This window comes from Megasphaera stantonii (assembly GCF_003367905.1).
Classification (GTDB): domain Bacteria; phylum Bacillota; class Negativicutes; order Veillonellales; family Megasphaeraceae; genus Megasphaera; species Megasphaera stantonii.
Window position 1 is genome coordinate 1,610,068 of sequence record NZ_CP029462.1, and the last position, 461,373, is coordinate 2,071,440.

Sequence of the window (461,373 nt, forward strand, 5' to 3'; positions counted from 1 at the left end):
ATGTCGCTGTCGTCGAAATCAAAGCCATACGTTTCCTTTACCTGCCGGAAGTAGTCGCCCAGGCGGTCTTCGTCGAGGGGCTTGACGGCGATGCCGACGGGCTTTAAGGACGAGCCGATGGCTTTCAGGCCGCAGTATAAGCCGACGTACGTGCCAAGGGTCGTCACGGGGACGTAGACCGTCGCTCCCTGCAGGTACTGTTCCTGAGCCTGCTTGTCCAGCTCGGCGGCGCAGTCGTAATAGCCCAGCATGCCCGTCGCGTCGCTGCCGCCCATAGGGATGAAGTACAGACGGTGGCCCTGGGCGATTTCCTGTTCCATGACGGCCCTTGCCGTTTCTTCCAGCTGGACCGCTTCAGGGCGGCCGTCGTCCTTCTTGATGACGGTGCGGGCGCCGAATAGGCTGCTGAGGAGCAGGTTGCCGCTCAGTTCGCCGTCGTAATTACCGACGGAAATGACGATGCTGCGCAGGCCGTATTTGGCTGCCGCAGCCGCCGTGAGACGGCAGTGGTCGGAGCGGATGTCGCCGACGGTGACGACGGTGTCGGACTGGGAATTGACGGCATCGAACAGCAGGTATTCCAATTTACGCAGCATGCCGCCGCCTCCGCCGAAGGGCGTCACATCGTCGCGCTTTATGTAGAGTTCCCGGAAGAGCTCCTGAGACAAGCCCGAAAGGTACTGCAGCGGCGTCGGGTGCTCGTCCAGAAGGGTCAGTTTCGGTCGTAATGTGTTCATAATCAGGCCTCCTTTTATCTTCTATGCTTAATAGTATCATAGATAAAATGGGGAGAAAAGAGGAAACCACGGGCCCCGTCTGCGGAATATGCGGCGGGGCCCGTGGTTGGAGAAGCGATATGAGTCGCGGCGGCTGGCGTCATTTAAGCGGGCGCTGCCGCCGGCGGTCGGTTATAAGCCGGGCAGTACGACTACCATGAGGTGCGAAATGATGTAGTAGGAAATGGCCCCCATGATGGCCGTGCAGGGAATGGTCATGACCCAGGCCGTGACCATCTGACGGGCTACGTTCCAGTGGACGGCTTTGGCCCGCTGGGCCGCGCCGACGCCCATGATGGAGCCGGAGACGACGTGCGTCGTCGAGACGGGCAGGTGGAGCATCGTCGCCGAGAAGATGACGACGGCCGAGTTCAAGTCGGCTGCAAAGCCGTGGATGGGGTGCATCTTGAAGATCTTGCCGCCGACGGTGCGGATGATTTTCCAGCCGCCGACGCTGGTGCCGAGAGCCATGGCCAGGGCGCAGAGGAACTTGACCATCGTCGGGACTTCCAGCGTGTCGATGACGCCGCCCGACAAGAGGGCCAGGGTGATGATGCCCATGGACTTCTGGGCGTCGTTGGAACCGTGGGAGAAGGCCATGAGGGCCGCTGAGACGACCTGCAGCCTGTTGGCCGTCATGTTGATCTTAGCCGGCTTGAAGTTGCGGCAGACGACGAACAGGATGTTCATGATGATATAGCCGACGACGATGGCCGTTACGGGCGACAGGATGAGGGACAGGAAAATCTTGATGATGCCCCAGTCGTTGAGGGCCGCCGTGCCGACGGAAAAGGCGACGGCGCCGATCATGCCGCCGATGAGGGCGTGGGACGAGCTGGAGGGCATGCCGAACCACCAGGTCAGCAGGTTCCAGACGATAGCGCCGACGAGGCCGGCGACGATGACCAGCTCGTTGATCATGGCCGGCGACGTGACGATGTCGCCGCCGATGGTCTTGGCGACGCCCGTAGAAATCATAGCGCCGACGAAGTTTAAGAAGGCCGACCCCATGATGGCGATGCCCGGCCGGATGGCCCGCGTCGAGACACAGGTGGCGATGGCGTTGGCCGTATCGTGGAAGCCGTTGATAAAGTCGAAGGCCAGGGCCAGGACGACGACCAGGATAATTAACGGGGTATCAAGCATACTTCATCGTCACCTCTTTTATGATATTGCCGAGCTCTTCCACTTCGTCCGACGTGTCTTCCAGCGTGCCCAGCACGTCTTTCCAGCGGATGATGTCGAGCAGGTCCATTTCGCCGTTGAAGATGCGGGAAATTTCGCGGCGGTAAATGTTGTCGACTTCCGTTTCGATTTTGCTCAGGCGGTTGGCCCGTTCCATGAGCTCCGCTTCGTTTTTGTCGATGTTTTTCAGGAGCGAGAAAATGTCTTTCAGCTCTTTTCCCATGAGCTCCAGCTGGTCGACGATGTCGACGGCGGCCGGCGTCATCGTTTCGATATGGTACAGGCTGATGCGCATGAGCGAGCCGTGGAGCAGATCGATGCAGTCTTCGAGCTGGCATGTGAGCTTGTAAAAGTCTTCGCGGTCGATGGGCGTAATAAATACGCGGCATAACTTCATGATGACGTCTTCGTTGATTTTATCCGACGTGTGCTCCAGCTGGGCGATATCCTTCATGTACATGGAAATATTGGCCGTGTTGGTCATGACGTCCTTGGCGATGAGGGTGCCGCGGTGGAAGTTTTCGGCGTTTTCAACCAAATAATCAAAAAACTCTTCATGCTTGTTGCTGATACTGAACATCTATGTGACTCCTCCTAAGTAATGATTGGTTCCAGTATATAATATATCGTTTGTCATTATGTAAAAGAAATGTAAAGAATTTGTAAAATTATTGGGGAAAATGGGAAAAAATCGGGACGATAAACGTTTTTTTTACCCTTGTATATGCTATAATCTATACATACGAGTGAAGCAAATTTTACATACGCATGCCTGAAGGAGGATATGTTTTATGGTAAACACACGCAAGGTGGTCATCGTCGGAGCCGGCCACGTAGGCTCTCACGTCGCATTGGCCCTGATTCAGTCCGGCGAAGCCGACGACATCGTCTTGATTGATATTTTGAAGGAAAAGGCCCAGGGACAGGCGATGGACCTGGACGACGGCGTCAGCGGCGCCTTGTGCGGCAACGATGCCCAGATCCGCGCCGGCGGCTATGAAGAACTCAATGACGCCGACATCCTGGTCATGGCCTTTGGCCGCAGCCGCAAGCCCGGCGAAACGCGCCTCGACATGTTCGACGATTCGATCCGCATGGCTCAGGAAGTCATTTCCCATCTGAAGCAGGTAGACTTCAAGGGCATCATGCTCAGCATATCCAACCCTGCCGACATCATCTGCGAATACATCCGCCGTCAAATGGGCTGGGAACGCAATCGCTGCTTCTGCACCGGCACGAGCCTCGAAACGTATCGCCTGCTTCGCGTCCTGTCCCATCGGACGGGATACGCCCGCCGCTCCATTCAGGGCATGTGCATGGGCGAACACGGCAACTCCAGCTTCATCGTCTGGTCCCAGGTCTATGTCGGCGGCAAGCCCTTCGCGGCCTTCATGGCGGAAAAGCCGGAGCTGGCGGCGCTCAGCCTGGACGACTTGCAGACGGAAGTCAAGCGGGCCGGCGACATTGAAATCGACGGCAAGGGCTGCACTGAATTCGGCATCGCCAACGCGGCGTGCATGATCATTTCGGCTATTTTCCATGACCAGAAGCTCGTATGGCCCTGCTCGACGGCCTTGTTCGGCGAATACGGCGAAGAAAACGTAGCGGCCGGCGTGCCCTGCGTCATCGGCAAGGACGGCATGGAAGGCGTCGTCGAAGTCGCCCTGACGGAAGAGGAACAGAAGAAGTTCCACGATTCGTGCGATATTCTCCGCAGCTTCCTGGACCGGGCCGAAGGATTATAATTTTTATGCGTTATGGCAGGCTGTGACGAAGGCTTTCGCCGCAGTCTGCTTTTGTATTTAACTACTGTGTTGAGGTGAAAAGAAGACATGAATTTCTTATTGACCAGACAGGCGTCTCATCCTGTAGACCGGATGCTGCCGATGCCGAAATTGTTTGCCTATGGGCTGCAGCATGTCCTGGCCATGTATTCCGGAGCCGTCGCCGTGCCGATCATCGTGGCCCAGGCCCTGCATCTGACGCCGGAGCAGCTCATTCATTTGATTAACGCCGACTTGTTTACCTGCGGCATCGCGACGATTCTCCAGACCGTCGGCTTTTGGAAGGTCGGCTCCCGCATCCCCATGATACAAGGCGTCACCTTCGCGTCGGTCACGCCGATGATCATGATCGGGCAGGAGCACGGTATAACGGCCATATACGGGGCGATTATCGCCGCCGGGTTGTTTACTTTCCTCATCGCGCCCTATTTCAGCCGCCTGATCAAGCTGTTTCCGCCCGTCGTCACGGGTACGATTATCATGATGATTGGGATTACCCTCCTGCCCGTGGCCGTGCGCTGGGTCGGCGGCGGCAACCCGTCTTCGCCTGACTTTGCCAGCCCTATGAACCTGTTTCTGGCGGCCTTTACCCTGGCTATCGTCGTGGCCATTTACCGCTGCGGCAAGGGCTTTGTCAGCAACGTATCTGTCCTCATCGGGCTCATCTGCGGCACCATCTTGTCCATGATATTAGGCGTGGCTAACTTTGACGAAGTCGGGCGGGCCGATTGGATCGGCATCATCACGCCCTTTTCCTTTGGCCTTCCGACCTTTAACGTCGGCTCGATCATTTCCATGATCATCGTCATGCTCGTCGTCATGGTAGAAACGACGGGCGACTGCATCGCTATCGGCGAAATCGTCAAGCGCCCCGTCGGCAGAGGCCGGCTGGCCCGCTGTCTCCGCGCCGACGGCTTGTCGACGCTGATCGGCGGCATCTTCAACAGCTTCCCCTATACGGCCTTCGCCCAGAACGTCGGCCTCATCGCCGTCACGCGCGTCAAGAGCCGCTTCGTCGTCGCCGCTTCGGGCGTCATCCTCATCCTGCTGGGGCTGTTCCCGAAAATGGCTGCCGTCGTAGCCTGCATTCCCAACGCCGTTCTCGGCGGCGCAGGCATCGCCATGTTCGGCATGGTCATTGCCAGCGGCGTCCGGGCGTTGGCGAAAGTCAAATTTGACGGAAACTATAACCTCATGCTCGTCGCCGTCAGCATCGGCATGAGCATGATTCCCCTGACGGTTCCGAATTTCTTCCAGCATTTCCCCGATGTCGTGAAGGTTATCTGCCAGAGCGGCATCACCTTGGGCAGCCTGACAGCCGTCGTGCTGAACATCTTGTTCAACGGGTTTAAGCCGGAAGAAGATAAGACCCAGGCTGACCAGGCATAATATCGTAGTATTTGCAGAGGGAGCGTACATGAAGAGACATTTACTGACCCTGGCCTGTACATGGGCCGCAGCAGCCGGAATTGCCTTGGCTGCAGAACCGCCTGCGCCGGTCCTGTCGGTGCAGGCAGCGCAGATTCAGACGGCAGAGGACGAGAGCCGCCGGTCTGACGCGGACAGTGCGCCGCCTCGCAGCCGCGCGGAAGCGGGTGAGCCTGCTTCTGCCGATACATCTGCGCCTGCCCGTTCTTCCAAAGACAAAAAGCAGGATCGCAACGCCGGAACGAAAACCGGCGAAGACCGAAAAGACCAGGCCGGACAAGCGGCTCCGGCTCCGGTAGTGACGGTACAATCGAAAATGCCGCCGGATGTAACGGTAGAAATAAAAAAGGCCCCCGCGGAAACGACGCCGAAGCCCCGGAAACAGACGGAGCAAGGCCGAAAAATCGGCATCAACGCAGCCAGCCGTATGCTCATTTTGTATGAAAACGGCAAAAAAGTCCGCATGTATCACGTAGGCGTCGGCACGCCGTCTACGCCGACGCCGCCCGGCTTTTACAGCGTGCAGACGAAGGAAGTCGACCCGACGTGGATCGACCCCAGCGATACGACCGTACAGATTCCGGCGGGCCCCGAAAATCCCCTGGGCTATCGCTGGATCGGCTTTCACGGTACCTACGGCATTCATGGGACCAATAATCCTTCCTCCGTCGGCTATTACGTGTCCAACGGCTGCGTCCGCATGCATGAGAAAGACGTGGAAGAGCTGTATCCTCTCGTATCTATCGGCACGCCGGTCATGGTCTATTACGACCGCATCGTCATCGACAGCGCGGCGGATCATACCGTATCGTACTACATCTATCCCGACGGCTACGGCTGGCAGCCGCTGACCGTTCAGGACGTGCGGCGGGCCTTAGCCGGCTACGGCGTGGAAAACTTTGTGACGGCCGAATCCATCGCCGCCAAAATCGCCGCGTCAGACGGGCAGCCGACGTATATTGCCAAAGCGTACGACCTGTATGTAAACCGGAAGAAGCTGCCCCTGCGGGCCCTGAAAGCTCACGGCATCACCTATCTTCCGGCTGTCGCCGTCGCCACGGTGCTGCGCCTGGATCTGCACTGGGACAACAGCCGCCGGCTGCTGACCAGCCCCTACGGCTCGGCTCCGGGCGTCGTGAGAAATAACGTCGTATACGTAAATGCCGCCTTTGCCGACAGGCTGTTTCATTTGTCCGGCACGCTGACGGGGGACTTGATTTACAACATGCAGTCCCAAGCGCCGCCTGCGCCTAAGGCGGCTGTAAGCGTGACCATATCGCCGACGGACGGCCCGTCGCTGAAGACGACGTGATAAAAAACGGCTCCGCTGTAGGGAGAATCGCCTGTATTTAAGGCGATTTCCTACGGCGGGCCGTTTTCTTTTGTTTCTATGGAGCGGTCTCGTGTTGACAAATAGAATATAGTGATTTATAATTGACATATGTCAAAAATAAAACGTCGCACAGGCTGGCATCAGCCGGTCATAGAAAGGGATGGACAAGTATGAAAATTGCAGTTACATATGAACAGGGCCAGATTTTCCAGCATTTCGGCCACACGGAACAATTTAAGATTTACGAAGTAGAAGACGGCGCAGTCGTCAGTGCAGAAGTCGTCGACACGATGGGCAGCGGCCACGGCGCGCTGGCTGGATTTTTGCAGGCTCAGGGCGTCAATACGCTGATCTGCGGCGGCATCGGCGGCGGCGCGCAAATGGCCCTGGCCCAGGCCGGCATCGCCTTGTACGGCGGCGTGCAGGGGTCGGCAGACGAAGCCGTAGCAGCCCTGCTGGCAGGAACGCTTTCCTTTAATCCCGACGTGCACTGCGACCATCATGACCATGCACACGGCCACGGCGATCATGCCTGCGGCGAACACGGCTGTGGCCATCACCACTAATCACAAAGCAAGACCATATACGACAGCGAAAGAAGGGTTGAAGATGAAAGAAATTACGGCATTTTATTTAAACGGCTGCCCCTACTGCCGCAACGCGAAGGCGGCGCTGGCAGAATTAGTCAGTGAAAATCCGGCCTACGGCGAGGTGCCCGTCCATTGGTATGAAGAATCGGAATCTCCCGACGTCGTCCAGGGACACTCCTACTATTACGTGCCGTCCATGTTCATCGGCACAGAAAAGCTCTATGAAGCCCAGCCGGGGCAGTCTTATGATGAAATTAAGAGCCATGTGAAGGCAGCCCTCGACGCTGCTATGGCTTAGGTCACTATACCTGCTGATTTTTCCCACAGAAATCGGCAGGTATTTTTTGCGTACAGGGAAGCGGCGCGCTCCGGCGACAGGCCGGCATCAGACTGATTGAGGGAACCACAGGCCAGAGCCGGAAAATTCTTCAGTTCCTGGATTTTGACAACATAGAGGGGTATATCATGCGATAAAAGTGAACTAAAAAAGTATTGATTTGATATGTAAAGTGTGCTATACTAAAGATACTCAATGGATAATGATTATTTTTTAGATACATGAGGAGGGAGTCATATGCGAATTGGAGAAGGCACCATTACGGAAATCCTCGACGGCGGCCTGGCGAAAGTCCGCGTCAACCGCGATCATTTATACGTTGCCTGCAGCGCCTGCTTTGGCGCCGAGCACGTCTACGTGACGGCGAGAAACAGCCTCGGCGCTCAGGAAGGGCAGGACGTGCGGTATGAAGTGCAGGACGAGCACCTTATCATGGGGGCTTTTATCTGCTTTATCGTCCCCTTGTTCCTGGTTATACTAGGCGGCATCGGCGGTTACTCCTTCGGCGCGACGGTTTTGTCGGCCTTGATCGGCGCGGCAGCCGGATTGATAGTCAGCGCCGTATTGGTCAAGCTGTACGATTCGTCCCTGGGAAAGAAAATTGATACGAAGGCTACGATTACGGAGATCATCGAAACAGAAGACGACGAGTCGTAAATGCAAAAGGCTGGCCCGAAGACACAGGAGTTCTTCGGGCCAGCCTTTTGTATTGTAGAGAGGTGATTATTTGTTTAATACGCCTTCGAGGTATGTGGCCGTATCGGTCAAGCTGTCCGATACGTAGCTTTCGATATCGCCCTTGTCGCAGTGCATGGCGAATTCCGGGTCGATAGGCAGCTTAGCCGTATGGGGGATTTCGTATTTGGCCGCCGATTCTTCTACATGGCTCGGGCCGTAGATTTCATGACGGGAATGACAGTCGGGACATTCGAAATAGCTCATGTTTTCGATGAGGCCGAGGACGGGGATATGCATGATTTCCGACATCTTCAGGGCCTTTTCGACGATCATGGAGACGAGCTCCTGCGGCGACGTGACGATGAGGATGCCGTCGACCGGCAGGGACTGGAATACCGTCAGGGGGACGTCGCCCGTTCCCGGCGGCATGTCGACGAACATGTAGTCGATATCGCCCCAGACGACGTCGGTCCAGAACTGTTTTACGGCGCCGGAAATGACCGGTCCGCGCCATACGACGGGAGCCGTCGTGTCTTCCAGGAGTACGTTCATGGACATGACTTTAATGCCCGATTTTGTTTCTACAGGGAAAATGCCGTTGGCGTCGCCTGTAGCCCGTTCTGTCAGGCCGAAGGCCTTCGGGATGGACGGGCCGGTGATGTCGGCGTCGAGGATTGCCGTCTTAAAGCCGCGGCGCTGCATTTGTACGGCCATGAGGGACGTGACGAGGGATTTACCTACGCCGCCTTTGCCGCTGACGACGGCGATGACGTGCTTTACGTGCGTTCCTTCATGGGGCTGAGCCTGGAGGCTCTGCGGCTGCGTGCGGCTGGAGCATTCGCTGCTGCAGCTGGAGCAGTCGTGATTGCAATTTTCACTCATTACTATCATTCTCCTTTTTGGGGTTACATTTTCCGGCCTGACAGCGCGTATGGCGGCAGGAGCCGGCATGTTCACAGAGTTGTATGTGGCCGCCTTCGATGAGAAGGCGCTTTCCATGGACGAGAGCGTCGGCAAGCTTTCGGCGGGCGCCGTCGTAAATCCCCGTGACGGTCGTGCGGGACACGTCCATCTGGGCGGCGCACTGCTCCTGCGTCAGCCCGAGCAAATCGATCAGGCGGATGACTTCGTATTCATCAATGCGCATGATGATGACCTCTGCGTCGGCTGCGCAGCCGGACGGGGCGAACTCGCCGGCTTTAGGCAGAGAACAGACGCGGCGGCACCGCGGCGGTCTCGGCATGGAATTACCTCCCTTTTCAGTGATTCAGTATTATTATAAAAGTATAGATGACATATGTCAACAATGCCTCAGGCCTTATTTCCATAGGTTTCTTCATACCGCTTGCGCTTGCGGACAAAGGTCGACGGCGTGATGCCCAGGGCCTTGGCGGCGGCGCGGACGTTGCCTTCCTGTTCGTAGGCCATCGTCAGGTAATGGTATTCCAGCTTTTCCAGCGTTTCGTTTAAGTCGGAAGGGAGTTCGTCCGGTACTTCGGCGGCCGTCTCCGGCGCGGCTTCTTCGGCTGCCTGTTCGGCTGGGACGACAGGGTTCGTCGGCCGGAGCAGGTGGAGGTCTTCCGGCTTGATTTCGTCGCCGGAGCTGATGATGACGGCCCGTTCGACGATGTTTTTCAGCTCGCGGATATTGCCGGGCCAGGGGTATTCGTTCAGGAGCTGAATGGAAATGTTGGAAAACCTCTTTTTAAAATTGTATTTTTGATTGAGCTTGCCCAAAAACGACAGGGCCAGGGGGGTAATATCCTTTTTGCGGAACCGCAGGGGCGGGATGGAAATGGGAAAGACTGTGAGGCGATAGTATAAATCCTCGCGGAATTGGTCGTTCTTCACCATGTCTTCCAAATTGCGGTTCGTCGCCGCGATGATGCGCACGTCGATTTTTATCGGCTTGGTGCCGCCGACGCGCATGATTTCCTGCTCCTGAAGGGCTCGCAGCAGCTTGACCTGCATGTCTTTCGGCAGCTCGCCGATTTCGTCGAGAAAGAGGGTTCCCTTGTCGGCTAATTCGAACAGGCCGATTTTTCCGCCCCGGCTGGCTCCGGTAAAGGCGCCGCTTTCGTAGCCGAAGAGCTCGCTTTCGATGAGGCTGGGCGGGATGGCCCCGCAGTTTACCTGGATGAAGCTGTTTTTGGCCCGGCTGCTGTGCTGGTAGATATAGCGGGCCATGACTTCCTTGCCGACGCCTGTTTCGCCGAACAAGATGACCGTCGTGTCCATGGGGGCGACGCGGTTGGCCAATACCATGGCTGCCAGGGCCGTTTCATCGCGGACGATGAGCTCCCGCTCCGTAAGGGGCGTCTGAATGTGTTCCAGCTCGAGGCGAAGGCGCTCGATGGCGTCGGTCTTTTCCTGTATCGATTCCTTGAGGTTGTATATTTCCGTCAGGTCGCGGACGTTGGTGACGATCATGATGAGTTCGCCGTTTTTGTCGAAAATAGGCGAGCTGGTGACCAGGGCTTCCTTCCCCGATTTGAACCGCTGCTGCAAGGTGACGGGCCGCTTCGTGCGGGACACGATGAGAGAGCCCGACTCGGAGATGAGCTTCTGCTGCACCAAATCGGCCATATTCTTTCCTAAGATTTCGTCTTTTGTCAGGCCGGTAATTTCTTCGTACGAATGGTTGATGCGCAGGACGTTGCAGTTTTTATCGGTAATGAAAATACCGTCGAAGGAGTATTCGATAATCGCGTTCAGGTGTTCTGCCGCTTCGGCGACAGTGGAAAAAATTTCTTTCGTTCCCATAGGACTCCTCTCTTCCAGCATGCTGTTTAGTGTAGGGCGGTCATGGCTGGATCTTTCGCGCGTAAGAATTGGGGATATGAAGCAGGCTGCGGTATTTTTGAACAACTCGCCGGGAAATTGCTGTATGGAATTGCGCCGACAGCATTTCTACCAGCTGGGCGTCGCTGTACGGGCGTTCCTTATCTTCTTCGCGGATCAGCTGGCAAAGGGCTTTCTTGACGGCGTCTTTGGAAAGGGACTGGCCGTCTTTCCGCAGGGGGCATTGGAATAAGGCCTTGAAGGGAAGGGTCCGGTACGGCGTCTGCACGTATTTGTCCTTGATGGCACGGCTGATCGTCGATATATGGAGTCCCGTTTTCTCCGCCATGTCCTTGAGCGTCATAGGCCGCAGGGCATGGTGAGTCTCCAGGTATTCGCGCTGCCATTCCCAAATCGCGCCGGTCAGCGCGGCGAGGGTCTGGCGCCGGCGTTCTATATTGTGGAGCAGCAGGGAGCAGCGGGCGTGCTTCTGCTGGAAATAGGTTTTGATATCCGGGTCGTCGGCCTGATGCATCATGGCGATATAGTAATCGCTCATGGAATAGGAGGCGAACCACGTGTCGTTCAGGATAATTTCATATTCCCCTTCGGTTGGCCGGATGACGACGTCGGGAACGACGTAGGCGTCTGCACTGTCAAAGAGGCCCTTCAGCGGGGCCGGGTCGAGGGCGCGGATGCGCCGGATAGTCGGCAGGACCTGCTGTTTCGGAAGGCCCAGGGCCCGGCAGACGGCGGCGATATGGTTTTTCCCGATATCTTCTAAGAACGAGTCGACGAGGGTTTCCGCTAAGGGCGTCAGCTCACCCTTTCGCCGCAGCTGCAATTTCAGGCACTCCTGCAGCGACGATGCGCCGATTCCCGGCGGATGCAGGCCCTGCAGGATGGCGACGGCCTGGGAAAACAGTCCGTCCGGTAGGGGAAAGCGCGATACATCTTGTTCCGTCACCGTCAAATAGCCTTGGTCGTCGACGCACTGGGCCAGATAATTCAGCAGAGCCCACTGGGGCTTGGTAAACTGGCTAGGATTGAGCTGCTCTATGAGGAAATTTTTGATCCTGTCCTTGTCCGGCGCGGCGACGAACTGGAGAAATTCTGCTGCGCCGCCGCGGGACGACGACGGATGGTAATCGAGAAAGGGATTTTCTTCCGACTCCTTCTGCAGCAGGCTGCGCAGGTCTTCCGAGGACATGGACAGGATTTGCAGCGATTGGATCTGCATAGCCGACAGCTTTTGAATTTGTTCTTGCGTAAGGGTCATACGTGCGTCCATTGGCATATCCTCAGTCCTTTAGGCCGGGCAAGTCCGTATACTGCGTCTTGCCCGACGAGTTTTTGGGAATCGCGGCGACAGAGCGGATGGTAAAGCAGCTGGGATGAAGGCCCGCCTTGGCGACGAGGAAATCCTCCAAGTCGGAGCAGTCCGTTTCCGGAGCCGTCGTAAAGACGAGCAGGTCGTCGTCGCCGCCTGTGCAGGCGAAATCCCTGTCGGCGAAGGCGTTTTTGAACAGCTGCTCGACTTCGTCCATGTTGACCCGCTTGCCCATGATTTTGACAAACCGTTTTTTGCGGCCGGAAATATAGTAGAAGCCGTCTTCGTCGCAGTAGGCCAAGTCGCCCGTAAGCAGGCGGCCGTGCCGTTCGTCTCCTAATTGGAGGTCGTCGGCGCCATGGGCGTAGCCCAGGGATACGTTGGGGCCGTCGTAGCACAGCTCGCCGATTGCGTTGGGTTCGGTCAGCTCGGCGTGGTCGTCGTCCAAGATGCGGAAGGAGCCGCCGGGGATGGCGACGCCGATGCTGCCGATCTTGCGGAGGCAGTCTGCCGGCGGCAGGTAGGACATGCGGGCCGTCGCCTCGGTCTGGCCGTACATGACGACGAAGCGCTTTCCCGTGCCGGCAGCGTATTGGCCGAATTCCTTCTGTAATTTTTTCGACAATTTTCCGCCGGCCTGAATCATCAGCGTCAAGTCGGGAAGCTCCATTTTGGTGAATTTCAGACGGCGCAGGCATTCGTACGTAAAGGGAACGCCGGCGATGGACGTCACTCTTTTTTCCTTGCAGAACTGCCAAAAGGCCGCGTCGAAAACCGTCGCCGTCGTCAGGCATTCTGCCGCGCCGCAGAGGACGTGGCTGTTGATGACGGACAGCCCAAAGGTATAGTGCATGGGCAGGCTCGATACGGGCCTGTCGGCGGCGGTTAGTTCCAGATACTGGGCGATAGAGGCGGCGTTGGATTGGATGTTGTCGTAGCTCAGGCGGACGAGCTTCGGGCTTCCCGTACTGCCTGACGTCGTCAGCAGCAGGCCCAGGTCTTCGTATAAGGCCGGCGACGTATTATTATGGCGGTATACGTCGTAGTCATACAGCGAATAGAGGGGATTGCCGCCTTCTGTTCCGCAGGGGCAAAAGATGAATTCCGGGCGGTACGCGGCCAGGAGTCCCTGCTTCAGCTCGTCGTCCATGGCTTCGTCTATGAGCAGGGGAACGACGCGGCGTTGCAGGCAGCACAAGTAAGACAAGGCCGAACCGATGGTATTGCGGCATACGATGGCCGCCAGGGACCGGGACGGCATGATGCCTCCCAGCTCGTCGGCGTGGGCATACCAGGTTTCATATGTCGCCGCCTGTCCGCAATCGTCTTCAAAGAGCGTATGCGCCTTGAAGTTGGGATGTTTGTCAAAGAAATACATAGGAAAGCCTCCTCACTCTATGACGCGGGACAGGGCTTCGAGCATGTTGTACCCGTCCCACAGGACGCTCATATCCAAGGCCTGGCCGACCGGTACGATGCGGTCGACGCCCATGGCGCCGGCTTCGACGAGGGCCTGTTTCAGCACTGCCGGATCGATGCCCAGGGTGGAGACGGTCTGGACCTTCTTGACGGCAAAGGGCAGGACTTCGTCGAGGGTTCGGATTGGGAATTGGAAGAACTGGCCGAAGGAGCCTGATAAGGCCGTAATGTCCGGCGGCAGGGACGACAGGGTGTATACGTACAGTCTGTTGGTCCGGAAGGCCGCCGACTGGAGGTGCGGCTGGGTCATGGCGAATTCCCAGGCGTCGGTGTATTTGCCGCTGGTCTTGATGGGCTGCAGGTCATAGGCTTTAGCTTCGGCAGCGACGGCGTCCCACCAGCGCCGCTGCGCCGCTTCAAAGGCCGAGCCCCTTTCGTCGAGCCAGAAGACGAAGCGCGGGCTGGAGCAGGCGTTCTGGTCGGCTTCGTACGTGTCGTTGTAGAAGCGGTGCGCCCAGGCGCGCAGCTCGTCGTCCGAACCGTTCTGAATACTGGAGCAGTCGAAGACGGCGAAGGAATATCTGTCGGCGAAGACCAATTCTACGCCTTGCGGCGGCAGGGGAAAGGTCCGTATTTCAGCGATAGACTTGTCGCCGCCCCAGACGATGCGGCCGTCGCACTGCTGAGAAAAACGGCTTGTCAGCTCGTCGTCGCGGCCGTAGGTGACGATGGCGTTCTGCCTGCGCAAGGCGGCGAATTTGTCGTCCTGCCAAATCTTGTGAATTACATCGCATATAGGGGCGACAGCCGGAGCCAGGCGCGGTGAGACGCGGACGATGTTGCCGTTTCCAGCCAGCAGGGAAATGCACAGGCTGTAGGCGAAGATGGTCGGCATGTTTGCCGGCGCGATGTGAAAGATGAGGCCCCGTCCAAGGCGGGCTTCCTGCTGGGAAAGATGCGGGCTCAGCTGCTTAAGGTGATTGGGCCGCAGCCAGAAGCCAAGAGTACTCCAGGCGGGTTCGGTCCGGGCTATGGGATGATGACGCAGCTCGTGCGACAGTACGGCAAGAAAATCCAGTACGACAGGGGCGAAGGGCTTCATCGGGAATGGTTTTTCCGGTATAGAGCCGGCTAAAAGCGTGTATTGATTATTCATGAGTATCGCTGCACCCCCTGATTTCAGCCTGCGGAATGCGGCCGTCAATGCGGAAATACTTTCCCTTGCGGCCGCAGGGACAATCGTCAACGCCTAAGATGGCCCCCATGTCCTCCGTCAAAAGCGAATGGCCGGGATAAGAGACGGCCATAGGAGAAAGAACCTGAAGGATTCCTGATTTTCCTATGGGACAGGGAGAGAAATCCTCCGGGTCTCTGACGATGACGTCGGAAAAAATGCTGGCGTGGAGGTGGCCGGCTTCGCATTCCATGTATACGCAGCCCGTCTGCTCGGCCATGCCGTAGTAGTTATGGACACGGGAAATGCGGAACTGGTCGTACAGCCGCCGCTTATAAGCCTCGGCCGACACGGCCTGGGCTTCCATTTTTTTCCAGCCGCCGCCGTGGATGACGACGGCATTGGAAAAGTCGAAGGAAAGGCCTGCCTCGGCAATGGCCTGGCACAAATATTTCCAAATCATGAAGGTAAAGCCGAAAATGAGGACCGGCCCCGTGCGGGAGGCGAAGGCCTGCAAGGCTTCTTTATTTAAGGTCAAGTCGTCCATCAAGGCGTAATACTTTTTCTTAGCGAAAATAGAAAAGCCTAGGATAGCGGCTCCGCGGGCGTTGAACGCCGCCCGGTCAGTAAAGACGGACGGCGAATCGACGATGAGCATGGGCACGCGGCCTGCGCCGAGAAAATCCTTGACGATGGCGTATAAGGTGAGCTGCTGGTTTTGCGCCGTCGCCGCGTCCAGGACGATGCGGGAGCGAGCCTGGCCCGTCGTTCCCGACGACGTGATGATCTTGAAGATTTCTTCGTCAGGAATGCTCTGCAGTTTTAAGTATTTGAATAAGCGGATTGGCACCATGGGAATCTGCTCCAGCGCCGAAAACTGACTGCCGTACCCGAATACGTCGAGGGCTTGGCCGTAGGGCCGGCAATGACGGCGATGATTCTCTGTCAGCTCTTGAAAATAGGGCAGATACTGCTTTTCTTTTTCTTCCTGCGTCCAGGCGTAGGGCGCGTACGACAGCCATTGGCTATAGTCCATACTGTTTCTTCACCTCCTGGGTGAGCATGAAAGGAAGACCGTGGCCGGGATAGGTCCAAATGGGGGTCGGCAGGGAACGCAGTACGTCTTTGCCGACGGTCTGGTAGGCCTCGTCGTCGCCGCCGGGCAGGCGCGTAATGACTTCTTCGCCGGGAATGAAGTAATCGCCGGAAAACAAGAGAGCGTCGTCGGCGACGATGCAGATGCTGCCCGGCGTATGGCCTGGAGCGGCAATGCAGCGGAAGGAGTGTCCCTTCCAGACGAAATCGTAGACTGGGGCGTCGAAGACGATATCCGCTGCCTGACAGGTAAATTTCGGATACGAGACGTGCAGCTTGCCGCCGCTTTTAAAATACAGATACGATTCCATGATGCGCGTCATGTTCATCTTCGTATTTTGGATGCCGTCGCTGCATTTTTTGCTGGCGACGACGGAGAGGGTCCAGCGGCTGCGCAGGTCGTTGAGACCGGCTATGTGGTCGCAGTGCTCGTGAGTGAGCAAAACGTATTCCGGGACGATATGGTGTTCCGCTGCATACGTGTTGATTAGGTCGGCATTGTTCGGGTCTATGAGCAACGCGCTGCTGCCGGACGTGAAGATATAGCAGTTGCTTTCCGTCAATGGATCGACCAGGCATGCCGGCTCAGGGAGTTTAAATGTCGACTCCATATTTGCGGAGGATGTCCATGCCTTTTTCATAAGAGCTGAAAGCCAATACGTCCGGCGTATCAATGGAAATGTCGAAGGTATCTTCCATGTCTTCCATGAGCGTCATGTGGCCCATGGAGTCCCATAATTTGATGGAACGGTATTTTAAACCGGGGAGCTGGTCTTTCGTCAATTTGAAGTTGGTCATGAAGAGTTTGTCGTATTTTTCTAAGTTTGTCATAGTATCACCTTTTCTGTCGTTAGTTAAAGAGTACAGGAAAACAATGCCTCCGGCAGCAGATAGCAGTACATGCCTTCGGCGAGAATGGTTCCGTTTTGATTCGTACAGACGCCGCGCAATGTCGCTGCGTAGCCGCGGTCGTGCGGCCCTATTTCCAGCACTGCTGCCGTCGACGTCACGGTGTCGCCGACGTACGCCGGCTTTGGAAAGCGTGCGCTGCGTTCCATGAGGATGGCGCCGTCGCCGGGAAGCTGCGTTTCCATGAGGGCTGACAGCAGGCTTTCGACGAGCGAAGGCGGGACGACGGGCCGTTTAAATCCGCATTGGGCGGCAAAGGCCGCGTCGGCGTGGAGCTTACCGTAATTTCCCGTAAGGGCGGCAAAGCCTTGTATATCGGCTTCGGTTATCGTCTTTTGCGCCGACGCCGTATGACCGGCGCAAAGGTGTTTTTTCTCCGGCCGTTGGTCGTCGGACTCTGCTTTCAGCGCCGCCGCCAGCTGGGTAAACTGGGCCGGCGTGCAGAGCTGCTCGAAGCGTTTGGCCGCCAGTCCCTCCGGCGACGCGCAGGCCGTCATGCAGCCGCAGACGAGGAGGCAGATATCGCAGATGGCCGTATCTACCTGGTAGGTAAATTCATGCTGGGGAAATTGTTTCTTCAGCTTTTCCACTTCTTTGGTGCGGTCGTACCGGCTGTTGCAGCCGCCGCAGTATTTTATCCCTATCTTCATGGGGAACTCCTACAAGTGCCCGTTCTGTAAGATGGCCTTGGCCTGGGCGATTAATTCGTCGCTGACGCCGCTGACTAAGATGACGTCTTCGATTTCAGGGATGTGTTCTTTGACCGTTGCAGAGATTAGCTCTTCTGTTGTTAATTGGGCAGAGGGGCAGCCGCTGCATTTTCCCGTCAGGCGGATGCGAAGTACCTTGTCGGTATAATCGACGACGACGACGTTTCCTTGATGTGAAGCCAACGACGGGCGGACGTAGGTGTCCAATACGCCTTCGATTTCGGCGCGAGTAGCTGTAGACATGGGGGTCACTCCTTTTCCTTAACTATTATATGGTAATATATAAGCAATAACTATGCCAAATGCTGTGGGGGAAGCTCTCTGCCGGCCTGCGCGCAGGATTATCCCAGCTGAAAATGGCAAAAAATCCAAGTGAAAATGAAAAATACAAGGCGGTGAAGCGGCGTGATGCACCGTTTTTTGTCAAACTGCCGGCAATTTCTCCTGTCGCATCTCCTGTTTTGAAACAAAATTGGTTTTGATATCTATTATTGTGCCAAAAATGACGTATTCAGAACTATTGAACCATTATTGAAACAACAACGCGATTTCTCTTGTTGCAATTTTAGCACAAAAGACAATATTTGCCTATGGTAAGAACCAAAAATGAAGCAAAAAGAGGCATGAAGATTTTTATTTTTCCCCACAATCATGGATTCATTTCCTGTTTGCAGAAAAAATTTTCTGAATTTCAGCCTAATCGCATCAACTTGGCACGATTGTTGCTAATTATATAAGCAAGACACTGCAATGAAACGAGACCTTTGTGTGTCCGTGCAGTCTTTACTATCTCCCTATGTATTTTCCCGGAAAGGATGATTTATTTATGACGTTAATGACTGGCGAACAGTATATTGAAAGCATGAGAAAACTGAATTTGCAGGTATACATGTTTGGCAAAAAAGTAGAATGTCCTGTAGACGACCCGATTCTCCGTCCGTCTCTGAATTCTGTCCGCATGACTTATGACTTGGCTCAGATGCCGGAATACCAGGATTTGATGACCGTTATGTCTCCGTATACAGGCGAACGGGTAAACCGCTTTACGCACATTCATCAGAGCACGACTGACTTGATGAACAAAGTAAAAATGCAGCGTCTCCTCGGCCAGAAAACGGCTTCCTGCTTCCAGCGCTGCGTAGGCATGGACGCTTTCAACGCCGTATTCTCCACGACGTATGATATCGACCAGAAATACGGCACTCACTATCATGACAACTTCATGACCTTCATGAAACGGGTGCAGACGCAGGACCTTACAGTTGACGGCGCCATGACCGACCCGAAGGGCGACCGCGGCTTGGCTCCCCACGCACAGGAAGATCCCGATTTGTACCTCCACGTCGTAGAACGCCGCCCCGACGGCGTCGTCGTCCGCGGCGCAAAAGCTCATCAGACGGGCTTCATCAACTCTCATGAAGTTATCGTCATGCCGACGATTGCTATGGGCGAAGACGACAAGGACTACGCTATTTCCTTCTCCTGCCCGACCGACGCCGAAGGCATTTTCATGATCGTCGGCCGTCAGTCCTGCGATACACGTAAGCTCGAAGGCGCCGAAATGGATACGGGCAACCCCGAATTCGGCGGCACGGAAGCTCTCGTTATCTTCGACAACGTATTCATTCCGAACGAAAACATCTACCTCAACGGCGAATATGAATTTGCCGGCGTTCTCGTCGAACGCTTCGCCGGTTACCACCGTCAGTCTTACGGCGGCTGCAAGGTCGGCGTAGGCGACGTCCTCATCGGCGCCGCGGCGTTAGCTGCCGATTACAACGGCTGCCCGAAGGCATCTCATATCAAAGATAAGCTTATCGAAATGCAGCACCTCAACGAAACGTTGTATGCCTGCGGCATCGCCTGCTCCGCATTGGGCACGAAGACCGCTTCGGGCAACTACCTCATCGATCTCCTGCTGGCAAACGTCTGCAAACAGAACGTCACCCGTTTCCCCTATGAAATCGTCCGCCTTGCCGAAGATATTGCCGGCGGCCTCATGGTAACGGCTCCGTCCGAAAAAGACCTGCGCGATCCGAAGATCGGGCCGTACGTTGAAAAATATCTCCGCGGCGTAAGCTCCGTATCGACGGAAAACCGCTTGAAAGTACTGCGCCTCATCGAAAACCTCAGCCTTGGCACGGCAGCTGTCGGCTACCGTACAGAATCCATGCACGGTGCAGGCTCGCCGCAGGCACAGCGCATTATGATTTCCCGTCAGGGCAACTTGCGCATGAAGAAACAGCTGGCTAAAGCTATTGCGCATATTGAAGACTAATTTTGGTATCACTGCTTATGAATGATGTATAAAGCATATCTGCCTTGAGGCCTGACTCCTTTCCTCAGGCGATATGCAGTTGCAAGGCAAGATCTCCCTGCAGGCGGCGTGCGCCGGCACGTTTACCTGACAGGGAGATTTTGCATTATAAGATCATGGGTAATGAGAAAGGTGGATTATCATGGCAATTGGATTGAAAGCTCCTGGATACTACATCCAGGGCGAAGGCGAATTGGATAAGTTAGGCAAGTATGTAAAAAAATTAGGGACGACGTTTTTGGTGTTGCTGTCTCCCAACAATAAGAAGCGCATTGGCGACCGCATTGCGGCCTCACTGGAAAGCGCCGATAAAAAGGTCGTATTCAGTGAATTCGGCGGCAAGTGCACCAAGCAGGCCATTGAAGATGCGATGACGGTAGCCAAAGACAACGGCTGCGACGTCATTGTCGGCGTCGGCGGCGGCACAGCTCTCGATACGTCGAAGGCCGTCGCTACGAATTTAGGCGGATTGCCGTCTGTCATTATTCCGACGATTGCGTCTAACGACGCGCCATGCAGCAGCGTAGCTGTCATTTATAACGATGAAGGCGTGGTCATCAAGGCCCTCATGATGCACCGCAACCCCGACGTCGTCCTCGTCGATACGGGAATCATTGCCCAGGCTCCGAAGCATTACCTCGTTTCCGGCATGGGCGACGCCTTGTCGACGTATTTTGAAGCCCGTGCCTGCTACCGCAGCGGCGCAAAGACCATGTCCCGCGGCAAGTGCTCTATGACGGCGATGGCTTTGTCCGAATTGTGCTATAAGACGCTCCTCAAGGATTCTCTGAAAGCCTTGGAAGCTGTAGAACAGCACGTCGTCACGCCGGAACTGGAAGCCGTCGTCGAAGCCTGCGTATATTTGAGCGGCGTCGGTTTTGAAGACGGCGGCCTGGCTGCGGCGCATGCCGTCAACGACGGATTTGCCTATGTGCCTCAGGCGCACGGCATGTCTCACGGCGAAAAGGTAGCCTTCGGTTTGTTGGTACAGCTGCAGCTGGAACAGGCTCCGCAGAAAGAATGGGATACGGTTCTGCAGTATATCAAGTCCGTTGGCTTGCCGTCGTGCTTAGCCGATATGGGCATTACGGACGTAAAAGAAGAAGAACTTCGCCAGGTTGCCGCCGCAGCGACAGTTCCGACGCAGTTTACGAAAAACGTCCGCGCCGATATTACGGCTGACGAAGTGTACGCTGCCATTATGGCAGCCGACGCGGCTGGCCGCGCCTAAGGTTATGGTTGCTCGAATACCGGCAGCTGATAACCCCGTAATATAATGAAAAAGATGTCGCTTGAAGAAAGATCGGTTTCTTCGGCGACATCTTTTTTATGGGTTGTTTAGGCTATGTTTAAGATGAAGGCTCTTGAAAGGGACTGGCTGTATGACTGATGAATCCTCCATGCGAAATTTGCAAGGAAGTCCTAAGGCAAAGGTTTCTTGCGTATGATATACTAAGAGCGTTGCTTACCCAAACCGCAACGGGGAGGGGGTGGCAGATACAATGCAGGAGTTTGTTTCATTCATTCTTTCTATTATGGCAAGTGTAGTAGCGAATTACATTTGCAGATGGCTGAATAGAAAGATGTGAGCAACCAGCCTTGCCGAAGCGCCGGTATAAATAGCGTTAGAACCCCCTCATAGTGGCCGCTGTGAGGGGGTTCGTCCGGTGCATCTACAATGCTCCTTGTTTCATTCATTCTTCATGGTTAGTATATCATATCCTGAAGAATTTACAAGGTGAAAATCGCTTTAAAGGATATCAATTTGGCACATTTTCATGGCCTCCAAGGCCCGCGCGTGGCTTTCCGGCGTGACGCCGGCGCAGCATGAAGCGTCGACGCAGATTTCTTTTTCCGGATAGAAGGCTTTCAGCAGCATGGCGTTGGAAATGACGCAGATATCCGTACATACGCCCATGAGGACGATGCGGTCGTATTCCGCCGTTTCAGCAATCAAATCGGTGCTGCCGAAGGTAGGCTTTTCCAAGATAGTGGCAAATAAGGTATACGGCAGGAGCTGACGGCATATATTCCAGCCCTTTGTATCCTTGATACAGTGCGGGACCGGAAGTTTCTGCCCTTCCTGCGTGTCTAAGTAATTTTCTCCGTGCGTATCCTGCGTGAAGATCAAGTCGGTGCTGACGGACGTGTCCTTTTTGCTGGCGACGATTTTAGCTTCGATGCGCGGTACGACGGCCTGGGCTTCCTTGGTCCCCAGGGCGCCGTCGATGAAGTCGTTCTGCATGTCGATGATGACGTAAGCCTGATTCATACAGTATCCCTTCTTCCTTAATGCTGCTGCTTGAGTTCGCGGACATAGGCCGGCACGTCATGGCAGACCATGAGCCCTGACATGAGGGCGACGCCGGCAACGGGCGTAGTGCCGAGCTCTTTGACCGTTTGAAGATTGATGCCCCCTAAGGCGTAGACGGGAATCGACACGGCGTCGCAGATGGCCTGGACGGTCTGCGTGCCGATTGGCGGCATCGTTTTTTTGCAGTCTGTCGGAAATACGTGGCTGGCCATGATGTACGTTGCGCCCAGCTTTTCGGCGCGCGCTGCTTCCTCCGGCGTATGGACGGAAACGCCCAGGGTCGTCATATAATAGAGAAGGGACGAATGGGTTTCCAAATACTCCAGCGAACACTGGAAACGGGGAACGTGCAGGCGGATGGCCGCTTTGCCGAAGTGGTGGAGAATGCACGTCTTGTCGTGCATGTTGCACAGGCGCAGCGCTTTTTTTGCGTATTCGACGTATTCATCTTCTGACAGCGTTTTTTCGCGAAGAACAATGGTATCGACGTCGGACGCGGCGATTTGTTCAAGCTGGTCCCAATAATTCGTCGTGGCAAGTTCGCGATTTGTTATTGCAACTACTTTTAACACAATAATATCACCCGATCGTTGTATAGTATAATGACATAAAATTATAATGTATATATACTATTACTATATATTAATCTCATAGCTCCGTCAATGTTTATACGGTAGGAATATAGGTCATTCTAAAAATAAATGATGTAAGGGCATACACTGTATAAATTTTTACAAAAATAAGTATTTTCTGGAGATTTATCTAACAAAATAAATGCCGCGAAGATATAGAAATAATGATAAATAATCATAGCAAAGACAGCAGGGGGAGATAACAAAAACAGCTTGGCAGTGGATTAGTCTGCAAGCTGTTTTTGCCGTTTCTATAGTTAGGTTATAAAAAGGAGATAGCTTATACATAGATGTAGTCGCTGGTCACAGGCTGCAGGCCCATGTGCTTGATGGCGGCGTACATTTCGTCGAAAGAGCGGCTGTCGGTGATTTCAAACTGTTCGTCGCCCATTTCGGAGCCGTCGTCTTCCAAGTGGCCGCCGATGCCGACGCAGACGCTGGCCGATACCTTCGTAGCGGCGATTTTCATGATGGCGTTGCGGTACCGGGCGCTTTCTCGGCTCGATACGACGATGCCCGCATAGGGGAGAAACAGGCGGTAGGCGCAGATGATCTGCGTGAGCTTCCGTTCGTCTACGTCTTTCGGATTGATTTTATCGTTGTTGATAATCGGGCACAGCCGCGGACAGGACAAGGAAATTTCAGCGTGAGGATATTTGCGCTGCATGAGGTAGGCGTGCATGCCCGTGGCGACGGCGTCTTTCTGATAGTCGTCGAGGCCGAGAAGGGCAGCGAAGCCGACGCCGCGCATGCCGCCTAAAATTGCCCGTTCCTGAGAATAGAAGCGGTACGGGAAGATGCGCTTATTTCCAGCCAGGTGCAGCGTTTCGTATTTCGTCGAGTTGTACGTTTCCTGGAATACCGTAACGTAGTCGGCGCCGCATTCGTGGAGGTATTTGTAATCGTCGGAGTTGACCGGGTAGATTTCCATGCCGATGACCCGGAAATACTGGCGGGCGATCTTGACGGCGTTTCCGATGTACTGAATGTCCGACATCTTCGGGCTTTCGCCGGTCAGCATGAGGACTTCTTCGATGCCGGCGTTGGCGATGTTCTGGCATTCGCGGTGGAGCTCTTCGTCGTTCAGGCGGGCCCGCTTGATTTTATTGTGGGAGTTGAAGCCGCAGTAGATGCAGTAGTTGTCGCAGTAGTTGGCAAAATAAATCGGCGTGAGGATGGAAATGTTGGAACCGAAATGGCGGCGCGTCACGATGTGGGCCTTCTGGGCCATTTGTTCCAAATACGGAGCGGCGGCCGTCGACAAGAGGGCCATGAAGTCCCGCGGTTCCAGGTGCTGCTTATTCAGGGCCCGTTCGACGTCTTGGGACGTATAGTCTTCGTCATGGAAGGCGTCGTGGTATTTCGTCACTTCGTCGAGCATGTTCGAATCAAGGACTTCCATGCCCGGAAGATAGGTCATGTGGTCAATGCGTTGTTCTGTCATCGTCGTACCTCCTTAGTCGCCCAAGAATCCTGTCAGCGGGTCTGACGCCGATGCCGTTTCGCTGACGCGGCCGATGCCGGCCAGATAGGCCTGACGGCCTGCTTCAATCGCCTTGCGGAAGGCGCTGGCCATGAGGGGCAGGTCTCCTGCCGTCGCCAGGCCCGTGTTGGCCATGATAGCGGCGGCGCCCATTTCCATGGCTTCGCAGGCCTGGGACGGGCGGCCGATGCCGGCGTCTACGATGATGGGCAAGTCGATTTCGTCGATGAGGATTTGGATGAAATCCTTCGTGGACAGGCCCTTGTTGGAGCCGATCGGCGACGCTAAGGGCATGACGGCGGCTGCGCCGGCCGATACGAGGTCGCGGGCCGTGTACAGGTCGGGGTACATGTAGGGCAATACGACGAAGCCTTCCTTGGCCAGGATTTCCGTCGCCTTTACCGTTTCGACATTGTCGGGAAGCAAGTATTTAGAATCGCGCATGATTTCGATTTTGATAAAGTCGCCGCAGCCGATTTCGCGGGACAGACGGGCGATGCGGACGGCTTCGTCGGCGTTGCGGGCGCCCGACGTGTTGGGAAGAAGGGTTACGCCCTTGGGAATGAAGTCGAGGATATTATCTTTCTGCCCGGCTTCGACGCGGCGCAGGGCCATCGTGACGATCTGCGCGCCGGCCTGTTCGACGGCAGCCTGAATCAGGTTGACGGAATACTTGCCCGAACCGAGAATGAAGCGGGATGTAAATTCATGACCGCCGAGAATCAACGTGTCTTTTTGTTCCATGAGAAACAACTCCTTTGTATTTGCTGCTGTATGAGATAATGGTACTTCTGTGCGGGGAATGCCTATCAGCCTCCTCCGACGAACTGGACGATTTCCATCGTGTCGCCGTCGCATAAGGTGACGGTGCGATAGGTTCCGCGCTTTACGATAGCGCCGTTCAGCTCGACGGCGATGCGTTCCGGCCGCAGCTCTTCCTGGTCCAAATAGGCCTGCAAATTCATGCCCGCAGCCTGGACTTCTTTTCCATTAATTCGTACCATCGGCGTTCTCCTTTCATAAAAAATAAGCCGCACGAAGAGAATTACACCCGCGGTGGTGTACCCCTTCGTGCGGCTTTGTCAGTCACACTCTACATATTATTATAGCGAATAGATGCTTCTTGTCAAGATATTCGTGAATTTTAGTACATATGACAGCGCAAACTAATTGTGGGAAAATTTATTATATAAGAGTAAATGACGTATAATGTAACGGCAATACCCGTACCGGCATATGGCTGCATGGCGTTTATAACGCAACGATAGCAGCCATATCAACTAGTTAAAGGAACTATTGAAAATGTCCTTTCAAAAAATACCTACAACTACTTTACACTATTAGCCGAGAGAGTTCTGCTTGACATGTCTGAAAACTGTATTATAATACAATTATTGGTCTTTTTTTATTGGCGTTTTTGTGCATACAGACCTTGAAACCATCTCGATTTTTGAAGAAATCGAGATAAATTTATTTATAAAATTGCAAAATCAACGGCTGGAGTTTGATCCATGCCATACAAAACGGAGGGATTTTAAGATGAAATTCGGACTGTTAAAGGATATCAAAACCGGCGAATACCGCACCATTGTTACACCTGCGGAAGTCGACGCCATTGTGGGCGACGGCCACGAGGTCTACGTCCAGCGCGGCGCCGGTATCGGCGCGGGCTTTTCGGACGAGCAGTATGAGAAAGAGGGCGCTAAACTGGTGGACACCATGGAGGAAATCTATGGGACATGTGACTTTGTTACCAAGGTCAAGGAACTGGAGCCCTGTGAGTTTCCCCTGCTGCGGGAGAATCAGATCATCCTGACCTGCATTCATCCTGCCGCTCATCCCCAAGAGGTGCAGGCTCTTCTGGACAGCAAGTGCATCTCTTTCAGCGCTGAGGACAGCCATCGGTATGGCTCCCCTAACTGTGAGGCAGCTGGCAAAATGGGGGCCTTGATGGGTCTTGATTCCCTGTTGTCTATCCACGGGGGCAAGGGAAAATTTGTCAATGGCCTGGGCGGCGCGCCTGGCGTCAAAGCTCTGGTACTGGGCGGCGGTACCGTGGGCCGGGCTTGTGTATCTGTCCTCCACGCCTTGGGGGCCTGGGTGACCGTGATGGACATAAATATCGGCACTTTGCGGGATATTTCCCAGCAGTTCAACGAGGAAATCAATACCCAGATTTCCAACCGGTACAACCTGAAAAAGCTTCTGCCGGAAATCGACGTAGTATATAACTGCGTGCGCTGGCCCAAGAACGCCACGGAGTACATGATCGACCGGGAAATGGTCCGCTCCATGGAGAAGGGCTCCGTCATCGTAGATATCAGCAACGACGTAGGCGCTATTGAGACGTTCCACGAAACCACTCACGACGATCCCCGCTATATCGAGGAGGGCGTGGTTCACTATTGCGTCAGCAACATCCCCGGCGCCATTGCCCAGTCGACCTCCATCGCCTATGCTGCCTCAGTGCTTCCCCACTTCCGTTCCATTTTGAACAACGGGGTAGCAGAGGCCTGCGCCCGGGACGGATTCCTTCGGCGCAGCTTGACTACCTATCAGGGATACCTCACCCATGAGGAAACCAGCGCTATCCAAAACCGGCCCTGGGTTCGCCCTGAAGATATTCTGGGGATAGCGGATCGGGAACTGGATCCCGCTCCCCGCACTACGAATACCCGTTCGGAAAACTTCATTCAGCTCTAAGCATACTCGCAGCCCTCTGTGTGGAGAGCTTGGCGAGTTTGGGAAAGTCCTGCTGAGGAGAACCACCCCGGCGGGACTTTCCCTTTATTTTATTTCATGGGAGGAATTTTATGAGCGTCAACGACTTTTTACTGGACTTTGCCTTTGCCTCGCTGTTTATTGTGATTGGACAGTTAATCCGGGCCAAGGTGCCTCTGGTTCAGAAATTTTTTGTGCCGGCCAGCATGATTGCCGGTTTTATCGCTTTGGTCCTGGGGAATCAGGGGTTGAACGTGCTGCCCTTCTCCAACTCCATTGGCAGTTATCCCGGCGTGCTGATCATCCTGATTTTTGCGGCCGTGGGCATGGGGGGCTTCTCCTTCTCCAAGACCAAATTTAAGTCCGAGGTGGAGCGGGTTGGCTCCTATTTCTCCTACAAAGTGCTGGCTCAGGCCATCCAGTTCGCCTTTGCGCCTTTGTTTGGGGTGCTGGTGATTTCCGAGTTGTTCCCGGAGATCAACTACGGCTTTGGATTTCTGCTGGCTTCCGGATTCTCCGGCGGCCACGGCACCGCCGCTGCAGTGGGATCTGCCATGGCGGAGCTGGGCTTTACTGACGCCACCGACATTGGGATGACCTGCGCCACGGTGGGCATCCTGTCCGGCATCTTCGGAGGGCTGTTCTTTATCAAGATCGGAACCAAGCGAGGCTGGACCAAGTATATTGAGAGCTTCCAGTACATCTCCGGAGACTTGAAGACCGGCCTGATCAAGGATGAGAAGAATCGGGGCTCTATGGGTAAGGAGACCGTCGCCTCCGTAGTGCTGGATCCCCTGGCCTGGCATTTGGCCCTGCTTTTGATAGCTTCCGGCGCGGGCTTCTTGGCCAACGGGTGGATCAAGGACGCTATAGGATTGGACCTGCCCAGCTATCTGCTGGCCTTCCTCATTGGCATGGCTATGTTCCTGTGTTTCCAAAAAACTGGAGTAGGGCATTATATGGACAATACGGTCATCAGCCGCATCTCCGGCACAGCCACGGACTATCTGGTGTTTTTCGGTATCGCCTCTATTAAGATCTCCGTTATTGTAGAGTACGCTATACCGCTGCTGTTGCTGCTGCTGTTCGGCATGGTGCTGGTAGTGCTCACGCTGATGTACTTTGGCGCTGCCATGAATAAAGGCAGCTGGTTTGAGCGCTCCCTCTTTGTGTGGGGCTATTCCACTGGTGTGTTTGCCATCGGCTTTATCCTGCTGCGCATCGTGGACCCGGAAAACAAGTCCAAGACCCTAAACGATACTGCCTTGGCCGGGCCGCTGACCACTCCCTTTGAAATGTTTGCCTGGTCCATGGCCCCCAGTATGCTTCTCTGCGGCCAGCACTGGCAGTTTATTATCCTCTATATTGTGATCTTTGCGGCTTGTATCCTTCTCAACCGCGTCTTTAAGTGGTGGTGGCTCAAGATGCCTCTGAACCGCCCTGCGGAGCAAGAGTTCTGATAATATGAACCGGATTTTCATCAAAAAAGAGGTTTGCCCGTGCAGTAATGAATGAACTGCGTTAATGCGCTATTCCTGTTAAATCCCGCGCAGCAGCGTATGCATTGTATTTAAAATCAATATAAATCGCAGCAACATGAGGGCTGCCGCACGTTAACAGTGCGGCAGCCCTATTAATATTTTAATTCTGATATGAAAGTAATGCATCGACAGCAGCTTGTATTTGACAGGATCCAATGTAAAGATATGTAGGTTGCAAATTCTCCCAGTCACATGCAGCGCTTTGATATGACTGCGCCATATCCGGATAAACCGAATGATGAAGTTATCATCTAGGTGCAATGCTTACAAGAAAAAATGACACAACGGTTTTTGGTATACTAGCGGTTACCAAACAACTTGTATATCGGAGGAACCCTGTGTGCTGCTATCCTCATCTTGTACTATATGAACGGGAAAAGATACTCTTTTTTCGGGCAAAATCCTATTCTAGGGCTCAAATTGCTGCCAAACTTGGCCGGCCTCCTTCGCCCATTACTCCGGAAATTACGCAGAAATACGGTACAGGGCATGTAACTGCTGGTAACCGCTCTACGCGCCGCCGTATCTCCTGCAGGCCGTAGAAGCGGTTAGAAGATACAGCATGATACGAGGCCGTAAAGGCTTTCCTTCTTCCCCCAGTATGGGTTTCCGACAGAAATTGCTGGCTGTTTGCGCTTGGAATATCGCAATCCTAATGTATCAGATTATGTACGCCGGGGCAGCAATGAAAATACAAAGAAATGCTGCAGGAGTACTTCCCGAAAGGGATGGACATCACACCTGTTTCAGAAACCTAATACTATATCTATAAATTTATCATAAGGTACATTCCAGGTACATTTTGCATACAAAAAAACGGGTTTCCAATTTCGGGAACCCGCATGTTTTCTGGAGCCACTAATAGGATTCGAACCTACGACCCTCTCATTCTGAATTAATTATTCATATATAGAAATAAATATTCCGCGATTCAATCTACGAGGAACTACATATACACATACACACGTGTATGTGTATACAAATAAAATGGCTTAATTAAGCCATTTTATTTGTTAAATATAGTACTTGTAAAAATAAAGACAAGGTCGTGGTAATAAAAAGCCATTTTGGTTTTATATACAAAAATCTATTGACGAGCGAGTAAAACGAGTGTATAATTATAATTAACCAGATAGGCACCTAACGGGTTCGTTTGCTTTTCCCTAAACCGAGAAGGGCCGGCGGAGAATCACCGGTACCGCTCAGTAAAAGCCTGGCAAAAAATAAGTCCAGCAGCTCGCCAAATTTGCCGGCTTGTCTGTGTACGCCCTGCTGGTGGATCTCGAGAAACTCACAATCGATGTACGCCGGTGAGTTGCAATATGTATTGTTCATCTTTATTTGCACTCATATTGAAATCACAATCTGTACAAAAATAATGAAGCCTGATAAAAATAAGTTCAGCAGGAGTATCTCCTGAAATCTATGAAAAATGGTGCCAAAATAAAAATGGGGCAAGCTTTCGGGCTTGCTCTCTTTTATTTTATGGCTGAGGAGATGATTCAATGATTTATATTACCGGTGACATTCACGCCAATCCGAAAAGATTGGGGATGAATGCATTGGCTCAGCGCGGGATTCATATGAATCCGGAGGATTATATCATCATTTGCGGTGATTTCGGAATCCCCTGGGTCGGTGAATCGGATGAAACAGATCATAAGTGGCTGGAATGGCTGGCCCAGCTGTCGTATACGGTCCTGTTCGTTGATGGGAACCATGAAAACTTTGACCAGCTCTGCCGCTATCCGGTGAAAAATTGGTCCGGCGGCCGGGTCCATGAACTTCGGCCCAATCTCTACCATTTGCTGCGCGGCGAAGTCTTTACCATCGAAGGCCAGACCTTTTTCACCTTCGGCGGCGCCAAGTCGACAGACAAGGCCCTCCGCTGGCCTAGCGTCTCCTGGTGGCCCCAGGAAGAGGCATCGGCAGACAACTTCGACAAGGCCGCCAAGAACCTGACGGCCCATGATTTCACCGTCGATTACGTCATCACTCATACGGCGCCGGCCCGCTTTGTCGACCAGGTGCCCAATATGAGCCAATGGATTGAAGGCTGCAAGACGTCCCAGCTCCTGAGCGGCCTGGAAGAACTGATGACCTATAAGAAATGGTACTTCGGCCATTTCCATGTCGATTACATCAGGGACGACTCCGTGGCCGCATGGATATATCAGGACATCGTGCCAATTGAGAAAAAGTGATTTCGCCACAATATAATTTACGAATCATGACTTGTCGTCTGTGCGGCAAGTCATTTTTTATTGTCAAAAGAGTCCTAACGAAGAAAAAAAGCCTTAACTTCTGGGGTTGCTTTTGGCGCAAGAGCGTAACATGGGGCCAGGACTCCGGCAAGGGTAAAGTGTACAGCGCGCTGCCCTTGCCTGCGTCCCAGCCCCATGTTTTCGGTTGCGCGTAAAAGCAAGAACCAAATGGTTCTGGAAAAGATTTCACCCAAAGGAGCGGATGACTATGAAGACCAATGAACATGCCCAGTATACTCACCTGACTGTGGAATTAGTCCCTACGGCAGAAGACGCCGCCATGTTGCAGAAAACATGGGATGCTCATAAAAGAGCTTGCAACAGATTTTCACAAAAATTTTACAACGAATCGCTAAAAGGAAAGAATAAATACAAAACCTGGAAAACAGCATATGCTTCAGCTTCTTGGCTAGCCAAAGGAAAAAAAGGAGGGCTCCATGCGGTCTATGGTCATAGTATTGTCGATATCATAAAGAAAGCCTATAAACGTAACGAACAAAAAGGAAAATTGGAGCTGATTTTGTTTGGGGACTACGGCGAAAAGAATACCAAAAGTTCCGCAATTCATTTCTGCTGGGAATCTGCTTTTCAAGTCGACTTTACAACGAAGAAATGTCGGCTGGACCTGGCAGATGGCCGCCGAACTATAGCTTTTTCGATTCCCTCAAAACTGCCTGAACCACCCACGTCTTGGAAAATCATCAGGGCTTATTTGAAGCTTGTCTACGGGTCCTGGTACTTGACTTTGACATTCCCCAATCCAACAGCTGAAATGAAAGCCGAACAGGATACTAACGTCGTCGGCGTCGACCGCGGAGAACTCAATATTGCCACGACTTTCTCGCCGGCTAAAGGAGCTCACTCGTATAAATCAATAGATTACCCTCGCCCTTGTAAAGGCAGTACAAACGACAATTACCACAAGAGTCTTTTTGCGAGAGATGTCCATGTCGCCAGTGAAGTCGTAGAGAATGAACCTCCCTATACGATATTCATCTTGGAAGATTTGTACTTCGAAAAGCCGATAGAAGGCTGGTCCTATCGTCATTTTGAAGATGTGTTGATTTACCTCGCAGCCCTGCGGCATCAAGGCGTTTTCTACTGTGCCCCATACAATACCAGCATAACCTGCCCCGTATGCGGTCATGTAGAAAAAGCTAACCGTTTGCATGATGAAAATCGCTTCATCTGCCAGAACTGCGGCTACGGAGCTGATGAAATCGTCGATGATGACGAAAATGCGGCCCGGAATATTTACAACCGAGGGAAAGAAGCACTCGAAAAGGAATTGAGTAACAAAGTAGGAGCGTGAAAGAAATGACAAAGAACACAATAGTGGATTGTACCAATGAAAGCAGAATCATCAAAGATAATCAATTGCTTCAGCTCGTGCAGAAACATCAACACTGTTGTCGCTGGACCTATGGAAAACCGGTTGCCGTTTTCCAATCCGATGGCTATCCTTGTGTACGATACGAAAACGGTGACTGGTGGCACTACGACTTGGATTCCGGGACGTGGTGGTAAAGCTGGCAAAAAGGCATGTTGTCTTTTGAGATAAGAGACAACATGCCTTTCTATTTGGCGATTTAAGGCCGAGTTATTTTCCTCTTCATATGATTTGTCATGTGGAAAATGAAAGTCCCTTAAAATGGCAATATCCGCAGATTTTCGCACTTATTCTACACCCAGTGCCTTGAATACAGCGTCTTCCGGGCTGTTATAGAACAGGAGCTGGAAACTGCCTATGAGTTCTGGTGGTACTGTGCCCAGGTCAGCGGCGGAGGTGATGGGAAGTAGGATTTTTTTGGCGCCTGAGTCGAGGCATACTTGCAGGGTATTGGCGAGTTCATCGACTTTCATCAAGGTGCCGCTGATGGTGATTTCGCCGAGGGCGACGAGGGAACTTTGAACGGGTTTGTTCAGGGCGATAGAACAGATAGCGATGAGTGTCGGTAGGGCCAGGTGATGGGTCATGCCGATGCCCTGTAGGTCCTGGTAGTTGATGATGTAGTCTTTGGCGGTCGTCGAGATGGTGCCGCTGATACGCCTGCCATTGGCTTTTAGGTAGTTATAGGCAGTATTGACGGCTTCTTTGCATTCTCTGTCGCTGCCGATGCCGGTGCGTTCAAATTTCCCGCTGCCCGGCAGCATCTGGCTTTCCAAGCGGAATACGCCAATCATGTTGTTTTTCCCATGGGAAACGGTATAGACCTGCCCGGGATTACAGAGGCCTTCAGGAATGAGTTTGCCGCCGCCTTGTTCCGGCACGGAGACATAGTGTTCTTCAAAGGTTTCGTTGTCGATGTAGGAAAAATTCACGTCGTAGAATTCCATGCCGCCTAGCTTTTTGAGCTGTTCTTTGACGCGGCGGCGCATCTCCAGCGCCATTTGCAATACTTCTTCTACTTCGTCTTTGCTAAAACGGCCATCAGGGTACAGCAACTTGATGTATCCGCCGACCATCTTGCGGACCGCAATAGTATCGCGCTGGTTCAGATTTTTCCCCAGCCGGAAATAGGCATCCAGGGCGTCACCATACTGCTCTTTTCGCAGTTCCCGCATGAATCCAGCCAGATAATCAGAAATGAATCCGTAATCGTCGGTGAAATGTTCAGGCCGGAATTTAGGGATTTCCCAACCGGGGTTGTAGCCATGGATACGGTCGAGGAAAGCCGTGTCCATTCCCATTTCTGGCGGGAACGGGTCGAACAGACTCGACGTTTTCAGCAGGACATCGACAGACTGGTTGATATTGCCGACAAAGACCATCGATGCCGAAGCCGCTTTTTCTTCCTTGCCCCGGGCAAAGGATCCCGATGCCATATAGTCTTTCATGATCTGGATACCATCCTTGTCCTTGAATTTGATGCCGGCTACTTCATCAAAGGCAACACAGTCCCACAGGCCGACCAGTCCAATCTGATGGCTGGCCATGTTGTAAAAGAGGTTGGCTACCGTCGTCTGGCCGCCAGAAACGAGGATACTGTTCGGTGAAATTTCCTTGTATATATGTGATTTCCCTGTACTGCGCGGTCCCAGCTCACAGAGATTGAAATTATTTTCCACAAGCGGAATCATACGTGTAAGGAGCAGCCACTTTTCACGATATGACAGAGAGTCCGGCTCCATACCGGTCGAGCGCAGCATGACATCCATCCATTCTTCTTTAGTAAAAGCCTGACGGCCGCGCTTTAATTCATCCATGTCAACATGGGGCATCTGGATGGGCGTCAGATTGCGGATACTAATAGGATAGATGTTCTTCTGTCTCCGGTTATTTGACTGAGGGCTGTTTTCATTGGGCAGAATGATATCCAGGTTCTCCGTTCCTTCTGCGTCATAATTCAGCTGTACGATGCACCATATACCGCCGCACAAAAGGCGGTCGTATTTTTCCGGGTATTCATCAGCAATGGGGATTCCGGTCAGGCCCAGATTGGAAAATGAGGCTTCATAATAATCCTGCTTGATATTCAAGCTGACCGTAATCATATCGATGACGGTGTGGCTGCCGTGCTGACGTAGGACCGAGAGTACTTTCTGCGCTTCATCGGGACGCACAAAATTGGCAGATAAAATCTTTTTTACGTTTTCCACTCCCGCTTTGACGATTTCTTCATCGTCAGAGCTGCAATACTGACCTAATAGAAATTCCAAGACGTACACAGGGACATTGGCCCCTTCTTTGATTTTCTTCGTCAAATCCTTGCGGACGATTTTTCCTGGGAAATGAGTCTTCAATTTCTGGCGGATTTCTTCCCGGTTGGTGGTTCCACCTGCTGTCTCCATATCAATCCTTCCTCTCTGTGTTCATCACAAATCAAAGCCGAAGTCCCCTGCAAAGGGAAGATCCATGATGAACGGATGGCGGAATACGACTATGCCTGTTTCCACATTTTTGATGACCAGGAAATATGACTGGTTAATATCATAGTCCTGATTTTTGAACGTAAAACGGAGCCGGAATGTCCGCTTTGCCGGGTCTTCTTCCCGGCTATCGGCTACATAGGTGATTTCATTAGAAATAGGCTGGCCTTCAGCATCCATAAAGCCTATTAAATACGTGGCTTCCTTGACAGCATCTCCGATAGGTTCCGACTGGATAAAATCTAATGTCGTAATGAGGTTCGTAATCTTACTGATGGTGTTAATGAAACGGACTTGTACCGTCCGCATATCAGCCTTGCCCCGTTCCATATGGACCTCAATGACCGGGACCAGCATTTCCTGCGGCGAAGAACCACCGTGTACATAATTCTGACCGCCGCTGCCCCGCGTTTTGAAGACGCTTGTCCCAATGGGGAAAGAAACCATGCGGCTGTCCTCGTTCCCCAGCAGATAGCCGAGATTCAGGTTCTGTACACCATCTTCTTGAATTCCTTCCTGCGAGATGATGTAACGCCGTTTCACAATATCATGATGATGAACGTTGCCGATTTTATCCGATTCCTGCACCTTATTGCGCTTATAAATGAACCCATGGTCTGCCGTCACGATGAAATGATGTGTATTAGCCCCGTTATGGACTTTCTCGATGAAATCCAGGATTTCTTTCACGGCTTCTTCACAGGCCTGGAACACTTCATCCTCGGCATGTTCGCCGCGGACATCTATCTGGTCATGATATACGTAAATGACTTGCTGGCCCGTGAAAATATCCCGCATATCCCGTGTTTTCATGTGTTTCAGATCATCAAAGGATACACAGCGGGCCAGCGGCTGCCGGGCCTGTAATGCTTTTTCCCGGCTCTGGATGTCGATACAGTATGCCCCGTCGACGAGTTCTTTCCCTTCCGGGGACAATTCCAGCTTCTGATGGGGCAGGAGAGCCGACATGCCTAGCCGTGTATATGATGGTAAGGTGCTGAGCATAGCCTCAATTTTCACTTCGCTGCGGGGATTATCGGCCAGGCGGTCAAAGAGTTCCCGCCCTGTCTCATAACGCATCGCATCGGAAATAATGACTACGACCCGGTCTTTGCTGTTAGCTACATAATGGTCATAGAAATCACGTTGCAGGGGAATCACCGACAAAACCTTATCTTCCATGATTCCCGCATTCCATTCCGGCAATAATTTGCCCAAGTATTCATTAGTGTATATATTTTCAATCAATATACGCAACGGTTCATAGGCACTGGCATCAGCAAGTTTATCTAAGTGATAATAAAAATGGCGATAATCTGTATCAATCTGGTACAAATGATTTTTATAGTCTTTGATAATATTCTGGAAACCATCAGGATATGACTGTCTTGTCAACATTTCCAATCTGATGGCACAGATAAACATGTCATATATATGTTCCCGCTGTTGGCCGAAATGTGTCTTTTTGCGAAATTCGCAGAGTGCCGGAATACGATAATCACCCAAATGCGCATCCACGTCTTCAGCTTCCAGCCGACCGGCGATCCACTGGATCAGCAGCGTATCGACATCAGCAAAGCAGCCGCAGGCAATTAAGCTTTCCAGAGGGTACGTTTTCAGTGAATCTGCGACATGGAGCTGTTGGCTGGCAAAGAGCGATAACCTATCAAAAACAGCCTGATAAACGACGCTGTTCATCATGCTGTCCAGGAAAGCAATGGCATTGCCGGTCTTGCGCATTTTGAAAGGTTCCCAACTATTGGGTACGGTTTCCATGATTTCATGAGCGGCACAGGTCACAAACAGAGCCAGTACCAGCTTGGCTATGCTCGGATTTTCCCAGGCCAGGCCAAAATGGCGGGCGCACAAATCCCAAAAAGAATCCATCAAATCATACCGGGCTAATTCGTTAAAAATTCGATGGTTTTCCTGGCTTTCTTCATCAAGGACGATGCGCAGTGCTTCTTCGAGTGAACACGTCCGGGCGCCTGCCAGGGCACATATCATACCCAGGCGAATCGTCGTTCCATCGTACTGGCTGATACCTAGATCATAAAACTTCTTCGTCCGCTCCTTGTTGGCAAAAAAGCGAATATGCGCCTCCAGGACCGGCTTCCATTCTTCACCGATGCCGAGGTCGACAGCGAGCAAAGAAGCCCGGTCTGCGTAAAATCGCCGCGAATAAAGCAGGATATCTTCCAAATGATTCTCATGGACGTCGGGCTTGGAGAATGGGGCATAAATAAGGTAATTCGTGGTTCGGTCTTCGCGTTCGAGGAAGAGTTTGGTAGCAAACTGATTATCCGGCATAAGATGCAGGATTTTTGCATTATCCAGTTGCAATGAATCTACATCTTCGGCAAATTCAGCCCGATCATCATACCAAAAGACCAGTTTCCGGTTTTCGTCTCCACTTGTACGAAACTCTTCATTAAGTCTGTCTTCTATTTGCTTGAGATTTAATTCTGCCATAATTCCCTCGTTCCTCAAAAGATAATTAAAAGATAATCAAAAGATAGTGCCATGCTTTTAAGCCGCTTGGTTATCAGCTTTTTTCGCAGTTTCTTGCGTATAATTTTCGAATTTCGAAAGATATTCAAAAGATAATCAAAAGATAGCCAATACCTTTTGAACCGCTTAGTTATCCGCTTTTTTTGCGTTCTCTCGCGTATAATTTTCGAACTTCGAAAGATAATCAAAAGATAGCGCTATTGTTCATGGGGCCATTCCGTGAGGTATTCGTGCCAGAGGGAGTCTTTGGACATGATGGCTTTGGAGTCGGCTAATACTTCGTAGAATTGGCCGTCCCGGCCGGTCTGGGCTTTGCGGTAGTTGATTTTCACGCCATCGTCCAGGTCGAGGTGAATCTGGTCCAGGGCCAGGTGGCCCAGCTTGGCATCGTAGTCCTGACATTCCTTGATCTGTTTTTTCATCTTCTCCAGCCGCTTTTCCGCTACCGATACTTCATGGGCCGAATGGCTGTGATCGATAACATCCTGCATGCGGTTGACTTCATTGCTGTAAATCCGTTCCATGCGGTGGAGATAATCGGCACGAACGCGCCCTATGGTGTTTTCATCGTAGCGATGGAGATAGACGAGAGCTTTAAAGCCATTTTCTTTACCACTGTCAAAGAGCCAGTAAATCGGCCGTTTCTGATAGGTCTTGCAGTGATCCTTATAGAAATTCTTGAGGAAATAGTTGCGGAGCTTTTCTCTGGAAGTGGTGCCCCTGGTCCCCAGAGCATCGGTGAGAAATGCCAAGTTGGCTTCAAAGTTTTCCCGGCCAAAGGCCTTTTTCAGCCAGGCGCAGATGAAGGACGACAGGTCGTCGTCAAAATACTCTTCGTCGGTAATGGGCACGATGTTGTCGTTGTCAGGAATAAAGGTCTGGTATTTACCGGCATCCCATTCACCGCCAGCATAGGCCAGACCCGGCGTGTCCAGAGAATAGCGGCCGAAGAGACAGCCTACGGCATAGGACAAGAGGGACTTCATGACGTCTTCCTTCGTCAGGACATACGGGCTCACTTTACTTTTAGTTTTCCCTTTTTCATCTGTTTCCTTTTTATACATACTTTGCGGAATGTCTTTCTTAGAATCAAAGATTCGATGAACCGTAATATCATAATCAGCAACTTCTGGGTTCAATTCACTCTGTAGACCATAGATGTCGATGAAAATGCGGTTCAGTTCTTCTTCGTTGTCTTGGAGAATGTCGAAACGGTCCTCGCAAATGGCCTTGAACTGTTCATACCGTTCGGCCAGCGTCGGCTGTTTTGCTGTAATCAAGCCGGCCATATCCAAAGCAGATGGAGCCAATAGCGGATGAGTCTGGAAATCCCATGACGTTTCAAAGGAATCCCAATCTGTTTGAGATATCTCTATATTTTGTTGAACTAAATTAGTAGTCTTTGTAGACTCAAAATTATATTTAAGTATAGGAATTTTAGGAATCTGTCCTGTGCTATAATGCAACCCTTGGCAAATTAAATTAGCAAATATCTGAAAAACCTTAGAATTCATATAGCCCAAGAAATACCATAACTGATTATTCGGAAAATACATTGGTCCAGCATCAGCATAAATATATCCACTACTAACATACCTCGCACTGAAAAGATTAGTTGATACATCACTCCAAGTTATGCCTTCATGAAAATATGTATCAGTATTTTTAACTACGAATTCTGGCGACTTTAGATAAGGATATTTTGACATTACAGTTTTTTTAATTTCAGCTCCATCATTTTGGTAGTTGACAATATATTCTTTATTAGGATACCAACGTTTAAAACTCCCTCCTTTAATATATGGATACCACTTTACATATTTATCAAACGTGTATTGACAAGATGTTCTAGAAAAACCTATATTATCAAATACAACTTCACTCCAAAAACGTAAAAATCTATTATTATCTGATGTACCTAATCCTTGGCGTGCTGTACCAAATGAAGATAAAAAAAATCCATTATTCAATATCTTTAATTGTTGATTGCTAAGCCAATAAGCTATGATAGTGCCAGGAATTTTGACAAAGCGTTTCATTTTAGCAATATAGCAATTATTTCTAGAAAGGAACATTTTTGCTTTGCTATTCTCGCTCTTACCCTCAATAAGCTGACAATAAGTTCCCTCATAATCTACAATATTTCCATTGAAAAGAATAAAACTGGTAGTCTGTACAACTTCCCCACCGATTTCATCAAAAGCACGTGGCCCTAAATGGGCCATATTGACAATGGTCTTCTGTAGCACTTTTTCCCGCAGCTTTTCATAGCTGGAAAGGAACATCCAGGCGTGCTGGGTAATCATGGCCTGATAACCATTTGGCTTAATCATAGCCCCACATTGTTCAATGAAGACGGCAAAGAGGTCGCTCTTGCTATCAGGATAATTATCCTTGACATACTTCGACAACTTAGCATCCATACCGCCACTGCCCATATAGGGGGGATTGGTCACGACGACATCATATTTTCTGGATAACAGCTTGGCCTGACTGATGAGTTTGGGCATTTTGTCAGCCATTTCATCAGCCCAGGCGGCAAAGAGGATGTTTTCCGAACCCTTCTGCCGGATTTCTTCCAGATAGTCCTGGAGATTATCATAATCTGTCGGTTCTACCTTGAGGATGGAGCCATATTCTTTGGCATCATGGAATAGGTCAATCAATTCATCAGCCTGTGCGATATAAGTTTGGTCTAGTGTCAATTGGCCAAAATCACTGCCGGAAAAAGCTTTCCACGTAGATAAGCCATTGCTTTCTTCGATGGCATAGACATGGGGCTGGATGCCCCGGCTCAGGAAACGTCGGTCATACTGGCGGGCTTTCATCATGACGGCAAAATAAGCCAGCTGGGCAGCCCGTTCATCAATATCGAGGCCATAAAGATTATGTTCGACAATACTGATAGCGGCATCACGGTCACGATAGCCCCGGCTCCGATAGATTTGCATGAGCACATCAAACATATAGACCAGGATATGGCCACTGCCACAGCAAGGATCGAGGCAGGTCAGGTCTTCCGGATTGAGCTTACTGTGTTCGGCATATATTTGATTCAGCTGTTCCTGGACGGATTCTTCTTGTTCGGCTTCGTCAAGATAATATTTCCATTTCCCTTTGAGAACTTCATCGGGATGGCCTTCTATCCACAACCGTCCCAGGGAATTTTCTACCATGTAGCGGACGATCCAGTCCGGCGTAAACAGCTGGGTAGCAGCCGGGATATCTTCTTTCTTTATTTTTTCACTGCTCTTACGGGCAAAGACTTTGTCCTTCGGTTCTGTATTGTAATACTGATAGAGCCAGCCGATAATCTGCACCTGGTCCCGGAAATCGTCTTCGGGGATATCATGGACGAGATGCAAGACGACGCCGTCCCGGTCAGAAATGGAGAGGGTAAGCAGAAGTTCCGTATAGTCGGCGATTTTTTCAAATAACATAGGCAAGGGTTCATTTAGGGCATTACATTCCTTGAGAAACAGCATACGGAACAGGTCGTCAGTCTGATTATTCATTTTCCAATCTACGATTTGCCGTGATTCATCTTCACTAAACGTCAAGTCCGAATCGAACGGCGACGTTACCAGATCCGGTTCGATTTTTTCCGGGATCTTCGAAGACAAGACACGGGCAGACAAGTAGTTATTGACTTCCATGAACCGGATGGCAATGAGACGATTGAACCAGGTATAGGCAGTTTCTTCCATGATATGAGAAAAAGCTTCCGGATAGGTACTTTCTTTCGCTTTTTCCTGAATGACGGCCACGAGATTTTTCCGCTGAGTGATAGCATCCCCAGTAATCGCTGAAGGTTCTTTTAAGCCGATATCGAAGAATTGGGCATCCTTCGTCGACTGAGGCAACGGGGCCTGTATCCCTTTATCGGTGATGCCCAGGAGCCGTGCTCTATATATGCTGTCGGCAATAAGTTTGTTTCTCGCCCAGATGGCAAATTTTTTTATGGCCGTTTTATCCATGATATCTCTGTCCTTCCTGATTAAAATTCAACGTTAACGATAGTGTCTTTATCCAGTTCGCTCAGCAATTTCTTCCGCAAGGCTTCGACATAGGCATCGACATCCTGGGGCGATTCCAGACGCCACGAAGCCGTCCCGGTCATGGCTTTGATGGTCACGTTCTTTGTCTTTCTGATAAGCGGCGTAACTTTAGGTGTGTTTTCTTTCGTTCCGGACTGACCCGGAGCATTCTTTCTGTCCCTTTCGGCCTGTTCCTGTACCAGTTTATTATCCTTTTCGGTCATTTCATCAAGCAGGCGGATTTTCAATGCATCGGCCTGGTAAGCAAAGCTGCGCAATGTCGATACGTTATTGCACCGTTCCACTCTTCGCAGCAGATCATCGAACTGGTAGGTATAGGAATCTTTCTTTTCTTCCTGATAGGATTTTTCCCGCAGTACATCCATGACGCGTTGACGAGAACTATAGATAGAATCGCGGACTGGTTTTTCCTGTTCATCCAAGACCGCACTATAAAGCGTCCCAAATGTATTCAGCAGTTCCGGCAGACGGGGAATATCCTGATACGGTTCTTTTTTGTATAGAATCTGCTTGATTTCTTTTACCGTGTCTTCCAATTCACGGTTGACGATATAGTTTTTGCTGTCATCATAAATCTTCATCGAGTTCAGGGCGTTATCGAAAATCTGCTTTTGTTCACCCTGGAAAAATCCCTGGATCGGTTCATAATCTTCGGCAAAATCGAGCAAATCGTCTTTTGCATCAACGATTCCTTTATAAAATTCTTTCGTAGACCGTGTTGCCAGGATGTCCTGCAATAGCTGGATTCCCTGTCTGATTACGTCTTTTCCCGGATAGGCATCATTATTTTCATAATATACCTGTACTTTTTCTAATTGGGACAGCAATTTCTGGAATCCATTGCGGGTATGCTGCATCAGTTCGTCTTCATCGTCTGTTGCCGGAGTGATTTGCAGCAGTGCCCGCATGATGTCTTTACACGTATTTTTATCCTTGCTGGAGATGCGAATTTTCTGTTCCATCATCAATTTTTCTACGAATTGTTTTTTCGTGATATAGCTGATGATTTCATCTTTCGTTTTATTCATCAGGCTGACCGGAGCCCCATTGACAGTAAAAGCAATATCCCCCTGACGGAACAGCTGGGCTACGAGGTATTCTACATCGTCTTCGACAAATCCATAAGGAGCTTTCATGAAACGGTCTTTGACAGATTTGAGGGAGGTTTTCAGGTGCGCCTGAGAATTCATCTGGATATAGGCCCGTACGTCATCCAGAGCCAGTTGGTTGGCCTGGCGCGTCTGTCCTAGATTGAGCGCAGTCTGTCCGTTTTGGTCAAACAATTTGCGTATGCTGCTTTCATCAAAAGGTGTATCAATGTAATATAATTTATTGTATACTTTATCGACAAGGTGATGCAATGCGTCCTGAATGCGGACATTGACATCTTTGGCCTTGATATCCGCTGGGCTACCGTTAATGTAGATGGTGGCGTTCTTCAGATTTTCCATCAGGAATAAGCGGGCATTGTCATAGCGTTCCCGCATTTCCAGCCGTTTTCCTTCCTTGATGCTTTCGTACTGCACCATCGAGGCCGTCGTATTGCGACGCAGGAATTTTTCGATTTTCAAGTACGTCTGGATTTCATCCATAAAGGCCCGGTCATTGGGCAGGGCTATCAGGACATCTGGCTGTGCGATAGATAAAGAAGCCAGCATAGCGTCATCGGTAATGTCCGAAGCCGGCGTCAGGATATGGATACCGATATCGTTGCCTTTTGTTACTTTATAGGGGTATTCATCGACGGTCTGATTGAAGCTGAATGTATAGCGTCCGTTAAATTTAGGATAACGGTATTTTTTGTCCGTGAAGATATCCTCAAAGACCATTTCCGAGATTTTGTGGATGACATTGGCATTGTCGACATCTTCGCTTTCGATTTCCCGGTTAATTTCCTGTTCTTCGTTGGTCAAGAATACATAGGATTCACCATTTTTCTGTACCAACATCTGGCGGATCAGGACTTTCAGAGCCTCTTCGACGTTTCCCTTCAGGGTAATCCGGTCTTCCTCAAGATTATCCATCATGAGGGTCGTAATATTGTCGATATTCGGCGTCATATCCTGTACGTATTTGATGAGGAACAGTGTTTTCAGTACGTTAATGGCAAAGACATCGCCGGTCTTGTGATCCGGGTTGATATAGTCATTTTCGTAAGCTTTAATGATGACGCTGCGATGGCTGTGGTCAAGGAAATTTTCCATCGGCGTGTAGAAGGCATAGAAAGGGATAATCGTGCCCTGCTGTTCATGCATATAGGCTACCGCCGATTCTTTGAACATGGCCAGCATGGAACGTTCCCCTTCGGACAGATGCTTGCCGGAAGCGCCGTGGGTGCGGATGGCGGTCAGGACGGAACCGAGCAGATTGAACTGATACGGGATGAACGGATAAACAGCGGCAAAATCGTCTTTTTCTGTGTACAATTTGCGTTCTACCGAGTCGGTGAATACAATCTTGTTCTTGATGGTCGTTTCTTCCTGGCCGTACAGGAGACGCAATGTCTGGGCGGCAGTATCATTTTTTTCGAGGATACGTTTTTTGATGACCGCATCGACATTAGCGGAAGACAGGGACAGGCGGGTATCAAAGCGGCCCTGGATTTTGGAGAGATCATTGCCTTTGACTTTGACAATAGAATCGATGTCCTGCTGGGAAGTGACGATGACCCAGACTTTGCCATTGCAGGCGCTGCCCAGATCTTCGGTCACGGTCTGCAAGTTGAGCATGAGATTGCGGTCGTCACCGATATACTGGCCGACTTCATCGACGAGGAACACGACATGATGGTTATGGCCTTTTTCGTCGATATACTTTTTGACGCGGCCGGCAAATTCTTCGATGGAGATGCGATAGGGCTGGATGGCTTTCTCACACCAGTTCCGTGCCGATTCTTCCGACATGACCCCCATATCAACCAGGACATCGACAATATCGTCCTGAACGAAGTCGAATTCATGTCGCGCATCTTCCCACGCTTCGCCACTGGCAGCGGCAAATTTCTGTTTGAATTCGTCGTAGCGGCCTTTTTCCGTCAGATTGCGTTCCAAGTCGGCTACATAGGGAATCGTGCCACAGAATCCCTGCATTTCGTTGAAGACTTTGAGGAATACATTGACGATGGCGTCCTTGTCCTTTTTACCATTGGAGTCGCTCTTGGAGTCGATATTAAAGAGGACGACATCTGTCGGCGTTTCGGCGGCCAGTTTCATATCGGCCAGCACCATCGGATCTTCGATTTTATGATCATCGATAAAGTAGTCAATGGCTCTTTTACCACCGACTTTGGTATTATCCAGCAGATAAGAAAAGATTTTTAACAGGTGCGATTTACCACTGCCAAAGAAGCCGGAAATCCAGACGCCCATCTTCGGCGTCGTCCCGTTGATTCCTTTCTTGTAGGCAGCAAAAAAATCGGCAAAGTGTTTTTGCAGTTCCTTCGTCACGACGTATTCTTCCAGCTCCTGCCGGATATTTTCATTTTCAATGTCGCCGACCTTGATGACACCTTGCAGGTCACGGTCGATGGGTTTGGCAAACATATCTTTAATTTCCATGATTCATCCCTCTTTAGCGGGCTATGCGGAATGCCCGGTAATAGCTATCTTCCACAAATTCATTAAAAACCACCAGCTCTTGTTCCGTATAGGTTCCCGGATAAAACAGGATGACCGGCGTGGCGGCAAATTTTTGCGGCAAATTGTAAAGCACTTTATTGAACACTTCCGGCGCTTCCAAAATAGGGTAGCATTTGCCAATTCCCGTAATCAGGACAACGGCGTTTTCCGGCGTATGTTCTTCCATATAGTGGACCAGGTAGTTATCTTTGTCGGTAATCCGCAGCATCCGCTGTATAGCCGTTACGACACGCTGGATACCGCCTCGGCTTTCCAACTTCTTGGTCTTTTCAATAAAGCCTTTTTCCGTCAATCGGTCGATGATGATATCGTATAAATCATATATAATTAATTCGTAATCATCAAAACCTTTGCGATTATGTTTCTTCAGCCATTCAATATGACTGCGGACTTCCAGTTCTTGTTCCGGCGGATAGTCGAATACCCAGTAGTTGACCTCATTGGCTTTGCCGGTAGACTGTCGGAAGGAAGGCACCTTGATTTTTTCGTCCATCTCGGCAAACCGTTCGGAAAGGCTGCGGCGATTTTTATAATATTCACGCGATACTGTCTGTGCTGCCATGCTGATCAAACTCCCGTCAATGCTTTGATAATCGGTTCCAGGTGCTGCTGGACCAGCCAAGTTTCAAAAGCCGGATCCAGGATGGGTTTGAATAATTTCCGCGTCTTCTGGCCCCGGTCAGAAAGGCCAGCTCCCAAAATATAGCTTTTATAGGTTCGCCCCAGGCGTTGCAACGTCTGATCCGTCCAGGTTGCGGCTTTGCTGTCCTGTAGCTGTTTGTCGCGGAAAAAGATACGTATATCCTTATCACTCAGCTCATTGGTCCCAATAAGAATTTTTTCTTTGAATACTTCATACATAAAATCAAAAAAGAGGCTTTCATGCATCATGATAGCCGTCAGGTTGATCAATTTCTGTGTTGCTAGATCCGACTGCTGGAATAACGGATAAATACTGGCATCCAGTTCCTGAATCCGTGCTGTCACTGTCTGATATATCATCGTGGCCCGGGCCGGCGTTGAAGCATTAAAAACATTCTGTTCAAGACAAGCCGTCTTGATTTCATCCAAACTCAGCCCCTTAGAAATCATAGCGATTTCTTTACGGAACTCAGGAAACCAGAAAGCAAATTTAACAGCCCCGGCACTATACGGTTTACGATTCATGACTTCACCTCTATATCTCTGGTATATGACCGATTGGGAAAATTCATACTAAAATAAGTATAGCATGAATGATATGTCGCTACAATTAAGGTATATAAAGCTATATTTTCAATCCATACCTGTCCAATACACGGTTAAGCGTAGGACGGCTGATGCCAAGTTCCTTGGCCATTTTTACTTTGGTGATCTTGCGGACCTTGTAATCATCAAACAGCTTGCGGAGCTTATCTTCATCGATTTTTAAAGGGGGCTTCCCTTTGTATTTACCGGCCTTCTTTGCAATGGCAATGCCTTCCGCCTGCCGTTTCCGGATGGTGAGGCGTTCTTGTTCGGCCATCGCCGACAGCACTTCAATCAGGATATTGTTTACCACATCGATGACCCACTCCTGATTTTGCGGAACGTTAATATTGGTTGTCGGCAAGTCCAGGATACGGACCCGGATATGATGCTCCTTGTAATAGCGTAATTCCTCCTTAATCGCCTCTTTATTGCGTCCTAACCGGTCCAATGACATAACTACCAGTGTGTCACCGGGGCGGAGCATATGCGTCTTCATAGCCTGATATTCAGGCCGGTCCATGTTCTTACCTGACTGCTGTTCCGTGATGATGTCATGGTCGTTGGCACCATCTTTTTTGAATGCCTCTATTTGCCGTGCAAGGTTCTGCGACTTGGAAGATACCCTTGCATAATAGTATGTCCTTTTATCCATGATTTTACTCCATTTAGTAAAAATGAAATACGATAATTTAATTTACATATTGTAAATATATATTTGATTCTAATTTTACTATAATGAGAGCTGTTTTACAATGAAATGAATGTAAAATTAAGGTACACTCTAAGTTTCCTTTTGTTGATAACATATCAAGATTCAATTGACTAAGAAATCATTTTTTTAGTCTGACTTATTCTTTTTTTCTGCTTCTTGTGGGATAATTAAAGTAAAAGATGTACTGACGGCCGGGGAGATATTAACAACGTGTGATGACACTATGAAGAAATCAATGCGATGCGAAGATAAATTCGAAAATAACAATGAGTTAATTCCGCCCGGCTGGGAGTACGAAAAAAGCGTCCGGGATTACAACTCAGATATTTTGAGCCATGAACAACAAGGGATACAACGAGGAATGAAGACGTTGGGAAGGTTGATTCAACTACTGCTCAAAGAGAATAGGAAAGATGACATTGAGCAGGTGGTAAAAGACGAGGAATATCGAGATGCACTGTTAAAAACGTATCATCTGCTGTAAATCATACGATCCTGATTAATGGAATAACGATAGTTTCGCTGTATTACCTATTTCCCCATAAGCATCTTTCTTGTAGCTGTATAATGGCAGATGATTGATTAGCAGGCGATAACGTTTGCAAGCGGGAATATAGCCGTTGGTAGCAGATTTTTGTACTGGCTGTTACAAAAAACTGCATATTCAGCAACCAGTTTACTTCATCTCCATATTTGATTTATTCGAGATATAGCAAGGTATAAAAATGCATATCAATGCATAAAACTGATAAATAAGCCCCCCATAAAAAGCCCCCATAAATATAAAGAAGCGGTTCCTGGATTCCCAGAAACCGCTTTAAATTTGGAGCCACTAATAGGATTCGAACCTACGACCCTCTCATTACGAATGAGATGCTCTGCCAGCTGAGCTATAGTGGCGAGTACTCTGTTATTATATGCGGAGATGGATGTTTTGTCAATACTTTTTGGAGAAATAATTTAAATTTTTGTGAAGGGCTGTCGGCGCGTGTGGCAAGAGGGCAAAAAAAAGAAATGGCCGAAACCATTTCTTCTTCTGATGGAGTTATTCTTTTGGGTAGACGGCAAAGACCCGCGCTGGGAAGCCGACGCCGTTTTTTACCTTGGGGAAGGTGACGAAGATGACGGCTCCTGTCGGCGGAAGGGCGTCGAGGTTGGTCATGAGTTCGACTTGCAGCCGATCCGTTTCTAAGATATAGACTTCGCCGGCAAAGTTGACATTGGCTCCGGGGGCGTCTGTGTCGGCTGTTTCGTGTCCGATCGCGCCGATGCGGCGTTCTTCGACGAGCCAATGCAGCGCGTCCAGCTTCCAGCCGGGATAATGGGGCTGGTTGTTTTCATCGTAATTGTTCATGTCTGCCCGCTTGGACCAGTCGGACCGGAAGGCGACAAAGGCGCCTTCAGGAATGGGGCCGTGCTCCTGTTCCCATTCCTGAAGGTCGGCAATGGTCAGTTCGTAGTCGGCATTTGCCGCGCAGGCTGCCGATTTATCGACGACGACGAGGGGATATACCATTTCCTTCAGCGTCATTTGGTCCAGCGTGCGCGCTCCTTGGACGAAGTGACCCGGGGCGTCGACGTGGGTGCCGAATTGGCCGGCAGGAATGACGTATTTGTCGGAGTGGAAAATGCAGTCAGGACTAAAATCGTAAATGACTTCGGTGGTTAAATCGCCGAAGCCGTACCAATGGGGCGTCGCAGGACTTAGTTCATGCGTTAAATCTACCCAGCAATAAGCCGGAGATTTTAATTCGTTGACAAATTCCCATAATTTCATCATATGAAGCCCTCCCTTCGCAATAGGCGATGTGCTGCGTTTCAGTATATATACAGGATTCTATGCAGATGAAAGGATTCCTTCTGATAAACGAGAAATTTATATGAATTGACGAGATAAATGCAACGTGTGAAAAGCATAAGCATAGTTATTCGAAAATAATAAAAGGACGCCGAGTGTCTTGCGCAATGGGTTCGAATTTTATATTATAAGAATTAAAGATACCAACGCTGATATCAGCGCAGCATCGGGGAGGGATTAGAGATGAAAAATCGATTTTTAGACAAATTCTGCAGCGGTGAGCCTTCTGTCGGGACGTTTTTTGAAATGGGCGGGCCGGCTGTCGGGGAAATGATCGCCTTGACGGATTTGGATTATTTTGTGATTGACGGCGAGCACGGGCCCTATGACGTGCTTCAGGCTGCCGATATCATCCGGGCGGCCGAAGGCGCCGGCACGGCGGCTCCCTTTGTGCGGGTGAAAGACAGCCAGCGCAATTCCATTCTGCGCATGCTCGACGTCGGCGCGAAGGGCTTGATTATCCCGCAGGTGCAGAGCGTCGACGAGGTGCGGCGCATCGTCGAATACGGAAAATATTATCCCGTCGGCAGCCGGGGATTCGCGCCGACGCGCAATTCGCTGTACGGCTGCTCGGACGACGCAAAAGGGAGCGTGCAGGAGTATTTCGACCGATGCAATGCGTCGCAGCTGCTGATTCCGCAGTGCGAGACGATGGGCTGCTTGGCGGCTATTGAAGAGATTGCTGCCGTAGACGGCGTCGACGGGATCTTTGTCGGGCCCTATGATTTGTCCGTCGCCATGGGCGCGCCGGCGCAGTTTGACCGGCCGGAATTTGCCGCCGCCTTGACGCGGGTGCTGGAAGCGGTACAGCGTGCCGGTAAGTTCTGCATTATCTACGCCGATACGGAAGACGCGGCGGTGAAACGTTTTTCCGAGGGATTTGACAGCGTGGCCTTGTCCATGGACTGCATCTTGTACCAGCGGGCAATCAACGGGGCCGTCGCCGCGATCAAAGGGGCCTTATAGCGGTTGCCTTGCAGTGCGCCTCCTGATATAATAGAAATGGTTTTACGCAGGTTACGAACCGATGAAGGATAACGACTGCGGCATGGATGTCATGCCCTTCGTTATCCTTTTTTAGTATGGGAGGGAGATACGAATGAAAAAAGAGATTCGCCGCTATGCATGGAAGGATGGAAAAACGCTGACGATAGGGGAAAAGACGCTGATTATGGGCATACTGAACTATACGCCCGACTCGTTTTCCGACGGCGGCAAATGGAATCGCATAGACGATGCCCTGCGTCATATGGAGGAGATGGTCGCCGACGGGGCGGACATCATTGATATCGGCGCAGAATCTACACGCCCGGGCCATCAGGCGATTACGGCGGAGGAGGAAATCGAGCGGCTTCGCGGCATCTTGCCGAAGCTGGCCGCCGCTTGCCCCGTGCCTATTTCCGTCGATACGTACAAAGCGGAAACGGCGGCCTATGCCGTGGACATGGGCGCCCATATCATCAACGATATCTGGGGGCTCCAGTATGAGGCAGAGCCGGGACAGATGGCAGCCGTCGCTGCGGCAAAGGACGTGCCGGTCGTGGCGATGCACAATCAAAACGGCACGGAGTATACAGATATAATCGGCGATATGAAGGCCTTTTTTGCCTGTACGGCCGAGCTGGCCGCCGAAGCGGGACTTGCGCAGAGCAAGCTCATCTTCGACCCGGGCATCGGCTTTGGCAAGACCTTTGCCCAAAACATATACGTCATGAAGCATTTGCGCGAACTGACGGCCCTGCCGTATCCGATGCTCCTCGGCACCAGCCGCAAGCGGTTCATCGGCGAAGTCCTCGACTTGCCGGCAGAAGAGCGGATGGAAGGGACGGGCGCGGCCTGCGTCGTCGGCGTGTTGGCGGGCTGCGCGATCATGCGGGTCCACGACGTCAAGCCGATTGCCCGCATGTGCCGCATGGCCGACGCGCTGTGCGAAGATGACTCGAGGTAATCTGACCGCAGGGTATAGGTATGCGGAAATTTTTCTGAATTCATGCAAAATACGGGGCTGGTTATGGATATATATGGTACAATAAGAGTGTACAACGCGGATTTGCATGAACGAGGAGGAATACCGTATGAGTCGTGAAGTGACCGATTGGATGAATATAGCCCAGTGCTTTTATTGGAGCAACGAGCGGCTGCTGCAGTTTTCCCAGCAGTTTTCCGCTGAAATAGAGCGCGTCCTGGCTGGACAGCCTTCATCGCTTCAAGCTGTTAAGTCGTATTTGGCCCTGCCGACGGGCAGGGAGCAGGGGACCTACCTGGCCCTCGACTTCGGCGGCACAAATGTGCGCGTTTCTCGGATTCGCCTGCTGGGGCACCATTGCTTTATCGTGGAGAAAAAGGTTTCCCGCCCGCTGAAAAAGGACGGCGAATACAACTATATGACGGCTCAGACGACAGCGGACGAATTGTTCGATTTCATTGCCGATCTTGTCGGCGAAGCAGCCGGCGGCAATAAGCCCTTCTATTTAGGTCATACCTTTTCCTTCGGCGTGGCGCAGCACGACGTCGGCGACGCCCGGTTTTTGCAGTGGTCGAAGGAAATTACCGTCGCCGGAGCCGAAGGCCGCATGGTCAACGACATGCTTCGCCAGGCCTTGGTGCGAAAGGGCCTGGACGACATCATTCCCGTAGCGCTGCTCAACGATACGACGGCCTTGCTGCTGGCGGCGGGATATCAGCACGGCCAGTCCCAGGTCGGCATCATCTGCGGGACGGGGTTTAATATGTGCTATTACGAGCCGCGCTGGGATATGATCGTGAGCCTGGAAGCCGGCGGATACGACGGCATGGCCCGGACGAACTGGGATATTGCCGTAGACGAAGCGTCGCAGCAGCCGGGATACCATCAGCTGGAAAAGATGGTCAGCGGCGCCTATCTGAGCGAAATATACCGCCGCGTCGCCATGGAGTATTTGGAGGCCGAATCCATGCCGCCCTTTACGACGGAGGCGATGAATCATATCGTGGCGAACGACAGCCTGGCCGAAGGGCGGCTGCTCATGGGGCGCGTGTGGAAGCGGATCGTCGCCCTGCAGGACGTCAAGCCCCTGCGCAGCATCGGTGCGGCGGTCTTCGTGCGTTCGGCCCAGCTGACAGGGGCGTCCTGCTTCGGCGTGCTCCGCCATTTGTATCCCGACGGCGCGATTCCCGCCCAGACCATCGCCGTAGAAGGCAGCGTCCTAGAGCATGTGCGGGGCAGCTTATTCATGCTGGAAGACGCCCTGCACATCTGCCAGGCCGGCTTTGCCCGAGGGAAAAAGATCGAGGCGTCGCCCGTTTTGGTTAAGGACGGTCCTTCTGTCGGTGCGGCCATCGCCGCGGCTATGGCTGCCCATCATTAGCCGGGCAGGCCGGCTTCCGGCCTAAATCGCGGAGCATTTCCATATCGGCAGACTGGTCGTTTCCCTTCGTCGTCAAGTAGCCGCCGATCATGAGGCCGTTGAGTCCCCCTGTCAGGGCGAAGGGCTGGAGGGAGCGCAGGTTTACTTCCCTGCCGCCGGCAGTGCGGATCAGGGCCTGCGGCAGGATGAAGCGGAATACGGCGAAGGCCCGCAGTATTTCAAGGGGCGGAAGCTGCGGCGCATGGGCCAGCGGCGTTCCCTGAATGGGCGTGAGGATGTTCAGGGGAATGGAGCGGATGCCGAGCCGTTTCAGCGTAAAGGCCACTTCTACGCGCTGCCGCGGCGATTCGCCCAATCCCAATATGCCGCCGGAGCAGACGGAGACCCCTGCGTCCTGGACGGCGCGGATCAGGCGGATTTTGTCGTCTATCCCATGGGTCGAACAAATATGAGAAAAATATGACGGAGCCGTTTCGATATTGGCGTGGTAATGAGATACGCCGGCGCGTTTGAGCTCTCTGGCCTGGGAGGCCGTAATCAGGCCGAGGGAACAGCAGGCCTGCAGCCCTGCGTCCCGGATAGAGGAAATCGCGCGCAGGATTTCGGCGAATTCGGCTCCTTCCCGGACGGAGCGCCCGCTGGTCACGATGGAAAAGCGGGACGCTCCCTTTTCTTTGGCCTTTTTGGCGGCGTCCAGTATCGCGGCCTTGTCCAGCAGCGGATAGGACTGGATATTCGTTTGGTAATGAGACGATTGGGCGCAAAACCGGCAGTCTTCGGGACAGCTGCCGGAACGGCTGTTAAGGATGGCGCAGCAGCTTACGGCGTCGCCGCAGAAATGCTGGCGGATCTTGTCGGCCAGGGCCAGCAGCAGGGGCGTGTCGGTGTCGGGCAAGGTGATGAGCCGTTCTCCTTCTTCCGGCGTAATTTCCCCTCCGGACAATACCTTTTCAGCGTATGAGCAAAGCTCGGCAATTTTCATGATGAACCTCCTTGAACGTTTTTTGTAAGTATACTAAACTGCCGGCAATAAATCAACCGTTATGGATAATTCAAAGGTTAACAATAAGAGGGATACATACTTTTTGTCGCTGTAAACTTGTACAGATATTTTGTTTGTCAGCTCTTTTCACTAGGCCAGTTTTTCGCTACAATATAACTAATCATGACAAATCATAGTTAGGTGCATCGTATGCTGCAAATCGACAGAACTCTTAAAATACCATATTATGTACAAATCTATAGATATTACCGCCGCGAGGTGGAAGCACAGCGCATGATTGCCGGCATGAAGCTGCCCTCTGTCCGCGAGCTGGCCCAGACGGTGAACGTCAGCAAGATGACCGTGGAAAAGGCCTATTATCAGCTGGCGAGCGAAGGATATATTTTGCGCAGGAATAAGGCGCGGTATGAAGTGGCCTTCGTCGGCCAATGCCGGGAAGCCGCCGGAGGGCCGGGCGATGAAGCGGCGCCGGCCGCGTCGCGCCGTTCCTACTTATATGACTTCGGAAGCGGCGACATGGATATGGAGCGCTTTCCCCTGGAAATTTGGCGAAAATATATGAATAAGGTACTGTCGGAGCCGGCATACCTGACGGCCTGCAATGACGAGCAGGGAGTGCCGGATCTGCGGGATGCCCTGAGCCGCTACGTCTATGAGACGCGCGGCGTCTATGCGCCGCCGGAGCGCATTGTCGTAGGAGCTGGCACGGCGGCCCTGCTGGGCGTGCTGACGTCGCTGCTGCGGGAGGCGCACTCCGATATTGCCGTAGAAAATCCCGGCTTCCGCCTGGGACGGGAGCTGTTCCGCAACATGGGATACGGTATTGTTCCCGTAGCGATACGGCAGGGGATTCTCGACATGGATGCCTTGGAACGCAGCGGGGCGTCGCTGGTGTACGTCAGCCCGTCGCACCAATTTCCTACGGGGACGGTCATGCCCATCGGCATGCGCCGGCAGCTGCTCCGCTGGGCCGAGGAGCGCGAAGGCGTCATCATTGAGGACGACTATGACAGCGAGCTCCGCTATTACGGCCGCCCCATTCCGGCCTTGCAGGGGCTGGATACGTCGGGCCGGGTCATTTACATGGGAGCCTTATCCAAGGTGCTTCCTTTTTTTGTCCGCCTGAGTTATATGGTGCTGCCGCCGAAGCTGATGGAGCTGTACAATGAGAGGCGGAGTCTGTTCCGGCAGGGAGCCTCCGTACCGGAGCAGTGCGTGCTGGCCGCGTATATCCAAAGCGGCGAGCTGGCCCGGCAGGTGCGCCGCCTGCGCAAGGATTACCAGGAGAAAGGCGCGCTCATGGAGCGCCTATTGCTGGAGGCCTTCGGGAAGGATATTTCCGTGAGCCGCGTCGTGTCCGGCGTGTATTGCCACATCGCCCTGCAGAGCCCCTATGACGAAAGCGAGCTGCGCCGCCGGGCAGAAGAGCGGGGATGCCGCGTGCTGGCGATGCAGTCTTTTTACGAGCGGCCGGAGCAGGCGGACACGAAGGAATTTCTCTTGTCGTTTTCAAAGATACCCAGTCAGGACCTGAAACAGGCCGTTGCGGCCCTGCATCGGGCCTGGACGGAAAAGGAAGGATAGCGTCATGGCAAAAAGTTTACGATTTATTCATTGCGGCGATTTACATTTGGGCAGTCCCTTTCACGACGTCGCCGCTGTCGGCAGCCGGTGGGAGCGCATCGTAGGCAAAGCGCCGATGCGGGCGTTTCAGAAAATCGTGCAGCTGGCCATTGATAAAAAAGCGCACGCCGTGCTGATCAGCGGCGACGTATATACGAGCGCGACGCACAATTTGACGGCCCAGCTGGACTACGTGCGGCTGCTGCACAAGCTGGCGCAGAACAATATACAGGTCTTCGCCGTCTTGGGCAATCACGATCCCCTGGAGGCCTGGAAGGCCCGGATTCCCTTTCCGCCGAACGTGCACATTTTCAGCGCCGAGAAAATAGAGCGCATGCCCTTGGTCGTCGACGGCGAGGAAGTGGCGGCCGTGTACGGCCAGAGCTACGCCAAGGCGGAACAGCGGGACAATCTGGCCTGGAACTTTGCCCGTGAATCTGGGGACCGCTACGCCATCGGCCTGCTCCATACGCAGATCGGCGGGCCGTCTCCCTATGCGCCGTGCTCTTTGACGGATTTGAAAGAGAGCGGCATGGACTATTGGGCCTTGGGCCATGTCCACGCCCATCAGATATTGAGCGAAAAGCCCTATATCGTGTACGCTGGAAGCCCGCAGGGCTTAGACTGCACGGAGACCGGCGCCCACGGCTGTTATTACGTAGAGGTCGGCCCCTACGGGACGACGAAGGTCGAGTTTTTAGATACGAGCATCGTCCGCTGGGAAAGCACGGACATCAGCATCGAGTCGATTGAGTCGGTATCGGGCCTGCGCGAGGCCGTGCGGTTCGCCAAGGAAAAAATCCGCCGCGACATCGGCAAGCCGACGTTCCTGACAGTCAACTTCACTGGCGCCGGCAGCATGTACCAGGTCATCAACAATCCCGAAGCGACGCAGTACTGGATCGACAGCTGGCGCGAAGAGGAGCAGGGGAAATACGCCTTCGTCATGGTGGAACGGCTGCGCAATATGGCCCGGCCGAAGATCAACCTGACAGAACGGAGCAAGCTGCCCGATACGGTAGGCGATTATTTGAATGTTGCCGACAAGCTGGCCGCCCTGCCGCCGGAAGAGATGGTCCAGGCCCTGCGGGAGATCCTGCGGGAACGGCCCGAATTCGACCGCCTCGGGGCGTACGGCAAGGCGATTTCTGACGACAGGCTGCTGGAAGCCTTTGAAAAAGCCAAATGGCTGGGAATGCAGAAATTGCTGGAAGATGGAAGAGGATAGGACTTATGAAGATTATACAGATGAATTTAGACGATTTCGGCATTTACCATAATGTCGAATGGAACCCACCGGAAACGGGGCTCATCGTCATGCACGGCCATAACGAAAGCGGCAAGACGACGCTGATGAAATACGTGCGCTCCATGTTTTTCGGCTACCTGCGCGGCGATTGGAAGGGCTTTTTCGGCCATATGGATATTCGCCGCGACGACGGGCGCGAATACCGCATCTATCGGAAGGAAAAAGAATCGTATATGACGGACGGCCAGCTGACGCTACACGACGAGCCGGCCGACTTGTGGTGGCACGGCCTGGACCGGCAGACCTACGATAAAATTTTCGCCATGGGCCTGGAAGATTTGCAGGGCTTTAAGATCTTGTCCAACGAAACGGTGCGCAGCCAGTTTTTCAGCGTCGAAGGCGGCGTGCGCATGGGCGCGACGCGGCGGGACATCATCCGCCAGATGGGCGATCTCCTCGTCGCTTCGCCTCAGGGGAAGAAGCCGATCAATGTCCTGCTGGCGGAGCAGCGCGAATTTGACAACCGCATCCGGGCTCTGTCCTACGACGAAGACGAGTTCGCCCAGCTTCAGGGAAAGGAGCAGGCGACCCACGAGACGGAAAACCGCATACGGCTGAGCATCGAAGAAACGAAGCAGCAAATCGAGCGCATCTCCATGCCTATCGCTGCCTGGGACGTATACAAGCGGGGACAGGACGCGCTCAAGCGCATGCAGGATCTGGCCGACGTCTCCCAGTTTCCGGCCGACGGCGCGCAGAAATGGACGGAGCTGGAAACGAAGATTGGGGAAATCGACGAGCAGATTCGCAAGCTGGAAGCCCTGTCGGCTAAAGGGCCGGCCTTCCGCGAGGAATGGAACATCTGGCTGCTGTGCGGCCCTCACCTCGACGACCTGTATCTGCACGTCGGCGAGTGGAAGCAGGGACTGGAAGAAGTCGCCGCCCATGCCGATATGGAAATAGACTGGCAGTTTGAGCAAAATCAGTGCGCAGAATCGCTGAAGCAATGGACTGGCGATACGATTCCCTCTTCCGTCGATTGGACCGGCGGACAGGCTGCGGCGGCCGGACTGGCCCGCTGCGAGCAGGAGCTGGAAAAATGGCAGGCCGCCAAGCCGAAGAACGTCGCCGCAGACAAGCCGGAGGAACCTGCCGAAGGGGAGCCGTCCAAGGAGGAATGGCAGGCTGTAGGCAAGGCCGTTTCTTCCATTCAGGAATGCCTGATGGAGCGGAAGAAGCTGCGCGAACAGCTGCAGTGGCTGAAATCGGACGGAAGCGGCGTATCTCACGGGCCGGCCGTACTGGCGGCCCTGTGCTTGGCTGCTGCGGCCGGCCTGGCGGTGATGGTCTTCGTATACGGCATGGACCAGTTGTTCGGCTACGGCGCCGGCCTTTTCCTGGCCCTGGCCGTCGCGGCCTTTGCCAAGCAAAAATCGCTGGCCGGCAGGGGCCCCCGGCGGATCGAGGAATTGGAAAAGAGCCTGGCCGCCGTGCAGGAGCGGATGGAAGCCCTGGCGGCGGAGGCCAACGCGGGCCTGGCGGCGAGCGACGACGACGATGTCTGGTCGCGTAAGCTCGATGAAATCAGGATGCAGTACATGGACTGGAAGACCCAGGAGTCGAAGACAGTTTGGGAAAAAGAACAGAAGGTCATGTACGACGCTATTTATGACGAGTGGAATAAAAAGGGCGCTGCCTGGCAGGGCAAGCTCGAAGCCAGCCGGAAGGCCTGGGAATCGTGGCGCAGCGGCAGCGGATTTGCTTCTCTGGAAGTCGGCCAGCTGGCCCAGGCTAAGGAAGTCTGGGACAAGTGGCACGCCGCCGTGTCGGCCTCCGAAAGCTGGCGTGTCCGCAAGGAAGACCTCTTGCGGCGCATGGGCCAGTGGCGCGACAGCGCAGAACAGCTGTTTCGGGAATTAGGCGTCGCCGGCGAAGGCACGCCGGAACAGACTGAGGCCGTATATAAGCAGTGGCAGACGATCCGCGTGCAGGCCGAAGTCGCCCGCGAACAGGACAAGCAGCAGCAGGAGCGGCAGGCCCAAATCGTCCAGCTGCAGAAGGACAAGGAAATCCGGCAAAACCAGCAGCAGGACTTATTGGCCCTGACCGGCGCCCAGACGACGGGGGAATTCCGCAGCAAGGTCCTGAAATTCCGCCAGTTCCAGCAGTATAAGGAAGTATACGAGCAGTCCGAAGCCCATATCCGGCTCATCGCCAAGACGCCGAAGCAGCTGGCAGAGCTGCGGCACGAGCTGAAAGTCCATACGCTGAAAAACTGGACGGACGAACGGGCATATTACGAAAAGAAAATCGCCGACGCGGAAAAGAAATTAGCCGAAGTCGCCGAAAAACGGGGCAGCATCATAGAACGGCTCAGCCAGATGGCCAGAAGCGACGCCTACGGCCAACTTCTGCAGGAAAAACAAAACCGCAAGGCCGAGCTGGACGGCAAGGTGAACGAGTGGCTGACTTATCTCTTCGCCCAGTATATGCTCGGCGAGGCCCAGTCGTATTACGAACGGGTGCGCCAACCCTTAGTTATCCGCCAGGCCGGAGATTACCTCCACCTCATGACCCAGGGCCGCTACACCCTCCAGGCCAGCTTTGACGGCCGCCAGCTCTACGCCGTCGACGGCACGCAGCGGCGTATCCCGGAAAAGCAATGGAGCAGCGGCCTGGGCGACCAGATTTATCTGGCCATACGCATCAGCCTGGCCATGGCCTTTTCCAAGCAAATCGAGGCGATGCCTCTGATTTTGGACGACATCCTCGTCCGCTTCGACGAACAGCGGCAGAAGGAAGCCATTCACTTCCTGGCCGACTTAGGCAAGAAAGAACAGATTTTCTTATTTACCTGTTCCCAGACGACGAGAAATCTCGCCGGCGAGGTACAGAAGGAATTAGCCGGAGAAACCGATACGATTCATTTATTTGAAATCGAACAGGGAACGATTCGGCAAAGCGTATAACCCGCGAGATTGGAAAGGCAGGTGCAGAAGCTATGACAGCTGCTCGGCCGGTGCTGCCGCCGGCTATGATGCTGGCGGCGATGGACGCCGTAAGCGACGGCATCGTTATCGTAGACAAGGATTCCCGTATTATTTACATAAACGACGCGTATACGCGCATCCTGCGGGTAGAGCGGCAAAAGGTGCTGCACAAGCAGATCAGCGTCATCGAGCCGGGCGCCGTCATCCTGGACGCCTTGCGCGACAAGCAGCCCCGCTCGCGTCTTCCCGTAGAAGTCAAAACGAGGGGCAAGCAAATTCTGGTTAATATTACGCCGATTTTTGACGGCGGCGAAGTCATCGGGGCCGTGTCGGTCTTTGAAGACATTACGGAGCTGTCCCTCAGCCATCAGGAGCTGGAACGGGCTCAGCGGCTGAGCCGGTCGATCTTCAAGGCCGCTGCTGACGGCTGCCATACGCTGCCGCCGGAATTTGCCCATATCGTCGGGGACAGCGCCAAGTTCCTGCGCTGCCTGCGGCTGGCGGAGCTCGTGGCGCCGACCGACGCGACTGTCCTGGTAGAAGGGGAAAGCGGCGCAGGCAAGGAAGTCGTCGTTGACGGGATTCTGCGCCTCAGCGGCAAGCGGCGGCGTCCCTTCGTCAACATAAACTGCTCGGCCATTCCGGAAAGCCTCATGGAAAGCGAGCTCTTCGGTTATACGGCCGGCTCGTTTACCGGCGCGGCCAAGGGCGGCAAGGCCGGGAAGTTTGAGCTGGCCGACGGCGGCACCATCTTCCTTGATGAAATCGGCGAAATGCCGCTGTTCATGCAGGCCAAATTGCTGCGGGCCCTGCAGTCGGGGGAAATACAGAAAATCGGCTCCGACACGATGCAGAAGGTCGACGTCCGGGTGATTGCGGCGACGAACCGCAACCTGAAGCAGATGGTGCGGGATGGGAAGTTCCGGGAAGACTTGTACTTCCGCCTCAATACCTTTACGATCGTCATTCCGCCTCTGCGGGAGCGGGGCGAAGACGTACTGCTCCTGGCAGAGCATTTCCTGGGAAAATTTTCCAAGAAGTATGGAAAAACAGGCCGCCTTTCGTCGGCGGTGCAGCGGTTTTTCCTGTCCTATGCCTGGCCGGGAAACGTGCGGCAGCTCGAAAGCTGCATGGAGTACGCCGTCATCGTATGCGGCGACGGCGAAATCCGGATGGAGCACCTGCCGGAAGAGCTGCAGGGCCTTTCGGATAATGGGGAAAGAACGGATGCGGCAGAAGCTTCCGCCGCAGGCGCGCCTCACGGCTTAAAGGCCGATATACAAGCTATGGAGCGGGACTACATCCTCCGCGTGCTGAAGGAGACCGGCGGCAACAAGACCAAGGCTATGGAAGTCCTGGGAATCAGCCGCCGCACCTTTTACAAGAAATGGAAGCTCTACGGACTAGATAAAGAACCGTCTATAAAGTAAACACTATATACATGGTAAACACGGAAAATCCTCCCAAGTATACAGTTTATACTCGTATCGCGGGAGGATTTTTTGTGTAGAAATAAAATGCCACTCTTATAAAGTGGCGATCAGGCCGGAGTATATGCGAAAAGTGGAGAACCCTTGTAACGTTGCATAGCGAATATAGTACATATTGGCATATAAATTTCATATACATAGGCGAAGCTATTATTGGATAGCATTACGTCGCGACAATACATGTAGTTTAAGACAGAAAGAAGGTACATCTATGAAGACAATACGCATCGGCGGCGGCCAGGGCTTTTGGGGAGACCTGATTGACGCGCCGATTATCATGGCGAAGGAAGACAACGTAGATTATATTTGCTGCGATTATCTGGCGGAATTGACCCTGTCCATCATGCGGCGGCAGCAGGAAAAACGGCCCGAAGCCGGCTACGCCCGCGATTTCATCACGTCGCTGAAGGGCATGCTGCCCTACCTGGCAGAAAAGAAGACGAAGGTTATTACCAACGCCGGCGGCATGAACGTAAAGGCCTGCGTGGAAAAGGTAAAGGAAGTCGTCAAAGCCGGCGGCTACAACCTGAAGGTCGGTTACGTCCTCGGCGACGACGTGCGGGAAAAGATTCCCCAGCTTCGCGAGCAGGGCGTCCAGATGCAGCACATGGATACGGGCGAAGATATCGACGGCATCCTGCCGAAGATGGTCAACGCCAACGTCTATTACGGCGTAGAGCCTATCGTCAAATGCCTGGAAGACGGCGCGGACATCATCATCCTGGGCCGCTCGACCGATACGGCTATGTTTGAAGCGCCCCTCCTGTACGAATTCGGCTGGAAGCTCGACGACTGGGACGCCAAGGCCACGGGCATTCTGGCCGGCCACCTCTGCGAATGCGGCGCCCAGGCTACAGGCGGAAACTACGACTACGACTGGGAACACGTCCCACGTCCGGAGCTTTTAGGCTATCCCATCGTCGAAGTCAGCGAAAAGGGCAGCCTCGTTCTGACGAAGACGAAGAACACCGGCGGCCTTGTAACGGTCCAGTCCGTCAAGGAACAGCTCATGTACGAAATCCACGACCCGTCGCAATACATTACGCCCGACGTCGTCGCCGATTTCAGCAAGATTACGCTGGAAGAAATCGAACGGGACCACGTCGCCGTCCGCGGCGTAACGGGCAAGCCTGCTCCCGACACTTTGAAGCTCTGCGTCGGATACCTCGAAGGCTACCGCAATATTGCCTACCTGCCCTACAGCTGGCCGAGAGCGCTGGATAAAGCCAAGATGGCCGCTAATATTCTGGACAAGCGCATGGCCATGAAGGGACTGAAAGCCATCCGCACCCATATCAGCTATTTAGGCGTCAACGCCCTCCACGGCCCGCTGGCTCCGGAGCTCGACGCCGATTTGAACGAAGTCGTCCTCCGCTACGCCATCATGACGGAAACGAAGGAAGAAGGCCTGAAACTGACGCCGGAAGTCGCCGCCGTCAGCAACCTGAACGGCCCGGCCCAAGGCTGCTTCTTCGGCGGCCGTACCCGTCCCAGCGAAGTATTCGCCCTGTGGCCGACGCTCATTCCCAGAGACGCCATTACGATGGAAACGCACGTAGAGGAGGTTTAACGTCATGAAAGTTCAGTTGAAAGATATAGCTCACGGCCGCTGCGGCGATAAGAGCGATACGTCCAATATCTGTATTTACGCCCGCAAGCCTCAGTATTATAAGGCCATGGAACGGCAGCTGACGGCGGAAGCCGTGCGCCGCCACTTTGAAGGACTCGTCTTCGGCGACGTCGTACGCTACGACTTGCCCCAGCTGGACGGCTTCAACTTCGTCATGCACCATGCCTTGGACGGCGGCGCGACGCGCTCCCTGCGCCTCGACACGCTGGGCAAATGCATGGAAGCGGCGCTGCTGCGCATGTACATTGAAGTCGACGACGAATAAACAGGAGGTGTCCACTATGGCAAAACCGTTGGAAGGAATTCGCGTATTGGATTTGACCCGTGTACTTTCCGGACCGTACTGCACGATGCTGTTAGCCGATATGGGTGCAGAAGTTATCAAAATAGAAACGCCGGAACATGGCGACGACAGCCGCGCCTATCCTCCGTTTGATAAAAACATAAGCGCCTATTACGCGAACCTCAATCGCAATAAGAAAAGCGTTGCACTGAACTTGCGCGATGAAAAGGCGAAGGATGTACTGCGGGAACTGATTAAAAAGTCCGATGTATTCGTAGAAAATTTTAAACCCGGCACGATTGCCAAAATGGGTTTTTCATACGAAGAAGTTAAGAAGATGAATCCTAATATCGTCTTCGCTTCTATTTCCGGATTTGGACAGACCGGCCCCTATCGCCTGCTGCCGGGGTACGACATCATTGCCCAGGCTATGAGCGGCATGATGAGCGTTACCGGCTGGCCCGATTCGCCGCCGACGCGTACGGGTACGGCGATTGGCGACGTGTTGGGCGGATTAAATTGCTGCATTGGCATTTTGGCAGCTTTGCAGGGCCGCAACAGCCAAGGTCACGGCGAATATGTCGACGTTGGCTTGGTAGACTGCTCTGTAAGCGCGATGGAAACCATTACGGAAATTTACATGGTAGAAGGACGAATCCCGCAGCGTTCCGGGAACCGTTATGAATTTATTTATCCTTACGATTCCTTTGAAGGCTCTGACAAATGGGTCGTCATCGGCGTAGGAAACGATGCGATTTGGGAACGGTTCTGCAAAGCGACGGGCCATGAGGACTGGCTGGCAGACCCTCGGTTTGCCCTCAATAAAGACAGAGCCAATCAAAAAGACCTTCTTCACAATATGGTGACGAGCTGGACAAAACAGCATACGGCAAAGGAAATTATTGAACTTCTGCGGGCTCACAGCATTCCCTGCGCTCCTATTCACGACGTTTCGGATGTCGTTGCAGACGAACATATTGCCAAGGCGCGCAAGATGATTTGCGAAATAGAACATCCTATTGAAGGTACGATGAAAGTAACGGGCAATCCTATCAAAATGACGGAAGCCGACGAGTACAGTTACGCAAAAGCGCCTACCTTGGGCCGGGACACGCAGTCCGTTTTGCGCGACGTATTGAATATGAAAGAAGATGACATTGCCTATTTTGTCAAATAATCATACGTACTTTCCGTAAGAAAGGAGAGCTATTATGCTGGCTATTGTTGGTTTTGCGACGATCCTGGTGCTGCTGGCCGCCATTATGGCGAAAAAGCTGTCTACTATGTCGGCATTAATCGCGATTCCCATTATTGCCTGCCTGGCTATCGGCGAGGGCGGTTCCTTGAGCAAGTATATGCTGGACGGGATTAAAATCGTAGCTCCTACAGGCGCGATGTTCATATTTGCCGTATTGTTCTTTACAATCATGGGCGACGCCGGAGTTTTTGAACGAATTGTCAATAAAATCATGAGCATCGTAGGCACGGACCCGGTAAAAATTTGTGTCGGCACCTTTGTTATCACGCTGTTAGTCCATTTGGACGGCTCCGGCGCGGCGACGTTTTTAATTGTCATTCCGGCTATTCTGCCTGTTTTTGAAAAACTCCAGATGGATAAACGGGTGCTGGCGACGATTGTAGCTCTAGGAGCAGGGACTATGAACATTGTTCCTTGGGGCGGGCCTACGCTTCGCGCGGCTGCGTCGTTGGAAATGCCTGTGACGGAGTTGTTTTCCCCCATGGTAATTCCTATAGCAGCCGGCATGGCGGCTGGCGCGGCTATTGCGGTCATGTTTGGAGTAAAAGAACGGAGGCGGCTGGGAGCTTCGCTGCAGCATTTGGATCTCAGCGTGAGCCAGGTGTCGGAAGAAGAGCTGGCCCTGCGGCGGCCTAAGTGCTTCTGGTTTAACATTGCGCTGATCATCGTGACGGTAGTAACTCTGGTGAAAGGAACGCTGCCTCCGGTAGGATGCTTCATGATCGCGCTAGTCGTCGCTTTGATTGTCAATTATCCCAATCTGCAGCTGCAGAGCAAGCTCATTGACATGCATGCAAAATCGGCCCTTATGATGGCAAGCGTCTTATTTGCCGCCGGTATTTTCACCGGCATCATGAAGGGCACGGGTATGCTTCACGCGATGGCCGAAGGGCTGGCGGCGATTCTGCCGCCGTCCTTGGCAGCGCATTTCGCCGTCGTCATAGGCGTTATTTCGATGCCGGCAAGCCTGCTGTTCGACCCGGACAGCTTTTACTTCGCCGTCTTGCCCGTATTAGCTACAGCTGCCGAAACGGTCGGGTTATCCGGCGTAGATTTAGGCCGAGCCGCTATTTGCGGACAAATGACGCTGGGCTTTCCCTTGTCGCCGCTGACGCCGGCAACCTTCTTGCTCATCGGCCTGACAGGTATTGATTTGGGAGATCACCAAAAGCATACCTTTATTTGGGCCTGGCTGGTATCCTTAATTATCTTGTTTGTATCCATTCTCACTGGTGTTATTCCTTTGTGATTGGAACAATATGACTACCTTGTTTTCCGGTATACACGCGACTTAGCCGTTTCCTGTATTGGCCGGAAAACAAGGTAGTTTTTTTCTTGCTAAATTTGACAGACCCGCCTTCTTATGGTATGATAAACAAAGTTAGGCGACATGAGGCCTAGCTTTTTTAAGTTGCAGTAAAATTTTCTTGACTTAGCCTGACAGGTGTGGTATCTTATAAAGGCAGTCTTGCGCAGGCACTGGGTTTGCGCGTAGTATCAGACTATTTTTAAGAGAGGTGTAAGGGAATGCGTACAGCGATTACATTGGCATGCACAGAATGCAAACAGCGTAACTACCGGACAAACAAAAACAAGAAAAACAATCCGGACCGTTTGGAATTGAAAAAATATTGCCCGTTCTGCAAAAAACAAACCGTACATAAAGAAACGAAATAATTTTGATGGAATAAGATGTGCTTAATCTTATTTGGGTGTGAGAGGTTATATGGCACTTTCAAAAAAAGCAGCACAAAAGAATAAGAAGAATCCGGGCAAGTCATTTTTTCAAGGCGTTAAGGTGGAACTGAAAAAGGTCATCTGGCCGACGAGAAGAGAGCTGATAAACTACACGGTCATGGTCATCGTCGCGACGATCGTCGTCATGGCGATTATCGGCGTGGCCGACGGCGTTTTTGGTCAGTTGTTTAATTTGCTTCGAGCCGTTGTCGGATAGGGAGGCCTGCGCTTAAATGGAATCTGAAAAAAAATGGTATGTCATCCATACGTATTCCGGTTATGAAAATAAAGTAATGGCTACGTTGGAACGGAAAGTTAAATCCATGGGATTGGAAAATGTCATTAACCGCATCCTCGTCCCGATGGAGGAAGAAATCGACGTCGGCAAAGACGGGAAAAAGCGCGCCGTGAAACGCAAGGTTTTCCCCGGCTATGTCCTCGTCGAAATGGAAGTCAACGACCGTTCCTGGTATGTCGTCCGCAACACCCCGGGCGTAACGGGGTTTGTAGGCTCGGCGACGAAGCCTATTCCCTTGGAACCGGAGGAAGTTAAGAGTATTCTGAAATCGCAGAATCTTGACACGGAACCGAAACCGCATATTTCCGTTGAAGTAGGCGAACAGGTCCGCATCACATCCGGTCCTTTTGAAAACTTCATTGCGACCATTACGGAAATCAATGAAGAAAAAGGAACCCTCAAAGGCCTTATCGATATGTTTGGCCGGGAAACTCCAGTAGAAGTCGACTATTCTCAAATTGAGAAAAGTCTGGAATAAATACTTCTAAAATGCGGCGAAAGCCGCGAGTGGGAGAATCATTAGGATTCGCGTACCACATCTTGTAATGTGAGGAGGTGTAAATCACCATGGCAAAAAAAGTAGCAAGAATGGTAAAACTTCAGTGTGAAGCTGGCAAGGCAACTCCGGCGCCTCCGATTGGTCCTGCATTAGGCCAGGCTGGCGTTAACATCATGGCCTTCGTAAAGGAATTCAACGAACGTACGGCGAAACAGGCTGGTTACATTATTCCTGTTGAAATCACTGTATACGAAGACAGATCCTTTACCTTCATTACAAAGACACCGCCCGCTGCCGTATTGTTGAAAAAAGCAGCTGGCCTTGACAAAGCTTCGGGCGAACCGAACAAGAAAAAGGTTGCAAAACTGAGCCGCGACAAAGTCCGCGAAATTGCAACGACGAAGATGCCTGACCTCAACGCCAACGACGTAGAACAGGCTATGAAAATGATTGAAGGCACTGCCCGCAGCATGGGTATTGAAATCGTAGACTAATTTCCGATTTCCCTGCCCGTGGAAGGGGCCTAGGCCCCGCTAAACCACTAAGGAGGAAAAGACATGGCAAAAGTAGGCAAGAAATATGCTGAAGCCGCTAAAATGTACGATAAATACAAATTGTACGAACCGGCTGAAGCCATCGACATCTTGAAAAAGATGGATACGGCTAAATTTGACGAAACTGTCGAATTGGCTGTAAACTTAAACGTAGATCCGAAATATGCCGACCAGCAGGTTCGCGGCGCTTTGGTTCTGCCTCATGGCATTGGCAAAACGAAGACTGTTCTCGTATTTGCTCAAGGCGATAAAGAAAAAGAAGCTCAGGAAGCCGGCGCTGATTTTGTAGGCGCAGACGACCTGATTGAAAAAATCAAAGGCGGCTGGCTCGATTTCGATGTAGCTATTGCTACGCCGAACATGATGGGCAAAGTTGGCCGTTTGGGTAAAATCCTCGGGCCGAAAGGCTTAATGCCGAACCCGAAAGTCGGTACGGTTACGATGGACGTTGCAAAAGCTGTTTCCGAAAGCAAAGCTGGTAAGGTTGAATATCGTACGGATAAGGCCGGCAATATTCATTCCCCTATCGGTAAAAAGTCTTTCGACGCTAATAAATTGATCGAAAACCTTACGACTCTCGTCGACACGCTTGTCAAAGTAAAACCGTCGGGTGCCAAAGGCCAGTACATCAAAACGATCACTGTCAGCTCCACGATGGGCCCTGGTATCCATATCAACCCGTTCAGCGTAAAAGGCATTGTAAAAGCTGACGAACAATAATAATATCACTCTTAGCTGTAGACTGAAGGTATGTATAATGGACGCAAGTCCGCCATCTGAGGCTAAAACTAGTAGATTATTGAGTACTACTGATAACGACTAGTTCGGCCTCATGGAAATGAGGCCGTTTTTATTGCTAAGACGATATAAATCCAAATCAAGGAGGTGTATCGAAGGAATGTCTATGTATGCAAAGCATCAGGTTTCTCCTGCTAAAGCCGCTGTCGTTGAAGAAATGAAGGAAAAACTGCAGGCAGCTCAGGGTGTTGTATTCGTTGGATTTACGGGTTTGACCGTAGCCGACGTTACGAAGCTCCGCCGCAAATTCCGCGAAGGCAATGTTGAATACAAGGTTATCAAAAACACCTTGACTCGCATCGCCGCCAGCGAAATCGGTTTCGAAGGGGTATCTGAATTCCTCGAAGGCCCGACAGCTATCGCCTATTCCACGGAAGACGCCGTAGCTCCGGCTAAGATTTTAAAAGAATTCATCAAAGAAACGAAAACAGAAGCTCTGACGGTCAAAGTCGGTATTGCCGATGGTCAGATCATCGATGCAGCAGCCGTCGACGCATTGGCAAACCTGCCGAGCCGCGACGAACTTATCGCGAAGGTTGTCGGCAGCATGCAGGCTCCTATTTCCGGTCTTGTCAACGTACTTCAGGGCAATATCCGCAATATGGTTTATGTGCTTGACGCAGTACGTGCTAAGAAAGCAGAACAAGAAACTGCTTAATCTAAATTACAACTTTTAATTAAAAAAATCGATACTATGGAGGTATTTTAAAATGACTAAAGAAGAAATCATGCAAGCCATTGAAAACATGACTGTTTTGGAACTTTCCGAACTCGTAAAAGAAATGGAAGAAAAATTCGGCGTATCCGCTGCTGCTCCCGTAGCTGTTGCTGCTGCTCCGGCTGCTGGCGCTGCTGCTGCTGAAGAAAAATCCGAATTCGACGTTATCCTCGCTTCCGCTGGCGACAAGAAGATCAACGTAATCAAAGTTGTCCGCGAAGTAACGGGCCTCGGCTTGAAAGAAGCTAAAGCTCTCGTTGACGGTGCTCCGAGCCCTGTTAAAGAAGGCCTCTCCAAAGCTGACGCTGACGCTCTCAAAGCTAAATTGGAAGAAGCAGGCGCTACTGTTGAATTGAAATAATTTCAGAAGAAATTATACGCTCCCAAGACCCGCTGATGTTGGGTTTTGGGAGTTTTTCTATGCCTCTGTTTCGTAAGGGCCTAACCATAGGGAGGAGGAACGGATATTGAATTCATTGATTAGTCCTGAAAATACGTGGATGCTGCTGGCGGTGATGTGCGCGTCCGTCGCTGCGTCGATTTATTTGGAACAGACCTATGCCTGGGCTTCGAAGGTGTCGGGAGCCGTCATCGCCCTGATTCTCGCCCTGGTGCTGGTCAACGTCGGCGTCCTGCCTACGCACGCGCCCTTGTTTGACGACATCGTCTGGGGATACGCCGTGCCGATGGCCATTCCCTTGCTGCTGCTCCAGGCCAACATGACGAAGATCTGGCGGGAAACGGGGCGGATGCTCTTCGTGTTTCTCATCGGCTCGGCAGGGACGATCTGCGGAGCCCTGCTGGGGACGGCGATTTTCGGCTCCATGATAGACGGGCTGCCCAAGGTGGCGGCCATGATGACCGGCTCGTATATCGGCGGCGGTGTCAACTTCGTGGCCCTGGCCGACGCCTTCAAGACCGACGGCACGTTGGTGTCCTCGACGATCGTAGCGGATAATCTCACCATGGCCGTTTACTTCCTCGTCCTGCTGGGATGCGTAAGCAACGCCTTTTTCCGCCGCTATTTTACCCATCCCCATATCGACGCCGTAGAGCAAAGCGGGCAGGCCGATGAAGGCAAGACGCTGGCCGCCGCCTATTGGAGCCGCAAGGACATTTCCCTGCGGGACATCGCCGTAAACGTCATGTATGCAGCCGTCGTCGTGACCTTATCCAAGTGGGTCGGCTCGTCCCTGTCCGCCCTCATCCCTGCGGACAACTGGCTTCTCCACATGGCGAATACCTTTTTCGGCAGCGAATACGTGTGGATTACCTTTATTTCCATGATCGTCGCCACTTTCTTCGACAAAAAAGTGGCCTCCATCAGCGGCGCCCAGGAAATCGGCACCTATTTCATCTACCTCTTTTTCTTTGTCATCGGCGTGCCGGCGTCCATATCGGAAATCCTGAGAAACGCGCCGCTGCTCTTTGCCTTCTGCTTCCTCATGGTCGTCGTCAACATGCTGTTTTGCTTTGTCGGCGGCAAGCTGTTCCGCTTCAATCTGGAAGACATCGTCCTGGCGTCCAACGCCAATATTGGCGGCCCGACGACGGCTGCCGGCATGGCTATTTCCCAGGGATGGACGAAGCTCGTCGGCCCGTCCATGCTGGTCGGCACCTTCGGCTACGTTATCGGAACCTATTTAGGTATTATCGTCGGCAGCATATTAGGCGCGTAATCAAATAAATGATACATGTGTATATGACAAACCCGCCGCCTTTCTAGGGCCGGCGGGTTTTGTCGTACTGCGTTGCTGCGCAGGAGCTGCAAGATATAGAAAACTTGTATGCTGGGAAATACGGGGCAGGCATTAGACAAGGCGGCGGCCAGACGTATAATAAACGTATACCGATGCAGGAAGGTGAGAACATGGAATATGTATTGTTAAACAACGGCGTGTCTATGCCTGTGCTGGGCTTCGGCACCTTTCAGATTCCCAATGGAGCCCCTTGCCGTGAGGCCGTCGCGGCGGCTCTTGCCGCAGGGTACCGGCATATCGACACGGCCAGCTCGTATCAAAATGAAGAAGCCGTCGGCCAGGCAATTCGCCAGTCCGGCGTCGCCCGCAGCGAATTGTTTATCACGTCGAAGGCCTACATTCACGAAATGGGCTATGACAAGACGAAGGCAGCCTTTGACCGCCAGCTCCGCCTGCTGGGGCTGGACTACCTCGACTTGTACCTCGTGCACATGCCCTTTGGCGATTATTACGGCTCGTGGCGGGCTATGGAAGAGTTGTATAAGGAAGGGAAGATTCGGGCGATCGGCGTGAGCAATTTCAGCAGCAGCCGGCTGATGGATTTGTGCTATAACGCCGACATCGCGCCGGCTGTCAACCAGATTGAACGGCATCCCTTCTATCAGCGGGCAGAGGAATTAGCTGTCATGGAAGAATTGAACGTGCAGGCCGAAGCCTGGGCTCCCTTCGCCGAAGGAATGAACGGCATGTTCACCCAGCCCGTATTGCAGGAGATTGCCGCGGCTCACGGAAAGAGCGTCGCCCAGGTCATTCTGCGATGGGAAATCCAGAGTGGGTTGCCGTGCATCGCTAAATCAGTCCGGCCCGAACGGATTCGGGAAAACTTCGCCATCTGGGATTTCGAGCTGACTGCGGATGAAATGAAGGGCATTGCCGCCCTTGATTTAGGTCATCCGCAGATGCTCGATACGGAGCGGCCCAGTGAAGTAAAACGGGTCTACGATTTCCTGAATAACCCCGTCGTCACCTCGCTTCATGAATAACGGCACACGTAGTATGAAAAAGAACAGCGCCTTCCCTTGGGAGAGCGCTGTTTTTTGAAGACGCGTATTCAATTTATTCGGAATAGAAAAAGCCGCAGGATGCAGCCTGTGGCTTTTTCGCTGTGCTTATGAATTTGTGATTTCATCCTTTTGCCAACGCTTAGTATAACGGCCCCTTCGGCGCTCGTCAATAGACGACGGAGCTATCCGGCGCGGGGCCGGAGAAGTAATGTAGTAAGAACGTGCGGAATTGTTCTTGCTGCGGCGACGGCTGCCATAAGGCTTTATACGACAGCCATATGCCGCGGCGGCATGTCGGCGTTCTGCTAGGAAGGCGCGTAATGCTTTGGCTCAGGGATTCGGAGCCGAAGGCGGGGACAAAGGCGACGCCGAGATCCGCGCTGACCAGGTTGGCGATGACTTCGAGACTGTTGATTTCAAACGCGACTGTCGGGATGAAGCCGGCATCGCGGCAGAAGGCCAGAGATGTTTCATAGAGGCCGCATTCGCTGGTCAGCGTAATAAACGGCTCGTCCTTTACCTCGGCCAAGTCGACGAAGGGGCGGCGGGCTAAGGGATGACGAGGCGATACGGCGAGAAAAATATCTTCGTCGGTCAGCTTAACGCTGTATATTTGGGCATGGCGCAAGGGTTGAAAGGATAGGCAGAAATCTATCCGGCCGCCCAACAGCTGCTCTTCCATTTCTCTAGGTTCGATGATTTGGCGTATACAGAATTGCCCCTGCCTATGCCGCGCCGCGTACGTCGTCAGCGCTTGAGGCAGGAGACGGGACGAAGCGGCGCCGATGCGGAGACGCTCGGCTTTTTGCGCGGCGTAGGCTTGAAATTCCTTTGTTCCCGATTCTAATTCAGCAAACATGCGGTTTACGTAAGATAAAAACAAGAGTCCGCCGTCGTTTAGCCGCAGCCGTTTGCCTTGTCTGTCGAAAAGGGGATAGCCGAGCTCCGTTTCCAGACGTTTTAATATTTTGCTGAGAGACGGCTGAGAGACGGCTGCGATACGTGGAGCACGTCGGCGGCCTGCGTCAGGCTTTCTAAGCGGGCAATGGTTTGGAAATAGGATAAATGCAGTAGTTCCATAGGTTCTCCTTATGCTTTTACAGACATATTATATAAGGATTTATGTATTTTAAATTATATATTTTCTATTCTATAATACCATATGTCTTTGGATACTGACGAGAGGAGAACGTGTCATGGATAGGGATCGGATTTTTACGAAGGACTTTATCGTCAATTTTTTTATCAATTTTAATGTATACATGGTCTTTTTCTTGTTTACTATTATCGTAGTGGAATATGCGATGACCTTTTTGCAGGCGACGGCCAGTCAGGCCGGGTTAGCCGCCGGTATTTTTGTATTCTCCGGCTTTGCCGGGTGCATCGCCGCAGGACGGTGTGCCGTATGGCTGGGTTTGAAACCCTTGCTGTATATAGGAGGTCTTATCTTTTTTGCGGCTTCGGCAATGTATGTCGTCATCTCTTCTGTGACGGCGTTGTATGGTGTTCGTATCCTGCAGGGCTTTGGGTTCGGCGTGGTGTCTACTGCTACGGGCACCTTGGTGGCTGCTTTGACGCCGGTGTCGCGCCGCGGAGAAGGTATTGGGTACTACACGCTGAGCGTTATTTTAGCAACGGCGGCAGGGCCCTTTTTGGGTATGTGGTTTCAGCGATACGGCTTGTATACGGCCGACATGCTTTTGTGCATGGCTCTGTGCGGCATAAACATAGGGCTTGCCGTTCTTCTTCGGACTCCCATGCTGCCGTCTTATGAACCGGCGAAGAATAAAGGCTCTTTTTGGCGGAAATATGTCGAGCCGGCTGCCGTGCCAATCGGCGTGCTAGGCCTTATCATCGGCATGTCCTATTCCGGGCTGGTAAGCTTTTTGACCTCCTTCGTAAAAGAGGCGCGTTTGACCGAGGCCGGCGCATAGTATTTTTTCGTATACGCCGTCTGTATTTTTTTATCCCGTCCGTTTATGGGACGCCTTCTCGACAATCGCGGGGAAAATTATGTGATGTATCCGCTTCTCCTGTCCTTTGCTGCCGGCATGGCCCTTTTGAGTCAGGCGGAAAGCGCTCTCGTTTTATTGCTTTCCGCCGCCTTCGTTGGCCTGGGATATGGTTCGTTTATGCCGACGGCGCAGGCGATTGCCGTCAAAGTCGCCGCGCCCTCCCGTATCGGCGTCGCGACGGCTACGTTTATGTCCTTATTTGATATCGGCATGGGCGTCGGTTCCTATGTGTTGGGGGCGGCCATACCGTATACTGGGTATGCCGGATTGTATAAGATGACAGCCATCGTTATTCTGTTCTGCATTGTCTTGTATTATGCCGTTCATGGGAAAAGAGCGGCTGTATAGAGAAATGTCTATTTTTAAGTGTATAGGGGATTAGAAAGTATTTACGAAAGAATGACGAGGGATATATTTTAATTTGCAACGAAATTGTAAAGAAACTGTGACACAAAATGGATTGAATCGAGGCTATTTTGTGATACAATTAAGACAAGAAATTGAAGTACGAAGAAGGGATATTCGATATGCGCATTTGGAAACGGTCTATTATCGTAGCTGCTATTGTCGGCGCGTTGTGCGCTCCGACCTTTGCAATGGCTTCTCAGGCAAATTCCTTTGGCGATATGAGCTTTACAGGCGCGCAGTTGACGGAGTTCAAGGCTCGTCCTCATCATCCGGGGCCTCCGCCGCCGCCGAAAAAGAAACCGAAACCGCCTAAAAAAGTTAAGAAGCCAAAACCGAAACCGCATAAGCCCGGCCGGCCTATGCCGCCTCCGCCCCCGCCGCGTCATCATCGCTAAGGGGATGCATGAGGTACATGCTGAAAACGACAGGAATTTCGCAGAGAGCTTTCTGTCGTTTTTGGCATACGCTGCGTTATGAAATATTTTTGAAAGGAGAGGTGCGTCATGTCGAAACGAATGGCCGCATATCTTGCCGCCGCAGCCTGCGTCGCCGTCTTGTGGAGCGCGCCGGCTCTTTTGGCCCAAGCTGCCGGACAAGATAATGCGGCGAGAAAGGGCAGCGCCTATATGACGGTACTGCGGGCGAGACAGCTTCCCCCGCCGCCTGCGCCTCCGGCAGCTCCGCCTATTCCTGCGCCGCGGCCTATTCGGCCTATACCGCCGCCGATGCCGCCTCCGCCAGCGCTTCATCCGGGACGGCCTCCCCAGCCGCCGCCCCCTCCGGTTTCACCGCCGCCTGCGCCGCGGCCGGACAGCCCCCAGCCGGCACCTAAGCCGCCGTCTCTGAGTCCGCGGCATCCCATTCCGCCGCCGCAGCCGCCGGAAATTCCAAAACCGAGGCCCATTCGCCCCATCCCGCCGCCCATGCCGCCTCCTCCGCCGCGGCGATAATAGGGGGAGGGAGTATAGCTATATTTTTGCCAAAACCTCTCATTGTTAACTAATAGGTTGCGATGAGAGGTTTTTTGTCGTTCCGACTGCAGATTGCCCGTTTTTACTAAGGGTGAAAAATATGCGATAAATTCATAAAAATACATTGACAAATAGGAATACGCAGGATATCATCAAGTATTTCCGTTCGTTCCTACAGAAACAACGAAACCGGGTGCGTTGGGTTATCATGGATATGTCTAACCTGTTCCGGAAAGTTGTACAGGCGGTCTTTCCCAATGCTGTCATCATATGCGACCGGTTTCATATCGTCCGAATGGTGCTGTAGGCCATGGAACGGGTACGTAAGCGGATCCAGAAATCATTTCCCAAGAAAAACCGTTATTTTAAGCGGAATAAGCGGATTCTGCGGAAAGCCGGCCATACGCTGACGCCGGACGAACTGGTGTGCCTTGAGGAAATCCTGTCGCATTCGGAGGATTTACGGAAAGCGTACGCTCTCAAAGAAGCCTTTTACAAGGTACTGGATATGAAGCGAACTCCGTATGCAGAACCAGTGCTGCAGGACTGGCTGGAATTAGTCCGGTCTGCTGACCTGGAAGAATTTCAATCGCTGCAAAAATCGTTTACAGACTGGTTTGAGAAGATTGTAAATGCCCTGAAATACCCATGGTCCAATGGGTATACAGAAGGGTGCAACAATAATAAAACGAACCAGCTTGGGGATTCGAAGCTATAGTCGGTTTAAAAAACGAATTTGATATATAGCCTAATTAACAAGCGGGAATGAGACGCAAAACATTGTAACAAGAGCAGATACCTCAACATTTGACAAAGAACCAAAAATAAGCTAACAAATTTGCTGAAATCGTTTGCTGATTTCGTGTATTTGTTAGCTTATTTGAATGAGTGTGAAGAAATTTGCAATATGTCAGCTCATCGGATGATGGGACATGTAATGCGACAAGGCAGCGCGGTTGGTAATGCCCAGCTTTTTGTATATTTGGCTCAGCGTTTTCTTTACGGTCACTTCGGCGATGTTTAATTGACCGGCGATGGCCTTGTTGGTCAGGCCGGTAGCGACCATGGCGGCGACTTCTTGTTCCCTCTTGGATAAGGGCAGGGACGGCTTCGCGAGAGCCGTGCGCAGCGCCGCCAACGGCTCGGCTAGGGAAAGGCCCTGCACCTGTTCGATAAAGGGCGCTGCCGCCGCGTCGGAGCGGAGCTGTTCCATCGCCTGCGGCAGGTATTCGGCGTGTTCGGCGAAGGGCATGACGAGATGGTCGGGCTGGGCCAGCGCGACGGCCTGTTTTAATGCCGTTGCTGCTCCGTCTATGTTGCCGGCGTGCTCGTAGACGCAGGCGAGAAGAATCGATTCGTAAATCGCCGGCAATATGTACTGCGAGGCCATAGCCGTTTTATAATGTTCCGTCGCCTGCAGCAGGAGCTGAGGAAATTCTCCGCGGCTCAGCAGGACCTTATCCTGTATGACGGCGGCTATCGGCGCGATGGGATAATAACAGCCATTTACGTCTATCGGGGGGGGGGTGAGGTGTATAAGGGCACAGAAGCCGACGAACTGTTCAGCATCGACTGGAGGAAGGCTTCGCACAGGTGCTTTACAGCCGTGCCGCATTGCGGGTAGACCTGGAGCTTCAGCGAGTGCAGACGCTGTATTTCTTTCTGCAGCCCTGCGGCGTCGCCGCGGCAAAGGGCTAGGCGGGCTAAATAAAAATGGGCCGTTTGCAGGTGGGAAATGCATTTCGGCACGATAGAATTGGCATGAACGTATTTTGCCAGCGTTTGTTCCGCTTCGTCGAGACGTCCCGTCAGGTATTCGTATTCGCCGCGGATAAAATCGGTCTGGACCGGAAAGGCGTCGGCGTGTATCAGCCGTATATAAGAAGCGGTAAATTGCCGCAGCCCTTCCGCCGTTTGTTCCAGTTGCCCCGGCAGGGAATGATAGAGGGACAATGGCGACGGCGAGCCGAAGGTCCATGGCAGGATGAGGTCGTGCGGCGACGGGAGAAGCTCCCGGGCGCGCTGGACGTGCTTCGTCATAGCGGAAAGATCCGGGTACGAGCAGAAACCTTTCATCACCTCGGCATAGGCCGCGTAGTACAGGCGCTGGGCGGCGTCGGCGAATTCCGTCTCGACGCAGTCCGCCAGAACGGAAAGATATTTGACAGCGAGGAGCCGCTTGCCGCAGCGGAAGGCGTATAAGACGCAGTAAAAGCAGCCTTCCAGATGAGCGGCCCGCTCTGCGGCGGAAGCATGCTGCAGCGTATCGGCGGCGACGTCATGGGGGAAGCCGTATAAGCTTTCCCGGCCGCCTTGCTCGATCGCCGTCAGGACCGTGTCGTAGTCGCCAGCGCGGCGGGCCAGGACGATGGCCTGTTTATAGTCGCCTTCCTGCAGGTACCAGTGCGCCGCCCGGAGCTGCTGCGCCTGCTGCCAGCGGCGGCTTTTCCGTGAAAAGACATAGTGCAGATACGAGGCCAGCAGGGGATGGAAGGAATAGGTCCCGTCATGGTAATCGAAATATAAGAAGGGATTTCGTTCCACCTCGGCGTCGAGAAGATCCTTGGCGCGGGGCGAATCCATCACATAGGACGCCAGCTCTCCCGTAAAGGATGGAAAGAGGGACAGGGCCAGAAAGAGATTTTTTCCCGCTGCGTCGAGATTAGCAAAGGCATTTCGTTTTATGTAGCTGTACAGCTGGTACTTGTCCTGCGTCGTCAGGACGTTTTCTCCATCGGCTTCGGCGCGCTGCTGGAAGTTGTGCATACCGTACTCGGCGGCGAACAGCTCCTGATCGTTCAGACGGTTATACGCAATGGAATTATTCAGATAGATGATTTCCCAACCGTCATTACGCTGTGTTTTTTGAAAAATAAAGACGCAGCGCTGGTATTCGTGGATAAACATGTTGCAGGACGGGTCCGTCGTGATGTCGGAGCAAATCTGGCAGAGCCACGTCGTATCGCTCAGCGGGCGGACGGTGTACTCCTCGTTGCTGATGCGGCAGGGGACGCGCTGGCTGTGGCCGCGGCGGAGGGCCTCCGTGACGGCTTCATAGCCTGTGAGCTGCATATGCTTTCCCGCGCCGGCCCAGATGACGTCGTCCGATAAATGAGAAAAGAGCGGCGTCAAGTCCAGTTCTTCAAAATACGCCGTCATAATTCGTTTGCTTAGCTGCAATATAAGCGCTTCTTCCGTCATCATGCAAGCACCCCCTTCATAGGCAGATAGATAGATTCATGGAAACACCCCGAAACACATGGGAAAAACTGCAAGTAATTACATTATAATACGGAATAAGGTCCTGGAAAATATACTTTTGGTTAATTGTAAAATGAATTTGAACAGGTAATCAAAAAAACAAAAATCCATAGTGAAGCTTCATGTTAAAATGGTTTTGCGAGAAATCATCAACAAAGGAGCAATCACTATGGATCACATCCATTCTAACACAATTGAGGACGTACGTACACCCGGCCGCCATCTTTCTTTGGAGGAACGTGGCATGATTCAGGCCCTGCATCGCCAGGGGCTTTCCCTTCGCAACATCGCTGCTGCAGTAGGATGTGCTCATACGACTGTTTTCTATGAACTTCGGCGTGGAACGCCGGATCGGAAAAGCAAGCACGGTCGTGCCCCTCAGTATATGGCAAAGCGCGGTCAGAAGGCTTATGCAGAGAATCGCAAGAACTCCAGGAAGCCTTGTAAAATCGATCATGACGACTGCGAGCTGTTTATCCAATGGATGGTGGAACGAGTCCGCCAGGAACGCTGGTCACTGGATGCCTGCGTTGGCTATGCTAGGCGAAATAAGCTATTTACTCCGGAACAGATTCCCTGTACCAAGACGCTCTACAACATGCTTTGGGCTAACAAACTTCCACTGTCACTCTTCGAGGTACCGCAGGTCTTGAAGCACAAACGCCGCCGCAAATGGGTGCGTAAGAACAAACGTATGAAGGGTCGCTCCATTGAGGAACGTCCTGCCGTCGTCGATGATGGTACCGAGATGGGCCACTGGGAAGTGGATACGGTCGTTGGTCGGCGCGCAGGTCGTGAAGCAGTAGTCTTCACCGCTGTTGAAAAGGTTACGCGCAACTACATCGCTATCCGAATTCCTGGACGTACCTGCGCCGGCGTTGAAGCTGCTCTTGCACAGTTGCAGGAGCGATATGGCGCAGAGTACTTCAGCCAGATCTTTAAGACGATGACGGCCGATAACGGTCCAGAGTTTGAGAACTTATCGCAGTTCGAGAGCCTCGGTACTAAGATATACTTTACACATCCGTACAGCTCATGGGAGCGGGCTCAGAACGAACGCCACAATGGCCTGCTGAGGGATTTCATCCCAAAGGGCATGTCCATGGAGCGGTTCTCTGATGAGGATATCCTGAACATGGCAGATACGCTGAACCAGCGCCCACGGCGTGTTTTGGGCTACCATACGCCGTCAGAGCTATTTGATGCATTCCTCGATGAAGTTTATGCTAGTGAGTGTGTTTCCTGATTATGGTTGTTCAAATTCAACTTGCAATTTACCAAAATATACTTTTCACAATTTTATAAATATTTAATGAGCTTTGTGCGAAAAGAGAGAAAGAAATTCGCCGGAGCTCGTTTTTTATTAAAGTATATACTTTTGTATAATATATTTACCTTAGTACCTTCCTTTATAATATAAGTTGAAAAAGTATATGACTGCACGAACTGCGGAGCAGTTGGCAAAAAGTTTTGTATGACGCATAAAAAGTTATTATAAAGAATAAAAATACGATAAAAAGACCATAGAAACAGGAGGGTTACATGACGATGAAAGTCTGGACTAAATATATATCAGTTATCATTGCCTCCAGCGTGCTCCTTGGGGGTCACGCATGGGCTGCCGAATTGCCGCCGGCAAGCGTGTTGGGCGGGATGAACGATTCGGGCGTACAGCTGAGCCGCACGCGCCAATACCTGGAATGGCAGCGGACGATGCAGCGCATTTCCGAAGGCCGCGAAGCGAGCCAGGTAGAGGACCAACGGGAGACGACGCCGGAAGACACGTCGAAAGCCGTTCGCTTTCAGCTGAACGACATTATCGTCGACGAATCGGCCGTGCTGAGCGGCGAGGAAATACAGGCCGTGACAGCGCCCTATATCGGCAAGGAAGTCTCCATACAGGACTTATATACTATCGTAGAACAGATCAACGAACTGTACAGCGAAAAAGGCTACATGACCTGCCGGGCCTACTTAGCCCCGCAGACCATTAAGGGCGGCGTCGTCCATATCAGCGTCGTCGAAGGCAAGACCGGCGCCGTAACGGTACAGGGAAACAACTCGACGAGGGAAGATTACATTCGAAACCGCGTCGCTATTGAAGAAGGAAAGATAACTAATATTTCCGACGTCAATAAGGATCTCCTGCGGTTCAACGCGACGAACGACGCCCAGCTGCGCATCGCCATGAAAGCTGGCGAGACCTACGGCACGACGGACTACGTCATTACGGCCTACGAGCCGCAGCAGCAGGTCTTCGGCCTCTTTTCCGACAACGCCGGCAGCGAGACGAGCGGCCTGTACCGCGGCGGCATGTTATGGCAGGATCGGAGCCTGACGGGAGTCCGCGATTCCCTCATGATGACCTCGGTCTTTTCCGAAGGTACGAAATCCTTCGGCCTGTCCTACTCCCTTCCCATCAACCGCAATGGGACGAAGCTGGGCCTCAACTACAGCACCAACAGCGTCCACATTACGGACGGGCCTCTGGAAGACCTGGATGTCAAGGGCCATTCCTATGCCTACGGCATTTCCCTGACCCAGCCCATTCTAACGACGGAAACGGTGAAATCCGAAATGGGACTGGAATACGGCTACCAAAACTCGAAAACCGACTTCATGGGCATGCACTGGATCGACGACACCGTCAAGGGCTGGTCCCTGTTCTTCGACCAGATCGACTACGGCCGGACGACGATTTTCTATCAGAAGCACGCCTACCGCGTCGGTGATTACGACGACATCGCCGGCAACACGCAGCATTTCGGCAAATATTACTTCAATACCTTATATCAAAAGGCCTTTCCGTCGGGACAGATGATTACGGCCCGTCTGGACGGGCAGCTCAGCAGCACCCAATACCTGCCGTCGGCTGAGCAATTCTACATCGGCGGCATGTACAGCGTCCGCGGCTATACGGAAAGCCTGCTCGGCGGCGACAGCGGCGTCATGGGAAGCGTGGAATACACCGTTCCCCTCACGTCGTCCAAGAAGACCAACGCCTACATCTTCCTCGACGGAGGCCGCGTCTGGGGCGAAAGCGCCTACGACGATACGCTCCTCGTCGGCACGGGCTTCGGAATCAAGACGGCTATCGGCGACCACATGTCGGTCAACGTCGGCATGGGTTTCCCCCTCATCCGCACGATCAACGATGAGGAACAAAGCCGGGCCCGCGTCCACTTTTCCTTCAACAGTCAATTCTAACGCATTCATTTGAGGAGGTAGTGCGATGAGATACATACGACAATTTACGCGCAAGCAAGAGCGTAACCAGACGAAAACCTTAGAACAGCAAAAACACGACCTCGACTTGGCAAGAAAAGTCCTGACGGCCGTCACGGCCTTCAGCTTTATCGGTAATCCCTTTGCAGCCATGGCGGCGTCGACCGTTACTCGTGTAGATGGAACGAAAGTAGATTTTCAAAATAACGTAGGTAATATCTATGCTGAAAAAATTGTAAATAATAATACGGCGGTAAACCGATTCCAGGACTTCAAAATTGACGCCGGCGATATTGCCAATATGTATTTTAAAACAGATGCAAATAGCAAGGACTTGGCTAATAACTTAGTCAACTTTGTCAATACTCGCATCGATGTACACGGTACGCTCAATGCCATCAAAGAAAATAAAATCGGTGGGAATTTATTTTTCCTAAGTCCGGAAGGCATGGCCGTGGGAAAATCCGGTGTTATCAACGTCGGTTCGTTATATGTTATGACACCTGCGAACGTATCTTTAGATGAAGCTGCGTATACATATCATGGCTTATCTGATTTAATTGAAAACGATACAGAAGATGCGCTCAATCGCATGATGACCCTTAATATTCCTGTGAATTCCAGCGGCACAATCAGCGTATTAGGGAAAATTAATTCTGTCGGCGACGTTAAAATGGCAGCGGCTAAAATTGCTGTCGGAAAGAACGTCAGCGGAAAAGATTGGGCTGATGGGACTAAAAATGGAGAAATTGTAAAGGGTGCTGTAATCCGTACAGGCAATGGGACGGAATTTAATTTTTCTGATCTTGTAAATATCAAAGACGTTACTAGCGGCAAGGTGGTTGTCGACGCCGGATTGGGAAATACGTTGGCGGCGATAGAAAGCGGCAACGGAGATATTGTACTGTCTGCTAAGGCGGAAGACAAAAATACGGACTATTCAGATTTTAAAGAATTAGGAAAAAAACTTTTGAATATCACCGTTGATTTGCCTGATTTGCCGAAGACTATCGAGGCGTCTGTTGAAAATTACGGTACTATTACTGCTAAAGGCGACGCTGTTTTGAAAGCGGAAGCTACGAACGGCAACAAAGATTGGGCTGAAGAAACGTTAGATCAAAATACGCCTAACGGCGTAAATAATCCCGACTATGTGCCTGTGCCGGCGGCAGACGCAGATAATTATGTTCAAGTTATCGCAAACGTAAACGTACAGGGAGATGTTACGGCCGGCGGCGATGTAGAACTTGTTGCCGATGCTGATAATACGTATGTAGATAACGGCACCGCTCTTACCGATAAGGTAGGGAAGATTCTAGGGACAGCTATTACGCCGATGGCTGCTAATGTCATGATTTTAAGCAATAAAGCGCAAATTACCGTTGGTAAGGATGCCGATGTTACGGCAGGGGGGACGGTTGACGTTCATGCCAACGCAGTCCTCGACGGCACGGCCGGTGCTGCGGCTAATGGTCGTAAATTGATTAAATTAACTCCTGGTGCTATTCCTTCGGCAGCCGTCGGCTATGCAAACGCCGAAAACAGTGCGACCGTGAATATTGAAGGAACGCTTACCGCTAAGGGAGAAAATGTAAAAGATAAGACAGATACAGTAACGAATCCGGCAGTCAATATATCGGCTTATGCTGAAGAGAATTTGAGCAATTCAGCTACGCTGAATCTGAAATCTGGACTTGCAGGTGCAGAGACGTCTGCTTTAGCTGCAGCTGTTGCTGTAAGCGACAGCGCGAATACGGCTGAAGTTACGATTGATGGTGTAATACAAGCGGATAATGGCGATGTTGCTGTCAAAGCTGATACGAACACCTTGCTGACGGCGAATGCGGCGACGAAATCTCCTGATGATACGATCGGATCTACGGCAGTCAATGTCATGACTCACAAAGGCCAGGCTAATATTGTTATCAATGGGGATATTACGGCGCAGAACGTAGATATTGACGCGACGAATTACGTTGATGAAAATACGATAACGGCTAATAATTCCCTGGGAATGGGGAAACTCATGGCAGAGGCCATGAACGCTGCAAATGTTGGAAAAATTACAGATGCCCTCAAACAGAATCGATTAGTACAAAGCATAATAAATAAAGATGGGACGGCTACAGCAGATAAACCTGGTCTTTTCAAGCAGCTCAGTGAAAAATTGGCCGTTGGAGCAGCTATTGTCGTTGCCGATGAAACCAATTCTGCTAACGTTACGTTTGGAAAAACAGCCGATGTTACAGCGACGTCAGGAAACGTCCGAGCTGATGCCGACGTGAATATATATGATTCTCATATATACGCTTCCGGCACGGCTAATTCATACAAAAAGAGCGAAAGTGGTTCGACCGATACGGTAACTGTCGGTGCCGGCGTTGTCTATGCTGGTATGAATAATACAGCTTCTGTCGTCTTTGAAGACGGCTTGGATGCAAATGCCGATGAAAGCCATGCAAGTATAACTGCTGCTAAAGATATCAATATTACGAGTGGAACAACTATAGAGTACAATCGGCCGGAACGGATTAAACGTGAAATCGATAGAAGTATAGAAAATCTAAAATATGCAGTAGAAGCAATCGAAAATTTGCCAGAATATGAAGAAGAAAAATATAAAGATGTTATTGACGGACTGAAAAATTTGCAAGATAAATTAACGAAGTATGCCAAGACGTACAGCACGGATTTCATGGATGCTGTCAATAATCCTGACGCTATTACGGCAGAAGGAACGGCAAACCGGATTTTTGATGCTGCTGCCGGTGCAGTTGGCATTTATAACGACGTCATGGATTTACAGCAAAATGTTAATAATATGTTGGACGTTACCAGCCCCTTTGGCGCTGTCGTAAGCAACGCTCTCGGCGTCGTAACCAATGCTGTGGCCTTCACCGATCCAAACAACTATGCCAATGTTGCGGCATCTTCCTCGGCTAAAGGTGGTCAGGATAGTACTAAGCTATCTGTTGCCGGTTCTGTGACCGTGACTGATTTTAATAATACCAGCTCTGTCGACGTAGGTAAGTTTACGGAACTAAACGCCGGAAAAGATCTGGATTTAAAATCTGTCAATGCCGTTGAGGACGTTACGATTACCGGAAAGACCAAGTTCTGGAAAAACGATGCCGATGCGAAAGGCGGCGTCGGTATCGGTGCCAGCGTCAATTATCAGAATTTTGACACCTATTCTACAGTTTCTGTCGACGAAGGCGCGAGTTTTACGGCCGGCGACATCAGCATTGGCAGCGAAAGCGATATATTCCACGTCGGCGCGATGCTGGGAGCAGGGAAGAGCGACGGCAGCGCTATTAACGGCATGGTAACGATAACGGACAGCGACAGCTATAATAATGTCATCGTAGATTCCGACGCTATATTGCAGGCTGTAAAAGATGCTGATGCTCAGACGAATGGCGCTATCGATATTTGGGCTAATAACAACACTAACGTCAATAATGCTATCCTCAGCATATCTGCCAGCGGGGCCAACGTCGGCGCCGGCATAGGTGTGGCTCTCAATAATATCGATGTGCAGAACAGCGCCCAGGTCATTGACAATGACGGTACTGACGATGAGGACGACGATCTGGAAGGAAAGATCTCTGCCTCGGCATTGAGCGTAAACGCTGAAACGACAGGTCTTATTAACACTATCAGCATAGCCGGCGGTATGACGAGCAGCGGAGAAGACGAAAGCGGAGAAGAGGGATTTTTCGATAAAATCAAGGCTCCTTTTGATAAAGTCAACGAGACGAAAGACAATGTGCTGGAAGGAGTTAGCAATATTTCTAATAAGTTGCAGAGCGTACTTCAGACGATGGATTTAAATGCTTCGGCGGGAAGCGCAACGGCTGGCGACGAAGAAGCCGGAGTGCCTGGGTTCAGCTTTGCCGGCGCGGGAAGCGTGTCTCTTAATTTAGTAAATGACACGACGAAAGCCGTCGTCGACGGCGCGAATATTCAGCTCGAAAACGACGGGAAACTGCAAGTCGGCGCGAGAGATTCAGCTTTTACCGGCGCGTGGAGCGGCGCGGCCGGCCTTTCGTTCCGCAAAGGACAAAGCGGGGGATCGGGCGGCAATACGAGCGTTGCCGTTTCCGGAGCTGTCGGCGTCAATGATATTGACAACGAAATCACGGCTCTCGTTAAAAACAGCTCGATCACCGGCGCGAAAGACATCGATGTAACGGCCGTCAGCGGCGGTACGACCGTTGCGGCAGGCATTGGCGCGACGCTGACCAGCGATTCGACGGGCGGCAAAAATTACAGCGGCGGCGCGTCTGTTTCGGTGAACTTGATTGATAAAAATGTCAACGCCAATATGGACGACGTAACCTTAACGGGCGTCGTCGAAGGTGAAGACGACGCTCAGAAAGCTGTTACGGATATCGACGTGGCGGCGTATGAAAGTGATGTACAGGTTACGGGCGGCGTCAGGGCCGATATTGCCACTGGCGGCGGCAGTCTTGTCGGCGGCGGCGTGACCGTAGCTGACATTCATAACAATATCAATGCAGGTATTACCGGCGGTTCCTATACCGGTGTAAACGATGCAACCGTAAAAGGCATGTTGGCGACGACGCAGGTAACAGCGGCTGTTTCGGCCGGCGTGGCGACTGGCGGCAGCGGTACCAATAACGCTTTCAGCGGCGCAGCCGTTTATAATGGGCTCAGTAACGATATACATGCGTCCATTGACGGAGCGAATATTGTTGCTGAAGGAACGGTGGCTGTTGCGGCTAAGGACACGGAAGCTAGTTCAGACGAAGCAAAGCCGTATCAGGCGTTGCTTGGCGATTACAACGAGCACAATCAATTTGCTGCGGACCGGGGCATTGATACAGCGGGGACTAGTTTTTATAATGGCTTGGACACGGCTGACGCAGATGTTGATTACGACGGAAATGCAGGCAGCACAATCGTCGGTGCGGCAGTTGTTGCGACCGGCAGCAATGGAAATGCTGCTGGTGCGGCTATCAATATTGCCGATATTGACAATGACTTTACTGCCTCGGTCAATAACGCCTCCGTTACGGCCGACGATGTACTGGCTGAAGCCGATGCCGATACGCTTCTCGTCGGAGCGGCTGGCGGCGTGGCTGCCGGAACAAAAACCTTCGGCGGCATGGGCAGCGTAACGTGGCAGGATATCGACAACGATGTGACGGCGCAGTTCGTAAATTCGCAGATTACGACCAATACGGTTACGGCCAAAGCAGATAACAACACGCAGGCTATTAATGTCGCTGGCTCTGTATCCGTAGGCAAATCGGCAGCTGTGGGCGCGACGTTGGCCTATAATGCCTTGGACAATACAATCGGCGCATACATGAAAGGCAACTCCATAACCGCCTTGGGGGACGATGTAGACGTTGTCGTCGACGCAGATAATACCGGCAAGGTATACGGTATCGGCGCCGGCGTTTCCGCTTCCACTAAAGCTGCGATTAACGGCAGCGTAGCTGTAAACCGCGGCGGCAGCAATACAGAAGCTGTTATTGATAAGCGCGATGAAAAGGAATCGTATATTGAAGATGCAGGTACGGTAAAGGTGACTGCCGATGATGATACATACCGTCTGGCCGTCGTTGGTTCTGTTTCGGCCAGCGGGAAAGCGGCTGTCGGCGGCGGTGTCGCCTATAACGACGTCGGTGGTTCGTCAGCAGGCAGCGAAAGCAGCGGGCAAAATACGTTTGCGGCTATCAGAAATACGGATATTACGACGGCGGACAATAGTGAACAAGCAATTACTGTTGAAGCCAATGATAAGGCGCGGTTGTACACTATTTCTGTCGGCGTAGCTGCGGCAGGTACGGCGGCAGTACAAGGCTCTGCGGCAACGGCATTGATTAATAAGAATGTATCGGCCGCCTTTGAAAACAGCAGCGTCGATAAAGACGGCGGCACGACGGCTGATGTAACCGTTGAAGCGCAAAATGCCAGCGAAATAACGACATCTGCCGATGCCGTTTCCGTTGGGGGACGCGCAGGCGTCGGCGCCGGCGTTGCTGTAAACCGCATTGTACAGCAGACGAATGCAGCCGTAAACGGCAGCCAGATGAACGTGAAAGATCTCATGGTTCATGCTAACGGTACGCCGCGGATTGAAAACGTCGGCGTGGGCGTTGCAGCGGCAGGACAAGGTGCCGGCGTTGCCGGTTCCGTATCGGTCAACATGATCGACAACGACGTGACAGCCCATATCGGCAGCGGTGCGAATATCGCTGCCGACGGCAGCGTAGGCGTGGTCGCAACGAGCGACGAGCAAATCAGCAATTACAGCGGGATGCTTGCCGCTGCTGGCCAGGGAGCCGGCGTTGGGATTTCTGTCAGCGTCAATCAAATTCAAGGCGAAACCAGCGCGACTGTCGGCGATGAAGGCACGAATACGACTGTTTCTGCCAAAGGCAACGGCGACGGCTTGACGACACATACAGATATTTCCGAAGAGGATATCAATAATACCTTGATCAGCAGCGACACTGTCGATATGAATACGACGATTGGCAGACAGGATGAAACGCGCAAGGGATTTATTGTCGACGCTTCTTCGACTCGCGATATGAAATCGTTCTTGATTAACATCGGAGCTTCCGTTCAGGGCGCCGGCGTAGCGCCTACGGTCAACGTCAATATGATAGACGGCGCTACGACTGCCGGTATTTCCCATACGTCCGTGAATAAGGGCGTATCGGCCGGCGATGTATTCGTCAATGCCGGCGATTATACGAATATGTCCGGCTTTGTCGGAAGCGGCGGTGGTGCCGGCATGGGTGCTGGCGTGGGCCTCGGCAGCGATACCAATACAGTAAGCCGTGACGTCGAGGCTGTCGTGGATGGCAGCGATGTCAATGCCAAGGACTTTGAAATCGACGCGGAGTCGATGCAGGGCGTATCGTCCTTTACCGTAGGTGCTGGCGTAGCCGGTATTGGTGGCGGCGTAGCCGGCGTCGTGACAGTAACCGACCTTGCCAATACAACGAAGGCAGCGTTGTTTAATAGTAACGTAACGGCAAATACTGTCGACGTAACGGCTGATCATAAAGGCATCGTAAATGCTGGTAATGTCGGTGTTGGTGCAGCTGGTATTGGCGCAGGCGTAGGATTGTCGGTTGGTGTGCTGAAAGATAATTCGGAAACATATGCTCTGGTAAGCAATGATAGTACAGAAGAAAAGTCTATTGTGGCAGCCGGCGATGTTTCCATATCCGCGCAGAATACGATAACTGTGAAGCCTTCTATCTCAGCAACAGGAGCAGGCGTGGCGGGCGTAGCGGGAGCGACCTCTATCAATAATCTTAACAGTAAAGTTGTTACTGATCTTGCCAATGCAAATATTATATCGAAGAGTGGAAGTATTCACGGAACTGCTAATAATACCTTTAACATTGAAGCGTATATGGGCAGCCAAGCTGGCGGCGCCGTCGGTGTCGGTGCGGGCGTAACGGTCAACACGATTGACAGTACCGTGCAAATGAACGTTTCTGACAGCGAGTTGCAAGCGGCTCAAAATGTGGCATTGACTGCCGACGAAACTCGCAATATCCAGCAGACGGCTACGAATGTGGCTGCTGGCGGCGCAGCGATCGGAGCAAATATCGCCATTACGACAGTTGGGAAGAAAATTACTGATTCTGACGTACTGGCAGAGATTGATAGAGCTAACAACGCATTAGTAAACGAAGACACACAGGAAAACAATGCATCTGCCTTATTAAATGGCGCCGGCGACGCATTGAAAACTGCCGGTATTGAAGAAAGCAGCGTAACTCCGTCTATCGGCGCAGAATACGGCGGCGGCAAAAATTCTCAGATTACTGTCAATATTTCGAACAGCAATGTGACAGGTAGCGCGATTAAGGCTGAAGCAGCGGAACATGACGTCATTGGCATGACGCTGGGAAGCGGTTCGGCCGGCGGCGTAGCCATTAATGCCGGCGTTGGCATTCTTGATGTAAACCGTAATGTGGGAGTCCATATTACCGGCGGCCGTATGACGGCAAATGCGATTGACGTCAATACGAATATTACCGGCGAGGCAAACCTTGAAGTATATCAGGGCAGCGCCGGCGTAGTGAGCGGTAATGCCGCTGTCGGACAAGTCAGCACTAGCGGCAGCAGTACGATATCTATTGATAATGCGCGTTTTACGAGCAATGTAATGAACGTGCTGGCTGCCGACCATGGCGTAACCAACGTCAACGTACTCGGCGTTACTGTCGGAGCTGTTTCCGTCGGGGCCATTGTTGCTGGAGCTGAAAATACGGGCAATACGGAAGTAAAAATGCAAAATAGCAAGATAGAAGATAAAGACGGCGGCAACAACGGTACCGTTTCAATCAAGACGGACAAAGCCAATACGGTGACGGCTCATGCCATGGGCGGCGCCGGCGGTGCTTTAGCGGCTCAGGGCGTCGTGGCGACGGCCAGCGACGAAGGAGAGAGCCGCATTACCTTGCAGGCAGGAAACGCCTTAGCTGCGAAGGAAATCGCTATCGCCGCCAAGGCCAGCCCGGCTGTCAAAGCCGTAGCGGACAGCGCGGCCGTCAGTGTGTTTGGCACGGCTGGCGGAGCCGGTGCGGAGGCGACAGCTAACGGTACTGTTTCCGTAACTGTGGCTGACGGCAACGAACTGAACGCCGATACCGTAGATATTTCTGCCGACGCGGCGACGCAAGACGGAAAGAATACGGCTGAAGCGGCCGTCGTCGGCGCCAGCGGCAGCGGGTATTATACCCTTGCCGAAAACTTGGCAAAGGCCGACGTAGCCATGAATGTTACCGTAGATGTCGGCGATGTCGCCTACAAGACGGAGACGACGAAAACCCTCATCGGTTATAAAGACGTCGAGGATAGCACGACTGGCGAACGCACAGAAGTATATGCAGAAGATACGAAAGGCGTGACGAACCTCACACTCAGCAGCAACAACGCCGCCAAGGCGTCGGCCGATGCGAAGGGCATTACCATTGGCGGCATCTTCTCCAGCGGAAACAATCAGGCTTTGACCTCGAATACATCGCAGACGAAGGTCAGCCTCAGAAGCGGCAGTGAAAATACGCGGCTCGGCAGCCTGACCGTAACAGCGGCAGGTGCCGGAGACAACACGGCGAAGGCCGACGGTAGCGGCGGTGGCTTCATAAGCGGTGATTTGGCGGCTTACGTCAAAAATGAAATGAACGCGACGACGCAGGCCGACATCAGCGGTATGCTGGAAGTCGAAGGCGACGTGCGCATCGAAGCCCTGCAAAGCGACACGGCTAACATCAACGCCGACGCCCTGAAGGCGACTGTCGTCGGGGCCAGCGCGACGAAGGCTGAAAACTCGATTACGGGCACGACGGGCGTTTCTATCAGCGGCGCTGCGATTACCGGCGGCGGAGATATGGATGTCAATGCGGCCAATACGGTGACCTTTGGCGATAAGGAAAACTATGCTGTCGAAGGCAGCGGCTACGGCGGCGTCAACGTACAAGGTGCGGAATTTGACAATACTATCGATAAGAAGGCAAATATTGCCATTGCCAATAGCACTATCACGACGGACGGCGCTCAGAATTATGAAGCGAAGACGACGGGCAATTTGAACATAGGCGGATATATCAAGGCTGCCGGCTTAGGCGCATTTACCTGGGTAGACGTCGATAATACCGTTACGTCTACCGATAGGGTGTCTGTCGATGAAAACAGCTCGCTGAAGACGAAAAAGGCCGGCAAAGATATCGTATTGGCCGCTGTAGACAACGTGGACATGGCTGTCATCGGCGTTGCCGATACGCAGGGCGGCGCCGTTGGCGGAGCAAGCTCCGATGTGACGAGTACCTTGAACCGGAACAACAGCATTGCTGTCGACGGCACGCTGTACAGCATGAACGATGTCAATCTCTACGCCGGCAAGGATAAAGACGGCAGCGAAGGCAAGCTGGATCTGGAAGCCGATTCGGAATCGTACAATAAGACGGCCCTGGCCGTATCGAATCCCAAACTAAACGATGCGGTGAACCAGAATAACACCGTTACCATCGGTTCTGGCAGCGAAGTCAGCAGCGTCCGCAACATCAATCTGTATGCTGATGCTGGCAAGGAAACGATTCGCGACAGCAGCGTCTTGTACACCTGGTATTGGAGCGATAAAGACGAAAACTACACCAGTTCGACAGTCGGCCACGAAGAACCGAACAATAAGCACAGCAATAATTTTGTACAAGCCGACGGGACGCTCACGGCAGGCGTACAGAACAAGCAGTATATCACCATTGGCGGAACCTATGACCCCGAAACGGGAACGACGGACGCTTCGCAGCTTATCTTCTTCGATGACCAAGTCAAAGATGCGGTAAATGCTTATGAAAATGGGCAGGAGGCCGTAGGAAAGGACGACCTCATCATTAATGCTTCAGACGGCGTGGATAAGGATGGTATCGGCACGGGGACTATGGACTACGGCACGACACTGTTCGAGCGTTACAATGAGCTGGGCGAATTGATGCAGGCCTATGCGGAAGACCCAAGCTCGACTGCTTATTTGGGCTATAAAGCCGAGCGAGACCGCATAATGAGTCAGATGGAGTCGATGGGCCTGATCGAAGAGATTAAAGTTCTCGATAATGAAGGCAAGCCAACGGGAGAAACGTATAAGGCTCCTGTCGAAGGCGCTACCATCGACTATATCGAGCTGTCCGACATCGTAGCCAGCGGCGGCAATATCAACATCCAGAGCGATAACCTCAGCGGCGAAGGCTCCCTTACGGCGAAAGGCGCGCCGGAAGTCGTCGTCAATAACAACACGAACCTCTACCTGAAAGTGAATGACATTACGATTGGTGAAGCTGGCGGTGAAATCCATTACAACAATACGTCCCTCACCGGCGACGCGGCGAAAGACAATGCAACTATCAAAGGGCTCAACAAAGATGGGATGTCGGCAAACTTTGCCGTCATTTCCCCGGACGCCGCAGCGGAAACGGGCGGTCGCATCGTCATCAACGGCAATTATGGCGGTACTGCTGTGTATGCGAATGTGACGATTGACGGCCAGACCCAAACGATCCAGACGACGCCGCGGGCCGACATCGAGATCAATGGTCTCGTCGACGGCGGCGACGGTATAGTAGAAATCAGCAGCGCCGCGAACAATATCGTCATCCAAGGGGACAGCGCCTCTGACAGCGCCGGTGTGAAAGGCAAGACCGTCAAGCTGAGCGCCAGCAAAGGTTCGGTCAGCCAGGGCTTCCAGGAAGGCATCGTGAGCATCGGCGGCGACGTACAGGATCAATATGCTTCACAATATGACGAAGGTAAGAACCATTTCGACACTGAATACGGATTCCAACATGATACGGTCCATGACGAATGGAGCAAGAACGAAGAGGTAAAATCTGATGGCAACCGGATCGCCGGGGAAAATATTTACATCAGCGCTGCCGATATCAATATCAATGGCGAAATTCAGAGTGGATATGAAAAATACGTCGTTGAAATTAAGGATACGAATGAAGTACAAAATAAAATAAATGACCTCCGGCAGAACTGGCTGGATAGCGGCAGCGGCGTTTTGTCTGATGCTGAAATCATGACGGGAGATACGTACCGCATCGTTACGGGCGAAGATGTACGCGGTGAAGACGGCGTATATTACCGTACCTTAGACGTATATTATAATCCTTATACGGGACAGCTCGTCGTGCCTGACGTGGACGCCCACGGCGGCCAGGTCTACCTTACAGGCCGCATCAGCAGTACTGGCAGCGGCAGTATCAAGGTGCTGGACGGCGCGTATGATATTAACGTCCACAACGATACGACGACGGATCTCCAGTTGGGCAAGCTGGTCAGCAACGACGTATCCGGCCTCATCAGCATTACGGATACGGCGAAAAATACGCTGACAGAATTTACTCGCGGCCAGACTATCGTCAAAGATTTGACGAAACTTGAAGATGGCGATTATGTAACCCTAGATACTATTAAAGGCGGCTCAAACGTATATAAGCCTCAGGAGGGCCTCCGTTACAACTGGACTACAGGGCAAGAAGTTACGACAAAGGAAGAATATAGCAATACCATTAAAGCCGGCTTGTGGGGCGCTGTAGAAACTATGGATAAAACGCAGTTGGATGACTTCGAGGAAAGCCATAAGCCGTCGACTCCGGCGAAAGAAACGGAAAAAGACAAGCCTAACGGCGAATACATTGGCAGTATCAGTACGAGCAAGGACGGCATCGACAACGACGACAACTTTATCGTCATTTATGATAATACGAAACTCAACGAAGACCGCGTTGGTCCCGGCGAGCCGGAACGGTGGAGCACAGGGTTCCTCGGCTGGTTTAAGTGGGAAAAGTATACTTGGACAAAAGTTACAGGTACATCGCAGCAGTACGTCGCCAGCGTCAAAGCCGATAAGCCCATCGAAATCGGCTTTTTCGGCAACGCCGACGGCAACAGTAACATCAACATTAATGCGGCAGGCAACATCAACCTGACTAATACGATCGGCTCGGCCAGCAGCGGAACCGGTTCTGTCATTGACATCGCCAGCACAGGCGGCGCCATCAATCAAAAAGGCGGCTCCCTTGTCGGCGATAACATTAACTTGCAAGCGGCAGCGGGTATCAACGATGTAAATATCACTTCTATGGGCGATACAGTTCAGCTCAATGCCGTCAACAGTGGCAGCGGCGACGTAACCATCGATGTTAGCGCTGCCTACGGTACGAAGGGCAACGTCGTCATCAATCAGTTGTTTGCCGGTTCGGCCGATGCGCAGAAAGGCAACGTATCGTTGACAGCTGCTGGAAATATTACTCAAAGTGGTACGGGTGTCAGCGTCAGCGGTAACCGCATCGACCTGACGAGCGAAAACGGTGCCATCGGCACAGATGAACAGGCTATCGTAGTAAACGGCGGGCAGAGTATTGTCGACGGCACGGATTCGCTGTCGGCCAGCGTCAACGCCCAGGCCAAAGACGACATTAACTTGACGCAGGCCCAAGGCGACATGCGTATTGGCCGCGTTTATTCGGACAATGGCGACGTAACCATCACGGTGACAAATGGCAGTCTCATCGACGCCCTGCCTGACGGCGAGACCATCGACCATGGCAGTACAGACGCGCTTATCCAGAAGTGGAAAGACCTGGGCCTCATCGATGGCGACGGTAAATACACGGAAAGCCAAGAACAAGATGTAGCTGAGTATGAAGCGGCTGTGAGAAACGAATTCGAACAGTACGAGATGTTGAAAGGCTATTACGAAGATGGAGAACAGCACAGCAACGATACCGGATATGCGGCTTATGAAAAGCTGGCGGAAACGTATGGCGGCTATGAAAGTGCCGACGCTTATCTGGCTGGAGATGCGGCGCGAACGCACATAGGTGAACTCCGGAAAGAAGGAGCCGGCTGGTCTGAAGATCAGCTCTTGTATGCGATTTCCGATGCGGTCATCAACCAGGAAAGCGGTGCGACGGATACTATTGTCAAAGATCCGAACCTCAAAGGGCATAACATCACGCTGAATGTAAATAAAGACGTTGGCCGCAACAGCGATGAAACGACGAAAATTCAATTGGCCGGCCTTGGCTCCCGCGTTGAAGATCTCAAGCAGTTGGCCAACGCCAATGCAGGAAGCGTAACGTGGAACGAAGCAGAGGGCGTCGCTATCATCAACGAAAAGACACCTCTCGGCGTCCAGCTGACTGGCACTGGCGGCAGCTTGAACGTCCAGGCCGGCGGCAATGTTTATTTGGCGGGCCGGACTGAAGGCGACGGCGAAGTGACCAATGTCCTGAACGTCGACTCGATCAAAGGCGGAAATATCCGCCTGCAAGGGAAGGACGGCATTTACAACGTCCATGCCGACTTAAACGAAGCAGCCATTACGGGCAATAACCTGCTCATGCAGGGCGGCGACGGCAGCATCGGCACGGCTGATAAGGCCATGACGATCGACGTATCCGGGCCGGTACAGATGACGGCTGGCGACAATATTTACGTAAACCAAGTCGGCGACGACGCCTTGCAGATTTACTCCATGGGCGCAGGACAGGACATCGTGTTGGCGGCCAAGACGGATATCGTGAGCGCCAATACGCCTGTTTCGTCTGACGAAGAAGACGACGAAGACGGCGGCACGGTCCTGGCTTCCGGGTATATTCGCAGCGATGGCGGGTCCATTTCCCTTACGGCTGGCGGCGCCATCGGCACGGAAGGCCAAGGCCTACGCATTTTGGACAACGGCGCCGTAGTCAATGCCGCCGCCCAAGGTGACATCTATGTGGCCGGCGTCAGCGGAACTGGTTCTACAGGAACCTTGGCTATTGGCAAGATCAACTCGGCAGGCGGCGACGCGTCGATTACGGCTGAAACGGACATTGCCTTTGCCGCCGACAGCCTTGTCTCGGTCCAGAATGGAACGGGTACGTTGACCTTGACGGCTGAACAGGGCAGCGTAACGCAGGGCAAAGGCGAAGAAGACAGCGGCATCTATGCCGGTACGGTCGACGTTTCCAGCAAGGGCAGCCAGCTGTTGGAAAATGCGCAGAACACGGTTACGAATTTCGTCGTCCGCGGCTTGGAAGAAGACAACAGCCTGACGGGCAATGTCCATCTGGTGAGCGGCGCTGAAACCGTACATATCAATTTCTCGGCTGATGAGGAAAAGGGTCTTACGGTCAACGACGGCAGTATTACCGTTCATCATAACGGCAGTGCCGACGGCGAACTCAGAGTGACCGGATCGGCGACAACGAAGAATGCTAGTAGTGACGATTCAATCAAAACGGACATCGTCATGAGCAGTCTTGGGAGTTTGACTAGCGATGGAGCGCTGGACAGCGCCGGAAATGTGTGTATGGATGCGGCCGGTAATATCACGCAGAAAAACAGCGTCACTGCCGTTGGAGAAGCGATGTTTACGAGTGATGCGGGAAGCATTTCTTTGACTGGAACAACGACGGCCGGCCGCGTAGAAGCGACGACGGAAAGCGAAGCCGACGAAGGAACGATTACGTTCAGCGGTGACGTGACGGCTAACACCGGCGACATCACCGTTGATTCAAACGGCGGGGCCATTACGATCGGCAGCAGCGCTGTCTCGGAAAAATCATATATTGACTTGTCGAGCGAAACCGGTGCGATTACCGTGACGGGCAGCGCAAAGGCTGGCGGTGATGTGACGGCGGAAACAAAGGATGGCTCGATTACCTTCGGCCAGGAAAGCACCAAGACTGGAAGCGTGACGTCGGCGACGGGCAACGTCACGGCCAAGACGGACAGCGGCAATATTTCGGTCTACGGTACCGCCGACGCTGATAAAGACATTCTTTTCGAAAGCAGCGTAAGCGGAACTATCCGTGTCGACGGCACGTCGACGGCAGGCCAGCACTTTACGGCAGAAACGGGAAGCGGCGATATCGCTCTTAACGGCAGCGTCAAGGCGATGGACGGCGACGTCACGGCGACCAGCAAAAAAGGTTCCATTTCGACGTCGGAGGATGTCTTTGCCGGTCAGAATGTAACGGTCGAAACCGTCAGTGGGCTGATTGACCTTGGCGGTAAGGTAACGGCCAAGGCCGGCGCAATCACGGCGACGACGACGGGAAATACCAGCGGAACCAGCGGTTCGATTACTCTCAAAGGAGATGCCGACGCAGCCCAGACGATTACCCTGAGCAGCGACGGCGGTGCGATTACCGTGACAGGCAGTGCAAAGGCTGACGGTGATGTGACGGCGGAAACAAAGGATGGCTCGATTACTTTCGGCCAGGAAGGATCGGCGGACAGCAGCGTGACGTCGGAATCTGGCGAGGTGAAGGCGACGACAGGACGCGGCGACATTACGATCTACGGCACGTCGACTGCCGGAACTGATTTTACGGCTAAGACCGATGCCGGAGACATTACGCTAGACGGAAACATTACTGCTCAAACGGGCATGGTCATGGCTCAGGCCTTTTCCGGTAGCATTTCTGCCGGCGGGACGATTACATCCGCATCAAATACGGAATTGACGGCGACAGGCGTTGCGACTGACGATTCGGGCAACATTACTGTCAACGGCGAAATTGCTTCCGGCAAAGAAGTACATGCTTCAGCGACAAACGGCAGCATTCGTTTTGAAGGCACAACGACGGCCAGCGCCGGCGACGTGACGGCAACCGTTTCTGGCGACGGTGATATCACGTTTAATGGCGCCGTAACGGCTGTATCGGAAGGCGACGCAGGAGGCAACATTGCGGCGACTGTTTCCGGCACAGGCAATATTACGACGGACCGCGATGCCGTATTCAAGGCGGACAAGGATATTCAATTTACGACGAATGCCGGAAGTATTACGACCAATAGCGAAGTGGACGCCGGAGGAAACCTTGCCTTTACGGTGGAAACCAAAGGCGATATGATCGTTCGCGATGACCTGACGGCAGGGCAAAACATTGATTTAAACGTAAATTCCGGCAATATCCTCTTTGAAGGCACGCAGGGCGGCGTTCGTGAAGATATTTATGTAACGTCGGATCAGGGCGACGTGACCGTTTCCATCAACGAAAGCGGCAGCGGCGATATTAAAGACACGAACGGCGAAGGCGAAACGGGAGACCGGGCGCATCTTAAAGCGGGGGAAGGCAATGTAACCGTTAAACACGACGGCATAGGCGACGTCGACTTGTATGAAGTCTATGCTAAGCAAGACGCGGGTATTTCCGTAGCTGACGGCAATCTTCACCTCGTCGACGTCAGCGGCAACCTCGTAGCTATTTTCGTGAAGTCCGAAGGCAAGGAAATGGATGTGGAAAACATCGAAGCGGCCCAGCAGATTGCTATTTCCGGCTCCAACATGGATCTGGACAGCATCAAGCAGCGTGAAGACGGCGACGGCTTCCTGGTCATTACGCCGGAAGGCACGGCGGACGACCAGCCGATTGACAACCTCGTGATCGGCGACATCCTGACCAACGGCGGCGTGCGTTTCGACCATCTGTGGCTGAATACCGGCAATATCCACGTCAGTGAGGGAGCGCTGCATCTGGACAAGGTTTACGTACAGGATAAGGCCACCTTCAGCACCGACGACATGACGACGAACGTCTTCGGCTCGGCTCCGGTCTACGATGACAGCGTATCGAGCTCGTACTGGGTCAACACGAGCATCAACAGCCCGAAGGACGACCTCGCGGCGTGGAACAGCGACGAGCTGAACGACAAGTGGATGCATATCTTCTTCTCGCCGGAAGGAACCGTCCAGATCAGCAACGGCAACCTGCTCCATCTGGCTGACCACAATTACGCATACAATCAGCGGTACAGCCAGGTCGACTGGATGAACATATTTACTGACAAAGATTTTTATAACTTCTACGACCGGTACTATGCGCCTGAATTGTCGTACCACGAACGGTACGGCCTGACGAGCGGCAGCGGTCACAGCGTAGAAAACGCTGAAGAAGACGAGGTCATCGTCGAATAAGGAAAGGCAGTTTGTATGAACTACATGGCAGCAGGGGCCCTGCATGATAGGGCTCCCAGCTGCTGTAAGAGAAAGGATGGGATTCCCATGAACAAAAAAGCAGAATTATTTCAAGACTATTTAAAAGAAAAACAAATCGCGGCCTTTACGGTCGACGAAATCCAAGACGATGCGCTGAACACCGTCGTCTTCCGCTCCCACATCGACGTCGGCGGCAACCAGCTTCCGACGCTGGTCATTCTGGACAGCAGCATTTACTGCATGATCCGCCTTCTCGTCGCGCCGAAAGCCCTGCGCGATGACAACAAGGAAGCCGTGCTGGAGCTCATGAACGGCTACAATAAGAAGTACAAGTCCTTTAAATACTACGCCGACGACGAAGGCAACCTCGTCATGGACACGTGCGTATTGTTCAAGGACGGAGAAGCCGACGGAGACATGATTTACACCATGTTCAACGTCATCATCAACCACTTGAACGAATCATACAAAGACACGATGAAGGCCATTTGGCAGTAAAAGCGAATGGTGCAGTGCATAAAAAACGGGCCTGCTTCGCGCAATCGCGCGGGCAAGCCCGTTTTGCTGTTATGATTTTAAGCAACTAGCCTGGCGTGGCGTTGGCCGTAAACAACGCAAGAGCCCCTTCAAGAGTGCAGTCTTGAAGGGGCTCGTTGTGTTTTGCATACTTTTCAGTCTACACGCTGAGTATACCAAGTTTTCGGCAGATAGTCAATGCTGAAATTTCTCCTTATTATGCTATGTGTAATCTATTTTTTATAGTTTTTGTAATACCTTTGGGATGTTACAGGATCACTTACATAATATTTCTCTATCGGGATTTACTTCCAGAGGATTTTATTCTCACTTAGACAGAGGATTTGCATGAGAGAGGTTATGTTTTCGATGCAATAAGTGAAATATAGCTAGATTCAATTTGCATAAGATGAACGTTTTACTTGAATCTGTCTTGCGAAAGCCTTCGATTTAAGGTATAATATAAATACCAAATGGTCATGATACAATGTACACTTAAATCTAATGTGCAACAATATTTAAGGATGAGAAAATCAATTCTTTTAACATGACGGAATAAGGGAACGGATTCAAGGATTTTTATGGATTCCCCAATAAATGAGGAGTTTACACCATGGATAATTGGATAGATGCCGCTCGGCTTACGGTTATCGTAGGGCACTTTGGCAGCGGCAAAACGGAATTTGCCGTAAATATGGCAATGGCCTTGGCTGATAAGGGGTATCCCTTTGCCTTGGCTGATTTAGATGTCGTAGACCCGTATTTTCGCTCGCGCGAATGCCGGGATATGATAGAAGAACGAGGCGGCCGGCTGATTGCCAGCTCGCAGATGCATGTAGATGCTGACTTGCCGTCTATGCCGCCCGATGTATTTGCCTTGTTTGATAATCCTGAGTTATATGGGATTTTAGATATTGGCGGCGACCCGTCGGGAGCCAGAGTGCTGGCCCGCTATCGTCATGATCTTCAGCGATGCGGAGCCCGCGTGCTGTGCGTCGTCAATGCCAATCGGCCCTTATCGGATACGGCAGAAAAAGCCGAACGATATGTACGGGCCATTGAACAGTCGTCAGGAATGAGAATCGACGGCTTGGTCAATAATACGCACTGCTGCCAGCTGACAGATGTTGAAGACGTCGTTGCCGGCGCGAAGATGGCCCAGGAAGTATCGGTATTAACCGGAATCCCCGTAGTCTGCCACGCTGTCCCCCTACATTTGGCAGATCGGGTTTCGGATTTAGTATATCCTGTATTCCCTATGCAGTTGTACATGAAGAAACCTTGGGAATGACACCCGCAAAGAAAGGAGACGTAACACCTATGGCAATGCATTTGACTTTCAGAAAAGAGCGTTGTAAAGGATGCGGTTTGTGCATCACCGTATGTCCCAAACAGATTCTGGCCTTAGAAGACGGCACGAATATTAAGGGCTACCGGCCGGCACACTGCACGGATGAATCGCTCTGCATCGGCTGCGCAAGCTGCGCAAGAATTTGCCCGGATTCGATCATTACTATTGAAAAGGACTAACAAAGAGGAGTGTGAACTGTTCCATGAAAAGAGAAATTTGGAAGGGCAGTGAAGCTATAGCTGAAGCCGCAATTCGTGCAGGCTGTCGCGGTTTCTTCGGATATCCCATTACCCCGCAGAATGAAATCCCTGAATATATGTCGCTGAGAATGCCTCAGGTAGGCGGCGTGTTCGTACAGGCTGAATCGGAAGTAGCAGCTATCAACATGGTATACGGCGCGGCCGGCTCCGGCGTTCGCGCTATGACGTCCTCGTCGTCTCCGGGCGTCAGCCTGAAACAGGAAGGCATCAGCTACGCCGCAGGCGCACAGCTGCCGGCGGTTATCGTCAACGTCATGCGCGGCGGCCCGGGCCTCGGCTCCATCCAGCCGTCCCAGGCAGACTATTTCCAGGCAACCCGCGGCGGCGGCAACGGCGACTATCGTACGCCGGTCCTGGCTCCGGCCAACCTGCAGGAAGCCGTTGACCTCGTACAGGAAGCCTTCGATATTGCCGATCAGTACCGCACGCCTGTCGTCGTCCTGGCAGACGGCCTTATCGGCCAGATGATGGAACCGATCGTATGGAAAGAACACAAACAGCGTCCCCTGCCGCCGAAGGACTGGGCTTCGAGCGGACGCGGCGACCGTGACCACAACAACTTCATCAACTCCCTGCTCATCGACGCCCCGTCGTGCGAAAAGCACAACGAAGAGCTGCTGAAGATTTACGCAGAAATCGAAAAGAACGAAGTACGCTGGGAAGAAATCATGCTGGAAGACGCAGAGCTGGTCTTCACGGCCTATGGCACGCCGGCCCGTATTGCCATTACCGTTGCGGAAAACCTGCGTAAGAAAGGCATCAAAGCCGGCGTATTCCGCCCGATTACGCTGTGGCCGTTCCCGTATGCCCGCCTGAGAGAAATTGCAGAACAGGCATCGGTTAAGGTATTCCTGGACGTAGAAATGAGCGCCGGCCAGATGGTCGAAGACGTCAAGCTTGCCGTCGGCGACCGGAAACCGATCGATTTCTATGGCCGGTTGGGCGGCATGATCCCGACCGTTTCGGAAATCGAAGCCAAGGCAGAAGCAGTCATGGGGGAGGTAAAATAATATGAAGACTATATATGCAAAGTCCAAAGGCTTGCAGGATACCGAATTACATTACTGCCCCGGCTGCAGCCACGGTATCGTGCATAAATTAATTGCGGAAACGCTGGAAGAAATGGATGCGATCAAGACGGCTATTGGCGTATGCCCCGTAGGCTGCTCCGTATTCGCCGGCAACTACTTTGCCTGCGATATGCTGGAAGCCGCTCACGGCCGTGCGCCTGCCGTAGCGACGGGCGTAAAACGCACCCATCCGAACGTCCCCGTCTTCACCTATCAGGGCGACGGCGACCTGGCATCCATCGGCGCGGCAGAAATCGTACACGCTGCCATGCGCGGTGAAAAATTCACGACGATCTTCATCAACAACGCAATCTACGGCATGACGGGCGGCCAGATGGCGCCGACGACCCTGATTGGCCAGCGCGCTACGACGGCTCCCTTGGGCCGTACGGTAGAACAGGCGGGCAAACCGATGCGCGTGGCAGAAATGCTGTCGACGTTGGACGGCCTCGTCTATGCAGAACGCGTCTGCGTTGTCGATATTCCACACTTGATGAAAGCGAAAAAGGCGATCAAGAAAGCCTTTGAACGTCAGATGAACGGCGACGGATTTACCTTTATCGAAGTATTAGCCGCCTGCCCGACGAACTGGGGTATGGATATTCATGAAGCAAACAAGTGGCTCATGGAAAATATGGCTACGTACTATCCTCTTGGCGTAATTAAAGATGCGGAGGTGCAATAATATGAAACACGAAGTCATACTCTCCGGTTTTGGCGGCCAGGGCGTCATGTCTATCGGTAAAAACCTTGTAGAAGCAGGGGTAGAAGAAGATCTGCAGGTTTCATGGGTGCCCTCGTACGGCCCGGAAATGCGCGGCGGCACGGCGAACTGTACGGTTATTTTGAGCGATGAACGCATTGGTTCCCCGCTGGTAGAATATCCGTCGGAAGTCGTGGTCATGAACCGCGCGGCATTGGCGAAATTCGGCCCGCATGTACAAAAAGGCGGCATTATGTTCATCAACAGCAGCATTGTGCCGGACAAGGTAGACCGTGACGACGTCAAGGTATACTATGTACCGTGCGATGACATTGCCCGCGAACTGGGCAATCCCAAGGTCAGCAACATGGTTATGCTCGGCGCATACGTAGCGGCTACGAAGGTGCTGAAAGTAGAAACCATCGAAAACATGATTCATGAAATGTTCACGGGCAAGAAAGCCAAACTCGTTCCGCTGAACATGGAAGCCTTGAAACGCGGCATCGCCTGCGTAGAAGGATAAAGGACGCTCGATTATAATTACATAGCGGAAAACCTTTTTGCGGGTTTCTAATAACAGGAAAATCCCGGTACTGTTTGCATAGCAGCACCGGGATTTTCTTTTTTCTGATTAATGAGAGATATACCTGTTGAGAAGTTTGATTGTCGGTTTGATCTTTATCATCGGCATCACTATTATTGAAAGGATTTGTCGATACGGTTACGGCCATCAGCCAGTTTGATCCTATTTGGGAATGAAAAAACAGGGCAGCGGCTGTGCGTCGCTGTCCTGTTTTGCTGCGGGATGTTATTCTTTGATTGGCCGCGCCTGCGATTGGGCGATGGCTGCGATTTCTTCAGCCGGAATGCCTGTAATTTGGGAAATGGTTTCATAAGGAAAGCCTTTTTGGAGCATGGACAGGACGATGCGATGCCGCTCTTGTTCCTGGCCTTCTTTTCGTCCTTCTTCCAAGCCTTCTTCGCGGCCCTTTTCGATGTTGTACATCATGGAAATGTAGTCGCGCCGCGCTTTTTCTTGAATTTCGTATTTACGGCGCAGCTTTTCATCCTGAGTAAAATGCATTTCGCAGTTCATCGCTTCTTTGATGGCCGGTTCACTCATGGCTAACACCTCCCGTTGTTCGTCGCTGCATTGATGAGAAAAGTAAGCGATCCATTGTTCAGACTTGCGCAATTTTCGAATGTCTCCGATGCGTATTTTTTCCAGCTCGATAAAATGCATTTCCAAATCGCCGATGAGGATGTCGTGGGTTTCATCGTTGCGTACGTGGTAGGAGTGATGACACGTCGTATACTGCTCAAAGGCGTTGAAGTCCATCAAGTTGATGGAAATGGCCGGCATCAGGCTGCGGTAGGGCGCGCCTTTATGAAGTGCGCCGCTGTACATTCTTGCCCAGTAGTATAAGGAACGGCGGGCCATATCGGGGTCTTTGCAGACCTGCACTTCGATATTGACCTGAGAGCCGTCGTTCATTCGGGCCCGTATGTCGAGGACAGACACCTTGCCGGCTTCGGTGATGGGCGTCATTTCTTTATCCAGAAACTCTAAATCGGTAAACAGGTCGTTTCCCGTTCGGTTTAAGATGCCGTTGATAAAGCTCAGGGTCAGCGATTTTTTCTTCTCATCGCCGAGGAGATATTTGAAAAATACGTCGTTGAGTCTGTTGAGTTCTCGCGTCATGGGAACCTCCTTAAACATATTGTATCACGGTTTTTTTATTCCATATAGAGGCGCGGCCTTTCTCATATAGCATAAAAATCTATAGGCGGACCGGTAAAAAAAAGCCCCGCGGTGTCCTGGCGGGGCAGGATATTTCGCGGGGCTAGGAAAGCCGAAGGGAGTGCTTACGGTCGCGTATCAAAACCAAACGGCTTTGTCTAAGGCTTTGACCTGGCCGGTCGTCACGGTATGGACTTCGGGAATGGCGTCCATGTCGGTGAAGATGCACAGGCAGGCGTCAGACGGGGCGTTCTGCTTGATGAATTCGTCGTCGAATTCCATGAGCTTGTCGCCTTGCTTGACTTCCTGACCGTCTTCCACGAAGACCGTAAAGCCCTGGCCGTTTAATTTGACCGTATCGATGCCGATGTGGAGAAGGTATTCGACTCCGTCGGCTGTGGTCATGCCGATGGCGTGCTTCGTGTCGAAGACAAAGGTGACTTCGCCGTCGGCCGGAGCATAGACCGTGTTTTCCGTCGGATAGACGAAGAATCCGTCGCCGGTCATCTTGCCGGCAAAGGCTTCGTCGGGAGCGTCGGTAATGGGATGCAGCTCTCCCGTAAAGGGCGAGTTGAAGTACGTTTTTTCAGCCGGATTTTCTGGATTTGCCGGAGCGGCTTCGGGAGCTTCCTCCGTGGCGGTTATTGTCTGTGGTTCCGGCGCCTGCATAGGCGCTTCTTCTTCCGCCTCGACGTCCGGCGCCGTTTCGAGATATGTTTCCAGATTGGCTTTGATGACGGCGACCTGCGGGCCGTATACGACCTGTACGCCCGTCCCCTTTTTGATGACGCCGACGGCTCCTGTCGCTTTCAGGAGGGCGTCGTTGACGAGGGACGAATCGGCGACGGAGCAGCGGAGCCGCGTAGCGCAGCAGTCTACGGCGGTGATATTTTTCTTGCTGCCCAGGGCGCGGGCGATGGTCTGGCTCAGGGCGTCGACGACGGGAGCTCCGTCGGAGTCGCCGCCTTTAGCCGCCGCTTTGCGGGCATTGACGTCGGCCTTGGTGAACAGCTTCGTTTCCGTGTCGTCGTCTTCGCGGCCCGGCGTCTTAAAGTCGAATTTCTTGATGAGGAAGGTGAAGATGAAATAGTACAGGAAGAAATAGACGACGCCTACGGGGATGATGTACATCCAGTTCGTCTTATCCTCGCCCTGGAGAATACCGAAGATAAACAGGTCGAGGAGGCCGCCGGAGAAGGTCAGGCCTACGGCGATATTCAGCATGTGGGCGATCATGTAGGCTGCGCCGGCCAGGATGACCTGCACGTAAAACAGCAGGGGTGCAACGAAGAGGAAGGAAAATTCAATAGGTTCCGTAATCCCCGTGAGCATAGATGTCAGGGCTGCTGACAGCAGGAGGCCGCCGGCTACCTTTTTCTTTTCCGGCTTTGCCGTGCGGTACATCGCCAGGGCCGCGCCGGGAAGGCCGAAGATCATGAATATGAATTCGCCGGAGAAATACCGCGTCGCGTCGGCGCTGAAATGGGTGACATTCGGCGACGCCAGCTGGGCGAAGAAGATATTCTGGCCGCCCTGGACGAGGTTGCCGTCAATCATCATAGAACCGCCGACGCCGGTTTGCCAGAAGGGCAGATAGAAGACGTGGTGCAGGCCGAAGGGAATGAGGGCCCGCTTGATGATGCCGAAAATCAGGGTGCCGATATAGCCCGTGCCGGTGACGAGGCCGCCGAGGGCGAAGATGCCGTTTTGTACGACAGGCCATACGAAGCACATGGCGATGCCGACGAACATGTAGACGACGGTGGAAACAATCGGGATGAAGCGGGAGCCGCCGAAGAAGGACAAGGCGTTGGGCAGGACGATTTTATGATAGCGGTTGTGGAGCCAGGCGACGCCCAGGCCGACGATGATGCCGCCGAATACGCCTTCCTGCAGGGACAAGATGCCGCAGACATCGGCAATCGTACCTTCGAGAACACCGTCGGCAATAGAGCCGTCCGGCAGGATTTGTCCCGACAATTTCAATACGGCGTTCGTAGAGGCGTGCATGACAAAGAAGGAAATCATAGCCGCTAAGGCTGCGACTTCCTTTTCTTGCTTCGCCATGCCGATGGCGACGCCGACGGCAAAGATGATCGGCAGGTTGCCGAAGATGACGTTGCCGGCGCTGCTCATGACGGTGAGCAGCGAGTGCAGGAGCGTGCCGTCGCCGAGGGCGCCTTCCAGGCCGTAGGTCTGAATGGTCGTTGCGTTCGTGAAGGACGCGCCGATGCCGAGGAGCAGACCGGCAATAGGCAGGATGGCGACCGGCAGCATGAAGCTTCGGCCGATGGCCTGCAGCACGCTGAAAACTTGGTCTTTCATACGGATTCCTCCTTGGAATAGGGATATAAAAAATGACAGAAATATCTACGCGGCCGTGTGGCTGCGAGGATGACAATATCGTGTTTATTGTATCATATTCCATGAAACCTTTTCTATATGCTGAAGATATTTCGGCACGAGAAAACAGCAGCGACTCTGCGGGAATCGCTGCTGTTTTCTTTTTATATGTTAGAGAGGTATGAATGAACTTGAAAAGAGATGGTTATGCCTGCGCGGCGGCCTGGCCCAGCGCGGCGCATTCTTCGGCGTTGTCCGGCGTTTCATTGACGATGGCCGTGCCGATGACGACAGCGCCGGCGTCTTCCGTGCGCTGTTTCCAGACATCCATCCATTCGCCCGTGCCCCAACCGTACGAACCGAAGAGACCGACCTTTTTGCCGCTTAATTTAGGAAGCAGCTCTGCGAAGAATGGTTCAACGATCGTTTCTTCCAATTCTTCTGCGCCCATAGCGGGGCAGCCCAGCAAAATAACGTCCTTCGATGCAACAGCATCTACACTTGTATCTTCGAAACGAACCGATTCTACATCGGCGCCGGCAGCTTTGACGGCTGCTTCGATTTCCTGCGCCATGGCTTCCGTATTGCCAGTGCCGCTCCAATATACGATTTCTACCATTATAAATTCCTCCTTATGCTACGATGAGTGATTCTAACGTTGTCCCAACGGCAAATCTGTTTATGTAGTCTTCCCGGCAGCAGCTGAACATTCGGAATATGCGGGACGCTTCGTCGGCGTCGCCGTAGACCTTCCAGTCGCCGCAGATTTTGGCGTGGTTCCCCTTGTGGGTAATGAAGCCGCATACATCTTCTAAGGGATATCCGAGAAAAATCCCGGACTCATGGGGAAAACAGCCGCCTTCGCGGAACCGGTCGGCCAGGTGGTCCAGCATGTGCTCCAGGACATCGCCGGCGGCATAGCCGTACTGCGTTAAAAAGGCCATGACGGCCTGATCCTGTATGTAGGACGCGACCATTGCCGGTCTGTATACATATAACAGGGTGCGTTTGGGACAGGCGTACAATATGCGGAAGTGAAGACCTTTTTGGTTATACATATGATTGTATTTATCAATTAACTTTTCATAATCTGTTCGAGATTCCAAGCGGGGGAGGCAGAGAAGCGAGCCCATCTTTAATCCCGCTAAGGTAGGAGAACAGTGATTGACTAATATAGCATCGATATTCATGCACATCCTCCGTTTCGTCATTTGATGACTATATCATACCAATAATGAAAGTAAATGTCAATATATAAATGATATATTTTTTCAATATTAAACAAGAGAAGGATGGCTGATAGCTATCTGTGCCGCGAGAGTATATAATAAAGTAAAGCGCAGTATCTGTGCTGGAAGGAGGAATTTGCATGACACAGGAAACGACCGCCGTCGACACAAGCTGGTGCTTTGGCTGCGGAAAAGAGAATCCCATCGGGTTAAAATTAGATATGAAAGAAATAGACGGCGTGTGGACGGCCTACTTTACGCCGAAGAAAGAGCACGAAAGCTACGGCGACCGCATGCACGGCGGGCTGACGAGCACCCTGCTGGACGAGGTCATGGGAGACTGCGTATTCCGCAAGGCCGGCAGGCCTGCCTATACGGCAAAGCTGGAAATCCGCTTCCGCAGCGCCGTACGCATCGGCGAAACGGTCAAGGTAGAGGGATGGATTACGTCGCGCCGGGGCCGGCTGGTCACGGCGGAAGGGCGTGTCGTCCATGAAGACGGCTCTGTCGCCGCCGAAAGCTCGGCGAAGATGATGCTGGCGAAATAATCGCGGCAGAAAGGAGTCGCCTATGCCTGTCAATTCTTTTGAAACCTATCCCATGTCCTGGAAGCCGGCATGGAGTAAGGAACGGCCCCTGTACCAGTCGCTGGCGCGGCGTTTGGAAGAGGACATCCGTTCCGGCGCGCTGCTGCCGGGGACGAAGCTGCCGCCGCAGCGGGAGCTGGCCGACTTTTTGGACATCAACGTCAGCACCGTATCGCAGGCCTTCCGCATCTGCTCGGATAAAGGCCTGCTGACCAGTGTGACCGGCAGCGGAACCTTTGTGGCCTACGATGCCATGACGAATTTGTCCCTTGCCCCCGACAGGACGGAACCCTTGATCGAGCTGGCCTCGATGATGCCGGAGACGATTGCCGTCGACGGCGTCGTCGCGTCGCTGCAATCCATGCTGGCGGAAGAAAAGGCGCCTTCATTCTTTCAATACAGCTGCGGCAGCGCGGCGTGGCGCAGGATGGCCGCCTTGGACTTGCTGCGTCGCGCCGGTGCGGTGGGAGACGAAGGGACTGTCGCGGCAGCGAACGGCGGGCAAAACGCCATTGTCGCTTCCCTTCTAGCCCTGTGCCGTCCCGGCGACCGGCTGGGCGTAGACCCTCTCGTATATTCCGGCCTCAAACAGGCCGCCAGGCTGTTGGGCGTGCGGCTGGTTCCCGTCGCGCAGGAACAGGGCGAAATGAGCACCGACGGCATTCGCTATGCCGTGCAGAATCACCAGATCAAGGGGTTGTACGTCGTGCCGGATTTTCAAAATCCGACGGCTCACGTCATGAGCGAACAAGGCCGCCGCACGATAGCCCAGATTGCCGAAGACGAAGGGCTGTTTATCATCGAAGATGGCGTAGCCCGGCTCATGGCCGCCGATCCGCTGCCGACGATTCAGTCCTTGGCTCCGGAGAGAACCTTTTTTATCCTCAGCCTGTCGAAGGTGCTGCTGCCGACGCTGCGCATGGCCTATATCCTCTGCCCTCCGGCCTATGCCGGTACGCTGCAGGACATCGTGCAGAGCCTGCACCTATCGCAGTCGGAACTGCTGGCAGAGCTGACGGCCCGCCTTCTCGTGTCCGGCGCAGCGGAGGCGCTGATTGCAGCCCGTCGTGAAGGGGCTGCCCGAAGGAACGCCATTGCCGAGGAAATCCTACAGGGATATACGCTCTTAGGCAGTTCCGAATGCCTGAGCCGCTGGCTGGTCCTGCCGGAAGGACTGACGGGGACGCAGGCGGAAGCCGAGGCGAGACGGCGGGGCGTAGCCGTATATGGCGACGCCCACTTTGCCGTCGGTCCTGCAAGTCGGCAGCACGGCCTGCGCCTGGCTGTGACTGCTCCGGCTGACGACGACGAACTGGCCGAGGGGCTGAGGCGGCTGAAATCCATATTGGACGATTGGCACCCGTAATTGTATGCCATACAATTTTCTCATTGTATGGAAAATCCTCCTATGCTATGATGAAGCTGTAAAGATAGTACAATCGATGCAAAGGAGGGCTATATGATGAAATGCTATGTTGTCGACGCCTTTACAAAAGAGATGTTTAAAGGAAATCCGGCGGCAGTCTGCGTCCTCGATTCGTGGATATCGGACGAACTCATGCAGCGCATCGCCATGGAGAACAACCTGTCCGAAACGGCCTTTACGGTCAAGGAAGGTGACGCCTACCGCCTGCGTTGGTTTACGCCGGGCGGTGAAATTGATTTGTGCGGCCATGCCACACTGGCGACGGCCTACGTGCTGGCCCATTTCGTAGCGCCGGAAGAACAGGTATTCCGCTTTCAGACGATGAGCGGCGAATTGGTCGTCTCACGGGACGGCGAACGGCTGTCTATGGACTTTCCGGCTTATGAGATAAAGGAAATCCCCGTGACGGACGCCATGACGGCGGTCATCGGCGCGCGGCCTGTGGCGGCGTATATGGGACGGGACTTGGTCTGCATCCTGCCGGCAGAAGACGACGTGCGGCAGGCGAAGCCCGATATGGAAGCGATGAAATCCTTAGACGGCCTGCTGCTGCACATTACGGCCCAAGGGACAGACTACGACTGTGTGAGCCGCAGCTTCGCGCCGAAGCTCAACGTCGCTGAAGACCCGGTCTGCGGCTCCGGCCACTGCCACATCGTGCCTATCTGGGCCAAGGCGCTGGGAAAAGATCACATCAAGGCCTATCAGGCGTCGAAACGAGGCGGCGAGCTGTACTGCAAACTCGACGGCAGCCGCGTGACCTTGGCGGGATACGCCTGCCTGTATTCCATCGCGGAGCTTCATGTAGGAATTTAGGTATGCAGCGAATTCATATGAGACAGAAAAGGACATACCGGCGAATCCAGGAACTATGCGGCTTCGCCGGTATGCTGCATGTCAGCGGCATTGTAAAAATCCCCGTTCTATGGGGTGCGTAGGTTGCTATTTGCGGACGTTTGTGTTATCCTAAAGCCATAAAGTACTGTATCATAAATACTTTATCAATTTTCTTGAAAGGGTGGATACATATGAAACGTACGGAACTACGAAAGAAAGTGTTGTACGCGCTGGCTGTAGCGAGCGTAGCTACATTTGTTCACGGGGGGGGGGTGCCGACATACGCAGCAACGCTTAACGGACATGAAATAGCGGATGGCGTCGTAGAAGATCAAGACGTATTTGACGCTGGCAGCGGAAAGTTTGTTATTGGGCAGGGAAATGTCAATATTCAAACCGATGCTAATGTAAACACTATTATAAAGGATTATCAAGATAACATTGATAAGAATATGAGTCAGTTAGATGCTATTCGGGATGCAATAGCACCTAACAAAAACACTGGAAATACTCCGCTAGTTGGCGTTGTTGGCGGTGAAGGCCAGTTAGATGCTGGCTTGATACAAGTTGCAGGTTTGGCTAGCATAGGACTTCAAGGGTCAAATCCCTCACTTTCAACTATGTTAGAAAAAGTATTAGAAGTTAATACTGTTGAACAAGGAGCAACAGATGTCAATAAAACGGGAGATATTCATGTTACGGTAGGAGATGCAGATGGAAGTTCACCGGTTATTATTGGCGCAGTCGGAGGAGATTTATCTGTAGATACTGCTATGACAGGCACGTTTACAGTAACCGAGAAAGAACCGTTACATCTTAATCGTACAGGTGATATAAATATTGGAATAAATAATGGCAATGTACTTGGTGGTGTTGGTGCAAGTGCGGCCATTTCTGTTGGAAATATGACTATTGATGGTAAAGTGAACGTTTTAGAAATGGATATGGATGTTCATGAAACCTTAAATGGTAATTTAACAACTATTCTTGACGGCAATGTAACAACAACAGTTTCCAATAAAGCTAACCTTGGCGCATTTGCCAATGGCGGAGGTGCAGCGGCTATTGGCGGGACGGCGACCAGCACGGTTACGGGCGATACTACGCTGAACCTTAACGGCGGCGAAAATGTCATGAAAGGCGGCATTAACGGACTGAATGTCGGCGTAGCCGGAGGCGGTGCGGCAGTGAGCACCATCGGAGGTACCGCTGAAAGTGTCGTTGAAGGTTCTTCGACTGTCAATGTAAATGACGGGTTAGTTATCGGAATGGCTGGCGGCGGCGTGGCTGCGGCTGTAGATGCGACAGGCGCAGTAGAAGCTATTAAAGGCGGACAGATTGGCAATAATGGGGGTTCTTCTGATATAGATATCAGCGGATTTACAGTGACTGTAAATAATGCTATCGAAGGTGGCACCGCAACGGCAACGACTGGCCATACGAATATTCATTTGACGGGCAATACGACGGCTCTCGGTGTTATTGGCGGTGGCGTAGCCGTAACTTCACATACGTATACAGTACGATCTGCTGAGGAACAGAAGGATCCTGTGCCGGACGGATATGATGTAAACGATGCTTATGGCAGCAGTAAGGCGACAGCTAATACGGGCAAAGTGACTATCGTCGTAAACCTTGACAGTCAAGACCCGGATACCGTCGCGGCGAATATCGGCGGGGCATTGAGCAGTGTCATTGATGCAGTGAAAGATGGCAATTTAGATAATATCAACGCCGACGGCGTTGTAGGACAAGGCGCGGCAGTTGGCGTATTTGGCGGCGGTGTAGCCTTTGGTCACGGCAGCTATCGTTCGTATATCGGCAGTGAAGATGCAGGGGCATACTCTATTGCAAACAATAAAGATGGCGCTGATATTTACTTGCTGAAAGGATATGCGGCCGGCGTATTCGGAGGCGGTGCAGCCGGGACGCTCAACAATGCTAAAGCAGAAACGAATACTGGCGTTGTTAATACGTATGTTGGCGAAGATATGAAAGCTGTAGGTATCTTCGGCGGCGGTTTTGCCTTGAGTATGGAAGGAGAAACTTCGAATATTGATACGAACGGCACGGAAGGAACATTAGCAAGCAGCAACGTAGAGCAGAACAATATCGTAGTAGACGGCGATGTCGACGGCATTTATGGCGGTGGCATGGCTATTGGCAATTCCAATCTGGGCCGCGGCGAAAATGTATCCGATGCGGCAACCCACGTTGGCACGACCAATATTACCGTGAATAAAGGAACTGTTGATAGGCTGCAGCTCATCAGCATTATGCAGGCCAGCAAAAACGATAATACCGACGGTGCTCCATGGTGGAATCATTTGGGCATGAACGCCAGCATGGCTATGGCTGACTTGAAGGGTATTACCGATGAAACGTCTATTGCCGCCGGCGGTATGGGTATGGGCATGACCGGCTCTGATACGGTTGACGTAGCGAATGTGACGATTAACGGCGGTACTATTACGAAAGATATTTTAGGGGGCGGGATTGCTGTCGACAACATGCGGGACGGTAGCGGCGCTCATGTCGGTACTAGCACAATTACCTTAAATGGCGGTACTGTTGGAGGCAGCGTATATGCCGGCGGTGCTATTAACGGCACGACTCCGTCAGCAGTGGATACGTCAGCCAAGTGGGGCGAACATGGTGTTGAAGGCCACAAAGGGTATAATACAGATGCTACTTCGTCTACTGTAGGTGAAGCAACAGTCGTATTAAACGGCACGGCTGTAACCGGCGAAATTTCTGGTCAAGGGTATGAAATGACTACGAAGTATAATCCTGCTGATGATAATGACTTTAATCCGTTTGATAATAATAAAGAAAATCCACAGTATGAAGCTACATATGAAAAGAGCGCTTATAATAGCGTTACAAACAGTACGCTTGTACTCGCTGGCGACAATACGCTTTCAGCACTAGATAACACGGATAAGAAATATACGAGCGACAGTAAAATCCATGATTTCGACAACATCAACGTTGAAGCAAACAGCGTGACAAAGCTGGACAGCAAGCTGAATGCTGATCAAACGGCGCTCATTGACGGCGGTAAAGTAACCGTTGCCGACTCGGCTATTTTGGATGTCAGCGAATTACAGGTTTCAGACGGTACGTATAACGTAGTGCAGAATTACGAAAACGGCAGTACCTTCTGGACGAATGAAGATTTGCAGTACGACCGTTTTACGAATTATGCTGAAACTGTATTTGGCGACGCGACATACGGCGTGAAATTCAGCGAACTGACTGATGAAAACAAGGATGCCGCTGCTAATGAATTGGCTGATTTCCTCGATGCCGGAGCGATTAAACCGCTTATCGACCAAGGCTATGCTGTCGGCTGGGATAATGTCAACGCCGGCGCATATGAATATTTCCATGACTGGAACGATAACGCGCCTGCTATGAACGCCGCCTTCGGCCGCGGCATGATGCTCGGCGAAGACAGTGCCGTGATGGGCAATACGGTTTCCGTCGCCCGCGACGTAGCCGACGAAGTGGCGCAGCACTTGTCCTTTACGGAAGATTTCGTCCAAGACCACGACTCCATCTATGGCGACGACAATATTTGGGCCAAATACATTCACAACAAGTTTGAAACAGACGGCATGAGCAGCAGCTTCGGCGATATTACGGCTGACAACGATTACAACGGCGTCATCGTCGGCTACGATTTCAACCAGAGCGGCAAGCTCCAGAGCGGCGTAGCCATCCACTACGGCCATGGCGACGGCACGGGCAGCTTCTCGCGCAATGATTACGACGCTTGGGGCGTTTCTCTGTATGGCGCGCTGAAAGATGAAGAAGCGGGCACGAACCTCATGGCTGACATCGGCTACACCAAGACGAGCAACGATATTACGGGTACGTTGAATGGCAAAGACCTGATGGCCGACCGGGATCTGACGGCCTGGACCATCGGCGTCCGCGGCGAAAAGGAATTCGTCTCCGGCAGAAATCAGATCGTACCGTACGTCGGACTCCGCTACATGAACGTCGACCCGTCGTCGTACACGTCGTATTACAACGGCAAGAAGGCCTTTGAATACGACGCCGACAAGCAGGATATTTGGATGGTTCCGCTGGGCGTCAGCTTCCGCAACGAAACGAAGACCGGCAGCGGCTGGCGCATCACGCCGAAGCTGGACGTAGCCTATATCTGGGCCTTCGGCGATACGGATAATGAAGTGGACGTCAACATGGCCGGCGCATCGGCTCCGCTGTACTACACGGTTATGGACGACGGCAGCTGGCTGGCATCTCTGGGTGTTGATGCGTCCCACGGCGCATGGACCTTTGGCGCAGGCTACGCATATCAGAAGGGCGACGACACGAAGAACAACAAATGGTATGTCAACGCCGGCTTTGCCTTCTAATTTCATCTCTTTGCATTACGAAACAGCGTCTTTTTCGGAAGACGCTGTTTTTATATTGTGTATGTGTTTTTAGTATGCTATGATGAAGACAGTGCATATGATGGAGCGAAATAGGAAATGTCAGAAGGAATAGACATGGATAGAACGGATATGATGCACGTCATGTATGATAAGAAGGGGCCGGCCGTCGCCAAGCGCTTTGCCGCCCGGGGCTTTGAGGCCGTGTATTGCCCGACGAAGGAAGCGGCCCTGCAGACGGCCTTGTCCTATATTCCGGCGGATCACGTCGTGTCGTGGGGCGGCTCGGCGTCCATCGACGATATCGGACTGCGGCCCTACGTGCTGGAGCATTACGCCGTCATCGACAGGGATAGGGCCAAGACGCCGGAAGAACGGGTGGAACTCATGCGCCGGGCCTTGCTGTGCGACACCTTCCTCATGGGGACGAATGCCGCCGTAGAGGACGGCCAGCTCATCAACATCGACGGCAACGGCAACCGCGTCGCCGCCTTATCCTACGGGCCGAAGCAGGTCCTTGTCATCGTCGGCATGAACAAGGTCTGTCCCACTGTCGAGTCGGCCATGGCCAGAGCCCGCTCGACGGCGGCGCCGATCAACATCAACCGCTTTGCCGGCTCGGACACGCCGTGCTATAAGACGGGCATGTGCGCTCACTGCGCGACGACGAACAGCGTCTGCGCCCAGCTGCTGCGCACGCGGGTCTGCCGCCCTGCCGGCCGCATCAAGGTCATCCTGGTCGGTGAAAACTTAGGGTATTAATCGTAATAGGAGGTTTGCATTATGGAACTGAAATTATTTGACAACTGGAAGGATATGCCGACGATTCATCTGGATCTCATGGACCGCAAGATCTTTACGGGCAAGAACGTCATGCTCGTGCGCAACGAAGTGCATCCGAAGATGACCATGCCGGCTCACAGCCATCCACACGAACAGCTGCTGTACGTAGAGTCGGGAGCCTGCGACGTCATTACGGACGGCCAGGTACAGCATCTGGAAGCCGGCGGCGTAGCCTGGTTTCCGTCCAATGCGGAACACAGCGTCGTCAATACGGAAGATGTACCCCTCGTCGTTTTCGATATTTTCACGCCGATCCGCGAAGATTTCCTGAAATAAGAAACGCATATAAAAAAGACGGTACTGCCGGAAATCGCAGTACCGTCTTTGCGTTTGTCATACGATAATCAGTTTTGTTCCGTCGCCAGGGCCTGCTTTAACGCTTTGGCGAACTGGTCGGGACAGGACGTGGGCTTGCCGCCGCACTGGATGCCTTCGAGGCGCTGGATGACCTCGGCCGCGTCCATGCCTTCGACGAGACGGCTGATGCCCTGCAAATTGCCGGGACAGCCGCCGATGAAGCGGACGTGTTTGACGACGCCGCCGTCCAGATCAAAAAAGATTTGCTGGGAGCATACTCCCGCAGGGGTGTAGCTGCACATGATCGGAGCCTCCTTATTTCTTCACTAACGCCAGGATGCTTTCCTTGGGGTGGACGCCGACGAGGCGGCCGACTTCCGCGCCGTCCTTAAAGGCGACGAGGGTCGGGATGAGCTCGATTTGAAACTGCGAGGCCAGTTCCCGCTGTTCGTCTACGTTTACCTTGCCGACCTTGATTTGGGGCTGTTCTTCGGCGATTTCATCGACGACGGGCGAAAGCATTTGGCACGGCCCGCACCAGGCGGCCCAGAAATCGACGAGGACGACGCCCTGGGCTGCGAGGATTTCCTGCTGAAAATTCGCTGCTGTAATCGTAGTAACTGCCATATATATCACTCCTTGGGATAGATTTTTCAAAGACAACTATAGTATACCAAAAAAGGATGGATTTGACAAATATATATCTGTTCAGGCCGGTAAAAGTAAGATATAATAAGAGCAGTTACACTTGATATTCAGATAAGGAGATACGTATGAGAACTGGAACGGGAGTTGTCGACACCGTATTTGACAACGGCATGGTCAAGCTGCGGACGAACCGCAACAATTTGTATACGCCGTGCAGCGGCATGATTTGCAAAAACAACGCACTGATCGATGCGAAGAACCCTGTCGGAGCGATCAAAGGGCAGTATGTACGATTTAATATTCCCGACGGGAAGATGGGCGTCGGCGGAGCCATGTGCTTCGGCATGCCCCTCCTGATGGTCCTCATCTGGGGCGCTTTCGGCTACGTAAACGGTGAAGCCTTCGGCTGGGCTAAGGAGCTGTCGGCTTTTGCCGGCATGATTTTCGGCGGCATCGTCGGCGCCGTGCTGCTCAAGCGCTACGAGAAAAAGGTCCGTGAAGCCAACACGATGGCAGAAATTACGGAAATCATCGTAGAGCAGACCATTGAAATGGACGATTGGCCGGGAAAATCACAGCAAAATAATTCATAATAGGACTGCCAGGCGTGGGACCGGCATTCGGAGGGCCGGTTCATGGCTTGCGGCTGAAACCGCAGCTTGTGGATGCTTTCTTGTATATTACGAGGAGCATCCATTTTGCATTTCCTGGCTGCATCGGGCAAAGGCTGCTCTCGTGATCCATACGGGCGTGACCGTGCCTTTGTAGAAGGGGACGGGCTCTCCTGCGACGGTTCCGCCCATTTTGCCGACGATGGCGACGGTCGTGTCGCGGGCTTCCATAAAAATGGAATCGATTCCTTGGGCGAAGAGTTCTGCAAAGGTAAAGGCTGCCAGCTTCGTGCCGATGTGCCGGCCCCGCAGGGCCTTCGTCACGATGAACCGGCCCCAATGGAGCTGACCGCCTTCATGCCAGGCGGCAGCCGTGCCGACGATGACGCCGTCCAGCTCGGCGACCCAGCACTGGGGCTCCATGGCTAGAAAGGCTTCAACGGCGTCCCGGGGGATAAGCTGCTCGCCGTGAAAGACGGCGGTCTGCAGGGCCATGACGGCTTCCATATCCTCGGTCCGGGCTTTTCTGTATCGTAATGATTCCATCAGTATCCTCCTGTTCTATACGTGAAGGCCGGCCTGGTAGGCTGCTTCCATGACCGGCAGGGTGCGGACGGCTCCGGCTTCCATGACGTTGGACGCGTACAGGCGGCCTTTGATTTCATACTGCTCGAAGTGCTCGACAAATCCGTCCAGGTCGCCGAGGGAGCGGGCGATGATGTCTTCGCCTAAGCCGGCGGAGACGATGTAGTATACTTCCTTGCGGCCGAGGTGCTGCCAAATGGGATAGGTACGGTCGATACAGGCCTTCATCTGGGCGCTGACGCCGTAAAAATAGACGGGTGTCGCCAGTACGACGACGTCAGCCTGCTGGAAGGCGCAGAGGATATTTTCCATGTCGTCCTTCTGGATGCAGGCTCCGCCGTTGCGCATACAGACGTCGCAGGCCCGGCAGAAGCCGATGCGTTTTTCCGCCAGGGGGATAAAGCGTACGCTGTGGCCCGCCTCTTCGGCTCCTTGCTGAAATTGGCGGCACAAGAGGTTCGTGTTTCCGTTTTTTCTGGGGCTGCCCGATAGGATTACGATGTGTTTCATTAGCTGTCATCTCCTTAACGCGTAGTTTCCTTTTACTATTTCATTATACTATATTATTTCCTGCAGCGTATAAGCGTATAACTAAAAACGGCATAGCCGCGAGGGGCTATGCCGTGGTGGCTCGATGTCCGTTTCTCTTAGAATGCCGGGAGAATCGTGCCTTGGAAGTGTTCGTTAATGAATTTTTTAATCGGTTCGGATTGGTAGATGGCCAGGACTTTTTTATACGTTTCGTTGTTGGCTTCATCTTCGCGGACGACCATGACGTTAGCGTACGGCGAATCCTTGTCTTCTACGAGGAGGGAATCCTTCTGCGGGTTTAAGCCGGCCGGGATGGCGTAGTTCGTGTTGACGCAGGCCAGGTCCGTGTCGTCAAGGGAACGGGGAATCTGAGCGGCGTCGAGCTCGATGAATTCGAGGTGCTTCGGATTGTTTACGATATCCGGTACGGAGGCGTCGACGGAGGTTCCGTTTTTCAGGGTGATGAGGCCGACTTGCTGCAGGAGCAGGAGGGCGCGGCCGCCGTTGGTCGGGTCGTTCGGAATGGTAACCTTAGCGCCGTCGGCGACTTCGCTGATGTTTTTATATTTGTGGGAATATACGGCCATGGGCAGGATAATGGTCTTGCCGATGGAGGTCAGCTTCATGCCCTGGTTTTTGACGACGTTGTCGAGGTAGGGCTGATGCTGCATGGAGTTCATGTCCAAATCGCCTTCGGCCAAGGCTTTGTTGGGCTGTACGAAATCGTTGAATTCGACGACCTTGATGGTCAGGCCTTGTTTTTCTGCTTCTTTGGCTACTTGTTCCATGACTTCCGCATGGGGGCCGGCCGTTACGCCGATGGCGATTTCCTTTTTGTCGGCCGAGCCGCTGTCGGAGCTGCCGCAGCCGGCGGCGAATACGCAGGTCGCGGCGATGAGGGCCGCTGCAAGAAGTTTTTTGATAGAAGAGTTCATGAGTTGTTCATCCTTTCTGATACTGAATCAATCACATGGCAAGAGGCAGGACGGCCTGCCATAGGATGGGCCGGCGACGATACGGGTAAAAAGAAAAGCCGTCGACAGATGACGGCTTTGATTACGTATGTGTTCATCTGTCGGATGTATCCGCTGGACTTGGCACCTATCCCATTTGGGGGTTGCCGCAGCGTCATAGGGCCATTCCCTCGGCTGCTCTTGATGAAATCAATATATGATTGTTGATAAAAATCATACCATCTCTCGCACCGAATGTCAATATTTTGGCGGCAGAATTTTTCCGACGACAAAAGACGGAGGCAGGATTCCTGCCTCCGCTTTCGGATGTGTGATGGTGTCTCGTTATATATGGTGGTTTAGTAGTTATCGTTTTTCAGTTCAAAAAACGCTTGCGGATGCGCGCAGACCGGGCATACTTCCGGAGCTTCTTCGCCTTCGACGATAAATCCGCAGTTGCGGCATACCCATGTTTTCGTCGCCGGTTTCTTGAAGACCGTGCCGTTTTCGATGTTGGCCAGGAGGGCCAGGTAGCGTTCTTCGTGGTGTTTTTCGATTTCCGCTACTTTTTCAAACAAGTAGGCGATGTGTTCGAAGCCTTCTTCTCTGGCTTCTTTGGCGAAGGTCGGGTACATTTCCGTCCATTCGTAGTGTTCGCCGGCAGCGGCGTCTTTCAAGGCGTCGATGTCGTTCGGCATGCCGTCGTTGAGCAGTTTGAACCAGATTTTAGCGTGTTCTTTTTCGTTGTTGGCCGTTTCTTCAAAGAAGGCCTTGATCTGTTCGTAGCCGGCTTTTTTCGCTACGCTTGCGTAATAGGTGTATTTATTTCTTGCCTGGGATTCGCCGGCAAATGCTGCCATTAAGTTTTTTTCAGTTTTGCTTCCCTTTAATTCCATATCGATACCTCCATGATTTCATACGTAAACTCGCAGCCTATGCTGCCTCTTGTCAGGTCTCGTTCCTGACCTCTGAGTACATTATACTCTATTTGCAAAATAAAATCAATGGATAATAATTATTTTTTAATAAAATATGGAAAAATTATTCTTTCACTGTGTCCGACTCAGATCGCCGCGGTTCTTTGGCATCGGCAGTGCGTTTCGATTCCGTGTCCTTGCTGCTTTCGCGGGATACGGAACGCTTCGGCTCGGAAACAGCCTGTTCGGCATCTTCGGCCTTAGAGGAAAGCCTGCTTTCGGCTTCCTTTTTTATGGCGTCGATGTCGGCGTGGGACGAGGAGAACGTTTCGAGGGTGTCGTTCAGCGTGTCGGACAAGGTGCTCTGCGTATCCTTTGCCGTGTCGCTCAGGTCGCCGTACTTTTCCTTGAGATGGGCTTCCAGCTCGCTGGCCGGGCCGGGATACATCGTTTTCAGCCGTTCGAAGAGCTCGGCCTTCGAGGCGTTTCCCCGCTTGACCGCTTCTTCGAAGGCCTTGTATTCCTGATAATAGGCAAGCCAGCGCTGGAGGCGGGCGTAGTCGTTGCTCAGGAACGACTGGACGCTGAGAAAGGAAAAGACCAGCGTCAGGACGAGGCATATGACGACTTTTCCCATTATCCGTCCCTCCTTTGCGGGTTTCTGGCATTGCGGGCCGTGCGGTGGCAGGCCTGGCTGGCGTACGACGCAGTCAGGGCCGCGAACAGCAGGGCCAGGACGGCGAAGGCCATCGTCGAGACGGACAGCGTCGGCAGGGGCAGCAAATCCGAGAAGATATACGGCGGCAGGCTGTATACGGCGATGGAGGCGAGGAGCGCCAGGGCGAAAGCGAAGAATAGTATGGTGCTGACGATATTGAACAAGGCCCCGAATATGTCTAAAAAGGGGCTGGCAATGGCCTTTGCCGCCTGGGGGATGGCTGCCTTGTCATTCCACTGCAGCTCGTCTTCACCGGCTGTCCGTTTTGTAGGACCTTTCGCCTTAGGACGCTGGGGCTGCTCGGCGTAGGCATCGTAGTTTCGGGGCGGCTCGGGCTGCGGCATGGGATAGTAGGCTTCCCTGATTTTGGGGCGGCGGCGATGGGCCGGGTCTTTTTCCCAATCGTAGAATTGGGACGGCTTGGCAGGGGCAGCCTCGGGCGCTTCCTGTGCCGGCGCGTCGGCGGAGCCGGTCATGCTGAGATTGTCTTCCGGCACGATGGGCTTGCCGATATAGTAGCGGTATATGTTTTTAGGATGGCCCAGCTTGGCGCATACTTCTTCTTCCGTCAGGCCCTTTTTCGCGCCCAGGCGGAACTGTTCTTCGCAGTCTTCCAAGATCCCTTTCAAATCGGTCTTGTCGCTGCGGCGGAAGTAATACTTCAAGAGGTCCATGAATTCCGTCTTTCTCATGGTTCTTTACCTTTCCGTGCGGCGCTGCTTCAGGGCCGCTTCGTACTGCTGGTGGTATTTGGCGCCGTACTGCCAGGCGGCGATGGAAATGGCCATGACGGCGATGATGATGACGAAGCGCAGGGGCGTCGGCAAGTGGGATAAGAAGGAAATGGCCGCCAACGGCTCGGCTTCCAGGGCGATACAGACGGCGACCCAGATCAGCAGGGCCAGGGTCATGAGCGTGCAGACGCCGCCGAGGGTATAGAGAAGCAAATACGTATAGCGCAGTTTTTGTAAGTTCGGTGTCAAGTCGGTGCCTCCTTGCAGGAAATAAAAAAAGATAGGGGCCGATGGGCCGGCTATTATCCAATATACTACCACAGGGAGGGAGAAAAGGGAATAGAAGGGCTGCCGGGCCTCTTTTTCTCTATCCTTTTCGGGCATTACCCTATATACTATATATACTATCGTTTTTTATCAGAAAAGGAGAATGTATATGGCAAATTTTATTCGGTATCATATCGGTGACATCGTACAGATGAAAAAGCCCCATCCCTGCGGCTCAAACGAATGGGAGGTCATGCGTATCGGCGTCGATTTCGTCATCCGCTGCTGCGGCTGCGGCCATCGGGTCATGATTCCCCGGCCGAAGTTTGAAAAGGCCGTGAAGAAAATTTTAAAACAAGCCGAAGAAGACGTGTAAAAAAAGTAAAATTTTTAAGAAAAGGTATTTTTATTTCGCCTCCAGTGTGTTACAATTTATGTCAGCCATTACTTTATCGATTTACCTTGATAAAGTAATAAAGCAAAATAGACAGACGTAAAAGGAGGTCATGCGATGAAACCGAATACGCTTGATGGGGTGAAAATGCTTCATCATGACGAAATGCGCAATTATGACCGAATTCAGGGAAAGATTATTTCCGTAATCATGAACCACGGCTGCAAGATCGTCGAGACGCCGAGCTTTGAAGATTACGACGTATATCAGCATTTTTTTCCGCACCTGCGCCGGCAGATGGTAAAGACCGTCGATACGGACGGACGGGTCCTCGTCCTGCGTCCCGACGTGACGCTGCCCCTCGTAGAGTCGGCGGCCCGGGAGTTTCCCCGGCCGAACCAGCTGCTGAAGTTCGGTTACGTGAGCACCGTCTTTCGGGAATATTTCGGCCGCAGCACCTACGGCAAGGATTTCCTGCAGGGCGGCATTGAAATCCTCGGCGATCCGAGCCCCGAGTGCGACGGCGAGGTCATCGTCATGGCCGCGGAAATCCTCAAGGCCGTCGGCGTCGAAAACATCCGCATCGACATCGGCACCGCAGCGTATACGCAGGCCTTGTTCGACGCCCTGCCCTTGCAGGAAGCGGAGAAGGACCGGCTGCGGGCCTATCTGGCCGACCGCAATCTCGTCGCCCTGCGCCGCTATCTGAGCGGCTTGTCCCTGCCGGGAAACGCCCGCTGCGCCCTGGAAGCGCTGCCGGTCCTGTTCGGACCGTACGCCCAGACCCTGGGCAAGGCGAAGGACTATTGCCTGAACAGCGGCATGCTCAACGCCCTGGCGCGGCTGGAAAAAATCTACGATTATATTTTATACGCCGGCTTTGCCGACAAGGTGCAGCTCGACTTCGGCTTTGCCAGCCGGCTGGGCTATTATACGGACATGGTGTTCAAGGTATATGTCGACGGCGCGCTGTACGACGTCATCGACGGCGGCCGCTACGATACGCTGTCGGCCCAGTTCGGCATCGACCGGCCGGCCTGCGGCTTCGGCATGAACATCAACTTATTGTACGAATTCATGAACGACGCCGGCCTGCTGGCCCAGGCGGAGCCGTCGTTCCAGCTGGCCGTTTCCTATGCGGCGTCAGATCAGGTCATGGTCCGCGATTTGATGCGCTGGCGCAGCCAGGGGTTCCGCGTGGCGGCCTACCCCGAGTCGTCCTTTATCGACAGCCGCGATTACAGCATCCACGCCGTATACCGCGGCGGCTCGTATTACAAGGACGGCCGGGCCGTGACGGCGGCAGATCTGGAAGAAGCGATGAGGGGGCTTTAAGATGGCGATTCACATTGCCCTAGCTAAGGGGCGCATACACAAAGCGGTTATGGCCTATTTGCAGGAAAGCGGCTATGCCTTTCCGACCTATACCGCCGACAGCCGCAAGCTGATTTTTGAAGACAGTACGGGAACGCTCAAGGTGACCCTCGTCAAATCGCCGGACGTAGCCGTCTACGTCGAACGGGGAGCGGCTGACGTGGGCATCGTCGGCGAAGACGTCCTGCTGGAAGAAGCGCCGGGAGCCGGCGTGTACGAAATCTTCGATTTGGGCATCGGCCGCTGCCGCATGGCCGTCGCGGCCATTGCCGGCAAGCCCGTGGATATGACGAAGCGCATTACCGTCGGCACGAAGTATCCCCGCATCGCCCGCCGCCATTTCGAGCAGAATCACCGCAGTGTCGATATTATCAAGCTGAACGGGTCCGTCGAGCTGGCGCCTATCGTGGGGCTGGCCGACGTCATCGTCGATATCGTCGAGACGGGAAATACGCTGAAAGCCAACGGCCTGGAGGTCGTCGAGTATTTCATGGATTTCAGCGCCCGCATGATCTGCAATCCCGTGTCGTTTAAGATGAAATACGAAGACATACGGCGTCTCGTCGACGTCGTCAAAGAGAAGGATTTGGAAGCATAAGCGAGGGGGCATGGACAGTGGAATGGATAGAAGTTCCTGAAGAAGGGCTGACGCTGCGGCAGGTCCGGGCGATTACGGCGCGGAACCAGTCGGAAAGCGAGGCCATTCGCCAGAGAGTAGAACATATTTTGCAGGCTGTGCAGGAACGGGGCGACGAAGCCCTGAAGGAATTTACGGCCATATTTGACGGGCCCTTTCTCGATTCGTTTCTCGTAACGGAAGAAGAAATCGACGCGGCCGTCGCGGCTGTTGGATCCGACTTCATGGCTGTGTTGGAAGAGGCGGCGGCCAATATCCGGACGTATCACGAACGGCAGGTCGAGACGACGTGGATGGATACGTTCCGCCCCGGCGTGCGCTTAGGGGCGAAGTTTACGCCGATACAGCGCGTCGGCGTGTACGTTCCCGGCGGCACGGCGGCCTATCCGTCGACGGTGCTCATGGATATCATCCCGGCTCACGTCGCCGGCGTGCCGTCTATTGCCGTCTTTACGCCGCCCAAGAAGGACGGCTCCGTCAATCCCTATATTTTGGCGGCGGCCCGCGTCGCCGGCGCGACGGAAATCTACAAAGCCGGCGGAGCCCAGGGCGTTGCCGCGGCAGCCTTTGGCACCGAATCCATCCCGCCGGTCTTTAAAATCGTCGGGCCGGGCAACGCCTACGTAGCCATGGCCAAGCGCCTCGTCTTCGGTACCGTCGGCATCGACATGATCGCCGGGCCGAGCGAGGTCGGCGTGCTGGCCGACGATACGGCTAATCCCGTCTGGGTGGCGGCGGACCTGCTGGCCCAGGCAGAACACGACGCGCGGGCGGCGGTTTTCCTCGTCACGCCGAGCCGAGCCTTGGCGGAAAAAGTAGAAGCAGAGGTCCGTCGGCAGCTCGACGAATTGCCGCGGCGGGATATTGCCGCGCCGTCGGTAGAACAGTACGGAAAGATTTTTGTGACGAAGGATATGAACCAGGCCGTCGAGGTCATGAACCTCATTGCGCCGGAGCATTTGGAGCTGGATACGGCCGACGCCGAAGCTCTGGCCGGAGATATCGTCAATGCCGGCGCGATTTTCATCGGCCCTTATACGCCGGAGCCCATCGGCGACTACTTCGCCGGGCCGAACCATACCTTGCCGACGATGGGGACGGCGGCCTTTTCGTCGCCTTTGGGCGTGTACGATTTCGTCAAGCGCAGCAGCCTGCTGCAGTACGATAAGGAAGCCTTTGAAGCCGTTGCGGAAAAGGTCATGGCCTTTGCCAATGTCGAAGGCCTGCAGGCCCACGGGCTGGCTGTGAAGAGGAGGATGGACCATGAATAAAGAATGGCTGCGCCGGACCATACGCTCCTTTGAGCCCTACGTCGTTCCGGAAATCAAGGAGCACACGGTCATCAACGCCAACGAAAGCCCTTATAATATATTTGATTTTCCCGAAGTGAAGGCGGAATTTTTGGCCCGCCTGAGCGAAACGCCGTCGTATCACTATCCCGATCCCTTTGCCGAGGAGCTGCGGGCGGCCTTGGCCGAGTACGTAGCGTGCCGGCCTGAGGAAGTACTCGTCGGCTGCGGCGGCGATGAAATCATCAGTATCATTGCCAATACCTTTTTAAACGAAGGAGATACGGTTCTCGTCCACGGGCCGACCTTCGACATATACGGCATCGACGCTCAAATTGTCGGGGCTAAGGTCGTAGAGATTCCCGACTTGCCGGGCTTTACGCGCGACAGGAAGTCCTTTTTGCAGGCTGTACGGGAATTGAAGCCGAAGCTGACGGTACTCTGTAATCCGAACAATCCGACAGGCGAGCTCCTGCCCCTGTCGTTCTTGGAAGAGGTCTTGCAGGCCTCGCCGAATCCTGTCGTCGTCGACGAAGCGTATATCGAATTTGCCGGCAGCGACAGCATCATTACCAAGCTGGCCGATTACGACAACCTCATCGTCATCCGCACCTTGTCCAAGGCCTTTGGGTTGGCCGGTGTCCGCGTCGGCTACGCCGTGGCGCAGAAGGATGTCATCGACGCCTTGTCGCTGGTCAAGCTGGTCTACAATGTAGGTAATTTAGCGCAGATTGCGGCGCTGGCGGCCATGAAATACCGCGATGTGATATTGGCCCATAACATCCCGCCGACCATTGCCGCCCGCGAGTATCTGGCGGCGGAGCTGAAGCAGATAGACGGCGTCACCGTATACGACAGCGTGACCAACTTCGTCCTCATCCGGGTGCCCGACGGGCCGGCCGTCGTCAATGCCTTGAAGAAGGCCGACATCTGCGTCCGCTTTTACAAGGCCGCGGCCCTGCAGAACTGCCTGCGCATTACCGTTACGACGAGGGACGTCGTACAAAGAGTTGTCGAAGTGATTCGAAAGGAGGTCGGCCATGCGTAGCGCCCAGATAGAACGGGAAACGGCGGAAACGCAGATTGCCCTTTCTCTCAATATAGACGGTACGGGAACCTTTGCCGGCACGACGGGCATCGGCTTTCTCGACCATATGATGAATTTGCTGGCCTGCCACGGCGGCATGGATATTACCCTCCACGTCCACGGCGATTTGGATGTAGACACCCATCACACCGTGGAGGATCTGGCTATCGTATTGGGCGGCGCGCTGGCTCAGGCCTTGGGCGACAAAAAGGGCATCCGCCGCTACGGCATGTTTTACTGCCCCATGGACGAAGCCCTGACCCGCGTCGTCGTCGACCTGAGCGGACGGCCCTATCTGGTATACGACGTGAAGCTGAATGTCGAGCGCATCGGCGCCTTCGAGACGGAAATGCTGAAGGAATTTCTCTACGCCTTATCCGTCCACGGCCGCATGAACCTGCACGTGACGAATCTCTACGGCGAAAACGCCCACCACATCGTCGAATCGGTTTTCAAGGCCCTCGGCCACGCCCTGCGCGAAGCCGTGTCGCTCAGCGGCGACGAGTCGGCCGTCTTGTCTACGAAGGGGGTGCTGTAGCGTGAAGGTAGCTGTTATTGATTACGAAGTTGGCAATTTGGCCAACGTGTACAACGCCTGGAAGCGCCTGGGCGTGGCCGTCGACATTACCCGCGACCCGGTGGTCATCCGGCAGGCCGATTTCATCGAGCTGCCCGGCGTCGGGGCCATTCGCGACGCCATGGCGAACCTGAAGAAATTCGAGCTCATTCCCGTACTGGAAGAACAGGTCCGGGCGGGCAAGTTTTTCATGGGCGTATGCCTGGGCATGCAGGCGTTGTTTGAAAAGGATTACGAAGGCGGCGAATACGACTGCCTCGGCTTTCTGCCCGGCGACATCGTGCCATTCCGCACGGCGCTGAAGGTGCCGCATATGGGCTGGAACGAGCTGGAATTCCGCGGCAGCCACTGGCTGCAGAAGGGGCTTCCGGCCCATCCCTACGTGTATTTTGTCCATTCCTATCATAAGTCGCCTGCCGATTCGCCTGACGTCATCGCTACGGCCGATTACGGACAGGCCGTGCCGGCTATCTGCGGCAGGGACAACGTCCTGGGATTTCAGTTCCATCCCGAAAAGAGCGGCCCCGTAGGGGCGCGGCTCCTGCAGAATGTCATTGCGTACGTACAAGAGAAAGGATGAGACTATGATCGTATTTCCGGCGATAGATATACAAGGCGGCAAGGTCGTCCGCCTGCGCCAGGGCGTGAAGGAAGACAGCACGACTTACTTTGACGACCCCGTAAAGACGGCCGTCAAGTGGCGCGATGAAGGGGCTATGTTCCTGCATGTCGTCGATTTGGACGGCGCTTTTTCCGGCAATCGCCGCAATGCCGACGTCATTGGCCGCATCTGCGACACAGTCGACATTCCCGTCCAGGTAGGCGGCGGCATCCGCAGCGAAGAAGCGATTGCAACGTATTTGGAAGAAGGGGTCAACCGGGTCATCATCGGCTCCAAGGCCGTAGAAGACGCCGCCTTTATTACGGACATGGCCAAGAAATACGGCTCGGCCCTGGCTGTTTCCATCGACGCCAAGGGCGACATGGTGGCGACGCGGGGCTGGGTAGACGGCAGCGATAAGGAAGTCCTGCCCTTTGCCCATTTTCTCTTGTCCATCGGCGTCAACACCATCGTGTATACCGACATCAGCCGCGACGGCATGCTGACGGGGCCGAACATGGAAATGCTGTCCCTGTTGCAGCAGCTGCCCTTCATCCGCCTCATCGCCTCAGGCGGCGTGAGCGGCATCGACGATTTGAAGCAGCTCCAGGCCATGAAGGTCTACGGGGCTATTACGGGGAAGGCCTTGTACGAGGGGAAAGTTACAATGGCTCAAATCCGGGCGTTAGGGGGAATGTAGGATGCTGGCCAAACGAATCGTACCGTGCCTGGACGTGCGCGACGGCCGCGTCGTCAAGGGCAAGCAGTTTAAAAATATACGCGACGTAGACGACCCGGTGAAATTAGGGAAATTTTACTCGGAGCAAGGGGCCGATGAGCTCGTTTTCTACGATATTACGGCGACCCATGAAAAGCGGAATATCTTCATCGACGTCGTCCGGGCCGTAGCTGAAGCTATCGACATTCCCTTTACGATCGGCGGCGGCATCGCCAGTATCGACGATTTCCATCAGGTACTGCGGGCCGGGGCCGACAAGGTGTCGGTCAATTCGGCGGCAGTGATGCGGCCCGACCTCATCCGCGAGGCGGCGCTGCGCTTCGGCAGCCAGTGCGTCGTCTTGTCCATCGACGCCAAGCGCGACGGCCGCGGCGGCTGGCAGGTCTACGTCGAAGGCGGCCGGAAAAATACGGGCATCGATGCCATTGCCTGGGCAAAGCAGGGCGTGGCCCTCGGAGCCGGGGAAATCTGCATGAATTCCATGGATGCCGACGGCGAAAAAGCCGGCTTTGATTTAGAGCTGAACCGCCGTCTGGCGACGGAGCTGCCCGTGCCGATTATCGCGTCGGGCGGAGCCGGCACGATGGAAGATTTCAAGCGCGTCTTCGACGTCGGCGTCGACGCGGCCCTGGCGGCGTCGGTCTTTCATTTCGGGCAGATTCCGATTCCCGAGCTGAAGAAATACCTGAGCGAAGAGGGCGTCGCCATGAGAGGGGTAGAATAGTGGATACAGTACAACTGACAGATATACAATTTGACAGCCGCGGCCTCGTGCCGGCCGTCGTGCAGGAAGGGCGGAGCGGCAAGGTCCTCATGGTAGCCTATATGAACGCCGAGTCGCTGCAGAAGACCGTTGAAAGCGGCGAAACGTGGTTTTACAGCCGCAGCCGGCAGGAGCTGTGGCATAAGGGCGAAACGTCGGGCCATTTCCAGAAGGTACGGGATATCTTTGTCGACTGCGACGCCGACACGCTTCTGGTCGTCGTAGACCAGATCGGCGCGGCCTGCCATACGGGCAGCAAGTCGTGCTTCTTCCGCCGCCTCGACGGCTGGGACGGGACGTATGCGGGCAGCCTGTCTATGCTGTCCGATTTGCGCGACGAAATTGAAGAAAAGAAGATTCATCCGACGGAAAAATCGTATACGGCCTATTTGCTCCAGACCGGCATGGATAAGATCTGCAAGAAAATCGGCGAAGAATCGGCGGAGGTCATCATTGCCGCCAAAAACGCCGACGCCGGCGACGGCGCCGACCTGCGCCTGGAAGTATGCAAGGAATCGGCCGATTTGCTCTATCACCTATCTGTATTGTGGGAAGCGGCCGGCGTCAGCGTCAACGACGTCATGGCCGTATTGGAAGAACGGTCCCACGTCAAGGGAAATAAGAAAACGGTCGGGCATTTAGATAAGACCTTTTAAGGAGTCATCATGAAAACTGTTATTTTTGACGTAGACGGCGTGCTTCTCAGCGAAAAACGCTATTTCGACGTGTCGGCCCTGACGGTATGGGAATGGTACTACAGCCCGTCGTTTATGAATCTGGGCCATGAAACGGTCAGGGCGGAGCTGACAGACGAAGAAATCGACGCCCTGCGAGCCCGCTTTTGGCTCGACGACGCCATCCTGATCTGGCTCAAGAAACACGGCGTCAACAGCAACTGGGACATGACCCACGCCCATATTGTGGCGACGTTGTGGATGCTGCTGGAGCAATACAAGGCCGACGGACATTCGCTGGACGATATTGTCATAGAATCGATGGCCGACGTCTGCGCCCTGGGCCGGCGGCTGCAAGGGTACGCCGTTCCCGACGCCGCAGCGGTCATGGAGCGCCTTGCCGGAGCCGTGCCGGACGATGCCGGCAAGGATGACGTGTTCGCGTATTTGACGAAAGCCATCGAAGCCTCCTTGGGGATTGCCGCGCCATGGTCGGCTCTCGATTCCCCCTTATGGCAGCGGCACTTTGAAGCCTTTCAGGAATGGTATTTCGGCGACGAATTGTATGAACAGACCTACGGCAAAACGCCCTATGCGCCAGGGAAGGAGGGATTTCTGCGCCGTGAAGTCCCCTTGGGAACGGCCGAGGGCATACGGCGTATGTTTCAGGAGCTGAAGCGGCGCGGCTATGCCCTGGCCATTGCTACAGGCCGGTCGTACATGGAAATGGCCGTGCCCTTTGCGGCCTATCATTGGGATGAAGAATTTGATCCCCGTCACGTGGCGACCTATACGGACGTAGAGGAAGCGTCGAAGATGCTGGGCCTGTCCCTTGACAAGCCGAATCCCTTCGCCTATTATGCCGGGGCCTTCGGTACCTATCCTGAGCGGTATGCCGAGTATGTCAGCCGCCCTGATGAGTTCAAGGACGGCGAGTACTACATCGTCGGTGATTCCATGGCTGACATCTGGTGCGCCAAGGCCATGGGAGCCGTCATGATCGGAACGCTTACGGGACTGGACGGCCCGGCGGCGCGGGGTATGTTCGAAGCGGAGCAGGCCGACTACATCGTCGATTCTGTAGAAGATATATTGGATATATTGAAATAATGCGAAAGCTGCCGTAGGAAGAACGATTTTCTTCGTACGGCAGCTTTTTATAGTATGTAGTGCATTCATTTGACGGCGGCAGTGCCGGCAGTCCCTATCCCTTTCGGAAAGATAGTAAAATAGGGCTGCGCGTCCTGCGCAGCCCTGCCTGCTGAGAGAGAGAAAATATATAAAGGAATGTGGTATCGGAATTATTGACGAGCCGCTTTGACGGAAGCGATGAACTTTTTAGCCGCTTCGGTGATTTCAGCCGGCGTTTTTCCGCCGCCTGTCAGTGCTCCGCCTGCGCCGACAGCTACGCAGCCGGCTTTGATCCATTCGCCGGCGTTTTCGGCGTTGACGCCGCCTGTCGGCATGAGAGGAGCCTGAGGAATGGGGCCGTGGATGGCTTTGATGGCTTTCATGCCCAAAATTTCGCCCGGGAAGATCTTGATGACGTCGGCACCGGCTTCAAGAGCTGCGATGACGCCGTTGAGGGTCGTCGTGCCGGGCATGACGGCGATGCGGTAGCGGTTGCACAGCTTGACCGTTTCCAAATCGAAGGCCGGCGAAACGATGAACTGCGCGCCGTTTAAGATGGCGATGCGGGCCGTGACGGCGTCGAGGACGGTGCCGGCGCCGATGACGACGTCGGGGTTATCGGCATATTTCTTGGACAACGCGGCGATGACTTCATGAGCCTGAGGCGTCGTGAAGGCCAATTCGATAATCGTGACGCCGCCGGCGATGCAAGCGTCGGACATAGCCATGGCTTCTTCCGCGTCTTTGCCGCGAATGACGGCGCAGACGCCGACTTCCTGAATTTTCTTTACTACGTCGATCTTATCCATCATGTGAGTTCCTCCTATACATTCTGCTTGATCTTTTCAATCATGTCTGCGTATTCTTCGTCGGTCAGGAAGACGCGCTGCGGGTTCATCTCGAAGGTCGTGTTCCATTCGAACTGGTCCTTGTACTTCGGCACGAGGTGGACGTGCAGGTGACAGCCCGTGTCGGCGTAGGAGCCGTAGTTGACCTTGTCAGGATGAAAGGCCGCGTGAATGGCCTTGGCGGCGCGGGCTACGTCGTCATAAAAGGCATGGCGTTCTTCGGCGCTCATGTCGGTCATTTCGCTGATGTGGTCCTTATAGGCGACGATGCAGCGGCCGGGATGGCTCTGTTCCTTGAATAAGATGAGCATGCTGACGGACAAGTCGCAGATGTAGATGCCGAACTTCGCCAGCGGCTCGCCTTTTACGCAATATCCGCAGTGGGTGTTGATCATAACCAATCTCCTCCTATGGATACAAAGAATACGGGAAGGCCGGCGAATGCGGCGTCGGCCCTTCCTGTATAAACTTGTATACTAGTATTATATCAGATAGTTCCCAATAATTTCAATCTATTTTCCAAGATTATTCGATGGTGCCGTGTTCCCATTTGCCGTTGTTCAGGTCTTCGGCAATCTGTTTGAATTTGTCGTCTGTTAAACCGTAGAAGAAGTACAGGATGATGGCGGCAATGCCGAGGGCGACGCCGGGGTACAAGGTCATGGCGGCCTTGATGCCCGTCAGGGTCATTTCGCTCTGTACGGCGTTGGCTACATAGCCCGTGAGGACCAGGATGCCCGAGCTTACGATAGCGGCGATGGCCTGGGCGATTTTGCGGGAGAAGTTGAAGGCCGCGTAGGTAATGCCTTCTTTACGGATGCCGTTGTGCCATTCGCTGTAGTCGATGACGTCGGAGACGAAGGCCCACGTAATGCCGTTCGGAATCGCCAGGGCGACATAGCCGATAGTGACGAGGATGATGAAGGAATAGAGGTTCGTCGGGATGACGAAGTTCAGAATGTCTGCCGCGCAGCCGATGAGCAGGCCGCCGATGGCTGTCTTTTTCTTGCCGAACATCTTTACCAGCTTCGGAATGAGCAGGATGCCGATGACCGAGCAGCCCATCATGATGCCGTTGACGACAGGCTGCAGGCCCATGTGGCCCAGGTTATACTGGCAGAAGAAGATCATCATCTGGTTGTTCGTATTCATGGCGGAAATCGTGAATAAGGTCATCAAGATAATGCACAATAACGGCTTGTTGGTAAATACGATTTTGATGTAGTCCGAGAATTTCGCTTTCTGTTCCTTCGCCGTATTTCTCTTGACGGGAACGTGTTCGTGGCAGTTGAAATAGCAGATGGCAAAGCCGAGGACGCCGACGGCGGCCATGACGATGGAAGCCATGAAGAAGCCGTGGTGGGGCTGGTCAAACAGCAGTACGATGGGCACGAAGGCGATGCCCGTAATGAGCTGAGCCCCGATGGAGCCGGCCTGACGGGTTGTAGCCATCTGACTTCGTTCTTCGACATCGCGGGTCATGACGCTGGCCAGAGACGCGTAGGGGATATTCGTAAAGGAATAGACCAGGCCCCAGGCCATGTAAGCGCCGTAGGCGAAGAGGATTTTGCCGGCCGTGGAAATTTCCGGCATCGTAAAGGTAATAACTGTAAGAATGGCAAGAATAATACTGGAAATCATCATGACCGGGCGGAATTTGCCGCGGGGGCCGATGTTTTTACGGCTGTCGATAGCCGAACCGGCGATGGGGTCCATGAAGGCGTCGAAAATCTTCGTGAAGGCGAAGATCCCGGCTACGGCGCCGGCAGGGATTGTGCAGACGTCAATCCAGTATTTTGTTAAATAGGCCTGGCCCAAGTCGAACATGAAGCCGTTCCCAAAGTCGCCGAAGCCGTAACAGATTTTTTCGCGCCACGACAGTTTGACGTGGCCCGTTTTGGCGGCGTCCGTTCCGACGGCCGCCGTTGCTTGTTCGCTCATAATAGTTCCTCCTTATAAGGTAACGCCGTTCTTAAAGATAGCCAATTCGTGCTTGTCCAGTTTTTCCGACTTGGCGTGGATCTTGCCTGAGGCGACGTCGAGGATGTACTGGAAAAAACGGTCTGCTATACTATCCTTTGCTTCGCCTTCTACTATCGTTCCGGCGTTGAAGTCTATCCAATTTGTTTTAAATCCGGCCAATTTGCTGTTGCTGGAAATCTTAATGGTCGGTACGGGGCAGGCGAAGGGCGTGCCCCGGCCTGTCGTGAACAGGACCATGTGGGCTCCCGCCGCAGCAAGGGCGTTGGACGCGACTAAGTCGTTGCCCGGAGCCTGCAGAAGGTTGAGGCCTTTTTTGACGGCCCGGTCGCCGTACAGGAGGACGTCCTCTATGAGGGCTCGTCCTCCCTTCTGTACGCAGCCCAGGGATTTGTCTTCCAGCGTTGTAATGCCGCCGGCTTTATTGCCCGGCGAAGGATTTTCATTTACCTTTTCGCCGTAGCTCATAAAGTATTCTTTGAAATCGTTGATCAAGGAGACGGTCTTATCGAATACTTCTTCGTCGCGGGCCCGGTTCATGAGCAGCGTTTCAGCGCCGAACATTTCCGGTACTTCCGTCAAAATCGACGTGCCGCCGGCGGCGACGAGGCGGTTGGAAATCTCTCCGACCAGGGGATTGGCCGTAATGCCGGAAAATCCGTCGGAGCCGCCGCATTTCAGGCCGATAGTCAGGAGCGACGCGTCGCAGGGCTGGCGATAAAACTGGTCGGCGTAGGCGCACAGCTCTTTTACGATAGCCGTTCCGGTAGCGATTTCGTCTTCTACGTCTTGGCAGACGAGGAATTTAACCCGCTGGGGATCGTACTGGCCGATGACCTCTTTCATGAGGTCGACCTGGTTGTTCTCGCAGCCCAGGCTCAGGACGAGGACCGCGCCGGCGTTGGGGTTGTGGACGAGGCCGCTCAGCAGCTTCTGCGTGTGGAGCTGGTCGTCGCCGAGCTGGGAGCAGCCGTGGGGATGGCTGTAGGCGTAAATGCCGTCGATGCGTTCCGTTTTAAATGGCTGGGACGCCTCTTCGATGGCCCGGGCGATGCCGTTGACGCAGCCTACTGTCGGGATAATCCACACTTCGTTGCGGATGCCTGCCGTGCCGTCAGGACGCTTGTAGCCGAGAAATTCGTAGGTCTTGTCCGTCGTCAGTTCCCGGCGGTCGGCTTTTTCCGGCTCGTAGGTGTAATGGAGCAGGTCGCCGAGCTTGCTCTGTACGTTGTGCGTGTGAACCCAGGCCCCGGCGGGAATGTCTTCCTTGGCCGTGCCGATGGGAAAGCCGTATTTGACGACGTCCTGCCCCTTGGCGATGGGGACGACGGCGAGTTTATGGCCTGCCGGAATATCGTCCAAGACGGTCAAGGTCGTATTCCCGACCGTAACGGTTTCGCCTTTAGAGACGGGGGTTACGGCGACGGCTACGTTGTCTTTTTCGTGTATCTTAAATACTGCCATAGTCTGTCTCCTCATGCGTCCCGGCCCAGCTCTTCGATGTGGGCTTTTACGCCGACTTCAGCCATGCGGTCGATGTGGGCCGTCACGGCGTCGGCAAATCCGGCGATAGCCGTCAGATCTTCGCCCCAGAAATCGCTGCGGCTCATGACGGCCCGTACGTATTCGGCTGTCGCCTTGGCGGCGTTTTCCTTGATGAAGGCTAGCTTTTCGGCGTCGTCGTGGATTTCATAGGTGTTGCCGGCGGCGCGGGCGCCGATGAGGCAGCCGTCGCCTTCTTCTGTCGAGCGGTAGAAGGCCAGCAGGGCCGCTAAGGAATAGGTCAGCCATTTCGGCAGCTTGCCCGTGGCGGCGACGCTGTCCTTGAAGGTCGGCAGGATGCGGCCCTTCCATTTGGAAATGGAGTTGAGGGAAATAGCTAGCAGGGCGTGGTTGACGAAGGGGTTTTCAAAACGTTCGTATACGGCCTTGGCGAAGGCTTCCGCCTTTTCCCGCGGCAAGTCGACAGTCGGCACGATTTCCCCGAACACCGTCTGGTCCAGAGAGCGGCGGACGACGGGGTCGGCCATGCACTGGCCGACGTAATCGAGGCCCGACAGGTAGGCGCCGAGGACCATAGACGTATGAGCGCCGTTCAGGATGCGGACCTTCTGTTCTTTAAAGGCTTGGATATTATCGGTAAATTCGACGTGGAATTTGTCGGAGCCGATGGTAAATTTGTCAGCTAAGGACGGGTCGCCGATGACCCAGAGGGAGAACGGCTCGGCCTGGTCGAGGAGGGCGTCTTCGTAGCCCAGCTCTTCCTGAATGGCGTCGATATTGCCGGCCGGATAACCTGCGACGATGCGGTCGACGAGAGTGTCGACGAAGCGGCAGGCCGAAGCGAGCCAGGCGGTAAAGGCGTCGTCTAAGTTCCACAGGGCGGCGTATTGGAGGACGCAGCTTTTGAGGAGCTGGCCGTTGTCGTCGTTTAATTCTGTCGGCACCATGACCAGGCCCTTCTGTATGTCGCCTTGATAATAGGTATACCGTTCGTAGAGGAACTTCGTCAGCTTGGCCGGGAAGGTCGACGGCGGGCAGTCGGAGAACTGGTCGGCTTCGTTGTATGCGATGCCGGCGTCGGTCGTATTGGAAATGACGAATTCCAGGGCGTCTTCATGAGCCAGGGCCATGAAGGCGTCGTATTCGTCGCGGGCGCTGATGACCGAATCGATAGAGGTTATGACGCGGTTTTCCTTATATACCTGGCCGTCCTGCTGGCCGCGCAGGCAGACGGTGTAGATGTTGTTCTGCTTGGCAAAGCGGTCCGTCTTGCCCGAGCGGGGCAGGATGACGGCGATGTTGCCGTTAAAGTTGTTTTCTTCGTTGGCGATGTCGACGGCGTAGTCGGCAAAGGCCCGGAGGAACACGCCTTCGCCGAACTGCAGTATCTTGATCGGGCGGGACGGGCGCGTATAGAGTTCGCTTACATTTTTCATAGGTCTGTCCTTCTCCTGTGCTGAAATTTACATCTTAAAGCCGAAGTAGGCCGCTACGTTGTTGTAGCAAATATCTTCGACGAGCTGGCGGAGAGCGTCTTCGTCGTTAGGATATTCGCCGTTTTCTACGAGATTGCCGATCCAGTTGCAGAGGATGCGGCGATAGTATTCGTGGCGGGCGTAGGACAGGAAGGAACGGGAGTCGGTCAGCATGCCGAGGATGTTGCCGAAGACGGACAGGTTGGCGATGCTGGTCATCTGGTCGATCATGCCCTGTTTCGTATCGTTGAACCACCAGGCTGCGCCCTGCTGGATCTTGCCGCGGGCTTCCGGTCCCTGGAAGCAGCCGATAATCGTGCCGATCATGGCGTTGTCCGACGGCGTGCCCGAGTAGAGGATCGTTTTCGGCAGGATGCCCAGTTCATGCAGATGGTCGAGGAAGGCTGCCAGGCCCTTGCCGCAGTTGCCGGCGGCGATGCTGTCGAAGCCCGTGTCGGGGCCGAGCTTTTTGTACATTTCCGTGTTCAGGTCGCGGAGCGTCGCGAAGTGGAGCTGCATAACCCAGCCGCGTTTGTAGTATTCGCCGGCTAAATAGGTGAGGACAGCCGTTTTGTAGGCTTCCGTTTCTTCAACTGTTACGGCTTCGCCGCTGAATGCCTTGGTCATGATGGCATCGACTTCGTCTTCGCTGGCCGGGCGGCAAAATACGTATTCGATGGCGTGGTCCGTAGCGCGGCAGCCCATGTCTTCGAAGAAGGCGATGCGCTTGTCCATGGCCGTGCGGATGTCGGCGAAGGTCTTGATTTCCACGCCGGCAGCTTCGCCGAGGCGGGCCATGTATTCGGCGTAGCCGGCCTTATCGATGTTCAGCAGCTTGTCGGGGCGCATAGCCGGATATACCTTGGCGCTGCAGGTCTGCTCTTCTTTCAGCTTCTGATGCCATTTCAAATCGTCGGCCGGGTCGTCGGTCGTGCAGATGACCTTGACGTTGGACTGTTTGATGAGGCCCTGGACGCCCATGTCGGCGTCTTTCAGCTTAGCGTTGCACTTTTTGAAGACTTCTTCGGCGTTCTTTTCATTGAGCGGTTCGGTAATGCCGAAGTAGCGCTGCAGCTCTAAATGGCTCCAATGATAGAGGGGATTGCCAATAGCTCTTGGAAGCGCTTTCGCGTATTCGACGAATTTTTCCAAATCCGTCGATTCCTTGCCGGTAATCTTTTCTTCCGGCGTGCCGTTGGAGCGGATGAGACGCCATTTATAATGGTCGCCGCCGAGCCATACCTCCGTAATGCTGTTAAAATGGCGGTCTTCTGCGATTTCCTGAGGGGAAATGTGGCAGTGGTAATCGATGATCGGCATCGTTTCAGCGTAGTTGTGGAACAGGCGGCGAGCCGTTTCCGTTTCTAATAAAAAGTCTTTGTCCATGAATTGTTTCATAATGTAATGCGTCTCCTTTCATGTTTTCGACGGTATCTCTGCTAACTTTACTGTAAGCACTTACATTTGTTACTGTAAATGTACTACGGAAGAACATGGTTGTCAACGCAATATGCCGCAATTGTATAGGAATAGAAAAAATAAGGCGTTTTCATGCGTTTATCTCATTAAAAATTATGTGAAAAAACTATCAAAGTGTTGGAAAATAGATTCCTCTTCGCTATATATCTTGGAAAAACAGGGGATTTTTTCTCTGGACAGCGTAAAAAATAACTTTTGTATAAAGCGCTTACAATGAATAAGCTATCCCATTGCCATTTTTATGCTATAATATGGTAAAGCGCCGCGGCAGAGGCTGCGGCGGCGAGATTTTACGAGCAATACAAGAGGAATGATACGTTCATGAATATAACGATTTACGATATTGCCCAGAAATGCGGCGTGTCTATCGCGACGGTATCGCGAGTGCTCAACGGCAGCAGCCGCGTCAGCGAAAAGACCCGTGCCCGCATTCTGGAAGTCATGAAGGACATGGGGTACAAGCCCAATCCCTTTGCCCGCGGCTTGGGCCTTGATTCCATGAAAATCGTCGGCGTAATTTGTACAGATGTAGCCGATATTTTTTATGCCCGCGCCGTGTCGCTGCTGGAAGAGGGCCTGCGCCGCCACAACCTGGACGTCATGCTGTCCAATACGGGCGAGGACCGGGGCCGCAACAGCAAGTACATCACGGATATGACGGCCAAGCACGTCGACGCCATCATCACGATCGGCACGCCCTTTTCGTCGGAAAAGGATATACGGCAGCTGCAGCAGGTCGCGGAATCTGTCCCGGTCATTACGATCAACTGCGACTATCATCTGCCGAACATGTACAGCGTCGTCTGCAATGAAAAGGAAGGCATGCGCAAGCTCGTCCATTGGCTGGCGGAAAAGGGATGCCGCAAGCCGGCGTATTTATACGATTTCCTGACCTACAGCGGCCGCCATAAGCTCGACGGATTTTATCAGGGCTGCCGGGAATTGAAACTGGACGTGTCGGACGAGCGGATCTGCCAGATCGAGCGGACCCTCGAGGCGGCGGAAGCCAGCGTCGACCGCCTCGTCGCATCGCAGTGCGAATTCGACGCCATTCTGACGTCGGAAGACGTGCTGGCCGTCGGCGCCCAGCGGGCTATGCTGCGCAGCGGCATGAACGTGCCCGTCGTCGGCTGGAACAATTCGATTCTGGCCCAGTGCGCTACGCCGACCTTGTCGAGCGTAGACAATAAGCTGGCCAGTCTCTGCGCCGCCGCCGTCAATTTGGTAATTACCTTGACAGAAAACGGCGGAGACGCCGTGCCGGTGCGGACGGAATTCAGCGCCGATCTGGTAGAACGAGAAAGCTTCCGCCTGTAAGGGATAGGGGCGGAGAAACGAGGACAGGATATATGAAAATTCAGGATATACGCGTCGGGAAGGTGAGTATTCCCTTAAAGACGCCCTTTAAAACGGCCCTGCGGCGCGTCGATACGGCAGAGGATTTGATCGTGCAGGTGCGGGCTGACGATGGTTCCGTCGGCTACGGCAATGCGCCGGCGACGGTCGTCATTACCGGCGACAGCCACGAGTCCGTCGCGGCGGCGATCCTTCATACGATCGGGCCGAAGCTCGTCGGCCGGGATATCGACGACAGGGAAGAGATATTGCAGGCTATCCAGTCGGCTATGGTCCACAATACGTCGGCTAAGGCCGCCCTGGACATGGCCGTCCACGACTTGTTCGGCCAGCGGTACGGCATGCCGCTGCACCGCTTTTTCGGCGGGGCGAGATGCCGCGTCGTATCGGATTTGACAGTCAGCGTCAACGAGCCCGCCGTGATGGCCGCCGACGCGCGCCGTGCCGTCGCCGCCGGGTATCGCCATATCAAGGTCAAAGTCGGCCTCGACGGAGCCGAAGATTTCCGGCGCGTCCAAGCTGTGCGGCAGGCTGTCGGGCCGGATATTTCCATCCGCCTCGACGCCAATCAGGGCTGGAAGCCGAAGGAAGCCGTGCGGCTCATCCGCCGTATGGAGGATGCGGGACTGGACATCGAATTGGTCGAGCAGCCCGTGGCGGCCTGGGATTTCGAAGGGCTGAAGCAGGTGACGGATCATGTCGATACGGATGTCATGGCCGACGAGAGCGCTTTCAGCCTCCGCGACGTCTTCCGCCTGTTGTCCATGCGGGCCTGCGACCTCATCAACGTCAAGCTCATGAAGGCCGGCGGCCTGGGCCCGGCGGCAAAGATAGCGGCCCTGGCCGAAAGCGCCGGCGTCGGCTGCATGATGGGCTGCATGCTTGAGAGCAAGGTCGGCATTACGGCGGCGGCAGCCTTGTCGGCCGGCCGGACCGTATTCGTCAAAAACGACCTGGACGCTGCCGATTTGATGGCCAGCGACCCCGTAGAAGGCGGCATATCCTATGAGGCGAATGAGCTCGTCCTGCCGGAACGGCCGGGCCTGGGCATTACAGGCGTCAAAGGGTGGAAAGAACTGTAATTTCAGTTGACACTGCCTTTTGCCATATCCTATAATAATACGAGTATTACAGGCTGATTTCGCGTGGAATCAGCCTCTTTATATACGCAGATAAAGGAGGAACTCATGCGTTTACGGAGAAAACCGTGGATTGACGAGGCCATTTTGGATTACGCTTCGTTCGTCCACTTGGAACATTGTGAAGAACATAAAGGAAAATGGCGGGAGCTGTTCGAAGATCCGGACAAGCCCCTGTGGGTAGAGCTCGGCACGGGCAAGGGGAATTTCATTTCCCAAATGGCCCAGCTCCATCCGGAAGCAAATTTCATCGGCATTGAAATCCAGGTCGGCGTCCTGTATTACGCCGGCAAGAAATGCGCCGCCGCCGAGGTGAACAACGTCCACCTGCTGCGGTTCGACGTGGCCCGTTTGGAAGAAATCTTCGCGCCCGGCGAGGTATCCCGCTTTTTTATCAATTTCTGCGACCCCTGGCCGAAGAAGCGCCACGCCAAGCGCCGCCTGACGTACCGCGATTTTCTCGACCGCTACGCCCGTCTGCTGGCGGAGGGCGGCCGCATCGATTTTAAATCTGACAACGCGGGCTTGTTCGACTTTACGCTGGAAGAATTTAAGGAACGGCAGTGGCAGCTGTCGGAAGTGACGTACGACCTTCATCACAGCGATATCGTCAACGAAGCGATGACCGAATACGAAGCAAAATTCAGCGCGAAAGGACAGCCTATTTTTCATTGCGCGGCTATGCCGCCGGCCGGAGGAATAGGTCATGACGAAGGAAACTAAAGAACTGCGGCGGACCTACTGGGCCCTGCTGACGGCCTTTGCCCTGCTGGTCGCTATGGGCATGGCCAACGTATTCAGCGCGACCTTCGTGTCCGACGGCGTTCACGGCCGGTTTTTCAATCACCTGATGCGCCAGGCCATTTTTTTCGCCGTCGGGCTGGGGCCGGCGCTTTTCCTGTATAAAAAAGATTACCGCATATGGCGGAACTATACGAAGTGGATTATCATCGGAGCCGTCGTCCTCCTGCTGATCGTCTTTCCCATCGGCATCGTCGTCAACGGCGCGCGCCGCTGGATCGGCGTCGCCGGATTTACCTTTCAGCCGTCGGAGGTGGCGAAGCTGGCCGGTATTTTGTATGCGGCGTCCCATCTGGCCGACTTCTTGGAAAAGCGCAGGCCTATTGAATTTTTATACCGCCTGTCTCATGCTAAAGACGTCGTATTCTGGCGGCGGCTGCGGTTTGTGCCCCATATCGCCCTATGGGGGCCGCTGCTCATGTTCCTATTGGTCATGGAACAGCCCGACGCCGGCACGGCCTTTGTCATCCTGGCGATTCCGGCGGTCATGGTCTTTGCCGGCGGCGCGCGCCTGTCCCATATCAAGTGGCACTGCGCCGTACTGGGCGGCGGCGCGCTGCTGTACCTGTTGTCGGCGCCGTACCGCATGAACCGCATCATCGCCTGGCTCGACCCTTGGGAATATGAAAAGACTCTGGGCTACCAGACGGTGCAGAGCCTCATCGCCATTGGCTCCGGCGGCATCCTGGGACAAGGCATCGGCGACGGCGTCAGCAAATTCAGCTATCTGCCCGAAGCCCATACGGACTTTGCCTTTGCCATACTGGCCCAGGAATGGGGTCTGCGCGGGTCTATTTTTATCCTGCTCCTGTTCTGTACGGTCGTCTACTTCGGGGCCATGACGGCCTGGAACTGCCGGGATAAATTCGGCATGTTTACGGCCTTGGGCATTACGCTGTATTTCGGCGGCCAGGGCTTTATCAACATCGGCATGGTCTGCGGCGTCCTGCCCGTCGTCGGCGTGCCCCTGCCCTTTATCAGCTACGGCGGCACGTCCCTGGTAGTCAACATGGCGGCGGCGGCCCTGCTGCTCAACATTTGCCGGCAAAATTACAAACAGGCCATGGAGCGGGCCGCGGCGGAACCGCAGCCTGTTCTGCGGTCCATGAAGGAAGAAACGCGCAGCCGCTTTCCCCTGCGCTGATTGCATTAGGAGGAATATATGGAACAACGAAGGATTATTCACGTAGAGGAACGGCTGCCCCTGCTGCCGACGATTCCTCTTAGCTTGCAGCATTTGTTTGCCATGTTCGGCTCGACGGTGCTCGTGCCGTTCCTGCTGCACGTAGATCCGGCGACGGCCCTGTTTATGAACGGCATCGGCACGCTCATTTACCTGACCATCTGCAAATGGCGGCTGCCGGCGTACCTAGGCTCGAGCTTTGCCTTTATCTCGCCAGTCTTGGCCGTCTGCGCCGTGCCGGGCATGTCCTACGGCGACGCCCAAGGGGGCTTCATCGTCTTTGGCCTGTCCTTTATCGTCATTGCGGCTCTCGTCGACAAAATCGGCACGAAGTGGATCGACGTCCTCTTCCCGCCGGCGGCGATGGGCTCTATCGTAGCCATCATCGGCCTGGAGCTGGCGCCCCTGGCTATGACCATGTCGGGCTATATAGGCGAAGCCCAGGGCATGTCCAACGAAACGGCTATGATTATCTCGACCTTTACGCTTATCGTTACGATTCTCACCAGCGTACTGGGCCGCGGATTTTTAGGCATCATTCCCATCCTGGTCGGCGTCGTCGCCGGCTATATCCTGTCGTATTTCATGGGCGTCGTCGACTTGAGCCACGTACAGGAAACACCGTGGTTTGCCTTCCCGACGTTTTACAAGCCGGAGTTTAACCTCAGCGCTATCATGATGATTATGCCGGCCCTGTTCGTCGTACTGGCCGAGCACCTGGGACACCTCTTCGTGACCAGCGACATCGTCAGCCGCGACCTCATCAAAGACCCGGGCCTGCACCGCTCCCTCTTTGCCGACGGCGTGTCCAACGTCCTGTCGGGCCTTCTCGGCTCGACGCCGAATACGACGTACGGCGAAAACATGGGCGTCATGGCCATTACAGGCGTATACAGCACCTGGGTTATCGGCGGTGCCGCCGTCTTCGCCATCATCTTTTCCTTTATCGGCAAGATAGCCGCCCTCATCCACGCCATTCCGACGCCGGTCATGGGCGGCGTGTGCATTCTCCTGTTCGGCTTCATTGCCGCGTCGGGCCTGCGCATGCTCGTCGAAAAGAAGGTCGACTACACCCGGTCAAAGAACCTCATCCTCACGGCTGTGACGATGATTTCCGGCCTCAGCGGCGCGACCATCGTCTTCGGCCCCGTCCAGCTCAAGGGCATGGGCCTCGCGACAGTCGTCGCCATGATACTGAGCCTCGTCTTCCTGCTCTTTGAACGGCTCCATTGGGCCAATAAAAATTAAAAAAATATGCAAAGGACCTGCTGCATGGGCGGCAGGTCTTTTATTATGGAAGACGGCGGGCTGCGGCCGCACGATATAGGACTGTTGAGATAAGGGAAACGTTAAAGAACATGACAAAATGATTTCTTTCTGACGATACGCAAGGGACTCGAAAGAGTCCTCTTTTTTCGTCTTCTATACAATGGGGAGGAAGGTGTGAAAAACGGGCTTGATAAATCGCGGCGGTCATAGTATTATCGGATTACGAAAATGATTCCTAATCCACTGTGCAATCGCAAAGGAGGGAGCGCTATGTTGCTTGCCGATGTATTATATAAAAAGGATTTAACCCGCGACGATTTAATTTACCTGCTCAGCCTGACCGACGCTGACGAGATGCAGGCCTTGTACGACCGGGCCTATGAGGTCAAGGCGGCCAACGTTGGCCGCGTCGTCTATTATCGCGGCCTCATTGAATTTTCCAACCGCTGCATCAAGAACTGTCTGTACTGCGGCATCCGGCGGGACAACGACGAGGTGGAGCGATTTGACACCGACCGGGACGATATCCTGGCGATGGCGAAATGGGCTTATGACAACCAGTACGGTTCTTTGACGCTTCAGTCGGGCGAACGGCAGGATGAGGCGTTCATCGATTACATCGAAGGGCTGGTGCGGGACATCAAAGCCTTGAGCCACGGCGAGCTGGGCATTACCCTCTGCGTTGGCGAGCAGGACGAGGCGGCCTACCGCCGCTGGTTTGAAGCCGGCGCGCACCGCTACCTGCTGCGCATCGAGACGAGCAATCCCGCATTATACGCCAAGCTTCATCCGCAGGACGGCCACCATCAATGGCAGGTTCGTAAGAACTGCCTCGACGTGCTGCGGGCCATTGGCTATCAGGTCGGCACCGGCGACATGAGCGGCCTGCCCGGCCAGACTATAGAAGATTTGGCCGACGACATATTGTTTTACCGCGACATGGATATCGACATGATCGGCATGGGGCCTTACGTCGTCCATCACAATACGCCTCTTGGCAAGGCCGTCGTAGCCCAGGGGCTTGATTCGGCCGAGGGGAAACGTCGCCGTCTTGAACTGGGCCTCAAGATGATCGCCGTGACGCGCCTGTTTTTGCCGGACGTCAACATCGCTTCGACGACGGCCCTGCAGGCCCTGCATCCCATGGGCCGCGAGCTGGGCCTTAAGGCCGGGGCCAACGTCCTCATGCCCATCGTGACGGTGCCGAAGTTCCGCTCTCAGTATTTGCTGTACGACAACAAGCCCTGCGTCGAAGACACGCCGGGCCAATGCAAGAACTGCCTGGCCGCCCGCGTCGCGTCGGTCGGCGATACCGTAGGGCTCGGCCAGTGGGGCGATTCGCCGCACTTTTTTCATAAGCAAAAGACGTAGGCATGCTAATTTCGCATACAGTTGCCAAAGCGCCTTTTCGTAGGTCATAATAGAAGTATAGCTTACGATGAAAGGCGGGATTTCTATGCAGTTGACAGAAGAGCAGCGAGATATACAGAGGATGGTGCGCAACTATGCGCAGGAAAAGATCGCGCCCTTGGCGAAGGAAATCGACGAGACGGGGCGGTTCCCGGCCGAGGCGATTCAGGGATTGGCCGACATGGGCATTATGGGGCTGAACATTCCCGAAGAATACGGCGGAGCCGGCATGGATGAAATCTGCAAGGTCGTCGCTATTGAAGAAGTGGCGAAATGCTGCGCCAGTACGGCGGAGATCTTGGCCGTTCACCTGCTGGTCAACGATATCATCGTCAAGCGCGGCACGGAAGAACAGAAGCGGGAGTTCTTGCCGGCTGCGGCCGAAGGGTGTTTGGGAGCCTTTGCCCTAACCGAAGCCGGAGCCGGTACAGATGCCGGCGGGCTGACGACTAAGGCAGTCTATGCAGACGGACACTATGTATTAAACGGCACGAAGTGCTTTATCAGCAATATGGGGCCTCATGAAGGGCATCACGTCGTAGTCATCGCCGTGACGGACAAGGAAAAGGGGACTCGCGGCGGCATGACGGCCTTTTTGATGAAGCGGGACACGTCGGGATTTTCATTGGGCAAGACGGAAGATAAGATGGGGATCCGCGGTGCCGCTGTGTCGGAGCTGATTTTTACGGACTGCGCTGTGCCGGAATCGTGCGTGCTGGGTCGTGTCGGCGACGGATTTAAGGTCGCTATGAGCGGCCTCGACGGCGGGCGCATCGGCATTGCTGCTCAATCCCTGGGCGTGGCCGAAGCGGCCATGGCCGGCGCTGTTAAATACGCAAAGGAACGGGTTCAATTCGGCAAGCCCATTGCGGCCAAGCAGGGCCTGCAGTGGTATCTGGCCGACATGGCGACGCGTCTGGAAGCGGCTCGTCTCCTCGTATACAACGCCGCGTCGGAACGGATGGCCGGCGGCGATATCAGCCAAGCGGCGGCGATGGCGAAATATTATGCCTCTGAAGCAGCCTGCTACATCTGCGATTTGTCCTTGCAGATACACGGCGGCTACGGCTACATGAAGGATTACGACATCGAACGCTTGTACCGCGACGCCCGCATCCTGCGCATTTACGAGGGGACGAGCGAAGTGCAGAAAATGGTCATTGCCAGACACGTGCTGCAGTAAGGCGCGAATTTGATACTATATACCCTCTTTGCTGGATGTCACGGCAAAGAGGGTATTTTGTCATGCCGGAATGACAAAATAGCCGCCTTCGGTGAAAGAGAAGGCGGCCTTTGTGGATTGAACGCAAGTATACCTTGCCAACGGGCTGGCAGTCATAGTATTATCAAACTAATTCCATTTCGGGAACATATAGCATAGATATGTATATACAAGGGGGATTCAGATGAACAGAGCAGATGCGGCAGAACAAATCGTCGCCGATTTAAGAGAACTGGCGGCGCTTACGTCAGACGAAGGCGGTGCCCAACGCCTGTCGTGGACGCCGGTGTGGCAGCAGGCGACGGAATGGTTTCGCCGCCATATGGAAGCGGCCGGAGCCGAAGTGTCAATGGATGCCGTCGGCAATATATGGGCGAAGTTTGCCGGTGAAAGTGAAGCGTCCGTCGTCGTAGGGAGCCATATTGACTCCGTACCGGACGGCGGCTGGCTGGACGGGGCCCTGGGTGTAGCGGCCGGCATGGGCTACGGCGCGTATTGCCTAGATGGAAAGAAGCCGAAGAAGACTTTGTATGTCGTCGGCTGGGTCGATGAGGAAGGTATGGCCTTCGGCAAGAGCTGCTTTGGGTCTGCCGTCGCCAGCGGTTCTATGACGGCCCAGTCGGCGGCGTCTCTGACAACGAAAGACGGGGAATCCTTCGCCGACGTGCTGCGAACGTGCGGATTGGACGGCGAGCGGATAGACGAGGCGAGGGCGGCCTTTGCAGCGCGGCAGGTCCAGGCCTATTTGGAACTGCACATCGAACAGGCGCCGCTGCTGGCGCAGAACAAGACGAGCGCTGCTTGCGTGTACGGCGTGTGCGGCTGCCACCGCGAGTACATTACGTTTACGGGACAGCAGAGCCATTGCGGTTCGCCTGTAGCGTTGCGGCGCGACGCCTTTTTAGCGGCTGCCGAAGCAACCGTTGATTTTAATAAAATAGCGTTGAAATACGGCGCGTACTGCACAGTCGGGCAAGTAGACGTCGCCCCCAATGTCGTGACCATTTCTCCCGGCCGCTGCCGCATTTCCTTGGATATCCGCTGCATCGACAAAGAAACGTTCCAGACGATGATAGACGAAGCCCGCGCCGCCTATGAAGGGCGGGCCAGGGAACACGGCGTAGCTGCAGCGCATGACGTCCTTTGGCACAAGGAGCCCGTATTGTTTGACGAAACGCTGAAAGAGCTGTGCCGTCGTGCCGTCCAGGAGGAAACGGGAAGGGACGCCGTCATGTATTCCGCTCCGCTCCACGACGCCGTAGAAATGGTCAAGGCCGCGCCGTCCATCATGATGTTCGTCATGTCGGACCCGGGTATTTCCCACTGCAAGGAAGAAGACACGCCGGAACCGGCTTTAAAAGAAGGCATCCGGGCCTTCCTGCGGCTCATCGAAGCCGTATTGGGAAGGTGAAATTTTCTTGACGGAAATTATAGATGTTTGCTATAATAATTCCGTTATGGAAAGGTGTCCGAGTGGTTTAAGGAGCTAGTCTTGAAAACTAGTGATGCGGCAACGCACCGTGGGTTCGAATCCCACCCTTTCCGCCAAGCAAACAACAGGGCTCGCCGGTTTTCGGCGGGCCCTGTTAGTTTACTAGTTTGAGCTGTTTTTTGGACAAGGGGTTTAAAAAAGGGGTTTATTTCATGAAAGACAGGCGCAGGAAGGCGTATTGGCAGCTTCCCTATGGCATAAAATCTGTCTGTGAGCGATTTCGTCCTGTCATAGCTGCGCCGTATGCGTCATCCTTGTGATACATTGAGCAGGGCGAAGGCGGACCAAATGGCCGTGATGATGATGTACAGGATAATCTGCGTTTTCGTGTAGTTGCGGCGCTGGCGATACAAGAGATACAAGCCGAGGGGCCAGCAGATGATGAGGGCAGCCCACAACATCCATTTTTTGTCATACCATTTCGTTTCCATACGTATATCCTCCTAATTTTTTGTTTTATAGGCAATAAAGCCGGCTTTGCGCAGTCCGAGGCTGCGTGTTTCGTCTGGAAGAAGGGCTCAGCGCGGCCGGCGGGAATCTATTTTGCCCGGAGAGTTTAGGTACAGCATAGAATACTTTTTTATCGCTGTCAATAACGGGGCGCGCTTATTCGTGCTCTTGAAAGCAGCGGCGGCGAGGCTGCGGCAACGCTGGCAGAGGGGCGCAAAGCGTTGAATTTTCGGCAGGGAATTGACAGTTTTTTTTCGTAAAAATATAATAGGAATGGAATAGCTGGAAAGCTGCAGGCGGCGTGTCTGCGGCGAAACATATATCGTATGGAGAGAAGTAAGGAGGTTCGTTATGTCGAGATTCCATGAGGAAGAAATTACCTGTCCCCAGTGCGGCAAAACCAGCCGGTTTAAGGTATGGGACAGCGTGAATACACAGACCGATGAAGAAATGAAGGACGCGGTGCGGTCGCTGGAAGCATTTACCATGCATTGTCCGCACTGCGGATACGAGCACGTCGTCAGCTATAATTTCTTGTATCATGATATGGATGGAGCTGTTATGATCTATCATGCTGCCGACGAAACGGGAGAGGAAACGGCGCGTCAGGCTTTTAAGCAAGCTATGGCGGTACTGCACGACGCGGCGCATTACGTCTGCCGCATCGTCCATTCCTTCGACGAAATGCTGGAAAAGCTCCGCATCGCTGACGCCGGTCTGGACGACCGCATTATCGCGTTGCTGAAGCTGCTGGCTGAACGGCAGGTGGAAGCCCAGTATCCCGAGTTTCATACGACGGGCTGTTATTTTATCCGGGACGAAGAGGGCAAGTTTATTATCCACCTCATTGACGATGGCACGAACGAAGCGCTGAACGTCGATTACGAAGCCAGCTTCGCTGAATTGTACGAAACGCTGCGGAACGAATTCAGCAAGGAATTGGAAGAACAGGCGAAGGACGTGCCGGTCATCGATAAGGACTGGGCCATTGCGTTTTTAGATACCGTTATGAAATAAACCGCTGTGAAGGGCAGCGGACATATCAAAGCTCGCGGGGCCATGCTTCCGCGGGCTTTTGCTGTAGCTGCAGGCAGGGCACGCAGGCTGCCCCGGGGGGAAGAGAAATGAGGGGGAATGGCCCTATTTACTTGCGAAGTGGCAAATATGTGTTATATAATTAAGGATATATGTAGGTTTTTAATTAGATGATTGTTTTTACCAAAGAAAAGGGGCTGTGATATGTATCACATAAGTGTTTTGACGGGACGTCAGGACGAAGATGATTTTGGAGAGCGGTTGCGGGATATTGCCCGCGTCGAATACTGCCCGGAAGCCGACGAAGACGTCATGGCTGACCGGCTGGAAGACGCCGACGTGATTATCTGCAAATCGGAACGGATTTCCGGCTCGCTTTTGGACCGGCTCGACGACTTGAAGCTCATCGTCATTTTATCGACGCGGTATGACAACGTCGATTTGGATGGGGCTGCCCGCAACGGCGTTCTCGTCGTCAATAACATGTCGTACTGCGTCGACGATATTGCCGACCATACGTGCGCTATGATATTGGCGCTGATTCGGCAGCTGCCGGAATACTTGACGGACATCAACGTCAACAGCCGCTGGGAATACGGCTCCGTGGCCTGGCCTATCCACCGCGTGAGCAGCAACCTCATCGGCCTCGTCGGCTTCGGCCATATCGGACGGGCCGTCGCGTCGCGCATGCAGGCCTTCGGCTGCAGCATTCAGGCGTACGACCCGTTTGTCAGTGAAGACATCATGAACGCGCATCATGTCCGTCCTGTCGATATGGACCAGCTGCTGGAGACGAGCGACGTCGTATCGCTCCATATGCCGCTGAATGAAACGACGCGGTATATTTTCCAGGATGAACAGTTCGAGCAGATGAAGCAGGGCGCTATGTTCGTCAACTGCTGCCGCGGCGGCCTGGCCGACGAAGCGGCGCTGTACCATGCCGTCGACGACGGGCATATCCGCAGCGCGGCGCTGGACGTCTTGTCTATGGAGCATCCCAGTCCGATGCTGCTTAAAATGATCGCCCGGCCGGAATTCCTGCTGACGCCTAACGTCAGCTTCCATTCGGTCGAAGCCGATAAGCAGGTCCGCGACGACGCCGAGACATATATCCGCCGGTTCTTCGAAGGGCGGCGGGACGAACTGCCGATCGTCGTAAAAGATACATATTAACATCGTGCATACAAGCGGCGTATCGGCGCAAGGGCGCCGGCGCGCCGCAGGATAAACCGACATACGAAGGGGGCTTTATGTCTTGCGCATTTGGAAATTCGCCGCAATGGCATGTCTTTGCTGCGCCCTGTTAGGGGGCTGCGGCCCGTCTTCCGACACGAAGACGGCAGCCGAGTCCGCCGCGCCGGCAGCGCAGCAGGAACAAGTGGAAATGGCCGTTCCCGAAAAAGGGATTCCGGTCCTCATGTATCATATGATAGGCGACGTGCCTGATAACGACGCCGTCCTGCTGGAATCGCACTTCCGCGAGCAGATGCAGTTTTTAAAGGACAACGGGTTCCATCCCATTACGCTGCAGCAGCTCCATGAATACATGACGGAAGGGAAGGCCGTCCCTGTAAAACCTGTCGTGCTGACCTTTGACGACGGGTATCCCGACACGTATTCCATCGTCATGCCCATCATGAAGGAATTCGGATTTCCCTGCACCGTATTCATCCCGACGTATGACGCCGACCAGGGTACGCGCCTGACATGGCAGCAGATCCAGGAAATGAAAGACGCAGGCATTACTATCGCTTCGCACAGCTACCGTCATGAACGCCTGACCGAGCTTTCGGCGGCAGCCGTCGAAGAAGACGTGCAAAAGAGCCAGGCAGAGCTGAAGCAGCGCCTGGGTATCGACAACGAATTTTTCTGCTATCCCTATGGCCGGGTCAACGAGGCCGTCGAAGACGTCATGAAAAAGCACGGCATCAAGCTGGCCGTCACCATGAATCCGGGATGGGCGAAGCGCGGCGACAATCCCTATGCCGTCAACCGCATCTGGATTGGCAACGCCGTCGATATAGGAAACTTTGAGCAGCGCGTTACGACAGAGCAGTACGAAGAACGATAACGCCGGGTCTATCTTTACATTTCTGAGGTAACTATGAAGAAACATTTCAAAGATATTTGCAAATTTTTAATAGTATTGCTGGTCTTTTTCGGCGTGACGTCGCCTGTCGTCGTACTGTTCGGCCCCTTTGACAACATCAAGCGGACCGTCGTCGGCGCGATTTTAAAGAGCCGCCATCCCCAGTACATTACGTGGCTTTTTTCTCAGGAAGAAATCGATAAAATACTGGGCGGCATCAGCACGGCGCCGAAGCAGGAGCTGTTTACGTTTACGGCCCGTACCGACTCCACCTTGAATTTGAAGCAGATCGAATCGAGCCGCTTCAAGGGCTTTTTGCTGGAAATCCCCGACCCGAAGCGCATCGAAGTGGCGACGGCGGAAAACATGGATGAGAAAGGCGACACGACGAGCGGCATCGCCAAGCGGCACGACGCCGTGGCGGCTATCAATGCCGGCGGTTTCTATGATGCCAACGGCACCGGCACGGGCCGCAGCCCGTACGGCTTTATCATCCATGACGGGCGATTCCTCCTGGGGCAGAATTCCCTCGACGTAGAAGTAAACGAGTTCGTCGGCTTCAATGAAGATGGAAACCTCATCGCCGGCACGTACAGCAAGGGCGAAATCATCGAAATGGGCGCGAAAGAAGGCATCTCCTTCGGCCCGGCCCTCATCGTCAACGGCGAAAAGATGATTACTGACGGCGACGGCGGCTGGGGCGTCGGCCCCCGTACGGCTATCGGCCAGCGCAAAGACGGCACGGTGCTGTTCCTGGTCATCGACGGCCGTCAGCCCGGCTATTCTGTCGGCGCGACGCTTCGGGACCTGCAGAATATCCTTTATGAAGAAGGCGCGGTCATCGCGGCTAATTTGGACGGAGGCTCCAGCTCGACGCTGTACCTCAACGGCAATGTAGTGAACAAACCGGCGGACTTGCTGGGCGAACGCATGATTCCGACGGCATTTATCGTCAAATAGGAGGTATGTATGAACACGAAACGAGTTCTCTTAGCCTTCGTTGTCGGCATTGCCGTCCAGGCAGGCGTATATTTATATTTGGACAGGGTGCTCTTTGCGCCGGCTTCGGATTTCCAGATCGCCGGCACGAACCAGCAGGAAGCCCTGGGCTTCGGCGTAGAGCCGAACGGCCAGTCCTATTATTCCTTTGACAAGCGGTTTATGGCGACTATTGTCGACGACCAGGTGTCGATTTACGAAGCCGGTAAGAAGGGCGAGCCGCAGCGCATCAACCTGCACGGCAAGAAGGTATCCTTCTTCGAATGGCTGCCGGACCGCAATCTGGCTATCTTCGCTACTTACGGCTACGATAACGAGTCGGGCAATTACGAAGTCCACATCGCCCAGTACGACCCGGTATATCCCGAACGGGAGCTGGACACGCCTATCGAAGATGCGCCGGAAGACAGCAAGATCGTCGACGTAGCCTACTCGACGGCGACGAACGTCGTATACATGAAGCTGGAAGTGGCTCCCGAACGGTACCGCATCTACCGTACCGACGCCAACTACGACACGCGGCGCATCCACGTCCAGGCTGAAAACATCGGCCGCATCGCCGTATTCTACGACGAAGACATCTTCTTCTACGATAACCTGCGCACCGGCGTCGTCTACATGTTCGAAGGTGCGACGAGCAGCTGGCGGGAAATCTCGCCGGTCGGCAAGTACCGCCTCGTCGGCATCGACGGCCAGGATATTTACGTCGCCGAGCTGAACCGCGACGACAAGGTCATTGCGGCATACCGCGGCCGCCTGCGCCAAGGCTTCACGAAGATAGCGACATATAAAACGCCGGAAGACTTTTCCAAGCTGACCCTCAACAGCATGCTGGAAGCGTCGGATAAGATGGAAAGCTCCGGCGATACAAACAAGTAAGGTGATACGATGGCAAAGCATAAAATCCCCAAGAACCGGTCTCTCGAAGACATGTTCAAGGGCGTAAAAGAAGAAATAACCTTTGAAACGGCCGATTGGGACGACGAACCGGCGGCAAAGCCCCGCGTCGTTCAGAAACCGGCAAAAAAGCAGACGGCGTCGGATTTCCGCAAGCAGTTCTTCACGGACGACTTGCAGGAAAAGGTCGGCTCCCTGCTGTTGGAAATCAAGATGGCCTACTATAAAGACGGCGTCGGAGATATTTCCCTGGAAGTCGTCAAGGACGGCCGCAACGTCGTCATCAAGACGGGGCCGAAGACAAGTAAGAAGACTCGCTGAGTCTGTATTGGGGGACGCTGGGCGTTCCCCTTTTTTTCATGAAGCCGCCCGGCAGGAGGGACTATGGTTACGAGAGAAGACATGATGCGCCGCTATCCGAACTGCGGCGTCATCGAAGAAGAATTTGAAAACTCCAAATGGTTTTCCGTATTCATGCAGCTCGTCTTCACCTTGGTCGGTATGTATTTCTTCTGGCTCATGCTCGGTGAAGCGACGCTGGCGGCACGCCTGGACAACATCGCCGTCCTGCTGTTCTGCCTGTGGCGCATCCACAGACAGCGCGACGTCGTCTGCTTCGTCACCGACAAGGGCCTCATCGTGCGCCGCCAGTTCATGTCTCTCCGGGAATTTTGCGACGAGCAGATTCACGAAGAGCGCAGCTTCGTCTTCCTCCCTTACAAGGATATTTTTCTCATCTCCGACAACTGGCAGGAAATCGAGCTGGGCAAGGCCGAAGAAGGGGGTATCGCCGTGCTGCCGGTCCACATGCAGTTCTTGTCCAGGAAAAACAAGCAGCGCATCATCGACCGCATCAAGGAATGGCAGGAGACGCACGACGACGAATCGTAGGGCACAAGAAGAGAAAGACGAGCGTAAAAAAGAGATTTGAAGAGGATAAGAGCAAAATAAAGGGGATTCATGAAAAAATTCCATCATTTTGAATAGCGAAAACTCTTTATTATTTTAACGAAATAAAGTAAAATAAGGACTGTATTTAGAACTGTGTAAGATATGAAGGGGAGATTCAAGATGATGTGGAAACGGTTGGCAGTCGTAGGGGCGGCTGCACTTGTAGCAATGAATATAGTCGGCTGCGGCAGCGAGGGGTCTAAGGATAGCGCCGCAGCGGAACGAAATAAAATCGTCATCGGGCTGGACGACAACTTCCCGCCCTTCGGCTTTCACGACGAAAAAGGCGAGCTCGTAGGTTTCGACATCGACATGGCGAAGGAAGCGGCGAAGCGCCTGGGCATGGAAGTCGAATTCAAGTCCGTCGACTGGGACAGCAAGGAAACGGAGCTGACGAGCAAGCGCATCGACGCTATCTGGAACGGCTTGTCCATCACGCCGGAACGAGAAAAGAACATTCTCTTCTCCCGGCCCTATCAGAATGGCCCGCAGATCCTGTTAGTCCGCGGCGATTCGCCTATTCAGGGCAAGGCCGACCTGGCCGGCAAGATCGTCGGCACCCAGCAGAGCAGCACGGGCCTCGAAGCGATCAACGCTGAGCCGGAGCTGCGCGATTCCTTTAAGGAACTGAAGCAGTATTCGGACAACGTCACGTCCTTCATGGATTTGGAAGTCGGCCGCATCGACGCCGTAGTCGTAGCCTTGACGACGGCAGCATACTTCAAGCAGCAGAACAACGCCGATTTCCGCATTATCGACGTGGGCTATCCCAGCATTCCCTGCGGCGTCGGCATGCGCAAGGACGATACGGAGCTGAAGGCAAAGCTGGACAAGGTATTGGAAGACATGCACAACGACGGCACGTCTAAGAAGATTTCGGAAAAATGGTTTGGCATGGACGTATCCATGTAGGAGGTATGGAAAATGGACGTAAAAAAATTAGCAGCTGTAGGAATGGCAGCGGTAGCGGCAATGACGATGCTGGCCGGCTGCGGCGGTGAAGAAAAGACGGCTGATAAGCTGCCTGATAAAATCGTCATCGGTCTCGACGACAATTTCCCGCCTATGGGCTTCCGCGATGACAGCGGCAATATCGTAGGCTTTGACATCGACCTGGCTACGGAAGCAGGCAAGCGTATGGGTATTCCCGTCGAGTTCAAGCCTATCGACTGGGACAGCAAGGAAGCGGCCTTGAAGAGCAAGCAGGTCGACATGCTCTGGAACGGGTTGACTATTACGGAAGAACGGGCCAAGCAGATCGCCTTCTCCAAGCCGTATCTGGACAACGCCCAGATCCTCGTCGTCCGGGCCGATTCGCCCATTGCCGACCGGGCGGGCCTGTCGGGCAAGATCATCGGCACCCAGGAAGGTAGCAGCTCTATCGATGCCTTGGAAAAACAGCCGGAATTTAAAAACTCCCTTCAGGAAGTCAAACGGTACGGCGATTTCGTCGCCGCCTTCATGGACTTGGAACTGGAACGCATCGACGGTATCCTCGTGGACAGCGTCGTAGGCCGCTACTACATGAGCAAGAAGCCGGGACAGTTCAAGGTCATCGACAACAAGATGGGCGACGAACAGTACGGCATCGGCATGCGCCAGGAAGACAAAATGCTTCAGGACAAGCTCAACGAAACCTTGAAGCAGATGAGCGCCGACGGCACCATGACCAAGATTTCCCAGAAATGGTTCGGCGAAGACATTACGATCAAAGTAGAATAATCACGAAGGGCCCAGCAGGTGATAGCATGCAGAGGGCGAGGGGCGGCGGCTCCGCGCTTTCTGCGCCTATCACCTTATGTGCGTCTTTACGGCCCTTGTAAGCGAGGAGACACCATGGAGTATTTATTGAATATTGTCCCGGCTATTGCCGGAGGGTTGGAAATCACCCTGCAGATTTTTGTCATTACTATCGTACTGAGCCTGCCCCTTGGCATTCTCATGTCTATTGCCCGCATTTCGCGCATTATGCCCCTGCGGAAATTCATGGGCGCCTATATTTACGTCATGCGCGGCACGCCGCTCATGCTCCAGATCTTATTCATTTATTACGGCCTGCCTTTTATTATCGAAGGCCTGCGCCTGCCCGATTTCCCGGCGGCTATCATCGCCTTCGTATTCAACTACGCGGCGTACTTTGCGGAAATTTTCCGCGGCGGTATCCAGTCTATCGACAAGGGCCAGTACGAAGGGGCTAAGGTTCTCGGCATGACCTACGTCCAGACCATGCGGCGCATTATCCTGCCCCAGGTCGTCAAACGCGTCCTGCCGCCGGTGGCTAACGAAACGATCAACCTCCTGAAGGATACGTCCCTGGTCTACATCCTGGCCATGAACGACATCCTGCGCATTACGCGCTCCATCGTACAGCGCGACTTCGACACGACGGCCTTCGTCGTCGCCGCCGTGTTCTACCTGTTCTTTACCTTTATTCTGACAAAGGTATTCACCTATCTGGAAAAACGCTACGCCGTATACGACGAATAAAGGAGGAAACGACACGATGAGTTTTATTGAAATGGATCATATACGCAAGCAATTTGGCAATCTGGAAGTCTTAAAGGACGTGACGCTCCACGTCGACGAAGGAGAAGTCGTCTCGATCATCGGCCCGTCGGGCAGCGGCAAGAGTACCTTCCTGCGCTGCCTGTGCCAGCTCGAAACCATCGACGGCGGCACGATTACCGTCGACGGCGACGTCATGGTCAGCCAGCCCGAAGGCAGCCGCCGTTCCGTCTACGCCCCGCCGGCCCAGGTGCGGGCTATCTGCCGCCGCATGGGCATGTGCTTCCAGCACTTCAACCTCTTTCCTCATATGACCGTCCTCGACAACATCCTTGAAGCGCCGCGCATCGTCAAGGGCATGAAGACCGAAGACATCATGCCGACGGCGGAAGAGCTGCTGAAAAAGGTCGGCCTGTGGGAGAAACGGGACGAATACCCGTCGCGCCTGTCCGGCGGCCAGCAGCAGCGCGTAGCCATCGCCCGCGCCTTGGCTATGAATCCGGACATCATGCTGTTCGATGAACCGACGTCGGCTCTCGACCCGGAACTGACAGGCGAAGTCCTGCGGACGATCAAGCAGCTGGCCGACGAAGAAATGACTATGATTATCGTCACTCATGAAATGGCCTTTGCGAAAGAAGTGGCCGATCGGGTCATTTTCATGGCTGACGGTCTTATCCAGGAAGAAGGCACGCCCCAGCAAGTCTTCGAAAACCCGCAAAACGAACGGACGAAAAGCTTTCTCAAATCCATGCTGCGCTTCTAATGGAATATACCGGCACAGGTACTTTTGCCTGTGCCGTTTATTTTGCGTTGCACAGTCGATTATACATGCCCTTGATGCTGAACATAACCTCTATGATAGAAATATATATGATTTTTATGAAAAAGAGTATCTTTTTTCGTTAAAATAGTGTAAAATAGTCATAGTGGCATATAGCGTTTCTCCTGACATAATAGGTTGCTTTCGCAGACACCATTATGTCAAGATAAGCGCTATATGCCGTTTTTTATATTGGACATCCTGACTCAGGCATTTGCAGTCCTTGAAATATGATAAAAAACATCTTATTTATAGAAGAGAGGTACTCATGAATACACGAAAGCTTCAACGGACTATTTTTTTAGGATTGGCGATGAGTATGTGGGGACATGCCGGCGCAGCGGCAGAGACCATTCAGCTTAAGGAATCCATGAACAATGCATATATTGCGGCCCATCATACGCATCGATATGATGGAGAAGCCGTGAGCATTGATCCTACAGATAAAACAAAGCCAGCGATTGAGCTGAAATATGAAAAGGAAGTGGAAATCCACGCTGATTCGTCAATTCGTCTTGATGGTCATACCGGTATCAAGACGGATCATTCGGATATCCTGCTGCAAGCCGGTAGCAATACAGATATTACAGCTGTAAGTGAGGATAGAGACGATGCTTATGGAATGTATAACGCTGTTGGCCATATAGATGTCATGGGAACCAACAACTCCATTACTGCAAAAAGTACTGGTAATTCCCGAGGAATCGGTATTTCCTCAGGGGGAATCGGTGATGCTGATAACTGGGAGGCAGAGATTTCTTTGCAGGCTCAAGGTGAAAACCGCATTGCAGCCGATACCATTGGCATTGAATTCGGCATGGGCAGTACCATTACGTTATCAGGCAGCCATAATATTGTACAGGCTGGCCAGATAGGCTTGTATTCCTGGTGGGGCGGATGGCGCGGTGATGAATCGGTTCTCGTTGTCAATGGAGAAAATAGTGACATTATGGCTGGCAATGACGGCGGCGACGCTTTTGGCGTACAGTTTGAACGGGCGCATCTCGTCCTTGACGGGACATCTCCGAGGCTGGTGTTGTCAGCGGCGAGCACGACGGGCAGTGCGACGGGAATATACCTGCTGGATTCGACGATGACGTCCCGCCTTTCGGATGTAGCCATTGCTGCGTCGACAGACACGGCTGCCGACGCAGCCGGCATACGGACAGACAAGGGAAGCCGTGATAAGGCCGTGGCTGTTACAGCCAAAGGTATGACGATTCTCAGCCGTGCTGGCGTGCAGGGGAGGGCTATGGGAATCGAATCGACTGCCGGTGTGGCTGCTGTGCAGGCTGATAAGCTGTATATTCAGACGATGACTTCTGGTGAGGAATCTCTGGGCATAGGGCTGGAAGCGACGACAGGAAACATAGCCGTACAGGCCGGAACTGTACAGATACAAAATGAATCCTCCTATGCCGGCCGCACGATAGGGATTCACGCGGAAAAGACGAATGATTCATCGGGGACGGTGACGGTACAAGCGCAGACGATTGCCGTGCAGACTGCTGACGGCAGCGGTACTGCGATACAGGCGGCAGCAGGCGGCGTTGTCCAGTTGGAGGCACAGGAAAGAGATGACTACGGCATCCGGCTGGAAGGGGCTGTTGCAGGACGCGGCAGCGCTTCGATTCGTCTGGAAAGCCAGGGCGGAACGGTTATTTCTTCTCGGGCAGCTGTGCAGGGAACGAATGGAGAACTATATCATAATGCCGTCTTTGCTGACGGGCAGGCTGCTGTGTCTATCGCGGCTGAACGGGGACGCAATGTGATACAAAGTATGGGCACGGCGCAGCAGCGTACTGTCTGGGCGGCAGACGGCGGCACTATTGCTGTTCGCGGGACGACCAGCATTCAACCAGGAGATGTACAGGCAGAAGCCATCGCTGCCGGTGATGAGACAGCAGCCGCCGGAACGGTACGGAGCCGTGTCGATATGGCTTATGGTGACGGCAGCGCTGTTGCAGGACAGATAACGGCAATGGCCGGCGGCGACGTGACCCTTGCTTCGCTGTCCGGTACGGAGAGCGTGCAGATAGACGGCAATGTGGCTGCAACGCGCGGCGGGACAGCAACGCTTCGCCTTGACGGACACAGTACATGGACCGGCAGGGCGGATACCCATGGAGCAGCAGCCGATAAAGGAGTGATTCACCTTGTGCTGGGAGATAACGCGGTGTGGCACGTACAAGGACAGAGCCGGCTGTCTTCTTTGCAAGGAAGAGGTACGGTAGATATGGCGTCCCACACGGGTAAGCATAATGAATCCTATGCCTTGCATGTGGACCGCCTGGAAGGAAACCATGCCTTTGTTATGAATTTGAACCGTAACGACCATGCGCACAGTGATATGTTGTATATTGATGACAGTACATCGGCCGGTACGCAGACCGTTCAGTTTGGAACGATTACCGGCATGGAAGACATGACCGATGGAAAAACGATTCGCTTTGCTACGGTCAATGCCAAACCGGAAACGCTGACCTTTGACAGCTCCGAGTACCCGACACTGCGCCATGTACGCATACGCGACAAAGGCATTATGGATGCAGCTTTCAGCATTGGCTATGAAGCCTTTTCTGCTGGCAGCAGCGACAATATTGGCTATAACGGCGCAGAGGCTTCGGCAGATAAACCAGGCGAAGCCTACGTAGAATCCGTATATTCTGAAGGAACGAATTGGTTTGTCCGGCGAGAAATGCAGGACGATGTCCTGTCTGACGCTGGAAAGACGATTATCGCCATGTCCCGTATTAACTACTCCAACGCTATCTATATGGATAGACTGAACAAGCGCATGGGCGAAGCGCGGTACATCGACGGCGATGAAGGGCTCTGGGTGCGCATGCGTCATGACCGCATCGGCAAGTCCGACGCCTTCCGCAGCATGAATACCATGATGGAACTGGGCTACGATACGCGGGTGAACGACCGGGAAGACGGAGAACACCGTCAGGGCGTGGCCATCGACTACATGCGCGGCACGGCGGACTACAAGAACGTAGCCGGTGAAGGCGACGTACGGCGCGGCGGCATCTGGTTCTACGATACGTGGCTGGGCAATAAGGGCCATTACACGGACTACGTCTTGAAGTTCGGCAGATTGTCCAATGATTTCGAGCTGTACACGAGAACCCTCGGCGAAAAAGTCACCGGCGACTACAGCAACTTCGTTTACTCGGCCAGCGCCGAATACGGCCGCAAGAAAGACCTGGGCAACAACTGGTACATCGAGCCTCAGGCTCAGATCCAGTACGCTCATGTCACTGACGCGGACTACACGACGAGCCAGGATACGCACGTCCAGCTCGACGCCATCGACAGCTTGATTGGCCGCGTCGGCTTCCGCCTCGGCAAGGATATGGGCGAAAACAATACCTTCTATGTGAAGGCCGACGTGCTCCATGAATTCCTGGGTGATCAGGACATCAGCGCCTTCGACGACACAGGCCGCCTCGATACGACGTACGAAAACGAAGGCACATGGTATGACGTAGGCCTCGGCTTCTCCCATCAGTTCAGCAAAGGGACGTACATGTTCCTCGACGTGGAAAAGACCTTCGGCAATGACAATGAAGATACATACCAGTTCAACGTCGGCATGAACTGGAAGGTTTAAGGTCGGCTATGGAACGGGAAGCAGTCTGCCCGGTCTGCGGAAAGACGTTTGTGGCAGACCGGTCGACGCAGCGATATTGCAGCGCCGCCTGCCGGCGCTACGCCTACCGCCATCGGGACGAAGCACCGCCGTCTCAGAGGGCCGTTGGAAAGACGCTGCGATCCTTTCGCTGCATCCGCTGCGGCAAGCAGGTCGTCGTGACCCAGGGGGCGGACAAGCGGAGAAAATTCTGCTCGCCCCACTGCGAGCGGCTGTACTGGAAGCATTCCAAAAACGTGGAGTCCCAGCCCGTACAGCATAGCTTCTGCTGCCGGAACTGCGGCGTCCTCGTGGAAATACGGGACGCCAAGGACAGGCGGACGGCCTTCTGCAGCGCCGATTGCCGCAAGCAATGGTTTTCCTTACATAGAAACAGATAATATACGACAAGAGCCGGCCCATCCATGCGATGACCGGCTCTTGCCATTTATGAAATATACTTGACGCTGGGAGCGCCATCCAGTACAATAAAGGTGAAAAAACAAGGTGCTGCGCCGACAAACGGTTAACCCAAAATATTTTATGGCAACAAAAATAGTCGCATTAGTTGGTAGCTAAAGGGGCGGCTATTTTTGTTTATGCGAAATGAGATAGAACAATACTATCAGCAGCACTAGAGTAGTATTGATAGAATCCATACGCATCACCCCGCTTTCGGGGCATGATTACCGCCTGCCGTTTGGTGTACGCAGCACCTCTTGGGATAGCGTACAGGAAAGAGTGGGCCGTGTCAAGAGACGGATAAATCATATGTTTGCTGAATCGGCATATGCCTTGACGGCTCGGAAGGGGTATGCTATGATGAACATGAAAACGAGGTGCTGCGCCGACAAACGGTTAGCCCCTCTAGTTAACGAACAAAGATAGTCGCCAAGTAGAAGTGGAGCTCTAATGGGCGGCTATTTTTGTTTGTGCGAAATGAGATAGAACAATACTATCAGCAGCACTAGAGTAGTATTGATAGAATCCATACGCATCACCCCGCTTCCGGGGCGCAATTACCGCCTGCCGTTTGGTGTACGCAGCACCTCTTGGGATAGCGTACAGGAAAGAGTGGGCCGTGTCAAGAGACAGATAAACCATATGTTTGCTGAATCGGCATATGCCTTGACGGCTCGGAAGGGGTATGCTATGATGAACATGAAAACGAGGTGTTGCGCCGACAAACGGTCAGCCCCTATATGTTAAGCAACAAAGATAGTCGCAACAGTTGGGCGCTGGCGGCTATTTTTGTTTATGCGATATAAGATAGAACAATACTATTAGCAGCACTAAGGTAGTATTGATAGAATCCATACGCATCACCCCGCTTCCGGGGCACGATTACCGCCTGACGTTTGGTGTACGCAGCACCTCTTGGTATGGTGTACAGGATGGACTGCACCGTGTCAATGAAAGACAGACCGTATGTTTGCTGAATTGATATACAATACGCACGAATAAAAGGAGCCTCTGTCAGAGAGACTCCTTTTTTGCTGTGTACAGATATTATTCGTTCGGCGTCAGGGCCTTGCCCGGTTTGACGAAGATCCAGGCGACGATGGCTACGATGCCGAAGAGAGACGTGGCGATGAAGGCGTCGTTCCAGCCGTAGTTGGTGACGAAGTAGGCTGTGACGATGGGGGCGAGGACGCCGCCGATGTTGCCCCAGAGGTTCATCCAGCCCGATACGGAGCCGGTGTATTTGCCGCCCAGGGAGATAACCGTGGCCCAGCTGGCGCTCATGGAGAAGCCTAATGCGCCGAGAGAGACGGTCATCCAGAAGATGTTCATTTCGGCACTCGGCGTATGTGCGGCGACGTACAGGCCGATAGAGGTGACGGCGACGCCGGCCATAGCCGTGAAGGTACGCATGGTGTACTGCCGTTCGCTGTTTTTGCCGTTGGCCATTTTATCGGAAATATAACCGGCGACGAAGACCATGGCCATGAGGGCGATCCACGGGAAGGAAGCCCAGATGCCCATAGCTTTCAGGGACAGGTTGTGCACTTCCGTCAGGTACAGGGGCAGCCAGGCCAGGAAGACGTACATGATGTAGTCGACGACCATGAACTGAATGCCGACGGCCCAGAACTGGGACGAGCGGAGGAATTTGCTCCACGGGGCGACGCTTTTCTTTTCACTGGCAGCGGCGCGGCCTTCGGTGATATGAGCGTATTCGGCTTCGTTGACGTAGGGGCTGTGAGCCGGGTTATCGTGGGCGTATTTGTGCCATACCCAGGCCAGGACGATGCCGACGAGGCCGAAGATGATGAATACGGCATGCCAGCCCATGGCGGCCATGAGGGCGACCGTAATGGCCGGGCCGACGACGGGGCCGAAGAAGGTGCCCATGAGGATGGACGAGCTGGCCTTGCCCTTTTCACGGGTATTGAACCAGCTGAAGGTCGCTGCTCCCAAGGCCGGGAAGACCGGGCCTTCGCCCATGCCGAAGAGCAGGCGGACGGCGGCGAAGCTGACCTTGCCTTTGGCAAAGGCTGTCAGAGCCGTGAAGATAGACCACCAGAGAATGGCCAGGGCGCCGGTGCGGCGCAGGCCCAGCTTTTCGGCGAGCATGCCGCCGGGAACCTGCATGAGTGCGTAGCCTGCGAAGAAACACGTCTGAATGAAGCCCATATCAATTTTTGTAAAACCGAATTCTTGCATGATGACAGGTGTCGCTACGGATAAATTGACGCGGTCCATGTAAGCTACAAAGCTGATTAAAAAGATAAGAAAGGCGATTTTCCAGCGGAAATTCGTCCTTGCCGGCGCAGCTGCCGCGGCGGTTTGTTGTCTTTCCATTGCATTTTCCATACGATACTCCCCCTTGATAGATCATTTCCTCAAACTGCCATGTATACGAAAAGCCCCTGCCGTCTCGACGATGGAGACGGCAGGGGCGAAGGCTCGCGGTACCACCCTGCTTTATCACTTAGGGCCCGAAGGCTGTCCTTAACGCTGACATACGGCTGCGCCTCCCGTGCAGGACGCTCGGCGCGGCAGCTCGCAGGCGATGTCGAAGTAGGTCTGTTTCTGGTCCGGCTCTCACCGCTGCCGGATTCTCTGTAGGAAAGGGAAACCTGTTCTTTACCTGGTCATGGCCTGTATAGGCTCCGCATATATGCGGGGCGTTTTGAGGTGTTGAACTTATTATCCATGGATACAGGTCGTTTGTCAAGAGGATTTTTTAGGGATTTACCGGGTTAAACGTTATAATATTTGAGTTAAACGTTAAAATTTTTAAGCTTTATTCGTAGCGCAGGGCTTCGATGGGGTCGAGGCGAGCCGCTTTGCGGGCCGGGTAAATGCCGAAGAACAGGCCGATGCCGACGGAAAAGCCAAAGGAAATGACGATAGGAGCGGCTGTGATGACCGTCGTAAACAGGCCGAGCTCGGCGATGCCCATAGCCAGGCCGACGCCGCAGGCAACGCCTAAGAGGCCGCCGATGACGCCGATGACGACTGACTCGATGAGAAACTGCATCATGATGTTGCGGAAGGTCGCGCCAAGGGCCTTGCGGATGCCGATTTCCCGCGTCCGTTCCGTGACGGATACCATCATGATGTTCATGATGCCGATGCCGCCGACGATGAGGGAAATGGCGGCGATGCTGCCGAGGAACAAGGTAAGCATCGTCGTCGTGTCGTTCATCGTTTCCATGAGGCTGGTCAGATTGCGGACGGTGAAGTCGTCTTCTTTATCGCCGACGATGTGATGGCGCTGGCGGAGGAGAGATTCGACCTGGCCCTGTACGTATTCGATGCGGTCGGCGCTCGATACCTGGATGTTGATGGAGCGGATGTACGTAATGCCCATGAGGCGTTCCTGAGCCGTCGTCAGAGGGATGATGACGATGTCGTCCTGGTCGCTGCCCATAGACGACTGGCCCTTGCTTTCGAGGACGCCGACGACCTTATAGGGCTGGCCGTTGATGCGGATGTTCTTGCCGACGGGGTTCTGGGCGTCGAAGAGGTTGGCGGCGACGGTCGTGCCGATGACGGCGATGCGGTTGCGCGAGTTGACGTCAGCCTGAGTGATGAACGAGCCCGTCGATACGGACAGGTCGCGGATCTGCAGGTATTCCGGCGTGACGCCGTAGACCGACGAGTTCCAGTTCTGGTTGCCGTTGACGATCTGGTACGAGCTGTTGACCGTCGGCGATACGTAGTCGATGTTCTTTATCTTTTTCTTAATGGCTTCGGCGTCTTCCAGCTTCAGACGCTGGCTGGAGCCGGCTGCCGAACGGACGCCGCCCTGGTTCGTCGAGCCCGGCGTGACGATGAGCATGTTGCTGCCCAGGCTGGCGATAGAGTCGGTGACGTTCTGGCGGACGCCCATGCCGATGGAAATCATAGCGATGACGGCGCCGACGCCGATGATGATGCCCAGCATGGTGAGGATGGAGCGGAGCTTGTTGGACAGGAGGGCCGTAATGGCGATCTGCACGCTTTCTTTAAACAACATCCATGACGACCCCCTTTCCTTCGTCCCGCGTAATCAGGCCGTCGCACATGAGGAGCTGGCGGCTGGCGCAGGCGGCGATTTCCGGCTCGTGGGTGACGAGGATGACCGTCTTATGGTCTTCGTGGAGGGATTCGAAAATCGCCATGATTTCCTTTGTCGACTTCGTGTCGAGGTTCCCCGTCGGTTCGTCGGCCATGATGATGCTCGGCTCGTTGACCAGTGCCCTGGCAATGGCTACGCGCTGGCGCTGGCCGCCGGACAGCTCGTTGGGCTTGTGGTGGGCCCACGTAGCCAGTCCTACGGCTTCGAGCTTTTTCATAGCCCGCTGGGTCCGTTCCTTATGGCCGACGCCGGCGTAGACTAAGGGCAGGGCGACATTTTCCAGCGCTGTAATGCGCGACAGGAGGTTAAAGTTCTGGAAGACGAAGCCGATGCGCTGGTTCCGTGTGACGGCCAGCTCGTCGTCGCTCAGGTGGGCAACTTCCTTGCCGCTGAGCTTGTACGACCCTTCCGTGGGCCTGTCGAGGCAGCCGAGGATATTCATGAGCGTCGATTTCCCTGAGCCGGACGGGCCCATAAGGGCGGCGAATTCGCCTTTCTTGATGGTTAGGGTAATGCCGGCCAGAGCAGCGAAGTCCTCTCCGCCGATATGATATATTTTTTTAATATCTTTTAATTCGATTACGTTTTCCATAGGTTTCTCCCTTGCGAGGATGCTACATGCGAGGCGGCGGTCCTTGACGCTGGTTTTTATTCTGGGAGCTCGTCGCCTTGGCGGCCGTGTAGGTAATGGAAATCTTGTCGCCTACGTCGAGGCCCGACAGGATTTCTACGAATTCATCGCTGTAAATGCCTGTCGTAACCGGTACCTGTTCGGTATGGCCGGCGCTGTTGACGCGCAGGACATAGGAACCCTTGTCATTGGTCTTGAGGGCTGCGATGGGGACGACCATGGCGTTTTCCTTTTCCGACGTATTGATGTCTACGCGGGCCGTCATGCCGATGCGCAGCTCGTCGTTCGGGTCGTCTACGTCAAGGGTGACGTAGTAATAAATGACGCTGCCCGACGAAGACGAGGACGATGTGGTGCTGGACGTGCCCGTTGTGTTCCACGTATTGCTCGTGTCGGTCTGGGAAATCTTTGATACGCGGGCCGTAAAGGTCTTATCCATATAGGTGTCGACGGTGAAGGTCGCCGTCTGGCCTACCTGGATCTGGCCGATATCCGTTTCGTCGATTTTGGCTAAAATCTGCTTCTGCGACGTGTCGGCAATGTACATGATGACCGTCGGGTTGTTGTTGCCTTGTACGGCCATGGTGCCGACGCTCTTCGGTTCGCCGACGACGATGCCGTCCATCGGGGCGGTGATGACCGTTTCGGCTACGTCCGATTCGGCTTCGTTGAGCTGGCTGACAGCTGTATCGTAGTTGAATTCGGCGTTGTCCAGGGCCTGCTTCGTATCGGCTCCGACTGCGTACAGCTCCTTGGCACGGTTATATTCTCGCAGCGTATTGGTAACGCGGAACTGGGCCTGGTCGCGCTGGGCCTGATAGTCCTTGCCGTCGAGGATAGCGACGGTCTGGCCGGCTGTGACATGGTCATTTTCCTTGACCAGTATCTGACTGATACGGGCCGTAATTTTCGGCGATACTTCAACGGAATTAACCGGCTTGATCGTACCTGTCGCCGAGACTGTAGACTTCAAGTTCATGCGGACGACTTTTGCCGTTTCTACTGCCGCGGCCTGAGCTTCGGCCTGCTTGGTCTGATAGTATTGGTAGCCGCCGAACGCGCAGGCTGCGATGACGACGGCGGCGACAGCCATTTTTACCTTCTTGTTGATATTCATAGTAAATCTCCCCTGCGAATTCATTTTCTTGCTTATACAAAGTATATCATGACAGTAAAGAAAATAAGAGGCAAAATGACGATTTTAGTCGAAACTGTAACAATTCGCCTAAAATTGTAGGGAAATTGCTATAAAAGAAGGGGAATTTGCCAAGAAACGGCGGCTGCAAAGGGGACGCTGTTTTTAGATTTACATTGACAACGTATATCAATATAAACTTGTTATTCTAAGACGTAAAAAACGAAGCGATGCGCCCGTTGGATAAGAAACACGCCGCCCTGAGATAGGACGGCGTCGATTGATAGAATTTATTTTTCCGGTAAGGGCGAGTAGTGGATGTGGACGATTTTCCAGCTGGTATCCTCACGAACTAAAAACTGCGATTCCCGTCCCTGTGTATGGACGGCAGAGCCGTCTTCGCGGGCTGTAGCATAAAAATCCCATTCGAATTCAAGGACAGCCGTGTCGCCGTACTGGGCGCAGCGCAGGTGCTTGGGGACTAACTCGCGTTTAGAAAAGCGGGCCTCCATCGTATCCCGGTAAAAATGCTGCACGACCTCGGAAAAGGAATGCTCGTAGCCCGACGGGTGAATAAAGGATACGGCGCCGTCCTGCTTCCAAAGGGATTTGGCCAGGGCCATATCGCAGGTATTCACAGAACGGGCGTAGGCTTGGACGAATGCTTCCATATCTTGCGTAAACGTAGGGTTTTCCATGACGATTCCTCCTTACAGACAATGTTGTTGTTACGGGAACATTGTACTATAGGAAGCGCCTGTTGGCAATGAATCGTAGATAGTAGTCTGAATGGACAAATGGCTCGTGATTATAGATAAAAGATACCGATAAATATTCTACAAAAGAATTAATAATTAGCAAAAATAATTCCAAAAAAGCATTGACTAAGAGCCCGATTTGATTTATAGTATGGTCAGCAGGCGAGATGAAACGGTGATGCCTGCAGGGAGGGATGCTATGATGAAGCGATTTTCTTTTGACCAGATGATCAATGTCATGGTACCGCTGCCGTTCAGCGGAGAAGCAAACGGCGAAGGCATTTACTGCCGCGGCGAAGATTTAGCCGCTTCTATCGGAGCGCAGCCTGTGCGCGACGGAGAACCGGTTCGCCAGATGGAAAGCCGTCAGTTTGATTTGACCGGCGTCTTTTGCCAGTACTGCTTTAACTAATTATGCTGCTTGTCCATACCATTTTTATCACATAAATCTTTCTATACTCTCTTTCGCGCCCTCGCCTCGTGCGGGGGCGTCTCCTTTTTCGGAACCCCCGGCGGCTGCCGGCCTTATGCCTGCTGTCCGCCGGGGTTCTTTCTTAGTCGTCTATGTCGATGCGTTCGCTTTTGAAGATAACCGGCCGCGTTTTGTCGCTGCATCAGGTAATTCTTATCTTCTCGTTATTAACCTGCCGCGTATGATAGAGCCGCCCTGCAAGGCTGCGCAGGCGCAGCGGCTGACGCAGTCCCACGCTTCGGAACAGAATTTGCCGTCCAGCATGTGCCAGAAATCGCCGAGTTCGTCGTTTCGTTCTAACACAAAGGTGTCGCCGGCCTTAAGCAGGGGCAGGGAGCGGAGTTTCGGTACAGGCTATGGCGGCAAGGAACACGAAGGGGCAGCATCTCCGTATTGACAAACGGGCCGGAGTATACTATACTGCATTTAGTTGAAATTTCAATTAAAAAAACAAAAAGGAGGCTTGCCGATGGAAGCGCTGGAGTGCGACTTGCTGCGCTATATTGGGACGCTGAGCCGGTGCATCCATTCGATTATGGATGAGAAATTCAAAGCCTACGGGTTTCAGCGGGGGCAATTTGTTTTCTTTACCCGCATCTGCGAAACGCCGGGCTTGACGCTGACCGACTTGACGCAGCAGTGTGCCGTCGACAAGGCGACGACGACCAAGGCCGTCGATAAGCTGGCCGCCGCCGGCTATGTGGAAAAACGGCGCGACAGCCGGGATGGCCGGGCATGGAACGTATACCCTGCGGAAAAGGGACTGGCTATATACGATGCGTTTATTGCCGAAGAAAACCGGCAGGCCGCGGCCTGTCTGGCCGGACTGAGCGATGAAGACAAGGCGGCGGCTCTGCGGCTGGCCGCCGTCATGAGCCGGAACGCCGCCGACGAGTGGAACCGGATGAAACGATAAGAAGGAAGACGGATGGAATGATTACATTTCGCATGGCAACGACAGAAGATATACAGGGGAGCATGGCCTTAATAGATCAGGCTAAGGCCTTTTTGAAGAACAAGGGCGTCGACCAGTGGCAGGACGGCTATCCGGAAGAACAGGATATTGCCGGCGATATTGCTGCGGAAAAGGGCTATGTCCTGACCGACGGCGACGATATGATCGCCTATTGCTGCATTGATTTCGGCGGCGAACCAGCTTATGAGGGCTTAAAAGGTCAATGGCTGGCCGACGGGCCGTACGTCGTCATTCACCGTATGGCCGTCAGCGACGCCTATAAAGGGAAAGGATTGGCAAAGCGTCTTTTTGCTGAAGCCGAAGCGATGGCAGCGGCCAAGGGCGTATATTCCGTCCGCGTGGATACAGATGAAGACAACGCGATTATGCGGGGCATTATTGCTGCGATGGGATTTACATACTGTGGGACGATTTGGTTTGCGAACAGCACGAAGATTGCTTTTCAAAAGGTGTTGCCGACGACAATATAGGAAATATGCAAACGGGCTGCCTAGGGGCAGCCCGTTTATACTATTACAGGGATTTTCCTAATTCTCTTGCTTCTTGGAGTTGTGCCGGCTTGTCGATGATGTCACCGGCAGCCATATTGCCGCCAGCGTAGACGATGCCGAGATTATTCCAGCCTAAATGATGGAGCAGGCCTTCATAAGCTGCTTTGACGGGAGCAAAATTATCTTCTGTATCGCCTTCGGCTGCCATAAGGAGAATGCAATCCTTTATAGGATTGGCATAGTTCGGATTTAATTCGGCGACGGCAAACAGGCGGTCAAAAGCACATTTTAGCTGGCCGCTGAATCCCCAGTAATACATGGGTGAAGCGAGGACAAGGATGTCGGCTGCGATATATGCAGGATAAATCTTGGACATGTCATCTTGCTGTATACAGGGATTGGCTGTGTCTGTACCGCCTCGGCAGCAGCCTAGACAGCCGTGGATATTCATGGTTTGCAAATCAAAACAGACGACGTCACAGCCAGCTTCTTTGGCGCCGTCTGTAAAGTGCTTAATGAGTTCTTTCGTATTGCCGTTTGCGCGAGGGCTTCCATTTAATATACAGATTTTTTTTTGCATTATAAAACGCCTCCTTTATTTGTATGGTATAATTATAGCAATATATATAGATAGAATGAAGTACGCACAAATATGTTAGATACTAACTAAAAGGAGAGCGTATATGATTGTAAATTATATAGAAAAAGCTAATTTTGAAGATACGGGGTTCAGCTATACGTTGTCGTTGATCAGCGGCAAATATAAAATGGTAATCTTATATTGCCTCATGGAATTCCATGTTGTCCGATACAATGAATTAAAACGATATATCAAGACAATTTCTCATAAAACACTGAGCAATGCATTGAAGGAACTCGAAAAGGACGGCCTTATCATTCGTACAGAATACCCCCAGATACCGCCGAAAGTTGAATATCGCCTGTCGAATACAGGCCTGTCGCTAATGAATATTTTAGATCAGCTTTGCATTTGGGGAGACGCTCATAAACCCAAGACGGAAAAGGCAGACGTGTAACGGGCCGGTCAGATGCGCTGCGCGGCGTATGGCAGCTTTGGTCTTAGCGATGCAGTGTTTTGTAGTATTCGCCCCATTCAGCCATCGCTTTTAAAATAGGGCTCAGGCTTCGACCTAAATCGGTCAGGCTGTATTCGACGCGAGGCGGTACCTCTGCATATACTTTTCGGCTGACCAGACCTTTTGCTTCCATGTCGCGGAGCTGAGCTGTCAAGACTTTTTGTGACACGGAGCCAATGGATTTTTTTAGTTCGCCGAAACGCTTGGTTCCGGGCAAGAGGTCACGAAGGATGAGAACTTTCCATTTGTCGCCGATCAGCATAAGCGTCGTTTCGACAGGGCAGGCTGGCAGTTGTTTTATCGGTTCCATAAAAAGGCCTCCTATTCCATAGTTTCTATTAGGTAACTACAGCACAAAAAAGTGCTTACTTTACAATATATCTCTATGGAATTATTATAATCTTGCAAGCGGAAAGTTGCAATTTTTAAGATGTGCATAGGCAGGAGGTCTTTTACGATGAAGAAAGTCATTGCGTTTTTACAGGAAAACCCCGTACAGTATTTAGCGACTATTGGCCGCGACGGTAAGGCGAAATGCCGTCCCTTTATGTTTGCCGGCGAGATGGACGGAAAGCTGTGGTTCTGCACGAACAGCACAAAGGACGTGTACAAGGATATGCAGGTCAACCCCTATGTGGAGCTGTCCGTTTCCAGCCCGTCGTATGCTTGGATTCGCCTGAGCGGCAAGGCTGTCTTTGAAAACAACATGGCGGCGAAGGACATGTGCATGGCAAATCCCATCGTCAAGGGCCAGTACGGCGACGCGTCCAATCCGATTTTCGAAGTCTTTTATTTAGCCGAAGCCCGTGCAGTCATCGCCGATTTTTCCGGCAATCCGCCTCAGGAATATTCTCTGTAAGAGATGGCGGCATGAGGTATCTATGTCTTATAAAATATAATACTTTGTTATAATATAACCGGCTCGCAGCAGGAGATTCTGTCCTTCCTTCGGGCCGGTTTTGTCTGGGAAAATGGGTGCAGTTATACAATAGAACTCTCCAAATAGGGTATAATAGAACTATCTTTATACTCAGGAGGGATAGATGATGAAGACGATAGGATTTATTGGCGTAGGGATTATGGGCAAGCCCATGGCCCGGAACTTGATGAAGCGGGGATTTTCCTTGAGGGTGTTTGCCCGGATGGAAGCAAAGGCGGCGGATCTCGTCGCCGAAGGGGCTGTATTCTGCCCGACTATCGGCCAGTGCGTGCAGGGCTGCGACGCCGTCATTACGATGGTCGGCTTTCCCAAGGACGTAGAGGAAGTCTATTTCGGCGCAGGTAATATTTTTGATAGCGCCGCATCGGGGACGTATCTCATCGACATGACGACGACGAGCCCGACCCTGGCCGAAAGGATATACGTTGAAGGGAAGAAACGAGGCTTTCCTGTCCTCGACGCGCCTGTCACCGGCGGCGATACAGGTGCCATCAACGGTACCTTGTCTATCTTAGCCGGCGGCGACGAAGATGATTTCAAGTCTTGCCGGCCCTTGTTTGAAGCTATGGGAACGAACATCAATTATCAGGGAAAAGCCGGCAGCGGGCAGCACGCCAAGATGGCCAATCAGATTATGATTGCCGGCGCCTTGTCGGGTGTGTGCGAGGCCTTGGCTTATGCGAAGGCCAAGGGACTCGACCTGGACGTGTTCCTGCGCTCCGTCGCGACGGGAGCTGCCGGCAGCGCCCAGCTCAACGCCTTCGGCGGAAAAATCGTCTGCGGCGACTATCGTCCGGGATTTTACATCAAGCATTTCATCAAGGATATGACTCTGGCAAAGAGCGAAGCCGAAGGGGAGGGACTTCATCTGGATATGCTGAGTCAGGTCCTGGCGAATTATGAAGCCTTGGCGGCGGAAGACGGGGCGAACGGCGAGCTGGGAACACAGGGCTTAATCAAGTATTATCAGAAATAAAGGGGGATTGGCTGTGACCTATACGATACGAAAGGGAACTGCGGCCGACGTGCCGGCTGTTGCGGCGGTGTACGACGCCCTGCTGCAGTATGAGGAAGCGCATGGCACGGCGACGGGCTGGCAGGCAGGCGTGTATCCGACGGCTGCCGTTGCGGAAGGGGCGGCCGTCCAGGGAACGCTGTTTGTATTGGAAGACGGCGGAGCCGTCGGCGCGGCGATGATACTCAACCATGTACAGGCGCCGGAATACGCCGCTGCTGGCTGGCAGTACGGCGCGCTGCCGGAACAGGTATTGGTTCTCCATACGCTGTGCATCTCGCCGAGAGTGGCTCGCCGTGGGTATGGACGGGCCATGGTGCAATATGCCGAAGATTGGGCTGTCCGCACGGGCTGTGCCGTCGTGCGCCTCGATACGTGGATGCATAATAGGCCGGCCCGCAGCTTGTACGAGGCTTTGGGATACCGTCTGGCCGGGTCGTCGCCGGCCAAGCTGAACGGCCTGATTCCGCTGGAGCTGGTCTTTTATGAAAAGGCGGTCGGCAGGACATGATAGAGATAGGCGGTACGGCCCTGTCCTTGCTGCTGTGCGGCGTCGGCGGCATATTTGTCGGCTTCATCGATTCCATTGCCGGCGGCGGAGGCCTCGTATCCCTGCCCATGCTGCTTGCAATGGGGCTGCCGCCCAACCTGGCGATTGGTACGAATAAATTGGCCGCGGCCTGCGGCAATATCGTCAGCTCCGTACAATTTATCCGGGCCGGCAAGACGAAGCTGTCCTTGGCTTGGCGCATGATTCCCCTGGCCCTGGCCGGTTCGGCTGCCGGCAGCGCCTTCATGATCTATCTTCCCGAAGACGTGCTGCGGCCCCTGCTTCTCGCCGTGCTGGCGGCGACGGCGGCCGTCGTGTTTTTCAAACGCGATATCGGGAGGAACAGCGCGTCGGAATCGGCGAAGGTATTTTCCGCCAAGATACTGGCGGCGTCCTTTGCTATCGGTGCCTACGACGGCTTTGCCGGTCCCGGCGCGGGGACCTTTATGGTCATCGTCTTTGCCATGGTAGGCTTTGATTTCGTCGTCGCCGCCGGCAACGCCAAGATATTGGCCGTCGGGACGAACTGCACGTCCTTGCTGCTGTTCATCATATGGGACCAAATCCTGTACGAATACGCCGTCGTTCTGGCAGCCGGACTGATGATCGGCGCCTATTTCGGCTCCCGCACGGCCATACGGCGCGGCGCGCCGTTTATCCGCTTCGTCATGATGGCTGTGACCATCGCCTTGCTCGGCAAGCTGCTGCTGGAATACGGCCAGGCCTATTTGCTGTAGTCCTGCTCCGTATCATATGACGAATTTTCATCACCTATCTGAATAAATTAACTTTACAAGGGACAAACCCTGTAGTATGTTAAGTTTATAAAGAAATATGCGGCGTTGTGGAAATTAAAACGGCGTCGGACGGTGAAGGAGAGTGGTTCATATGGTACGATTGGCAAAGCGGATGGAAACGATGGAAGGCTCGGCGAGGATTGTGCGCCATTTATTCAGCGCCATGACCGATCCGGAGATAATTTCCTTCGGCGGCGGCGCGCCGGCCATGGAGGCCCTGCCCGTCGATATCGTGCGGGAAATTGCAAACGACGTGCTGACGAGGGACAAGCGCGGTCTGGAAGCGCTGCAGTACAACAATCCCATCGGCTTGAAGGATTTGCGCGACGTCGTGGCCCGTATCCTCCTGGAACCGAAGGGCGTCCATGCCGAAGCGGACGACATCATGATCGTCAACGGCGGCTTGGAAGCGATGAACCTTCTCTGTCAGGTCGTCATCGGTCCGGGCGACGTCATCCTCGTCGAATCGCCGTCCTTTGTCCACTGCATCGAGATTTTTGAAATGTTTCAGGCCCACTGCGTCGCCGTGGAAACGGACGAAGACGGCATCGTGCCCGACGACGCAGAGCGGAAGATGAAGGAATACCATCCCAAGATGGTCTACGTCATTCCGACCTTCCACAACCCGACGGGCAAGACGCTGACGAGGGAGCGGCGGCAGCGGCTGGCCGAGCTGGGCAGCCAGTACGACGTGCTCATCCTGGAAGACGACCCGTACCGGGACCTGCGCTACAGCGGCGAAGAGCTGCCGCCGATCAAGGTATTCGATAAGACGGGCCATACGGTCCTGGCCAACAGCTTTTCCAAGATTTTCTCGCCAGGGTCGCGCCTGGGCTACGTCGTGGCGGCTCCGCCGATTATGGAGAGGCTCCTCGACGCTAAGACGGCGACGAACTCCCATACGTCGGCCCTGGCCCAGGTACTGTGCGCCGAGTTCTTCAAGCGGGGCTACTTCGACGAGCACTTGAAGAAAATCCGGGCGATTTACCGGGAGCGGCGCGACGTCATGATCGACAGCATCGACACTTACCTGCCGAAAGGGACGAAGCGCGTCTTCCCCGACGGCGGCCTGTTTACCTGGGTCGAGCTGCCCGGCGACATCAATACGACGGAGCTGCTCCAGGAAGCGGCGGCCTATAAGGTGGCCTTCATCGCCGGCGAAGGATTTTTCGTCGAAGGAGGCGGCAAGGGGCGCAACTGCATGCGCATCAGCTTCGGCAACGTGCCGCCGGAAAAAATCCGCATCGGCATGGAGCGATTGGGACGGCTCATCGCGTCTAAAATGAAATAGGACATGATAATACCCCCTGTCTCGGCGGCGTGCCGAAGCAGGGGGTATGTGCGTTACGTGCGGTGTATGTGAAGGACGACGATTTCCGGCCGGGGACCGGTGCGGAAGGGCGTGCCCCAGAAGCCGTAGCCGCTGGTGACGACGGCCAGGAGCCGGCCGAAGCGGCGCACGCCGTAGCACAAAGTGTACATGCGGCGGGTGACGACGTTTTCCGGGAAGAACTGGCCGCCGTGGGTATGGCCGGCCAGGTACAGGTCGTACCCTTGCCGGGCTGCCGGCGCCATGCGCAGCGGCTCGTGGTCGACGGCGATGTTGAAGGCCAAGGCATCGACGGCGGGCATGGCGTGGTTTGGATAGTGGATATAGTCGCTCATGCCCGTCAGGACGATGTTCCGGCCTATAGGGCTTTGCTCGTCAGCGAGAAAGCGGACAGCCGGCAGCAGGCGGGCCAGCTCGCCGACGTCGCTGTCGAAGTAGTCGTGATTGCCGTAGACGGCGTAGACGCCTAAGGGTGCGTGCAGGCCGTTTATGTACGTATAGCTTCCGTCGCGGCGGACGAAGTCCAAATGGGCGTCGATGAGGTCGCCGCCGAATAGAATGGCGTCGGCATGGACCGACTGGATGCGGCGCACCATGTTCTTGACGAACCAATGGCTCAGCAAGGGGCTGAAATGGGTGTCTGACAAGAAAGCGATCGTCGTGTCGGCTTCCACTTTGTCGGTTTCGACGAAAATATGGCGGTATACCGGCACGAGAGCCCGGTACGAGCCGACGATGAGTATCATGAGGATGCAGGCCCGTATGTACGCCGACAAGCGGGGGCCGACGGCCTGCCAGTCAAAGCCAGCGGCGGCGCAGAGCAGCCAGGCCAGGCCATACACGACGGCGCCCATAAAGGAATAGATCGTAAAGATAAGCCAGTAGCCGCCGGCCCAGGCGAAGAACTTGGCCAGCCAGAGCGGCACGGCGTGAATGGCGTTGTGGGCTAAGGAAAAGAAAAAGGGCGCGATACAGAATAGGAGAAATGCCGGCAGCGTGTCCAGCCAGGGCACAGACGCGCAGTACATGGGCCAGGCGGCGACGCTGCCGACGAGTGATAGAACGCCGATTTTCCAGAAAAAGGCGGTGCGGTTGAACATAAGACGATCCTCCTGTCTGATGGCATCGCCCTTATAATACCCTTTTCCGCCGTTTCTTTCAACGCCGTGTCCGCTCCAAGGGCTTATACCCAGCCCATGAGCTGCAAGAAGTTCCAGAACAGCTTGGCCCCGTAGAAGGCGATGACGGCGCCGCAGACGACGTTGACGATTCGCAGGGCCTTAGTGTTGAATTTATGGCTGTACAGGGAAATGAAAAAGGTCAGGCCGAAAAACCAGAGAAAGGACGCTGATACGACGCCGGCCATAAAGGGCGTGGCCTGGCTCATGGACAAGGTGACGTGGAAGGCACCGAGCATCATCGTGCCGTCCAGGATAGCCTGCGGGTTAAACCAGGTGACGACGCAGGCCTTGGAAATCGTCTTGCCAAGAGGCATGCGCTGGCCCGACTGAGCGATTTCGTCCTGGCGGGAGCGGATGAGGTTGACGCCGATGGACATGACGATGAGGCTGCCGATGCAGAGGATGAGGGCCTGGAGCCATTCGTAGCGGTCCATGAGGGCGCCGACGCCGTAAAAACACGAAATCGACAGGGTAGCGTCGAAGAATAAGACGATGAGAGCTGTGAGCAGGGCCCGGCGGCGCGACGACGTGAGGGCGGCGTTGATGACGAACAGATTTTGCATGCCGATGGGAGCTACATAGGCCAAGCCCATGGTCAGCCCTTGTAAAAAGAACTGCATACATATTCCTCCTTAAACCGGCCGAATCAGCGGCGGCATATAGTATTTCGCAGCGGTTATAGTGTATAATAACAGCATCGTTATCGTATCTGCTATTAGTATATCAAACCGGCTTCGCCTTTCAATGAGCCAAACCGGCAAAATTGAAGTGAGCCAAAAGGAGGACATCATGTATCGTATCCAGCCAGTACAGATCGACTGGAAGCCAGACAAATCCGGCCCCGACGCCGTCTATGCCCAAATCGTCCGCTTCGTCTGCCAGAAGGTAGAGACGGGAGAATGGCCTATCGGCACGCGTCTGCCGTCCCACCGGGAGCTGGCCCGCCTGTTCGGCGTCAACCGCGGCACCATCGGGAAAGCCCTGGACATGCTGAATTCGTACGGCTTGATCAAGGGCAACAGGGGCAACGGCACGGTTATTGCCAGCAACACCTGGTCGGTGCTGCTGCCCCATCAGGCCGACTGGGGCAGCTACGTGTCGGCAGGCTATTTCCAGGCCAATAAGACCGTCGTGCAGGAGATTAACCGGTTGGAATTTTCTCCGCAGATGGTGCGCCTCGGCACGGGCGAACTCGACCCGCGCCTCTTTCCGGCCGACATGATGAAGGAGGCATTGTCGCGCGTCGCATCATCGATAGAGTCCCTGGGCTATCCGGAGCCGCTGGGGCTGGAGCGCCTGCGCAAAGCCGTGTCTCGCCATCTGGAAAAAATCGGCATCATCGCCCCGCCGTCGTCTATCCTCATCACGTCGGGAGCCTTGCAAGCCCTGCAGCTCATCTCGGCCAGCCTCCTCGAAGGCGGCTCCGTCGTGTATACAGAGCGGCCGACGTATTTGAATTCCCTCCGCGTCTTTCAGTCGGCAGGGCTGCGCCTGACCGGCGTGGCCATGGACGCCCAGGGCATCAGCATGGCGTCGCTGCAGAACATCGTGCCCCTGTCGTCGGCGAAAACCGACGCCGTGCTGTACACCATCCCGACGAATCACAATCCGACGGGACGCACGATGACGGCAGACCGCCGCTATGCCCTCTTGAAATTCTGCGCCAACCGCCGCCTGCCGATTATCGAAGACGGCGCCTATCAGGATCTGTCCTTTGACGCCGCCCCGCCGCCGCTGAAAGCCATCGACAAGATCGGCACGGTCATCTACCTGGGCAGCGCTTCGAAATCCCTGGCCCCGGGCCTGCGCATCGGCTGGCTCGTCGGCCCGGAGCCCGTCGTCCAGCGATTAGGCGACGTGAAGATGCAGGTCGATTACGGCGCGAGCTCCCTGTCGCAGATGGTCATGGCCGAATTTCTCGAAAGCGGCATGTACGACGAGTACAACGTCTTTTTGCGGAACGAACTGCGCCGCCGCCGCGACGCGGCCCTCGACGTGCTGAACAAGCGCTTCCGCAGCATCGCCTCGTGGCAGGTCCCCGACGGGGGCTTCTACATCTGGCTGACCTTAAAGGAGACGATTCACATGGAATTCATCTTCCGGGCCGCCGCCAAGGAGGGCATCCTCATCAACCCCGGCGACATCTACGACTTCCGCCGCAATAACTCCCTGCGCCTGTCGTATTCCTATACGACGCCGGAAGAATTCAGGGATGCGGCCCTGAAGCTGGCTGATATTATTGAGAGAGAAATAGAATAGAAAAATATAAACGCCTTTCTGCACAAGTAATTTTAATTTGTGCGGAGAGGCGTATTTTTATGAGGGAGAGGAGGTTTTATAAAATGGCATTTGACAACAAATTAAAAAATACAAATTAGCAATAGCTGAAGCTACAGTATTAGGGATAAGAGAACCCGATATACGTTGATTGGTAAATGTTTCCGACAAATCACCGTTAGAATATGTTGAGATTTTATTACATTCAAAAAATATTTTTTGTCTGGCGTAGTCATAAGTATATATCGTTGGATACACAACTATAGTATTATGTTTTTTGTTATGCAGGATTGTTTCTCCTTGAATTGTATAATACGGTGGAGAGCATTTTATAATTGAAGGAGAGTGGATATTTACATATACTTCCGTCACCGTATCTTCAGATATTTTTAGGTACTGACCTTGCGCTAAGTCAATTGCACCTGCATGTGTACATGAAAACAGCAGCATGAATAACAGGCTAATCAGAATGACAGTATGCTTTCTCATGATGTTACCTCCATCCCCTCCTTTTGATTACTTTATTTCTTTATAATATAACAGACAGATATGCGTACCGCCAAGTTCGTTAAACGATACTTTATATGGATGCAGTTGAATCCGTCAACATATATTCTGCCAAGATTTGCAGCCCCGTTTCTATCGTATCGAGTTCCAGCCATTCGTGGGTCGTGTGTTCGTCGTGGCTGCGGCAGACGCCGAAGGACAGGGCCGGGATGCCCAGGCTGAGGGGGATGTTGGCGTCGGTACTGCCGGAAATAAAGGGCGTGCCGAGGCCGTACTTGCTGCGGATGGCGGCGATGCGCCGGCATTGAGCCGAGATATCTGCGCCGCTGCTGCAGGGCCGTTCGCCGAGAAGGGTCGTCGTAAGGGTCAGGCCGTCCCGACGGACGTCGGCGACGAGACCCAGAAAGGCCTTGTCCAGTTTTTCCAATTCGTCGTGTGATTCAGAGCGCAGGTCGACAGTGAATTCGGCGCTGGCGGCGATGGAGTTAATCGTCGTGCCGCCGCAGATGGTGCCGACGTTATACGTCGTCTTCGGAGCAGCTGGGACAGGCAGGCTGTAGAGTTTGGAAATAATAGACGCGGCGGCAGCGATGGCGCTGGTGTGTCCGAAGTGCATCCAGCTGTGGCCGCCCTGGGCTTCGATGGAGACGCGGTAGCGGCGCGACCCGACAGGAATGGCGACGACGTCGTCGAAGGTGCAGTCGACGGCGAGGGCCTCTGTAATGCGCCCCTTCCAGTCCTCCATGATGCGGCGCATGCCCTTGAGATTGCCCATGCCTTCTTCGCCGACGTTGAAGGCAAAGAGGGCTCCCTGCGGCAGGGTGAGATTCAAATCGCGCAGCATGGTGAGGAGAAACAGCAGCCCTGCCACGCCGACGCTGTTGTCGCCGCACGACGGTGCAGCGAGGATATGGCCGTCTATGCGGGGCGTTAGATCCACAGGGCCTTTGAATACGGTGTCCATATGGGCGCTGTACAGCGGAAAGGCTGTCCGCCCCTCGATTTGGCAGGGGCAGAGGACGTTTCCCGCCTCGTCGATGCAGGCCCGCCCTTGGCCTAGGTCGTGCAGATATTTCAGCACCCAGGCGGCTTTTTTGCCCTCCTGTCCCGTCGGCGAGGGAATGGTGATAATCTGGCGCAGCAATTCTGTGAATTGAGACTGGCGGCTGCGGATATAGGTATTGAGTTGTTCTACTATAGAGGAATGCATGACTTTCATCTCCTTGCAATGCCGATGGGCTGTCCCATGTATCTCCTCATATCATGGGGCGGCCAAAGAAAAACATCAGGAACGGCTTCACGTACCTGATGTTTTTTTATTACTCCGTTGCCGGCGCAGGCTGGGCGGCGGCAATGGCATGGACCGTTTCTTCCGGCAGGCCCATGATGCGGGCGATCAGTTCATGGGACAGGCCTTCCTGGAGCATCGTCGCTACGGTTTGTTCTGTCAGCCGTTTCCGTTCCTCCAACCGTCCTTCTTCCCGTCCTTCCTTTCGCCCTTCAGCCCGTCCTTCTTCCCGGCCCTCAGCTAAGCCCTCGGCCCGGCCTTCTTCGAGGCCTTTCTGCCAGCCTTCGGTCCGGCTCTTTTCGATATTATGCATCATAGAAATATAGTCGCGCCGCGCTTTTTCCTGAATTTCGTATTTTCGGCGCAGCTTTTCGTCCTGCGTGAAATACATTTCGCATTTCATCGCTTCTTTGATGGCCGGTTCGCTCATAGCCAGCACCTCCCGTTCTTCGTCGCTGCATTGGTGGGAAAAATAGGCGATCCAGCGCTCTGATTTCCGCAGCTTGCGGATGTCGCCGATGCGGATTTTTTCCAGCTCGATAAAGTGCATTTCTAAATCGTCGATGAGGATGTCCTTTGTTTCATCGTTGCAGATATGGTATGAATGATGGCATGTCGTGTATTGGGCAAAGGCGTTGAAATCCATCAGGTTGATGGAAATTGCCGGCATGAGCTTGTCATAGGGCTCGCCTTCGCGGAGCTCGCTGCCGTACATTTTTGCCCAATAGTAGAGGGAACGGCGGGCCATGTCCGGATCTTTGCAGACCTGTACTTCGATATTGACCTGCGTGCCGTCGTTCATTTTCGCCCGGATATCCAGGACAGATACCTTGCCGTCCTGCATGATGGGGGTCATTTCCTTGTCTAAGAATTCTAAATCGATGAATAGCATATCGTCGGTCCGGTTCAGGATTCCGTTGATAAAACTCAGCGTCAGGAATTTCTTTTTTGTATCGCCGAGGAGATATTTGAAAAATACGTCGTTTAGCCGGTTTAATTGCTGCGCCATAGCCGCCTCCTTTTTTACTGTTCTTACTTGTATTGTATCACGATTTGCCTTTATGCCATAGGGAGAAAGACGTTATATTATGAGCTGGAGGCATAGAAAAACTCGCTGCGGCGAGGTGTGCCGCAGCGAGCTGATAGGATTAGCCCAATATCTTTTTCAAGTCTTCTTCCGGTGTGGAAATGGGGGTGATGTTGTAGTTTTCTACGAGGAAGTTCAGGACATTCGGCGATACGAAGGCCGGCAGCGTCGGGCCGAGGTAAATGTTCTTGAGTCCCAGGTACAGGAGCGTGAGGAGAATGCAGACGGCCTTCTGCTCGTACCAGGAGAGAACCAAGGTGAGAGGCAGGTCGTTGACGCCGCAGCCAAAGGCTTCTGACAGGGCGACTGCTACTTTGATGGCACTGTAGGCGTCGTTGCACTGGCCCATATCCATGATGCGGGGCAGGCCGCCGATAGTGCCGAGGTCGAGGTCGTTGAAGCGGTATTTGCCGCAGGCCAAGGTCAGGATGACCGTGTCGGCCGGAGTCTGTTTGACAAAGTCCGTATAGTAATTGCGGCCCGGACGGGCGCCGTCGCAGCCGCCGACGAGGAAGAAGTGTTTAATGGCGCCGCCTTTGACTGCGTCGATGACTTTGTCGGCGACAGAAAGAACTGTGCCGTGACCGAAGCCGGTCATGACCGTCGTGCCGCCGTTGATGCCCGTGAAATGCTGTTCTTCGCTGTATCCGCCCAGGGCCAGGGCCTTTTCGATGACCGGCGTAAAGTCCTTATCTTCGCCGATGTGGACGAGACCGGGGTAGGAGACGACTTCCGTCGTGAAGACGCGGTCGCTGTACGAGCTGCGCGGCGGCATGAGGCAGTTTGTCGTGAACAGAATAGCGCCGGGAACGTTGTCAAATTCCTTCTGCTGATTCTGCCAGGCTGTGCCGAAGTTGCCCTTCAAATGGCCGTATTTCTTGAGCAGGGGATAGCCGTGGGCCGGCAGCATTTCGCCGTGGGTATAGATGTTGATGCCTTTTCCTTCGGTCTGCTTCAGGAGCAGTTCCAAATCCTTCAGGTCGTGGCCTGTTACGATGATAAAGGGGCCCTTTTCAATCGTCAGGGGAACCGTCGTCGGCGTCGGCGTGCCGTACGCCGTCGTGTTGGCTTCGTCGAGGAGAGCCATGCAGGTCAGGTTGACCTTGCCCGTTTCCATGACGATGGGCAGGAGTTCATCCATGCCCCAGTCTTCGCCGAGGGCAGCCAATCCCTTCAAGAAGAAGGCGTCGACCTCTTCGCTGCTGCGGCCCAGCATGAGGGCATGATAGGCGTAGGCTGCCATGCCGCGCAGGCCGAAGAGGATGAGAGATTTCAGGGAGCGGATATCTTCGTCGGCTTTCCAAATCTGACGGACGTCATAGTCGCCGGCCTGTCCGCCGAGGGCCGCTTTTTCCGCACGCACTCTATCTATCATGATCTGAATAGTTGATTCGTCGAAGTTGACGTTAGTAATCGTTGTAAATAAAGCTTCCAGCACGAGGCGGTGCGTCTGGGCTGTCGGAGCATTTGTCTGACAGACGCGGGCCAGGCCGATGAGGGCGCTGGTCAGTTCATCCTGCAAATCTGCTGCGGCAGCCGATTTGCCGCATACGCCGGCGCAGCCCGTGCAGCCAGTGCCTCTCATCGTTTGCTCACATTGAAAACAGAACATTTTATTTTCCATAGTAAAGACCTCCTTTGGAACGATACTCATTTCAGTTGATATACTAAGTATAGTGGCAAAGGAGGGATCTGTCTGTTGTAAATACAACGGATATATCAATTTTGTAGAATTTTTGTATACATTAGTCGCCGTGAATGCGATCCAGCATGGACTGGATGAAGGACAGCATCTGCTGCCGGTCGTCCCGTGAGAGGCCCGCTAAGACGGCGCTGCGGTGATTGCCGGCGGCCTGGGCTGCCAGGGGGTACAGCTCCCGGCCCTTTTCTGTGAGGGAAATGCGTTTTTCCCGTTTGTCCTGGCTGCTCGTCCGCACGATGAGTCCTTTCTGCTCCATCTTGCTCAGGGTCTTGGAAATGGCCGCCCCTTCGATTTCCAAGGCTGCGGCGATGTCCGATTGGGGAAAGGAGTCGTGATTGGCGACGAAGTTGAGGACGGCCCACTCGGAGCTGTACAGGCCGAGGGGCTTCATGACCTCGTTGACGCCTTTCGTAAAGGCTCGGACCGTGACGTGAAGCTGCCGTATTAATGCGTCGTCTAACTGTGTATCAGCCATGAGCGGAATCCTCCTGATGCACCATCAGCTTGCGGGCTGCCGACGGCTTATAGAAATGCTGGCCTAAGAAAGCGGCTAAGAACAATACCATAGCGGCCAGGACATAGTAAAACATGTTGACGTAGCCGATGACGCCGGCGACGCCGCCGAGGACGATAATGCCGCCGCTGGTGCCGACGTCCAGCATGTTGTAGTAGGTAGCGCTGGCGCTGCTGCGGCGTTCCGGCGCGACGGAGTTAAACAGCCAGGTCATAAGGGACGGCATGATGAGTCCTGCGCCGGTGCCGTAAAAGACGGCGGCAATCATGAGGGCCGTAAAGGAAGTAGCGTTGATGATGACGACCAGGCCGACGGTGTAGGAGACGATACCCGGCAGCAGTACCCAGAAGGGCCCCTTGCTGTCGTAGACCCGGCCGCCGAAGGTACGGGTCAGAAAGACGAATACCGTACCGACGACGAAGAAGAAGCCTGAGTTGGGAATATGGACTTCTTGGGCCAGCAGGGCGATGAAGGTATTGACGCAGCCGTAGGCCAGGCCAAAGAGCATCGTAAAGAAGGAGGGAAACCCCGTGCCGGCTTCGAAGAAACGGCTCCGCCACGGTACCTTTACCTTCGGCGCGCGGCGGGAGCGGCGGACGGCGCTGGCTGATTCGCTGCAGAACACGGTGCAGCCGACGGCCAAGGCGGCGGCGATGGTGGAAAAGGCAAAGAGGAAATCGGAGCTGAAATCAGTAAGAAGCATGACGCCCAGAGCCGGGGCGATGCCCATAGAAATGGTGTTGCCTAACCCGAAATAGCCGACACCTTCGCCGCGGCGCGACGAGGGGATGATGTCGACGGCCAGGGCGGCGGCAAAGGTCGTGCCCAGGCCGAAGCCCAGCCCTTGTACGACACGGGCAATCAGCAGCATGTGGATGGATGTGAAGAAGGCGTAGGCTACTGTCGAAATGAGGGAGAAAAACAGGCCCAGGTATAAGCATTTTTTCTTGCCCAGCAGCTTGACAAAATCATCCGTAAAGAAGCGGATGAAGATGGCCGACACGCCGAAGATGCCGGAAATCAGGCCGATTTCCGCGCCCGACGCGCCTAAGGACGCCACGTACAGGGGCAGCGTCGGCAATAAGCAGTGGAAGCTGGCAAATAACAGGCCGTTGGCAATAATGATAGCAAAAAAACGTCTTGTCCATAACGGAGCTTTCGTCATGAAATCATATCCTTTCTGAAAAAAATAGATAACTAGTTAACTATTGATGAATAAAAAAATCAGATAATTAACTAGTTAAATATCTGATGAATGAATATACTATACCGCTGCGCCTCCGATTTGTCAAGCCGCCCGGCGGCAGGACAACACGGATTGGCTGCGGGACATGGCATATCAGGCGAGAATATAGTATAATTTCTTACAAGCATAGGACGGATCCTTCTCTCTGGATGGATATATTCCCGGTCCTTCTTATGCTATAATATAAGTAGTATAGAGAAAACACATAGGAGGCTGTACGATGGCAGACACAGTATACGCAGTATTTAAGACCAATCACGGCGATTTCACCGTCGAATTATTCCCCGACAAGGCGCCCATTACGGTGGCGAACTTCCGCAAGCTGGCCGAATCGGGCTTTTACGACGGCACGATTTTCCACCGCATCATTCCCCAGTTCATGATCCAGGGCGGCGACCCCGAAGGCACGGGCTACGGCGGTTCGGACGAAATGATCCCTGACGAATTCGACCCGTCCCTGACCTTTGCCGAACCGGGCGTCCTGGCCATGGCCAACGCCGGCCCCAACACGGGCAGCTCCCAGTTCTTCGTCACCGTCGTGCCGACGCCGTGGCTCCAGAACCACCACTCCATTTTCGGCAAGGTCGTCAAAAATTACGACGTCGTCGAAGCCCTCAGCCAGGTGCCGACGAACCGGTTTGACCGTCCTCTCGACGACGTAGTCCTCGAAACCGTCGCCATTACGGATACGCTCTAAGAGGTTCCATGCCATTTTATACCTACATGGTGCGCTGCGCTGACGGCACGCTGTACACCGGCTGGACCTTGGACGTAGACAAGCGCGTCGCCGCTCACAACGCGGGCCGCGGCGCCAAGTATACTCGTTCCCGTCGTCCCGTCCGCCTCGTGTGGAGCCGGGCCTTCCCGACGAAGCACGACGCGATGCACTGGGAATGGCAGATCAAGCAGATGCCCCGGGCAGAAAAAGAAGCCCTCTGCCAGTCCCTGCCAAAGGAGATGGTATAACATGATACATTGGAAGAAAGCCTTGACGGCAGGCTTCCTGAGCCTGACCTTGTTCGCCGTCCCCGTCAGCACGGCTATGGCCGCGTCGTGGTGGCAGACCCTGGCCTACGGGGCCGCCGCCATGACCTTGGCCAAGCAGCAGCTGACGAAAATGGACGACGGCGCGAAGCAGCAGATGCTGGCCAGCACCCAGGCCAAGACGGGCGTCGTCGCCGGCGAAGCCTACGGCGACCGTTTGGAAGGGATTCAGCGCAACATCGTAGCCACGGGCATGATCGAACGCCAATACGACGTATACGCCAACCCGTCGGAGGACCTGAACGCCTTTGAAACCATCGGCGGCGTCATTTCCGTCAACAAGGGCATGATGGACGCCCTGAGCGACGACGAGCTGGCCTTTACGCTGTGCCATGAAATGCAGCACGGCGAAAAACGCCACGCCGTCAACGGCGTCTTGAAGAGCATCGGCATCGCGACCCTCGTCGATGTGGCTCTCGGCGGCGACCTCAACGTCCTCGACGTCCTCTTGGGCAGCGTCGCCGTCAACTACATCGACAACGAAGTGGTGACGATGGACCAGGAAAAAGAAGCCGACGCCCACGGGTTTGACGTCTTCAAGAACACCCAGTACAACGTCGGCGGCGCGGCCTCGTCCATGCAGCTCGTCTACGAGCAGTACGGCGAGCTGTATCAGGAAGGCTTCAAGCGCATCATCAATCCGAACAACCATCCGCAGATGACCAGCCGCATTGAAAAGCTGGCTTTCCGCATGAGCCAGTGGTCGGGCAACCACGTCCAGGTCGGCGGCGACGTCGTGTACGTCAACGCCCAGCCGGTCATCCATCCCGTCCCGTCGGGCGACTACTCGCCGCGGCGTAGGGCCTTTCTGGCGGCGGGCAATCTGGCCCGCGTGACCCACAACGAGTACGGCGAGGCCATCGATGAAGACGAAGTCCAGGCCGTGCCGCTGAACCAGCAGGATAAAAAGGGCAAGAAAGCCCATAAGGACGCCCCCATCTATCCGCCGGCATGGAACGTAGCCCAGCATGGTTCCGACATTTACGTCAACGGCCTGCGCATCATGACCTGCGCGCCCGGCGACGACGGAGGGGCCATTACCCAATCCCTGGAAAAGGCCTTGAAGGCCGAGCCGGCCATGTTGTCGGAAAAGGAAATCAAGAAGCTCAACAAAGAGTGGAAAAAACAATACGAAGCAGATAAGAAAGCCAAAGAAGAGGCCGAACAGGCCACGGCGGAAGCCCAGCAGCCTGCCGAAGCTTCGTAGGCTCAATACGTACGCGCCGCCGACGGGACAGACTTCCTGCCCGACGGCGGCGCGTCGTTATGCTGTCTTGGATTTTGAGAAAGGAGGAGAAGGCCATGCGTTACAGCGCTTTCTGCTGCGCCGTCCTGACAGCCCTTACCCTGGGCGCGGGCCTCGTCGCCGTGGCCTATCAGACGGCAGAGCCCCAGGAGCTCGTCGACCCGCCGATGGAACAAGCCCGCCATCTGTTGATCGACCACGCGGAGACAGACTGCCGGCATCAGCCCCTTGTCATAGCACATTATACGGCGGACGATCCGGCGTCATCCCGGCCGGTCCTGCGCTGGAGCCGTATCGACGGCGCCGTCATGTACGACGTGCAGGTTGTAAAGCGCCATGGCGGCGGCCCGTCTCCGTGCTACGAGCCGGTCATGGCGGTGCAGCGCGTCTACAGTACGGCCTGCGAGCTCCTGCTTCCCGCCGGCTGCCGCGAACCCGTCCTGTACTGGCGCGTCAAGCCCCTGAACCTGCGCGGCCAAGCCATCGGCCCCTTTTCCGAGCTGGAGCCCCTGCCCGTAGACTGGCAGAAACAGGACGTAGTCAAGCCCGTTCCCCTGTCGACGTACAATCAGGGCCAGGGGCAGACCTTGCTCTATCCCGTGTACGACTGGATTGCCATGCCCGATGCCGACCATTACGAAGTAGAAATCCTCGACGCGCCGCCGGAAAATCCCAACGGCACAGCGCCCTCGACGCACCGCATCGCCGTCTATACGACGTCAATCGCCCATCAGTACGACAGCCAGGCGCGCATGTCGGCGCAGCCCTTCTATTGGCGCGTCCGGGCCGTCCGCAGCGACGGCAGTCCTTTGGGCGTGTACTCCGACGCCTCGTCGTATACGACCGACCCGGGCCGGCCCTGCGCGGCCGCTATCTACGGGGACAGCATCAGCCACGGCGGCGGCAGCGTGTCCTATTCGCCGGCGGACTGGGAATTCAGCTACGGCCATTACCTCGCGTTCCCTACGGTCAACCTGTCCTTCAGCGGCGACACGAGCCGCACGGCCGTCGAGCGGTTTGACAAGGACGTCGCGCCCTTTCGGCCGCCGTACTTGCTCATCCTCATGGGGACGAACAGCCTCCGCGCCGGCGTCGAGCCGGCCGACGTCATCGCCGACATGGAACAGGTCAAAGCGAAATGCCTGGCATACGGCATCCGCCCCGTCTTTCTAACCTTGCCGCCCCTCAACCCGGACAACATCCGCGCGGCCTTTGGGCAGGACACGGTACGGAGCTGGCGCGAAGCCATTGCGGCGGTCAATTCCTATGTGAAGACCCAGGTTCACGTAGACATTACGCCGGGCATGGCCGACGAACGAGGCGAGCTGCGGGAAGACCTGGCCGTCGACGGGCTCCACCTCGACCCGCCGGGCAAGCGCCTCATGGCCGAGGCCATCAACGCTGCCTGGCCGGATATTACGGCTCTTCCCGACGAAGCGTGGAATTCTGATGATGAATTATAATGAAAAATACCCGTCTCGGCGACGATCAGCCGGACGGGTATTTGCGTATTTTGAAATCCTGCTGCCATCACGGCAGGCGGTGAACAAAGCCCCCGAATCTACACGAAACGGGGGTGATGCCCATGAACGACACCAATGTAACCTTGTTACGGTGTATCGTTTTGGTTATGTTGTTGAAAGATACGACAAAAAAGTAACCGCCACCTTAGTTTTCCCAGACTAGAAACGGTTGTTTATTTGTACGTAATCTATCCGGGGGCTATACCGTTTGCTGGCACAGCGCCTCGCTTTTTTACCTGTATTATAATGGCTGAGTCCGCTGCCGTCAAGGCGCGCCCTATACCACCTCGGCAGACAGCTGCTGAGATGGGTATTTGCGTATTTTGAAATTATAATACGAACATATGAACTGAATTGCGTTGACAATGTATGCGGTCATCTTGTATACTATTGCCTAAGAGGCGCTGCGCCATCACGGCAGGCGGTGAAAAAAGCCCCCGAATCTGTATGAAACGGGGGTGATGCCCATGAGCGATACAAACATAACGTTGTTATTACTCATCGTTCTTGTGGTTTTGTTGCAAAATGTAACAAAAAAGTATAGCCGTCACCTTAGTTTTCGCGAGCTAAGACGGCTACAATTTTGTAACCATTGCGGGGGCTATACCGTGTGTTGGCACAGGGCCTCGCTTTTTTCACCTTTATTATAACGGCTGAGCCCGCTGCCGTCAAGGCGCGCGTCATGGCGCCAGGGCTATTCGCCTGGCTTTTCCGTGGGTTCAGGTGTGGTGTCGTCGGGCCGATGGGCCTCGCCCCAGCGGCACATGGCTTCCATGATCGGGTAGAGGGAGCGCCCTTTGTCTGACAGGCTGTATTCGACCTTCGGCGGGATTTGGGGATATTCACGGCGGACGATCAGGCCGTCGCGCTCCATGCCTTTCAGCTGCTCGCTCAGCGTCTTGTAGGTAATGGCCCCGATTTTTCGCTTCAGCTCGTTGAAGCGGATGGTCTCGTATTCGACGAGAAAATACAAGATGATTAGCCGCCATTTGCCGCCGATCAGGGACAGGGTGTAGCCGAAGGGGACGTCGGACAAGGCCTGCAGGGCTCCTTCGTAGGGCTTCATGCTCATGAGGGGTACTTCCTTTCTCCATAGTATGTGTCAAAAAAGTGCGTACTATACAATCTGTCTTTTCTTTTTTATCATAAGAGAAGAAGGATATACAAGTCAACCCGGCCCGGCCGGAGAAGGGAGCTCTGCCATGAAAAACGTAAAAATCACCATACTCAAGACGACACTGGATGCGGAACTGGCCGCCCAGTACGGCGTGCCGGGACTCACGGCTTGTCCCATGATGCGGGAAGGCCAGGTCTTTTACGCCGACTACGCCAAGCCCGAGGGCTTCTGCGACGAAGCGTGGAAGGCGATCTATCAGTACGTCTTCGCCCTGGCTCACGGCGACGGCAAGACCTTGTTTTATCACGGCGACTGGATCGCTAAGCCCAACGTCGCCATTTGCAGCTGCAACGACGGCCTGCGCCCGGTCATCATGAAGCTCGAAGGAACGGATGAAGAGGCGGAACGCAGCTACGTTCCCGTCCGCTGACGGCTTTGCATGAATCTATTCTTCATATGCATGTATAAGACTTTGTTATATTATATTGATATACTGCAGCTCCGTCGACGCATTCCTGTCAGCCTGTCATTCGGCAGGAATGCGGGCCGAAAGCCTTCGGTTTGTCCTCATTTTTGTCCGCTGAGATAAGACGAACGATACGACATAGCCGCTCGAATCCGGCCCCTTTGGCCCAGGATCGGGCGGCTTTTGTCATGCCTTTTTCTCTATTTCTGACGGCAGCGCAGATGTGAGAATCCGTATGAATACGCCATTTTTTGCTGTTGGCATCAAGGGATGTAACGCGTACGTAACGCCCTAGACTAGAAGAGACAAGACCAGAGGAGACAAGAGGGAGATAAGAGAAGAGACGCGCAGCGTTACGGGCGTCGCCCCGGAACGGACGGAATAGACGGAGAGAAATTTTTCCATGAGGAGACATAAAACGACGGGGCCTTTTCCCTTACTATTATAGAACGCAGCCCCCAGGAGCTGACGAACGGGAGGACCGAAAATGAAACAACTTCGTTGGATGAAAACAAAAATTGGATTGTTTGGCGACCCGAAGGTCATGGCTATGCTCAGCCAGCGCCACGGCGAGACGTACTTCGTCGTCTGGTTTTTGCTCAAGGACATTGCCGGGACGGTCAACTGCGACGGCTATGCCTGCCTGTCGGAGCAGGTACCCTTGACGGGCGAATACATCGCCCGCGTCCTTCGCCGCCGCCGCGACGTCGTCGAAAAAGCCCTTGATTTCTTAGAGCAGATAGACCTCATCCGCCGCGATGAAGAAGGTCGTATTCGCCTCGTCGACTGGGAAGAATTGCAGGATTTCGACAAGGACGAACGCCGCCGCCAGCAGACGCGCAGCCGCGTGGCCCGCTTCCGTCAGAAGCAGGGCGAAGGGGGCTGCCGAGATGACGGCGGTACTGCCGAAGCTCCTGAGAAGACGGCAGGAGGCGAAGCCGCGGCATATTACGCCCAGGTCTTTGGCGGTATCCAGCGGGCGGCGCAGCTTGCCTTAGACGAGATGGAATGCCGGTGGGGCGTCGACGCCGTCTGCCGTGCTGTAACCATTGCCAAGGAGCGGGGAGCTGAGGGAAATAACCTCAACTATATCCGCTCGATTCTCGCCAACAGCGGCGGACAGCCGCGGCGAAGGGGAAAGGATGATTGCCATGGGTATGCAAGTATTGATGAATACGTTAGTGTCATGCTTCGGCAAGCGGATGAATATGAATCCGCAGTTCATACACGTGCTGAAGGCCAGCCTGCCCGCCGGGCTGACGGAGGAACAAGGCGCGGAACTGGGCGCCCGCCTGGCCCAGACCTGTAAGTTTGCGCCGACTATAGCGGAAATCCTGGCCGAGTGGCGGACTATGCGCCGCGATATGCAGCGGCGCGAGAGTGTGCCGCCGCCGGTGCCGGTACGCAGAAACCCCGCCGTCGTCCGCCGGCTGCGCTCTGTCCGCGACTTGCTGAGGCAGGGCAGCCCCTTGCCGAAACAGGACATCGGGCCGGAGCTGCGCGAGTTTGCCCGGCAGCGGTTTCCCGACATCAGCGACGACGTCATCCGGAGAAACTGGCTGGAAATTATGAATTGCATGGACTATGCGGCAGAACAACAACGGACGGCTTCGCCCTACCAGATGGTCATGGAGCTGGAGCCCGACGGGACAATCAGCCTGAGCATGAAGACCCTGGAGTGCGCTGGCTGACGGCTTGAGTTTCGCCGCCAGATCCATGGTATATATAATACATATTTATATAGAGCGCAGCAGTTCATTTCCCCAGGGGCGCAAGGCTCGCAGGGGCAGCAACGACAGTGTTTCCTGCCGTCCCATGCAGGAGACGCCGACGCGACAGATTCAGAAAGCCATGGCGGCCGACATGGCAGTTCTACGAAGGAGGCGTTCCTATGCATCGGATTATGCAGTGTTTGAGAAACCTCGACAAACAGACTATTGTATTTGTGATTCGTTTGATTCAATATTTCGTTAGGAGGAAATACAACGATGAAAATCTACCTCAACGCCGGCCACGACCGGCTCCTTGATTCCGGCGCAGTCAACGAAGCCATGGGATTGCGCGAGTGCGACCTGGCCTATGAGCTGGCCCAGAACGTGAAAGGGTATTTGGAACGAAACGGCGTCGCCGTCCTGTTTGGACAGCAGGACAACCTGTACGCCGTCTGCGGCGAAGCCAATGACGCCGAGGCCGACGCCTTCGTGTCCCTGCACTTCAACGCTTTCAACAAGCGCGCCGCCGGCACGGAAACGCTCATCTCTCACACGGCGGAGAGCCTGCTCCTGGGCCATGCCATTCAGTCCAACATCAAAGCCGTCCTCAACCTGCCCGACCGCGGGCTGAAGGAACGGCCGGGCCTCTTCGTCCTGCGCAATACGGTGATGCCTGCCGTCGTCGTCGAAGTGTGCTTTATCGACAACGACTACGACATCCGCCAGTACCAGAGCCGCGCCGACGCCGTAGCGCGGGCCATCGCCACAGGGATCATGCAGTGGCCGGGGATGGCGAGGAAGGCAGCATAAAACATATGCTGAAAGGGGAGCGTCCCCTTTAGGCCGGGATGTCACTTTTTTCTTTCTGCGTGGCCAGAAAGTGCCCATACTTTCTTTCTGAGCGGTCAGAAAGAAAGTATGCAAAGAAAGAACCGCCGCCCAGGTACTACCGAGTCTTGCCGTACATGGCGCAGGCGGCACGGCAAAATCGCTTCGCTCGGATGCCGTTTCTTCCGCCTGCGCCATGTACAGCAGCCGACTGACGTCGGCACGACTCGTCCGTAATGGGCGGGACAATCAGCTGCAAGACAACACGTATCTTTTATGACGATTTCATGGGCTTTCAACATAGGGCCATGAGCTCTTTTGGATAGCGCATAGCATAGGAACTTTGCACTTGATAAAACTAAATGTGTTATTCAGCGATGCGTTGATGTATTTTATCATGAGAAAGCGGCCCATCTAATAAGTAAGACTTACTGTACGGAAATATATGAGAACAGTGCGCGGTGTTTTTTCGCCCGTTACGGACGCGCCGTGCCGCCGCAGGCGGATGCGAAGAGCCTTACAGGCGGAGTAAGCAGTATCCGAGCGAAGCGATTTTACTGCGCCGCCTGTAAGGCTCGCAGCAAGGCGCGGGAGTTCCGGGCCGGCCTCTTTCTTTTTTTGATTACTTTTTTCTTTCTGGCCGCGCAGAAAGAAAAAAAGTAATAACATTCCCTTTGCGTTGGGACATAACGCAATCCTAGCTTTCTCCTGTCTTTGCGCTGACAAAGACAGAAAATATATTCACATTCCAAAGGAGGAATTTATTATGGCAGAACGTACTGCAATTTCCAGCAAGTTGAAACTCACCGTTTCCTATCAGGATCACGAAGGGGCGCAGAAAAAGCGGCAGATGACCTTTGCCCACCTCAAGCCGTCGGCCGAGCCCGAAAGCATCACAGCTGTGGCGACGGCTATCGGCACCCTGCAGGACGATCCGATTACGTCGATTCGCGAAGTCATTGAAAATGAAATTACGGCCTAAGCCAGTATTTTCCATTTCGAAAGGAGAAATATACCATGATTCAGACTAAAACCAGAACCTTACAGCTCGAATTTACCGACACCACCGGAAACAGCGTCGTCTATTCCCTCAAAAATCCCAAAGAGGGCCTCGACAAGGGCACCATCGACGCCGCCGTCAGCACGCTGCTGGAAAAGAAGATTTTCGCGACGGCCGAGGGCGAGCTGACGGCCTTGAAGGACAGCCGCATCATTACCCGTCAGGTCGAGACTCTTGACGAATAAGGTATAATGATAAGTAAAACGCAAAATGCCTTGGGCGTATGCTCAAGGTGTTTTGCCCTATAAGGAGGCAACATTGTATGACCATTCCTGTACGGCAATGCATCCGTCAAGTCCAGATGGGCGACGTCGATGCCATTGCAGATATTTGTCAGCTGTACAACCCCTTTATCCAATCCATGGCCCGTAAATACAGCTACGTGTACGGCAGCATTCATGACGCCCGCTCGGTCGCGACTACCGCTTTGATCGAATGCATTTATTCCTACGACCTGGCGGACAACGTGGACGTCCCCCTGGCCATCGTCCGGCGCGTCAGAAAGCAGTTCGGCGACGACGCTTACCGCTACAAGCAGGAACAATCCCTGCTTGAAAAGAACGTTTACTGTCCCGAAGGCGGCACGACCGATCTGCCCGACTATCTGGAAGACCAGAACGCCGTCTGTCCCATGGGCCGGGTCATCGAGCTGGAAGAAAAAGAAGAGCTCCAGCGGGCCTTGGATACCCTCGACGAGAAGGAACGCCGCCTCGTCTGCCTGCGCCACAAGGAAGCATGGACCTTCCGCTCCATCAGCGAGGAACACGGCATCCCCATCCCTTCGATTCAGACCGTCATCAACCGCGGCGTGCGCAAGCTCCGCAGCCATTACGGCCTCGACGGCGACGCGCCGAAGAAAATTCCGAAAAAGCAAAGGGGAAAGAAATAGGAGGATGGCTGTTGCTTTTTCTTTCGGCTCGGCCAGAAAGAAAAAGCAGCCAAAAAGAAAGAGGCCGGCCCGGAAATCCCCCGTCTTACGACATCGGCTGAGGCCGTGCGGTAAAATCGCTGCGTTCGGATACGGCTGTACTATCCTCAACCGATGTCGTATCCGGTGAAGCCGGAACCGCCGCGTCCGTAACGGGCTGTGCTTGCAAAGGTAGTGAGCGACTACGCTTGCCATGACAGACATGATGATAAAGCGTTCATGCGATTCCCTCCCTTCCGTTGCCAGGAATGGAGTAGAGCAACGCGTTCAGTATATTATGCCATGATTAAAGATTTTTTAACCTGGCATGAGAGAACTATGAGAAAAAGGGAGAATGACTGTGCAGTCGGTGACTATATGAGCACTACATGAAACCTTGAATCCATACGACAGACCGAATCCAGTGCGGATTCGGTCTTTTTTTGCGCGAAAAAAATAGCTGAAAAATCGCATAAAATGGCCGTTTCCTCTTGACAGGGGGGGGGGGTATGAAGTATATTAATAAAGGGGATATGTATAAAGCGAAGTAGGACTAGCGCGCATACATATGTATTTTGGTTATAACAAAATGTGTTTATAAATTATACATGGTTGTATAGGATGGCATCCGATAAAAGATATTCCACTGTTTGACTGGGAGGATGAGGTCGTACAGCCATGGACGAGGAGGAAATCATATGATAGGCAAACGAAACTTAGGAAAAGCCGTCGTACTGGGCTTACTGTTAAGCACTGGCATGTATGGCGCGGTATGGGCGGCGGAAGTAACGACAAGTGAATTTTTGTCAGGTAAATATGCGAATGGAAATGCCATTGAAGGCGTTATAATTGACACTGACAAAATTAGTGTAAATCAATCGATTACTGTAAATGGCGTAACTACGTCGGCAGATCAAAATCAAAATTTTATTGCCAACAAAGAAATTAGCGTAGATAAAAATGTAGATTTGACATTTAATAATTTGTTTTTAAATGGGCCGAAGATTACTGGGCAGGGTAATATCGTTGTTAATACAACAGCGGCTAGCGGAGGTAACCCAATATTTGTAGGAGGCAATATTCAAGCCAACAGCTTGACATTAAATACAAGCAAGGGGGACGGTATTTATCTTTATGAACATGATTTAACGTTAGATGTGGAACATTTAACCATTAATGCAACAGCAAATGGTTTTATACAGGAAACTAGTGAACCTCCTGCGATTTTAACTACTCCCACAACTACAACAATTGATGATACACAATCCATCAATGTAAATTCCAGTGGTTCATGGGCATTTCATAATAATTCGCAAGCTGGCGTTTTAAACAATGTTTATATGCGCAGTGATAAAGAAAATAGCGTCATTAATTTAATGGGGGCCAATGGGTATAGCCATACTTCTGCCGGTGAAAGTATTTTAAAAGCAGATAATATTAATATTGGCGCATGGAGCTATTATGGGGTGTATGCTGGCAGTGGCGGCTTGTTAGAAATAGAAGCAAAAAATGATGTAAATATAAAAGATAAAGTCAATGAAGAAGAAAAAATTGGTTCTTATGCACAGCGTGCAGCGAAAGCGGAAAATGGTACGTTGAAAGTAATTGCTAAAAATGGTTCGACAACTATGATTGGTCGTGAAGAAGGTGTATGGACTGCAGGTACTGGTAATGCGACTATAACATCAGCATTAAACAACAAGATATTAGCTGGTAAATATGGCTTGCATGCGACGGGGAAAGATATTACTGTTACTGGGCAAAATAATATAATTGGCGCAGATAACGATGTTGCAAATAATATTTTAGATTTTAATTACGGTGATGGTTTAGCTATTTCATCAACAAATTCAACTGTAACAACTGTAAGTGCAACCGGAGAGAATGGCTATAATGCGATTTATGGTGCTGTATCTGCGACTGGAAAAGATACTACTGTTGGTATTGGTAAACTAGACGTAGAAGGCAATACCTTTAGCAGAATTTCTAATGGTGAAGTTGCAAACAGCATTTATTCTGCAGCTGTCATTGATAAAGCTGGCGGATTAACTGGCAAAGAAACAACGACAGATAGCGAAACCGGCGAAACGACAACTACCGGCATGGACGTTGTTTCTGCGTTATATGCGGAAAAAGGCGGGCAGATTCAGCTTTCTGGTATCAATACGATTCAAACCTATTATGCCGATACGACAGACGAACACACCTCTGAAAGAGCCGTATGGGCTTACGATGGCGCGAATATTGATATTGACGGCGTAACTAACATCAGCACGTACAGCTACGATCAGTCCCCGAACAGCGGCGATATTGCCATTGCCGCAGGCACGGCGACGGAATTGAAGGCTGAAGATTTTACAGAAGATAAGCTCAATAGCTTGGAAAAAGCGACGGTTCATTTGAATTACAAGGCTGGCAGCTCCATTGAAGGCGATATTCTGGCGGCGTATGGCGGCGAAGTTCATATCAGCAACGCGACTCTTAAAACCCGGGCTGCTGGCGAAGACGCTTCGTTTGACGGTATCAACATTCACGGCAACTTGCTTGCCGGTAATACAGGCGTGTTAAACGTCAACCTTGGCAACGGCGGCCGTCTGGAAGGCCGTGCTGACGACTACGGTGACGCCGGCACGGTTAAAAACAACGATCACGGTACGACGTTCTTTAACCCGGCCTTCAGCAGCGAAATCCTTACGGGCGGCGAAGTAAACCTTACCATGGGCGAAGGCTCGAAATGGACGGTTACGGGCCAGAGCTGGATTACGAAAGTGGATACGGGAAATAGTGAGCATGTCGAAATCGACCTCAGTGCGACGGATTCGGAATTGAATAAAACGGTACAGGCTTTGACGATCGGCGAAATGAAGGGCAACGCCATGTTTACGATGCAGCTCGACGGAGAACGAAACGTCAGCGATATGCTGTACATGAAAAAAGCGAACGGCGAGTATTTCATCAATTTGAAAAACGCCGTGACTGTAGAAGACATGTATCAGGATGGGTTTGACGGCTTGCGCTTTGCGACGGTCGGCAAAGGGTCGAACGCCACGTTCAGCGCCGGTACGTATGGCAACGGCGTGTATAACGTCGAATACGAAGTCGGCACGGACAACTACAATGGGAACTCGGAAAACGATGCGTATAACAGCACGAATGCCGACGGCGAAATGGACGCGGCGAAACCGGGGAATGATTTGGTAGATAACCTTTTTAAGGACGAACCGCAGGAAGCTGCTGCAAACGGCGTCATGACCTTAGCGGCTGTTGCTTCGCCCGATTCGGCAGATGCGACGGAAGACATGGGCACGAATACGGGCATGAACGGGGCGGACTTAGACGATACGACGAACTTCAAGCTCATCGGCGTCAAATCGACGGAACTATCCAATGCCGGTAAAACCATTATCGACATGTCCAAGGTCAACTACTCCAACGCTATCTACATGGATAGATTGAACAAGCGCATGGGCGAAGCACGGTACATTGACGGCGACGAAGGCTTGTGGGTGCGCATCCGCCACGACCGCATCGGCAAGTCTGACGCCTTCCGCAGCAAGAATACCATGATGGAACTGGGCTATGACAAACGCGTCGACGACCGGGAAGACGGCGAACACCGCCGCGGCTTTGCTATCGACTACATGCGCGGCACGACGGACTACCATAACGTAGCCGGTGACGGCGACGTACGGCGCGGCGGCGTATGGTTCTACGATACGTGGCTGGGCAATAAAGGCCATTATTCCGATTACGTCCTGAAATTCGGCAGATTGTCCAATGATTTCGACATCTACAGCGAATTGGGCGAAAAGATTACCGGCGATTACAGCAACTTTGTCTACTCGGCCAGCGCCGAATACGGCCGCAAGAAGGACATCGGCAAGGATTGGTATTTCGAACCTCAGGTTCAGCTCCAGTATGCTCATGTCACCGACGCCGACTACACGACGAGCCAGGGCACGAGCGTGGAACTGGACGCTATCGACAGCCTCATCGGCCGCGTCGGCTTCCGCCTCGGCAAGGATATGGGCGAAAACAATACCTTCTATGTCAAGGCCGACGTGCTTCATGAATTCCTGGGCGATCAGGATATCAGCGCCTTCGACGATACGGGTCGCCTTGACACGACCTATGAAAACGAAGGTACCTGGTACGACGTAGGCCTCGGCTTCTCCCATCAGTTCAGCAAGGGGACGTACATGTTCCTCGACGTGGAAAAGACCTTTGGCAATGACAACGAAGATACGTACCAGTTCAACGTCGGCATGAACTGGAAAGTCTAAGGGCATGAACCGACTGGCGAAATGTCCCGTCTGCGGCAAGGAGTTTACGGCGGACCGGTCGACGCAGACCTATTGCAGCGCCGTCTGCCGCCGCTACGCCTACCGCCATCGGGACGAAGCCCCGCCGGCGCAGCGAGCCTGCGGAAAGACGGTGCGCTCCTTTCGCTGCCTGCGCTGCGGGACGATCGTCTCCGTGACGAACCGCGCCGACAAACGGGTAAAATTCTGCTCGCCCCGCTGCGAGCGGCTGTATTGGAAGCACTCGGAGCACGCCGCGTGCCAGGCCGTGGTGCGTACCTTTTCCTGCCGGCAGTGCGGCCGGACAGTGACCGTCACGGAAGCAAAGGACCGGCGAACCGCCTTCTGCAGCGCCGACTGCCGCATACAGTGGTTTTCCGCGCATCGGAAGCGGACACCGTAGGTAGATATGATAAGAAAAGAGTCAGAACAGACGAACTGCGTTCTGACTCTTTTTGTATATATAATAATGTAATATATAGAAGCGATCGGCGCCTTGACGAGGCGGCGAGGGTATGCTAGGATAAACATGAAAAAAGAGATGCTAGCCGACAAACGGTTAGCCCAATACTATATTGCAAAATAGCCGCAATCAGAATTGGAGCTCTGGGTGGCGGCTATTTTTGCGTGTGCTGCAATACGATGATTAACACCATTAAAAGCAACAACGTTACGTTTACTTGGGCTATATCCATATGCAACACCCCGTTTCTAGGGGCATAATTTAACCGCGCTGCCGTTTGGAATGCATAGCATCTCTTGCCTTTTATGGTACAGGATAACAGGACGTGCTGTCAAGGGAAAATCGTCCGTATGTTCGATTGGTATACGCCTTGACGAGCCTGTAGGGCTATGCTAAGATAGAGGTGAAAAACGAGGCGCTGCACCGACAAACGGTTCGCCCCAATTATATTACGCACAAAAATAGTCGCAACAATGGGGATTGGGCGGCTATTTTTGTTTATTCTGTGTCAGGATGGTCAACACGATAAGGAGTAACAGCGTTACGTTTATCTGGTCAAATCCCATACACATCACCCCGATTCCGGGGCCCGATTACCGCCTGCCGTTTGGAGTATGCAGCGCCTCTTGTGTCATATGGTACAGGACAGGCAGGCGCTTTGTCAAGAGAAAACCGTCTGTATGTTCGATTGGTATACGCCTTGACGGGCTGATGGAGCTATGCTAAGATAGAGATGAAAAACGAGGCGTTGCACCGACAAACGGTTCGCCCCAATAGTGTTACTAACAAAAATAGTCGCAACCTCGGGGAAAAGGAAGGCGGCTATTTTTGTTTGCTTTGTGTCAGGATGATCAATACGATAAGAAGTAACAAGGTTACGTTTATCTGGTCAAATCCCATACACATCACCCCGATTCCGGGGCCTGATTACCGCCTGCCGTTTGGAGTATGCAGCGCCTCTTGTGTCATATGGTACAGGACTAACAGGTATTTTGTCAAGGGAAAATCGTCCGTATGTTCGTTTGGCATACGCCTTGACGAGCCTGTAGGGCTATGCTAAGATAGAGATGAAAAACGAGGCGCTGCACCGACAAACGGTTCGCCCCAATAGTGTTATTAACAAAAATAGTCGCAACCTCGGGGAAAAGGAAGGCGGCTATTTTTGTTTGTTTTGTGTCAGGATGGATGGGCACGATTACCGTCTGCCGTTTGAAGTATGCAGTGCTTCTTGTGTCTTATGGTACAGGGCAAACGGGTTCTTTGGCAAGAGAAAAGCGTTCGTATGTTTGTGTATGGGGTGCCTCTCTTGCAGAATGATTCTATCTTTAGTATAGTAATACTATACAATCTATGCAGGAGGTAACGGGCGATGCCGTTTAAAATTATTTGCGGAGACATTACAAAGGTACAGGCCGATGCCATCGTAAACGCGGCCAATGAGCGGCTGTTGATGGGCGGCGGCGTATGCGGCGCTATATTCCGGGCAGCCGGATATGACGAGCTGACCGAAGCTTGTCAGGATATCGGGCATTGCCCGACGGGCGACGCTGTCATCACGCCGGCCTTTCATCTGCCGGCGCAGTACGTCATTCATACCGTAGGGCCTGTGTGGGAAGGCGGCGACCATGGTGAACGGGAATTGCTGTACCAATGTTATGCCAAATCGCTGGCCCTTGCCGAATCCTACGGCCTTCGGTCTATTGCCTTTCCGCTGATTTCATCGGGCATCTTCGGCTATCCTCGGGAAGAGGCCCTTCAAGTCTGCGAGGAAGCCATCGAAGATTTTTTGGCCGTTCATGAGATGGACGTGTATTTAGTGTTGCTGTCGTGCGAGGGCGTCGGCGAATTAGAATACGTATAATATACGGCGTACTGCGCGGCGGTGAAGGGAAAAGACAATCTCAGCAAAGACTTTTTTGCTGAGATTGTAAAAAAAGTACTTGACGGAAAGGATTTTTGTGATATAATTACTCTTGTGCTAAGGAATCAAACACAGCTTGCCGGAGTGGCGGAATGGCAGACGCACCTGACTCAAAATCAGGCGGGTAACACCGTGGGGGTTCAAGTCCCTTCTCCGGCACCAAACCGATATAATCCGAACTTGTTTCCAGTAGGAGATGAGTTCGGATTATTTGTTTTAACGGAAAAAGGAGAACGTTGCAAATGCAAATCAGCGGGGCGTCGCCCGCCATACAATTAAATAGTAAAGGCAGATTTACATGCCAAGATGGTTCTGTCAAATACATACCTGCAACAACTTGATATTGTCTTCGTTTGGCGTATAGCTTGACGAGCCTGTAGAGCTATGCTAAGATAGAGATGAAAAGCGAGGCGCTGCACCGACAAACGGTTCGCCTCAATAAGTATTTACGCACAAAAATAGTCGCGACCTATGATGTGACCCCAAAAAGTTAGACTTTAGTAACGAGGTAGTTTTTGCTATCTCGTTACTTTTTTATGCAGCGGACAGGGACAACCTGTATTGGACAGGACTCTTCCAGCCAAGTTTTTCTTTGATTCGTTGCTCGTTATAGTATTTGATATACTGTTCGATAGCTGATTTCAATTCTTCGTAGCTATAGTACACGACGCCATAGTACATTTCTTGTTTCAGTAGGCCGAAGAAGTTTTCCATCACCGCATTATCCAAACAATTCCCTTTTCGGGACATGCTTTGAAAAATCCGTTCTTGCTTGAGCTTGCGGACGTATGCCTTCATTTGGTACGCCCAACCCTGATCGGAATGGAAGGTTCTGCGATACGGGCAATCCGCGGTGATGTCGATGGCTTCTGCCTGTGCTGCTAATATATTTTCAGCAGAAGGACGGTTCCCTATTCTATAGCTGAGGATTTCTCCATTGAACAGATCCAGAAAGGGATCCAGATACAGCTTATGCTGCGTCAGATGCCCCTGGGCATCCAATTCATAGTATTTAAATTCTGTCGTATCTGTTGTGATTTTCTGATGGGGAACCGTCGTGTGAAAGCGACGGCGTATTCTATTGGGAGCGATGGTTCCCACCTTCCCTTTGTAAGAGCTGTATCTGCGGCTCTTGCGCGTAAAACAAGTGACCTGAAGGCTCAGCTTTTGCATGATACGCTGTACTTTCTTCTTGTTCACGCGCCATCCCTGATTGGTAAGCTCACCCGTGATTCGCCGATAGCCATAGGTGGTATGCTGTTTGCAGAGTTCCTGTATGGTATCTTCTATTTCTTTGTCCGGATGTTCGCGGCCCATGCGTTTCTGCCAGTACATGTAGGTGGCTTTCGGCAAATGGGTGTAGGAGAGAAGATCTTTTAGTTTGAATTGTCCTCGGAGACTGAAGATGACGTTCGCAATCCTCTCCGTTTTGCTTCGTCCTCTAACCGCAGTCTCCTCAGTTCTTTTAAAACTGCATTCTCTATACGGAGTTTGAGAAGTTCATCCTCTAATTCCTTGACGTGCTCTGCGCGGGTATCAACCTCCGTATGCTGAACTTGTGCTTCTGTTTTTCTTGATTGCGAGGTACTCAATGTCTTCTTCCTGCCTTTCCTATGCGGTCTTAACGCATCCGGCCCAGCTATTTTAAAGTCATTTACCCATCTGGTAAGCATCGACGGATTGTTGCTTCCCATTTGAAGAGCCAGTTCCTGATACGAGAGTTCGCTTGTTAAGTAAGACTCTACCACAGAAAGCTTTTCTTCGAAAGAGTATTCTTTCCGGGAGCGAGAGCGTTTTAACCCGGCATCCCCCATTTTTTTGTAAGCAGCAACCCATTTTCTTAACTGGCAACTGTCCAACATGCCATGTTTTTGTGAAATGGAAGCGTAGCTTCCCTGATTGTCCAGGTATTCTAATACCAGTTGCTTCTTAAATTCGTAACTGTGTTTCGCCATAAAAAAACTGACCTCCAATCGTTAGATTTTTGGTCTAACATTTGGGGGTCAGTTCACTATGGGAAGAGGAAGGCGGCTATTTTTGTTTGTTCTGTGTCAGGATGGTCAACACGATAAGGAGTAACAGCGTTACGTTTATCTGGTCAAATCCCATACACATCACCCCGATTCCGGGGCCTGATTACCGCCTCTTGTGTCATATCGTACAGGACAAACGGCCGATTTGTCAAGAGGGAAACGATGGTATGTTCGATTGGCATACAGCTTGACGAGCCTGTGGAGCTATGCTAAGATGGAGATGAAAAACGAGGCGCTGTGCCGACAAACGGTCAGCCCCCTTTATGTGTTAACAGAAATAGTCGTCAACAGAATTGGTAGGCTGCAGACGGCTATTTTTGTTTGTGCGAAATGAGATAAAACAACACGATGAGTAATACTAAGGTCGCATTGATAGAATCCATACGCATCACCCCGTTTCGGGGGCTGGATTTGACCGCCTGCCGTTTGATGTGCACAAACGCCTCTCGCGTCCTATGGTACAGGACGAAGGGGCGTATGTCAATAAGGAAAGCGATTGTATGTTCGATTGGCATAGCGCTTAGGGAAAGGCTGCGCTTCATGGAACCAGAGATAGGGGTTCGTGGAGCGCAGTTTTTTTGCTTTTGCAACCCTTAGCGTGCAAACTATGTTGAAAGAAGGCTGCGTCATTTGATATGATAAAATAAATTATTATATTCTATACATAAGGGAGAGGTAAATCGTGTACTCATGGAAACATATGCTGCGCAGCGCCGTCGTCTGCGCTGTGATTGCCGCGTCGTCTATGACGGCCTTTGCCGGGGAGTCGGCGTATCTGGAACAGGTGGACCCGCAGCTGCGGCCGGCGCTGGAACAGAGCTCTTCTCTGGATTTCAATCAGCCCGGCGCGCTGGAGGATATTAACCGGCGGGCCGGAGCCTTAGTCGGTTCGCCGAATTTGCCGAAGGACGAGGCTGTACAGGTGTACGACGTGTATATTCCCAATGGCGACGGCTCGGACAAGCTGCGCCTGCGGGTGTACAAGCCCGTACAGGCCGAGGCGGAACTGCCGGGGATTTATTGGATTCACGGCGGCGGATTCTTGTTTGGCGTGCCCGAGCAGGACGAGGCCCAGAGCCTGCGGTTTGCCAAGGAGGTAGGGGCCGTCGTCGTATCTGTCGATTATCGGCTGGCCCCGAAATACCCCTATCCGGCGGCCATCGACGATACCTATGGGGGGCTGAAATGGTTTTTTGACAATGCCGCGTCCTTAGGCGTCGACGATACGCGCATCGCCGTTGCCGGTGCCAGCGCCGGCGGGAATCTCTGCGCCGCCGTGGTCTTGATGGCTCGTGACAAAGGCGAAATACGGCCGGCTTTTCAAATGCCCCTGTACCCCATGCTGGACGACCGCATGGCCTCGCCGGCCAGCCGTGAAGTCATGGACATGAGGGTGTGGAACAACGTGTCTAATGTCTTTGCATGGAAGGCCTATATCGGCGATGCCGTCGGGACGGATCGGGCGACGGCCTATATGGCTCCGGCGAGGGCCGACGATTTGTCAGGACTGCCGCCGACGTATACCTGCGTCAGCACGCTGGATCCCTTCCGGGACGATACGATACGCTACGCCCAGCGCCTGGCCCAGGCCGGCGTGCCGGTGGAATTTCACCTCTATCCCCGGGCCTATCACGCCTTCGAGGCCATCGCCAAGGGAACGGACTATTCAAAGCGGGCTATCGACGAATACGTCCGCGTACTGGACGAAGCGCTGAACCCATAAATCGCATATCTGACAGGAAAAGGCTGCCTGAGGGGCAGCCTTTTTTGTCTATACGGATATCCTGTCTGTTGCAGCGCGTAAAAATCATATATAATATATACAGAAAGCCATGCGAAGGGAGGAACCTATATGTGCTCTGATGCTGTTTTACATGCCATTATTGCGGAAATTGCCCGGGCCTATCGCACTGCATACGGAACGGCGCTGCGCCATATATATTTATATGGTTCGTACGCCCGCGGCGATTTTGAAACGGATTCGGATATAGATTTAGTTGCCATCGTTGAGGGGGAACGCGGCGAATTGCAGCGGAAATTAAAAGATATATGGAATATTTCGGCAGAGCTGGAGTTAGAATATGACGTTATTATTTCGCCTACGGTGATTCCGGCGGCAGAGTTTGCCGCATATGATGGTGCGCTGCCGTATTATGCCAACATTGCTAAGGAAGGGGTCGAAATCAGTGCCTGACGCGAAAACCGCCCTTATGGCATATCGCTTGGAGAATGCTTCGGAAAAACTTAAAGCTGCCGACATGTTGTATCGCATCGGGTGTTATAAAGATGCGATACATCGCTCGTATTACGCCATTTTTTCAGCTATGCGGGCAGTGCTGGCCTTGGATGGAATAGATTATGCAAAGCATGCCGGTGTTATTTCGTATTTTTAGAAAACATATATTAAAACGGGTATATTTGAAAAAAAGTATTCAAAGTATATTAGTATTGCCTTCCAAATTCGAAACAACTGCGATTATGCCGATTTCTTTTTAGTCAGCGAAGACGATGCGCATGAGCAGTTAACCCATGCCAGGGAATTTATAGAGGCCGTTCGGCGATATCTGGAAGACATCGGTCGTGCATAAACAGACGCAGCCCCGGCGGAAGAATGCGAGTCGTTCTTTCGCCGGGGCTGCAATTTTTTGCATATAGAGATTAAGTTTCCTCCTGAAGGAGGCGCTTGGCCGTGAACTGGTCCGTAATGAGGACGTTGGCGTAGCCGCCTTTTAAGGCCGCGCGGATGCTGGCGATTTTGGCTGCGCCGCCCGACAGGAGGATGCTGTATTCTTTGGTCCGCAGGCAGTCGAGGTCGATGCCGACGGTGCGGTTGTTCAGGTCGGGACTGGAAATATTGCCGTCCTTGTCGAAGAAGCGGGAGCAGATATCGCCGACGGCATGGGTCTTGAGAAATTCCTTTTCTTCTTCGTCGGCGTAGCCCAGACGGAAAAAGAGGGCGTTGTCGCGGACCGTGCCGACGCTGAACAAGGCGATGTTGGCGTTGCGGCCCAGTTCCAGGACGCGCTTGATGTGGCGGTCCTTGTAGACCATATCCTTTACGGTCTTCGAGTCGAACAGTACGGGCAGGGGCAGGTACTGGGCGATGGTTTCGTAGTTTTTGGCGAAGCGCTCGAGGATTTCGTTGGCGTAGGTTTCGCCGGCGGCCAGGGTAATGCCCCCTTCGAGCTGGACGATCTGCGCGCCCCGCAGGGGGTGGGGCAGTAGGGCGTGGGACAGGCAGTGCATGGTCGTGCCCCAGCCGACGCCGATGATGTCGCCGTCCTGGACGATTTTGCTGAGGTATTCGGCGCCTACCTGGCCGATATATTTTTTGATGTCTTCTTCGTCTTCAATGGGCGCGTTGGCGATGCAGGCGTCCTTGAGGCCGAAGGCGGAAATGATTTTTTTGGCCAGGAGGCTCTGGTCTTCGATGGGGTCGAAGATTTCGATGCGGACGAAGCCCATGTCCTTTGCGTACTGGAGGATGCGCGACACGGACGGGCGGGACAGGCTGAGCTCTTTGGCGATTTCTGTCTGGCTGTATCCCGATTGGTAGTATAGTTTGGCAGCGCTGATGGCTATTTTATTTTTATTGTTTTGCATGGTGATCCGCCTTATCTGAGAAAATGGCAATGTAGTTCATATAGCTGTCTGTATTACTTTAATTATAGCACAGGATGAGGCAACAAGGATATGTATTGTCAAAAATAAACCTAAAATAGAGGCTATCTTTTGATGACAAATATTCCATAAGTAGTATACTCTATTTATAAATTGCGAAAAAGACATAGCCCGTTGACAGGTTATATGTGATATGCAATACAAGGAAAAAATGTAAAATAGATATTGCAATTATTTTCACATGCTAATATAATTAAGATAACGCATAACCCATATGCTAAACCTGAAAGAAGAGAAGAGAAAAGAGATGTGTTGAAAGGAGTCTGGTATTATGCAGAAGAAGTATGTTATGGCGTTGGATGCGGGGACGACGAGTAACCGCGCGATTATTTTTGACGAAGAATCCCGCATCGTCAGCGTCAGCCAGAAAGAATTTACCCAGTATTTCCCCCAGCCTGGGTGGGTAGAACATGACGCGAACGAAATCCTCCACACGATGGTGGAAGTCATGAAGGGCGCTTTGGAACAGAGCGGCCTGACGGCGGCCGACATTTCGGCTATCGGCATTACGAACCAGCGCGAAACGGCTGTCGTATGGGATAAGACGACGGGCTGTCCCATTTACAACGCCATCGTCTGGCAGTCCCGCCAGACTGCGGCTATTTGTGAAGATTTGATCAAACAGGGCCTGGTCGACGAATTCAAGGAAAAGACGGGCCTGGTCATCGACGCTTATTTCTCCGGCACGAAGGTAAAATGGATTTTGGATACTGTCGAAGGGGCGAGAGAAAAGGCCGAAAAGGGCGAGCTCCTCTTTGGTACCATTGATTCGTGGCTCATCTGGAAGCTCAGCGGCGGCACGGTACATGTAACGGATTATTCCAATGCGTCCCGTACGCTGATGTTCAATATCAAGACCCTCGAATGGGACGACCAGCTCCTTTCGTATCTCGACGTGCCGAAGAGCATGCTGCCGGAAGTCCGTCCGTCCAGCGACGTCTACGGCTACACGGACCCGGCCATCCTCGGCGCTCCTGTCAAGATTGCCGGCGCGGCCGGCGACCAGCAGGCGGCTCTCTTCGGCCAGACCTGTTTCGATCCGGGCATGGCGAAGAACACCTACGGTACGGGCTGCTTCCTCCTTATGAATACGGGCACGGAACCGATCACGTCGAAAAACGGCCTCGTCACGACGATTGCCTGGGGCCTCGACGGCAAGGTAGAATACGCGCTCGAAGGCTCGATTTTCGTCGCCGGCTCGGCTATCCAATGGCTCCGCGACGGCCTGCGCCTCATCGACACGGCTCCCGACTCGGAATGGGTAGCCAAACGCGTCCCCGACTCGGACGGCGTATACGTCGTGCCGGCCTTCGTCGGCCTCGGCGCTCCGTACTGGGATATGAACGCCCGCGGCACGATTATCGGCATTACCCGCGGCACGACGAAAGCCCATATCGTCCGGGCAACGCTTGACTCCATGGCGTATCAGACGATGGATGTCCTCAGTGCGATGGAAGCCGACTCGGGCATCAAATTGGCGGCTCTCAAGGTAGACGGCGGCGCCTGCGCCAACAACATGCTCATGCAGTTCCAGGCCGACATTCTCCGCGTGCCTGTCGATCGTCCCCAAGTCATCGAAACGACGGCTCTCGGCGCGGCATACCTGGCCGGTCTGGCTGTCGGCGTATGGGAATCGAAGGACGAACTGCGCCATAGCTGGAAGCTCCAGAATCGTTTCGAACCGACAATGGACGCCGGCAAATCGGCGGCATATTACAAAGGCTGGCGCAAGGCTGTCAAACATGCCATGCACTGGCTCGACGACGAAGACTAATGGCGTAGCGTTCAGAAAGCGGGTGTCTGTATATGGATAACTTAATCGGTGAATTTTTTGGTACCATGGTGCTTATCGTGTTCGGGGCCGGCGTCTGCGCCTGCAACACGCTGACCAAATCGAAAGGCCAGAACGGCGGCTGGATCTGCATTACCGTCGGATGGGGCTTTGCCGTAACCCTCGGCGTATTTACGGCGACGACTCTCGGCGCGCCCCAGGGTGACTTGAACCCTGCCGTCACGCTGGCGAAGACGATGATCGGCATTTACACCTTTGAACAGTTCCTGGCGACGTCGGTCGTCCAGATTCTCGGCGCCATGGCCGGCGCGGCCATCGTCTGGCTGGCATACCTGCCCCACTGGGCGGAAACGGAAGACAAGGCGGCTAAATTGGGTATTTTCTGCACGGCTCCGGCCATCCGCAACTACCCGGCCAACATCCTGTGCGAAATCATCGGCACGTTCTTCCTGGTATTTGTCATCTGGATGATTTTCTCCAAGCAGGTCGGCGCGATTCCTCCCGGCGTAGGCCCGTACATCGTCGGCGTTCTGATCTGGGCTATCGGCCTCAGCCTCGGCGGTCCGACGGGGTATGCCATCAATCCGGCCCGAGACCTCGGTCCTCGTCTGGCTCACGCCATTTTGCCCATTGCCGGCAAAGGCGGCTCCGACTGGGGATATGCCTGGGTTCCCGTCGTCGCTCCGATCATCGGCGCGTTGGTAGCCTACGGCGTAGCTTCGGCTCTCAGCATTTTCTAATAATTCTATAAGCGGTTACGCGCAGGGACTTCTGACGATGACAGGAGTCCCTGTTTTATAGGAAGGGCTTGCCCATGCGGCGATTTTCTCATAGCTCAATTCCGCACAATGCAAAAATGGAATTTTGTAAAATTGCTATTGCAATTATTTTCACAAACAGATATAATGAAACCATCAGGTAAACACTATTGTATTGGATTCCGCAAAGAAAGAGGTTGTGAACATGACAAAACAAGCAGATGTCGTCGTCATCGGCGGCGGTATTACCGGCGCTGCCATACTGTATGAATTGGCAAAATATAACCTTCGTGCAGTCTTGGTAGAACAGGAACCGGAACTGGCTGCTGGCACGACAAAGGCCAACAGCGCGATTCTCCACGCCGGCTTCGATGCTCCCACTGGCAGCATGAAGGCCCGCATGAACGTAGAAGGCAACGCCATGTACCATGAGCTGAAGGACGAACTGGATTTGGAAATCGAATGGACAGGCTCCTTCGTCGCCGCCGTAGACGACGAAGAAATGAGCGTCCTGCAGGAACTCCTCGAACGGGGCCAGGCCAACGGCGTTCCCGGCCTTGAAATCTGGGACGGCGACAAGGTCCGCGAAAAGGAACCGAACCTCAGCAAGGATATCAAAGGTGCTCTTTGGGCTCCGACTGCCGGCATCTGCTGGCCCTTCGGCATGGCCTTGGCCTTTGCTGAAAACGCCGTCATCAACGGTGCCGAAGTGCTTCGCGAATGCCAGGTAACGGGCATTACCGTAGAAAACGGCGCAGTGAAAGCCGTCGAAACGGACCAGGGCACGATTGAAACGAAATATGTCATCAATGCCGCCGGCGTCCATGCCGACGACGTAAGCCGTATGGCCGGCGACGATTCCTTTACCATCACGCCGCGCCGTGGCGAATACATCCTCTTTGACAAGACGGCGCAGAAAGACCTCGTATACTCGCCGATTTTCCCGACGCCGACGAAAATGGGCAAGGGCATCCTCGTCTGCGCGACGACTCACGGCAACGTATTCGTAGGCCCGAACGCCCACGACCTGGACGGCAGTGAAAAAGACGACACGGCCGTCACGATTCCGGGCATGAACGAAATCCTCGAAAAAGCCCGCAAACTCGTGCCGAACATTCCGGCCGGCGCAGCGATTACGGAATTTGCCGGCGTCCGCGCCGTATCCAGCACGGGCGATTTCATCATCGGCCACTCTGAAAAGACCAAGGGCCTCTTCCAGGCAGCCGGCATCCAGTCTCCGGGCCTGACGTCGGCCCCGGCTATCGCCAAGGCTATCGTAGGCGAAATCGTCGCCGAAACGGGCGCGGCGCAGAAGGAAGACTACAAGAAAGGCCGTCCGGCCCAGCCCTGCTTCCGCACCCTCAGCGATGACGACAAGAAAGCCCTCATCGCGAAGGACGCTGCATACGGCCGCGTCATCTGCCGCTGCGAAACGATTACGGAAGGCGAAATCATCGACGCCATCCGCCGCCCTGTAGGCGCGCGCACCGTCGACGGCGTAAAACGCCGCACCCGCGCCGGCATGGGCCGCTGCCAAGGCGGCTTCTGCGGTCCCCGCGTCACGCAGATTTTGGCTCGCGAACTGAACATCCCCGTAACGGAAGTTCGCAAGGAAATGAGAAAATCCTATATGTTCTACGATAAAGAAACTCAGAGCGGAGGTAAGGCATAATGGCTGAACAACTGTATGATATTATCATCGTCGGCGGCGGCCCGGCAGGTCTTTCGGCCGCATACAGCGCTTGGGAAAACGGCGCGAAGAAAATCCTCGTCCTCGAACGCGACCGCGAAGCGGGCGGCATTCTCCAGCAGTGCATCCACAACGGCTTCGGCCTGCATCACTTCAAGGAAGAGCTGACCGGCCCGGGCTACGCGCAGCGATGCTACGACCTGGTAAAGGATAAACCGGAAATCGAAATCCTCGTCGATACGATGGTTCTCGACGTCCATGAAGATAAAACCGTCACGGCTGTCAGCCCGAAACACGGCCTCATCACCGTACAGGGCAAGACGATCATCCTCACCATGGGCTGCCGCGAACGTACCCGCGGCGCCATCCGCACGCCGGGCTACCGTCCGGCCGGCGTATTCACTGCCGGCGCAGCGCAGCGCATGGTTAACATGGAAGGCTACCTGCCGGGCAAGAAGATCGTCATCCTCGGCAGCGGCGACATCGGCCTCATCATGGCCCGCCGCATGTCCCTCGAAGGCTGCAAGGTGCAGGCTGTTCTCGAAATCTGCCCCTTCTCCAACGGCCTGACCCGCAACATGGTACAGTGCCTGTACGACTACGACATTCCCTTGTACCTGTCCCATACGATTACGGCCATTCACGGCAAAGACCGCGTGACGGGCATTACGGCTGCTAAAGTCGACGACCATATGCAGCCCATTCCGGGTACGGAATTTGACATTGACTGCGACACGCTGCTCCTGTCTGTCGGCCTCATTCCGGAAAACGAATTGTCCCGCGGCTTAGGTCTCGCCATGCATCCGCTGACGAGCGGCCCCATCGTCGACCAGCACCGTGAAACGAGCATGCCCGGCATCTTCGCCGCCGGCAACGTCGTTCACGTTCACGACCTCGTCGACTTCGTATCGGAAGAAGCAGAAATCGCCGGCAAGTTCGCTGCCCTGAAGGCTCTGGGCCAAATGGAAGGCGAAGTCGCCGACGTCAAGGTCGAACCGGCCGACGAAGTACGCACCTGCGTGCCCCAGCACATCCGCGCCGCAGCCGAAGGCGAAACGGTCCGCTTGTTCATGCGCGTCCGCCGTCCTCTCAAGAAATGCCGCCTGACGGTTACGAGCGGCGACGACGTCTTAGTGAGCAGAGTCCTCCCTGTCGCTAAACCGAGCGAAATGATTGCCGTCAACGTGCCGGCTGACAAAGCGAAAGGCCATCATGCCGACTGGACTGTTTCCGTAAAGGAGGAAGCGTAACATGAGTGTAGAAACGAAACAACTGAACTGCATCAACTGCCCCATGGGCTGCCTGCTGACCGTTACCTTGACGGACGGCGCGATTACGGACGTAACGGGCAATACCTGCCCCCGCGGCGAAACATACGCCCATCAGGAATTGACCAATCCCCAGCGCATGCTGACCTCGACGGTACGCATTTCCGGCGGCGAGCTGCCTCTCCTGCCGGTCGTATCGAAATCGACCCTGCCGAAGGGCAAAATCCTCGAATGCGCCCAGGCGCTGCGGGCTGTTTCCATCGAAGCCCCCGTTAAGACCGGCGACGTCATCGTAGCCGATATCCTAGGCCTCGGCGTGGACATCGTAGCCAGCCGCGATATGGATAAGATTTAAGGAAGACGTAAGGAAGACGCAGTATATGCCAATATAATGCAACCTTCATCAAAGGACTGTCATGATAAGATCATGGCGGTCCTTTTCTTTTGCCCTGTTTGCAGGCGAAATGAAGGGCCTGCTTGTGATATAATATAGGAAAGGAAGACAGCCGAATGCCTACGACGATTAACCGGCTCAACGATTTTTATGTCAAGTATTTATTGGGAAGCGAGAAGCGCAAGCATTTGAGATCCACTTTTTGAACGCCGTCCTGTACGGCGACGATGCGCCGCAGATTGCCGACGTGTTCTTTCTCGACAAGGATTTGGACCCGGAGCGGGCGGACGGAAAGCCGGCCAAGCTCGATATACTGGCGAAAACCGATCAGGGGATGCTGATCAACGTCGAGGTGCAGGTGCGGCGGCAGGCTCATTTGGCCGAGCGGTTTTTATTCTATTGGGCGGAAATGTACGGCAGCCAGATGAAGCGGGGCGACGGCTACTACGCGCTGAAGCCGTCGGTGTCCATCATTCTGACGGAGTTTGACCATCTGCCGGAAGCAAGCTGGCACAATGCGTACTCTATCTGCAACGACGTATCCCGCAGGCGGCTGACCGATCATTTTGCCATGCACTTTATTGAATTGAAGAAGTTTACGTACAGCGACGTAAAGGCCCTCCATCGGCTGGGGCGCTGGACGGCGTACTTTTCCAACTGCGGAGACAGGGAAACGGAGGAATTAGCCATGAGCGATCCGGTAATGAAAGAAGTCGTACAGGCTGAAACGGCCTTTACAGAAGACGAAATCATGCGGAGAAAATATTCGCAGCGCGAAAAAGCCGTGAGAGACTATATTTCTGCTATGGATGAGGCGAGAAATGAAGGACTGCAAGAGGGAATCGTGCAGATGGCGGTAAAGATGTTGGAAAACGGAATCGACCGGCATACCGTAGCTGCCATCACTGGGGTGAGCGAACAGGAACTCGCAGCTTTGAAAACGGCTGCGGCAGGAGGCTGTGATGCATAAGGATACGACGATACCGGCGGCAGAGCCTTTTACGGAAGAGCAGATACAGCGGTGGCGCCGCTTGCAGCGCGAAAAGGCCGAGAGAGAGTATATTTCCGATATGGAGGAAGCAAGACGTGAAGGGCTGCGAGAAGGTTTTGAAAAAGGTATAAATGAAGCGATTAAGAAAGGTATAAAATTGGGGATTATGCAGGTGGCAGCCAACATGCTGGCTGTCGGCATGGATATCCGTCAAGTCGCCAGTATTACGGAGCTGAGCGAAGCGGAACTGGATGCCTTGAAACGCGGCGTATAATAAATCTATAATATAAAACAAGACGTTCCCATGACGGCTGCCGCAATGCGGCCTGTTAGGGAACGTCTTGTTTTTGTATGGTTCGCAGGATATATGATACTGCCTATCCTTGCGTTATTATATTATATATGTATATTACAGCTTGATGAATCCCGGCGTCGAGAGATAGCGGTCGCCGTTGTCCGGCAGGACGGCTACGATGGTCTTGCCGGCGTTTTCCGGCCGCTTGGCGATTTCTGCCGCGGCATGGAGGGCTGCGCCGCCGGAAATGCCGATGAGGAGGCCTTCGGCTTTTGTAAAGGCCTGGGCTGCCGTATAGGCTTCGTCTGTCGTGACGGCAGCTACTTCGTCGTAAATGGTCTTGTCGAGGGTTTCGGGGACGAAATTCGCGCCGATGCCCTGCAGCTTATGGGGGCCGGCGTGGCCTTCGGACAGGAGCGGCGAATCGGCTGGTTCGACGGCTACGACCTGAACGGACGGCTTTTGTCCCTTCAGATATTGTCCCGTGCCGCTCAGGGTACCGCCCGTGCCGACGCCGGCGACGAGGATATCGACGGCTCCGTCCGTATCGTCGTAGATTTCCGGGCCTGTCGTGGCCTTGTGGATGGCCGGGTTGGCCGGATTGATAAACTGGCCGGGAATAAAGCCGTGCAGCTCTTTGGCTAATTCTTCAGCCTTGTCGACGGCTCCCTGCATGCCCTTGGCCCCTTCCGTCAGGACGATGTCTGCGCCGTAGGCTGCGATGAGCTTGCGCCGTTCGACCGACATGGTTTCCGGCATGGTGAAGATGGCCTTATAGCCTTTGGCGGCGGCGACGGCAGCCAGGCCGATGCCCGTATTGCCGCTCGTCGGCTCGATGATGACCGTTCCCGGCTTGAGGAGGCCCTTCGCTTCGGCGTCTTCAATCATGGCCTTGGCGATGCGGTCCTTAGCCGAGCCGCCGGGATTAAAGGCTTCCAATTTGACGAGCAGGCGGGCGCCGACGCTTTGGGCGGCGTTGAAACGGGCCGGTTCCAGCAGCGGCGTGCGGCCGATCAAATCGAGGATGGACGTATATATCTTTTTCATGAAAATCACTCCTTTATACTGTATGTAGTATGATTTGAAAATAAAATAGTAAAACTATACCATAAAATATACTAGATAAGTATATTTTAGCTATACAAAGGCAACGGGCTCCGCGCTGTTTACGGGGGAGGAGAGGTTCTTAGCGGCTGAGGCTGCGCAGATGCGGCTCGGCGTTGTCCATGGCGTTTACGCGCGACTGGAGGATGGCGACTTGCTGCTGCAAGGCGGCAATCTGGTCTTCGATGGGGTCGGGCAGGCGGTTGTGATCCAAATCGACGTCCTGCTCCGAATGGCTAATCTTTTTGCCCTGCTGGAGGACGACGCGGCCGGGAATGCCGACGACTGTCGAATAGGGCGGCACTTCTTTTAAGACGACGGAGCCGGCGCCGATTTTCGAGCCTTCGCCGACCGTAAAGGAGCCGAGTACCTTTGCTCCGCAGGCGACGACGACGTAATCTCCGATAGTCGGATGGCGCTTGCCCTTTTCCTTGCCCGTGCCGCCGAGGGTCACGCCCTGATAGAGGGATACGTTGTTGCCGATAATGGTCGTCTCGCCGATGACGATGCCCATGCCGTGATCGATGAACAGCCCTTCGCCGATCTGCGCGCCCGGGTGGATTTCAATTCCCGTGAAGAAGCGGGCAATAGTCGAGATGATGCGGGCCGTGACAAACCATTTGTGCAGGTAGAAGAAATGAGCCAGGCGGTATGCCCAGATAGCGTGCAGTCCCGAGTAGCACAGCAGGACTTCCAGGGTATTTTTTACGGCCGGGTCTCGTTCCTTAATGACGTGAATGTCCTTTCTCAGGGTGTTAAACATGAATGGTGCCTCCTTGTGTCGTACGAATAAATGCTGAAATACAAAAAAGCCGCAGTCCCTAAACAGAGACGGCGGCCCGCGGTTCCACTCTGATTTGCAGGCATCTCAGCGATGCGCTGCACCTCAAGGCCCATAACGGCGGCAAACCGTGACAACCTACTATATGTTCAGCTGCCCTGCTCCCAAAGGCATTCCATCGTACTAGGCGGCGGCAGGAGCTCTCAGCCGGTGACTCCCGTTCTCTGTATAGCTTTCGTACGTGTACTTGTTTTGGTCATTGCATTTTTCGTTGGGAACATAATACCGTTTGTTTGAACGTTTGTCAAGGTATTTTTTGCAAGGTTATAAAAAATTTACATTTTTCCGTATTCTAAAACGGGCTATTTGGAATGCGATGCGCGTCAAGTTGAAATGAATTATTGTAATGTTCAGATGCACATTGCAGGACAGGTGATGCAGTGGAAATAGAACATAACATTGCGTCATAAAATAACGGATAATGTATACAAAATAGAATTATAATGTAAAATAAATGAATTTTAAAACAAATAAAAATGAAAATTAATACTATAAATACGAATAGTCAAAGTGGAACATGGAAGGAGCTTTGTTGGAAAAACGTGCGGGATTAACCTTATAAATAATAATTTTTAATCATAGTAAAATGCTGAAAAAGTCATGATAAAAAGACATAGCGGCATGCAAAATACCTGATAAAACCTAGTGAAATAGCGAATATTATACTACAGAGGTATTAATTTAAGTAATATAAACTTGTCAAGTGTATTGCTATGTCATATATGCAAATATGACTATAAAGCATGGATTTGTGAGTATCGTTTCACAAAATATATTGCGACTTTGCGTCAGACTCGTTGCATAAATTGTATAAAATGCTATACTTATATTAATACTTTAATAGTATGCCATGCATTCATTTAAATTTTATATTTGACGTAAAGAGGTGTGAACATGGAAAAAGCAGAATTGTACGAAACGTTCCAAAAAGGATTAACCAGCGTCGCTGGGGAATGCTATTTGGCTAAAAAAGCCGACGTAGCAGCAACTCTTGTCAAGATTTTCCAGGAAAAGGATGTAAAGGATGTCGCTCTGGTCGAAACGCCGCTCCTGAAAGAAGCCGGCGCAGCCGACGCCTTGAAGGCGGCAGGCATTAAGACCGACACGGATCACTTCCGCAAAAACGCTCCCTATGACAAAGGCGGCGTAACGGAAGCCGATTACGGCGTCGCCAACCTGGGCTCCCTCGTCCAAATGAAGGATGATATTGACGACCGTATCGTAGAAATCGTAGCGGACGTATATGTCGGCATTATCAAGTTGTCGAAGATCGTCGACGATTTCGATTCCATGATCGACATTATGGCCGAAACGAAGCCATTCCCGAAATTTGCCGGCATCATTACGGGCCCGAGCCGTACGGCCGACATCGAATGCGTCAGCACGGTCGGCGTCCACGGACCGCGCCAGTATGCCGTCATTGTTGTGGAAGATGAGTAAAGGAGGGAATGACACATGTCAACTGAAATGGATTTGTTGAAACAAGAAATCGAGCGCGCAATGGACAACGCGCCTTTGCAGAAAGCGCTGAAAAACTTTACGACTGCGTATCCCGGCAACCGCGAACGCGTTTACAAAGGATACGACTTTGAAGCCCTGCGGGAAAAGGTGCACGAAGTAAAATCCTACGCCCGCGACCACATCGACGAACTGCTCGACGAATTCGAAAAGAACGCTACGGCCAACGGCGCCGTCGTATTCCGCGCCCATTCGCCGCAGGAAGCCTTCGACTACGCGTTGAAGGTAGCAAAAGAACAGAACGTCAAACTCGTCGTCAAATCGAAATCCATGGCATCGGAAGAAATCCACTTCAACCCGGGCTTTGAAGCCGCAGGCATTCACGCGCAGGAAACGGACTTGGGCGAATTCATCAACGCCATCGCCGGCGACACGCCGTCCCACATGGTAATGCCCGCCATTCACTACTCCAAGGAAGACGTAGCCGACCTGTTTACGTCCTATACGAAAGAAAAAGAAGTTCCCGATATTTCCAAGGAAGTTAAAACGGCCCGCCGCGTCATGCGTGAAAAATTCCTGACCGCTGAAATGGGCGTATCCGGCGCCAACGCCGCCGTCGCTGAAACGGGCACGGTCATCACTATGAGCAACGAAGGCAACGGCCGTATGGTAGGTACTTTGCCGGCCAGCCACATGTACATCTTCGGCATTGAAAAATTCGTCGCCAAGATGAGTGATATCCGCTATATCTTCAAGGTCCTGCCCCGCAACGGCACGGCTCAGAACCTGACGACGTACCTGTCCTTCTACACGGGCGCGACGGATGTCGTAACGGATCCGGAAAACGATACGAAGCAGAAGAAGAGCTTCCATATCATCATCCTCGATACGCCGGAACGCCGCAAGATCATGAACGATCCCGATTACAAGGACATTTTCTGCTGCATCCGCTGCGCAGCCTGCCTCAACGTATGTCCGGCCTTCCGCCTCGTCGGCGGCCACGTATACGGCGGCAGCATCTACACCGGCGGTATCGGCACGCTGCTCACGGCCTTCCTCAACAGCCGCGAACGCGGTAAAGAAATTCAGAATATCTGTCTCCAGTGCGGCACGTGCAACACCGTCTGCGGCGGCAAGCTCGACATCGCCGGCATGATCCTGAAGCTGCGCACGAAGTACGCTCAGGAAGACGGCCTCAACCCGATTCATAAGTTCTGCCTCGACACGGTCGCCGACCGCCATCTGTTCCATTCCATGCTGCGCATCGCATCGGTCGCCCAGGGCGCGATTACCAAAGGCCAGCCGATGATTCGCCATATGCCGATGTTCCTGTCCGGCCTGACGTCGGGCCGCAGCCTGCCGAGCATCGCTCCGCAGCCGTTCCGCGACGTACTGCCGACGATCAAACAGGACGTTCCCAATCCGAAGGGCAAGATTGCCATCTTCACGGGCTGCCTCCTCGATTTCGTATACGTAGACATCGCGACGGCCGTCGTCAAAGCCCTCAACATGGCCGGCTACGTCGTAGAAATGCCTCTCGGCCAGTCCTGCTGCGGCGCTCCGGCGACGTACATGGGCGACGCTGAAAACGCTAAGAAAGAAGCGGCGCTCAACATCGAAGCTATGGAAGCGGAAAAATACGACTACATCGTATCGGCCTGCCCGACCTGCACGCACGCTCTGCGCGATTACAAGGAAATGTTCAAGGACGATCCGGAAATGTACAAGAAGGCTTCCGAACTGAGCGACAAGTCTTACGACTTCTCCAAGCTGCTCCACATGCTCGGCGGTCTCCCGGACAACGGCGATGGCGTTCCCATGAAGGTTACGTATCACGATTCGTGCCATATGAAACGCTACATGGGCGTATATAAAGAACAGCGCGAACTCCTGGAAGGCACGAAGGGCGTAGAAATCGTAGAAATGAACAACTGCGATAAATGCTGCGGCTTCGGCGGCTCCTACTCGATTAAATTCCCCGAAATGTCCGCTCCGATGCTCGAAGAAAAGATCGACAACATCGTGGCTACCGGCGCCGACACCGTGGCTGTCGACTGCCCGGGCTGCCTGCTCCAGATCAAAGGCGGTCTCGACGCGCGCGGCCTGAACAACATCCAGGTAAAACATACGGCCCAGATTCTCGTAGAAAAGAGAGAAAAACAGTAACTCCTAACACGGCCGGAAAGGTGTATTGGAACGGCGATGATAAAACAGACATTATTAGAAAACAGCGTTCGGAAATTTATGCCGAAGTATTTTGCCAACGTCAGTGATGAGCAAATAGAGAAGATAAAGAACTATATACAGGCCTTTACGGCCCATACCTTTGCCGGAACGCCGACCGGCGCGGTACTTACCGACGCGACGGCGTCAGAAGGAAAGATGATACGGCCCCGCCTGTTGATGATGGCCTCGGAGTACGGCCCCAAACGCGGCGACGCGCAGGAAACGCTGTATAAGCTGGCGGCTATCGTCGAAATGACGCATTTGGCTTCGCTGATTCACGATGATGTCGTCGACGACGCTCCTTTCCGACGGGGCAAGCCGTCCATCCAGAGCCGGTACGGAAAAAACGCCGCCGTCTACGCTGGAGATTTCCTCATGAGCCGCATCAGCTATCACCTCATGAAGGAGGGCTTGAACCGGGCCGGCATGGTCCTGTCGAAGACGGTAGAGGAAATGTGCAGCGGCGAAATCGGCCAGGCTATGTGCCGGTACAAGGATACGGTGACGATTGACGAGTACCTGCGCAACATCCACGGCAAGACCGTGGCCCTGTTCATGGCCTGCTGCCGCATCGGCGCAATGGAAAGCGGCTGCAGCGAACAGCACGCCGGCATACTGGAATCCTTCGGCGAATGCCTGGGATACATGTTCCAGCTGCGGGACGACCTCCTGGACTTTACGGACGACAAGGCGCTGAACGGCAAGACCGTTCATCAGGATTTCCGCGAAGGCATCTACACGCTGCCCGTCCTCATCGCCTTGGAACGGCCCGGCGGCCGGGCTGCATTGACGCCCTACATGGAGCGCAGCGCAGCCGGCACGCTGACGGCCGCAGATATTCGGACGATGGAACGCATTGTAGCGGAATTCGGCGGCATGGAGGAAGCGTGGAAGTATATCCGCCGCTACCAGCGCCGGGCAGAAGAACTGCTGGCGTTCCTGCCGCCGTGTGACGCGGCGCCTCTCCTGCGCAAGCTCGTCAGCAAGCTGGGGGCGGTGTAATGGCGGGACGACAGGCCATGTCCGTGACGGCTGCCGTCCGGCTGGCCAATCCCCATTCGTGGGTAGCGGCAGTCTATCCGGCTGTCTTCGGCGAGCTGTACTGCCTGCTGGTCGGCTACGACCTATCGTGGCTCCAGGCCGTTCTCCTGCTGGGGGCGTGCATCCTCATGCAGTCGTCGGTCAATACGCTGAACGATTATTTCGATTTCGTAAAGGGAACGGACACGACGGACGACTTCGTCGAAGTCCACGACGCCGTGCTGGTATACGAAGACATTGCGCCGAAGCAGGCACTGTATTTAGGCCTCGCCTATCTGGCGGCGGCGGCCCTGCTGGTACTGCCGGTCATCATCGGCGCAGGCCCTGCGCCTTGGTGCATCGGCCTTGTCGGCGGCCTCGTCGTCCTGGCCTATTCAGGCGGCAAGACGCCCTTGTCCTACCTGCCCGTAGGCGAGCTCGTCTCCGGCGGCGTCATGGGCGGCCTCATTCCGCTAGGAGTAGCGGCAGCCGTACACGGCATCGTCGATGGCTTGGCTCTGATACTAGCCATTCCCTTCATCATCGGAATCGGCCTGGTCATGATGACCAATAATATCAGCGATATCGAAAAGGACCGGCAGGCCCGGCGCAAGACCCTTCCCGTCGTAGTGGGAAGGCCGAAGGCCGTAAGGCTGTACCGGGCGGCCGTCGTCTGCTGGATCGTGAGCCTCCTCGTCATCCCTGTCTGGTACGGCGGCCTCTCAGGCCTCGTCGTGCCGGCTCTCGCGGCCTTGACGGGCCGGAAGGTCTTTGCCTTCTTGCTGACATCGCCGTTGATTCCGCAGGAGCGGGTGCGGCAGATGAAATGCATCGCCATGGCCAACGTGCTGGGAAACGGCGCGTATTTGATCGGCGCGGCCCTGGCCGTGCTGGCAGGGAGGGCGGTCTGATGGATTCGATGGAAAAACGCAGGCGCGTGTACCGTATCTTCCAGGGCATTTCCCAGACCTACGACGGCGCGAACCGCCGCATCAGCCTGGGGCTGGAGCAATCGTGGAAGCGGGGCCTCGTCGAGGCTGTAGCCTTGCAGGTACCGGGCGGCGGCGCCGTGCTGGACGTCTGCTGCGGCACGGGCGATATTGCCGTAGCCGTAGCAAGGAGGCGGCCTGACGCAGCCGTTACGGGTCTTGATTTCTCGCCAGCCATGCTGGACGTGGCCCGCCGCAAGGGCGCGGCCCTGGAAAACCTGACCTGGCGGGAAGGCGACGCCATGGCCCTTCCCTTTGGAGACGATACGTTTTCGGCGGCGGCCATATCCTTCGGCCTTCGCAACACGCCTGATTACGGCGCGGTCCTGACGGAAATGACCCGCGTCGTTCGCCCCGGCGGCTGGGTATACTGTCTCGATTCCTTTGTACCTGACTCGCCGTTGATTCGACCCTTTTACGACCTGTATTTCCGCGGCGTCATGCCTCTATTGGGCGGTGGCTTCCGCCATCGCAGGGAATACCGGTGGTTGTGGCAGTCTACGCGGGACTTTCTCCGCAAGCGTGAGCTGACGGCCCTCTTTGCCGCCGTCGGCCTGGAGAAGGTCCGCGCTGACAGCCATCTCTTTGGAACCTGCGCGCTGCACAGCGGGCAGAAACCCCGATACATCTGAACGAACAGGAAATACTATACGTTTACATACATAAACCGGCGGAGCCGACGCACCGGAGCCGCACGGTTAAGGAGGGTAAGAACATGAGTAGTGAAGAAAAATTTGATGCTATCGTTGTTGGCGGTGGCTTGGCCGGTTCGGCGGCAGCCCTGACTATGGCAAAAGCCGGACTCGACGTTATGTTGATTGAACGCGGCAAATTCTGCGGCTCTAAGAACTCCAGCGGCGGCCGTATTTACGGTCACAGCCTGGAACGCCTGATTCCGAACTTTGCCGAAGAAGCTCCCATCGAACGCAAGATTACCCAGGAACGCCTGTCCCTCATGACGGAAGGCGGTGCCTTGAGCTTCCAGTACAATTCCGATAAGCTGCAGAACCTGAAATATCCGTCCTATTCCGTACTCCGCTCCAAATTCGACAAATGGATGGCTGAAAAAGCGGAAGAAGCCGGTGTCATGCTTCTCGAAGGCTTCCGCGTAGACAAGGTCCTCGTCGATGAAAACGGCAAGGCGACGGGCGTCGTCTGCGGCGACGAAGAATTCGACGCCGACGTCATCGTATTGGCCGACGGCGTAAACTCCCTGCTGGCACAGCAGCTGGGCATGAAACAGGAACTGGACCCGAAGGACGTAGCCGTAGGAGTAAAAGAAGTCATTTATCTCGGCGAAGACGTCATTAACGAACGCTTCGGCCTCCAGGGCGACGAAGGCGCGGCCTGGATGATCGCCGGCGACCCGACAGGCGGCAACCTCGGCGGCGGCTTCATCTACACCAATAAAGACAGCTTGTCCCTGGGCATCGTTACGACGATCAGCGACATCGGCCGCGTAGACGTCAGCGTCCCCGACATGGTAGAACGCATGAAGAATCATCCGTCCATCGCTCCCTTTATCAAAGGCGGCAAGCTGACGGAATATTCGGCTCACCTCGTTACGGAAGGCGGCCTCAAGATGATGCCCGAACTCGTACGGGACGGCGTAATCGTAGCCGGCGACGCAGCCGCTATGGTCGTCAACCTGGGCTACACGGTCCGCGGCATGGACCTGGCTATCGAATCGGGCCGTCTGGCCGGCGAAGCCGTCGTCCGGGCTAAGGCAAGAGAAGACTTCTCGGCGACAAGCTTGTCGTACTACAAACAGCTTCTCGACGAAAGCTTCATCATGAAGCTCATGAAACAATATCAGAACCTGCCGGGCCTCTTGGAAGACCACATCATCTTCAACGACGTTCCGAAGATGGCCGACGAATTTGCCGGCATGGTCTACAAAGTAGACGGCGGCTCGCCTGTTGCCCTGCCGATGATCGCCTTGACTGTCTTGGCTAACAACGGCGGCTTGAACGGACTCTTTGATCTTGGCAAAAAAGCTTGGGAGGCGATGTAAGATGGCAAAAATGAGCGTAGACGATAAACTCGGCGTAGTTAAATTCGTGACGGACGAACACGAATCCCATATTGAAATCAACGAAGATTATCAGGATGAAGCGGAAATCAAACGCTTGGTCATGGCTTGTCCGGCTGAATTGTACAAATACACAGACGGCAAATTGGTCTTCAACCATGAAGGCTGCCTGGAATGCGGCACGTGCCGCGTCATTTCCGGCGGCAAGGGCGTCAAGAGCTGGAATCATCCGAAAGGCGCTATGGGCGTAGAATATCATCACGGTTAATAGATAGCCTGCAGGAAGGCGGAAGGGCGGCGTACGCGCTGCCTTTCCGCTTTTTCTATGTATGAGCCTATGTTGCAGCCCCATAAAAAGCGATGCTGTATGAGCATATATGGTAAAAATTTAATCAAATTTTAATCTGAATCTAATTTACTTTTGCCCATAACCTGCTATTATAATAAGTGTAGAACAGATCATCTACGACGAGTTGAAGATATAAGTTGTTCATATACCCCTCGAACACCCCTATCTTATGTCTTCAGCAAAGCTAAGATATTATCTTCCCCCGATAGTATCTTACACTTAGAAAGAGCCGGCCCCCCTCGCCGGCTCTTTTGCTGTATATGGCAGCAGAAACGTAAAACGTTTATCTTTCATGCTGATAATGAACGATATTCATTCTGAGCTGCTGCGGGCGGTTTGGAGCATTTAGGGCAGCCCGGGAGAGAGAAGGCAGACTGTGCCTGTATATCTGAGGGAGAATGGTTTGGGACATGGCTGAAAATACTTTTTTTGCCCGATGCGGGGTCATTGACATTTTCAACTATTCGTGCAATAATGAGAAAGAACAAGGGACTAGTTCCCCGAACGACATGAGTCTGGAGGTGAAAAACATGCATGTAATTTCTGACGAATGCGTAAAATGCGGTTCCTGCGCAGGCGCTTGCCCGACTGGTGCTATCGAAGAAGGCGAAACGAAGTACGTTATCACTGACGCTTGCATCGATTGCGGTTCTTGCGAATCCGTATGTCCGACTGGTGCTATCTCTGCTGAATAATAGCACCCCCGACTATAAGATAAAAAAGGAGACATGTATATGTCTCCTTTTTTATTTGAATTTTGCCGGTCAATATGATAGGATAGAATCACTGTACGATATCGTACGGAAAGATGTGCACATAGGAGGTTTTGGGTGCAGGTATGGTATATCGCCCTGGTAATCATCGCGTTGGACCAGGGAAGCAAATGGCTGATTCAGCAAGGAATGACGCTTCATGAATCGATTCCGGTCATTCCGGGATTTTTTCATATTACATATATTTTAAACAGAGGCGCGGCGTTTGGTATTTTAGAAAATCAACGCTGGCTTTTTCTGATTATGGCAATACTATTGTTTGTATTGTACGCTGTATTTCGCAAGAAGCTGCCGGAGCATCGGGCGGTGCAGGCCGGCGCGGGCATGCTCCTGGGAGGCGCCTTCGGCAACGCCTTGGACCGCTTTCTGCACGGAGCTGTCGTCGACTTTTTCGATTTCCGCATCTGGCCAGTGTTCAACATCGCCGATATCGGCATCGTCGTCGGCGTATGCCTGCTGCTGTGGTACAGCTGGACACATATTTCTGAGTAAGCGAGGATACCAATATGGATGAAATACGAGTAACCGTAACGGAAGAATGGGCCGATACGCGGCTGGACGTCTATATGGCCAAGACGATGGATATATCCCGCAGCTTCGCCCAGCAGCTTGTCGAAACGGGCGATGTGCTGGTCAACGGCAAGGCGGCCAAGAGCAACCGCCGCCTGAGCGAAGGGGACGAAGTAGCCGTGACGATGGAGCAGCCGGCAGAGCTGCAGGCCGTGCCGGAAGATATCCCCCTGAATATCGTATACGAAGACAAGGACATCATCGTCGTCAATAAGGCCCGGGGCATGGTCGTCCATCCGGCGGCGGGAAATCCCGACGGCACGCTGGTCAACGCCCTGCTGTACCACTGCCGCGGCGAGCTGTCCGGCATCAACGGCGTCATACGCCCGGGCATCGTCCACCGCCTGGACAAGGATACGTCGGGCGTCATGGTGGCTGCGAAAAACGACGAAGCTCATAAGGGACTGGCCGCGCAGATCAAAGCCCATTCGGCCCGCCGTACCTATTGGGCCCTCGTCCACGGCAACATTGCCGAAGAAAAGGGCATCGTCGACGGCCCCATCGGCCGCCATCCCAAGGACCGGATCAAGATGGCCGTCACCTTTAAGGGCGGCCGCGAAGCCGTGACCCATTTCCGCGTCCTCAAGCGCTACGGCGAGTACACCTGGATTGAATGCAAGCTGGAGACGGGACGGACCCACCAGATCCGCGTCCATATGGCCTACATCGGCCATCCCGTCGTCAACGATCCCTTGTACGGCTATAAAAAAGATGATTTTCCCATTGAGGGGCAGGCCCTTCATTCCCATTGCCTGGACCTGGTCCATCCCGTCACGGGCGAGGCCATGCACTTCGAAGCGCCTATGCCCGACGATTTTGCAGCGTGCCTGCACCGTGCCGAACAGCACAGATAAGCGAGGTGTGTACGATGTGGAAAGAAAAAAATCTGCTCATGGATGAGAAAGCCATGGGCCGGGCGATTCGCCGCATTGCCCACGAAATCATCGAACGGAACAAAGGGCTGGACAATACGGTTCTCGTCGGCATTCATACCCGGGGCGTACCGCTGGCCAAACGGCTGGCAGCGGAGCTGTCGGCTATTGAAGGCCTGGCCGTACCGGTCTATGACCTGGATATTTCCGCCTATCGCGACGACGCCAAAAAGACGTCCATCAACATGGTCGCCAAAGGGCAGACCCGCTTCGACGCCGACGGCAAGACGGTCATTTTAGTCGACGACGTCCTCTTTACGGGACGGACGGTCCGCTCGGCCCTGAATGCCATCATGGAGCTGGGCCGGCCCCGCTACATCGAGCTGGCCGTCCTCGTCGACAGGGGGCACCGCGAGCTGCCGATCCGCGCCGATTACGTGGGGAAAAACGTGCCGACGTCGCGGCGCGAGGACATTTCCGTCCAGCTGCGCGAAGTAGACGGGCAGGAACAGGTCGTCCTGCGGGAACAAATCTGATATACTATATATAACAAGAGATATAGGACGCTTCGCAGCCTCCTTACCGTGTACGTTCTAAGGAAGTGATACTATGGTAGGTCAATTAGTAGGAATCGTCGTCGTCCCTCTCGTCGCCTTTATCGTGTATATGCTGTACGCAAAATACCTGCGGTAATGGCGCGGCGGCAGCTGCTCTATAGGGGAGCTGCCGTTTTTTTTATATGCCAATCCATGCTTTTAAAACATGGATTGGCATTTTTTCTAAGTATTTGTTATTGCTCATCCTGTAGTATATACTTGAGCTATCAAGAGAAGGACTTTTGAAGCAGAACATCGGAGGAGGTATTCCTATGAAAGGACGAAGCAGAAACTATATTATCATGGCCTTGTTAGGCCTATCCGTTTTAGGATTCGGCGGGCTGGCCGCCGCGGCCGATATAGCGGAACACGCGCCGCATTTGATAGCCGATGCGACCCTGCCGCCCGGCGATATGTCCCGCGGAGCCGATAATTTCTACGTCAGCGACAAGGTGGACGGCAAAACCGTGACGTTTACCGATATATACGATATGAAGGTCGCCGGAAATCTCTTCGTTCCTAAGACGCTGAAAGCCGGACAGAAGCTGCCGGCCATTATCGTCGGCCATCCTATGGGAGCCGTGAAGGAGCAGAGCGCCAGCCTGTACGCCCAGAAAATGGCTGAACAGGGCTATGTGACATTGGCTATCGACCTGCCCTACTGGGGTGAAAGCGAAGGGATGCCGCGCAACAGCGTCAATCCCGATACCTATGCCGAAGCCTTCAGCGCCGCCGCCGACTACCTCGGCACCCGCGATTTCGTAGACCGGGACAACATGGGTGTCATCGGCATCTGCGGCAGTGGCAGCTTCGCCATCAGCGCGGCGAAAATCGACCCGCGCCTCAAGGCTATCGCAACGGTCAGCATGTATAATATGGGCGATGCCAACCGCCACGGCCTCCATCATTCCGTGTCGCTGGAGCAGCGTAAGGCGATCATCGCCCAGGCGGCCCAGCAGCGCTATGTCGAATTTGAAGGCGGCGAACGACAATATACGAGCGGCACGACCCACGAGCTGACGGAGGATACGGACCCGATTCAGCGCGAATTCTACGATTACTACCGCACGTCCCGCGGCTCGTATACGACGCCCGGCGAAGACCCGGCTCACACGACCCACCCGACGCTGACGACAAACGTGAAGTTCATGAATTTCTATCCCTTCAACGACTTGGATTTGATTTCGCCGCGGCCCATGCTGTTCATCGCCGGAGCCAACGCCCATTCCCGTGAATTCAGCGAAGACGCGTATCGTTTGGCGAGCGAACCGAAGGAGCTGTACATCGTCCCCAATGCAGGCCATGTCGATTTGTATGACAGGACCGACGTCATCCCCTTCGGCAAGCTGACCCAGTTTTTCAATCACTATTTAAAGAACTAAGGAAAACGGCAGGCGCTGCGGCAGCCCATAGCGGATGCGGCAGCGCCGCCGTCTGTTCCGCCCATAGGAGGCCATGATGAAAGGACATCGGTTGTTTATCTTTATTTTAGCCGTCGGCGTGTTCGGCATTTTAAATACGGAAATGGGGGTTATCGGCCTTCTGCCGTACGTATCAGCGTATTTCGGCGTATCTATTTCCGAAGCGGGGGCGTTGGTCAGCTTGTTTGCCCTCATCGTCGCCGTGTCGGGGCCGGTCATGCCCCTGCTCATGTCGCGGTTTGAGCGGAAAAAGGCGATGCTCTTCGTGCTGGCCGTCTTTATCGCCGGCAACGTCATATCGGCCGTGACGGACAGCTTTGCCATCCTCTTGGCGGCCCGGGTCATTCCGGCCTTTTTCCATCCCGTGTACTGCGCCCTGGCCTTTTCGGCGGCGGCAGAAGCAGTGCCGCAGGAGTACGCCCCCGATGCCGTCGGCAAGGTCATGGTCGGCGTAGCTGCCGGCATGGTCCTCGGCGTACCCGTCAGCAACTTCCTGGCCGACGCCGTATCGCTGCAGGCGGCCTTCGCCTTCTTCACGGCTGTCACAGCGGCGGCTTTTTTTGCGACGCTGTTTTGTATTCCGTCCATGCCGGCCGGCCCGAAACGGACTTACGGCGAGCAAATCGGCATCCTGCGCCGTCCTGCCGTGTGGATGTCGATTTTTGCCATCGTCTTCATGAACGGCGCCTTATTCGGCGTGTTTACCTATTTGGCCGAATACTTGGGAGTCGTGACGGCCTTGTCCGGCGGTGCTGTGAGCCTGTTTTTATTCGTTTACGGCCTATCCAACAGCGCAGGAAGCTTTCTGTCGGGGCGGCTCATCCGCTGGAACGAGGGGTTGACTGTGCAGGCCTTTCCCTGGGTTCTGCTGGCGCTGTACGCCTTGGTATGGCTGGGCGGCGCGATGGCGGCTGTCATGGCCGTCCTCGTCGTGGCCTGGGGCTTCATCGGCGGTGTCAACGCCAGCACGCAGCAGTATATCCTCACCCAGGCTGCGCCGGAAGCAAAGGAATTTGCCAGCGGCATCTTCCTCACGTCGGCCAACGCCGGTACCATGGCCGCGTCGGCCCTCTGCGGCTGGTGCATTGCCCAGTGGGGGACGGCGGCGGTTCTCTTAGGCGGCGCGGCCTTTGCCGCCGTCAGCGTCGTGTTCCTGCGGCTGCGGTCGCTTGCTTTTCACCGCTCTGGCAAAGAAGAAACGATAGCTCAGGTTTCATGATATTTTATAAGGAGGAATAGATATGAATTTGCATTTTATTACGCGGCGTACTCTGTCGAAAGCCGTGTTCGCTGCGGCCATAGCCGCGATGATGATGCCGTCCGTGCTGGCGGCTCCACAGACGGTTCCGGTAAAGCCGGCGGCCGTCGTACAGCAGTATGCCGACCTTGCGCCGGCCCAGGAAGTCGTCTTAAATGATATTACTGTCTATGCCTTTGATGAAAGCCCATTGACTTTAGAAAGCAGCATTTTTCCCGACCTATCTCAGTATCCGGACCGCATGGCCCTCATGCCGAAGGGGCAGTTCCATACGATTACCCGTACCTATTTGATTCAAACGGGAGATAGACGGGTCCTTGTCGACGGCGGCTGGGGCACGGAAAGCGGCGTAGACGGCAGGACAGTGGACTACTTGGCGAAATACGGCGTATCTGCGGACGACGTAACAGATATTTTGCTCACCCATATGGACGTAGACCATATTTCCGGCCTGCTTCACGGCGGTAAGGCCGTTTATCCCAACGCTGTGCTCCATATTGCCGCGAAGGAATATAACCGCTGGATTGTCCAAGGCGCCGACAGGGAAGCGGAATACATTGTTCTGGCACGAAAGGTGGCAAAGGCTTATGAAGGCCGTATTGCCTTATTTGACTATGACGAAGAAATCCTGCCGGGGATTACGGCCCGCAACGCCAACGGCCACACTATGGGCCATACGTGCTATGACGTTACGTCCGGCAATAAGGGGCTGACCATCGTCGGCGATATGATTCACGTTGCGCCCATTCAGATGCGCCATACCGAGTATTGCAGCGTTTACGACGTTGATCCCGCATTGGCTGCGCAGACGCGGGAACGCGTTTTGTCAGAACTGAGCCGGACAGATCGCCTGATTGCAGGCATGCATTTCCCGCAAATCGGCAAAGTCCGCAAGGATAAGGACGGCGGCTACGTCGTCGTCTCAGACACAAAGCCATAATTTTTCTGATAATATAAAGAATCCTCCCTGTGTCCTGATGATAGGACATAGGGAGGATTTGCTGCTGTTTGATATTACGTGTCTAATGAGATGGCTGTTAAATCTTTGCGGATATGCTCCAGAAAGATGCGGCTGGCTTTGGAAAAGCGGTGCGATTTTTTCCAAAGCAAGTACGGGATTGCCTGGAGGGGCGGATGGAAGGGGCGATGGCACAGCGGGCTGGCCGGCCCGGTTGGGGCGAGATTGTCGAAGGAGGTGGCATAGCCCAGCCCTTCCTGAACCAGCAGGGATGCGTTATAAAAGAGGTTGTATATGGCGACGATATGAAGCTGCTCGACGGGCACGCCGAGCCAGCCGGAAAATTCGTTGTGCTCCCAAGCCTGGGCCGAGTAAATCAAGGGGATGGAAAGGAGATCCTGCGGCTCTATGACAGCCTTTTGGCTGAGGGGACTGTCCTTACGCATGAGCAGACCCCAGCGGTGTATTCCAGGCAGGCGCAGGTAATGATATTGCGTCAGATCGAGGGGGCCGAAGACGACGGCGAAATCCGTCAGACCCTTATCCAGCTTGTCCAGCACGTCGGGTGCGTTGCCGCTATAGAAATGGGGTTGGATAAAAGGATAGGAACGCTGCATCGCCGTCAGTGTGCGGGCGATAAAGCGAATGGGCTCGCCTTCGCCGCAGCCGATGCGCACTTCGCCGCGGATTGAGGCGTCGTCCATAGCGGAAAACTCCGTCGTCGTCTTGTCGATGAGGCTGAGGATTTCTTCGGCCCGCTGGCGCAGGAGAAGTCCTTCTTCGGTCAGGCTGATGCGGCGGCTGCCGCGGATAAACAGCTGCTGCCCCAATTCCCCTTCCAGCTCCATGAGCTGCCGCGACAAGGTCGGCTGCGTGACGTGCAGGGCCTTTGCCGCCTGGGTGATGCTGCCTTCCTGCACTACTGTAAGAAAATATCGAAGTACGCGGATTTCCATGACCTCAGCTCCTTTATAATATCTATCTGTATTATATCATACGAGATGCAGCGGAGCCTTCATTTCCGTTTTGTTATAGCCCGGTATATTGTCGAAACGTACGGATGTTTGATATACTACAAGTAAGAAAAGTAATGAGAAATAAACGATTGTGTCAATATTTAATCGAAAAAATTTTAAACATCAAAATCGCCGACATTACCTATCCAGATGTGGAAAAAACGATAGATATCCGATTGGACAGCAAGAGCGTCCGTCTTGACGTATATGTTAAAGATGATACGGGACGAGTATTCGATATTGAAATGCAGTGCGAAAACGAACCGAACGGTGGCCTGACCAAGCGGACGCGATATTATCAGGCCATGATTGATATGGAAATATTAGAGACAGGCGAAGATTACGACTGCTTAAATCCATCGTACATTATCTTCATTTGCACCTTCGACGCTTTTGGCGACGGCCTGCCCGTCTATACCTTTCGGAATCACTGCATCGAAAAGGAAGCTATAGAACTGGGAGACGAAGGAACAAAACTATTTTTAAACTGTAAAGGCGACGACAAAGCTCTGGACCCGGATATACGAGCGTTCTTGCGTTACGTCGACGGTAAGGTTGCTGAGTGCGCGCGTGTATCGGCAGACTATGTTACGGAATTAGGGAAAAAGAATTGTTTATTGTAGTCTGACTAAGGCATCTGCGGGAGCAGGTGTCTTATTTCGCAAGATAGGCTCTCGATTTTGCGAAGACGACAGTGAGATGCTGGCGGACATACGGGCGTTTTTGAGATACGTAGACGGAAAGGCGGCGGAGGGGAGATTTATGAAAGCCGTAGAAGATGAAGTCATGAGGGTGAAGGAACATAAGGAAACGAGGCGAGAATATATGACGTACGCAATGGAAACCAAACGGCGCGAGCTGGCGAGCTTTGCCGAAGGTGAAAAAACGGGCGAGAAAAAGAAAGAAACCATGATGATATTGGCTATGCTGCGGAAGGGATTTTCCGTAGAAAGTATTGCAGAGTGTGCGCAAACCTCGGTAGAATATATCATGGAATTAGGGAAAAAGAATCATTTGTTATAATCTGTATAAGGCGTCTGTGAGAGTGGACGCCTTATGTCGTAAGATAGGAGTCGTTTTTTGAGAAACCAATGGCAAACCGCTGGGCCCGGATATGCAGGCGTTTTTGAGATACGCAGACGGAAAGGCGGCAGTACGACATCCTATTCGTTACTATGTAAAAACACACGAGTCCGATGGCACCTTTAGGACAGGGCCATCGGACTCGTGTGTTTTATATGTAGGGATATTCTATTATTTAAAGCTGTTCAGCCATTTCGTCGCGCTTTCGACGGTTTGGCGGCCGTTGAGGAGCTTGCCCGATTTAATCGTCGCACCGGGACAGGACGGCTGCAGGTCTTTGGCTGTGCTGCCGAGGCCGCTGCCGCCGGACGTAGCGAAGAGTACGATCGTCTTGCCGGAAAAATCGTGGCTTTCCAAAAAGGTCTTGATGATTGACGGGGCCGTGTACCACCAGATAGGGAAGCCGAGATAAATGGTGTCGTAAGGGCTGACGTCGAGGGATTTGCTGCCTATGGCCGGGCGGAAGGAGGGATCGTTCTTTTCTTTTGTCGTGCGGCTGCTGCGGTCGGTCCAGTCTAAGTCGGCCGGGGTGTACGGCGTTTCCGGCACGATTTCATAGATATCGGCTTTGGTTGCCTGGGCTAATACGGCCGCTGCTTTGGCCGTCGTGCCGCTGGCGGAAAAATACGCTACTAAGGGTTTGTTCATCATAAAATCCTCCTTGTCATGAAATATATAGAATCTTATCTTTTCGTTCCGGCGAAGGAAAGGCATTTTCCGAGGCGCTTGCCCGTGCGGAGATAGGTGTACGTCGGAAATTCAAACAGGACCGGCGCGATTTTTTCGTAGTCCGGCTTGCCGTCGGCTGTCAGGACGCCTTCTTCGGCCCATACGGCCTTGATTTCCAAAATGAAATTATCAAACGTTTCCGTTTCGTAATTGTCAACGACGCGGCATTCCATGACCAGCGGCGATTCCGTCGGTATCGGCGCGCCCGTTTCGCCGGCCGTCCACTCGAACAGCCTCGATTTGTCGTCCCGGTGGCCGCTGACGCTGCCGGCGCAGTCAGCTTTAGGCAGCATGGCTTCGTCGACGAGGCTGACCGAGACGACGCCGTGCCGGCGGATACCTTTGTTGGTATAGTGAATCTTCGCGCAGCTGATGAGGATGCGGTCGTGGCCGATAACGCCGACGTGGGAGACGGTCATCCAGCTCGGCTTGCCATCGACCATCGCGCCGACCAGGGTGAGGGGCGTCGGGTACAAAGCGGGAAAGGCGCCGATATTCTTTTTCATATGATTCCTCCTGTAAAAACGCACTGTATAGTAATTAGAAAATAAATAACAAAGTGCAACCTAATAAAATAATAGCATACGCGATGATTCTTGTCAATGTGCGGCCTCATGGGCTATAATGGAGGTATGTTACAAAGGATTGCATACGAGGAGGGCTATATGTCGGAATTTGTCAGGGCGCGGAGCGCCGAACAGAAAGAAGCGCGCATGGAAGAAGTGAAACGGGCGGCAGACAGGCTGTTTTCCGCCAAGCCCTATCACGACATCACGCTGACGACCATCGCCGCCGAGCTGTCGTGGACCCGGGCTAATTTATATAAATACGTAACCAGCAAGGAAGATATTTTTTTGGCCTTGTGCGGCGAAAAGATGAGCGCCTACATGGACGCCCTGCTGGCGGCCTTTCCGCGGGGATGCGGCTACGCCGTCGGGGTATACGCCGAGGTGTGGGCCGGTATCCTGTCGGCTCATCGGGACTACCTGCGCTACGGCGATATTTTATCGTCTATCATCGAGACGAACGTATCCGTCGACAGGCTGGCAGAGTTCAAAGCCTTGTATTTTGACAAGGCAGGACAGCTGGCCGACGTACTGTCGCAAAATTTGGGAATCGAAACGAAAGACGCCTGCGAATGCATCCTGGCCGTGTATTTCCACGCCGTCGGTATATGCAGCATGTGCCGCGACAACCCCCTGCTGCAGCAGGCCTTGGAACGGGCCGGCATCGCCGTCGAGCCCGTCGACTTTCAGGACAATATGAAGCGGTTTATCGCCATGAACTTGGACTATTACGGCGCAGGGCGGAAGCAACCGCAGGGATGAAGGCATATATTGTGATTTCTCTGAAATGTTGCTATACTAAAGTCAAATGACAGGCATCATTTATTTTTTATGGAAAAGGGGAGGAAGACGCGATGAAAAAAATCATAAACGACGTGGCAAACGTAGAAGAGGAAATGATCCTGGGATTGGTCAAGGCGGCGCCGCAGAAGCTGCGCAAGCTCGACTACGGGACGATTGTCGTGCGGGAGCCGAAGCAAGAAGACAAGGTCGCCCTGGTCAGCGGCGGCGGCAGCGGCCACGAACCGGCCCACGGCGGCTACGTCGGCGAAGGCATGCTGGACTGCGCCGTAGCCGGCACGGTCTTTACGTCGCCAACGCCGGATCAGGTGCTGGAAGGCATCAAGGCCGTCGCGACGGATAAAGGCGTACTGTGCATCGTCAAAAACTATACCGGCGACGTCATGAATTTTGAAATGGCTATTGAAATGGCTGCCGACGAAGGAATCAAGGCCGATTATGTCGTCGTCAACGACGACGTAGCCGTCAAGGACAGCCTATACACGACGGGACGGCGCGGCGTAGCCGGCACGATTTTCGTGCACAAAATCGCCGGGGCTAAGGCCGCCGAAGGCGCGAGCCTGGAAGAAGTCAAGGCCGCGGCGGAAAAGGTCATCGCCAACGTCCGCTCCATGGGCATGGCTATCGAGCCCTGCACGGTGCCGGCAGCGGGCAAGCCGGGCTTTGAGCTGTCCGATACGGAAATGGAAATCGGCATCGGCATCCACGGCGAACCGGGCACGCACCGCGAAGCCCTGGGCACGGCTGATTCCATCGCCAAGATGCTTCTCGACAGCATCCTCGCTGATTTGGATTATACAGGCAGCGACGTCGTCGTCCTGGTCAACGGCATGGGCGGCACGCCTCTCATGGAGCTGTACATCGTCAACAACTTCGTGCAGGACTACCTGAAGGAAAAAGGCATCCGCGTCTACGATACGATGGTCGGCAACTACATGACGTCCATCGAAATGGCCGGCTTCTCCCTGACGCTGCTGCGGCTGGATGATGAAATGAAGAAGCTCTACGACGCCAAAGCCGATACGCTGGCTTGGAAGAAATAAGGAGGGACAGGCGATTGAATACGCAGAAATTAGCCGAAGTCATAGCGGCCATTGCAAAAACCATAGAAGAAAATAAAGAATTCCTGACGCAGCTCGATAATGAAATCGGCGACGGCGACCACGGCATCAACCTGGCCCGCGGCTTTGCCGCCGTAGAACAAAAGCTGCCGACTTGGGCCAATACGGACATCGGCACCCTTCTTAAAGGCGTGGGCATGCAGCTCGTATCGACGGTCGGCGGCGCGTCGGGCCCCCTGTACGGCACGGCGTTCATGAAGGCCGGCATGGCCTGCAAGGGGATGACCGAGCTGGACGGGCCGGCCTTCGCCGCGGCCATGGAAGCGGCCGTCGAAGGCATCAAGATGCGCGGCAAGGCGACGGAAGGCGAAAAGACCATGCTCGACGCCTTATGCCCGGCCCTGCGGGCGGTCAAGGCAGCCGTAGAAAGCGGCAAATCGCTGAAAGAAGCCCTGCAGGACGGCGCGGCGGCCGCCGAACAGGGCGTAGCCTATACGAAGACGATCATCGCCACCAAAGGCCGGGCCAGCTACCTCGGCGAGCGCAGCCTGGGCTATCAGGACCCGGGAGCGACGTCGTCGTGGTACATGCTGCGGACCATGGCCGAGCACATAGACGAATAAGGATAGAGAAACGGGCCGGCTGTATTGCCGGCCTTACCTGTGAAGGAGGAAAAAAACATGGTAGGCATCGTATTGGTATCGCACAGCCAAAAGGCGGCGGAAGGCGCAGCTGAGCTGGCGAAGATGATGGCTCCGGCGGCTCCTGTCGCCGCGGCCGGCGGCATGGAAGACGGGAGCCTCGGCACGAGCTTTGAAAAAATCTGCGCCGCCGTCGAGTCGGTGTATTCGGAAGACGGCGTCGTCGTCATCATGGACATGGGTAGCGCCGTCATGACGGCCGAGATGGTCGTCGAAGCCCTGGACGACAAGCGCGTCGTCCTTCTCGACTGCCCCTTTGTCGAAGGCGCAGTCATCGCTGCCGTCGAAGCAGAAGGCGGCACGGCCATAGACGAGATGCAGGAAAAGGTCGAAGGCGGACGGGACCGCAAGCTGTAAGGACGGGAGACTATGATAAGGCGTTTACTTAAATTCCTCTGCACGCTGGTCTGTTTTGCCGCCGTGCTGGCCTTCGGCGCGGGACTGTATATCGGCAATCTGGCCTTCGAGCGCTTTGCTTCTGCGCCGTGGGACGTCATATTCGGTATTGAAAACATGTCCTGCGACGTAGAGCGAATCGCCGCCGGCGAGGAACGGTTCGACTGGCAGGAAGCGGAGACGACGGGCCGTGACGGCGTTCCCTTGCGGGGGACATATATTGAAGACCAGGGCGGCTCCCATCATACGGTAATCCTGCTGCACGGCCTGTATCACAATCGGGCTATGTGCCTGCCTTACGTCGGCATGTACCGCAATCTGGGCTACAACGTCCTCCTCGTAGACCAGCGCGGCCACGGCGAAAGCGGCGGCCAGACCAAATGGGGCGTCCAGGAAGCCGACGACATTGGCCGATGGGTACAGTGGCTGAAGGAAAAAGATGCATCGATGACCGTTGGCCTCCACGGCGTATCCCTGGGCGCGGCTATGGCGCTCTTGTACGCCGGCAGCGACGCCGGACGGGACGCGGCCTTCGTCGTCGCCGACAGCTCCTACGGCAACATCGTGTCCCTGGGACGGGAAAAGCTCATGGCGGCGGCGAAAGACGACCGCCTCGTCTGGGAATACGATATCCTCATGCCTTTTTTCCAGGGCGCTATGTGGTATCACACGGGCAAGTTTTTATCAGACATCGAGCCGGCCCACGCCGTACGGTCGATACGCTGTCCCGTCTTGTTCCTCCACGGGCAGGAGGACCGCCTCGTGCCGGTAAAGACGGTCTGGAGCCTCTATGAAAACTGTGCCAGTGCAGAGAAATACGTCCATGTCTTCGAAGGCTCACCCCACGCCGTCGGCATTTCTACAAACCGAAGGGAATACCGGCAGCTCGTCACGGAATTTCTCTTGGACACGCAGTAACGAAAGGTCGCGGAAACCACAGCATGATAGAATACAAAGAAATAATGGATAACAAAAAGAAATACCTGCCCCTGCTGCTGATAGCAGACGAGCAGGAGTCGGCTATCGACGCCTATTTGGAGCGCGGACGCCTGTACGTCATGGAAGACGGCGGCGTCCGCGCCGTCTGCGTCGTGACCGACGAGGGAGAGGGCGTGCTGGAGATTAAAAATCTGGCCGTCGCCCCGCCGTGGCAGCGCTGCGGATACGGGCGAGCCTTCGTCGAATATATCCGGCGGCGCTATCGGGGCGCCTTTCATACGCTGCAGGTCGGCACCGGCGACAGCCCCTTGACGATACCCTTTTATGAGGCCTGCGGATTTGTAAAATCACACCGGGTCAGAAATTTTTTCATAGACCACTACGACCATCCTATCTATGAAGGCGGCGTGCGCCTCGTCGACATGATATACCTCCGCCGGGACCTATGAACGGCCTCTGGGCAAGTAAGAATCTCCTTGCGAAGACCGTACAAGACTGCTATAATAGGAAACGGAATCATTGCAAATACTATATACAGTATAAGTAATAATAATACAATACCATATATAATATATGAGAATGCATAGGAGGGTGTTTCATGAACGAGCAGGAATGGCTGGGCGAACAGAATCAGCTGGGCATGGATATTTGGAAAAACAAGTACTGCAACAACGGCGAAACCTTTGAGCAGTGGATTGACCGCGTCAGCGGCCATGACGAAGACGTGGCGCAGCTGCTGAAGGAGCAGAAATTCCTCTTCGGCGGCCGCATTTTGGCCAACCGCGGATTGGAATACGAAGGCAAGAAAATCACCTTGTCGAACTGCTACGTCATGACGCCGCCGGAAGACAATATCGAAAGCATCTTCGACCGCGCCGGAAAGCTGGCCCGCACGTACAGCTACGGCGGCGGCTGCGGCATCGACATTTCCGGCCTCAGCCCCAAAGGCGCGCGCATCAACAACGCGGCGAAGGAGACGAGCGGCTCCATATCCTTTATGACCCTCTATTCCCTCGTGACGGAGCTCATCGGCCAGAATGGCCGCCGCGGCGCCCTCATGATTTCCATCGACTGCGCCCATCCCGACGTCCTGGAATTCATCAAGCTGAAAACCGATTTGAATAAGGTGACGAAGGCCAATATTTCCATCCGCCTGAGCGACGAATTCATGGAAGCCGTCAAGGCGCGGCAGCAGTTCCGCCTGCACTACACGCGGAAGGAAACGGGCCAGGTCATCGAAAGCATGGTCAACGCCGCCGACATCTTCCGACTCGTTGCCGAAACGAACTGGGACTACGCCGAGCCGGGCGCCCTGTTTTGGGACCGCATCTGCCAGTGGAATCTCTTGGCCAATACGAAGGAATTTAAATTTGCCGGCGTCAATCCCTGCGCCGAAGAACCCTTGCCGGCCGGCGGCTCGTGCCTCTTGGGCAGCCTGAACCTGGCGAACTTCGTCCGCGATCCCTTTTCGGACAAGTCCCTCTTTGATTTCAACGAATTCCGACGCTGCGTGACCATCGCCGTGCGGGCTCTGAACGACGTCCTCGACGAAGGCCTGCCCCTCCATCCGCTGCAGGAACAGCAGGACAGCGTGCGCCAGTGGCGGCAGATCGGCCTGGGCATCATGGGCCTCGGCGACATGCTCATCAAGCTGGGCATCACCTATGGCAGCGACGAAGCTGTCGCCCTGTGCGATGAAATCGGCTTCGCCATGACCGATACGGCCATCGCCGCCTCGGCGAACCTGGCCGGCGAACGAGGGGCCTTCGACATGTGCCACATTGACGAAATCATGGAAACGCCCTTCTTTAAGGCCAACACGACGAAAAAGACGGCGGCCCTGGTCAAGGAAAAGGGCCTGCGCAATTCCCAGCTCCTGACCATCGCCCCGACGGGCACCCTGTCGACTATGCTGGGCATTTCCGGCGGCATCGAGCCCATTTACGCCAACTTCTACGAACGGAAAACCGAGTCCCTCCACGGCACGGACGTATACTATAAGGTCTATACGCCTATTGTCGAACGATACATGAAGGCACACAACATTAAAGACGATTCGCAGCTGCCGGAATACTTCGTTACGGCCCTGACCCTCGACTATCATCAGCGCGTCGCCATGCAGGCCGTTTGGCAGCAGCACATCGACGCCTCCATCAGCTCGACGGTCAACGTGCCCAACAGCTTTACCGTCGAAGATACGGAAAACCTTTACCTCCTGGCCTATGAAAAGGGCTGCAAGGGCTTGACCTTGTTCCGCGACGGCTGCAAGCGGGCCGGCATCCTGACGACCCACGTCGACAAGAAATCTGTGCCCATCGCCGGCGCCGGCCTTGACCGCGGCGAAATCGTCAGCATCGACGACAACGTCATCGGCAAAAAACGCAAGCTCGTCACGGGCTGCGGCAGCCTCCACTGTCTGGCTTTCTTCGATCCCGAGACGGGAGCTCTCTTGGAAACGTACCTGAGCAAGGGCTCCACAGGCGGCTGCAACAACTTTATGATCGGCCTGTCCCGCATGATTTCCATCAGCGCCCGCGCCGGCATCGACATTTACACCATCATCGACCAGCTCAACTCGACGGGAAACTGCCCGTCCTACTCGGTCCGCCGGGCGACACGGGGCGACACGAGCAAGGGTTCGTGCTGCCCCATGGCCGTGGGCAATGCACTCCTCGATATGTACAATGAAGTGCAGGAGGACCTGCGCCAGTCGGCGGCTGTTACGAAAGGCGACGTACCGGTGAAAAAGGCGCCGGCTAAGCCCAAGGCCGACAAAAAAGTCACGGCTGAAAGCATTTTCTGCCCCCAGTGCGGCGAACCCTTAGTTTTTGAAGGGGGCTGCAATACCTGCAAAAACTGCGGCTGGAGTAAGTGCAATTAATAGGATAACGACAATACTGCAAGCAGGCTGTCTGTCGGAGACGGCCTGCTTTTTCTATGGGAACAGGCGGAACGATGCGGCTCTTGGGCTGTACTGTGACTTTGTCGGCATAGATTACGCCCATTACAAGCAGGACAGCTTCAGAGAAGACGGGAGCGTCTATTCCCTTGGCAGCGACGGGTTCAGCGACGACTATCTGGCCGGCGAAATCGGCGTCGATATGAAACGGGAGCGAAAGGACAAGACCTACGGCTTAACCGTAGCCTATCGGCGCGTCTTCGACGGCGACGTCCAGCATACGGGATATTCCTATGTCAGAGGAACGGGCTTGGGATTCGGCGTACAGTCTATGAACCGCAGCAAGGATCACATCGCAGCGTCGGCCTATGCGTCGGCTAAGCTGTCTGACCGTTGGGAAATCGGCGGAGCTGTAGAACAGGATTGGTCCCATACGAGCCGAGATATGGGGGCTTCCGTACAGTTTATGTACTCTTTCTAGCCGCAGAAGCTAGGAAGATGATGCGTAAACTATCTGGTGCGTAATGGGGTGAATTGTTGTGGGACATACGTCCTTTGACTCGAAGGCCGTTTAGTGCTTGAGAGTTACATGCTGCCGATGCAGAATGGCTGGTTTGGGCTGCAATGAGCCTGCATAGGCCGATGAAGCCCATTTTCATCTGCTGAGGCATCCAGCAAAGCTGCCGGAAAAAATAGAGAATGCCTGGAAGGCAAAACAGGATAAAGAGCTGTAATGTAATGATAGAGGATATTACATTGCAGCTCTTTTGTATTTGTTTGGAGACGATGGAAAACGGTACTTTTTTCGTATATAAATTCTTTAATTTATACCTGTTCTTTCATGGGTAAAAATTGTGCTAATCATAGTCGATTGACTGACTTTTAAGAAATACGATATTTGTATAACCGCCAATTAAAGATAAGCATTAGACATACCTGCGATATGAGCTATACTTAAGTTGTTCTTCATGAAGAAATTAAAAATTTTTAAAATATATTAAATATGCAAAAATATAATTATTTCCTGCATAGTAAAAGAAAAGACATGCAGAGAGGAATACATGTATGAAAAAAGCATTTTGGATTGCTGCAGCGGCAATAGCAGCCTGTATCGGATTTGCCTTTTGGCAGTACCCAAAGGCAGATACCTATGTAGGTCCGGTGCCGTCTGACCGCATTTTAATTGCCTATTACTCACAGAGCGGACATACTGAGGCTGTGGCGAAATCTGTACAAGAAAAAACGGGGGGCCGCTTGTACCGCATTCGAACGAATATACAATATCCCCGCAGCGCACCGGCTATGCAGTCTCAGGTTAAGGCGGAGTACAATGAACGGCTGCGGCCGCTTTTATCCGAGGCTATGCCTGACATGGGCCAGTACGACGTCGTTTTTCTAGGATTCCCCAATTGGTACAACGCACCCCCTGCTGCAGTGCTTACCTTTTTAGAGCAGGCGTCGTGGCAAGGAAAGGTCATCGTGCCGTTTGTGACCTACGGGCTGAGCGGCTGGGGCAGCAGTTTGGAAGATATCCGCGCCGCCGCTCCGGACGCTTCTTTAGCCGAAGGGCTGGCTGTCCACGCGTCGCAGGCTCATGCGTCCCGGCAGCGCGTCGATACGTGGCTGACGCAGCTCGGTTTACGCAATGGAAAGGGGTAATGTTTCTATGACGCTGCATATTCGACGTCACCTGATACAGACCTGTGCCGCTATATTATACAATGCCAATGCCTTTACGCCGCTGACAGAGAAGGCTGTTGATTTTCCCTATACTCATGCCTGCGTGCCGGGACTTAACTGCCAGTATTGCCGCTATACCATTGCAGGCTGTCCTTTGGGAGTGACCCAGCAAGCTTTGAGCGGTACGTTTTCTGCTGTAGCCTGGCAATTTTGGGGGTTATTGGTACTGTTTGGACTGTTGTTTGGTCGGATGATCTGTGGCTGGGCTTGTCCTATGGGCTGGCTGCAGGAGCTGCTTGCCAAAGCCCCCTTCCCTAAGCTGAAAAAGAGCAGGATAACCCGCGCCCTGTCCTATGTGAAATATATCATTACTGCACTGTTTGTCCTGGCAATTCCCCTATATACGGGACTCGTCACTGGCCGGGGCATTACGGCATTCTGCGCCTGGATTTGTCCGGGAAATTTTCTGGAGGCTCTTTTTATTCCGACGCTGCTGCAGGGAAATGGGGATAACCTGAGCATTGCCGTACAGAACTCCAAATTTTTCTGGGTCGTCGGGCTGCTTGCCGCTATGATGTGGATATATCGCCCTTTTTGTCGGTTCTTATGTCTTCTCGGCGCGCTTTATGGTCTGTTTAACCGCTTTTCCGTTTTTGGCATTACTGTAGATAAAGAAACATGCGTAAGTTGTTCGGCCTGCGTTCGTTCCTGCAAAATGGATGTCTGCGCCGCAGGCGATAAAGAATGCATCAGCTGCGGCGAATGCATATCACAGTGCGCGGTCAAGGCTATTCACTTTAAGCGTTTCCGGTGATGTTTGCAGACGCAGTATCTTTACTTGGAAAGTGAGGAAAGATGAAATGAAAGACATATCGAGAAGATCCTTTATTAAATGGGGCGTCGCCGCGGCGGCAGGCGCCGTCTTATCTCACGGCGGCTTTTCCGGCGTATGGGCGCAGGCTCCGGTCGTCGGGTCGCGGGACGTAACCGACAGGACAGGCAGCGGTTCTCGGGCCAAGGTATATTTTTCTAAACATATTGACGCAGACCATCTTATCCGGCTGTACGATAAAATTAACGACGGCATTTACGGCAAGACGGCAATAAAGCTCCACACCGGGGAACGGCACGGCCCGAATATTTTGCCGCGCCATATGGTACGGGAATTTCAGCGCCATGTTCCGGACAGCACGATAGTAGAAACGAATACGCTGTATGTCGGAGATAGGGACACGACAGAAAAGCATCGGGAAACGCTGAAAATCAACGGCTGGGATTTTTGCCCTGTCGATATTATGGATGAAGACGGAGCAGTCATGATTCCAGTTCGCGGAGGAAAGCACTTTACAGAGATGTCTGTAGGAAAGCATATGCTCAATTACGATTCGATGATTGTTCTGACTCATTTTAAGGGACACCCTCGCGGCGGTTTCGGCGGTTCCATGAAAAATCTGGCTATTGGCTGCGCTGACGGGCAAATCGGCAAGCGCATGGTTCATGGCGTAGGACAAGTATTGCCGAAAACGTCGGCACAATGGCCCGGCGAAGAACCGTTTATGGAAAACATGGCTGAATCGGCAAAGGCGACGATAGATTTTTTCGGCAAGCACATCGTATACCTCAACGTCATGCGCCGCATGTCCGTAGACTGCGACTGCACGGGAACGGCTGCTGCGGAACCGAGGATTCCCGACATCGGTATTTTGGCATCAACCGATTTGCTGGCTGTCGATCAGGCATCTGTAGACTTGGTTTATGCGCAGCCTGAAGTATATCGGCATGATTTGGTAGAGCGAATGGAATCGCGAAAGGGACTTCACCAGCTGCAGGCCATGAGAGATTTAAAAATGGGAAATTCGTCGTACGAATTGATTTCTATAGATTGACGGAAGGCGGCTGCACGCTTCTCGTATTTGCTCAGCAAATGCAGGGGGCACTCGGCAATACAGGCAGCCGTTTTCCGTGGAATCGGCTGGAAATAGCCATACATAAATTTTACTGGCCCTTGTCTTGACAGATAATACATTTGTGTTTATAATAAAACTAATTTTATGAAGCAAAGCGATGAAGGAGAAAAAAACTGAACGCGTCTTTTCAGAGAGCTGCCGGAACGGTGCGAGGCAGCAGGGCAGCAAAGCATTCCGCTCCGGAGCATCAAATGACGAATTTGACGGGTACGCCCGATACAGCGCAACGAGATGGCCGAAAGGCAAGCTGGGTGGCAACGCGGGAGTATACTCTCGTCCCTTTTTAGGGACGGGAGTTTTTTTATTACAAGCGAGAGAGTTTCCCTGCGGCTCTCCGCACGAGGGGACATGAGAGGTATGAAACGAGTGTATAATTTTAACGCCGGACCGTCGGCGATGCCGCTGGACGTATTGAAAGCGGTACAGGCTGAATTTCTCGATTTTAATCATACGGGGATGAGCATCGTAGAAATCAGCCACCGCAGCGCGGCCTATCAGGACATGCAGGATGAAACGGTAGGGCTCATGCGCCGGCTGCTTCAGGTTCCGGATGACTATCATATCGTCTTTATGCAAGGCGGCGGCAGCCTGCAGTTCGCCATGCATGCCATGAATTTTCTCAAGCGCCGCGGCGGCTATCTGAATACGGGCGTATGGTCCGACAAGGCCATGAAGGCGGCGTCCTTCTTCGGCGACGTCTACGAAGTGGCGTCCAGCAAGGCTGATGGGTTTTCCTATATTCCCAAGGCCGATACCTTTGTCGTCCAGCCTGATACGGACTACGTGTACATGACATCGAACAACACGATTCACGGCACGGAATGGCACGGCTATCCGTCCTTCGACGTGCCCTTGTTCTGCGACATGTCCAGCGACTTCATGAGCCAGCCTGTAGACGTGTCGAAGTTTGACTTCATCTATGCCGGCGCCCAGAAAAACATCGGCCCGGCCGGCGTTGTCGTAGCCATCATCAAGGACTCGCTCCTGGCGCAGACGAAGGAAGACGTGCCGGTCGTGCTCCAGTACAAGACCTATGTGGAACACGACTCGACGTATAATACGCCGCCGGTTTTCGGCATTTATTTTATCAACAAGGTCATGCACTGGCTGGAGGATAACGGCGGCCTGGAAGGGGCGTACCGGCGCAACGTGCAGAAGGCCGGCATCGTATACGCGGCCATCGACGGCAGCGACGGATTTTACCGGGGCCATGCGGCTGCCGATTCGCGCAGCCTCATGAACGTGACGTTCAACCTGCCGACGGCGGAGCTGGAAGCGGCATTCGTCGCCCAGGCGGCGGAACGGGGCCTCATAGGCCTCAAGGGCCATCGGTCCCTCGGCGGTTGCCGGGCGTCTATTTACAACGCCGTGACGGAGGAAGGCTGCCGGGCCCTGGCCGAATTTATGGAAGAATTCAGAAAGAACCATTAACCTACGGCGGGCGCGAAGCCCGCACGATACAGTAGATGATCAGGAGGATACGAACATGAAAATATTAGTCAGCGACGACGTTTCCATCAAAGGGGTAGAGCTGCTGCGGGAGCACGGCTATGAGGTAGACGTCAAAACGAATTTAGACGAAGAAGGCCTTATCGAGTGCATCGGCGAGTACGACGGCCTGATTACCCGCTCTATGACTCACGTGACGGAGAAGGTCATCGATGCGGCCACGAAATTGAAGGTCATCGGCCGGGCCGGCGTCGGCGTCGACAGCATCGACATCAAGACGGCGACGGAACGGGGGATTATCGTCGTCAATGCGCCGACGTCCAATACGGTAGCTGCGACGGAACACACCTGCGCCATGATCATGGCTATGACCCGCCACATCCCCCAGGCTCACGATTCCCTGATGGCCGGCGAATGGGACCGGGAACGGTTTACAGGCATCCAGCTCAAAGACAAGGTCATCGGCATCATCGGCCTCGGCCGCATTGGCTCGGGCATCGCCAAGCGCATGCAGGCCATGGAAATGAAGACCATCGGCTACGACCCGTACATTCCCGAAGACCGCTTTAAGCAGCTCGGCGTCGAATCGGTTGACTTGGATACGCTCCTGCGCACATCCGACTACATTACGATGCACACGCCTCTGACGAAGGAGACGACGGGCATGATCGGCGCGGAAGAAATCGCCAAGATGAAAGATGGCGTGCGGGTGATCAACGTATCGCGCGGCGCTGTGCTGGATATCAACGCCCTGGCTGACGCCCTGCGGAGCGGCCACGTAGCCGGCGCGGCCGTCGACGTCTTTCCGGAAGAACCGCTGGGACAGGACATCAATCCCTTTGAAGGCTTGGACAACGTCGTCATTACGCCCCATCTGGGCGCATCGACTGTGGAAGCGCAGATCGGCGTGTCCGTCGACGTCGCCGAAGGCGTCATGGCTGCTCTCAACGGCGAGCCCGTGCCGACGGCGGTCAACATGGCTCCCGTACCGATGAACGTGTACAACGTCATTCACCCCTATTTCGATCTCATGGAACGGATGGGCGTTATCGGCGTATACCTCACGGAAGGGCCGATGAAGGAAATCCAGGTCGAATACACGGGCGAACTGGCCGACACGGAAACGCGGCTCCTCACGACGGCCGTCCTCAAGGGAGCCCTGAACCCCATATTGCAGGATTCGGTCAATTTCGTCAACGCGCCGGAAGTGGCCAAGATGCGCCACATCGCCGTCAAGGAAATCAAGTCCCACGACAACGGCTATTTCCTCGACGCTGTGACGGTGCGCATCAAGACGGCCAAGGGCGAACACTCCGTCGTCGGCATGCTGTTCAATAAAAACGAAGCGAAAATCGTCCAGATCGACGAATACCGCGTCGACTTTACGCCCGAAGGTTACCTGCTCCTGGCGCCGCACGTCGACCAGCCGAACATGATCGGCCAGATTTCGACTATCCTCGGCCAGGCCCGCATCAACATCACGGGCATGCAGGTCGGCCGCATGACCCAGGCCGGCAACAACATCATGGCCATCGCCGTGCAGGACGACATTCCCAACGATATCATGCTCAAGCTCCGCTCCATCGACGGCATTCTTGATATGAAGCTCATTCACTGCGACGTGCAGCACTAGGAGGACACTATGGTACGCATCATACTGATTCGCCACGGCGAAACGCAATGGAATATAGAAGGCCGCTATCAGGGCCAGGAAGACACGCACCTGAGCGAACGGGGCCTCAGGCAGGGCCATATGGTCGCCCAGGGCCTGAAGGATACGCCTATCGACGCAGCCATTTCCAGTCCCTTGGAACGGTCGTACATGACCTGCGCCTTCTGTGCCGAGCTCCACGGCCTCGACGTGCTGAAGGACGACCGGCTCCTGGAAATCAACCACGGCGACTGGGAAGGCCGCCTGGCTGACGACATCGAAGCCCAGTACCCGACGGAATTTCACCAGTGGCACACGGAGCCCCATCTGGTCACCATGCCCGGCCCGGGCGGCGAGTCCCTGGAAGATGTGCGCCGCCGCGTCCGCGCCGCCTTCGACGAATACGCTGCGGCCTACGACGGCAAGACGGTTCTCGTCGCCGCCCACGACGCCGTAAACAAGGCGATTATCTGCGACGTCCTCGGCCTCGACATGAGCCATTTCTGGCAGATCAAGCAGGACAACACCTGCATCAACGTCCTCGAATGCCAGGATGGCCGCTGGCGTCTCGTCCTGCTGAATTCAACAAATCACATGGGGTATTTGTTCAGCGGTATTGAACAAAAAGGGCTGTAACGAGTATAATATAACAGTACAAATTTACGCTGTTTTGCATAACGAAAGGAAGAATACCAATGTTAGATACGAAATTTATCCGTGAACACGTTGAAGAAGTCAAAGACAACCTTGCCAAGCGTCACGCCAGCGCCGACGTAGACAAATTCGTCGAACTCGACGCCAAGCGCCGCGAGCTCCTGCAGAAGGTAGAAGCCATGAAGAGCGAACGCAACACGGTGACGCAGGAAATCAGCAAGCTGAAACGGAATAAAGAAAACGCCGACGCCCAGATCGCCGCTATGAAGAAGCTCGGCGACGACATCGACGTCCTCGATAAAGAAGTCAAAGCCGTAGAAAAAGCCATGCTCGACATCCAGCTCATGATTCCGAACATGTGCAACCCCTCCGTTCCCGTTGGCGAAGACGACAGCGACAACCCGGAAGTCCGCAAATGGGGCGAACTGCCGAAATTCGACTTTGAACCCCTCAATCACTGGGACGTAGGCGAAAACCTGGGCATCCTCGACTCCGAACGGGCGGCGAAGGCGACGGGTGCACGGTTCTATTACTACATCGGCCTCGGCGCGCGCCTCGAACGGGCCGTATACAACTTCATGCTCGACCAGCACGTCTATAAGGACGGCTACACCGAAGTCATCCCGCCGTACATCGTCAACCGCGACACCATGATCGGCACGGGCCAGCTGCCGAAATTCTACGAAGACATGTACCGCCTGAACGTCGAAGGCGAAGAAATGTACATGATCCCGACGGCTGAAGTGCCCTTGACCAACTACTATCGCGGCGAAATCATCGACGGCTCCAAGCTGCCCATCTACCTGACGGCCATGACGCCGTGCTTCCGCGCCGAAGCAGGCTCGGCCGGCCGAGACACGCGCGGTCTCATCCGCCAGCACCAGTTCCACAAGGTAGAAATGGTCAAATTCTCCGCTCCTGAAACGAGCTATGAAGAACTGGACAAGATGACGAACAACGCCGAAGACATCCTGAAAGCTCTCGGCCTGCCGTACCACGTCGTTTGCCTCTGCACCGGCGACATTGGCTTCTCCGCTGCTAAGACCTTCGACGTCGAAGTATGGTTCCCGGCGCAGGGCAAATACCGCGAAATCTCGTCGTGTTCCAACACGGAAGATTTCCAGGCTCGCCGTGCCAATATCCGCTTCCGCCGCTCGCCGAAGGACAAACCGGAATACGTCCATACCCTCAATGGCTCCGGCCTCGCCGTAGGCCGTACCGTCGCCGCTATCCTGGAAAACTACCAGCAGGCCGACGGCTCTGTCGTCGTACCGGAAGTCCTCCGCCCGTACATGCACTGCGACGTCATTACAAAACAGAAATAAGACTGAACATATAATAATAGAAATATAAAAAGAACGGGACGTTCCTATGGTATCATAGAAATGTCCCGTTCTTTTTCGATGCCCATGAACGATAGGAACATCTTTAGACTGCTTCGTATCGTATGGGTACTTTTGTTACAAAAGAGATAACCACCAGTAGCTCCCAACTATTGGCGACTACATCTAGCTGGCTGCAACCGTTTGTCGGTGCTATGCCTTTTTCAATTTTATCATATCGAGTTATCATAGAGCGGACAAGTACATTCTCACATCTTGCGTACACCCCGTAAATATAGTATAGTAAAACCATACTTAATTGCAACAGAATGGGGGTGAACGAATATGAGATCTGTCCGGTTCCGTAGGCAGGAATGCCAAACAGCTGCACATCATACCAATCGGTATAATTATGTGAAATCATATACGGGGGGGGGGTGCGGTTCATATTATAGATATAGCCTGAAAACGCAGGGAGTTTCTGCCCTGCTGCATATAGCATACCCATACAGGCAGAGCGCAAGTTCTGCCCTTTTGTCGTGCCATTTTCCCGAAGCATACCCCTTGTCATACGGAGGACAGCTGCGTATGTAAGTAGTTTTTTAGGTATGCAATAGCATGTAACTAAGGAGGAAAATAGCATGAAAGGCAAACAATTACGAAAAGCCGTGCTGCTCGGCATGGCAATGAGCATGGCCATCTGGACGACGGGCATGGCGGAAGAAATTAGGATAGAAAATCCTATTGAAGTTAATCAAGATTATGGAGAAACATATAATAAGCCTACTGATAATTTTGTTATTGAAACATCTACAACAGCCATTACGCAAGGACAAGATGAAACCGGTTCTTTAAAAATAACATCGCAAGAAAATGTTATTGATGCGGGGATTTCTGGTATACATGTAAATGGCAAGGGTGAAATAACTTTACAAGCAACTCAAGGTGGTAACTATATTACCTCTGGGACTAGTGGAACGGGTATTTTAGCTAGTGGAGGAAGTGCGAATGTAACTTTAATTGGTGAGACCAATACTATTATAGCTGAGGGTGATCAATATCAAGCAGGTATTAAAGCTGGAAATGGTAGCACTGATACTAATAAAGTATCAGTAACCTCAACTATTGGAGATATTACTATTACTGCTGGAAATAAAGAAAATCCCAGTGGAACCAGTAGAGGGATTATTGCATCTGGTGGAACCGTAGAATTAAATGCTCAAAATGATATTAACATACAATCTGCTAGCGATAACGGAAATTATGGCAGTGTAGAAGTTGATAATGGTGGGATAGTAAATCTTGACGCCGGACATGATGTTATTATAGGAGCTGCTAATACTGGTTCAGGAACGTATGGTGTAAGTGTAGGCCTTTTGGATGATTTGGTTGGAACCGTAAAACCTTCGCTTATGACTATTAATGCGGATAATGATATACATATTACATCTACTGGTACTAATAGTGGTAACATTCAGGGAATAAGTGTGGCGCACTCCAATCTCAAATTGGATGCAGGAAATGAAATTACTATTCATGCATATGGATATCGACCAGAAAAACAAATCACACCTATTATTAATACTGTGGGCATATATAATTATAATGGTACTGCGCAATTAGGAACGCAAAATCAAAATGAAGATATAACTATTGCTGCGCATGGAAATGATACTGTTGCTTTAGGTATCCAAGCATATTCCACAAAAGAAACAGAAATTACTATAAAAGGAAATGCTATTTCTATTACTGCTGATACAGAATGGAATAATGGACAAGCAGGAGGAATTTCAAACTATTCTGCGACAGGTATTGAAGCGCAAGGATATGGAAATAATAATGAAATTAAAGTTATAGCAAATTCAGACTTGACGATTTCTGGAAATATTGTGAATAACACAGATACTACTGCATATAGTTCTGGTATTACTGCTACATATAATAGCAATGTAAGTGTTGAATCTTTACAAGGCTCTACGTACATTAGTGGGTTAGGGCAAGGCAATGTCAATGGAACCGGTTTACGTGCTCAAAATGGGGCTACTATCGGCGTAACAGCACGAGAAGGAATTAATAATGTGAACGCCAATAGCTACGGCGTATATGCGCTATATGACAATTCACAAATAACTTTGCAAGGTAAAAACGGCAATAAAGTAGACGTTATCGGTGAAAGCGGATATGCTGTGCGTTCTTATGGTACCAATGCTAAGGTTTCCTTAACTTCTGAAAAAGGAAATAATATTCTGACTTCAGCATACCGAGGAATTTTGGCCCAATCCAACGGTACAGTAAGCCTCTTAGCTCAAGAAGGAAGCAATAGTGTTAGTGCTGATAATGATTATGCTGCATTTGCTTCTGGCGAAACATTGATAGATATGGATGCTAAGTTAAATAATATCATCAAAGGTAATACTTATGGTATTGTGGCAAAGCAAGGGATAGTGACATTGGATGCCGGCACAACGAATAGTGTTACAGGGATAAACGAAGGGGTATATGCCTATACTGGTGCAGATATTAATATGACAGCTGGAACAAATAATAGCATCTTGGCTGGTGATACTACAACAGTGGCAGATTTTGGTACAAAGTATGGCATTGATGCTCTAAGCGGAAGTACTGTTACCTTAGACGCAGGTAATCAAAACGCTGTCTTAGGTGCTGTTTATGCAAATGGTACCGATACGATTGTACAAGTAAGCGGTCTGGCAGATGAAAGCGGCAACTACGGAAATAGCCGCTATAACTATGTCGGTTCTGCCGCGGTGATAGCTAATGCCGGTAATCTGAATAAAGATAAAAGCGGTAAATTTACTGACACAGATGTCGTTTCTGCCTTATATGCCGAAGACGGCGCAACCATCGTCGTATCTGGCGAACGGAACGAGTTTAGATCGTACGCTGCCGATCCCGGCGATACGGGGACGTTGGAAAGAACGGTTTGGGCGTATGACGGCGCCAATATTGAAATCAACGGCAGTACGCTTATCAGTACGGATCGCTACGATGCGACGTTGACAGCGCAGCAAGGCAACAGCGCCGATATTGCCATCGCTGCCGGGACGGCTGTAAACTTGACGAACGACCAGGTTCTGGCAAATGCAGATCCTAAATCTACGGTAACATTGAATTACGGCGCAGGCAGCTCTATTACCGGCGACATCCTCTCGGCATATGCCGGTCAGGTAGATATTCAGGCTCAGGATGGCTCCGACGCAGGGATTGCTGTAAAAGGCAATATCCTTGCCGGTAACAACGGTGTCCTGAACATCGACCTCGGCAAGGGCGGATATTTGGAAGGCCGCGCCGATGATTATGGCGATGCGGGATTGGGGACGGTAGGAGAAGATATCGACCAAGGCCATGCAACGCACGAATTCTTTAACCCGGCCTTCAGCAGTACGATTTTCAAAGGCGGCGAAGTAAACCTCTCCATGGGCGAAGGCTCGCGCTGGAACGTCACAGGCCAGAGCTGGGTTACGCGCATCAATACGGAAAGCGCGGCTCTTGCAGACGACGTACTGGCGGCTGAAAATCCTGTAGAAGCGATGAACCACATGGCGACGATCGACTTGGTAGAAGCCAATACGGACAGAAATACCAATGCCCATGCGCTGACTGTCTATGAAATGACTGGCGATGCCGTCTTCAATATGAGCCTTGACGCCGACCGCGACGTCAGCGATATGCTGTACATGAAGAGCGCCAATGGCGATTACATTATCAATGTTGTCGACGCCGTAACGCTGGACGACATGTATGCCGAAGGCTTTGACGGCCTGCGCTTTGCTACGGTTGGCGAAGGTTCGAACGTATCCTTCCGGGCCGTGACGGTTGGTCAGGGTGTCTTCAACGTCGAATATGAAGTCGGTACGGACGCCTATGCCAATAATGATGAAAATCATGCGTACAACGGCGGCGAATCGGTCAGTGAAGACAAACCGGGTTCGGACTTGGTAGACGGGTTCTTTGAATCGACGCAGGAACCGGGTACTGCGGAAACGCAGGCTTCCCGTAAACGGATGCGCATGGCCGCCATGGCTATGCCTGCCGCAGCGAACGACGGCGTCATGCTGCTGGACGATACGGCGGCTGCCGATGATACCGCTGCGGTTGACGGCTCTGTCGATGAAACGACGAACTTCAAGCTTATCGGCAGAAAAGATGAATCGACGTCTAACGCTGGCAAAACTATCATTGCCATGTCCAAAGTCAACTACTCCAACGCCGTATACATGGATCGTCTGAACAAGCGTATGGGCGAAGCGCGGTACATCGACGGCGACGAAGGACTCTGGGTTCGTATGCGCCACGACCGCATCGGCAAGTCCGATGCCTTCCGCAGCAAGAACACCATGTTCGAATTAGGCTATGACCGCAAGGTCGGCGACCGGGAAGACGGTGAACACCGTCAGGGCGTCGTATTCGACTACATGCGCGGCACGGCCGATTATCATAACGTAGCCGGTGAAGGCGATGTACGCCGCGGCGGCGTATGGTTCTACGATACGTGGCTGGGCAACAAGGGCCACTACACGGACTACGTATTGAAGTTCGGCCGCCTGTCCAATGATTTCGACATCTACAGCGAATTGGGCGAAAAGATTACCGGTGACTACAGCAACTTCGTCTACTCGGCCAGCGCTGAATACGGCCGCAAGAAATCCTTAGGCGGCGATTGGTACATCGAACCGCAGGCGCAGCTCCAGTATGCCCATGTGACCGACGCCGACTACACGACGAGCCAGGGTACGAGCGTACAACTCGACGCTATTGACAGCTTGATTGGCCGCGTCGGCTTCCGCCTCGGCAAGGACGTCAGCGACACGAGTACCTTCTATATTAAGGCCGACGTGCTCCATGAATTCTTAGGCGATCAGGATATCAGCGCCTTCGACGAAACGGGCCGCCTCGATACGACCTACGAAAACGAAGGCACCTGGTACGACGTGGGCCTCGGCTTCTCCCATCAGTTCAGCAAGGGGACGTACATGTTCCTCGACGTAGAAAAGACCTTCGGCAATGACAACGAAGACACGTATCAATTCAACGTCGGCATGAACTGGAAGGTATAAGGAGCAGTGGAGCGGGAAGCAATATGCCCGGTCTGCGGCAAACCCTTTATAGCCGACCGCATTTCGCAGAAGTATTGCAGTGCTGTCTGCCGGCGCTATGCGTACCGGCATCGCCATGAGGACGAAATGCCGCCGTCCCAGCGGGCAGCAGGAAAGACGCTTCGTACCTTCCGCTGCCTGCGCTGCGGCAAGCTGGTCGTGGTGAAACATAGGGCAGATAAGCGGAGAAAATTCTGCTCGCCCCACTGCGAGCGGCTGTACTGGAAGCATTCTAAAAACGTGAAATCCCAGACCGTACAGAATACCTTCCACTGCCGGAACTGCGGCGTCCTCGTCGACATACGGGACGCCAAGGACAAGCGGACGGCCTTCTGCAGCGCCGACTGCCGCAAGCAATGGTTTTCCTTGCATAGAAGACATAGGAATCAGACGTAATATATGACGAGAGCCGGACATCTCTGTGATGTCCGGCTCTCGTTGTTAGTGTAAAATAATTGTGGGAAAACTTTACTGCACAAAAGTGAAGAACATATAAAAAGAGAAGGAACTTCTTTGGTATAATGAAATCACCACAATCTCACGCAAAGGAGTCCTTCTCATGAACATTATACAACAGATTCTTTCTCTCAGTACAGACTTTTTCAACACAAATATGGAATCGTTAGTAACGGGCCAGGCGTCCCTGACCGACGTGACGCTGGCTGTACAAGAGTTTGTGCAGAACCTAGGGCGGGAGGTGTTGTCGGCAATGTTAGAACAGGCCGATGAAGCCATCTATGAAACGGTGAAGCCGCAACGTACCTATCAGATCAAAGAAACAGCCCGTTCGCGTACCTTGGTAACCACGTTTGGAGAAATCACCTTTCACCGCCGGTATTACCGACAGAAAGACACGGGCCGCTACACCTATCTGCTGGACGAATGGTGCCAACTGCCGGCGTACAGCCGGATCGAGGCTTCCTGTCAGGCCCGAATGGCAGAACATGCCAAGGATATGAGTTATGCGAAAGCAGCCCAAGTAGCCACTCCGGTCCCGGTAAGCAAACAGAGAGTGCGGAACGTCTTATGCCGGTTGGGGACGATCCCCAATACGGCGGCTCCCCTGCCGGAACGGAGGCCGAAGGTATCCGAACTGTTCATCGAAGCCGACGAAGACCATGTGGCTATGCAGCAGGGAAACAGCCGGCAGCTGCGGCTGGCCTATGTATATGAAGGGAAAGTAGCGGAGGGAAAAAAACGGAGAACACTGACAGCCAAACGGGTGTTTACGGGATATGGGATGCCTTGGAAGGAAATCAAGGAATATATCCAAACCGTATACGACAGTCCAGAGATTACGATTCTGGGAGACGGGGCGGCGTGGATACAGAGCGCGACGTCGTACCTGGAAAAGAGCCGCTGCGTCACGGACGGATTTCATGTTGTCAAATACTTGCGGCAGATAGCGGGGACGGAAACGATCCAACCTCTGTATGACGCCTTGCTGGCCAATGACCGGGAGCAATTCTGCCGGGAAGCTGAACAGAAGATACGGCACCGTCCGTATCGGAGAAAAGCGATTCGAAGAGGTCAGCAATATATCCTGAACCATTGGGAAGGGATTCGGGACTGGCTGCAGAACCGGGAGACATTCGCCAGCAGTACGGAAGGGCATGTCAGTCATATCCTGTCGGCCCGGCTGAGCTCACGTGGAATGGGCTGGAGCAAAGACGGGGCGGAACGGATTGCCCGATTGCGGACGCTGGCAGAAAACGGCGGCGACGTGTGGCGCTATGCCTTAGATTGCCTGACGAAGAAACACTCCGATACAGTACCAGACCTGAATTCACAGGAACTGACGCGGCAATGCCGACGCCAGCGGCTGCCGTACTGCGTGTATGATGCAGAGCACAGCTGCCGTATGCCGGGGAGCGAAGGCGCATTACACGGAAGATGGATGAAAGATATCCAAAACAGTGGATATCACCATATACATTAGATACTAAAAGGCCGGATTTACATGCCAAGATGTTTCTGTCAAATATATACCCACAACAACTTGACACTGTCGCTCTCGTTCGTTATACAGAAAAGATACTTGACGGCCGTCCCGTCATTTCGTACAATAAAGATGAAAAAATAGGGTGCTGCGCCGACAAACGGCTAGCCCCATTTATTTACGAACAAGAGTAGTCGCAGTTGCTGGGGAGCAGGGCGGCTACTTTTGTTTATGCGAAATGAGATAGAACAATACTATCAGTAAGACTAGGGTAGCATTGATAGAATCCATACGCATCCCCCCGATTCTGGGGCGCAATTACCGCCTGCCGTTTGGTGTACGCAACACCTCTCGGTATAGTGTACTGGACAGGGCGGGGGATGTCAACTGTATACAGAACGTATATTTGCATTTTTGGCATGAGCGGCGCTTGCTTCGGCAGGCGTTTTTTTGTGCTTTCTCTTAAATAAAGTGTACTATATTTATACAAACTCCTGGGGCAGGACTTTATCCGGATAGCGTAGAAGTAGTACAGCAGGAAAGGCATCGCACGATGCGGGATATGCTGCCGCAGGTCCGGCGAGCCGGCGGATTTGCGGGCAGGTACAGGCTCCGGCTTAATTGTACAGCAACAGGAGGCAGGAATATGGACAGAGTGCTCACACTGGAATTCGTTCGCGTTACGGAAGCGGCGGCCGTTAAAGCGGGCCGACTCATGGGGAAAGGCAACAAGATGGGAGCAGACCAGCTGGCTGTCGACGGCATGCATTCGATCTTGTCGAGCGTGCCTATCGACGGGACCGTCGTCATTGGCGAAGGCGAAATGGACGAAGCACCGATGCTGTATATCGGCGAAAAAGTCGGCGCCGGCGGCACGCCCGTAGATATTGCCGTCGACCCTCTGGAAGGGACGAATTTAACGGCAAAGGGGCAGGATGGGTCTATCGCCGTTATCGCCATTGCCGGCAAGGGCAATCTGCTTCACGCGCCGGATATGTATATGGAAAAGCTCTGCGTCGGGCCGCGTGCCAAGGGGCGCATCGACTTGAACAAGCCCGTGCAGGAAAACCTGCGCCGCATTGCCGAAGGGCTGGAACGGAGCATTGACGATTTGACCGTCGTCATCCTCGACCGCGAACGGCATCAGGAAATCATCAACGATTGCCGCGACGCCGGCGCGCGCATCAAGCTCATTACGGACGGCGACGTATCGCCAGCTGTCGACGTAGGTATTGAAGGCTCAGGCGTTCACGTCCTCATGGGAATCGGCGGCGCGCCGGAAGGCGTACTTGCTGCGGCGGCTCTCAAATGCCTCGGCGGCGATATGCAGGCCCGTCTGATTCCGTATACGGAAGAAGAGCGGAAGCGGTGCTACGAAATGGGCATCATGGACCTCAATAAGGTCATGACGATTGACGACTTGGTCAAAGGCGACGACTGCATCTTCTCGGCTACGGCCATTACGAACACGCCGATGATGCGCGGCGTCCAGTATTTCGGCGGCGGCGCCCGCACCAACTCCGTCGTCATGCGCTATAAGAGCGGCACGATTCGTTTTATCGACACGTTCCACCGCTTCGACAAGAGCGCGAAATGGAGCATTCACTTGTAATTCTGCTCGGCATAACGCGAAGGGACTCCTCACAAGGGAGTCTCTTTTTTGCAATTAGGAAAACTCTTGGTTAGTAGATACTGCTATTGTTCAGGACTAATAGTATATATAAAATAAAAAGTTGTACAGTTACTTGCAGTCGACCCGAACCAAAGATACTGTGCAGACAATGCCAAAAGACGCTTTTGAGCTGAAGTATGAAGCGGTGGAATTTTAAATTCGTTGACGCTCTTCTTCTTGTAGTATATACTATGTATATACAGAAGGGAGTGAGAGGCATGGCTGTTACGGTAAAAATTCAAAAATGGGGTAACTCTCAAGGCATCCGAATCCCGAAGAATATCATTGATATACTGGATTGGGATGATACCGAAGTGGTGGAAATGTCTGCGCAGGACGGCAACCTGATCATCAAACCGCACAAGAGGAAGACGATTGAGGAATTGTTTGCTAATTATGACGGCACATACGAAAAAGAAACGATCGATTGGGGCGACCCGGTAGGTAAGGAAATATGGTAAAACAAGGAACAATTATCAAAGTAAATTTAAATCCCCGCGCAGGACATGAACAGGCATGGTATCGTCCAGCCGTTGTCGTTAGCAATGACACATTCAACGCAAAGACGAGCATGGTAATTGTTTGCCCTATCACAAATACGATGAATCATTTCCCTCTGCATGTGCCGCTGGATGAAAGAACGAAAACCACGGGATGTATTTTATGTGAGCATATCCGGGCTCTGGATATAGAGGCGAGAACCTATCGAGTCATAGAGCAATTACCTGACGATATTTTGCAACAAGTTATTAACATTATATTTGCTGAGATTGATACTCCGGTATAAACGGGGCTGTCGCCGAATGAAGAATTATTTCCTCTTCGTGCGGCAGCTCCATTTTTACTTTACAGTAGGGAAAGAAGCGTAACGGTTGTATCAGAAAGGCCGGTCTGGTACTGGGACGGGCAATCTGCTTCGCACTAAAGACGTATTGCGATATATAACAAATCATTTTATATCAGGTAAATTGATTGTAAGAGCTTTATCTTTTCCCTGTCCACCTCTTTTAGTTTCGTACCTTTTATGGTACAATGACTTGATAGTAAATAAAATCACAATAGGCAGAGTGCCGCGTCTTTTTAGCTGCCGAAGCATCCTGCCTGTCTTATATATCGAATTCTGTTTAGGAGGCACCGGAATTGGAGAAGCTGGTTATTCATGGTGGAAAGCCCTTAATGGGTACTGTTCGCGTCAGCGGGGCTAAAAATGCCGTGCTGCCGATTATCGTCGCGTCCATGCTGGGAACGACGAAGAGCACATTGACGGAAATTCCGAAATTAGACGACGTCCATACGGTCTGCGACGTCATCGAATCTCTTGGCGTTCATATAGAAAATCCGCAGAAGGGCGTGCTGGAAATCGACGCGTCGAATTTGTCGTCGACGTCGGCGCCGTACGACCTCGTGCGGCGCATGCGGGCGTCCTTCCTGGTCATGGGGCCTCTGCTGGCTCGCAAAGGCCGGGCGAAGATTTCCCTGCCCGGCGGCTGTTCCATCGGCGCCCGGCCTATCGACCTGCATCTGAAGGCCTTCGAGGCGATGGGCGCCGTCATCAACCTGGAAAACGGCGACATCGAAGCGACGGTTCCTAACGGCCTGAAAGGGGCGCAGATTTACCTCGATTTCCCCAGCGTCGGCGCGACGGAAAACATCCTCATGGCCGCTTCGCTGGCTGAAGGCAAGACCGTTCTGGAAAACGCGGCGGAAGAGCCGGAAATCGTCGACCTGGCGACCTATCTGAACAGCATGGGGGCCAATATCCGCGGCGCCGGCACGAATGTCATCCGCATCGAAGGCGTCAAGGAGCTGCGCGGTGCGACGCATTCGGTTATTCCCGACCGCATCGAAGCGGGAACCTTTATGATCGGAGCGGCCATGTCCGGTGGCGACGTGTTCGTAGAAAATGCCTTGTCGGAGCACTTGAAGCCCGTCGTGGCGAAATTGAAGGAAGTAGGGGCCGAGGTCATCGAGGATATCGACGGCATCCGGGTTATCGGGCACCTGCCCATGCGCCCTGCCGACGTCAAGACCCTGCCCTATCCCGGCTTCCCGACAGATATGCAGGCCCAGTTCATGGCCTTGGCGACGATTTGCCAGGGTACGAGCGTCATTACGGAGACGGTCTTTGAAAACCGCTTCATGCACGTCGATGAATTTAAGCGCATGGGGGCGAAAATCCGCATTGAAGGGCGCAGCGCCATCGTAGAAGGCGTGCCGAAGCTCAAAGGGGCGGCGGTCAACGCGACGGACCTGCGCGCCGGCGCGGCTCTCGTCCTGGCGGGCCTCGTCGCTGAAGGCGAAACGGAAGTCGGATACTTGTACCATATCGACAGGGGCTACGATAATCTCGTATTGAAATTACAAAGGTTAGGTGCTGATATTGTTCGGGTCAATATTGACGAAGAAGAAAACTAAGAAAAAAGCCCATTCCGGCCTGGCGCATTCACTGTCCCTGGCAAACTGGCTGGGCAGCGATATCGCCATCGACCTGGGTACGACGAATGTCCTCGTCTATGTCAAGCATCAGGGCGTCGTCGTCAACGAGCCGGCGGTCATCGCCGTCGACAAGGCGACGAATCAGGTCATCGCCATCGGCAGGGAAGCCCAGTCGATGCTGGGGCGGACGCCGCGGCATATTCACGCCTACCATCCGATGCAGAACGGCGTCATCGCCGATTATGACGCGACAGAGTACATGCTGCAGTATTTTATCCGCAAGGCCATCGGCAAGGCGTTGTTTTTCAAGCCCCGGGTCATCATCTGCGTGCCGTCGGGCATTACGAATGTCGAACGGCGCGCCGTCATGGAAGCGGCCCGCAAGGCCGGGGCCCGCAAGACCGTCGTCATGGAGGAACCTCTGGCGGCGGCTATCGGCGCAGGCCTCGATATTGCCGAATCGAACGGCTCCATGGTCATCGATATCGGCGGCGGTACGACGGACGTCGCTATTTTAAGCCTCAGCGGTATCGTCATCAGCGAATCCCTGCGCATCGGCAGCAATACCTTTGACGAAGCGATTATCCATTATTTGGAAAAGATAAAGCATATTACCATCGGCAGCCGCACGGCGGAAGAGCTGAAAATACTCATCGGCACGGCCCTGCCCGACGGCCGCAGCCTTACGGCGGACGTCCGCGGCCGCAGTACGGAAACGGGACTGCCCGTCGTCATGGACATCGATTCCCAGGAAATACGCCGGGCTCTGGACGAGCCTATACAGCGGATTTTGCGGGCCGTCCTGTCCATTTTGGAAAAGACGCCGCCTGAGCTGGCGGCAGATATTGCCGACCACGGCATCGTCCTGACCGGCGGCGGCATGCTCCTCGACGGACTGGACCGCCTCATTTCCCGGACGACGGGCATGGCGGCGTACCTGTGCGATGAGCCGCTGCTGTGCGTGGCTAACGGAGCCGGCAAGTCGCTCCAGGCCATGAATCAGCTGAAAGATAGTTTTGAAGATATATAAACGTGTATCTAAGGAGGGATTTGACATGAAATGGCTGCGTACCCTGATGGTTTCCGCTGCCTTGTGCATGAGCGCCGCGGCGGCCTTTGCCGCCGACGTTTCGTATCCGTCTGTATTAGGCGGAACGGTCGTTTCCATTACTCCTGCCGGGACGGCAGTGAAGCAGGGCGACGTCCTGCTGACCGTCGATTCCCTGGCCGGCCCTATGCCGGCAGCGCGGGCCGCCTCCGACGGCATCGTAAAGCAGGTTTTGGTAGCCCCGGGAACGGCTGTCAAGCGGGGAACTGCCGTAATTATTGTGGAAGAGAAATAAGAGGAAAAGAATCTTAATGATACGATTACGCATGCTGCGGCGTCTCGCCGCGCGGACATGTCTGGCTGCCGTCTGCTGCGCCATGTCCCTCACTGCCTTTGCCCAGGACTTCATGAACGTCAGCGAAGTGCGCGAAGGCATGACGGGATACGCCAAGACGGTAGTTCACGGCAATACGATAGAAACATTTCCCGTAGAAATATTGGGAGTCATGAAAAACAGCGGCCCGTCCGGCGATTTGATACTGGCGAAATTTTCCGGACCGCTCATAGAGGAAACGGGCGGCATCGCCCAGGGCATGAGCGGCAGCCCCGTGTATATCGACGGCAAGCTCGTCGGGGCTATCGCCTACGGCTGGTCCTTTACGAATTCCCGCGTCGGCATGATTACGCCTATCGGCGATATGCTCAAGCTGTGGAACGTGCCGACGAAGGAAGAAATCCGGCCGTTCAACGCCAGGGAATCGTCGCTGATTCCTATTGCCACACCGCTCATGGTGAGCGGCTTCGACGGCGTGTCGACCGAATGGATGACGTCCAAGCTGCCTCAGTACAACTTCATGCCCGTCAATACGGCCTCGGCGGCGGCCGACGAATCGCCTGTGCCCTTGGAAGCGGGCAGCTCCGTAGCCGCGTCGCTGGTCAACGGCGATATGAAGATGGGCGCTATCGGCACGGTGACCTACGTAGACGGCGACAACATCGTCGCCTTCGGCCATCCGTTCCTGAAAAAAGGCAGCATGAATTACTTCATGCACAACGCCTATATATTTACCATTGTCAACAATATGTCCAGTTCCTTTAAACTGGGGTCCGTAGGCGCGGAAATCGGCCGCATTAATCAGGACCGGGGAGCGGGCATTGCCGGCCTGTACGGGCGGCTGACGGCGGGCATCCCCGTGACCATCAATATCCGCGACACCGATACGGGCGCGAATAACGTCAAGCGGGTCAAGATCATTGAAGACAACGAGCTGACGCCGGTCCTGGCTGCCACGACGGTGTACAACACGGTCAACAAGACCATCGACCGCAGCGGCGGCGGCACGGCGACCTTATCCTATACGATCCGGTCGTCTAACGGCCGGGAGAAGGACATCAGCCGTCACAACATGTACTACTCTGTCGACAATATCAACGAGAAGAGCATCGACGAGCTGTACAACGTACTGGATATACTCAAGCACAACGAATTCATCGACTATCCCGTACTGGATATTGAGATGAACGTCGATATTACGCAGGCTAAGAAAGAAGCGCGCATCGTCGACGCGACGGCGGCCCCCGTCGTCGTCAGCCCCGGCGACAACGTGTATTTCCGGGTCAAGCTCCACCCGTACCGCGGCGCCGATGAGGTGAAGACTATGAGCTTTACCGTCCCCAAGGACCAGCCCCTCGGCGATATGGTTCTGGAAATCCGCGGCGGCGGCGTGATTCCCCTGCCGTACTTGATTGAAAAGCAGCGCTACAATTTGACTGACGAAATTCTCGAACGGCTGCGCCATTACAAGGATTTTGCTGATTTGAAGAAGACCATTGAAGGCGAAGACGCTAATAACGATTTGGTTATCGAAATTTTGCAGCAAGGCGTTAGCATGATTGACGACGGCGGCGAAAAGGTCGTGAAGGAAAAAATCCGCGGCAAAGAACCGCCGGTGCAGAATAAGGATATCGTCAAGCCCGACAAGCGCGGACTGAACGATACGGGCGACAGGGAAGACGCCAAGTCGTCTATCGCTACGCCTTACATCGTCAAGGGCGACGGGCAGATTACGATTAAGGTCGTATCTCCGGCTGAGCGCGACGCCTTCTTGGCTAAAAATCATCAGCTCAACGAAGCGAAGGCCGTCATCAGCGAAGAAGCTGACGAAGCTGCGGCGGCCAGCGACGAAGAGGCTGAAGATGAAAAGCCAAGGGAACATAAGAAAGACGCGCCTCATGGCGGCCAGGACGGCGGCGACGGACAGAAAAACGACGTCTTTCGCCTGGTAGACCTGGCGTCGAGGATGTAATGCCAACTCTATAGAGAAAGCTAAAAATGGGCAGGCCCGCAGGTCTGCCCATTTTGTCGTAGTGCCTATAACATGTTATATCCAGCCGAATTTGACGCAGGCATGAAGGATGCCGCCTTTGTCGTTGTCGTCTGTAATATAGTCGGCCCGTTCTTTCAACTCCGCCTTGGCGTTGCCCATGGCGATGGAAAAGAAGGGCTTGCGGAACATGGAAATGTCGTTCAGCCCGTCACCGAAGACGACGGCGTCTTCGGGCCTGCCGCCGACGCGCTTCAGCATGTTGAGAATGCCCTTTCCCTTATCTGTCGGCTCGACGAGGTACGTATGGTCTAAGTAGGTCAGGTGCGGAAGGCCCTGCCGGTCCGGCTCGTTTTGTTCGTCTGCCGGCCGGGCGTAAGTAATCTTATAGACTGCGTCGAGGCTGTCGATAGCGACGGGGCGCACGACCGTTTTCATGTAGTTCTTCGGGTCGGCACAGGGGTAGTCGGCGTAGGGCGTATAGCGGCATATCGTGTTGTCCGTCACGACGGCCCAGGGAAGGCGGCGTTCGTCCAGCTCGCGCAGGAGGGCTTTGCACGGCTCCAGGGGCAGCCCTTCCATTTCCAAGATTTCGCCGTCGAGGGACAGGCTGTTGCCGCCGTCGGATACGACGGCCGGAATGCTGTAGCGGTCGGCAAAATGCTGGGCGTCGCACTGCAGGCGGCCCGTGGCGATGGAAACGAAATGGCCCCGCCGCCGGAGCTGGCGCAGGCAGTAGGCCGTATCAGCCGGAATGATGCTGGAAATGCTGAGGCCTAAGGTGTTGTCGATATCGAAAAAGAAATATTTTTTATCCATGACAGGTCCTTTCTGATGACAAGATGTCCGTACGGTTTTCATTATACCCTATCCGGCGGAGAACATGAAGGCGATTCTGCAGCGGTCTCTGTTTTTTGCGAATTGAGGATTGACAGAATCGCCGGGGTTTACCATAATAAAGGTATGTATGTTTATAAGGAATGTATAAAGGAGAGAGTAAATCATGAGTACAATTGACACGACTTGTGTAAATGCAATCCGCGTGTTGTCGGCAGACGCCATTCAAAAGGCAAACTCCGGCCATCCGGGCCTTCCCTTGGGCGCCGCGCCGATTGCATACGAATTGTGGGCTAACCATATGAAGCACAACGCTAAAAATCCGAAATGGGCCGATCGCGACCGCTTTATCTTGTCCGGCGGCCACGGTTCCATGCTGCTCTATTCGCTGCTGCACCTCTTCGGCTACGGCCTGACCCTCGACGACGTGAAGCAGTTCCGCCAGGACGGCTCCCTGACGCCGGGCCATCCCGAATACGGCCACACCGTCGGCGTAGAAGCTACGACGGGCCCCCTGGGTGCCGGCATGTCCATGGCCGTCGGCATGGCAATGGCCGAAGCTCATTTGGCAGCCGTATTCAACAAGCCCGAATATCCCGTCGTTGACCATTACACCTTCGTCCTCGGCGGCGACGGCTGCATGATGGAAGGCATCTCCTCGGAAGCCTTCTCTTTGGCAGGCACGCTGGGCCTGAGCAAGCTGATCGTCCTGTACGACAGCAACAACATCTCCATCGAAGGCGGCACGGATATCGCCTTTACGGAAAACGTGCAGGAACGGATGCAGGCCTTCGGCTTCCAGACGCTGGAAGTTGCCGACGGCAACGATTTGGAAGCTATCGGCAAAGCCATCGAAGAAGCGAAAGCCGATACGGAACATCCGTCCTTTATTACGATTCATACCCAGATCGGCTACGGCTGCCCGGCTAAGCAGGGCAAGGCTTCGGCTCACGGATCGCCCCTAGGAGACGAAAACATCGTCGCCATGAAGGAAAACCTCGGCTGGCCGAGCACGGAACCGTTCTACGTTCCCGACGAAGTATACGCTCATTATGAAGAATTGAGCAAAAAAGGCGCGGCGGCAGAAGATGCCTGGAACGCCTTGTTTGCTGACTACGCAGCGAAATATCCCGATATGAAAGCGAAATGGGACGCCTTCCACAGCGCCGTAGACGCGCAGGCTCTCTTGGAAAATGAAGACTTCTGGGCCTACGCCGACAAGCCGCAGGCCACGCGCAACCTGTCGGGCATCATGATCAACCGCCTGAAAGACCTCGTGCCGCAGCTCATCGGCGGCAGCGCCGACCTGGCTCCGTCCAACAAGACGTACATGGACGACGCCGGCGATTTCAGCAAGGGCAACTATGGCGGCCGCAACTTCCACTTCGGCGTCCGCGAACTGGCCATGGGCGGCATGACCAACGGCCTGGCCCTCCACGGCGGCCTTCGTCCCTATGCCGGCACCTTCTTCGTATTCAGCGATTACATGAAGCCGATGATTCGCCTGGCCGCTTTGATGAAGCTGCCGACGACTTACGTATTGACCCACGACAGCATCGGCGTCGGCGAAGACGGCCCGACGCACGAACCGATCGAACAGCTGGCTATGCTCCGGGCTACGCCGAACGTCAACGTATTCCGTCCGGCCGACGCGACGGAAACGGCTGCCGGCTGGTATCTGGCCGTTACGAGCCAGGAAACGCCGACGGCTCTCGTCCTGACCCGCCAGAACCTGCCGCAGCTTGCCGGCAGCAGCAAGGAAGCCCTGAAGGGCGGCTATATCGTAGCCGACGCGGCGAAGGAAACGCCTGATGCAATCATCATCGCCAGCGGCTCCGAAGTATCTTTGGCTGTGGAAGCCAAGGATATGCTGGCGAAAGAAGGCGTCGACGTCCGCGTCGTCAGCATGCCCTGCATGGAACTCTTCGAGCAGCAGGACGACGTCTATAAGGCTCAGGTCCTTCCGGCCAATGTCCGCGCCCGCGTAGCCGTAGAAGCGGCTTCCGACTTCGGCTGGGGCAAATACGTCGGCCTCGACGGCGCGACCGTTACGATGCAGGGCTTTGGCGCTTCGGCTCCGGCAGAACTGCTCTTCGAAAAATTCGGCTTCACGGCAGAAAACGTAGCTAACACGGTAAAGAGCGTATTAAAATAATAGGGACCTATTTCACAGAGTCCCGATGTAACGGAAAAAGCTGCACGGCTCGTCCCGGCAGCTTTTTTCGTTTGCCAAGTCCTGCAATACAAGATATTCCTTGCTTTTGCGTACAAGTATTTCTTAAATGCATAAGAAATATGCATGGAACAAAGAGGAATAAATTGTCAAGGCTTGATTTTACAATCGTTTTTTATTATACTAGGAACAAGAGAAAACCCTACTGTGTACGTAAATGGTCTCGATGTTTTGAACCAACATCTTTTACATTGGGAGTCCGGACTCTGCATAGCGAAGCAATGCCTTCACTGGACTGCTGACCTCTGTAGGAGGACACCCACCTGCTTAGGCAGGCTCAAAACTCGGTTTATAAACGGCATGGTGGGGCTTCTTTTCTTGTTTATAATACGTACGTTTTACATACATGTCGCCGCTAAGATTTCTTGGCGGCGTTCTATTTAGTCTGAGGAGCAAACAAATGAGCGGAGACGATTTATTTTCTATGGCCAGCGAGCGGCAGAAGGCATCCTTCGAGCCCTTAGCCGTCCGGATGAGGCCGCAGACATTAGATGAAATATACGGGCAGGAACAGATTGTCGGGGCGGGAACGTTCCTGCGGGCTATGATCGAGCGCGACACCATTCCTTCCCTGCTGCTGTACGGGCCGTCGGGCGTCGGCAAGACGACCTTGGCTCACGTCATTGCCTGCGAAACGAACAGCCGCTTCGTCCGCCTGAATGCCGTCACAGCCGGCACGGCGGAGCTGCGCAAGGTCATTCAGGAAGCGAAGGACGCCGTGCACCTGTATCAGCGGCGGACGATTTTATTTATCGACGAAATCCATCGCTTCAACAAGGGACAGCAGGACGTCCTGCTGCCCTATGTGGAAGACGGTACGGTCATCCTCGTCGGAGCGACGACGGAGAACCCTTATTTTGAAGTGAACCGGCCCCTGTTGTCGCGGCTGCGCGTCGTGCCCCTGTCGCCCCTATCGGAAGAAGCTATTGCCGCCGTGCTGCGTCGTGCCCTGGGGGATACGGAAAAAGGGCTGGGAGTTCATCATCTCGCCGCGTCGGAAGAAGTCCTGCGGACGATGGCCCGCCTGGCCGACTGCGACGCCCGCGTAGGGCTGAACCTGCTGGAGCAGGCGGCCATGCTCGTGCCCGACGGGGGAGAGCTGAGCCATGACGTCGTAGAAAAGGTGGCCGGCCGCAAGGTGTATACGTATGATAAAAAGGGCGACGCCCATTACGATACGGCGTCGGCCTTCATCAAGAGCATGCGCGGCTCCGATCCCGACGCGGCCCTCCACTATCTGGCCCGCATGATCGAAGGGGGCGAGCAGCCTTCCTTTATCGCCAGACGGCTGGTCATCTGCGCCGCCGAAGACGTAGGGCTGGCCGACCCGCAGGCCTTGGTCATTGCCAACGCGGCGGCTCAGGCCGTGCAGTTCGTCGGCTGGCCTGAAGGCCGGATTATCTTGGCGGAAGCCGTCGTGTACGTGGCCTGCGCGCCGAAGAGCAACAGCGCCTACATGGCTGTCGACGCGGCTCTGGCCGACGTGCGCCGCGGCGGCTGCGGCGACGTGCCGGCTTATTTGCGGGACAGCCACTACAGCGGCGCCGCTTCCCTGGGACGGGGCGAGGGGTATCAGTATCCCCATTCGTTCCCCGGCGGCTGGGTAGAACAGCAGTATTTGCCGGACCCGCTGAAAGACAAGACCTATTACAAGCCGTCGGCTTACGGCAAGGAAAAGGACATAGCCGCGCGCTGGCGAGAACGGCGGGGCGGCAAGTGAGATATAGAAGGTGAATGGAATGGCAGAACGTAAGACCCGCAAGACTAGCCGGACGGCGGGACGGAGAAAGAAAACGGGGACGGCGAAGCAAGGTGCGTCCCTGCTGAAATTTGAAATTATCGGATTAGTCTGTATCTTTTTGGGAATTTTTGCGACGATTGGTATTATCGGCGTCGACACGGGCAGCATCGGCTATTCTCTGGACGGGCTGCTGGCCTATGGCTTTGGCTTCGGCCGCATCGTTGCGTCCTTGTCCCTCATCGTGCTGGGGCTGAAGTATATCATGGTCCGCAAGGCCTGCCCTGTTACGAAGCAATGGCTGGTCGGATTTTGGATATACAGTTTGTTTTTGACCTGGATTCACGTCGTCTTCATTCCCGAAGGGACAGAATTCATGCCGGCGAGCCTGCGCGTCGGCGGTGGCGTCATCGGGGCGGTGCTGTCTTCGGCCCTGCGGGAGCTTCTGGGACAGTTCGGCGCCGTACTGGTGCTTATCATCGCCTGCGTCGTGACGGCGATTATATGGAAAAAATGGTCTATTTCCAAGCCCGTGACGATTGTGTCGCATAAGGCGTCGGAGGAAGTGTCCAAAATGTCGGACAAAGCAGTCGAAGGCCTGCAGGGCGCGTCTACGGCCCTAAAAGAATGGCACCGGCCCCATATTTTTGATTTTCAGAAGGAAGAAGAAAAGGAACGGGCGGCCTTGGACCTGCCGAAGACACCTTTGCCGTTGGAGCCTGCGCCGCCTGAAAGAGCAGAGGAAGACGACGTGGCCTATACGCCTGTCTATGCCGAAAGCGGCGCGGCGCGCGTCGATTTGGCCGACGATGCTGATATAGTCCGGGAAGAGGCTTATGAGCTGCCGGAAGACGAACGGGACTTTGAACTGGAAGATGAGAACTGTGACGCTGAAGAGGCCGGTGAAGACCGGCCGTCTCTCGCTGGTACGACGGACGTGCTGGACGAAGAGCTGGCCCACATCAAGCCCGTCGAAGTAGAGCAGACGGCGACGGCGGCCGATATCGGCCCGGTCGGAGCTAGCGCAGTGCCCAAGGCGCAGGGGGAACGGACGTACCGCCTGCCGCCGTTGTCCATCTTGCAGCATGGCAAGGATCAGAGCGGCGGCGTGAGCGACGAAGTGCGGCAGAACGCCCGCATCCTGCAGGAAACGCTGCAGAGCTTCAACATCGACGCCAAAATCCTGAACGCCAGCCAGGGCCCGGCCGTTACGCGGTATGAATTAGAGCCGGCGGCAGGCGTCAAGGTCAGCAAGATCGTCCACCTGGCCGACGATTTGGCCTTGAAACTGGCGGCGACGGATATCCGCATTGAAGCGCCTATTCCCGGAAAGGCCGCCGTGGGCATCGAAGTGCCGAATAAAAAATTATCCGGCGTCATGCTCCGCGACGTATTGGACACGGACGCTTTCCGGCTGGCTGCCGGCGGCGTGCCCGTCAGCCTGGGCAAGGATATTGCCGGCAACCCGGTCATCGCCGATTTGACGAAGATGCCTCATCTTCTCGTCGCCGGCTCGACGGGCTCGGGCAAGAGCGTATGCATCAATACCTTCATTGCCAGCATCTTGTTTAAGCAGCGGCCGGAGGACGTCAAGCTCATCCTCATCGACCCGAAGGTCGTTGAATTGTCGAATTACAACGGCCTGCCCCATTTGCTGACGCCTGTCGTGACGGACCCGAAAAAAGCGGCCAGCGTCCTCCGCTGGGCCGTGCGGGAAATGGACGACCGCTACAAGCGGTTTGCCGATACGAAGACCCGCGATATTTCGCGGTATAACGAGCTGCATCCGGAAACGGCCATGCCCTTTGTCGTCATCATCATCGACGAATTGGCCGACTTGATGATGGTTGCGTCCAGCGACGTAGAAGAGTCGATTTGCCGTCTGGCCCAGAAAGCCCGGGCCTGCGGCATGCACCTCGTCCTGGCGACGCAGCGCCCGTCTGTCGACGTGCTGACCGGATTGATCAAGGCCAACGTGCCGAGCCGCATTGCCTTTGCCGTATCGAGCCAGGTCGATTCGCGGACGATTCTCGATATGGCCGGCGCCGAAAAGCTCATCGGCAAGGGCGACATGCTCTTTTACCCCATGGGCGCGTCGAAGCCCCTGCGCGTGCAGGGCGCCTTTATTTCCGACGGAGAAATCGACAAGGTCGTCGAATACATCAAAGCCCAGAGCCGTCCGCAGTACAGCGAGTCCGTCCAGAAGGCGCAGGAAGAAACAGGCGGCGGAGAAGGCGAATTCTTTGAAGACGACCTCATGCCCCAGGCTATCGACATGGTGCTGGAAACGGGACAGGCCTCGGCCTCCATGCTGCAGCGCCGTTTCCGCGTGGGCTACACCCGGGCTGCCCGCATGATCGACATGATGGAAGCCATGGGCATCGTCGGCCCGAATAACGGCAGCAAGGCCAGAGATATATTGATGACTGCCGACGAAGTACAGCAGAAATATTTGAGCAATATGTAGAACAGTTCCCATCTTCTGCCATATGGTATATAATAAAAAGATACAACGTAAGAGGAGGGGATAGAATGCCAACTGTTGGAGAAGTTTTGCGAACGGAACGGGAACGGCAGGGGCGGACATTGAAGGAAATTTCCGATGCGTTGAATATTAAGCGCCAGTACCTGGCCGCACTGGAAGAAGATAGATATGACGATATTCCCGGCGTCGTCTTCGTCAAGGGCTTTATCCGAAATTACGGAAACTGCCTGGGAATGGACGGCGGCGCGCTGGTGGACACGTATAAGGCGTCGCTGACCGGGCGGACGCCGCAGCCGGAGGTGCGGGCCGCCATGCCCGTACGCCGGAGCAAAGACAAGAAACGAGCGAAACACAAGGAAGCAAAGAAAAAAGGCAGAAATGGAAAATGGCCGGAAATTACGATTATTGCCGGCGTGATTCTGTTCCTGCTGTTAATTGTGTGGATTATGATATAAGAGGAGAAGTATGAGCAGTCAATTTTTAGTGACCAGCCGCCGGGATATGGAAGAACGGGGCTGGGACCAACTCGACTTCGTATATATTAACGGCGACGCTTACGTCGACCACCCCAGCTTTGCCGCGGCGGTCATCGGCCGCGTCCTGGAGAGCCGGGGATACCGCGTCGGCATCATATCCCAGCCGGACTGGCACAGCGCAGAGCCTTTCAAGGCTTTGGGCAGGCCGCGCCTGGCGGCGTTGATTACGGCGGGAAATCTCGACTCCATGCTGAATGAAAAGACGGCGGCGAAGAAGTTCCGCAGCCGCGACAACTATTCGCCGGGAGGAGAAACGGGACGCCGGCCTGAACGGGCGACGATCGTCTACGCCAACCGCATGCGCGAAGCCTATAAGGACGTGCCGATCATTATCGGCGGCATTGAAGCCAGCCTGCGGCGCTTCGCCCATTACGATTACTGGTCCAATAAGGTCCGCCATTCGATCTTGTTGGACAGCAAGGCCGATATTTTAAGCTACGGCATGGGTGAGCGGTCCGTCGCCGAGATTGCCGATGCCCTGGCCGAAGGGAAGACGACGGCGGAAATGTACGACATACGCGGCATCTGCTATGTGACGAGCCGCGCGCCCTTGTCGGATAAAGCCGTCATGTGCCCGTCCTATGAAGAGGTCCGGGACGACAAAAAAGCCTTTGCCGAGGCCTTTAAAATCCAATATGAAGAGCAGGATCCCTATCACGGCCGGACGATTATCCAGCCGTCGGAAAATCGCTTTGTCGTGCAGACGCCGCCGGCCCTGCCGCTGACGACGGAGGAAATGGACGCCATTTACGAGCTGCCCTTTCAGCGGCGCTGGCATCCCATGTACGACGAGGCCGGCGGCGTGCCGGCCCTGCAGGAAGTACAGTTCAGCCTGACGAGCCAGCGCGGCTGCTTCGGCCACTGTCACTTTTGCGCTATTACGAGCCATCAGGGCCGGATTATCCAGCACCGCAGCCACGAATCGCTGTTGCGGGAAGCGAAGCGGATGACCGAGCTGCCTGACTTTAAAGGATACATTCACGATGTCGGCGGCCCGACGGCCAATTTCCGTCATGAAGCCTGCGGCAAGCAGCGCATATCCGGTGCCTGCCGCAACCGCCACTGCATCGGCAGCGAAGTCTGCCCGAATCTCGATACGTCCCATGAGGATTACCGCCGACTCCTGCGGGAAATCCGGCAGGTTCCGGGCGTGAAAAAGGTCTTTGTCCGCTCGGGGCTGCGGTATGACTACGTACTGGCGGATCATAATAAGAAATTCGTTGAAGAATTGTGTCAGTATCACGTCAGCGGCCAGCTGAAGGTAGCGCCGGAGCACGTCGTCAAGCACGTGACGGACTTGATGGGAAAAGCTGACGCACAGGCCTTTTTGAAATTTAAGGAATGGTTTGACGAGGCGAACCGCAAGCTGGGCAAAAAACAGTACCTCGTGCCTTATTTTATGTCCAGCCATCCAGGCTGTACGCTCCGCGACGCCGTGGAGCTGGCTGAATTTCTGCGGGACATGCATATGCAGCCCGAACAGGTGCAGGACTTTATTCCCACGCCGGGCAGCTTGTCGACGGCCATGTACTATACGGGCATGAATCCGCTTACGGGCGAAAAGGTATACGTCGCCCGCAGGCCGGAAGAAAAGCAGATGCAGCGGGCTCTTATGCAGTATAAGAACCCGGCGAACTACGATATCGTGTACAAGGCCCTGTGCCAGGCCGGACGGCGGGATCTCATCGGCTTTGGGCCGAAATGTCTCATTCCGCCGCGCCGTCTTAAAGGAACGCGGCCGGAACAGACGCCGCAGCGCCGCGGCAGCTTGCAGCTGCCGAAGAAGACGAGGCGCAGGGATACGAGGGGAAGAAAATGAAACGATATATGCCATGGATGGCCGTGGCGGTATTCATCCTGGCGCTGCTGGGATTGAGCTGCTACGTATGGGAAAAACAAAAGCAGGCAGAGGAGCAGGCCGCGTATGAAGCCGAACGGCACCTCGTCGTATATTCGGCCATGCCCGACGACGTAAACAGGGGGCTGGCCGACGAATTTTATAAAAAGACGGGCTGGCGCGTGCAGGTGCAGACCCGCACGGACGGGCAGATCCGACGGCTCCTGAAGACGCCGGATTTAGCGTCGCCGCCGGATATGATTATCGCGTCGGAACAGGTGCTGCAGGATCAAAAGAAGGACAGCATGCTTCAGGCCTATACGTCGCCTCAGACCGACGCCGTGCCGCCGGCCTTGAAGGACGCCGGCGGGTACTGGACCGGACTGTGGCTGAATCCCATGGTGTTTATCATCAGCAGCAGCTATTATGAACGCAACGGATTGTCTCCCCAGACGTGGGATGAACTGCTCCAGGATCCGAACCTGACCCTCGTCTTTCCCGACTTGGCGGCCATGGATATGGCCGGCGATTTCCTCTGCTCTTTTGTGGAAATGCGGGGCAGAGACGGTGCGGGAAGATATCTGCGCGAGCTGCAGCGCCACGTGACGTCCTATTCCCAGTCTATGTCGTCGAACGTGCGCATCGTAGCCGGAGGAGACGCCGACGCCGGCGTCGTCGACGCGGCTATGGCCCGTCAATACAGCAAAGACGGCGCGCCGATTTACATTATCTATCCGCGCGACGGCACGTCGTACTGGCTGACCGGCGCGGCTATTACCAAGTGGTGCACCGACGGCGAAATGGCCTACGCGTTCCTGAACTGGCTGTTTTCAGACGACGTAGACGGCATCCTGCGCAGAAACCACATCTATTTGACCTATACCAGCGATACGGGAAAGAACGTGCTGGACGCCAAAGGGGACGGCCTGGCGCTGTTCCCGGTGAAAAAACAATATACGGCCGAAGGCCGCCGGTCCCTGCAGGATTGGTGGATCAAGTCGGTCCGCTTCGGAAAGGAGCCGTAAATGGAAAAAATTGGATTCGTCAGCCTGGGCTGCTCGAAAAACCTCATCGATACGGAAGTAATGCTTGGCATTCTTCGCGATAAACATATGGAAATTACCGACGATTTGGCCGATGCCGATATCATTATCGTCAATACGTGTACCTTTATTGAAAAGGCGAAGGAAGAATCGGTCAATACGATTTTGCAGGCCGCTGAATATAAGAAAACAGGCAAATGCCGCCTGCTGATCGTGACGGGCTGCCTCAGCCAGCAGTATAAGGAAGAATTGCTGAAGGAAATGCCTGAAATCGACGCCCTGCTGGGTACGGGCTCTTGGAACCGGATATGGGAGGCCGTCGAAGTGGCAAATCAGGGCGAACGGGCCTGCTTCATGGACGACGTGAGCCACTTGTACGACGAGCACACGAGCCGCATGCGCACGACGCCGTCGTACAGCGCCTACGTCAAGATAGCCGAAGGCTGCAACAACGGCTGCTCCTTCTGCATCATTCCGCACGTGCGGGGGCGCTTGTGCAGCCGTCCTGTCGCGTCGGTCGTAGAAGAGGTAAAGCAGCTGGCTGCCGACGGCGTGAAGGAAATCAATATCATCGCCCAGGATACGACGAGCTATGGCGTCGATTTGGCCGGCCGCTCCCTCCTGCCCGATTTGCTGCGGGAGCTGGTTAAAATAGACGGCGTCCGCTGGATCCGCTTGTTTTATTTATATCCGTCTTATTTTACGGACGAATTGATGAATCTCATCGTCGAAGAAGAAAAGATTTGCCCCTACGTCGACCTGCCGCTGCAGCACATTTCCCAGTCCGTGCTTAAACGCATGAACCGCCGCGATTCGGAAGAAGACGTGCGCAATCTGATGAAGAAGCTTTGTAGCCACGGCCGCAAGCTGACCCTGCGTTCGACCTTTATCGTCGGCTTTCCCGGCGAAACGGAAGAAGAATTCCAGGAATTGTGCGATTTTGTCGACGAAACGGAATTCGACGACGTCGGCGTCTTTACGTATTCCCAGGAAGAAGGCACTGCAGCGGCACGGATGGACGGCCAGATTCCGGAAGACGTCAAGGAAGAACGGTATCACGCGCTCATGGCTATTCAGGCCAAGGTATCGGAACGGCGCAATCAGGAGCTGGAGGGGACGATTCATACCTTTCTCGTCGAAAGCATTCAGGAAGAAGGCGGCGTGCGCCAGGCCGTAGGCCGCATTGAGGTGCAGGCTCCGGAAGTAGACGGCCTGACCTATCTGGAAGATGCGGAAACGGTGCAGCCCGGCGATATGGTGCAGGTGCGCATCGTTCAGGGCTTTGCTTACGATTTAGTAGCGGAGCTGGTATGACGGCGAGGTGAATCCAGTGTTAGTAGAACTCATTACGACGGGCTCGGAGCTGCTGCTCGGAGAAATCGTCAACGAGAATTCGCGGTATTTGTCTAAAGAACTCAATCGGCTCGGCTATTCCGTCGTATACCACACGACGGTCGGCGATAATCCCGAGCGGATGGAGCAGGTATTCCGCACGGCCCTGTTGCGGGCCGATATCGTCATCACGACGGGCGGCCTCGGGCCGACGCAGGGCGACGTGACGAAAATCGTCGGCGCCAAGGTCATGGATGCGCCGCTGGAATATCACCCCGACATCGTCGAAGGCATACGCCAGTGGGTGAAGGAGCATCATCCCAGCCGGGAGCTGACGGAAAATCAGAAGCGTCAGGCCATGATTCCCGCCGGAGCCGATATCTTTTCCAACGGAGCCGGCACTGCGCCGGGCGTAGCCATCCATAAGGGCGGCAAGCTCCTCGTCCACCTGCCGGGGCCGCCGACGGAAATGCGCTGGATGTACGAGCACCGGCTGAAGCCCTATTTGCTTCGTACCTTTGGCTCCCAGGGCTATATCCAGTCGCTGTACATCAAGATTTACGACATGGGCGAAGCCTTCATTGAAGAAAAGCTCATGGATTTAGTGACGAAGCAGTCGAACCCGACGATTGCCATGTACGCCCGCCCGGGATTCGTCGAAGTGCGCATTACGGCGCGGGCCCGGACGGAAGCGGAGGCTAAGGCCATGCTGTCGCCGCTGGGAGAAGAAATGCGCCGCCGCCTGCAGCGGACGGCCGTAGCCTACGACGATGAAACAGTCGCTCACGTATTGGGGAGGGAAGCCCTGCGCCGGAATTTGACGATCAGCGCGGCTGAATCCTGTACGGGCGGCCTCGTCGGCTCCCTGATTACGGACGTGCCCGGTGCGTCGGCCTACTTCCGCGGTTCGGCCGGCACGTACTGCAATGAAATGAAAGAACAGATACTCGGCGTATCTCATGAGACGCTGGAACGGTATACGGCAGTGAGCGCCCAGACGGCCTGCGAAATGGCCCAGGGCAGCAGGCGGCTGTACGGCTCGGATGTCGCCATCAGCACGACGGGCATCGCCGGACCGGACGGAGGTACGGCAGAGCAGCCTGTAGGCCTCGTATATACGGGCATAGACGGGCCGTGGGGCACCGTATCCCATCGCGACATCTATCCCGGCGACAGGGCGGAGGTCAAGCGCCGGGCGGCGGCTCGGGCCATTTATTATGCCGTTCAATATATCTTGAAACAAGGAGAATAAGGAGACATATTATGGATGCGAAACAAACTGCGCTTGAAAACGCAATGCGCAAGATCGAGAAGGATTTCGGCAAGGGCGCGATCATGCGTCTCGGCGATATAGCCGACAAGATGAATATGGAAGTCATTTCTTCCGGTTCCCTGGCCGTTGACCTGGCAGTCGGCGTCGGCGGCTATCCCCGCGGCCGCGTCATCGAAATTTACGGCCCCGAATCGTCCGGTAAGACGACGCTGGCCCTTCACGCCATCGCTTCGGCCCAAAAGAGCGGCGGCATTGCGGCCTTCATCGACGCGGAACATGCCTTAGACCCGGTCTATGCCCGTCATCTCGGCGTCGATACGGCGGAGCTGCTCATCTCCCAGCCGGACAACGGCGAGCAGGCTCTGGAAATTACGGAAGAACTGGTACGCAGCGGCGCTGTAGACATCATCGTCGTCGACTCCGTAGCCGCCCTGGTGCCGAAGGCGGAAATCGAAGGGGAAATGGGCGATTCCCACGTCGGCCTGCAGGCCCGCCTCATGAGCCAGGCCCTGCGTAAGCTGACCGGCATTATCGCTAAATCGAAGGCCATCGTCATCTTTATCAACCAGCTCCGTGAAAAGGTCGGCGTCATGTTCGGCAACCCCGAAACGACGACGGGCGGCCGGGCCCTGAAATTCTACGCCTCTATCCGCATGGAAATCCGCAAGGGCGAAGCCATTAAGGCCGGCGGCGACGTCATCGGCAACCGGGCCCGGGTTAAGGTCGTAAAAAATAAAGTCGCGCCGCCGTTCCGAAACTGCGAATTCGACATCATGTACGGCACGGGTATTTCCCGCGAAGGGACGATTCTCGATTTGGGCGCGTCCATGGACATCATCGAAAAGAGCGGCACCTGGTATTCGTATAAGGGCGAACGGCTGGGCCAGGGCAAGGAAAACGTCAAGGTATTCCTGAAAGAGCACGGCGACATTGCCGACGAAATTGAACAGATTATCCGCGATACCTTAGCCGCCGAGCCGGAAAAATTTGAAGACGTGATGGAAGAACCGATGCAGGCCGACGACTTGCCCGACACGCTGGCAGAAACTGACGGCGAATAAGCATGGACTATAAGGAAGCCTATGCAAAATCGCTGCGCCTGCTGAACGTCCGCTTTCTCAGCGAAGGCGAGCTGCGCCGCAAGCTGGAGCGGCATGATGCCGACGGCGAGGTAATAGATGCCGTCATCGCCAAGCTGAAGGAGGAGCGGTTCGTCGACGACGAGCGCCTGGCCCGAGCCGTGTACAAGCAGTATGCCCAGAAGGGCCGGTACGGCCATTTGTATATCGTCAACTGCCTGCGCCGCCGGGACCTTCCCGTTCCCGACGAGCTGGAGCGGCCCGACGAGGACGAAACGGCGCGGCGGTTGGTGGCCCAGCGCTTCAAAGGCGGAGGGGACGCGCGGAAAATCGCCCGTTTTCTTCAATACCGCGGCTTTTCACCCTCGGTGATTCGAAACGTCGTGGATGACTTTTATTCTTGACATAGTTATCAAAAAATTTTACAATTAAATGAGCCGGTTGACACTGGTCAAATATTTTGCATAATTGTAGGTTTTTTGAAGATGACGTAAACAACACATACTCATATAAAAAAGCCGGACTGCCGTTCGGCTTTTTTTGATGAAGGGGAGGTGAAATCAGTACATGTTAGCTAGCATTGTCGCAGCAATCGTCTGCGGCGTCATAGGCGTAGGCGCAGGGTATATTTACCGCAAGAACATTGCCGAAGGCAAGATCGGGCAGGCCGAAGTAGAAGCGCAGCGGATTATTTCCACGGCGCAGCAGAACGCGGAAGCCCGCAAGAAGGAACTGGTCCTGGAAGGCAAGGAAGAAGTGCATAAACTGCGTACGGACGCCGAACGGGAAAATAAGGAGCGCCGCAGCGAATTACAACGCATGGAACGGCGGTTGCTGCAGAAGGAAGAACATTTAGACAAGAAATTTGAGTCCATAGAAAAGAAAGAGGAATCGTTGCAGCGTAAGGAAGACGAAGTGACGAAAATCCAGGAGAAGATCGAAGCGCTTCACGCCCAGGAAATGGCTGAACTGGAACGGATTTCGGGCCTTACATACGACGAGGCGAAGGAGCTCCTCCTTTGCAACGTGCAGTCGGAGGTAAAGCACGAAACGGCTCAAATGATCAAGATGATGGAAGACGAAGCGAAGGAAGAAGCCGAAGGAAAGGCGCGGGAAATTATTGCCACGGCGATTCAGCGCTGCGCTGCCGACCACGTAGCGGAAACGACGGTCTCCGTCGTATCCCTGCCGAACGACGAAATGAAAGGCCGTATTATCGGCCGGGAAGGCCGTAATATCCGGGCTATCGAAACCCTGACGGGCGTCGACCTCATCATCGACGATACGCCGGAAGCCGTCATCTTGTCGTGCTTCGACCCCATTCGCCGCGAAATCGCCCGCATCGCCTTGGAAAAGCTCATCGCCGACGGACGTATTCATCCGGCGCGCATTGAAGAAATGGTGGAAAAAGCCCGCAAGGAAGTCAACCAGAAGATCCGCGAAGCCGGCGAACAGGCGACGTATGAAACAGGCGTTCACGGCCTGCATCCGGAACTCATCAAGATCCTGGGGCGTCTGCGGTACCGTACGAGCTACGGCCAGAACGTACTGCGCCATTCTATCGAAGTATCCCAGCTGGCGGGCATTATGGCCGCCGAGCTCGGCGTAGACGAAACGCTGGCCAAGCGGGCCGGTTTGATTCATGATATCGGCAAAGCCCTGGATCATGAATTGGAAGGCACCCACGTATCTATCGGCGCGGAAGTCGCCAAGAAGTACGGCGAATCCAAGCTGAGCATCAACTGTATTTCCGCGCACCACGGCGACGAAGAGCCGCGGAGCATCGAAGCCGTCCTCGTGTCGGCGGCGGACGCCGTATCGGCGGCGCGGCCAGGTGCAAGACGGGAAACGCTGGAAAACTACCTGAAGCGATTGACAAAACTGGAAGAAATCGCAAAATCTTTCGACGGCGTCGAAGATTGCTTTGCCATACAGGCCGGACGCGAAATCCGCGTCATGGTCAAACCGGAAAAGATCGACGAATCGGACTGCGTTCTCCTCGTTCACGACATCGTCAAGCGGATCGAGGCCGAACTGGAATATCCCGGTCAGATCAAAGTCGTCGTCATTCGGGAAACGCGAATGATCGATTATGCAAAATAATATGGAATACAAGTCCCTTGCCCCTGTCCGGGCAGGGGATTTTTTTCGCCTGATACGAGGGGCGAACGGGGTTCTGGAAAGGGAATGAGCAAATTATAAAAAAAATGAAAAAAAGGGCTTGCCAAAACGAGTGGGACATGGTAGAATACTTTTTGTCGGAACGCGAGAGGTTCCGATAAGTATGAAACGGCCCCGTGGTGTAGCGGTTTAACATGTCGCCCTGTCACGGCGAAGATCGTCGGTTCAAATCCGATCGGGGTCGCCATATTTTGCTCAGGTAGCTCAGTCGGTAGAGCAGGGGACTGAAAATCCCCGTGTCGGCGGTTCAATTCCGTCCCTGAGCACCATCTACATGCGGAAGTAGCTCAGTGGTAGAGCACCACCTTGCCAAGGTGGGGGTCGCGAGTTCGAGCCTCGTTTTCCGCTCCATAATATGGCGGCATAGCCAAGCGGTAAGGCAGAGGTCTGCAAAACCTTCATCCCCAGTTCGATTCTGGGTGCCGCCTCCATATTTCTCGTCGTGCCGAGGTGGCGGAACTGGCAGACGCAACGGACTTAAAATCCGTCGGATAGAAATATCCGTACCGGTTCGATTCCGGTCCCCGGCACCAAATGAATAACACAGTACTGTGAGTGTTACGTTGGCTTCAGCCGGCACGTCTTACAGAATGTTTAAAAGGTTTGGATGGAAATCCAAACCTTTTTTGTAATATTCTTTCATTTAATTTATAATATAAGAATGGCGGTCTGTATGGAAGCATATCAGTACAAAGTATCTGATTTCGAAGGGCCTTTGGATTTGCTGTTGTATTTAATCGAAAAAAATAAAGTCGATATTTACAATATTCCCATAGCGGAGATTACCGATCAGTTCAACGCCTACGTCGACCAGCTCGACGGCTTCGACGTCAATTACGCCAGCAAGTTTTTCGTCATGGCGGCGACGCTGCTGCAGATTAAGTCGCGCCTGCTGCTGCCTAAACCGCCTAAGGCGGAGCCGGAAGAAGACGAAGAAGATCTGCAGGACCAGTTAGTCCGCCAGCTCGTCGAGTACAAGCGGATGAAAGAAATTTCCGGCGTCATGGGCGCGTTGTGGGAGCAGCGGAGCCATATGCTGGAACGGCCGGCGACGCCTATGCCCTATCAGGCCCGCTTTGTCGGGAAGATCGAGCGCGACGCCTTATATCGGGCTTTTCGCCTCGTATATCGGGCGCTGGAAGAAAAAAAGCCGCCGGAGGTTCATATCCGACAGGAAATATACAGCGTGGAAGAGTGCATGCAGCGCGTCGTGTACCAGCTGCGCCAAACGGCGCGGCCGGCTTCCGTGCTGGCCGTATTTCGCCGGTGCCGCTCCAAGGTCGAGCTCGTCGTCACCTTCCTGGCCGTATTGGAGCTCATTAAGCTGGGAACCTGCCATACTGTTTCGGAGGGAGAGGATGGGAATGCCGTTGCCTTGCGGTATGCCGGCGCATACGCATAAGCCGGAAGCGCTGCTCGAGGCGCTGCTGTTTCTCAGCGGCCAGCCTATGACGGCGGCCGATATTTGCGCCCATACGGGCTGGAGCCGCGAAGAAACGGAAGCGGCGGCTTCGGCGCTGGAGCAGGTTCTCGACGAACGGCGCGGCCTCAAGCTCATCCGCGTTGCCGGAGGGTATCAGCTGGTCACGCGGCCCGAGCTGTACGACGCAGTCAAATGGGTGCGGACAGGCGCGGCGGAGCTGTCGCCCATGGCCTTGGAGGTACTGGCTATCGTGGCCTTCAAGCAGCCTGTCACGCGGGCCGATATCGAAAAGCTGCGCGGCGTGTCGTCGGAGCGCATTTTATCGTCTCTGCTGCAGCAGGGGCTGATCGTAGATTTGGGACGGAAGGACAGTCCGGGACGGCCGATCATGTACGGCACGTCGGCATATTTTTTGGAATGCATCGGCATGGATTCGCTGGAAGAACTGGCCGGCCGCGTGCCGCCGGAACTGACGGCGCCTGCCGGCGAAGAGATACAGGAGGATATAGATGGAAAGGCTACAGAAGGTAATGAGTAACTGCGGCATCGCGTCGCGCCGCGCATCGGAGCAGATGATTTTAGACGGACGGGTCCGGGTAAACGGCGTCATCGTCCGCGAGCTCGGGACGAAGGTAAATCCCGATAAGGATATCATCCTCGTCGACGGCAAACGGCTGGAAGCGCAGCCGAAGCATTATTACTTATTTAATAAGCCCAAGGGCGTCATTACGACGTCCAGCGACGACCAGGGCCGGCCGACGGTCATGGATTATTTCCGCAAGGAAAAGGACCGCATTTACGCCGTAGGGCGGCTGGACCAAAATACGGAAGGCCTCCTGCTCATGACCAACGACGGCGAGCTGGCCAACATCCTCATGCATCCCAGCACGATGGTCGATAAGACCTACGAAGTCAAGGTCAAAGGACGCATTTCCGATACGATACTGCAGAATCTGGCCGACGGCGTACCGCTGGAAGACGGCATGACGGCTCCTGCCGACGTATATTACGTCGGCTTCGACAGCAAGAGCGGCCTGACGACGATAGAAATTACGATTCACGAAGGGAAAAACCGCCAGGTACGCCGCATGATCGAGCATTTCGGCTTTCAGGTGCACAATTTGCGCCGCGTCCAGTACGCCTTCTTGACCCTGAGCGGCGTCAAGCGCGGCTCGTACCGCAGCCTGAAGCCTGAAGAAGTCGCTGAACTGTATAAATACAAATAAAAGGGCGGGAACGTCTGATGAAACACGTCATTATCATCGGCGCCGGCGCCGCCGGCATCATGGCTGCCTTGGCTGCGGCCGGACAGGGCGCGTCGGTTACGCTGCTGGAAAAAAATAATATTGTCGGAAAAAAGATGGGCATTACCGGCAAGGGCCGCTGCAATTTGACCAATGCCTGCGCCATGGACGAGTTCGTCGCCCATACGCCGGGAAACGGGAAATTTCTGTACAGCGCCTACGGCCAGTTTTCCAATGAAAACCTGCTGGACTTGCTGCATCAGTGGGGACTGGAAACGAAAGTAGAACGCGGCGGCCGCGTTTTTCCCCAGTCGGACAGCGCCATTGAAGTGCGCAAGCTCTTATACGACCGTCTCTGCCGCGTCGGCGTGCATATCCGCCTGAACGAGGCGGCGACGGCCGTGCAGCGCTGGGGCGATACTTTTGCGGTCCGTACGCAGGCCGGGCAGTATGAAGGCGACGCCTGCATTATTACGACGGGCGGCATGTCCTATCCCGTCACGGGTTCTAGCGGCGACGGATACGGCTTTGCTAAGAGCCTGGGCCATGCCGTGACAGAGCTCAAGCCGTCGCTCATTCCCTTTACGACGAAGGAAACGTGGCCTCATGCCTTGTCGGGCTTGTCGCTGCGCAACGTCGAGGCCTCCTTGTGGAAGCGGGGGAAGATGCTCGCCTCGCAGTTCGGCGAAATGCTTTTCACCCATTTCGGCGTATCGGGGCCGATTATCCTCATGCTCAGCGCGGCGGCGGCGCACAAGAAGCAATGCCAATATCCCATGCAGCTGCGCATCAATTTAAAGCCGGCCTTGTCTAAGGAAACGCTGGATCAGCGCGTACAGCGCGATTTCCAGAAATACATCCGCAAGGAAGCGGAAAACGCCATGAAAGACCTGCTGCCGCAGCGGCTCATTCCCATCGTGTTGGAACAGGCCGGCATCGACGGCCGCTGTCAGGTCAACCAGATTTCCCGCGAGCAGCGGCAGGATCTGGTCGATTCGCTGCAGGCGCTGACCCTGACGATTACGGGGACGCGGCCTATCGAGGAAGCCATCGTTACGGCCGGCGGAGTCAGCGTGCGGGAAATCAATCCCAAGACGATGGAATCCAAGCTGACGCCGAGACTGTATTTTGCCGGCGAGGTAATGGACATAGACGCCTATACGGGCGGATATAATCTGCAGGCTGCCTTTTCGACGGGCTACGTAGCCGGCATGGCAGCGGCAAAGGAGGAATAAGGGATGGAACGTTTGACCGTAGCCATCGACGGGCCGGCCGGAGCCGGAAAGAGCAGCGCCGCCCGCCTGGTGGCCAAGAGACTGGGGTATTTGTACATTGATACGGGCGCCATGTACCGGGCCTTTACCTGGGCGATGCTGCAGGAAAAAATCGATATAGGAGACGCGGAGGCCGTCAGGGCGCTGACGGAGCGCATCGACATCCGGCTGGAGCCGCTGGAAGATAAGTGCCGCGTGTTCGTCGGCGAAAGGGAAGTTACCGACGCCATCCGCACGCAGGATATATCTTCTCGCGTATCTTCCGTTTCAGCTCTTGCAGTCGTACGGGAAAAACTGGTACAATTACAGAGGAACATGGCCGAAGGAGGCGGCGTCATTTTGGACGGCCGCGACATCGGCACCGTCGTGCTGCCGAAGGCCGATTTGAAGATATTCTTAACGGCGTCCGTCGAATCGCGGGCCCGCCGCCGCTACCTGGAAGTACAGGCGAAAGGCGGTACGGAAACGCTGGAGGACATTGCGGCCAGCATAGCGTCCCGCGACGATATGGATTCTCACCGCGCCGTCAGTCCCTTGCGACAGGCCGACGACGCGATCCTTCTCGACAACAGCGAATTAAATCTGGAAGAAACGGCCGATGCGATTACCGATTTAATTCAGCAGCGCTGTCGATGAAAGCCATTTCGTATTGGATTATCCGCCGGATATTCAACTTCGTGACTTACACACTCATCGGCATGAAAGTCTACGGCGAAGAGCATATTCCGGCTGAGGGGCCTTTTATCATCGTGTGCAATCACGCCAGCTACTTCGACCCGCCTTTGCTGGGAACGGCGGTGCGCCATCGCCTCATCCACTTCATGGCGAAAGAAGAGCTGTTCCGCAACCCGATTATGAATTGGTTTCTGCGGTATGTCCATACCTTTCCCGTCCATCGGGGCCGCATCGATAAAAAGGCCATTGTAGAATCGTTCCGCGTGCTGAAAAGCGGCGGCGTTCTTGGCATTTTTCCCGAAGGGACGCGCAAGTGCCAGGGCATACTCGGGCCGTTTCACGACGGCTTCGCCGGTATTGCCATCAAGGCAGGCGTGCCGGTCCTTCCGGCAGTCGTCGTCAATTCGAGAGAGCTGCCGAAGAAAACGGGACCCGTGCAGATCGTATTCGGCGAACCGGTCATGCCGCCGGCAGATAAAAAGGCCGATAAGGAAGCGATACGGCAATTTTCAGAAGAAATTCGGGAAATTGTCTTAGCTATGCTAAATCGGCATGGAGGGACAGAAAAATGAAGGTAACTATTGCCGAGGCCTGCGGTTTTTGCTACGGTGTGCGCCGGGCCGTGGACATGGCGTCGCAGGCGGAAACGGGGACGAAAACCCTGGGGCCCATCATTCATAACCCACAGGTCGTAGCCCGTCTATCCGCACAGGGAGTGGCTCCCGTCGATTCTCTCGACGAAGTGGGCGATGGCGAAACGGTCCTGATCCGCTCGCACGGCGTTGGCCCCAGCGTCTATGAAGAAGCTTCCCGGCGGGGCATACGCGTCATCGACGCGACGTGTCCCCATGTCAAAAAAGCACAGCAAGACGCGAAAAAAATCGTCGAAGAAGGAAAAAATTTAGTAATTATAGGCGAAAAAGCCCATCCTGAAGTAATTAGTATTTCACAATGGGGGGCAAATCGTGCTATTATAATAGATAGGGAAATTGAAGCAGAACAAATTCCCTTTTCTGAATCACTGGGAGTCGTCGTCCAGACGACTTTTTCCCAAGAGCAATTCAAGCGCATTGCCGAAATCCTGAAGACGAAGACGAACGATTTAGACGTGCACATGACTATCTGCACGGCGACGCAGCAGCGCCAGAACGCCGCTGTGGAATTGGCCGGCAAGGTAGACGCCATGATCGTCGTCGGCGGCAGGAACAGCGCCAATACGGGAAGGCTGGCGCAGGTATGCAGAGAACAGGGTTGCCCTACATACCATATTGAAACGGCGGCTGAATTAGACACGGCGGCCTTTCGTGGTATGAATCATATAGGCATTACAGCCGGTGCTTCCACACCGGATTGGATAATACAGGAGGTTGTTGATATTATGGAAAATTTGCAAGCTGAAGGCACAGAAGTAATGAGTGAAGAATTGTTGGATCAGTACGACTATGAAGAAAATCCAAAGAAAGGCGACGTGGTAAAGGGCACGGTTATTTCTGTGAACGATGATGCTGCCTATGTTTCCATCGGTACGAAAGCAGAAGCCATTCTGCCGAAGAAGGAAATTGCCGTTCCTGCTCCGGAAAAAGCCAGCGACGTCATTCACGTCGGCGACGAACTGACCGTAGAAATTGCCAACAATATTAAAGAAGAAGGCTCTATCGTCGTGTCTCTCGTCAAGATGAAGAAAGTCGAAGACTGGAAAGAAGTACGCGACGCGTTTGAAAACGATCAGCTCGTCGAATGCGTAGGCAAAGAAACAAACAAGGCAGGCCTTGTCGTTTCCATTAAATCCCTGCGCGGATTTATTCCCCTGTCCCAGGGCGATGTTAAATTCGTAAAATCCTTGGATAATCTCGTCGGCGAGACCTTCCAGGTCAAAGTCATCGACATTGACGAACACAAAAACCGTCTCGTCTTGTCCCGTAAAGCCGTTTTGGAAGCAGAACGGGAACAGAAACGGGCTGAAGCGCTGCAGAATATCGAAGAAGGCGCAGTTCTCGAAGGCACAGTCGTTAAAATCATGCCGTACGGCGCGTTTATCGACTTGGGCGGCGTAGAAGGCCTGCTCCACATTTCCGACATTTCCTGGAAGCGCGTAAGCTCCGTCGACGCTGTTCTTCAGGTCGGCGAAAAGCTTAACGTATTGGTACAGAAATTCGATCAGGAACGGAACCGCATTTCCTTGTCTTTGAAAGCGCTCCAGAAGAATCCCTGGATCGCTGCTATCGAAAAATTTGAAGTCGGCGACGTCGTAAAAGGCGAAGTTAAGAAGCTCCTTCCCTTTGGCGCTATTTTGGCGATCGATCCCGAACTCCAGGGCTTGCTCCACGTATCCGAACTGACGGAAAAACGCGGTGCCGTCGTTAAAGACCTGGTCAACATCGGCGACGTTATGAACGTCAAGATCATCGGCATCGACACGGATAAAAAGAAAATATCCTTGAGTGTCTTGGCTATTCAGAAAGATGAAGAAGAACAGGAAGTTCGCAACTATCTGGACAAACAAGAACAGGCCGAAGCAGCCGACGACGCTGTAGAAGGCGAATAATTTTCAACGAAGGGGGATAGCCGGCATGCCCGGTTATCCTTTTTTCATATTAAGAAAGGACAACAGGAAACTGGTATGTATAAACCGTTAGTAGCTATCGTCGGCCGGCCGAACGTAGGCAAGTCGACGTTATTCAACGCTATTGTCAAGAAGCGCATTTCTATCGTAGAGGATATTCCCGGCGTCACGCGGGACCGCATTTACTATGACGCAGAATGGCTCAATCAGGAATTTACTATGATCGATACGGGCGGCATCGAATTCGTCGATTCGGAAAATCATATCTTCACGAGCATGCGCTATCAGGCAGAGCTGGCTATCCGCGAAGCCGACGTCATCCTGTACGTCGTCGATGGGAAAGCCGGCGTTCAGCCTCAGGATGAAGATATCGCCCGCATCCTCCGCTCCAGCGGCAAGCCGGTCATTTTGGTAGTCAACAAAATCGACAGCGTAGAGCTGTCCATGAACATTTATGAATTTTACAGCCTCGGCCTGGGCGATCCCATCGGCATTTCGGCTGTCAACCTCATGAACCTGGGCGACCTGCTGGACGAAGTGCTAAAGCACATCAAAAACGTGCCCTATGAAGAAGACGACGAAGAAACGATACACATCGCCCTCGTCGGCCGTCCGAACGTAGGCAAATCATCTATGACCAACGCCCTGCTGGGGCAGAACCGGGTTATCGTCAGCAATATGCCCGGCACGACCCGCGATTCTATCGACACCCATTGGGAATACGAAGGATCTAAGTTCGTCCTCATCGATACGGCAGGCATGCGCCGCAAGGGGAAAATCGACATTCCCGTCGAACGGTACAGCGTCGTCCGCGCCCTGCGGGCCGTAGACCGCTGCGACGTGGCTGTCCTTGTACTGGACGGCGTCGAAGGCGTAACGGAACAGGATAAGAAAATTGCCGGCTACGTCCACGAAGCGGGCAAGGGATGCGTCATCGTCGTCAATAAATGGGACCTGGTGACCAAGGACAGCAAGACGAGCCAGAAGTACGAAGAAGACATCCGCCGCGAGCTGGCGTTCCTGCAGTACGCGCCGATCTTGTTCGCTTCGGCCCTGACTAAGCAGCGCATCAACCGTTTGGCCGACATGGTCAAATTCGTATCGGAACAGCAGCATATGCGCGTGTCGACGAGCGTACTGAACGAGCTCATCGAAGACGCCCAGCTGACCAATCCGCCGCCGGCCAAGGGCGGCAAGCTGCTGAAAATCTATTATATGACGCAGGCCTCCGTGCAGCCGCCGACGTTCATTTTGTTTGTCAACGAGCCGCAGCTCATGCATTTCTCCTATCTGCGCTTTTTGGAAAACCGGCTGCGCGAAACCTTCGGCTTTGAAGGTACGCCGATTCGCCTGATACTGCGGGGAAAGAAGGATGGTGACGCCCTATGATGATGGGAATCGCTTGCTTGCTCTTAGCGTATATCGCGGGCTCCTTTCCGAGCGGCCTGGTCATCGGCAAGGCCATTTACCATACGGACCCGCGGGACTACGGCAGCCATAATACGGGCGCGACGAACGCCTACCGCGTCTTCGGCGCCGCCGGCGGCCTGGCCGTCCTCATCCTGGACGTCGCCAAGGGTATGCTCGGCGTGTATTTGGGGCAAGTCGCCGCTTCGGCGATGGCCATGCCGGAAGACCAGCGCATCTACCTCATGGTGCTCGGCGGCTGCGTGGCTCTCGTCGGCCATTCCTGCTCTATTTTCCTGAAATTTAAAGGCGGCAAGGGCGTGGCCACCGGTCTGGGCATCATCTTGTTCCTGGCTCCTTGGGAAACGCTCATCGTCTTCGCCATATGGTGTGCTATCGTCGCGGCGACGCGCATCGTATCTCTCGGCTCTATCGTCGCCGCCGTACTGGTGCCGGTTTTGATGTACTTCTTCGACGAGCCCCTGCCGCTTACGATATTCGGTTTGATTGCGGCCGTCCTCGTCGTCGTGCGCCATAAGGACAACATCATCCGCCTCATGCAGGGACGGGAGCTGAAGGTAGAGAGAATCAAGAAAAACTAAGGAAAAATTTTCTTTTTCTTATGGGCCTTTGCTATTTGATATGTAAAGAAAAACGTGTATAATTGTTTGTGTACGAGCAGGTGATTATGTGAGAATCATATCCGGCAGTGCAAAAGGGAGAATATTGAAATCGCCGAAAGGCATGCTGACGAGGCCGACGCTGGACCGTACGAGGGAAAGCTTGTTCAACATATTGGCCAACGGCGTGCTGGAAGGTGCTTCTGTGCTGGACATCTTTGCCGGCACGGGAGCCTTGGGCCTGGAAGCCCTGAGCCGCGGCGCGGCGCACTGCGTGTTTATCGACCACTACACGCAGGCCCTGATTCGGCAGAACGCCGAATTGTGCGGCTTTGGCGGGCAGTATGAAATCCTCCGCATGGAGGCCGGCAAGGCCTTGGCGCGGCTGCAGGGACGTCAATTTCAATATATTTTTGCGGATCCACCGTATAATAAGAATTTGGTGAATAGTACGATTGCTTTAATATGTCAATACGATTTGCTGGCTCCTGACGGATTACTTCTCATGGAACACAGCAGGGACGAAGAGATAGCAGACAGCCTGCTGTATGAGATCATCAGAGAAAAAGCCTATGGAAAGGATACGCGCATCGCCTTTATCCGCAGGCATCAGGGAGGAATTGAATCGTGAAAATCGGAATTTGTCCGGGCAGCTTCGACCCCGTGACGAATGGACACATTGATATTTTTGAACGCAGCAGCAAATTAGTAGATAAGCTTATTATCGCCGTATTTGAAAATCCGTCGAAAAAGCCGCTGTTTACGATGGAGGAACGGGAAGACATGCTTCGGGAAACGACGCGTCATATTCCCAATATCGAAGTAGCCAGCTTTCACGGCTTGCTGAACGAATACGCCATCGAACACGGCGCGACGATCATTATACGCGGCTTGCGGGCCCTCAGCGATTTTGAATACGAATTCCAGCGGGCGCTGCTCATGAAAAAAGTCGAACCGGATATTGAAACCGTATTTATTATGACGAGTACAAAGTATTCCTTTATCAGCTCTACAGGCATCCGCGAACTGGCGTGCTTCGGCGGCAAGCTCGACGACATGGTGCCCGCGTACGTAGAACAGAAGTTGAAAGAAAAGTTCAAAGATAAATATCAGGCGTAGGGGTGGAAGACATGAATTCGGATAAATTGTTGGAAGATTTGGAAAGCTTGGTAATGAACGCATCGAAGGTGCCTTTTACGAATAAAAAGATGATTGAGGAAGAAGAACTCCTGCAGATCATCGACGACTTGAAGGAATCCATGCCGGCTGAGCTGGAACAGTCGAAAAAGGTACTGGCCGAAAAAGATAAGATTATTGCCGACGCGCAGCATCATGCCGACAGCATGGTGGCGCAGGCCAAGGACTATATTGCCAAATTGACGGAAGAAAGCGAACTGGTGCGCCAGGCGCAGAAACGGGCGAATCAGATTATTCTGGACGCCAATCAGTCTTCGGAAGAATTGAAGAGCAGTTCCATTACATACGCCGGCGACGTCTTGAAATACGTCGAATCGACGTTGGAAAAGACCTTGTCCAGCATCAAGCAGAATCGCGACAGCTTACTGCAGTCCAACCGGCAGGATGAGACGAAGTAAGGCAGATACGCAGTATAAGTGCAATATCCAGAGGGGTATTGCACTTATTTAAGTTATGGGCAGAGGAGTCAGATATGCAGGAAAACAAGTATGAAACGATGAAATCCATTACGTCCCGCGACAATCAATGGATCAAAAAAGCCTGCTCGCTGAAGCAGAAAAAGGGACGGCAGCAGGAGCGGATGGTCTTCGTCGAAGGAATGCGCGTCGTCAGAGATGCAGCGGAAAGCGGCATTCGCCGTGCTGTTTGCTTTCTTTCGCCGAAGGGCAGGGAACATGAGAAGTTTCAAGACATATACGACATGGGGCGGGCCCTGGACTGGACGTTTTTTTCCGTGACGGACAGCGTGTACGACAAGCTGAAGGACACGAAAGCGCCGCAGGGTATCGCAGCGATGCTGCCATATGTCACAGTGTCTCTCGACGAACTGAATGGCCTTGCGCCGCGTCAGGCCGTCGTGTATTTGCAGGCCGTTCAGGACCCGGGAAATTTAGGGACGATTATCCGGACGGCGGCCGCGGCGAATGCCGCGGCGATTTTGCTGAGCGAAGGCAGCGTCGACGTATATAATGACAAGACCATCCGCAGTGCTATGGGAGCCATATTCAAAGTTCCTATTGTGCAGGATGTCAGTGAAGCGCAGCTGATTGAATTTTGCCGTCAGCAGGGGAGGGTTTTGTTGGGAACAGCACCGCAGGGGACAACATCGTACGCTCAGGCGGCGTATGCACGGCCTGTCGTACTGGCCTTCGGCAATGAAGGAAACGGCTTATCTGATACGCTGATTGAACAGTGCAGCGAGGTGCTGACCATTCCTATGCGCAGCGATACGGAATCATTGAATCTTTCCATGTCTGTAGGCGTTATTGTGTATAAGGCCTGGGAAGCAAATGGATTTAAGGAGAAATATGATGAATAATACGATAGAAATGATTTTGCAGCAGTATAAGGAGGGCGCGCTGACACTGGAAGCAGCAACAGCTGCTTTGCAGCATGATGAACCGTCTGTTCTTAATTTGGGTTTTGCTAATCTGGATTTACAGCGCCAGAAGCGGTGCGGTTTTCCGGAGGTCGTCTACTGTGCCGGAAAGACTGTCGGACAGTCGGTGCAGATTCTGCGCGTTCTCATGAAGCAGTATGATAACGTCATCGGCACGCGGGCTTCCAAAGACGTGTATGACAAGCTTGCGCCGGAAATCCCCGACGCGCAGTACGACGAACTGGCCCGCATGGTCTACCAGTTTAAGGATAAAACCGTCGTCAACGGCGACCGGGTCATCGCCGTCATCACCGCCGGTACCAGCGATATTCCTGTTGCCGAAGAAGCGGCGTTGACGGCGGAAATCATGGGAAATAAAGTAGAGCGCATTTACGACGTCGGTGTTGCCGGCCTGCACCGCCTGCTGAATCGCAGCGAAGAGATCCGCCGGGCTAACGTCTGCGTCGTCGTTGCTGGTATGGAAGGTGCCTTGGCCAGCGTCGTCGGCGGCCTCGTAGACAAACCGGTCGTCGCCGTGCCGACGAGCATCGGCTACGGCGCTAATTTTCACGGCTTGTCGGCTTTGCTGGCCATGCTGAACAGCTGCGCCGCCGGCGTGTCCGTCGTCAATATCGACAACGGTTTCGGCGCCGGCCGCATGGCCGATATGATCAATCGGATGAGGTGAGGTCATGGAAACGTTGTGGCAAATAGAAGCCAATATTGACGATATGAATCCGCAGAACATGGAATACGTATTTCAAAAGCTGCTGGACTTGGGCGTCAACGACGTGTGGGCTATGCCCATGATGATGAAAAAATGCCGCATGGCCTCTATGCTGTGCGTATTGTGCCCGGAGGAACTGATAGAGAATGCTGCGGCCATTATATTTGCTGAAACGACGTCCATCGGCATCCGTTATTTTCCTGTCCGGCGCAGGATTTGCAGCCGGGAAATCGAGACGGTCTGCATAGATGGCGAACAGATTCGCTGCAAGATAAGCTCTTACGACGGAAAGGTTACGAATATTTCCGCCGAATACGACGACTGCCGTGCCGCTGCCGCGCGGACCGGGACGGCGCTGAAGGAATGGCAGCGAAAGGCGAAGGAAGAGGCGTATAGACTATATGGATGTAAAACTGCAACCAATTGTTGAAGATTTTAAACGCAAGCTCGCTGCGGCGCAGATTCGCTGCGTGCGGGAAAAGGACATAAATTATGGGCATCAAGTCGTCTGCGCCCAGGGTACGGCCGAAGGGACGGTCAATTTTTACTACGGCAAAAAGGGCCTGTCCGTCGTCGTGCAGGGAAAAGACGGAGCGCTGAAACAGACCTTAACGGCTCTGGCGACGGGAGAAAAGGCAGAGGATCCTGCTGTAGCTCCGCTGTACAGTGCAGAGGGACTGCATCCGCAGGGAATTTCCTGCTGGATGGGCTGCGACGAATCAGGGAAGGGCGACGTATTCGGACCGCTGGTCGCGGCGGCCTGCCTGATTCAGGCTGATGAAGAAGCGCCGCTCCGCCGTCTCGGCGTCTGCGACAGCAAGATGCTGACGGACGATGCGATTGCCCGTCTGGCTGCAGAGATACGGGAGATGCTGGGAGACCGCTGCGTCGTCTCCGTTCTCATGCCGGAGGAATATAACGCCCGGTACCAGGCCATTAAGCAAAGACGAAAAAATTTGAACCATCTCCTGGGCAGTATACATGGACATAACATACGTGTACTATTGTCAAAATACGAATGTCCATGTATAATAGTCGATAAGTTCGGTAAAGAGGAATATGTTTTAGCTGAGCTGCAAGACGAAGCATCGTCACATCAAATCATCCAGGTTACGAAGGGCGAACGGGATACGGCCGTCGCGGCGGCATCTATCCTGGCCCGGAAGGCTTTCGTCGACGCCATGGCCCGTTTGGCTCAGCAGTACGGCATGACCTTTCCCAAGGGAGCCTATATGGGCATCGCTTCGGCTATTGCCGCCTTCCGAAAGACTTACGGCGACGGTGAATTGTCCAGCGTAGGGAAATTGAATTTTAAAAATTTCGATTTTTTACGGTGACCTGAGATGAACAGAGTAATTATCAACGCCGATGATTTCGGCATTCATACGGAAGTAAACAGGGCCGTCATAGAGGCCCATGAAAAGGGACTGCTGCTGAGCACATCGCTTCTGGCGTCGGGGCCGGCCTTTGACGAGGCCGCCGCGTTGGCGCGGCAATATCCCGGGCTTGGCGTCGGCATTCATTTGTGCCTTGTCGGCGCCTTGCCGCCGGTGTTATCGCCGAAAGAAGTTCCGACCTTAGTCGACGACAACGGATTGCTGCCGGAAAGCTACGTCCCTCTCGTAAAGCGCATGTGGACGGGCCGGATAGACTTCGAGCAGGTATATCGGGAGCTGGATGCGCAGATGGAAAAAATCATGAGCGCCGGCCTGAACGTTACCCACGTCGACAGCCATCAGCACATGCATATGCTGCCGCCGGTGTGGAAGATCGTGCAGGCTTTGATGAAAAAATACGGCCTCCATCGTCTCCGCATTCCGAAGGAATCCTATTCGTTTAAAGTCATGGCGGCGAGTCCGGGCCGCGTCATGGGGCGGGACGGTTTGACGTATTTGGCGAGAAAAGCCATGTCCGATGTCAAGCGTCTTCGGTTTACGACGACGGACTATTTTTGGGGCATGGTCGATGGCGGCCATATGACCGAGGCGAACTTAGCGCATATTCTGCGGCATATGCCTTTCGGCGTCCATGAAATCATGATGCATCCGGGGCGGAGCACGGCCGTTCTTTCCCAATCCTTTTCCTGGGGGTATCATTGGGAAGAGGAATTTCATGCGTTAATCTCGCCGCGCATACGGCAGCTCATGAAAGAGCAGAATATAGAACCAATCCATTACGGCCAGCTGCCGTAAATGCAGTACAGGGAGTGACATATATTGAACATATTAGTAACAGGCGGAGCCGGATTTATTGGCTCTCATCTGGTTGACGGTCTCGTCGAAGCCGGCCATCATGTCGTCGTAGTAGACAACTTGAGTACCGGCTGCCGGGAACACGTCCATGACCAGGCCGTATTTTATGAAATGGATATATTGCAGAAGGACGAGCTGGCCCGTATTTTTGCAAACGGTGCTTTTGACATCGTCTTTCATGAAGCAGCGCAGACCTTGGTGCCCTATTCGATGGAGCACCCCCGTGAGGATGCAGAACTCAATATCATGGGGCTGCTGAATGTATTGGAGCTATGCCGGCAGTTTGGCGTGAAAAAATTTCTCTTTTCTTCTTCGGCTGCCGTATATGGGGACAATGTGCAGGTGCCGCTGGCAGAAAACGCGCCCCTTCAGCCAACATCCTTTTATGGTTTGACGAAGGTGACGGCTGAAAAGTATATTCAGATGTACCATGACGTGTTCGGCCTTTCCTACGCAATTCTGCGCTACTCCAACGTCTACGGCGAACGGCAGGGCAGCCACGGCGAAGGCGGCGTCGTCTATATCTTTTCCGACGCTATTGCAGAAGGCCGGGAGATTACCATATTCGGCGACGGCGACCAGTCCCGCGACTTTATTTATGTCAAAGACGTCGTCCGGGCCAACATGGCCGCCATGGATGAAACGGCGCCGTCGGGAATCTATAATATCAGCACCAACATCGAAACGACGGTTAACGCGCTGAAGGAAATCCTGTTTTATTTTTCCCAGACAGCCGTGCCCGTTTCCTATGCAGAGGCCCGCAGCGGCGATATTTACCGCTCGGCTCTGGATAATGCATTGGCGAAGCAGACACTGCGCTGGCGTCCGGCGACTAAGCTGCTTGAGGGGCTGCAGCAGACGTATTTCTATTTTGCAGGGAGGAAACAGACATGAAGGAAGAAAAAGACTACAAATTTTACTTAGTACGAGAAGATATTCTTCCCGAAGCAATTAAGAAGACGATTCGGGTAAAAGAGTTTTTAAAGCATAATCAGAAGACGACGATCAACGAAGCGGTGCGCCTTATGGACTTGAGCCGCAGCGCCTACTATAAGTATAAGGATTACGTCTTTCCCTTCCATGATGTAACACAAGGGCGCGTCGTGACGATTTCTCTTATGGTATTGGACAAGCCAGGCGAGTTGTCGCAGATATTAAATGCCGTAGCGGAAAGCAACTGCAGTATCCTGACGATTAATCAGGGCATTCCGCTGCAGGGTATTGCCGATGTCAGCATTTCCATTGAAACGAAGGAAATGACCATTGCCGTCGATGATTTGATTAAACGGCTGGAAGATCTGTCCGGCGTCCGCAAGGTAGAAATCATCGGCCAGGCGTGAGAATATAGACAAGATTCAGAAGGGGGATTATTATGAAAAAAGTGTCGATTGCATTATTGGGGTGCGGTACCGTTGGAAAAGGCGTCATCGATTTGCTGGCCATGAACGGCCCGCTGATTGAAGAACAGCTCGATACGGAAATTACGATTAAGCGCGTCTTGATTCGGGATATGCCGAAATATGAACAGATGGAATTGCCTGACGATATTTTGCTTACGACGGACTTTGCCGATATCGTCAACGATGACGAAATAGAGATTGTCGTTGAAGTCATGGGCAGCGCCGATTTTGCCAAGGACTGCATTGAGCAGTGCTTCAAAAAAGGCAAGAGCGTAGTCAGCGCCAACAAGGACCTCATTGCCGATTACGGTATGCCTTTGCTGAAGATGGCTAAGGAATGCAACGTAGACTTCCAGTTTGAAGCCAGCGTCGCCGGCGGGATTCCCATCGTGCGGCCTATGTACTCCTCTCTCAACAGCAATACGATGGAAGAAATCATCGGCATCATGAACGGCACGACAAACTATATTTTGTCGAATATGACCGATACGGGCATGTCCTATGAAACGGCGCTGAAGGAAGCTCAGGAAAAGGGCTACGCTGAAGCAGACCCGACAAACGACGTCAGCGGCTACGATGCAGGACGTAAAATCGCCATATTGGCTACGCTGGGCTTCCATTCGGCTCTTACCTTCAACGACGTATCCGTCGAAGGGATTGAAAACATCGCCCAGGAAGACATTCAGCATGCCCGGGAAATGGGCTATGTCATTAAGCTGCTGGCTATCGCCCGCCAGGATGGGGACGGCATATCCTTGAACGTCCATCCGGCCTTTATCCGCAAGGGCCACCCGCTGGCCAATGTCGGCGGCGCGTATAATGCCGTATACGTCCGCGGCAACTGCGTAGGCGACGTCATGTTCTATGGTCAGGGCGCAGGGTCCCTTCCGACGGCCAGCGCCGTCGTCAGCGACGTTATGAACGTCATTCTCCACTGCAACATCAACATTACGGGCAGCCGCGATTTCGTATGGCACGACCCGAAGCTGAAGCCGCAGGACTCGATTTGCGCGCCTTATTACCTGCGCATGGTTGTAGACAATGCGCCCGGCGTATTATCCAGCATTTCCGCTGTCCTGGCGCAGCATAAAATCAGTATCCGCTCTTTGATCCAGAAAGATGAGACGACGGAAATCGCCGAAATCGTCATCTTGATCGACAGCTCGGCGGCTGGCCTGGTTAACCAGTCCTTGAAAGAAATTGAAGACCTGGCCTGCGTCCGCAAGATTGCCAACGCGATCCGCGTTATCGAGGTATAATTATGACGACAAGAACACTGCACGTGCAGGTGCCGGCCACATCGGCGAATCTCGGCTCGGGATTCGACGCCGTCGGCATTGCTCTCAACTATTTCAACGAAATATATTTTACAGAAGATGATAAAGAGTTTATTTCCGTAGAAATCGAAGGCTTGGGAAAGGGTGAAATTCCCGAAACCTTTGCCGATAATATGGTCGGCCAGGCTATGGAACGGGCCGCCGCGTACAACGGCGAGTCCCTGCCTAAAGGCGGCGCAGTGAAGCTCGTCAACCGCATCCCGCCGGGACGGGGCATGGGCAGCAGCTCGTCGGCCATTATCGGCGGCATCCTCATCGGCGACGCCTTGACGGGCTCCAAGATGAGCAAGGAAGACATGCTGTCCCTAGCTACGGAAATCGAAGGTCATCCGGACAACGTCGCGCCGGCCTTGCTGGGAGGCCTGACAATTTCTATTATGGACGGCGGTAAGACCATGACCAACGTCGTGCCTGTCGGAGATGATTTATCCTTTATTACCGTATCTCCCGACGTGGAAGTCTTTACGGAAGACGCCCGTGCCGTTCTGCCTAAGGAAATCGCCTATAAGGACGCCGTGTTCAACGTGAGCCGCGTCAGCTTCCTCGTCTCCTCCCTCGTTACGAAGCAGTACGACCGGCTGCAATACGGCCTGCAGGATAAACTCCACGTGCCGTACCGCATCGGCCTCATTCCCGGCGGAGAGTCTGTCCTGAAAGCAGCCGAAGACGCCGGCGCCCTGGGTGCGACGATCAGCGGCTCCGGCTCGACGCTCATCGCCTTCGCCGTGCAGAACGAACAGGCGATTATGGAAGCTATGATGAACGAGTTCAAAATACGGGGCATCGACTCGGAAGGCCATATCTTGAAATGCTGGAACGAGGGAGCGCAGATTCTCCCATGATACAAGACATAGCGCCTCATCAATACCATACGGAATACAACCCTGTCCCCGTCCAGGACGACGGCGTGATTCTCGCCTATCGGGGCCGGACCGTCTTAGTGCGGCTGGAAGGAGAGGACAAGTCCTTTTCCTATCCGACCTACGCCGATTTGGCCGATGTGCCGGCAGAACGCTTTCGCTGGCTGTTCCGTGAAGACGACATCAATTATTTTTTAGCCTTGGAAGATATTCCGGAAGGCAGGGGCTTTGCCTATATATCCATCAACTTCATGCGCGCCGCCCGGCCCCGCTTTCAGGCCTTTGCCGGCGTGGCCGGCCTGTCCCTGCACAACTGGTACAGCAACCATCGCTTCTGCGGCCAGTGCGGCCGTCCGATGGCCCACAGCGACGTCGAGCGCATGGTGTACTGCGGCCATTGCCATACGATGATTTATCCGCGCATCTGCCCGGCTGTCATCGTTGCCGTGCGCAACGGAGACAAGCTCCTTGTATCGACCTACGCCGGCCGGGAATATACGCGGGCCGCTCTCATCGCCGGCTTTGCCGAGGTGGGAGAAACAATCGAACAGACCGTCCATCGCGAAGTCATGGAGGAAGTAGGCGTCAAGGTCAAGAACCTCCGCTTCTACAAGAGCCAGCCTTGGTGCTTCACCGACACCCTCTTATTCGGCTTTTTCTGCGACCTGGACGGCGACGAAACCCTGCGCGTCGACCACAACGAGCTGGCTACGGCACAATGGGTGGAACGGCACGACCTGCCGGACGACCCGGAACAGGCCAGCCTGACTATGGAAATGATTACCTTGTTTAAGCAGGGGAAGATGTAGTAATTTTAATAGCCTTAAAGGAGACTTCTGTTTAATATTTTTCCTTTGGCAATATTCTGCAAATAACGTTCTGATAAAGATTGATGGAATTGATTATTCATGTATCTGTAGGGAAGAAATATGAAATGTGCTTTAAGATTTGATTCCAGTGTATTGGTTAGACAATTAGAACACTACAGTTAAAAGATGTGAAATAAAAATAATAATATTTTAAAATATTTTTTAGAATGTATTTACTTTAAAAATGTGCTGCATAACAAATGTGCAAAAACGATAAGATATATAATGAGAAATTGGCAGAGAGCATAGTAACTAATATGTCAGCATGAGGTAACTGAAATCGTATTTGTAAAATAGTTTTGGAGAGTGTTTATTTATGACTTCATTAGGTAAAAAAGCAATAGCATGTAGTTTATGCGCAATAATAATGATAATACCGGCAATTAATTCGTCTATTGTTTCAGCAATGAGTAATTCACTTAGTAGTGAAAATAGTACTTATAAGCCGTTTAAATCGGCTGTTATGGAAGCAGAACGACAGAAAGAGCAAGAAATTTTAAGGCGAATACCAAAAGGAAATGCATATATTCCAGCTGAAACAATTTTAAACATAGAATTAACAGAGAATATTTCTTCAAAAACGATGAAAAAAGGGAACCCTGTTCCGCTTAAGACATTAGATCATGTCATTATTAATGATGTCATTGTTATTCCTGCTGGTACTCCGGTAGAAGGCGTTGTCACAAAAGCGAAAAAGTCAGGTATGTTCGGGCGTTCAGGAAAATTGGAATTTACTATAAATTCTGTAAATACAATAAATAATGTTCGAGTACCACTTCAATATAGTGCAATGAAAGAGGCAGGAAGTGATGGTGGAGCTGTGGCAGTTGCTGCTGTAGTAAGTCTTGTTGGAGGATTGTTTATGAAAGGTAAGAATGTTGAATTTCCGGCAGGGACTCATTTTCAAGCAAAGGTTACAGCGGATACCGATTTGCATGTAACTTTAAAGGAGTTACCCGATGCAATGAATCCAGATAAACCTCATGGAATATCAATTACATTGAAATAATTATTCAGATAAAAATGTGATAGCGTAAAATAATTGTGGGAAAACTTTAATGCACAAAGTAAAGAATATATAGCGTAACGGTAATGCTAGTGTCAGCACGTTGCTGTATGCTGTCTATAACGTAACTATAGTAGTAATATTAACAGGTTAAAAGAACTATCAAAAATGGCCTGTCAAAAAATTCCCACGGTAAATTGCAAGTTGAATTTGAACAACCATAATCAGGAAACACACTCACTAGCATAAACTTCATCGAGGAATGCATCAAATAGCTCTGACGGCGTATGGTAGCCCAAAACACGCCGTGGGCGCTGGTTCAGCGTATCTGCCATGTTCAGGATATCCTCATCAGAGAACCGCTCCATGGACATGCCCTTTGGGATGAAATCCCTCAGCAGGCCATTGTGGCGTTCGTTCTGAGCCCGCTCCCATGAGCTGTACGGATGTGTAAAGTATATCTTAGTACCGAGGCTCTCGAACTGCGATAAGTTCTCAAACTCTGGACCGTTATCGGCCGTCATCGTCTTAAAGATCTGGCTGAAGTACTCTGCGCCATATCGCTCCTGCAACTGTGCAAGAGCAGCTTCAACGCCGGCGCAGGTACGTCCAGGAATTCGGATAGCGATGTAGTTGCGCGTAACCTTTTCAACAGCGGTGAAGACTACTGCTTCACGACCTGCGCGCCGACCAACGACCGTATCCACTTCCCAGTGGCCCATCTCGGTACCATCATCGACGACGGCAGGACGTTCCTCAATGGAGCGGCCCTTCATACGTTTGTTCTTACGCACCCATTTGCGGCGGCGTTTGTGCTTCAAGACCTGCGGTACCTCGAAGAGTGACAGTGGAAGTTTGTTAGCCCAAAGCATGTTGTAGAGCGTCTTGGTACAGGGAATCTGTTCCGGAGTAAATAGCTTATTTCGCCTAGCATAGCCAACGCAGGCATCCAGTGACCAGCGTTCCTGGCGGACTCGTTCCACCATCCATTGGATAAACAGCTCGCAGTCGTCATGATCGATTTTACAAGGCTTCCTGGAGTTCTTGCGATTCTCTGCATAAGCCTTCTGACCGCGCTTTGCCATATACTGAGGGGCACGACCGTGCTTGCTTTTCCGATCCGGCGTTCCACGCCGAAGTTCATAGAAAACAGTCGTATGAGCACATCCTACTGCAGCAGCGATGTTGCGAAGGGAAAGCCCCTGGCGATGCAGGGCCTGAATCATGCCACGTTCCTCCAAAGAAAGATGGCGGCCGGGTGTACGTACGTCCTCAATTGTGTTAGAATGGATGTGATCCATAGTGATTGCTCCTTTGTTGATGATTTCTCGCAAAACCATTTTAACATGAAGCTTCACTATGGATTTTTGTTTTTTTGATTACCTGTTCAAATTCATTTTACAATTAACCAAAAAATTCCCACAATAACTTTACACTATCTAAAAATACAAAATCATTGACAAGACTTTGCAAACTTGTTAGAATATTTATCAACACAAAAGCGATGAGCGGAAGAAGCTGCATGGCGCTATGGCAGAGAGGTGCCGGATTGGTGCGAAGGCATTCATAGCGAAGGCGGCGCGTCACCCGTGAGCCGGCAGGAGGAAAGGCCTGCCCGGATTGCAGCCGTTATTTGCATGATGAAGGGGCTTCGGCCGAGCCGGGGCAATTTAGGTGGTACCGCGGAAGATACAGCGTTCTTTCGTCCTAAGAGAGCTTAGGACGAAGGGGCGCTCTTTTTTATGGTTACAGGAGGGTTTGCAATGAAGTGGAACAAGGAAAGCTTAGGAACGTATTCGCCGAACGACATTGAAATGAAATGGTATGATTTCTGGGAACAAAACGGGTATTTTCATCAGGACGCCGATCCGTCGAGAAAGCCCTTCAGCATCGTCATGCCGCCGCCGAACGTCACGGGGCAGCTGCATATGGGCCATGCCCTGGACAATACACTGCAGGATATTCTCGTCCGGTTTAAGCGCATGGAAGGCTATAACGTGGCCTGGATTCCGGGGACGGACCATGCCGGCATCGCGACGCAGGTAAAGGTAGAACAGCAGCTGGCTAAAGAAGAAGGCAAGACTCGCTACGACATTGGCCGCGAAGAATTTTTGAAACGCGTATGGGCCTGGAAGGAACAGTACGGCAATCGTATTGAACAGCAGGTCCGCCGTTTGGGCTCGTCGTGCGACTGGAGCCGCAAGCGCTTTACCATGGACGATATCTGCGCCCGCGCCGTCCGCGAAGTATTCGTGTCTCTTTATGAAAAGGGCCTGATTTATCAGGGCCAGCGCATTACGAACTGGTGCCCTCACTGCCATACGGCCTTGAGCGATATCGAAGTCGACCATTCGGACGTACAGGGCCATTTGTGGTATGTCAAATACCCCGTCGTCGGCGAAGACGACTACATCATGATCGCCACGACCCGCCCGGAAACGATCATGGGCGATACGGCCGTCGCCGTAAACCCTGAAGACGAACGGATGAAGAAGTTTATCGGCAAAAAGGTCGTCATCCCTCTCGTAAACCGCGAAGTCGAAGTCATTGCCGACGACTATGTCGACATCGGATTCGGGACAGGCGCCGTAAAGATTACGCCGGCCCACGACCCGAACGACTTTGAAATGGGCCAGCGCCACAACCTGGAATCCATTATGATCATGAACCTCGACGGCACGATGAACGCCGAAGCCGGCGCGAAGTACGAAGGCATGACCCGCGAAGACTGCCGCAAGGCCGTCGTCGCCGATTTGGAAGAGTTGGGCCTGCTGGATCACGTCGAAGAATTGAATCACGCCGTCGGCCACTGCTCGCGCTGCAAGACGACGGTTGAACCGTTCTCGACGAAGCAGTGGTTCGTCAAGATGAAGCCCCTCACGACGGCTGCCTTGAAAGCCGTTGCCGATAAGGAAACGCAGTTTGTGCCGGACCGCTTCGTCAAGACCTACAATCACTGGCTGGAAGACGTTCACGACTGGTGCATTTCCCGTCAGCTCTGGTGGGGCCATCAGATTCCGGCCTGGTACTGCGACGACTGCGGTGAAACGTCGGTCAGCCGCACGGACTTGACGGAATGCCCGCACTGCCACAGCAAGCACATCCATCAGGATCCGGACGTCCTCGATACGTGGTTCAGCTCGGCCCTGTGGCCCTTCTCGACGATGGGCTGGCCCGACACGACGGAAGATATTAAGCAGTTCTTCCCGACGAGCGTCCTCGTCACGGGCTACGACATCATCTTCTTCTGGGTCGCCCGCATGATGTTTACGACGTGCGAATTCATGAAGGACGTCCCCTTCCGCCACGTATTTATCCATGGCCTCGTCCGCGACAGCCAGGGCCGCAAGATGAGCAAGTCCCTGGGCAACGGCATCGATCCCTTGGGCGTATGCGAAGAATACGGCGCCGACGCCTTGCGCTTTACTCTCGTGACAGGCAACACGCCGGGCAACGACATGCGGTTCTACATGGAACGGGTCGAAGCAAACCGCAACTTTGCCAATAAGATTTGGAACGCTTCCAAGTTCGTCATCATGAACTTGACGGATTACGACGAAACCTTTGTGCCCGAAGAATCGGATTTGACCCTGGCCGACCGCTGGATTTTGACCTCCTTCAACGACACGGTCCGCAAGGTGACGGCTGATTTCGACAACTTCGAATTGGGCGACGCTGCCGACGCCGTATACAACTTCATTTGGAACTCCTACTGCGACTGGTACATCGAGTTGGCGAAACAGCGCCTGTATAAATCCGAAGATGAACGGAGCAAGCGGACTGTACAGTACGTCCTCGTATACGTCCTGACGCATACGCTGGAAATGCTCCATCCCTTCATGCCCTTCGTTACGGAGCACCTGTGGCAGCACCTGCCTCACGAAGGGGAAAGCCTCATCGTAGCGCCGTGGCCCCAGGCGCAGTCTCACTGGGATTTCGCCGCCGACGCCGCGACGATGAATACGCTCATGGAAGCTATCAAGGGTATCCGCAACATGCGCGCCGAATCGAACGTGCCTATGGGCAAGAAGGCTCCGGTCATCATGGCTCCTGCGACGGACGATATGGCTAAGACGTTGAAGACCTACGAATCGTACTTCCATACGCTGGCCTTCGCCGACCACGTAACCTTGCTGGCTCCGGGCGAAGCGAAGCCGGAAAACGCCGTCGTAACGGTCGTGCCGGGCATCGAAGTATACCTCCAGCTCAAGGATTTGATCGACGTCGAAAAAGAAACGGCCCGCGTCCATAAGGAACAGGAAAAGATGGGTAAAGAAATCGAACGCCTCAACAAAAAGCTGTCCAACCAGGGCTTCTTAGCCAAGGCGCCGGCAGACGTCGTAGAAAAGGAAAAGGCCAAGTTAGCCGATTATACGGAAAAGATGGCCGCTCTCACGAAGCGTCTGGAAGATTTGGCAAAACTCTAAAAGAAGGCATAGTATGACCTACGAAGAAGCGATATATTATTTGGAACATGCCAGCCAATTCGGCATCCAAATGGGGCTCGGGCGCATTCGGGAACTCCTGAAGCGCCTGGACAATCCCCAGATGAAATATAAGACCGTCCATGTGACGGGGACGAATGGCAAGGGTTCCGTTACGGCTATGATCGCCAGCGCCCTGTGCTGTGCCGGCATCCGGACGGGCCGGTACACGTCGCCCCATCTGGAAGACTATACGGAGCGAATCCACGTCGACGGGGAAGACATCAGCCGGGCAGACTTCGCCGAAGCCGTAGCCGTCGTGTCTCAGGCCGTGGAAGCTATGGTAGCCGACGGCGTGGAGCGGCCGACGGAATTTGAAATGATTACGGCGGCGGCGTTCTGGCACTTTGCTAAGGCCGGCGTGGAATACGCCGTCGTCGAGGTGGGCTTAGGCGGTCTTCTCGATTCGACGAACGTCGTCGTGCCGGAAGTGTCGGTCATTACCAACGTGGCAATGGACCACATGAAGTACTGCGGCAATACGATAGAAGAAATCGCCGTCCAGAAGGCCGGCACCATCAAGGAAGGCGTGCCCGTCGTGACGACGGCGGAAGAACCGGCCTTGTCGGTCATCGCCCGCAAGGCCTATGAAATGAAGAGCCGCCTCTACGCTCTGGACCGCAGCTTCGACGTCGTAGGCAACGCCGGGCCGGCCGATCCGTCCGTCGGTCAGATGGTGACGGTGAGAGAGCGGTACGGCCGCGATATTACGGCGACGATTCCCCTCGTGGGCAAGCACCAGCGCGTTAACTGCGCCGCCGCCGTCATGGCCCTGCTGCTCATTGCCAGCCATGAAAAGCGGCTGACCCGCACGGCTTTGGAACAAGGCCTGTCGCAGGTACAATGGCCGGGACGGTTTCAGGTGCTGCGCTGCGGCGGCGTGGACGTCGTCATCGACGGAGCCCACAACCCGGCCGGCATAGATACGTTCTGCAAAACCTACGACGATGTCTTCGGCACGCGGAAGAGAGTATTTCTCTTTTCCGTGCTGGCCGATAAGGACTACACCCACATGGTGCAGGAATTGTTCCATGAAGACGATTACGTCGTCTGTGCGCCGGCTCCGACGCCGCGGACGGCGGACCCGCGGCAGATGGCGGCTATGCTGCCGTGCCGCGCCGACTGGGCGGACTCTCTGGACGCCGGGCTGGACAAGGCCTTTGCCTCCGTGAAGGACGGAGAGGTCCTGTGCATCGTCGGTTCCCTGTATATCCAGGGCGACGTGCGGCGGTATTTGCGGAAGCATTACCGGCAGGAATAAGGGGAGGATTTTGTCCGGCCCAGCCGGAGCGCTCTAGACCCCTTGTGTTATTTTTAGTATAATACAAGGCAAAGGAGCGATATCATGAACCCCGTGATGAATCAATATAAGATGAGCAGTCCCGCAGAACGGGCACGCCTCCGCGTGGTGTATGCCCTTCTGGGGACTGTCTTTTTTATGCCGGTCAATCTCATCGCCATGGAGATATGCCTGGCCCTGGCCGTCGTCTTTGCCGCCTTCTGCGGCTGGAAATACGGATTCGGCCCGGCGCCGTCCATTCCCTTGCTCGTGCCGGCGGCAGGCTTTTGTTTTGCGGCCCTGCTGTCCCTCGTCGGCTCGCCTCACGGGCTGATGGGATTTGCCTTTTATTGCTTTACCATCGTGCAATACGCCTTGTTGTATATGCTGGTCATCTTCTTCGTACGCGGCCAGGCCGAGCGCCATCTGCTGCTGACGGGGCTGTTCGTCAGCGCCGCAGTGGTCTGCCTGTACGGCTTGTACCAGTACGCCCACATGCTGACGCTGGGAGAGGCGGCGTGGGTCGATAACTCGGCTTTTCCCCTCCTGCAGCGCCGCATGTATTCGACGCTGTACAATCCCAACTTGCTGTCGGCCTTTCTCCTCATGGTCATGGGGGCTGCGGCTTCGATGACGATCTGCACCGGCCATCGGTCGCACCGCTGGCTGTACGTCGGCTTATTTGCCGCCTTGTCCCTGTGCCTGATCCTGACGTATTCCCGCGGCGCATGGCTCAGCGCGGCGGCGCTGGTGCTGTTCTTCGGCTTTGTCTGGGATAAGCGGCTGTGGGCCCTGTTTCTCCTCGTGCCGCCGGTACTGCTGTTTTACCGCGGCGGCGTAACGAACCGGCTTATGTCGATTTTTTCGTACAGCGAAGCCGATACGTCTGTATCCATGCGCCTGGACATGTGGAACGGCGCTCTGGAAATGCTGGGAGACCATCCCGTCCTGGGCATCGGCTGGGGAGCTTTTAAGTATATGTATCCCGTGTACAACGAGTTTATTCAGCAGGCCGGCATTACGATTTATCACGCTCACAATATGTTTTTCAACATTGCGGCGGAGACGGGGCTGGCAGGATTTTTCTTCTTCCTGTGGTTTTTCCTGGGCTGCGGGTGGTACGGACTGAAGGTTTTGCGGCGCGGCGGTTTGTCCCATTTCGACCGGGCCGCGGCCATGACGATGAGCGCCGCCGTCATATCGCAGGCCGTATGCGGGTTAGGAGATTATGATTTATTTAGTACCCAAATTTCACTTACTTTTTGGCTGCTATGCGGCATATTTTCTAATATGTTCATTGATATTCAAAAAAATAAGAAAAAAAGTTTGCGAAATAATTCACAATGATATATAATATTCGTATGGGTGTTATAAAGAATTATAATGGCGTGTTATAGCTGAAAAGAATAGATTGAATTTTGGGAGGATTTTTCTATGAGACAAAAAAAGGCTATATCAGATGCCGTCATCGAAAGATTGCCCTTGTATTACAGAGATTTATTGTTATTGCAAGATGCAGGGATTGATATTATATCGTCCGAGAAATTAGGTGAACGGCTGGGCATTACGCCGGAACAGATCCGCAAGGATTTGACGTGTTTCGGCGCGTTTGGAAAGAAAGGCGTAGGGTATTACGTCAGCGAGCTGTGTCAGCAGATCGTGGAAATCATCGGGCTGCAGCAGCATTGGAAAATCGGCATTGCCGGCATCGGCCATCTGGGCTGGGCCTTGGCTAACTATAAGACCTTCGGACGCCTGGGATTCCGTACGGCCGGCCTGTTCGACGTCGACCACCGGATTATCGGACAGAACGTCGGAGGCGTCGTCGTCACGCCTATTGCCGACATGAAGGACGTCATCCGGAAGGAAGGCATTCAAATCGGCATCATTACGACGCCTGCCGCCGTCGCGCAGCAGGTGGCGGACCAAATGGTGGAAGCGGGCATTCAGGGGATTTTTTCCTTCGCGCCCCTGCGCCTCACCGTGCCGGACAATATCTTCGTATTCCGCGAAGACCTGTCCATCGGCCTGAGCCGCATTTCCTATTATTTGACCAATAAAAAAGAAGACTGACCGTCCTGCGGGAACGTAAGAGAGCCCGGCGCCGATGCGCCAGGCTCTTTTGATGTTGGATTAATTTGTTTCGCTGCCGTCTCCGCTGAGTCCCAGGTCGTCGCGATAGGCCTGCGTGGCCTGGCTGGCAGAGATATAGCCTTGCTCGGCCATGAGAGCCAGGACGACTTGCTGCCGCTTGCGGGCGGCGTCGTAGTGTTCCAGGGGATTATAATAGGTCGGAGCCTGCAGCAGTCCGGCCAGCATAGACGACTGGGACAGGCGCAGCTCGTCGGGGCCGATGCCGTAATAGGTACGGCACGCTTCGTAGAGGCCCGTGGCGTTGGCGCCAAAATAAGCCGTATTCAGATAAATTTCCAATATGTCGTCCTTGCTGTAGTAGTGCTCCAGCAGAAAGGCCAGTATGACTTCCTGCACCTTGCGGCTCAGCGTTCGTTCGTGGGACAGGAATACGTTTTTGACGACCTGCTGGCTGATGGTGCTGCCGCCTTCTACGGTTTCGCCGGAATAGAGGTTGACTGCGGCGGCGCGGATGATGCCGATAGGGTCGATGGCCCCGTGGCTGTAAAACCGCCGGTCCTCCGTGGCGATGACGGCCTGGCGCAGGGACTGCGGTACGATGTTGATGGACACGTACATGGGAATACGGGCCATCTTGGCATCCATGGCCTCTTCAAAGTGGAGATAGACGTAAGCCTTTTCTTCCAGCGGTTTCAGCGGCGTCAGCCAGGACGATATAAATGCTGCCGGCGCGGAACGTTCCGTGCGGCCTCCCGTATCCGGGCCGGAAATGAAGTCGGCAATCAGATTCCAGGAGCTGCAGGCGGCGAAGGCCAGCAAAAAGACGAGCAGTAATTTTTTCTTCATAATACCTCCATGATTCCTTATTATACCATAAGTCGGGCCGGACGAGGCAATACGGAGGCAGAAATGTGGGGCAGCGAGGGCGGATCGGCGCGATTTCTGCGGCTGCGAGTATTGGCAAGTCCCCTGTAAATAATGTATAATAATTTAGTATGGGAAACTATGTTATTTCTAACAAGAGAAAGGAGGGCATATTTATGTCTAATGTGGCGCAAACTACCTTGGCGAAGTCCGTATCGTACAGCGGTATCGGCCTGCACGCGGCCGAGGAAGTCCACATGGTGCTGTGCCCTGCTCCGGCTAATACAGGCATTGTATTCATCCGTACCGACTTGCCGGGCCGTCCGTCCGTAAAGGCCCATTTGTCCAATGTGACCAATACGATGCGGGCGACGACGCTGGAAGACGGCGAAGCGAAGGTGTTTACGGTAGAGCATGTATTGTCGGCGTTGAACGGATTGCAAATAGATAACTGCATCATAGAAATGGATTCGGCAGAGCCGCCCGTAGCGGACGGCAGCAGCCTGAATTTCGTCGAACTTATCGAACAGGCCGGCGTGAAGGAGCTGGACGAGCCGCGGCGGGAATTGGTCGTGCGCCGGCAGCATCTCGTGCAGGAAGACGATAAGTTCATCGCCATCGTGCCGTACGACGGCTTCCGCATCACCTTTACGTCCATCAACCCCCATCCGTTGCTGGGCGTGCAGTTTTTCGACGCGGAAATCACCAAGGAGTCCTATGTGAAGGAAATCGCCTACGCCCGCACCATCGCCTTTACGGAAGAGCTGGAAATGATGAAGAAGCTGGGATTAGGCAAGGGCGGCACCCTGGAAAACGTCGTCGTATACGACAAGGAGGAATGCCTGTCGGTACCTCGCGTCGACGACGAGCTGGTACGCCATAAGGTGCTGGATATCATCGGAGACATGGCAATGATCGGGCGTCCCCTGAAGGGGCATATCATTGCCGTAAAATCAAGCCATAAATTGAACAGTCTTCTGACGAATAAAATTGCGGAAGAATTAGATTAAGGAGGAATTCATATGATTTTGGAAGTAACGGATATTATGGAAATTTTGCCTCATCGCTATCCTATGCTGCTCGTAGACCGCATCATTGAGCTGGAACCGATGAAATACGCTATCGGCATTAAGAACGCGACGTTCAACGAACTGTTTTTCCAGGGCCACTTCCCGGGCCAGCCGGTTATGCCGGGCGTGCTGCTGGCGGAAGCCATGGCCCAGGTCGGCGGCGTCACGCTGCTCTATCCGGAAGAAAACCGCGGCCTGATTCCGTATTTTACGGGCATCGACAAGCTGCGCTTCCGTCACCCCGTCCATCCGGGCGATCAGGTCATCATGCGCGCCGATATTGAAAAGATCAAAGGCCGCATGGGCAAGGTAAAAGCGCAGTGCCACGTAGGCGACACCCTTTGCGCCGAAGGCGAATACTTATTCGCTCTCATGCCGGGTCAGAACAGCAAGAAATAATTTTATTGCATTTTTGTCGGATGTAAGAGAAAAACGGCGAAAATGGGAGATAGGTAAATAAAATGTGCTGTTTTTAAAGTGAAAAAGAGGGCATATTTTTCTTTTTGACATACGACTATATACCGTAGAGAGGGATTAATTTAAACAAGCTCCTGCTGTGGCGGCGGCAGGAACGCGAGGAGTGACTTGAATGACCGAGGAAAAAGAAACTATGCGGCAAAGCATAATACATCCAACGGCTGTTATAGATCCGGCGGCGCAGATCGGCGCCGGCGTAAAAATTGGCCCTTATGCCGTGATTGGCCCGAACGTCGTCATCGGCGACGGCACGGAAATTATGGCTCATGTTACGATCGACGGTTGGACGAGAATCGGCAAGAACTGCCGGTTCTTCCCCAGCGCGTCCATCGGCTCGGAACCGCAGGATTTGAAATTTAAAGGCGAAAAAAGCTATGTCATCATCGGCGACCGCTCCGTATTCCGCGAATTCGTAACGGTCAGCCGCGCTACGGGCGAAGAAGAGGAAACGCGGATCGGCAACGACTGCCTGTTCCAGGCGTGCACCCATGTCGCCCATAACTGCATTATCGGCAATAACGTTATCATGAGCAACTGCGCCGGCTTGGCCGGCCACGTCGTCGTAGAAGACCGCGTCGTTATCGGCGGCATCGCCGGCGTGCATCAATTCGTCAAGATCGGCAGAAACAGCATGATCGGCGGCTTAGCCAAAGTCGTGCAGGATATTCCGCCCTTCGTCATCGCCGACGGCCAGCCGGCGCGCTGCATCGGCCTGAACAGCGTAGGCCTGTCGCGCGCGGGGATTCCTGAAAACGTGCGGCGCGAGCTGAAAAAGGCCTTCCGCCTGCTCTACCGTTCCGGCTTGAACTTAGGCCAGGCGATTGCCGAAATGGAACAGGAGCTGGACAGCTCGGAAGAAGTTGAACATTTTCTCCGGTTCCTCCGCAATGCTGATCGGGGCATTTGCCGGGGCACGAAAGACTGACGGATACGAAAAAGGAGGGAGATGCGTTCTCGCCTCCTTTTTTTCTTGTAATATGTGCTGTATTACTGACATACGGCGCATTTTTTTGTATAATATAAAAATGGATATTTTATTCATTTGTAAGGGTGATACGCAATGGAAAAAGTCGGATTGTTCGCTGGCGTAGGCCAGCTGCCTGTAGAATTTATGCGCGCCGCCAAGATGCTGGGCCATGAAGTTGTAGTCATCGCCGTCGTCGACGGCGTAGCGCCGGAGTTGGAGCAAGAAGCCGACGCTTACTACGCCATCAACGTGGCCAAGCTGGATAAGGTCATTAAGACCATGAAAAAGGAAGGCGTGACCAAGGTCACGATGATCGGCAAGGTTACGAAGGAAATCCTGTTCAAGGGGCTGAAATTCCCTGACTTGCGGGCTATTAAGCTGCTGGCAAAGCTCCGCAACCGCAAGGATGATACGATTATGCTGGCGATTGTCGAAGAAATCGAAAAAGACGGCATTGAAGTCGTCGACCAGACGCTGTACCTCAAGCCGCTCATGCCGCCGACGGGCGTGCTGACGAAGCGCCGGCCCACTCCGGAAGAAGAGGACGATATCCGCTTTGGCTTCGTCACGGCGAAAGCCATGGGCGGCATGGATATCGGCCAGACTGTCGTCGTAAAAAACAAGGCTGTCATGGCTGTCGAAGCCATTGAAGGCACGGACGCCTGCATCCGCCGCGGCGGCGAGCTGGGACGGGGAAAATCGGTCGTCGTAAAGGTCGCCAAGCCGAATCAGGACGTGCGGTTCGACGTGCCGGCCGTAGGCAAGCAGACCATTCAATCCATGCTGGACAGCGGCTGCACCGTCCTGGCGATGGAAGCGGAGCGGACCTTGTTTGTGGAACAGGAAGAGGTCTTGAAGCTGGCCAATGCCCACGATTTGTGCATCTGCGCCGTAGATAAGACGTTCTGACAGAGGAGTTTTCATGAAAATCATGTTTTCCGCCGGCGAAGCGTCCGGCGATATGCACGGCGCCAACTTAGCGAAAGCCCTGCGGGAACTGGACCCCAGCGTAGAATTGCTGGGCATGGGCGGAGCCCGTATGGAAGAGGCCGGCGTAAACATCATATATGATATTAAAAATCTGGGATTTATCGGCGTAGGCGAAATTCTGCGCAAGATTCCCTTTTTCTTCCGTCTCCGCGATTTTCTCATCCGGAAGATGAAGGAAGAAAAACCGGATTTGCTGGTCTGCATCGATTATCCCGGCTTTAATATGCAGCTCATCAAGAAGGCCAAGGCTGCCGGCATTACCGTCGTCTATTACATCTTGCCGACGATCTGGGCCTGGCACAAGAGCCGGGGTCATACGATTGCCAAGTATTCCGATTTGGCTATTTCCCTGTTTCCCTTTGAGGCGGACATGTATAAGGCCATGGGGACGAACGTCGTCTATGCGGGCCATCCCCTTCTCGACTCGGTCCATCCGTCTATGAGCCGCGGCGAAGCGGAGGCCTTTTTCGGCCTGGATGCCAGCAAGAAGACGATACTGCTCATGCCGGGCAGCCGGATGCAGGAAGTGCGGGGATTGCTGCCGGTCATGCTGGAAGGCGTACGGAAGATACAGGAAACGGTGCCCGATGTGCAGTGCCTCTTGCCGCGGGCTTCGACGATCGATACGTCGGTGCTGGAAGCAATCATAGGGGAGCATGATGTTCCCGTCACGATCGGTGAGAATACCCATGTATACGATATGATGCAGGTCAGCACGGCGGCTATTGCCGCCTCGGGGACGGCGACGCTGGAAACGGCCCTCATGAAGGTGCCTACCCTTTTGGTGTACCGCGTGGCGCCCCTTACGTACTGGCTGTCGAAAGTATTAGTTCACATAGAAAATATCGGCCTTCCCAATATCATCATGGGGCGGCGCATCATGCCGGAGCTGTGGCAGGACGACGTGACGCCTGAGGGCATCGCCAGTGTCGTCGCGCCGTTATTGCACGATGCCGGGCGCTGGGAACAGCTGCGGGACGCCATGGCCGACGTAGGCCGCACCATGGGCGAAGCCGGCTCCGTACGCCGCATCGCCCGGACGATATTACATTTTGCTAAGGAGAACCATCCGAATGAAGCAATATAACAGCTGGCAAAGCTATAAACGTTTGTTGAGGTTTATTACGCCGTATAAAAAACGCCTCGTCGTAGCCGTTATTTGTATGGCCTTTTCCGGCGCGAGCAACGTCGTCGTGCCGTGGCTGATTAAAGACGTTATCGATAAGGTATTGGCGAATAAGGATATTTATACGCTCAACCTCATCGTCATCAGTATTTTGGTATTGTTCCTCCTGCGCGGCTTTTTCTATTTCGGCGAACGCTACCTCATGAGCTTCGTCGGGCAGCGAATCGTAAACGACATACGGGAGAAGCTGTACCGTCATCTGCAGATTTTATCGCTGTCGTATTTTGACCGCCGCAAGACCGGGAATATCATGAGCAACCTGACGAACGATGTCACGGCGCTGCAGACGGCCATTGCCGGCAACCTGATATCCTTCGTGCAGGAATCGGTCATCCTCATCGGCTCCCTCGTTTCGATGCTGGTGCTGAACTGGAAGCTGACCCTGCTGACCCTGGTCATCGTGCCCCTCGTCGTCGTGACAATCAACGTATTCGGCAAGCGATTGCGCCGGGCCGGCCACGAAGTGCAGGGCAAGATGGCCGATATTACGGCCCTTTTGGAAGAGGCCATTTCCGGCATCCGCATTATCCGTTCCTTTAACCGCGAGGCCTTTGAAATCAAACGGTTCGTCAAGCAGAACGACAACAACTTCTGGGCCCTCATGAAGACGACGCGGCTGACGGCTATGCTGACGCCGTTCATTCAGTTTTTTGCAGCCATCGCCATTACGGGGATTATCTGGTACGGCGGCATGAGCGTCATCGACGGCGATATGACGGCCGGCGAGCTCATCGCCTTCCTGATTTACGCCATCAACCTGGCCAATCCCGTGCGGCGCATCAGCGAAATATACGGCGATATCCAGCGGTCCCTGGCCGCTGCCGACCGGGTATTTGAGACCCTCGACACGGAACCGGACGTCAAAGAAAAGGAAGGCGCCGTCGAATTGCCGCCCGTACAGGGCCACATCGAATTCGACCACATTTCCTTTGCCTATGACGCGGAGCATCCGGCCCTTACGGATTTCAACCTGTCCGTCAAGCCCGGCCAAATAGTAGCCCTCGTCGGGCCCAGCGGCGCCGGGAAATCGACGGTGGCCAACTTGCTGCCTCGTTTCTATGACGTGACGAGCGGCCGCCTGACCATCGACGGCGTCGACGTCCGCGACGTGACCTTTTCCTCACTGCGCCAGCAAATCGGCTTGGTGCCGCAGGAGACAATGCTGTTCAACGCGACGGTCCGGGAAAATATCCTCTACGGCCGGCTGGACGCCAGCGACGACGAAATCGTAGCGGCTGCCAAGGCGGCCAACGCCCATGACTTCATCATGAGCCTGCCTCACGGCTATGAATCCATCGTCGGCGACCGGGGCAGCGCCTTGTCCGGCGGCCAGCGCCAGCGCATCGCCATTGCCCGGGCTATCTTGAAGAATCCGCGGATTCTCATCCTCGACGAAGCGACGTCGGCCCTCGATACGGAAAGCGAAAAGATCGTGCAGGCCGCTCTGGACCGCCTAATGGAAGGCCGGACGGCCGTCGTCATCGCCCATCGCCTGAGCACGGTGCGCGACGCCGACCATATCGTCGTCATCGACCACGGCCATATTGCCGAAGAAGGAACCCATGAAGAGCTGCTGGCTAAAAAGGGCTTGTATGCGAACTTGTATGCCGTGCAGTTTAAAGATAACGCAGAAGGATAAGATTCATGAAGACAAATATGAGAGCCCAATCCATGTATTGGCTGTACAACGTACTGCTGCTGGTGTATTGGGCGACGCTGATTCCCATGCTCATTTACCGCCTGATTCGCGAAGAAGGCTTTTATCAGCGCATCAAACAGAGCATCGGGTTTCTGCCGGATGATTTAAAAGAAAAAATATCGAACCGCCACGCCATCTGGGTGCACGCCGCGTCGGTCGGAGAAATCGTAGCGGCCAGCCCTATCGTGCGGGAAATGCGCAAGACCCATCCGAACGAGGTCATCATCGTGTCCGTCGTCACGGCGACGGGATTCCGCATGGCCCATCAGATTATCAAGGGCGCCGACGGGATTTTATATTTCCCTCTGGACCTGCCGTACCTGACGGACCGCATTTTGACCATCGTCAAGCCGCGGGCCATCGTCCTTGTCGAGACGGAAATCTGGCCGAACTTCCTGCGCATCGCGGCCCGCAAGAATATTCCCGTCATGATGATGAACGGGCGCATCAGCCGCCGCAGCTCCAGCCGGTACCGCATGATTACCTTCTTTACGCGCCGCGTCTTGTCGACGATTTACGTGTTCTGCATGCAGAGCCGCATCGACGCCCAATATATCATTGACATCGGCGCCGACCCCAATAAGGTCATCGTCACGGGCAATACGAAGTACGACCAGACCTACGGCATCGTGACGGATGAAGAAAAGAAGCGCTACCTCAAGGAGCTGGGATTCGACGAAAACACCTATCCCATCATGATTGCCGGCAGCACCCATAAGGGGGAAAACGTGTCGGTATACAAGGCGTTCTGCAATATACGGAACCATTTCCCCGGAGCGAAGCTCATCATAGCGCCGCGCTACATTCATCAGGCCGACCTCATTTACGACGAAGGCGTCAAGCACGGCGTGACGATGGTCAAACGCAGCGACATGGTAGCGGGAAAGCAAATTGCCGGCCCATACGACGGCGTCCTCCTCGATACGATCGGCGAGCTGGGCCGGGTGTACAGCCTGGGCGATTTGATCTTCGTCGGCGGCAGCCTGGCCCATATCGGCGGCCATAATATCCTGGAGCCGGCGGCGCACGGCAAGCCGATTGTCGTCGGGCCGAACATGTTTAATTTCGTAGAAATTTTCGATCTTCTCAGCAGCCGCGGCGCCTGCGTCATGGTGCGGAATGAAGAAGAGTTTATTGATACCTGTCTGGATATACTGATTCACCCTGAAAAGGCGGAAGAAATGAAGCGCCACTGCCTGGAAATCGTCGAAGAAAATCAAGGGGCGACCAAGAAGAACCTCGACGAGCTGCAGCGGCTGCTGGACGAAGTATACGGACATTATGAAGTAGACAAGAAGTAAGCATCGGAGATGAGCATATGGCATTGCGCACGAAACTTGCCGCGTACTTTCTCGATTTGATGAACGGCTCGTCCTCCCATTGCTGGGACGGGCTGGTGCTGGGCGCGCTGGAGCGTGCCGCCGTCCTGTACCGGAAGGGCGTCGAGAAAAAATACCGTTCCTATGCGGACCATCCGGAACGGCAGGTCCGGCTGGACGCCGTCGTCATCAGCCTCGGCAACATTACCGTCGGCGGGACGGGAAAGACGCCGGCTGCCTGTATGCTGGCCCAGCGGCTGCAGCGGGAAGGATACCGCGTAGCCCTGCTCAACCGGGGATACCGCTCTCAGAAGGAACACGACGGGGCGGTCATGTCCGACGGACGGCAGGTGCTGCTGTCGGCGGCGGAAGGCGGCGACGAAGCGTGCCTCATGGCCCGCAGCCTGCCGGGGATTCCCGTCGTCATCGGACGGGAACGCCGACGGAGCGGACAAATGGCTATCGAGCAGTTCGGCTCGCAGGTCTTGCTGCTGGACGACGGCTTTCAGCACTGGCAGCTGCATCGGGACTTGGATATCGTCCTCGTCGACGCAACCAATCCCTTCGGCAACGGCAAGGTATTGCCGCGGGGGATTCTGCGCGAGCCCATGGAGCACCTGAATCGGGCCGGCCTGTTTCTCATTACGAAATGCGACCAGGCGTCGCGGGAAGCCATCGACGCCGTGTACGGCGCGCTGCAGGCCTATAATCCCGACGCGCCCATTGCAGAATCGGTCCATCGGGCTAAGTGGTGCATATCCTTCAGCGACTGGAACGGCATGAAGGGGCGGGAAAACTGCCAGGCTCTTCCTAAGGGAACGAAGGCCGTCGCCGTATCGGCCCTGGGAAACCCGGCGTCCTTTGAGCAGACGATTCGCTCTTTTGGATATGACGTCGTTCAGGCCCTGCGTTACGACGACCACCATCACTATGGAACCGACGACATGGCGGCGATGAAAAAGGCGGCAGACGCCGCAGGCGCCGTGCTGATTACGACGGAAAAGGACGCCGTAAAGCTCAATCCGGAATGGATCAGACAATACGATCTGCCCCTGTACGTCCTGGGCATCGCGCTGGAAGTTACAAGGGGCGGAGAACAGATAGATAAGGTATTACGCCACGTAATAGGAGGTTAGGTTATGAAATTTGTATGCATCATCCCATCCCGCTACGCCTCGACGCGCCTGCCGGGCAAGCCGCTGGCCGATATTGCCGGCAAGCCTATGGTGCAGCGCGTATATGAACAAGCGGCGAAGGCGGCGAAGCTGGAACAAGTCGTCGTCGCCGTCGATAATCCGAAAGTGTACGACACAGTCGTCTCCTTCGGCGGCCATGCCGTCATGACGCGGGAAGACCACGCCAACGGCACGGACCGCCTGGCCGAGGCGGTAGCTCATTTCCCTGACGCCGATGTCATCGTCAACGTCCAGGGCGACGAGCCTCTCATTGCGCCCGACGTCATCGACGCCTTGTGTGCCGTCTTTGAAGAAGACCCGTCCCTGTCCATGGCTACGGTCGCCTCGCCGCTGGCAGAAGAAGAGTACAATGAGCCGAGCGCCGTCAAGGTCGTCATGAATCAGAAAGACGAAGCCATGTACTTTTCCAGATCCCTGATTCCCTATCCGCGCAACGCCTTTGACGATACGATACGCCCGTATAAGCACATCGGCATTTACGCCTACCGCCGCGATTTCCTGCTGCAGTACGCCGCTATGGAACAGACGCCGGCGGAAAAAGTGGAATCGCTGGAACAGTTGCGGGTTCTGGAAAATGGATATAAGATAAAGGTAATCAAGACAAACCATACGTTTATCGGCATCGATACGCCGGAAGATTTAGAACACATCCGCGCATACTTCGCGCAAAAGGGAGAATAACGCATATGATGGAACAAGTAAAACGCGTAGCCGTAGGAAATCAGACTGTCGGCGGAGACGGAAAGCTCTTCGTCATGGCCGGCCCCTGCGTGCTGGAAGAAACGGAACGGGTGCTGAATATCGGCCGGGAAATGAAGCGGATCTGCGAATCCCTGGGGGTCACGTATATCTTCAAGGCCTCCTTTGATAAGGCGAACCGCTCGTCCTACACGTCCTTCCGCGGCCCGGGACTGACGGAAGGGCTGCGCACCTTGAAGTATATTAAAGAAGAATTAGGCGTGCCCGTCGTCAGCGACGTCCACTCCATCGAGCAGGTAGAGCCAGCGGCAGAGGTGCTGGATATCCTGCAGATTCCCGCTTTCCTCTGCCGGCAGACGGACCTTCTGGAAGCGGCGGCGAAGACGGGCAAGTGCGTCAACGTAAAAAAAGGCCAGTTCATGGCCCCGGAAGACATGAAAAACGTCGTCGACAAGATCACCTATATGGGCAATGAAAATATCATGCTGACAGAACGGGGATTCTGCCTGGGATACCATAACCTCGTCGTCGACATGCGCAGTTTCCCCATTATGCGCAGCTTCGGCTATCCCGTCGTGTTCGACGCGACGCACAGCGTCCAGCTGCCCGGCGGCGCCGGCACGAAATCGGCAGGCCTTCGCCAGTACATCGGCAACCTGGCCAGAGCGGCGGCCGGTTCGGGCATCGACGGCGTATTCATGGAAGTGCACGATAATCCTGCCGAAGCTTTATGCGACGGCCCGAATATGTTATACTTGTCGCAAGTAGAAGGCGTGCTGCGCGATATGATCGCCATCAACGACATTACCCGCAGAAGCGTCAGTACGGCGAAATAATATACAGAGGTGACATCACGATGGATATATTAGCAGAAGCAAGAGACGTACTCCAGCAAGAAGCAAAAGGCATTGAAAATCTCATTCCTACGCTGGATCAAAACTTCGTCAATGCCGTGCATATGATTATGGAATCGAAAGGCCGCACCATTGTAACCGGCATGGGAAAATCGGGCCATATCGCCCGCAAGGTATCGGCGACGCTGTCGAGCACGGGCACGCCGTCTATTTTCCTCCACCCGGCCGAAGGCATTCACGGCGACTTGGGCATGGTGACGGGAGACGACGTCGTCCTGGCCTTTTCCAACAGCGGCGAAACCGTGGAAATTTTGAATATCCTGCCGTCGCTGAAACGAATCGGCGCTAAAATCATCGCCGTCGTAGGCAATCACAACTCGACGCTGGCTAAAAATTCCGACGTCATCCTCGACGCATCCGTCGAAAAGGAAGCCTGCCCCCTGGGCTTGGCGCCGACGACGAGCACGACGGTGGCCTTAGCCCTCGGCGACGCCCTGGCTATCGTCCTGCTGTCGTGTCATCACTTTACGAAAAATCAGTTTGCCATTTATCATCCCGGCGGAGCTCTCGGCCGCAAGCTGCTCATGACCGTTGAAAACGTCATGCACAAGGGCAATGACAATCCGGTCATTTCCGAAGACAGCATCGTGCAGGACGCCTTGTTCATGATGACGGAAAAGGGATTGGGCGCCGTGTCGGTCGTCGACGAAGAAGGCCGCCTTGTCGGTCTCGTTACAGACGGCGACGTTCGCCGCGGCCTGGAAACGGGATCTAACTTCCTCCAGTGGCCTGTCGACGCCATGATGACTAAAAATCCCCGTCAGATTACGAGCGATAAGCTGGCTGCCGAAGCCCTTCATATCATGGAAAAGAACCAGCCTCGTCCGATTACGGTACTGCCCGTCGTCGACGGCGACGGCAAGGCCGTCGGCATGGTTCACCTGACGGATTTGCTGCGGCAGGGAGTCGTCTGATGGACGGCTGGAGGGAAATTAAATTGTTGGCCTTCGACGTAGACGGAGTGCTGACGGACGGTACGATTTATTACGGCCCCGGCGGCGACGCCATGAAGGGCTTTTCCGCCCGCGACGGCATGGGGATTTCCCTGGCCCGGGCGGCAGGTCTTAAAACGGCTATTATTACGGGACGCCGTTCGCCTATGGTCGAGCGGCGGGCCGAGGATTTGCATATCGACTACGTGATGCAGAATACGTCGGACAAGCTGGCCGCTTTTTCCCAGCTTTGTCAGGACCTGGGCATATCGATGGGGGAAGCCGCCTATATGGGCGACGATTTGAACGACCTGGCCGTCGTGGCGAAAGCCGGATGCGGCGCTTCGCCGGCCGACGGCTGCGCGGAGGTGCGCGAGGCGGCCTCCTTTGTATCGGCCTATGCCGGCGGCCACGGCGCGCTGCGCGAGTGGGTCGAATATATTTTAAAACAGCAGCACCAGTGGGACAGTGTCCTCAGCCGCTATATGAGCGGCATGGCAGCAGTGATTCAATAGTAGAAAGGAGCGTCTGTATTGTGTTTAAGGATTGGCAGTATCACGCTGCGCGGGGATTAGGCAAGTTGCTGTGCTGTCTTCCGTATCCAGCCGTTATTTCTTTGGGGCGAACCTTGGGCCCGGTTATAGGAAAGCGATTGAAAAAACAGTACGAGCGCGGAATTTTCCACATCATGCGCGGCATGGAATGCGATAGGGGCGCGGCGGAACAGATCATGCACGGCCTGTTTCAGAATTTGGGCCAGTCGCTGATGGAAATTCTCTACACGCCGAAGCTGAATAAAGATAATATTTCCCAGTATGTTACGCTGGAGCATCCGGAACGGCTGGACGCGGCGCTGAAAGAAAACAAAGGCGTCATCGTGCTGACCGGCCACATCGGTAACTGGGAATGGATGGGCGCGTCGCTGGCCCTGTACGGCTACCCGACGACGACTATCGTCAAAAAGCAGCCGAACGACCAGGTGACGCGGCTCCTCAATGAAAATCGCGAAATGATGGGACTGGAAGTATTTGCCCGCGGCGGGAATGAAATGATCATCGCCGCGCGGGCCTTGAAGCGCAAAAAAATATTGGGATTTTTGGCCGATCAGGACGGCGGATTTTACGGCGTTCCCCAGCCCTTTTTGGGGAAGATGTCGTCGACGCCGCGGGGACCGGCGCAGTTCGCCCGTAAATTCCGATCGCCTATCCTGCCGATTTTTGCGATTCACGACGAACACCACCGTCACCGCGTCGTCATCGGCGAGGTCATGTATTATGAAGATACGGGGAATAAGGACGAAGATATCGCCCGGCTGACCCGGAAGATGGCCGTGCTGACGGAACAGTTTATCAAAGATCACCCGACGGAATGGCTGTGGTTCCAGCACCGCTGGAGCACGGCGCCGGAAGAAATTATAGCGTTGCACCAAGGAGCGGAGGCAGACGGCAGTGACGATAACACAACTCAAGCAGAATAAAGGAAAACTTATCGGCGCGGCATGTGTCATCGCCTTTGCCGCCTTATTGTACTCGCTGATGGAAGAGCCCGTGGCGCAGCCTGAGGTGAAGACGGACAACCTCGTCGAATTCGAAGGCTCCGAGCTGGTGGAAAATAAAAACGGCAAGCTCGTCTGGAAGCTGACAGCCGATAAGATTATGATCGATCCCCAGACGGAAATCATGTATTTTACAAATCCTAAAGCCCTGCTCGTCGATGAAGAAGACGGCACGGAAATGACGATTACATCGCCGAATGGCGTTGTAGACCGCAAGAAGCATACGATTGAAATCAAACCGCCGGTCAGTGCGGCGACAAATCGGAATGATACATTGCAGACTGAAGGCAGTGTGTATTATAATATGAATACGCATATGGTAAAGGGCGGCAAGGTCGTCATGAACCGTCACGACAACACGAGCCTCCGCGCCGATGCGTTTGAAACGACTACCAGTATGGATAAGGTAACGCTGACCGGCCATGCGCAGGTAACCAAGGGAGAATAAGCTATGATGAAGAAATTACAGAAAAAAATGCTTGCTTTAGCCCTGTTGGGACTCATGAGCATCCCTGCTGCAGGTCTTTGGGCCGCGGACAATCCGTCCGTATCCGTGACGGCTGACAAGCTGGAATACAACGGCAAGACCCAGGTGGCGACAGCGACGGGCAACGTCGTCATCGTGCGTGACAAGGCGACGATGAACGGCGACAAGGCCGTATACAACTTGAAGACGGCAGAAGCCGACTTGGAAGGGAACGTCGTCGTGCAGCAGCCGGACATGCATTTGACGGCAGACAAGCTGCATTCGACGAACCGCAATTACGTCATTGCGACAGGAGACGTGCGCGGTATTTATCAGGATAAGAAAGTAAACGGCGATAAGGTCGAATACTATTTGGATAAAGATTACGGCATCGTAACGGGCAACGGCTATCTGGAAGCCCAGGGCTCCCGGCTGTGGGCCGACCGCATCGACGCTTGGTTTAAAGAAATCAAGGCCGTAGGGCAGGGCGACGTCCATATCGAATCGCCGGCAGACAATCTCGTAGCCGATGCGACGAAAGCCGTGTACACCCAGACGCCGGGCAAGAACGACGGCGTCGTCCATCTGACGGGAGACGTCAACGCCGTACAGAACGGCAATTCGCTGACAGGCGACAACATCATGATCCGCTTGGCCGATAATTCCGCCCAGGCCATGAGCCGGTCGACCGTCGTCATCATACCGGGCAGCGAATAAGCGGCGGCGCAAGGAGCAATGTATGCTGATTCAAACACATAATTTGGTAAAAATGTATAAGGAAAAGCGCGCTGTCGCCGGCGTCAGCATCCAGGTGAACCAAGGGGAAATCGTCGGCTTGCTGGGACCGAACGGCGCCGGCAAGACGACGACCTTTTACATGATTGTCGGCATTGAGCATCCCGACGAAGGCTCGATCTGCATCGGCAATCAGGATATTACGGGTCTGCCCATCCATAAGCGGGCAGCCTACGGCATCGGCTATCTGCCCCAGGAAGCGTCGATTTTCCGCAAGCTCACTGTCGAAGACAACCTGCTGGCTATGCTGGAGACGACGAAGCTGAGCAAGCGGGAGCAGCGCCGGAAAGCGGAAGCGCTGATGGAGGAATTTTCTATCATCAAGCTGCGCAAGCGTTTGGGGATCCAGCTGTCCGGCGGCGAACGGCGCCGTGTGGAAATCGCCCGGTGCCTGGTCATGGACCCGGCCTTTATTTTGTTGGACGAACCCTTCGCCGGCATCGACCCCTTGGCGGTCAACGATATTCAGGGGATTATCAGCCACCTGAAAAATCGCGGCATGGGCGTCCTCATTACGGACCATAACGTCAGAGAAACGCTGAGCATCGTAGATAAAGCCTATATTTTAAGCGAAGGTCGCATTCTTTTGGAAGGCAATCCGGAAATGATTGCCAACGACCCGGTGGCAAGGAAGTTCTATTTAGGCGACGACTTCAGAATGTAACAGGCAGGGAGACAGAATGCGAATATTAGATAAGTATATATTAAAAGAATTTATCAGCCCGTTTTTGTTCGGCGTCTGTGCCTTTACGGCCGTGTTCATCGGGACGGGGACGCTGTACCGTATTGCCAACCTGATCAATACGTACGGCGCGTCGGCTTGGGCGGCTTTCCGCATTTTAGTGCTGGCTATGCCGTCGATCATCGTCGTGACCTTCCCCATGTCGGTCCTCCTGGGATCGCTGATGGCCTTTGGCCGGCTGTCGAGCTCCAGCGAGCTCATCGTCATGCGGTCGGGAGGCCAGAACTTCGCCCGCCTGGCTATGCCTATTTTCATCGTTGCCTTTTTCATTTCCATCGGCACGACCATTTTCAACGAATACGTCGTGCCTCGGGCCAACAACGCCTACAACACGATTATCAACGAAGAAGTCAAGCATAACGTCGCGCCGGCGACGCAGGACCACATCGTCCTCAAAAACGTCAAAGGCGCCAACATTTCCAGCCTGATGTACGCCCGCCAGTATAATTCGGAAACGAAGATGCTGACGGACCTTACAGTGCAGGAATTTGAAAACGATACGCTCGTGCGGGTGGAAAAGGCCGAATGGGCCGATTGGAACGGCGCGAAATGGGTCATGCACGACGGCATCATTTACGACCTTTCCGGCGGAGACGGCGTAGAACGGACGATGACCTTCGATCATCAGGCCCTGCCTATCGTGCAGAAGCCGGACCGTATCAACGCGTCTCAGAAAGACCCCGATGAAATGACGATACGCGAACTGAGAGAACAGATTCAGATTCTCGATGAAAACGCCGTCAATACCAATAAGATGAAGGTAGAAATGTACAACCGCTTCGCCCTGCCCCTGGCCAGCCTGGTATGCGCCATCGTCGGCGCGCCCCTGGGCATGCAGAAGCAGCGCGGCAGCTCGTCTATCGGCTTCGGCATCAGCGTCGTCGTCATCTTTATTTACTACACGATCATGACGCTGGGGAACGCCCTTGGCAACGGCGGACGGATACCGCCGTATCTGGCCGCGTTCCTTCCCGATATCATCTGCGGCATTACCGGCGCGGTTCTCGTATACCGCAAGTCGAAATAAACGGTTAGCAGCTCGGTCCTATTAGGCAGCCGCGCTGCTAACCCGTTTTTTATATGGACATTTCTTATAAAAATAGGGAATGACAGAATGCGTATTATGTTATATGATAATATTATACAAGGAGGTGCTGTATGGAATACGGATGGATTATGCTGTTCGTGCTGGCTATTATGGGCGGTATTATCGCCTATTTAGGCGATAAGATCGGTTCGCGCGTCGGCAAGCGGAAAATTAAATTATTCGGCCTTCGGCCTAAATATACGTCTATCCTCGTCACGATCCTGACCGGCATCAGCATTGCCGCCGTTACGCTGGGCGTCATGTCCGTATTGTCAGAAAACGTGCGCATCGCCTTGTTTGGAATGCAGCAGCTCCGGATGCAGAACGAAGCGCTGGAAACACAGCGAAACCAGCTGCTGAAGCAGGCCGGCGATTTGGGAAAAGAGCTGGATGAAAAAAACCGCCTCATCGCCTCAAACGAAGAATTGCTGCAGCTGCAGCAGGAGCAGCTGGACGGGAAAAACGAGGAAATCCGGCTGACGCAGCTTGATTTGCAGCAGGCTCAGGCAGCTCGGGACGACAAGGCCCGTCAGCTGTCGGTCATACAGGTCGCCATGGATAAAGCCCTGCAGGATAAAGACAAGGCCGTAGCGGACCGGGATGCGGCGCAGCATGACCTGGCCGTACTGGAAGAAACGAAGGAACGCATGGTCAGCACTATCGAGGTGCTCGACAAGCGCATCCGTATCCTCAATGAAACGATGACTAATATCCGCGAGGGAACCGTCATGTTCCGCGTAGGGGAAGTCTTGTCCAGCGTCGTGCTCAGCAGCGGCCAGGACGGCAAGACGACGCGGGAAGAATTGAGCCGGGCCATGCAGCAGACCAACGCCATGATTTGCCGGTATTTGGGCATTACCGATGAAAACGCCGTTTTGGTATACATTGCGCCTGACGAATTCAACGCGGCCATCAGCGCCCTGCAGCAGGGGGGAGCCGGCGGCAAAAAGCTGATTCGCCTCATCGCGGCGGGCAATATCATGGTCGGCGAACCGGCGCTGGTTCATATTGATATGCACGACAACAACCTCATTTATCATAAAGGCGACGTCGTATATGAAACGGAGCTGAACGAAAGCGAAACGGCTCATAATCCGGAATTACAGGTTATGCGTTTTCTGCATGACGTAAACTTGCAGGCGAAGGCAAAGGGCGTGCTGCCCGACCCGCTGAGCGGCAACGTCGGCGCATTGTCGGCGACGGAAATGTTCGATACCATTTCCCGCATTAAGGGGCTCAGCGGCGAACACATCGTCTTGCGGGCCGTCACGCTGAATGACACGTATACGGCAGGACCTCTGGGCATCGACATCATCGTTGAGCCGATTCAATAAGCAAGGAGTAAGAGGAGATTCGAATGATAGCTGCAATTGATCCGGGCTCGGAAAAGACGGGCGTCGCCGTGCTGGGCGGCGACGGGAGCCTGGCGGAGAAAAAAATTATCCCGACGGGAGAACTGGAAGCCTATCTGACTGGGGCTTATGCGCAGTATCGCTTTACCCATATCGTCATGGGCGACGGAACTAACCACAAGCGTCTGCAGCCCGTCGCCGAGGAGTGGATACGGCGGCAGGCTCCTGCCGTGACCTTTTCTCTCGTCGACGAGAAAAATACGACTGTCGAAGGCCGGGCTATGTATTTCAAGTATACGCCCCGCCGGGGATGGCGGCGCTTCGTGCCGCTGTCGCTGCAGTATCCGCCCGAGCCGGTCGACGATTTCGTGGCCTGGATTATCGGTCTCCGTTACATTCATAGGCAAGGGGGAATAGAATGATATGACAGGATATGCATTCCGCGCCGTTGGATTAGCCCTCGGCGCTTTTATATACACCGTCGGCCTGGATATTTTTCTGGTGCCCAACCACGTTATCGACGGCGGCGTCGTCGGCCTGGCCCTGATGGCTGCCGAGCTGACCGGCGTCAGCTTCAGCGTGTTTATCGTCGCGCTGAACATTCCCTTTTTTATCATCGGCTATAAGAAAATCGGCGTCGTATTTACGATACAATCCTTATTTTCCGTACTCTGCCTGTCCGGGTGGAGCAAGTTCATTCACCATACGCCGGTGACGACGGACCCCTTTCTGTCGACGATTTACGGCGGCATCATCATCGGCCTCGGCGTAGGCCTGATTATTCGCTGGGGCGGCTCCCTCGACGGTACGGAAATACTGGCGATTATTGCCGATAAAAAAACGCCCTTTTCCGTAGGCGAAATCATCATGTTCTTCAATCTGTTCATCTTAGGAAGCTCGGGCTTCGTCTTTTCCTGGGACAGCGCCATGTACTCCCTGGTAGCCTATTTCATCGCTTATAAGATGATCGATATCGTGACGAACGGCCTCGACGAAATGAAGGGGCTGCTCATCGTGACGTCGCGGTACGACGAAATGGCCCGCTGTATGACCCAGGATATGGGCCGCGCCGTGACGCTGCTCAACGGCGAAGGGGCTTACAAGAGGGAAACGACGAAGATATTGTACTGCGTCGTGTCGCGTCTGGAAATAACGAAGGTGAAGGACGCCGTCCGCAAGATCGACCCCAATTCCTTCGTATCTATTTTTGATATCAGCGAAGCCCACGGCGGCCTGTTCAAACGGCGGACACCCCATCATTAAGGGCGGCGCCGGTATATCAATCTGACATAACAAAGAAATAGTTATGCAAAACGATTGTGATATGGAATAACTCATTGTATACTAATAATTGACAGATGCGTTAAATTTGCTATTATAGTAGCTGATGTTTGTTTTTTGTAAACAAAAGTAATCAGAGACATGAAGTTTTGTCTTTAGGAGGGTATACAATGGCACAATTGAATTTTAACATTGAAGACGTATGCGGTACGTTGTCGGAAAATAAAGACGGCTGGCGCAAGGAGCTGACTTATATCAGCTGGAACAACCGCGCGCCGAAATTCGACCTTCGCTCGTGGGACCCGGACTACCAGGCCATGACGAAAGGCATTACGCTGACGAAGGAAGAATTGGAAAAACTGCGCGACGTTTTGAACGAATTGGATTTTGATAAATACTAAAAAGGAGTGAAGAGTATGCTTTCGACAGTTCCATTATATGAATGCTGAGAAAGCATACTTTTTGTTTTTGCTTGCAAATCTTCAGGAAACATTATATAATCTCTAGTTGTATGTACTATTAGTACTTGGTCATAAATTGCTTAAAGGTGATGAAATGGTTCGTATAGCAAGAGATAAGCGGCATGCCCTGCTGCGCAAGCGAATAGAAGAAGACCCCTTCGTGAACGACGAAGAACTGGCGGAGGAATTTTCCGTCAGCGTAGCTACTATCCGCTTGGACCGCATGGCGTTGGGGATTCCGGAAATGCGCATCCGCATCAAGCAGAAGGCGGAAGCGGCCCAGCCCCGGCAGAAGAATGCAGGCTTTGTAGGCGAACTCGTGGAATGCACCGTTGGACAGAGCGCGATTTCCATTATGACAGCGACGGAAGATATGGTCGATGAAGCGCATATCGTGCGCTCCCAATGCTTGTATGCTCAGGCCAATTCGCTGGCCCAGGCCGTGTTGCACCTGCCTGTGGCCATTACGGCCGTAGCTAATATCAAATACAAACAGCCTGTTACTGTAGGCGACAAGCTCGTCGCCGTAGCAGAAGTGATTCGCCGCCGCGATCAGAAATACTATGTATGGGTGAAAATACGGAAAAATGCGAAGGAAGTATTTCGCACAAAGTTTATCATAGAATCTTTGGAATGATGGAGCGTAAGTATGAAAATAGCTGTAGACGCTATGGGCGGCGATTATGCACCGGAAGAAGTGGTGCTGGGCGCGATTGAGGCTGTCAAATCGTATAGCCTGGACGTCGTCTTAGTAGGGGATACTAATAAAATAAAAGAAGTATTAAACCGGTACGGCGCGAAGGACAATTCGCATTTGTCCATCGTTCACGCCAGCCAGGTCATCGATATGGGAGAACATCCGGCTCAGGCAATCCGCAAAAAGAAGGACGCGTCGATTGTCGTGGCGACACAGCTGGTAAAGGACGGCGCCTGCGACGCCGTCGTAGCTCCCGGCAGTACAGGAGCCGCCGTTACGGCAGCTCTCCTGGGATTGGGCCGCATTAAGGGCATTGAACGGCCCTGCATTGCGACGCCGATTCCTTCGAAGAAGGGCATTACCGTCCTTCTCGATTCGGGCGCAAACGCCAACAGCAAGCCGAAGCACTTGGTGGAAGGAGCCATTATGGGCTCGCACTATGCGAAATACATTTTGGGCGTAGACAAGCCCACCGTCGGCCTGCTGAATATCGGCGAGGAAGCGTCGAAGGGGAACGAGTTGGCCCAGGCGACGTATCCGCTGCTGGAAAAACTGAAGACCATTTCCTTTTACGGCAACGTAGAAGGCCGTGATATTCCGAAAGGGACTGTCGATGTCGTCGTCTGCGACGGCTTCGTAGGCAACGTCATTTTGAAATTTGGCGAAGGCATGGCCATGTTTATCATCCGCTTGGTGAAGGATACGATCAAGAGCAGCGGATTTATTGCTAAATTAGGAGCTCTGGCCGTATATCCGGCCCTCCGAACCTTAAAAAAACGTCTTGATTTCACAGAGTACGGCGGTGCGCCTCTTCTCGGCGTAGACGGAAGCTTTATTATCTGCCATGGAAGCTCTAAAGCCAAGGCGATCAAAAACGCCATCCGCGTAGCGGGAGAATTGGCGCAGCAGGACGTAGTAGGCCATATTCGCAAAAGTATAGAGGAAGAAGAGGTAGAACAGTATGATAGTGAAAACTAATCCGGCCGGCATATTGGGGACAGGCCATTACGTTCCCGATAGAGTCGTGACGAATGCCGATTTAGAAAAAATCGTAGACACGTCAGACGAATGGATTCGGGAGCGGACGGGCATCCGCGAACGGCACTTTGCGCCGGAAGGCGTCAACACGTCCGATATGTGTACTATCGCCGCCAGGCAGGCCATGGAAATGGCCGGCATCACGGCGGAACAGCTGGATATGATTATCGTTTGCACGCTGACGCCGGATATGACGATTCCGTCGACGGCCTGCATCGTGCAGAAGAACCTCGGCGCCGTCAACGCCGCCGTTTTCGACTTATACGCCGCCTGCTCGGGCTTTGCCTACGGAGCGATTACGGCGTCCCAGTACATTGAAAGCGGCATGTGCAAGTACATCCTGGTCATCGGCGCGGAAATCCTCAGCCGTTTTATGGATATGACGGACCGCAACACCTGCGTATTGTTCGGCGACGGAGCTGGTGCAGCCGTATTAGGGCCTGTAGAACAGGGCTACGGCATTTTAGGTGCCGACATGGGGGCCGACGGCAACGGCGGCCAGTACCTGAATATCCCGTCCAGCGGCGTCGCTATCCTGCCGACGGACGAAGCGCGGGAAAAGCACCTGACGTATATCAAGATGGACGGCAAGGAAGTGTACAAGTTTGCCGTCAAGGTCATGGGAAAGACGGCGGAAAAGGCCTTGGAACGGGCTGGCTTGTCTCATGAAGACATCGACCTTCTCGTGCCTCATCAGGCCAATATCCGCATTATTACGTCAGCGGCCAAACGGCTTCACCTGCCGATGGAAAAGGTGTTTGTCAACATAGATAAATATGCCAATACGTCAGGAGCATCCATTCCCATCGCCCTTGACGAAGCGAACCGCCAGGGACTCATGAAACACGGCGACATCGTCGTGCTGGCAGGGTTCGGCGCCGGTCTTACGTGGGCCGGATTGGCAATGAAATGGTATGCGAAATAAGGACGACGAGGTGATAGTATGAAAAAAGCATTTGTATTCCCCGGACAGGGCGCGCAGAAAGTCGGCATGGTCAAGGATTTGTACGAATCGTACGCCGTCGTGCGGGAGCTTTTTGAAGAAGCCGACGACGCATTAGGATTTTCTTTGACGAAGCTGTGCTTTGAAGGCCCTGATGAAGAATTGATGAAGACTTATAATACACAGCCGGCGATCCTGACGGCCAGCACTGCCTGCTGCCGCGTATTGGAACAGGAAGGCGTGACGCCGGACATCGCCGCAGGCCACAGCTTGGGCGAATATTCGGCTCTCGTAGCGGCCGGCGCCCTTTCCTTTGCCGACGCCGTGCGGACTGTACGGCTCCGCGGCCAGTTCATGCAGGAAGCCGTGCCCCTGGGAGAAGGAAGCATGGCGGCTATCATGGGCTTAGCTGAAGATAAGATTAAGGACATTTGCGCCCATATTTCCGAACAGGGCGGCGTAGTACAGGCCGTTAACTTCAACTGCCCCGGCCAGATCGTCATCGCCGGCAGCACGAAGGCCGTCGAAACGGCTGTAGACGAATTGAAAGCAGCCGGAGCGAAGCGGGCAGTCCTCCTCCACGTCAGTGCGCCTTTCCACAGCACGCTCATGGAGCCGGCGGCGAAACGTTTGGCAGAAGTGCTCGACACGATTACGATTTCCGACGCCAAGATTCCCGTCGTCGCCAACGTAAACGGCCAGATCGAAACGGCTGCGGCCGATATTAAGGCTTCCCTGGTCAAGCAGGCGGCCAGCCCCGTGCTCTGGATCGACTGCACGAAGACCATGCAGGCCTTCGGCGCCGAAGCCTTCGTAGAAGTCGGCCCCGGCAAGACGCTCTGCGGCTTTAACCGCAAGATCGACCGGGCGATTCACAGCGAAAACGTAGAAGATATACCTTCCTTACAGAAAACACTTGAATTTTTCCAGGGGGTTAGATAAAATGCTCTTAACAGATAAAACTGCCGTCGTTACGGGTGGTTCCCGCGGTATCGGCCGGGCTATTGCCGTCTCCCTCGCCGCCGAAGGCGCAAAGGTAGCCGTTATATACGCCGGCAATGCGGCAGCAGCTGAAGAAACGCTGTCCCTCATCAAAGAACAAGGCGGCGAAGCCGTCGCAATGCAGTGCGACGTCGCCGACGACGCGGCCGTTTCCGATATGATAAACGCCGTAAAGGAACAGTTCGGCTCCGTCGACATCTTGGTCAACAACGCCGGCATTACCCGCGACGGCCTCCTCATGCGCATGAAGGAAGGCGACTGGCAGGCCGTGCTGGATACGAACCTGACGGGCGTGTTCCATTGCACGAAGGCCGTAACGAAGCTGATGATGAAGCAGCGCAGCGGCGCAATCATCAATATTACGTCCGTCGTCGGACAGACGGGCAACGCCGGCCAGGCAAACTACGCAGCGGCGAAAGCCGGCATGATCGGCTTTACGAAATCCGTAGCCAAGGAACTGGCTTCGCGGGGCATCCGCGTCAACGCCGTAGCTCCGGGCTGCATCGATACGGACATGACGGCGGTATTGAGCGACGCCGTAAAAGAAGACATGCTCAAATCGATTCCCTTGGGCCGCGTCGCCCAGCCGGAAGAAGTGGCGAAGGCCGTCGTGTTCCTCGCCTCTGACAACGCAAGCTATATTACCGGCCAGGTCTTAAACGTAGACGGCGGCATGGTAATGTAAGACATATATTCCACTGAAAGGGGGTGAATTGGAAATGAGCGAAGAAGCTACTTTTGAAAAAGTAAAGAGCATCGTTGTTGAACAGCTCGGCGTTGACGAAAAAGAAGTCAAAATGGACGCTGCTTACATCGATGATTTGGGCGCTGATTCCTTGGATATCGTTGAATTGATCATGGCTTTCGAAGAAGAATTCAACATCGAAATCCCTGATGATGTTGCGGAAAAAATCAAAACTGTCAAAGATACAGTTGATTACATCGAAAAGGAAAAGAAAGCGTAAGTACGCAATAGGGCCGGATGGGGAAGCCATGGCGCTTCCCCTGACGGTGTCTTGATTGGAGGAAAACAGAGTGAAGCTGCCAGAATTAAGAATAGGTAAGCTCGTAGCAAAGGTGCCAATCGTCCAGGGCGGCATGGCAATTCGATTGTCCACAGCCCGATTGGCCGCAGCAGTAGCCAACGAAGGCGGTATTGGCCTTATTGCGGCTTCTGGCATGCCCTTTGATGAATTAAGGTATGAAATACGCTTAGCCAGAAAACTGGCTCCAACTGGAATCATAGGCATAAACGTAATGGTCGCGGCCCGCGAATTCAAAGGGATCGTGACCACTGCAATTGAAGAAGGAATAGACCTGGTTGTAGCAGGAGCAGGCTTTTCCCGGGATATGTTCGCCTGGGGAAAAGACAGCGGCACGCCTATTGTGCCCATCGTATCTTCTGCTAAACTAGCTAAAATATCCCAAACCCTGGGTGCTGCTGCCGTCGTCGTAGAGGGGGCAGAAGCAGGCGGGCATCTGGGAACCAACCGCTCGAGCCGGCTCATCGTGCCGGAAGTGCGGAAAGCTGTCGACATTCCCGTCATCGGCGCAGGCGGCGTTCTTCACGGTGAAGACATTGCCGAAATGCTGCGTTTGGGCGCCGACGGCGTTCAGATGGGAAGCCGGTTTGCCGCCAGCGTGGAATCCAACGGCGCTGACGAATTGAAAAAGGTATATCTGCGGGCCAATAGCCCTGAAGATTTTATATTGGTGCATAGTCCAGTCGGCCTTCCGGGGCAGGCAATCCGGACGCCCTTTTCCGAACGAATTCTTCTCGGTACGGCGCCGGCGCCGGATCACTGCGATCAGTGTCTGAAAAAATGCAGCCATAAGTACTGCATTATCCGCGCCCTCACGAGAGCGCAGCAGGGCGACGTCGAAACGGGCTTGGTGTTCTCCGGCAGGAGAATGCAGGAAATCCATGACATTCTGCCGGTAAAAGACATATTTGCATATCTTAAACGTGAAATGGATGAAATTCCCGATTGATTCACGGTTTGATTTTTGATGATGAGGTGAAAATATTGGAAAAACGTGTAGTGATTACAGGCGTCGGCGTCATTTCCCCCGTAGGCATGGGTAAGGATGAATTTTGGAACGCGCTGCTCAGCGGCAAAAATGGAATCGGTCCTATCACTCATTTTGACGCGACTGAATACGGCGCGCGCATTGCCGGCGAAGTCAAAGATTTTGATCCTGCTGCCTTCGGCATTGATAAGAAGGAAGCTCGCCACATGGACCCGTCTACGCAGTACGCCGTAGCGGCCGCCAAATTGGCTCTCGAAGATTCTAAGATGAATTTGGATGAAGAAGACCGCGACCGCATCGGTACGATCGTCGGCACGGGCATCGGCGGCATGGAAACTCTCCATAACCTGTATAAGGGCTTGTTTGCCAAGGGACCGTCCCGCGTCAATCCCTTTGTCGTACCGAAGATGATCGCCAACATGGCGTCCGGCCAGGTTTCCATTACCTTCGGCCTGAAGGGCCATTGCGCCAGCGTCGTAACGGCCTGCGCGACAGGCGCTAACTCCATCGGCGACGCCTTCCGCATGATTCAGCGCGGCGAACTGGACGCAGCCGTAGCCGGCGGTACGGAAGCTGCCGTATCTCCCGGCGCTGTAGCGGGCTTTGCCGCGATGAAGGCTCTGAGCACGCGCAACGACGATCCGGCTCATGCATCCCGTCCCTTTGACAAAGACCGCGACGGCTTCGTCATGGGCGAAGGCGCAGGCATTGTCGTACTGGAAGAATTAGAACACGCTAAGAAGCGCGGCGCCCACATTTACTGCGAAATCAGCGGTTATGGCAGCAACGCCGACGCATATCACATTACGGCTCCCGGTCCGGACGGCATCCAGCAGTCCAAGTGCATAGAATTGGCTATTAAGGACGCCGGTCTCCTGCCGAACGACGTCGACTACGTCAACGCTCACGGCACGTCGACACATTTGAACGACTTGAACGAAACGAAAGCCGTTTCCCGCGTATTCGGCGATCACGCCAAAGCCCTCCTCATGAGCTCGACGAAGTCCATGACGGGTCATCTCCTCGGCGCAGCCGGCGCCGTCGAAGCCATCGTCTGCGCTTTGACGATTGAAACGGGCAAGGTACATCCGACGATTAACTTGGCGGAAGTCGACGACGAACTGAAAGAATTCGGCTTGAATTACGTGCCGAACGAAGCCGTAGACGCCGACGTCAACGTAGCGATTTCCAACTCCTTCGGGTTCGGCGGCCACAACGCAACGCTGCTGTTTAGAAAATACGTCGACTAAGCGTTGGCAAGCGGAATACAAAATAGATTAGAGAAGATCATGTGAATGGATACAGGTAGAAAAAAGCAGTTAGAAAAATTCATTGACGTTTTAGGACTTTCCTCTTTTCATAATCTGTTGATTTTGGACCAGGCTCTGACACACTCATCCTATGCCAATGAAAATAAGGCAAAACACGGTTATTACAATGAACGGCTGGAATTTTTGGGAGATGCGATTCTCGACTTGGTAGTCGGCGAATATCTTTTCCTGCAATATCCCCACATGCCGGAAGGCGAATTATCGAAAGCGCGGGCCAGCGTCGTCAGCGAAGCGCCGCTGGCTGCCGTATGCGCTACCTTCAACATGGGGGACTACATTCTTCTGGGAAAAGGAGAATTGGCGTCAGGCGGCCGCAAGCGGGCCAGCATACTGGCAGACGCATTTGAAGCCGTCGTCGGCGCGATTTACATTGATTCGTCTTATGAAGAAGCGCGCAAATTTATTCTGCATCAGTTAAAAGATTATTTATCCCTCGTTGCCAGCGGCGATTACGGAAAAGATTACAAGACGCTGTTCCAGGAATTCGTCCAGCGCGACGGCGAGCAGAAAATCACATACGCCCTGTGCCGGGAAGAAGGCCCCGACCACGACAAGACCTTTTACATGGAGGTCATCGTAGCCGGCAAGGTTCTCGGCGAAGGCTCCGGCAAGACCAAAAAGGATGCGGAACAGCATGCCGCTCACGAAGCTCTGAAACGATTACATGCAATATAAAAGGATGCGGCTCAGCCCATCCTTTTTTTATTTGAGGTATTATGGTGAAAACATCGATTATTCCTATTTTTATTCCTCATATCGGCTGTCCGTACCGCTGCGTATTCTGCAACCAGTGGCGCATTACAGGGCGGCGCGGCGTGCCCGACGGCAATGCCGTGGCCCGGACGATCAAAGAATACGTGACAAGCGCGGCTGAAAAACGACATTGGGAGGTCGCCTTTTACGGCGGCAGCTTTACGGCTATTCCGATGGCCTTGCAGGAAGAGCTGCTGGCGCCGGCTTATGAAGCGCTGCAGCAGGGCCGTATACAGGCGATTCGCTGTTCGACGCGGCCCGACTGCATTGACGAAGAAATATTGAGCCGTTTAAAACGGTACGGTCTGTCGACTGTCGAATTAGGCGTTCAATCTATGGATGACGCCGTATTGGCCAGGGCCAAGCGGGGTCATACGGCTCAGGACGTCGTAACGGCGACGGCGCTGCTGCGGGAGCACGGATTTACTGTCGGCCATCAGCTCATGCCGGGCCTTCCCGGAGAAGATTGGAACAGCCTGCAGGACACGACGGCGGCGATTTGCCGCTTACAGCCCGATATAGCCCGCATCTATCCTGTCGTCGTCATTGCCGATACGGAGCTGGCCGATATGTACCGGCAGGGGGACTATACGCCCTTGTCCGTTCACGAAGGGGTTTTGCGGGCTGCTTATATGAAGCAGGCCTTTGTCGAAGCGGGCATCCAGTGCATCCGCACGGGCCTGCAGGCGACGGAAGACCTGGACGACCCGGCTCAGGTATTAGCCGGGGCCTATGCGCCGGCTATGGGTGAAATGGTCGATACGCGGCGGTATAGAATATTGCTGTTTCGCCTGTTGGACGAGGCGGTCCGGCAGGATTCCGTTGTCGTTTCCTATAACCGTCGTGATACGTCCCGCGTGCGGGGGTACGGCGGCAGCACCGTAAAACAGGCAAAGATGTGCTATGCAGTGCCTATCCAGTGGAAAGAAGACGCAGCGTTGCCTGAAGGAACGATAGGCGTGACGTGCCGAAATGCCGCATGGCAGATAGACGTCAATACAGGAACTATATATACGAAATAACGAAACAATCCGTCGCTGTATAAGGCGACGGATTGTTTTGTCTGTGGAGAAGATAGAATATATTTAGTTTTTAGGCATGGGAATGAGATTGACTTTTTGAATTAATGCCTGGCCTTCGGCGGAATATATGAAGTCAAAGAAGCTTTGTACCTCTGGCGACTGGTTGGCAATCGCGCCCTTCGTTGCCATGACCATGGCTTTGCTTAAGGGATAGGAGCCGTTTTGTATATTTTCCTTTGTCGGAGCTATGCCGTCGACGATGATATGGGTTACAGAATTGTCGGCCAGTGCCATAGAACAATATCCGACAGCTCCGTTCGTTTCGGCTACGCGGGCCAGAACGGGGCCGGAACCGGATAATTCATTAGAGTACCGGCAAATTCCTTCGAGCTTCAGCATTTCTTCAAAAGGCGCTCTCGTGCCGGAGCCGGCTTCTTGGCCGATAACGATGACCGGCATATCAGGGCCGCCGAGGTCTTTCCAGTTTGTAATTTCGCCGGTAAAGAGACTGCGTATTTGTTCGGACGTAAGGGCTGTGACGCCGGTTACGTTGCGATTAATGATGATGTCGATGCCGTCTTTGGCGACGATATTTTCTACGATGCCCTGATTTTTTTCTTGCTGTGTCAGATTGCGCGACGACGTGCCGATGTCGGCGTTTCCGGCGAGAAGGGCTTCAATACCGGCAGTCGAGCCGACGTATTCGTTGGATACGGAGATGCCCTGTTCCTTTTCCATATACGATTCGGAAACAAGGGAGCAGAGCGGTTCCATCGAGGTGCTGCCTACGACTTGAATATGACCAGATAAGGTTTTTTCAGTGCCTCCGCAACCAGATAAGCTGAAGATGAGGAGAGCGCAGCAGAAGAGGGGAAGCAGTTTTCGTATCATGATGAGATCCTTTCGTTGAATACAATGTATTTATAAAGACGCCATAGCGATAGCGGCGATATCTTTGCTGTAAACGTATTGTTCCGGTGACGCTTCGGGGTGGATGGCGACGAGGGGGATGCTGCACTCGTACAGCGAGCCGTGGGTGCGCGATTTTGTCGTGTGAAGCCGTATGCCGTCGATTTCTCCAAAGGCGCAGTCCGGGGCGGCAAAGAGGACGTAGTCGCCGATGTCTTCGGCAGGAAGCTGATAGGTAGCTGCCGCGTCGCGGGCCGTCATGACCCTTTCGATTTCCGGCGTTTGTTCTGCCAGCGCGAGGAAGGCTTTGGTTTCTTCTTTGTCCTTTAAAAATACATAGACAATGCCGCCTTCTTGGTATATGTGATTTTCAATATAGCGATCTTTAAGGGGCGGCAGGCAGTACAGATGGAGGCCGGCGTCGTCGGCGAGGCGCTGGGCGTTGAGAATTGTTGTCTTTTGATTCATGCCGTGATCCGCCGTAACGTAAATTTGCCGGCCCGGTTCGAGTTCGTGAATACGGCGAATGTATTCGTCTACATAGGCAATCTGTTGCTTCGCTTCTTTTGTGTCGGGCGCGAAATGATGGAATATATAGTCGTTATTCGTACAATACATGAAATCAGGAGAATACGTTTGAATGCAGGACAAGGCGGCTTCTAAAATCCATTTCGTACTTTCGGCCGCATCGATGGGCGGGGGAGCGGTGAGGCCGAGGGCTTTCATCAAGCCAGCGTCAGGCGTCTGCGCGCTCAGTCCGTACGTTGCGCCGTCTCCGTATACGCCGAGAACTTTCCCTTTTACGGCAAATAAGGCCGTCGTCTTGCCGACGTCCCGGTAAGCCTGCAAGATGGTTTTCGCCTTCATAAAGCCTCGTTCTTCAATAAACCCTTCTTCCCCTATTTCGGGGCGATAGTAATAATTGCCTACGACGTGCGTATCGGCAGGCGTGCGCCCGGAAAGAATACAGGCGTGGTTGACGTTCGTCACCGAAGGCATTTGACTCTGCACGATTTTGACAAAGCCTGTTTCGGCAGCTAAGGCGTACAGCGCCGGCGCTGTTTCAGGCGTCAAATACTCCGGTGCGCAGCCGTCGATTACGAGAATCATCATTTTGTGAGACATAGGTATACTCCTTTGCAATGTCGTTGTCAAATTGCAAGACCGTTACTTGCAGTTCTAGCGTATCACAGACTGCGAGAATTTGAAAATATGAAAAATATGATATTATAATAAGTAAATACTTATCGTAAAGGAGATTTGCCATGACGATTCGAAATTTGGAGATATTTGCTGCTGTATGCGAATATATGAGCATGAGCAAAGCCGCTGGAAGTCTGATGATTTCCCAATCTTCCGTCAGCCAGGCAGTAAGCGCTTTGGAAAAGGAATGCGGCGTCGTTTTATTTGAACGTTTGAATCATAAGCTGTACTTGACCGATGCCGGGCACATACTACTGTATCAGGCTCAGCAAGTGCTGCAGTGTATGGAACAGCTTGAAAAGGCTGTCGGTGACGGCGCGCTTTGCCATACGCTGCGATTAGGCGCGTCGACGACTATCGGAGATTGTTTGATATATCCGCTGACGCAGAAGTTCGCAGCCGAGCGAGACGTAGTTTTCGACGTAGAAATCAACAACAGCAAAGCCTTGGAGAAAAAGCTTCTTACTGCCAAGTTGGATGCGTCCATTCTCCAAGCCGCTACATTGTCGCCATATTTAGCGTATGTTCCGCTGCTTCGCGACGACATGACGATTATTTGCCGGCCCGACCATGAAAAAGCGGGGACGACGTCCTCCCTTAGTGATTTGGCAGAAGAAAGTTTCGTCGTGCGGGAAAAAGGCAGCGGTACGGAAATCATATTGGAACAGACCTTTGCCGATTACAATCTCCATCTGAAAAAACGTTGGCGCTGCAATAATCCGGGGTCGGTCAAGCAAGCCGTCATGCATGGCGTTGGAATCGCCTTGGTATCGAAGTATTTGGTGCAGTCGGAGCTAAGCCAAGGGATTCTTGGCGAAATTCATATGGCAGAACGCCTGTTTACCCGTGATTTTGTCTTGGCATACCATCAGGATAAACGGCAAGATGCCTGCTTTGCCGCCTTTGTTGCCTTTTGCAAGAACTTGGGCCATGACGGCGTATCGCGTCTTATATTAAACAATATATAGCATATCTTTACAAAAAGATTACATAAATTGTACAGAAATGAGATAGACGGCAAGAAAACATTTCCTGTATAGTGAGGGACAGAATTTGTCGGGACGTGGTCCCAGAAGGCAATGCTTGAATATTTATTCAAAAATAGAAAAGGAGTGGTCCATTATGGAAAGCCTGTCCCGCCCTGCCCAGGGCATTCCTGCGCGCCGAAATATTTCCGAACGGGCTGCAGCCTGTATCGTTACGGCCTGCGGATTTTTTGCTGTCTTAGTCGTCTGTTCCATAGCGGCTTACATGGTCGCGAGCGGCATACCGGCGCTGTACGATATTGGCATTGCAGACGTCTTGTTTGGTACGGCGTGGGAGCCGAAAGGACATCCGGCTCAATTTGGTATTTTTTATGTTATTTTAACGTCCCTTATCGGGACCGGAGCGGCCGTTTTACTGGCCGTGCCTGTCGGCGTGCTGACGGCCGTATTCATCTCGGAAATGGCCTCTTCGCGGCTGGCGGAAGCGATACGCAACGCCGTCGGCGTGCTGGCGGCTATTCCATCAGTCATATTCGGCCTCATGGGACTGATGGTGCTCAACCCGCTGATGTACGAATTGGAACAATATATATTCCGTGGGCAGCCAGATCATCAGTTTACAGGCGGAGCCAATTTGCTGTCAGCCATACTGGTATTGGCTATCATGATTTTGCCGACGGTCATCAATATAAGCGAAGTATCCTTGCGCAGCGTGCCGCAGGACATACGCAACGTGTCGCGAGCTTTGGGGGCTACGGAAATCCAGACGATTTTTCATGTGCTGCTGCCGGCGGCTAAGTCGGGCATCATTACGGCCGTCGTTTTGGGTACCGGCCGGGCAATTGGCGAAGCCATGGCTATCAGCCTCGTGTCGGGCAGCGCTGTGCACGCGCCGTTGCCGTTTAATTCTGTCCGTTTCCTGACGACGGCTATTGTATCGGAAATGGGCTATGCATCGGGACTGCACCGCGAAGTCTTGTTTACGATCGGCTTGGTACTATTTATATTTATCATGACAATCAACGTCGTGCTGACTAAAGTGCTGAAAAGAGGGGAATAAGATGAACGGGAGCATATACGAACGCCGCCGTCCGGCGACGGAATATCTTTTAACGGGCTGTATTTATTTGTCGGCTCTCTTTTGTTTATGTCTTCTGGCCGGTATGGCGGCTTATATTTTTGCAAAGGGAAGCACGATGATTTCTTGGACCTTTTTGACGACGGCGACAAGCGCAGCTAAAGGTACGACGGGAATACTGGGCAATATGATCAATACGGTCTACGTCATCATTTGTACCTTGCTGATCGCGATGCCGCTGGGTGTCGGCGCGGCAATATATATCAATGAATACGCGAAGCGGGGAAAGGTCGTAGAGATTATTGAGTTTACGACGGAAACGCTGGCCGGTATTCCCTCTATCATTTTCGGTATGTTTGGGCTCCTCTTTTTCGGCATGACCTTGGGGCTTCGCTATTCAATTTTGACGGGTTCCCTGACCCTGACGCTCATGCTGCTGCCTCTCATTACGCGGACGACGCAGGAAGCGCTGAAAGCTGTGCCGGAGGCGTATCGCATGGGCGCGTTGGGTTTAGGCGCGTCTAAATGGTACATGATACGGACGATTATCCTGCCTAGCGCCATGCCGGGGATTGTCACGGGCTTGGTACTAGCGCTGGGACGCATTGCCGGCGAGTCGGCGGCGCTGCTGTTTACAGCCGGAAGCGGGTATTTCCTGCCTAAGGATATAGTAGAAAAAATTTTCCAGCCTGGCGGGACGCTGACCATACAAATGTATATTTTTATGCAAAATGCTGAATACGATAAAGCTTTCGGCATTGCCGTCGTCTTGCTAGTTTTAGTATTAGTGCTGAATTTGGCGGCGAACCGGATAATACGCCGATTCCGTCCGGAAGCGTAAGGAGGCGATGAACATGGAACGATGCCCGGCTATGCAGACCGACTGTGTAAACTTATATTATGGACAAAAGCAAGCCCTGTTCGACGTGACGATGCCCGTCTATGCTCATGCGATTACGGCGCTGATTGGCCCGTCGGGATGTGGTAAGTCGACGTTTTTGCGGACGCTGAACCGCATGAACGACTATATTAAAGGCGCGCGCGTCGAAGGCTCCGTTCGACTGGACGGAGAAGAGGTATACGATTCTGCTGTCAGCCTGACGGCGTTGCGGAAAAAGGTCGGCATGGTTTTTCAGCAGCCCATTGCCTTATCCAAAAGCGTATACGATAATATCGCTTACGGGCCAAGAATCCACGGCGTGCGGGATAAGACGGCACTGGATACTATCGTGCGGAACTGCTTGAAGCTGGCGGCCATGGGCGAGGAAGTCGGCAGTCGGCTACATACGGCTGGGCCGAGCTTGTCCGGCGGGCAGCGGCAGCGCCTGGCAATAGCCAGAGCCTTGGCCGTTGAGCCGGACGTGTTGCTTCTTGACGAACCGACATCAGCGCTGGACCCGATTTCCACCATGAAAATTGAAAACGTGCTTCTTTCGCTAAAGAAACAGTACACTATCGTCATTGTGACGCACAATATGGAACAGGCCAAGCGTATTTCCGACTATACAGGCTTTTTCCTCAACGGCAGGCTCGTCGAATTTGATGAAACGGCGCGGCTTTTCGCCAATCCGACGCAAGAAGAAACGAAGCGGTATATTACGGGACAATTTGGCTGACAGGCAGAAAAAAATAGGGCGGTGGCCGCTTGCGAGCGTGCCGCCGCCCTATTTGGGCTTGCGCAGTAGCAGTATATGATATTAAATAAATGTTTCCGGCTCAGCACGGCGGGCGTACGTTTCTTCTAAATCTTTCTTATGGAACAAATACGTTTCGTCGTCGTAGTAGCGCGCGCCGACGGGGCAGGCCTTGACGCAGGCGCAGCATTTGACGCAGAACGTCGTGTACGTATGGCAGTCCGGCGCAATGGAACCGAGGGGACAGACGCTGACGCAGACGCCGCAGTTGGTGCAGGCGTCGCTGACCTTCGGGAAGACCTTGGTAATGGTCTTATGGGAGCCGTCGGCCTTCTGCGGCACCATATACGGCCGATAGGGGACGTTGCCCTTGACCGGCACGGGCGTGCGGTATCTGTCGTTGGAAATCGTGCTGGCTACGACCTGGGCGAAGCTGCGGGCCTTGTTGAGGTCCTGGCTGTCGGGACGGCCCTGGCCGAGAGTGCGGGAGAAGGAATGCTCGCCGATGAACGCGCCGCCGGCGACGGTGTGAATGTGAGCTTTTTCCATGATATCGCGGAGCTCGATGAGGGCGTCGTCGTAGTTGCGGTTGCCGTATACGACGATGGGAAGGCCCATGGAGCCGTTTCCTTCTGTCTGCGCCAGGTATTTCAGCATGAAGTTGGGCACGCGGCCGGCGTAGACCGGCATGCCGAGGATGACCAATGAGCCTTCAGGAAATACAAGTGGTTCCGTTCGTTCGCCCGGTAAGGTGAAGCTGCGGCTTTCGTGGGGAATGCCCAGCGTGCGGCTCAGCTCCTGGGCAATGGTTTCGCAGACGGTTTTCGTCGTGTTCGTCGGGCTGAAATAGGCGGTAATAATACGTGCGCATGTTGTCATAATAAAACCCCTTTCGCTGTAAGTATGGATAATGGCAGTTGGAATAACACCCCTGTCGACGCCATGATTGTATAGTATAAGTGTACCACATTATGAGAATAAATACAGCCGTATACTGGCAGGAGAATGACTTTTTTAGATTGCCGCCGAAGAAATTTTTCTGATTTTCTTGGTAAAATATGGTATAATAAAAAGTAATTGCAATTATAATTATATGCTAAACTGCATACGCACAGGCTTGAAACAAGCCGATAGTACATAGAGATTACTAAACGGAGGATAGTGATATGGCTAGAGTAAAAATAACGGAAACGGTACTGCGGGACGGTCATCAGTCCATCGCGGCGACGCGCATGCGCCTGAGCCAGATGCAGCCCGTATTGGAAGCGATGGACGAAGTAGGGTACGGCGCCTTGGAATGCTGGGGCGGCGCGACCTTCGACACGTGCATGCGCTTTTTGGACGAAGACCCGTGGGAACGGCTGCGGACGATTAAAAAATACGTCAAAAAAACGCCCCTGCAAATGCTGCTCCGCGGCCAAAACATCTTAGGATACCGCCATTACGCCGACGACGTCGTGTATGAATTCGTCAACAGAGCCGTAGACAACGGCATTGACATCATCCGCGTCTTCGACGCTCTCAACGATTCCCGCAACATGGAATCGGCTATCCGTGCTGCGAAGGACACGAAGTCCGTCCACGTTCAGGGCGCTATCGTCTATACGATCAGCCCGATTCACACTATGGAATCCTTTACGAAGGGCGCTTTGGAGCTGCAGCGTATGGGCGTCGACTCCCTGTGTATCAAGGACATGTCGGGTCTGTTGTCCCCCTATGACGCGTACAATCTTGTGCGCATGCTGAAAAAGCACCTGTCCATACCGATTGAGCTGCACACGCACTGCACCTGCGGCTTCGGTGAAATGACCTATATGAAGGCTATCGAAGCCGGCGTAGATATTATCGACACGGCCTTGTCGCCCTTTGGCGAAGTGACGAGCCAACCGCCGACAGAGTCGGTCGTCATGTCCCTGAAGAACACGATTTACGATACGGGCATCGACGTCGAACGGCTCTGGCCTCTGACAGAGCACTTCAAGCAGGTCCGCAAGGAGCTGGCCGACGAATTCAACTTGACCATGCCCAGCCAGATCAATCCGGCTGTCCGCAAGTACCAGATTCCCGGCGGCATGCTGACGAACCTGTACAACCAGCTCAAAGGGCAGGGCGCGGAAGACCGCTTTGACGAAGTGCTGGCGGAAATGCCGAACGTGCGCCGCGATTTGGGCTATCCGCCCCTCGTTACGCCGACGAGCCAGATTACCGGCTCGGCCGCCGCGCTCAACGTCCTGTACGGCCGCTATAAAATCGTGACCAACGAAGTGCGGGACATCGTCCGCGGCAAGTATGGCCGCGTTCCCGGTGAAATCACGGAAGAATTCCGCAAGATGTGCATCGGCGACGAACCGGTTATTACGCATCGTCCGGCTGACGATTTAGAACCAGAATTGGAAAAAGCCAAGCAGGCCCTGGCCGACGAAGGCTTCCCCGACGCCGCGCCGGAAGACGTCTTAGGCTACGCCATCTTCCCGGAAGTAGCCCTGCCGTTTTTCAAAAAACGCCGCGACATGCAGAAACGCAGTGCCGCGACGCAGGGATAATTACATATGCTATGGGAAACACCTGACGAGTCGATTGTCAGGTGTTTTTATCTTCTGCGCTGAAAAGCTTATTGTCCAGTATAATCTTCGGTACGTCTCTTTTCTCATGTACATGGAAGAGAAACAGTTTCTTTCCCTTTGTCCGACTCCGTTGTCCTTTTAGCATAGACGGCATTACATTTTCCTATATTTTTTTGCCGAAATATATTGACATTATGCTCCGCTTCAATGGTATGATACGGTCATAGCAAAGAATGCAGTCATTACAGGTGTATACCATCTAGTTGTCAGGAAGAATTGACATGGAACGAAACATGAACAGAGGCACGGAAATTATCATGCAGGGAGCGGAAGTAAAAGGGACGCTGAGCACGCCGGAAGTCCTGCCCATTTACTTGACGACGGCTTTCCGCGGCGGAGCCGACTTGGACGAATTAAACGAATACTACGCTGTCAAAGGCTACACATATAACCGTATCAGGAATCCGAACCGCAATGCCTTGACCGAACTGGTCAGCTATCTGGAAGGCGGTGAAGCGTCCATGATCTGCAGTTCCGGCATGGGAGCGATTACGACGACGCTCCTGTCCCTAGCCGACGCCGGCGACCACATCCTGGCCAACAGCAATTTGTACGGCGAAACGCTGGAAATTCTGGACGTCATCAAGCGGTACGGCATCGAATCGACGTGCGTTGACTTTACCGATATAGAAGCTGTACGGAAGGCCGTGCAGGCAAACACGAAGATCGTCTATACGGAAGTCATTTCCAATCCGACCATGGCCGTCGTAGACGTAGAGGCCGTGGCCCGCATCGCCCACGACTGCGGCGCTAAGCTCGTCGTAGACAATACGTTTACGACGTCGACGGTCATCAAGCCCATCGATTTCGGCGCAGACGTGACGATCAACAGCCTGACCAAATTTATGAACGGTCACAGCGACATCGTCGGCGGCTCGGCTACGGCGTCGAAGGATATCGTCGACAAGGCCTGCAAGCTGCAGGCCCTCCTGGGATGCACTCTCGACCCGTTTTCGTCCTATTTATGCGAACGGAGCCTGCGGACCCTGGACCTGCGCATGGAACGGCAGCTGAAAAACGCCGAAGCCTTGGCGAAAGCCCTCGACGAGCATCCCTGCGTGCTGAAGGTCAACCATCCCAGCCTGCCGACCCATCCCCAGCATGATATTGCCAAGCGCTTGTTTGCCAAGGGATACGGCGCCATGCTCAGCTTTGAAATGCCCGAAGACCGGGAAAAAATCAACGCCTTCATGCGCCGCCTGCACATTGCCAAATACGCCATGACCCTGGGCGGCTACGCGACGACCCTGTCCTACCCCATCTTGTCGTCCCATGCGTCCGTTCCCAGGGACATACGCTTGAAAATGGGTATTACAGACGGCTTGATGCGGGTGTCCGTCGGCCTGGAAGACGTCCAGGATTTGATTGCCGACTTTACGCAGGCGCTGAGCGTCTTTGAAAAATAAGGCGGCGAGGAGGAATTACTATGTCAACGTATCGAAATATGACTGTCGGCCTGGCCCTCATTCCCATCATTACGCTGATTATCAGCTTAGTCATCGCCCTGAATTTTCTGGGCGCAGGCCCCCATATCCCCCTGGTCTTTTCGACGGCCATTGCCTGTCTCGTAGCCTTAAAGGCTGGGTACAAATGGGACGATATTGAAAAATTTATGCTCGAAACCATGTCCGACGGCCTGCAGGCTTTGGTCATCCTGCTCATCGTCGGGATCTTGATCGGTACCTGGATTATATCGGGCGTCGTGCCGACGATGATCTACTACGGCCTGCTCATCATTTCGCCTACGGTATTTCTGGCTATGTCCTACGTCCTCACGTCTATCGTAGCCTTTGCCACGGGGAGCTCGTGGAGCACTGCCGGTACCGTCGGCATTGCCCTGGTCGGTATCGGTCAGGCCATGAATATCCCCTTGGAAATGGTCGCCGGGACCGTCGTCGCCGGAGCCTATTTCGGCGATAAGATGTCGCCCCTGTCCGATACGACCAACCTCGGCGCGGCTATCAGCGGGGCCCAGCTCTTCGAGCACATCAAGCACGTCGTCTATCCCCTCGTGCCCAGCTTTATCATCACCTTGGTCCTCTATGCCGTCCTGGGCTTTCAATACGGCGGCGCAAGCATTGACAACGAAGGCATCGACGCAATTTTGAACGGATTATCCCGTATCTTCGTCATCAATCCCATCATGCTCATTCCGCCTCTCGTCGTCATCGTGTCGGTCATCAAGAAAATGCCGGCTATTCCCGGCCTGTTCATCAGCGCCTTTATTGCGGCCCTGCTGGCTATGGGCATACAAGGCGCCAGCCTGTCCGACGTCATCAGCGTGGCTTTTTCCGGCTACGAATCCCACTCCGGCTCGGAAGTCATCGACAGCCTGCTGAGCCGCGGCGGCATGGTCAGCATGGGCTCTATCATCGCCCTGGTCCTCGTAGCCATGGGCTTCGGCGGCATCATCCAGAAGTCGGGTATGCTGCCCCTGCTGCTGGATAAGGTTCTGACCATCGCCAAGGGCGTAGGCGGACTCATTTGCGCGACCGTGCTGACCGGCGTCATCGCCGAAATGCTTATGGGAAGTCAGTATCTGTCGGTCATCGTGACGGGCAGCATGTATAAGGATCGCTACGCCGAAAAGGGCCTAGCTCCGAAGAATCTGTCCCGCTGCGTCGTCAATTCCGGCTGCACCGTCAGCCCCCTCGTGCCGTGGAGTAACTGCGGCGCCTTCATGGCGGCTACGCTGGGCGTCGCGACCTTGTCCTATGCGCCCTTTGCCTTCTCGTGCTATTTGACGCCTATTATCTCCATTATTATCGGCTTCATCGGCTTTACGATCGAACGCATCCCGCCGGCGCAGCCTGAGACCTAGTACTTATATTGAACCAGCCCCGTCTACCTGACTATGCTGTCGGATAGGCGGGGCTGGCTGCTTATGGCGCGATGCGCACCTGCACCTCGTAGGTACAATGCTGAATTTCATAAAAGTTGTCTTCATATTCGTCGGCGACGACCAGGTGGGAAGACGGGCTGCCTTCAAAATACGTTTTGAACCAAGTATTGCTGCAAGTTTCCGACAAAAGCTTTACGCGGAAGCAGAAATAGTCCCCGCCCGGTATTTCCCGGATATAGGGATGGGAAAAGGCCGGCTTTTCTTTGATGTACATGAAGTAATACAAGGCGGATATTTCGTTCTGCAGCAGCCGATGGAAGTCCAGAATGTAGCCGTTTTGGCGGAGCATGGGAAGCTGATTGAAGGGTGTCTTGCTCTGTGCCTCCGTCAGCCTGTAGCCCGCCGCGCCGTATATTGGCTCTCCCGGATAAATCGGCGCAGCGAGAACATAGCGAGTTTCAAAGGTCTTTTTGAAGGGAATATCGGGAAAAGCATTTTCCTTCAGATAGTTGTAATACGATACGTACCAATCTATCGTATCGACCGTGTCCTGCAGCGCTTCGATTTTTCTTTGCAGAGCTTCTTTGTGTTGCGTTAGTAGCTTCGTCAGATGTTCCGTGCCTCCGCCGTCTAATGCTATGCGGATTTCCGTCAGGGGCAGGCCCAGCTTTTGCAGGTACTTAATGCGCTCAATGTAATGAATTTGGTCGTACGTATACTGGCGATAGCCGTTTTGCTCGTTGACCTTCGCCAGCCGGCAAAGACCTATTTTGTCGTAATACCGCAAGGTCTGCGTAGAAATATCGAGAAGAGACGACACCTCGCCGATGTAGTAGTATTTTTCTTTCATAGATAGCTCCGTCCTTTACAATCGTTGATTTTATTATAGAAAATGTAAGAATATTTGTATAGATATATGTGTTATGCGAGAAACTAATGCATTAAAAAGGAATAATGTGTATACTATAAGTATCATGGATTACCAGAATGTATAATTTGAAATGAAAGAGGAATGACTATGGCTAATAAAAATAGCGTAAATATTGGATTTGAAGAAAAAATTTGGAATGCAGCTTGTGTACTGCGCGGTAATATTGACGCGTCGGAATATAAATCTGTCGTATTAGGACTTATTTTTTTGAAATACATTTCTGATTGTTTTGAGAAAAAATATAATGAATTGGTCGAAGAAGGTGCGGGATTCGAAGAAGACAGGGATGAATATATTTCGGAAAATATCTTCTTTGTTCCTGAAAACGCTCGTTGGAACGTCATTTCTGCGGCAGCCCACAAGGAAACAATCGGCGTCGTTATAGACGAAGCTATGAAAAGCATAGAAAAAGAGAATAAGAAGTTAAAAGGTATATTGCCTAAGAATTTTGCCCGTCCTGAATTGGATAAACGGCGTCTGGGCGATGTAGTAGATTTATTTTCCAATGTAAAAATGGTAGATTCTGGAAGTGAAAAAGATATTTTAGGCAGAACGTATGAATATTGCTTAGCAAAGTTTGCAGAGCAAGAAGGCAAATTGGCAGGGGAATTTTATACCCCCGCTTGCGTGGTAAAAACGTTGGTTGAAGTATTACAGCCGTTCAATGGACGCGTGTACGATCCTTGCTGTGGTTCGGGCGGCATGTTTGTCCAATCGGCAAAATTTATCGAAAACCATGGCGGGAATATTAATAAAATATCTGTCTACGGACAGGATTCCAATCCGACGACATGGAAAATGGCGCAGATGAATTTAGCTATTCGCGGCATCGAAGCGGATTTAGGAAGATTTAGTGCAGATACGTTTTTTAACGACTGCCACCCGCAGTTAAAAGCGGATTTTATAATGGCAAATCCTCCCTTTAATCTTTCCGATTGGGGCGTTGATAAGTTGCGTGACGACGTTCGCTGGAAATACGGCGTGCCGCCGGCAGGAAACGCTAACTTTGCCTGGCTTCAGCACATGATTTGGCATTTAGCGCCTAACGGCCGTATCGGTATGGTATTGGCAAACGGCTCGTTATCCTCTCAATCTGGCGGCGAAGGAGAAATCCGGAAACGGATCATTGAAGACGACTTAGTAGATTGTATAGTCGCCATGCCGGGACAGCTGTTTTATACGACGCAGATTCCCGTATCTTTATGGTTTCTATCTAAAAACAAGAAACAAAAAGGAAAAACCCTGTTTATCGATGCCAGAGATATGGGGAGCTTAGTTACAAGAAAACTTCGGGAATTGGATGATGCCAAGGATATCAAAAAGATTGCCAATACGTATCATGCCTTTGTCGACGGTACGTTGGAGGATGAAAAGGGATTTTGTGCTGTCGTAACGACGGAGGATATTGCGAAGCAAGATTATATTTTGACGCCTGGACGGTATGTAGGCATTAAAGAGCTGGAAGAAGATACAGAACCGTTTGAAGAAAAAATGGCGCGTCTTACGACAGAATTGTCTGGACTATTTAAAGAATCCCATAGATTAGAGGAAGAGATTAAGAAACAATTAGGAGCGATTGGATATGATATATGATTTTCATGAATAGACTGTAGTATAAAAAATAAGGAGATAATATTTTGCGATTAAAAGATGTTTGTGAAATAAATAAAAGAACATATTCTGTTAAGGAAAAGTGGTCAGTAATTTATTACCTTGATACTCAAAATATTAATAAAGGTCAAATTAATGAAGTAAAGAGATATAATACGGAATGGGAAAAAATACCAAGTCGGGCAAAACGCAAAGTGAGTAAAAATGACATTCTGTATTCAATGGTAAGACCAAATCAACAACATTATGGAATCATTCAATCAGAAAAAGAAAATTTTCTGGTTTCAACAGGATTTGCTGTAATTACTGTGAATGAAAATATAGCTGATCCCTATTTTATTTATTATTTTCTTACACAAGCGCAAGTTATAGAGTATTTACAAAATATTGCAGAACAAAGTACTTCAACGTATCCTGCAATTAGACCTTCAGATATTGAAGAACTTGCAATAGATTTGCCTGATTTAGAAAAACAAAAGAGAATAGGTAAGTTTTTGAGATCTATTGATGAAACAATAAATGTAAAGAAAAACATAAACGATAATTTACAGCAACAAGCACAGGCTCTATACAAGTCATGTTTTGTTGATTTTGATCCATATGATGGAATAATGCCTTCCGATTGGATTATTGGTACCGTTGACGATCTTGCAAAAGAAATTGTATGTGGTAAAACGCCATCAACGAAGATCTCCGAGTATTATGGATCAGAAATTCCGTTTATTACGATTCCTGATATGCACGGAAAAATTTATGTCATGACAACAGAACGATACCTGTCAATGTATGGAGCAAATTCTCAACCCAAAAAGACTTTGCCTAAAAATTCCATTTGCGTTAGCTGTATTGGTACAGCAGGTCTTGTCTCGCTTGTGGCATCCGAAAGTCAGACAAACCAGCAGATAAACTCTATAATCCCCAAAGATGATTATTCCCCGTATTACATATATCTGTTGATGCGAACGCTTTCAGAAGTTATAAATAAATTGGGACAAGGCGGTAGCACTATTGTAAATCTTAATAAGGCACAGTTTGGAAAAATCCAGGTGATGATTCCAACGGTTGCTTCTATGAGAAAATTTGATAAAACAGTTTCTCCTTTATTTTCGGTGATTCTTGAAAATCAAAAGGAAAATATTTATCTGTCATCACTGCGAGATACCCTTCTTCCTCGATTGATGTCCGGCGAGCTGGATGTCTCTGACATCCAGCTCTAAGCCGCTAAATTATCGTTAATCTTACGTGACATAAAAGGAGTTTGAAGTGAAATCAGAAAATAGTGAACTAGATCTTTCAAATGCCCATAAATATGCATTTCAAAATAAGCCGTATCTTTTACATGACAGTATATGTGGCTGTTACCACTGTTTAAAAATTTTTTCTCCCATTGAAATTACTAGGTATGCAGATGATTATGGTATAGGTACAGCTATATGCCCTTATTACGGTGTGGATGCTGTTATTGGAGAAAGTTCTGGACTACCTATTACTAAAGAGTTTTTAGAAAAAATGCATAATAAGTGGTTTTGATGTAAAAAATCTCTCAACAGCGGTGAGAGAATTAGTAAAAGAACTGCCGCTGCTCGTCGTTCTCTTATTACTGAAAGGAGAAATGGCGATGAAAGAACAACTGATTTGCGAGATTCAGCAGAAGATGTTGCCCTATCTTAATAACGAACAATTACTTCAGCTAAAAATCGTATTGGATCAAGCATTTTACGGAGTAACCGTCAATACAGAAGAAATAAGAGCGGCAGTAGACGAATGCAATACCGTAGAGTTATTTGTTTCCGCTAAACGTATTGAAGGATGTTCGGAAAAAACATTGACATATTATAGTAAGACGATTGACGTTATGCTGGAAACTATCGGCAAAACGGCGCAGCAAATAACGACAGAAGATTTGCGGAACTATTTGATTACGTATCAAGTGGAGAGAGGCTCCAGCAAGGTTACGATTGACAATATTCGCCGTATTTTATCAAGCTTTTTTTCGTGGCTGGAAGACGAAGATTATATAATTAAAAGCCCTATCCGACGGATTCATAAGGTGAAAACGGCAAAAATTGTCAAAGACACGTATAGCGATGAAGCGCTGGAGCTTATGCGTGATAACTGTACGAATCTACGGGATTTAGCTCTTGTCGATTTATTGGCATCGTCGGGAATGCGTGTAGGCGAGTTAGTGTTGCTGAATCGGGACGATATAGATTTTAATGAACGGGAATGTGTCGTTTGCGGAAAGGGAAATAAAGAACGGTTAGTATATTTTGACGCAAGGACGAAAATTCATTTGCAAAATTATTTGCAAAGTCGGACAGACACAAATCCTGCATTATTTGTGTCTTTGAAAATACCTCATAATCGCCTTATGATCGGCGGTGTAGAAGCCTGCTTGAGACGATTAGGACAACGAATACGCCTTACAAAGGTGCATCCTCATAAATTCCGGCGTACCTTTGCGACGACGGCTATTGATAAAGGGATGCCCATAGAGCAAGTACAACACTTGCTAGGACATCAGAAAATTGATACGACGCTGCATTATGCTATGGTGAAACAACAGAATGTAAAGTTAGCACATAGAAAGTATATTGGGTAGAAAGGGTAAAGAAATATGGAAAAGGCAAAGAGAATTTTAAAGCCGTTAGGAGAAGTCACCGAATTTATGACAAAAGGAATTGCTCCTAAATATACTGAGAATGAGACAGAAAATACGATTAAGGTATTAAATCAACGATGCAATCGTAATTTTCAAATATCATATAAAGAGGCGCGTTTACATGATAAATCTTTAAGGAAAGTTTCTGAAGAAAAACTATTGAAACCTGGAGACGTGCTTATTAACTCTACTGGTACTGGGACAGCTGGTCGTGTAGCTCAAGTTTGGCAAATTCCGGCTACTACTACGTTTGATGGTCATATGATTTTATTAAGGCCTACGAAAGAAATAGATCCGTTATACTATGGGTATGCTATTAAAGCACAACAAAAACAAATAGAGTCATTGGCAGAAGGGTCTACAGGACAAACAGAAATTAATCGAAAAAGATTGCAGGAAGAAATTATAATTAATTTTCCAATAAATATAAGTAAACAACGAAAAGTTGGAATGATTTTATTTAATATTGATAAAAGAATTAAGATAAACGCTGCAATAAACGATAATTTAGCGGCTTAGAGCTGGATAGCGGAGACATCAATTTTGCCTGACATTAACTTTGGAAGGAGCTCATCTCGAATAGATGCAAGCCTGTTGTTTTCTTCCTGATTCGAGACAATGGCAGCCGCCATGGGTGCAATGAGAGCATTAAAGCAATCCAAAGTCTCCTTATCAGGCAAAAGGAGTTCGAGCGCCTTTACGCGATCTCTGGGCAACTCTGTCTGACCAGTGCTTCCTATATGAAGCGATTCAATTTCTTTTTCATGTTGGGTTCCCCACAACCCAATATAGAAAATCATACTTTCTGTTGCTGGCCGGACAATCGTAACATGAGAATCAACAGTAAGATTATGCGGCTGAAACCAAACCTGCGCTGCTCTCCCCAAAGTGCCATTGCCAGTTGAGTTAATTAGCAAATCTCCAAATCGAAGCCACTTATCATTGATGACTTTCGGCCTATGGGCTCGCGCAAAAGAAAGATCAATCATGTGATTGCGAATGCACTTCTGATTAATTACAATTTGGTCGGTATCATCCGCATATTTTGGAGTTATACCTCGACTTAACAGTGATGTAATGTCTTCTAAAGTGACATTCTCCCATTTGTCCGGTGCAGTGCCCCCGAATGGAATATAATCAACAAACCATGATCTAAAAATCGCAACGGCTTGCTGCTGTAAATTATCGTTTTTCTCTTATTTTAGTAGGATATTATGCATTTAGTATAGAAAACATATTTTATAGAGACTTTATTTTAACCTAAGAAATGCAGGAGTGAGGGCCATGGCAGGATATTATACGGAATCGAACTATGAAAATGCAGTGCTGCAATTACTAAGCGGACAGCTAGGGTATACGTATGTCTATGGGCCAGAGGTAGAGCGGGAATACGAGTCTCCTTTTTATGAAGATAGCTTATGGCCTGCATTGCGGCGGATTAATCGTCACTTACCAGAGTGTGCTATACATGAGGCTGTTACTAAAGTTAGGAACATTGAAAATGGTACTTTACTGCAAAAGAATATTCTTTTTATGAATTATTTGCAAAATGGTGTTCCTGTGACATATTTTGCCGACGGAGAAGAAATATCTACGTTAGTTACTCTCCTTGATTTTGAACATCCTGCTAATAACGATTTTGTTGTTGCTAATCAATGGACTGTCGTAGAGTATTCTACAAAAAGAATCGACGTCATATTATTTATCAATGGATTGCCTTTGGTAGTCATTGAATTAAAATCCCCGACAAGGGAAGAAACCGACGCGTCGGCGGCATATCGGCAGCTGCGCAATTATATGCATGAAATTCCGTCTTTATTTGTGTACAACGCTATCTGTGTCATGAGTGATATGACCGTATCAAAAGCGGGAACGATTACGTCTGATGAAGAGCGTTTTATGGAATGGAAAACCATCGACGGTAATTATACGAATACGCAGTATGTGTCCTTTGAAGTATTCTTTGAAGGGATGTTTGAAAAAAATCGATTGCTGGATGTTATACAGAATTTTATTTGTTTTAATGAAGATGAAGAAGAAAAGAAAACGTTTAAAATTTTAGCGGGATATCATCAATATTTTGCTGTAAAAAAAGCTATTGAATCTACTAAAAAAGCCGTGGCAACAGATGGGAAAGGCGGCGTATTTTGGCATACTCAGGGAAGCGGGAAATCGTTGTCTATGGTTTTTTATGCCCAGTATTTGCAGAACGCGTTGAATAGCCCGACGATTGTAGTTATTACTGACCGTAATGATCTTGACGATCAATTATATAGTCAATTTATTCGGTGCCGGCGTTTTCTGCGACAGACTCCTGCACAGGCAACAAGTAGAGATGACTTGAAAACTTTGCTCAAAGACAGGCAAGCTAACGGTATTATTTTTACGACTATGCAGAAATTTACAGAAAGCGGAAGCGCCCTTTCTGAGCGAAAAAATATCATTGTCATGGTAGACGAAGCTCATCGCGGACAGTATGGATTGAATGAAAAAGTGATTGCCCGTCAAGATGATACGGGAAAGATCATTGCCAAAACAATTATTGGAACCGCTAGAATTATTCGGGATAATTTACCGAACGCTACATATATTGGCTTTACCGGTACACCGATATCGGCGAAAGATAGAAATACGCGCGAAGTTTTTGGCGATTATATCGATGTTTACGATATGACCCAAGCCGTAGAAGATGGGGCGACCAGGCCTGTTTATTACGAAAGCCGCGTCATTCATCTAAATTTAGATGAGAAGATTTTAAAAATGATTGATGATGAATACGATAGGGTAGCGGAAACGGCGTCCCCTTATGTAGTAGAAAGAAGTAAAAAAGAATTAAGTCAAATGGACGCTATATTAGGGGCTGATCAAACAATACATTCTCTGGTCAGCGATATGATTACCCATTATGAAGAGAATCGCGCACAGTTATTGACTGGGAAAGCGATGATAGTCGCTTATTCTCGACCTATTGCTATGAAGATATACCGGCAAATATTAGCCATGAGGCCGGACTGGAAAGAAAAAGTGCATGTAGTCATGACACAAGGAAATAATGATCCTGAAGAGTGGCGGGACGTTATTGGAAATAAATCGTATAGAGATGAGCTGGCAAAACGGTTTAAAGATGATGATTCTTCTATGAAAATTGCTATCGTCGTCGATATGTGGCTTACTGGATTTGATGTGCCGTCTTTAGCAACAATGTATATATACAAACCCATGAAAGGGCATAACCTTATGCAGGCGATTGCTCGTGTGAATCGAGTGTTCAAAGATAAAGAAGGCGGCTTAATTGTTGATTACGTAGGGATTGCATCGGCCTTGAAACAGGCGATGAATGATTATACGGTACGAGATAGAAAAAATTACGGTAATACGGATATTAGCAAAGTAGCATATCCGCGATTTCTTGAAAAATTATCTGTATGCAGAGATTTCTTCCATGGCTTTAATTATTTAATGTTCATGACCGGCGATGATTTGGAAAAAGCAAAAGCGATTACAGGCGGAGTGAATTTTATCTTAGGTAAAAGTCAAAAAGAGAGTGATGTACCAGAAAAAGAACGAGTGCAATATGTTTATATAAAGGAAGCTTTATTATTAAAACAGGCATTGTCTTTGTGCAGTAGCCTTGTCGATAAGAAGATGCGCTTGGAAGCGGCATATTTTGAAGCCGTTCGTGTAATGCTTGTGCGTTTGGCCGCGAGAGGAACAGGGGAAAAGATTACTCTTCCTGAATTAAATAATAAAATAAATGCTTTGCTGAAAGAAAGTATAAAAAGCGACGGCGTCATAAATCTTTTTTCAGATATAGATACGGAGTTTTCATTATTTGACCCTAAATTTTTGGAAGAAGTAGGAAAGATGAAAGAGAAAAATTTAGCGGTTGAATTATTGAAACGCTTGATTTCTGAACAAGTATCTGTATATCGTAAAACGAATGTGGTAAAATCAGAAAAATTTTCCGAGATTATTCAGGGTACGATGCGAAGATATTTAAACGGTATGCTGACTAATGAAGAAGTAATACAAGAGTTGTTAAATTTAGCTAGAAACATACAAAATGCGCAGAAGGAAGGGGAAGAATTACATTTAAATGCCGATGAAATGGCGTTTTATGATGCGTTGACTAAGCCGCAAGCGATAAAAGATTTTTATGAGCACGATCAATTAATTGCTCTCACGAAAGAGCTGACAGAACTTTTACGGAAAAATCGAACCATTGATTGGCAGAAAAAAGAAAGCGCAAGAGCTAGCATGCGAAAGATGGTAAAACGTCTCCTGAAAAAATATGGATATCCGCCGGAAGGCAGAGAAGATGCTGTGAAAACTGTTATGTTGCAGTGCGAGTTATGGACAGATAATACGGATTTTTAAGTAAATACAGGTATGTGGAGTGAAACGTATGGCAATACCGAAATATAATGAATTTATGCCGACTATCATAACGTGCTTGAGTGATGGAAATAGGCATACGACAAAAGAATTAATAACATTTTGCGCCAATGCATTTCAACTTACTGAAGAGGAACGGCAACGCCGATTACCTACGGGGCGTCAGTCTGTATTGGCAAATCGCGTAGGTTGGGCGAAAACATATTTGAAAAAAGCCGGGCTCATTGAGAATCCAGTAAGGTCAACATATTGCCTGACCCAGCGTGGAAAAGAGGCTTATCAACAAGGCGTAGAGAATATTACAGTAGAATATTTACGGCGATTTGACTCATTTAATGCATTTATCAGTAACGATACAACGCAAAATATAGTAGTAAGTAATGACAATACCAATGATGAAGAAATAACTAAGAGCCCGCAAGAAATATTGGAAAATGCAATTAAGCAAATAAATCACTCATTGGCGGATGAATTATTAACGGAAATTATGAAGATTTCTTCATCAGATTTCGAGAGTTTAGTAGTTCGGCTATTAATTAAAATGGGGTATGGTTCCATGCAGCTAAATGCCAATGCCGTAACTAAAAAATCTGGTGATGAAGGGATTGACGGTATCGTGACGGCAGACAAGTTTGGATTTGATTCTATCTATATTCAAGCTAAAAAATGGAATACAGATACAGTTGTCAGTCGTCCGGAAATTCAAAAATTTTTAGGAGCTCTCGTTGGACAGGGCGCAACAAAAGGCGTATTTATTACGACGGCAAAATTTTCTTCTGGAGCTTATGAATATGCTAAAAAACAGCTTAATACAAAAATCGTACTCATCGACGGCGTTCGCTTGACTAATTTGATGATAGAGTATAACCTTGGTGTTTCTGTTATTGAGTCGTATGAAATAAAGCGAATAGATTACGATTTCTTTAATGAAGATATTTAAAAGGAGTTTCTCATGAATTCAATTTGCCCATGGGCCTTAGGCGACCCGTTGCTGCGGGAGTATCACGATACGGAATGGGGCGTGCCTTGTCATGACGATACGATGTTGTTTGAGCTGCTGTGCCTCGAAGGGGCGCAGGCTGGATTGTCGTGGCTGACGATTTTGAAGCGGCGCGAGGGGTATCGTAAGGCGTTTCGGAATTTTTCTATACCGGCCTGCGCGGCGCTGACTGACGGCGAGCTGGAGGAGATTCGTCTTCATGGCGATGTGATTCGCAATCGCCTGAAAATTGCTTCGGTGCGGAAGAATGCCCGCGTCGTACAGGAGATTCAGCAGGAGTTCGATTCCTTCGATGCTTATGTCTGGCATTTTACGGAAGGGAAGCAGATTCGCAACGCTTGGAACGATCAGGGAGACATGCCGGCTCAGTCGGAATTGTCGGAGCGCATCAGCAAGGATTTAAAGAAGCGGGGCGCGTCCTTCGTCGGGCCGGTGATTATGTATTCCTTTTTGCAGGCCGCCGGCGTGCTGAACGACCATATTGCGTCTTGTCCTTGCGGCGATGGGGTGTATTAAATAAAGAAGGTGCAGCATATGAAGCTATTGATACTGATGGTAGTATGTTTATGCGTCTGGATTTGCGGCAGTGCGGTGTCACATGCGACCTATGAGGAATACGATGCAGGGTATGCGAAGGGCTATGAAGATGCCTGCATGGGCTTGTGGGACGAGTGGCCGGATTACGGCTCAGAAGATTTTAAAATCGGCTATGCCGATGGGCAGGGAGAGCGGCGTGACGAATTGGATGCGGCTCATGACGATGGCTATTCTGTCGATGAATACGATGACGGCGATAGTGATGAATGGTAAATAATATACAAAAGCCTCGGAGCTTTGATGTGACCCCAAAAAGTTAGACTTTAGTAACGAGGTAGTTTTTGCTATCTCGTTACTTTTTTATGCTGCGGACAAGGAAAGCCTGTATTGGACAGGACTCTTCCAGCCTAGTTGAGCCTGTGAAAAAATCTCTGTAAACATAGATCTTCTATGATACTCGGTAAGCTGAAAGCGAATTTGAGAACTTTCAGCTCATGGTTTATATATAACAACACATGCTGAACATGTCAAGTACAGACAGGATTTTCGCCTGCTTTTGCCAGCTATGCGTTACTCTGGGAGTCGGCCTTCGTACATTATGCTCAGTTCCCCATACACCTGTCCCCAGTTTCGGATTGGCATGGTCCATTTTTTGGTGGCTTCAAACGTCGCCAGATACAGGGCTTTTAAAAGCGCTGTATCGCTTGGAAATACGCTTCTCTGACGGTTCAGCTTCCGGTAGGTGGAATTCAGGGATTCGATGGCATTGGTCGTGTAAATCACTTTTCTTACGTTCATGGAAAACTTGAAAATTGGGCAGATGGCATCCCAGTTTTGCTTCCAACTTTTCATGGAATTCGGATATTTTACAGACCATGTTTTGGTTACCCTTTCCAGAGATTCCAAAGCCTGTTCTTCAGACGGAGCCTGATAAATAGTCTTTAAATCATTGGCAAAAGGCTTACGATCCTTGTCTGCTACATATTTCAGCGTGTTTCGTACCTGATGTACGATGCAGCGCTGGTATTCCGTGTTAGGATAGGCTGCGGCGATGGCTTCTTTGATCCCGCTCAGGCCATCGGCACAGAGAATCAGGATATCTTTTACCCCGCGATTTTTCAATTCATTCAGCACGGAAAGCCAATATTTTGCGCTCTCATTGTCTCCGACCTGAATCGTCAGAACTTCTTTTTGTCCGTCTATGTTGATTCCCAGAATGACGTAGGCTGCCAGCTTCCGGATCACTCCGTTATCCCGGACAGAATAATGAATGGCATCAATATAGAGGACAGGATACACTTCCGACAGCGGGCGTTTCTGCCAGTCTTCAATTTGAGGCAGGATTTTATCGGTTACATCGGAAATGAAGCCTTCGGAAGCCTCAAATCCATAGATATCCTCTAACGTTTCTGAAATTTGCCGGGTCGTCATTCCCTTGGCATACATGGAGATAATTTTCTGGTCGATAGAAGAGATATCTTTTTGCCGTTTACGGACCACCTGCGGTTCGAACGTGGAGTTGCGGTCCTGCGGTACCTGGATATCTACGGTACCATACCGGCTGTTGACCCGCTTTCTCTTATACCCATTGCGGTAATCCTCGCTGTCAGACCGCTGGGATTTCTGATAGCCAAGGTGTTCGTCCATCTCGGTTTCCATCATTTCTTTGATGGTACCGCCCAGCAGGTCTTTCAGTGCTTCCTGAATATCTTCTGCGGATTGAATGTCATATTCTTGAAACAGTTGTTGAATAATGCTGCGTTTTCCTTCGGTCATAATGACCTTATGTACCGGTTTCTTTTCTCTTGCCATGATACTAAGCCTCCTATGATTTAGATTGTATCATAGAAGACCTATACCTGGCAGTTATTTACAGAAAAAGCTTCACATAGTCGCCTAGTTTTTCTTTGATTCTTTGTTCGTTATAGTATTTGATATACTGTTCGATGGCTGATTTCAATTCTTCGTAACTATAGTACACGACACCATAGTACATTTCCTGTTTCAGTAGGCCGAAGAAGTTCTCCATCACGGCATTATCCAGACAGTTGCCTTTCCGGGACATGCTTTGAAAAATCCGCTCTTGCTTGAGCTTACGGACGTACGCCTTCATTTGGTATGCCCAACCCTGGTCGGAATGGAAGGTTCGGCGATAGGGGCAATCCGCCGTGATGCGGATCGCTTCCGCCTGTGCTTCTAATATATTTTCGGCCGAAGGACGGTTCCCTATTCTATAGCTGATGATTTCTCCATTGAACATATCCATAAAGGGATCCAGATACAGCTTATGCTGCGTCAGATGCCCTTGGGCATCCACTTCATAGTATTTAAATTCTGTCGTATCTGTTGTGATTTTCTGATGGGGAACCGTCGTGTGGAAGCGACGGCGTATTCTATTGGGAGCGATGGTTCCCACCTTACCTTTGTAAGAGCTGTATCTGCGACTCTTTCGCGTAAAACAAGTGACCTGAAGGCTTAGCTTTTGCATGATGCGCTGCACCTTCTTCTTATTCACGCACCATCCCTGATTGGTAAGCTCACCCGTGATTCGCCGATAGCCATAGGTGGTATGCTGTTTGCAAAGTTCCTGTATGGTATCTTCTAATTCTTTGTCCGGATTTTCGCGGCCAACGCGTTTCTGCCAGTACATGTAGGTTGACTTTGCCATGCCGGTGTAGGAGAGGAGATCTTTTAGTTTGAATTGTCCTCGGAGACTGAAGATGACGTTCGCAACCCTCTCCGTTTTGCTTCGTCCTCTAACCGCAGTCTCCTCAGTTCTTTTAAAACTGCATTCTCTATACGGAGCTTGAGAAGTTCATCCTCTAATTCCTTGACGTGCTCTGCGCGGGTGTCAACCTCCGTATGCTGAACTTGTGCTTCTGTTTCTCTTGATTGCGATGTACTCAATGTCTTCTTCCTGCCTTTCCTATGCGGTCTTAACGCATCCGGCCCAGCTATTTTAAAGTCATTTACCCATCTGACAAGTAGCGACGGATTGTTGATTCCCATTTGAAGAGCCAGTTCCTGATACGAGAGTTCGCTTGTTAAGTAAGACTCTACCACAGAAAGCTTTTCTTCGAAAGAGTATTCTTTCCGGGATCGAGATCGTTTTAAACCGGTATCCCCCAATTTTTTGTAAGCAGCAACCCATTTTCTTAACTGGTAACTGTCCGGCATGCCATGTTTTTGTGAAATGGAAGCATAGCTTCCCTGATTGTCCAGGTATTCTAATACCAGTTGCTTCTTAAATTCGTAACTGTGTTTCGCCATAAAAAAACTGACCTCCAATCGTTAGATTTTTGGTCTAACATTTGGGGGTCAGTTCACTTCATGAAGACTCCGAGGCTTTTTAATAAGAAATAGGTTATGTTATTTTACTGTAATTTTACATTTGAAAATTGCATAATTCTTCTTTTTTGGTATTTTCTTATGGTACAATGTGTAATATACAGGAGATGAAAGGGATATTCAAGATGTGCTGTACCATGCCGGTATAACGCAATTTGTTATTTTTTTTTCGACAGAGAGGTGAAGAAATATGAAGGGCTGGTTAGTTATAATGATGTGCGCCGTATGCTTTCTGATGGGCAATCTTTCCTTTGCCATGACGTCTCCTTTGGGGATGGGGCCATCGCCCGCTTGGGGGAGCGGTATGCCGGCGTTAGAGTCCTTTGACGACGATGACTGGGACGACGACCGCTGGGAAGACGACGATGACTACTGGGATGACGATCGTTGGGAAGATGACGATGACGACGATTGGGACGACGACCGCTGGGAGGATTAAGACCTGAGCTTCTTGCAGCGTATATCTTTGCGTTAGATAGTAAACTATATTGACATGACATCATATGTTCGTATATGATGTTGCCGTAGGCATTGCACACGCAACGGCAGGCGGTTATATCGCCCCTATCCATTTCGAATGAATGGGGGTGATGCCCATGAACGAGACAAACGTAACACTATTACTTTTGATTCTCTTAGTGGTACTTTTACAAAAGAAATAACCGCCCATAGCGTCCAAACTTTAGGCGGTTAAATCTTGCTTAATGTAGGGGCTATAACCGTTTGTCGGTGTAATGCCTCGTTTTTTATTTCACCTTCATTATACTGAGTATTGAAAGAGCCGTCAAGAAAAAAAACGAAGACTGCTGATACATGCGGAAATGTTTATGTATGACAGCGTAAAATAATTGTGGGAAAACTTTAGTGTACAAAAGTTGAAGAATATATAACGTAACGGGAATGCTAGTTCAGCACGTTGCTGTATGCTGTCTATAACGTAACTATAGTAGTAATATTAACAGGTTAAGAGAACCATCAAAAATGGCCTGTCAAAAAAATTCCCACAACAACTTTACACTATCTTATGTATTCAATTACTTGACAAGTCCTATGGAATCGGGTACAATAATGTCTGTTAACGGGACGTGGCGCAGCTTGGTAGCGCGCTTCCTTGGGGTGGAAGAGGTCGCGAGTTCAAATCTCGCCGTTCCGACCAGCATAAAAGCCTTTGTTCAGAGCGTTGGACGAAGGCTTTTCTTGTTTTTGCAATACGCATCGTTTGGCGAAAGGGGAAACGGTCATGCAGGTAAAACGCGTATTAGCTGCCGTATGCTGCTGTTGTTGCCTGGCTGGCGGAGCAGTTCAGGCCAGCGAGGAATTTCATGATGTGAAGACTCCCGTCGTAGGAGCGGAATTTCCTGTCGAAGAGCCCGCAGTAAAACCGAATATTCAAGAACGGACGAAGGCTATATTAGATGAGTATAACGACCCGAAACGGCCGAAAACCCATCATGGCGTCGAACTGGGCCACGTGTATATTCCTAAGGGTACGCCGCTCATGCTGGCGCTGCAAGAGCCGATCAGCTCGAAGACCAGCAAGGAGGGCAAGGCCTTTAAGCTGAAGAACCTGGAAGACGTAGTCGTCAATGACGTCGTCGTCATTCCGGCCGGTACGACCTGTGTCGGCAAGGTGCTGAAGGGCAGGGGAAACCGCGGCTTCGGTATGGGCGGCAAGCTGGAGCTGTCCATTGCGGCGATTAAAACGCTGAACGGCGTGACGGTTCCCTTGAACGGCTATATCAAGGGCCGGGGAAAGAAAAGCTCGACGTGGTTTGCTCCGTGGTGGATTTCGGCATTTTTGAAAGGGAAAGAGCTGAACTATAAGGAAGGGCAGCTGTTCCGCGTGACTGTGAGCCGCAATACGGACCTGAAGGTGACGGGCGACGAGCTGGGCGATGCCATGGGCTACCCTGCCGACGGCAAACCGTCTATCTACGTCAAACCGATGGAATAAATACAGGGGATAGAAAGGGGATTGTATGGATATAGTAATTCGGCCTGCGGCGCCGACAGATTTAAAGGCCGTGACGGCCATTGAAGCGGCATGCTTTCCTGCGGCAGAAGCTGCGACGGAAGAGAGCTTCCGCCAGCGGTTGGCAGCCTTTACCTATTCCTTTCTCATTGCGGAAAAGGATGGAAGGCCTATTGGATTTATCAACGGCTGCGTGACGAATAAGGACGAGCTGACCGACGATTTGTATGAATCGACGGCGCTGCACGACGACGACGCGCCGAACGTCATGGTGTTCGGTCTGGACGTGATTCCCCAGGAGCAGCATCAGGGCTTTGCCGCGGCGCTGATGAAGGCCTATATCGAAAAGGCGGAGTCGCGCCGTAAAAAGCAGATTATCCTGACCTGCAAGGAACGGCTTATCCCGTTTTACGAGCAGTTCGGCTATGAATGCCATGGGAAATCCCAGTCTACGCACGGCGGCGCCGTGTGGTACGATATGGTATTGCCCTTGCCCCGGTGAGCGGGACGTCCTATGAAACCTTAGCGATATTTCACCCTATCTCCTGTCGCATAGCGCAGATCCTATTTCTGCTGCTCATGCGGCAGGAGTTTTTTTGCGCTTGTGTTCCGTCCGGCTTATGCTGCTGGGGCAGGTATGCTATAATAAAAGATACGCAGCATTGCAGTATGTAACTTATCGATAAGGAGCGTTGTCATGAGGCCATTTGTCCATTTGCATGTCCATACGCAGTACAGCTTGTTCGACGGGCTGTGCCGCATTCCCGACATGGTTCAGAAGGCAAAAGAATTGAATATGCCCGCCGTGGCGATTACGGATCACGGCAATATGTACGGCGTCATCTATTTGTATAAAGAAGCGGTAAAGCAGGGCGTCAAGCCGATTTTAGGCTGCGAGGTCTATATGACCAAGGGCAGCCGCTTCGAGAAGAAGACGAAGGAACGGTTATGCCATCTGATCCTGCTGGCGAAGGATTTGAAGGGCTATCATAATCTGGTCAAAATCGTGTCGAAGGGCTTTGTCGACGGGGAAAACAATTACCACAAGCCCCGCGTCGACTACGACCTGCTGGAGCAGTACCATGAGGGGCTTATCGCCATGAGCGCCTGCATCGAGGGCCATATCCAGCAGAATATCCTCAACCGCGACGAAGAAGGGGCCCGGCAGACGCTGGAGCGGCTGGTGCGCATTTTCGGCAAGGACGATTTCTATCTGGAAGTGCAGAATCACGGGTTGGCGGAGGAAAAGATCGTCCGCGAGGTATTTAAGCGCTGGTCGAAGGAATATGGATTGAAGGTCGTGGCGACGAACGATTTCCATTACATTGAAAAGTCAGATGCCGGGGCGCAGGAAGTCAAATTATGCATTTCGACAGGCAGTACCCTCGAAGACCCGGACCATTTCCGCTTTGCCAACGACGAGTTTTACATGAAGAGCGGCGACGAAATGGCCGAGCTGTTTCCCGATATGCCGGAAGCGCTGGATACGACGCTGGAAATCGCCGATAAGTGCAATGTGGAGATATCCTTTGACGAACGCCATTTGCCGAAATTCCCTGTTCCCGAAGGGGAGACGGACGAGTCGTACCTGCGCAAGCTCTGCGAAGATGCCTTGCCGACGCGGTACGACCCGGTGACGCCGGAAGTGCGGGATCGCATGAATTACGAGCTGGACGTCATCAACAAGATGGGCTTTCCGTCGTACTTCCTCATCGTATGGGACTATGTCAAGTTTGCCCGCGACCACGATATACCCGTCGGCCCGGGCCGCGGCTCGGCGGCGGGCTCCGTCGTAGCGTATCTGTTAGGGATTACGGGGCTGGACCCGCTGAAATACGACCTCCTCTTTGAACGGTTCCTCAACCCGGAACGAGTGACGATGCCCGATATCGACATGGATTTCTGCTATGAAAACCGCGGCCGCATCATCGACTACGTAACGCGCAAGTACGGCAAGGAGCACGTGGCGCTGATCATCACCTTCGGAACCTTGGCCGCCCGGGCAGTCATGCGCGACGTCAGCCGGGCCCTGGCGATTCCCCTCGGCGAAGTCAACCGCTTTATGAAGCTCGTGCCGACGGAATTGGGCCTGACCATCGACAGGGCCCTGCAGATCAGCAAGGAATTCCGCCAGGAATACGAGACGAACAGTACGATTCATCATATGGTCGAAGTGAGCCGCGCCCTCGAAGGAATGGTACGCCACTCGTCGACCCATGCGGCGGGCGTCGTGATTTCCGCCGCGCCCGTAGACGATTACGTGCCTATGCAGTATTCAAAGGAAGGATATTTGACGACCCAGTACGACAAGGATCTGGTCGAAGAGCTGGGCCTGCTTAAGATGGACTTCCTGGGCCTGCGGACGCTGACCGTCATTGGCGACGCCGTCAAGCTCATCCGGCAGCAGCACGGCGTCGACATCGATATCGACGCCATTCCCCTGGACGATCAGGAGACGTGCAAACTCCTGACGGAGGGCGATACGGCCGGCGTGTTCCAGATGGAATCGTCGGGCATTACGACGCTGGTCAAGGAACTGGCGCCGAAGCATTTCGAAGACATGATTCCCCTCGTCGCCCTGTACCGTCCGGGCCCCTTGGGCAGCGGCATGGTAGAGGATTTCATTAAGGGCAGTCACGGCGAAAAGGAAATCACCTATCTTCATCCCTTGCTGGAGCCGATTTTGAAGGACACGTACGGCGTTATCCTGTATCAGGAACAGGTCATGCAGATCGCTTCCGTCATGGGCGGCTTCTCGTTGGGACAGGCAGATTTGCTGCGTCGGGCCATGGGCAAGAAGAAGGAATCGATCCTGAAAGCCCAACGGGAGAGCTTTTTGGCCGGGACGCAGAAAAATGGCATTTCCGACGACATTGCCAACAAGGTCTTTGATCTCATGGTATACTTCGCCGGCTACGGCTTCAATAAATCCCACTCGGCGGCCTACGCCTACATCGCCTGGCAGACGGCGTATTTGAAGACGCACTACCGGGCGGAATTCATGGCGGCGACGATGACCAGCTTTATCAACGATATCCGCAAGATCAGCTATTACATTTCGGAATGCCGCCGTCACGGCGTCGAGGTGCTGGCACCGGACGTCAACGCCAGTGTATCCATGTTTTCCGTCGAAAACGGCGCCATACGCTTCGGCCTTTCGGCAGTCAAAAGCATCAGCGACGTCGTCATCGAGGCTATCGTCACGAGCCGGGAAAAAGACGGGCCCTTTACGTCGCTCAGCGATTTCTGCAGCCGCGTCGATTACCATATTCTAAACCGCAAGATGCTGGAAAGCCTTATCAAAGGCGGATCTATGGATTCCTTCGGCCGGCCGCGGTCGCAGCTCATCGCCGTACTGGAAGAGGCCATGAGCGTCGGGGCGCAGAAGCAAAAGGACGATGCATCGGGGCAGATGGGCTTGTTCGACGACGGAAACGACACTGCGGCGATGGAATTGGCCTATCCCAATGCTCCCGAATATCCCATGGACATGCTGCTGGCTATGGAAAAGGAATACGACGGCTTCTATTTCAGCGGGCATCCCCTGGAAAAATACGAAGACGTGCTGAAGTCCATGACGCCTCTTTCGGTCCTCTTCGGCGAGGATAACCGGCAGTATGACGGAAAAATGCTGTGCATCGGCGGCCTGGTGACGGGACGGCGGCAGGTGACGACGAAGCGGAACGAGCAGATGGTTATCCTGACGATTGAAGATTACACCGGCTCTATCCCCGTCGTCGTCTTTCCCAAGGCTTTCAGCCAGTATATGAATTTTTGCGTCGTCGATATGGCTGTTTCCGTTCAAGGCCGGGCCGATATTAACGACGACGATATCCAACTCATTGCCGAAATGTTAGCACCCTTAGGAGACCAGCCGGCAGAGGGGCACGCCGTGAGCATGGCCGCAGCCGCCCGCCGGGCCGGCGCACTCTGGCAGCCGGGAAAGGGGACGAAGCTGTTTATCAAGATACCGGCCCATCTGGAACGAAGCGACTTGAGCACGCGCCTGGGCGGCGTATTGGAAAAGCATCACGGCGAAGTCAAGGTATACTTTCACCTCATGGGCAGCCGCCGCACGATTTTGACCGACCCGCGGTATTGGGTAGAAACGGAGGATTCCCTGCGGCAGGAGCTGGAAGCCATGCTGGAGCCGGGCTCCGTCGTGCTGAAGTGAGGCTATGCAGAATTGATATAAATAATATAAAATATTTACAGATAATTATTTTAAATTAAGAAAAAATATGATATACTGTAACCATAGCCTTAGCTTATAAACATAAAAGGAGGGTCTCCCATGACAATAGAACGGTTGAAACAAGTAAAAAACGTGATTTCCGACGTGTACCAAGGCTTTGCCGGATGTTCGACCGGCGGTTGCTGCGGCGTCTCTCTCCCGAAAGAGGACCAGGATAAGCTGAAACAATGGAAGCAGGATATGCAGCAAAAATAAAATAGAGAAGGGCAAAGCCCGTATGACAGAGTATAGTATCTGTCATACGGGCTTTTTTTTGCGCAAGAGATAACATATGCCGGCAGGCGTATCATTCCTGCCGGCATGAAATTCAGATATCATTTTTCTGCGTTCAGCGTGCTGTTAATGCGGACGCCGTTTAAGAAGGGGATTACCGGTTTGGCCGTCGTGCTGACCGTTTCGCGGATGCCTTCGAAGGTCGTCGTCAGCATGAGTTTCAGGCGGTTTGTCTGATTGACCGAGCTGGCGCTGGGGTCGTAGTCGATGGCGACGATATTCGTGTCGGGGAAGGCCGCTTTCAGGGCTTTGATCATGCCCTTGCCCGTTACGTGGTTCGGCAGGCAGGCCCAGGGCTGGAGGCAGACGATGTTCTTCGCGCCCCGCTTGATGAGGTCGATCATATCGCCGGTCAGGAACCAGCCTTCGCCGGCGACGTGGCCGAGGGATAAGTATTCCTTCGCCTCGTCGGCAATGTCGTAAATCGACGTGACCGGGTCGAAATGGCGGCTCTTGGCGACGGCTTCGCAATAGGGCTTGCGGTACCATTCGAGGAGCTTCACCATGGATTTGCTGGCCAGGGCCGACATCCAGCTTCCCGACAGGTATTTCTGGCGGAACTGGGTGTCGAGGAGGCCGTACAGGAAGAAATCCGTCAGGCCGGAGACGATGATTTCCCCGCCTTCTTCTTCGATCATGCGCACGATGTGGTTGTTGGCGATGGGATGGAACTTGACGTAGATTTCGCCGACCAGGCCGATGCGCGGCTTCATCTCTTCGCTCATGTCGATGTTGTCGAATTCGTCGATCATGGATCGGATGTTTTTCTTGAAGGTCTTGACGTCGGCTTTTATCAGGTCGACTTTGCATTTTTCCTGCCATTTTTTGAACAGGCTTTCGGCCGTGCCCTTTACCTTTTCATAGGGCCGCGTGCGGTATAATACCTGCTGCAGCGCGTCGCCGTATACCATGGCCATGACCAGGCGGTGCCAGAAGCCGATATGAGGCTTGAAGCCCGGCTGAGGATTCAGTCCCTTGGTATTCAGGGAAATGATGGCTACGTCGCTCATGTTGGCGTCGGCCAGGGCTTTGCGGATCATGCCGATGTAGTTCGTCGCCCGGCAGCAGCCGCCCGTCTGGGAAATGATGACCGACGTGTGCTTCAGATCGTATTTTCCCGATTTCAGGGCCGTAATGATTTGCCCCAGGGACATGATGGCCGGATAGCAGGCGTCGTTGTGGATATAGGCCAGGCCCGTGTCGATGGCTTCCTGGCCCTGATGGGGCAGGAGCTCGATGTGGTAGCCTTCGTGGGCGAAGGCCGCTTCGAACATGGGGAAGTGAATCGGCGTCATAGACGGAGCCAAAATGACGTTCGTCTTCTTGTCGGCCTCCGTGAACAAGGCCTTGTGGTACAAATAGGGTTCCGTCGCTTCCGTGCTCGGTTTCCGGTGATTCATGACGAACAAGAGGGAGCGCAGGCGGATGCGGATGGCGCCGAGGTTGGACCCTTCGTCGATTTTCAGCAATGTATGGATTTTATGGCCCTGAGCCAGGATTTCCTGTACCTGGTCGGCGACGATGGCGTCGAGGCCGCAGCCGAAGGAGTTGAGTTCGACCAATTCCAGATTGGGCTGCGTGACGATGTACTGCGCTGCCCGATACAGGCGGGAATGGTAGGACCACTGGTCGACGACGCGCAGTTCCTCCGGCAGGTGTCCCAGGGGAGCGACGCCGTCTTCCGTCAGGACGGCCAGGCCCAGGCTGTTGATGAGCTCAGGGATGCCGTGATTGATTTCCGGGTCGATGTGATAGGGACGGCCGCAGAGGACGATGGCCCTGTCGCCGTCTTTTGCCAGCCGTTCCAGCGTGGCCTTGGTCAGGTCGCGGTATTTCTGTTTATACGCTTCTTCCTCATCCCAGGCGGCTAGGGCGGCTTCCTTGATTTCCTTCTTGCCGATATTCCATACGCGCAGCTCTTCCTGCAGGCGCGGTACGATGCGTTTTTTATCGTGAAGCGGCAGGAAGGGGCACAGATAGAGGGTGTTCGTGTCGGACAGGCGTTCCACCATATTGTGGCGGATGACTTCGGGATAGCTCATGACCATGGGGCAGTTGAAGCTGTTGTCCCGGCTGCCTTCCTGGGGGCCGTTTTGGATGCAGGGATAGAAAATGCGGTCTACGCCCTTTTCCAGCAGGTTTTCGATGTGGCCGTGGACGAGCTTGGCCGGATAGCAGGCCGAATCGGAGGGGACCGTGTCCATGGCCTTTTCAAACAGTTCCTTGGAGGATGGGTCGGACAAGACGACGGTGTAGCCCAGCTTGGTGAAGAAAGTAAACCAGAAGGGATAGTCTTCGTACATGTTCAGCACGCGGGGAATGCCGACGGTGCCGCGGGGGCCCTGCTCCAGCGGTTTGTACTGGTTGAACAGCAAATTGTACTTGACCTTGTACATGTTGGGCAGCGCTTTCTTGCGGGCTGTCGTCGAGCCGGCGGCGCCCCGTTCGCAGCGGTTGCCCGTAATGAAGGAACGGCCGTCGTTGAAGGTGTTGACCGTCAGCAGGCAGTTATTCGTGCACAGGCCGCAGTGGCGGATCGACGTGGCGACGGATAGGCCGGCCAGATCCTGCCGGCTGAGCAGCGTCGTCTTGGCGTGGTCGCTATGGTAGGACGAGCGGCAGATAAGCCCCATGCCGAAGGCTCCCATGAGGCCGGCGATGGCCGGCCGGATGACCTGGCGGCCCAGGAGCTTTTCAAAAGCCCGCAGCACGGCGTCGTTGTAGAAGGTGCCGCCCTGGACGACGATGTATTTGCCCAGCTTTTCCGGGTCTTTTACTTTTATTACTTTATATAAGGCGTTCTTGATGACCGAGTAGGACAGGCCGGCGGAAATATCCGCGAGGGTCGCTCCTTCCTTCTGGGCCTGCTTGACCTTGGAATTCATGAAAACGGTGCAGCGCGAGCCCAGGTCGATAGGGCTTTTGGCCATCAGGGCTGCCTTGGAAAACTCTTCGATAGACAGGTTCAGCGACTTGGCGAAGGTGTCGAGGAATGAGCCGCAGCCTGACGAGCAGGCTTCGTTGAGGAGGATGTCCTCGATGTGGCCGTCCTTTAAGCGGCTGCATTTCATGTCCTGCCCGCCGATGTCGAGGATGAAATCGACGTCAGGGCAGAAATGGGCTGCCGCCTGATAGTGGGCGATGGTTTCGACTTCGCCGATATCGAGGTGCAGCGCTTCTTTCAGCAGGGCTTCGCCGTAGCCCGTAATGCCGGTCTTGGCGATAAACGCGCCGTCGGGCAGGCGGCTGTACACTTCTTCGATGATCTTTTTGGCGGCCATGAGCGGGCTGCCTTCGTTATTCTGATAGTGCGTATAGAGGATTTTCAGGTCTTCGCTCAGCAGGACGGCCTTGATCGTCGTCGAGCCGGCGTCGAGGCCCAGGTAGCACGGCCCGCTGTAGGCGGCCAGGTCGCCGTAGGGGACGGTATGCTGCGAGTGGCGCTGCTGAAATTCGCGCAGCTCTTCTTCGCTGTCGAAGAGGGGATCGATGCGGTCCGATTTTGCCAGAGACGATTCGTCGACGTTTTTCAGCTGTCCCATGAGGTTCATGAAGGATACAGGCGTTTCGTCGAAGCTGCCCAGAGCCGCGCCGATGGCTACGTATACCTGGGCGTTTTCCGGCGCGACGACGTGGTCGTCGTCTAAATGAAGGGTCTTGGCGAACTGACGGCGCAGCTGCGGCAAATAGGTCAGCGGGCCGCCGAGGAAGCAGACCGTGCCCTTGATGGGACGGCCGCAGGCCAGGCCTGTAATCGTCTGGAAGACGATGGACTGGAAGACCGACGCGGCGACGTTTTCCTTGCTGGCCCCTTCGTTGAGGAGGGCCTGGATATCCGTTTTGGCGAATACGCCGCAGCGGGCGGCGATGGGATACAGGGTATCCGATTTTTCGGCCAGAGCGTTTAAGCCGCTGGCGTCGGTGTGGAGCAGCGTGGCCATCTGGTCGATGAACGCGCCCGTGCCGCCGGCGCAGTTGCCGTTCATGCGGTGTTCGTTGCCGCCGGTCAGATAGGTAATCTTCGCGTCTTCGCCGCCCAGCTCGATAATGACGTCCGACTGGGGGTAATAGGTGCGGACGGCCTTCGTGCCGGCGATGACTTCCTGAACGAAGGCGATGCCCAGGTAGTCTGCCAGGGCGATGCCGCCGGAGCCTGTAATGGCAATGGTGATTTGTTGGTCACCGAAAATCTCATAGGCATTTTGCAGCAAATCCCACACCTTTTGGCGAATGTCCGTGTAGTGGCGGACATAGCACGCGTGCAGGCATTGCTTGGCGTCGTTGAGGACGGCGATCTTTACTGTCGTCGAACCAATGTCAATGCCTATATGTAATATGTTTTTCATGTGAGTCACCTTATCGGCTGCAAAGCCGATCTTTCTGATAATCTATAGATGCAGGCGCCGCGTTTAAAGGAATACGGCGCATATAAGTCTACTCTATATTGTACCATATGGAGTCAAAACTGTAAGGTGCCGGAATGAGAATTCATATGAAAATTTTACCTCCACCTATGAGCGATACGTATACAATTACTTCCTTTTGTTTACTCTTTTGTGTTACAATAACATATAGTTAAGAGACAATATAGGAGGTACTCATGAAAAAATTTGTGACAGAACATCAGTCTCCGTACTTGGACCTGAGCGCAGAAGTATCGGAAATTTTATATGAAGGCAAATCTGATTTTCAGGATATTATCGTAGCCGATTCGAAGGAATTCGGCCGTATGCTCGTGCTGGACGGCGTGTTCCAGACGTCTGACAAGGACGAGTTTATTTATCACGAATGCATTACCCATATCCCGCTGTTTTTGCATCCCAATCCGAAAAACGTCCTCATCATCGGCGGCGGCGACGGCGGCGCAGCTCGTGAAGCCGTGCGCCATCCCGAAGTAGAACACGTCACGATGGTCGACATCGACGGCAAGGTCATTGAGCTGTCGAAGCAGTTTTTCCCGGCGATTTCCAAAGCCATGCGGGAAAACAATCCGAAGCTGACCGTCAAGGTCGGCGACGGCATTGCCTTCATGCGCGAAGCGAAGGATTTCTACGACGTCATCATCGTTGACTGCTCCGATCCGGTCGGCCCCGGCGAAGGCTTGTTTACGTATGAATTCTATAAAGACACCTTTAAGGCATTGAAGGAAGACGGCTTGTTTGTACAGCAGACGGAATCTCCCTTTATGCACAGCAAGCTCGTGCGGGAAATCAAGGACTGCGTGTCCGATATCTTCCCCATTACGCGCCTGTACACGGCCTTCATTCCCCTGTATCCGACGGGCATGCACTGCTTTACTATGGGCTCGAAGAAGTACGATCCCCTGACATGGGAACCGAACCGCAAGCGCACCTTCCCGACGAAATACTACAACGAAGGCATCCAGCGCAGCGCTTTCGTACTGCCGAACTTCGTAAAAGACGTCCTGTATGGGGAAAAAGATCGCTAAGCGAAAAAAGTACATAAAAAATATAATTTTGCTATTGACATTGCATCTGTGAAATGATATTATAATCTACGTTGACGGCGCTTATAGCGCAGCTAAGGGCGCTGTCGCGCAGATTACAATATGGCGGGTATGGTGAAGCGGTCAACACGGCGGATTGTGGCTCCGTTACGCAAGGGTTCGAATCCCTTTACTCGCCCCATAGGGGTATAGCCAAGTGGTAAGGCACCGGACTTTGACTCCGCTATGCGCTGGTTCGAATCCAGCTACCCCTGCCAGCCATGATTCACTAGCTCAGTCGGTAGAGCACCTGACTTTTAATCAGGGTGTCCCGAGTTCGAATCTCGGGTGAATCACCAGTTGGAAAACCGTCTCTCAAGAGGCGGTTTTTTGTTATTTTTGTTTGCGCGTACTGCAAATTCATTTATAAAGAAGAGCAAGGATATATCTTTATCAGGGGTATATCCTTGCTCTTTTTTTGTGTAATTCCCATATGGCATGTATGAAGAATAGGAATATTAATAAAAAATATTTTCGATGTAATAAATATATGTTATACTTAATAAAAACAATTATATATGGTAAAAATAGGTTTCCTGTAATTGAAAAGTTTTGAAGCGCATAGAAAAATGTTCAATTAAATTTTAAATTGTGTCAAATGTTTTTTTGCATTTTATGTCATGGATTTTATTTTTTTTGAAATTTAACGTTATTCTGAACATGCCTGAGCCTGCCAAGGTATAGACGCAGGCAGGAAAACGTCCATGTTCAAATTTAAAATTGGAGGGTGCAATGAATAGGTTATTCAAAGTCATATTTAATAGAAATAAATGCTGTTATGAAGTTGTTTCTGAACTGGCGCGCAGCTGCGGAAGATGTAAAAGCAGTGTAATAAAAGGGGCTGAAAAAGGCAGTCTTGCGGCTGCGGTGCTGCTGATGCTGTCTTATCCCCTAGGGCCAGTCAACGCAGCATATGAGACGCTGTTCGATTCGGACGGTGTTAGTGTCTCCTATGATGAAGGGACAAAGAAACTGCTTATACACCATGACGGCAGAGATACGGAAGTGGACGGCCGTTTTATTATAAGCGGCGGCACATATGACAGCTCTCTTATGACGATTACCTATAATCCAGATACACAGAACTTTACAGTTGTAAAAAAAGGAACAGCTGAACCGCGTCCGGCGCTAGCCTCCATGGCAGCTGCTGTTTCAAACATCGGCATTTCTGCTGCTCCGACGGCTGCTGATGATGCATCGGCAGCATCGAATGTTGTCTATGATAGTAATTCTAATAGTGTCGTCATTCTTAATTCAGATGGCAGTATCCCTTCAGACTCCGGTAATGGCCCAGTTAAAGACAGTATATTGCTGAATCCGAGCAGCACTACGCATACTGTGAATACATCTAATTCTCAAAAATCTATTTTAATCGGTACAGATGCCCGTGTAGGACATGACGATGCCTTTGATGAAGTAACGACTAGAGCCGGGTACAGCGCTAAAAATGAAAAAAATGGGGAAAGCAATATAGTAATCGGCAATGATGCCCGTGTTATTACCAATTACTATGAAGGCCCGAAATCCAGCCATGAATACAAAAAGAGCGTAATTGGGACGGCTAAGAATCGTGATAACAATACTGTAATTGGTAATGGAGCAATGTCATCTGGCCGGGAAACTGTTGTTCTTGGATTTGGCGCATCTACAGTCGTCGATCCCGATGATACCAACGCATATAATGACTACGCTGTAGCCATTGGCTCAAAGGCTCGTTCCCAAGGATATGGGTCTGTCGCTATTGGCTATGCTGCGCAGGTCACAGGATATGACTCTATTGTTATCGGGAGCAGTGTTCCAACAAACAAATCCATGTATACATTGGGATTAGCGCGAGACAGCGTTGTTATTGGCTCAAATTCAATTGGCTTTGAAAATACCAGCATATCTGTGGGACGGAGAAATTTGGTTGGGGTTCCTAATCCTGATTTAATTACGCAAGACGCTAAGGGGTATTGGATTTTAAAAGCCACGGCAATTCACGATATGAAGACTGCAGACAGCGTGGCTGTCGGCACCTCGCTTGTCGTACCCAGCCAGGGAAGCGTGGCTTTGGGGAAGATGAACTATGCGAAAGGAACGGCGAGTACTGCTGTCGGGAAAGGCGTGCAAGCTCTAAGCAATGGTGCGATTGCTATTGGTCAAGGGGCGCCGATTGATGGCGTACTGCCGGACGAATATTGGAAGCTTGACTTGGTAGATAAGACAAACATTGCGGGGGATGTCCTGGCAGGATCTAGGAGCAGACCTTTAAAAAAATACAGAGAGTATTTATCTGCAGATGACCCCGGAGGATTTCGCGTTATCGGTGAGAATGCCGTCGGTATAGGCTCATACGGACAGGTACGCGGCGATGGCGCAGTTATGATTGCTTCTGGAGCAGCTCCTTTTGATGCTTCCAATCAGAAAGCATATGAAGCAGAAAACATGGCAGTACAGCAGGCAAAATTAGATATTGCTGCCAAAGAGGGAGTATTAGAAGCCATAGAGAAGCAGAAAGATAAGAACAGCCCGATTACTGATAAGAATACAAAGGATCTTGCAATCTATCTTGAAAAGACGTATGGGATTGGTTATGACGCAGAGCATGATTTTGCTGGAACTATTGCGGACACTTTGAGTCGTAATATAGTTGAATCTAAACTGAGTGCAGCAAAACTAGCGTCTGATTTCCGCAAAAAATGGCTTGAAGGCAAATATTCTTTCGTCGAAGGCGAGGCTGCTGTCGGCTTAGGCCGTTTCGTACAGGTCCATGGTGACCGCGCACTGGCTATTGGGGATCATGCTATTGTAGGCGACGGAGCCGACAAGACTGCAGACGACGCTATTGCTATGGGCGGGTATGCAAAAGTTACTGGAAAGAACTCATTAGTCTTCGGTTTTGGCGGAATGGAAAGAATTCATATGGATGGGACGGCAGAGACGCTAACGGAGCCGCAGTTTAATCTTGTTTCCGGGGCACGTTCTATCTTATTGGGCAGCTACAGCAAGGTGCTTGGAGATAATGCCTTTGGAATCGGCAATAACCTCAGCGTAGACGTAGATTACGGTATTTCTTTGGGAGACTATTCGTCTGTTTCTGGAGCGTACGGCTTGAATTTTGGCTACAATGGAACGGTAGACGGCAAAAATGGGATCAATATAGGTTCAATTGGGAAGGCTGCAGCAGAAAACGCCTTGAATTTTGGGACAGAAGGGATGTCCAGCGGTACCGATTCTATCAATATCGGCACGGAAGGCAGGGCGACGATGAATAACGCCATATCCATTGGCTATCGGGGACAGGCGACGGGCGACAGTACGATTGCGCTTGGCGGCTTCAGTATTGCCGATCATGATAACTCTATTGCGATTGGCGCCAATGGAACGGTACATGCTGTAAATTCTGCATCTGTCGGAGTGGGATCTGCCGTGATGGCGCGGAATTCTTTGTCTCTTGGAAATTCGAATGCCATTGCGATTAACCGCAGCATTCCCTTGGGAGTTTTGGCTGATGATGATATTGCGCATGCCCTGACAACGGCCAAAGCTACACTGGATAATGGAGGCGTAATTGCTTCCAATATTGCGGAGGCTCAAAAGGAAAATGATGCTGCAAAACTGCAGGTGTGGACCGCTTACAAGCAGGAGGCTTTTGAGGCTATCGGAAAAGACGGAATAGCCGCGCAAATTGATAAGTATCAGAAGGCGTATGACGAGTCCAATGCCGTATCCGGAGCGCAGCGCGATGAAGATGCTATTGCTGCTGCCAAAAAGAATTTGGATTTATGGATGGCTTATCAACAAGAGGTTCAGCCCCTTTCCAATGTGACGGCAATCGGGACGGCGGCAGAATTTAAAGCTCTTCGAGATAAGCTGTTGGGCGACAATTTTATCGCCGATGAACGACGGTTAACGGCAGAGGAATCGGCGCGATACCGAATCTTGGCGGCAAAGCGGTATGATGTTCCGCTCCATGACGTCGTGGCATTAGGGAATAACATTACGGAAACAACGCTGAATTCAGTTTTCCTGGGAAATAAGGCTGCGTATGTGTCCTTTAACCCTGAAAATGTTACGCCGGCTCAGCCCCTTTTGAATGCTGACGGGAAGAGCATCATACAGGCTGACGGCACGATTGCTTATACTCCTGTTGCTGATGAAGGGAATACGACTAGAGGAATAGATACTTCATATACTAATGAAGTGGTGTATACGTATCGGAGAAATAAAGACGGACAAATTGAAATCATTCGCGTGTCTCACGATTTTGCCGGAGCCAGGAATGTTGTCGGAGTAGTCAGTGTCGGCGGTGAAGTTACCGGGTACGATCAAAAAACGATTAAGGTGACGGATCCTGAGACGGGACAGATTGTCGATAAAACCGTGAAAATTCCGATTGTCGCTACGAGACGTATTCAGAATGTCGCGCCGGGACTACTGTCGCCTACATCGTCAGATGCCGTTAACGGCAGTCAGTTGTATGCGTTAGGTCATGTTGTCGGTAATTTGGCAACCAGCGTGGCCGATCAAATTGGACCCAATACGACGATTACAGAGGACGGAAAAGTTGTGTTTGACGATGGAGCATATGGAATCGGCGGCACAAAAGAGGCCCCGACTCATGCATATAATCTCGTTGATTTTATTAATATGCGTCGCATAGAGCTCCGGGGCGATACCGATTGGCATCGGGGCAAAGACGGGCAATGGCAGATGATAAGCAATAGTCCGGGGATGGCTGAAATTCATGCGAAAACGACGGCAGACGGGCATACGGTATATGAAGTACATGTAGATCAGTTTATGGATACACAGGCCCGAAACGGCAATACCGTTGTCAAAGCCGAGGATAACTACTGGTATGAAACAGCTGAGTTAGAGGATAAAACGTATATTCCCGAAGAAAACAAGTGGTATGCAAAAGCCGATGCCGCTGTCAATGAAAGGCAAGCTGACGGGAAATGGTATGCGAAAGCTGATATTCAGGATAAGGCTTATGTCAATGGCAAATGGTACAACAACAGCGATTTGGGAAAGGATGGAAAAAACTTTTATGAAAGCGATCAGAACTGGTATAATACATCCGATATGGTCAACGGCAAGCCTGCTGCTAATGCACGCCCTGTAGCGGCTCCTGATGAAGCAGCTGTTTCTGAAGCGGCAGTTGTTCCTGTTTCGAATCCGAATAAAGCTGTGTTAGAAAATGTGCTTATTGATCCGAATAACCATACTCCGACGCTGCTGAACGGCATAGAAAGCCTGTTTGAGACGACGGTGACGGGAAACGGCGTCAAGGAGAACACGGAATTGGGGGATATAGGCCTCGGTACCAATACGTTTATTGCGGCGCTGAATGACTCTCCTGCTGAAAAAAGCCATTATGCGGCGACAGTCGGCGACTTGAAAAAAATGTCAGACACGCCTCTGTTTTTCTCTGGCAATGCCGGAACTGCTGACGAATCAGAGAATGGAGCGAATACCTTCCCTAGAAAATTGAGTCAAAATATCAACATAGTAGGCGATATAGAGCTGTCGAAAACCGATGCAGCCGGGAAAGCGAAAGAATTAGCTGCTATGGTAACAAACGGCAATATCGGCGTTGTATCTGACGGCAAAGAAACGCTGACGATAAAAATGGCTTCTGATTTGAAGGGGCTTCATTCTATTACGACGACGGAAACGTCAGACGACGGTACGACACGGACAACTGTCGTAAATGGATCTGGCGTGGAAACGAATGGACATGTCGTCATGACAGGCGGCAGCACAGGGGACAATACCGCTCCTAAGGCGGATATGATTGTCGTGCAGGGGATGCCTGGCGCAGACTCTGCAAAGGATACAGGAACAGGATCTGGCAGTGAAAGCTCTCTATCGTATATGGATCGGATTCAATATACGGATAGTGCCAGCAAGACGCATCAAGTGGCGACGCTTGATGATGGATGGTTCTTGCAGGCCAATGGAAATAGTCCGGTTTCTGTCAAGCTGAATGATACGGTTCAGCTGAAAGACGGAATCAATGCAAAGGTTTCTCCTATTGCGTCAAAGGGCGGAATTCATACGTTCCAAATTAATGTAACTGGTCTGCCGCTGGTATTTTCGGACAACAAGGGCAGCATGCTGACGAAGATCGGCGATGTCTATTACCGGGAGGAAGATATCGAAAACGGCTCTCCGAAACCGGGTGCTGACGCTATCTCACCGAATCAGATACGAGCTGCCATTTCCTTAGTCGGTGCTGACGGGAGCAGGACGAATCCGCTGCAGCTTGAAAATCTGGGCAGCGGACTTATGGCGAAAGACGGCAGCTCTGTATTGCTGTCTGAAGTGACAGACGATAACCCCGTTTGGAATAATGCCGTCAATGTAGGCGATTTGAAGAATGCTGTTGCTTCGCTAACGACAGGCAGCGCTGGCGGAGGATTCGGCTTGACCGGCAATGACTGGAGTAAGGCGGTAATGCAGGATTTGGGAAATACGATAGCTGTTCAGGGCGGTATGACGGACAGTGAAGCGCGTACAGATGTGAATACCTATGTCAGCGTTCAGGAACGTCAGGGAAAAAACATTTTGGTCGTGGAAATGGCTAAAAATCTGCAGGATTTAACATCTCTGTCGGCTAGCCAGGACGTATCTGGCAGTGACGGACAGTCTGTGCGTCAGACGACGATTCTTGACGGAAATGGCGTTGTAATCCGGACAGAAACGCAGGGAGACAATCCGACGACGACAGTCCATACGAAGTTGACTGAACAAGGATTGGAAACAACAGAATCCATAGCTATTGCCGGAGGCGGTAAAGACGGTCCGGCCGCTGTATTGAATAAAGACGAGGACGGCGCCGGGCATATTATTCTCCAAGGCAGCGGCAATGGTGGAGAAGTTCCCAAGGCCGATATTTTGGTTAGCCGCGGAGATGGTGCGCTGAATAACAATACTGGAATATATGAAGACAAGCCGTATATGGATCGCCTGCAATATACAGACAGTGCGCTGAAGGTTCACCGTGTAGCCACCCTTGATGATGGCTTTATATTGGATACGAACGGCAATAATAAGAAAAAGGTTTTCTTAAATCAAACCGTTAATGTCGTAGACGGCGTCAATACAGCTGTATCAGAGATTAACGATAATGAGGGAATATACTCGTTTCATGTCGACGTGACTGGCTTGCCTATGGAATATGTCGATGCAGACGGACAGGTACTCGTACGCATTGGCGATACCTTCTATACGAAAAACAGCATAAAGGATGGCTCTGCTTCCGGAGCAACAGAAGGTACCCCTGTCAATATTCGCCTGACAGAAGCAGCTGGCCGCGGAGAAGGTGATGTACCGACGCTGACTCAGGTAGGCAGCGGTCGCCGGAGCGGTGCGAGAACAGATAGTACCCCGTGGGAGGCTTTCTTTGACTCGGCTTCCGAAAAGACGGTTGCACCGATGCTGACTAATGGCGCCAACATCGGCGATGTAAAAGCAGCTATTGAATATATTGCAAAAGCTGGAACCGGAACTGGTGAAACAGGCGGGTTTGGTCTGAAGGGCAACAACGGTACTGTACGGCAGGATCTGGGGAGTGTCATTGCGGTGAGAGGCGGTATGGATGATACTGCCAAGCGCACGGATGAAAATACATATGTCAGCGTTCAGGGCGAGACCAAAGAACTCGTTGTAGAACTGGCTAAAGACCTGAAAGGGCTGACATCGGTAACGACGACTGGTGAAAATGGAACGAAGACCGTTCTCAGCGGTACAGGAGTAGAGGCGTCGCGGACGACTAAAGACGAGCAGGGCAGCGAAATTGTTGAGAAAACTGCTCTTACTGCAGGCGGAGTATCCCTTGAAGACGGAAAAGGAGGTTCGTACACGGCTTCTGCAGACGGAAGCATTATTCGGGATGCTGAAGGCAACCAGACCGAAACAAACAGCGGCGGCATTGTAATTACTGCTGCCGGTCATGAGTCCGTATCGCTGACAGAAACTGGTTTGAATAATGGTGGAAACCAGATTCAGCATGTTGCCAGTGGTCTGACAGATGAGAACGGAAAAGCAGTTGATGATTTATCGAAGGCCGTCGATACTAACGCTGTAAATGTCGGTGACTTAAAGAGCGTGTATAATGCATTGACGACCAATTTGTCCAACACCGTAAATACGCAGCCTTTAACCTTTAAAGGTGACAGCGGTGCGCCTATTACCCGCAAACTTGGAGATACGCTGGCCATTAAAGGCGGGGCCGGCGGTACGCTGACTTCGGGAAATATCGGCGTTGTGTCTGATGGCAGCGATACGCTGAATATCGAACTGGCTGACACGCTTACAGGGCTGAAAGGCATTACTTCTGATACAATTACTGCCAATAGTTCGCTGACTGTCGGCAAGGAAAAAGATCAGACTACAATACTCGGTTCGGAAATGATTTCCGATAAGAATGGCAGCAAAACGACTATAAGCGGCAACCAGATTCATACATCTGATGCATCGGGAAATCATACGATGCATATTGATGGTGACCGCATCATTGTACAAAATAACGAAAATGGGCCTGGTGGCGGCAGCAAGAGTATCTTTGGTTCGGATCAGATTTATCACGTTGACGGCAGCGGAAACGAGGTAGCTATTCAAGGCGATACGATTACGGCCCGCGGCAAAGACAATCAGGGCAATATGCATGAGACGGAAATAAATCAGAGCGGCGTTGCTTCTTCCGCAACGGATCAGGACGGCACTGTCGTTCGTGCCGCCGTCATTGATGACGGCGGCCTGACGGTTCGGGCTAATCCGCTGAAACGTCAGGACGGCACTGTGTTACAGGACAGTGACGGCAATCCTGTTTATGGGACGGAGACGCATGTAGCTGAAACGGGTGTTGTCATTGTCGGTGCTTCGGAGTCTGGGCGAGTATCTGCTGTTTCCCTGACAGCAGACGGACTCAATAACGGTGGGAATCGCATTACAAACGTTGCCCCTGGCGTAGATGCGACCGATGCTGTCAACGTGTCGCAGCTTCATGGCATGGAATCCAATCTTCGCAATGAAATCGGCGATGTAGGTGCCGCATCGGCAGCATTAGCCGGCTTGAAGCCTATTCAGTATGATCCGCTGGAACCGACACAGCTCATGGCTGCTGCCGGTACCTATCGAGGCAAGCAGTCGGTGGCTCTGGGGATTGCTCATTACAAAAATGAAGATCTGATGTTCCATTTCGGCGCGACCATCGGTTCTGCTCATACGATGGCCAATATCGGCGTTACCTATAAATTCGGAAGTCATGATGAAAAGAAGGTGATTCCGGAACGGTACAAAGCAGGCCCTATTAGTTCGGCATATGTCATGCAGGATGAAATTACGGCTCTTAAGGCAGAGAATGCACGCATGCAGGCTGATGGAGAAAAGCTCAGTGCGGCATACAGCGAATTGAATGAAATGTATAAGAAGGTACAGAAGGACAATGAGGAAATAAAACGCCAGCTTGCCTATTTGATGGAGCGCGTAAAGGGATAAGAGAGAAACATATTCTATATAAAAAAGAGAATCTGTCCGCACGGACAGATTCTCTTTTTGTATGAGTACATCTGCATTTACCAGAAGAAAATGATCATATCGAGGATAAAGGTCGGAATAAGAATGGCACAGGACCAACCCATATATCCAAAGAAACTGGGCATCTTGATTTTGTTTTCTTCAGCAATGGATTTAACCATAAAGTTCGGCGCATTGCCGATATACGTATTGGCGCCCATAAATACGGCACCTGCGGAAATCGCTTCCAGCATGAGCTGGGATACCGTGCCGACGGAAGTCGCGATGCCCTGCGTCGCGCCGAGGGCTCCCGCCGTCTGGAGGAAGACGAGATATGTCGGCGTGTTGTCCAGGAAGGACGACAGGGCCCCCGTTGCCCAGAACATCTGCCACGGTTCGGACAAGCCCAGTTCCGCGCCGTGGGTCTTCAGGAAGATCAGGGCCGGAATCATGGTGATGAAGATGCCGATGAACAGCTTCGCCACTTCAGCGATGGGCGCGTAGGTAAATTCGTTGAGCTGACGCGTTTCCGTCTTCGTCGTCTTGAGGGATAAGTACGCCGCCAGCAGGATGAGGATGATTTCGACTACCGTCGCATAGGGGAAGACGATTTCATCGTATACGGGAATGCCCGCCCCGTTGGCGAAGAAGGCGAATTCCTTAGGAAGGACGCCGTTGGCGACGACGCCGACGATGATCAGGGCGATGAAGACGATGTTGTGCGCGCCTTCAACGCGGATCGGCTCTTTTTCAGCAGGCTGGTTATCCTGGGGCGAACGGCCGGCGGCCAGCTCCTTTTTGTACAAATGGGAATCGAGGAAGAAAAAGACGAGGAACAGGATGACCATATTAAACAATAAAATAGGCAGGAGATGGAAGGTCCAGGTAAAGGGGACGCCGCGCTGGAAGCCCATGAACAGGGGCGGGTCGCCGAGGGGCGTCAGGCAGCCGCCGATGTTGGCGACGAGGAAGATGAAGAATACGATGACGTGGACCTTTTTCTGCCGCCAGGCGTTGGCCTTGATGACCGGCCGGATCATGAGCATGGCTGCGCCGGTCGTGCCGACCCAGCTGGCCAGGACGGTGCCGATGAGCAGGAGGAGGGCGTTGATCTTGGGCGTACCTGCTAAGGTCCCCTTGACGGCGATGCCGCCGGCGACGACGAACAGGCCGAAGAGGAGGACGATAAAGGGAACGTAATCGATCAATACTGATTCCAGGAGCCGGAACAACGCTTCGCCCATGCCGTAGGCTGCGGCGAAGGGGACGAGGAAGACCAGGGACCAGCCGATAGCCACGGCAAGCATATTTTTTTCCCACCAGTGGGGCTTGACGAGGGGGCAGATAGCGATGGACAAGAGCATGCCGACGAAGGGGATAATGCTCCAGGCCGGCAGGGTGGCGCTGACGATAGCGTGAGCGCCGCCTTCGCTGGCGAACGCTGCCGGAACAGACGTCAGGCAGAGCAGCAGCGCAAGGCATAAGGGACGGAATAAGGTTTTCATTTCGGTAACAACCGCCTTTCTTTTGGAAATACAAGCCGTTTCCATGTATTACTTACAATTATAACATAAGTTGGAGAATGAATGTACTAAATTTTAGAAAAGATGAGTATAACGTATAACATGCCGCAATGAGCAGGGATACTTGCCGATGTTATATGCCGAAATGACAGGGCGCGACAGATTTTTTCGCAGAAATCTGTTTTTTCGTAAAGAAAAAGAAGGATTTTGGCGACGTATAGAGAATTTATCTATATAGAAAGGGTAAGACAGGAGGGATTCATATGAAACAATATAACAACATCATCGTTCCGACGGACGGCTCGGTTAACTCCAAGCGGGCGCTGGAACATGCCGTCGTCATCGCTTCGGCCTTGGGAGCTACGATTACGTTGGTATATGTGGCGAATATCGTATCGGTAATCTCTAACTTCGACCAAATTCCGAATGCCAGCGGATACGTGACGGAACAAGTCGCTCTGGACATGGAAGAAGAAGGCAAGAGCATTCTCGACGACTATGCGAAGGTCATTCCGCAGAATATCGAAGTCAAGAGCGTCTTTGAAGTCGGCTCTCCGGGACCGGCCGTATTGTCTGTCGCTAAAAAGTACAACGCCGACCTCATCGTCATGGGAAGCCGCGGCTTAGGGCCTTTGAAAGGTCTGTTCATGGGATCTGTCAGCAGCTACGTCGTCACGCATTCCGTTTGCCCCGTATTGATTGTCAAATAAGCGGGGAACTGGGCGGATACAAGGGTATTTTGCATTCCGTAATTTCATAAGATGAAAGACGATAAAAAAGAAGGAATTTCTCAACGTATATAGAAGTTATTTAATATAAAGACCTGCTAGACCTAATCGACAGGAGGGATTCATATGACAAAGTACAACTCGATCCTCGTTCCGATTGATGGTTCTGACAACGCCAAACGGGCATTGGAACAAGCCGTTGACCTCGCGACGACTTACGGCGCTTCTATTACGTTGGCCTATGTGGCTCATGATATCGCCCCGCTGGCAAACTTCGACCAAATTTCCACGGCGACGGAATACGTAAAAGAACACCTGCCTCAGGATATGGAAAAAGAAGGCCAGGTATTTCTCGACGGTATTGCAAAGACCGTGCCGGAGTCGGTTCCCGTCAAAAGTGTATTCGCCGTCGGTTCTCCGGGACCGGCTATCGTAGAAGCGGCGAAGGACGGCGACTTTGATTTGATCGTCATGGGAAGCCGGGGCTTAGGGCCCTTGAAAGGGCTGTTCCTCGGGTCTGTCAGCAGCTATGTCGTTACTCGTGCAGGATGCTCCGTGCTGATTGTAAAATAATGGTATAAGAGAAGGCTTTGTCCCTTGCAAGGCGGGACAAAGTCTTTTTTTCATGTATGGGATTTGCCTATTTTGTGATATACTGATGATGCGCAGGAATACGACTGCGCGATACTATGACTACTACGTGCCTGGGAGGCAGCATATATGATATGGAAAAATAATACGGAGTGGCTGAATCGGCAAATCAGCGATTGGGCCGCTAAAGGTTGGATTTCTGCGGAGGCAGAACAAAACATACGGCAGTCCTGCCGGAGACAGGGCGTTACGGGCTGGCCGGCCCTGGTGTATACGGCCTTAGCCATCGTGACCTGTTCTATTCTCGGCGTCGCTTTGATCTGGGGCGCCGCTTACGTGTGGTATCACATTTCCGTCGCCCTGCGGATGGCCCTGGCTGTCGTCCTGCTGGTCCTTTCGCAAAGCGGCGTGGCCCTGGCCTTGTTCCAAAATCGTCAGGGGACGCTGCTGGGAGAAGGCGTCGCCTTAGCCCAGTGCGTGGCCGTATTCGTGTCGATAGCCATGGCGGGACAGACCTTTTATCTGGGCTGGGATACGCCGGCCTATATTTTCACCTGCGCTGTCCTGAGCCTGCCGGCGGCGTACCTGCTGCGAGCTGTGGGGGCCGTCGTGGTGTATTGCTTTGCCGTGCTGGTTTGGGCGGCTCTGGGCGGGTATATCAACGCGCCGGGAGGAGCGGCCTTTTTCTGGCTCTTCGTCGTCCTGCCGCTTCCGATGTACCGCCTGCTGGTGCAGCAGAAGGACGAGGTCCGATTATCTGTTTTCTCCTGGACGGTCACTGTCACAGTGTTCGCCGCCTTCGGACTGGCTACGCGCAATGCGGCGTACATTCCCTTTTTGCTGCTGTCGGCTTTGGCGGCGGTCATTATGCTGACGGGGTATTCCATCGATATCCGCAAGTCCTGGGGCGTTCCGTTCCGCTGGTTCGGGCGCTTTGCCGCGGCGGCGTCGCTGCTTATTTCCTGTATGCCCGTCTCCTGGTACGGCGTCGCCGATATTCAGGGCTTTCATTGGACGACGATGACCATCTTGTTCCTCCTGTTTCTGCTGATCATCGCCCTGCTGGCCCGGGGCGTCAAGACGCGCCTTTGGGGGCCGGTGATATATTCCTTTATCCCCTTCATCTTATTAGGGGAAACGCTGATCGTGCGCAGCGGCCTTTATTCGTCCGTACCGCTCATCATTTCGGCGGCCTACATGATCTTCCTGGGCTTTTATGAAATCATGCAGGGCGTCAAGGGCGGCCATGTCAATCATACGCGCTTCGGCACGGTGATGCTGGCCTGCCTCATGCTGGTCTTTGTCTTCGCCACGACCTTTTCGCCTGTCGTGCCCCTGGTCGTCATGGCGATTTTGGGATTGGTGTTCTTCCAGCGCCGCCGCACGGCGTCCAGCCGGAAAAACGCAGAACTGCGGGCCGCCCGCCGCTCCCGCGTAAAGCATACGGCGGCGACGGTGCGCCGGGAGACGGAAGCAGCGAAAACCGACGAAGGGGAATCAGCACCGGTATTCGAGTCCCCCCAGGAGGCGAAGGACGCGGCGGCCGACGCCGACACGCTGGCTGAATGGATGAAGGATATTCATCTTCCGCCGTTGGAAGACCTGACGCCGGAACCGGAAGATACGGGATATCGCCCGGCCGGAACGGTGACGCCGAAGGAAGCGCCGCGGTCGCAGTTTGTGCCGCCCGTGTTCCGCAGTCCCGACGCGATCGCCCTGCCGACGATGAAGGAAGAAGGGCGCATGCGGAAGAAAGCAGACGAGCCGCGGCCGGCAGAGCGGATAACCTCTTCGCCGTGGCAGTCGATGGCCGGTCCGGCTAAGCGGGAAAAACATTTTTCGCGGTCGCCGTGGTCGCAGGAAGGAGACACGAAGAAATGAAAGGAATAGGAACCTTTTCTCCTGACGGAAAGCATAAATGGATGGTCTTCCTCCTCGTCGTCCTCGTCCAGCTGGGAGTATTGTCTTATATAGGATGGCGCTGGCATAACATCAGCGTAGACGGCATCCCGTACCAGTGGCGATGCCTGCCGAGGCTGGAAGAATCATCCTTCGGCACGGATTACGTGCGCGTCGTATTCCCGGAAGACACGACTGCGTGGATGGACGAGTCGGCTCCGGAAGAAGGCGAAAAAATATACGTCCATATTTCCCATGACGCCAGCGGCCTGATGAAGGTAGAAGGAGCGTCGGCGGAAAAGCCGGGAATCGGCGGGGATTATATGGACGCTGTCGTCGTATCGTTTCAGGACGGCGTAGTCCAGTTCAAGGTCGCCTTCGACCGATACCGCATTGCGCCGGAGCTGGCCGACGGGATCTACAATATCAGCGAAAAAGATAACGTCGTCGCCAGCGTCCGAATGAAGAAGGGCCAGGGCGTTATCGAGGGCGTGTTCGTCAACGGTATTCCCTTGGAAGAGTGCGGCAATGGCGCGGCTATGGCCGAAGCCCGGGCGAAGAAGGAAGACGAGCAGAAACAAAAGACGGCTTCCGTATTCAATAAGCCGAGCATCGTAGAGTCCGGCATGGTGCCGCCGACAGAAGAATAACCGCTTGGACAGAAGGAGAGGCTATTATGAAATCGTATGTGAAATTGGGCGCGACGCTGTTGCTGGCCCTTTCGTTCGTATTGCTGACGGGCTTCCGCGCCCAGACTATTATCCATGACGACGGCAGCGAGACGCAGGACGTTCTGAAGGTGTCGGAAACGGCGGAAGGGCAGAAGGCCCTGCGCAGCGACGCCGACGAATTCCAGAAGCGGAATTATACGATCATGGATTACAACAACAGCAACGGCGAGGGCTTCCGGGCCATGAAGACCGTAACGAAAGAAGGAGCGAATAAAAGCTCTGTCGACCGCATCATCCATAAGACCCACGACGGGCTGATTTGCTCGACGTACTACATTGATTACACCTTCGATGAAAACAGCCTGGAACACCTGCGGCTGGGCATGGCGATGGAAGAAAACGGCGCAGACCTGGAATACATCGTGTCCTTCCCGTCGGGCACGGAGGTAGAGGGCAACAGCACGACGGCTGACGAGCAGGGCAGCACGTATATGTGGAGCCTCAACGCGTCGGAGCCCTTTCAAATACAGCTGCAGGCGACGGTCTGGCATAAATTATTCATCTATATAGCGTTGTTCCTGATCGTCGTCATCGTCGGCGTCGTCCTCATTATCGAGCATCGCCGCCGCAACGTCATCAGCTGGAAGCAGGCAGCCCACCTGCGGCGTATCGAAATGATGCTGCTGTGCCTTCCCATCGCGATCCTGGCTTATATGGGGTACGAGTATTACGTCGGCACCCATGTGACGGCGGCGTCATTGGAACGCGTATCGGAACAGCAGCAGGAAGAACTGCTGGAAAGCCGCGAAGAAGACAAGAAGATTCACGACGCCGACGCGCAGAAACAGCGCAGCGGCGAATTGGCCGCCGCCCGCATCCGCACGAAGACTGCCGAAATTTCCAGTGCCCTCCGCGAGCTGAACCGCAACTATCATTCGGGCCGTATCAGCCAGCGCGAAGCACGGTCCCAGGCGTCGGTCCTGGCTGAACAGGCACAGGAAATGCTGTTCAGCAGCAAAGAGCTGTCTCAGGCCGATCAGGACGTGCTGCAGCAGCTTGTAGACCGCCTCGTATCGGAAGCGAACTCCATCGGCGACGAACCGGCCGTTTCCCAGACGGAACGCCGCGGCGTATCGGAGGAACAGCAGCGAGCCGACGCTATGGCTTCTAAAGACAAGGATTCGCCGTCCGACGAAAGGGCAAAGAACGAAGAAAGCGAACGGCAGGAAGAAGCGTCTTCTGACAGCGGCGCGCCGCAGGAACGAAAGGGCGGGTCCGATGCGGGGAAATCGGAATCGGAAAAGAAACCTAAATAATCAATATTTTTTCTTTAAAGATATTTTCTATTAGTGTAAAACGTGATATGATACATATGTAACAAGATTTTTATATCAGCGATTTACAAGTGTTTTACTATGTACATAAGGAGGTAGTCTGCTATGCATTGCGTAGAAGAAATTAAAAATGGCATTTATTGGATGGGGTGCAACGATTTCCGCACCGAAATTTTTGAACGGATTTTCCCGATTCCCGAAGGCGTTACGTACAACTCCTATTTCATCGACGACGAAATGACCTGCGTTGTCGACGCGATGGACAAGAGCTGCCGCGACGAATTCATTGAAGACGTAGAATATTTGCTCAAAGGCCGCAAATTGGATTATTTCATTTTGCAGCATATGGAACCGGACCATGCCAGCTCTGCCGTCGCGCTGCTGGAAAAACATCCGGAAGCAAAAATTGTCGCTCAGGCTCAGACCTTTAAGCTGTTCGAACAGTTCTTCCGCAAACCCATGCCGAGCCGCTATGTAGAAGTCAAGGAAGGAGACCAGCTCAAACTGGGCAAGCACGTCCTCACGTTTGTCAAAGCGCCGATGGTTCACTGGCCGGAAGTTATCATGTCCTACGATATTACGGATAAGGTATTGTTCAGCGCCGACGCTTTCGGTATGTTCGGCACTGTAGGCAATGTATACGCCGACCAGGTCGATTTTGAAGAAAATTACCTCGATTCGGCCCGCCGTTACTACGTCAACATCGTCGGCAAATTCGGCCCGCAGGTCGTAAAAGTCCTGCAGAAAGCCGCCGGCATTCCTATCGAAGTCATCTGCCCGCTTCACGGCGTCGTATTCCGCACTCCGGAAACGATTCAGTACATCATTGAAAAATATCTCCACTGGGCAAAATACGTACCGGAAAAGAAGGGCGTCGTCATCGCGTTCTCGTCCATTTACGGCAACACCGAACGGGCTGCCTGCGTATTGGCTCATAAGCTGAGCATGCTCGGCATCCGCGACGTCCGCCTGTACGACGTAGCCAAGATTCACCCGTCCTACGTTACGGCGAAGGCCTGGGAATACAGCCACTTGGTTCTGGCTGCTCCTACGTACAACCTGAACCTCTTCCTGCCGATGGAAAACTTCCTCCACGACTTGAAGACCCTCATGTTCCAGAACCGCAAGATCGCCGTTATCGGCAATCACAGCTGGGCATCCGCCGCGTACAACACGATGGTCGACTACGTACAGAACCGCTTCAAGAACTGCGAACTTCTCGAACCGACCCTCGACATGAAATCGTCTCTCCGCGACGACCAGGAAGGCATCATCGACGAAATTGCCAAAGCTGTCGCCGACGATATCAAAGCGTATCCGGAACCGAAATCCTTGCTTTAAGATAGATGCAAACGCTGCGTCTTTCGTTGTGGAGTAAGAACGCATAAGGTTAAAGGGCTAAATCATATACGGTTTAGCCCTTTTTTTCTAAAGACGCGCAGGAGGTGAATACGGTGATTATCCGAGACAACAGCGTCAAGAGCGGCGACCCTCATGAGCAGGAAAAGGCTAAAAACAAGGGCGAAGAGCTGCACATTGATTTAGGTCGTTCACTGACAGAAGAAGAGGAAAAGATTTTTGCCCAATTAAAAGAAGGGCTCCATTTATAATCGCCGCAAACCGGCGCGTTTCGCAACAGAGCGGACGCGCCGGTTTTATATTAGGAACATATGTTTGAAATGTCGCCTGTCTTGTGGTATGATATAACGTAAACAGGGAGGAATGCTTATGAAATGGGACGTTATGCAGAAAAAGCTGACGATTTTGAGCGACGCTGCAAAATACGACGTGTCGTGTTCATCCAGCGGCAGCCGGCGGGAAAATAAAGCTGGTGGAATCGGCAACGGCGCGTACGGCGGCATCTGCCATACCTGGTCGGCCGACGGGCGATGCGTGTCTCTGCTGAAAATCCTCATGACGAATTACTGCATTTACGACTGCGCCTACTGCGTAAACCGCCGCAGCCATGAAACGGAGCGGGCCATGCTGTCGCCTGAGGAAATTGCCGAGCTGACCGTCGAGTTTTATCGGCGCAATTATATTGAAGGATTATTTCTCAGCTCCGGCGTGTACCGCTCGCCCGACGAAACGACGGAGCTGCTGATTCGGACGGCGAAGACGCTGCGGGAAGAAAAGAACTTCAACGGCTATATTCATATGAAAGGCATTCCGGGAACGGATCCGCGCCTCATCCGCGAATTGGGGAAATACGTAGACCGCATGAGCGTCAATATCGAGCTGCCCTCTTCGGCAGGCTTAAAATTGCTGGCGCCGCAGAAGACAAAGGAAAACATCCTCCTTCCCATGCGGGAAATCCGCAGCGGCATTGCCGAACGAAAAGAGAATCGAAAGGCGAGCCGGAAAGCGCCGGCTTTTGTGCCGGCAGGACAGACGACGCAGCTCATCATCGGCGCGACGCCGGACAGCGACCGGACGATTTTGCGGCTCAGCGAGGCCCTGTACAAGCAGGTCGAATTAAAGCGGGTGTATTATTCCGCCTATGTGCCGGCTATGACCGGCCCGAACCTGCCGGCCCTGACGCAGCCTCCCCTGCTGCGGGAGCACCGCTTGTATCAGGCCGACTGGCTGCTGCGGTACTATCAGTTTTCTGCCGATGAAATCCTGACCGACGCCGAGCCGGACTTTGATCTTCATCTGGACCCGAAGGCCTGCTGGGCCCTGCGTCATCCCGAAATATTTCCCGTAGAAATCAATAAGGCGTCGTATCACATGCTGCTCCGCGTTCCCGGCATCGGCGTGACGTCGGCCCGGCGCATCTGTGCGGCCCGCCGGTCGGCGTGGCTGTCCTACGATACGCTGCGCCGCTTAGGCATCGTCCTGAAACGGGCCAAATACTTCATCACCTGCCGGGGACGGTTTTACGGAGAGTCGGACCGGCCGGACTACATCCGCAGCCGCCTCTTGGACGCGGAGCAGGCCGGGCGATATGAACCGATGGATTTATTTGCAGGAGTCAACTCATGATCTATGTATACGACGGGTCCTTTTTCGGCTATCTGTCCGCCGTGTTCGACGCCTGGCACGACGGGCTGCAGCATACGGAGGACATATGCTGCGACGGAGCGGGCGATTTGTTTGGCCGTCAGCAGTATGTGCCTGCAGACGGCGTGAAAGCGAAGCGCATCCTGGACGGTTTGCAGGCCCAGTGCGGCGGAAAGACGTGCCATTTCCTGTATTACGCCTTTTTAGCGGAACAGCCGCAGCGGGAGATGAAGCTGCTCCAGTATATCCGGCAGGCCTTCCGGCTGAAGGGGGAGTTTTTGCATCATCTGAGCGAGCCCGCTGTATGGGAAGTCCGCCAGTGGGCCCGCAAGACGGGAAATGAACGGCATAAGCTGCTGGGGCTGGCGCGGTTTCAGGAATTGAAGGGCGGCATGCTGTACTGCCCGCTGGCGCCGACGTGCTGCGTCGTGCCGGTCATGGCTCCCCATTTTGTGAAGCGCCTTGGCAGCGAAGAGTGGGTTATCCACGACAGGCGGCGGCGCATAGGCGTATATTACGACCGCCGTGAAGCTGTCTTAGTAGACATTCCCAAGGTACTGCAGCGCGTCGACGTGTCGGAGCAGGAAGAAGAGTTCGCCGCCTTGTGGAAGCAATATTACCGCACCATCGCCATTGCCGACCGGCGGAACGACCCGCTGCGCCGGCAGTTCATGCCGAAAAAATACTGGCCCTATATTATCGAAGTCAGGGACGGGGAGAATTCGCGGTAAATCGCGAAATAAACTATTTCTTTTTCCCGACACTTGTTATATAATAGCAATATTGGATTATTGATAGTATGATAAGAAAGGTTGGAATGCATGAAGCCCGTCATCGTAAAGGTAAAGAGCGTTCAGCGCAACGAAGAGGGAGAGGAGCTGGCTATCGAGCTCGTTTCCGAAGGCAAGGCGTATAAAAAAGAACGCACGCAGTACATCGTGTACGAAGAAAGCGAGCTGACCGATATGGAAGGCGTGACGACGGTTATCAAAGTCCTGCCGGACGGCGCGGTCATGCTGCTGCGTCTCGGAAAGGTGCACCAGCGTCAGGAATACCGCAAGGGAAAGGTTTCGCATTCTAAGTATGAAACGCCTATCGGCGCATTGAACGTCACATTCAGAACCTATGAGTGTGACGTTCAGCTATGCGAAGGCGTCGGCACGATTCATCTCGGCTACGATGTCGATTTGGAAGGCGTCGGTTCAAACTATACGCAATTAACGATTACTGTGCAGGAGGATAACTGTAATGGAAATGAAGGAATTATTGAAACAGGGCATTGCTGAAGCTCTGGACAAAGCGATTGCGGCAGGGACTCTTCCTGCCGGCGACTATCCGGCTATCAGCCTGGAAGTTCCGCCGCAGAAGGAATTCGGCGATTTTGCTACCAATATTGCCATGCAGTCGGCCCGCATTGCCCGCCGCGCGCCGAAGATGATTGCCGAAGCCATCGTCGCGCAGATGGACTACCCTTGGCTGGACCGGGCGGAAATCGCCGGCGCCGGATTCATTAATTTCTTTTTAAAGCATGACGTCATTTACGATACGCTGAAAAATATACTGGCCGCCGGAGCCGAGTACGGCAAAGCACCGCTGCGTGAAGAAGACACGGTACAGGTCGAATATGTCAGCGCCAATCCGACAGGACCTCTTCACGTCGGCCACGGCCGCGGCGCAGCGTACGGCAGCGCCCTCGTCAACTTGCTGCGCGCCGCCGGCTGCAACGTGCAGGCAGAATATTACATCAACGACGCAGGCAATCAGATGAACAACCTGGCCGCTTCGGTCAATGCCCGCTACTTGCAGCTGCTGGGACGGGAAGCGGATATCCCGGAAAACGGCTATCACGGCCACGACATCATCGATACGGCCCAGGCGATTATTGACCAGGACGGCGACGCCTACTTGAATATGCCCGAAGAGGAACGGCTGGAATTGTTTAAAGACCGGGCCTATGTTGAAAAGCTGAAAGCCTTAAAGCGGGATTTGGCTGCCTTCAATGTCCATTTTGACAACTGGTTCAGCGAACGGACCCTTCACCCCGACGCGATTCATGGGGCCTGCGATGTACTGAAACAGCGCGGCAAGCTGTATGAAAAAGACGGCGCCCTGTGGCTGAAATCGACGGATTACGGCGACGACAAGGACCGCGTCGTCATTCGCGACAACGGCGTACCGACCTATCTGGCCGCCGATATCGCCTATCACAAGAATAAATACGACCGGGGCTTTGGCAGCCTCATCAATATCTGGGGGGCAGACCACCACGGCTACGTGGCCCGCGTCAAGGCGGCGATGGCGGCCCTCGGCTACGACCCGGAAAAACTGGAAATACTGCTCCTGCAGATGGTCAGCTTATTCCGCGACGGCAAGCCGGTCAAGATGTCCAAGCGCACGGGCCAGGCAATTACCCTCAACGAGCTCATCGAAGAAGTCGGCGCCGACGCGGCCCGGTATTTCTTCATCATGCGTTCTCTCGACACGCAGCTCGACTTTGACTTGGACTTGGCGAAATCGCACAGCAACGAAAATCCCGTATATTACATCCAATACGCCCACGCCCGCATTTACAGTATCTACCGCCAGGTTCAGGAAGCTGGCGACGCGCTGGATATGAACTGGGCCGACGTGCAGTGGGATAAACTGAAGGACGAACAGGAACTGGAACTGATCAAAAAGATGGCGGCCTTCCCGGAAGAAATACAGCGGGCTGCCCGCGAACGGGCGCCGCACCGCATCGCTCACTTTGCCCACGAGCTGGCCGGCTTGTTCCATACGTTCTACAATCACTGCCGCATCATTCAGGAAGACAAGGAACTGGAAAAGGCGCGCCTGGCCCTGGTTACGGCCGTGCGGATTACGATTGCCAACAGTTTGGCTATTTTAGGGGTTTCTGCGCCTGAAAAAATGTAATATAATAAAAATAAACACTACGTACTTTTCAAGCATATAGTTATCAGTATTCATAGGAGCGCAAGCTCAGCAGGGAGGAATTATGGCTAAATACATATTTGTCACAGGCGGGGTTGTTTCTTCATTGGGGAAAGGCATTACGGCGGCGGCCTTGGGCCGGCTGCTGAAAAATCGCGGCTTTAAGGTTACGATTCAGAAATTTGACCCGTATATCAACGTCGACCCCGGTACGATGAGCCCATATCAGCATGGGGAAGTATTCGTCACAGACGACGGCACGGAAACAGATTTGGATTTAGGTCATTACGAACGCTTTATCGACATCAGCTTAGGCAAGAACTCCAACGTTACGACCGGCAAGATTTACTGGTCCGTCCTGCAGAAAGAACGGCGCGGCGATTATTTGGGCCATACCGTTCAGGTTATCCCTCATATTACCAATGAAATCAAACAGCGCGTGTACCGCGTAGGCGACGACGACAACGCCGACGTCGTCATTACGGAAATCGGCGGCACCGTCGGCGATATCGAAAGCCTGCCCTTCCTGGAAGCTATCCGCCAGATTAAGAAGGAAGTCGGCCGCAACGACGTGCTGTACATCCACGTCACCCTCGTCCCGTATATCGGCGCAGCCGGCGAACTGAAGACCAAGCCGACCCAGCACAGCGTCAAGGAACTGCGCGGCATCGGCATTCAGCCGGACATCATCGTCTGCCGTACGGAACGTCCCTTGTCGGACGATATGAAGGAAAAGCTGGCCTTGTTCTGCGACATCGACAAGGAAGCCGTGATTGAAAACAAGACGCTGAACAGCATTTACGAAGTGCCGCTGCTCCTGGCGGAAGAAGGCATGGACCGCATCGTGCTGGAAAAACTGGACCTGCCGGACAAACCGTGCGACATGGAAGACTGGAAGCAGATGGTATACGATATTTACCACACGGAAAACGAATTGGACATCGCCCTCGTCGGCAAGTACGTCGCCCTTCACGACGCCTATCTGAGCGTCGCCGAAGCCCTGAACCACGCCGGCATCGCCTACAAGTCCAAGATCAATATCCATTGGATTGATTCGGAATCGCTGGAAGACCCGGCCGTTTCGATGGAAGACGTATTCCAGGGCATCGACGGCATCGTCGTTCCCGGCGGGTTCGGCAACCGCGGCATTGAAGGCAAAATCCGCGCCGTCCAGTATGCCCGCGAGCACAAGATTCCCTTCCTGGGCTTGTGCCTCGGCATGCAGTGCGCCGTCATGGAATTTGCCCGCCACGTCGGCGGCCTCAAGGGCGCTACGTCCTCGGAATTCAACGAAGACGCAGCCTTCCCCGTCATCGACCTCATGCCGGATCAGGTCGATATTTCCGACAAAGGCGGCACGATGCGCTTAGGCGTATATCCCTGCAAGCTGAAAGAGGATACGAAGGCTTTCGACGTATACGGCGAGCACCTCATTTACGAACGCCACCGCCATCGCTGGGAATTCAACAATAAATACAGAACGGAGCTCAGTGAAGCCGGCCTGGTGATTTCGGGCACGTCGCCGGACGACCGCCTTGTCGAAATCGTCGAAATCAAGGATCATCCCTGGTTCGTCGGCTGCCAGTTCCATCCGGAATTCAAATCCCGTCCGACGAAGGCCCATCCCTTGTTCAAGGGCCTGATCAAGACGGCGTTGGATTTAAAGAAATAAAAATAAATTTTGACTTTGTAAAACAGAGGTTTTTCAGCGGAAAACCTCTGTTTTTTATATATGCTCCTGAAAAACAGAAAGATATATATGTGACAAGAAGAACACATCGTCATGGGAATTATTTTTAAGATAAGGTACAATAAGTTTCGCAAAAATAAAAAGAGACATGGCTTGCAGAACTCTGGTAGAATGAAGTCGCGACACACCATTCTGAAAGGAGCAAGCAAACCATGTCTGAAAAGATTGTACAGCTTAACGAGGAAGTAATCAAGGGACAGCTCAAGGATCTTGTGCGTGGCAGCGTAGAGGAGACTCTCAACGAGCTGCTGGAGGCCGAGGCAGAGAAACTGACTCAGGCGGCCCGATACGAGCGCAATGAGAAGCGTCAGGGCTATCGCAGCGGCCACTACAGGCGCAGCCTCACTACCACTTCCGGGGACGTTACCCTCAAGGTACCCAAGCTCAAAGGGATTTCCTTTGAGACCGCCATTATTGAGCGGTATCGCCGCCGTGAAAGCAGCGTAGAAGAAGCCCTCATCGAGATGTATCTGGCCGGTGTATCCGTCCGGCGTGTGGAAGACATTACAGAGGCGCTGTGGGGCAGCAAAGTGTCGCCCTCAACCATCAGTGAACTGAATAAGAAGGCATATGTCCACATTGAGGATTGGCGTAACCGCCCCTTACAGGGAGGGCATTACCCGTATGTCTATGTGGACGGCATCTACTTGCGTCGCAACTGGGGCGGAGAGTTTGAGAATGTGGCCATTCTGGTAGCGATTGCGGTAAATGAAGATGGATACCGTGAGGTTCTTGGGGCTGCCGAGGGCATGAAGGAGGACAAGGCTAGCTGGGTCAGCTTCTTTCAATGGCTGCGAGGCCGGGGCCTGGATGGAGTTAAACTGGTAGTTGGCGACAAGTGCCTGGGTATGCTGGAAGCTGTAGGAGAAGTGTTTCCAGAGGCCAAGTACCAGCGGTGTACTGTACACTTTTACCGCAATATCTTCTCTGTAACGCCTCGTTCCAAGGTGAAGCTGGTGGCCAAAATGCTCAAAGCGATCCATGCGCAGGAGAGCAAGAAAGCTGCCCGTGAGAAAGCCCGGGCCGTGGTAGAAGAACTGCGTTCCATGAAACTGAAAGAGGCTGCCAAGAAGGTGGAGGATGGCATTGAGGAAACGCTGACTTACTGCGATTTTCCCTGTGAACATTGGACCCGTATCCGTACTAATAACGTCATGGAACGGCTTAACCGGGAGATCCGCCGCCGTACCCGTGTGGTGGGCAGCTTCCCGGACGGCAACTCCGCCCTCATGCTGGTCTGTGCCCGGCTGCGCCATGTGGCCGGTACCCAGTGGGGCAACAAGAAGTACATGAACATGAAGCACCTACAGGCGGCTCTGGAGGATACCTCCATTGCTGGGTGACTTCACTCATATCAGGGCCTGCAAACCATTTTGCGAAAAATACTTGACACTACCATTTTTAATAAGATGAAACGATAAAAGAATAATAAATATGATGAAATATCATGGATGCAAAATGTGCAATAATGCGTACCAATAGGGAAAAGACACTCCTTTGGTGCGAATTGTAAAAAACACGTAAATTTGCTGTTTTGAATATTTATTGAATTTTTTGCCCTTCTTTTGCCGCCAATCGGGGATGACATATATGCGAAAAATTCGCCAGAATCGCCGTCTTTGCTCTAATTTTCACATTGAATATTAGAATATATGATGATATAATATAGGCGATTGAAAGTATGTCTCGGAAATGAAGCGGACTTTCTTTCGATTTATTTTTTCTAGTCAGCCGGCTTATGCAGAAGGAAAACGATGGGATAAACCGGCTGCAACGCATGCTTGTATCAAATGCCTTTGCAGGGCGGGTACGAAAACGCGTGAAGGGAGCACCCTTGGACATGCGGCGTAGTGTCGTCGGAATCTGGCCGGCAGCACTGCGGCGGCAGCGGCCTGTACGGCGGCGCAGTCGGCAGGAACAGGCGCGCGCAGGCTGCAGCGCAGCTGGGGCGCCGCGTATCCGAAATAGTTGCTTCATGTTTTTATTATTTTCATTATATATTAATGAGGTGATTTTTGATGTTGAATACCTTTAAAAGAGGTGGGGTTCATCCTGATGATGGCAAAATCTACGCTAAGGATAAAGCCATTGAAACCCCGGCAGTACCGGATCAAGTAGTCATCCCTATGAGCCAGCATTTTGGTGCTCCTTGTACTCCGACAGTCAAGGTTGGCGACCTGGTAAAAAAAGGCCAGGTTATTGGGACCAGCGATGCCTTCCTGCATGCTGACATCCACGCTTCTACGTCCGGTAAAGTCGTCAAGGTAGCTCCGATGCCGCATAATATGATGGTCAAATGCATGGCTGTCGTTATTGAGGCAGACGGCAAAGACGAATGGGTAGAAGGTCTTCCGGCAGAACACGACTGGAAGCAGCTCGATAGCAAGGAAATCGTTGAATTGATTAAAAAGGCCGGCGTAGTAGGCTGCGGCGGCGCTACGTTCCCTGCTCATGTAAAATTGACGCCGAACAAACCTGTCGACACCTTTATCGTAAACGGCGCCGAATGCGAACCGTATCTGACCTGCGACTACCGCGCCATGGTCGAAAAAGAAACGACGGAAAAACTCGTAACGGGCGTGCAGATCTGCATGAAGGCTCTCGGCGTAAAACAGGGCTTCATCGGCATTGAAGACAACAAGCCGGAAGCGATTAAGAACATGACGGAAGCTTTCAAGGATATCCCTGAAGTTACGGTCGTAACCTGCAAGACGAAATACCCGCAGGGCGCTGAAAAAATGATGATTGAAGCCTGCACGGGCCGTCAGGTCGAACCGGGCGGATTGCCGATGAACGTCGGCTGCGTCGTAAGCAACGTCGGTACGGTCATTGCGATTGCCGACGCCGTATGCCACGAAATCCCCTTCATCGAACGCTTGACGACGGTTACGGGCGACTGCATCAAAGAACCGAAGAACCTGTCCCTGCGTATCGGTACGACCTTCCAGGAAGCTATCGATTACTGCGGCGGCTTTTCTCAGCAGCCGGACCGCATTATTGCCGGCGGCCCGATGATGGGTCTTGCCCAGTACCAGCTTGATGTTCCTATTACAAAAGGCGCTTCCGGTATCCTCGCCTTGTCTCCGGAAAAATGCCAGGTCGGCGAAGAAGAATCGTGCATCCGCTGCGGCCGCTGCGTCACCGCCTGTCCGATGGGTTTGGTTCCGAGCCAGCTGAGCATCTTCGCTTCTTGCCAGGCATGGGATAAGTGCATGGAATACGGTGTCATGAACTGCGTCGAATGCGGCAGCTGCGTATACACTTGCCCGGCAAAACGCAACATCGTCCAGTATATCCGCAATGCAAAAGCTCAGTGCAAAGCCATTCAGGCAGCCGCTCAGGCTAAGGCACAGAAGGCTTAAGATCTAATGGAAGAAGGGATATCATGAGTCCAGAAGCTAAAGGACAAACTATAGGAAAGGATGCTAAAGACATGCAGGAATTAAAACTTACTGTATCATCTTCGCCGCATGTTCGCTGTAACGAAACGGTCCCTAAAATTATGTGGAGCGTCGTTGCCGCCCTCGTGCCTGCCGCTGCGTTTGGCGTTTACTACTTTGGCGTCAATGCCCTCGTCAATATCGTAGTAGCCATTGTTTCCGCAGTTGTTTTCGAATTTTTATGGGAAAAAGGTATGCACAGAAAGGTAACCATTAAAGATGGTTCCGCTGTTATCACCGGCCTCTTGCTGGCTATGTGCTGCCCGCCGAGCCTTCCCTGGTGGATGAGCATCATCGGCTCCTTCCTGGCTATCGTCGTCTGCAAGCAGTCCATGGGCGGCCTTGGTCATAACCTCTTCAACCCGGCTCACGTCGGCCGTGCAGGCTTGATGGTTTCCTGGCCTGTCGCTATGACGACGTGGACGCAGCTCAACGGCACGGTCGTTGACGGCGTTGCCGGCGCTACGCCGCTGAACGTATTCAAGCACGGCGGCACGGACGCCCTGTTCCAGCTGTTCGGCACGAACGACTGGGGCACGATTTACCAGAGCCTGTTCATCGGTACGCGCAATGGTTCTTTGGGCGAAACCTCTACGGTTCTCCTGATCCTCGGCGGCTTGTACCTCATTTATAAGGGCTATGTCAACTGGCAGGTTCCTGTCGTCATGATCGCTACTGTCGGCGTTCTCATGTGCGTTGCTTACGGCCCCAACGTTGCGTTGTTCCAGATGATGGCCGGCGGCCTTATCATCGGCGCGTTCTTCATGGCAACGGATATGGTAACGGCTCCGATTACCTTGAAAGGCCAAATCATCTTCGCTTTAGGCGCAGGTCTTATTACCGTATTGATTCGTCTCTTCGGCGGTTATCCTGAAGGCGTTTGCTATTCCATCCTCCTGATGAACGCATTGACGCCGCTTATCGACCGCCTTGTAAAACCGACCGTCTTTGGTGAAGTTAAAACAAAGGGGGCAAAATAACATGACAGACAATCATGGAAACAGCATCATTAAGGTTGCATTGAATCTTATTCTGACCTGTTTAGTTTCGGGTTGCATCATCGGCGTCGTCTTCTTCATCACCGGCCCGATTGCAGCCGACAAAGCAGAACAGATGAAACAGGATTCCATGAAAGCCTTGGTTGCGGACGCTGATAAATTCGTTCCCGTACAGGGCGAAGCTGATACGTTTATCGCTGAAAAAGGCGGCAAAACTGTAGCTTACATCATTCCGACGGCTCCGAAAGGATACGGCGGCCCGATTAAAATGCTGACGGCTGTATCTGCCGACGGCACCGTTATCGATTACACCGTTCTTGCTGCAAACGAAACGCCGGGCCTGGGCGACAAAGGCGCGAAATCTCCGTTTAAAGATCAGTTCAAAGGCAAGAAAATCGACGGCCTGGAAGTAACGAAAGAACCGAATCAGCCGAATAAAATTCAGGCTTTGACCGGTGCTACGATTTCTTCCCGCGCTTTCTCTGCAGGCGTAAAAGAAGCGATTGAAAAAGCAGCTGCTTTGAGCGGCCAGAGCGCTTCTTCCCAGCCCGCTGCCGGCGCAACGAAGGGAGGCAATAAATAATGAGTCTTTGGAAAGTATTTAGCAGAGGCATTATTGAAGAAAACCCGTATTTCGTATTAGCCTTGAGCTTGTGCCCGGGCCTTGCCGTTACGACGAGCGTAGTAAACGGTTTGACCATGGGTTTGACAGTATGGTTTGTTATTACGTCCAACAACGTAGTCGTATCTATTATTCGTAAGACCATTAACAAAAAGGTCCGCGTACCTGTATACATTACCTGTATCGCTACGATCGTAACGTGCGTACAGCTGTTCCTTCAGGCGTTTGCTCCGGACTTGTACCAGGCCCTCGGCGTATACCTCGACTTGGTCGTCGTATTTGCTATCATCCTGGCACGCGCTGAATCGATTGCTTCGAAGAACGGCATCGTCGTTTCCTTCCTCGACGGCATGGGCATGGGCGTCGGCTTTACCATCGCTATGATCTGCATTTCCGTCGTTCGTGAACTCTTCGGCAACGGTACGCTGCTCGGCACTCCGATGTTCGGGCCGGAATACCAGCCTGCTCTGATTTTGGCTCTGCCGCCTGGAGCATTCATGCTCATCGGCTTCATGATGGCCGGCATTAAGATCTGGAATGAATCCCGCGAAAGAGCAAGACAACTGAAAGGGAGTGAAGGATAATGGGCGAATACTTTACGCTGTTTGTCGGCGCTGTATTGATCAATAACTTCGTATTGACGAAGTTCCTCGGCCTATGTATCTTCTTCGGCGTATCCAAAAACCTCAACGCTTCTGTAGGCATGGGCTTTGCCGTAACATCCGTCTTGACGATGAGTACGGTTCTCGCTTGGCTTTTGTACAACTATGTATTAGTTCCGTTTGATCTGACGTTCCTTCGTACGATTTCTTTCGTTATCTTGATCGCAAGCTTCGTACAGCTGTTGGAAATCGTCATTAAAAAGATGTCCCCGACGCTGTATAACATGTGGGGCATTTACCTCATGCTGATCGCTACGAACTGTATCGTATTGTCCGTACCGGTTATCAGCATTACCAGCAACTACGACTTCCTCGAAAACCTCGTATTTGCTATTGGTTCCGGCTTAGGCTTTGCGCTCGCCCTCGTCCTCATGGCCAGCGCCCGTGAAAAACTGGATTTCGCCGACGTACCCCATTCGCTCAAAGGCACTCCGATTGCCTTCATCGTTGCCGGTATGCTTTCGTTGGCCTTCCTTGGTTTCTCCGGTATGATTTAATTACGCAAAGGAGTTGGAATATTTATTATGAATTACACTGAGATTGCAATCATGGCAGTCGTTATTCTGACTTGCATCGGCGTAGTGTTCGGCTTTGTCCTTGCATTTGCAGATAAGAAGTTCGCCATGGAAGAAAATCCGCTTATCGGCGAAGTTGAAGAAGCATTGCCGAAAGGCCAGTGCGGCGCCTGCGGATTCCCTGGCTGCGCTAAATACGCAGAAGCTGTCGTTCTTGATCCCGATGTTCCGCCTAACCTTTGCGTTCCCGGTAAAGCTGAAGTTGCAGCTATCGTCGCCCAGCTGACCGGTAAGGTTGCCGAAGCTACGGAACCGAAATACGCTCACATCCGCTGCCGCGGCGGCAACGGCATCGCGAAATTGGCCTATGAATACAAAGGCGTTCATGACTGCGCTGCCGCTAAAATCGTACAGCAGGGTCCGAAATTCTGCAAATACGGCTGTCTCGGTTTCGGCAACTGCGTAAAGGCCTGCCCCTTCGGCGCTATGACCATGGGCGAAGACGGTCTTCCGAAGGTTAATAAGCAGCTGTGCACCGGCTGCGGTAAATGCGCCAGCATTTGTCCGAACCACGTCATTGAATTGCTGCCGATCAGCGCGAAGGTTTCCGTCAGCTGCTCGTCCAAGGAAATGGGCGCTGTAGCTCGTAAGGACTGCTCGGCTGCTTGTATCGGCTGCGGTCTGTGCGTGAAGAACTGCGCTCATGAAGGCGGCGTTAAGGTTGTCGACCATTTGGCTGTCGTCAATCCGGAAATCTGCCATAACTGCGAAGAAGCTACGTGCGTAGCAAAATGCCCGACGAAGGCGATTGCTTCCTTGCTGGCTGACGTAAAAGCAGAAGAAAAGATAGGTTAATATGATGAACTGGAAACGCAGGGCAAGATATATTCTTACTGCCGCTTTCCTGGTCGTGATGAGTTGCTCCGGATGCTCTCTGCATCCGGAGTCTTCTTATGATAGGAGCGGTATTGCCATGGATACGACCGTTTCTCTGCGAGCGACTGGGAAAGAAGCACAGGAAGCCGTAGATGAAAGCTTTGCCCGCATCGCGCGGCTGGACGCCCTGGCGAGCTCGCAAAATCCCGACAGCGACGTGAGCAAGATCAACGCTGCCGCCGGCTCCCATTACGTGCAGGTAGACCCGGCGGTATACGAGATGATTTCCTTTGCCAAGGGCTTTTCAGAACGGAGCAGCGGCGAGTGGGATATTACCGTCGGCATTATTACCAATCTCTGGCAGATTGGGACGGAACATCAGCACGTTCCGGAAGCGGGAGAGCTGGCCGAAGCGATGCAGCGCGTTAACTATAAGGATATCCTCCTTCGTCCGGAAGACCACAGCGTCATGCTGGCCAAGGCCGGTATGTCCATCGACCTGGGCGGCGTCGCCAAAGGCTATGCCGTCGATGAGGTCCGCAAGATTTACGAAGCCCATCATATTGAAAGCGGACTGATAAACATGGGCGCCAGCTCTATGTACGCCGTCGGCAAGACGAGCAAGGGCAAAGCCTGGAACATCGGTATGAAGCACCCCCGTTCGGATACGAACGGCGAATACCTTGGCATCGTGAGCATAGAAAACCAGGCCTTGTCGACGTCTGGCGATTACGAACGGTACTTCATTCAGGATGGAAAGCGGTATCACCATATTTTTGATCCCGTCACGGGATATCCAGCCGATTCGGGCGTCATGAGCGACTCTATCGTCATCGACGGAGACGTAGAGCATGCGGGAATGCTCAGCGATATCTTGACGACGGTCGTCTTTGTGTTAGGCCCACAGAAGGGACTGGCCTTTATCGACGGCATGGACGGCGTAGAATGCGAAATTACGGGAAACGATGGAACGATTTACATGACCGACGGGTTCCGCAGCCGTTTTTCCGACATGAACGCCGACTTTCGTATAGCTGAATAACTATCCCCTACATGTAAAATTTTAAGCGGAACGGAAGTATTTTCTTGAATAATATTTACTTTTTCTTCAAAATGTAAGATAATATAACTATAAATATTTGTAGAGGATGGTAACGACATATGGATCACATTGATGACAAAATTTTGACAATTTTGAAGCGAAACGGAAAAGCTTCTGCTACGGAAATCAGCAAAGTTGTCGGTTTGTCCATACCGGCTGTAGCAGAACGAATCAGAAAAATGGAACACGCCGGTATCATTGAAGGATATGGCGCAAAAATCAGCCGCCGTAAGACGGGATACAACGTCACGGCTTTTATTATGGTTAATATGGAACGGTCCGGCGACGTCGAAGAATTCCGGGAAAAGGTCGTTCAGTTCCCTCAGGTCTTGGAGTGTCATCACGTTGTGGGGGCCTTTGATTACCTATTGAAAGTGCTGGTAAAAACTCCTGATGATTTAGAAAAATTCCTTATGGAAGAGCTAAACGAAATCCCGACGGTTTCGTCGTCTCAGACCTTTATGTGCTTGTCTACGCTGAAAGAAGAATGGAACGTATAAGACGGTACGAATTTTCTCTCCATAAAAAAGAAGCTTATCCTATGAAAGATAAGCTTCTTTTTTTACAATATGAAAGATGGGGAATCGTTTTAGGCCAGGACATTAATCTTCCTTGATGCGGCCGTCAATCGTAATGGTCTTTACCTGCCAGGGAATGAATTTTCCGCTTTGCTGGAGTGCTTTTTTGGCAGCCATTTCCAAGCCGCCGCAGCAGGGAACCTCCATGCGGACAATGGTGACATCTTTGATATCATTTTGTTTGATGATTTCAGTCAATTTTTCGGAATAGTCAATACTGTCCAGCTTAGGGCAGCCGACAATCGTAATTTTATTGCGAATGAAATCTTCATGGAACCGGGCGTAAGCATAGGCCGTGCAGTCCGCTGCGATGAGCAGATGGGCTCCGTCGAAATAGTCTGCTTTGATCGGTACGAGTTTGATTTGTACGGGCCATTGGCGCAGCTGCGATTGTGCGACTGCCGGCGTGTTGGGAAGTTCGGCGGCAGTCGTCTGAAGAGACATGGCTGCCTGTCCGGGGCAGCCGTGAGAAAGTACGCGGGACTGGCTGCCGGGACATCCGCCAGTATGTTTCAGACCATTGGCTTTCATATTAGCCTTTACGGCGGCTTCGTCATAGGGAGCGGCTTCGCGCTCTACAAAGGTAATGGCGTTCGTCGGGCAGTGGGGCAGGCAGTCGCCTAGTCCGTCACAGTAATCGTCGCGCATGAGGCGTGCTTTTCCGTCTACCATGGCGATGGCCCCTTCGTGGCAGGCTGCTGCGCAGGCACCGCAGCCATTGCATTTTTCTTCATCAATTTGAATAATTCTTCTAATCATAATGTATTCCTCCAGTGGTTTTATATACGTAAATAGCATGGGCATGTAGTGTGCTGCCTTATGGTGAAAGTATACTATACAGGGCAGGAAAAATCTGTTGTTTTTGCAACGAGGTGAATGAAATTGCAATATTTTTTACCAGTCATTCAACATTCTGAGTTGTTTGCTCACATCGGGACAGAAGATATTGGCAAACTACTGGATGCGATGGACATATATAAAAAGAAATACAAAAAAGGGAATTTTATTTTCTATGCAGGAGATACAATTGAGCAAATCGGCATTGTCTTATCCGGCACGGTGCACATCCTGCAGGAAGATTACTGGGGCAACCGCAACATCTTATCCCAAGTTCGCCCCGGCAGTTTATTTGGCGAAGCCTTTGCGTGTCTTTCTGATGTAAAGTCGACAGTAGATGTTGTTGCCTTAGACGATACGGAAGTTATGTTCATCAACGTAAACAGCATTATTCATGCAGGCCAGGTTTTAACGAAAGCGCAGGAACGTGTGGCTTTGAATCTTCTGGCTATCATGGCACGGCGCAATATGCAGCTTACGCAGAAAATACGGTATATGTCACAACGGTCGACGCGGCAGAAGCTCATGTTCTATTTGTCGGAAGAAGCGCTGCGGCAGGAATCTTCGTCGTTTACGCTGCCCTTTAACCGGCAGCAGCTGGCCGATTTTCTCTCTGTCGACCGGAGCGCCATGTCGGCAGAGCTGAGCCGGATGAAAAAAGATGGGCTGATTGACTATTACAAAGATAAATTTATTTTGAAAGAACCGCAGGTATAAGCCAAAAAGAGCAGCAGCAGAATTCCGATGGTTATTCAGAATCTGCATGCTGCTCTTTTTCTTAGATAATTACGCTGTATCAGCGCAGGTGGGGAAGAATATGTCCCATCTTATGCTTTTTCGTTTCCAAATAGAATTCGTCGAATTCCTGGGGTTTCATTTCAATCGGCACGCGTTCTACGATTTCTACGCCGAAGCCTTCGAGGCCGTAGATTTTTTCCGGGTTGTTCGTCAGCAGGCGCAGTTCTTTGGCTCCTAAATCCTGCAGAATCTGAGCGCCAATCCAATATTCGCGCAGGTCTGGCGCAAAGCCCAGCTTTTCATTGGCTTCTACGGTGTCATAGCCCTGTTCCTGGAGGACGTAGGCCTTCAGCTTGTTGATGAGGCCGATGCCCCGGCCTTCCTGGCGCATGTAGAGGAGAATGCCCCGGCCTTCGGCGTTGATCTGGGTCATGGCAGCGGCCAGCTGTTCGCCGCAGTCGCAGCGGCACGAGCCGAATACGTCGCCGGTCAGGCATTCGGAGTGGACGCGGCAGAGCAGGTTTTTACCGTCGCCGATGTCGCCTTTGACGAGGGCGACGTGGTGTTCGCCCGTCAGGTCGTTGACGTAGCCGTAAATTTTGAATTCGCCGAATTTCGTCGGCATCTTAGCGACGGCTTCGCGGACGACGTGCTTGTCGTGACGGCGGCAGTAGTTCTGCAGGTCGTGAATGGTGATGAATTTTAAATTGTACTTGTCGGCCAATTCCCATAGCTGCGGCGTCTGCATCATCGTGCCGTCGTCGGCCATGATTTCGCAGCACAAGCCGACTTGCTTCAGGCCGGCGAGGCGCATGAGGTCGACCGTCGCTTCCGTATGGCCGTTGCGGGCCAGGACTCCGCCGCGCTTGGCGATTAAGGGGAAGTTATGGCCGGGACGGCGGAAGTCTTCGGGACGGGCCGTTTCTTCCGTGCATTTGCGGGCCGTCAGCGCCCGTTCTACGGCGGAAATGCCCGTCGTCGTATCGACGTGGTCGATGGAGACGGTGAAGGCCGTTTCGTGATTGTCCATATTGTCGCTTACCATCGGCGGCAAGCCGAGCTTGCGGGCGTATTCAATGCTCATGGGCATGCAGATGAGGCCCTTGCCGTGCGTTGCCATAAAGTTCATGTTTTCTGTCGTGCAGTACTGGGCGGCGCAGATAAAGTCGCCTTCATTTTCTCTATCCGGGTCGTCGGTGACGATGATGATATGCCCGGCTTGCAATTCTTCGATTGCTTCTTCTACGGTATTGAATTTTCTGTTTTCCTTTGCCACAATAAAACCTCCTGAATATGATAAAGCCCTGACGGTCTGTCCAGCAGCGTCAGGGCTTTTTGGTCAACACAACACAAGCTGCGCGGAGGCAGCTCCATCGTATCTTCTTCCATCCAGACTATACTGTCGGTTTTGGAATCGCACCAAATCACGAGCACATGGCTCCTACGCCGTAGCGTTCGCGGACTATACCGCCGATCGGGAATTTCACCCTGCCCTGAAGATATATGACTACATGAATCATTATACACAGAATGGCTATCCTTGGCAAGAGCCGCCGCGGCCGGCCGGGCTGGGACAGGCCTATTCTATGTCGAATATTTTGCCCGGATTGAGGATATTGTTGGGGTCCAGGGCTTTTTTGATAGCTTTCATCATGGCCAGCTCGTCGGGATTGGTAAATTCTTCCATCAAATGCTTCCGCTTAAAGCCGATGCCGTGCTCGCCCGATAAGCGGCCGCCGTGGGCGTAGATGAAGGCGTACAGCTCCTGCTGGTTTTGTTCGACCCGGCGGGCCCAGTCTTCGTAGGGCGTATCGTCGGGCTTTAAGATGTTGAGATGGATGTTGCCGTCGCCGGCGTGGCTGGCAATGCGGGTGATCAGGCCGTATTTGCCGGCCAGGCGGAGAATTTCCGCCAGCAGGAGCGGTTCCTGGTCGACGGGGACGACGACGTCTTCTTTGCTGACGATGAGACTTTCGGCGCGGACTGCCTCGGCAAAGGCCTTGCGGGCCTGCCAGATTTTATTGTGGTCGGCGACGAGGACCGACGACGCGCCGTGTTGCGTGCAGAGCTCGTCTAAGGCGACGGCCTTGTCGTCCAGGTCGTCGTCATGGATGCCTTCGACTTCGACGATGAGGTAATTGCCCGAATCGCTGCCCTGCAGCTTTTCATGGAGATATTTTTCTACCGATCGGATCGTAATATTGTCCATGTATTCGACGCAGGTCGGGACGATGCCTTGCTTTAAAATGGCTCCGACGGCGCCGATGGCTTGTTCCGGCGAATCGAAAACGGCCAGCAGATCGAGGGCGTATTTAGGCTTCGGCAGGAGCTTGACCGTCGCCTTGGTGATGATGCCCAGCGTGCCTTCCGAGCCGATGACCAGCTGCTCGAGGCAGTAGCCTGTCGATTGCTTCTGCAGGCGTGCGCCGAGCTGGACGATGCGGCCCGTCGGATTGACGATTTCCACGTCGTATACCTGATGGCGCGTCGTACCGTATTTGACAGCCCGGTTGCCGCCGGCGTTGGTGGCGATATTGCCGCCGATAAAGCAGGAGTCGCCGCTGCAGGGGTCGCCGGCGTAGAACAGACCCTTGGCTTCGGCTGCGTCCTGCAGGTCCGACGTGCGGACGCCCGGTTCTACGACGGCGTATAAGGCGTCTTCGTTAATTTCCAGAATGCGGTTCATTTTTTCCAGGGACAGGACGATGCCGCCGTAAATAGGCACGGCGCCGCAGGCTAGCCCTGTACCGGCCCCGCGGGGCACGACGGGAAAATGATAGTCGTTGGCCAGCTGGACGACAGCGGCGACCTGCTCGGCCGTTTCGGCAAAGACGACGGCTTCGGGCATGTGGTGGTACGCCGGGTCGGTCACTTCGTCGTGGGAGTAGGGCTGCATTTTATCCGGATCTGTCGTGACGTTTTTAGGGCCGACGGCAGCCTGCAGTTTTTTTAAAATTTCAGGAGTAATCGGTTCATATCTCATGAGCAAAGACCTCTGTTTCTTCATAGTTTACGTTCTATTATATAATATCAGCGGCGTTTGCGAAAGTGGGCCGTATTAAATCGAGAAAAAACTTTATCTTAAGTGAAAATGAAGGTATACTTATAGCATGCGTGTTGCAGTGCCTATATTAAAGGAGCAGAATCATGACGGAAAAACGGGATGGGCGGCTCCGACGTACCGGGACGGTGCGCCGGCGGCGTACGAAAAAAAAGAAGGGGATGACGCTGTACAAGGGCATCGTCCTTCTCATACTGCTGGTCGGAGGAGTCTTCCTGTGCCTGCGCATGTATCAGATGTGGCAGATCCACGAGGACATGAAGCGGACGCTGCAGCAGGAGCAGGCCTTGACGGAAGAAAACCAGCGGCTGAAGGACCGGAAAGAACAGCTTATTTCCCCCGATGCCGTAGAAAAACAGGCGCGGGAACAGTTCGGACTGGCCGAGCCGGGAGAAATCCCCTACAGGCGCTGACGAGGCGTTCCGCCTTAGGAATTTACATTATTTTGCGATTGAATTTTTCGCCGTTTATGAGTATAATAGCGTTATACGTGTTATCAGCAAAGCTGAAGCATACAAGGAGGAATATAAGGTAACATGACAATCGAAGTAGGCAGTGTATTGGAAGGCACCGTGACAGGGATTACAAAATTTGGCGCTTTTGTAGAGCTTCCTGACAAGAAGGTGGGCTTGGTCCACATTTCTGAAGTTGCTAATGAGTATGTAAAAGATGTGCACGATTTCTTGAAAGTTCAGGACAAAGTAAACGTCAAAGTTTTGTCTGTCGACGATAAGGGAAAAATCGGCCTGTCTATTAAACAGACCCAGCCGGCTCCGGAAAAGAAAGAGTTCCGTCCAAGACATGAATTCCGCCAGCACAACAATTTTGACTCGAATCGCCGCTCTTCTACATCGTTGTCTTTCGAGGACCGGCTTAGTAAATTCCTGAAGGAAAGTGACGAACGCCAGATGGATTTGAAACGCAATACCGAATCAAAACGCGGCGGCCGCGGCGCTCGCCGTGCCGATTGATTTCGTATATCGGTAATCATAAGGACGAATAAAGAGTATTCCTGTCTTGGAATGCTCTTTTTGTTTTACCGACTGGAAAGGGCTGTCCGAGTTTAGAACGAGGTACATGACAGATGAAGGATAAGGAATTTGCCGTTGTCGATATCGGCTCCAATTCCCTGCGCCTGATGACGGGGCGCTGGGAAGATGATCGCTGGAAGTTTTCGGCGAAAGAATTGGAAACGACTCGCCTCGGCTATCAGATAGAAGAGACAAGGCATTTATCGCCGGAAGGGATTGAGGCCTCCCTTGCGGCCATGGCCCGATGGCAGGCCCGGTTAGGATCCGTTCCCGTCTGTGCCGTCGCGACCAGCGCAGTGCGCGAAGCCGCAGACGGCCAAGCCTTTTTGGCGGAAATACGGGCCCGTTTTGGCTGGCACTGCCGCTGCATTTCCGGCCTGGAGGAAGCGGCTCTCAGCTTCTGCGGGGCGGCAGCCGGCGTTGAAGCCGGCAAGGAGGCCGTCGTCCTGGATATCGGCGGCGGCAGCAGCGAAGTGGCCGTCGGCCGGGACGGCGTCGTCGCCTGGTCTCACAGCTATCCCTTGGGCGCCGTGCGCCTGACGAAAAAAAATCAGATGGAAGAAGGGGAGCTGGCCGCTTTGGAAGCCTATTGCAGCCGGCAATGGCTGCCTGCGCCCATAGAGCCTTCGGCATCCCTCATCGGCGTAGGCGGAACGCTGACGACGCTGGCGGCGATGGAGCTGGAACTGACGGAATACGATCCGTCCCGCATCGAAGGATGCGTCGTGCCGCTGGACCGCCTGTCCTATCACCTGGACAGACTGCGTCGCATGGGCCCAGAAGGCCGCTGCCATGTGGCGGGACTGCAGCCTAAGCGCAGCGACATCATCGTCGCCGGGCTGGCCGTCGCCCGCTCCTTTTTGCAGCACTATGGCTTTGGCTGCATTCGCATCAGCGAAAGCGATTTGATGGAAGGCGTCTTTTACCGCCATTCCTTCCACGATGCCGCTTGGCGCGGAAGCGGCGGGAGCGGTCTATGAACGTCGTTGAAACTGTAGAAGCATACTGCCGGCAGCATTCGCTGTTTCAGCCGGGAGAGACGGTTCTGATCGCCTGCTCCGGCGGGCCCGACTCACTGGCGCTGCTGGATATATTAGCCCGGCTGCGGCCGGACTATAACTTGCGCCTCGCCGTATGCTACGTCCATCATGGCATTCGGGATGCCGCTGACGAGGAGGTCCGGTTTGTACGGCAGGAAGCGGAGAAGCGGGCCTGTCCATTTATCTGCCGCCGGGCAGACGTGCCGACGTTGGCGGCGCAGGAGCACGCGTCGCTGGAAGCTGTCGGCAGGAGAGAGCGGTATCGCCTGCTTCGCGAAGAAAAGGACCGTCTGGGGGCCGCGGCGATTGCCGTAGCCCATCATCAGGACGACCAGGCGGAAACGGTGCTGCTGCACTTGCTGCGCGGCAGCGGACTGACCGGATTGGGCGCAATGCGGCCGCAAACCGGCGACGTCATCCGCCCGCTCCTGAGTATAACGCGCGGAGATATCGACGCCTATGTCAAAGAGCGGAATCTGATGCCGCGTCACGATGAGACGAACGACTCTGCCCAGTTTACGCGCAACCGCATCCGCCTGGAACTGCTGCCGGCGCTGCGGCAGTATAATCCGTCCATCGTCGGCGATTTAAACCGGCTGGCGCAGATTGCCCAGGCGGAAGACGACTGCATGGCCCAATGGGCGAGCCGACTGTACGAGGCTCACGTCAAGCCGTGCGAAGGCGGGGCCGGCGTGGAAAAGAAATGGTTTCTCAGCCAGCCCGTAGCCCTGCAGCGCCGCCTCGTGCGCCTGCTGTGCCGGAACGCGACGGGGACGGAGCGGGATATACCCTTTCATTACGTAGAAACGATGCGGGAGCTGGCCTGCAAAGGCGCGGGCAAGCAGTTCCAGACGGGCCGCGTTACGGCCTATACGACGAAATCCGATTTGTGCGTCGTAGTGTCGCAGGGCATAAAGGGCCGGCGCAGAACGAAATCATGAAAAAGAAAGCATCGCAGGGAAGCCTGCGTCGTTATATATACTTTGTCATTCCGGGGGAGGATATACGATATGCATCAAGACGTAAAAGAAATATTATTTACAGAAGAACAAATACAGAAGCGAGTGCGGGAAATGGGCGCGCAGATAACGGCCGATTACGCCGGCAAGACGATTTTGCTGTGCGGCATTTTGAAAGGCGCCGTCGTGTTCTATACGGATTTGGCCCGCCAGATTCAGGTTCCCGTAAAATTTGACTTCATGAGCTGTTCCAGCTACGGCTCGTCGGCCACGTCGTCCGGCGCGGTTACGATTCGCAAGGACATGGACAACGACGTCGCCGGAAAGGATATCCTCATCGTCGAGGATATCATCGATACGGGCATTACGCTGAGCTATCTCGTGCCCTATTTGAAAGACCGCGGCGCTAATTCGGTCAAGCTGGCTACCTTGCTGAGCAAGCCGTCGCGCCGGCAGGTCGACATCCACGTCGATTACAACGGCTTTGAAATTCCCGACGCCTTCGTCGTCGGCTACGGCCTGGATTATGACAGCTCTTATCGGAATTTGCCTTATATCGGCATATTGAAGGAAGAAATTTATACGAAATAAACATACACTATTACCGTCTTGTTTTGCGGGAAAAGCTGTTGTTGCATTGTCCGAAGTATGGTAATATAGATATTGTATTGGTTGCATGACATTACTTAATGATAGATTACTTTGAAAGGAGTAGTATCTTGAGCAAATTTGTGCGTAATGTAAGTTTATACTTACTGATTATCATCGTTGCCGTTTCTATCATCGATGCGTTTACGACAAATAAAGCTGATAAATCGGAAATTTCCTATACGAATTTCATGAATCAGGTTCAGCAGAAAAAGGTAGACGCAGTCCAGATCACGGACGACCACGCCATCGTCGGTCAGCTGAAGGACGGCACGTCTTTTACATCATACGCCCCGACGGACGCGGCTATGATGCCGGCCCTGCGCGACGCGGAGGTCAACGTCATCGCCAAGCCGCCTGAACAGCCCTCGTGGTGGATGAGCCTGCTGAGCTCTATCCTGCCGATTTTGATTCTCATCGGCGTGTGGTTTTTCATCATGCAGCAGACCCAGGGCGGCGGCGGCCGGGTGATGAATTTCGGCAAGAGCCATGCGAAGATGCACGGCGAAGGAAAAATCAAGGTATCCTTTAAAGATGTTGCCGGCGAAGACGAAGCGAAGGAAGAATTGGCGGAAATCGTCGAATTTCTCCGCAATCCCGGCAAATACAACAACATCGGCGCCAAGATTCCCAAGGGCGTGCTGCTCTTCGGGCCTCCGGGCACCGGGAAAACCCTGCTGGCCCGGGCCGTTGCCGGCGAAGCAGGCGTTCCCTTTTTCAGCATCAGCGGCTCCGACTTCGTAGAAATGTTCGTCGGCGTCGGCGCGTCCCGCGTGCGCGACCTTTTCTCCCAGGCTAAGAAAAACGCGCCGTGCATCGTCTTCATCGACGAAATCGACGCCGTAGGCCGCCAGCGCGGCGCAGGCCTCGGCGGCGGTCACGACGAACGCGAACAGACGCTGAACCAGCTGCTCGTAGAAATGGACGGCTTCGGCGCCAACGAAGGCATCATTACGATCGCCGCGACGAACCGTCCCGATATCCTCGACCCGGCGCTGCTGCGTCCCGGCCGTTTTGACCGGCAGATCACCGTCGACCGTCCGGACCTGCGGGGCCGCCGGGCTATCCTGGAAGTGCACGCAAAAGGCAAGCCTCTCGGCAAGGACGTCGATTTGGATATTATCGCCAAGAAGACGCCGGGCTTTACCGGCGCCGATTTGGGCAACCTGCTGAACGAAGCGGCGCTGCTGGCGGCTCGCGCCGATAAAAAAGTCATCAACATGGCCGAACTGGAAGAAGCCAGCGAAAAGGTATGCTTCGGCCCGGAACGGCGCAGCCATGTCATCAGCGACAAGGAAAAGCGCCTGACGGCCGTTCACGAATCGGGCCACGCCCTGATCGCTTATTTGCTGCAGCCGAACTCCGACCCGGTCCATAAGGTCACGATTATTCCCCGCGGCCGCGCCGGCGGCTATACGATGATGCTGCCGAATGAAGAACGGTCCTATGAGACGAAATCGTATTATCTGGCGCAGATCCGCGTCGCCTTGGGCGGCCGGGCTGCCGAAGAAATCGTCTTCAATGAAATCAGCAGCGGCGCGTCGGGCGACTTGCAGAGCGTTACCCGCATCGTCCGCCAGATGATTACCCGCCTGGGCATGAGCTCCAAGCTGGGGCCGATGGTCTTCGGCGAACAGCAGGACCAGGTGTTCCTGGGCAAGAGCTTGGGCCACGACCGCAATTACGGCGAAGGCGTAGCCGAACTGATCGACAAGGAAATGCACGATATCGTTACCGAGGCCTATGCGGACGTACTGCGCATGCTGAAGGAAAACATCAAGGCTCTTCATAGCATGGCAGAAGCGCTGCTGGAAATCGAAACGATTAATCACGAACAGGTAGAAAATCTGATTAAATATGGTTCGCTGGAAGCGCCTAAGCCGGAAGGCGACGGCGAAAGCGCCGAAGGTGCCGAACCGGCGGAAGGGCAGAAGCCTCATGTAGAAGTCAGCCCGTGGGGCAATACCGTATCAGAAGACAAAAACTAAATGAAAAAGCTGCGGCACTGTCGCAGCTTTTTTATGTGACGGAGAAAGTTTCTGGCAGATACATAAAATATGTAATGATTTATATTACTTTTTCTTGATATTGACAGGGATTTCTTTTATGCTACAATTTCTGTATGCCCAAAGATATAGGTATGTCAGCTATATCTATGTCGGCATCGTATCGTTAGTATTAGGAGTGAAAAAGAATGAGACAGGATATCCTGGATTATTTGATGGAGAATCAGGGGACTTTCGTATCCGGACAAAAAATTTCCGAATTATTTGGGATTTCCCGTACAGCCGTTTGGAAACATATCCGCGTCTTAAAACAGCGGGGATACGTCATTGAATCGTATACGAAAAAAGGCTATTGTTTGAAAGAAGCGCCGGAGCTGCTGCGGCCGGAGCAGATTGCCAACGGGCTGAAGACCGGCCTGTTTGGAAAAAAGATCGTGTATTTTGAAAAGGTGGATTCGACGAATACGGTGGCCAAACGACTGGCCGACCAGGGCGCTGACGAAGGGACGATCGTCGTCGCCGAAGAACAGACCGGCGGGAGAGGACGGCTGGATCGTTCTTTCATTTCGCCCTTCGCTCAGGGGATTTGGTTTTCCCTTATTTTGCGGCCTACCTTTCCGCCTATGGAGGTTTCTAAGCTGACGCTGGTCGCCGCCGTGGCCCTGACCAAGGTGCTGCGCCGGGCCGGCCTCATTCACTGCGGCATCAAGTGGCCCAACGATATTCTGGTCGGCGACAAGAAGCTGGTCGGGATCTTGACGGAGCTGAACGCGTCCGTAGAAAAGATCAACTACGTCGTCATGGGTATCGGCATTAACACGGCCCTCGGCAAAAAAGCGCTGCCGCGGGAGCTGAAAAAGACCGTGACGAGCTTCGCCATAGAAAACGTGCCCGTACAGCGGGTGGAATTGCTGCAGGACGTGCTGCGCGAACTGGAACGATACTACGACGTGGCAGGCGAGCAGGGCTTCGCGCCGATTTTGGAAGAATGGAAGGTCTTGTCCTGCATGCTGGGACGGGACGTAGAAGTCTCGGCGTCGGACCGGTCGTTTACGGGAAAGGCCGTGACGCTGGACGAAAACGGCAACCTGATGGTCGAGACGGCAAACGGCATGGAACGGGTGCTGGCCGGCGACGTGCGGGTTCGCCCCGTCTGACCGGACGGCGGCAATCGAATAGGATAGAGCGGCATACGCAGTACAGAACGGGCTGCGCCATGCCGCTTTTTCTTCGGGAAAATAGACGGCAAGACCTATCCAAGGAAGAAAAACTTTGTTATTATAGTAACCGTATATTATTTCATTTAGGGCAGGGAGAGTACAGCGTATGTTATTAGTCATTGATGTAGGAAATACAAATATTGTTCTCGGTGTATTCAAGGGAAAGGAACTGCTGGACCATTGGCGCATTTCGACGAACAAGCTGCGCACGACGGACGAATACGGCGTGCTGATTCGCGACCTCTTTTACTTGAACGACGTGAATTCGGAAGATATCGATTCGATCATCATTTCGTCTGTCGTGCCGCCGGTGATGCCGACGCTGGAACGCATGTGCCAGCGCTACTTCGGCTTGGTGCCGCTCATCATCGGGCCGGGCGTGAAGACGGGCATGGATATTAAATACGACAATCCCCGCGAGGTAGGCGCCGACCGCATCGTCAATGCCGTGGCGGCTTACGCGAAATACGGCGGCCCGGTCATCATCATCGACTTCGGTACGGCTACGACCTTCTGCGCCGTCGATAAGAAGGGCAACTACCTCGGCGGCTCTATCTGCCCGGGCATCGGTATTTCGACGGACGCCCTGGTGCAGCGCACGGCCAAGCTGCCGCGTATTGAAATCCGCCGGACGGAAAAAGTCATTTGCCGCAATACGGTGGAAAGCATGCAGGCCGGCGTGTACTACGGCTACATCGGCCAGATCGAAGGCATTGTCAATCACATGCGCAGGGAATTGGGCGGCAACGCCAAGGTCGTCGCGACAGGCGGCTTTGCCGTCGTCCTTGCGCCGGAAACGAAGGCCATCGACGTCGTAGAACCGATGCTGACGTTGGAAGGACTGAGAATTATTTATGAACGAAATTGCTAAGCCCTTTGCCATCGGCCCGGTCCGGCTCGAATGGCCGGTCATCCTGGCGCCTATGGCCGGCGTATGCGATTTGCCGTACCGCGTCATTGCCCGCCGCTATGGCGCGGCTTTGGTCTGCACGGAAATGGTCAGCTCTCAGGGGATACGCTATAAAAACAAGCATACAGAAGAACTGCTGTATATCGACGAGCGGGAGCATCCCCTGTCGATGCAGATATTCGGAGCCGATCCCGTCGTCATGGCCCAGGCGGCGGTAGCCGTTGAACAGGCTGGCGCAGATATTGTCGATATCAACATGGGCTGTCCCGTCAAAAAGATCGTCAAAAACGGCGAAGGTTCTGCCCTGATGAAGGATTTGCCCAAGGCGGAACAGGTCATCGCCGCTGTCGTAAAGGCCGTGTCGATTCCCGTCACCGTAAAAATGCGTACCGGATGGGACGACGATTCCTTTACAGCCGTCGAATTGGCTCAGCGGGCGGAAGCTGCCGGCGCGGCGGCCATTACCGTCCACGGCCGGACGCGGGAGCAGTTTTACAGCGGCCGCGCCGATTTGGACAAGATACGGCAGGTCGTAGAAGCCGTCTCTATCCCGGTCATCGGTAACGGCGACATCGTAGACGGCCCGTCGGCGGTGCACATGTTTGAGGCGACGGGCTGCGCCGCCGTCATGGTCGGCCGGGGCGCCCAGGGGAATCCGTGGATTTTCCCGCAGATATACCGCTATATGGATACGGGTGAAATCCTGCCGCCGCCGTCGCCGATGGAACGGTACGAGCAAATTCTGGAGCACTTTGAAGCCCTGCTGGCCTACAAGGGCGAATATATCGGCGTGCGGGAAATGCGGGCCCACGCCTCGTGGTACACGAAGGGCATGTACGGCTCGGCGGCCCTGCGCGAACGCATCAATCGGGCCGCCACGGCTCAGGCCTTCAGGGACTGCATCCATACGATGATGGAAGATGCGGCTGCGATGGAGTAGCACCGGGGGAGGGGGCTGCTTGCTTTTTGGTTGACATACATAACAGATACGCATATAATTAAAGTTATCGTAAAATAGAAAGGTGGAAATAGTGCCAAGGTGTCTTGACACTATTTCTATTTGCCGTCATAGGGAAAAGGAGTACTAATATGACAAATGAAACGCTGATTACGCAAGAAGGTCTGGAACAATTAAAGGAAGAATTAAACGAGCTGAAATCAGTTCGCCGCATTAAAGTTTCCAAACGTATTCAGGAAGCGATCGCTTTGGGCGACTTGAGCGAAAACTCTGAATATGATGACGCTAAAAATGAACAGGCTTTTGTCGAAGGCCGCATTTCCGAATTGGAAAATAAAATCCGTACAGCAAAAATCATTCAGGAATCTGACGACAGCAGCGCGAAGGTGCGCCTGGGCTCTAAAGTGATTCTGGAAGACGTAGAAACGGGCGACCGTTTTGAATATACCGTCGTCGGCACGGCGGAAGCCGATCCGTTCAACAATAGAATTTCCAATGAATCTCCCGTAGGCAAGGCGATTTTGGGACAGCCGATCAACGAAGCGAATCCCGTCGTCGTCACGGTCAAAGCGCCGGCAGGCGAATTGAAATACCGGATTTTGCCGTTTACGGCGGAATAAAAAAGCCTATAGGAGGAATTGTCATGTCCGATGAAATGCAGAAAGAAAATCTTGTCATAGAAGAAGAAAAATTAAACGACCAAATGAAGGTGCGCCGCGAAAAGATGCAGAGCTTTATCGATGCCGGCGTCTATCCCTTCGGTCAAAAATTCGACTGGGATCACCATGCCCAGGAATTGAAGGACCAGGCAGAAGCCCTGGAAAAAGACGAAACGGTCGTCCGCATTGCCGGCCGCCTCATGGCGATCCGCCGTCACGGCAAGACGGCCTTCTGCGTCCTTCGCGATATCAGCGGCGAAATCCAGCTGTATTTCCGCAAGGATATTTTGGGTGAAGAATCGTATACCTTGTTCAAACTGCTGGACATCGGCGATATCGTCGGCGTCGAAGGGGCTGTTTTCACGACCCATACGGGCGAAACGACGGTTCGCGTTGAAAAATGGACGCTGTTGTCCAAGTCTCTCCGTCCGCTGCCGGAAAAATTCCACGGCCTGACGGATAAGGAAACGCGCTATCGCCAGCGGTATTTGGACCTGATCGTCAACCCGGAAGTAAAAGACACGTTTATTAAACGTTCCCAGATTATCAAGGGCATTCGTCAGTATTTGGACGAACGGGGCTTTTTGGAAGTAGAAACGCCGATGCTGCACACGATTGCTGGCGGTGCGGCTGCCCGTCCCTTCAAGACCCATCACAACGCCCTCGATATGGATATTTACCTGCGCATTGCGCCGGAACTGCACTTAAAGCGCCTGCTCGTCGGCGGTTTGGAACGGGTGTATGAAATGAACCGCTGCTTCCGCAACGAAGGCATCGACACGCGTCACAACCCGGAATTTACGACGGTAGAATTGTACCAGGCCTACGGCGATTTGGAAGACGTCATCAAGATTACGGAAGAAATGGTATCTCAGCTGGCCATGAAGCTGTACGGCACGATGAAGATTACCTATATCGACAAGGAAATTGACCTGACGCCGCCTTGGGACAGAATGACCATGATTGAAGCCGTCAAAAAATATACCGGCGAAGATTTCACGGACGTCAAGACCGTAGAAGAAGCGCGGGCTATTGCCGACAAGCTGCATGTCGAATACGGCGAATACGACGGCATCGGCAAGATTATCAACGGCTGCTTTGAGGATTACGTAGAAGAAAACCTGATTCAGCCGACGATCATTACGAACCACCCGCTGGAAATTTCGCCGCTGAGCAAGCAGGACCCGGATAATCCCTTGCTGACCTATCGTTTTGAAGGCTTTATTTACGGCCGCGAGCTGGCCAACGGCTTCGGCGAATTGAACGATCCTATCGACCAGCGCAACCGTTTTGTCGAACAGATGAAGGAACGCGAACGGGGCGACGACGAAGCTCATCAGATGGATGAAGACTACTGCCGCGCTCTGGAATACGGTTTGCCGCCGACAGGAGGCCTGGGTATCGGTATCGACCGCTTGGTCATGTTCCTTACCAACAGCGCGTCCATTCGCGACGTACTGTTGTTCCCGCTTAGCCGTCCGGAACAGAAATAATTAGGAAACACCCTTTGAACCATCGTGTCGAAGGGTGTTTTTTGCAAAAGCCCCATGAGGAGGAAGACGATGAACGGAAAAAAGAACTTGATACTCGCTGTTTTTTGCCTGTTGTGCGCGTCCTGTCTGCCCGTCGGGGCCGTTTCTGCCGACGGCAGTCCCGCCCAGTCTGAACCTGCCCTTCCGGCAGTCCAGAGCCATACCGGCGCTGCGGCACAAGTTGCGGCGGCAGGGGAAGGTGAAGAGGCTGATAAAAAAGACAAGAAGAAACCGATTTCCAACGGCAAGGTATTGACCAAAGAGGAAATCGGGGCTATGGATATTGCCGTTCCCAGCGTCCTGCATGCCGGCGATTTTCACGTCGGCGGCATACACTGCGGCGACAGCTTGCGCAAGGTCCGAAGCCTGTACGGCAGCCCGACGAAGTATGCCCGCAGCGCCCATTATACGACGATGCAGTATGACGGCAAGGATATTGCCATGCGGGTTCGCAGCCGCAACGACACGGCCGATATTCTGAAAGAAACGGGAGAAGAACGGGAAGGCGTCCGTATCGGCGTCGAATCAGTGTTCCTGACCAGCGGGAAAGACGCCGTCTTCGGCAGGGGCCTGCGCCTGAAAATGCCTGCGGAGGTACTGGTCCGCCAGATGGGGATTCCCTCCAACGTCTTGCGCGATGCCGACGCCAATATTTATTACTTTGTGTATGAAAATCCCGCCAGGGACAGCGCCATGATTTTTGCCGTCGCCAATCGGAAAATCGAGCGGGTGGCCCTCATGCCGCCGCGTCCGCCCTACAGCCGCGGTGAAGCCCTGCCGGCGCAGAATAAATGGTCGGAACGGGATTTTACGCTCATGGGATTCAGCTTGAACCAGCCCTTCCAGGCTAATAAATACAACATGTGGAATAACCTGGTCAAACGGGACAGCAACAATTTCTGGCTCTATGGCGATTACGGTGTCGAAGTAGACCGCCGGAACATGGTGCAGAAGGTCTTTCTGCTGACCAACAACGCCTATACGAGCCGCGGCGCGACGCTGGGCTACCATGTTTCAACGGTATTGTCACTGTACGGACGGCCCGACCGGGTCGAAGTTGGGCCGGAAGCGGAGAAATCCGTCGACGCCTATTACTACGACAGCCCCTTCCAGAAGGGCGTTTCCCTGGTCTTCGTCGTCAACCACGCCAGCCGGTATGTGGAAGATGTGCTGCTGATCAGCGCGCCTATTCAGAATCTGCAGGACCCTATGGCCCGTTACGGCCTACAGTCCTGACGGCGGCGCGGGACGATTCTTCAAGTATATACAAATAAAATAGCAAAAATGCTTTACTTATATGACTGACATCCAGTATAATAAATATAACTAATACTAGCAGATGAAGGTGATTTTCATGGTTACAGATGCAGATGTTTTAAAACGGTGGAAGTACATTGCTCAGGAAGATGAAAAGCTGCTTATCCTTATCGGCGGTCCCGGCTCCGGCAAGAGCAAGCTCATCCGTGAACTGACGTTCCAGGATGGCTGGAAGATTTGCGAAGCCCGCGAGCTCTTCGACGACGAATTCTTGGAAATTCCTCGGGCCGACCGTCCGGAAAAAGCTATTTCCCTCATTTCGACGGCGATTCACCGCCTCAACGCCCGCGTTGTCATGATCGATAACGTAGAATTCCTGTTCGCCCCGATTTTGAACCTCAATCCGGTTCAGATGCTGAAGGACTTGAGCAAGGAATGCCCGATTATCGTCAGCTGGCGCGGCAGCTTGGAAGGCAACACGTTGTATTTCGAACACAACGGCGATCCCAAGTATGCTAAATTTACAATCGAAGATCCGAAACATGTAATGTCCCTCGACTGATTTCCCCGTACGTGCGTAAAACGCCGCAGAGCCTGTTGATTCTGCGGCGTTTTATTTTGCTCTTTTTTTCTCTGGTACGGCATGGTATAATGACAAAAGTGTTTGTTTGATTTCAATAAAAGGAGCAGATAACGATGGGTGACTATATGATTGCCGTCATCTTGGGGATCGTCGAAGGGGTAACGGAATACCTGCCTATTTCTTCGACGGGTCACATGATTCTCGTCGGCGACTGGCTGGGATTTACGGGGCCGAGGGCCAGCGTATTTGAAGTATTTATTCAGCTCGGCGCTATTTTGTCGGTTCTGGTGATTTATAAAGAAAAGTTTATCCGCATGCTGCGGCAGTACCGCTGCTGGGATATGCTGCACCCGCAGAATTGGCGGCGCAACGATACGGGGCTGACGCTGGCTCACGTGGGAGCGGGCATCGTGCCGGTCATGATCATCGGCTACTTTGCCCATGGAGTGATCAAAACGTATCTCTTTTCCGTCGGCACCGTCATTATCGGCCTGGTTATCGGCGGCGTGTTCATGCTGCTGGCCGAACGGGCGAAGATACGCGTGTTGTGCGACGATGTGGAAAAGATGACCATCTTGCAGGCATTTTTAGTCGGCGCCTTTCAGATGTTCGCCTTGTGGCCCGGCTTTTCCCGCTCCGGCTCGACCATTGCCGGCGGCTTATTTCTGGGGCTGAGCCGGAAGGCAGCAGCAGATTTTTCCTTTATCATTGCCGTGCCGGTCATGATCATCGCCTGCTTTTACGATTTGCTGAAGAGCTGGTCCGTATTGGACAGCGGCGATTTGGTCATGATTGCCATAGGCTTTGTGACGGCCTTTATCGTAGCGTATATTTCCGTATTGTGGTTCCTGAAATTTCTCAATAAGTCGACCCTTACGTCCTTTGCCTGCTACCGGTTTTTAGTCGCCGTCGTATCGTTCGTGTATTTCTTCATCTTGAAATAGAAAAAGCGCCGCAAGGCGCTTTTTTTGCAGTTATGCCTGCGGCGATGAAAGAACGGCGAAGCTGCGGGAAATATCGGCGATAAAGGGCTGCGGATCCGTTTCTTCTGGCAGGTCGCGGAGGATGCTTTCCAATATGTTTGGGAAAAAGAGGTTGACGCCCTGCATGTATACGTAATAATAATACTGCAGTCCGTCGTCGCCTTTTAAAATCATCGGCGCCAGCTCGTCGTTTACGGTGAAGGCTAGGTCGTAAAAATCGAGCAGCTCTTGCTTGAAGCGGTCTAAATGGAGCTCGTTTTTCCCGTAGTCCTCCAGAAGATGGGAGCCCATATCGGCCAGAGCTTTCGGAAGGCCCGCCGCTTTTTCCGGCATTTCCGCGCCGTTGTCTTCCAGGACGTGATGGAGCGTATGAAGGGCGCCGACAAGGGATTCACAGAAAAAATTAAAGGTCAGCAAACCGTCCGAACCGGTCAAGCCGGTAAAGGTATATGTTGTCATGATAGATGTTTCCTCCTGGGCAGGTTAATTTAAACGGCTTCCGTGGATGTCCAAAGGAGCGAGTCCGGAGAAGTCTCGTTGTATTTGCTCTATAAATTGCTGTAGTTTTTGACTTTCCGGCAGGTCCATGAGCAGGCTTTGCAGCATGACCGGCAGGAAGTGCTTGAGGCCTTGGACGAATACTTGGCTGTAATAGACGGCTTCGAGGGGCGCGTCGGACAGATCGTCTTCCAGGTCGCTGCAAAGAGAAAAGGCCAGGTCGTAGAAGGCCAGTATGTTTTTTCTGAACCGGCCTAATTGCAGGCAGTCTGCATGATAGTCGTCCCGCAGGTCGGCGCTGATATCTTCCAGCATGTCGAACAGCTCGTCCGCGTCGTCGGCAGGAATGCAGAGATGGTTTTCCTCCATGACGTCCAGGTAATCAGACAGGGTATCGGCCAACGATTTGCTGAAGAATTCGAAGGTCCACAAGGCTTCGTCGCTCAGCATTCCGCTGAATGTATATTTGTCTTTATGGTATACTCCTTTTTTCATGAAGCTCCTCCTTTTTCATTGTATCGGTGCAAGTGTATTATACCATAATTTGCAGAAAATGAATTGAGTCGAGGCCAAGAATATGATACCATTGGTACGTAGTAAAAAATGGAAAAAGGTCTTATCGGAGGGAATACCTATGGCAAAACATAAAAAGATACAATTGAAGAAGCGCTCCGGTCCGGCGGCCCGCATTCACCGCGGATTGTCCATGCCTGTCGGCCCGGGCAGCGACAGCAGTACGCTGAGTTTCCGCAGCCTGGCAGAGCTGAAGGCGAAGTATTTCGTCTTTACAGGCCGCCTGCCGCGCCGTTCCTTTATCATGAGGACGCTGGTCCTCATGTTTGCCCAGCTCATGTTTTCGGCTATTTTGTACAGCCGCTTCGCCGAAGCCGTGCTGATCAACCGCATGGATTACGCCGCTGTGTTCGCCATCATTTTCGTGCTGCTTTCGATTCCAGTCATTTGGTCGCAGCTGTCCTTAGGGATGCGCCGCTGTCACGACATGAACAAGCAGGGAGCCTTGTTTATCATACCCTTTGCCTGTTATCTCGCCAGCTACATCCTGCCGATTGCCGGCATGGATACGGCGGCGATGGCGGCTCAGTCGATTATGGCCGTATCCTATTTGGGCTTTTTTACCGTGAAGGGGACGTCTGGCGACAACGCTTACGGACCAGAACGGGCTCGTTAGGGGGATGAGACAATGACTTTGGATCATGGAATCGTAGGAGATACGTATATCGTGGAAGCCCTGCATTTGCCGCAGAACATGGAACGGCGCCTTCAGGCGCTGGGGATGATTAAAGGAACGAAGGTGTCGGTTCTCAACAATAAAAACGCCGGCACGATGATCATCCAGATGCGCAGTACGCGCCTGGCCCTCGGCAAGGGGATTTCATCACATATCGAAGTAAGGAGTTGAAGCGTATGAAGGCGGAAATGGAAGGACAAACGGATCCGCTTCGTACCGTGAGCAGTATGAAACAGAAACCGTCAGAAATGACCGTCGCCTTTATCGGCAATCCGAATTGCGGAAAGACGACGTTGTTTAACGCCTATACAGGAGCCAATTTGAAAGTGGCAAACTGGCCGGGCGTTACTGTAGAAAAAGTAGAAGGAGCCATCGATTCCCACGGCGTCCACATCCACCTGGTCGACCTGCCGGGGACGTACAGCCTGACGTCGTATACGATGGAAGAGCAGGTTTCCCGTAATTTTATTTTAAGCGACCAGGTCGACGTCATCGTCGACGTCGTAGACGCATCGGCGCTGGAGCGGAATCTGTATTTGACGCTGCAGCTTCTGGAATTGGGCAAGCCTGTCGTCGTCGCCCTGAACATGATGGATATCGTGGAAAAGCGAGGTATGGAAATCGACCTGCACCGCTTGCCGGAAATGCTGGGCGTGCCGGTCATTCCCGTGTCGGCCTTGAAGCGGCGGGGCCTGAGCGTGCTGCTGCACGCGGCGGTCCACCATCGCGGCCACGTGCGGCCGGACCGGCTGATTCACAATCATTCCGATGAAACGAAGCACCGCCACAACCATCACGACGAGTTTGCCATGGTGTACAGCGACGCCCTGGAGGATAAGATCGACGCGGTGCGGAGCATGCTGCACAAACGGTATCCTGATATTTACAATCACCGCTGGCATGCCTTGAAGCTGCTGGAAATGGACCCGGAAGTGACGAAGAATTTTCCCGTCGACGATCCGGCCCATGTCATAGACCGCAGCTATGAAACGGATATTATCAACGAAAAATATAATTTTATAGAAGAAATCATACAGGAAGTCGTCGTCAACCGGGCGGCCCGAGCGGCAGCGACGGATTATGCCGACAAGATACTGACGAGCAACTGGCTCAGTATCCCCGTATTTCTCTGCATCATGGCTGTCGTCTTCTTCCTGACCTTCTTCATTGGCGATATGCTGAAGGGGTACTTTGAAGAAGCGATCGACTTCTTGTCGCAGGGTGCAGGGGGGATTTTGGCTGCGGCCGGGGCGGGCGACATGGTCGTCTCCCTGGTGTGCGACGGCATCATTGCCGGCGTCGGCGGCATCTTGACGTTTTTGCCGAATATTTGTATTTTGTTCTTTGCCCTGGCCCTTTTGGAGGATAGCGGCTACATGTCCCGGGTAGCTTATATTATGAACGATATTATGAACAAGATGGGGCTGTCGGGACGGGCGTTCATTCCAATGATACTGGGCTTTGGCTGCAGCGTGCCGGCTATTATGGCTTCGCGGGCTCTAGAAAATAAGGAAGACCGCTATCGGACGATGTTGGTTACGCCGTTCATGTCGTGCAGCGCCAGACTGCCGATTTACATTTTATTTTCCGGCATGTTTTTTCCGAATCACGCCATGCTGGCGGCCTATTCCATGTACATCATCGGCATCGTCGTCGCTCTGGTATCGCTGCTGGCGATCAATGTGATACGCAAAGACACGTCGGACAACGCGCTGCTCATCGAGCTGCCTGAGTACAAGCGGCCCAGCAGCCGGACCGTGGCAATTTACGTATGGGAGAAGGTAAAGGATTACCTCAGCCGTGCCGGCACGATTATCTTCGCCGCGTCGATTATCATGTGGTTTATTTTGAACTTTGGCCCGAGCGGATACGGCGATATGGCCAACAGCTTCGGAGCTTTGATCGGCCGGGGCCTGACGCCCTTTTTCGCTCCTATCGGGCTGGGATATTGGCAGATTACGGTGGCGCTCATCGCCGGCATTTCGGCGAAGGAAGTCGTCGTATCGAGCTTTGCCGTCTTGTTTGACGGCCTGAATATCAACTCGACGGCCGCCCTGGCCGCCTTGGCGGCGACGCTGGGACAGAGCGGGTTTACGGCTCTCAACGGCTACTGCATGATGCTGTTTTCCCTGCTGTACGTTCCCTGCGCGGCTACGATTGCCACGATACATGCGGAGTCGCAGAGCTGGAAATGGACGGCCTTTTCCGTAGCCTTTCAGATTTTTGTCGCCTGGATTATTACCTTCGCCGTATATCAGATCGGCAGCCTGGTCGGTTAGGTTTACCTTTGGCCGTGCGTTGCAGTTTTACAATTATGGCGAAACACTGTATAATATTCGGGAATATATTTTTATTGAGGAGATAGGTCATGAGCATACCTATGATAAAGCTGGACCATATGAGCCATGCGTATCAAGATGAAGAAGGCAAGACGGTCTACGCCGTAAAAGATATATCCTTGACGATCGAACCGGGGGAATTTGTCGCTGTCATCGGCACGAACGGCTCGGGCAAGTCGACGCTGGCAAAGCATTTCAACGTGCTGCTGACGCCGACGGGCGGCGCGTGCGAAGTATGCGGGCTGCGGACAGACGATCCCGACAATGTGTGGGATATACGGCAGGAGGTAGGCATGGTTTTCCAAAATCCGGATAACCAGATCGTCGCCGCCGTCGTAGAAGAGGACGTAGCCTTCGGCCCGGAAAATCTGGGCGTGCCGTCGGAGGAAATCAAGCAGCGCGTCAGCGACGCTCTGAAACGGGTCAATATGACGATTTACGCCAAACACGGCCCCCATCTTTTGAGCGGCGGACAGAAGCAGCGCATAGCCATCGCCGGTATTTTGGCGATGCAGTCCCACTGCATCGTGCTGGACGAACCGACGGCGATGCTGGACCCCGTCGGCCGGCGCGAAGTCATGGAGACGATCCGCCAGCTCAACGCCGAAGGCATTACGGTCATTATTATTACGCACTTCATGGAAGAGGCGGTGCAGGCCGACCGGGTCGTCGTCGTCAATCAGGGCGAGGTCAAAATGGACGGCGCGCCGCGCAGCGTTTTCAGCCACGTCGACGAGCTGAAAGCCATGGGTCTCGACGTTCCCGTAGCGGCCGAAATCGCCGCGCGTCTGCGGGAAAAAGGAATTGACCTGCCCGGCGATATTATTACCAAAGAAGAACTAGGAGAAGCGTTATGTCGATTAAGTTAGATACGGTGACCTATACCTACGGTGTAGGTTCGCCCTTTGAACGGACGGCGCTGCACGAAACGTCCGTAGAAATTCACGAAGGTGAGTTCGTCGGCATCATCGGCCATACGGGGTCGGGCAAGTCGACCTTCGTCCAGCTGCTGAACGGGCTGATTCATCCGACAAAGGGCGTCGTGACTGTAGACGGTACGGATATTTCGAAAAAGACGAAGGAAGTCATGGCGATCCGCCATAAAGTAGGCATGGTGTTTCAGTATCCGGAATACCAGCTGTTTGAAGAAACGATTGCCAAGGACATCGCCTTCGGACCGCGGAATTTTGGCCTGAGCGAAGACGAAATTGAAGAGCGGGTACGGGAAGCGATGGAATTCGTCGGCCTCGATTACGACACCTATGCCGACCGCTCTCCCTTCCGGCTGAGCGGGGGACAAATGCGGCGCGTCGCCATTGCCGGCGTTATCGCCATCCATCCGAAGTACCTCATTCTCGACGAACCGTCCGCCGGGCTGGACCCTGTCGGCCGCCGGGAAATCTTTTCTGAAATACAGCGCTGGCATAAGGAAAAAAATATTACTGTCATTTTAGTATCTCATAATATGGAAGATATTTCCCAGATGGCAACGCGGCTGCTCGTCTTGTCGCACGGCAATATCGTCCTCGACGGCGAACCTCTCGATATCTTTTCCCATCGGCAACAGACCCTTCATGACGCCGGCGTGTCCGTGCCGCCCGTTACGGAAGTACTGCAGTATTTGCAGTCCAAAGGCTTCGATATCAGCGACAGGGTTCACAGCGTCGACGAAGGAGTCGCCGCCGTATACGACTGCATAAGGAGGATGAACCATGCTCACTGATATTACGCTGGGCCAGTATTTTCCCGGCACGTCCTTCCTGCATAAGCTGGACCCGCGGGCTAAAATCCTGGGGACCCTCATTTTTATCGTCGCCATCTTTTTTGCCGACTCCCTGGCGTCGTACGGCGTCGTGACGGCCTTTGTCGTATTGAACTTCGCCATATCCCACCTGCCGATTAAATTGATTGCCAAGTCGCTGAAGCCGCTGTGGATTATCATCATTTTTACCATGAGCATCCACGTCTTTTCCACGCCGGGGGAAGTGCTCTGGCAGTACGGCATTCTTCATATTACGCAGGAAGGCGTGTATCAGGGCTGCCTGATGACGGCCCGCCTCGTCTACTTGATCGTCTTTTCTTCCCTTCTTACGTATACGACGTCGCCTATCGTCCTGACTGACGGCATCGAGCATTTGCTGAACCCTTTCAAACGCGTCGGCGTGCCGGCCCATGAGCTGGCCATGATGATGACCATTGCCCTGCGCTTCATTCCGACGCTGCTGGAAGAAACGGACCGCATCATGAAAGCCCAGACGGCCCGCGGCGCCAATTTTACCAGCGGCAGCCTGTGGCAGCGGGGGAAGAACATGATACCCTTGCTGGTACCGCTGTTCGTCAGCGCTTTTCGCCGCGCCGAAGATCTGGCGACAGCGATGGAAGCGCGCTGCTATCGCGGCGGCGAAGGGCGGACGCGGATGAACGAGCTGGCCTATACGTACCGCGATGCCGTGGCGATGACGGCCGTCCTCGTCGTCACCTTCATACTGGCTGCGATGCGGTGGTTCCTATGAAAAAAAATATTCGTCTGATTATTGCCTACGACGGCACGGATTTTCACGGATTTCAGCGTCAGACCAACGCTGCGTCCATACAATTATGCGTCGAGCAGGCCTTATCGGCGATTTTCCAGTCGCCTATTACGATTTACGGCGCAGCCCGTACCGACGCCGGCGTCCATGCCCGCGGGCAGGTCGTCAACTTCTACGGCGAAGGGACGATTCCGACCGAGAAGATTCCCTATGCCATGAAAGGGTATTTGCCCCGGGAAATTGCCGTGCTGTCGGCAGAGGAAATGCCCGATGCATTCAGCGTGCGTCACGACAATAAAGGAAAGCATTACTGCTATTCTATCGTAAACCGCCGCATGCACGACCCCTTTCAGCTGCGGTACGCCTGGTTTATCCGCAAGCCCCTGGACCGGCAGGCGATGATGGCCGGCGCGGAGATCTTGCTGGGAACCCATGATTTTTCGGCCTTTGAAGGACAGAATACGACGCCTATGAATCCCGTCAAGACGATGTACGCCATTGACCTGGAAGAGCAGGGGCATTTGCTGCGCATTCACGTCGTAGGCGACGGATTTTTGTATCACATGGTGCGAAACATCGCCGGCGGCCTCGTCGATTTAGGCCTCCACCGGCTGACGCCTGACGAGTTCCGGCGCATCCTGGAAGGAAAGGACCGGACGAAGCTGGGCGCGACGGCACCTGCCCAAGGCCTTTGCCTGGAAGAAGTATTTTACAGCGAGGAACGGCTGCAGTCCGTGCTGACACAGTTAAAAGCGCAGCGTATATAACCTATGTCCGCAATTAACAGTCGGACATAGGTTTTCAACATATAACAGAGAGGAGAGAGGCTGGCGGATATGGCACAGCATATTGAAATCATTGAACCCGACGCGCGGGGACGGATTCGCAAGATAGGCTTTGTCCACTTCATGTCTATTTCTACCTTTGCCGCGTCAATGGGGTACTGCGGCATGTGCTTCGGTTGGCGCATGGCTCATCAGCTGTGGGGCGCGCCGGCCTGGATCGGAGAATTTTTCGGCGCCTGCGCCTTGGTGCTCTACGTGCTGATTTTCATCCGATATTTTCATAAACTGCGCGTCGATGCGGCGGCAGTCCGGGCGGAATGGAACAGCCCGACGAGGGTAAATTTTTTTGGCACGTTTAACGTTTCAACTGTATTGCTGGCGGCTGTGCTGGCACCGTATCATCATGGACTTGCCAGCTTTTTTTGGTATGCCGGATTGTTCATCATCATGGTGTTCAGCTGGATTTTGCTGAAACACTGGCTGTATGACCGTCAGAGTGTCGATTCGGTTACGCCGGCGTGGCTTTTGGCCGTGCTGGGGCCGATTACGATTCCCATTGCCGGCAACATCCTGCAGAATCCGGGCTATCATGATATTTCTGTATTCTGCGTGGCTATAGGCTTAGTGACAGGAATTCCCGTTATCGCTCTTTTATTTGCCCACAGCGTGTTTGGCAAGACATTGTCTGATGCGGCCCAGCCGAGCCTTATGATACTCATGGCACCCTTTGGCATGGGGTATATTACCTATTCCCAGACTTTTAGCCCCGATAATTTTACTGCTTTGTTCATTAATGCGGGCATTTTCATTTTTTTCCCTGTAGCGGCTAAGGTGCTGCACGTCATGCGGACGTCGCCCTTTCGCATGGGATGGTGGGCTAGCAGCTTCCCTACAATGGCCTTTGCCAACGGCGTCCTTCACTACAGCGTAGACCATCCGGCTTTATGGACGCAAGCATTGGCAATCTTTCTACTGCTGTTTGGTACAACGTTGATATTATATTTGTCTTTTAAAACGCTGTGGGCGGCAATTCATAAGACCTTGTGGAAATTATATTAACAAATAGATATAGCGTATAAACTCGGCAGGAGCAGCGGTTTCCTGCCGAGTTTTTTGTAGGCTCTTCCGGTTAAATTTGCAACTTCGACTTACTAGGGGGGAATCTGCATATAAAAAATAGCCAACTATGGATAGATATCCAGTGTTGACTATTATTTGCACATATGTGAAAGACAACGAATGGCTATATATCAAACAATAGGTGCAGCAGTGTGAAAGGCTGGTCGATCAGAGCTTCAGAAAGAAATTGAAGTCTTCCTATTTAAGGGATAAAATTAAAATACCCACTCAAAATTTAACTTAAAATAAATTTTATCATATTTTTAAAATTTTTCTTCCCTATCTGGTTTTAAGGCATATTTATTCCTATATTTTAAAGGAGAAAATCCATAGCTTTCCCGAAATTTTTGAATAAAATAGCTGAGCTGATTATAGCCTACAGTTTCGCTGATTTCGGAAATCGGTTTATCCGTATGGAGAATCATGTCTTTTGCGATATAAAGGCGATATTTGTTTAAAAATTTAACTGGAGACATATGAGTGTATTTTTTGAATAACAGGGAAATCCGGCTATTATTTGTCATAATTTGCGCCGCTATCTGCTGTAATGTCAACGGCTCCGCGTAATGTTCATATATATAATTTAATGCGTTATGAAACATTTCTATTTCTTCGTAGTTTGGCGGAGAGTCTTTGGGATTATGATCTCTGAGAACATTTTCGAAGATTTGCGAAAGAAAATTCATAATCAAAAAATAGCTGGAAGGCGATTTTGTCCAGTCCAAGAAACGCTTTAAGGTATCTGACTGGTAAGGTTTTAACGGCAGCAGAATATAGGAAAATCCCTTACTCTCTAGAAAGGGCACAATGTAATGTTTTAAAATCATTGGATGAAAGACCTCCAGGCTAAAATTGATGCAGAGGGTTTTCGCATCCTGCCGTATGGTTTTTGAGCTGTGCATAAGCTGGCTATTGACTAATAAAAGTTTGTCGTCAGAAAGATGGAAGCTGTCTCCATTCACGCAGTATTCCAATGTTCCTTCATATACCCATGTTATTTGAAGCTGGTCGTGCCAATGAAAAGGAATATGGTCGCCTTTGGTGTGAATATAAGTTTGCGTATACATGGAAATATGAAATTCATCAGAAAAGAACTGCAGTTGTTCTTTTAGGTCTTTCTTGTTCATCAAAATTACGCCGTCGATATTTCCGCTGCTGGATTTTGGTAAAGATTCATTCATTATTTTTCACCTGCATTCTGGGTTAAAAAATGATCCATGTTACTGAAAGTATAGCATAATTTTAGTAATAGCAAGGTGAAAAACATAAAAATGTGATAAAAACAAATTAAAATCTGATAGAATTATTTGGAATGTATATGATACACTTATGTCATAACAAAAGGGAAAAATATTACAGAATAACAGGAGGTATATTACTATGAGTGTACGAATGATCCCTTTTTCTTCCGATAAAAAGGCAGGAATATGCGACGCCTTATTTTCGGTACAAGAAGCAGAAAAAGCAGTTGCCTTTCACAGGAGTTTACACGGGTATGAAGCTACTCCTTTGAGGCATTTGAAAAATCTGGTAAATTGCAAGTTGAATTTGAACGGTAAATTGCAAGTTGAATTTGAACAACCATAATCAGGAAACACACTCACTAGCATAAACTTCATCGAGGAATGCATCAAATAGCTCTGACGGCGTATGGTAGCCCAAAACACGCCGTGGGCGCTGGTTCAGCGTATCTGCCATGTTCAGGATATCCTCATCAGAGAACCGCTCCATGGACATGCCCTTTGGGATGAAATCCCTCAGCAGGCCATTGTGGCGTTCGTTCTGAGCCCGCTCCCATGAGCTGTACGGATGTGTAAAGTATATCTTGGTACCGAGGTTCTCGAACTGCGATAAGTTCTCAAACTCTGGACCGTTATCGGCCGTCATCGTCTTAAAGATCTGGCTGAAGTACTCTGCGCCATATCGCTCCTGCAACTGTGCAAGAGCAGCTTCAACGCCGGCGCAGGTACGTCCAGGAATTCGGATAGCGATGTAGTTGCGCGTAACCTTTTCAACAGCGGTGAAGACTACTTCTTCACGACCTGCGCGCCGACCAACGACCGTATCCACTTCCCAGTGGCCCATCTCGGTACCATCATCGACGACGGCAGGACGTTCCTCAATGGAGCGACCCTTCATACGTTTGTTCTTACGCACCCATTTGCGGCGGCGTTTGTGCTTCAAGACCTGCGGTACCTCGAAGAGTGACAGTGGAAGTTTGTTAGCCCAAAGCATGTTGTAGAGCGTCTTGGTACAGGGAATCTGTTCCGGAGTAAATAGCTTATTTCGCCTAGCATAGCCAACGCAGGCATCCAGTGACCAGCGTTCCTGGCGGACTCGTTCCACCATCCATTGGATAAACAGCTCGCAGTCGTCATGATCGATTTTACAAGGCTTCCTGGAGCTCTTGCGATTCTCTGCATAAGCCTTCTGACCGCGCTTTGCCATATACTGAGGGGCACGACCGTGCTTGCTTTTCCGATCCGGCGTTCCACGCCGAAGTTCATAGATAACAGTCGTATGAGCACATCCTACTGCAGCAGCGATGTTGCGAAGGGAAAGCCCCTGGCGATGCAGGGCCTGAATCATGCCACGTTCCTCCAAAGAAAGATGGCGGCCGGGTGTACGTACGTCCTCAATTGTGTTAGAATGGATGTGATCCATAGTGATTGCTCCTTTGTTGATGATTTCTCGCAAAACCATTTTAACATGAAGCTTCACTATGGATTTTTGTTTTTTGATTACCTGTTCAAATTCATTTTACAATTAACCATTTGAAAAATCTATCCAAAGTATTGAATATATCAGGACTATATGTCAAGGATGAAAGCAGGCGCTTTGGTCTCAATGCTTTCAAAGGCCTGGGAGGGAGTTATGCCTTGGCTAAAGTAATGGCAGAAAAGACGGGAATGGGGCTAGAAGATGTTTCAAAGGTGCCGGCAGGTACGTTTACGTTTGTAACTGCGACGGATGGAAATCATGGAAGAGGCGTTGCTTGGGCTGCAAAAAATCTGTCTCAGAAAGCAGTTGTATATATGCCGAAAGGTTCTGCTAGAGAACGATTGGAGAACATACGCAGGCAAGGAGCGGAAGCGGAGATTACAGATTTAAATTATGATAACACAGTACGTTTTGTAAGCGAGCAGGCACAAAAGAATGGGTGGATACTTGTGCAGGATACCGCGTGGGAAGGCTATGAAAAAATTCCTACTTGGATTATGCAGGGATACATGACGATGGCTTGGGAAGCTGTTCAGCAGATGGGCGACAACATACCGACGCATATTTTTCTCCAAGCTGGCGTAGGTGCGATGGCGGGCGCAGTAACTGGATTTTTTAGCAATTATTATGGAGAAAAGGCCCCAAAAATTATCATTGTAGAACCGGATAAAGCAAATTGTTTATTCAAAACTGCCAATGCGAACGACGGAACACTCCATAAAGTGGATGGAGATCTGGATTCTATTATGGCTGGCCTCTGTTGTGGCGAAGTTTGTACGGTGGGTTGGGAAATACTGAAGCATCGTGTAGATTATTTCTTCTCTTGCCCTGACTACGTAGCCGCTGACGGCATGAGAGTTTTGGGGAATCCTTTAGCAGGAGATGAAAGAATTATTTCAGGAGAAAGCGGAGCGGTTACATCCGGACTTGTATATAATCTGATGAATGATCCAAAACTCGAAAGCTTCCGGAAAGAATTGGGGCTGGGACAGGATTCCGTCGTGCTGTGCCTCAGCACGGAAGGAGATACCGATAAGGAAAACTATCGGCATATTGTATGGGACGGATGGTATCGTAACGAAAATACAGAACGTAATGTGTAGAAAGGAGGACGCGCCATGTCGTTTATAATTGCATTTAACAATTTTATGTGGGGCGGAGTGCTGGCAGTGATTCTGCTCGGTACAGGTTTGTTGTATACGATCACGTTAAAGGTACCGCAGATTCGGTGCGCAAAGCATATTGCAGCTTCGCTGAAAAGTACGTTGCGGTCTGACGACGGATCTGTTTCTGGTTTTGCCGCCCTCTGCGGCGCAGTCGGCGGCCAGGTAGGAACAGGGAGCCTTGTCGGCGTAGCCAGCGCTTTGGTAGCCGGCGGCCCGGGAGCATTATTCTGGATGTGGATTACGGCAGTCTTTGGCATGGTTTTAAGCTTTAGTGAAGCAACCTTAGGGCAACTGTTCCATGAAAAAGATAAGAACGGCAACTTCTACGGCGGTGCGCCCTACTACATGACCAAAGGCTTAGGGTGCAGGCCACTCGCAATAGCTTACGCGCTTACAACGGTGTTTGCAATCGGTATCTGCATTGCTATGCTCCAAAATAATTCCATCGCTGCTTCCGTGATAGGGGTAGCAGATATTCCTGCGTGGCTTCCCGGCATTATCGTGACGGCTGTGGCGGCTGTCATTATATTAGGCGGGGTAAAGAGAATTACGGATGCCGCTTCGCTAATCGTTACCTTTATGGCGGTAGGGTATCTGGCAATTACAGTGATTATTGTCGTTACACATATTACCGAAGTACCGGCGATGTTTGAAACTATTTTGCAATCGGCGTTTTCAATGGAAGCAGCAGGCGGCGGGGCCGTTGGATATACTATTAAGGAAGCTGTGAGAAACGGCGTTGCCAGAGGGCTGTTCTCTAACGACGCAGGTAACGGCGCCGCCGCGTTTATGCATGCCTCCGCCAAGGTACTGCATCCGGCGAACAAAGGATTTTCCGCCATGTTTGGTACCTTCTTGACGACGATTGTAATCTGTACATGTACTGGGTTTGCCATTCTTCTGACAGGGGGACTGGGCACAGGGCAGGACGGCGTGAATCTGGTACAGTTCGCATTTGCTGATATACTTGGAGCCTTTGGAAGCTATTTCGTCGTATTAGTTACATTCTTGTTCTGTTTTACTACGTTGCTTGCAGATTTGTTTTACGGGGAAGTGGGCATCCGTTATCTGTTTAAAGGAAAAGGGGATTCCGTTAACGGTGTGGTAAGAGGATACCAGGTGCTTGCCCTAATTTTGGTAATGGTAGGAGCTGTTCTTCCGTTAACGACTCTTTGGAACCTCGTTGATTTCAGCGTAGCGTTTTTGGTATTTTTCAACGTATACACGTTATTAAGAATGAGAAAATATGTCCAGTACGTATTAAAAGACTATACGATGCAGGTTGCAAAGGGAAAACAGCCCGTATGGGACTATGCAGTTGATATTAAAGAACGATGCAGATAAGAAGGGGCGTTTTAAGGTGAATGAATTAAAAGTACAGTTAATTGAATGGAGACATTATCTTCATGCGCATCCTGAATGTGCCTTTGAAGAAGCTGGTACAGCGGCGTTTGTTGCTGAAACGTTGCGGAGTATGGGAATTGAAGTCGAAACCGGGATAGGAAAAACTGGGGTAGTAGGGACGCTGAAAGTAGGAAACGGGGAACGTGTTGTTGGGCTGCGGGCCGATATGGACTGCATCTGCCTGCAAGAGACATCGAATCTTCCATATGCATCGCAGACGCCGAATCGAATGCATGCTTGCGGCCATGACGGCCATACGGCTACCCTTCTTGGGGCGGCTAAGATTCTTTCCGAGCGCAAAGATTTTTCCGGAACCGTGCGCTTTGTATTCCAACCGGCGGAAGAACCTGGCCGGGGATCAAGAGCGATGATTGAAGACGGCCTTTTTGAAAGATTTCCTATGGACGAAATGTATGGCCTCCACAACATGCCTCAATATCCGGCTGGGACAATAGCCGTGCGAGAAGGCGGCATCCAGGCTAGCGAGGATAATTTTATCATTACGCTCAAAGGAAAAGGCGGTCACGCATCTGCTCCGGAAATCGTAAAGGATCCATTGGTAACTGCCGCAGAAATTATCTGCGCTTTACAGACGATTGTATCTAGAAATGTAACACCTACAGAGACGGCTGTTATATCTTGTACGGAAATAGAGTCGGACGGAGCGCATAACGCTATACCATCTAATGTTATTATCCGCGGAGATACAAGAAGTTTTACACCGGAGATGTCGCAGCTTATTGAAAAACGCATGGAAGCTATTTGTAAACATATCTGTGAAATGAATGGTTTAGAGTGTGAATTTACCTATACCCATGAGTTTGCACCCACATTCAACTGGAAAGATAATGTTCAATATGTAGTAAAGGCGGCTAAAGCTGTAGTCGGAGAAGAACATGTAATAGAAAATTGTCCCCCGACAATGGGCTCCGAGGATTTTGGGCACTTTATACAGAATGTGCCGGGCTGCTTTGTATTTTTGGGAAGCAAAAGAGATGGAGAAGAGGCGATTCCACTTCACAATTCTTGTTTTGATTATAATGATGATATTTTGGTAACAGGGGCAGAGTTTTTTGCAGAACTTGTGAGAGAAAGGCTGGTAAAAGTATAAATAAAAGGGGATAAAACCGTAAAATTTAATATAAATTACTTACCAGAATGCGTTTAAATATACGCTCCTGTTATTTGCTCAATTATATTGCAAGGGCTGCCGTGCGAAGAAAAAAAGTTTTCATGCGGCAGCTCTATTTGTGTTCGCAGGAAAGATAATAATGATTCGACGTTAGATTGGTACAAGATGTATAAAAGTCAGAAATATTTAAAGTATATCGGCCTTTTATCTTATTTTATATGTATTATAGATATAATATGGTATAATATATAATATGAAGAGGAACTCCTTTAGGTTTGTATACAGGGGGTGTCGGATATGTTGACGAACGTATTGAAGAAGATTACGAAACGGCAGCCTTTGACAGCGCGGGAATGCATGTACGTCATGGACAGCATGATGAACGGGACGATTTCTGACGTACAGGTCGGCGCTGTCCTGGCTGCGCTGGCGACAAAGGGCGCGTCGGAGGCGGAATTGACGGCCTTTGCCGAAGCGATGCGGGCTCACAGCCTGCGAGTGGAATGCCGGCCCGATTTATTTGATATCGTCGGCACCGGCGGCGATCGGGCCAAGACGTTCAACATATCGACGACTTCCGCTATCGTCGTCGCTGCCGGCGGCGTCCGGGTGGCCAAGCACGGCAACCGGGCGAAGAAGTCCCGGAGCGGCTCGGCCGATATGCTGGAAGCCTTGGGAGTCAATATTTTTCTTAGCCCGGCCAGCTGTCTGGAAATGCTGAAGCAGATTGGGATTTGTTATTTTTACACGCGGTATTACTACTATATGATGAAGCGCATCGACAAGGTACGGGAGCAGCTCGGCGTTCAGACGATTTTCGACGTGCTGCGGCCCCTCATCAATCCGGCCCGGGCCAGCCGCGAGATTTTGGGCGTCAATACGCCGGACCTGGTAGAGCCGATGGCCCGCGTATTGTCACGATTGGGCGTGGAACACGGCATGGTCGTCTACGGACGGGACGGATCTGATGAAATTTCCGCCGCCGGCCGCACGCTGATTTGCGAATTTTCCGGCCAGGATTTCCGCACCTATGAAATTTGGCCGGAACAATTTGCCTTGCCGTCGTGCGAACGGTACGAACTGCGCGGCGGGACGCCGAAGGAAAACGCGGCGATTGCCCGGCGCGTCCTGCGGGGCGAAAAGGGAGCCTGCCGGACGGCGGTTCTCCTCAACGCCGGCGCGGGGCTGTACGTAGGCGGCAGCGCCTTGACCTTGGAAGCCGGCGTAAAGCGGGCGGCTCAGCTCATCGACAGCGGACTGGCGATGGAAAAGTTGGAAGATTTTATCATGATGAGTCAAAATATGGGAAAAGTGGAAAAAGTCAAGATTACATCGTGCCAAGATGACGAAGATTATGATATAATAAAAGGTACGCTGATTTAAATTTTTATATGAGGATAATATTTGTATGACAGATAAAGCATTAGGATGGACTCTCCGCATCGGCGGGGTGGCAGGAGTCGTCCTCATTTTATGGCTTATCCAAGTTATGCTGCCGGACTTTTATTCCACGATGTGGTGGCTGATGATACGCGGCGACCTGGATGGCCTGACGGATTATATCGCGTCGTTTGGCTACGCGGCTATCGGCGTAAGCGTGTTTATGATTGCTTTCGTCAACGCCATCGGTATTCCCTCTATCCCCTTTTTGACGGTCAACGGCATCATATTTGGTCTGGTTCCGGGGATTTTGATTTCCTGGGTCGGAGAAGTCATCGGCATCGAAATCAGCTTTCGCCTGACGAGGACGCTGCTGCGCAATCAGGCTAAAAAGGTCATTTGCCGGAGCAATATGCTGGAAAAGCTCGATTCCTACAGCTGTATCCGGACGATTATGGTCGGCCGGGCGATTCCCTATTCGCCTAATGTGGTCGTCACGGCCTTCAGCGCCTTGAGCCATATTTCGTACAGGGATCACTTTATCGCCAATGCCCTCGGCAAAATTCCTGCCGTCGTCGTAGAGGTATGGCTGGGCCATGATTTGCTGCGCATACAGGAGCATTGGGGTCGTCTGCTGATTCTTCTCGTAGCCGTAGCGGCCGTATATGGGTTTATCTGGTGGCAGAAAAAGCATCGCCGCAGCAGGTGAGTCCGGAACGTAAGTGAAAAATGAATATGTGATGAAATCGAAAACGGTATGCAGTACGTCGGTGCATACCGTTTTCTGCATATCTGGCTAAATCAGCATATTGTCTTATCAATAGCGCATAGCAAAGGCGTGTACACGGAGCCTTCTTTTTAGTATAATGAGAACAAAGAATCATTATTTATAATTAAAAAGAGGTGATGTCAGTGCATGCATATCATTTGCTGGAAATTTTAGCCATCGGATTTGGATTGGCTTTGCTTTTTGGATATATAGCACGAAGAATCGGGTTGTCGCCTATCGTAGGCTATTTAGCGGCGGGCTTTTTGATCGGCCCGAACATGCCGGGATTTGTCGCCGACCAGGATCTTACCAATAATTTAGCCGAAGTCGGTATTATTTTGCTTATGTTCGGCGTGGGACTGCATTTCCATATGGACGATTTGCTGAAGGTGAAAGGCGTGGCCATTCCCGGCGCGATTCTGCAAAGTCTGTCGGCTACCCTGTGCGGCATCGCGGCGGCCATGGCCTTAGGCTACTCCTTTGTGGAAGGATTGTTTCTCGGCCTCGGGTTATCCGTAGCCAGTACGGTCGTCTTGCTGCGCGTTCTGACTGACAGCGGCAAGCTGCCGACGATACACGGTACCGTTGCCGTCGGATGGCTGGTCGTAGAAGATATTTTTACCGTGCTCATGCTGGTGCTGCTGCCGGCAGTCGGCCCGTCGCTGGCGTCGGGCGCAGGCATTTCCCTGACGATGCTGATATGGGCAGTCGCCCTGGCCGTTATCAAACTGGCAATGCTGTGGGGCTTGGTCATCGTCATCGGCGGACGCTGTATGCCGTGGATGCTGAAACAGGTGGTGCAGACTCGTTCGCAGGAGTTGTTTACCCTGACGGTACTGGCCGTAGCCTTTCTCACGGCCGTAGGCGCAGCCTATATTTTTAACGCTTCCTTTGCCTTGGGGGCCTTTTTGGGAGGCATGGTTGTCGGAAAGAGCCATGTGAGCCATCAGGCCGGCGCGGAGCTGATTCCCTTGCGCGACGCTTTTGCCATTTTGTTTTTCCTTTCTGTCGGCATGTTGTTCGATCCGCAGTTTCTTATTGAACGGCCTGTCGTCGTTATCGTTTCCTTGCTCATCGTCGTCCTGATCAAGCCGTTGGTGACCGTCATAGTCGTTGCCGTCTTGGGCTACTCTCCGACGACTGCCTTTACCGTCGCGGCCAGCCTGGCTCAGGTCGGTGAATTTTCTTTCATCTTGGCTCAGACGGGGTATTCGCTGCAGCTGATTTCCCGGGATATTTTCAGCGTCCTCATCGTCTGCGCCATGATTTCTATCGCCGCCAATCCATTTTTTATGGGCCGCATGACCGAGGCCGAGGCATGGGCCAGGAAGCAGCCGAAGCTTTGGCGCTGGCTTACGTTCCGCATGGAATCTAAAGCGGCTTCGCTGGGCAGCGTATATGCAGAGCGAGTTCGCAGCGAAAAGACGGAACGGCCCAGGGCGATTATCGCCGGATATGGTCCTACGGGGCGGCGGGCTGCGGCCTTGTTGGAACGGCGCGGCATGGAGCCCGTCGTCGTCGATATGAATCTTAAAACCGTTTCCCTGTTGAATGAACAGGGAAAGCTGGCTATGTACGGCGACGTGTCACGGGAAGAGGTCTTGAAGGCCGCCGGCGCGGAGCAGGCCGACTGCTTTATCATCACGATTCCCGACGTAGCAGGGGCTGCGGCAGCGGCTATGGCGGCGCGAAACTGCAGCGCGACCATAAAAATCTTTGCCCGTTCGCGCTTTTTAAACGACGAGGCCTTGCTGAAGCAGGCCGGCGCCGACAGCATTTTATTTGAGGAAGATGCCGTGGCTCATGAATTGTCCCATACGATTGAATTGTATTTGAATGATAGAAAAGCGAAATAAAGACCGCTGTACTGGCAGCAAAACAGCGCGCAGGAGAAGGGGAATCCTGCGCGCTGTTTCATACGGTATGTGCGGTTATGGCCTATTCTTTTAAATCCTTTTTCAAATTTTTGTAGAATCTGTCGACGATGCGCTTATACACGCCGTATAGATCCTGCGATGAGCCGCGTGTGCGGTTATCTTCGCTCATCGACACGGCTTTTCCCGTTTTTACGTCGTATACGATAAATTGAACGCCTACCGTTGCCAGGGGGACGTAGGTGTTCGGCACGTATACGGGATAACTGATGCGGCGGGAAAACCAGTGGGGCCGTCCTCGCCTGTCGTAGGCCACGTCGCGGATCATATACGATTCCCATTCCATATGGGCGGGTATCAATCCTGTTCCGACATAATAGGTCGTGACGGTTGCCTTGACGTAGAGGTCGGAATCGGCAGCTTCCAGCGGGATGGCGTCTGTTGGAGCCTGGGGCGGCTCTGCAGGCTCGGCTGCAATTGGCGCGGGAGCTGGCGGCGTCGGTTCGGTTTCAGATACTGCGGCAGGAGGCGAATCGGGAAGACCAGCTGCCGGATCGCTGGAGGAAACATGGTGCAGCTCGGCAGAACTGGCTTCTGTCTGCTTCGGCAGTTCTGCTGGTTCCGGCGGCGCTGCCAGGGGAGACGGCGGCACGGGCGGCGGAAGGGTCGGCATGACCACGGTCCAATCGTCCAGCTCTTTTGCTTGTTCGAAGAAATACTCCTTGAGCCGGCGGGCTTTCATCGTGCTGGAAATGGCGTCCGGCGGCGTTTGCAGTTCGTCGATGTAGATGCGGCGCACGTTGTGAAATTCATAGGCTGCATCGCTCCAATGTTCGTAATCTTCGGCCTGAACGGGGACGCACAGCAGGGCTAAGGCAATGGGGATGCATAGCGATGAGAGTAGTCGTTTCATGAAAACCGCCTCCTTCAGATAGATTTCGTTACAAATATTATACTATGAACCTATATAAAAAACGACCTGCATCAATTGATGCAGGTCGTCCAATTGCAAGGGAAATCTTATTTTGCAAAGTAACGGGCAAGCAAGCCGTCGAATACGCGGCCATGGCGAGCTTCGTCTTTTGCCATTTCATGAACCGTGTCATGGATAGCGTCGAGGTTGAGCTGTTTTGCCAACGTAGCCAATTCTTTTTTGCCAGCGCAAGCGCCCTGTTCTGCGGCAGCGCGGAGTTCGAGGTTGGTCTTCGTGTCGTCTGTTACGACTTCGCCAAGGAGTTCGGCAAATTTAGCTGCGTGTTCAGCTTCTTCAAATGCAATGCGTTTGTAAGCTTCGGCAACTTCCGGATAGCCCTGACGGTCAGCAACGCGGCTCATAGCGAGGTACATACCGACTTCGGAGCATTCGCCCGTGAAGTTGAGCTGCAAGCCTTCGATGATTCTTTCGTCTACGCCTTTAGCGACGCCGACTCTATGTTCGTCAGCGTATTCTTTTACGCCGGCAACCATTTCCGTGAATTTTTCTTTCGGAGCGCCGCACTGAGGACATTTTTCCGGAGCTTCCATACCTTCATATACATAACCGCAGATACCGCAAACAAATTTTTTCATGTTCATAACCTCCTGAAAATAGAATGAATTTAATATTAAATTGAAATTGAATATTAAATGCTATTAACAAATAAGGGTTATTTGTTATGCTGTTATTATAACAGACGGCAGAAGTAAAAGCAAGGTCTATTTTGTATATTTTTTGTTAATTTTTTATGAGAGAGGGAGAATGAGCTTGCGCAGATAAGGGCAAATTGTTGCTTTTTAAGCCTTATTTTTATATAATGATATATAAGTATTCTTATGTATCATATGCCGGGAAGGCTTTTCTACGAACAGTCATTATATGCGGCTGGGTACGACAAGGAGGAATGAAGCATGTGGAAGAAAAAAGTTTCCTGCCTGCTGGCGGTCATGGCTTTATGCGGTGCTATGACGGCCGGCGCAGCTGATTATACAATTTTGGAAAAAGCGGATAAAGTGGAAACGACTGTGTACGGCACGACGCAGACGGGCTCGCTCAACGAACGCGTGGCGGCTCTGGATAAGCTGCTGAACGGACAGTCCACCGTGTCGGGCAGCCTGCAGGAGAAAACCAATGCTTTGTATAAAGACGTATATGGAAATTCCGGATCGGACCTGTCGTTAGTAGCGGCAGTCAATCTCATGCAGTGGCAGTATTCCGGTCAGGTAACGGAGGAACCGATTTTGGTCCGTGTCGACGCCTTGGAAGAAGGCATCGACGGCAAGGTGATTACGGGCGCATTAAAAGGCCGCGTACTGTCCCTGCGCCAGGCCCTGCTGGGAGATACGAAATACGTGTCTCAGTCGGTTACGATTCCTGCCGGAACGATTGTCAAAATGAAAAATTTGGAAGCCCTGAACTCCAAAACGGCTCAGGAAGGCGATACGGTGCACTTTGCCGTTAGCGAAGACGTCGTCGTAGGCGATGTCGTCGCCATTCCCCGCGGCATGGAAGCCGAAGGGACGATTACCAACGCCAGAAAATCGGGCATGTTTGGCAAAGACGGAAAGATTGAAATTACCTATCATACCGTGCGGGCCGCTGACAACACGCCGGTTCCGCTGATTATCGGCGAAAAGACAAAAGAAGAATATAAACGGACGGCCGGAGCCGTCGGCGCGTCGGCTGCTGGAGCCATTATCCTGGGACCGGTCGGCCTGGTAGGCGGCTTATTCGTTCATGGCAATGACGTAGATATTCCCGTCGGTACGGAAATGCTTGCAGAAGCGAAGGATAATACCGAAGTGATGGGATTTAGAGCAGTAGGTACTCCCGATGACATGCGGACTGCCGATATGGCTGCCAGCGGCGTCGTCGTGCCGGCATATCCTGACGCAGAAACGACGGAGCCGACCCATGAAACGGGATATTACGGCGACGTGACGCCGGTAGAATTAGGCGGCGACAGCGAAGCAGAGGATCAAAACGACGAATCTGAAGAAGTCGTAGTAACGATTACTCCTTCAGACGAACAGGTGACAGGTGACGTACATGAATAAAACGTGGACAGCCTCTATTTTGGCTGCGCTTCTTCCGTTTTCCATATGGGCGGCAGACGGGAGCGGCGATGTTTCTAAGACCGGGCAGGAAACGATGGCAGAAGTGGCCCGCATTGACGGACAGGACGGCGCAGGGGAGATCGTTCCCATTGATCTCGACGCGGCGTCGGAAGCGTATGATATCGTATTGCCGCAGCAGCCTGTCCATATGACGGCTGATTCCCTGGTTGTACGCAGCGCAGATGGGTATATTCAGGGCCGCGGCAACGTCGACTTGCAGCAGGGAATGGACGAGCTGCATACCAGCTATATTGAAGGCAGTACGAATAATCAGTTGTACCATACGCCGGGACCAGCCGTATACCTTACCAGTGAGAATGCCCTTTCCGGGACAGGCATCATTTATAACAGCAAAGACGGCGATGCCAGCATGGATACGATTGAAGGCTTTATCGGGCCGGGCACGTATATCCGCGGTACGGGGGCGGAAATGGTCGACGGCGTCGGCTACGTCAAGCACGGCTTGATTACGACGCCTCACGCCGTGGCTAAGACGCCGGACTACTATATTACCGGCGATGATATCCGCATTTATCCCGGAGAAAAATTTACGGCTGAAAATACAAAGCTATGGTTTAAGCACGTCTGCTTGCTGACATACGGACACTATGAAGGACGGTTAGACGAAGAAGATAACCGAAATTCGTGGTTGTTTACGCTATTGCCGCGGCCGACATATAATAGCGACGATGGATTCGGCGTGCGGGGTCATGCGAATATCCCCTTGAACCAAAGCGGCGATTTAGCTTTTAATATGCGCTATGCTTTGACTTCTAAGAATGGGTTTAAACCTACGGCTAAAGTTGAAAAATATACGAAGTTTGGTACCTTTGCCTTTGGCTACGGTTCGGAAGAAAGCAGCGATAACGACGATAATATCTGGGCGACGAAGTGGCCTGAATTGGAATACTTTATGCCCCGCCTTTACTTAGGCGATACAGGTATCTATATCGATGGATCTGCCAGCTGGGGCCGCTGGTCGGAAGACGGGCAGGAAACGGGTTCCCATCGGGGCTTCCGCGCGGAGATTACCCATCGTCCCCTGCCGCTGTGGAAACGGGCTAATATTCGATTCTATTCAGGATACCGCAGGGACTGGTATTCTGTAAGGGATGCGGAACGTCGCGATCCGTACTGGGGCGTCGTGTTCAGCCAGAGCATCAACGACCGCTTGTGGACCAGCCTTTGGTATAAAAAGCACAACGTCAGCGGATTTACGCCGTATCGCTTTGATACGATAGACGATCCTCGGCAGAAAGGGTTTTCTGTCGGGTATATTTTGACGCCTCGCGATACGATTATTTTCTCTTTAGCTAAGAATTTAGACAGCGGGGATATTTCGGACCGCAACTATACCTGGGTGCGGGATCTCCATTCTTTCACAGCGATTATTACGTATAAAGATAGTAATAATGATGAAGATGATGAATGGGATATTTACGTGATACCCAAGGATTTCAGATTTTAGCAGATGTATAAACTGCGGCGGACAGAGCGTGACGCCGCAGTTCTTTTTTACCTATATTTTACAGAAAACCTATGAGGAAAACGATGCTTTGCATGTATAATATAAAGAATAGAATACCATTATATGCAGATTAGGATGTGAGAACATGGCGTTGATTTATTGTGTCGAAGATGATGAAAATATACGTGAACTCGTAGGGTACGCCTTGCGCAGCCAGGATTTTGAAGTAGAAACCTTTGCCGACGGCAAGGAATTCTGGAAGGCTGTGCAGCAGCGCGTACCGGCTCTGGTGCTGCTGGACATCATGCTTCCCGGAGAAAGCGGCACGGAAATATTGGATAAAATTCGAAAAGACACGCAGCTCCGATCTCTTCCGGTCATCATGCTGACGGCAAAGACCAGCGAATACGACATCGTCCGCGGGCTGGACGGCGGCGCCGACGATTACGTCTGCAAGCCCTTCGGCATCGTCGAGCTGATATCCCGCATACGGTCCGTCCTGCGCCGCAGCAAGCCGCAGCGACGGGAAAGCAACATGTATTCTTTCGGTCCCGTATCCCTCGACGGCGAAAAACACGTCGTCACTGTCAACGGCGAGCCATGCCATTTGACGGTCAAGGAATTCGAACTGCTGCGGTATCTTTTGGTCAATATAGACATCGTGCTGAAACGCGAACAAATTATGGAAGCCGTATGGGGATTTACGTATGAAGGCGAAAGCCGCACTATCGACATGCATATCAAGAGCTTGCGGCAAAAACTGGGCGACGGAGGGCACATTATCCGCACTGTACGCGGCGTCGGGTATGTGATTGGCGGAAACGTATGAGAAAGAAAATATACGTCAGCCTTCTTGCCATGGGGTTCGCCTGCATGGCCATTACCGTCCTGATTTCAGGATGGTTCTTTTGGCAGGCTGTGCAGCGCCAGGCTGCGGAAGAAATGCACGTCGTCATGAACGTCATTTCGAATACGATTCAAAAGAACGACGACATGGAAGCTTACCTGCAGGGAATTGCCGATGGATGCGAAGGCAGCCTGCGCATTACGTGGATCAATCCGGACGGAACTATTCGCTTTGAATCGAAGTATGACAAGTGGCAGATGGAAAATCATCTCGACCGGCCGGAAGTACAGGAGGCGCTGAACGAGGCCTACGGCACGGCTGTCCGCAAGTCCCATACCTTGTCGCGGGACTTATATTATATGGCGGAACAAATGCCGGACGGGACGATCCTGCGCCTCAGCATGGAACGGGAATCTATTTATTCCCATTTCCTGTCGCTGCTGCCGGTTGTGGTTCTGCTGCTCCTTTGCGCGGCCGTAGCCTGCATCAAGGCCTCCCGCATGCTGACGGCCAGCCTTTTGAATCCGCTGCGCCGCACCGTATTGCTCATGCGGCAAATTGGAGATCCCAATGGCATTTCCGTTCCCGCTTCGTACCATGTCGACGCTGAGCTGCGGCCGCTGGTAGATAAAATTATCGACCAGAGCCAGGCCCTGAACCAACTGATTCACAGCTTGGAACAGCAGCGCAACATCGTGCGGCTCATGATGGAAAATTTACAGGAAGGCGTCATCTTGACGGACGATACGTACCGCATCCTGGGAATGAACCGCTGCGCCGGCGATATCCTGCAGAAAAAGGACGTCTCGGCCTTAGTCGGACAGCCGCTGGAGCCGTTTTTTGCAGAGGCGCCGTGGGATGAAATACACGGACATACCAATCTTCCCGACGTATTGGAGCGGAAAATCAGCAGAGACGCGTCGCTGTATTTATTGACGGTACAGTCGGTGTACCAGGATGAAGAATTTTACGGCGTGCTGTTTATCATTGATGATATTACCGAGCAGGAGCATCGGGAACAGCTGCGCCGCGAATTTACGTCCAACGTGTCCCATGAGCTCAAAACGCCGCTGACCTCTATCAGCGGGTTTGCCGAAGTGCTGTCGGCAGGCTTGTTTAAAAGCGACGCCGACGTCGTCCATTTCGGCTCGCTTATCCGCAAGGAGGCGAAGCGGCTGTTGGCCATGATTGAAGAAATCATGCACCTGACCCGCATCGAGGAAAATCGGGAAAAGGTTCATCGCGAACCGGTGTGCCTGCCGGAAATTATAAGGGATATCGTCGAATTTATGGAACCGATGCTGGTGGAAAAGAAAGTGACCGTTCACTGTACGCTGGAGCAGGCGACGGTACTGGGGGATAAGGGACTGCTGCGGGAAATGGCTATGAATCTCATCGACAATGCGGTCAAGTACAATCTTCCCGGCGGCCATGTATACGTGTCGGTGCGGAAGCGCGGAGACCATATCGACTTTGCCGTTAAGGATACGGGGATCGGCATTCCCGAAGACAAGCAGAAGCGCGTGTTCGAGCGCTTTTACCGGGCTGACACGAGCCGTTCCCGGAAGATAAGCGGCAGCGGACTGGGCCTGTCTATTGTCAAGCATATTGCTGAATACCATAACGGCACGATTACGCTCCGCAGCAAGGAAAATCACGGGACTGAAATCATCATTCATTTGCCGTCAGGCAATTTATAAGGAGAAATACATGAAACAATATACGTTTCCATATGGACGTGGAGTTCAAACCGTCGTATTGCCGGAAGACCATGTAGCGTACGAGCTGAAGGGAACTGGGGCGGCGCCTGTAGCGGACGTGACAAAGGCAGTGCAGAAGGCGCTGCGCAGGGTATATCCGAAGGACGCACTATCAGAACGCGTCGCGCCGTATGAAAAGGTCGTCATCGTCGTCAGCGACGGAACGCGGAGGGTATATACGCCGCAGATGCTGGACGCCGTCATCAGCGAGCTCCATGACATCGGCATGGCGGACGAGCAGATTACGCTGCTCGTCGCCTTGGGGACGCACCGGCTGGCGACAAAGCGGGAGCTGACGGAGATCTGCGGCTCTTGGGCAGGCAGACTGCGCGTCGTGCAGCATGACTGCCGGGACAAGAAGCAGCTGGCTTACGTCGGAACGACGGCGGAGGGCAATGTCGTATATCTGAATCGGTTGGCGGCGGAAGCCGATAAGATTATTCTCACCGGAGGCATTTCTTTTCACGACATGGCCGGCTTCAGCGGCGGGAGAAAGGCCGTCCTGCCCGGCTTGGCCGGATACGACACGATCATGCGGAACCACGCCCTGGCTTTGAATTCGGAAGAGATCGGCGGGCTGAATCGGTGCTGCGACGCGGCCCGGCTGGAGGGCAACCCCATGCATGAAGACATGGTGGAAGGGGCATCGTTTATAGATCCCGATTTTATGATCAATACAGTGCTGGGCGCTGACGGCGCGGTCATCGACGTCGTGGCAGGCCATTGGCTGACGGATTGGCGGGAGGGCTGTCGGGAGCTGCTGGCTGCCGACAGCGTTGCGATTCCGCAAAAGGCGGACGTGACGATTGCTTCGGCCGGAGGCTATCCGAAGGATATCAATTTCTATCAGGCCACGAAGGCCCATATGAACGCCGTCTTTGCGACGAAGCCCGGCGGCATCATGATTTTAGTGATGGAATGCCCCGATATAAGCGAACCGCCGGAGTTTGCCGAAGCCTTCGGCCAGAGCGATACATCCGCAGCCGAACAGGCCCTGCGGCAGCACTTCACCATTGGCGCCTTTTCCGCCTATAAGACGCAGGAAATCATCGAGTCCATGCGGGCAGTGTTTGTCGTTACGGAGCGCAAAAACTTTGACATCATGAAGCGAAGCGGCCAAATTCCCGTTGAATCGCTGGAAGAAGCCTGGCAGGCGGCAAAAGCTATCTTGGCGGAGGAAGGAAAAGAGGACTACACCATAGCCCTCATGCCCTACGCCGCGTCGACGCTGCCTGTAATAAAGAAGACTAGAGAAGAAATAGAATACGATATTGAATGAAAGAGCGCCCTTTCGGGCGCTTTTTTACTGGCCAGAATTCTCTATTAGGTTGCCTGTTTTGCAAAAGATGTCTGCTTTTGTAAATTTTACAAAACTTTACATTGTCTACATTGTAACCTTACATACCTTTGTTAGGATAAGTACGTATCAAGCAAGAAGCACTCATAAACTTGTACTTGACAAAAGGAGAGGATCTTAATATGAAATTGAGAAAGTTAGTTCTTGCTGCATTAGCGGCAATGATGGTTGTCAGCGCAGCCGGCTGCGGCGGCGAACAGAAGAGCGAAAGCAGCTCGAATACGGCGGCTGTATCTGGCAGCATTACTGGTTCTGGTTCTTCTGCATTGCTTCCTTTGGTAAAAGATGCTGCGGAAAAGTTCAAAGCTAATAACAAAGACGTAACGATTACCTTAAACGCCGGCGGTTCCGGCACGGGCCTGAAACAGGTTTCCGACGGCTCCGTAGACATGGGCAACTCCGACGTACCGGCTGAAACGAAACTCGACAAAGCGAAAGCTGAAAAGCTCGTAGACCATAAAGTATGCGTTATGACTGTCGCTACCATCGTCAATAAAGACGTAGGCGTTAAGAACCTGACTCGTCAGCAGCTTCAGGATATCTTCACGGCTAAAGTTACAAACTGGAAAGATGTCGGCGGCCCGGACAAACCGATCGTCCTCGTAACTCGTCCGAAAACTTCCGGTACGCGAGCTCTCTTTAAACAGTACGCGATCAACGGTGCAGAAGAAGCAGACAACAAATCCCTCGAAACGGATAACTCCGGTATCCTCATCCAGAGCGTAGCTCAGAATCCTGGTGCGATCGGCTACGTAGCGCTTCCGTACCTCATCAATGATAAGAGCGTAGATGTTCTGTCCATCGACGGCGTAGAACCGACGCTGGAAAATACATACAGCGGTAAATATGCCGTATGGGGCTACGAACACATCTACACGAGCAAAGAACCGAAAGCTGCCGTTAAAGCCTTCCTTGAATACATTATGGGCGACGAATACGGCAAGCGCATTGAAGAACTTGGCTACGGCGTAAGCTCCAAGATGCAGACAAAAGAAGTTCACTAATCACACGGAGGGAATGTAATGAATGCAATCGAAGCGGCGGTCTCTAGAGCCCACCGAAGCGAGAAAGCAGCCCGGACCTTCATTACAGTATGCGGCATCGGTATGGCACTGGTGCCGTTTCTCATTGGGGCCTTTCTCTTTATAAAGGGTACAGATACCTTTTTCCTGTTTGGACATGGCGTCGGCGAGTTCTTATTCTCCGGCGAATGGAATCCGAGCGATACGGCAGAAGGCGGCGGTCAGGTCGGTGCGGCGAAATTCATGGCCGGATCGCTCGTGACCTGTTTGTTGGCGCTGATTATTACCCTGCCTTTAAGTATTTCGTCGGCGATCTTCATGACGGAAATTGCGTCTCCCCGGACGCGCCGCCTGATTCAGCCGGCTATCGAATTGTTTACGGGGATTCCCTCCGTTGTCTACGGCTTTGTAGGCATGACGGTACTGATTCCCTTCCTGCGCAGCATCTTCCCCATGCCCTTCGGGTTTTCCGTATTGGCGGCGGGCATTGTGCTGGCTATCATGATTTTCCCGACGATTACGACCATGGCGGCCGACGCCATGGCGGCGGTGCCGAAGGCCTGGCGCGAAGCGTCGTACGGCCTCGGCGCTACGCGGTGGGAAACCATCGCTCACGTCGTGCTTCCTGCGGCTAAGGGCGGCATTTTTACCGGCATCATCCTCGGCCTGGCCCGCGCCCTTGGCGAAGCCCTGGCAGTAGCCATGGTTATCGGCCAGATGAAGGTCTTCCCGACGTCGCTGTTCCTGCCGGCCAGCACCTTGACGACGGCCATTTCCGCCGACATGGGCGGGGCTATGGAAGGCGGCGAATACAGCGCGGCCTTGTGGACGATGGCCCTCATCCTGTTCCTCTTGTCCTTCCTGTTTATTTTCCTGATTCATCAGCTCAATGCAGCTTCCAGCTTAAAAGGAGGCAAATAAATATATGATTAGCGTACAGTCCAAAAAGAGAATGGACAACATCATGACCAGCCTGTTTCTGTGCGGCGCCGGCTTTGCCGTCGTACTGCTCGTGGCTTTCGTCGGCTTTGTCATCGTCGAGGGCTTCAGCGGCATGACGCCGGAAATGCTGTCCTTTACGGGAAGCGGCATGGGCAACATGTTCTTCAATACCTTGTACTTAGTGTTCCTGGCGCTGATTGCCAGTACCATTACGGGCATTCCCGCCGGTATTTACCTGGCCGAATATGCGAAAAAAGGCCGCATTACCCACTGGGTTCGAATGGCTGTCGAAACGCTGGCTTCGCTGCCGTCTATCGTCGTCGGCTTGTTCGGCTACTTGGTGTTTATCGTCATGACCGGTTCGCAGTGGAACCTCTTCGCCGGCTCCCTGGCCGTATCGATCCTGACGCTGCCCCTCGTCACGTCCGTAACGGAAGACGCCCTGCGCAATTTGCCTGACAGCTACCGTCAGGGCAGCCTCGGCCTGGGCGCGTCCCATTGGCAGACGATCTGGCGGGTATTGCTGCCGGCTTGCTTCCCCCGCATCATGACCGGCCTTATCATGGCTGCCGGCCGCGGATTCGGCGAAGCCGCCGCGCTGATGTTTACTGCCGGCATGTCGACGGACATTAACTGGTCCAACTGGGATATTACGTCTACGTCTTGTCCCCTGAACCCCTTCCGCCCCGGCGAAACCCTGGCCCTGCATATCTGGGCTCTGCGGACGGAAGCGCTCCATGCCGACGCGGCTCAGCAGGCCGCCGCGTCTTCGGCTATTTTGATGATTCTCGTCGTATCGTTCAGCCTGGCTGCGCGGTATATGAGTTGGCGTATTGATAAGAAAATGGGAGGAAATAAATAATGGCAGAATTGACGACAACCTTGTCCGGTTACGGCGCGGCGCAGCAGAAAGAAGCTTCGCAGGATGCTGCAGCTACTCGTGAGTTGGAAAAAGAAAGCGCGAAATTGACGGAAGCAACCTTTGACGTAACGGGACTGGATTTATTCTATGACCAGACGCAGGCGCTGAAGGATATTTCCATGAAGATAAATAAAAACGAAATTACGGCCTTCATCGGGCCGTCGGGCTGCGGAAAATCGACGTTCCTCAAGACGCTGAACCGCATGAACGACTGGGTAGAAGGCTGCCGCATTACGGGCAAGGTCCTCTTTGAAGGCAAGGATATTTTCAAGGAAGTCGATCCCCTGGCCCTGCGGTACCGCGTAGGCATGGTATTCCAGCAGCCGACGCCGTTCCCGAAGAGCGTCTTTGAAAACGTCGCGTACGGCCCGCGCATCCAAGGCATCAACAACAAAAAGCAGCTCGAAGAGATCGTAGAAAAGAGCCTGCGCGCCGCTGCTTGCTGGGACGAAATGAAGGACCGTCTCCATAAGAGCGCCTTAGGCTTGTCCGGCGGCCAGCAGCAGCGTCTGTGCATCGCCCGTACCCTGGCAGCCAATCCGTCGGTTATCCTCATGGACGAACCGACGTCGGCCCTGGACCCGATTTCTACGCAGAAGATCGAAGACCTGGCGCTGGAATTGAAGGAAAAATATACCATCGTCATCGTAACGCACAGCATGCAGCAGGCCCGCCGTATTTCCGACAAGACGGCCTTCTTCCTCCTGGGCGAATTGATCGAATACAACAACACGGTCGACATGTTTACCAATCCGTCGAATCCGAAAACAGAAGAATACATCACGGGCCGCTTCGGCTAATAGGGGGTTAAGCATGTTACAAACATATGAAAATTCTATGAAGGAGCTGAACCAAGAGCTGTCTGCTCTGGGACTCAGCATCGAGGCCGCCATCGATAAGACCTGGAAGGTCTTGGAAACCTTTGATGTCGAATTGGCCGACGAAGTGTATAACGGCGATACGGAAATCGACGAAAAGGTACGGGAATGCATGCGCATGGACTTGACCATTAGCATGACCCAGAGTCCTGTAGCCGCCGATTGGCGCAGTCTCATGGCCACGCTGAAGATTTTGTCCGACTTGGAACGCATTGCCGACCACTGCGCAGATATTTGCCGGTACGTCCATTTGCTGGCCGATACGGGCCATCCCATCGCGCCGCCGCCGGGACTGCGGGAAATGTACGGCGTCATGTCGTCCATGGTCAGCGACGTCCTCGATTTCTACAAGGGCAAGGACAGCGCTCAGGCCGAGCTGATGAAGGATAAGGACGGCGTCGTCGACGTAGCCTTTACCCATCTGATGGAAGAAATTTCCGAACAGATGAACAAGGATTCCCAGAATTCCAAGCAGTACGTCACCTACGTGCTGATCGTCAAATATATTGAACGCATGGCCGACCATGCCAACAATATTGCCAACTGGGTTATTTACCGAGAAAAGAACGAAATCAATATTTAATCCATGTGCCCTTTCACCTGCCCGCACGTACGCGCGGCAGGTGATTTTTCATATGGGGCGAGCTCGACAGACGGGGAGAAGCATACTATAATAAACACCATAAGCGGTAATATAGGAGGAATTTATCAGCATGGGATTTTTTGACGCTTTGGTAAAATCAGATATAAACAGGACGCGCAGCGAAAAGATGTACGACGACGCGCTGAAATTGTTTAACTCGGCGCAGCTGCAGAACGAAACGCTGCCGCCGGCATTAAAAGCAGAAGTAGAAGGAGGAGAAGACTGCGACGTCCTTTCCCAGGGCAGCGGCCGGTTTGGCCACGATATGGGCAATCCCATACCCGTCAACGGCCCCTTCGGCGAAATGACCTACTTGTCGCGCCTCCGCCTGCGCAGCACTGGCTCGATGGTGTTTTTTCACAAGGTTGAAACGATCGGCCGCGTCGACAAATTTGAGCTGGTCAACGTCAGCGGAAAGGTCGTCGACTACTTGTATCTGGACATGTATCATCCCCGGGCGTCGCGGCGCTATCCCGAAGGCTACACCCTGGAAAAAGAAGCCGTCTTTCCCCGCGGCGTCACGACGACTGTTCCCGATTTTCCCGCCGGCCTGTACAAGCTGATTAAAAAGGAGGCCAAGCAGCGCCTGGGCGTGGACGTAGCCGAAAAGGAAAGCGACCGCATCGATGTTGAACAGGCCCAGGCTTCTATCCGGGAATTGCGGAAGCTATAAAGCTTTCTGGAATCCGGCTGCAGCTTCAAGAAAGGAGTGAAACGATGGAAAAGGCCTTTGCTTCTGTACGCATGGACGAGCATCATCCGAACTGGCAGATTGCCATCAGCCGTAAAGGCAGCCTGTATCGTCGGGAAGGAGATTTCCGCACGGAATTTGGCCGCGATTATACGCGTATTCTTCATTCGACGGCCTACAGCCGCCTCAAGCACAAGACCCAGGTGTTTTTTACGACGAAAAACGACCATATCTGCACGCGCATTGAGCACGTCAATCACGTCGCGTCCGTAAGCGGTACCATCGGCCGGTATTTGGGGCTGAATACGGAGCTCATCAGCGCCATTGCCAACGGCCACGACCTGGGCCACGCGCCTTTCGGCCATTTGGGCGAACGGGTATTGAGCCGCATCAGCCAGGCCGAGCTGGGCGAGACGTTTTGGCACGAACGGCAGGGCCTCCGCGTCGTCGACGATATGGAAACGCTGCTGGACCCAGCCGGGAAAATGAAAAACATGATGCTGACCTACGCCGTCCGCGACGGCATTATCAATCACTGCGGCGAAGTGCGGCAGACGGTGCTGCGTCCCCGGGAATACGTCGTCCCTCTGGAGTCGATTACCCGTCCCAACGAATACGAGCCCTATACCTGGGAAGGCTGCGTCGTCAAAATTGCCGATAAAATCGCCTATCTGGGCAGAGATATTG

At 53.1% G+C, this 461,373-nt stretch carries 412 protein-coding genes, 12 tRNA genes, 1 other RNA gene, 5 pseudogenes and 2 riboswitches (2 of these 432 cut by a window edge); of the genes and pseudogenes, 330 read left to right on the plus strand and 100 right to left on the minus strand.

What is annotated here, in order from left to right:
- The 3 genes from DKB62_RS07550 to DKB62_RS07560 all read right to left on the minus strand — a co-directional run.
- Positions 1-737: the 5' portion of a 1-aminocyclopropane-1-carboxylate deaminase/D-cysteine desulfhydrase gene (locus DKB62_RS07550; protein ID WP_107195345.1), read on the minus strand. Its footprint begins 280 nt before the window's first position; 737 of the gene's 1,017 nt are visible here — the first part of the coding sequence; its start codon is at positions 735-737; its stop codon lies off the left edge, out of view.
- 171 nt (positions 738-908) lie between these two features.
- Complete coding sequence (locus tag DKB62_RS07555) at positions 909-1,922, minus strand: inorganic phosphate transporter (protein WP_107195344.1); 1,014 nt, start codon at positions 1,920-1,922, stop codon at positions 909-911.
- The gene (locus DKB62_RS07560) at positions 1,915-2,541 is read right to left on the minus strand and encodes a DUF47 domain-containing protein (RefSeq protein ID WP_107195343.1); all 627 of its coding nucleotides are present in this window, start codon (positions 2,539-2,541) and stop codon (positions 1,915-1,917) included. The genes DKB62_RS07555 and DKB62_RS07560 overlap by 8 nt, the downstream gene beginning before the upstream one ends.
- 211 nt (positions 2,542-2,752) lie before the next feature.
- On the opposite strand from DKB62_RS07560, the gene DKB62_RS07565 reads away from it, so the two are divergent.
- From DKB62_RS07565 to DKB62_RS07590, 6 genes are all read left to right on the plus strand, one after another.
- On the plus strand, positions 2,753-3,706 hold the full coding sequence (locus DKB62_RS07565) for an L-lactate dehydrogenase (RefSeq protein ID WP_107195342.1): 954 nt from the start codon (positions 2,753-2,755) through the stop codon (positions 3,704-3,706).
- An 87-nt stretch (positions 3,707-3,793) separates the two neighbouring features.
- Positions 3,794-5,134: a nucleobase:cation symporter-2 family protein gene (locus DKB62_RS07570; protein WP_107195341.1), complete on the plus strand. Its 1,341-nt coding sequence runs from the start codon at positions 3,794-3,796 to the stop codon at positions 5,132-5,134.
- Between the two features lie 28 nt (positions 5,135-5,162).
- Positions 5,163-6,485, plus strand: a complete 1,323-nt coding sequence (locus DKB62_RS07575; RefSeq protein ID WP_232818727.1) for a L,D-transpeptidase — start codon at positions 5,163-5,165, stop codon at positions 6,483-6,485.
- Between the two features lie 191 nt (positions 6,486-6,676).
- Positions 6,677-7,072, plus strand: a complete 396-nt coding sequence (locus tag DKB62_RS07580) for a NifB/NifX family molybdenum-iron cluster-binding protein (protein ID WP_107195340.1) — start codon at positions 6,677-6,679, stop codon at positions 7,070-7,072.
- Between the two features lie 43 nt (positions 7,073-7,115).
- Positions 7,116-7,394, plus strand: coding sequence for a glutaredoxin family protein (locus DKB62_RS07585; RefSeq protein ID WP_087477228.1), 279 nt, complete (start codon positions 7,116-7,118; stop codon positions 7,392-7,394).
- Positions 7,395-7,670: 276 nt separating this feature from the next.
- Positions 7,671-8,090, plus strand: coding sequence for a SoxR reducing system RseC family protein (locus DKB62_RS07590; RefSeq protein WP_107195339.1), 420 nt, complete (start codon positions 7,671-7,673; stop codon positions 8,088-8,090).
- Positions 8,091-8,156: 66 nt separating this feature from the next.
- Here DKB62_RS07590 and DKB62_RS07595 read toward each other — a convergent pair whose 3' ends face one another.
- The 11 genes from DKB62_RS07595 to DKB62_RS07645 form a co-directional block, all read right to left on the minus strand.
- Positions 8,157-8,993, minus strand: a complete 837-nt coding sequence (locus DKB62_RS07595) for an Mrp/NBP35 family ATP-binding protein (protein ID WP_087477232.1) — start codon at positions 8,991-8,993, stop codon at positions 8,157-8,159.
- Positions 8,986-9,354 carry a DUF134 domain-containing protein gene (locus DKB62_RS07600; protein ID WP_107195338.1) on the minus strand — a complete coding sequence of 123 codons (369 nt, stop codon included), beginning with the start codon at positions 9,352-9,354 and terminating at the stop codon, positions 8,986-8,988. The genes DKB62_RS07595 and DKB62_RS07600 overlap by 8 nt, the downstream gene beginning before the upstream one ends.
- Positions 9,355-9,422: 68 nt before the next feature.
- Positions 9,423-10,874, minus strand: a complete 1,452-nt coding sequence (locus DKB62_RS07605) for a sigma-54 interaction domain-containing protein (protein WP_087477234.1) — start codon at positions 10,872-10,874, stop codon at positions 9,423-9,425.
- A 40-nt stretch (positions 10,875-10,914) separates the two neighbouring features.
- Positions 10,915-12,183: an RNA polymerase factor sigma-54 gene (gene rpoN, locus DKB62_RS07610; protein ID WP_107195337.1), complete on the minus strand. Its 1,269-nt coding sequence runs from the start codon at positions 12,181-12,183 to the stop codon at positions 10,915-10,917.
- Between the two features lie 10 nt (positions 12,184-12,193).
- Complete coding sequence (locus DKB62_RS07615; RefSeq protein WP_107195336.1) at positions 12,194-13,600, minus strand: AMP-binding protein; 1,407 nt, start codon at positions 13,598-13,600, stop codon at positions 12,194-12,196.
- A gap of 12 nt (positions 13,601-13,612) precedes the next feature.
- Positions 13,613-14,797, minus strand: a complete 1,185-nt coding sequence (locus DKB62_RS07620) for an acyl-CoA reductase (protein WP_107195335.1) — start codon at positions 14,795-14,797, stop codon at positions 13,613-13,615.
- Positions 14,790-15,851, minus strand: a complete 1,062-nt coding sequence (locus DKB62_RS07625; protein ID WP_107195334.1) for a LuxE/PaaK family acyltransferase — start codon at positions 15,849-15,851, stop codon at positions 14,790-14,792. Before DKB62_RS07625 ends, DKB62_RS07620 begins: the two co-directional genes overlap by 8 nt.
- The gene (locus tag DKB62_RS07630) at positions 15,841-16,521 is read right to left on the minus strand and encodes an MBL fold metallo-hydrolase (RefSeq protein WP_107195333.1); all 681 of its coding nucleotides are present in this window, start codon (positions 16,519-16,521) and stop codon (positions 15,841-15,843) included. Before DKB62_RS07630 ends, DKB62_RS07625 begins: the two co-directional genes overlap by 11 nt.
- Positions 16,505-16,741: an acyl carrier protein gene (locus tag DKB62_RS07635; RefSeq protein ID WP_107195332.1), complete on the minus strand. Its 237-nt coding sequence runs from the start codon at positions 16,739-16,741 to the stop codon at positions 16,505-16,507. The genes DKB62_RS07630 and DKB62_RS07635 overlap by 17 nt, the downstream gene beginning before the upstream one ends.
- 23 nt (positions 16,742-16,764) lie before the next feature.
- Entirely contained in the window at positions 16,765-17,469 is a 705-nt protein-coding gene (locus DKB62_RS07640) for a MaoC family dehydratase (protein ID WP_107195331.1), read from the minus strand.
- Between the two features lie 9 nt (positions 17,470-17,478).
- Positions 17,479-17,772 (minus strand): NifU family protein, encoded by a 294-nt coding sequence (locus DKB62_RS07645; RefSeq protein WP_107195330.1) that lies wholly within the window; start codon positions 17,770-17,772, stop codon positions 17,479-17,481.
- A 113-nt stretch (positions 17,773-17,885) separates the two neighbouring features.
- Between DKB62_RS07645 and DKB62_RS12885 the strand changes: the two genes are divergently transcribed.
- From DKB62_RS12885 to DKB62_RS07655, 3 genes are all read left to right on the plus strand, one after another.
- The gene (locus DKB62_RS12885; protein WP_275895601.1) at positions 17,886-18,011 is read left to right on the plus strand and encodes a hypothetical protein; all 126 of its coding nucleotides are present in this window, start codon (positions 17,886-17,888) and stop codon (positions 18,009-18,011) included.
- A gap of 344 nt (positions 18,012-18,355) precedes the next feature.
- Complete coding sequence (locus tag DKB62_RS07650) at positions 18,356-19,807, plus strand: 4-hydroxyphenylacetate 3-hydroxylase family protein (protein WP_107195329.1); 1,452 nt, start codon at positions 18,356-18,358, stop codon at positions 19,805-19,807.
- A 181-nt stretch (positions 19,808-19,988) separates the two neighbouring features.
- The gene (locus DKB62_RS07655) at positions 19,989-21,077 is read left to right on the plus strand and encodes a glycerol dehydrogenase (RefSeq protein WP_107195328.1); all 1,089 of its coding nucleotides are present in this window, start codon (positions 19,989-19,991) and stop codon (positions 21,075-21,077) included.
- 519 nt (positions 21,078-21,596) lie between these two features.
- On the opposite strand, the gene DKB62_RS07660 is transcribed toward DKB62_RS07655, so the two are convergent.
- The 5 genes from DKB62_RS07660 to thiS form a co-directional block, all read right to left on the minus strand.
- Positions 21,597-22,118 (minus strand): cysteine hydrolase family protein, encoded by a 522-nt coding sequence (locus DKB62_RS07660; RefSeq protein WP_087477245.1) that lies wholly within the window; start codon positions 22,116-22,118, stop codon positions 21,597-21,599.
- 17 nt (positions 22,119-22,135) lie between these two features.
- Positions 22,136-22,732, minus strand: coding sequence for a thiamine phosphate synthase (locus tag DKB62_RS07665; RefSeq protein WP_087477246.1), 597 nt, complete (start codon positions 22,730-22,732; stop codon positions 22,136-22,138).
- Between the two features lie 340 nt (positions 22,733-23,072).
- Positions 23,073-24,236: a 2-iminoacetate synthase ThiH gene (thiH, locus tag DKB62_RS07670; protein WP_087477247.1), complete on the minus strand. Its 1,164-nt coding sequence runs from the start codon at positions 24,234-24,236 to the stop codon at positions 23,073-23,075.
- A 12-nt stretch (positions 24,237-24,248) separates the two neighbouring features.
- Entirely contained in the window at positions 24,249-25,019 is a 771-nt protein-coding gene (locus tag DKB62_RS07675; RefSeq protein ID WP_107195327.1) for a thiazole synthase, read from the minus strand.
- 65 nt (positions 25,020-25,084) lie between these two features.
- Positions 25,085-25,279: a sulfur carrier protein ThiS gene (gene thiS / locus DKB62_RS07680; RefSeq protein ID WP_087477249.1), complete on the minus strand. Its 195-nt coding sequence runs from the start codon at positions 25,277-25,279 to the stop codon at positions 25,085-25,087.
- A 535-nt stretch (positions 25,280-25,814) separates the two neighbouring features.
- On the opposite strand from thiS, the gene DKB62_RS07685 reads away from it, so the two are divergent.
- The 4 genes from DKB62_RS07685 to DKB62_RS07700 all read left to right on the plus strand — a co-directional run bounded on the left by DKB62_RS07685 (position 25,815) and on the right by DKB62_RS07700 (position 32,113).
- Positions 25,815-26,978, plus strand: coding sequence for an alanine dehydrogenase (locus tag DKB62_RS07685; RefSeq protein WP_107195326.1), 1,164 nt, complete (start codon positions 25,815-25,817; stop codon positions 26,976-26,978).
- A gap of 110 nt (positions 26,979-27,088) precedes the next feature.
- Positions 27,089-28,456: a sodium/glutamate symporter gene (locus DKB62_RS07690; RefSeq protein ID WP_107195325.1), complete on the plus strand. Its 1,368-nt coding sequence runs from the start codon at positions 27,089-27,091 to the stop codon at positions 28,454-28,456.
- Between the two features lie 1,586 nt (positions 28,457-30,042).
- The gene (locus tag DKB62_RS07695; protein WP_107195323.1) at positions 30,043-30,741 is read left to right on the plus strand and encodes a metallophosphoesterase family protein; all 699 of its coding nucleotides are present in this window, start codon (positions 30,043-30,045) and stop codon (positions 30,739-30,741) included.
- A 268-nt stretch (positions 30,742-31,009) separates the two neighbouring features.
- Positions 31,010-32,113, plus strand: a complete 1,104-nt coding sequence (locus DKB62_RS07700; RefSeq protein ID WP_157949637.1) for a zinc ribbon domain-containing protein — start codon at positions 31,010-31,012, stop codon at positions 32,111-32,113.
- Positions 32,114-32,478: 365 nt separating this feature from the next.
- On the opposite strand, the gene brxL is transcribed toward DKB62_RS07700, so the two are convergent.
- The 7 genes from brxL to DKB62_RS07735 form a co-directional block, all read right to left on the minus strand.
- The gene (gene brxL / locus DKB62_RS07705; protein WP_107195321.1) at positions 32,479-34,593 is read right to left on the minus strand and encodes a protease Lon-related BREX system protein BrxL; all 2,115 of its coding nucleotides are present in this window, start codon (positions 34,591-34,593) and stop codon (positions 32,479-32,481) included.
- 24 nt (positions 34,594-34,617) lie between these two features.
- Positions 34,618-37,143 (minus strand): BREX-1 system phosphatase PglZ type A, encoded by a 2,526-nt coding sequence (pglZ, locus tag DKB62_RS07710; RefSeq protein ID WP_107195320.1) that lies wholly within the window; start codon positions 37,141-37,143, stop codon positions 34,618-34,620.
- A 236-nt stretch (positions 37,144-37,379) separates the two neighbouring features.
- Positions 37,380-41,159 (minus strand): BREX-1 system adenine-specific DNA-methyltransferase PglX, encoded by a 3,780-nt coding sequence (pglX, locus tag DKB62_RS07715; RefSeq protein WP_107195319.1) that lies wholly within the window; start codon positions 41,157-41,159, stop codon positions 37,380-37,382.
- A gap of 20 nt (positions 41,160-41,179) precedes the next feature.
- The gene (gene brxC, locus DKB62_RS07720; protein WP_107195318.1) at positions 41,180-44,797 is read right to left on the minus strand and encodes a BREX system P-loop protein BrxC; all 3,618 of its coding nucleotides are present in this window, start codon (positions 44,795-44,797) and stop codon (positions 41,180-41,182) included.
- Between the two features lie 13 nt (positions 44,798-44,810).
- Positions 44,811-45,440, minus strand: coding sequence for a DUF1788 domain-containing protein (locus DKB62_RS07725; RefSeq protein ID WP_107195317.1), 630 nt, complete (start codon positions 45,438-45,440; stop codon positions 44,811-44,813).
- A 5-nt stretch (positions 45,441-45,445) separates the two neighbouring features.
- Positions 45,446-46,045 carry a DUF1819 family protein gene (locus DKB62_RS07730; RefSeq protein ID WP_036202186.1) on the minus strand — a complete coding sequence of 200 codons (600 nt, stop codon included), beginning with the start codon at positions 46,043-46,045 and terminating at the stop codon, positions 45,446-45,448.
- Positions 46,046-46,145: 100 nt separating this feature from the next.
- Complete coding sequence (locus tag DKB62_RS07735; RefSeq protein WP_095340408.1) at positions 46,146-46,760, minus strand: recombinase family protein; 615 nt, start codon at positions 46,758-46,760, stop codon at positions 46,146-46,148.
- 283 nt (positions 46,761-47,043) lie between these two features.
- Between DKB62_RS07735 and DKB62_RS07740 the strand changes: the two genes are divergently transcribed.
- Positions 47,044-47,304: a hypothetical protein gene (locus tag DKB62_RS07740; RefSeq protein ID WP_107195316.1), complete on the plus strand. Its 261-nt coding sequence runs from the start codon at positions 47,044-47,046 to the stop codon at positions 47,302-47,304.
- Between the two features lie 340 nt (positions 47,305-47,644).
- Here DKB62_RS07740 and DKB62_RS07745 read toward each other — a convergent pair.
- Positions 47,645-47,720, minus strand: a tRNA-Thr gene (locus DKB62_RS07745).
- A 145-nt stretch (positions 47,721-47,865) separates the two neighbouring features.
- Complete coding sequence (locus DKB62_RS07750) at positions 47,866-48,600, minus strand: cyclase family protein (protein WP_198643437.1); 735 nt, start codon at positions 48,598-48,600, stop codon at positions 47,866-47,868.
- Positions 48,601-48,861: 261 nt separating this feature from the next.
- Between DKB62_RS07750 and DKB62_RS07755 the strand changes: the two genes are divergently transcribed.
- From DKB62_RS07755 to DKB62_RS07765, 3 genes are all read left to right on the plus strand, one after another.
- A complete protein-coding gene (locus DKB62_RS07755) occupies positions 48,862-49,644 on the plus strand; it encodes an HpcH/HpaI aldolase family protein (RefSeq protein WP_107195315.1) in 783 nt (260 codons plus the stop codon).
- 133 nt (positions 49,645-49,777) lie between these two features.
- Entirely contained in the window at positions 49,778-50,626 is an 849-nt protein-coding gene (gene folP, locus DKB62_RS07760; protein ID WP_107195314.1) for a dihydropteroate synthase, read from the plus strand.
- A gap of 127 nt (positions 50,627-50,753) precedes the next feature.
- A complete protein-coding gene (locus DKB62_RS07765) occupies positions 50,754-52,025 on the plus strand; it encodes a hexokinase family protein (protein ID WP_107195313.1) in 1,272 nt (423 codons plus the stop codon).
- Here the strand turns inward: DKB62_RS07765 and bioB are convergent.
- Positions 52,006-53,007, minus strand: a complete 1,002-nt coding sequence (gene bioB, locus DKB62_RS07770) for a biotin synthase BioB (protein WP_107195312.1) — start codon at positions 53,005-53,007, stop codon at positions 52,006-52,008. The genes DKB62_RS07765 and bioB overlap by 20 nt on opposite strands.
- A gap of 210 nt (positions 53,008-53,217) precedes the next feature.
- Between bioB and pdxR the strand changes: the two genes are divergently transcribed.
- The 17 genes from pdxR (at position 53,218) to DKB62_RS07855 (ending at position 70,898) form a co-directional block, all read left to right on the plus strand.
- The gene (pdxR, locus tag DKB62_RS07775; protein ID WP_107195311.1) at positions 53,218-54,612 is read left to right on the plus strand and encodes a MocR-like pyridoxine biosynthesis transcription factor PdxR; all 1,395 of its coding nucleotides are present in this window, start codon (positions 53,218-53,220) and stop codon (positions 54,610-54,612) included.
- A gap of 4 nt (positions 54,613-54,616) precedes the next feature.
- The gene (locus tag DKB62_RS07780) at positions 54,617-55,879 is read left to right on the plus strand and encodes a metallophosphoesterase family protein (RefSeq protein WP_095629265.1); all 1,263 of its coding nucleotides are present in this window, start codon (positions 54,617-54,619) and stop codon (positions 55,877-55,879) included.
- Positions 55,880-55,884: 5 nt separating this feature from the next.
- On the plus strand, positions 55,885-58,869 hold the full coding sequence (locus DKB62_RS07785) for an AAA family ATPase (protein ID WP_107195310.1): 2,985 nt from the start codon (positions 55,885-55,887) through the stop codon (positions 58,867-58,869).
- A 32-nt stretch (positions 58,870-58,901) separates the two neighbouring features.
- Positions 58,902-60,320, plus strand: a complete 1,419-nt coding sequence (locus DKB62_RS07790; RefSeq protein WP_107195309.1) for a sigma-54 interaction domain-containing protein — start codon at positions 58,902-58,904, stop codon at positions 60,318-60,320.
- Positions 60,321-60,591: 271 nt separating this feature from the next.
- Positions 60,592-61,950, plus strand: coding sequence for an acyclic terpene utilization AtuA family protein (locus DKB62_RS07795; RefSeq protein WP_107195308.1), 1,359 nt, complete (start codon positions 60,592-60,594; stop codon positions 61,948-61,950).
- A 4-nt stretch (positions 61,951-61,954) separates the two neighbouring features.
- On the plus strand, positions 61,955-62,275 hold the full coding sequence (locus DKB62_RS07800) for an AtuA-related protein (RefSeq protein WP_087477283.1): 321 nt from the start codon (positions 61,955-61,957) through the stop codon (positions 62,273-62,275).
- Positions 62,276-62,291: 16 nt separating this feature from the next.
- Positions 62,292-63,470: a CaiB/BaiF CoA transferase family protein gene (locus DKB62_RS07805; RefSeq protein ID WP_095629268.1), complete on the plus strand. Its 1,179-nt coding sequence runs from the start codon at positions 62,292-62,294 to the stop codon at positions 63,468-63,470.
- Positions 63,471-63,504: 34 nt separating this feature from the next.
- Positions 63,505-64,800: a CitMHS family transporter gene (locus tag DKB62_RS07810; protein WP_107195307.1), complete on the plus strand. Its 1,296-nt coding sequence runs from the start codon at positions 63,505-63,507 to the stop codon at positions 64,798-64,800.
- A 278-nt stretch (positions 64,801-65,078) separates the two neighbouring features.
- Positions 65,079-65,228: a 50S ribosomal protein L33 gene (gene rpmG, locus DKB62_RS07815; protein ID WP_087477287.1), complete on the plus strand. Its 150-nt coding sequence runs from the start codon at positions 65,079-65,081 to the stop codon at positions 65,226-65,228.
- Positions 65,229-65,277: 49 nt separating this feature from the next.
- A complete protein-coding gene (gene secE, locus DKB62_RS07820; protein ID WP_087477288.1) occupies positions 65,278-65,505 on the plus strand; it encodes a preprotein translocase subunit SecE in 228 nt (75 codons plus the stop codon).
- Positions 65,506-65,521: 16 nt separating this feature from the next.
- Positions 65,522-66,064, plus strand: a complete 543-nt coding sequence (gene nusG / locus DKB62_RS07825) for a transcription termination/antitermination protein NusG (RefSeq protein ID WP_087477289.1) — start codon at positions 65,522-65,524, stop codon at positions 66,062-66,064.
- A gap of 89 nt (positions 66,065-66,153) precedes the next feature.
- Positions 66,154-66,579, plus strand: coding sequence for a 50S ribosomal protein L11 (gene rplK, locus DKB62_RS07830; RefSeq protein WP_087477290.1), 426 nt, complete (start codon positions 66,154-66,156; stop codon positions 66,577-66,579).
- Positions 66,580-66,642: 63 nt separating this feature from the next.
- Positions 66,643-67,359 carry a 50S ribosomal protein L1 gene (rplA, locus tag DKB62_RS07835; protein WP_107195306.1) on the plus strand — a complete coding sequence of 239 codons (717 nt, stop codon included), beginning with the start codon at positions 66,643-66,645 and terminating at the stop codon, positions 67,357-67,359.
- Between the two features lie 178 nt (positions 67,360-67,537).
- Positions 67,538-68,095, plus strand: a complete 558-nt coding sequence (gene rplJ, locus DKB62_RS07840; protein WP_087477292.1) for a 50S ribosomal protein L10 — start codon at positions 67,538-67,540, stop codon at positions 68,093-68,095.
- Between the two features lie 52 nt (positions 68,096-68,147).
- A complete protein-coding gene (gene rplL, locus DKB62_RS07845; RefSeq protein ID WP_087477293.1) occupies positions 68,148-68,516 on the plus strand; it encodes a 50S ribosomal protein L7/L12 in 369 nt (122 codons plus the stop codon).
- A 106-nt stretch (positions 68,517-68,622) separates the two neighbouring features.
- Positions 68,623-69,834 carry a DUF819 family protein gene (locus DKB62_RS07850; RefSeq protein WP_107195305.1) on the plus strand — a complete coding sequence of 404 codons (1,212 nt, stop codon included), beginning with the start codon at positions 68,623-68,625 and terminating at the stop codon, positions 69,832-69,834.
- 191 nt (positions 69,835-70,025) lie between these two features.
- Positions 70,026-70,898 carry an aldo/keto reductase gene (locus DKB62_RS07855; protein WP_087477295.1) on the plus strand — a complete coding sequence of 291 codons (873 nt, stop codon included), beginning with the start codon at positions 70,026-70,028 and terminating at the stop codon, positions 70,896-70,898.
- Positions 70,899-71,085: 187 nt separating this feature from the next.
- Here the strand turns inward: DKB62_RS07855 and DKB62_RS07860 are convergent, their stop codons facing one another.
- The 3 genes and pseudogenes from DKB62_RS07860 to DKB62_RS12810 all read right to left on the minus strand — a co-directional run bounded on the left by DKB62_RS07860 (position 71,086) and on the right by DKB62_RS12810 (position 71,999).
- Positions 71,086-71,778, minus strand: a complete 693-nt coding sequence (locus tag DKB62_RS07860) for a LysR family transcriptional regulator substrate-binding protein (protein ID WP_107195304.1) — start codon at positions 71,776-71,778, stop codon at positions 71,086-71,088.
- Positions 71,779-71,841: 63 nt separating this feature from the next.
- Positions 71,842-71,886: pseudogene (locus DKB62_RS12960) on the minus strand (hypothetical protein); the annotation flags it as partial.
- A complete protein-coding gene (locus tag DKB62_RS12810; protein WP_232818725.1) occupies positions 71,880-71,999 on the minus strand; it encodes a LysR family transcriptional regulator in 120 nt (39 codons plus the stop codon). The gene DKB62_RS12810 and the pseudogene DKB62_RS12960, both read right to left, overlap by 7 nt.
- A 116-nt stretch (positions 72,000-72,115) precedes the next feature.
- Between DKB62_RS12810 and DKB62_RS07870 the strand changes: the two genes are divergently transcribed.
- The 5 genes and pseudogenes from DKB62_RS07870 (at position 72,116) to DKB62_RS07900 (ending at position 75,031) form a co-directional block, all read left to right on the plus strand.
- Complete coding sequence (locus DKB62_RS07870; protein WP_107195303.1) at positions 72,116-72,853, plus strand: MFS transporter; 738 nt, start codon at positions 72,116-72,118, stop codon at positions 72,851-72,853.
- Positions 72,854-72,868: 15 nt separating this feature from the next.
- Positions 72,869-73,282: pseudogene (locus DKB62_RS07875) on the plus strand (MFS transporter); the annotation flags it as partial.
- Positions 73,283-73,461: 179 nt separating this feature from the next.
- Positions 73,462-73,737: a hypothetical protein gene (locus DKB62_RS07880; RefSeq protein ID WP_095629274.1), complete on the plus strand. Its 276-nt coding sequence runs from the start codon at positions 73,462-73,464 to the stop codon at positions 73,735-73,737.
- 108 nt (positions 73,738-73,845) lie between these two features.
- A complete protein-coding gene (locus DKB62_RS12690; RefSeq protein WP_198643436.1) occupies positions 73,846-74,292 on the plus strand; it encodes a hypothetical protein in 447 nt (148 codons plus the stop codon).
- A gap of 145 nt (positions 74,293-74,437) precedes the next feature.
- A pseudogene (locus DKB62_RS07900) lies at positions 74,438-75,031 on the plus strand (ISL3 family transposase).
- A 192-nt stretch (positions 75,032-75,223) separates the two neighbouring features.
- On the opposite strand, the gene DKB62_RS12595 reads toward DKB62_RS07900, so the two are convergent.
- Positions 75,224-75,904 carry a LuxR family transcriptional regulator gene (locus tag DKB62_RS12595; RefSeq protein WP_240320092.1) on the minus strand — a complete coding sequence of 227 codons (681 nt, stop codon included), beginning with the start codon at positions 75,902-75,904 and terminating at the stop codon, positions 75,224-75,226.
- The gene (locus DKB62_RS07910; RefSeq protein ID WP_115759894.1) at positions 75,826-77,517 is read right to left on the minus strand and encodes a winged helix-turn-helix domain-containing protein; all 1,692 of its coding nucleotides are present in this window, start codon (positions 77,515-77,517) and stop codon (positions 75,826-75,828) included. Before DKB62_RS07910 ends, DKB62_RS12595 begins: the two co-directional genes overlap by 79 nt.
- 226 nt (positions 77,518-77,743) lie before the next feature.
- Between DKB62_RS07910 and DKB62_RS07915 the strand changes: the two genes are divergently transcribed.
- From DKB62_RS07915 to DKB62_RS07955, 9 genes are all read left to right on the plus strand, one after another.
- Positions 77,744-78,820: an IS30 family transposase gene (locus DKB62_RS07915; protein ID WP_115759886.1), complete on the plus strand. Its 1,077-nt coding sequence runs from the start codon at positions 77,744-77,746 to the stop codon at positions 78,818-78,820.
- A 296-nt stretch (positions 78,821-79,116) separates the two neighbouring features.
- On the plus strand, positions 79,117-80,781 hold the full coding sequence (locus tag DKB62_RS07920) for a ShlB/FhaC/HecB family hemolysin secretion/activation protein (RefSeq protein ID WP_107195471.1): 1,665 nt from the start codon (positions 79,117-79,119) through the stop codon (positions 80,779-80,781).
- 25 nt (positions 80,782-80,806) lie between these two features.
- Positions 80,807-98,272: a leukotoxin LktA family filamentous adhesin gene (locus DKB62_RS07925; RefSeq protein ID WP_107195470.1), complete on the plus strand. Its 17,466-nt coding sequence runs from the start codon at positions 80,807-80,809 to the stop codon at positions 98,270-98,272.
- 87 nt (positions 98,273-98,359) lie between these two features.
- Positions 98,360-98,791, plus strand: coding sequence for a YbjN domain-containing protein (locus DKB62_RS07930; RefSeq protein ID WP_095629278.1), 432 nt, complete (start codon positions 98,360-98,362; stop codon positions 98,789-98,791).
- Between the two features lie 631 nt (positions 98,792-99,422).
- Positions 99,423-100,100, plus strand: coding sequence for a hypothetical protein (locus DKB62_RS07935; protein WP_107195469.1), 678 nt, complete (start codon positions 99,423-99,425; stop codon positions 100,098-100,100).
- A 35-nt stretch (positions 100,101-100,135) separates the two neighbouring features.
- Complete coding sequence (locus tag DKB62_RS07940; protein WP_240320149.1) at positions 100,136-100,339, plus strand: ferredoxin family protein; 204 nt, start codon at positions 100,136-100,138, stop codon at positions 100,337-100,339.
- Between the two features lie 23 nt (positions 100,340-100,362).
- Positions 100,363-101,430, plus strand: a complete 1,068-nt coding sequence (locus tag DKB62_RS07945; RefSeq protein ID WP_087477305.1) for a 3-methyl-2-oxobutanoate dehydrogenase subunit VorB — start codon at positions 100,363-100,365, stop codon at positions 101,428-101,430.
- A gap of 1 nt (position 101,431) precedes the next feature.
- Complete coding sequence (locus DKB62_RS07950) at positions 101,432-102,175, plus strand: thiamine pyrophosphate-dependent enzyme (RefSeq protein WP_087477306.1); 744 nt, start codon at positions 101,432-101,434, stop codon at positions 102,173-102,175.
- 1 nt (position 102,176) lies between these two features.
- A complete protein-coding gene (locus DKB62_RS07955; RefSeq protein WP_087477307.1) occupies positions 102,177-102,716 on the plus strand; it encodes a 2-oxoacid:ferredoxin oxidoreductase subunit gamma family protein in 540 nt (179 codons plus the stop codon).
- Between the two features lie 285 nt (positions 102,717-103,001).
- Here the strand turns inward: DKB62_RS07955 and DKB62_RS07960 are convergent, their stop codons facing one another.
- The 4 genes from DKB62_RS07960 to DKB62_RS07975 all read right to left on the minus strand — a co-directional run bounded on the left by DKB62_RS07960 (position 103,002) and on the right by DKB62_RS07975 (position 107,488).
- Positions 103,002-103,895, minus strand: a complete 894-nt coding sequence (locus DKB62_RS07960; RefSeq protein WP_107195468.1) for an Rpn family recombination-promoting nuclease/putative transposase — start codon at positions 103,893-103,895, stop codon at positions 103,002-103,004.
- A 177-nt stretch (positions 103,896-104,072) separates the two neighbouring features.
- On the minus strand, positions 104,073-106,259 hold the full coding sequence (locus DKB62_RS07965; protein WP_107195467.1) for a PTS sugar transporter subunit IIABC: 2,187 nt from the start codon (positions 106,257-106,259) through the stop codon (positions 104,073-104,075).
- A 223-nt stretch (positions 106,260-106,482) separates the two neighbouring features.
- Positions 106,483-106,896 carry a flavodoxin gene (locus tag DKB62_RS07970; RefSeq protein WP_107195466.1) on the minus strand — a complete coding sequence of 138 codons (414 nt, stop codon included), beginning with the start codon at positions 106,894-106,896 and terminating at the stop codon, positions 106,483-106,485.
- A 13-nt stretch (positions 106,897-106,909) separates the two neighbouring features.
- Positions 106,910-107,488: a DUF3793 family protein gene (locus DKB62_RS07975; protein ID WP_338036504.1), complete on the minus strand. Its 579-nt coding sequence runs from the start codon at positions 107,486-107,488 to the stop codon at positions 106,910-106,912.
- 158 nt (positions 107,489-107,646) lie between these two features.
- Here DKB62_RS07975 and DKB62_RS07980 point away from each other — a divergent pair, with 158 nt between their 5' ends.
- From DKB62_RS07980 to DKB62_RS08005, 6 genes are all read left to right on the plus strand, one after another.
- Positions 107,647-108,054 (plus strand): PaaI family thioesterase, encoded by a 408-nt coding sequence (locus tag DKB62_RS07980; RefSeq protein WP_095629283.1) that lies wholly within the window; start codon positions 107,647-107,649, stop codon positions 108,052-108,054.
- Positions 108,055-108,076: 22 nt separating this feature from the next.
- Positions 108,077-109,459, plus strand: a complete 1,383-nt coding sequence (locus DKB62_RS07985; RefSeq protein WP_107195464.1) for an aminotransferase-like domain-containing protein — start codon at positions 108,077-108,079, stop codon at positions 109,457-109,459.
- 93 nt (positions 109,460-109,552) lie between these two features.
- Positions 109,553-110,335 (plus strand): PhzF family phenazine biosynthesis protein, encoded by a 783-nt coding sequence (locus DKB62_RS07990; protein ID WP_232818736.1) that lies wholly within the window; start codon positions 109,553-109,555, stop codon positions 110,333-110,335.
- Between the two features lie 944 nt (positions 110,336-111,279).
- Positions 111,280-114,744 carry an autotransporter family protein gene (locus DKB62_RS07995; protein ID WP_157949651.1) on the plus strand — a complete coding sequence of 1,155 codons (3,465 nt, stop codon included), beginning with the start codon at positions 111,280-111,282 and terminating at the stop codon, positions 114,742-114,744.
- Positions 114,745-114,879: 135 nt separating this feature from the next.
- Entirely contained in the window at positions 114,880-115,524 is a 645-nt protein-coding gene (locus DKB62_RS08000) for a lactate utilization protein (protein WP_095629286.1), read from the plus strand.
- Between the two features lie 21 nt (positions 115,525-115,545).
- Positions 115,546-115,881 (plus strand): cupin domain-containing protein, encoded by a 336-nt coding sequence (locus DKB62_RS08005; RefSeq protein ID WP_107195461.1) that lies wholly within the window; start codon positions 115,546-115,548, stop codon positions 115,879-115,881.
- Between the two features lie 68 nt (positions 115,882-115,949).
- On the opposite strand, the gene DKB62_RS08010 is transcribed toward DKB62_RS08005, so the two are convergent.
- Entirely contained in the window at positions 115,950-116,204 is a 255-nt protein-coding gene (locus DKB62_RS08010) for a TIGR03905 family TSCPD domain-containing protein (RefSeq protein WP_107195460.1), read from the minus strand.
- Between the two features lie 13 nt (positions 116,205-116,217).
- Positions 116,218-116,529: a thioredoxin gene (trxA, locus tag DKB62_RS08015; protein WP_107195459.1), complete on the minus strand. Its 312-nt coding sequence runs from the start codon at positions 116,527-116,529 to the stop codon at positions 116,218-116,220.
- A 146-nt stretch (positions 116,530-116,675) separates the two neighbouring features.
- On the opposite strand from trxA, the gene DKB62_RS08020 reads away from it, so the two are divergent.
- A complete protein-coding gene (locus DKB62_RS08020) occupies positions 116,676-117,143 on the plus strand; it encodes a SoxR reducing system RseC family protein (protein ID WP_107195458.1) in 468 nt (155 codons plus the stop codon).
- Between the two features lie 87 nt (positions 117,144-117,230).
- Here DKB62_RS08020 and DKB62_RS08025 read toward each other — a convergent pair whose 3' ends face one another.
- The 7 genes from DKB62_RS08025 to DKB62_RS08055 all read right to left on the minus strand — a co-directional run bounded on the left by DKB62_RS08025 (position 117,231) and on the right by DKB62_RS08055 (position 121,848).
- Positions 117,231-117,707: a GNAT family N-acetyltransferase gene (locus DKB62_RS08025; protein ID WP_095629291.1), complete on the minus strand. Its 477-nt coding sequence runs from the start codon at positions 117,705-117,707 to the stop codon at positions 117,231-117,233.
- Between the two features lie 15 nt (positions 117,708-117,722).
- Positions 117,723-118,256 carry a flavodoxin family protein gene (locus DKB62_RS08030; protein WP_107195457.1) on the minus strand — a complete coding sequence of 178 codons (534 nt, stop codon included), beginning with the start codon at positions 118,254-118,256 and terminating at the stop codon, positions 117,723-117,725.
- A 137-nt stretch (positions 118,257-118,393) separates the two neighbouring features.
- Complete coding sequence (locus DKB62_RS08035) at positions 118,394-119,212, minus strand: MetQ/NlpA family ABC transporter substrate-binding protein (RefSeq protein WP_107195456.1); 819 nt, start codon at positions 119,210-119,212, stop codon at positions 118,394-118,396.
- A gap of 130 nt (positions 119,213-119,342) precedes the next feature.
- A riboswitch (SAM riboswitch) is annotated at positions 119,343-119,441 on the minus strand.
- A 148-nt stretch (positions 119,442-119,589) separates the two neighbouring features.
- Positions 119,590-120,126 carry a rubrerythrin gene (gene rbr, locus DKB62_RS08040; protein ID WP_087477904.1) on the minus strand — a complete coding sequence of 179 codons (537 nt, stop codon included), beginning with the start codon at positions 120,124-120,126 and terminating at the stop codon, positions 119,590-119,592.
- Positions 120,127-120,271: 145 nt separating this feature from the next.
- A complete protein-coding gene (locus DKB62_RS08045) occupies positions 120,272-120,784 on the minus strand; it encodes a hypothetical protein (protein WP_107195455.1) in 513 nt (170 codons plus the stop codon).
- A complete protein-coding gene (locus DKB62_RS08050) occupies positions 120,784-121,557 on the minus strand; it encodes a DUF1700 domain-containing protein (RefSeq protein WP_107195454.1) in 774 nt (257 codons plus the stop codon). The genes DKB62_RS08045 and DKB62_RS08050 overlap by 1 nt, the downstream gene beginning before the upstream one ends.
- A 6-nt stretch (positions 121,558-121,563) precedes the next feature.
- Entirely contained in the window at positions 121,564-121,848 is a 285-nt protein-coding gene (locus DKB62_RS08055; protein ID WP_087477907.1) for a hypothetical protein, read from the minus strand.
- Positions 121,849-122,035: 187 nt separating this feature from the next.
- On the opposite strand from DKB62_RS08055, the gene DKB62_RS08060 reads away from it, so the two are divergent.
- The 11 genes from DKB62_RS08060 (at position 122,036) to DKB62_RS08110 (ending at position 131,111) form a co-directional block, all read left to right on the plus strand.
- Positions 122,036-122,242, plus strand: a complete 207-nt coding sequence (locus tag DKB62_RS08060) for a DUF951 domain-containing protein (protein ID WP_107195453.1) — start codon at positions 122,036-122,038, stop codon at positions 122,240-122,242.
- A 135-nt stretch (positions 122,243-122,377) separates the two neighbouring features.
- A complete protein-coding gene (locus DKB62_RS08065) occupies positions 122,378-123,595 on the plus strand; it encodes an ATP phosphoribosyltransferase regulatory subunit (protein WP_107195452.1) in 1,218 nt (405 codons plus the stop codon).
- A gap of 1 nt (position 123,596) precedes the next feature.
- Positions 123,597-124,232 (plus strand): ATP phosphoribosyltransferase, encoded by a 636-nt coding sequence (gene hisG, locus DKB62_RS08070; protein WP_087477910.1) that lies wholly within the window; start codon positions 123,597-123,599, stop codon positions 124,230-124,232.
- 17 nt (positions 124,233-124,249) lie between these two features.
- Positions 124,250-125,542, plus strand: coding sequence for a histidinol dehydrogenase (gene hisD / locus DKB62_RS08075; RefSeq protein ID WP_107195451.1), 1,293 nt, complete (start codon positions 124,250-124,252; stop codon positions 125,540-125,542).
- Positions 125,535-126,608, plus strand: coding sequence for a histidinol-phosphate transaminase (gene hisC, locus DKB62_RS08080; RefSeq protein WP_107195450.1), 1,074 nt, complete (start codon positions 125,535-125,537; stop codon positions 126,606-126,608). The genes hisD and hisC overlap by 8 nt, the downstream gene beginning before the upstream one ends.
- The gene (gene hisB / locus DKB62_RS08085) at positions 126,601-127,185 is read left to right on the plus strand and encodes an imidazoleglycerol-phosphate dehydratase HisB (RefSeq protein WP_087477913.1); all 585 of its coding nucleotides are present in this window, start codon (positions 126,601-126,603) and stop codon (positions 127,183-127,185) included. The genes hisC and hisB overlap by 8 nt, the downstream gene beginning before the upstream one ends.
- A gap of 1 nt (position 127,186) precedes the next feature.
- Positions 127,187-127,804 (plus strand): imidazole glycerol phosphate synthase subunit HisH, encoded by a 618-nt coding sequence (gene hisH, locus DKB62_RS08090; protein ID WP_107195449.1) that lies wholly within the window; start codon positions 127,187-127,189, stop codon positions 127,802-127,804.
- A gap of 4 nt (positions 127,805-127,808) precedes the next feature.
- Entirely contained in the window at positions 127,809-128,525 is a 717-nt protein-coding gene (hisA, locus tag DKB62_RS08095) for a 1-(5-phosphoribosyl)-5-[(5-phosphoribosylamino)methylideneamino]imidazole-4-carboxamide isomerase (protein WP_107195448.1), read from the plus strand.
- Between the two features lies 1 nt (position 128,526).
- Positions 128,527-129,288, plus strand: coding sequence for an imidazole glycerol phosphate synthase subunit HisF (gene hisF, locus DKB62_RS08100; protein ID WP_107195447.1), 762 nt, complete (start codon positions 128,527-128,529; stop codon positions 129,286-129,288).
- The gene (gene hisIE, locus DKB62_RS08105) at positions 129,288-129,983 is read left to right on the plus strand and encodes a bifunctional phosphoribosyl-AMP cyclohydrolase/phosphoribosyl-ATP diphosphatase HisIE (RefSeq protein WP_107195446.1); all 696 of its coding nucleotides are present in this window, start codon (positions 129,288-129,290) and stop codon (positions 129,981-129,983) included. The genes hisF and hisIE overlap by 1 nt, the downstream gene beginning before the upstream one ends.
- A 9-nt stretch (positions 129,984-129,992) precedes the next feature.
- Positions 129,993-131,111 (plus strand): HAD family hydrolase, encoded by a 1,119-nt coding sequence (locus tag DKB62_RS08110; RefSeq protein ID WP_198643446.1) that lies wholly within the window; start codon positions 129,993-129,995, stop codon positions 131,109-131,111.
- A 191-nt stretch (positions 131,112-131,302) separates the two neighbouring features.
- Here the strand turns inward: DKB62_RS08110 and DKB62_RS08115 are convergent, their stop codons facing one another.
- The 6 genes from DKB62_RS08115 to uxaC all read right to left on the minus strand — a co-directional run bounded on the left by DKB62_RS08115 (position 131,303) and on the right by uxaC (position 138,336).
- Complete coding sequence (locus DKB62_RS08115; RefSeq protein ID WP_232818735.1) at positions 131,303-131,944, minus strand: bifunctional 2-keto-4-hydroxyglutarate aldolase/2-keto-3-deoxy-6-phosphogluconate aldolase; 642 nt, start codon at positions 131,942-131,944, stop codon at positions 131,303-131,305.
- 11 nt (positions 131,945-131,955) lie between these two features.
- Positions 131,956-132,375: an HIT family protein gene (locus tag DKB62_RS08120; protein WP_107195445.1), complete on the minus strand. Its 420-nt coding sequence runs from the start codon at positions 132,373-132,375 to the stop codon at positions 131,956-131,958.
- Between the two features lie 130 nt (positions 132,376-132,505).
- On the minus strand, positions 132,506-133,921 hold the full coding sequence (locus DKB62_RS08125) for a glycoside-pentoside-hexuronide (GPH):cation symporter (RefSeq protein WP_107195444.1): 1,416 nt from the start codon (positions 133,919-133,921) through the stop codon (positions 132,506-132,508).
- A gap of 12 nt (positions 133,922-133,933) precedes the next feature.
- Complete coding sequence (locus DKB62_RS08130) at positions 133,934-135,424, minus strand: UxaA family hydrolase (protein WP_107195443.1); 1,491 nt, start codon at positions 135,422-135,424, stop codon at positions 133,934-133,936.
- A gap of 11 nt (positions 135,425-135,435) precedes the next feature.
- Positions 135,436-136,899, minus strand: coding sequence for a tagaturonate reductase (locus DKB62_RS08135; RefSeq protein ID WP_107195442.1), 1,464 nt, complete (start codon positions 136,897-136,899; stop codon positions 135,436-135,438).
- A 27-nt stretch (positions 136,900-136,926) separates the two neighbouring features.
- Entirely contained in the window at positions 136,927-138,336 is a 1,410-nt protein-coding gene (gene uxaC, locus DKB62_RS08140; protein ID WP_107195441.1) for a glucuronate isomerase, read from the minus strand.
- Between the two features lie 402 nt (positions 138,337-138,738).
- On the opposite strand from uxaC, the gene DKB62_RS08145 reads away from it, so the two are divergent.
- The 9 genes from DKB62_RS08145 to DKB62_RS08185 all read left to right on the plus strand — a co-directional run bounded on the left by DKB62_RS08145 (position 138,739) and on the right by DKB62_RS08185 (position 148,345).
- Positions 138,739-139,734: a LacI family DNA-binding transcriptional regulator gene (locus tag DKB62_RS08145; RefSeq protein ID WP_107195440.1), complete on the plus strand. Its 996-nt coding sequence runs from the start codon at positions 138,739-138,741 to the stop codon at positions 139,732-139,734.
- 32 nt (positions 139,735-139,766) lie between these two features.
- Positions 139,767-140,855, plus strand: coding sequence for a mandelate racemase/muconate lactonizing enzyme family protein (locus DKB62_RS08150; RefSeq protein ID WP_107195439.1), 1,089 nt, complete (start codon positions 139,767-139,769; stop codon positions 140,853-140,855).
- Between the two features lie 105 nt (positions 140,856-140,960).
- A complete protein-coding gene (trmB, locus tag DKB62_RS08155; protein WP_087477925.1) occupies positions 140,961-141,635 on the plus strand; it encodes a tRNA (guanosine(46)-N7)-methyltransferase TrmB in 675 nt (224 codons plus the stop codon).
- A complete protein-coding gene (locus DKB62_RS08160; protein WP_087477926.1) occupies positions 141,619-142,857 on the plus strand; it encodes an FtsW/RodA/SpoVE family cell cycle protein in 1,239 nt (412 codons plus the stop codon). Before trmB ends, DKB62_RS08160 begins: the two co-directional genes overlap by 17 nt.
- Before the next feature lie 18 nt (positions 142,858-142,875).
- Entirely contained in the window at positions 142,876-144,144 is a 1,269-nt protein-coding gene (gene uraA, locus DKB62_RS08165) for a uracil permease (RefSeq protein ID WP_107195438.1), read from the plus strand.
- A 291-nt stretch (positions 144,145-144,435) separates the two neighbouring features.
- Positions 144,436-145,536 carry a [FeFe] hydrogenase H-cluster radical SAM maturase HydE gene (gene hydE, locus DKB62_RS08170; RefSeq protein ID WP_107195437.1) on the plus strand — a complete coding sequence of 367 codons (1,101 nt, stop codon included), beginning with the start codon at positions 144,436-144,438 and terminating at the stop codon, positions 145,534-145,536.
- 85 nt (positions 145,537-145,621) lie between these two features.
- Positions 145,622-146,758 (plus strand): acyl-CoA dehydrogenase family protein, encoded by a 1,137-nt coding sequence (locus DKB62_RS08175; protein ID WP_232818734.1) that lies wholly within the window; start codon positions 145,622-145,624, stop codon positions 146,756-146,758.
- Between the two features lie 223 nt (positions 146,759-146,981).
- On the plus strand, positions 146,982-148,208 hold the full coding sequence (locus DKB62_RS08180; protein WP_107195436.1) for a Zn-dependent hydrolase: 1,227 nt from the start codon (positions 146,982-146,984) through the stop codon (positions 148,206-148,208).
- A 48-nt stretch (positions 148,209-148,256) separates the two neighbouring features.
- Positions 148,257-148,345, plus strand: a tRNA-Ser gene (locus DKB62_RS08185).
- 192 nt (positions 148,346-148,537) lie between these two features.
- Here the strand turns inward: DKB62_RS08185 and DKB62_RS08190 are convergent.
- The gene (locus DKB62_RS08190; RefSeq protein WP_087477931.1) at positions 148,538-148,720 is read right to left on the minus strand and encodes a hypothetical protein; all 183 of its coding nucleotides are present in this window, start codon (positions 148,718-148,720) and stop codon (positions 148,538-148,540) included.
- 370 nt (positions 148,721-149,090) lie between these two features.
- On the opposite strand from DKB62_RS08190, the gene DKB62_RS08195 reads away from it, so the two are divergent.
- From DKB62_RS08195 to DKB62_RS08255, 13 genes are all read left to right on the plus strand, one after another.
- The gene (locus DKB62_RS08195) at positions 149,091-149,756 is read left to right on the plus strand and encodes a CpXC domain-containing protein (RefSeq protein WP_107195435.1); all 666 of its coding nucleotides are present in this window, start codon (positions 149,091-149,093) and stop codon (positions 149,754-149,756) included.
- A 222-nt stretch (positions 149,757-149,978) separates the two neighbouring features.
- A complete protein-coding gene (locus DKB62_RS08200; RefSeq protein ID WP_087477933.1) occupies positions 149,979-150,947 on the plus strand; it encodes a C-terminal binding protein in 969 nt (322 codons plus the stop codon).
- An 82-nt stretch (positions 150,948-151,029) separates the two neighbouring features.
- Complete coding sequence (locus DKB62_RS08205) at positions 151,030-151,845, plus strand: polysaccharide deacetylase family protein (RefSeq protein ID WP_107195434.1); 816 nt, start codon at positions 151,030-151,032, stop codon at positions 151,843-151,845.
- Between the two features lie 33 nt (positions 151,846-151,878).
- Positions 151,879-152,823, plus strand: coding sequence for a phosphodiester glycosidase family protein (locus tag DKB62_RS08210; protein ID WP_107195433.1), 945 nt, complete (start codon positions 151,879-151,881; stop codon positions 152,821-152,823).
- Between the two features lie 9 nt (positions 152,824-152,832).
- Positions 152,833-153,741 carry a hypothetical protein gene (locus DKB62_RS08215; protein WP_107195432.1) on the plus strand — a complete coding sequence of 303 codons (909 nt, stop codon included), beginning with the start codon at positions 152,833-152,835 and terminating at the stop codon, positions 153,739-153,741.
- 9 nt (positions 153,742-153,750) lie between these two features.
- Entirely contained in the window at positions 153,751-154,080 is a 330-nt protein-coding gene (locus DKB62_RS08220; RefSeq protein ID WP_095629317.1) for a hypothetical protein, read from the plus strand.
- A 63-nt stretch (positions 154,081-154,143) separates the two neighbouring features.
- Positions 154,144-154,650 (plus strand): hypothetical protein, encoded by a 507-nt coding sequence (locus tag DKB62_RS08225; RefSeq protein ID WP_107195431.1) that lies wholly within the window; start codon positions 154,144-154,146, stop codon positions 154,648-154,650.
- A gap of 180 nt (positions 154,651-154,830) precedes the next feature.
- Complete coding sequence (locus DKB62_RS08230; protein WP_087477939.1) at positions 154,831-155,622, plus strand: amino acid ABC transporter substrate-binding protein; 792 nt, start codon at positions 154,831-154,833, stop codon at positions 155,620-155,622.
- 12 nt (positions 155,623-155,634) lie between these two features.
- A complete protein-coding gene (locus DKB62_RS08235) occupies positions 155,635-156,432 on the plus strand; it encodes an amino acid ABC transporter substrate-binding protein (protein ID WP_107195430.1) in 798 nt (265 codons plus the stop codon).
- 114 nt (positions 156,433-156,546) lie between these two features.
- Entirely contained in the window at positions 156,547-157,197 is a 651-nt protein-coding gene (locus DKB62_RS08240) for an amino acid ABC transporter permease (protein ID WP_107195429.1), read from the plus strand.
- A 16-nt stretch (positions 157,198-157,213) separates the two neighbouring features.
- A complete protein-coding gene (locus DKB62_RS08245) occupies positions 157,214-157,981 on the plus strand; it encodes an amino acid ABC transporter ATP-binding protein (RefSeq protein WP_107195428.1) in 768 nt (255 codons plus the stop codon).
- Between the two features lie 325 nt (positions 157,982-158,306).
- Positions 158,307-161,657 carry an autotransporter outer membrane beta-barrel domain-containing protein gene (locus tag DKB62_RS08250; protein ID WP_107195427.1) on the plus strand — a complete coding sequence of 1,117 codons (3,351 nt, stop codon included), beginning with the start codon at positions 158,307-158,309 and terminating at the stop codon, positions 161,655-161,657.
- An 8-nt stretch (positions 161,658-161,665) separates the two neighbouring features.
- A complete protein-coding gene (locus DKB62_RS08255; protein ID WP_107195426.1) occupies positions 161,666-162,076 on the plus strand; it encodes a hypothetical protein in 411 nt (136 codons plus the stop codon).
- 1,108 nt (positions 162,077-163,184) lie between these two features.
- On the opposite strand, the gene DKB62_RS08260 is transcribed toward DKB62_RS08255, so the two are convergent.
- The 5 genes from DKB62_RS08260 to DKB62_RS08280 all read right to left on the minus strand — a co-directional run bounded on the left by DKB62_RS08260 (position 163,185) and on the right by DKB62_RS08280 (position 168,709).
- A complete protein-coding gene (locus tag DKB62_RS08260; RefSeq protein WP_087477946.1) occupies positions 163,185-164,492 on the minus strand; it encodes an MFS transporter in 1,308 nt (435 codons plus the stop codon).
- 433 nt (positions 164,493-164,925) lie between these two features.
- Positions 164,926-166,143 carry an ABC transporter permease gene (locus DKB62_RS08265; protein WP_087477947.1) on the minus strand — a complete coding sequence of 406 codons (1,218 nt, stop codon included), beginning with the start codon at positions 166,141-166,143 and terminating at the stop codon, positions 164,926-164,928.
- Entirely contained in the window at positions 166,133-166,837 is a 705-nt protein-coding gene (locus DKB62_RS08270; RefSeq protein WP_107195425.1) for an ABC transporter ATP-binding protein, read from the minus strand. Before DKB62_RS08270 ends, DKB62_RS08265 begins: the two co-directional genes overlap by 11 nt.
- A gap of 22 nt (positions 166,838-166,859) precedes the next feature.
- Positions 166,860-167,993, minus strand: coding sequence for an efflux RND transporter periplasmic adaptor subunit (locus DKB62_RS08275; RefSeq protein WP_087477949.1), 1,134 nt, complete (start codon positions 167,991-167,993; stop codon positions 166,860-166,862).
- 308 nt (positions 167,994-168,301) lie between these two features.
- Positions 168,302-168,709: a YybH family protein gene (locus tag DKB62_RS08280; RefSeq protein ID WP_107195424.1), complete on the minus strand. Its 408-nt coding sequence runs from the start codon at positions 168,707-168,709 to the stop codon at positions 168,302-168,304.
- A gap of 259 nt (positions 168,710-168,968) precedes the next feature.
- Here DKB62_RS08280 and DKB62_RS08285 point away from each other — a divergent pair, with 259 nt between their 5' ends.
- On the plus strand, positions 168,969-169,181 hold the full coding sequence (locus DKB62_RS08285) for a hypothetical protein (protein WP_087477951.1): 213 nt from the start codon (positions 168,969-168,971) through the stop codon (positions 169,179-169,181).
- Positions 169,182-169,394: 213 nt separating this feature from the next.
- Here the strand turns inward: DKB62_RS08285 and DKB62_RS12695 are convergent, their stop codons facing one another.
- Positions 169,395-169,544, minus strand: a complete 150-nt coding sequence (locus tag DKB62_RS12695; protein WP_198643445.1) for a hypothetical protein — start codon at positions 169,542-169,544, stop codon at positions 169,395-169,397.
- 166 nt (positions 169,545-169,710) lie between these two features.
- Here DKB62_RS12695 and DKB62_RS08295 point away from each other — a divergent pair, with 166 nt between their 5' ends.
- A complete protein-coding gene (locus DKB62_RS08295; RefSeq protein WP_107195423.1) occupies positions 169,711-170,157 on the plus strand; it encodes a MarR family winged helix-turn-helix transcriptional regulator in 447 nt (148 codons plus the stop codon).
- Between the two features lie 17 nt (positions 170,158-170,174).
- Positions 170,175-170,687: a GNAT family N-acetyltransferase gene (locus DKB62_RS08300; protein ID WP_107195422.1), complete on the plus strand. Its 513-nt coding sequence runs from the start codon at positions 170,175-170,177 to the stop codon at positions 170,685-170,687.
- Between the two features lie 43 nt (positions 170,688-170,730).
- On the opposite strand, the gene DKB62_RS08305 is transcribed toward DKB62_RS08300, so the two are convergent.
- Complete coding sequence (locus tag DKB62_RS08305; protein WP_107195421.1) at positions 170,731-171,288, minus strand: flavodoxin family protein; 558 nt, start codon at positions 171,286-171,288, stop codon at positions 170,731-170,733.
- A gap of 103 nt (positions 171,289-171,391) precedes the next feature.
- On the opposite strand from DKB62_RS08305, the gene DKB62_RS08310 reads away from it, so the two are divergent.
- Positions 171,392-171,745, plus strand: a complete 354-nt coding sequence (locus DKB62_RS08310; RefSeq protein ID WP_087477955.1) for a winged helix-turn-helix transcriptional regulator — start codon at positions 171,392-171,394, stop codon at positions 171,743-171,745.
- 43 nt (positions 171,746-171,788) lie between these two features.
- On the opposite strand, the gene DKB62_RS08315 is transcribed toward DKB62_RS08310, so the two are convergent.
- Positions 171,789-172,115 carry a winged helix-turn-helix transcriptional regulator gene (locus tag DKB62_RS08315; RefSeq protein ID WP_087477956.1) on the minus strand — a complete coding sequence of 109 codons (327 nt, stop codon included), beginning with the start codon at positions 172,113-172,115 and terminating at the stop codon, positions 171,789-171,791.
- A 147-nt stretch (positions 172,116-172,262) separates the two neighbouring features.
- On the opposite strand from DKB62_RS08315, the gene DKB62_RS08320 reads away from it, so the two are divergent.
- The 5 genes from DKB62_RS08320 (at position 172,263) to DKB62_RS08340 (ending at position 176,398) form a co-directional block, all read left to right on the plus strand.
- Positions 172,263-172,664, plus strand: a complete 402-nt coding sequence (locus DKB62_RS08320) for a pyridoxamine 5'-phosphate oxidase family protein (RefSeq protein ID WP_095629330.1) — start codon at positions 172,263-172,265, stop codon at positions 172,662-172,664.
- Positions 172,665-172,848: 184 nt separating this feature from the next.
- Positions 172,849-173,721, plus strand: coding sequence for an NAD(P)-dependent oxidoreductase (locus tag DKB62_RS08325; RefSeq protein WP_232818733.1), 873 nt, complete (start codon positions 172,849-172,851; stop codon positions 173,719-173,721).
- Between the two features lie 13 nt (positions 173,722-173,734).
- Positions 173,735-174,271: a GNAT family N-acetyltransferase gene (locus DKB62_RS08330; RefSeq protein WP_157949650.1), complete on the plus strand. Its 537-nt coding sequence runs from the start codon at positions 173,735-173,737 to the stop codon at positions 174,269-174,271.
- Positions 174,268-175,047, plus strand: a complete 780-nt coding sequence (locus tag DKB62_RS08335; protein WP_107195418.1) for a sulfite exporter TauE/SafE family protein — start codon at positions 174,268-174,270, stop codon at positions 175,045-175,047. Before DKB62_RS08330 ends, DKB62_RS08335 begins: the two co-directional genes overlap by 4 nt.
- 151 nt (positions 175,048-175,198) lie before the next feature.
- Positions 175,199-176,398, plus strand: coding sequence for an aminotransferase-like domain-containing protein (locus DKB62_RS08340; protein ID WP_107195417.1), 1,200 nt, complete (start codon positions 175,199-175,201; stop codon positions 176,396-176,398).
- A gap of 53 nt (positions 176,399-176,451) precedes the next feature.
- Here DKB62_RS08340 and DKB62_RS08345 read toward each other — a convergent pair whose 3' ends face one another.
- Positions 176,452-177,537 (minus strand): metallophosphoesterase, encoded by a 1,086-nt coding sequence (locus tag DKB62_RS08345; protein ID WP_107195416.1) that lies wholly within the window; start codon positions 177,535-177,537, stop codon positions 176,452-176,454.
- Positions 177,538-177,620: 83 nt separating this feature from the next.
- On the minus strand, positions 177,621-178,238 hold the full coding sequence (locus DKB62_RS08350; RefSeq protein WP_107195415.1) for a LysE/ArgO family amino acid transporter: 618 nt from the start codon (positions 178,236-178,238) through the stop codon (positions 177,621-177,623).
- A gap of 169 nt (positions 178,239-178,407) precedes the next feature.
- Here DKB62_RS08350 and DKB62_RS08355 point away from each other — a divergent pair, with 169 nt between their 5' ends.
- Complete coding sequence (locus DKB62_RS08355; protein WP_107195414.1) at positions 178,408-179,877, plus strand: aminotransferase-like domain-containing protein; 1,470 nt, start codon at positions 178,408-178,410, stop codon at positions 179,875-179,877.
- A 57-nt stretch (positions 179,878-179,934) separates the two neighbouring features.
- Here the strand turns inward: DKB62_RS08355 and DKB62_RS12600 are convergent, their stop codons facing one another.
- The 6 genes from DKB62_RS12600 to DKB62_RS08380 form a co-directional block, all read right to left on the minus strand.
- Positions 179,935-180,384 (minus strand): hypothetical protein, encoded by a 450-nt coding sequence (locus DKB62_RS12600; protein WP_157949649.1) that lies wholly within the window; start codon positions 180,382-180,384, stop codon positions 179,935-179,937.
- A 91-nt stretch (positions 180,385-180,475) separates the two neighbouring features.
- On the minus strand, positions 180,476-181,612 hold the full coding sequence (locus DKB62_RS08360) for a M20/M25/M40 family metallo-hydrolase (RefSeq protein ID WP_232818732.1): 1,137 nt from the start codon (positions 181,610-181,612) through the stop codon (positions 180,476-180,478).
- Between the two features lie 109 nt (positions 181,613-181,721).
- Entirely contained in the window at positions 181,722-182,699 is a 978-nt protein-coding gene (locus DKB62_RS08365; protein ID WP_107195413.1) for an Rpn family recombination-promoting nuclease/putative transposase, read from the minus strand.
- Between the two features lie 139 nt (positions 182,700-182,838).
- Positions 182,839-184,401 carry a hydroxylamine reductase gene (hcp, locus tag DKB62_RS08370; RefSeq protein ID WP_107195412.1) on the minus strand — a complete coding sequence of 521 codons (1,563 nt, stop codon included), beginning with the start codon at positions 184,399-184,401 and terminating at the stop codon, positions 182,839-182,841.
- A 121-nt stretch (positions 184,402-184,522) separates the two neighbouring features.
- Positions 184,523-184,954: a MarR family winged helix-turn-helix transcriptional regulator gene (locus tag DKB62_RS08375; protein WP_107195411.1), complete on the minus strand. Its 432-nt coding sequence runs from the start codon at positions 184,952-184,954 to the stop codon at positions 184,523-184,525.
- On the minus strand, positions 184,947-186,158 hold the full coding sequence (locus DKB62_RS08380) for an MFS transporter (RefSeq protein WP_107195410.1): 1,212 nt from the start codon (positions 186,156-186,158) through the stop codon (positions 184,947-184,949). The genes DKB62_RS08375 and DKB62_RS08380 overlap by 8 nt, the downstream gene beginning before the upstream one ends.
- Positions 186,159-186,459: 301 nt before the next feature.
- Here DKB62_RS08380 and DKB62_RS08385 point away from each other — a divergent pair, with 301 nt between their 5' ends.
- The 4 genes from DKB62_RS08385 (at position 186,460) to DKB62_RS08400 (ending at position 189,992) form a co-directional block, all read left to right on the plus strand.
- On the plus strand, positions 186,460-186,936 hold the full coding sequence (locus tag DKB62_RS08385) for a peptidylprolyl isomerase (protein ID WP_087477969.1): 477 nt from the start codon (positions 186,460-186,462) through the stop codon (positions 186,934-186,936).
- Between the two features lie 8 nt (positions 186,937-186,944).
- The gene (locus DKB62_RS08390) at positions 186,945-187,205 is read left to right on the plus strand and encodes a GIY-YIG nuclease family protein (protein ID WP_087477970.1); all 261 of its coding nucleotides are present in this window, start codon (positions 186,945-186,947) and stop codon (positions 187,203-187,205) included.
- A 1-nt stretch (position 187,206) separates the two neighbouring features.
- A complete protein-coding gene (locus DKB62_RS08395; RefSeq protein WP_107195409.1) occupies positions 187,207-188,490 on the plus strand; it encodes a M48 family metallopeptidase in 1,284 nt (427 codons plus the stop codon).
- Between the two features lie 95 nt (positions 188,491-188,585).
- Complete coding sequence (locus DKB62_RS08400; protein ID WP_107195408.1) at positions 188,586-189,992, plus strand: SGNH/GDSL hydrolase family protein; 1,407 nt, start codon at positions 188,586-188,588, stop codon at positions 189,990-189,992.
- Positions 189,993-190,746: 754 nt separating this feature from the next.
- Here the strand turns inward: DKB62_RS08400 and DKB62_RS08405 are convergent.
- Entirely contained in the window at positions 190,747-191,124 is a 378-nt protein-coding gene (locus DKB62_RS08405; protein ID WP_107195407.1) for a winged helix-turn-helix transcriptional regulator, read from the minus strand.
- A 130-nt stretch (positions 191,125-191,254) separates the two neighbouring features.
- On the opposite strand from DKB62_RS08405, the gene DKB62_RS08410 reads away from it, so the two are divergent.
- From DKB62_RS08410 to DKB62_RS08460, 11 genes are all read left to right on the plus strand, one after another.
- Entirely contained in the window at positions 191,255-191,599 is a 345-nt protein-coding gene (locus DKB62_RS08410; protein ID WP_095630012.1) for a TIGR04076 family protein, read from the plus strand.
- 523 nt (positions 191,600-192,122) lie between these two features.
- On the plus strand, positions 192,123-192,944 hold the full coding sequence (locus tag DKB62_RS08415) for a phage replisome organizer N-terminal domain-containing protein (RefSeq protein WP_107195406.1): 822 nt from the start codon (positions 192,123-192,125) through the stop codon (positions 192,942-192,944).
- Positions 192,865-193,326 carry a hypothetical protein gene (locus tag DKB62_RS08420; RefSeq protein WP_107195405.1) on the plus strand — a complete coding sequence of 154 codons (462 nt, stop codon included), beginning with the start codon at positions 192,865-192,867 and terminating at the stop codon, positions 193,324-193,326. The genes DKB62_RS08415 and DKB62_RS08420 overlap by 80 nt, the downstream gene beginning before the upstream one ends.
- A gap of 297 nt (positions 193,327-193,623) precedes the next feature.
- On the plus strand, positions 193,624-194,157 hold the full coding sequence (locus DKB62_RS08425) for an N-acetylmuramoyl-L-alanine amidase family protein (RefSeq protein ID WP_107195404.1): 534 nt from the start codon (positions 193,624-193,626) through the stop codon (positions 194,155-194,157).
- A 784-nt stretch (positions 194,158-194,941) separates the two neighbouring features.
- A complete protein-coding gene (locus tag DKB62_RS08430; protein WP_095630015.1) occupies positions 194,942-195,157 on the plus strand; it encodes a DUF1659 domain-containing protein in 216 nt (71 codons plus the stop codon).
- A gap of 35 nt (positions 195,158-195,192) precedes the next feature.
- Entirely contained in the window at positions 195,193-195,420 is a 228-nt protein-coding gene (locus DKB62_RS08435) for a DUF2922 domain-containing protein (RefSeq protein ID WP_107195403.1), read from the plus strand.
- Between the two features lie 77 nt (positions 195,421-195,497).
- Positions 195,498-196,124 (plus strand): RNA polymerase sigma factor, encoded by a 627-nt coding sequence (locus tag DKB62_RS08440; protein WP_157949646.1) that lies wholly within the window; start codon positions 195,498-195,500, stop codon positions 196,122-196,124.
- 2,120 nt (positions 196,125-198,244) lie between these two features.
- Positions 198,245-200,425: an autotransporter outer membrane beta-barrel domain-containing protein gene (locus DKB62_RS12605; protein ID WP_157949645.1), complete on the plus strand. Its 2,181-nt coding sequence runs from the start codon at positions 198,245-198,247 to the stop codon at positions 200,423-200,425.
- Between the two features lie 4 nt (positions 200,426-200,429).
- Entirely contained in the window at positions 200,430-200,846 is a 417-nt protein-coding gene (locus DKB62_RS08450) for a hypothetical protein (protein ID WP_107195400.1), read from the plus strand.
- A 1,429-nt stretch (positions 200,847-202,275) separates the two neighbouring features.
- The gene (locus DKB62_RS08455) at positions 202,276-202,767 is read left to right on the plus strand and encodes a macro domain-containing protein (protein WP_107195399.1); all 492 of its coding nucleotides are present in this window, start codon (positions 202,276-202,278) and stop codon (positions 202,765-202,767) included.
- 138 nt (positions 202,768-202,905) lie between these two features.
- Positions 202,906-202,989: transfer RNA gene (locus DKB62_RS08460), tRNA-Leu, on the plus strand.
- A 372-nt stretch (positions 202,990-203,361) separates the two neighbouring features.
- On the opposite strand, the gene DKB62_RS08465 is transcribed toward DKB62_RS08460, so the two are convergent.
- Positions 203,362-204,782 (minus strand): IS3 family transposase gene (locus DKB62_RS08465; RefSeq protein ID WP_107195398.1). Its coding sequence is split into 2 segments (ribosomal slippage): positions 203,362-204,215 and positions 204,215-204,782, totalling 1,422 coding nucleotides; the frame shifts between segments, so codons are not numbered across the junction.
- 760 nt (positions 204,783-205,542) lie between these two features.
- Here DKB62_RS08465 and DKB62_RS08470 point away from each other — a divergent pair.
- From DKB62_RS08470 to DKB62_RS12815, 3 genes and pseudogenes are all read left to right on the plus strand, one after another.
- A complete protein-coding gene (locus DKB62_RS08470) occupies positions 205,543-206,583 on the plus strand; it encodes an alpha/beta hydrolase (RefSeq protein WP_198643444.1) in 1,041 nt (346 codons plus the stop codon).
- Between the two features lie 129 nt (positions 206,584-206,712).
- Positions 206,713-207,054 (plus strand): nucleotidyltransferase family protein, encoded by a 342-nt coding sequence (locus DKB62_RS08475; RefSeq protein ID WP_087478363.1) that lies wholly within the window; start codon positions 206,713-206,715, stop codon positions 207,052-207,054.
- Positions 207,055-207,070: 16 nt separating this feature from the next.
- A pseudogene (locus DKB62_RS12815) lies at positions 207,071-207,448 on the plus strand (HEPN domain-containing protein).
- A 70-nt stretch (positions 207,449-207,518) separates the two neighbouring features.
- Here DKB62_RS12815 and DKB62_RS08485 read toward each other — a convergent pair.
- A complete protein-coding gene (locus DKB62_RS08485) occupies positions 207,519-208,463 on the minus strand; it encodes a DNA-binding transcriptional repressor DeoR (RefSeq protein ID WP_107195397.1) in 945 nt (314 codons plus the stop codon).
- Between the two features lie 349 nt (positions 208,464-208,812).
- Between DKB62_RS08485 and glpK the strand changes: the two genes are divergently transcribed.
- From glpK to DKB62_RS08520, 7 genes and pseudogenes are all read left to right on the plus strand, one after another.
- A complete protein-coding gene (gene glpK, locus DKB62_RS08490; RefSeq protein ID WP_107195396.1) occupies positions 208,813-210,315 on the plus strand; it encodes a glycerol kinase GlpK in 1,503 nt (500 codons plus the stop codon).
- Between the two features lie 32 nt (positions 210,316-210,347).
- On the plus strand, positions 210,348-211,073 hold the full coding sequence (locus DKB62_RS08495) for an MIP/aquaporin family protein (RefSeq protein WP_087478366.1): 726 nt from the start codon (positions 210,348-210,350) through the stop codon (positions 211,071-211,073).
- 223 nt (positions 211,074-211,296) lie between these two features.
- A complete protein-coding gene (locus DKB62_RS08500; RefSeq protein WP_107195395.1) occupies positions 211,297-212,763 on the plus strand; it encodes an NAD(P)/FAD-dependent oxidoreductase in 1,467 nt (488 codons plus the stop codon).
- A complete protein-coding gene (locus DKB62_RS08505; protein WP_087478368.1) occupies positions 212,763-214,031 on the plus strand; it encodes an NAD(P)/FAD-dependent oxidoreductase in 1,269 nt (422 codons plus the stop codon). The genes DKB62_RS08500 and DKB62_RS08505 overlap by 1 nt, the downstream gene beginning before the upstream one ends.
- Before the next feature lies 1 nt (position 214,032).
- Complete coding sequence (locus DKB62_RS08510) at positions 214,033-214,404, plus strand: DUF1667 domain-containing protein (protein WP_087478369.1); 372 nt, start codon at positions 214,033-214,035, stop codon at positions 214,402-214,404.
- Between the two features lie 199 nt (positions 214,405-214,603).
- Positions 214,604-215,413, plus strand: a pseudogene (locus DKB62_RS08515) (Rpn family recombination-promoting nuclease/putative transposase); the annotation flags it as partial.
- Entirely contained in the window at positions 215,406-215,708 is a 303-nt protein-coding gene (locus DKB62_RS08520) for a hypothetical protein (RefSeq protein ID WP_087478371.1), read from the plus strand. The pseudogene DKB62_RS08515 and the gene DKB62_RS08520, both read left to right, overlap by 8 nt.
- Positions 215,709-215,843: 135 nt before the next feature.
- Here the strand turns inward: DKB62_RS08520 and cysK are convergent, their stop codons facing one another.
- The gene (gene cysK, locus DKB62_RS08525; protein WP_107195393.1) at positions 215,844-216,776 is read right to left on the minus strand and encodes a cysteine synthase A; all 933 of its coding nucleotides are present in this window, start codon (positions 216,774-216,776) and stop codon (positions 215,844-215,846) included.
- Between the two features lie 139 nt (positions 216,777-216,915).
- Positions 216,916-217,662 carry a serine O-acetyltransferase gene (gene cysE / locus DKB62_RS08530; protein ID WP_255376426.1) on the minus strand — a complete coding sequence of 249 codons (747 nt, stop codon included), beginning with the start codon at positions 217,660-217,662 and terminating at the stop codon, positions 216,916-216,918.
- Between the two features lie 906 nt (positions 217,663-218,568).
- Here cysE and DKB62_RS08535 point away from each other — a divergent pair.
- From DKB62_RS08535 to DKB62_RS08600, 14 genes are all read left to right on the plus strand, one after another.
- Complete coding sequence (locus tag DKB62_RS08535; RefSeq protein WP_087478374.1) at positions 218,569-219,114, plus strand: LutC/YkgG family protein; 546 nt, start codon at positions 218,569-218,571, stop codon at positions 219,112-219,114.
- Between the two features lie 15 nt (positions 219,115-219,129).
- Positions 219,130-221,298, plus strand: coding sequence for an L-lactate dehydrogenase (quinone) large subunit LdhH (ldhH, locus tag DKB62_RS08540; RefSeq protein ID WP_107195392.1), 2,169 nt, complete (start codon positions 219,130-219,132; stop codon positions 221,296-221,298).
- A gap of 78 nt (positions 221,299-221,376) precedes the next feature.
- A complete protein-coding gene (locus DKB62_RS08545; RefSeq protein ID WP_240320094.1) occupies positions 221,377-222,360 on the plus strand; it encodes a polyprenyl synthetase family protein in 984 nt (327 codons plus the stop codon).
- Positions 222,360-223,289, plus strand: a complete 930-nt coding sequence (locus DKB62_RS08550) for a prenyltransferase (RefSeq protein ID WP_107195391.1) — start codon at positions 222,360-222,362, stop codon at positions 223,287-223,289. The genes DKB62_RS08545 and DKB62_RS08550 overlap by 1 nt, the downstream gene beginning before the upstream one ends.
- Positions 223,289-223,999: a ubiquinone/menaquinone biosynthesis methyltransferase gene (locus DKB62_RS08555; RefSeq protein WP_107195390.1), complete on the plus strand. Its 711-nt coding sequence runs from the start codon at positions 223,289-223,291 to the stop codon at positions 223,997-223,999. The genes DKB62_RS08550 and DKB62_RS08555 overlap by 1 nt, the downstream gene beginning before the upstream one ends.
- Before the next feature lie 83 nt (positions 224,000-224,082).
- On the plus strand, positions 224,083-225,381 hold the full coding sequence (locus DKB62_RS08560; RefSeq protein ID WP_107195389.1) for an FAD-dependent oxidoreductase: 1,299 nt from the start codon (positions 224,083-224,085) through the stop codon (positions 225,379-225,381).
- A gap of 1 nt (position 225,382) precedes the next feature.
- A complete protein-coding gene (locus tag DKB62_RS08565; protein WP_087478380.1) occupies positions 225,383-225,667 on the plus strand; it encodes a 4Fe-4S dicluster domain-containing protein in 285 nt (94 codons plus the stop codon).
- 611 nt (positions 225,668-226,278) lie between these two features.
- Complete coding sequence (locus tag DKB62_RS08570) at positions 226,279-226,443, plus strand: DUF362 domain-containing protein (protein WP_087478406.1); 165 nt, start codon at positions 226,279-226,281, stop codon at positions 226,441-226,443.
- A 135-nt stretch (positions 226,444-226,578) separates the two neighbouring features.
- Positions 226,579-227,013, plus strand: a complete 435-nt coding sequence (gene lspA, locus DKB62_RS08575; RefSeq protein ID WP_087478381.1) for a signal peptidase II — start codon at positions 226,579-226,581, stop codon at positions 227,011-227,013.
- A gap of 14 nt (positions 227,014-227,027) precedes the next feature.
- Positions 227,028-227,945 carry an RluA family pseudouridine synthase gene (locus DKB62_RS08580; RefSeq protein WP_107195388.1) on the plus strand — a complete coding sequence of 306 codons (918 nt, stop codon included), beginning with the start codon at positions 227,028-227,030 and terminating at the stop codon, positions 227,943-227,945.
- A gap of 14 nt (positions 227,946-227,959) precedes the next feature.
- Entirely contained in the window at positions 227,960-228,499 is a 540-nt protein-coding gene (pyrR, locus tag DKB62_RS08585; RefSeq protein ID WP_087478383.1) for a bifunctional pyr operon transcriptional regulator/uracil phosphoribosyltransferase PyrR, read from the plus strand.
- A 332-nt stretch (positions 228,500-228,831) separates the two neighbouring features.
- Positions 228,832-229,941: an alpha/beta hydrolase gene (locus DKB62_RS08590; protein WP_198643442.1), complete on the plus strand. Its 1,110-nt coding sequence runs from the start codon at positions 228,832-228,834 to the stop codon at positions 229,939-229,941.
- A gap of 73 nt (positions 229,942-230,014) precedes the next feature.
- Positions 230,015-231,199: an MFS transporter gene (locus DKB62_RS08595; protein WP_107195387.1), complete on the plus strand. Its 1,185-nt coding sequence runs from the start codon at positions 230,015-230,017 to the stop codon at positions 231,197-231,199.
- 22 nt (positions 231,200-231,221) lie between these two features.
- Positions 231,222-232,178, plus strand: a complete 957-nt coding sequence (locus DKB62_RS08600; protein WP_107195386.1) for an MBL fold metallo-hydrolase — start codon at positions 231,222-231,224, stop codon at positions 232,176-232,178.
- Positions 232,179-232,252: 74 nt separating this feature from the next.
- On the opposite strand, the gene DKB62_RS08605 is transcribed toward DKB62_RS08600, so the two are convergent.
- Entirely contained in the window at positions 232,253-233,152 is a 900-nt protein-coding gene (locus DKB62_RS08605; RefSeq protein WP_107195385.1) for a LysR family transcriptional regulator, read from the minus strand.
- Positions 233,153-233,286: 134 nt separating this feature from the next.
- On the opposite strand from DKB62_RS08605, the gene DKB62_RS08610 reads away from it, so the two are divergent.
- Positions 233,287-233,835, plus strand: coding sequence for an Rpn family recombination-promoting nuclease/putative transposase (locus DKB62_RS08610; protein WP_198643441.1), 549 nt, complete (start codon positions 233,287-233,289; stop codon positions 233,833-233,835).
- A gap of 139 nt (positions 233,836-233,974) precedes the next feature.
- On the plus strand, positions 233,975-234,235 hold the full coding sequence (locus tag DKB62_RS08615) for a hypothetical protein (RefSeq protein WP_087478388.1): 261 nt from the start codon (positions 233,975-233,977) through the stop codon (positions 234,233-234,235).
- Between the two features lie 231 nt (positions 234,236-234,466).
- Here DKB62_RS08615 and DKB62_RS08620 read toward each other — a convergent pair whose 3' ends face one another.
- On the minus strand, positions 234,467-234,946 hold the full coding sequence (locus DKB62_RS08620) for a flavodoxin (protein WP_232818730.1): 480 nt from the start codon (positions 234,944-234,946) through the stop codon (positions 234,467-234,469).
- A gap of 32 nt (positions 234,947-234,978) precedes the next feature.
- Positions 234,979-235,530, minus strand: a complete 552-nt coding sequence (locus DKB62_RS08625) for a flavin reductase family protein (protein WP_107195383.1) — start codon at positions 235,528-235,530, stop codon at positions 234,979-234,981.
- A 159-nt stretch (positions 235,531-235,689) separates the two neighbouring features.
- On the opposite strand from DKB62_RS08625, the gene DKB62_RS08630 reads away from it, so the two are divergent.
- The 15 genes from DKB62_RS08630 to serS all read left to right on the plus strand — a co-directional run bounded on the left by DKB62_RS08630 (position 235,690) and on the right by serS (position 251,113).
- Complete coding sequence (locus DKB62_RS08630; protein WP_107195382.1) at positions 235,690-236,352, plus strand: TetR/AcrR family transcriptional regulator; 663 nt, start codon at positions 235,690-235,692, stop codon at positions 236,350-236,352.
- A gap of 92 nt (positions 236,353-236,444) precedes the next feature.
- Complete coding sequence (gene dhaK / locus DKB62_RS08635) at positions 236,445-237,434, plus strand: dihydroxyacetone kinase subunit DhaK (RefSeq protein WP_107195381.1); 990 nt, start codon at positions 236,445-236,447, stop codon at positions 237,432-237,434.
- A 14-nt stretch (positions 237,435-237,448) separates the two neighbouring features.
- Positions 237,449-238,075 carry a dihydroxyacetone kinase subunit DhaL gene (dhaL, locus tag DKB62_RS08640; RefSeq protein ID WP_107195380.1) on the plus strand — a complete coding sequence of 209 codons (627 nt, stop codon included), beginning with the start codon at positions 237,449-237,451 and terminating at the stop codon, positions 238,073-238,075.
- A 57-nt stretch (positions 238,076-238,132) separates the two neighbouring features.
- Entirely contained in the window at positions 238,133-238,510 is a 378-nt protein-coding gene (gene dhaM / locus DKB62_RS08645) for a dihydroxyacetone kinase phosphoryl donor subunit DhaM (protein WP_107195379.1), read from the plus strand.
- Positions 238,511-238,522: 12 nt separating this feature from the next.
- Positions 238,523-239,467 (plus strand): alpha/beta hydrolase, encoded by a 945-nt coding sequence (locus tag DKB62_RS08650; RefSeq protein WP_087478395.1) that lies wholly within the window; start codon positions 238,523-238,525, stop codon positions 239,465-239,467.
- Between the two features lie 23 nt (positions 239,468-239,490).
- Positions 239,491-239,937 (plus strand): GNAT family N-acetyltransferase, encoded by a 447-nt coding sequence (locus tag DKB62_RS08655; RefSeq protein ID WP_107195378.1) that lies wholly within the window; start codon positions 239,491-239,493, stop codon positions 239,935-239,937.
- A gap of 149 nt (positions 239,938-240,086) precedes the next feature.
- Positions 240,087-242,369: an adenosylcobalamin-dependent ribonucleoside-diphosphate reductase gene (locus DKB62_RS08660; RefSeq protein WP_107195377.1), complete on the plus strand. Its 2,283-nt coding sequence runs from the start codon at positions 240,087-240,089 to the stop codon at positions 242,367-242,369.
- Positions 242,317-242,868, plus strand: a complete 552-nt coding sequence (locus DKB62_RS08665) for an autotransporter domain-containing protein (RefSeq protein ID WP_107195376.1) — start codon at positions 242,317-242,319, stop codon at positions 242,866-242,868. The genes DKB62_RS08660 and DKB62_RS08665 overlap by 53 nt, the downstream gene beginning before the upstream one ends.
- A gap of 584 nt (positions 242,869-243,452) precedes the next feature.
- Entirely contained in the window at positions 243,453-244,046 is a 594-nt protein-coding gene (locus DKB62_RS08670; protein ID WP_107195375.1) for a flavodoxin, read from the plus strand.
- A 7-nt stretch (positions 244,047-244,053) separates the two neighbouring features.
- Positions 244,054-244,881: a 4Fe-4S binding protein gene (locus DKB62_RS08675; RefSeq protein ID WP_157949643.1), complete on the plus strand. Its 828-nt coding sequence runs from the start codon at positions 244,054-244,056 to the stop codon at positions 244,879-244,881.
- A 46-nt stretch (positions 244,882-244,927) separates the two neighbouring features.
- Complete coding sequence (locus DKB62_RS08680; RefSeq protein ID WP_107195373.1) at positions 244,928-245,953, plus strand: DUF362 domain-containing protein; 1,026 nt, start codon at positions 244,928-244,930, stop codon at positions 245,951-245,953.
- 438 nt (positions 245,954-246,391) lie between these two features.
- On the plus strand, positions 246,392-247,465 hold the full coding sequence (gene serC / locus DKB62_RS08685; RefSeq protein ID WP_107195372.1) for a 3-phosphoserine/phosphohydroxythreonine transaminase: 1,074 nt from the start codon (positions 246,392-246,394) through the stop codon (positions 247,463-247,465).
- A 55-nt stretch (positions 247,466-247,520) separates the two neighbouring features.
- Positions 247,521-249,116, plus strand: a complete 1,596-nt coding sequence (gene serA, locus DKB62_RS08690; protein WP_107195371.1) for a phosphoglycerate dehydrogenase — start codon at positions 247,521-247,523, stop codon at positions 249,114-249,116.
- A 9-nt stretch (positions 249,117-249,125) separates the two neighbouring features.
- Positions 249,126-249,770 (plus strand): histidine phosphatase family protein, encoded by a 645-nt coding sequence (locus DKB62_RS08695; RefSeq protein WP_107195370.1) that lies wholly within the window; start codon positions 249,126-249,128, stop codon positions 249,768-249,770.
- A gap of 59 nt (positions 249,771-249,829) precedes the next feature.
- Positions 249,830-251,113: a serine--tRNA ligase gene (gene serS, locus DKB62_RS08700; protein ID WP_107195369.1), complete on the plus strand. Its 1,284-nt coding sequence runs from the start codon at positions 249,830-249,832 to the stop codon at positions 251,111-251,113.
- A 103-nt stretch (positions 251,114-251,216) separates the two neighbouring features.
- On the opposite strand, the gene DKB62_RS08705 is transcribed toward serS, so the two are convergent.
- A complete protein-coding gene (locus DKB62_RS08705; RefSeq protein ID WP_162860300.1) occupies positions 251,217-251,612 on the minus strand; it encodes a hypothetical protein in 396 nt (131 codons plus the stop codon).
- A gap of 2,023 nt (positions 251,613-253,635) precedes the next feature.
- Between DKB62_RS08705 and DKB62_RS12610 the strand changes: the two genes are divergently transcribed.
- The 10 genes from DKB62_RS12610 (at position 253,636) to DKB62_RS08755 (ending at position 265,628) form a co-directional block, all read left to right on the plus strand.
- A complete protein-coding gene (locus tag DKB62_RS12610; RefSeq protein WP_162860301.1) occupies positions 253,636-256,188 on the plus strand; it encodes an autotransporter outer membrane beta-barrel domain-containing protein in 2,553 nt (850 codons plus the stop codon).
- A gap of 6 nt (positions 256,189-256,194) precedes the next feature.
- Positions 256,195-256,623, plus strand: coding sequence for a hypothetical protein (locus DKB62_RS08715; RefSeq protein ID WP_107195366.1), 429 nt, complete (start codon positions 256,195-256,197; stop codon positions 256,621-256,623).
- A 217-nt stretch (positions 256,624-256,840) separates the two neighbouring features.
- Positions 256,841-258,166 carry an ISLre2 family transposase gene (locus tag DKB62_RS08720; protein ID WP_240320097.1) on the plus strand — a complete coding sequence of 442 codons (1,326 nt, stop codon included), beginning with the start codon at positions 256,841-256,843 and terminating at the stop codon, positions 258,164-258,166.
- Positions 258,167-258,812: 646 nt separating this feature from the next.
- The gene (glpX, locus tag DKB62_RS08725) at positions 258,813-259,778 is read left to right on the plus strand and encodes a class II fructose-bisphosphatase (protein WP_087477653.1); all 966 of its coding nucleotides are present in this window, start codon (positions 258,813-258,815) and stop codon (positions 259,776-259,778) included.
- A gap of 278 nt (positions 259,779-260,056) precedes the next feature.
- Complete coding sequence (locus tag DKB62_RS08730; protein WP_107196419.1) at positions 260,057-260,299, plus strand: AbrB/MazE/SpoVT family DNA-binding domain-containing protein; 243 nt, start codon at positions 260,057-260,059, stop codon at positions 260,297-260,299.
- A complete protein-coding gene (locus DKB62_RS08735) occupies positions 260,293-260,625 on the plus strand; it encodes a type II toxin-antitoxin system PemK/MazF family toxin (protein WP_107196418.1) in 333 nt (110 codons plus the stop codon). The genes DKB62_RS08730 and DKB62_RS08735 overlap by 7 nt, the downstream gene beginning before the upstream one ends.
- 353 nt (positions 260,626-260,978) lie before the next feature.
- Complete coding sequence (gene murA / locus DKB62_RS08740) at positions 260,979-262,253, plus strand: UDP-N-acetylglucosamine 1-carboxyvinyltransferase (RefSeq protein WP_107196417.1); 1,275 nt, start codon at positions 260,979-260,981, stop codon at positions 262,251-262,253.
- On the plus strand, positions 262,234-263,304 hold the full coding sequence (mreB, locus tag DKB62_RS08745; RefSeq protein ID WP_107196416.1) for a rod shape-determining protein: 1,071 nt from the start codon (positions 262,234-262,236) through the stop codon (positions 263,302-263,304). The genes murA and mreB overlap by 20 nt, the downstream gene beginning before the upstream one ends.
- Positions 263,305-263,329: 25 nt before the next feature.
- On the plus strand, positions 263,330-263,617 hold the full coding sequence (locus tag DKB62_RS08750) for a hypothetical protein (protein WP_087477657.1): 288 nt from the start codon (positions 263,330-263,332) through the stop codon (positions 263,615-263,617).
- Between the two features lie 16 nt (positions 263,618-263,633).
- Positions 263,634-265,628, plus strand: coding sequence for a SpoIVB peptidase S55 domain-containing protein (locus DKB62_RS08755; protein ID WP_107196415.1), 1,995 nt, complete (start codon positions 263,634-263,636; stop codon positions 265,626-265,628).
- A 75-nt stretch (positions 265,629-265,703) separates the two neighbouring features.
- Here DKB62_RS08755 and DKB62_RS08760 read toward each other — a convergent pair whose 3' ends face one another.
- Positions 265,704-266,465, minus strand: coding sequence for an HAD family hydrolase (locus DKB62_RS08760; protein WP_095629997.1), 762 nt, complete (start codon positions 266,463-266,465; stop codon positions 265,704-265,706).
- 184 nt (positions 266,466-266,649) lie between these two features.
- On the opposite strand from DKB62_RS08760, the gene tkt reads away from it, so the two are divergent.
- The 40 genes from tkt to DKB62_RS08960 all read left to right on the plus strand — a co-directional run bounded on the left by tkt (position 266,650) and on the right by DKB62_RS08960 (position 302,455).
- Positions 266,650-268,638, plus strand: coding sequence for a transketolase (gene tkt, locus DKB62_RS08765; RefSeq protein ID WP_107196414.1), 1,989 nt, complete (start codon positions 266,650-266,652; stop codon positions 268,636-268,638).
- Between the two features lie 214 nt (positions 268,639-268,852).
- Positions 268,853-269,030, plus strand: a non-coding RNA gene (ssrS, locus tag DKB62_RS08770) — 6S RNA.
- An 86-nt stretch (positions 269,031-269,116) separates the two neighbouring features.
- Complete coding sequence (locus tag DKB62_RS08775) at positions 269,117-270,436, plus strand: replication-associated recombination protein A (RefSeq protein WP_107196413.1); 1,320 nt, start codon at positions 269,117-269,119, stop codon at positions 270,434-270,436.
- Between the two features lie 19 nt (positions 270,437-270,455).
- Complete coding sequence (locus tag DKB62_RS08780) at positions 270,456-272,921, plus strand: FtsK/SpoIIIE family DNA translocase (protein WP_107196412.1); 2,466 nt, start codon at positions 270,456-270,458, stop codon at positions 272,919-272,921.
- 65 nt (positions 272,922-272,986) lie between these two features.
- Positions 272,987-273,394, plus strand: coding sequence for a helix-turn-helix domain-containing protein (locus DKB62_RS08785; RefSeq protein WP_095629993.1), 408 nt, complete (start codon positions 272,987-272,989; stop codon positions 273,392-273,394).
- A gap of 10 nt (positions 273,395-273,404) precedes the next feature.
- The gene (locus DKB62_RS08790; RefSeq protein ID WP_107196411.1) at positions 273,405-275,294 is read left to right on the plus strand and encodes a YgiQ family radical SAM protein; all 1,890 of its coding nucleotides are present in this window, start codon (positions 273,405-273,407) and stop codon (positions 275,292-275,294) included.
- The gene (locus tag DKB62_RS08795; RefSeq protein WP_095629991.1) at positions 275,291-276,337 is read left to right on the plus strand and encodes an ABC transporter substrate-binding protein; all 1,047 of its coding nucleotides are present in this window, start codon (positions 275,291-275,293) and stop codon (positions 276,335-276,337) included. Before DKB62_RS08790 ends, DKB62_RS08795 begins: the two co-directional genes overlap by 4 nt.
- Complete coding sequence (rimO, locus tag DKB62_RS08800; RefSeq protein ID WP_107196410.1) at positions 276,338-277,669, plus strand: 30S ribosomal protein S12 methylthiotransferase RimO; 1,332 nt, start codon at positions 276,338-276,340, stop codon at positions 277,667-277,669.
- Between the two features lie 16 nt (positions 277,670-277,685).
- Positions 277,686-278,939: a competence/damage-inducible protein A gene (locus tag DKB62_RS08805; protein WP_107196409.1), complete on the plus strand. Its 1,254-nt coding sequence runs from the start codon at positions 277,686-277,688 to the stop codon at positions 278,937-278,939.
- An 11-nt stretch (positions 278,940-278,950) separates the two neighbouring features.
- A complete protein-coding gene (recA, locus tag DKB62_RS08810; protein ID WP_087477668.1) occupies positions 278,951-280,021 on the plus strand; it encodes a recombinase RecA in 1,071 nt (356 codons plus the stop codon).
- Positions 280,022-280,023: 2 nt separating this feature from the next.
- On the plus strand, positions 280,024-280,443 hold the full coding sequence (locus DKB62_RS08815; RefSeq protein WP_087477669.1) for a regulatory protein RecX: 420 nt from the start codon (positions 280,024-280,026) through the stop codon (positions 280,441-280,443).
- 163 nt (positions 280,444-280,606) lie between these two features.
- The gene (gene rny, locus DKB62_RS08820; protein WP_087477670.1) at positions 280,607-282,142 is read left to right on the plus strand and encodes a ribonuclease Y; all 1,536 of its coding nucleotides are present in this window, start codon (positions 280,607-280,609) and stop codon (positions 282,140-282,142) included.
- Between the two features lie 188 nt (positions 282,143-282,330).
- A tRNA-Asp gene (locus tag DKB62_RS08825) sits at positions 282,331-282,407 on the plus strand.
- Between the two features lie 6 nt (positions 282,408-282,413).
- Positions 282,414-282,489, plus strand: a tRNA-Phe gene (locus tag DKB62_RS08830).
- A gap of 7 nt (positions 282,490-282,496) precedes the next feature.
- Positions 282,497-282,571: transfer RNA gene (locus DKB62_RS08835), tRNA-Gly, on the plus strand.
- 6 nt (positions 282,572-282,577) lie between these two features.
- Positions 282,578-282,651: transfer RNA gene (locus DKB62_RS08840), tRNA-Cys, on the plus strand.
- A gap of 13 nt (positions 282,652-282,664) precedes the next feature.
- Positions 282,665-282,753, plus strand: a tRNA-Leu gene (locus DKB62_RS08845).
- 140 nt (positions 282,754-282,893) lie between these two features.
- Positions 282,894-283,622: a segregation and condensation protein A gene (locus tag DKB62_RS08850; protein ID WP_107196408.1), complete on the plus strand. Its 729-nt coding sequence runs from the start codon at positions 282,894-282,896 to the stop codon at positions 283,620-283,622.
- Positions 283,603-284,181 carry an SMC-Scp complex subunit ScpB gene (scpB, locus tag DKB62_RS08855; RefSeq protein WP_233127946.1) on the plus strand — a complete coding sequence of 193 codons (579 nt, stop codon included), beginning with the start codon at positions 283,603-283,605 and terminating at the stop codon, positions 284,179-284,181. The genes DKB62_RS08850 and scpB overlap by 20 nt, the downstream gene beginning before the upstream one ends.
- Positions 284,153-284,869 (plus strand): pseudouridine synthase, encoded by a 717-nt coding sequence (locus DKB62_RS08860; protein WP_087477672.1) that lies wholly within the window; start codon positions 284,153-284,155, stop codon positions 284,867-284,869. The genes scpB and DKB62_RS08860 overlap by 29 nt, the downstream gene beginning before the upstream one ends.
- Before the next feature lie 17 nt (positions 284,870-284,886).
- A complete protein-coding gene (locus tag DKB62_RS08865) occupies positions 284,887-286,122 on the plus strand; it encodes a BaiN/RdsA family NAD(P)/FAD-dependent oxidoreductase (RefSeq protein WP_107196407.1) in 1,236 nt (411 codons plus the stop codon).
- Between the two features lie 3 nt (positions 286,123-286,125).
- A complete protein-coding gene (gene cmk, locus DKB62_RS08870) occupies positions 286,126-286,797 on the plus strand; it encodes a (d)CMP kinase (RefSeq protein ID WP_087477674.1) in 672 nt (223 codons plus the stop codon).
- Complete coding sequence (locus DKB62_RS08875) at positions 286,794-287,408, plus strand: lysophospholipid acyltransferase family protein (protein WP_087477675.1); 615 nt, start codon at positions 286,794-286,796, stop codon at positions 287,406-287,408. Before cmk ends, DKB62_RS08875 begins: the two co-directional genes overlap by 4 nt.
- Positions 287,405-289,381, plus strand: coding sequence for a bifunctional 4-hydroxy-3-methylbut-2-enyl diphosphate reductase/30S ribosomal protein S1 (locus DKB62_RS08880; protein WP_107196406.1), 1,977 nt, complete (start codon positions 287,405-287,407; stop codon positions 289,379-289,381). The genes DKB62_RS08875 and DKB62_RS08880 overlap by 4 nt, the downstream gene beginning before the upstream one ends.
- A 75-nt stretch (positions 289,382-289,456) precedes the next feature.
- Positions 289,457-290,788, plus strand: a complete 1,332-nt coding sequence (gene der, locus DKB62_RS08885) for a ribosome biogenesis GTPase Der (protein ID WP_087477677.1) — start codon at positions 289,457-289,459, stop codon at positions 290,786-290,788.
- Positions 290,785-291,408 (plus strand): glycerol-3-phosphate 1-O-acyltransferase PlsY, encoded by a 624-nt coding sequence (plsY, locus tag DKB62_RS08890; RefSeq protein ID WP_087477678.1) that lies wholly within the window; start codon positions 290,785-290,787, stop codon positions 291,406-291,408. Before der ends, plsY begins: the two co-directional genes overlap by 4 nt.
- A gap of 88 nt (positions 291,409-291,496) precedes the next feature.
- A complete protein-coding gene (rsmD, locus tag DKB62_RS08895; RefSeq protein ID WP_087477679.1) occupies positions 291,497-292,057 on the plus strand; it encodes a 16S rRNA (guanine(966)-N(2))-methyltransferase RsmD in 561 nt (186 codons plus the stop codon).
- Positions 292,054-292,545: a pantetheine-phosphate adenylyltransferase gene (coaD, locus tag DKB62_RS08900; RefSeq protein ID WP_095629983.1), complete on the plus strand. Its 492-nt coding sequence runs from the start codon at positions 292,054-292,056 to the stop codon at positions 292,543-292,545. The genes rsmD and coaD overlap by 4 nt, the downstream gene beginning before the upstream one ends.
- Before the next feature lie 11 nt (positions 292,546-292,556).
- Positions 292,557-293,021, plus strand: a complete 465-nt coding sequence (locus DKB62_RS08905; protein WP_087477681.1) for an ATPase — start codon at positions 292,557-292,559, stop codon at positions 293,019-293,021.
- Between the two features lie 74 nt (positions 293,022-293,095).
- A complete protein-coding gene (locus DKB62_RS08910; RefSeq protein WP_232818823.1) occupies positions 293,096-293,941 on the plus strand; it encodes a TrmH family RNA methyltransferase in 846 nt (281 codons plus the stop codon).
- Positions 293,934-294,689 carry a nickel pincer cofactor biosynthesis protein LarB gene (gene larB / locus DKB62_RS08915; RefSeq protein ID WP_198643530.1) on the plus strand — a complete coding sequence of 252 codons (756 nt, stop codon included), beginning with the start codon at positions 293,934-293,936 and terminating at the stop codon, positions 294,687-294,689. Before DKB62_RS08910 ends, larB begins: the two co-directional genes overlap by 8 nt.
- A gap of 4 nt (positions 294,690-294,693) precedes the next feature.
- Positions 294,694-295,158, plus strand: a complete 465-nt coding sequence (gene larC2 / locus DKB62_RS08920; protein ID WP_107196405.1) for a nickel pincer cofactor biosynthesis protein LarC2 — start codon at positions 294,694-294,696, stop codon at positions 295,156-295,158.
- Positions 295,130-296,065: a ribonuclease HIII gene (locus DKB62_RS08925; RefSeq protein ID WP_107196404.1), complete on the plus strand. Its 936-nt coding sequence runs from the start codon at positions 295,130-295,132 to the stop codon at positions 296,063-296,065. Before larC2 ends, DKB62_RS08925 begins: the two co-directional genes overlap by 29 nt.
- 6 nt (positions 296,066-296,071) lie before the next feature.
- Positions 296,072-296,920 (plus strand): hopanoid biosynthesis-associated protein HpnK, encoded by an 849-nt coding sequence (gene hpnK / locus DKB62_RS08930; RefSeq protein WP_107196403.1) that lies wholly within the window; start codon positions 296,072-296,074, stop codon positions 296,918-296,920.
- 24 nt (positions 296,921-296,944) lie between these two features.
- The gene (locus DKB62_RS08935) at positions 296,945-297,874 is read left to right on the plus strand and encodes an NAD-dependent epimerase/dehydratase family protein (protein ID WP_107196402.1); all 930 of its coding nucleotides are present in this window, start codon (positions 296,945-296,947) and stop codon (positions 297,872-297,874) included.
- Complete coding sequence (locus DKB62_RS08940; protein WP_087477686.1) at positions 297,871-298,320, plus strand: ACT domain-containing protein; 450 nt, start codon at positions 297,871-297,873, stop codon at positions 298,318-298,320. Before DKB62_RS08935 ends, DKB62_RS08940 begins: the two co-directional genes overlap by 4 nt.
- Before the next feature lie 32 nt (positions 298,321-298,352).
- Positions 298,353-299,639, plus strand: a complete 1,287-nt coding sequence (locus DKB62_RS08945) for a homoserine dehydrogenase (protein ID WP_107196401.1) — start codon at positions 298,353-298,355, stop codon at positions 299,637-299,639.
- Positions 299,640-299,641: 2 nt separating this feature from the next.
- On the plus strand, positions 299,642-300,559 hold the full coding sequence (gene thrB / locus DKB62_RS08950; RefSeq protein ID WP_107196400.1) for a homoserine kinase: 918 nt from the start codon (positions 299,642-299,644) through the stop codon (positions 300,557-300,559).
- Positions 300,556-301,386, plus strand: coding sequence for an NAD(+) diphosphatase (gene nudC / locus DKB62_RS08955; protein WP_107196399.1), 831 nt, complete (start codon positions 300,556-300,558; stop codon positions 301,384-301,386). Before thrB ends, nudC begins: the two co-directional genes overlap by 4 nt.
- 376 nt (positions 301,387-301,762) lie before the next feature.
- Positions 301,763-302,455 (plus strand): hypothetical protein, encoded by a 693-nt coding sequence (locus tag DKB62_RS08960; protein WP_087477690.1) that lies wholly within the window; start codon positions 301,763-301,765, stop codon positions 302,453-302,455.
- A 221-nt stretch (positions 302,456-302,676) separates the two neighbouring features.
- Here DKB62_RS08960 and DKB62_RS08965 read toward each other — a convergent pair whose 3' ends face one another.
- Positions 302,677-303,753, minus strand: coding sequence for an IS30 family transposase (locus DKB62_RS08965; RefSeq protein ID WP_115759886.1), 1,077 nt, complete (start codon positions 303,751-303,753; stop codon positions 302,677-302,679).
- Positions 303,754-304,215: 462 nt separating this feature from the next.
- On the opposite strand from DKB62_RS08965, the gene DKB62_RS08970 reads away from it, so the two are divergent.
- From DKB62_RS08970 to DKB62_RS08985, 4 genes are all read left to right on the plus strand, one after another.
- Positions 304,216-306,879: a valine--tRNA ligase gene (locus DKB62_RS08970; RefSeq protein ID WP_107195640.1), complete on the plus strand. Its 2,664-nt coding sequence runs from the start codon at positions 304,216-304,218 to the stop codon at positions 306,877-306,879.
- A 13-nt stretch (positions 306,880-306,892) separates the two neighbouring features.
- Positions 306,893-308,197 (plus strand): bifunctional folylpolyglutamate synthase/dihydrofolate synthase, encoded by a 1,305-nt coding sequence (locus tag DKB62_RS08975; RefSeq protein ID WP_198643462.1) that lies wholly within the window; start codon positions 306,893-306,895, stop codon positions 308,195-308,197.
- 84 nt (positions 308,198-308,281) lie between these two features.
- Positions 308,282-309,562, plus strand: a complete 1,281-nt coding sequence (locus DKB62_RS08980; protein ID WP_232818755.1) for an O-antigen ligase family protein — start codon at positions 308,282-308,284, stop codon at positions 309,560-309,562.
- A gap of 87 nt (positions 309,563-309,649) precedes the next feature.
- The gene (locus DKB62_RS08985) at positions 309,650-310,288 is read left to right on the plus strand and encodes a redox-sensing transcriptional repressor Rex (protein ID WP_087477692.1); all 639 of its coding nucleotides are present in this window, start codon (positions 309,650-309,652) and stop codon (positions 310,286-310,288) included.
- 60 nt (positions 310,289-310,348) lie between these two features.
- Here DKB62_RS08985 and DKB62_RS08990 read toward each other — a convergent pair whose 3' ends face one another.
- Positions 310,349-311,155 (minus strand): transglycosylase domain-containing protein, encoded by an 807-nt coding sequence (locus DKB62_RS08990; protein WP_107195641.1) that lies wholly within the window; start codon positions 311,153-311,155, stop codon positions 310,349-310,351.
- Positions 311,156-311,349: 194 nt separating this feature from the next.
- Here DKB62_RS08990 and lpxC point away from each other — a divergent pair, with 194 nt between their 5' ends.
- The 31 genes from lpxC to DKB62_RS09145 all read left to right on the plus strand — a co-directional run bounded on the left by lpxC (position 311,350) and on the right by DKB62_RS09145 (position 339,178).
- Complete coding sequence (lpxC, locus tag DKB62_RS08995) at positions 311,350-312,183, plus strand: UDP-3-O-acyl-N-acetylglucosamine deacetylase (protein ID WP_087477694.1); 834 nt, start codon at positions 311,350-311,352, stop codon at positions 312,181-312,183.
- Positions 312,184-312,195: 12 nt separating this feature from the next.
- On the plus strand, positions 312,196-312,642 hold the full coding sequence (gene fabZ, locus DKB62_RS09000; protein ID WP_087477695.1) for a 3-hydroxyacyl-ACP dehydratase FabZ: 447 nt from the start codon (positions 312,196-312,198) through the stop codon (positions 312,640-312,642).
- Positions 312,643-312,832: 190 nt separating this feature from the next.
- Positions 312,833-313,645, plus strand: coding sequence for an acyl-ACP--UDP-N-acetylglucosamine O-acyltransferase (gene lpxA / locus DKB62_RS09005; protein ID WP_087477696.1), 813 nt, complete (start codon positions 312,833-312,835; stop codon positions 313,643-313,645).
- Positions 313,646-313,780: 135 nt separating this feature from the next.
- On the plus strand, positions 313,781-314,596 hold the full coding sequence (locus DKB62_RS09010) for an LpxI family protein (protein WP_087477697.1): 816 nt from the start codon (positions 313,781-313,783) through the stop codon (positions 314,594-314,596).
- A 13-nt stretch (positions 314,597-314,609) separates the two neighbouring features.
- Positions 314,610-315,764: a lipid-A-disaccharide synthase gene (lpxB, locus tag DKB62_RS09015; RefSeq protein ID WP_107195642.1), complete on the plus strand. Its 1,155-nt coding sequence runs from the start codon at positions 314,610-314,612 to the stop codon at positions 315,762-315,764.
- Positions 315,751-317,502, plus strand: coding sequence for a lipid A export permease/ATP-binding protein MsbA (gene msbA, locus DKB62_RS09020; protein WP_087477699.1), 1,752 nt, complete (start codon positions 315,751-315,753; stop codon positions 317,500-317,502). Before lpxB ends, msbA begins: the two co-directional genes overlap by 14 nt.
- A gap of 32 nt (positions 317,503-317,534) precedes the next feature.
- Positions 317,535-318,863, plus strand: a complete 1,329-nt coding sequence (locus DKB62_RS09025; RefSeq protein WP_394802409.1) for a 3-deoxy-D-manno-octulosonic acid transferase — start codon at positions 317,535-317,537, stop codon at positions 318,861-318,863.
- 17 nt (positions 318,864-318,880) lie between these two features.
- A complete protein-coding gene (gene lpxK, locus DKB62_RS09030) occupies positions 318,881-320,017 on the plus strand; it encodes a tetraacyldisaccharide 4'-kinase (RefSeq protein ID WP_107195643.1) in 1,137 nt (378 codons plus the stop codon).
- 3 nt (positions 320,018-320,020) lie between these two features.
- Entirely contained in the window at positions 320,021-320,758 is a 738-nt protein-coding gene (kdsB, locus tag DKB62_RS09035; protein WP_087477702.1) for a 3-deoxy-manno-octulosonate cytidylyltransferase, read from the plus strand.
- Positions 320,759-320,766: 8 nt separating this feature from the next.
- Entirely contained in the window at positions 320,767-321,612 is an 846-nt protein-coding gene (gene kdsA / locus DKB62_RS09040) for a 3-deoxy-8-phosphooctulonate synthase (protein ID WP_087477741.1), read from the plus strand.
- Positions 321,613-321,632: 20 nt separating this feature from the next.
- Positions 321,633-322,604, plus strand: a complete 972-nt coding sequence (locus tag DKB62_RS09045) for a KpsF/GutQ family sugar-phosphate isomerase (protein ID WP_087477703.1) — start codon at positions 321,633-321,635, stop codon at positions 322,602-322,604.
- The gene (locus tag DKB62_RS09050) at positions 322,604-323,137 is read left to right on the plus strand and encodes a KdsC family phosphatase (RefSeq protein ID WP_107195644.1); all 534 of its coding nucleotides are present in this window, start codon (positions 322,604-322,606) and stop codon (positions 323,135-323,137) included. The genes DKB62_RS09045 and DKB62_RS09050 overlap by 1 nt, the downstream gene beginning before the upstream one ends.
- Positions 323,138-323,157: 20 nt before the next feature.
- Positions 323,158-324,099 carry a lysophospholipid acyltransferase family protein gene (locus DKB62_RS09055; RefSeq protein ID WP_087477705.1) on the plus strand — a complete coding sequence of 314 codons (942 nt, stop codon included), beginning with the start codon at positions 323,158-323,160 and terminating at the stop codon, positions 324,097-324,099.
- Positions 324,071-324,625 carry an LPS export ABC transporter periplasmic protein LptC gene (gene lptC, locus DKB62_RS09060; RefSeq protein WP_087477706.1) on the plus strand — a complete coding sequence of 185 codons (555 nt, stop codon included), beginning with the start codon at positions 324,071-324,073 and terminating at the stop codon, positions 324,623-324,625. Before DKB62_RS09055 ends, lptC begins: the two co-directional genes overlap by 29 nt.
- Positions 324,626-324,628: 3 nt before the next feature.
- Entirely contained in the window at positions 324,629-325,360 is a 732-nt protein-coding gene (locus DKB62_RS09065; RefSeq protein WP_232818756.1) for an LptA/OstA family protein, read from the plus strand.
- Between the two features lie 22 nt (positions 325,361-325,382).
- Positions 325,383-326,102, plus strand: a complete 720-nt coding sequence (gene lptB / locus DKB62_RS09070) for an LPS export ABC transporter ATP-binding protein (RefSeq protein WP_095629141.1) — start codon at positions 325,383-325,385, stop codon at positions 326,100-326,102.
- Positions 326,103-326,118: 16 nt separating this feature from the next.
- Positions 326,119-327,207: an LptF/LptG family permease gene (locus tag DKB62_RS09075; protein WP_107195645.1), complete on the plus strand. Its 1,089-nt coding sequence runs from the start codon at positions 326,119-326,121 to the stop codon at positions 327,205-327,207.
- A gap of 131 nt (positions 327,208-327,338) precedes the next feature.
- Positions 327,339-328,601: a DUF3084 domain-containing protein gene (locus tag DKB62_RS09080; protein ID WP_107195646.1), complete on the plus strand. Its 1,263-nt coding sequence runs from the start codon at positions 327,339-327,341 to the stop codon at positions 328,599-328,601.
- A gap of 23 nt (positions 328,602-328,624) precedes the next feature.
- Positions 328,625-329,041, plus strand: coding sequence for a RuvC family protein (locus DKB62_RS09085; protein WP_107195647.1), 417 nt, complete (start codon positions 328,625-328,627; stop codon positions 329,039-329,041).
- A 1-nt stretch (position 329,042) separates the two neighbouring features.
- A complete protein-coding gene (locus DKB62_RS09090) occupies positions 329,043-329,882 on the plus strand; it encodes a YitT family protein (RefSeq protein ID WP_107195648.1) in 840 nt (279 codons plus the stop codon).
- Between the two features lie 188 nt (positions 329,883-330,070).
- Entirely contained in the window at positions 330,071-330,301 is a 231-nt protein-coding gene (locus DKB62_RS09095) for a YdbC family protein (protein WP_087477712.1), read from the plus strand.
- Positions 330,302-330,455: 154 nt separating this feature from the next.
- A complete protein-coding gene (fapR, locus tag DKB62_RS09100; RefSeq protein ID WP_087477713.1) occupies positions 330,456-330,998 on the plus strand; it encodes a transcription factor FapR in 543 nt (180 codons plus the stop codon).
- A 12-nt stretch (positions 330,999-331,010) separates the two neighbouring features.
- The gene (plsX, locus tag DKB62_RS09105) at positions 331,011-332,036 is read left to right on the plus strand and encodes a phosphate acyltransferase PlsX (RefSeq protein WP_107195649.1); all 1,026 of its coding nucleotides are present in this window, start codon (positions 331,011-331,013) and stop codon (positions 332,034-332,036) included.
- Positions 332,020-333,021, plus strand: a complete 1,002-nt coding sequence (locus DKB62_RS09110) for a beta-ketoacyl-ACP synthase III (protein WP_107195650.1) — start codon at positions 332,020-332,022, stop codon at positions 333,019-333,021. Before plsX ends, DKB62_RS09110 begins: the two co-directional genes overlap by 17 nt.
- Before the next feature lie 18 nt (positions 333,022-333,039).
- On the plus strand, positions 333,040-333,981 hold the full coding sequence (gene fabD, locus DKB62_RS09115) for an ACP S-malonyltransferase (RefSeq protein WP_107195651.1): 942 nt from the start codon (positions 333,040-333,042) through the stop codon (positions 333,979-333,981).
- A gap of 1 nt (position 333,982) precedes the next feature.
- Positions 333,983-334,726, plus strand: coding sequence for a 3-oxoacyl-[acyl-carrier-protein] reductase (gene fabG, locus DKB62_RS09120; protein ID WP_087477717.1), 744 nt, complete (start codon positions 333,983-333,985; stop codon positions 334,724-334,726).
- 34 nt (positions 334,727-334,760) lie between these two features.
- Entirely contained in the window at positions 334,761-335,006 is a 246-nt protein-coding gene (locus DKB62_RS09125) for an acyl carrier protein (RefSeq protein WP_059076793.1), read from the plus strand.
- A gap of 70 nt (positions 335,007-335,076) precedes the next feature.
- Complete coding sequence (locus DKB62_RS09130; RefSeq protein ID WP_198643463.1) at positions 335,077-336,033, plus strand: NAD(P)H-dependent flavin oxidoreductase; 957 nt, start codon at positions 335,077-335,079, stop codon at positions 336,031-336,033.
- Between the two features lie 35 nt (positions 336,034-336,068).
- The gene (gene fabF / locus DKB62_RS09135; protein WP_107195652.1) at positions 336,069-337,322 is read left to right on the plus strand and encodes a beta-ketoacyl-ACP synthase II; all 1,254 of its coding nucleotides are present in this window, start codon (positions 336,069-336,071) and stop codon (positions 337,320-337,322) included.
- 45 nt (positions 337,323-337,367) lie between these two features.
- Positions 337,368-338,078 (plus strand): ribonuclease III, encoded by a 711-nt coding sequence (gene rnc / locus DKB62_RS09140; protein WP_107195653.1) that lies wholly within the window; start codon positions 337,368-337,370, stop codon positions 338,076-338,078.
- 41 nt (positions 338,079-338,119) lie between these two features.
- Positions 338,120-339,178, plus strand: a complete 1,059-nt coding sequence (locus tag DKB62_RS09145) for an elongator complex protein 3 (RefSeq protein WP_232818757.1) — start codon at positions 338,120-338,122, stop codon at positions 339,176-339,178.
- A 63-nt stretch (positions 339,179-339,241) separates the two neighbouring features.
- On the opposite strand, the gene DKB62_RS09150 is transcribed toward DKB62_RS09145, so the two are convergent.
- Both DKB62_RS09150 and DKB62_RS09155 read right to left on the minus strand, forming a co-directional pair.
- Positions 339,242-340,069 carry a phosphate ABC transporter substrate-binding protein gene (locus DKB62_RS09150; protein ID WP_107195654.1) on the minus strand — a complete coding sequence of 276 codons (828 nt, stop codon included), beginning with the start codon at positions 340,067-340,069 and terminating at the stop codon, positions 339,242-339,244.
- Positions 340,070-340,099: 30 nt separating this feature from the next.
- The gene (locus DKB62_RS09155) at positions 340,100-341,212 is read right to left on the minus strand and encodes an alkaline phosphatase family protein (protein ID WP_107195655.1); all 1,113 of its coding nucleotides are present in this window, start codon (positions 341,210-341,212) and stop codon (positions 340,100-340,102) included.
- A gap of 140 nt (positions 341,213-341,352) precedes the next feature.
- Between DKB62_RS09155 and DKB62_RS09160 the strand changes: the two genes are divergently transcribed.
- The 4 genes from DKB62_RS09160 (at position 341,353) to pstB (DKB62_RS09175) (ending at position 344,970) form a co-directional block, all read left to right on the plus strand.
- A complete protein-coding gene (locus tag DKB62_RS09160; RefSeq protein ID WP_107195656.1) occupies positions 341,353-342,258 on the plus strand; it encodes a LysR family transcriptional regulator in 906 nt (301 codons plus the stop codon).
- A gap of 154 nt (positions 342,259-342,412) precedes the next feature.
- Positions 342,413-343,336, plus strand: a complete 924-nt coding sequence (pstC, locus tag DKB62_RS09165) for a phosphate ABC transporter permease subunit PstC (protein ID WP_107195657.1) — start codon at positions 342,413-342,415, stop codon at positions 343,334-343,336.
- Position 343,337: 1 nt separating this feature from the next.
- Positions 343,338-344,195, plus strand: a complete 858-nt coding sequence (gene pstA, locus DKB62_RS09170; protein WP_107195658.1) for a phosphate ABC transporter permease PstA — start codon at positions 343,338-343,340, stop codon at positions 344,193-344,195.
- Between the two features lie 13 nt (positions 344,196-344,208).
- Complete coding sequence (gene pstB, locus DKB62_RS09175) at positions 344,209-344,970, plus strand: phosphate ABC transporter ATP-binding protein PstB (protein ID WP_107195659.1); 762 nt, start codon at positions 344,209-344,211, stop codon at positions 344,968-344,970.
- A gap of 81 nt (positions 344,971-345,051) precedes the next feature.
- Here pstB (DKB62_RS09175) and DKB62_RS09180 read toward each other — a convergent pair whose 3' ends face one another.
- Positions 345,052-345,867, minus strand: coding sequence for an EFR1 family ferrodoxin (locus DKB62_RS09180; RefSeq protein ID WP_107195660.1), 816 nt, complete (start codon positions 345,865-345,867; stop codon positions 345,052-345,054).
- 287 nt (positions 345,868-346,154) lie between these two features.
- Between DKB62_RS09180 and DKB62_RS09185 the strand changes: the two genes are divergently transcribed.
- From DKB62_RS09185 to nhaC, 3 genes are all read left to right on the plus strand, one after another.
- Positions 346,155-347,531, plus strand: a complete 1,377-nt coding sequence (locus DKB62_RS09185; protein WP_107195661.1) for a pyruvate carboxylase subunit B — start codon at positions 346,155-346,157, stop codon at positions 347,529-347,531.
- Between the two features lie 302 nt (positions 347,532-347,833).
- Positions 347,834-349,018, plus strand: a complete 1,185-nt coding sequence (locus DKB62_RS09190) for a trans-sulfuration enzyme family protein (RefSeq protein WP_107195662.1) — start codon at positions 347,834-347,836, stop codon at positions 349,016-349,018.
- A gap of 20 nt (positions 349,019-349,038) precedes the next feature.
- Entirely contained in the window at positions 349,039-350,433 is a 1,395-nt protein-coding gene (gene nhaC, locus DKB62_RS09195; RefSeq protein ID WP_107195663.1) for a Na+/H+ antiporter NhaC, read from the plus strand.
- A gap of 61 nt (positions 350,434-350,494) precedes the next feature.
- Here nhaC and DKB62_RS09200 read toward each other — a convergent pair whose 3' ends face one another.
- Positions 350,495-351,304, minus strand: a complete 810-nt coding sequence (locus DKB62_RS09200) for a MerR family transcriptional regulator (protein WP_107195664.1) — start codon at positions 351,302-351,304, stop codon at positions 350,495-350,497.
- A gap of 168 nt (positions 351,305-351,472) precedes the next feature.
- Between DKB62_RS09200 and DKB62_RS09205 the strand changes: the two genes are divergently transcribed.
- From DKB62_RS09205 to DKB62_RS09225, 5 genes are all read left to right on the plus strand, one after another.
- Complete coding sequence (locus DKB62_RS09205; protein ID WP_107195665.1) at positions 351,473-352,978, plus strand: type I restriction-modification system subunit M; 1,506 nt, start codon at positions 351,473-351,475, stop codon at positions 352,976-352,978.
- Between the two features lie 44 nt (positions 352,979-353,022).
- Positions 353,023-354,213, plus strand: a complete 1,191-nt coding sequence (locus DKB62_RS09210) for a restriction endonuclease subunit S (protein ID WP_162860303.1) — start codon at positions 353,023-353,025, stop codon at positions 354,211-354,213.
- Between the two features lie 46 nt (positions 354,214-354,259).
- On the plus strand, positions 354,260-354,526 hold the full coding sequence (locus tag DKB62_RS09215) for a cytoplasmic protein (RefSeq protein ID WP_107196801.1): 267 nt from the start codon (positions 354,260-354,262) through the stop codon (positions 354,524-354,526).
- Between the two features lie 88 nt (positions 354,527-354,614).
- Entirely contained in the window at positions 354,615-355,598 is a 984-nt protein-coding gene (xerA, locus tag DKB62_RS09220) for a site-specific tyrosine recombinase/integron integrase (RefSeq protein WP_107196802.1), read from the plus strand.
- A gap of 15 nt (positions 355,599-355,613) precedes the next feature.
- On the plus strand, positions 355,614-356,177 hold the full coding sequence (locus DKB62_RS09225) for a restriction endonuclease subunit S (RefSeq protein WP_107196803.1): 564 nt from the start codon (positions 355,614-355,616) through the stop codon (positions 356,175-356,177).
- On the opposite strand, the gene DKB62_RS09230 is transcribed toward DKB62_RS09225, so the two are convergent.
- Positions 356,174-356,647, minus strand: a complete 474-nt coding sequence (locus DKB62_RS09230) for a restriction endonuclease subunit S domain-containing protein (protein WP_107196813.1) — start codon at positions 356,645-356,647, stop codon at positions 356,174-356,176. The genes DKB62_RS09225 and DKB62_RS09230 overlap by 4 nt on opposite strands.
- Before the next feature lie 295 nt (positions 356,648-356,942).
- On the opposite strand from DKB62_RS09230, the gene DKB62_RS09235 reads away from it, so the two are divergent.
- Genes DKB62_RS09235 through DKB62_RS09250 form a run of 4 tightly spaced genes read left to right on the plus strand, consistent with a single transcriptional unit; the run spans position 356,943 to position 361,863 of the window.
- On the plus strand, positions 356,943-360,035 hold the full coding sequence (locus tag DKB62_RS09235) for a type I restriction endonuclease subunit R (RefSeq protein WP_107196588.1): 3,093 nt from the start codon (positions 356,943-356,945) through the stop codon (positions 360,033-360,035).
- Positions 360,036-360,063: 28 nt separating this feature from the next.
- Complete coding sequence (locus DKB62_RS09240; RefSeq protein ID WP_107196589.1) at positions 360,064-360,993, plus strand: restriction endonuclease; 930 nt, start codon at positions 360,064-360,066, stop codon at positions 360,991-360,993.
- Positions 360,994-361,005: 12 nt separating this feature from the next.
- Positions 361,006-361,569 carry a DNA-3-methyladenine glycosylase I gene (locus DKB62_RS09245; RefSeq protein WP_107196590.1) on the plus strand — a complete coding sequence of 188 codons (564 nt, stop codon included), beginning with the start codon at positions 361,006-361,008 and terminating at the stop codon, positions 361,567-361,569.
- An 18-nt stretch (positions 361,570-361,587) separates the two neighbouring features.
- Entirely contained in the window at positions 361,588-361,863 is a 276-nt protein-coding gene (locus DKB62_RS09250; RefSeq protein ID WP_107196591.1) for a hypothetical protein, read from the plus strand.
- A 297-nt stretch (positions 361,864-362,160) separates the two neighbouring features.
- Here DKB62_RS09250 and DKB62_RS09255 read toward each other — a convergent pair whose 3' ends face one another.
- Together DKB62_RS09255 and DKB62_RS09260 are read right to left on the minus strand one after the other, a co-directional pair.
- The gene (locus DKB62_RS09255; RefSeq protein ID WP_107196844.1) at positions 362,161-363,402 is read right to left on the minus strand and encodes an IS256 family transposase; all 1,242 of its coding nucleotides are present in this window, start codon (positions 363,400-363,402) and stop codon (positions 362,161-362,163) included.
- A gap of 58 nt (positions 363,403-363,460) precedes the next feature.
- Positions 363,461-364,860 (minus strand): IS3 family transposase gene (locus DKB62_RS09260; RefSeq protein ID WP_115759898.1). Its coding sequence is split into 2 segments (ribosomal slippage): positions 363,461-364,293 and positions 364,293-364,860, totalling 1,401 coding nucleotides; the frame shifts between segments, so codons are not numbered across the junction.
- Between the two features lie 268 nt (positions 364,861-365,128).
- On the opposite strand from DKB62_RS09260, the gene DKB62_RS09265 reads away from it, so the two are divergent.
- The 6 genes from DKB62_RS09265 (at position 365,129) to DKB62_RS12615 (ending at position 371,360) form a co-directional block, all read left to right on the plus strand.
- Positions 365,129-365,377 (plus strand): hypothetical protein, encoded by a 249-nt coding sequence (locus DKB62_RS09265; protein ID WP_107196770.1) that lies wholly within the window; start codon positions 365,129-365,131, stop codon positions 365,375-365,377.
- 640 nt (positions 365,378-366,017) lie between these two features.
- Positions 366,018-366,094 (plus strand) — tRNA-Pro (locus DKB62_RS09270).
- Positions 366,095-366,178: 84 nt separating this feature from the next.
- Positions 366,179-366,892 (plus strand): hypothetical protein, encoded by a 714-nt coding sequence (locus DKB62_RS09275; protein WP_107196771.1) that lies wholly within the window; start codon positions 366,179-366,181, stop codon positions 366,890-366,892.
- A 25-nt stretch (positions 366,893-366,917) separates the two neighbouring features.
- Positions 366,918-367,412 carry a GNAT family N-acetyltransferase gene (locus DKB62_RS09280; RefSeq protein ID WP_087476766.1) on the plus strand — a complete coding sequence of 165 codons (495 nt, stop codon included), beginning with the start codon at positions 366,918-366,920 and terminating at the stop codon, positions 367,410-367,412.
- 195 nt (positions 367,413-367,607) lie between these two features.
- On the plus strand, positions 367,608-371,084 hold the full coding sequence (locus DKB62_RS09285) for a DNA polymerase III subunit alpha (RefSeq protein WP_107196772.1): 3,477 nt from the start codon (positions 367,608-367,610) through the stop codon (positions 371,082-371,084).
- Between the two features lie 120 nt (positions 371,085-371,204).
- The gene (locus DKB62_RS12615) at positions 371,205-371,360 is read left to right on the plus strand and encodes a hypothetical protein (protein ID WP_162860304.1); all 156 of its coding nucleotides are present in this window, start codon (positions 371,205-371,207) and stop codon (positions 371,358-371,360) included.
- Positions 371,361-371,479: 119 nt separating this feature from the next.
- Here the strand turns inward: DKB62_RS12615 and DKB62_RS09290 are convergent, their stop codons facing one another.
- Positions 371,480-375,784, minus strand: a complete 4,305-nt coding sequence (locus tag DKB62_RS09290; protein ID WP_107196773.1) for a 2-hydroxyacyl-CoA dehydratase — start codon at positions 375,782-375,784, stop codon at positions 371,480-371,482.
- Between the two features lie 254 nt (positions 375,785-376,038).
- Here DKB62_RS09290 and speE point away from each other — a divergent pair, with 254 nt between their 5' ends.
- The 5 genes from speE (at position 376,039) to DKB62_RS09315 (ending at position 386,433) form a co-directional block, all read left to right on the plus strand.
- Entirely contained in the window at positions 376,039-376,887 is an 849-nt protein-coding gene (gene speE / locus DKB62_RS09295; protein ID WP_087476769.1) for a polyamine aminopropyltransferase, read from the plus strand.
- 123 nt (positions 376,888-377,010) lie between these two features.
- Positions 377,011-377,086 (plus strand) — tRNA-His (locus DKB62_RS09300).
- A gap of 1 nt (position 377,087) precedes the next feature.
- Positions 377,088-377,162 (plus strand) — tRNA-Gln (locus DKB62_RS09305).
- Between the two features lie 5 nt (positions 377,163-377,167).
- Positions 377,168-377,243, plus strand: a tRNA-Lys gene (locus DKB62_RS09310).
- 433 nt (positions 377,244-377,676) lie between these two features.
- On the plus strand, positions 377,677-386,433 hold the full coding sequence (locus tag DKB62_RS09315) for an ESPR-type extended signal peptide-containing protein (protein ID WP_107196774.1): 8,757 nt from the start codon (positions 377,677-377,679) through the stop codon (positions 386,431-386,433).
- Between the two features lie 77 nt (positions 386,434-386,510).
- Here DKB62_RS09315 and DKB62_RS09320 read toward each other — a convergent pair whose 3' ends face one another.
- Positions 386,511-387,956 carry a sodium:proton antiporter gene (locus tag DKB62_RS09320; protein ID WP_087476771.1) on the minus strand — a complete coding sequence of 482 codons (1,446 nt, stop codon included), beginning with the start codon at positions 387,954-387,956 and terminating at the stop codon, positions 386,511-386,513.
- Positions 387,957-388,237: 281 nt separating this feature from the next.
- Between DKB62_RS09320 and DKB62_RS09325 the strand changes: the two genes are divergently transcribed.
- From DKB62_RS09325 to DKB62_RS09420, 22 genes are all read left to right on the plus strand, one after another.
- Entirely contained in the window at positions 388,238-388,684 is a 447-nt protein-coding gene (locus tag DKB62_RS09325) for a universal stress protein (RefSeq protein ID WP_087476772.1), read from the plus strand.
- 144 nt (positions 388,685-388,828) lie between these two features.
- Positions 388,829-389,275, plus strand: a complete 447-nt coding sequence (locus DKB62_RS09330; RefSeq protein WP_107196775.1) for a universal stress protein — start codon at positions 388,829-388,831, stop codon at positions 389,273-389,275.
- A 147-nt stretch (positions 389,276-389,422) separates the two neighbouring features.
- On the plus strand, positions 389,423-391,174 hold the full coding sequence (locus DKB62_RS09335) for a DUF2157 domain-containing protein (protein WP_232818852.1): 1,752 nt from the start codon (positions 389,423-389,425) through the stop codon (positions 391,172-391,174).
- Positions 391,171-391,842, plus strand: a complete 672-nt coding sequence (locus DKB62_RS09340; RefSeq protein ID WP_107196776.1) for a hypothetical protein — start codon at positions 391,171-391,173, stop codon at positions 391,840-391,842. Before DKB62_RS09335 ends, DKB62_RS09340 begins: the two co-directional genes overlap by 4 nt.
- Positions 391,843-391,868: 26 nt before the next feature.
- Positions 391,869-393,179, plus strand: a complete 1,311-nt coding sequence (locus DKB62_RS09345; protein ID WP_107196777.1) for a hypothetical protein — start codon at positions 391,869-391,871, stop codon at positions 393,177-393,179.
- Between the two features lie 123 nt (positions 393,180-393,302).
- A complete protein-coding gene (locus tag DKB62_RS09350) occupies positions 393,303-394,538 on the plus strand; it encodes an FprA family A-type flavoprotein (protein ID WP_087476775.1) in 1,236 nt (411 codons plus the stop codon).
- A 113-nt stretch (positions 394,539-394,651) separates the two neighbouring features.
- Positions 394,652-394,807 (plus strand): hypothetical protein, encoded by a 156-nt coding sequence (locus DKB62_RS12620; RefSeq protein ID WP_162860305.1) that lies wholly within the window; start codon positions 394,652-394,654, stop codon positions 394,805-394,807.
- A 118-nt stretch (positions 394,808-394,925) separates the two neighbouring features.
- Positions 394,926-396,182 carry a putative DNA modification/repair radical SAM protein gene (locus tag DKB62_RS09355; RefSeq protein WP_232818853.1) on the plus strand — a complete coding sequence of 419 codons (1,257 nt, stop codon included), beginning with the start codon at positions 394,926-394,928 and terminating at the stop codon, positions 396,180-396,182.
- On the plus strand, positions 396,179-396,931 hold the full coding sequence (locus DKB62_RS09360; protein ID WP_107196778.1) for a TIGR03915 family putative DNA repair protein: 753 nt from the start codon (positions 396,179-396,181) through the stop codon (positions 396,929-396,931). The genes DKB62_RS09355 and DKB62_RS09360 overlap by 4 nt, the downstream gene beginning before the upstream one ends.
- A 90-nt stretch (positions 396,932-397,021) precedes the next feature.
- Positions 397,022-397,486 carry a YwiB family protein gene (locus DKB62_RS09365; RefSeq protein WP_095629170.1) on the plus strand — a complete coding sequence of 155 codons (465 nt, stop codon included), beginning with the start codon at positions 397,022-397,024 and terminating at the stop codon, positions 397,484-397,486.
- Positions 397,449-399,113, plus strand: a complete 1,665-nt coding sequence (gene argS, locus DKB62_RS09370) for an arginine--tRNA ligase (protein WP_107196779.1) — start codon at positions 397,449-397,451, stop codon at positions 399,111-399,113. Before DKB62_RS09365 ends, argS begins: the two co-directional genes overlap by 38 nt.
- A gap of 82 nt (positions 399,114-399,195) precedes the next feature.
- Complete coding sequence (locus tag DKB62_RS09375) at positions 399,196-400,803, plus strand: CTP synthase (RefSeq protein ID WP_107196780.1); 1,608 nt, start codon at positions 399,196-399,198, stop codon at positions 400,801-400,803.
- 230 nt (positions 400,804-401,033) lie between these two features.
- Positions 401,034-402,224 (plus strand): IS256 family transposase, encoded by a 1,191-nt coding sequence (locus DKB62_RS09380; protein WP_115759899.1) that lies wholly within the window; start codon positions 401,034-401,036, stop codon positions 402,222-402,224.
- A gap of 395 nt (positions 402,225-402,619) precedes the next feature.
- A complete protein-coding gene (locus DKB62_RS12625; RefSeq protein ID WP_157949733.1) occupies positions 402,620-402,916 on the plus strand; it encodes a hypothetical protein in 297 nt (98 codons plus the stop codon).
- Complete coding sequence (gene rsxC / locus DKB62_RS09385) at positions 402,900-404,243, plus strand: electron transport complex subunit RsxC (protein ID WP_095629173.1); 1,344 nt, start codon at positions 402,900-402,902, stop codon at positions 404,241-404,243. Before DKB62_RS12625 ends, rsxC begins: the two co-directional genes overlap by 17 nt.
- A 23-nt stretch (positions 404,244-404,266) precedes the next feature.
- Positions 404,267-405,301, plus strand: coding sequence for an RnfABCDGE type electron transport complex subunit D (locus DKB62_RS09390; RefSeq protein ID WP_087476781.1), 1,035 nt, complete (start codon positions 404,267-404,269; stop codon positions 405,299-405,301).
- A 1-nt stretch (position 405,302) separates the two neighbouring features.
- Positions 405,303-405,902 carry an RnfABCDGE type electron transport complex subunit G gene (locus tag DKB62_RS09395; RefSeq protein WP_087476782.1) on the plus strand — a complete coding sequence of 200 codons (600 nt, stop codon included), beginning with the start codon at positions 405,303-405,305 and terminating at the stop codon, positions 405,900-405,902.
- Complete coding sequence (rsxE, locus tag DKB62_RS09400; protein WP_087476783.1) at positions 405,902-406,525, plus strand: electron transport complex subunit RsxE; 624 nt, start codon at positions 405,902-405,904, stop codon at positions 406,523-406,525. The genes DKB62_RS09395 and rsxE overlap by 1 nt, the downstream gene beginning before the upstream one ends.
- Complete coding sequence (locus DKB62_RS09405) at positions 406,525-407,100, plus strand: electron transport complex protein RnfA (RefSeq protein ID WP_087476784.1); 576 nt, start codon at positions 406,525-406,527, stop codon at positions 407,098-407,100. Before rsxE ends, DKB62_RS09405 begins: the two co-directional genes overlap by 1 nt.
- A gap of 27 nt (positions 407,101-407,127) precedes the next feature.
- Positions 407,128-407,973: an RnfABCDGE type electron transport complex subunit B gene (rnfB, locus tag DKB62_RS09410; RefSeq protein ID WP_087476785.1), complete on the plus strand. Its 846-nt coding sequence runs from the start codon at positions 407,128-407,130 to the stop codon at positions 407,971-407,973.
- Positions 407,974-408,091: 118 nt separating this feature from the next.
- On the plus strand, positions 408,092-409,036 hold the full coding sequence (locus DKB62_RS09415; protein WP_107196530.1) for an FAD:protein FMN transferase: 945 nt from the start codon (positions 408,092-408,094) through the stop codon (positions 409,034-409,036).
- A 119-nt stretch (positions 409,037-409,155) separates the two neighbouring features.
- Positions 409,156-409,596, plus strand: a complete 441-nt coding sequence (locus tag DKB62_RS09420; protein ID WP_087476787.1) for an Lrp/AsnC family transcriptional regulator — start codon at positions 409,156-409,158, stop codon at positions 409,594-409,596.
- Between the two features lie 102 nt (positions 409,597-409,698).
- On the opposite strand, the gene DKB62_RS09425 is transcribed toward DKB62_RS09420, so the two are convergent.
- Positions 409,699-410,433, minus strand: a complete 735-nt coding sequence (locus tag DKB62_RS09425; RefSeq protein WP_107196531.1) for an ATP-binding protein — start codon at positions 410,431-410,433, stop codon at positions 409,699-409,701.
- A 207-nt stretch (positions 410,434-410,640) separates the two neighbouring features.
- On the opposite strand from DKB62_RS09425, the gene DKB62_RS09430 reads away from it, so the two are divergent.
- Complete coding sequence (locus DKB62_RS09430) at positions 410,641-411,228, plus strand: Crp/Fnr family transcriptional regulator (RefSeq protein WP_232818830.1); 588 nt, start codon at positions 410,641-410,643, stop codon at positions 411,226-411,228.
- Positions 411,229-411,307: 79 nt separating this feature from the next.
- Here the strand turns inward: DKB62_RS09430 and DKB62_RS09435 are convergent, their stop codons facing one another.
- Both DKB62_RS09435 and DKB62_RS09440 read right to left on the minus strand, forming a co-directional pair.
- The gene (locus DKB62_RS09435; protein ID WP_107196533.1) at positions 411,308-412,525 is read right to left on the minus strand and encodes a bifunctional 3,4-dihydroxy-2-butanone-4-phosphate synthase/GTP cyclohydrolase II; all 1,218 of its coding nucleotides are present in this window, start codon (positions 412,523-412,525) and stop codon (positions 411,308-411,310) included.
- 97 nt (positions 412,526-412,622) lie between these two features.
- A riboswitch (FMN riboswitch) is annotated at positions 412,623-412,754 on the minus strand.
- 74 nt (positions 412,755-412,828) lie between these two features.
- Positions 412,829-414,232, minus strand: coding sequence for an FAD-binding oxidoreductase (locus DKB62_RS09440; protein WP_107196534.1), 1,404 nt, complete (start codon positions 414,230-414,232; stop codon positions 412,829-412,831).
- A 164-nt stretch (positions 414,233-414,396) separates the two neighbouring features.
- On the opposite strand from DKB62_RS09440, the gene DKB62_RS09445 reads away from it, so the two are divergent.
- From DKB62_RS09445 to DKB62_RS09510, 14 genes are all read left to right on the plus strand, one after another.
- Positions 414,397-414,723, plus strand: a complete 327-nt coding sequence (locus tag DKB62_RS09445) for an FtsB family cell division protein (RefSeq protein WP_087476791.1) — start codon at positions 414,397-414,399, stop codon at positions 414,721-414,723.
- 123 nt (positions 414,724-414,846) lie between these two features.
- On the plus strand, positions 414,847-415,281 hold the full coding sequence (locus tag DKB62_RS09450; protein WP_087476792.1) for a S1 domain-containing RNA-binding protein: 435 nt from the start codon (positions 414,847-414,849) through the stop codon (positions 415,279-415,281).
- A 113-nt stretch (positions 415,282-415,394) separates the two neighbouring features.
- Positions 415,395-416,321 carry a Ppx/GppA phosphatase family protein gene (locus DKB62_RS09455; RefSeq protein WP_107196535.1) on the plus strand — a complete coding sequence of 309 codons (927 nt, stop codon included), beginning with the start codon at positions 415,395-415,397 and terminating at the stop codon, positions 416,319-416,321.
- Positions 416,318-417,322, plus strand: a complete 1,005-nt coding sequence (gene tilS, locus DKB62_RS09460) for a tRNA lysidine(34) synthetase TilS (RefSeq protein ID WP_107196536.1) — start codon at positions 416,318-416,320, stop codon at positions 417,320-417,322. Before DKB62_RS09455 ends, tilS begins: the two co-directional genes overlap by 4 nt.
- Positions 417,323-417,391: 69 nt before the next feature.
- Positions 417,392-417,931, plus strand: a complete 540-nt coding sequence (gene hpt, locus DKB62_RS09465; RefSeq protein WP_107196537.1) for a hypoxanthine phosphoribosyltransferase — start codon at positions 417,392-417,394, stop codon at positions 417,929-417,931.
- 128 nt (positions 417,932-418,059) lie between these two features.
- Positions 418,060-419,976 carry an ATP-dependent zinc metalloprotease FtsH gene (gene ftsH, locus DKB62_RS09470; RefSeq protein WP_198643539.1) on the plus strand — a complete coding sequence of 639 codons (1,917 nt, stop codon included), beginning with the start codon at positions 418,060-418,062 and terminating at the stop codon, positions 419,974-419,976.
- Between the two features lie 206 nt (positions 419,977-420,182).
- Positions 420,183-421,151 (plus strand): biotin--[acetyl-CoA-carboxylase] ligase, encoded by a 969-nt coding sequence (locus tag DKB62_RS09475; RefSeq protein WP_095629181.1) that lies wholly within the window; start codon positions 420,183-420,185, stop codon positions 421,149-421,151.
- A 169-nt stretch (positions 421,152-421,320) separates the two neighbouring features.
- Positions 421,321-422,085, plus strand: coding sequence for a type III pantothenate kinase (locus DKB62_RS09480; protein WP_087476798.1), 765 nt, complete (start codon positions 421,321-421,323; stop codon positions 422,083-422,085).
- Entirely contained in the window at positions 422,069-423,064 is a 996-nt protein-coding gene (dusB, locus tag DKB62_RS09485; RefSeq protein WP_107196538.1) for a tRNA dihydrouridine synthase DusB, read from the plus strand. The genes DKB62_RS09480 and dusB overlap by 17 nt, the downstream gene beginning before the upstream one ends.
- A gap of 149 nt (positions 423,065-423,213) precedes the next feature.
- A complete protein-coding gene (greA, locus tag DKB62_RS09490; RefSeq protein ID WP_087476802.1) occupies positions 423,214-423,702 on the plus strand; it encodes a transcription elongation factor GreA in 489 nt (162 codons plus the stop codon).
- A 23-nt stretch (positions 423,703-423,725) separates the two neighbouring features.
- Positions 423,726-425,234, plus strand: a complete 1,509-nt coding sequence (gene lysS / locus DKB62_RS09495; RefSeq protein ID WP_095629183.1) for a lysine--tRNA ligase — start codon at positions 423,726-423,728, stop codon at positions 425,232-425,234.
- A 69-nt stretch (positions 425,235-425,303) separates the two neighbouring features.
- Positions 425,304-426,509: a hypothetical protein gene (locus DKB62_RS09500; protein ID WP_107196539.1), complete on the plus strand. Its 1,206-nt coding sequence runs from the start codon at positions 425,304-425,306 to the stop codon at positions 426,507-426,509.
- Positions 426,510-426,627: 118 nt separating this feature from the next.
- The gene (brxF, locus tag DKB62_RS09505; protein WP_087476805.1) at positions 426,628-427,092 is read left to right on the plus strand and encodes a BREX-3 system P-loop-containing protein BrxF; all 465 of its coding nucleotides are present in this window, start codon (positions 426,628-426,630) and stop codon (positions 427,090-427,092) included.
- Positions 427,093-427,226: 134 nt separating this feature from the next.
- A complete protein-coding gene (locus tag DKB62_RS09510) occupies positions 427,227-428,057 on the plus strand; it encodes an undecaprenyl-diphosphate phosphatase (RefSeq protein ID WP_107196540.1) in 831 nt (276 codons plus the stop codon).
- Positions 428,058-428,087: 30 nt separating this feature from the next.
- Here the strand turns inward: DKB62_RS09510 and DKB62_RS09515 are convergent, their stop codons facing one another.
- Complete coding sequence (locus DKB62_RS09515; protein WP_107196541.1) at positions 428,088-428,555, minus strand: hypothetical protein; 468 nt, start codon at positions 428,553-428,555, stop codon at positions 428,088-428,090.
- Between the two features lie 24 nt (positions 428,556-428,579).
- Positions 428,580-429,089: a hypothetical protein gene (locus DKB62_RS09520; RefSeq protein WP_107196542.1), complete on the minus strand. Its 510-nt coding sequence runs from the start codon at positions 429,087-429,089 to the stop codon at positions 428,580-428,582.
- Positions 429,090-429,228: 139 nt separating this feature from the next.
- On the opposite strand from DKB62_RS09520, the gene DKB62_RS09525 reads away from it, so the two are divergent.
- From DKB62_RS09525 to DKB62_RS09560, 8 genes are all read left to right on the plus strand, one after another.
- On the plus strand, positions 429,229-429,783 hold the full coding sequence (locus DKB62_RS09525) for a DUF805 domain-containing protein (protein WP_107196543.1): 555 nt from the start codon (positions 429,229-429,231) through the stop codon (positions 429,781-429,783).
- 12 nt (positions 429,784-429,795) lie between these two features.
- Positions 429,796-430,014 (plus strand): FeoA family protein, encoded by a 219-nt coding sequence (locus DKB62_RS09530; protein ID WP_107196544.1) that lies wholly within the window; start codon positions 429,796-429,798, stop codon positions 430,012-430,014.
- 5 nt (positions 430,015-430,019) lie between these two features.
- Positions 430,020-432,122 (plus strand): ferrous iron transport protein B, encoded by a 2,103-nt coding sequence (gene feoB, locus DKB62_RS09535; RefSeq protein ID WP_107196545.1) that lies wholly within the window; start codon positions 430,020-430,022, stop codon positions 432,120-432,122.
- Positions 432,123-432,211: 89 nt separating this feature from the next.
- A complete protein-coding gene (locus tag DKB62_RS09540) occupies positions 432,212-433,051 on the plus strand; it encodes an energy-coupling factor transporter ATPase (protein ID WP_107196546.1) in 840 nt (279 codons plus the stop codon).
- Complete coding sequence (locus tag DKB62_RS09545) at positions 433,036-433,905, plus strand: energy-coupling factor transporter ATPase (RefSeq protein WP_107196547.1); 870 nt, start codon at positions 433,036-433,038, stop codon at positions 433,903-433,905. Before DKB62_RS09540 ends, DKB62_RS09545 begins: the two co-directional genes overlap by 16 nt.
- Positions 433,895-434,695, plus strand: a complete 801-nt coding sequence (locus tag DKB62_RS09550; RefSeq protein WP_107196548.1) for an energy-coupling factor transporter transmembrane component T family protein — start codon at positions 433,895-433,897, stop codon at positions 434,693-434,695. Before DKB62_RS09545 ends, DKB62_RS09550 begins: the two co-directional genes overlap by 11 nt.
- Entirely contained in the window at positions 434,692-435,480 is a 789-nt protein-coding gene (gene truA / locus DKB62_RS09555; RefSeq protein WP_107196549.1) for a tRNA pseudouridine(38-40) synthase TruA, read from the plus strand. Before DKB62_RS09550 ends, truA begins: the two co-directional genes overlap by 4 nt.
- A 69-nt stretch (positions 435,481-435,549) precedes the next feature.
- A complete protein-coding gene (locus DKB62_RS09560; protein ID WP_107196550.1) occupies positions 435,550-436,557 on the plus strand; it encodes an SLAC1 family transporter in 1,008 nt (335 codons plus the stop codon).
- Positions 436,558-436,880: 323 nt separating this feature from the next.
- Here the strand turns inward: DKB62_RS09560 and DKB62_RS09565 are convergent, their stop codons facing one another.
- On the minus strand, positions 436,881-437,798 hold the full coding sequence (locus DKB62_RS09565; protein WP_107196551.1) for an AraC family transcriptional regulator: 918 nt from the start codon (positions 437,796-437,798) through the stop codon (positions 436,881-436,883).
- A gap of 199 nt (positions 437,799-437,997) precedes the next feature.
- Between DKB62_RS09565 and DKB62_RS09570 the strand changes: the two genes are divergently transcribed.
- A complete protein-coding gene (locus tag DKB62_RS09570; protein WP_107196552.1) occupies positions 437,998-438,204 on the plus strand; it encodes a hypothetical protein in 207 nt (68 codons plus the stop codon).
- On the opposite strand, the gene DKB62_RS09575 is transcribed toward DKB62_RS09570, so the two are convergent.
- A complete protein-coding gene (locus DKB62_RS09575) occupies positions 438,205-439,281 on the minus strand; it encodes an IS30 family transposase (RefSeq protein ID WP_115759900.1) in 1,077 nt (358 codons plus the stop codon).
- 110 nt (positions 439,282-439,391) lie between these two features.
- Here DKB62_RS09575 and DKB62_RS09580 point away from each other — a divergent pair, with 110 nt between their 5' ends.
- From DKB62_RS09580 to DKB62_RS09605, 6 genes are all read left to right on the plus strand, one after another.
- Positions 439,392-440,441: a diaminopropionate ammonia-lyase gene (locus tag DKB62_RS09580; protein ID WP_269148070.1), complete on the plus strand. Its 1,050-nt coding sequence runs from the start codon at positions 439,392-439,394 to the stop codon at positions 440,439-440,441.
- A gap of 15 nt (positions 440,442-440,456) precedes the next feature.
- Entirely contained in the window at positions 440,457-441,848 is a 1,392-nt protein-coding gene (locus DKB62_RS09585; protein WP_107196193.1) for an alanine/glycine:cation symporter family protein, read from the plus strand.
- Positions 441,817-443,019: a M20 aminoacylase family protein gene (locus DKB62_RS09590; RefSeq protein WP_107196192.1), complete on the plus strand. Its 1,203-nt coding sequence runs from the start codon at positions 441,817-441,819 to the stop codon at positions 443,017-443,019. Before DKB62_RS09585 ends, DKB62_RS09590 begins: the two co-directional genes overlap by 32 nt.
- Before the next feature lie 318 nt (positions 443,020-443,337).
- Positions 443,338-444,423, plus strand: coding sequence for an anthranilate phosphoribosyltransferase (trpD, locus tag DKB62_RS09595; protein WP_107196191.1), 1,086 nt, complete (start codon positions 443,338-443,340; stop codon positions 444,421-444,423).
- 25 nt (positions 444,424-444,448) lie between these two features.
- Positions 444,449-445,129 (plus strand): TVP38/TMEM64 family protein, encoded by a 681-nt coding sequence (locus tag DKB62_RS09600; RefSeq protein ID WP_095629191.1) that lies wholly within the window; start codon positions 444,449-444,451, stop codon positions 445,127-445,129.
- Between the two features lie 203 nt (positions 445,130-445,332).
- The gene (locus DKB62_RS09605; RefSeq protein WP_162860306.1) at positions 445,333-447,045 is read left to right on the plus strand and encodes a cation:proton antiporter; all 1,713 of its coding nucleotides are present in this window, start codon (positions 445,333-445,335) and stop codon (positions 447,043-447,045) included.
- 82 nt (positions 447,046-447,127) lie between these two features.
- On the opposite strand, the gene DKB62_RS09610 is transcribed toward DKB62_RS09605, so the two are convergent.
- Together DKB62_RS09610 and DKB62_RS09615 are read right to left on the minus strand one after the other, a co-directional pair.
- Complete coding sequence (locus tag DKB62_RS09610) at positions 447,128-447,976, minus strand: hypothetical protein (RefSeq protein ID WP_095629193.1); 849 nt, start codon at positions 447,974-447,976, stop codon at positions 447,128-447,130.
- Between the two features lie 107 nt (positions 447,977-448,083).
- On the minus strand, positions 448,084-448,632 hold the full coding sequence (locus DKB62_RS09615; RefSeq protein WP_087476824.1) for an NADH peroxidase: 549 nt from the start codon (positions 448,630-448,632) through the stop codon (positions 448,084-448,086).
- Between the two features lie 318 nt (positions 448,633-448,950).
- Here DKB62_RS09615 and DKB62_RS09620 point away from each other — a divergent pair, with 318 nt between their 5' ends.
- The 12 genes from DKB62_RS09620 to DKB62_RS09675 all read left to right on the plus strand — a co-directional run.
- Positions 448,951-450,096, plus strand: a complete 1,146-nt coding sequence (locus tag DKB62_RS09620; RefSeq protein WP_232818803.1) for a hypothetical protein — start codon at positions 448,951-448,953, stop codon at positions 450,094-450,096.
- The gene (locus DKB62_RS09625) at positions 450,089-451,624 is read left to right on the plus strand and encodes an LPS-assembly protein LptD (RefSeq protein WP_107196189.1); all 1,536 of its coding nucleotides are present in this window, start codon (positions 450,089-450,091) and stop codon (positions 451,622-451,624) included. Before DKB62_RS09620 ends, DKB62_RS09625 begins: the two co-directional genes overlap by 8 nt.
- A 145-nt stretch (positions 451,625-451,769) precedes the next feature.
- Positions 451,770-452,453: a response regulator transcription factor gene (locus tag DKB62_RS09630; RefSeq protein ID WP_087476826.1), complete on the plus strand. Its 684-nt coding sequence runs from the start codon at positions 451,770-451,772 to the stop codon at positions 452,451-452,453.
- On the plus strand, positions 452,450-454,171 hold the full coding sequence (locus DKB62_RS09635; RefSeq protein WP_107196188.1) for a sensor histidine kinase: 1,722 nt from the start codon (positions 452,450-452,452) through the stop codon (positions 454,169-454,171). The genes DKB62_RS09630 and DKB62_RS09635 overlap by 4 nt, the downstream gene beginning before the upstream one ends.
- Before the next feature lie 10 nt (positions 454,172-454,181).
- A complete protein-coding gene (gene larAH10 / locus DKB62_RS09640) occupies positions 454,182-455,510 on the plus strand; it encodes an NPN-dependent 2-hydroxyacid racemase, LarAH10 family (RefSeq protein WP_107196187.1) in 1,329 nt (442 codons plus the stop codon).
- Positions 455,511-455,710: 200 nt separating this feature from the next.
- Positions 455,711-456,592, plus strand: coding sequence for a phosphate ABC transporter substrate-binding protein (locus DKB62_RS09645; RefSeq protein ID WP_095629197.1), 882 nt, complete (start codon positions 455,711-455,713; stop codon positions 456,590-456,592).
- 18 nt (positions 456,593-456,610) lie between these two features.
- Positions 456,611-457,531 (plus strand): phosphate ABC transporter permease subunit PstC, encoded by a 921-nt coding sequence (gene pstC, locus DKB62_RS09650; protein ID WP_107196186.1) that lies wholly within the window; start codon positions 456,611-456,613, stop codon positions 457,529-457,531.
- Positions 457,532-457,535: 4 nt separating this feature from the next.
- Positions 457,536-458,414, plus strand: a complete 879-nt coding sequence (pstA, locus tag DKB62_RS09655) for a phosphate ABC transporter permease PstA (protein ID WP_107196185.1) — start codon at positions 457,536-457,538, stop codon at positions 458,412-458,414.
- Positions 458,414-459,274 (plus strand): phosphate ABC transporter ATP-binding protein PstB, encoded by an 861-nt coding sequence (gene pstB, locus DKB62_RS09660; RefSeq protein ID WP_107196184.1) that lies wholly within the window; start codon positions 458,414-458,416, stop codon positions 459,272-459,274. Before pstA (DKB62_RS09655) ends, pstB (DKB62_RS09660) begins: the two co-directional genes overlap by 1 nt.
- Before the next feature lie 13 nt (positions 459,275-459,287).
- Positions 459,288-459,935 (plus strand): phosphate signaling complex protein PhoU, encoded by a 648-nt coding sequence (phoU, locus tag DKB62_RS09665; RefSeq protein WP_107196183.1) that lies wholly within the window; start codon positions 459,288-459,290, stop codon positions 459,933-459,935.
- Between the two features lie 130 nt (positions 459,936-460,065).
- Positions 460,066-460,668, plus strand: a complete 603-nt coding sequence (locus DKB62_RS09670; protein WP_087476834.1) for a hypothetical protein — start codon at positions 460,066-460,068, stop codon at positions 460,666-460,668.
- Between the two features lie 44 nt (positions 460,669-460,712).
- Positions 460,713-461,373, plus strand: partial view of a deoxyguanosinetriphosphate triphosphohydrolase family protein gene (locus DKB62_RS09675; RefSeq protein WP_107196182.1) — the 5' portion only. 584 nt of this gene lie beyond the right edge of the window; 661 of the gene's 1,245 nt are visible here — the first part of the coding sequence; the start codon lies at positions 460,713-460,715; its stop codon lies beyond the right edge, outside the window.

Coding starts and splice junctions, on each gene's coding strand:
- DKB62_RS07555 (WP_107195344.1), bottom strand. CDS start 1,922: ATGCTTGATACCCCGTTAATTATCCTGGTCGTCGTCCTGGCCCTGGCC.
- DKB62_RS07560 (WP_107195343.1), bottom strand. CDS start 2,541: ATGTTCAGTATCAGCAACAAGCATGAAGAGTTTTTTGATTATTTGGTT.
- DKB62_RS07565 (WP_107195342.1), top strand. CDS start 2,753: ATGGTAAACACACGCAAGGTGGTCATCGTCGGAGCCGGCCACGTAGGC.
- DKB62_RS07570 (WP_107195341.1), top strand. CDS start 3,794: ATGAATTTCTTATTGACCAGACAGGCGTCTCATCCTGTAGACCGGATG.
- DKB62_RS07575 (WP_232818727.1), top strand. CDS start 5,163: ATGAAGAGACATTTACTGACCCTGGCCTGTACATGGGCCGCAGCAGCC.
- DKB62_RS07580 (WP_107195340.1), top strand. CDS start 6,677: ATGAAAATTGCAGTTACATATGAACAGGGCCAGATTTTCCAGCATTTC.
- DKB62_RS07585 (WP_087477228.1), top strand. CDS start 7,116: ATGAAAGAAATTACGGCATTTTATTTAAACGGCTGCCCCTACTGCCGC.
- DKB62_RS07590 (WP_107195339.1), top strand. CDS start 7,671: ATGCGAATTGGAGAAGGCACCATTACGGAAATCCTCGACGGCGGCCTG.
- DKB62_RS07595 (WP_087477232.1), bottom strand. CDS start 8,993: ATGAGTGAAAATTGCAATCACGACTGCTCCAGCTGCAGCAGCGAATGC.
- DKB62_RS07600 (WP_107195338.1), bottom strand. CDS start 9,354: ATGCCGAGACCGCCGCGGTGCCGCCGCGTCTGTTCTCTGCCTAAAGCC.
- DKB62_RS07605 (WP_087477234.1), bottom strand. CDS start 10,874: ATGGGAACGAAAGAAATTTTTTCCACTGTCGCCGAAGCGGCAGAACAC.
- rpoN (WP_107195337.1), bottom strand. CDS start 12,183: ATGGACGCACGTATGACCCTTACGCAAGAACAAATTCAAAAGCTGTCG.
- DKB62_RS07615 (WP_107195336.1), bottom strand. CDS start 13,600: ATGTATTTCTTTGACAAACATCCCAACTTCAAGGCGCATACGCTCTTT.
- DKB62_RS07620 (WP_107195335.1), bottom strand. CDS start 14,797: ATGAATAATCAATACACGCTTTTAGCCGGCTCTATACCGGAAAAACCA.
- DKB62_RS07625 (WP_107195334.1), bottom strand. CDS start 15,851: ATGGACTATAGCCAATGGCTGTCGTACGCGCCCTACGCCTGGACGCAG.
- DKB62_RS07630 (WP_107195333.1), bottom strand. CDS start 16,521: ATGGAGTCGACATTTAAACTCCCTGAGCCGGCATGCCTGGTCGATCCA.
- DKB62_RS07635 (WP_107195332.1), bottom strand. CDS start 16,741: ATGACAAACTTAGAAAAATACGACAAACTCTTCATGACCAACTTCAAA.
- DKB62_RS07640 (WP_107195331.1), bottom strand. CDS start 17,469: ATGAAGATAGGGATAAAATACTGCGGCGGCTGCAACAGCCGGTACGAC.
- DKB62_RS07645 (WP_107195330.1), bottom strand. CDS start 17,772: ATGTCTACAGCTACTCGCGCCGAAATCGAAGGCGTATTGGACACCTAC.
- DKB62_RS12885 (WP_275895601.1), top strand. CDS start 17,886: ATGGCAAAAAATCCAAGTGAAAATGAAAAATACAAGGCGGTGAAGCGG.
- DKB62_RS07650 (WP_107195329.1), top strand. CDS start 18,356: ATGACGTTAATGACTGGCGAACAGTATATTGAAAGCATGAGAAAACTG.
- DKB62_RS07655 (WP_107195328.1), top strand. CDS start 19,989: ATGGCAATTGGATTGAAAGCTCCTGGATACTACATCCAGGGCGAAGGC.
- DKB62_RS07660 (WP_087477245.1), bottom strand. CDS start 22,118: ATGAATCAGGCTTACGTCATCATCGACATGCAGAACGACTTCATCGAC.
- thiH (WP_087477247.1), bottom strand. CDS start 24,236: ATGACAGAACAACGCATTGACCACATGACCTATCTTCCGGGCATGGAA.
- DKB62_RS07675 (WP_107195327.1), bottom strand. CDS start 25,019: ATGGAACAAAAAGACACGTTGATTCTCGGCGGTCATGAATTTACATCC.
- thiS (WP_087477249.1), bottom strand. CDS start 25,279: ATGGTACGAATTAATGGAAAAGAAGTCCAGGCTGCGGGCATGAATTTG.
- DKB62_RS07685 (WP_107195326.1), top strand. CDS start 25,815: ATGAAATTCGGACTGTTAAAGGATATCAAAACCGGCGAATACCGCACC.
- DKB62_RS07690 (WP_107195325.1), top strand. CDS start 27,089: ATGAGCGTCAACGACTTTTTACTGGACTTTGCCTTTGCCTCGCTGTTT.
- DKB62_RS07695 (WP_107195323.1), top strand. CDS start 30,043: ATGATTTATATTACCGGTGACATTCACGCCAATCCGAAAAGATTGGGG.
- DKB62_RS07700 (WP_157949637.1), top strand. CDS start 31,010: ATGAAGACCAATGAACATGCCCAGTATACTCACCTGACTGTGGAATTA.
- brxL (WP_107195321.1), bottom strand. CDS start 34,593: ATGGAGACAGCAGGTGGAACCACCAACCGGGAAGAAATCCGCCAGAAA.
- pglZ (WP_107195320.1), bottom strand. CDS start 37,143: ATGGCAGAATTAAATCTCAAGCAAATAGAAGACAGACTTAATGAAGAG.
- pglX (WP_107195319.1), bottom strand. CDS start 41,159: ATGGATAAAACGGCCATAAAAAAATTTGCCATCTGGGCGAGAAACAAA.
- brxC (WP_107195318.1), bottom strand. CDS start 44,797: ATGGAAATTAAAGATATGTTTGCCAAACCCATCGACCGTGACCTGCAA.
- DKB62_RS07725 (WP_107195317.1), bottom strand. CDS start 45,440: ATGGCAGCACAGACAGTATCGCGTGAATATTATAAAAATCGCCGCAGC.
- DKB62_RS07730 (WP_036202186.1), bottom strand. CDS start 46,045: ATGAATCGTAAACCGTATAGTGCCGGGGCTGTTAAATTTGCTTTCTGG.
- DKB62_RS07735 (WP_095340408.1), bottom strand. CDS start 46,760: ATGGATAAAAGGACATACTATTATGCAAGGGTATCTTCCAAGTCGCAG.
- DKB62_RS07740 (WP_107195316.1), top strand. CDS start 47,044: ATGAAGAAATCAATGCGATGCGAAGATAAATTCGAAAATAACAATGAG.
- DKB62_RS07750 (WP_198643437.1), bottom strand. CDS start 48,600: ATGATGAAATTATGGGAATTTGTCAACGAATTAAAATCTCCGGCTTAT.
- DKB62_RS07755 (WP_107195315.1), top strand. CDS start 48,862: ATGAAAAATCGATTTTTAGACAAATTCTGCAGCGGTGAGCCTTCTGTC.
- folP (WP_107195314.1), top strand. CDS start 49,778: ATGAAAAAAGAGATTCGCCGCTATGCATGGAAGGATGGAAAAACGCTG.
- DKB62_RS07765 (WP_107195313.1), top strand. CDS start 50,754: ATGAGTCGTGAAGTGACCGATTGGATGAATATAGCCCAGTGCTTTTAT.
- bioB (WP_107195312.1), bottom strand. CDS start 53,007: ATGAAAATTGCCGAGCTTTGCTCATACGCTGAAAAGGTATTGTCCGGA.
- pdxR (WP_107195311.1), top strand. CDS start 53,218: ATGCTGCAAATCGACAGAACTCTTAAAATACCATATTATGTACAAATC.
- DKB62_RS07780 (WP_095629265.1), top strand. CDS start 54,617: ATGGCAAAAAGTTTACGATTTATTCATTGCGGCGATTTACATTTGGGC.
- DKB62_RS07785 (WP_107195310.1), top strand. CDS start 55,885: ATGAAGATTATACAGATGAATTTAGACGATTTCGGCATTTACCATAAT.
- DKB62_RS07790 (WP_107195309.1), top strand. CDS start 58,902: ATGACAGCTGCTCGGCCGGTGCTGCCGCCGGCTATGATGCTGGCGGCG.
- DKB62_RS07795 (WP_107195308.1), top strand. CDS start 60,592: ATGAAGACAATACGCATCGGCGGCGGCCAGGGCTTTTGGGGAGACCTG.
- DKB62_RS07800 (WP_087477283.1), top strand. CDS start 61,955: ATGAAAGTTCAGTTGAAAGATATAGCTCACGGCCGCTGCGGCGATAAG.
- DKB62_RS07805 (WP_095629268.1), top strand. CDS start 62,292: ATGGCAAAACCGTTGGAAGGAATTCGCGTATTGGATTTGACCCGTGTA.
- DKB62_RS07810 (WP_107195307.1), top strand. CDS start 63,505: ATGCTGGCTATTGTTGGTTTTGCGACGATCCTGGTGCTGCTGGCCGCC.
- rpmG (WP_087477287.1), top strand. CDS start 65,079: ATGCGTACAGCGATTACATTGGCATGCACAGAATGCAAACAGCGTAAC.
- secE (WP_087477288.1), top strand. CDS start 65,278: ATGGCACTTTCAAAAAAAGCAGCACAAAAGAATAAGAAGAATCCGGGC.
- nusG (WP_087477289.1), top strand. CDS start 65,522: ATGGAATCTGAAAAAAAATGGTATGTCATCCATACGTATTCCGGTTAT.
- rplK (WP_087477290.1), top strand. CDS start 66,154: ATGGCAAAAAAAGTAGCAAGAATGGTAAAACTTCAGTGTGAAGCTGGC.
- rplA (WP_107195306.1), top strand. CDS start 66,643: ATGGCAAAAGTAGGCAAGAAATATGCTGAAGCCGCTAAAATGTACGAT.
- rplJ (WP_087477292.1), top strand. CDS start 67,538: ATGTCTATGTATGCAAAGCATCAGGTTTCTCCTGCTAAAGCCGCTGTC.
- rplL (WP_087477293.1), top strand. CDS start 68,148: ATGACTAAAGAAGAAATCATGCAAGCCATTGAAAACATGACTGTTTTG.
- DKB62_RS07855 (WP_087477295.1), top strand. CDS start 70,026: ATGGAATATGTATTGTTAAACAACGGCGTGTCTATGCCTGTGCTGGGC.
- DKB62_RS07860 (WP_107195304.1), bottom strand. CDS start 71,778: ATGTTTGCTGAATTAGAATCGGGAACAAAGGAATTTCAAGCCTACGCC.
- DKB62_RS12810 (WP_232818725.1), bottom strand. CDS start 71,999: ATGGAACTACTGCATTTATCCTATTTCCAAACCATTGCCCGCTTAGAA.
- DKB62_RS07870 (WP_107195303.1), top strand. CDS start 72,116: ATGGATAGGGATCGGATTTTTACGAAGGACTTTATCGTCAATTTTTTT.
- DKB62_RS07880 (WP_095629274.1), top strand. CDS start 73,462: ATGCGCATTTGGAAACGGTCTATTATCGTAGCTGCTATTGTCGGCGCG.
- DKB62_RS12690 (WP_198643436.1), top strand. CDS start 73,846: ATGTCGAAACGAATGGCCGCATATCTTGCCGCCGCAGCCTGCGTCGCC.
- DKB62_RS07910 (WP_115759894.1), bottom strand. CDS start 77,517: ATGATGACGGAAGAAGCGCTTATATTGCAGCTAAGCAAACGAATTATG.
- DKB62_RS07915 (WP_115759886.1), top strand. CDS start 77,744: ATGGATCACATCCATTCTAACACAATTGAGGACGTACGTACACCCGGC.
- DKB62_RS07920 (WP_107195471.1), top strand. CDS start 79,117: ATGACGATGAAAGTCTGGACTAAATATATATCAGTTATCATTGCCTCC.
- DKB62_RS07925 (WP_107195470.1), top strand. CDS start 80,807: ATGAGATACATACGACAATTTACGCGCAAGCAAGAGCGTAACCAGACG.
- DKB62_RS07930 (WP_095629278.1), top strand. CDS start 98,360: ATGAACAAAAAAGCAGAATTATTTCAAGACTATTTAAAAGAAAAACAA.
- DKB62_RS07935 (WP_107195469.1), top strand. CDS start 99,423: ATGGATAATTGGATAGATGCCGCTCGGCTTACGGTTATCGTAGGGCAC.
- DKB62_RS07940 (WP_240320149.1), top strand. CDS start 100,136: ATGCATTTGACTTTCAGAAAAGAGCGTTGTAAAGGATGCGGTTTGTGC.
- DKB62_RS07945 (WP_087477305.1), top strand. CDS start 100,363: ATGAAAAGAGAAATTTGGAAGGGCAGTGAAGCTATAGCTGAAGCCGCA.
- DKB62_RS07950 (WP_087477306.1), top strand. CDS start 101,432: ATGAAGACTATATATGCAAAGTCCAAAGGCTTGCAGGATACCGAATTA.
- DKB62_RS07955 (WP_087477307.1), top strand. CDS start 102,177: ATGAAACACGAAGTCATACTCTCCGGTTTTGGCGGCCAGGGCGTCATG.
- DKB62_RS07960 (WP_107195468.1), bottom strand. CDS start 103,895: ATGACGCGAGAACTCAACAGACTCAACGACGTATTTTTCAAATATCTC.
- DKB62_RS07965 (WP_107195467.1), bottom strand. CDS start 106,259: ATGAAAGACCAAGTTTTCAGCGTGCTGCAGGCCATCGGCCGAAGCTTC.
- DKB62_RS07970 (WP_107195466.1), bottom strand. CDS start 106,896: ATGGTAGAAATCGTATATTGGAGCGGCACTGGCAATACGGAAGCCATG.
- DKB62_RS07975 (WP_338036504.1), bottom strand. CDS start 107,488: ATGACGAAACGGAGGATGTGCATGAATATCGATGCTATATTAGTCAAT.
- DKB62_RS07980 (WP_095629283.1), top strand. CDS start 107,647: ATGACACAGGAAACGACCGCCGTCGACACAAGCTGGTGCTTTGGCTGC.
- DKB62_RS07985 (WP_107195464.1), top strand. CDS start 108,077: ATGCCTGTCAATTCTTTTGAAACCTATCCCATGTCCTGGAAGCCGGCA.
- DKB62_RS07990 (WP_232818736.1), top strand. CDS start 109,553: ATGATGAAATGCTATGTTGTCGACGCCTTTACAAAAGAGATGTTTAAA.
- DKB62_RS08000 (WP_095629286.1), top strand. CDS start 114,880: ATGGATAGAACGGATATGATGCACGTCATGTATGATAAGAAGGGGCCG.
- DKB62_RS08005 (WP_107195461.1), top strand. CDS start 115,546: ATGGAACTGAAATTATTTGACAACTGGAAGGATATGCCGACGATTCAT.
- DKB62_RS08010 (WP_107195460.1), bottom strand. CDS start 116,204: ATGTGCAGCTACACCCCTGCGGGAGTATGCTCCCAGCAAATCTTTTTT.
- trxA (WP_107195459.1), bottom strand. CDS start 116,529: ATGGCAGTTACTACGATTACAGCAGCGAATTTTCAGCAGGAAATCCTC.
- DKB62_RS08020 (WP_107195458.1), top strand. CDS start 116,676: ATGAGAACTGGAACGGGAGTTGTCGACACCGTATTTGACAACGGCATG.
- DKB62_RS08025 (WP_095629291.1), bottom strand. CDS start 117,707: ATGGAATCATTACGATACAGAAAAGCCCGGACCGAGGATATGGAAGCC.
- DKB62_RS08030 (WP_107195457.1), bottom strand. CDS start 118,256: ATGAAACACATCGTAATCCTATCGGGCAGCCCCAGAAAAAACGGAAAC.
- DKB62_RS08035 (WP_107195456.1), bottom strand. CDS start 119,212: ATGAACTCTTCTATCAAAAAACTTCTTGCAGCGGCCCTCATCGCCGCG.
- rbr (WP_087477904.1), bottom strand. CDS start 120,126: ATGGAATTAAAGGGAAGCAAAACTGAAAAAAACTTAATGGCAGCATTT.
- DKB62_RS08045 (WP_107195455.1), bottom strand. CDS start 120,784: ATGGGAAAAGTCGTCATATGCCTCGTCCTGACGCTGGTCTTTTCCTTT.
- DKB62_RS08050 (WP_107195454.1), bottom strand. CDS start 121,557: ATGAGAAAGACGGAATTCATGGACCTCTTGAAGTATTACTTCCGCCGC.
- DKB62_RS08060 (WP_107195453.1), top strand. CDS start 122,036: ATGGCAAATTTTATTCGGTATCATATCGGTGACATCGTACAGATGAAA.
- DKB62_RS08065 (WP_107195452.1), top strand. CDS start 122,378: ATGAAACCGAATACGCTTGATGGGGTGAAAATGCTTCATCATGACGAA.
- hisG (WP_087477910.1), top strand. CDS start 123,597: ATGGCGATTCACATTGCCCTAGCTAAGGGGCGCATACACAAAGCGGTT.
- hisC (WP_107195450.1), top strand. CDS start 125,535: ATGAATAAAGAATGGCTGCGCCGGACCATACGCTCCTTTGAGCCCTAC.
- hisB (WP_087477913.1), top strand. CDS start 126,601: ATGCGTAGCGCCCAGATAGAACGGGAAACGGCGGAAACGCAGATTGCC.
- hisA (WP_107195448.1), top strand. CDS start 127,809: ATGATCGTATTTCCGGCGATAGATATACAAGGCGGCAAGGTCGTCCGC.
- hisF (WP_107195447.1), top strand. CDS start 128,527: ATGCTGGCCAAACGAATCGTACCGTGCCTGGACGTGCGCGACGGCCGC.
- DKB62_RS08110 (WP_198643446.1), top strand. CDS start 129,993: ATGAAAACTGTTATTTTTGACGTAGACGGCGTGCTTCTCAGCGAAAAA.
- DKB62_RS08115 (WP_232818735.1), bottom strand. CDS start 131,944: ATGATGGATAAGATCGACGTAGTAAAGAAAATTCAGGAAGTCGGCGTC.
- DKB62_RS08120 (WP_107195445.1), bottom strand. CDS start 132,375: ATGATCAACACCCACTGCGGATATTGCGTAAAAGGCGAGCCGCTGGCG.
- DKB62_RS08125 (WP_107195444.1), bottom strand. CDS start 133,921: ATGAGCGAACAAGCAACGGCGGCCGTCGGAACGGACGCCGCCAAAACG.
- DKB62_RS08130 (WP_107195443.1), bottom strand. CDS start 135,424: ATGGCAGTATTTAAGATACACGAAAAAGACAACGTAGCCGTCGCCGTA.
- DKB62_RS08135 (WP_107195442.1), bottom strand. CDS start 136,899: ATGAAAAATGTAAGCGAACTCTATACGCGCCCGTCCCGCCCGATCAAG.
- uxaC (WP_107195441.1), bottom strand. CDS start 138,336: ATGAAACAATTCATGGACAAAGACTTTTTATTAGAAACGGAAACGGCT.
- DKB62_RS08145 (WP_107195440.1), top strand. CDS start 138,739: ATGAATATAACGATTTACGATATTGCCCAGAAATGCGGCGTGTCTATC.
- DKB62_RS08150 (WP_107195439.1), top strand. CDS start 139,767: ATGAAAATTCAGGATATACGCGTCGGGAAGGTGAGTATTCCCTTAAAG.
- trmB (WP_087477925.1), top strand. CDS start 140,961: ATGCGTTTACGGAGAAAACCGTGGATTGACGAGGCCATTTTGGATTAC.
- DKB62_RS08160 (WP_087477926.1), top strand. CDS start 141,619: ATGACGAAGGAAACTAAAGAACTGCGGCGGACCTACTGGGCCCTGCTG.
- uraA (WP_107195438.1), top strand. CDS start 142,876: ATGGAACAACGAAGGATTATTCACGTAGAGGAACGGCTGCCCCTGCTG.
- hydE (WP_107195437.1), top strand. CDS start 144,436: ATGTTGCTTGCCGATGTATTATATAAAAAGGATTTAACCCGCGACGAT.
- DKB62_RS08175 (WP_232818734.1), top strand. CDS start 145,622: ATGCAGTTGACAGAAGAGCAGCGAGATATACAGAGGATGGTGCGCAAC.
- DKB62_RS08180 (WP_107195436.1), top strand. CDS start 146,982: ATGAACAGAGCAGATGCGGCAGAACAAATCGTCGCCGATTTAAGAGAA.
- DKB62_RS08190 (WP_087477931.1), bottom strand. CDS start 148,720: ATGGAAACGAAATGGTATGACAAAAAATGGATGTTGTGGGCTGCCCTC.
- DKB62_RS08195 (WP_107195435.1), top strand. CDS start 149,091: ATGTCGAGATTCCATGAGGAAGAAATTACCTGTCCCCAGTGCGGCAAA.
- DKB62_RS08200 (WP_087477933.1), top strand. CDS start 149,979: ATGTATCACATAAGTGTTTTGACGGGACGTCAGGACGAAGATGATTTT.
- DKB62_RS08210 (WP_107195433.1), top strand. CDS start 151,879: ATGAAGAAACATTTCAAAGATATTTGCAAATTTTTAATAGTATTGCTG.
- DKB62_RS08215 (WP_107195432.1), top strand. CDS start 152,833: ATGAACACGAAACGAGTTCTCTTAGCCTTCGTTGTCGGCATTGCCGTC.
- DKB62_RS08220 (WP_095629317.1), top strand. CDS start 153,751: ATGGCAAAGCATAAAATCCCCAAGAACCGGTCTCTCGAAGACATGTTC.
- DKB62_RS08225 (WP_107195431.1), top strand. CDS start 154,144: ATGGTTACGAGAGAAGACATGATGCGCCGCTATCCGAACTGCGGCGTC.
- DKB62_RS08230 (WP_087477939.1), top strand. CDS start 154,831: ATGATGTGGAAACGGTTGGCAGTCGTAGGGGCGGCTGCACTTGTAGCA.
- DKB62_RS08235 (WP_107195430.1), top strand. CDS start 155,635: ATGGACGTAAAAAAATTAGCAGCTGTAGGAATGGCAGCGGTAGCGGCA.
- DKB62_RS08240 (WP_107195429.1), top strand. CDS start 156,547: ATGGAGTATTTATTGAATATTGTCCCGGCTATTGCCGGAGGGTTGGAA.
- DKB62_RS08245 (WP_107195428.1), top strand. CDS start 157,214: ATGAGTTTTATTGAAATGGATCATATACGCAAGCAATTTGGCAATCTG.
- DKB62_RS08250 (WP_107195427.1), top strand. CDS start 158,307: ATGAATACACGAAAGCTTCAACGGACTATTTTTTTAGGATTGGCGATG.
- DKB62_RS08255 (WP_107195426.1), top strand. CDS start 161,666: ATGGAACGGGAAGCAGTCTGCCCGGTCTGCGGAAAGACGTTTGTGGCA.
- DKB62_RS08260 (WP_087477946.1), bottom strand. CDS start 164,492: ATGGAAAATGCAATGGAAAGACAACAAACCGCCGCGGCAGCTGCGCCG.
- DKB62_RS08265 (WP_087477947.1), bottom strand. CDS start 166,143: ATGTTGTTTAAAGAAAGCGTGCAGATCGCCATTACGGCCCTCCTGTCC.
- DKB62_RS08270 (WP_107195425.1), bottom strand. CDS start 166,837: ATGGAAAACGTAATCGAATTAAAAGATATTAAAAAAATATATCATATC.
- DKB62_RS08275 (WP_087477949.1), bottom strand. CDS start 167,993: ATGAATATCAACAAGAAGGTAAAAATGGCTGTCGCCGCCGTCGTCATC.
- DKB62_RS08280 (WP_107195424.1), bottom strand. CDS start 168,709: ATGGAAAACCCTACGTTTACGCAAGATATGGAAGCATTCGTCCAAGCC.
- DKB62_RS08285 (WP_087477951.1), top strand. CDS start 168,969: ATGATGAAGCGATTTTCTTTTGACCAGATGATCAATGTCATGGTACCG.
- DKB62_RS08295 (WP_107195423.1), top strand. CDS start 169,711: ATGGAAGCGCTGGAGTGCGACTTGCTGCGCTATATTGGGACGCTGAGC.
- DKB62_RS08300 (WP_107195422.1), top strand. CDS start 170,175: ATGATTACATTTCGCATGGCAACGACAGAAGATATACAGGGGAGCATG.
- DKB62_RS08305 (WP_107195421.1), bottom strand. CDS start 171,288: ATGCAAAAAAAAATCTGTATATTAAATGGAAGCCCTCGCGCAAACGGC.
- DKB62_RS08310 (WP_087477955.1), top strand. CDS start 171,392: ATGATTGTAAATTATATAGAAAAAGCTAATTTTGAAGATACGGGGTTC.
- DKB62_RS08315 (WP_087477956.1), bottom strand. CDS start 172,115: ATGGAACCGATAAAACAACTGCCAGCCTGCCCTGTCGAAACGACGCTT.
- DKB62_RS08320 (WP_095629330.1), top strand. CDS start 172,263: ATGAAGAAAGTCATTGCGTTTTTACAGGAAAACCCCGTACAGTATTTA.
- DKB62_RS08325 (WP_232818733.1), top strand. CDS start 172,849: ATGATGAAGACGATAGGATTTATTGGCGTAGGGATTATGGGCAAGCCC.
- DKB62_RS08335 (WP_107195418.1), top strand. CDS start 174,268: ATGATAGAGATAGGCGGTACGGCCCTGTCCTTGCTGCTGTGCGGCGTC.
- DKB62_RS08340 (WP_107195417.1), top strand. CDS start 175,199: ATGGTACGATTGGCAAAGCGGATGGAAACGATGGAAGGCTCGGCGAGG.
- DKB62_RS08345 (WP_107195416.1), bottom strand. CDS start 177,537: ATGTTCAACCGCACCGCCTTTTTCTGGAAAATCGGCGTTCTATCACTC.
- DKB62_RS08350 (WP_107195415.1), bottom strand. CDS start 178,238: ATGCAGTTCTTTTTACAAGGGCTGACCATGGGCTTGGCCTATGTAGCT.
- DKB62_RS08355 (WP_107195414.1), top strand. CDS start 178,408: ATGTATCGTATCCAGCCAGTACAGATCGACTGGAAGCCAGACAAATCC.
- DKB62_RS12600 (WP_157949649.1), bottom strand. CDS start 180,384: ATGAGAAAGCATACTGTCATTCTGATTAGCCTGTTATTCATGCTGCTG.
- DKB62_RS08360 (WP_232818732.1), bottom strand. CDS start 181,612: ATGCATTCCTCTATAGTAGAACAACTCAATACCTATATCCGCAGCCGC.
- DKB62_RS08365 (WP_107195413.1), bottom strand. CDS start 182,699: ATGGCGCAGCAATTAAACCGGCTAAACGACGTATTTTTCAAATATCTC.
- hcp (WP_107195412.1), bottom strand. CDS start 184,401: ATGGAAAATAAAATGTTCTGTTTTCAATGTGAGCAAACGATGAGAGGC.
- DKB62_RS08375 (WP_107195411.1), bottom strand. CDS start 184,954: ATGGCTGATACACAGTTAGACGACGCATTAATACGGCAGCTTCACGTC.
- DKB62_RS08380 (WP_107195410.1), bottom strand. CDS start 186,158: ATGACGAAAGCTCCGTTATGGACAAGACGTTTTTTTGCTATCATTATT.
- DKB62_RS08385 (WP_087477969.1), top strand. CDS start 186,460: ATGGCAGACACAGTATACGCAGTATTTAAGACCAATCACGGCGATTTC.
- DKB62_RS08390 (WP_087477970.1), top strand. CDS start 186,945: ATGCCATTTTATACCTACATGGTGCGCTGCGCTGACGGCACGCTGTAC.
- DKB62_RS08395 (WP_107195409.1), top strand. CDS start 187,207: ATGATACATTGGAAGAAAGCCTTGACGGCAGGCTTCCTGAGCCTGACC.
- DKB62_RS08400 (WP_107195408.1), top strand. CDS start 188,586: ATGCGTTACAGCGCTTTCTGCTGCGCCGTCCTGACAGCCCTTACCCTG.
- DKB62_RS08405 (WP_107195407.1), bottom strand. CDS start 191,124: ATGAGCATGAAGCCCTACGAAGGAGCCCTGCAGGCCTTGTCCGACGTC.
- DKB62_RS08410 (WP_095630012.1), top strand. CDS start 191,255: ATGAAAAACGTAAAAATCACCATACTCAAGACGACACTGGATGCGGAA.
- DKB62_RS08415 (WP_107195406.1), top strand. CDS start 192,123: ATGAAACAACTTCGTTGGATGAAAACAAAAATTGGATTGTTTGGCGAC.
- DKB62_RS08425 (WP_107195404.1), top strand. CDS start 193,624: ATGAAAATCTACCTCAACGCCGGCCACGACCGGCTCCTTGATTCCGGC.
- DKB62_RS08430 (WP_095630015.1), top strand. CDS start 194,942: ATGGCAGAACGTACTGCAATTTCCAGCAAGTTGAAACTCACCGTTTCC.
- DKB62_RS08435 (WP_107195403.1), top strand. CDS start 195,193: ATGATTCAGACTAAAACCAGAACCTTACAGCTCGAATTTACCGACACC.
- DKB62_RS08440 (WP_157949646.1), top strand. CDS start 195,498: ATGACCATTCCTGTACGGCAATGCATCCGTCAAGTCCAGATGGGCGAC.
- DKB62_RS12605 (WP_157949645.1), top strand. CDS start 198,245: ATGGACGTTGTTTCTGCGTTATATGCGGAAAAAGGCGGGCAGATTCAG.
- DKB62_RS08450 (WP_107195400.1), top strand. CDS start 200,430: ATGAACCGACTGGCGAAATGTCCCGTCTGCGGCAAGGAGTTTACGGCG.
- DKB62_RS08455 (WP_107195399.1), top strand. CDS start 202,276: ATGCCGTTTAAAATTATTTGCGGAGACATTACAAAGGTACAGGCCGAT.
- DKB62_RS08475 (WP_087478363.1), top strand. CDS start 206,713: ATGTGCTCTGATGCTGTTTTACATGCCATTATTGCGGAAATTGCCCGG.
- DKB62_RS08485 (WP_107195397.1), bottom strand. CDS start 208,463: ATGCAAAACAATAAAAATAAAATAGCCATCAGCGCTGCCAAACTATAC.
- glpK (WP_107195396.1), top strand. CDS start 208,813: ATGCAGAAGAAGTATGTTATGGCGTTGGATGCGGGGACGACGAGTAAC.
- DKB62_RS08495 (WP_087478366.1), top strand. CDS start 210,348: ATGGATAACTTAATCGGTGAATTTTTTGGTACCATGGTGCTTATCGTG.
- DKB62_RS08500 (WP_107195395.1), top strand. CDS start 211,297: ATGACAAAACAAGCAGATGTCGTCGTCATCGGCGGCGGTATTACCGGC.
- DKB62_RS08505 (WP_087478368.1), top strand. CDS start 212,763: ATGGCTGAACAACTGTATGATATTATCATCGTCGGCGGCGGCCCGGCA.
- DKB62_RS08510 (WP_087478369.1), top strand. CDS start 214,033: ATGAGTGTAGAAACGAAACAACTGAACTGCATCAACTGCCCCATGGGC.
- DKB62_RS08520 (WP_087478371.1), top strand. CDS start 215,406: ATGCATAAGGATACGACGATACCGGCGGCAGAGCCTTTTACGGAAGAG.
- cysK (WP_107195393.1), bottom strand. CDS start 216,776: ATGAAAAAGATATATACGTCCATCCTCGATTTGATCGGCCGCACGCCG.
- DKB62_RS08535 (WP_087478374.1), top strand. CDS start 218,569: ATGGAAAAAGCAGAATTGTACGAAACGTTCCAAAAAGGATTAACCAGC.
- ldhH (WP_107195392.1), top strand. CDS start 219,130: ATGTCAACTGAAATGGATTTGTTGAAACAAGAAATCGAGCGCGCAATG.
- DKB62_RS08545 (WP_240320094.1), top strand. CDS start 221,377: ATGCCGAAGTATTTTGCCAACGTCAGTGATGAGCAAATAGAGAAGATA.
- DKB62_RS08550 (WP_107195391.1), top strand. CDS start 222,360: ATGGCGGGACGACAGGCCATGTCCGTGACGGCTGCCGTCCGGCTGGCC.
- DKB62_RS08555 (WP_107195390.1), top strand. CDS start 223,289: ATGGATTCGATGGAAAAACGCAGGCGCGTGTACCGTATCTTCCAGGGC.
- DKB62_RS08560 (WP_107195389.1), top strand. CDS start 224,083: ATGAGTAGTGAAGAAAAATTTGATGCTATCGTTGTTGGCGGTGGCTTG.
- DKB62_RS08565 (WP_087478380.1), top strand. CDS start 225,383: ATGGCAAAAATGAGCGTAGACGATAAACTCGGCGTAGTTAAATTCGTG.
- DKB62_RS08570 (WP_087478406.1), top strand. CDS start 226,279: ATGCATGTAATTTCTGACGAATGCGTAAAATGCGGTTCCTGCGCAGGC.
- DKB62_RS08580 (WP_107195388.1), top strand. CDS start 227,028: ATGGATGAAATACGAGTAACCGTAACGGAAGAATGGGCCGATACGCGG.
- pyrR (WP_087478383.1), top strand. CDS start 227,960: ATGTGGAAAGAAAAAAATCTGCTCATGGATGAGAAAGCCATGGGCCGG.
- DKB62_RS08590 (WP_198643442.1), top strand. CDS start 228,832: ATGAAAGGACGAAGCAGAAACTATATTATCATGGCCTTGTTAGGCCTA.
- DKB62_RS08595 (WP_107195387.1), top strand. CDS start 230,015: ATGATGAAAGGACATCGGTTGTTTATCTTTATTTTAGCCGTCGGCGTG.
- DKB62_RS08600 (WP_107195386.1), top strand. CDS start 231,222: ATGAATTTGCATTTTATTACGCGGCGTACTCTGTCGAAAGCCGTGTTC.
- DKB62_RS08605 (WP_107195385.1), bottom strand. CDS start 233,152: ATGGAAATCCGCGTACTTCGATATTTTCTTACAGTAGTGCAGGAAGGC.
- DKB62_RS08610 (WP_198643441.1), top strand. CDS start 233,287: ATGAGAAATAAACGATTGTGTCAATATTTAATCGAAAAAATTTTAAAC.
- DKB62_RS08615 (WP_087478388.1), top strand. CDS start 233,975: ATGAAAGCCGTAGAAGATGAAGTCATGAGGGTGAAGGAACATAAGGAA.
- DKB62_RS08620 (WP_232818730.1), bottom strand. CDS start 234,946: ATGATGAACAAACCCTTAGTAGCGTATTTTTCCGCCAGCGGCACGACG.
- DKB62_RS08625 (WP_107195383.1), bottom strand. CDS start 235,530: ATGAAAAAGAATATCGGCGCCTTTCCCGCTTTGTACCCGACGCCCCTC.
- DKB62_RS08630 (WP_107195382.1), top strand. CDS start 235,690: ATGTCGGAATTTGTCAGGGCGCGGAGCGCCGAACAGAAAGAAGCGCGC.
- dhaK (WP_107195381.1), top strand. CDS start 236,445: ATGAAAAAAATCATAAACGACGTGGCAAACGTAGAAGAGGAAATGATC.
- dhaM (WP_107195379.1), top strand. CDS start 238,133: ATGGTAGGCATCGTATTGGTATCGCACAGCCAAAAGGCGGCGGAAGGC.
- DKB62_RS08650 (WP_087478395.1), top strand. CDS start 238,523: ATGATAAGGCGTTTACTTAAATTCCTCTGCACGCTGGTCTGTTTTGCC.
- DKB62_RS08655 (WP_107195378.1), top strand. CDS start 239,491: ATGATAGAATACAAAGAAATAATGGATAACAAAAAGAAATACCTGCCC.
- DKB62_RS08660 (WP_107195377.1), top strand. CDS start 240,087: ATGAACGAGCAGGAATGGCTGGGCGAACAGAATCAGCTGGGCATGGAT.
- DKB62_RS08670 (WP_107195375.1), top strand. CDS start 243,453: ATGAAAAAAGCATTTTGGATTGCTGCAGCGGCAATAGCAGCCTGTATC.
- DKB62_RS08675 (WP_157949643.1), top strand. CDS start 244,054: ATGACGCTGCATATTCGACGTCACCTGATACAGACCTGTGCCGCTATA.
- DKB62_RS08680 (WP_107195373.1), top strand. CDS start 244,928: ATGAAAGACATATCGAGAAGATCCTTTATTAAATGGGGCGTCGCCGCG.
- serC (WP_107195372.1), top strand. CDS start 246,392: ATGAAACGAGTGTATAATTTTAACGCCGGACCGTCGGCGATGCCGCTG.
- serA (WP_107195371.1), top strand. CDS start 247,521: ATGAAAATATTAGTCAGCGACGACGTTTCCATCAAAGGGGTAGAGCTG.
- DKB62_RS08695 (WP_107195370.1), top strand. CDS start 249,126: ATGGTACGCATCATACTGATTCGCCACGGCGAAACGCAATGGAATATA.
- serS (WP_107195369.1), top strand. CDS start 249,830: ATGTTAGATACGAAATTTATCCGTGAACACGTTGAAGAAGTCAAAGAC.
- DKB62_RS08705 (WP_162860300.1), bottom strand. CDS start 251,612: ATGCTATATGCAGCAGGGCAGAAACTCCCTGCGTTTTCAGGCTATATC.
- DKB62_RS12610 (WP_162860301.1), top strand. CDS start 253,636: ATGACAGCTGGAACAAATAATAGCATCTTGGCTGGTGATACTACAACA.
- DKB62_RS08720 (WP_240320097.1), top strand. CDS start 256,841: ATGGAATCGTTAGTAACGGGCCAGGCGTCCCTGACCGACGTGACGCTG.
- glpX (WP_087477653.1), top strand. CDS start 258,813: ATGGACAGAGTGCTCACACTGGAATTCGTTCGCGTTACGGAAGCGGCG.
- DKB62_RS08730 (WP_107196419.1), top strand. CDS start 260,057: ATGGCTGTTACGGTAAAAATTCAAAAATGGGGTAACTCTCAAGGCATC.
- DKB62_RS08735 (WP_107196418.1), top strand. CDS start 260,293: ATGGTAAAACAAGGAACAATTATCAAAGTAAATTTAAATCCCCGCGCA.
- DKB62_RS08750 (WP_087477657.1), top strand. CDS start 263,330: ATGAAATGGCTGCGTACCCTGATGGTTTCCGCTGCCTTGTGCATGAGC.
- DKB62_RS08755 (WP_107196415.1), top strand. CDS start 263,634: ATGATACGATTACGCATGCTGCGGCGTCTCGCCGCGCGGACATGTCTG.
- DKB62_RS08760 (WP_095629997.1), bottom strand. CDS start 266,465: ATGGATAAAAAATATTTCTTTTTCGATATCGACAACACCTTAGGCCTC.
- tkt (WP_107196414.1), top strand. CDS start 266,650: ATGAGTACAATTGACACGACTTGTGTAAATGCAATCCGCGTGTTGTCG.
- DKB62_RS08775 (WP_107196413.1), top strand. CDS start 269,117: ATGAGCGGAGACGATTTATTTTCTATGGCCAGCGAGCGGCAGAAGGCA.
- DKB62_RS08780 (WP_107196412.1), top strand. CDS start 270,456: ATGGCAGAACGTAAGACCCGCAAGACTAGCCGGACGGCGGGACGGAGA.
- DKB62_RS08785 (WP_095629993.1), top strand. CDS start 272,987: ATGCCAACTGTTGGAGAAGTTTTGCGAACGGAACGGGAACGGCAGGGG.
- DKB62_RS08790 (WP_107196411.1), top strand. CDS start 273,405: ATGAGCAGTCAATTTTTAGTGACCAGCCGCCGGGATATGGAAGAACGG.
- DKB62_RS08795 (WP_095629991.1), top strand. CDS start 275,291: ATGAAACGATATATGCCATGGATGGCCGTGGCGGTATTCATCCTGGCG.
- rimO (WP_107196410.1), top strand. CDS start 276,338: ATGGAAAAAATTGGATTCGTCAGCCTGGGCTGCTCGAAAAACCTCATC.
- recA (WP_087477668.1), top strand. CDS start 278,951: ATGGATGCGAAACAAACTGCGCTTGAAAACGCAATGCGCAAGATCGAG.
- DKB62_RS08815 (WP_087477669.1), top strand. CDS start 280,024: ATGGACTATAAGGAAGCCTATGCAAAATCGCTGCGCCTGCTGAACGTC.
- rny (WP_087477670.1), top strand. CDS start 280,607: ATGTTAGCTAGCATTGTCGCAGCAATCGTCTGCGGCGTCATAGGCGTA.
- DKB62_RS08850 (WP_107196408.1), top strand. CDS start 282,894: ATGGAAGCATATCAGTACAAAGTATCTGATTTCGAAGGGCCTTTGGAT.
- scpB (WP_233127946.1), top strand. CDS start 283,603: ATGCCGGCGCATACGCATAAGCCGGAAGCGCTGCTCGAGGCGCTGCTG.
- DKB62_RS08860 (WP_087477672.1), top strand. CDS start 284,153: ATGGAAAGGCTACAGAAGGTAATGAGTAACTGCGGCATCGCGTCGCGC.
- DKB62_RS08865 (WP_107196407.1), top strand. CDS start 284,887: ATGAAACACGTCATTATCATCGGCGCCGGCGCCGCCGGCATCATGGCT.
- cmk (WP_087477674.1), top strand. CDS start 286,126: ATGGAACGTTTGACCGTAGCCATCGACGGGCCGGCCGGAGCCGGAAAG.
- DKB62_RS08875 (WP_087477675.1), top strand. CDS start 286,794: ATGAAAGCCATTTCGTATTGGATTATCCGCCGGATATTCAACTTCGTG.
- DKB62_RS08880 (WP_107196406.1), top strand. CDS start 287,405: ATGAAGGTAACTATTGCCGAGGCCTGCGGTTTTTGCTACGGTGTGCGC.
- der (WP_087477677.1), top strand. CDS start 289,457: ATGTATAAACCGTTAGTAGCTATCGTCGGCCGGCCGAACGTAGGCAAG.
- plsY (WP_087477678.1), top strand. CDS start 290,785: ATGATGATGGGAATCGCTTGCTTGCTCTTAGCGTATATCGCGGGCTCC.
- DKB62_RS08905 (WP_087477681.1), top strand. CDS start 292,557: ATGAATTCGGATAAATTGTTGGAAGATTTGGAAAGCTTGGTAATGAAC.
- DKB62_RS08910 (WP_232818823.1), top strand. CDS start 293,096: ATGCAGGAAAACAAGTATGAAACGATGAAATCCATTACGTCCCGCGAC.
- larB (WP_198643530.1), top strand. CDS start 293,934: ATGAATAATACGATAGAAATGATTTTGCAGCAGTATAAGGAGGGCGCG.
- larC2 (WP_107196405.1), top strand. CDS start 294,694: ATGGAAACGTTGTGGCAAATAGAAGCCAATATTGACGATATGAATCCG.
- DKB62_RS08925 (WP_107196404.1), top strand. CDS start 295,130: ATGGATGTAAAACTGCAACCAATTGTTGAAGATTTTAAACGCAAGCTC.
- hpnK (WP_107196403.1), top strand. CDS start 296,072: ATGAACAGAGTAATTATCAACGCCGATGATTTCGGCATTCATACGGAA.
- DKB62_RS08940 (WP_087477686.1), top strand. CDS start 297,871: ATGAAGGAAGAAAAAGACTACAAATTTTACTTAGTACGAGAAGATATT.
- DKB62_RS08945 (WP_107196401.1), top strand. CDS start 298,353: ATGAAAAAAGTGTCGATTGCATTATTGGGGTGCGGTACCGTTGGAAAA.
- thrB (WP_107196400.1), top strand. CDS start 299,642: ATGACGACAAGAACACTGCACGTGCAGGTGCCGGCCACATCGGCGAAT.
- nudC (WP_107196399.1), top strand. CDS start 300,556: ATGATACAAGACATAGCGCCTCATCAATACCATACGGAATACAACCCT.
- DKB62_RS08960 (WP_087477690.1), top strand. CDS start 301,763: ATGACTTCATTAGGTAAAAAAGCAATAGCATGTAGTTTATGCGCAATA.
- DKB62_RS08965 (WP_115759886.1), bottom strand. CDS start 303,753: ATGGATCACATCCATTCTAACACAATTGAGGACGTACGTACACCCGGC.
- DKB62_RS08970 (WP_107195640.1), top strand. CDS start 304,216: ATGAAGTGGAACAAGGAAAGCTTAGGAACGTATTCGCCGAACGACATT.
- DKB62_RS08975 (WP_198643462.1), top strand. CDS start 306,893: ATGACCTACGAAGAAGCGATATATTATTTGGAACATGCCAGCCAATTC.
- DKB62_RS08980 (WP_232818755.1), top strand. CDS start 308,282: ATGAACCCCGTGATGAATCAATATAAGATGAGCAGTCCCGCAGAACGG.
- DKB62_RS08985 (WP_087477692.1), top strand. CDS start 309,650: ATGAGACAAAAAAAGGCTATATCAGATGCCGTCATCGAAAGATTGCCC.
- DKB62_RS08990 (WP_107195641.1), bottom strand. CDS start 311,155: ATGAAGAAAAAATTACTGCTCGTCTTTTTGCTGGCCTTCGCCGCCTGC.
- lpxC (WP_087477694.1), top strand. CDS start 311,350: ATGTCTAATGTGGCGCAAACTACCTTGGCGAAGTCCGTATCGTACAGC.
- fabZ (WP_087477695.1), top strand. CDS start 312,196: ATGATTTTGGAAGTAACGGATATTATGGAAATTTTGCCTCATCGCTAT.
- lpxA (WP_087477696.1), top strand. CDS start 312,833: ATGACCGAGGAAAAAGAAACTATGCGGCAAAGCATAATACATCCAACG.
- DKB62_RS09010 (WP_087477697.1), top strand. CDS start 313,781: ATGGAAAAAGTCGGATTGTTCGCTGGCGTAGGCCAGCTGCCTGTAGAA.
- lpxB (WP_107195642.1), top strand. CDS start 314,610: ATGAAAATCATGTTTTCCGCCGGCGAAGCGTCCGGCGATATGCACGGC.
- msbA (WP_087477699.1), top strand. CDS start 315,751: ATGAAGCAATATAACAGCTGGCAAAGCTATAAACGTTTGTTGAGGTTT.
- DKB62_RS09025 (WP_394802409.1), top strand. CDS start 317,535: ATGTATTGGCTGTACAACGTACTGCTGCTGGTGTATTGGGCGACGCTG.
- lpxK (WP_107195643.1), top strand. CDS start 318,881: ATGGCATTGCGCACGAAACTTGCCGCGTACTTTCTCGATTTGATGAAC.
- kdsB (WP_087477702.1), top strand. CDS start 320,021: ATGAAATTTGTATGCATCATCCCATCCCGCTACGCCTCGACGCGCCTG.
- kdsA (WP_087477741.1), top strand. CDS start 320,767: ATGGAACAAGTAAAACGCGTAGCCGTAGGAAATCAGACTGTCGGCGGA.
- DKB62_RS09045 (WP_087477703.1), top strand. CDS start 321,633: ATGGATATATTAGCAGAAGCAAGAGACGTACTCCAGCAAGAAGCAAAA.
- DKB62_RS09050 (WP_107195644.1), top strand. CDS start 322,604: ATGGACGGCTGGAGGGAAATTAAATTGTTGGCCTTCGACGTAGACGGA.
- DKB62_RS09065 (WP_232818756.1), top strand. CDS start 324,629: ATGATGAAGAAATTACAGAAAAAAATGCTTGCTTTAGCCCTGTTGGGA.
- lptB (WP_095629141.1), top strand. CDS start 325,383: ATGCTGATTCAAACACATAATTTGGTAAAAATGTATAAGGAAAAGCGC.
- DKB62_RS09075 (WP_107195645.1), top strand. CDS start 326,119: ATGCGAATATTAGATAAGTATATATTAAAAGAATTTATCAGCCCGTTT.
- DKB62_RS09080 (WP_107195646.1), top strand. CDS start 327,339: ATGGAATACGGATGGATTATGCTGTTCGTGCTGGCTATTATGGGCGGT.
- DKB62_RS09085 (WP_107195647.1), top strand. CDS start 328,625: ATGATAGCTGCAATTGATCCGGGCTCGGAAAAGACGGGCGTCGCCGTG.
- DKB62_RS09090 (WP_107195648.1), top strand. CDS start 329,043: ATGACAGGATATGCATTCCGCGCCGTTGGATTAGCCCTCGGCGCTTTT.
- DKB62_RS09095 (WP_087477712.1), top strand. CDS start 330,071: ATGGCACAATTGAATTTTAACATTGAAGACGTATGCGGTACGTTGTCG.
- fapR (WP_087477713.1), top strand. CDS start 330,456: ATGGTTCGTATAGCAAGAGATAAGCGGCATGCCCTGCTGCGCAAGCGA.
- plsX (WP_107195649.1), top strand. CDS start 331,011: ATGAAAATAGCTGTAGACGCTATGGGCGGCGATTATGCACCGGAAGAA.
- DKB62_RS09110 (WP_107195650.1), top strand. CDS start 332,020: ATGATAGTGAAAACTAATCCGGCCGGCATATTGGGGACAGGCCATTAC.
- fabD (WP_107195651.1), top strand. CDS start 333,040: ATGAAAAAAGCATTTGTATTCCCCGGACAGGGCGCGCAGAAAGTCGGC.
- fabG (WP_087477717.1), top strand. CDS start 333,983: ATGCTCTTAACAGATAAAACTGCCGTCGTTACGGGTGGTTCCCGCGGT.
- DKB62_RS09125 (WP_059076793.1), top strand. CDS start 334,761: ATGAGCGAAGAAGCTACTTTTGAAAAAGTAAAGAGCATCGTTGTTGAA.
- rnc (WP_107195653.1), top strand. CDS start 337,368: ATGGATACAGGTAGAAAAAAGCAGTTAGAAAAATTCATTGACGTTTTA.
- DKB62_RS09145 (WP_232818757.1), top strand. CDS start 338,120: ATGGTGAAAACATCGATTATTCCTATTTTTATTCCTCATATCGGCTGT.
- DKB62_RS09150 (WP_107195654.1), bottom strand. CDS start 340,069: ATGATACGAAAACTGCTTCCCCTCTTCTGCTGCGCTCTCCTCATCTTC.
- DKB62_RS09155 (WP_107195655.1), bottom strand. CDS start 341,212: ATGTCTCACAAAATGATGATTCTCGTAATCGACGGCTGCGCACCGGAG.
- DKB62_RS09160 (WP_107195656.1), top strand. CDS start 341,353: ATGACGATTCGAAATTTGGAGATATTTGCTGCTGTATGCGAATATATG.
- pstC (WP_107195657.1), top strand. CDS start 342,413: ATGGAAAGCCTGTCCCGCCCTGCCCAGGGCATTCCTGCGCGCCGAAAT.
- pstA (WP_107195658.1), top strand. CDS start 343,338: ATGAACGGGAGCATATACGAACGCCGCCGTCCGGCGACGGAATATCTT.
- pstB (WP_107195659.1), top strand. CDS start 344,209: ATGGAACGATGCCCGGCTATGCAGACCGACTGTGTAAACTTATATTAT.
- DKB62_RS09180 (WP_107195660.1), bottom strand. CDS start 345,867: ATGACAACATGCGCACGTATTATTACCGCCTATTTCAGCCCGACGAAC.
- DKB62_RS09185 (WP_107195661.1), top strand. CDS start 346,155: ATGGCTAGAGTAAAAATAACGGAAACGGTACTGCGGGACGGTCATCAG.
- DKB62_RS09190 (WP_107195662.1), top strand. CDS start 347,834: ATGGAACGAAACATGAACAGAGGCACGGAAATTATCATGCAGGGAGCG.
- nhaC (WP_107195663.1), top strand. CDS start 349,039: ATGTCAACGTATCGAAATATGACTGTCGGCCTGGCCCTCATTCCCATC.
- DKB62_RS09200 (WP_107195664.1), bottom strand. CDS start 351,304: ATGAAAGAAAAATACTACTACATCGGCGAGGTGTCGTCTCTTCTCGAT.
- DKB62_RS09205 (WP_107195665.1), top strand. CDS start 351,473: ATGGCTAATAAAAATAGCGTAAATATTGGATTTGAAGAAAAAATTTGG.
- xerA (WP_107196802.1), top strand. CDS start 354,615: ATGAAAGAACAACTGATTTGCGAGATTCAGCAGAAGATGTTGCCCTAT.
- DKB62_RS09225 (WP_107196803.1), top strand. CDS start 355,614: ATGGAAAAGGCAAAGAGAATTTTAAAGCCGTTAGGAGAAGTCACCGAA.
- DKB62_RS09230 (WP_107196813.1), bottom strand. CDS start 356,647: ATGATTGATCTTTCTTTTGCGCGAGCCCATAGGCCGAAAGTCATCAAT.
- DKB62_RS09235 (WP_107196588.1), top strand. CDS start 356,943: ATGGCAGGATATTATACGGAATCGAACTATGAAAATGCAGTGCTGCAA.
- DKB62_RS09240 (WP_107196589.1), top strand. CDS start 360,064: ATGGCAATACCGAAATATAATGAATTTATGCCGACTATCATAACGTGC.
- DKB62_RS09245 (WP_107196590.1), top strand. CDS start 361,006: ATGAATTCAATTTGCCCATGGGCCTTAGGCGACCCGTTGCTGCGGGAG.
- DKB62_RS09250 (WP_107196591.1), top strand. CDS start 361,588: ATGAAGCTATTGATACTGATGGTAGTATGTTTATGCGTCTGGATTTGC.
- DKB62_RS09255 (WP_107196844.1), bottom strand. CDS start 363,402: ATGGCAAGAGAAAAGAAACCGGTACATAAGGTCATTATGACCGAAGGA.
- DKB62_RS09265 (WP_107196770.1), top strand. CDS start 365,129: ATGAAGGGCTGGTTAGTTATAATGATGTGCGCCGTATGCTTTCTGATG.
- DKB62_RS09275 (WP_107196771.1), top strand. CDS start 366,179: ATGCAGGTAAAACGCGTATTAGCTGCCGTATGCTGCTGTTGTTGCCTG.
- DKB62_RS09280 (WP_087476766.1), top strand. CDS start 366,918: ATGGATATAGTAATTCGGCCTGCGGCGCCGACAGATTTAAAGGCCGTG.
- DKB62_RS09285 (WP_107196772.1), top strand. CDS start 367,608: ATGAGGCCATTTGTCCATTTGCATGTCCATACGCAGTACAGCTTGTTC.
- DKB62_RS12615 (WP_162860304.1), top strand. CDS start 371,205: ATGACAATAGAACGGTTGAAACAAGTAAAAAACGTGATTTCCGACGTG.
- DKB62_RS09290 (WP_107196773.1), bottom strand. CDS start 375,784: ATGAAAAACATATTACATATAGGCATTGACATTGGTTCGACGACAGTA.
- speE (WP_087476769.1), top strand. CDS start 376,039: ATGAAAAAATTTGTGACAGAACATCAGTCTCCGTACTTGGACCTGAGC.
- DKB62_RS09315 (WP_107196774.1), top strand. CDS start 377,677: ATGAATAGGTTATTCAAAGTCATATTTAATAGAAATAAATGCTGTTAT.
- DKB62_RS09320 (WP_087476771.1), bottom strand. CDS start 387,956: ATGAAAACCTTATTCCGTCCCTTATGCCTTGCGCTGCTGCTCTGCCTG.
- DKB62_RS09325 (WP_087476772.1), top strand. CDS start 388,238: ATGAAACAATATAACAACATCATCGTTCCGACGGACGGCTCGGTTAAC.
- DKB62_RS09330 (WP_107196775.1), top strand. CDS start 388,829: ATGACAAAGTACAACTCGATCCTCGTTCCGATTGATGGTTCTGACAAC.
- DKB62_RS09335 (WP_232818852.1), top strand. CDS start 389,423: ATGATATGGAAAAATAATACGGAGTGGCTGAATCGGCAAATCAGCGAT.
- DKB62_RS09340 (WP_107196776.1), top strand. CDS start 391,171: ATGAAAGGAATAGGAACCTTTTCTCCTGACGGAAAGCATAAATGGATG.
- DKB62_RS09345 (WP_107196777.1), top strand. CDS start 391,869: ATGAAATCGTATGTGAAATTGGGCGCGACGCTGTTGCTGGCCCTTTCG.
- DKB62_RS09350 (WP_087476775.1), top strand. CDS start 393,303: ATGCATTGCGTAGAAGAAATTAAAAATGGCATTTATTGGATGGGGTGC.
- DKB62_RS09355 (WP_232818853.1), top strand. CDS start 394,926: ATGAAATGGGACGTTATGCAGAAAAAGCTGACGATTTTGAGCGACGCT.
- DKB62_RS09360 (WP_107196778.1), top strand. CDS start 396,179: ATGATCTATGTATACGACGGGTCCTTTTTCGGCTATCTGTCCGCCGTG.
- DKB62_RS09365 (WP_095629170.1), top strand. CDS start 397,022: ATGAAGCCCGTCATCGTAAAGGTAAAGAGCGTTCAGCGCAACGAAGAG.
- argS (WP_107196779.1), top strand. CDS start 397,449: ATGGAAATGAAGGAATTATTGAAACAGGGCATTGCTGAAGCTCTGGAC.
- DKB62_RS09375 (WP_107196780.1), top strand. CDS start 399,196: ATGGCTAAATACATATTTGTCACAGGCGGGGTTGTTTCTTCATTGGGG.
- DKB62_RS09380 (WP_115759899.1), top strand. CDS start 401,034: ATGTCTGAAAAGATTGTACAGCTTAACGAGGAAGTAATCAAGGGACAG.
- DKB62_RS12625 (WP_157949733.1), top strand. CDS start 402,620: ATGCAGAAGGAAAACGATGGGATAAACCGGCTGCAACGCATGCTTGTA.
- rsxC (WP_095629173.1), top strand. CDS start 402,900: ATGTTGAATACCTTTAAAAGAGGTGGGGTTCATCCTGATGATGGCAAA.
- DKB62_RS09390 (WP_087476781.1), top strand. CDS start 404,267: ATGAGTCCAGAAGCTAAAGGACAAACTATAGGAAAGGATGCTAAAGAC.
- DKB62_RS09395 (WP_087476782.1), top strand. CDS start 405,303: ATGACAGACAATCATGGAAACAGCATCATTAAGGTTGCATTGAATCTT.
- rsxE (WP_087476783.1), top strand. CDS start 405,902: ATGAGTCTTTGGAAAGTATTTAGCAGAGGCATTATTGAAGAAAACCCG.
- DKB62_RS09405 (WP_087476784.1), top strand. CDS start 406,525: ATGGGCGAATACTTTACGCTGTTTGTCGGCGCTGTATTGATCAATAAC.
- rnfB (WP_087476785.1), top strand. CDS start 407,128: ATGAATTACACTGAGATTGCAATCATGGCAGTCGTTATTCTGACTTGC.
- DKB62_RS09415 (WP_107196530.1), top strand. CDS start 408,092: ATGGATACGACCGTTTCTCTGCGAGCGACTGGGAAAGAAGCACAGGAA.
- DKB62_RS09420 (WP_087476787.1), top strand. CDS start 409,156: ATGGATCACATTGATGACAAAATTTTGACAATTTTGAAGCGAAACGGA.
- DKB62_RS09425 (WP_107196531.1), bottom strand. CDS start 410,433: ATGATTAGAAGAATTATTCAAATTGATGAAGAAAAATGCAATGGCTGC.
- DKB62_RS09430 (WP_232818830.1), top strand. CDS start 410,641: ATGGACATATATAAAAAGAAATACAAAAAAGGGAATTTTATTTTCTAT.
- DKB62_RS09440 (WP_107196534.1), bottom strand. CDS start 414,232: ATGAGATATGAACCGATTACTCCTGAAATTTTAAAAAAACTGCAGGCT.
- DKB62_RS09445 (WP_087476791.1), top strand. CDS start 414,397: ATGACGGAAAAACGGGATGGGCGGCTCCGACGTACCGGGACGGTGCGC.
- DKB62_RS09450 (WP_087476792.1), top strand. CDS start 414,847: ATGACAATCGAAGTAGGCAGTGTATTGGAAGGCACCGTGACAGGGATT.
- DKB62_RS09455 (WP_107196535.1), top strand. CDS start 415,395: ATGAAGGATAAGGAATTTGCCGTTGTCGATATCGGCTCCAATTCCCTG.
- tilS (WP_107196536.1), top strand. CDS start 416,318: ATGAACGTCGTTGAAACTGTAGAAGCATACTGCCGGCAGCATTCGCTG.
- hpt (WP_107196537.1), top strand. CDS start 417,392: ATGCATCAAGACGTAAAAGAAATATTATTTACAGAAGAACAAATACAG.
- DKB62_RS09475 (WP_095629181.1), top strand. CDS start 420,183: ATGAGACAGGATATCCTGGATTATTTGATGGAGAATCAGGGGACTTTC.
- DKB62_RS09480 (WP_087476798.1), top strand. CDS start 421,321: ATGTTATTAGTCATTGATGTAGGAAATACAAATATTGTTCTCGGTGTA.
- dusB (WP_107196538.1), top strand. CDS start 422,069: ATGAACGAAATTGCTAAGCCCTTTGCCATCGGCCCGGTCCGGCTCGAA.
- greA (WP_087476802.1), top strand. CDS start 423,214: ATGACAAATGAAACGCTGATTACGCAAGAAGGTCTGGAACAATTAAAG.
- lysS (WP_095629183.1), top strand. CDS start 423,726: ATGTCCGATGAAATGCAGAAAGAAAATCTTGTCATAGAAGAAGAAAAA.
- DKB62_RS09500 (WP_107196539.1), top strand. CDS start 425,304: ATGAACGGAAAAAAGAACTTGATACTCGCTGTTTTTTGCCTGTTGTGC.
- brxF (WP_087476805.1), top strand. CDS start 426,628: ATGGTTACAGATGCAGATGTTTTAAAACGGTGGAAGTACATTGCTCAG.
- DKB62_RS09510 (WP_107196540.1), top strand. CDS start 427,227: ATGGGTGACTATATGATTGCCGTCATCTTGGGGATCGTCGAAGGGGTA.
- DKB62_RS09515 (WP_107196541.1), bottom strand. CDS start 428,555: ATGACAACATATACCTTTACCGGCTTGACCGGTTCGGACGGTTTGCTG.
- DKB62_RS09520 (WP_107196542.1), bottom strand. CDS start 429,089: ATGAAAAAAGGAGTATACCATAAAGACAAATATACATTCAGCGGAATG.
- DKB62_RS09525 (WP_107196543.1), top strand. CDS start 429,229: ATGGCAAAACATAAAAAGATACAATTGAAGAAGCGCTCCGGTCCGGCG.
- DKB62_RS09530 (WP_107196544.1), top strand. CDS start 429,796: ATGACTTTGGATCATGGAATCGTAGGAGATACGTATATCGTGGAAGCC.
- feoB (WP_107196545.1), top strand. CDS start 430,020: ATGAAGGCGGAAATGGAAGGACAAACGGATCCGCTTCGTACCGTGAGC.
- DKB62_RS09540 (WP_107196546.1), top strand. CDS start 432,212: ATGAGCATACCTATGATAAAGCTGGACCATATGAGCCATGCGTATCAA.
- DKB62_RS09545 (WP_107196547.1), top strand. CDS start 433,036: ATGTCGATTAAGTTAGATACGGTGACCTATACCTACGGTGTAGGTTCG.
- DKB62_RS09550 (WP_107196548.1), top strand. CDS start 433,895: ATGCTCACTGATATTACGCTGGGCCAGTATTTTCCCGGCACGTCCTTC.
- truA (WP_107196549.1), top strand. CDS start 434,692: ATGAAAAAAAATATTCGTCTGATTATTGCCTACGACGGCACGGATTTT.
- DKB62_RS09560 (WP_107196550.1), top strand. CDS start 435,550: ATGGCACAGCATATTGAAATCATTGAACCCGACGCGCGGGGACGGATT.
- DKB62_RS09565 (WP_107196551.1), bottom strand. CDS start 437,798: ATGAATGAATCTTTACCAAAATCCAGCAGCGGAAATATCGACGGCGTA.
- DKB62_RS09570 (WP_107196552.1), top strand. CDS start 437,998: ATGAGTGTACGAATGATCCCTTTTTCTTCCGATAAAAAGGCAGGAATA.
- DKB62_RS09575 (WP_115759900.1), bottom strand. CDS start 439,281: ATGGATCACATCCATTCTAACACAATTGAGGACGTACGTACACCCGGC.
- DKB62_RS09585 (WP_107196193.1), top strand. CDS start 440,457: ATGTCGTTTATAATTGCATTTAACAATTTTATGTGGGGCGGAGTGCTG.
- DKB62_RS09590 (WP_107196192.1), top strand. CDS start 441,817: ATGCAGTTGATATTAAAGAACGATGCAGATAAGAAGGGGCGTTTTAAG.
- trpD (WP_107196191.1), top strand. CDS start 443,338: ATGTTGACGAACGTATTGAAGAAGATTACGAAACGGCAGCCTTTGACA.
- DKB62_RS09600 (WP_095629191.1), top strand. CDS start 444,449: ATGACAGATAAAGCATTAGGATGGACTCTCCGCATCGGCGGGGTGGCA.
- DKB62_RS09610 (WP_095629193.1), bottom strand. CDS start 447,976: ATGAAACGACTACTCTCATCGCTATGCATCCCCATTGCCTTAGCCCTG.
- DKB62_RS09615 (WP_087476824.1), bottom strand. CDS start 448,632: ATGAAAAAATTTGTTTGCGGTATCTGCGGTTATGTATATGAAGGTATG.
- DKB62_RS09620 (WP_232818803.1), top strand. CDS start 448,951: ATGTGGAAGAAAAAAGTTTCCTGCCTGCTGGCGGTCATGGCTTTATGC.
- DKB62_RS09625 (WP_107196189.1), top strand. CDS start 450,089: ATGAATAAAACGTGGACAGCCTCTATTTTGGCTGCGCTTCTTCCGTTT.
- DKB62_RS09630 (WP_087476826.1), top strand. CDS start 451,770: ATGGCGTTGATTTATTGTGTCGAAGATGATGAAAATATACGTGAACTC.
- DKB62_RS09635 (WP_107196188.1), top strand. CDS start 452,450: ATGAGAAAGAAAATATACGTCAGCCTTCTTGCCATGGGGTTCGCCTGC.
- larAH10 (WP_107196187.1), top strand. CDS start 454,182: ATGAAACAATATACGTTTCCATATGGACGTGGAGTTCAAACCGTCGTA.
- DKB62_RS09645 (WP_095629197.1), top strand. CDS start 455,711: ATGAAATTGAGAAAGTTAGTTCTTGCTGCATTAGCGGCAATGATGGTT.
- pstC (WP_107196186.1), top strand. CDS start 456,611: ATGAATGCAATCGAAGCGGCGGTCTCTAGAGCCCACCGAAGCGAGAAA.
- pstA (WP_107196185.1), top strand. CDS start 457,536: ATGATTAGCGTACAGTCCAAAAAGAGAATGGACAACATCATGACCAGC.
- pstB (WP_107196184.1), top strand. CDS start 458,414: ATGGCAGAATTGACGACAACCTTGTCCGGTTACGGCGCGGCGCAGCAG.
- phoU (WP_107196183.1), top strand. CDS start 459,288: ATGTTACAAACATATGAAAATTCTATGAAGGAGCTGAACCAAGAGCTG.
- DKB62_RS09670 (WP_087476834.1), top strand. CDS start 460,066: ATGGGATTTTTTGACGCTTTGGTAAAATCAGATATAAACAGGACGCGC.